This window comes from Salmonella sp. 32020114201800008SM, assembly GCF_017572025.1.
In the GTDB taxonomy this organism is placed as follows: domain Bacteria; phylum Pseudomonadota; class Gammaproteobacteria; order Enterobacterales; family Enterobacteriaceae; genus Salmonella; species Salmonella enterica.
Genome location: NZ_JAGEQM010000001.1, coordinates 56,806 through 518,178 on the forward strand (window position 1 = coordinate 56,806; position 461,373 = coordinate 518,178).

459 protein-coding genes, 5 tRNA genes, 2 other RNA genes, 5 pseudogenes and 1 other annotated feature (2 of these 472 cut by a window edge) are annotated in these 461,373 nt (G+C 50.9%); of the genes and pseudogenes, 251 read left to right on the plus strand and 220 right to left on the minus strand.

The window, feature by feature from the left end:
• The 5 genes from J4613_RS00285 to agp all read left to right on the plus strand — a co-directional run.
• Window positions 1-98, plus strand: partial view of a hypothetical protein gene (locus J4613_RS00285; RefSeq protein ID WP_001118897.1) — the 3' end only. It extends 262 nt beyond the left edge of the window; the window shows 98 of its 360 coding nt (coding positions 263-360); the start codon falls outside the window, past its left edge; its stop codon occupies window positions 96-98.
• 48 nt (window positions 99-146) lie between these two features.
• Window positions 147-2,033, plus strand: coding sequence for a thioredoxin family protein (locus J4613_RS00290; RefSeq protein ID WP_000972961.1), 1,887 nt, complete (start codon window positions 147-149; stop codon window positions 2,031-2,033).
• The gene (locus J4613_RS00295) at window positions 2,030-2,653 is read left to right on the plus strand and encodes a DsbA family protein (RefSeq protein WP_000876690.1); all 624 of its coding nucleotides are present in this window, start codon (window positions 2,030-2,032) and stop codon (window positions 2,651-2,653) included. The genes J4613_RS00290 and J4613_RS00295 overlap by 4 nt, the downstream gene beginning before the upstream one ends.
• Window positions 2,643-3,149: a protein disulfide oxidoreductase gene (locus tag J4613_RS00300; protein ID WP_000729208.1), complete on the plus strand. Its 507-nt coding sequence runs from the start codon at window positions 2,643-2,645 to the stop codon at window positions 3,147-3,149. Before J4613_RS00295 ends, J4613_RS00300 begins: the two co-directional genes overlap by 11 nt.
• 132 nt (window positions 3,150-3,281) lie before the next feature.
• Window positions 3,282-4,523, plus strand: coding sequence for a bifunctional glucose-1-phosphatase/inositol phosphatase (agp, locus tag J4613_RS00305; protein WP_208293640.1), 1,242 nt, complete (start codon window positions 3,282-3,284; stop codon window positions 4,521-4,523).
• Window positions 4,524-4,556: 33 nt separating this feature from the next.
• Here agp and J4613_RS00310 read toward each other — a convergent pair whose 3' ends face one another.
• A complete protein-coding gene (locus J4613_RS00310; RefSeq protein WP_001143125.1) occupies window positions 4,557-4,784 on the minus strand; it encodes a YccJ family protein in 228 nt (75 codons plus the stop codon).
• Window positions 4,785-4,804: 20 nt separating this feature from the next.
• Complete coding sequence (gene wrbA / locus J4613_RS00315; protein WP_001062898.1) at window positions 4,805-5,401, minus strand: NAD(P)H:quinone oxidoreductase; 597 nt, start codon at window positions 5,399-5,401, stop codon at window positions 4,805-4,807.
• 384 nt (window positions 5,402-5,785) lie between these two features.
• Here wrbA and J4613_RS00320 point away from each other — a divergent pair, with 384 nt between their 5' ends.
• The gene (locus J4613_RS00320; RefSeq protein WP_001273663.1) at window positions 5,786-5,953 is read left to right on the plus strand and encodes a general stress protein; all 168 of its coding nucleotides are present in this window, start codon (window positions 5,786-5,788) and stop codon (window positions 5,951-5,953) included.
• 136 nt (window positions 5,954-6,089) lie between these two features.
• Entirely contained in the window at window positions 6,090-6,728 is a 639-nt protein-coding gene (gene rutR / locus J4613_RS00325; RefSeq protein ID WP_017465801.1) for an HTH-type transcriptional regulator RutR, read from the plus strand.
• Here rutR and J4613_RS00330 read toward each other — a convergent pair.
• Together J4613_RS00330 and putA are read right to left on the minus strand one after the other, a co-directional pair.
• Complete coding sequence (locus tag J4613_RS00330) at window positions 6,725-7,120, minus strand: lysozyme inhibitor LprI family protein (protein WP_000821064.1); 396 nt, start codon at window positions 7,118-7,120, stop codon at window positions 6,725-6,727. The genes rutR and J4613_RS00330 overlap by 4 nt on opposite strands.
• 58 nt (window positions 7,121-7,178) lie before the next feature.
• Window positions 7,179-11,141, minus strand: coding sequence for a trifunctional transcriptional regulator/proline dehydrogenase/L-glutamate gamma-semialdehyde dehydrogenase (putA, locus tag J4613_RS00335; RefSeq protein ID WP_023241226.1), 3,963 nt, complete (start codon window positions 11,139-11,141; stop codon window positions 7,179-7,181).
• A gap of 421 nt (window positions 11,142-11,562) precedes the next feature.
• On the opposite strand from putA, the gene putP reads away from it, so the two are divergent.
• Window positions 11,563-13,071: a sodium/proline symporter PutP gene (gene putP / locus J4613_RS00340; protein ID WP_001018467.1), complete on the plus strand. Its 1,509-nt coding sequence runs from the start codon at window positions 11,563-11,565 to the stop codon at window positions 13,069-13,071.
• An 892-nt stretch (window positions 13,072-13,963) separates the two neighbouring features.
• Window positions 13,964-14,752 (plus strand): phosphate starvation-inducible protein PhoH, encoded by a 789-nt coding sequence (phoH, locus tag J4613_RS00345; RefSeq protein ID WP_000533527.1) that lies wholly within the window; start codon window positions 13,964-13,966, stop codon window positions 14,750-14,752.
• A 105-nt stretch (window positions 14,753-14,857) separates the two neighbouring features.
• Here phoH and J4613_RS00350 read toward each other — a convergent pair whose 3' ends face one another.
• From J4613_RS00350 to J4613_RS00360, 3 genes are all read right to left on the minus strand, one after another.
• Entirely contained in the window at window positions 14,858-15,739 is an 882-nt protein-coding gene (locus tag J4613_RS00350) for a MurR/RpiR family transcriptional regulator (protein ID WP_000433673.1), read from the minus strand.
• Window positions 15,740-16,024: 285 nt separating this feature from the next.
• Entirely contained in the window at window positions 16,025-17,521 is a 1,497-nt protein-coding gene (locus J4613_RS00355) for a sodium:solute symporter (protein ID WP_000628085.1), read from the minus strand.
• 328 nt (window positions 17,522-17,849) lie between these two features.
• A complete protein-coding gene (locus J4613_RS00360) occupies window positions 17,850-18,530 on the minus strand; it encodes an N-acetylmannosamine-6-phosphate 2-epimerase (protein WP_000054243.1) in 681 nt (226 codons plus the stop codon).
• Window positions 18,531-19,035: 505 nt separating this feature from the next.
• Between J4613_RS00360 and J4613_RS00365 the strand changes: the two genes are divergently transcribed.
• The 4 genes from J4613_RS00365 (at window position 19,036) to J4613_RS00380 (ending at window position 23,620) form a co-directional block, all read left to right on the plus strand.
• A complete protein-coding gene (locus tag J4613_RS00365; protein ID WP_080083252.1) occupies window positions 19,036-20,202 on the plus strand; it encodes an N-acetylneuraminate epimerase in 1,167 nt (388 codons plus the stop codon).
• 45 nt (window positions 20,203-20,247) lie between these two features.
• Entirely contained in the window at window positions 20,248-20,940 is a 693-nt protein-coding gene (locus J4613_RS00370; RefSeq protein ID WP_023209868.1) for an oligogalacturonate-specific porin KdgM family protein, read from the plus strand.
• Between the two features lie 282 nt (window positions 20,941-21,222).
• Complete coding sequence (locus tag J4613_RS00375; RefSeq protein WP_000560758.1) at window positions 21,223-22,503, plus strand: MFS transporter; 1,281 nt, start codon at window positions 21,223-21,225, stop codon at window positions 22,501-22,503.
• Between the two features lie 10 nt (window positions 22,504-22,513).
• Window positions 22,514-23,620 (plus strand): Gfo/Idh/MocA family oxidoreductase, encoded by a 1,107-nt coding sequence (locus J4613_RS00380; RefSeq protein WP_000988585.1) that lies wholly within the window; start codon window positions 22,514-22,516, stop codon window positions 23,618-23,620.
• Window positions 23,621-23,770: 150 nt separating this feature from the next.
• On the opposite strand, the gene J4613_RS00385 is transcribed toward J4613_RS00380, so the two are convergent.
• Window positions 23,771-23,906, minus strand: a non-coding RNA gene (locus J4613_RS00385) — RtT sRNA.
• A gap of 48 nt (window positions 23,907-23,954) precedes the next feature.
• Window positions 23,955-24,042 (minus strand) — tRNA-Ser (locus J4613_RS00390).
• A 235-nt stretch (window positions 24,043-24,277) separates the two neighbouring features.
• Here J4613_RS00390 and ghrA point away from each other — a divergent pair.
• The 4 genes from ghrA (at window position 24,278) to J4613_RS00410 (ending at window position 27,199) form a co-directional block, all read left to right on the plus strand.
• Window positions 24,278-25,216 (plus strand): glyoxylate/hydroxypyruvate reductase GhrA, encoded by a 939-nt coding sequence (ghrA, locus tag J4613_RS00395; protein WP_000402551.1) that lies wholly within the window; start codon window positions 24,278-24,280, stop codon window positions 25,214-25,216.
• 84 nt (window positions 25,217-25,300) lie between these two features.
• Window positions 25,301-26,038: a phosphatase gene (locus J4613_RS00400; protein WP_000283643.1), complete on the plus strand. Its 738-nt coding sequence runs from the start codon at window positions 25,301-25,303 to the stop codon at window positions 26,036-26,038.
• A 23-nt stretch (window positions 26,039-26,061) separates the two neighbouring features.
• On the plus strand, window positions 26,062-26,616 hold the full coding sequence (locus J4613_RS00405; protein ID WP_001001890.1) for a molecular chaperone: 555 nt from the start codon (window positions 26,062-26,064) through the stop codon (window positions 26,614-26,616).
• Window positions 26,617-26,716: 100 nt separating this feature from the next.
• On the plus strand, window positions 26,717-27,199 hold the full coding sequence (locus J4613_RS00410) for a DUF1097 domain-containing protein (RefSeq protein ID WP_001546652.1): 483 nt from the start codon (window positions 26,717-26,719) through the stop codon (window positions 27,197-27,199).
• A 38-nt stretch (window positions 27,200-27,237) separates the two neighbouring features.
• Here J4613_RS00410 and csgG read toward each other — a convergent pair whose 3' ends face one another.
• From csgG to csgD, 4 genes are read right to left on the minus strand one after another with little or no spacing between them, the layout of a single operon-like run.
• A complete protein-coding gene (gene csgG, locus J4613_RS00415; protein WP_001137620.1) occupies window positions 27,238-28,071 on the minus strand; it encodes a curli production assembly/transport protein CsgG in 834 nt (277 codons plus the stop codon).
• Window positions 28,072-28,097: 26 nt separating this feature from the next.
• Entirely contained in the window at window positions 28,098-28,514 is a 417-nt protein-coding gene (gene csgF, locus J4613_RS00420) for a curli production assembly/transport protein CsgF (protein ID WP_001264073.1), read from the minus strand.
• 26 nt (window positions 28,515-28,540) lie between these two features.
• Entirely contained in the window at window positions 28,541-28,936 is a 396-nt protein-coding gene (gene csgE, locus J4613_RS00425) for a curli production assembly/transport protein CsgE (protein ID WP_000833307.1), read from the minus strand.
• 4 nt (window positions 28,937-28,940) lie between these two features.
• Window positions 28,941-29,591 (minus strand): biofilm master transcriptional regulator CsgD, encoded by a 651-nt coding sequence (gene csgD, locus J4613_RS00430; RefSeq protein WP_000481519.1) that lies wholly within the window; start codon window positions 29,589-29,591, stop codon window positions 28,941-28,943.
• Between the two features lie 754 nt (window positions 29,592-30,345).
• On the opposite strand from csgD, the gene csgB reads away from it, so the two are divergent.
• The 6 genes from csgB (at window position 30,346) to J4613_RS00460 (ending at window position 34,191) form a co-directional block, all read left to right on the plus strand.
• Entirely contained in the window at window positions 30,346-30,801 is a 456-nt protein-coding gene (gene csgB / locus J4613_RS00435) for a curli minor subunit CsgB (RefSeq protein ID WP_000791655.1), read from the plus strand.
• Window positions 30,802-30,842: 41 nt separating this feature from the next.
• Complete coding sequence (csgA, locus tag J4613_RS00440; RefSeq protein WP_000771416.1) at window positions 30,843-31,298, plus strand: curli major subunit CsgA; 456 nt, start codon at window positions 30,843-30,845, stop codon at window positions 31,296-31,298.
• Between the two features lie 61 nt (window positions 31,299-31,359).
• Entirely contained in the window at window positions 31,360-31,686 is a 327-nt protein-coding gene (csgC, locus tag J4613_RS00445; protein WP_000557256.1) for a curli assembly chaperone CsgC, read from the plus strand.
• 130 nt (window positions 31,687-31,816) lie between these two features.
• Window positions 31,817-32,137: a type 1 fimbrial protein gene (locus tag J4613_RS00450; protein WP_000111254.1), complete on the plus strand. Its 321-nt coding sequence runs from the start codon at window positions 31,817-31,819 to the stop codon at window positions 32,135-32,137.
• A 91-nt stretch (window positions 32,138-32,228) separates the two neighbouring features.
• On the plus strand, window positions 32,229-32,768 hold the full coding sequence (gene ymdB, locus J4613_RS00455) for an O-acetyl-ADP-ribose deacetylase (protein ID WP_111742383.1): 540 nt from the start codon (window positions 32,229-32,231) through the stop codon (window positions 32,766-32,768).
• Window positions 32,704-34,191 carry a phospholipase D family protein gene (locus tag J4613_RS00460; protein ID WP_000976323.1) on the plus strand — a complete coding sequence of 496 codons (1,488 nt, stop codon included), beginning with the start codon at window positions 32,704-32,706 and terminating at the stop codon, window positions 34,189-34,191. Before ymdB ends, J4613_RS00460 begins: the two co-directional genes overlap by 65 nt.
• 16 nt (window positions 34,192-34,207) lie before the next feature.
• Here J4613_RS00460 and mdoC read toward each other — a convergent pair whose 3' ends face one another.
• Window positions 34,208-35,362 (minus strand): glucans biosynthesis protein MdoC, encoded by a 1,155-nt coding sequence (gene mdoC / locus J4613_RS00465; protein ID WP_000100069.1) that lies wholly within the window; start codon window positions 35,360-35,362, stop codon window positions 34,208-34,210.
• A gap of 271 nt (window positions 35,363-35,633) precedes the next feature.
• Between mdoC and mdoG the strand changes: the two genes are divergently transcribed.
• From mdoG to J4613_RS00480, 3 genes are all read left to right on the plus strand, one after another.
• Window positions 35,634-37,169, plus strand: a complete 1,536-nt coding sequence (gene mdoG, locus J4613_RS00470; RefSeq protein ID WP_001562609.1) for a glucans biosynthesis protein MdoG — start codon at window positions 35,634-35,636, stop codon at window positions 37,167-37,169.
• Window positions 37,162-39,705 carry a glucans biosynthesis glucosyltransferase MdoH gene (gene mdoH / locus J4613_RS00475; protein ID WP_001044610.1) on the plus strand — a complete coding sequence of 848 codons (2,544 nt, stop codon included), beginning with the start codon at window positions 37,162-37,164 and terminating at the stop codon, window positions 39,703-39,705. Before mdoG ends, mdoH begins: the two co-directional genes overlap by 8 nt.
• A gap of 73 nt (window positions 39,706-39,778) precedes the next feature.
• On the plus strand, window positions 39,779-40,006 hold the full coding sequence (locus J4613_RS00480) for a YceK/YidQ family lipoprotein (RefSeq protein ID WP_001217832.1): 228 nt from the start codon (window positions 39,779-39,781) through the stop codon (window positions 40,004-40,006).
• On the opposite strand, the gene J4613_RS00485 is transcribed toward J4613_RS00480, so the two are convergent.
• The 3 genes from J4613_RS00485 to J4613_RS00495 all read right to left on the minus strand — a co-directional run bounded on the left by J4613_RS00485 (window position 40,007) and on the right by J4613_RS00495 (window position 42,752).
• Complete coding sequence (locus tag J4613_RS00485) at window positions 40,007-40,381, minus strand: MysB family protein (RefSeq protein WP_000180050.1); 375 nt, start codon at window positions 40,379-40,381, stop codon at window positions 40,007-40,009.
• Between the two features lie 81 nt (window positions 40,382-40,462).
• Window positions 40,463-41,677, minus strand: coding sequence for a multidrug efflux MFS transporter MdtG (gene mdtG, locus J4613_RS00490; protein ID WP_000075053.1), 1,215 nt, complete (start codon window positions 41,675-41,677; stop codon window positions 40,463-40,465).
• Between the two features lie 154 nt (window positions 41,678-41,831).
• Window positions 41,832-42,752: a Kdo(2)-lipid IV(A) acyltransferase gene (locus tag J4613_RS00495; RefSeq protein WP_000163973.1), complete on the minus strand. Its 921-nt coding sequence runs from the start codon at window positions 42,750-42,752 to the stop codon at window positions 41,832-41,834.
• Between the two features lie 219 nt (window positions 42,753-42,971).
• On the opposite strand from J4613_RS00495, the gene J4613_RS00500 reads away from it, so the two are divergent.
• Window positions 42,972-44,024, plus strand: coding sequence for a rhodanese-related sulfurtransferase (locus J4613_RS00500; RefSeq protein ID WP_001748342.1), 1,053 nt, complete (start codon window positions 42,972-42,974; stop codon window positions 44,022-44,024).
• 51 nt (window positions 44,025-44,075) lie between these two features.
• Here J4613_RS00500 and J4613_RS00505 read toward each other — a convergent pair whose 3' ends face one another.
• The 10 genes from J4613_RS00505 to mdtH form a co-directional block, all read right to left on the minus strand.
• Window positions 44,076-44,651, minus strand: coding sequence for a YceI family protein (locus J4613_RS00505; protein WP_000739886.1), 576 nt, complete (start codon window positions 44,649-44,651; stop codon window positions 44,076-44,078).
• A complete protein-coding gene (locus tag J4613_RS00510; RefSeq protein ID WP_001159776.1) occupies window positions 44,648-45,220 on the minus strand; it encodes a cytochrome b in 573 nt (190 codons plus the stop codon). Before J4613_RS00510 ends, J4613_RS00505 begins: the two co-directional genes overlap by 4 nt.
• 262 nt (window positions 45,221-45,482) lie before the next feature.
• Window positions 45,483-45,596, minus strand: coding sequence for a YceO family protein (locus J4613_RS00515; RefSeq protein WP_001253282.1), 114 nt, complete (start codon window positions 45,594-45,596; stop codon window positions 45,483-45,485).
• A 40-nt stretch (window positions 45,597-45,636) separates the two neighbouring features.
• Entirely contained in the window at window positions 45,637-46,755 is a 1,119-nt protein-coding gene (solA, locus tag J4613_RS00520) for an N-methyl-L-tryptophan oxidase (protein ID WP_000872768.1), read from the minus strand.
• Between the two features lie 112 nt (window positions 46,756-46,867).
• On the minus strand, window positions 46,868-47,122 hold the full coding sequence (gene bssS, locus J4613_RS00525; protein ID WP_000414441.1) for a biofilm formation regulator BssS: 255 nt from the start codon (window positions 47,120-47,122) through the stop codon (window positions 46,868-46,870).
• Between the two features lie 289 nt (window positions 47,123-47,411).
• On the minus strand, window positions 47,412-47,657 hold the full coding sequence (gene dinI, locus J4613_RS00530) for a DNA damage-inducible protein I (protein ID WP_001217764.1): 246 nt from the start codon (window positions 47,655-47,657) through the stop codon (window positions 47,412-47,414).
• Between the two features lie 73 nt (window positions 47,658-47,730).
• Window positions 47,731-48,777, minus strand: a complete 1,047-nt coding sequence (gene pyrC, locus J4613_RS00535) for a dihydroorotase (RefSeq protein WP_017466077.1) — start codon at window positions 48,775-48,777, stop codon at window positions 47,731-47,733.
• 103 nt (window positions 48,778-48,880) lie between these two features.
• A complete protein-coding gene (locus J4613_RS00540; protein ID WP_000713054.1) occupies window positions 48,881-49,441 on the minus strand; it encodes a lipoprotein in 561 nt (186 codons plus the stop codon).
• A gap of 124 nt (window positions 49,442-49,565) precedes the next feature.
• On the minus strand, window positions 49,566-50,213 hold the full coding sequence (grxB, locus tag J4613_RS00545; protein ID WP_000780893.1) for a glutaredoxin 2: 648 nt from the start codon (window positions 50,211-50,213) through the stop codon (window positions 49,566-49,568).
• Between the two features lie 63 nt (window positions 50,214-50,276).
• A complete protein-coding gene (gene mdtH, locus J4613_RS00550; protein ID WP_000092174.1) occupies window positions 50,277-51,485 on the minus strand; it encodes a multidrug efflux MFS transporter MdtH in 1,209 nt (402 codons plus the stop codon).
• 236 nt (window positions 51,486-51,721) lie between these two features.
• Here mdtH and rimJ point away from each other — a divergent pair, with 236 nt between their 5' ends.
• The 4 genes from rimJ to murJ all read left to right on the plus strand — a co-directional run bounded on the left by rimJ (window position 51,722) and on the right by murJ (window position 55,753).
• Window positions 51,722-52,306 (plus strand): ribosomal protein S5-alanine N-acetyltransferase, encoded by a 585-nt coding sequence (rimJ, locus tag J4613_RS00555; RefSeq protein WP_000468204.1) that lies wholly within the window; start codon window positions 51,722-51,724, stop codon window positions 52,304-52,306.
• A gap of 35 nt (window positions 52,307-52,341) precedes the next feature.
• Window positions 52,342-52,989, plus strand: a complete 648-nt coding sequence (locus J4613_RS00560; RefSeq protein ID WP_000873047.1) for a YceH family protein — start codon at window positions 52,342-52,344, stop codon at window positions 52,987-52,989.
• 1 nt (window position 52,990) lies between these two features.
• Window positions 52,991-53,914 carry a Gfo/Idh/MocA family oxidoreductase gene (locus J4613_RS00565; protein ID WP_001259729.1) on the plus strand — a complete coding sequence of 308 codons (924 nt, stop codon included), beginning with the start codon at window positions 52,991-52,993 and terminating at the stop codon, window positions 53,912-53,914.
• A 303-nt stretch (window positions 53,915-54,217) separates the two neighbouring features.
• Window positions 54,218-55,753: a murein biosynthesis integral membrane protein MurJ gene (gene murJ / locus J4613_RS00570; protein WP_001537775.1), complete on the plus strand. Its 1,536-nt coding sequence runs from the start codon at window positions 54,218-54,220 to the stop codon at window positions 55,751-55,753.
• An 81-nt stretch (window positions 55,754-55,834) separates the two neighbouring features.
• Here murJ and flgN read toward each other — a convergent pair whose 3' ends face one another.
• The 3 genes from flgN to flgA all read right to left on the minus strand — a co-directional run bounded on the left by flgN (window position 55,835) and on the right by flgA (window position 57,306).
• A complete protein-coding gene (gene flgN / locus J4613_RS00575; RefSeq protein ID WP_000197546.1) occupies window positions 55,835-56,257 on the minus strand; it encodes a flagella biosynthesis chaperone FlgN in 423 nt (140 codons plus the stop codon).
• A gap of 4 nt (window positions 56,258-56,261) precedes the next feature.
• On the minus strand, window positions 56,262-56,555 hold the full coding sequence (gene flgM / locus J4613_RS00580) for a flagellar biosynthesis anti-sigma factor FlgM (RefSeq protein WP_000020893.1): 294 nt from the start codon (window positions 56,553-56,555) through the stop codon (window positions 56,262-56,264).
• A 91-nt stretch (window positions 56,556-56,646) separates the two neighbouring features.
• Entirely contained in the window at window positions 56,647-57,306 is a 660-nt protein-coding gene (gene flgA / locus J4613_RS00585; RefSeq protein ID WP_001194082.1) for a flagellar basal body P-ring formation chaperone FlgA, read from the minus strand.
• A gap of 156 nt (window positions 57,307-57,462) precedes the next feature.
• Here flgA and flgB point away from each other — a divergent pair, with 156 nt between their 5' ends.
• The 11 genes from flgB to flgL all read left to right on the plus strand — a co-directional run bounded on the left by flgB (window position 57,463) and on the right by flgL (window position 67,313).
• A complete protein-coding gene (flgB, locus tag J4613_RS00590; RefSeq protein ID WP_000887043.1) occupies window positions 57,463-57,879 on the plus strand; it encodes a flagellar basal body rod protein FlgB in 417 nt (138 codons plus the stop codon).
• Window positions 57,880-57,882: 3 nt separating this feature from the next.
• Window positions 57,883-58,287: a flagellar basal body rod protein FlgC gene (gene flgC, locus J4613_RS00595; RefSeq protein ID WP_001196448.1), complete on the plus strand. Its 405-nt coding sequence runs from the start codon at window positions 57,883-57,885 to the stop codon at window positions 58,285-58,287.
• 11 nt (window positions 58,288-58,298) lie between these two features.
• Window positions 58,299-58,997, plus strand: a complete 699-nt coding sequence (gene flgD / locus J4613_RS00600; RefSeq protein WP_000020450.1) for a flagellar hook assembly protein FlgD — start codon at window positions 58,299-58,301, stop codon at window positions 58,995-58,997.
• A gap of 26 nt (window positions 58,998-59,023) precedes the next feature.
• Complete coding sequence (gene flgE, locus J4613_RS00605) at window positions 59,024-60,235, plus strand: flagellar hook protein FlgE (RefSeq protein WP_000010562.1); 1,212 nt, start codon at window positions 59,024-59,026, stop codon at window positions 60,233-60,235.
• Between the two features lie 20 nt (window positions 60,236-60,255).
• Window positions 60,256-61,011, plus strand: coding sequence for a flagellar basal body rod protein FlgF (locus J4613_RS00610; RefSeq protein ID WP_000349278.1), 756 nt, complete (start codon window positions 60,256-60,258; stop codon window positions 61,009-61,011).
• Between the two features lie 13 nt (window positions 61,012-61,024).
• Window positions 61,025-61,807, plus strand: coding sequence for a flagellar basal-body rod protein FlgG (flgG, locus tag J4613_RS00615; RefSeq protein WP_000625851.1), 783 nt, complete (start codon window positions 61,025-61,027; stop codon window positions 61,805-61,807).
• Between the two features lie 54 nt (window positions 61,808-61,861).
• Window positions 61,862-62,560 carry a flagellar basal body L-ring protein FlgH gene (flgH, locus tag J4613_RS00620; protein ID WP_001174897.1) on the plus strand — a complete coding sequence of 233 codons (699 nt, stop codon included), beginning with the start codon at window positions 61,862-61,864 and terminating at the stop codon, window positions 62,558-62,560.
• An 11-nt stretch (window positions 62,561-62,571) separates the two neighbouring features.
• Window positions 62,572-63,669 carry a flagellar basal body P-ring protein FlgI gene (locus J4613_RS00625; protein ID WP_001518955.1) on the plus strand — a complete coding sequence of 366 codons (1,098 nt, stop codon included), beginning with the start codon at window positions 62,572-62,574 and terminating at the stop codon, window positions 63,667-63,669.
• Complete coding sequence (flgJ, locus tag J4613_RS00630) at window positions 63,669-64,619, plus strand: flagellar assembly peptidoglycan hydrolase FlgJ (protein WP_000578692.1); 951 nt, start codon at window positions 63,669-63,671, stop codon at window positions 64,617-64,619. Before J4613_RS00625 ends, flgJ begins: the two co-directional genes overlap by 1 nt.
• Window positions 64,620-64,683: 64 nt before the next feature.
• The gene (gene flgK, locus J4613_RS00635) at window positions 64,684-66,345 is read left to right on the plus strand and encodes a flagellar hook-associated protein FlgK (protein WP_000096425.1); all 1,662 of its coding nucleotides are present in this window, start codon (window positions 64,684-64,686) and stop codon (window positions 66,343-66,345) included.
• A 14-nt stretch (window positions 66,346-66,359) separates the two neighbouring features.
• Complete coding sequence (gene flgL, locus J4613_RS00640) at window positions 66,360-67,313, plus strand: flagellar hook-associated protein FlgL (protein WP_079835007.1); 954 nt, start codon at window positions 66,360-66,362, stop codon at window positions 67,311-67,313.
• A 256-nt stretch (window positions 67,314-67,569) separates the two neighbouring features.
• On the opposite strand, the gene rne is transcribed toward flgL, so the two are convergent.
• Entirely contained in the window at window positions 67,570-70,773 is a 3,204-nt protein-coding gene (rne, locus tag J4613_RS00645; protein WP_023993490.1) for a ribonuclease E, read from the minus strand.
• 573 nt (window positions 70,774-71,346) lie between these two features.
• Between rne and rluC the strand changes: the two genes are divergently transcribed.
• The 3 genes from rluC to J4613_RS00660 all read left to right on the plus strand — a co-directional run bounded on the left by rluC (window position 71,347) and on the right by J4613_RS00660 (window position 73,635).
• Window positions 71,347-72,306, plus strand: coding sequence for a 23S rRNA pseudouridine(955/2504/2580) synthase RluC (rluC, locus tag J4613_RS00650; RefSeq protein ID WP_000846316.1), 960 nt, complete (start codon window positions 71,347-71,349; stop codon window positions 72,304-72,306).
• A gap of 155 nt (window positions 72,307-72,461) precedes the next feature.
• The gene (locus J4613_RS00655) at window positions 72,462-73,205 is read left to right on the plus strand and encodes a DUF3053 domain-containing protein (protein ID WP_080083309.1); all 744 of its coding nucleotides are present in this window, start codon (window positions 72,462-72,464) and stop codon (window positions 73,203-73,205) included.
• A gap of 205 nt (window positions 73,206-73,410) precedes the next feature.
• Entirely contained in the window at window positions 73,411-73,635 is a 225-nt protein-coding gene (locus J4613_RS00660; RefSeq protein ID WP_000528423.1) for a hypothetical protein, read from the plus strand.
• A gap of 71 nt (window positions 73,636-73,706) precedes the next feature.
• On the opposite strand, the gene J4613_RS00665 is transcribed toward J4613_RS00660, so the two are convergent.
• Window positions 73,707-74,291 (minus strand): nucleoside triphosphate pyrophosphatase, encoded by a 585-nt coding sequence (locus J4613_RS00665; RefSeq protein WP_001137605.1) that lies wholly within the window; start codon window positions 74,289-74,291, stop codon window positions 73,707-73,709.
• Between the two features lie 197 nt (window positions 74,292-74,488).
• On the opposite strand from J4613_RS00665, the gene yceD reads away from it, so the two are divergent.
• From yceD to ptsG, 14 genes are all read left to right on the plus strand, one after another.
• Complete coding sequence (gene yceD, locus J4613_RS00670) at window positions 74,489-75,010, plus strand: 23S rRNA accumulation protein YceD (RefSeq protein WP_001174492.1); 522 nt, start codon at window positions 74,489-74,491, stop codon at window positions 75,008-75,010.
• A 51-nt stretch (window positions 75,011-75,061) separates the two neighbouring features.
• A complete protein-coding gene (rpmF, locus tag J4613_RS00675) occupies window positions 75,062-75,235 on the plus strand; it encodes a 50S ribosomal protein L32 (RefSeq protein ID WP_000290727.1) in 174 nt (57 codons plus the stop codon).
• A gap of 133 nt (window positions 75,236-75,368) precedes the next feature.
• Window positions 75,369-76,448 (plus strand): phosphate acyltransferase PlsX, encoded by a 1,080-nt coding sequence (gene plsX, locus J4613_RS00680; RefSeq protein WP_001518286.1) that lies wholly within the window; start codon window positions 75,369-75,371, stop codon window positions 76,446-76,448.
• Between the two features lie 79 nt (window positions 76,449-76,527).
• Complete coding sequence (fabH, locus tag J4613_RS00685; protein ID WP_000288148.1) at window positions 76,528-77,481, plus strand: beta-ketoacyl-ACP synthase III; 954 nt, start codon at window positions 76,528-76,530, stop codon at window positions 77,479-77,481.
• 15 nt (window positions 77,482-77,496) lie between these two features.
• A complete protein-coding gene (gene fabD / locus J4613_RS00690) occupies window positions 77,497-78,426 on the plus strand; it encodes an ACP S-malonyltransferase (protein WP_000191343.1) in 930 nt (309 codons plus the stop codon).
• 12 nt (window positions 78,427-78,438) lie between these two features.
• On the plus strand, window positions 78,439-79,173 hold the full coding sequence (gene fabG, locus J4613_RS00695) for a 3-oxoacyl-ACP reductase FabG (protein WP_000007236.1): 735 nt from the start codon (window positions 78,439-78,441) through the stop codon (window positions 79,171-79,173).
• Between the two features lie 155 nt (window positions 79,174-79,328).
• Window positions 79,329-79,565, plus strand: coding sequence for an acyl carrier protein (gene acpP / locus J4613_RS00700; RefSeq protein ID WP_000103754.1), 237 nt, complete (start codon window positions 79,329-79,331; stop codon window positions 79,563-79,565).
• An 85-nt stretch (window positions 79,566-79,650) separates the two neighbouring features.
• Window positions 79,651-80,892, plus strand: a complete 1,242-nt coding sequence (fabF, locus tag J4613_RS00705; RefSeq protein ID WP_000044664.1) for a beta-ketoacyl-ACP synthase II — start codon at window positions 79,651-79,653, stop codon at window positions 80,890-80,892.
• A 123-nt stretch (window positions 80,893-81,015) separates the two neighbouring features.
• Window positions 81,016-81,825 (plus strand): aminodeoxychorismate lyase, encoded by an 810-nt coding sequence (gene pabC / locus J4613_RS00710; RefSeq protein ID WP_000478660.1) that lies wholly within the window; start codon window positions 81,016-81,018, stop codon window positions 81,823-81,825.
• Between the two features lie 2 nt (window positions 81,826-81,827).
• Complete coding sequence (gene yceG, locus J4613_RS00715; protein ID WP_000736459.1) at window positions 81,828-82,850, plus strand: cell division protein YceG; 1,023 nt, start codon at window positions 81,828-81,830, stop codon at window positions 82,848-82,850.
• Window positions 82,840-83,481 (plus strand): dTMP kinase, encoded by a 642-nt coding sequence (gene tmk / locus J4613_RS00720; protein WP_000535396.1) that lies wholly within the window; start codon window positions 82,840-82,842, stop codon window positions 83,479-83,481. The genes yceG and tmk overlap by 11 nt, the downstream gene beginning before the upstream one ends.
• Window positions 83,478-84,482, plus strand: coding sequence for a DNA polymerase III subunit delta' (gene holB / locus J4613_RS00725; RefSeq protein WP_080081022.1), 1,005 nt, complete (start codon window positions 83,478-83,480; stop codon window positions 84,480-84,482). The genes tmk and holB overlap by 4 nt, the downstream gene beginning before the upstream one ends.
• Before the next feature lie 10 nt (window positions 84,483-84,492).
• Window positions 84,493-85,290: a metal-dependent hydrolase gene (locus J4613_RS00730; protein ID WP_000480277.1), complete on the plus strand. Its 798-nt coding sequence runs from the start codon at window positions 84,493-84,495 to the stop codon at window positions 85,288-85,290.
• Between the two features lie 294 nt (window positions 85,291-85,584).
• Window positions 85,585-87,018 carry a PTS glucose transporter subunit IIBC gene (gene ptsG / locus J4613_RS00735; RefSeq protein ID WP_000475705.1) on the plus strand — a complete coding sequence of 478 codons (1,434 nt, stop codon included), beginning with the start codon at window positions 85,585-85,587 and terminating at the stop codon, window positions 87,016-87,018.
• An 85-nt stretch (window positions 87,019-87,103) separates the two neighbouring features.
• On the opposite strand, the gene fhuE is transcribed toward ptsG, so the two are convergent.
• Window positions 87,104-89,278 carry a ferric-rhodotorulic acid/ferric-coprogen receptor FhuE gene (gene fhuE / locus J4613_RS00740; protein WP_111742382.1) on the minus strand — a complete coding sequence of 725 codons (2,175 nt, stop codon included), beginning with the start codon at window positions 89,276-89,278 and terminating at the stop codon, window positions 87,104-87,106.
• A gap of 341 nt (window positions 89,279-89,619) precedes the next feature.
• Between fhuE and hinT the strand changes: the two genes are divergently transcribed.
• The 8 genes from hinT (at window position 89,620) to J4613_RS00780 (ending at window position 95,693) form a co-directional block, all read left to right on the plus strand.
• Window positions 89,620-89,979: a purine nucleoside phosphoramidase gene (gene hinT, locus J4613_RS00745; protein ID WP_001532068.1), complete on the plus strand. Its 360-nt coding sequence runs from the start codon at window positions 89,620-89,622 to the stop codon at window positions 89,977-89,979.
• Window positions 89,980-89,981: 2 nt separating this feature from the next.
• Window positions 89,982-90,356: a YcfL family protein gene (locus J4613_RS00750; protein ID WP_000589563.1), complete on the plus strand. Its 375-nt coding sequence runs from the start codon at window positions 89,982-89,984 to the stop codon at window positions 90,354-90,356.
• A gap of 13 nt (window positions 90,357-90,369) precedes the next feature.
• Window positions 90,370-91,008, plus strand: a complete 639-nt coding sequence (gene lpoB, locus J4613_RS00755; RefSeq protein WP_000164355.1) for a penicillin-binding protein activator LpoB — start codon at window positions 90,370-90,372, stop codon at window positions 91,006-91,008.
• The gene (gene thiK, locus J4613_RS00760; protein WP_001257316.1) at window positions 90,989-91,813 is read left to right on the plus strand and encodes a thiamine kinase; all 825 of its coding nucleotides are present in this window, start codon (window positions 90,989-90,991) and stop codon (window positions 91,811-91,813) included. The genes lpoB and thiK overlap by 20 nt, the downstream gene beginning before the upstream one ends.
• A 10-nt stretch (window positions 91,814-91,823) precedes the next feature.
• Window positions 91,824-92,849 carry a beta-N-acetylhexosaminidase gene (gene nagZ / locus J4613_RS00765; RefSeq protein ID WP_000529340.1) on the plus strand — a complete coding sequence of 342 codons (1,026 nt, stop codon included), beginning with the start codon at window positions 91,824-91,826 and terminating at the stop codon, window positions 92,847-92,849.
• Window positions 92,850-92,873: 24 nt separating this feature from the next.
• Window positions 92,874-93,416, plus strand: a complete 543-nt coding sequence (gene ycfP / locus J4613_RS00770) for an alpha/beta hydrolase YcfP (RefSeq protein ID WP_000587945.1) — start codon at window positions 92,874-92,876, stop codon at window positions 93,414-93,416.
• Window positions 93,417-93,670: 254 nt separating this feature from the next.
• Window positions 93,671-94,975 carry an NADH-quinone dehydrogenase gene (gene ndh, locus J4613_RS00775; protein ID WP_000211053.1) on the plus strand — a complete coding sequence of 435 codons (1,305 nt, stop codon included), beginning with the start codon at window positions 93,671-93,673 and terminating at the stop codon, window positions 94,973-94,975.
• A 178-nt stretch (window positions 94,976-95,153) separates the two neighbouring features.
• Window positions 95,154-95,693 carry a glycine zipper 2TM domain-containing protein gene (locus tag J4613_RS00780; RefSeq protein ID WP_001043449.1) on the plus strand — a complete coding sequence of 180 codons (540 nt, stop codon included), beginning with the start codon at window positions 95,154-95,156 and terminating at the stop codon, window positions 95,691-95,693.
• A 73-nt stretch (window positions 95,694-95,766) separates the two neighbouring features.
• Here J4613_RS00780 and comR read toward each other — a convergent pair whose 3' ends face one another.
• The gene (gene comR, locus J4613_RS00785) at window positions 95,767-96,402 is read right to left on the minus strand and encodes a TetR family copper-responsive transcriptional repressor ComR (protein ID WP_000205986.1); all 636 of its coding nucleotides are present in this window, start codon (window positions 96,400-96,402) and stop codon (window positions 95,767-95,769) included.
• A gap of 241 nt (window positions 96,403-96,643) precedes the next feature.
• Between comR and bhsA the strand changes: the two genes are divergently transcribed.
• Window positions 96,644-96,901: a multiple stress resistance protein BhsA gene (gene bhsA, locus J4613_RS00790; RefSeq protein WP_000800159.1), complete on the plus strand. Its 258-nt coding sequence runs from the start codon at window positions 96,644-96,646 to the stop codon at window positions 96,899-96,901.
• A 96-nt stretch (window positions 96,902-96,997) separates the two neighbouring features.
• On the opposite strand, the gene J4613_RS00795 is transcribed toward bhsA, so the two are convergent.
• Complete coding sequence (locus tag J4613_RS00795) at window positions 96,998-97,963, minus strand: L,D-transpeptidase family protein (RefSeq protein WP_021294471.1); 966 nt, start codon at window positions 97,961-97,963, stop codon at window positions 96,998-97,000.
• Between the two features lie 147 nt (window positions 97,964-98,110).
• A complete protein-coding gene (gene mfd / locus J4613_RS00800; protein ID WP_001114323.1) occupies window positions 98,111-101,557 on the minus strand; it encodes a transcription-repair coupling factor in 3,447 nt (1,148 codons plus the stop codon).
• Between the two features lie 337 nt (window positions 101,558-101,894).
• Between mfd and lolC the strand changes: the two genes are divergently transcribed.
• The 5 genes from lolC to cobB are packed head-to-tail and all read left to right on the plus strand — an operon-like array spanning window position 101,895 to window position 106,812.
• Complete coding sequence (gene lolC / locus J4613_RS00805) at window positions 101,895-103,094, plus strand: lipoprotein-releasing ABC transporter permease subunit LolC (protein ID WP_001518787.1); 1,200 nt, start codon at window positions 101,895-101,897, stop codon at window positions 103,092-103,094.
• On the plus strand, window positions 103,087-103,788 hold the full coding sequence (gene lolD, locus J4613_RS00810; RefSeq protein ID WP_001033714.1) for a lipoprotein-releasing ABC transporter ATP-binding protein LolD: 702 nt from the start codon (window positions 103,087-103,089) through the stop codon (window positions 103,786-103,788). The genes lolC and lolD overlap by 8 nt, the downstream gene beginning before the upstream one ends.
• Window positions 103,788-105,032, plus strand: a complete 1,245-nt coding sequence (gene lolE, locus J4613_RS00815) for a lipoprotein-releasing ABC transporter permease subunit LolE (RefSeq protein ID WP_000168091.1) — start codon at window positions 103,788-103,790, stop codon at window positions 105,030-105,032. Before lolD ends, lolE begins: the two co-directional genes overlap by 1 nt.
• Before the next feature lie 28 nt (window positions 105,033-105,060).
• A complete protein-coding gene (gene nagK / locus J4613_RS00820) occupies window positions 105,061-105,972 on the plus strand; it encodes an N-acetylglucosamine kinase (protein WP_000291338.1) in 912 nt (303 codons plus the stop codon).
• An 18-nt stretch (window positions 105,973-105,990) separates the two neighbouring features.
• Complete coding sequence (cobB, locus tag J4613_RS00825; protein ID WP_001191856.1) at window positions 105,991-106,812, plus strand: Sir2 family NAD+-dependent deacetylase; 822 nt, start codon at window positions 105,991-105,993, stop codon at window positions 106,810-106,812.
• Between the two features lie 81 nt (window positions 106,813-106,893).
• Here cobB and potD read toward each other — a convergent pair whose 3' ends face one another.
• The 5 genes from potD to potA all read right to left on the minus strand — a co-directional run bounded on the left by potD (window position 106,894) and on the right by potA (window position 112,382).
• Window positions 106,894-107,940: a spermidine/putrescine ABC transporter substrate-binding protein PotD gene (potD, locus tag J4613_RS00830; RefSeq protein ID WP_000759329.1), complete on the minus strand. Its 1,047-nt coding sequence runs from the start codon at window positions 107,938-107,940 to the stop codon at window positions 106,894-106,896.
• A 24-nt stretch (window positions 107,941-107,964) separates the two neighbouring features.
• Window positions 107,965-108,744: a spermidine/putrescine ABC transporter permease PotC gene (potC, locus tag J4613_RS00835; RefSeq protein ID WP_000580299.1), complete on the minus strand. Its 780-nt coding sequence runs from the start codon at window positions 108,742-108,744 to the stop codon at window positions 107,965-107,967.
• Between the two features lie 315 nt (window positions 108,745-109,059).
• On the minus strand, window positions 109,060-110,070 hold the full coding sequence (sifA, locus tag J4613_RS00840; RefSeq protein ID WP_023237052.1) for an SPI-2 type III secretion system effector SifA: 1,011 nt from the start codon (window positions 110,068-110,070) through the stop codon (window positions 109,060-109,062).
• 328 nt (window positions 110,071-110,398) lie between these two features.
• Window positions 110,399-111,262 carry a spermidine/putrescine ABC transporter permease PotB gene (gene potB, locus J4613_RS00845; protein ID WP_111742381.1) on the minus strand — a complete coding sequence of 288 codons (864 nt, stop codon included), beginning with the start codon at window positions 111,260-111,262 and terminating at the stop codon, window positions 110,399-110,401.
• Window positions 111,246-112,382: a spermidine/putrescine ABC transporter ATP-binding protein PotA gene (potA, locus tag J4613_RS00850; RefSeq protein WP_000531607.1), complete on the minus strand. Its 1,137-nt coding sequence runs from the start codon at window positions 112,380-112,382 to the stop codon at window positions 111,246-111,248. The genes potB and potA overlap by 17 nt, the downstream gene beginning before the upstream one ends.
• A gap of 250 nt (window positions 112,383-112,632) precedes the next feature.
• Between potA and pepT the strand changes: the two genes are divergently transcribed.
• Complete coding sequence (gene pepT / locus J4613_RS00855; protein ID WP_000359414.1) at window positions 112,633-113,862, plus strand: peptidase T; 1,230 nt, start codon at window positions 112,633-112,635, stop codon at window positions 113,860-113,862.
• Between the two features lie 3 nt (window positions 113,863-113,865).
• Complete coding sequence (locus J4613_RS00860; protein ID WP_058145140.1) at window positions 113,866-115,200, plus strand: hypothetical protein; 1,335 nt, start codon at window positions 113,866-113,868, stop codon at window positions 115,198-115,200.
• A 39-nt stretch (window positions 115,201-115,239) separates the two neighbouring features.
• Here the strand turns inward: J4613_RS00860 and J4613_RS00865 are convergent, their stop codons facing one another.
• The 9 genes from J4613_RS00865 to rluE form a co-directional block, all read right to left on the minus strand.
• Window positions 115,240-116,361: a cupin domain-containing protein gene (locus J4613_RS00865; RefSeq protein ID WP_000456509.1), complete on the minus strand. Its 1,122-nt coding sequence runs from the start codon at window positions 116,359-116,361 to the stop codon at window positions 115,240-115,242.
• Between the two features lie 80 nt (window positions 116,362-116,441).
• Window positions 116,442-117,905 (minus strand): two-component system sensor histidine kinase PhoQ, encoded by a 1,464-nt coding sequence (phoQ, locus tag J4613_RS00870; protein WP_001031687.1) that lies wholly within the window; start codon window positions 117,903-117,905, stop codon window positions 116,442-116,444.
• Window positions 117,905-118,576, minus strand: a complete 672-nt coding sequence (gene phoP / locus J4613_RS00875; protein WP_001537766.1) for a two-component system response regulator PhoP — start codon at window positions 118,574-118,576, stop codon at window positions 117,905-117,907. The genes phoQ and phoP overlap by 1 nt, the downstream gene beginning before the upstream one ends.
• A 126-nt stretch (window positions 118,577-118,702) precedes the next feature.
• Complete coding sequence (gene purB / locus J4613_RS00880; RefSeq protein ID WP_000423763.1) at window positions 118,703-120,073, minus strand: adenylosuccinate lyase; 1,371 nt, start codon at window positions 120,071-120,073, stop codon at window positions 118,703-118,705.
• Window positions 120,074-120,076: 3 nt separating this feature from the next.
• Window positions 120,077-120,718 (minus strand): high frequency lysogenization protein HflD, encoded by a 642-nt coding sequence (gene hflD / locus J4613_RS00885; protein ID WP_001519653.1) that lies wholly within the window; start codon window positions 120,716-120,718, stop codon window positions 120,077-120,079.
• 86 nt (window positions 120,719-120,804) lie between these two features.
• Window positions 120,805-121,911 carry a tRNA 2-thiouridine(34) synthase MnmA gene (gene mnmA, locus J4613_RS00890; RefSeq protein WP_000004540.1) on the minus strand — a complete coding sequence of 369 codons (1,107 nt, stop codon included), beginning with the start codon at window positions 121,909-121,911 and terminating at the stop codon, window positions 120,805-120,807.
• Between the two features lie 53 nt (window positions 121,912-121,964).
• The gene (locus tag J4613_RS00895) at window positions 121,965-122,426 is read right to left on the minus strand and encodes an NUDIX hydrolase (RefSeq protein WP_021000251.1); all 462 of its coding nucleotides are present in this window, start codon (window positions 122,424-122,426) and stop codon (window positions 121,965-121,967) included.
• An 11-nt stretch (window positions 122,427-122,437) separates the two neighbouring features.
• A complete protein-coding gene (locus tag J4613_RS00900; protein ID WP_111742380.1) occupies window positions 122,438-122,767 on the minus strand; it encodes a lysozyme inhibitor LprI family protein in 330 nt (109 codons plus the stop codon).
• Complete coding sequence (gene rluE / locus J4613_RS00905; RefSeq protein WP_053299355.1) at window positions 122,764-123,429, minus strand: 23S rRNA pseudouridine(2457) synthase RluE; 666 nt, start codon at window positions 123,427-123,429, stop codon at window positions 122,764-122,766. The genes J4613_RS00900 and rluE overlap by 4 nt, the downstream gene beginning before the upstream one ends.
• A 171-nt stretch (window positions 123,430-123,600) precedes the next feature.
• Here rluE and icd point away from each other — a divergent pair, with 171 nt between their 5' ends.
• Window positions 123,601-124,851: an NADP-dependent isocitrate dehydrogenase gene (gene icd / locus J4613_RS00910; protein WP_000444506.1), complete on the plus strand. Its 1,251-nt coding sequence runs from the start codon at window positions 123,601-123,603 to the stop codon at window positions 124,849-124,851.
• 447 nt (window positions 124,852-125,298) lie between these two features.
• Window positions 125,299-126,423, plus strand: a complete 1,125-nt coding sequence (sopF, locus tag J4613_RS00915; protein ID WP_000917268.1) for a type III secretion system effector SopF — start codon at window positions 125,299-125,301, stop codon at window positions 126,421-126,423.
• Between the two features lie 456 nt (window positions 126,424-126,879).
• Here sopF and J4613_RS22840 read toward each other — a convergent pair whose 3' ends face one another.
• The 6 genes from J4613_RS22840 to pagD all read right to left on the minus strand — a co-directional run bounded on the left by J4613_RS22840 (window position 126,880) and on the right by pagD (window position 130,660).
• Complete coding sequence (locus J4613_RS22840) at window positions 126,880-127,086, minus strand: hypothetical protein (RefSeq protein WP_000787625.1); 207 nt, start codon at window positions 127,084-127,086, stop codon at window positions 126,880-126,882.
• Between the two features lie 321 nt (window positions 127,087-127,407).
• Window positions 127,408-128,196 carry a hypothetical protein gene (locus tag J4613_RS00920; RefSeq protein ID WP_001033398.1) on the minus strand — a complete coding sequence of 263 codons (789 nt, stop codon included), beginning with the start codon at window positions 128,194-128,196 and terminating at the stop codon, window positions 127,408-127,410.
• Between the two features lie 490 nt (window positions 128,197-128,686).
• Window positions 128,687-128,926: a virulence protein MsgA gene (msgA, locus tag J4613_RS00925; RefSeq protein ID WP_000497451.1), complete on the minus strand. Its 240-nt coding sequence runs from the start codon at window positions 128,924-128,926 to the stop codon at window positions 128,687-128,689.
• A gap of 190 nt (window positions 128,927-129,116) precedes the next feature.
• On the minus strand, window positions 129,117-129,638 hold the full coding sequence (locus J4613_RS00930; protein ID WP_001520581.1) for an RICIN domain-containing protein: 522 nt from the start codon (window positions 129,636-129,638) through the stop codon (window positions 129,117-129,119).
• Window positions 129,639-130,052: 414 nt separating this feature from the next.
• Complete coding sequence (gene cspF / locus J4613_RS00935) at window positions 130,053-130,265, minus strand: cold shock-like protein CspF (RefSeq protein WP_080192073.1); 213 nt, start codon at window positions 130,263-130,265, stop codon at window positions 130,053-130,055.
• Window positions 130,266-130,396: 131 nt separating this feature from the next.
• Window positions 130,397-130,660: a virulence protein PagD gene (pagD, locus tag J4613_RS00940; protein ID WP_001535993.1), complete on the minus strand. Its 264-nt coding sequence runs from the start codon at window positions 130,658-130,660 to the stop codon at window positions 130,397-130,399.
• Between the two features lie 811 nt (window positions 130,661-131,471).
• On the opposite strand from pagD, the gene pagC reads away from it, so the two are divergent.
• On the plus strand, window positions 131,472-132,029 hold the full coding sequence (gene pagC, locus J4613_RS00945; protein ID WP_000789471.1) for a virulence membrane protein PagC: 558 nt from the start codon (window positions 131,472-131,474) through the stop codon (window positions 132,027-132,029).
• Between the two features lie 390 nt (window positions 132,030-132,419).
• Window positions 132,420-132,496 (plus strand) — tRNA-Arg (locus tag J4613_RS00950).
• A 754-nt stretch (window positions 132,497-133,250) separates the two neighbouring features.
• Here J4613_RS00950 and J4613_RS00955 read toward each other — a convergent pair.
• Window positions 133,251-133,595 (minus strand): c-type lysozyme inhibitor, encoded by a 345-nt coding sequence (locus tag J4613_RS00955; protein ID WP_000977725.1) that lies wholly within the window; start codon window positions 133,593-133,595, stop codon window positions 133,251-133,253.
• Window positions 133,596-133,972: 377 nt separating this feature from the next.
• Here J4613_RS00955 and J4613_RS00960 point away from each other — a divergent pair, with 377 nt between their 5' ends.
• The 4 genes from J4613_RS00960 (at window position 133,973) to J4613_RS00975 (ending at window position 136,571) form a co-directional block, all read left to right on the plus strand.
• Window positions 133,973-134,098, plus strand: coding sequence for a lipoprotein (locus J4613_RS00960; RefSeq protein ID WP_000758947.1), 126 nt, complete (start codon window positions 133,973-133,975; stop codon window positions 134,096-134,098).
• A 199-nt stretch (window positions 134,099-134,297) separates the two neighbouring features.
• Complete coding sequence (locus tag J4613_RS00965; RefSeq protein WP_000927827.1) at window positions 134,298-134,570, plus strand: hypothetical protein; 273 nt, start codon at window positions 134,298-134,300, stop codon at window positions 134,568-134,570.
• A gap of 151 nt (window positions 134,571-134,721) precedes the next feature.
• Entirely contained in the window at window positions 134,722-135,189 is a 468-nt protein-coding gene (locus J4613_RS00970; protein WP_001218120.1) for an Hsp20 family protein, read from the plus strand.
• Window positions 135,190-135,527: 338 nt separating this feature from the next.
• Complete coding sequence (locus tag J4613_RS00975) at window positions 135,528-136,571, plus strand: exo-alpha-sialidase (RefSeq protein WP_000761745.1); 1,044 nt, start codon at window positions 135,528-135,530, stop codon at window positions 136,569-136,571.
• A gap of 81 nt (window positions 136,572-136,652) precedes the next feature.
• Here J4613_RS00975 and J4613_RS00980 read toward each other — a convergent pair whose 3' ends face one another.
• Window positions 136,653-137,183 carry a cytochrome b gene (locus tag J4613_RS00980; protein ID WP_000929980.1) on the minus strand — a complete coding sequence of 177 codons (531 nt, stop codon included), beginning with the start codon at window positions 137,181-137,183 and terminating at the stop codon, window positions 136,653-136,655.
• A 148-nt stretch (window positions 137,184-137,331) separates the two neighbouring features.
• Complete coding sequence (locus J4613_RS00985) at window positions 137,332-137,646, minus strand: TRL-like family protein (RefSeq protein ID WP_000182479.1); 315 nt, start codon at window positions 137,644-137,646, stop codon at window positions 137,332-137,334.
• A 681-nt stretch (window positions 137,647-138,327) separates the two neighbouring features.
• Between J4613_RS00985 and J4613_RS00990 the strand changes: the two genes are divergently transcribed.
• The 5 genes from J4613_RS00990 to J4613_RS01010 are packed head-to-tail and all read left to right on the plus strand — an operon-like array spanning window position 138,328 to window position 143,113.
• Window positions 138,328-139,962 (plus strand): ABC transporter substrate-binding protein, encoded by a 1,635-nt coding sequence (locus J4613_RS00990; RefSeq protein WP_080192074.1) that lies wholly within the window; start codon window positions 138,328-138,330, stop codon window positions 139,960-139,962.
• Window positions 139,962-140,936: an ABC transporter permease gene (locus J4613_RS00995; RefSeq protein ID WP_111742379.1), complete on the plus strand. Its 975-nt coding sequence runs from the start codon at window positions 139,962-139,964 to the stop codon at window positions 140,934-140,936. The genes J4613_RS00990 and J4613_RS00995 overlap by 1 nt, the downstream gene beginning before the upstream one ends.
• On the plus strand, window positions 140,926-141,738 hold the full coding sequence (locus J4613_RS01000; protein ID WP_000966636.1) for an ABC transporter permease: 813 nt from the start codon (window positions 140,926-140,928) through the stop codon (window positions 141,736-141,738). The genes J4613_RS00995 and J4613_RS01000 overlap by 11 nt, the downstream gene beginning before the upstream one ends.
• Window positions 141,732-142,529, plus strand: coding sequence for an ATP-binding cassette domain-containing protein (locus tag J4613_RS01005; RefSeq protein ID WP_000950211.1), 798 nt, complete (start codon window positions 141,732-141,734; stop codon window positions 142,527-142,529). Before J4613_RS01000 ends, J4613_RS01005 begins: the two co-directional genes overlap by 7 nt.
• Window positions 142,523-143,113 (plus strand): ATP-binding cassette domain-containing protein, encoded by a 591-nt coding sequence (locus J4613_RS01010; RefSeq protein ID WP_001660244.1) that lies wholly within the window; start codon window positions 142,523-142,525, stop codon window positions 143,111-143,113. The genes J4613_RS01005 and J4613_RS01010 overlap by 7 nt, the downstream gene beginning before the upstream one ends.
• A gap of 81 nt (window positions 143,114-143,194) precedes the next feature.
• On the opposite strand, the gene J4613_RS01015 is transcribed toward J4613_RS01010, so the two are convergent.
• The gene (locus J4613_RS01015) at window positions 143,195-144,328 is read right to left on the minus strand and encodes a mechanosensitive ion channel family protein (protein ID WP_000456065.1); all 1,134 of its coding nucleotides are present in this window, start codon (window positions 144,326-144,328) and stop codon (window positions 143,195-143,197) included.
• A gap of 193 nt (window positions 144,329-144,521) precedes the next feature.
• Here J4613_RS01015 and J4613_RS01020 point away from each other — a divergent pair, with 193 nt between their 5' ends.
• The 6 genes from J4613_RS01020 (at window position 144,522) to J4613_RS01045 (ending at window position 148,244) form a co-directional block, all read left to right on the plus strand.
• Window positions 144,522-144,848: a four-helix bundle copper-binding protein gene (locus tag J4613_RS01020; RefSeq protein WP_001183699.1), complete on the plus strand. Its 327-nt coding sequence runs from the start codon at window positions 144,522-144,524 to the stop codon at window positions 144,846-144,848.
• A gap of 8 nt (window positions 144,849-144,856) precedes the next feature.
• Window positions 144,857-144,933: transfer RNA gene (locus J4613_RS01025), tRNA-Arg, on the plus strand.
• A gap of 111 nt (window positions 144,934-145,044) precedes the next feature.
• Entirely contained in the window at window positions 145,045-145,692 is a 648-nt protein-coding gene (gene zinT, locus J4613_RS01030; protein WP_001574476.1) for a metal-binding protein ZinT, read from the plus strand.
• A 108-nt stretch (window positions 145,693-145,800) separates the two neighbouring features.
• A complete protein-coding gene (aadA, locus tag J4613_RS01035) occupies window positions 145,801-146,589 on the plus strand; it encodes a cryptic aminoglycoside nucleotidyltransferase ANT(3'')/ANT(9) (RefSeq protein WP_000175801.1) in 789 nt (262 codons plus the stop codon).
• A gap of 144 nt (window positions 146,590-146,733) precedes the next feature.
• Complete coding sequence (locus tag J4613_RS01040; protein WP_072161649.1) at window positions 146,734-147,327, plus strand: helix-turn-helix transcriptional regulator; 594 nt, start codon at window positions 146,734-146,736, stop codon at window positions 147,325-147,327.
• A gap of 68 nt (window positions 147,328-147,395) precedes the next feature.
• Window positions 147,396-148,244 (plus strand): MerR family transcriptional regulator, encoded by an 849-nt coding sequence (locus J4613_RS01045; protein WP_000190263.1) that lies wholly within the window; start codon window positions 147,396-147,398, stop codon window positions 148,242-148,244.
• A gap of 253 nt (window positions 148,245-148,497) precedes the next feature.
• Here the strand turns inward: J4613_RS01045 and J4613_RS01050 are convergent, their stop codons facing one another.
• Both J4613_RS01050 and J4613_RS22525 read right to left on the minus strand, forming a co-directional pair.
• A complete protein-coding gene (locus J4613_RS01050; protein WP_000208086.1) occupies window positions 148,498-148,746 on the minus strand; it encodes a biofilm/acid-resistance regulator YmgB/AriR in 249 nt (82 codons plus the stop codon).
• Between the two features lie 78 nt (window positions 148,747-148,824).
• Window positions 148,825-148,979 (minus strand): annotated as a pseudogene (locus J4613_RS22525) (hypothetical protein).
• A gap of 82 nt (window positions 148,980-149,061) precedes the next feature.
• Between J4613_RS22525 and J4613_RS01055 the strand changes: the two are divergent.
• From J4613_RS01055 to J4613_RS01080, 6 genes are all read left to right on the plus strand, one after another.
• Entirely contained in the window at window positions 149,062-149,607 is a 546-nt protein-coding gene (locus tag J4613_RS01055; RefSeq protein WP_053445336.1) for a chorismate mutase, read from the plus strand.
• A gap of 197 nt (window positions 149,608-149,804) precedes the next feature.
• Window positions 149,805-150,443, plus strand: coding sequence for a leucine efflux protein LeuE (leuE, locus tag J4613_RS01060; protein WP_000457190.1), 639 nt, complete (start codon window positions 149,805-149,807; stop codon window positions 150,441-150,443).
• A 173-nt stretch (window positions 150,444-150,616) separates the two neighbouring features.
• Window positions 150,617-150,979 (plus strand): DUF1971 domain-containing protein YeaR, encoded by a 363-nt coding sequence (gene yeaR / locus J4613_RS01065; RefSeq protein ID WP_001248993.1) that lies wholly within the window; start codon window positions 150,617-150,619, stop codon window positions 150,977-150,979.
• Window positions 150,980-150,981: 2 nt separating this feature from the next.
• Window positions 150,982-151,164: a DUF1869 domain-containing protein gene (locus J4613_RS01070; RefSeq protein ID WP_000513733.1), complete on the plus strand. Its 183-nt coding sequence runs from the start codon at window positions 150,982-150,984 to the stop codon at window positions 151,162-151,164.
• Between the two features lie 229 nt (window positions 151,165-151,393).
• Entirely contained in the window at window positions 151,394-152,035 is a 642-nt protein-coding gene (locus tag J4613_RS01075) for a nitric oxide reductase (RefSeq protein ID WP_023202056.1), read from the plus strand.
• A gap of 314 nt (window positions 152,036-152,349) precedes the next feature.
• The gene (locus tag J4613_RS01080) at window positions 152,350-152,598 is read left to right on the plus strand and encodes a GlsB/YeaQ/YmgE family stress response membrane protein (RefSeq protein ID WP_000512149.1); all 249 of its coding nucleotides are present in this window, start codon (window positions 152,350-152,352) and stop codon (window positions 152,596-152,598) included.
• Between the two features lie 138 nt (window positions 152,599-152,736).
• Here the strand turns inward: J4613_RS01080 and J4613_RS01085 are convergent, their stop codons facing one another.
• Window positions 152,737-152,835, minus strand: a complete 99-nt coding sequence (locus tag J4613_RS01085; RefSeq protein WP_001589065.1) for a YoaK family small membrane protein — start codon at window positions 152,833-152,835, stop codon at window positions 152,737-152,739.
• A gap of 195 nt (window positions 152,836-153,030) precedes the next feature.
• On the opposite strand from J4613_RS01085, the gene J4613_RS01090 reads away from it, so the two are divergent.
• Window positions 153,031-153,282 (plus strand): DUF333 domain-containing protein, encoded by a 252-nt coding sequence (locus tag J4613_RS01090; RefSeq protein ID WP_000673492.1) that lies wholly within the window; start codon window positions 153,031-153,033, stop codon window positions 153,280-153,282.
• A gap of 68 nt (window positions 153,283-153,350) precedes the next feature.
• Entirely contained in the window at window positions 153,351-153,662 is a 312-nt protein-coding gene (locus tag J4613_RS01095) for a hypothetical protein (protein ID WP_000487135.1), read from the plus strand.
• Here J4613_RS01095 and J4613_RS01100 read toward each other — a convergent pair.
• Entirely contained in the window at window positions 153,648-153,995 is a 348-nt protein-coding gene (locus J4613_RS01100) for a DUF488 domain-containing protein (protein ID WP_039517857.1), read from the minus strand. The two genes, J4613_RS01095 and J4613_RS01100, sit on opposite strands and share 15 nt — an antisense overlap.
• Before the next feature lie 118 nt (window positions 153,996-154,113).
• Entirely contained in the window at window positions 154,114-155,298 is a 1,185-nt protein-coding gene (locus J4613_RS01105) for a CynX/NimT family MFS transporter (protein WP_111742378.1), read from the minus strand.
• Between the two features lie 100 nt (window positions 155,299-155,398).
• Here J4613_RS01105 and J4613_RS01110 point away from each other — a divergent pair, with 100 nt between their 5' ends.
• Complete coding sequence (locus tag J4613_RS01110; RefSeq protein ID WP_000579798.1) at window positions 155,399-156,193, plus strand: helix-turn-helix transcriptional regulator; 795 nt, start codon at window positions 155,399-155,401, stop codon at window positions 156,191-156,193.
• On the opposite strand, the gene J4613_RS01115 is transcribed toward J4613_RS01110, so the two are convergent.
• Window positions 156,173-156,619: a DUF441 domain-containing protein gene (locus tag J4613_RS01115; protein WP_000460698.1), complete on the minus strand. Its 447-nt coding sequence runs from the start codon at window positions 156,617-156,619 to the stop codon at window positions 156,173-156,175. The genes J4613_RS01110 and J4613_RS01115 overlap by 21 nt on opposite strands.
• Window positions 156,620-156,824: 205 nt before the next feature.
• On the opposite strand from J4613_RS01115, the gene yoaI reads away from it, so the two are divergent.
• On the plus strand, window positions 156,825-156,932 hold the full coding sequence (gene yoaI / locus J4613_RS01120; RefSeq protein WP_000272241.1) for a small membrane protein YoaI: 108 nt from the start codon (window positions 156,825-156,827) through the stop codon (window positions 156,930-156,932).
• Here the strand turns inward: yoaI and J4613_RS01125 are convergent.
• Window positions 156,929-157,447, minus strand: a complete 519-nt coding sequence (locus J4613_RS01125; RefSeq protein WP_023893413.1) for a YbaK/prolyl-tRNA synthetase associated domain-containing protein — start codon at window positions 157,445-157,447, stop codon at window positions 156,929-156,931. The genes yoaI and J4613_RS01125 overlap by 4 nt on opposite strands.
• A 49-nt stretch (window positions 157,448-157,496) precedes the next feature.
• Window positions 157,497-158,990, minus strand: coding sequence for a diguanylate cyclase DgcJ (gene dgcJ, locus J4613_RS01130; protein WP_001048658.1), 1,494 nt, complete (start codon window positions 158,988-158,990; stop codon window positions 157,497-157,499).
• A 299-nt stretch (window positions 158,991-159,289) separates the two neighbouring features.
• On the opposite strand from dgcJ, the gene J4613_RS01135 reads away from it, so the two are divergent.
• Window positions 159,290-159,508, plus strand: a complete 219-nt coding sequence (locus J4613_RS01135; RefSeq protein WP_000976278.1) for a hypothetical protein — start codon at window positions 159,290-159,292, stop codon at window positions 159,506-159,508.
• Window positions 159,509-159,661: 153 nt separating this feature from the next.
• On the opposite strand, the gene J4613_RS01140 is transcribed toward J4613_RS01135, so the two are convergent.
• Window positions 159,662-160,948 (minus strand): YeaH/YhbH family protein, encoded by a 1,287-nt coding sequence (locus J4613_RS01140; protein ID WP_000219717.1) that lies wholly within the window; start codon window positions 160,946-160,948, stop codon window positions 159,662-159,664.
• 122 nt (window positions 160,949-161,070) lie between these two features.
• Window positions 161,071-163,005 (minus strand): protein kinase YeaG, encoded by a 1,935-nt coding sequence (gene yeaG / locus J4613_RS01145; RefSeq protein WP_001518010.1) that lies wholly within the window; start codon window positions 163,003-163,005, stop codon window positions 161,071-161,073.
• Window positions 163,006-163,431: 426 nt separating this feature from the next.
• Between yeaG and J4613_RS01150 the strand changes: the two genes are divergently transcribed.
• The 3 genes from J4613_RS01150 (at window position 163,432) to J4613_RS01160 (ending at window position 166,619) form a co-directional block, all read left to right on the plus strand.
• A complete protein-coding gene (locus tag J4613_RS01150) occupies window positions 163,432-164,178 on the plus strand; it encodes a MipA/OmpV family protein (protein WP_000163762.1) in 747 nt (248 codons plus the stop codon).
• Between the two features lie 289 nt (window positions 164,179-164,467).
• A complete protein-coding gene (locus J4613_RS01155; protein ID WP_000029247.1) occupies window positions 164,468-165,664 on the plus strand; it encodes an anaerobic sulfatase maturase in 1,197 nt (398 codons plus the stop codon).
• Between the two features lie 97 nt (window positions 165,665-165,761).
• Window positions 165,762-166,619: an aldo/keto reductase gene (locus J4613_RS01160; protein ID WP_072158829.1), complete on the plus strand. Its 858-nt coding sequence runs from the start codon at window positions 165,762-165,764 to the stop codon at window positions 166,617-166,619.
• 98 nt (window positions 166,620-166,717) lie between these two features.
• Here the strand turns inward: J4613_RS01160 and J4613_RS01165 are convergent, their stop codons facing one another.
• Window positions 166,718-167,602, minus strand: coding sequence for a D-hexose-6-phosphate mutarotase (locus J4613_RS01165; protein ID WP_000608655.1), 885 nt, complete (start codon window positions 167,600-167,602; stop codon window positions 166,718-166,720).
• Window positions 167,603-167,935: 333 nt separating this feature from the next.
• A complete protein-coding gene (gene gapA / locus J4613_RS01170; protein ID WP_000153505.1) occupies window positions 167,936-168,931 on the minus strand; it encodes a glyceraldehyde-3-phosphate dehydrogenase in 996 nt (331 codons plus the stop codon).
• Window positions 168,932-169,272: 341 nt separating this feature from the next.
• On the opposite strand from gapA, the gene msrB reads away from it, so the two are divergent.
• The gene (gene msrB / locus J4613_RS01175; RefSeq protein WP_001519539.1) at window positions 169,273-169,686 is read left to right on the plus strand and encodes a peptide-methionine (R)-S-oxide reductase MsrB; all 414 of its coding nucleotides are present in this window, start codon (window positions 169,273-169,275) and stop codon (window positions 169,684-169,686) included.
• Window positions 169,687-169,727: 41 nt separating this feature from the next.
• Window positions 169,728-170,006 carry a YeaC family protein gene (locus tag J4613_RS01180; RefSeq protein WP_001046864.1) on the plus strand — a complete coding sequence of 93 codons (279 nt, stop codon included), beginning with the start codon at window positions 169,728-169,730 and terminating at the stop codon, window positions 170,004-170,006.
• Between the two features lie 351 nt (window positions 170,007-170,357).
• Here J4613_RS01180 and pncA read toward each other — a convergent pair whose 3' ends face one another.
• The 3 genes from pncA to sppA all read right to left on the minus strand — a co-directional run bounded on the left by pncA (window position 170,358) and on the right by sppA (window position 174,009).
• Window positions 170,358-171,014 carry a bifunctional nicotinamidase/pyrazinamidase gene (gene pncA, locus J4613_RS01185; RefSeq protein WP_000184707.1) on the minus strand — a complete coding sequence of 219 codons (657 nt, stop codon included), beginning with the start codon at window positions 171,012-171,014 and terminating at the stop codon, window positions 170,358-170,360.
• Between the two features lie 26 nt (window positions 171,015-171,040).
• Entirely contained in the window at window positions 171,041-172,057 is a 1,017-nt protein-coding gene (gene ansA, locus J4613_RS01190) for an asparaginase (protein ID WP_064047569.1), read from the minus strand.
• A gap of 95 nt (window positions 172,058-172,152) precedes the next feature.
• Entirely contained in the window at window positions 172,153-174,009 is a 1,857-nt protein-coding gene (sppA, locus tag J4613_RS01195) for a signal peptide peptidase SppA (RefSeq protein ID WP_001259874.1), read from the minus strand.
• A gap of 173 nt (window positions 174,010-174,182) precedes the next feature.
• Here sppA and J4613_RS01200 point away from each other — a divergent pair, with 173 nt between their 5' ends.
• The 3 genes from J4613_RS01200 (at window position 174,183) to topB (ending at window position 177,849) form a co-directional block, all read left to right on the plus strand.
• Window positions 174,183-174,734 carry an NAD(P)H nitroreductase gene (locus J4613_RS01200; protein ID WP_000339313.1) on the plus strand — a complete coding sequence of 184 codons (552 nt, stop codon included), beginning with the start codon at window positions 174,183-174,185 and terminating at the stop codon, window positions 174,732-174,734.
• A gap of 117 nt (window positions 174,735-174,851) precedes the next feature.
• A complete protein-coding gene (gene selD / locus J4613_RS01205; RefSeq protein WP_001294904.1) occupies window positions 174,852-175,895 on the plus strand; it encodes a selenide, water dikinase SelD in 1,044 nt (347 codons plus the stop codon).
• Window positions 175,896-175,899: 4 nt separating this feature from the next.
• On the plus strand, window positions 175,900-177,849 hold the full coding sequence (topB, locus tag J4613_RS01210) for a DNA topoisomerase III (RefSeq protein ID WP_001235866.1): 1,950 nt from the start codon (window positions 175,900-175,902) through the stop codon (window positions 177,847-177,849).
• Between the two features lie 29 nt (window positions 177,850-177,878).
• On the opposite strand, the gene gdhA is transcribed toward topB, so the two are convergent.
• The gene (gene gdhA / locus J4613_RS01215) at window positions 177,879-179,222 is read right to left on the minus strand and encodes an NADP-specific glutamate dehydrogenase (RefSeq protein WP_000372869.1); all 1,344 of its coding nucleotides are present in this window, start codon (window positions 179,220-179,222) and stop codon (window positions 177,879-177,881) included.
• A gap of 238 nt (window positions 179,223-179,460) precedes the next feature.
• On the opposite strand from gdhA, the gene J4613_RS01220 reads away from it, so the two are divergent.
• The gene (locus J4613_RS01220; RefSeq protein ID WP_001254682.1) at window positions 179,461-179,736 is read left to right on the plus strand and encodes a YnjH family protein; all 276 of its coding nucleotides are present in this window, start codon (window positions 179,461-179,463) and stop codon (window positions 179,734-179,736) included.
• Here the strand turns inward: J4613_RS01220 and J4613_RS01225 are convergent.
• Entirely contained in the window at window positions 179,696-180,112 is a 417-nt protein-coding gene (locus tag J4613_RS01225) for a pyrimidine (deoxy)nucleoside triphosphate diphosphatase (protein ID WP_000592136.1), read from the minus strand. The two genes, J4613_RS01220 and J4613_RS01225, sit on opposite strands and share 41 nt — an antisense overlap.
• Window positions 180,113-180,184: 72 nt before the next feature.
• Window positions 180,185-180,991, minus strand: coding sequence for an exodeoxyribonuclease III (gene xthA / locus J4613_RS01230; protein ID WP_000673954.1), 807 nt, complete (start codon window positions 180,989-180,991; stop codon window positions 180,185-180,187).
• A gap of 445 nt (window positions 180,992-181,436) precedes the next feature.
• Between xthA and J4613_RS01235 the strand changes: the two genes are divergently transcribed.
• From J4613_RS01235 to spy, 6 genes are all read left to right on the plus strand, one after another.
• Complete coding sequence (locus J4613_RS01235; protein WP_000059496.1) at window positions 181,437-182,663, plus strand: aspartate aminotransferase family protein; 1,227 nt, start codon at window positions 181,437-181,439, stop codon at window positions 182,661-182,663.
• Window positions 182,654-183,688, plus strand: coding sequence for an arginine N-succinyltransferase (gene astA, locus J4613_RS01240; RefSeq protein WP_001263889.1), 1,035 nt, complete (start codon window positions 182,654-182,656; stop codon window positions 183,686-183,688). Before J4613_RS01235 ends, astA begins: the two co-directional genes overlap by 10 nt.
• Complete coding sequence (gene astD / locus J4613_RS01245; RefSeq protein WP_000177260.1) at window positions 183,685-185,163, plus strand: succinylglutamate-semialdehyde dehydrogenase; 1,479 nt, start codon at window positions 183,685-183,687, stop codon at window positions 185,161-185,163. Before astA ends, astD begins: the two co-directional genes overlap by 4 nt.
• Window positions 185,160-186,503 carry an N-succinylarginine dihydrolase gene (astB, locus tag J4613_RS01250; RefSeq protein WP_000123931.1) on the plus strand — a complete coding sequence of 448 codons (1,344 nt, stop codon included), beginning with the start codon at window positions 185,160-185,162 and terminating at the stop codon, window positions 186,501-186,503. The genes astD and astB overlap by 4 nt, the downstream gene beginning before the upstream one ends.
• Window positions 186,496-187,464 (plus strand): succinylglutamate desuccinylase, encoded by a 969-nt coding sequence (astE, locus tag J4613_RS01255; RefSeq protein WP_000368456.1) that lies wholly within the window; start codon window positions 186,496-186,498, stop codon window positions 187,462-187,464. The genes astB and astE overlap by 8 nt, the downstream gene beginning before the upstream one ends.
• Window positions 187,465-187,799: 335 nt before the next feature.
• Window positions 187,800-188,285: an ATP-independent periplasmic protein-refolding chaperone Spy gene (spy, locus tag J4613_RS01260; RefSeq protein WP_001228996.1), complete on the plus strand. Its 486-nt coding sequence runs from the start codon at window positions 187,800-187,802 to the stop codon at window positions 188,283-188,285.
• Between the two features lie 74 nt (window positions 188,286-188,359).
• On the opposite strand, the gene cho is transcribed toward spy, so the two are convergent.
• Both cho and nadE read right to left on the minus strand, forming a co-directional pair.
• Complete coding sequence (cho, locus tag J4613_RS01265) at window positions 188,360-189,241, minus strand: excinuclease Cho (protein WP_001526281.1); 882 nt, start codon at window positions 189,239-189,241, stop codon at window positions 188,360-188,362.
• Between the two features lie 120 nt (window positions 189,242-189,361).
• Window positions 189,362-190,189, minus strand: coding sequence for an ammonia-dependent NAD(+) synthetase (gene nadE, locus J4613_RS01270; RefSeq protein ID WP_000174982.1), 828 nt, complete (start codon window positions 190,187-190,189; stop codon window positions 189,362-189,364).
• Window positions 190,190-190,407: 218 nt separating this feature from the next.
• On the opposite strand from nadE, the gene osmE reads away from it, so the two are divergent.
• The 7 genes from osmE (at window position 190,408) to chbG (ending at window position 196,313) form a co-directional block, all read left to right on the plus strand.
• Window positions 190,408-190,749 carry an osmotically-inducible lipoprotein OsmE gene (gene osmE / locus J4613_RS01275; RefSeq protein WP_001039301.1) on the plus strand — a complete coding sequence of 114 codons (342 nt, stop codon included), beginning with the start codon at window positions 190,408-190,410 and terminating at the stop codon, window positions 190,747-190,749.
• 300 nt (window positions 190,750-191,049) lie between these two features.
• Window positions 191,050-191,370: a PTS N,N'-diacetylchitobiose transporter subunit IIB gene (gene chbB / locus J4613_RS01280; RefSeq protein ID WP_000412161.1), complete on the plus strand. Its 321-nt coding sequence runs from the start codon at window positions 191,050-191,052 to the stop codon at window positions 191,368-191,370.
• A gap of 82 nt (window positions 191,371-191,452) precedes the next feature.
• Window positions 191,453-192,811, plus strand: a complete 1,359-nt coding sequence (chbC, locus tag J4613_RS01285; protein WP_000073064.1) for a PTS N,N'-diacetylchitobiose transporter subunit IIC — start codon at window positions 191,453-191,455, stop codon at window positions 192,809-192,811.
• 50 nt (window positions 192,812-192,861) lie between these two features.
• A complete protein-coding gene (gene chbA, locus J4613_RS01290) occupies window positions 192,862-193,209 on the plus strand; it encodes a PTS N,N'-diacetylchitobiose transporter subunit IIA (protein WP_000459883.1) in 348 nt (115 codons plus the stop codon).
• A gap of 10 nt (window positions 193,210-193,219) precedes the next feature.
• Window positions 193,220-194,062, plus strand: coding sequence for a transcriptional regulator ChbR (gene chbR, locus J4613_RS01295; RefSeq protein WP_000983393.1), 843 nt, complete (start codon window positions 193,220-193,222; stop codon window positions 194,060-194,062).
• Window positions 194,063-194,186: 124 nt separating this feature from the next.
• On the plus strand, window positions 194,187-195,542 hold the full coding sequence (locus J4613_RS01300) for a 6-phospho-beta-glucosidase (protein WP_000078778.1): 1,356 nt from the start codon (window positions 194,187-194,189) through the stop codon (window positions 195,540-195,542).
• Between the two features lie 12 nt (window positions 195,543-195,554).
• Window positions 195,555-196,313, plus strand: coding sequence for a chitin disaccharide deacetylase (gene chbG / locus J4613_RS01305; protein ID WP_000442736.1), 759 nt, complete (start codon window positions 195,555-195,557; stop codon window positions 196,311-196,313).
• 43 nt (window positions 196,314-196,356) lie between these two features.
• Here chbG and katE read toward each other — a convergent pair whose 3' ends face one another.
• Entirely contained in the window at window positions 196,357-198,609 is a 2,253-nt protein-coding gene (gene katE / locus J4613_RS01310) for a catalase HPII (RefSeq protein WP_000019119.1), read from the minus strand.
• A 364-nt stretch (window positions 198,610-198,973) separates the two neighbouring features.
• Here katE and cedA point away from each other — a divergent pair, with 364 nt between their 5' ends.
• Window positions 198,974-199,216 (plus strand): cell division activator CedA, encoded by a 243-nt coding sequence (gene cedA / locus J4613_RS01315; protein ID WP_000977510.1) that lies wholly within the window; start codon window positions 198,974-198,976, stop codon window positions 199,214-199,216.
• A 102-nt stretch (window positions 199,217-199,318) separates the two neighbouring features.
• Here cedA and tcyP read toward each other — a convergent pair whose 3' ends face one another.
• The 3 genes from tcyP to hxpB form a co-directional block, all read right to left on the minus strand.
• On the minus strand, window positions 199,319-200,710 hold the full coding sequence (tcyP, locus tag J4613_RS01320; protein ID WP_001010662.1) for a cystine/sulfocysteine:cation symporter: 1,392 nt from the start codon (window positions 200,708-200,710) through the stop codon (window positions 199,319-199,321).
• A 136-nt stretch (window positions 200,711-200,846) separates the two neighbouring features.
• Window positions 200,847-201,446, minus strand: a complete 600-nt coding sequence (locus tag J4613_RS01325) for a metal-dependent hydrolase (RefSeq protein WP_000505804.1) — start codon at window positions 201,444-201,446, stop codon at window positions 200,847-200,849.
• 137 nt (window positions 201,447-201,583) lie between these two features.
• A complete protein-coding gene (gene hxpB / locus J4613_RS01330; RefSeq protein WP_000106856.1) occupies window positions 201,584-202,252 on the minus strand; it encodes a hexitol phosphatase HxpB in 669 nt (222 codons plus the stop codon).
• 148 nt (window positions 202,253-202,400) lie between these two features.
• On the opposite strand from hxpB, the gene J4613_RS01335 reads away from it, so the two are divergent.
• Complete coding sequence (locus J4613_RS01335; RefSeq protein ID WP_000222158.1) at window positions 202,401-202,937, plus strand: YniB family protein; 537 nt, start codon at window positions 202,401-202,403, stop codon at window positions 202,935-202,937.
• A 42-nt stretch (window positions 202,938-202,979) separates the two neighbouring features.
• Here the strand turns inward: J4613_RS01335 and J4613_RS01340 are convergent, their stop codons facing one another.
• From J4613_RS01340 to pfkB, 3 genes are all read right to left on the minus strand, one after another.
• Window positions 202,980-203,840, minus strand: coding sequence for a fructosamine kinase family protein (locus J4613_RS01340; RefSeq protein ID WP_000267686.1), 861 nt, complete (start codon window positions 203,838-203,840; stop codon window positions 202,980-202,982).
• 106 nt (window positions 203,841-203,946) lie between these two features.
• Window positions 203,947-204,237, minus strand: a complete 291-nt coding sequence (gene ghoS / locus J4613_RS01345) for a type V toxin-antitoxin system endoribonuclease antitoxin GhoS (protein WP_000146133.1) — start codon at window positions 204,235-204,237, stop codon at window positions 203,947-203,949.
• A gap of 96 nt (window positions 204,238-204,333) precedes the next feature.
• Window positions 204,334-205,266, minus strand: a complete 933-nt coding sequence (gene pfkB / locus J4613_RS01350) for a 6-phosphofructokinase II (protein ID WP_000251707.1) — start codon at window positions 205,264-205,266, stop codon at window positions 204,334-204,336.
• A gap of 288 nt (window positions 205,267-205,554) precedes the next feature.
• On the opposite strand from pfkB, the gene J4613_RS01355 reads away from it, so the two are divergent.
• Window positions 205,555-206,313, plus strand: coding sequence for a YdiY family protein (locus J4613_RS01355; RefSeq protein ID WP_000770981.1), 759 nt, complete (start codon window positions 205,555-205,557; stop codon window positions 206,311-206,313).
• Window positions 206,314-206,361: 48 nt separating this feature from the next.
• Here the strand turns inward: J4613_RS01355 and J4613_RS01360 are convergent, their stop codons facing one another.
• Complete coding sequence (locus tag J4613_RS01360) at window positions 206,362-207,321, minus strand: lipid A deacylase LpxR family protein (RefSeq protein WP_001046434.1); 960 nt, start codon at window positions 207,319-207,321, stop codon at window positions 206,362-206,364.
• A gap of 142 nt (window positions 207,322-207,463) precedes the next feature.
• Between J4613_RS01360 and J4613_RS01365 the strand changes: the two genes are divergently transcribed.
• The 16 genes from J4613_RS01365 (at window position 207,464) to selO (ending at window position 221,699) form a co-directional block, all read left to right on the plus strand.
• The gene (locus J4613_RS01365; protein ID WP_111742377.1) at window positions 207,464-207,778 is read left to right on the plus strand and encodes a hypothetical protein; all 315 of its coding nucleotides are present in this window, start codon (window positions 207,464-207,466) and stop codon (window positions 207,776-207,778) included.
• Complete coding sequence (locus J4613_RS01370; RefSeq protein ID WP_111742376.1) at window positions 207,775-208,629, plus strand: DNA/RNA non-specific endonuclease; 855 nt, start codon at window positions 207,775-207,777, stop codon at window positions 208,627-208,629. Before J4613_RS01365 ends, J4613_RS01370 begins: the two co-directional genes overlap by 4 nt.
• A gap of 259 nt (window positions 208,630-208,888) precedes the next feature.
• Window positions 208,889-210,817, plus strand: a complete 1,929-nt coding sequence (gene thrS, locus J4613_RS01375) for a threonine--tRNA ligase (protein WP_001144215.1) — start codon at window positions 208,889-208,891, stop codon at window positions 210,815-210,817.
• A 3-nt stretch (window positions 210,818-210,820) separates the two neighbouring features.
• Window positions 210,821-211,363, plus strand: coding sequence for a translation initiation factor IF-3 (gene infC / locus J4613_RS01380; RefSeq protein ID WP_001574431.1), 543 nt, complete (start codon window positions 210,821-210,823; stop codon window positions 211,361-211,363).
• A gap of 95 nt (window positions 211,364-211,458) precedes the next feature.
• Window positions 211,459-211,656: a 50S ribosomal protein L35 gene (gene rpmI, locus J4613_RS01385; RefSeq protein WP_001124225.1), complete on the plus strand. Its 198-nt coding sequence runs from the start codon at window positions 211,459-211,461 to the stop codon at window positions 211,654-211,656.
• A 50-nt stretch (window positions 211,657-211,706) separates the two neighbouring features.
• Complete coding sequence (gene rplT, locus J4613_RS01390; RefSeq protein ID WP_000124850.1) at window positions 211,707-212,063, plus strand: 50S ribosomal protein L20; 357 nt, start codon at window positions 211,707-211,709, stop codon at window positions 212,061-212,063.
• Window positions 212,064-212,178: 115 nt separating this feature from the next.
• Window positions 212,179-212,302: a sequence feature (Phe leader region), on the plus strand.
• On the plus strand, window positions 212,184-212,228 hold the full coding sequence (pheM, locus tag J4613_RS01395; RefSeq protein ID WP_001386830.1) for a pheST operon leader peptide PheM: 45 nt from the start codon (window positions 212,184-212,186) through the stop codon (window positions 212,226-212,228). (Overlaps the previous feature by 45 nt.)
• 62 nt (window positions 212,303-212,364) lie before the next feature.
• Entirely contained in the window at window positions 212,365-213,348 is a 984-nt protein-coding gene (pheS, locus tag J4613_RS01400; protein WP_000018570.1) for a phenylalanine--tRNA ligase subunit alpha, read from the plus strand.
• Between the two features lie 15 nt (window positions 213,349-213,363).
• Window positions 213,364-215,751 carry a phenylalanine--tRNA ligase subunit beta gene (pheT, locus tag J4613_RS01405; protein ID WP_000672402.1) on the plus strand — a complete coding sequence of 796 codons (2,388 nt, stop codon included), beginning with the start codon at window positions 213,364-213,366 and terminating at the stop codon, window positions 215,749-215,751.
• A 4-nt stretch (window positions 215,752-215,755) separates the two neighbouring features.
• The gene (gene ihfA, locus J4613_RS01410; RefSeq protein WP_001229266.1) at window positions 215,756-216,055 is read left to right on the plus strand and encodes an integration host factor subunit alpha; all 300 of its coding nucleotides are present in this window, start codon (window positions 215,756-215,758) and stop codon (window positions 216,053-216,055) included.
• A gap of 202 nt (window positions 216,056-216,257) precedes the next feature.
• Window positions 216,258-217,238 (plus strand): vitamin B12 ABC transporter permease BtuC, encoded by a 981-nt coding sequence (gene btuC / locus J4613_RS01415; RefSeq protein ID WP_000954984.1) that lies wholly within the window; start codon window positions 216,258-216,260, stop codon window positions 217,236-217,238.
• 91 nt (window positions 217,239-217,329) lie between these two features.
• Complete coding sequence (locus tag J4613_RS01420) at window positions 217,330-217,881, plus strand: glutathione peroxidase (RefSeq protein WP_001181570.1); 552 nt, start codon at window positions 217,330-217,332, stop codon at window positions 217,879-217,881.
• A complete protein-coding gene (gene btuD, locus J4613_RS01425; protein WP_000080616.1) occupies window positions 217,881-218,630 on the plus strand; it encodes a vitamin B12 ABC transporter ATP-binding protein BtuD in 750 nt (249 codons plus the stop codon). Before J4613_RS01420 ends, btuD begins: the two co-directional genes overlap by 1 nt.
• 76 nt (window positions 218,631-218,706) lie before the next feature.
• A complete protein-coding gene (locus J4613_RS01430; protein ID WP_001213256.1) occupies window positions 218,707-219,171 on the plus strand; it encodes an NlpC/P60 family protein in 465 nt (154 codons plus the stop codon).
• A gap of 313 nt (window positions 219,172-219,484) precedes the next feature.
• Window positions 219,485-220,195, plus strand: coding sequence for an anti-FlhDC factor YdiV (ydiV, locus tag J4613_RS01435; protein WP_000561992.1), 711 nt, complete (start codon window positions 219,485-219,487; stop codon window positions 220,193-220,195).
• Between the two features lie 61 nt (window positions 220,196-220,256).
• Window positions 220,257-221,699 (plus strand): protein adenylyltransferase SelO, encoded by a 1,443-nt coding sequence (selO, locus tag J4613_RS01440; protein ID WP_058107556.1) that lies wholly within the window; start codon window positions 220,257-220,259, stop codon window positions 221,697-221,699.
• Window positions 221,700-221,734: 35 nt separating this feature from the next.
• Here the strand turns inward: selO and hemP are convergent, their stop codons facing one another.
• The 3 genes from hemP to ppsR all read right to left on the minus strand — a co-directional run bounded on the left by hemP (window position 221,735) and on the right by ppsR (window position 224,118).
• Window positions 221,735-221,926, minus strand: a complete 192-nt coding sequence (gene hemP, locus J4613_RS01445) for a hemin uptake protein HemP (RefSeq protein ID WP_000089115.1) — start codon at window positions 221,924-221,926, stop codon at window positions 221,735-221,737.
• Window positions 221,927-222,082: 156 nt separating this feature from the next.
• Window positions 222,083-223,129 carry a 3-deoxy-7-phosphoheptulonate synthase AroH gene (gene aroH, locus J4613_RS01450; RefSeq protein WP_001082196.1) on the minus strand — a complete coding sequence of 349 codons (1,047 nt, stop codon included), beginning with the start codon at window positions 223,127-223,129 and terminating at the stop codon, window positions 222,083-222,085.
• 155 nt (window positions 223,130-223,284) lie between these two features.
• Complete coding sequence (ppsR, locus tag J4613_RS01455) at window positions 223,285-224,118, minus strand: posphoenolpyruvate synthetase regulatory kinase/phosphorylase PpsR (RefSeq protein ID WP_000370992.1); 834 nt, start codon at window positions 224,116-224,118, stop codon at window positions 223,285-223,287.
• A 336-nt stretch (window positions 224,119-224,454) separates the two neighbouring features.
• Here ppsR and ppsA point away from each other — a divergent pair, with 336 nt between their 5' ends.
• Window positions 224,455-226,833 (plus strand): phosphoenolpyruvate synthase, encoded by a 2,379-nt coding sequence (gene ppsA / locus J4613_RS01460; RefSeq protein ID WP_000069340.1) that lies wholly within the window; start codon window positions 224,455-224,457, stop codon window positions 226,831-226,833.
• Between the two features lie 41 nt (window positions 226,834-226,874).
• On the opposite strand, the gene fadK is transcribed toward ppsA, so the two are convergent.
• From fadK to J4613_RS01485, 5 genes are all read right to left on the minus strand, one after another.
• A complete protein-coding gene (gene fadK, locus J4613_RS01465) occupies window positions 226,875-228,515 on the minus strand; it encodes a medium-chain fatty-acid--CoA ligase (protein ID WP_111742375.1) in 1,641 nt (546 codons plus the stop codon).
• A gap of 237 nt (window positions 228,516-228,752) precedes the next feature.
• A complete protein-coding gene (locus tag J4613_RS01470; protein ID WP_000093362.1) occupies window positions 228,753-229,046 on the minus strand; it encodes a ferredoxin family protein in 294 nt (97 codons plus the stop codon).
• Window positions 229,043-230,329 carry an FAD-dependent oxidoreductase gene (locus J4613_RS01475; protein WP_001278555.1) on the minus strand — a complete coding sequence of 429 codons (1,287 nt, stop codon included), beginning with the start codon at window positions 230,327-230,329 and terminating at the stop codon, window positions 229,043-229,045. The genes J4613_RS01470 and J4613_RS01475 overlap by 4 nt, the downstream gene beginning before the upstream one ends.
• A 56-nt stretch (window positions 230,330-230,385) precedes the next feature.
• Entirely contained in the window at window positions 230,386-231,321 is a 936-nt protein-coding gene (locus tag J4613_RS01480; protein ID WP_001015885.1) for an electron transfer flavoprotein subunit alpha, read from the minus strand.
• Between the two features lie 21 nt (window positions 231,322-231,342).
• Window positions 231,343-232,107: an electron transfer flavoprotein gene (locus J4613_RS01485; protein ID WP_000692095.1), complete on the minus strand. Its 765-nt coding sequence runs from the start codon at window positions 232,105-232,107 to the stop codon at window positions 231,343-231,345.
• Between the two features lie 462 nt (window positions 232,108-232,569).
• Here J4613_RS01485 and J4613_RS01490 point away from each other — a divergent pair, with 462 nt between their 5' ends.
• On the plus strand, window positions 232,570-233,460 hold the full coding sequence (locus J4613_RS01490) for an AraC family transcriptional regulator (RefSeq protein ID WP_000284832.1): 891 nt from the start codon (window positions 232,570-232,572) through the stop codon (window positions 233,458-233,460).
• Between the two features lie 75 nt (window positions 233,461-233,535).
• Here the strand turns inward: J4613_RS01490 and J4613_RS01495 are convergent, their stop codons facing one another.
• From J4613_RS01495 to ydiK, 9 genes are all read right to left on the minus strand, one after another.
• Complete coding sequence (locus J4613_RS01495) at window positions 233,536-234,687, minus strand: acyl-CoA dehydrogenase (protein WP_000347819.1); 1,152 nt, start codon at window positions 234,685-234,687, stop codon at window positions 233,536-233,538.
• Between the two features lie 13 nt (window positions 234,688-234,700).
• Window positions 234,701-236,296: an acyl CoA:acetate/3-ketoacid CoA transferase gene (locus J4613_RS01500; protein ID WP_000700599.1), complete on the minus strand. Its 1,596-nt coding sequence runs from the start codon at window positions 236,294-236,296 to the stop codon at window positions 234,701-234,703.
• A 153-nt stretch (window positions 236,297-236,449) separates the two neighbouring features.
• Complete coding sequence (aroD, locus tag J4613_RS01505) at window positions 236,450-237,208, minus strand: type I 3-dehydroquinate dehydratase (RefSeq protein ID WP_111742374.1); 759 nt, start codon at window positions 237,206-237,208, stop codon at window positions 236,450-236,452.
• Between the two features lie 44 nt (window positions 237,209-237,252).
• Window positions 237,253-238,119, minus strand: a complete 867-nt coding sequence (gene ydiB / locus J4613_RS01510; protein ID WP_000383488.1) for a quinate/shikimate dehydrogenase — start codon at window positions 238,117-238,119, stop codon at window positions 237,253-237,255.
• A gap of 66 nt (window positions 238,120-238,185) precedes the next feature.
• Window positions 238,186-239,421, minus strand: a complete 1,236-nt coding sequence (locus tag J4613_RS01515) for an MFS transporter (protein ID WP_000081209.1) — start codon at window positions 239,419-239,421, stop codon at window positions 238,186-238,188.
• Between the two features lie 363 nt (window positions 239,422-239,784).
• Window positions 239,785-240,996, minus strand: coding sequence for an MFS transporter (locus J4613_RS01520; protein WP_000797669.1), 1,212 nt, complete (start codon window positions 240,994-240,996; stop codon window positions 239,785-239,787).
• A 140-nt stretch (window positions 240,997-241,136) separates the two neighbouring features.
• Complete coding sequence (locus tag J4613_RS01525; RefSeq protein WP_000980455.1) at window positions 241,137-241,496, minus strand: YdiL family protein; 360 nt, start codon at window positions 241,494-241,496, stop codon at window positions 241,137-241,139.
• Window positions 241,497-241,663: 167 nt separating this feature from the next.
• Window positions 241,664-241,771: antisense sRNA RprA (rprA, locus tag J4613_RS01530), an RNA gene on the minus strand.
• Window positions 241,772-241,953: 182 nt separating this feature from the next.
• Window positions 241,954-243,072 carry an AI-2E family transporter YdiK gene (ydiK, locus tag J4613_RS01535; protein ID WP_000248615.1) on the minus strand — a complete coding sequence of 373 codons (1,119 nt, stop codon included), beginning with the start codon at window positions 243,070-243,072 and terminating at the stop codon, window positions 241,954-241,956.
• A gap of 264 nt (window positions 243,073-243,336) precedes the next feature.
• Between ydiK and J4613_RS01540 the strand changes: the two genes are divergently transcribed.
• The 3 genes from J4613_RS01540 (at window position 243,337) to J4613_RS01550 (ending at window position 247,087) form a co-directional block, all read left to right on the plus strand.
• Window positions 243,337-246,393, plus strand: coding sequence for an FAD-binding and (Fe-S)-binding domain-containing protein (locus J4613_RS01540; RefSeq protein ID WP_015405972.1), 3,057 nt, complete (start codon window positions 243,337-243,339; stop codon window positions 246,391-246,393).
• A complete protein-coding gene (gene menI / locus J4613_RS01545) occupies window positions 246,390-246,800 on the plus strand; it encodes a 1,4-dihydroxy-2-naphthoyl-CoA hydrolase (protein ID WP_000637930.1) in 411 nt (136 codons plus the stop codon). Before J4613_RS01540 ends, menI begins: the two co-directional genes overlap by 4 nt.
• 98 nt (window positions 246,801-246,898) lie before the next feature.
• A complete protein-coding gene (locus J4613_RS01550; protein WP_001537749.1) occupies window positions 246,899-247,087 on the plus strand; it encodes a YdiH family protein in 189 nt (62 codons plus the stop codon).
• A gap of 287 nt (window positions 247,088-247,374) precedes the next feature.
• Here J4613_RS01550 and J4613_RS01555 read toward each other — a convergent pair whose 3' ends face one another.
• The gene (locus J4613_RS01555) at window positions 247,375-248,721 is read right to left on the minus strand and encodes an L-cystine transporter (protein ID WP_031622116.1); all 1,347 of its coding nucleotides are present in this window, start codon (window positions 248,719-248,721) and stop codon (window positions 247,375-247,377) included.
• A 426-nt stretch (window positions 248,722-249,147) separates the two neighbouring features.
• Here J4613_RS01555 and sufA point away from each other — a divergent pair, with 426 nt between their 5' ends.
• From sufA to J4613_RS01590, 7 genes are all read left to right on the plus strand, one after another.
• On the plus strand, window positions 249,148-249,516 hold the full coding sequence (sufA, locus tag J4613_RS01560; protein ID WP_000418970.1) for a Fe-S cluster assembly scaffold SufA: 369 nt from the start codon (window positions 249,148-249,150) through the stop codon (window positions 249,514-249,516).
• Between the two features lie 8 nt (window positions 249,517-249,524).
• On the plus strand, window positions 249,525-251,012 hold the full coding sequence (gene sufB, locus J4613_RS01565; protein WP_000089376.1) for a Fe-S cluster assembly protein SufB: 1,488 nt from the start codon (window positions 249,525-249,527) through the stop codon (window positions 251,010-251,012).
• Between the two features lie 16 nt (window positions 251,013-251,028).
• A complete protein-coding gene (sufC, locus tag J4613_RS01570) occupies window positions 251,029-251,775 on the plus strand; it encodes a Fe-S cluster assembly ATPase SufC (RefSeq protein WP_000948902.1) in 747 nt (248 codons plus the stop codon).
• Window positions 251,750-253,021, plus strand: coding sequence for a Fe-S cluster assembly protein SufD (sufD, locus tag J4613_RS01575; RefSeq protein WP_000907941.1), 1,272 nt, complete (start codon window positions 251,750-251,752; stop codon window positions 253,019-253,021). Before sufC ends, sufD begins: the two co-directional genes overlap by 26 nt.
• The gene (gene sufS / locus J4613_RS01580) at window positions 253,018-254,238 is read left to right on the plus strand and encodes a cysteine desulfurase SufS (protein ID WP_000143859.1); all 1,221 of its coding nucleotides are present in this window, start codon (window positions 253,018-253,020) and stop codon (window positions 254,236-254,238) included. Before sufD ends, sufS begins: the two co-directional genes overlap by 4 nt.
• Before the next feature lie 12 nt (window positions 254,239-254,250).
• Complete coding sequence (gene sufE / locus J4613_RS01585) at window positions 254,251-254,667, plus strand: cysteine desulfuration protein SufE (RefSeq protein WP_000729469.1); 417 nt, start codon at window positions 254,251-254,253, stop codon at window positions 254,665-254,667.
• Window positions 254,668-254,821: 154 nt separating this feature from the next.
• Complete coding sequence (locus J4613_RS01590) at window positions 254,822-255,823, plus strand: L,D-transpeptidase family protein (RefSeq protein ID WP_000817060.1); 1,002 nt, start codon at window positions 254,822-254,824, stop codon at window positions 255,821-255,823.
• 66 nt (window positions 255,824-255,889) lie between these two features.
• Here J4613_RS01590 and J4613_RS01595 read toward each other — a convergent pair whose 3' ends face one another.
• The 11 genes from J4613_RS01595 to ttrB form a co-directional block, all read right to left on the minus strand.
• Window positions 255,890-256,129: a major outer membrane lipoprotein gene (locus J4613_RS01595; protein ID WP_017465453.1), complete on the minus strand. Its 240-nt coding sequence runs from the start codon at window positions 256,127-256,129 to the stop codon at window positions 255,890-255,892.
• A gap of 80 nt (window positions 256,130-256,209) precedes the next feature.
• Entirely contained in the window at window positions 256,210-256,452 is a 243-nt protein-coding gene (locus tag J4613_RS01600; protein WP_111742546.1) for a major outer membrane lipoprotein, read from the minus strand.
• A gap of 82 nt (window positions 256,453-256,534) precedes the next feature.
• Window positions 256,535-256,771 carry a murein lipoprotein Lpp gene (lpp, locus tag J4613_RS01605; RefSeq protein WP_001082307.1) on the minus strand — a complete coding sequence of 79 codons (237 nt, stop codon included), beginning with the start codon at window positions 256,769-256,771 and terminating at the stop codon, window positions 256,535-256,537.
• 310 nt (window positions 256,772-257,081) lie between these two features.
• The gene (gene pykF, locus J4613_RS01610; RefSeq protein WP_000751447.1) at window positions 257,082-258,494 is read right to left on the minus strand and encodes a pyruvate kinase PykF; all 1,413 of its coding nucleotides are present in this window, start codon (window positions 258,492-258,494) and stop codon (window positions 257,082-257,084) included.
• 402 nt (window positions 258,495-258,896) lie between these two features.
• The gene (locus J4613_RS01615) at window positions 258,897-260,240 is read right to left on the minus strand and encodes an APC family permease (protein ID WP_000756089.1); all 1,344 of its coding nucleotides are present in this window, start codon (window positions 260,238-260,240) and stop codon (window positions 258,897-258,899) included.
• Window positions 260,241-260,261: 21 nt separating this feature from the next.
• Window positions 260,262-261,155, minus strand: a complete 894-nt coding sequence (locus J4613_RS01620) for a proline iminopeptidase-family hydrolase (RefSeq protein WP_001000508.1) — start codon at window positions 261,153-261,155, stop codon at window positions 260,262-260,264.
• Window positions 261,156-261,213: 58 nt separating this feature from the next.
• Complete coding sequence (locus J4613_RS01625; RefSeq protein WP_000697185.1) at window positions 261,214-261,951, minus strand: glutamine amidotransferase; 738 nt, start codon at window positions 261,949-261,951, stop codon at window positions 261,214-261,216.
• Window positions 261,952-261,962: 11 nt separating this feature from the next.
• The gene (locus tag J4613_RS01630) at window positions 261,963-263,189 is read right to left on the minus strand and encodes a PfkB family carbohydrate kinase (protein ID WP_080169663.1); all 1,227 of its coding nucleotides are present in this window, start codon (window positions 263,187-263,189) and stop codon (window positions 261,963-261,965) included.
• Between the two features lie 322 nt (window positions 263,190-263,511).
• The gene (gene ttrA / locus J4613_RS01635; RefSeq protein WP_080169665.1) at window positions 263,512-266,574 is read right to left on the minus strand and encodes a tetrathionate reductase subunit TtrA; all 3,063 of its coding nucleotides are present in this window, start codon (window positions 266,572-266,574) and stop codon (window positions 263,512-263,514) included.
• Window positions 266,567-267,589 carry a tetrathionate reductase subunit TtrC gene (gene ttrC / locus J4613_RS01640; protein WP_080169666.1) on the minus strand — a complete coding sequence of 341 codons (1,023 nt, stop codon included), beginning with the start codon at window positions 267,587-267,589 and terminating at the stop codon, window positions 266,567-266,569. The genes ttrA and ttrC overlap by 8 nt, the downstream gene beginning before the upstream one ends.
• Complete coding sequence (gene ttrB / locus J4613_RS01645) at window positions 267,590-268,324, minus strand: tetrathionate reductase subunit TtrB (RefSeq protein ID WP_001523928.1); 735 nt, start codon at window positions 268,322-268,324, stop codon at window positions 267,590-267,592.
• Between the two features lie 181 nt (window positions 268,325-268,505).
• Here ttrB and ttrS point away from each other — a divergent pair, with 181 nt between their 5' ends.
• The 3 genes from ttrS to fumD all read left to right on the plus strand — a co-directional run bounded on the left by ttrS (window position 268,506) and on the right by fumD (window position 271,189).
• Window positions 268,506-270,284 carry a tetrathionate respiration histidine kinase TtrS gene (gene ttrS, locus J4613_RS01650; protein ID WP_001214407.1) on the plus strand — a complete coding sequence of 593 codons (1,779 nt, stop codon included), beginning with the start codon at window positions 268,506-268,508 and terminating at the stop codon, window positions 270,282-270,284.
• On the plus strand, window positions 270,259-270,879 hold the full coding sequence (gene ttrR, locus J4613_RS01655; protein WP_000190927.1) for a tetrathionate respiration response regulator TtrR: 621 nt from the start codon (window positions 270,259-270,261) through the stop codon (window positions 270,877-270,879). Before ttrS ends, ttrR begins: the two co-directional genes overlap by 26 nt.
• A gap of 97 nt (window positions 270,880-270,976) precedes the next feature.
• Entirely contained in the window at window positions 270,977-271,189 is a 213-nt protein-coding gene (fumD, locus tag J4613_RS01660) for a fumarate hydratase FumD (RefSeq protein ID WP_000165779.1), read from the plus strand.
• Window positions 271,190-271,310: 121 nt separating this feature from the next.
• Here fumD and mlrB read toward each other — a convergent pair whose 3' ends face one another.
• The 4 genes from mlrB to J4613_RS01680 form a co-directional block, all read right to left on the minus strand.
• Window positions 271,311-272,270: a transcriptional regulator MlrB gene (mlrB, locus tag J4613_RS01665; protein WP_001060729.1), complete on the minus strand. Its 960-nt coding sequence runs from the start codon at window positions 272,268-272,270 to the stop codon at window positions 271,311-271,313.
• 172 nt (window positions 272,271-272,442) lie between these two features.
• Window positions 272,443-273,171, minus strand: a complete 729-nt coding sequence (locus J4613_RS01670; RefSeq protein ID WP_000122321.1) for a MerR family transcriptional regulator — start codon at window positions 273,169-273,171, stop codon at window positions 272,443-272,445.
• A 178-nt stretch (window positions 273,172-273,349) separates the two neighbouring features.
• The gene (locus tag J4613_RS01675) at window positions 273,350-273,988 is read right to left on the minus strand and encodes a two component system response regulator (RefSeq protein WP_000666335.1); all 639 of its coding nucleotides are present in this window, start codon (window positions 273,986-273,988) and stop codon (window positions 273,350-273,352) included.
• A gap of 30 nt (window positions 273,989-274,018) precedes the next feature.
• On the minus strand, window positions 274,019-276,781 hold the full coding sequence (locus J4613_RS01680; protein ID WP_001050776.1) for a two component system sensor kinase: 2,763 nt from the start codon (window positions 276,779-276,781) through the stop codon (window positions 274,019-274,021).
• 400 nt (window positions 276,782-277,181) lie between these two features.
• Here J4613_RS01680 and spiC point away from each other — a divergent pair, with 400 nt between their 5' ends.
• From spiC to ssaU, 30 genes are all read left to right on the plus strand, one after another.
• Complete coding sequence (gene spiC / locus J4613_RS01685) at window positions 277,182-277,583, plus strand: SPI-2 type III secretion system protein SpiC (protein WP_001539910.1); 402 nt, start codon at window positions 277,182-277,184, stop codon at window positions 277,581-277,583.
• A gap of 1 nt (window position 277,584) precedes the next feature.
• Window positions 277,585-279,078 (plus strand): SPI-2 type III secretion system protein SpiA, encoded by a 1,494-nt coding sequence (spiA, locus tag J4613_RS01690; protein ID WP_000261292.1) that lies wholly within the window; start codon window positions 277,585-277,587, stop codon window positions 279,076-279,078.
• The gene (gene ssaD, locus J4613_RS01695) at window positions 279,059-280,270 is read left to right on the plus strand and encodes a SctD family type III secretion system inner membrane ring subunit SsaD (RefSeq protein ID WP_000323783.1); all 1,212 of its coding nucleotides are present in this window, start codon (window positions 279,059-279,061) and stop codon (window positions 280,268-280,270) included. The genes spiA and ssaD overlap by 20 nt, the downstream gene beginning before the upstream one ends.
• Before the next feature lie 7 nt (window positions 280,271-280,277).
• On the plus strand, window positions 280,278-280,520 hold the full coding sequence (gene ssaE / locus J4613_RS01700) for a YscE family type III secretion system co-chaperone SsaE (protein ID WP_000210201.1): 243 nt from the start codon (window positions 280,278-280,280) through the stop codon (window positions 280,518-280,520).
• A 263-nt stretch (window positions 280,521-280,783) separates the two neighbouring features.
• Complete coding sequence (sseA, locus tag J4613_RS01705; protein WP_000972855.1) at window positions 280,784-281,110, plus strand: SPI-2 type III secretion system chaperone SseA; 327 nt, start codon at window positions 280,784-280,786, stop codon at window positions 281,108-281,110.
• 6 nt (window positions 281,111-281,116) lie between these two features.
• Window positions 281,117-281,707, plus strand: coding sequence for an SPI-2 type III secretion system translocon protein SseB (gene sseB, locus J4613_RS01710; protein ID WP_000094435.1), 591 nt, complete (start codon window positions 281,117-281,119; stop codon window positions 281,705-281,707).
• Window positions 281,704-282,177: a SycD/LcrH family type III secretion system chaperone SscA gene (sscA, locus tag J4613_RS01715; RefSeq protein ID WP_000711026.1), complete on the plus strand. Its 474-nt coding sequence runs from the start codon at window positions 281,704-281,706 to the stop codon at window positions 282,175-282,177. The genes sseB and sscA overlap by 4 nt, the downstream gene beginning before the upstream one ends.
• Window positions 282,178-282,179: 2 nt before the next feature.
• Entirely contained in the window at window positions 282,180-283,634 is a 1,455-nt protein-coding gene (gene sseC, locus J4613_RS01720; protein WP_001079751.1) for an SPI-2 type III secretion system translocon protein SseC, read from the plus strand.
• A gap of 15 nt (window positions 283,635-283,649) precedes the next feature.
• Window positions 283,650-284,237 carry an SPI-2 type III secretion system translocon protein SseD gene (gene sseD, locus J4613_RS01725; protein WP_000388329.1) on the plus strand — a complete coding sequence of 196 codons (588 nt, stop codon included), beginning with the start codon at window positions 283,650-283,652 and terminating at the stop codon, window positions 284,235-284,237.
• A gap of 2 nt (window positions 284,238-284,239) precedes the next feature.
• Window positions 284,240-284,656, plus strand: a complete 417-nt coding sequence (gene sseE / locus J4613_RS01730) for an LcrR family type III secretion system chaperone SseE (protein ID WP_000249606.1) — start codon at window positions 284,240-284,242, stop codon at window positions 284,654-284,656.
• 51 nt (window positions 284,657-284,707) lie between these two features.
• Window positions 284,708-285,142 (plus strand): SycD/LcrH family type III secretion system chaperone SscB, encoded by a 435-nt coding sequence (gene sscB, locus J4613_RS01735; protein ID WP_000979963.1) that lies wholly within the window; start codon window positions 284,708-284,710, stop codon window positions 285,140-285,142.
• A gap of 15 nt (window positions 285,143-285,157) precedes the next feature.
• Window positions 285,158-285,940: a type III secretion systems effector SseF gene (gene sseF, locus J4613_RS01740; RefSeq protein WP_000690710.1), complete on the plus strand. Its 783-nt coding sequence runs from the start codon at window positions 285,158-285,160 to the stop codon at window positions 285,938-285,940.
• A complete protein-coding gene (gene sseG / locus J4613_RS01745) occupies window positions 285,937-286,626 on the plus strand; it encodes a pathogenicity island 2 effector protein SseG (RefSeq protein WP_000805834.1) in 690 nt (229 codons plus the stop codon). The genes sseF and sseG overlap by 4 nt, the downstream gene beginning before the upstream one ends.
• 93 nt (window positions 286,627-286,719) lie before the next feature.
• Entirely contained in the window at window positions 286,720-286,935 is a 216-nt protein-coding gene (gene ssaG, locus J4613_RS01750; RefSeq protein WP_000350226.1) for a type III secretion system needle filament protein SsaG, read from the plus strand.
• Entirely contained in the window at window positions 286,913-287,203 is a 291-nt protein-coding gene (locus J4613_RS01755; RefSeq protein WP_000444713.1) for an EscG/YscG/SsaH family type III secretion system needle protein co-chaperone, read from the plus strand. Before ssaG ends, J4613_RS01755 begins: the two co-directional genes overlap by 23 nt.
• Window positions 287,204-287,214: 11 nt before the next feature.
• The gene (gene ssaI, locus J4613_RS01760; protein ID WP_001682378.1) at window positions 287,215-287,463 is read left to right on the plus strand and encodes a SctI family type III secretion system inner rod subunit SsaI; all 249 of its coding nucleotides are present in this window, start codon (window positions 287,215-287,217) and stop codon (window positions 287,461-287,463) included.
• Window positions 287,460-288,209, plus strand: coding sequence for an SPI-2 type III secretion system apparatus lipoprotein SsaJ (gene ssaJ / locus J4613_RS01765; protein ID WP_000862876.1), 750 nt, complete (start codon window positions 287,460-287,462; stop codon window positions 288,207-288,209). The genes ssaI and ssaJ overlap by 4 nt, the downstream gene beginning before the upstream one ends.
• Before the next feature lie 17 nt (window positions 288,210-288,226).
• A complete protein-coding gene (locus J4613_RS01770) occupies window positions 288,227-288,775 on the plus strand; it encodes a type III secretion system domain-containing protein (protein ID WP_001526945.1) in 549 nt (182 codons plus the stop codon).
• The gene (gene ssaK, locus J4613_RS01775) at window positions 288,772-289,446 is read left to right on the plus strand and encodes an SPI-2 type III secretion system apparatus protein SsaK (RefSeq protein WP_111742372.1); all 675 of its coding nucleotides are present in this window, start codon (window positions 288,772-288,774) and stop codon (window positions 289,444-289,446) included. The genes J4613_RS01770 and ssaK overlap by 4 nt, the downstream gene beginning before the upstream one ends.
• Window positions 289,412-290,428: an SPI-2 type III secretion system apparatus protein SsaL gene (ssaL, locus tag J4613_RS01780; RefSeq protein ID WP_077912301.1), complete on the plus strand. Its 1,017-nt coding sequence runs from the start codon at window positions 289,412-289,414 to the stop codon at window positions 290,426-290,428. The genes ssaK and ssaL overlap by 35 nt, the downstream gene beginning before the upstream one ends.
• A 57-nt stretch (window positions 290,429-290,485) precedes the next feature.
• On the plus strand, window positions 290,486-290,854 hold the full coding sequence (gene ssaM / locus J4613_RS01785) for an SPI-2 type III secretion system apparatus protein SsaM (protein ID WP_000383702.1): 369 nt from the start codon (window positions 290,486-290,488) through the stop codon (window positions 290,852-290,854).
• Window positions 290,839-292,884 (plus strand): SPI-2 type III secretion system apparatus protein SsaV, encoded by a 2,046-nt coding sequence (ssaV, locus tag J4613_RS01790; protein ID WP_001258231.1) that lies wholly within the window; start codon window positions 290,839-290,841, stop codon window positions 292,882-292,884. Before ssaM ends, ssaV begins: the two co-directional genes overlap by 16 nt.
• Window positions 292,874-294,175 (plus strand): SctN family type III secretion system ATPase SsaN, encoded by a 1,302-nt coding sequence (ssaN, locus tag J4613_RS01795; protein ID WP_111742371.1) that lies wholly within the window; start codon window positions 292,874-292,876, stop codon window positions 294,173-294,175. The genes ssaV and ssaN overlap by 11 nt, the downstream gene beginning before the upstream one ends.
• Before the next feature lie 2 nt (window positions 294,176-294,177).
• On the plus strand, window positions 294,178-294,555 hold the full coding sequence (ssaO, locus tag J4613_RS01800) for an SPI-2 type III secretion system apparatus protein SsaO (RefSeq protein ID WP_000449089.1): 378 nt from the start codon (window positions 294,178-294,180) through the stop codon (window positions 294,553-294,555).
• Entirely contained in the window at window positions 294,536-294,910 is a 375-nt protein-coding gene (ssaP, locus tag J4613_RS01805; protein WP_001223304.1) for an SPI-2 type III secretion system apparatus protein SsaP, read from the plus strand. Before ssaO ends, ssaP begins: the two co-directional genes overlap by 20 nt.
• A complete protein-coding gene (gene ssaQ / locus J4613_RS01810) occupies window positions 294,891-295,859 on the plus strand; it encodes an SPI-2 type III secretion system cytoplasmic ring protein SsaQ (protein ID WP_000944190.1) in 969 nt (322 codons plus the stop codon). The genes ssaP and ssaQ overlap by 20 nt, the downstream gene beginning before the upstream one ends.
• 67 nt (window positions 295,860-295,926) lie before the next feature.
• A complete protein-coding gene (gene ssaR, locus J4613_RS01815; RefSeq protein WP_000056367.1) occupies window positions 295,927-296,574 on the plus strand; it encodes an SPI-2 type III secretion system export apparatus protein SsaR in 648 nt (215 codons plus the stop codon).
• Window positions 296,571-296,837, plus strand: a complete 267-nt coding sequence (gene ssas, locus J4613_RS01820; protein WP_000999982.1) for an SPI-2 type III secretion system apparatus protein SsaS — start codon at window positions 296,571-296,573, stop codon at window positions 296,835-296,837. The genes ssaR and ssas overlap by 4 nt, the downstream gene beginning before the upstream one ends.
• Window positions 296,838-297,617 (plus strand): SPI-2 type III secretion system apparatus protein SsaT, encoded by a 780-nt coding sequence (gene ssaT / locus J4613_RS01825; protein ID WP_000068766.1) that lies wholly within the window; start codon window positions 296,838-296,840, stop codon window positions 297,615-297,617. It abuts the gene before it with no gap.
• Window positions 297,614-298,672, plus strand: coding sequence for an SPI-2 type III secretion system apparatus protein SsaU (gene ssaU, locus J4613_RS01830; protein ID WP_001291721.1), 1,059 nt, complete (start codon window positions 297,614-297,616; stop codon window positions 298,670-298,672). Before ssaT ends, ssaU begins: the two co-directional genes overlap by 4 nt.
• A gap of 157 nt (window positions 298,673-298,829) precedes the next feature.
• Here ssaU and J4613_RS01835 read toward each other — a convergent pair.
• From J4613_RS01835 to mdtK, 3 genes are all read right to left on the minus strand, one after another.
• Window positions 298,830-298,906: transfer RNA gene (locus J4613_RS01835), tRNA-Val, on the minus strand.
• A 10-nt stretch (window positions 298,907-298,916) separates the two neighbouring features.
• Window positions 298,917-298,993: transfer RNA gene (locus tag J4613_RS01840), tRNA-Val, on the minus strand.
• A 151-nt stretch (window positions 298,994-299,144) separates the two neighbouring features.
• Window positions 299,145-300,518, minus strand: a complete 1,374-nt coding sequence (gene mdtK, locus J4613_RS01845; protein WP_001175077.1) for a multidrug efflux MATE transporter MdtK — start codon at window positions 300,516-300,518, stop codon at window positions 299,145-299,147.
• A gap of 216 nt (window positions 300,519-300,734) precedes the next feature.
• Here mdtK and J4613_RS01850 point away from each other — a divergent pair, with 216 nt between their 5' ends.
• Complete coding sequence (locus J4613_RS01850) at window positions 300,735-301,376, plus strand: riboflavin synthase (protein WP_000493971.1); 642 nt, start codon at window positions 300,735-300,737, stop codon at window positions 301,374-301,376.
• Between the two features lie 41 nt (window positions 301,377-301,417).
• Here J4613_RS01850 and cfa read toward each other — a convergent pair whose 3' ends face one another.
• Together cfa and punC are read right to left on the minus strand one after the other, a co-directional pair.
• Complete coding sequence (gene cfa, locus J4613_RS01855) at window positions 301,418-302,566, minus strand: cyclopropane fatty acyl phospholipid synthase (RefSeq protein ID WP_000098878.1); 1,149 nt, start codon at window positions 302,564-302,566, stop codon at window positions 301,418-301,420.
• A 289-nt stretch (window positions 302,567-302,855) separates the two neighbouring features.
• A complete protein-coding gene (punC, locus tag J4613_RS01860; protein ID WP_111742370.1) occupies window positions 302,856-304,061 on the minus strand; it encodes a purine nucleoside transporter PunC in 1,206 nt (401 codons plus the stop codon).
• Between the two features lie 112 nt (window positions 304,062-304,173).
• Here punC and punR point away from each other — a divergent pair, with 112 nt between their 5' ends.
• Window positions 304,174-305,106 carry a DNA-binding transcriptional activator PunR gene (gene punR / locus J4613_RS01865; protein ID WP_000269513.1) on the plus strand — a complete coding sequence of 311 codons (933 nt, stop codon included), beginning with the start codon at window positions 304,174-304,176 and terminating at the stop codon, window positions 305,104-305,106.
• Here the strand turns inward: punR and purR are convergent.
• Window positions 305,103-306,128, minus strand: coding sequence for an HTH-type transcriptional repressor PurR (gene purR, locus J4613_RS01870; protein ID WP_000190993.1), 1,026 nt, complete (start codon window positions 306,126-306,128; stop codon window positions 305,103-305,105). The two genes, punR and purR, sit on opposite strands and share 4 nt — an antisense overlap.
• Window positions 306,129-306,423: 295 nt before the next feature.
• Here purR and J4613_RS01875 point away from each other — a divergent pair, with 295 nt between their 5' ends.
• Window positions 306,424-306,513, plus strand: coding sequence for a YnhF family membrane protein (locus tag J4613_RS01875; protein ID WP_000102277.1), 90 nt, complete (start codon window positions 306,424-306,426; stop codon window positions 306,511-306,513).
• Between the two features lie 82 nt (window positions 306,514-306,595).
• On the opposite strand, the gene sodB is transcribed toward J4613_RS01875, so the two are convergent.
• Complete coding sequence (gene sodB, locus J4613_RS01880; protein ID WP_000007299.1) at window positions 306,596-307,177, minus strand: superoxide dismutase [Fe]; 582 nt, start codon at window positions 307,175-307,177, stop codon at window positions 306,596-306,598.
• Window positions 307,178-307,303: 126 nt separating this feature from the next.
• Window positions 307,304-308,125 (minus strand): C40 family peptidase, encoded by an 822-nt coding sequence (locus J4613_RS01885; protein ID WP_001520344.1) that lies wholly within the window; start codon window positions 308,123-308,125, stop codon window positions 307,304-307,306.
• Between the two features lie 335 nt (window positions 308,126-308,460).
• On the opposite strand from J4613_RS01885, the gene grxD reads away from it, so the two are divergent.
• The gene (gene grxD / locus J4613_RS01890) at window positions 308,461-308,808 is read left to right on the plus strand and encodes a monothiol glutaredoxin 4 (RefSeq protein ID WP_000108176.1); all 348 of its coding nucleotides are present in this window, start codon (window positions 308,461-308,463) and stop codon (window positions 308,806-308,808) included.
• A 77-nt stretch (window positions 308,809-308,885) separates the two neighbouring features.
• On the opposite strand, the gene rnt is transcribed toward grxD, so the two are convergent.
• From rnt to J4613_RS01910, 4 genes are all read right to left on the minus strand, one after another.
• Window positions 308,886-309,533, minus strand: a complete 648-nt coding sequence (gene rnt, locus J4613_RS01895) for a ribonuclease T (RefSeq protein WP_001282267.1) — start codon at window positions 309,531-309,533, stop codon at window positions 308,886-308,888.
• A gap of 100 nt (window positions 309,534-309,633) precedes the next feature.
• Window positions 309,634-310,041, minus strand: coding sequence for a lactoylglutathione lyase (gloA, locus tag J4613_RS01900; protein WP_001237787.1), 408 nt, complete (start codon window positions 310,039-310,041; stop codon window positions 309,634-309,636).
• Window positions 310,042-310,109: 68 nt separating this feature from the next.
• A complete protein-coding gene (locus J4613_RS01905) occupies window positions 310,110-311,207 on the minus strand; it encodes an alkene reductase (protein WP_079898979.1) in 1,098 nt (365 codons plus the stop codon).
• Between the two features lie 58 nt (window positions 311,208-311,265).
• Window positions 311,266-311,865 (minus strand): TetR/AcrR family transcriptional regulator, encoded by a 600-nt coding sequence (locus J4613_RS01910; RefSeq protein WP_001041832.1) that lies wholly within the window; start codon window positions 311,863-311,865, stop codon window positions 311,266-311,268.
• 102 nt (window positions 311,866-311,967) lie between these two features.
• Here J4613_RS01910 and J4613_RS01915 point away from each other — a divergent pair, with 102 nt between their 5' ends.
• The 3 genes from J4613_RS01915 (at window position 311,968) to sodC2 (ending at window position 313,755) form a co-directional block, all read left to right on the plus strand.
• Complete coding sequence (locus J4613_RS01915; RefSeq protein WP_001519323.1) at window positions 311,968-312,207, plus strand: DUF1289 domain-containing protein; 240 nt, start codon at window positions 311,968-311,970, stop codon at window positions 312,205-312,207.
• A gap of 50 nt (window positions 312,208-312,257) precedes the next feature.
• Window positions 312,258-313,154 (plus strand): aldo/keto reductase family oxidoreductase, encoded by an 897-nt coding sequence (locus tag J4613_RS01920; protein ID WP_000250721.1) that lies wholly within the window; start codon window positions 312,258-312,260, stop codon window positions 313,152-313,154.
• A gap of 79 nt (window positions 313,155-313,233) precedes the next feature.
• The gene (gene sodC2, locus J4613_RS01925) at window positions 313,234-313,755 is read left to right on the plus strand and encodes a superoxide dismutase [Cu-Zn] SodC2 (protein WP_000826822.1); all 522 of its coding nucleotides are present in this window, start codon (window positions 313,234-313,236) and stop codon (window positions 313,753-313,755) included.
• Here sodC2 and J4613_RS01930 read toward each other — a convergent pair.
• The 3 genes from J4613_RS01930 to J4613_RS01940 are packed head-to-tail and all read right to left on the minus strand — an operon-like array spanning window position 313,731 to window position 316,869.
• On the minus strand, window positions 313,731-315,770 hold the full coding sequence (locus J4613_RS01930) for an FUSC family protein (RefSeq protein WP_000777631.1): 2,040 nt from the start codon (window positions 315,768-315,770) through the stop codon (window positions 313,731-313,733). The genes sodC2 and J4613_RS01930 overlap by 25 nt on opposite strands.
• Window positions 315,770-316,630 (minus strand): HlyD family secretion protein, encoded by an 861-nt coding sequence (locus J4613_RS01935; RefSeq protein WP_001538147.1) that lies wholly within the window; start codon window positions 316,628-316,630, stop codon window positions 315,770-315,772. Before J4613_RS01935 ends, J4613_RS01930 begins: the two co-directional genes overlap by 1 nt.
• Before the next feature lie 2 nt (window positions 316,631-316,632).
• Entirely contained in the window at window positions 316,633-316,869 is a 237-nt protein-coding gene (locus J4613_RS01940) for a DUF1656 domain-containing protein (protein ID WP_000649755.1), read from the minus strand.
• Window positions 316,870-317,063: 194 nt separating this feature from the next.
• Between J4613_RS01940 and slyA the strand changes: the two genes are divergently transcribed.
• Window positions 317,064-317,504, plus strand: coding sequence for a transcriptional regulator SlyA (gene slyA / locus J4613_RS01945; RefSeq protein ID WP_000764553.1), 441 nt, complete (start codon window positions 317,064-317,066; stop codon window positions 317,502-317,504).
• Window positions 317,505-317,551: 47 nt separating this feature from the next.
• Here slyA and slyB read toward each other — a convergent pair whose 3' ends face one another.
• Window positions 317,552-318,019 (minus strand): outer membrane lipoprotein SlyB, encoded by a 468-nt coding sequence (gene slyB, locus J4613_RS01950; protein ID WP_000597179.1) that lies wholly within the window; start codon window positions 318,017-318,019, stop codon window positions 317,552-317,554.
• A 271-nt stretch (window positions 318,020-318,290) separates the two neighbouring features.
• Here slyB and anmK point away from each other — a divergent pair, with 271 nt between their 5' ends.
• From anmK to pdxY, 5 genes are all read left to right on the plus strand, one after another.
• The gene (anmK, locus tag J4613_RS01955; protein ID WP_000835021.1) at window positions 318,291-319,412 is read left to right on the plus strand and encodes an anhydro-N-acetylmuramic acid kinase; all 1,122 of its coding nucleotides are present in this window, start codon (window positions 318,291-318,293) and stop codon (window positions 319,410-319,412) included.
• A gap of 87 nt (window positions 319,413-319,499) precedes the next feature.
• Window positions 319,500-319,829, plus strand: coding sequence for a C-type lysozyme inhibitor (gene mliC, locus J4613_RS01960; protein ID WP_111742369.1), 330 nt, complete (start codon window positions 319,500-319,502; stop codon window positions 319,827-319,829).
• 58 nt (window positions 319,830-319,887) lie between these two features.
• On the plus strand, window positions 319,888-320,544 hold the full coding sequence (gene pdxH / locus J4613_RS01965) for a pyridoxamine 5'-phosphate oxidase (RefSeq protein WP_001282334.1): 657 nt from the start codon (window positions 319,888-319,890) through the stop codon (window positions 320,542-320,544).
• Between the two features lie 126 nt (window positions 320,545-320,670).
• The gene (tyrS, locus tag J4613_RS01970; RefSeq protein WP_000168626.1) at window positions 320,671-321,945 is read left to right on the plus strand and encodes a tyrosine--tRNA ligase; all 1,275 of its coding nucleotides are present in this window, start codon (window positions 320,671-320,673) and stop codon (window positions 321,943-321,945) included.
• Window positions 321,946-322,004: 59 nt separating this feature from the next.
• Window positions 322,005-322,865: a pyridoxal kinase PdxY gene (gene pdxY / locus J4613_RS01975; protein ID WP_111742368.1), complete on the plus strand. Its 861-nt coding sequence runs from the start codon at window positions 322,005-322,007 to the stop codon at window positions 322,863-322,865.
• A 58-nt stretch (window positions 322,866-322,923) separates the two neighbouring features.
• On the opposite strand, the gene gstA is transcribed toward pdxY, so the two are convergent.
• The 12 genes from gstA to blr all read right to left on the minus strand — a co-directional run bounded on the left by gstA (window position 322,924) and on the right by blr (window position 333,357).
• The gene (gstA, locus tag J4613_RS01980; protein ID WP_111742367.1) at window positions 322,924-323,529 is read right to left on the minus strand and encodes a glutathione transferase GstA; all 606 of its coding nucleotides are present in this window, start codon (window positions 323,527-323,529) and stop codon (window positions 322,924-322,926) included.
• A gap of 104 nt (window positions 323,530-323,633) precedes the next feature.
• Window positions 323,634-325,139 carry a dipeptide/tripeptide permease DtpA gene (gene dtpA / locus J4613_RS01985; RefSeq protein ID WP_000100911.1) on the minus strand — a complete coding sequence of 502 codons (1,506 nt, stop codon included), beginning with the start codon at window positions 325,137-325,139 and terminating at the stop codon, window positions 323,634-323,636.
• 601 nt (window positions 325,140-325,740) lie between these two features.
• Window positions 325,741-326,376: an endonuclease III gene (gene nth / locus J4613_RS01990; RefSeq protein WP_001030318.1), complete on the minus strand. Its 636-nt coding sequence runs from the start codon at window positions 326,374-326,376 to the stop codon at window positions 325,741-325,743.
• The gene (locus tag J4613_RS01995) at window positions 326,376-327,068 is read right to left on the minus strand and encodes an electron transport complex subunit E (protein WP_208293641.1); all 693 of its coding nucleotides are present in this window, start codon (window positions 327,066-327,068) and stop codon (window positions 326,376-326,378) included. Before J4613_RS01995 ends, nth begins: the two co-directional genes overlap by 1 nt.
• Window positions 327,069-327,070: 2 nt before the next feature.
• Window positions 327,071-327,691: an electron transport complex subunit RsxG gene (gene rsxG / locus J4613_RS02000; protein ID WP_000920822.1), complete on the minus strand. Its 621-nt coding sequence runs from the start codon at window positions 327,689-327,691 to the stop codon at window positions 327,071-327,073.
• A 3-nt stretch (window positions 327,692-327,694) separates the two neighbouring features.
• On the minus strand, window positions 327,695-328,753 hold the full coding sequence (gene rsxD, locus J4613_RS02005; protein ID WP_000231891.1) for an electron transport complex subunit RsxD: 1,059 nt from the start codon (window positions 328,751-328,753) through the stop codon (window positions 327,695-327,697).
• Window positions 328,754-330,961, minus strand: coding sequence for an electron transport complex subunit RsxC (gene rsxC / locus J4613_RS02010; RefSeq protein ID WP_111742366.1), 2,208 nt, complete (start codon window positions 330,959-330,961; stop codon window positions 328,754-328,756).
• Window positions 330,954-331,532, minus strand: a complete 579-nt coding sequence (rsxB, locus tag J4613_RS02015; protein ID WP_111742365.1) for an electron transport complex subunit RsxB — start codon at window positions 331,530-331,532, stop codon at window positions 330,954-330,956. Before rsxB ends, rsxC begins: the two co-directional genes overlap by 8 nt.
• On the minus strand, window positions 331,532-332,113 hold the full coding sequence (gene rsxA / locus J4613_RS02020) for an electron transport complex subunit RsxA (RefSeq protein WP_000133179.1): 582 nt from the start codon (window positions 332,111-332,113) through the stop codon (window positions 331,532-331,534). Before rsxA ends, rsxB begins: the two co-directional genes overlap by 1 nt.
• Before the next feature lie 76 nt (window positions 332,114-332,189).
• Window positions 332,190-332,630 carry a DUF2569 domain-containing protein gene (locus J4613_RS02025; RefSeq protein WP_000214061.1) on the minus strand — a complete coding sequence of 147 codons (441 nt, stop codon included), beginning with the start codon at window positions 332,628-332,630 and terminating at the stop codon, window positions 332,190-332,192.
• 88 nt (window positions 332,631-332,718) lie between these two features.
• The gene (gene ydgT / locus J4613_RS02030; RefSeq protein ID WP_000217946.1) at window positions 332,719-332,934 is read right to left on the minus strand and encodes a transcription modulator YdgT; all 216 of its coding nucleotides are present in this window, start codon (window positions 332,932-332,934) and stop codon (window positions 332,719-332,721) included.
• Between the two features lie 297 nt (window positions 332,935-333,231).
• Window positions 333,232-333,357 (minus strand): division septum protein Blr, encoded by a 126-nt coding sequence (blr, locus tag J4613_RS02035; protein WP_001708800.1) that lies wholly within the window; start codon window positions 333,355-333,357, stop codon window positions 333,232-333,234.
• Window positions 333,358-333,564: 207 nt separating this feature from the next.
• Here blr and J4613_RS02040 point away from each other — a divergent pair, with 207 nt between their 5' ends.
• Window positions 333,565-334,605, plus strand: coding sequence for an oxidoreductase (locus J4613_RS02040; protein WP_000998242.1), 1,041 nt, complete (start codon window positions 333,565-333,567; stop codon window positions 334,603-334,605).
• Window positions 334,606-334,679: 74 nt separating this feature from the next.
• On the opposite strand, the gene add is transcribed toward J4613_RS02040, so the two are convergent.
• From add to manA, 5 genes and pseudogenes are all read right to left on the minus strand, one after another.
• On the minus strand, window positions 334,680-335,681 hold the full coding sequence (gene add / locus J4613_RS02045) for an adenosine deaminase (RefSeq protein ID WP_111742364.1): 1,002 nt from the start codon (window positions 335,679-335,681) through the stop codon (window positions 334,680-334,682).
• 224 nt (window positions 335,682-335,905) lie between these two features.
• Window positions 335,906-336,037, minus strand: a pseudogene (locus J4613_RS02050) (transcriptional regulator); the annotation flags it as partial.
• A 9-nt stretch (window positions 336,038-336,046) separates the two neighbouring features.
• Window positions 336,047-336,266: pseudogene (locus J4613_RS02055) on the minus strand (glucose PTS transporter subunit EIIB); the annotation flags it as partial.
• A 118-nt stretch (window positions 336,267-336,384) separates the two neighbouring features.
• Complete coding sequence (locus tag J4613_RS02060; protein WP_000753325.1) at window positions 336,385-337,893, minus strand: YdgA family protein; 1,509 nt, start codon at window positions 337,891-337,893, stop codon at window positions 336,385-336,387.
• 102 nt (window positions 337,894-337,995) lie between these two features.
• The gene (gene manA, locus J4613_RS02065; RefSeq protein WP_001523908.1) at window positions 337,996-339,171 is read right to left on the minus strand and encodes a mannose-6-phosphate isomerase; all 1,176 of its coding nucleotides are present in this window, start codon (window positions 339,169-339,171) and stop codon (window positions 337,996-337,998) included.
• A gap of 199 nt (window positions 339,172-339,370) precedes the next feature.
• On the opposite strand from manA, the gene fumB reads away from it, so the two are divergent.
• Window positions 339,371-341,017 carry a class I fumarate hydratase gene (gene fumB / locus J4613_RS02070; RefSeq protein WP_000066601.1) on the plus strand — a complete coding sequence of 549 codons (1,647 nt, stop codon included), beginning with the start codon at window positions 339,371-339,373 and terminating at the stop codon, window positions 341,015-341,017.
• 167 nt (window positions 341,018-341,184) lie between these two features.
• Entirely contained in the window at window positions 341,185-342,588 is a 1,404-nt protein-coding gene (gene fumC, locus J4613_RS02075) for a class II fumarate hydratase (protein ID WP_000259117.1), read from the plus strand.
• On the opposite strand, the gene tus is transcribed toward fumC, so the two are convergent.
• The 6 genes and pseudogenes from tus to rstA form a co-directional block, all read right to left on the minus strand.
• On the minus strand, window positions 342,585-343,514 hold the full coding sequence (gene tus / locus J4613_RS02080; RefSeq protein ID WP_111742363.1) for a DNA replication terminus site-binding protein: 930 nt from the start codon (window positions 343,512-343,514) through the stop codon (window positions 342,585-342,587). The two genes, fumC and tus, sit on opposite strands and share 4 nt — an antisense overlap.
• 75 nt (window positions 343,515-343,589) lie before the next feature.
• Window positions 343,590-344,891, minus strand: coding sequence for a two-component system sensor histidine kinase RstB (gene rstB / locus J4613_RS02085; RefSeq protein WP_111742362.1), 1,302 nt, complete (start codon window positions 344,889-344,891; stop codon window positions 343,590-343,592).
• Between the two features lie 111 nt (window positions 344,892-345,002).
• The gene (locus tag J4613_RS02090; protein WP_111742361.1) at window positions 345,003-346,709 is read right to left on the minus strand and encodes an amidohydrolase; all 1,707 of its coding nucleotides are present in this window, start codon (window positions 346,707-346,709) and stop codon (window positions 345,003-345,005) included.
• 214 nt (window positions 346,710-346,923) lie between these two features.
• A pseudogene (gene tnpA, locus J4613_RS02095) lies at window positions 346,924-347,387 on the minus strand (IS200/IS605-like element IS200F family transposase).
• A gap of 190 nt (window positions 347,388-347,577) precedes the next feature.
• Complete coding sequence (ompC, locus tag J4613_RS02100) at window positions 347,578-348,720, minus strand: porin OmpC (protein ID WP_023180972.1); 1,143 nt, start codon at window positions 348,718-348,720, stop codon at window positions 347,578-347,580.
• 479 nt (window positions 348,721-349,199) lie between these two features.
• Window positions 349,200-349,931, minus strand: coding sequence for a two-component system response regulator RstA (rstA, locus tag J4613_RS02105; RefSeq protein ID WP_001080048.1), 732 nt, complete (start codon window positions 349,929-349,931; stop codon window positions 349,200-349,202).
• Window positions 349,932-350,057: 126 nt separating this feature from the next.
• Here rstA and J4613_RS02110 point away from each other — a divergent pair, with 126 nt between their 5' ends.
• A complete protein-coding gene (locus tag J4613_RS02110) occupies window positions 350,058-350,393 on the plus strand; it encodes a GlpM family protein (protein ID WP_000524877.1) in 336 nt (111 codons plus the stop codon).
• 61 nt (window positions 350,394-350,454) lie between these two features.
• Here J4613_RS02110 and J4613_RS02115 read toward each other — a convergent pair whose 3' ends face one another.
• Both J4613_RS02115 and ydgH read right to left on the minus strand, forming a co-directional pair.
• Window positions 350,455-351,837 carry an amino acid permease gene (locus J4613_RS02115; protein ID WP_000412353.1) on the minus strand — a complete coding sequence of 461 codons (1,383 nt, stop codon included), beginning with the start codon at window positions 351,835-351,837 and terminating at the stop codon, window positions 350,455-350,457.
• 298 nt (window positions 351,838-352,135) lie between these two features.
• The gene (gene ydgH / locus J4613_RS02120; RefSeq protein WP_000769294.1) at window positions 352,136-353,080 is read right to left on the minus strand and encodes a DUF1471 family protein YdgH; all 945 of its coding nucleotides are present in this window, start codon (window positions 353,078-353,080) and stop codon (window positions 352,136-352,138) included.
• Window positions 353,081-353,606: 526 nt separating this feature from the next.
• On the opposite strand from ydgH, the gene pntA reads away from it, so the two are divergent.
• Window positions 353,607-355,136, plus strand: coding sequence for a Re/Si-specific NAD(P)(+) transhydrogenase subunit alpha (gene pntA / locus J4613_RS02125; RefSeq protein ID WP_001219354.1), 1,530 nt, complete (start codon window positions 353,607-353,609; stop codon window positions 355,134-355,136).
• 10 nt (window positions 355,137-355,146) lie between these two features.
• The gene (gene pntB / locus J4613_RS02130) at window positions 355,147-356,535 is read left to right on the plus strand and encodes a Re/Si-specific NAD(P)(+) transhydrogenase subunit beta (RefSeq protein WP_000014056.1); all 1,389 of its coding nucleotides are present in this window, start codon (window positions 355,147-355,149) and stop codon (window positions 356,533-356,535) included.
• A 174-nt stretch (window positions 356,536-356,709) separates the two neighbouring features.
• Here pntB and J4613_RS02135 read toward each other — a convergent pair whose 3' ends face one another.
• Window positions 356,710-357,744, minus strand: coding sequence for an AI-2E family transporter (locus tag J4613_RS02135; protein WP_001118272.1), 1,035 nt, complete (start codon window positions 357,742-357,744; stop codon window positions 356,710-356,712).
• Between the two features lie 417 nt (window positions 357,745-358,161).
• Here J4613_RS02135 and mdtJ point away from each other — a divergent pair, with 417 nt between their 5' ends.
• Together mdtJ and mdtI are read left to right on the plus strand one after the other, a co-directional pair.
• Window positions 358,162-358,524, plus strand: coding sequence for a multidrug/spermidine efflux SMR transporter subunit MdtJ (gene mdtJ / locus J4613_RS02140; protein ID WP_000500278.1), 363 nt, complete (start codon window positions 358,162-358,164; stop codon window positions 358,522-358,524).
• Window positions 358,511-358,840: a multidrug/spermidine efflux SMR transporter subunit MdtI gene (mdtI, locus tag J4613_RS02145; protein WP_001183821.1), complete on the plus strand. Its 330-nt coding sequence runs from the start codon at window positions 358,511-358,513 to the stop codon at window positions 358,838-358,840. Before mdtJ ends, mdtI begins: the two co-directional genes overlap by 14 nt.
• A gap of 39 nt (window positions 358,841-358,879) precedes the next feature.
• Here the strand turns inward: mdtI and J4613_RS02150 are convergent, their stop codons facing one another.
• Window positions 358,880-359,701, minus strand: coding sequence for a serine protease (locus tag J4613_RS02150; RefSeq protein WP_000549649.1), 822 nt, complete (start codon window positions 359,699-359,701; stop codon window positions 358,880-358,882).
• 268 nt (window positions 359,702-359,969) lie between these two features.
• A complete protein-coding gene (gene asr, locus J4613_RS02155) occupies window positions 359,970-360,218 on the minus strand; it encodes an acid resistance repetitive basic protein Asr (RefSeq protein WP_023244447.1) in 249 nt (82 codons plus the stop codon).
• A gap of 234 nt (window positions 360,219-360,452) precedes the next feature.
• On the opposite strand from asr, the gene J4613_RS22535 reads away from it, so the two are divergent.
• Window positions 360,453-360,545: a hypothetical protein gene (locus J4613_RS22535; RefSeq protein ID WP_001068154.1), complete on the plus strand. Its 93-nt coding sequence runs from the start codon at window positions 360,453-360,455 to the stop codon at window positions 360,543-360,545.
• Between the two features lie 66 nt (window positions 360,546-360,611).
• Here J4613_RS22535 and J4613_RS02160 read toward each other — a convergent pair whose 3' ends face one another.
• On the minus strand, window positions 360,612-361,865 hold the full coding sequence (locus tag J4613_RS02160; RefSeq protein ID WP_000091796.1) for an MFS transporter: 1,254 nt from the start codon (window positions 361,863-361,865) through the stop codon (window positions 360,612-360,614).
• Window positions 361,866-361,984: 119 nt separating this feature from the next.
• Between J4613_RS02160 and J4613_RS02165 the strand changes: the two genes are divergently transcribed.
• The 3 genes from J4613_RS02165 to bioD all read left to right on the plus strand — a co-directional run bounded on the left by J4613_RS02165 (window position 361,985) and on the right by bioD (window position 365,053).
• Window positions 361,985-362,884 (plus strand): LysR family transcriptional regulator, encoded by a 900-nt coding sequence (locus J4613_RS02165; RefSeq protein ID WP_001624166.1) that lies wholly within the window; start codon window positions 361,985-361,987, stop codon window positions 362,882-362,884.
• A gap of 127 nt (window positions 362,885-363,011) precedes the next feature.
• The gene (mlc, locus tag J4613_RS02170) at window positions 363,012-364,232 is read left to right on the plus strand and encodes a sugar metabolism global transcriptional regulator Mlc (protein ID WP_000225087.1); all 1,221 of its coding nucleotides are present in this window, start codon (window positions 363,012-363,014) and stop codon (window positions 364,230-364,232) included.
• A gap of 125 nt (window positions 364,233-364,357) precedes the next feature.
• Window positions 364,358-365,053 (plus strand): dethiobiotin synthase, encoded by a 696-nt coding sequence (gene bioD, locus J4613_RS02175; RefSeq protein WP_000919210.1) that lies wholly within the window; start codon window positions 364,358-364,360, stop codon window positions 365,051-365,053.
• Here bioD and clcB read toward each other — a convergent pair.
• The 11 genes from clcB to J4613_RS02230 form a co-directional block, all read right to left on the minus strand.
• Window positions 365,009-366,298, minus strand: a complete 1,290-nt coding sequence (gene clcB, locus J4613_RS02180; protein ID WP_111742360.1) for a voltage-gated ClC-type chloride channel ClcB — start codon at window positions 366,296-366,298, stop codon at window positions 365,009-365,011. The two genes, bioD and clcB, sit on opposite strands and share 45 nt — an antisense overlap.
• A gap of 135 nt (window positions 366,299-366,433) precedes the next feature.
• Window positions 366,434-367,582 (minus strand): osmoprotectant ABC transporter ATP-binding protein OsmV, encoded by a 1,149-nt coding sequence (osmV, locus tag J4613_RS02185; RefSeq protein ID WP_000593093.1) that lies wholly within the window; start codon window positions 367,580-367,582, stop codon window positions 366,434-366,436.
• Window positions 367,582-368,229, minus strand: a complete 648-nt coding sequence (gene osmW / locus J4613_RS02190) for an osmoprotectant ABC transporter permease OsmW (protein ID WP_000379677.1) — start codon at window positions 368,227-368,229, stop codon at window positions 367,582-367,584. The genes osmV and osmW overlap by 1 nt, the downstream gene beginning before the upstream one ends.
• 9 nt (window positions 368,230-368,238) lie before the next feature.
• Entirely contained in the window at window positions 368,239-369,141 is a 903-nt protein-coding gene (osmX, locus tag J4613_RS02195; protein WP_001211193.1) for an osmoprotectant ABC transporter substrate-binding protein OsmX, read from the minus strand.
• A gap of 28 nt (window positions 369,142-369,169) precedes the next feature.
• Window positions 369,170-369,880 carry an osmoprotectant ABC transporter permease OsmY gene (gene osmY, locus J4613_RS02200; protein ID WP_000557304.1) on the minus strand — a complete coding sequence of 237 codons (711 nt, stop codon included), beginning with the start codon at window positions 369,878-369,880 and terminating at the stop codon, window positions 369,170-369,172.
• Window positions 369,881-370,184: 304 nt separating this feature from the next.
• Window positions 370,185-370,799, minus strand: a complete 615-nt coding sequence (dmsD, locus tag J4613_RS02205; RefSeq protein WP_000206561.1) for a Tat proofreading chaperone DmsD — start codon at window positions 370,797-370,799, stop codon at window positions 370,185-370,187.
• Window positions 370,800-370,841: 42 nt separating this feature from the next.
• Entirely contained in the window at window positions 370,842-371,699 is an 858-nt protein-coding gene (locus tag J4613_RS02210) for a dimethyl sulfoxide reductase anchor subunit family protein (RefSeq protein WP_000534698.1), read from the minus strand.
• Between the two features lies 1 nt (window position 371,700).
• On the minus strand, window positions 371,701-372,318 hold the full coding sequence (gene dmsB / locus J4613_RS02215) for a dimethylsulfoxide reductase iron-sulfur subunit DmsB (protein WP_000213069.1): 618 nt from the start codon (window positions 372,316-372,318) through the stop codon (window positions 371,701-371,703).
• Between the two features lie 10 nt (window positions 372,319-372,328).
• Window positions 372,329-374,764: a selenate/tellurate reductase subunit YnfF gene (gene ynfF / locus J4613_RS02220; protein WP_208293642.1), complete on the minus strand. Its 2,436-nt coding sequence runs from the start codon at window positions 374,762-374,764 to the stop codon at window positions 372,329-372,331.
• 98 nt (window positions 374,765-374,862) lie between these two features.
• Window positions 374,863-377,307 (minus strand): selenate/tellurate reductase subunit YnfE, encoded by a 2,445-nt coding sequence (ynfE, locus tag J4613_RS02225; RefSeq protein ID WP_111742359.1) that lies wholly within the window; start codon window positions 377,305-377,307, stop codon window positions 374,863-374,865.
• 156 nt (window positions 377,308-377,463) lie between these two features.
• On the minus strand, window positions 377,464-377,772 hold the full coding sequence (locus J4613_RS02230; protein ID WP_000975516.1) for a DUF1161 domain-containing protein: 309 nt from the start codon (window positions 377,770-377,772) through the stop codon (window positions 377,464-377,466).
• Window positions 377,773-377,875: 103 nt separating this feature from the next.
• On the opposite strand from J4613_RS02230, the gene J4613_RS02235 reads away from it, so the two are divergent.
• Window positions 377,876-378,586 (plus strand): YnfC family lipoprotein, encoded by a 711-nt coding sequence (locus J4613_RS02235; protein WP_111742358.1) that lies wholly within the window; start codon window positions 377,876-377,878, stop codon window positions 378,584-378,586.
• 40 nt (window positions 378,587-378,626) lie between these two features.
• Here the strand turns inward: J4613_RS02235 and speG are convergent, their stop codons facing one another.
• Complete coding sequence (speG, locus tag J4613_RS02240) at window positions 378,627-379,187, minus strand: spermidine N1-acetyltransferase (RefSeq protein ID WP_000199997.1); 561 nt, start codon at window positions 379,185-379,187, stop codon at window positions 378,627-378,629.
• Between the two features lie 35 nt (window positions 379,188-379,222).
• Complete coding sequence (locus J4613_RS02245) at window positions 379,223-379,564, minus strand: DUF1283 family protein (RefSeq protein WP_001066440.1); 342 nt, start codon at window positions 379,562-379,564, stop codon at window positions 379,223-379,225.
• Window positions 379,565-379,716: 152 nt separating this feature from the next.
• On the opposite strand from J4613_RS02245, the gene J4613_RS02250 reads away from it, so the two are divergent.
• The 5 genes from J4613_RS02250 to J4613_RS02270 all read left to right on the plus strand — a co-directional run bounded on the left by J4613_RS02250 (window position 379,717) and on the right by J4613_RS02270 (window position 385,452).
• Complete coding sequence (locus tag J4613_RS02250) at window positions 379,717-380,043, plus strand: YnfA family protein (RefSeq protein WP_000921389.1); 327 nt, start codon at window positions 379,717-379,719, stop codon at window positions 380,041-380,043.
• Between the two features lie 121 nt (window positions 380,044-380,164).
• Entirely contained in the window at window positions 380,165-381,379 is a 1,215-nt protein-coding gene (gene rspA, locus J4613_RS02255) for a starvation-sensing protein RspA (RefSeq protein WP_000706269.1), read from the plus strand.
• A 10-nt stretch (window positions 381,380-381,389) separates the two neighbouring features.
• The gene (locus J4613_RS02260; RefSeq protein WP_020438092.1) at window positions 381,390-382,409 is read left to right on the plus strand and encodes a Zn-dependent oxidoreductase; all 1,020 of its coding nucleotides are present in this window, start codon (window positions 381,390-381,392) and stop codon (window positions 382,407-382,409) included.
• Window positions 382,410-382,462: 53 nt separating this feature from the next.
• Entirely contained in the window at window positions 382,463-383,842 is a 1,380-nt protein-coding gene (locus J4613_RS02265; RefSeq protein ID WP_000192118.1) for an MFS transporter, read from the plus strand.
• A 143-nt stretch (window positions 383,843-383,985) separates the two neighbouring features.
• Window positions 383,986-385,452, plus strand: coding sequence for a mannitol dehydrogenase family protein (locus J4613_RS02270; protein ID WP_001181254.1), 1,467 nt, complete (start codon window positions 383,986-383,988; stop codon window positions 385,450-385,452).
• A 66-nt stretch (window positions 385,453-385,518) separates the two neighbouring features.
• Here J4613_RS02270 and ydfZ read toward each other — a convergent pair whose 3' ends face one another.
• The 3 genes from ydfZ to ydfG form a co-directional block, all read right to left on the minus strand.
• Entirely contained in the window at window positions 385,519-385,722 is a 204-nt protein-coding gene (ydfZ, locus tag J4613_RS02275; protein ID WP_000989267.1) for a putative selenium delivery protein YdfZ, read from the minus strand.
• 179 nt (window positions 385,723-385,901) lie between these two features.
• Window positions 385,902-386,588 (minus strand): GntR family transcriptional regulator, encoded by a 687-nt coding sequence (locus tag J4613_RS02280; RefSeq protein ID WP_000215563.1) that lies wholly within the window; start codon window positions 386,586-386,588, stop codon window positions 385,902-385,904.
• 129 nt (window positions 386,589-386,717) lie between these two features.
• The gene (gene ydfG / locus J4613_RS02285) at window positions 386,718-387,464 is read right to left on the minus strand and encodes a bifunctional NADP-dependent 3-hydroxy acid dehydrogenase/3-hydroxypropionate dehydrogenase YdfG (protein WP_000636564.1); all 747 of its coding nucleotides are present in this window, start codon (window positions 387,462-387,464) and stop codon (window positions 386,718-386,720) included.
• Window positions 387,465-387,602: 138 nt separating this feature from the next.
• On the opposite strand from ydfG, the gene dcp reads away from it, so the two are divergent.
• Both dcp and J4613_RS02295 read left to right on the plus strand, forming a co-directional pair.
• Entirely contained in the window at window positions 387,603-389,645 is a 2,043-nt protein-coding gene (dcp, locus tag J4613_RS02290; RefSeq protein WP_111742357.1) for a peptidyl-dipeptidase Dcp, read from the plus strand.
• Between the two features lie 344 nt (window positions 389,646-389,989).
• Window positions 389,990-390,172, plus strand: a complete 183-nt coding sequence (locus tag J4613_RS02295; RefSeq protein ID WP_000807642.1) for a general stress protein — start codon at window positions 389,990-389,992, stop codon at window positions 390,170-390,172.
• A gap of 119 nt (window positions 390,173-390,291) precedes the next feature.
• Here J4613_RS02295 and J4613_RS02300 read toward each other — a convergent pair whose 3' ends face one another.
• A complete protein-coding gene (locus J4613_RS02300) occupies window positions 390,292-390,819 on the minus strand; it encodes a 2-oxo-tetronate isomerase (RefSeq protein ID WP_111742356.1) in 528 nt (175 codons plus the stop codon).
• A 426-nt stretch (window positions 390,820-391,245) separates the two neighbouring features.
• Between J4613_RS02300 and J4613_RS02305 the strand changes: the two genes are divergently transcribed.
• Window positions 391,246-391,638: a YdeI family stress tolerance OB fold protein gene (locus J4613_RS02305; RefSeq protein WP_000776348.1), complete on the plus strand. Its 393-nt coding sequence runs from the start codon at window positions 391,246-391,248 to the stop codon at window positions 391,636-391,638.
• A gap of 347 nt (window positions 391,639-391,985) precedes the next feature.
• Here the strand turns inward: J4613_RS02305 and mgtS are convergent, their stop codons facing one another.
• A complete protein-coding gene (mgtS, locus tag J4613_RS02310) occupies window positions 391,986-392,081 on the minus strand; it encodes a protein MgtS (RefSeq protein WP_000901531.1) in 96 nt (31 codons plus the stop codon).
• A 247-nt stretch (window positions 392,082-392,328) separates the two neighbouring features.
• The gene (gene ydeE, locus J4613_RS02315) at window positions 392,329-393,516 is read right to left on the minus strand and encodes an efflux MFS transporter YdeE (protein WP_001068056.1); all 1,188 of its coding nucleotides are present in this window, start codon (window positions 393,514-393,516) and stop codon (window positions 392,329-392,331) included.
• Window positions 393,517-393,743: 227 nt separating this feature from the next.
• Between ydeE and eamA the strand changes: the two genes are divergently transcribed.
• On the plus strand, window positions 393,744-394,646 hold the full coding sequence (gene eamA, locus J4613_RS02320; protein WP_000987750.1) for an O-acetylserine/cysteine exporter: 903 nt from the start codon (window positions 393,744-393,746) through the stop codon (window positions 394,644-394,646).
• A gap of 118 nt (window positions 394,647-394,764) precedes the next feature.
• On the opposite strand, the gene marB is transcribed toward eamA, so the two are convergent.
• Genes marB through marR form a run of 3 tightly spaced genes read right to left on the minus strand, consistent with a single transcriptional unit; the run spans window position 394,765 to window position 395,846 of the window.
• Window positions 394,765-394,980 (minus strand): multiple antibiotic resistance protein MarB, encoded by a 216-nt coding sequence (gene marB, locus J4613_RS02325; protein ID WP_000783049.1) that lies wholly within the window; start codon window positions 394,978-394,980, stop codon window positions 394,765-394,767.
• 28 nt (window positions 394,981-395,008) lie between these two features.
• Window positions 395,009-395,392 carry an MDR efflux pump AcrAB transcriptional activator MarA gene (marA, locus tag J4613_RS02330; protein ID WP_000091194.1) on the minus strand — a complete coding sequence of 128 codons (384 nt, stop codon included), beginning with the start codon at window positions 395,390-395,392 and terminating at the stop codon, window positions 395,009-395,011.
• Window positions 395,393-395,411: 19 nt separating this feature from the next.
• On the minus strand, window positions 395,412-395,846 hold the full coding sequence (marR, locus tag J4613_RS02335) for a multiple antibiotic resistance transcriptional regulator MarR (protein ID WP_000843434.1): 435 nt from the start codon (window positions 395,844-395,846) through the stop codon (window positions 395,412-395,414).
• Window positions 395,847-396,104: 258 nt separating this feature from the next.
• Here marR and J4613_RS02340 point away from each other — a divergent pair, with 258 nt between their 5' ends.
• Window positions 396,105-396,770, plus strand: a complete 666-nt coding sequence (locus tag J4613_RS02340; RefSeq protein WP_000968968.1) for a MarC family NAAT transporter — start codon at window positions 396,105-396,107, stop codon at window positions 396,768-396,770.
• 46 nt (window positions 396,771-396,816) lie between these two features.
• On the opposite strand, the gene J4613_RS02345 is transcribed toward J4613_RS02340, so the two are convergent.
• Window positions 396,817-398,007, minus strand: a complete 1,191-nt coding sequence (locus J4613_RS02345; protein ID WP_111742355.1) for a sugar transporter — start codon at window positions 398,005-398,007, stop codon at window positions 396,817-396,819.
• 115 nt (window positions 398,008-398,122) lie between these two features.
• Window positions 398,123-398,995 (minus strand): LysR family transcriptional regulator, encoded by an 873-nt coding sequence (locus J4613_RS02350; protein WP_000366538.1) that lies wholly within the window; start codon window positions 398,993-398,995, stop codon window positions 398,123-398,125.
• 102 nt (window positions 398,996-399,097) lie between these two features.
• Here J4613_RS02350 and sad point away from each other — a divergent pair, with 102 nt between their 5' ends.
• The 4 genes from sad to J4613_RS02370 all read left to right on the plus strand — a co-directional run bounded on the left by sad (window position 399,098) and on the right by J4613_RS02370 (window position 403,014).
• Window positions 399,098-400,486, plus strand: a complete 1,389-nt coding sequence (gene sad, locus J4613_RS02355; protein ID WP_000178391.1) for a succinate-semialdehyde dehydrogenase — start codon at window positions 399,098-399,100, stop codon at window positions 400,484-400,486.
• Between the two features lie 72 nt (window positions 400,487-400,558).
• Window positions 400,559-401,485: a glutaminase B gene (gene glsB, locus J4613_RS02360; RefSeq protein WP_000090081.1), complete on the plus strand. Its 927-nt coding sequence runs from the start codon at window positions 400,559-400,561 to the stop codon at window positions 401,483-401,485.
• The gene (locus J4613_RS02365; protein WP_000992448.1) at window positions 401,485-401,844 is read left to right on the plus strand and encodes a DUF4186 domain-containing protein; all 360 of its coding nucleotides are present in this window, start codon (window positions 401,485-401,487) and stop codon (window positions 401,842-401,844) included. The genes glsB and J4613_RS02365 overlap by 1 nt, the downstream gene beginning before the upstream one ends.
• Window positions 401,845-402,099: 255 nt before the next feature.
• Complete coding sequence (locus J4613_RS02370; RefSeq protein ID WP_001675544.1) at window positions 402,100-403,014, plus strand: bestrophin family protein; 915 nt, start codon at window positions 402,100-402,102, stop codon at window positions 403,012-403,014.
• Window positions 403,015-403,069: 55 nt separating this feature from the next.
• Here the strand turns inward: J4613_RS02370 and J4613_RS02375 are convergent, their stop codons facing one another.
• Window positions 403,070-403,612, minus strand: a complete 543-nt coding sequence (locus J4613_RS02375) for a nuclear transport factor 2 family protein (protein WP_000513126.1) — start codon at window positions 403,610-403,612, stop codon at window positions 403,070-403,072.
• A 716-nt stretch (window positions 403,613-404,328) separates the two neighbouring features.
• On the opposite strand from J4613_RS02375, the gene ompC (J4613_RS02380) reads away from it, so the two are divergent.
• On the plus strand, window positions 404,329-405,447 hold the full coding sequence (ompC, locus tag J4613_RS02380) for a porin OmpC (protein ID WP_000758335.1): 1,119 nt from the start codon (window positions 404,329-404,331) through the stop codon (window positions 405,445-405,447).
• A 140-nt stretch (window positions 405,448-405,587) separates the two neighbouring features.
• Here ompC (J4613_RS02380) and hypA read toward each other — a convergent pair whose 3' ends face one another.
• From hypA to J4613_RS02425, 9 genes are read right to left on the minus strand one after another with little or no spacing between them, the layout of a single operon-like run.
• Window positions 405,588-405,929 carry a hydrogenase maturation nickel metallochaperone HypA gene (hypA, locus tag J4613_RS02385; RefSeq protein ID WP_000544772.1) on the minus strand — a complete coding sequence of 114 codons (342 nt, stop codon included), beginning with the start codon at window positions 405,927-405,929 and terminating at the stop codon, window positions 405,588-405,590.
• A gap of 12 nt (window positions 405,930-405,941) precedes the next feature.
• A complete protein-coding gene (locus tag J4613_RS02390; protein ID WP_001189401.1) occupies window positions 405,942-406,829 on the minus strand; it encodes an ATP/GTP-binding protein in 888 nt (295 codons plus the stop codon).
• Window positions 406,817-407,878, minus strand: coding sequence for a hydrogenase expression/formation C-terminal domain-containing protein (locus J4613_RS02395; protein WP_001016746.1), 1,062 nt, complete (start codon window positions 407,876-407,878; stop codon window positions 406,817-406,819). Before J4613_RS02395 ends, J4613_RS02390 begins: the two co-directional genes overlap by 13 nt.
• Before the next feature lie 17 nt (window positions 407,879-407,895).
• Window positions 407,896-408,306, minus strand: a complete 411-nt coding sequence (locus tag J4613_RS02400) for a hydrogenase (protein WP_000155986.1) — start codon at window positions 408,304-408,306, stop codon at window positions 407,896-407,898.
• Window positions 408,303-408,602: a HypC/HybG/HupF family hydrogenase formation chaperone gene (hypC, locus tag J4613_RS02405; RefSeq protein ID WP_000334904.1), complete on the minus strand. Its 300-nt coding sequence runs from the start codon at window positions 408,600-408,602 to the stop codon at window positions 408,303-408,305. The genes J4613_RS02400 and hypC overlap by 4 nt, the downstream gene beginning before the upstream one ends.
• Window positions 408,602-409,210, minus strand: a complete 609-nt coding sequence (gene hybD / locus J4613_RS02410; RefSeq protein WP_017465705.1) for a HyaD/HybD family hydrogenase maturation endopeptidase — start codon at window positions 409,208-409,210, stop codon at window positions 408,602-408,604. The genes hypC and hybD overlap by 1 nt, the downstream gene beginning before the upstream one ends.
• 5 nt (window positions 409,211-409,215) lie before the next feature.
• Entirely contained in the window at window positions 409,216-409,959 is a 744-nt protein-coding gene (gene cybH / locus J4613_RS02415; RefSeq protein WP_000924456.1) for a Ni/Fe-hydrogenase, b-type cytochrome subunit, read from the minus strand.
• The gene (locus tag J4613_RS02420) at window positions 409,910-411,712 is read right to left on the minus strand and encodes a nickel-dependent hydrogenase large subunit (protein WP_000331200.1); all 1,803 of its coding nucleotides are present in this window, start codon (window positions 411,710-411,712) and stop codon (window positions 409,910-409,912) included. The genes cybH and J4613_RS02420 overlap by 50 nt, the downstream gene beginning before the upstream one ends.
• Before the next feature lie 2 nt (window positions 411,713-411,714).
• A complete protein-coding gene (locus tag J4613_RS02425) occupies window positions 411,715-412,818 on the minus strand; it encodes a hydrogenase small subunit (protein ID WP_001194448.1) in 1,104 nt (367 codons plus the stop codon).
• Window positions 412,819-413,245: 427 nt separating this feature from the next.
• Here J4613_RS02425 and J4613_RS02430 point away from each other — a divergent pair, with 427 nt between their 5' ends.
• Together J4613_RS02430 and J4613_RS02435 are read left to right on the plus strand one after the other, a co-directional pair.
• Window positions 413,246-414,337 carry a linear amide C-N hydrolase gene (locus tag J4613_RS02430; RefSeq protein ID WP_000976500.1) on the plus strand — a complete coding sequence of 364 codons (1,092 nt, stop codon included), beginning with the start codon at window positions 413,246-413,248 and terminating at the stop codon, window positions 414,335-414,337.
• Window positions 414,338-414,382: 45 nt separating this feature from the next.
• Window positions 414,383-415,174 (plus strand): FadR/GntR family transcriptional regulator, encoded by a 792-nt coding sequence (locus J4613_RS02435; RefSeq protein ID WP_000388417.1) that lies wholly within the window; start codon window positions 414,383-414,385, stop codon window positions 415,172-415,174.
• Between the two features lie 58 nt (window positions 415,175-415,232).
• Here the strand turns inward: J4613_RS02435 and J4613_RS02440 are convergent, their stop codons facing one another.
• The 5 genes from J4613_RS02440 to J4613_RS02460 form a co-directional block, all read right to left on the minus strand.
• On the minus strand, window positions 415,233-416,258 hold the full coding sequence (locus J4613_RS02440; RefSeq protein WP_000864924.1) for a zinc-binding alcohol dehydrogenase family protein: 1,026 nt from the start codon (window positions 416,256-416,258) through the stop codon (window positions 415,233-415,235).
• On the minus strand, window positions 416,233-417,519 hold the full coding sequence (locus J4613_RS02445; protein ID WP_000824226.1) for an MFS transporter: 1,287 nt from the start codon (window positions 417,517-417,519) through the stop codon (window positions 416,233-416,235). The genes J4613_RS02440 and J4613_RS02445 overlap by 26 nt, the downstream gene beginning before the upstream one ends.
• Window positions 417,520-417,695: 176 nt before the next feature.
• Complete coding sequence (locus tag J4613_RS02450; protein ID WP_000476923.1) at window positions 417,696-419,252, minus strand: PhoPQ-activated pathogenicity-related family protein; 1,557 nt, start codon at window positions 419,250-419,252, stop codon at window positions 417,696-417,698.
• Window positions 419,253-419,321: 69 nt separating this feature from the next.
• A complete protein-coding gene (locus J4613_RS02455; protein WP_001095737.1) occupies window positions 419,322-420,563 on the minus strand; it encodes an MFS transporter in 1,242 nt (413 codons plus the stop codon).
• The gene (locus tag J4613_RS02460; RefSeq protein ID WP_111742354.1) at window positions 420,553-422,061 is read right to left on the minus strand and encodes an FAD-dependent oxidoreductase; all 1,509 of its coding nucleotides are present in this window, start codon (window positions 422,059-422,061) and stop codon (window positions 420,553-420,555) included. Before J4613_RS02460 ends, J4613_RS02455 begins: the two co-directional genes overlap by 11 nt.
• A 44-nt stretch (window positions 422,062-422,105) precedes the next feature.
• On the opposite strand from J4613_RS02460, the gene J4613_RS02465 reads away from it, so the two are divergent.
• Both J4613_RS02465 and J4613_RS02470 read left to right on the plus strand, forming a co-directional pair.
• A complete protein-coding gene (locus J4613_RS02465) occupies window positions 422,106-422,594 on the plus strand; it encodes a MarR family winged helix-turn-helix transcriptional regulator (RefSeq protein ID WP_017465710.1) in 489 nt (162 codons plus the stop codon).
• Window positions 422,595-422,786: 192 nt separating this feature from the next.
• Window positions 422,787-423,866: an S-adenosylmethionine:tRNA ribosyltransferase-isomerase gene (locus J4613_RS02470; RefSeq protein WP_017465711.1), complete on the plus strand. Its 1,080-nt coding sequence runs from the start codon at window positions 422,787-422,789 to the stop codon at window positions 423,864-423,866.
• A gap of 51 nt (window positions 423,867-423,917) precedes the next feature.
• Here the strand turns inward: J4613_RS02470 and J4613_RS02475 are convergent, their stop codons facing one another.
• The 4 genes and pseudogenes from J4613_RS02475 to J4613_RS02490 form a co-directional block, all read right to left on the minus strand.
• Complete coding sequence (locus tag J4613_RS02475; RefSeq protein WP_000194089.1) at window positions 423,918-424,307, minus strand: RidA family protein; 390 nt, start codon at window positions 424,305-424,307, stop codon at window positions 423,918-423,920.
• A 170-nt stretch (window positions 424,308-424,477) separates the two neighbouring features.
• Window positions 424,478-424,762, minus strand: coding sequence for a type II toxin-antitoxin system RelE/ParE family toxin (locus tag J4613_RS02480; protein ID WP_000221343.1), 285 nt, complete (start codon window positions 424,760-424,762; stop codon window positions 424,478-424,480).
• On the minus strand, window positions 424,752-425,000 hold the full coding sequence (locus J4613_RS02485) for a type II toxin-antitoxin system Phd/YefM family antitoxin (protein ID WP_000885424.1): 249 nt from the start codon (window positions 424,998-425,000) through the stop codon (window positions 424,752-424,754). Before J4613_RS02485 ends, J4613_RS02480 begins: the two co-directional genes overlap by 11 nt.
• A 147-nt stretch (window positions 425,001-425,147) precedes the next feature.
• Window positions 425,148-425,603, minus strand: a pseudogene (locus J4613_RS02490) (helix-turn-helix domain-containing protein); the annotation flags it as partial.
• A gap of 433 nt (window positions 425,604-426,036) precedes the next feature.
• On the opposite strand from J4613_RS02490, the gene J4613_RS22800 reads away from it, so the two are divergent.
• A complete protein-coding gene (locus J4613_RS22800; RefSeq protein ID WP_023893411.1) occupies window positions 426,037-426,159 on the plus strand; it encodes a hypothetical protein in 123 nt (40 codons plus the stop codon).
• A gap of 352 nt (window positions 426,160-426,511) precedes the next feature.
• Here J4613_RS22800 and J4613_RS02495 read toward each other — a convergent pair whose 3' ends face one another.
• Window positions 426,512-427,978: a hypothetical protein gene (locus J4613_RS02495; RefSeq protein ID WP_111742353.1), complete on the minus strand. Its 1,467-nt coding sequence runs from the start codon at window positions 427,976-427,978 to the stop codon at window positions 426,512-426,514.
• A 259-nt stretch (window positions 427,979-428,237) separates the two neighbouring features.
• Between J4613_RS02495 and J4613_RS02500 the strand changes: the two genes are divergently transcribed.
• The 3 genes from J4613_RS02500 to J4613_RS02510 all read left to right on the plus strand — a co-directional run bounded on the left by J4613_RS02500 (window position 428,238) and on the right by J4613_RS02510 (window position 432,055).
• Window positions 428,238-429,245 carry a LacI family DNA-binding transcriptional regulator gene (locus J4613_RS02500; RefSeq protein ID WP_000201080.1) on the plus strand — a complete coding sequence of 336 codons (1,008 nt, stop codon included), beginning with the start codon at window positions 428,238-428,240 and terminating at the stop codon, window positions 429,243-429,245.
• A gap of 143 nt (window positions 429,246-429,388) precedes the next feature.
• On the plus strand, window positions 429,389-430,840 hold the full coding sequence (gene nhaC / locus J4613_RS02505) for a Na+/H+ antiporter NhaC (protein ID WP_017441347.1): 1,452 nt from the start codon (window positions 429,389-429,391) through the stop codon (window positions 430,838-430,840).
• Window positions 430,841-430,852: 12 nt separating this feature from the next.
• Window positions 430,853-432,055, plus strand: a complete 1,203-nt coding sequence (locus tag J4613_RS02510; RefSeq protein WP_000347156.1) for a MalY/PatB family protein — start codon at window positions 430,853-430,855, stop codon at window positions 432,053-432,055.
• A 113-nt stretch (window positions 432,056-432,168) separates the two neighbouring features.
• On the opposite strand, the gene glgX is transcribed toward J4613_RS02510, so the two are convergent.
• From glgX to J4613_RS02540, 6 genes are all read right to left on the minus strand, one after another.
• Entirely contained in the window at window positions 432,169-434,244 is a 2,076-nt protein-coding gene (gene glgX / locus J4613_RS02515; RefSeq protein ID WP_000210582.1) for a glycogen debranching protein GlgX, read from the minus strand.
• Between the two features lie 56 nt (window positions 434,245-434,300).
• Window positions 434,301-436,829 (minus strand): malto-oligosyltrehalose synthase, encoded by a 2,529-nt coding sequence (gene treY, locus J4613_RS02520; protein WP_001618050.1) that lies wholly within the window; start codon window positions 436,827-436,829, stop codon window positions 434,301-434,303.
• The gene (gene treZ, locus J4613_RS02525; RefSeq protein WP_111742352.1) at window positions 436,826-438,610 is read right to left on the minus strand and encodes a malto-oligosyltrehalose trehalohydrolase; all 1,785 of its coding nucleotides are present in this window, start codon (window positions 438,608-438,610) and stop codon (window positions 436,826-436,828) included. Before treZ ends, treY begins: the two co-directional genes overlap by 4 nt.
• A gap of 128 nt (window positions 438,611-438,738) precedes the next feature.
• A complete protein-coding gene (locus tag J4613_RS02530; RefSeq protein ID WP_000698592.1) occupies window positions 438,739-439,524 on the minus strand; it encodes an OBAP family protein in 786 nt (261 codons plus the stop codon).
• Window positions 439,525-439,666: 142 nt separating this feature from the next.
• The gene (hdeB, locus tag J4613_RS02535; protein ID WP_001032161.1) at window positions 439,667-439,996 is read right to left on the minus strand and encodes an acid-activated periplasmic chaperone HdeB; all 330 of its coding nucleotides are present in this window, start codon (window positions 439,994-439,996) and stop codon (window positions 439,667-439,669) included.
• A 349-nt stretch (window positions 439,997-440,345) separates the two neighbouring features.
• Window positions 440,346-440,777 carry an OsmC family protein gene (locus J4613_RS02540; protein ID WP_000152297.1) on the minus strand — a complete coding sequence of 144 codons (432 nt, stop codon included), beginning with the start codon at window positions 440,775-440,777 and terminating at the stop codon, window positions 440,346-440,348.
• 512 nt (window positions 440,778-441,289) lie between these two features.
• Here J4613_RS02540 and bdm point away from each other — a divergent pair.
• From bdm to adhP, 4 genes are all read left to right on the plus strand, one after another.
• Complete coding sequence (gene bdm / locus J4613_RS02545; RefSeq protein ID WP_000495700.1) at window positions 441,290-441,505, plus strand: biofilm-dependent modulation protein; 216 nt, start codon at window positions 441,290-441,292, stop codon at window positions 441,503-441,505.
• Between the two features lie 94 nt (window positions 441,506-441,599).
• Window positions 441,600-441,743, plus strand: coding sequence for a stationary-phase-induced ribosome-associated protein (sra, locus tag J4613_RS02550; RefSeq protein ID WP_000841559.1), 144 nt, complete (start codon window positions 441,600-441,602; stop codon window positions 441,741-441,743).
• A gap of 176 nt (window positions 441,744-441,919) precedes the next feature.
• Complete coding sequence (locus tag J4613_RS02555; RefSeq protein ID WP_000450512.1) at window positions 441,920-443,617, plus strand: NAD-dependent malic enzyme; 1,698 nt, start codon at window positions 441,920-441,922, stop codon at window positions 443,615-443,617.
• Window positions 443,618-443,902: 285 nt separating this feature from the next.
• A complete protein-coding gene (gene adhP, locus J4613_RS02560; RefSeq protein ID WP_000642447.1) occupies window positions 443,903-444,913 on the plus strand; it encodes an alcohol dehydrogenase AdhP in 1,011 nt (336 codons plus the stop codon).
• A 90-nt stretch (window positions 444,914-445,003) separates the two neighbouring features.
• Here the strand turns inward: adhP and fdnI are convergent, their stop codons facing one another.
• The 3 genes from fdnI to fdnG are packed head-to-tail and all read right to left on the minus strand — an operon-like array spanning window position 445,004 to window position 449,598.
• Window positions 445,004-445,660, minus strand: a complete 657-nt coding sequence (gene fdnI, locus J4613_RS02565; RefSeq protein ID WP_000045634.1) for a formate dehydrogenase-N subunit gamma — start codon at window positions 445,658-445,660, stop codon at window positions 445,004-445,006.
• On the minus strand, window positions 445,653-446,537 hold the full coding sequence (fdxH, locus tag J4613_RS02570) for a formate dehydrogenase subunit beta (protein ID WP_000061599.1): 885 nt from the start codon (window positions 446,535-446,537) through the stop codon (window positions 445,653-445,655). Before fdxH ends, fdnI begins: the two co-directional genes overlap by 8 nt.
• A 13-nt stretch (window positions 446,538-446,550) precedes the next feature.
• On the minus strand, window positions 446,551-449,598 hold the full coding sequence (gene fdnG, locus J4613_RS02575) for a formate dehydrogenase-N subunit alpha (RefSeq protein ID WP_001540039.1): 3,048 nt from the start codon (window positions 449,596-449,598) through the stop codon (window positions 446,551-446,553).
• A gap of 277 nt (window positions 449,599-449,875) precedes the next feature.
• Between fdnG and yddG the strand changes: the two genes are divergently transcribed.
• The 3 genes from yddG to J4613_RS02590 all read left to right on the plus strand — a co-directional run bounded on the left by yddG (window position 449,876) and on the right by J4613_RS02590 (window position 452,891).
• On the plus strand, window positions 449,876-450,757 hold the full coding sequence (gene yddG / locus J4613_RS02580; protein WP_000203795.1) for an aromatic amino acid efflux DMT transporter YddG: 882 nt from the start codon (window positions 449,876-449,878) through the stop codon (window positions 450,755-450,757).
• A gap of 521 nt (window positions 450,758-451,278) precedes the next feature.
• On the plus strand, window positions 451,279-452,367 hold the full coding sequence (gene ompD / locus J4613_RS02585; RefSeq protein ID WP_000769039.1) for a porin OmpD: 1,089 nt from the start codon (window positions 451,279-451,281) through the stop codon (window positions 452,365-452,367).
• Window positions 452,368-452,510: 143 nt separating this feature from the next.
• Entirely contained in the window at window positions 452,511-452,891 is a 381-nt protein-coding gene (locus J4613_RS02590) for a GFA family protein (protein ID WP_014343841.1), read from the plus strand.
• 24 nt (window positions 452,892-452,915) lie between these two features.
• Here the strand turns inward: J4613_RS02590 and smvA are convergent, their stop codons facing one another.
• Window positions 452,916-454,403: a methyl viologen efflux MFS transporter SmvA gene (gene smvA / locus J4613_RS02595; RefSeq protein WP_079960292.1), complete on the minus strand. Its 1,488-nt coding sequence runs from the start codon at window positions 454,401-454,403 to the stop codon at window positions 452,916-452,918.
• A gap of 117 nt (window positions 454,404-454,520) precedes the next feature.
• On the opposite strand from smvA, the gene J4613_RS02600 reads away from it, so the two are divergent.
• From J4613_RS02600 to narH, 4 genes are all read left to right on the plus strand, one after another.
• On the plus strand, window positions 454,521-455,099 hold the full coding sequence (locus J4613_RS02600; RefSeq protein ID WP_023231475.1) for a TetR family transcriptional regulator: 579 nt from the start codon (window positions 454,521-454,523) through the stop codon (window positions 455,097-455,099).
• Between the two features lie 214 nt (window positions 455,100-455,313).
• Complete coding sequence (locus J4613_RS02605) at window positions 455,314-456,702, plus strand: NarK family nitrate/nitrite MFS transporter (protein ID WP_000198255.1); 1,389 nt, start codon at window positions 455,314-455,316, stop codon at window positions 456,700-456,702.
• Window positions 456,703-456,793: 91 nt separating this feature from the next.
• On the plus strand, window positions 456,794-460,534 hold the full coding sequence (locus tag J4613_RS02610) for a nitrate reductase subunit alpha (RefSeq protein WP_111742351.1): 3,741 nt from the start codon (window positions 456,794-456,796) through the stop codon (window positions 460,532-460,534).
• On the plus strand, window positions 460,531-461,373 hold the 5' portion of the coding sequence (gene narH / locus J4613_RS02615) for a nitrate reductase subunit beta (RefSeq protein WP_000702603.1). 702 nt of this gene lie beyond the right edge of the window; 843 of the gene's 1,545 nt are visible here — the first part of the coding sequence; it begins with the start codon at window positions 460,531-460,533; its stop codon lies beyond the right edge, outside the window. Before J4613_RS02610 ends, narH begins: the two co-directional genes overlap by 4 nt.

Below are 461,373 nucleotides of genomic sequence, written 5' to 3' on the forward strand. Positions count from 1 at the left end.
CGCCTGTCCGGGTCATGCGCCTGCCGTTTTCGCCTCCACGGGCTATTTCGCCGCCCACATTACGGGTACATCTACGATTTTGTGTCTTCCGTGAATGACAGACCGGTTATTGCTAACGGTTAATTACTCATTCACGGAGAAAAAATATGATGATTTTGTTCAGGCGGATACTGTTCTGCCTGTTATGGCTTTGGCTGCCCGTCTCCTGGGCGGCGGAAAGCGGCTGGCTGCGTTCGCCCGATAACGACCATGCCAGCATACGGCTACGTGCCGATACGTCCGCTAACGGTGAGACCCGGCTGTTGCTGGATGTCAAACTGGAAAACGGCTGGAAAACCTACTGGCGCGCGCCGGGGGAAGGGGGCGTGGCGCCCTCTATCGCCTGGAAAGGCGACATGCCTGAGGTAAGCTGGTTCTGGCCAACCCCCTCGCGCTTTGATGTGGCGAATATCACCACCCAGGGATATCACGACGAGGTGACCTTTCCGATGATCGTGCGCGGTACGCCGCCGGCGACCTTGCGCGGTGTGTTGACGTTATCAACCTGCAGCAATGTTTGTCTGTTGACCGATTACCCCTTTTCCGTGACGCCCACTGTGCAGAATGCCGATTTTGCCCATGACTATGCGCGGGCGATGGGTAAAGTTCCGCTCCGCAGTGGACTAACGGACTCGCTTGACGTCGGCTATCGCCCGGGAGAACTGGTGGTCACTGCTACGCGAGCGGCGGGCTGGTCATCGCCCGGGCTCTATCTTGACACCATAGATGACGTCGATTTTGCGAAGCCTCGCCTGCGCGTAGAGGGCGACAGGTTACAGGCGACGGTGCCGGTGACGGACAGTTGGGGCGAAAAGGCGCCCGATTTGCGCAACAAATCGCTGACCCTCGTGTTAGCCGATGGCGCTATCGCCCAGGAGAGCACGCAAACCATTGGCGCTGCGCCAGCGCAAACGCCGGACAATGCGGCGCTACCTTTCTGGCAAGTTGTAATGATGGCGCTGATCGGCGGGCTGATTCTTAATTTAATGCCTTGCGTACTGCCGGTTCTGGGCATGAAACTTGGCTCTATTTTATTGGTAGAGGAAAAAAGCCGCTCTCACATCAGGCGACAATTTTTGGCTTCGGTCGCCGGTATCATTGCGTCATTTATGGCGCTGGCGGCGTTTATGACCCTCCTTCGCCTGTCAAACCATGCGCTGGCCTGGGGAGTCCAGTTCCAGAATGCATGGTTTATTGGTTTTATGGCGCTGGTGATGTTGTTGTTTAGCGCCAGCCTGTTCGGGCTTTTTGAGTTCAGGCTTCCCTCATCTATGACCACGAAACTGGCCACTTACGGCGGTAACGGTATGTCGGGACATTTCTGGCAGGGGGCATTCGCCACGCTGCTGGCGACGCCTTGTAGCGCGCCGTTTCTGGGCACGGCGGTCGCGGTGGCGCTCACGGCGTCGTTGCCGACGCTGTGGGGGTTGTTCCTTGCGCTTGGCCTGGGAATGAGCGCGCCGTGGCTACTGGTCGCGATACGACCAGGGCTTGCGCTACGTTTACCGCGCCCCGGGCGTTGGATGAATGTCCTGCGTAGGATCCTCGGTCTGATGATGCTGGGGTCGGCTATCTGGCTGGCGACGTTACTCCTGCCGCATTTCGGCTTCACTGCGTCAAAGAGCGCGCAAGACACGGTTCAGTGGCAACCGTTGAGTGAACAGGCAATCCAGTCGGCGCTGGCGCAGCATAAGCGGGTATTTGTCGATGTCACTGCGGACTGGTGTATTACCTGTAAAGTGAATAAATACAACGTCCTGCAAAAAGAGGATGTGCAGGCCGCCTTGCAACAGCCGGATGTTGTGGCGCTGCGGGGAGACTGGACGCTGCCGTCCGATGCCATTACAGATTTTCTGAAAACGCGTGGCCAGGTCGCCGTGCCGTTTAATCAGGTATATGGCCCCGGCTTGCCGGAAGGGGAGGCACTGCCCACTTTGCTGACCCGCGATGCGGTATTACAAACGTTGAAAAAAGCGAAAGGAATAACCCAATGAAATACATGATTGTTTTACTGCTGGCGCTGTTTTCAACGCTGAGCATCGCGCAAGAAACCGCTCCTTTTACGCCCGATCAGGAAAAGCAGATTGAAAATCTGATCCATGCGGCGTTGTTTAACGATCCTGCCAGCCCGCGGATAGGCGCTAAACACCCTAAGCTGACGCTGGTGAACTTTACGGATTACAACTGCCCGTACTGCAAACAGCTCGATCCGATGCTGGAAAAGATTGTGCAGAAATATCCTGACGTTGCGGTCATTATTAAACCGCTGCCATTCAAAGGAGAGAGTTCCGTACTGGCGGCGCGTATTGCGCTGACCACCTGGCGCGAGCATCCGCAACAGTTCCTCGCGCTACATGAAAAACTCATGCAAAAGCGCGGTTACCATACGGATGACAGTATTAAACAGGCCCAGCAGAAAGCAGGGGCTACGCCAGTGACGCTGGATGAAAAAAGCATGGAAACGATACGCACTAATTTGCAGTTGGCAAGGCTGGTCGGCGTGCAAGGAACGCCAGCGACGATCATTGGCGACGAGCTGATTCCGGGCGCGGTGCCCTGGGATACGCTGGAAGCGGTGGTGAAAGAAAAACTGGCGGCTGCCAATGGCGGCTAAACTGCGGCGTTGGCTGCGTGAAGCCGCGGTTTTTCTGGCGCTCCTCATCGCGATAATGGTGGTCATGGACGTCTGGCGCGCGCCGCAGGCGCCTCCGGCGTTTGCCGCGACACCATTACGTACGCTGACGGGAGAGTCGACAACTCTGGCGACATTGAGCGAAGAACGCCCCGTACTGCTCTATTTTTGGGCCAGCTGGTGCGGGGTATGCCGCTTTACTACGCCTGCGGTCGCTCGCCTGGCGGCGGAAGGGGAAAACGTCATGACCGTTGCGCTCCGCTCCGGCGATGACGCTGAGGTTGCCCGCTGGCTGGCGCGCAAGGGCGTTGACTTCCCGGTCATCAATGATGCTAACGGCGCCTTATCCGCTGGATGGGAAATCAGCGTGACGCCAACGCTGGTGGTGGTTTCACAAGGTCGGGTTGTGTTCACCACCAGCGGCTGGACCAGCTACTGGGGCATGAAGCTTCGACTGTGGTGGGCAAAAACGTTTTGAATATGCGCCGGGGTTTCCCGGCGCTAACGCGTTTACTGTAAGAAAAACCCCCGTTTTGCGAAATCGTTCCCGGAAAAATGATCCATTTCTGTCACACTCAGAACGATTTGATAACAACAAGAGGTCATAGGGATGAAAAAATCATTACTCGCTGTTGCTGTGGCAGGGGCTGTTTTGTTGTCATCCGCCGTACAGGCGCAGACAACGCCGGAGGGTTATCAATTACAACAGGTGCTGATGATGAGCCGCCATAATCTGCGGGCGCCGCTGGCGAATAATGGCAGCGTACTGGCGCAGTCGACGCCGAACGCCTGGCCGGCGTGGGACGTTCCCGGCGGGCAACTGACGACGAAAGGTGGCGTGCTGGAAGTCTATATGGGACACTACACACGTGAATGGCTGGTCGCGCAGGGGCTGATACCGTCGGGAGAATGTCCGGCGCCCGACAAGGTATATGCCTATGCGAATAGTTTGCAGCGCACCGTCGCCACCGCGCAATTTTTCATTACCGGCGCTTTCCCCGGCTGTGATATTCCTGTTCATCATCAGGAAAAAATGGGCACTATGGACCCTACCTTCAATCCGGTAATTACCGATGATTCCGCCGCGTTCCGGCAACAGGCCGTACAGGCGATGGAAAAGGCGCGTAGTCAGCTACATCTTGATGAGAGTTATAAACTGCTTGAGCAGATAACGCATTATCAGGACTCGCCGTCCTGCAAAGAGAAGCATCAGTGTTCGCTAATCGACGCGAAAGATACCTTCAGCGCGAACTATCAGCAAGAGCCTGGCGTGCAGGGGCCGCTTAAAGTAGGGAACTCGCTGGTGGATGCGTTTACCCTGCAATATTACGAAGGGTTTCCGATGGATCAGGTCGCCTGGGGCGGGATCCACACCGATCGGCAGTGGAAGGTGCTGTCAAAACTGAAAAACGGCTATCAGGACAGCCTGTTTACCTCACCCAAGGTGGCGCGCAATGTCGCTGCGCCGCTGGTGAAATATATCGATAAGGTGCTGGTTGCCGATCGCGTTAGCGCGCCGAAGGTTACCGTGCTGGTGGGGCATGATTCCAATATCGCGTCGCTGCTGACGGCGTTGGATTTTAAACCCTATCAGCTCCATGACCAGTATGAGAGAACGCCGATTGGCGGTCAGCTTGTCTTCCAACGCTGGCATGACGGCAACGCTAACCGGGATTTGATGAAAATCGAGTATGTCTACCAGAGCTCCCGGCAGTTACGTAACGCGGAAGCGTTAACGCTCAAATCGCCCGCGCAAAGGGTAACCCTGGAACTGAAAGGATGTCCGGTGGATGCGAACGGCTTCTGTCCGCTGGATAAGTTCGATAACGTCATGAACACTGCCGCAAAATAGCCATATGCCCCCGCGCAGGCGGGGGCGTTTGTGTTATACGTTTTTACGTTCGATGATTTGTTCGCCCCAGAAGAGCGAGTCTTTGTCCGTTTTCTCAAAGGCTTTGATCAGCACCTCATCGCTACCTTCTTCCCATATTTTTTCTGCCAGTTTCTCGTCATAGTGAGCGACTTCAAAAATGGCTTCGGCAATTTCCGGCGACGTATTACGCAGGCTTGCCCATTCGCCGACGCGGTGCGCTTTTGCTTCTTGAGTTGGCATTCGAATCCTCCTGTTGAAGATTAGCCGTTGAGTTTGACTGCCAGACCGGCGACGTATTCCCCCTGATAGCGAGCGATAGAGAGTTCCTCCTGGCTTGGTTGACGTGAACCGTCGCCTCCGGCGATAGTCGTTGCGCCGTAAGGCGTGCCGCCGCGAACCTGGGAGACGTCAAACAGTTCCTGTGCGGCATAGCCTATCGGGACAATCACCATCCCATGATGGGCAAGCGTAGTCCAGGTCGAGGTGATGGTCTGCTCCTGGCCGCCGCCCGTTCCGGTAGAACTGAACACGCTGCCGAGCTTGCCGTATAGCGCGCCGGATGCCCACAGTCCACCGGTTTGATCCAGGAAGGTACGCATCTGGCCTGACATATTGCCAAACCGGGTTGGCGTACCAAAAATAATGGCATCGTAATCCGCCAGCTCCTGTGGGGTGGCAACCGGTGCGTTTTGCGTTTTACCGCCAGCTTTTGCGAAGATTTCAGGCGGCATTGTTTCTGGCACACGCTTTATAATGACCTCTGCGCCGTCGACTTTCTTTGCCCCTTCCGCCACCGCGTGCGCCATGGTTTCAATGTGTCCGTACATGGAATAATAGAGCACCAGAATCTTTGCCATTTGTACTACTCCTCAGATTAATCAGGTGTGTAGCGATTCGCTACGTCTATTTAAAGATATGCCCTCCTGTGAAGAGTGCAAATTTCAGCGCCATTTCTTTGATTTATAACAATAATTAATTTGGCGACCTTTGTTGCAAAATGATACATTTTTAAGCGCTTTGATTTTTCCAAGTATAAGAATAACTTATTTATTTCTCATTGTTATTATTCTGCATATTCGGCTTCTGATGTTGCAGAATATTTCGGTAAGCGGCCTACCACGGCGTTTTTCACTATGCTTAATGTTACGCGGCGTTACTGATGATATCGTCCATACGCGGCGCGAGGAGATACTCCTCATTACCTATGCAATATGATGTCTAATCTATGACGGAGGTCAGTAATGGCAAACCATCGTGGCGGTTCCGGTAATTTTGCGGAAGACCGCGAAAGAGCATCAGAAGCAGGTCGTAAAGGTGGTCAGCACAGCGGGGGCAATTTTAAGAATGACCCGCAGCGTGCATCCGAAGCAGGCAAAAAAGGGGGCAAAAGCAGTAACCGTAATAGCTAGCCTGCGTCACAACAGCAAGACGCTGAGCGTTTCGCGCTAAAAAGCGTCATGCGCCACCGCCGCCGGATTTCCGGCGGTTTTTTTGTTTATAAGCCGGATTTGGTATGCTTGCGTCCTGACGAAAAGGAGAGGGCGCATGTCGCAACGCACAGAGAAAAAAATCGGGAAACGTTCGCAGGCCACCGGTGCAAAACGGCAGCTTATCTTAACCGCCGCGCTTGCCGTTTTTTCCCAGTATGGCATTCATGGCGCGCGTCTTGAACAGGTTGCCGAGCGGGCAGGCGTCTCCAAAACCAATCTGCTTTATTATTATCCCTCGAAAGAGGCGCTGTATGTCGCGGTAATGCGACAGATTCTGGATGTCTGGTTGGCGCCGCTCAAGGCGTTTCGCGCAGAATCTTCCCCTCTGGAGGCCATCAAAGAGTATATCTGTCTCAAGCTGGAGGTTTCGCGTGATTATCCGCAGGCGTCGCGGCTCTTCTGCATGGAGATGCTGGCGGGCGCGCCGCTCTTAATGGAGGAACTGACCGGCGATCTAAAAGCGTTGATAGATGAAAAATCCGCGCTGATTGCCGGATGGGTGCACAGCGGGAAACTGGCGCCCATTTCCCCGCACCATTTGATCTTCATGATTTGGGCCGCCACGCAACATTACGCCGATTTTGCCCCTCAGGTTGAGGCGGTAACCGGCGCGACGCTTCGCGATGAAGCCTTTTTTAACCAAACGGTCGAAAGCGTTCAGCGCATTATTATTGAAGGGATTCGCGTGCGTTAACCGGCTGGCGGCAGTGGGCAGCTCAAATCACCCTCTTCACATTGCAGCAGCGAGGCTAAAAACGCTTCGCGTTCGTTCGTTTTATCGGTCAGGCACTGGCTGGCGATCATGGGTTGCACGCTGCCGCCCTCCGTACCTGAGCGAATCAGAGCGCAATCGGCGTCCCGCAGGGCAATCCATGCCACCTGCGCTTTTTGCAACAGCTCGCGCTGCGGCGGTTGCGCACGCTTAAGCGCGCTTTGATAGGTTTCGTTCAGCTTTTTATCTGCCGCCTGGTATTGCGCGGCGGCGCAGCGGTTCATTTCCAGCTGCGTACTGGCGCTGGCACACTCATCGGCCAACGCCTGACTGCTGAACAACAACGCCGCGCAGGTAAGGAAAATTCGTTTCATAAGCTCCTCTGACGCGAGTAAAAAGGCTCCATTGACGGAGCCTTAATTAACCACAGTATTAGCCAATTGTCATCAGGCTGGCATTACCGCCAGCGGCGGCAGTGTTTACGCTCAGCGAACGTTCAATATAGAGCCGTTCCAGCAGCATATTGCTTTCGCCGCGGGCGAAACCCTGTACCGACACTATCGCGCCTTCGCGGGCGGCGACGGCTTCGCACACGGTTCGCAGCTTGTCGGAGTCGCCGTGGAAAATCACCGCGTCAAACGGCTGCGCCATCAGCGTTTCCGCTTTCGCAAACTGGACACGCGCCGCGACGGCGGCGGGGAGACGTTTCGCCAGATCGCGGTGGAAGGCGTCGTCTGACCATAGCGCCTGACTGCCGACGGCGAGAACAGCGGCAAGCTGCGTCAACGCGTCCTGTTCGTCATCAGCCAGGCATAATACCCGTTCACGCGGCAACAGCGTCCAGGTATTGCGCTCGCCGGTCGGCCCCGGTAGCAGGCGCTGCGTGCCGGCCTGCGCCAGATCGGCGAATTGTCGGCAGAGCGTCTGTAGCGCCGGGCGATCCGCCGCCCATTGCGTCAGGGCGGTCAACGGCGCGAGTAGCGTGGTTTTAAGCTGCGCATCTACCGGGTAACGCGCATCCTGACGAGTCAGCGTCGTATTGAGCGCATTGGGCGGGCGGTGTGCCAGCAGGCGGTAGAGATAGAGCGGTCCTCCCGCTTTTGGCCCGGTGCCGGACAGGCCTTCGCCGCCAAACGGCTGGACGCCGACGACCGCGCCCACCATATTACGGTTAACGTACAGGTTGCCGACATGGGCGGAACCGGTGACTTGCGCAATGGTTTCATCAATACGGGTATGTACGCCCAGCGTTAGCCCGTAGCCGGAAGCGTTAATCTGTTCGATAAGCTCCGCCAGTTGGTTACGGTTATAACGCACGACGTGCAGCACGGGCCCGAAGACCTCTTTTTCCAGTTCTGCGAAGTTTTCCAGCTCAATAAGCGTGGGCATAACAAACGTACCGGTCTGCCATTCCTGCGCATCATCGCTGTTTTCACGTGCGGCCTGGAAAACCGGGCGGCCTTTGGCGCGCATCGTCTGGATGTGACGTTCAATGTTGGCTTTGGCCTCGCTATCGATCACCGGCCCGATATCGGTCGTCAGACGGCCTGGATTCCCCATCCGACACTCCGCCATCGCGCCGCGTAACATTTTCAGCGTATGTTCGGCGATATCGTCCTGCAAACACAGCACGCGGAGCGCGGAACAGCGTTGTCCGGCGCTGTCGAAAGCGGAAGCCAGCACATCCACGACCACCTGCTCGGTGAGCGCGGAAGAGTCGACAATCATAGCGTTCATACCGCCGGTTTCCGCAATCAACGGAATAGGGCGGCCCTGGGCGTCAAGACGCGTGGCGATGTTGCGCTGCAACAACGTCGCGACCTCCGTGGAGCCGGTAAACATCACGCCGCGTACACGCGTATCGGCGGTAAGCTGGGCGCCGACGGTTTCTCCCCGTCCCGGCAACAGTTGCACGACGCCCGGCGGTACGCCCGCTTCCAGCAAAATGGCAATGCCCTGGGCGGCAATCAGCGATGTCTGCTCTGCCGGTTTCGCCAGAACGCTGTTACCTGCCGCCAGCGCGGCGGCGATTTGGCCGGTGAAAATGGCCAGCGGGAAGTTCCACGGACTGATGCAGACTACCGGCCCTAACGGGCGATGCGTTTCGTTATCGAAATCGTCACGCACTTGACCGGCATAATAATGGAGGAAGTCTACCGCTTCGCGCACTTCGGCAATGGCGTTGCTGAACGTTTTCCCCGCTTCACGCACCAACAGGCCAATCAACTGCTGCATTTGGTCTTCCATTAATACCGCCGCCCGCTGCAAAATAGCGGCGCGTTCTTGCGGCGGCGTCGCAAACCAAACCGGCGCCTGATTGACCGCGTTTTGCAATGCCTGTTCAACCTCGCTTTCTGTCGCTTCGCGTCCCCAGCCAACAATATCTTTCGGTTCCGCCGGGTTGATAACCGGCGTCATCTCACCGTCGGCCACCGGTTGTTCCAGCACAGGTTTGGCCTGCCATTTCTGCATGGCGTTGCTTAACAGGGCAGAAGAAAGCGAGGCGAGGCGATGTTCATTCGCTAAATCAAGTCCGGCGGAGTTTATCCGACCTTCGCCGTACAGATCGCGCGGCAGCGGAATTTTCGGATGCGGTATGCCAGCCTGACCTTCCTGCTGCGCCAGTTTTTCCACGGCCTCGACCGGGTCCGCCACCAGTTCATCGAGCGGTAGGGTGGCATCGGCGATACGGTTGACAAAAGAGGTGTTGGCGCCGTTTTCCAGCAGGCGTCGTACCAGATAGGCCAGCAGGGTTTCGTGTGTTCCCACCGGCGCGTAAATACGGCAGGGACGGTTAAGTTTTCCGTCCGCCACTTTACCGGTGACCTGTTCATACAGCGGTTCGCCCATGCCGTGCAGGCACTGGAATTCGTACTGACCCGGATAGTAATTTTGCCCGGCCAGATGATAAATCGCCGCCAGTGTGTGAGCGTTATGGGTCGCGAACTGCGGGTAGATCAGATTAGGGACGGCGAGCAGTTTTTTCGCGCAGGCCAGATAAGAGACATCGGTATACACTTTGCGAGTATAAACCGGATAGCCCTCCAGCCCTTCCATTTGCGCGCGTTTGATTTCGCTATCCCAGTAGGCGCCTTTCACCAGACGAATCATCAGCCGCCGGCGGCTACGGGAGGCCAGTTCGACTAAATAATCAATGACCAGCGGACAGCGTTTCTGGTAAGCCTGGATCACAAAGCCAATGCCGTTCCAGCCCGCCAGTTCGGGTTCGAAGCAGAGTTTTTCCAGCAGATCGAGCGAGATCTCCAGACGATCCGCCTCTTCGGCGTCGATATTGAGACCGATATCATACTGGCGCGCCAGCAGCGTCAGTGATTTCAGGCGCGGATAAAGCTCCTCCATTACCCGATCGTATTGCGCGCGACTATAGCGTGGATGCAGGGCGGACAGCTTAATCGAGATGCCTGGCCCTTCGTAAATACCGCGACCGTTAGACGCTTTGCCGATGGCATGAATCGCTTGCTGGTAAGAGACCATATAGGCCTGCGCATCGGCGGCGGTTAACGCGGCTTCGCCCAGCATATCGTAAGAATAGCGGAACCCTTTCTCTTCCAGTTTTCGGGCATTCGCCAGTGCTTGAGCAATGGTTTCGCCAGTCACGAACTGCTCGCCCATTAAACGCATCGCCATGTCGACGCCTTTGCGGATTAACGGTTCGCCGCTCTTGCCGATAATGCGGTTCAGCGAGCGCGAAAGATTGGCTTCGTTATGCGTTGAGACCAGTCGGCCGGTAAAGAGCAGCCCCCAGGTAGCGGCGTTTACAAACAGCGACGGGCTACGGCCAATATGCGACTGCCAGTTGCCATTACTGATTTTGTCGCGAATTAACGCATCGCGCGTAGCTTTGTCGGGAATACGCAGCAGCGCTTCCGCCAGACACATCAGCGCAACGCCTTCTTGCGAAGAGAGGGAAAACTCCTGCAACAGGCCTTGCACCATACCCGCGCGACCGCTGGCGGATTTTTGATTGCGCAATTTCTCCGCCAGTTGATACGCCAGTTTATGCGCCTGCTCAGCGACAGGCGGCGACAGGCGCGCCTGTTCCATTAGCATTGACACTGCATCGGTTTCCGGGCGGCGCCAGGCGGCGGTGATGGCGGCGCGAGAGACGGATTGGGGAAGAATCTGTTCGGCAAACTCCAGAAAGGGCTGATGCGGCTCATCCTGCGGCGCGACCGGCTCCTCGCTTTCATTTGCCGCGCCGGCAAACAGCGCAGGTAGCTCCGGTAGCGTATCGCTATTTTCCAGCTTGTCCAGATAGCTAAAGATTGCCTGTTTTATTAACCAGTGCGGCGTGCGATCGATACGCGACGCGGCCATTTTGATCCGTTCGCGCGTGGCGTCGTCCAGCTTAACCCCCATCGTGGTGGTTCCCATACCCTCTACTCCTGTTATTCGCTCTATCTGCTAACCAATAGTTAGCGGAAAATATCCACTATGTTGCAACTTTGTGCAACCGCGTTAAATGTGACCTGCGTTGCAAGCTTAAAAATGAATAAATTGTTAAAAAAAGAAAGTGGGAGTCTGACGGGGAAAACCATCTGGATTTATTTTCTCTGCGGTAGTTAACACTTTTAAAAGGTGCAACCGCAAAAAATGTGAGAGAGTGCAACCTGGAGAAAAATAGTATCCCTCTGCAATCAAATTTGATGTAAATGGTGTGTTAAATCGATTGTGAATAACCACCGCTTCCGGCAGGATACGGTCGCCCTGGTAAACATAACACCCTTGCCACGTTCCGGCAGGGTACAAAACGGCACGCTACGGTAGTGCCAATAAATAAATTTGGAGAACCTTGATGGCTATTAGCACACCGATGTTGGTGACATTCTGTGTCTATATTTTTGGCATGATATTGATTGGGTTTATCGCCTGGCGCTCTACCAAAAACTTTGATGACTATATTCTTGGCGGTCGCAGTCTGGGGCCGTTTGTTACGGCTTTATCAGCCGGCGCGTCGGATATGAGCGGCTGGCTGTTAATGGGGCTGCCTGGCGCTATCTTTCTGTCGGGGATCTCTGAAAGCTGGATCGCCATTGGCCTGACGTTAGGCGCATGGATTAACTGGAAGCTGGTGGCCGGGCGCCTGCGCGTGCATACCGAATTTAACAATAACGCGCTCACGCTACCGGACTATTTTACCGGTCGGTTTGAAGATAAGAGCCGAGTCCTGCGTATTATTTCCGCGCTGGTCATTCTGCTGTTTTTCACTATCTATTGCGCATCAGGTATTGTCGCTGGGGCACGACTGTTCGAAAGCACCTTCGGTATGAGCTATGAAACCGCACTGTGGGCGGGGGCCGCGGCAACCATTATTTATACCTTTATCGGCGGGTTTCTTGCCGTTAGCTGGACGGATACCGTTCAGGCCAGCCTGATGATTTTTGCGTTAATCCTGACGCCGGTGATGGTTATTGTCGGCGTAGGCGGTTTTAGCGAGTCGCTGGAGGTAATCAAGCAAAAGAGCATCGAGAATGTCGACATGCTCAAGGGGCTGAATTTTGTCGCTATTATTTCTCTGATGGGCTGGGGACTGGGTTACTTCGGTCAGCCGCATATCCTGGCGCGCTTTATGGCGGCGGATTCCCATCACAGTATTGTTCATGCGCGTCGTATCAGTATGACCTGGATGATTCTGTGTCTGGCGGGCGCGGTGGCGGTGGGCTTCTTTGGCATTGCGTACTTTAACAATAACCCCGCGCTGGCCGGGGCGGTGAACCAAAACTCAGAACGCGTATTTATTGAACTGGCGCAGATCCTGTTTAACCCGTGGATTGCCGGTGTTCTGCTGTCTGCTATCCTGGCGGCGGTGATGTCGACGTTGAGCTGTCAGTTGCTGGTATGCTCCAGCGCGATTACGGAAGATTTATATAAGGCTTTTCTGCGTAAAAGCGCCAGCCAGCAAGAGCTGGTATGGGTAGGGCGAGTGATGGTGCTGGTGGTAGCGCTGATCGCCATTGCGCTGGCGGCGAACCCCGATAACCGTGTGCTGGGGCTGGTGAGCTACGCCTGGGCTGGATTCGGCGCGGCATTTGGACCTGTTGTCCTGTTTTCTGTGATGTGGTCGCGTATGACACGTAACGGCGCGCTGGCGGGAATGATTATTGGCGCGGTGACGGTTATCGTCTGGAAACAATATGGTTGGCTGGATCTGTATGAGATCATCCCTGGCTTCATTTTCGGCAGCCTGGGGATCGTAATCTTTAGCCTGCTTGGCAAAGCGCCGACAGCAGCGATGCAGGAACGCTTTGCAAAAGCGGACGCGCATTATCATTCCGCGCCGCCGTCGAAGCTACAGGCGGAATAACCGACATGTCCGATAGCATTATTGCCATCGGACATATTTTACCAGGCGGCGTTATACGCCTGCCTGGTCCTCTGATAAGTCCCGGACCGAATGACTGAAGATGTTCAGGTAAATGAGGACGCACTCTCAAACTATTTTTAGCCCTTGAGCGCCGTTAACGCGGGCGTAATACGTCTCGAGTAATCACTAACTGGCCATATATGAAATCGCCTGTTAATGGTACCAATAGCCTTGGCGCAATAGAGTAATGACAAAAATTAAAACGAGTCAGCGTTACCGGCGTAAGTATGCCGCACAAAATTTTGCATAAATAATGCCGTTTTAGCGATGGGAGAGAGGACACGTTAATTACTCCATTTTAACCTTTTATATGTTGAATATTCAATGGGTTATGGGTGGTTTCACCATTAATACCCGCAGTAGCTAATGATTATCTTTTTTAGTCTCCTGCCGATGAAATAATCGTGTAATCTTTCTGTAAGAGACTGACAATGACGCAATAATGTTTGGTTAATGTTTGGTAAATATATTGTTGCATTATTGATGTTTTGTGTTGTACTTAGTAGTAATAGCGGTAGTTCCCCGGCAGTGATGGTCACTCACTATGGAGATCGCGAATGGTAATGTCCGCACCAGGACACATTGTTTACAGTAGTTACAACACTCTGTACGGACATTCTCTCTCCGGTGGTGATCTTGTCACCTTAAAAGCTCTCATCATTTCTCTTACTGTCCATACCCATGACGTCATATGTGGTGCGCGTAGCCGTGTGTGGCGTCGTTTCAAAAAGCAAGCTAAGGCTTACAAGGAAGCCAACCCTCAGATGTGTGTGCGCATAATCGCGTTCAAGAGAACGCGGGTGATGTATACCTACAACTCAAGGTGCTATCCATGGGAAGACAAAAAGCAGTGATCAAAGCTCGTCGTGAAGCAAAGCGTGTGTTGAGACGAGATTCGCGTAGTCATAAGCAACGTGAAGAAGAATCGGTCACGTCACTGGTACAGATGGGCGGAGTAGAAGCCATTGGCATGGCGCGCGATAGTCGCGATACCTCGCCTGTTAAGGCGCGAAATGAAGCACAGGCGCATTATCTGAACGCTATCGACAGTAAACAGCTTATTTTTGCGACCGGCGAAGCCGGCTGTGGAAAAACATGGATCAGTGCGGCAAAGGCGGCAGAAGCATTGATTCATAAGGACGTCGAGAGGATCATTGTGACGCGTCCGGTATTGCAGGCTGATGAAGATCTTGGTTTTTTGCCCGGTGATATCGCTGAAAAATTCGCGCCTTATTTTCGTCCCGTCTACGATGTCCTGCTTAAACGGTTGGGCGCGTCCTTTATGCAATATTGTTTGCGCCCGGAAATCGGTAAGGTAGAAATTGCCCCGTTCGCCTATATGCGTGGGCGTACTTTTGAAAATGCGGTCGTGATCCTCGACGAGGCGCAAAATGTGACTGCGGCGCAAATGAAAATGTTTTTGACGCGATTAGGCGAAAATGTCACGGTCATTGTCAATGGCGATATTACGCAATGCGACCTGCCGCGCGGCGTGCGTTCCGGATTGAGCGATGCGTTGGAACGCTTTGAAGAAGATGAAATGGTAGGGATTGTGCATTTCAACAAAGACGACTGCGTGCGCTCGGCGCTTTGTCAGCGAACGCTCCACGCATACAGCTAATATAGCATTGACTTTCAGAGCCCGGGAGACCGGGCTTTGTTGTCTATAAAGCGTCCAGCAGACTCATGGACAAAAAAGGAAAATGACGCCTGTACGTGAAGGGAATTATTTTGTCATGTCCAGGGCATTCATTGTCCGTAATTTGCTTTCTCGGGCCTGTTCCGGCGAGGACTGTACAAGAAGGGTATAGAGCAGGTCAAAGACGAAAAGCTGCGCGGCTTTCGTACCGATCGAGTCACCCTGCAACATTCCTTGCCGATTACCATTGATCAGGCAAAAATCGGCCTCTTCACATAATGGAGAACCCAGATTATGGGTAATGGCGACAGTGGTGGCGCCAGCCTGTCGGGCCAATCGGAGTGAATGCACTGTTTCTGGCGATGTGCCCGAGTGACTGACACCCATCGCGACATCGCCTGCTTTTAATAGCGTAGCCTGCATGTACATAAAATGGTTATTGCTTACCGCATCGCCCCGTAAACCAATACGCATTAGCTTGTGTTTCATATCCAGCGCCGTGATCCCCGATGAGCCCACACCAAAGATATAAACTGAGTGACAGTGACGTAGGGCGTCCACGACACCGAGAACCTGTTGCATATCAAGCAGATTTAGCGTTTCAGACAATACATTACTAATGGTGTTCTGCAATTTTAAACCAATGGCGTGGGCATCGTCGGATTCGCTAACTTCGGCATCCAGTAGAGGACTACTGTCATCAGACTCGGTAGTGGCAAGTTCAATGGCCAGGTCCATTTTAAAATCCTGAAAACCTTTATAGCCCAGGGTGCGACAAAAGCGAATAACCGTGGCTTCTCCGGCCTGTGTGTCGCGCGACAAATCGGCAATAGATGACTGTGTCACCTGTCTGGGGAAGGCTAAAATATATTGCGCAATACGCTGGGAGGCACGTGTCAGGCTTTTTTGCATAGCACCCAGAGTGTCAAGGATTTTTCCGGGTTTAAGACGTGGGGGTTGAGGCTCCATATAGTTCCTGCTCTTGAGGGCTGATTGCGGCACAAAGCCTGCAATATCGAACAGAGCAGAGCCTATCAAGTCTGCGGCATGAAAAAAAGCGCGATGTAAGTAAAGGAGGGGGAATATTTACATCGCGTTGCCAACTTATGACAGAACATCACTGGAGAGTAATCTGTTTGCTCTTACGGTGTTTATAGCGCGCCATCTGTCGGATGGTTTATATCTGGCCCGGTATTGTCGCCCCGGGCGTTGGCGTCACCGTGTGCTGTGTCGGTATAGCGTGGTATCATGAAATCATAATGTCACCTTTGGTTCAGGTTTTTCATCCAGCGTCAATGGCGGTGCCGGGGCAAATAACGGGGCGAAAATAACGCCGCTGATCACCACGCTTAGCGAGCCAATGACCCCATAAAAGAAGAAGTTAAGGTCAGTGGCATAGCGTGCGCCCAGCACGGTAATGACGCTGATAATAATTCCTAAAACCGCACTCCCGGCATTTGCTCGTTTAAAGAAAATGCCCAGCATGAACAGACCGGTCATTGGCCCTCCCATCAGACCTATCAGACTATTAAATGCATCCCAGATTTCTGATTCATCGGCCATGACCAGCCATACCGAGGCCGCGCTACTTATCAGGCCCGCTACCAGAATAACTAACTTAGCTATTTTCATACGGTTTTCTGGCGTTCTTTTTTTATGACTCAAACGCTGATAGATATCGGAATTAAAACAACTGGAAATGCTGTTTAAGCTGCTGGAGATGCTGGACTGCGCGGCAGCGAAAATAGCGGCGATTATCAACCCTGCAATGCCGACTGGCATTTCGGTGACCACGAATAAGGGTAAAATGCCGCCAGTGTTGAATCCCGCCGGTAATAATTGTGGATGTTGCTGATAGTAGACAAACAATGCCGAGCCGATAGCAAAAAAGAAAACAGGGATCACAGCAACCAGTTTGGCATTTGTAAGTAATGTTTTCTTCGTTTCCTCTATGGAGTCAGTCACGATATAGCGTTGGACCACATCCTGACTGGCAGTAAATTGCTGAATATTGGCAAACAGAAAACCAATCATCAATACAGGTACTGTGCTTTCCGTCCAGCTCCAGTGGAACTGCGTAGCCGGAAAGAATTTATCCGCCTGCTGCGTCACCGTAAAAATTTCACCAATGCCGCCCTGGACTTTGAGACATATCACTATAAAAATCAGTATCGCGCTGCCAGAAAGTAAGAGGCCTTGAATAACATCAGTCCATATTACTCCTTCAATTCCACCCATCCAGGTATAAATGATACACATCACGCTAATCAACAGTACCAAAATCACCGGGTCTATAGCGATGAAGGGGCGCAAGGCCAGCACGGTGAGGAAAGTGATAATGGCGATACGTCCGATATGAAACAACATAAATGACATGCTGGCGAATAGACGGCAGCGCACATCGAACCGTGCTTCGAGATATTCATAGGCTGATGTGACTTTCAATTTCCGAAAAAACGGAATATAGAAATAAAAAACCAGCGGTAAAATTGCGATAGCCAGATACTGACCAATGATAAACGTCCAGTCGGAAGTAAACGCTTTGGCAGGAATTGACATAAATGTAATTGAGCTTAACGTAGTAGCAAATACACTGACCCCAGCCGCCCAACCAGGAACCCGGCCACCACCGCGAAAATAATCGTCTGCTGTTTTTTGCCGTCTGGAAAAATAGACACCGACTAACATCATGGCCAGGAGGTAGCCAAATAATACAAGATAATTAACGATGCCGAAAGAATGTGTAATCATAGTTCTTTCCTGCTTATGGTTTTGAGTAGAGTTGCGGTCATCGTCTGTGTATTTTTATCTTCCCATCATTCAGACGATACGATATTCAGATCAAGTAATAGTTTTTGTTAATCTCAATGACGCTAATCATGAGATGTAAAAGGCAGAGCATTTATGCTCCTGATGCCAAGACGTATGTCCTGCCGGATACCTGAAATAGCAGCTATCCGATATTGTGTTCAAACAGGCTTCAGGCCTGGGGATCGTATTTGCCGATAGCATTATTAACGTCGGGTTATTCTCTGAGACATAAATATCAATAGTAAGCGTGTTCATTTTCTTTTCCTGTTCAGCGTTTTACTGCGTGACTAAACCACTGACAGATATGCTCGATACGGGTGATAGCGGAACCAACGGTAACTGCCCAGGCACCATGCTCAATAGCATTGGCCGCCAGTGCAGGCGTGTTATAGCGCCCCTCGGCAATAACACGACAACCTGCATGGCTCAGTTGTGTCACCATTGCCAAATCTGGCTCAACCGGTGTGATGGGGCCGGTATAGCCAGACAGTGTTGTACCAATGAATTCGATTCCTTTCTGATGGCAACTTATGCCTTCATTCACGGTTGAACAGTCTGCCATCGCCAGTAATCCATGCAGGCGAATACGTGTCAGTAAACTATCAATATCAACCGGGCGAGAGCGGAATGAGGCATCAAAAGCGATAATATCGGCACCTGCCTGCGCCAGGGCGTCAACATCCTGTAAATAGGGAGTGATACGGACTGGCGACCCTGTAAGGTCACGTTTAATTATCCCAATAATTGGAACAGAAAGATGGGGACGAACAGTCCGCAGATTCTCAATGCCTTCAATGCGCACAGCGACCGCACCCGCCGAAGCCGCTGCCTGTGCCATTGCAGCCACAATTTCAGGTTTATCCATAGGGCTGCCTGGTACCGGTTGGCATGAGACAATCAGCCCACCGTTTTCGTGTACACTTTGTTCCAGCCTGGCTAATAGTGACATCCAGTTCCGCCTTATATATTTTGAAGTTTTACTCCGTTTTATATTATGTTGTGGAGCGTTGCCGCATCAAGCAAAAAGATAGAAAAATGTGAACACAGTCATAAGGTATGTTTGTCATTCAATTACTGCGCCAGCGGATTTGAGGCTATAACCTGAAGCTACAAGACAAATACAATTCACTCTGACGGCAGCATGCTGTATTTTATTAACTGCTTCCGGCATAAAGATAAAATGCTCAGAAAGAGCTTATACGCCACGGGATAGCCAGTATGAAATGCATCACATAATTCTTGTTGTATTTATTCGAATGCTATCACTAATGAGTTTGACCATAACAGGTCACCCATAATCACTTCTGACATCACCATGGTGTGCTTTTACCTCGCACATGATAACCCCATGTAATTATTTTTAGCGCTTGGTCACATTTTGTCATTATCATTGTTGAAATTGTGCACCATAAGATCACTAATGATGAAGCTTTACTCCAATTGTATTTCTTCGCATGGGGATGCAGATGAAAAATTTTAAGAAAATGATGACGCTAATGGCGCTATGTTTATCAGTCGCTATCACCACATCAGGATATGCAACGACGCTTCCTGATATACCAGAACCACTGAAAAATGGTACTGGCGCTATTGATAATAATGGCGTGATTTATGTCGGCTTAGGTACCGCAGGGACATCCTGGTATAAAATTGATCTTAAAAAGCAACATAAAGACTGGGAGCGTATAAAGTCGTTTCCTGGTGGAGCTCGTGAGCAATCCGTGTCGGTATTTTTAAATGATGAGCTTTATGTTTTTGGTGGCGTAGGGAAAAAAAACAGTGAATCACCGTTGCAGGTTTATAGCGATGTGTACAAATACTCACCGGTGAAAAATACATGGCAAAAAGTTGACACTATATCTCCAGTTGGATTAACAGGGCATACGGGAGTAAAATTAAACGAAACGATGGTACTTATTACCGGAGGGGTTAATGAGCATATCTTTGATAAGTATTTTATTGATATAGCGGCTGCGGCTGCGGCTGCGGATGAAAGTGAAAAAAATAAAGTCATCTATAATTATTTTAATAAACCTGCCAAAGATTATTTTTTTAATAAAATCGTATTTATCTACAATGCTAAAGAGAACACATGGAAGAATGCCGGTGAGCTGCCAGACGCGGGGACGGCAGGATCGTCATCGGTAATGGAAAATAATTTCCTGATGCTGATTAATGGTGAGCTCAAACCGGGTTTACGTACCGATGTGATTTACCGCGCCATGTGGGATAACGACAAGCTAACATGGTTGAAGAACAGCCAGTTACCGCCATCGCCTGGAGAACAACAGCAAGAAGGGTTGGCCGGAGCATTTTCGGGCTATAGTCACGGTGTCCTGCTTGTCGGTGGTGGCGCGAATTTTCCGGGAGCAAAACAAAATTATACCAATGGAAAGTTTTATTCCCACGAAGGAATAAATAAAAAATGGCGAGATGAAGTCTATGGTTTTGTTAATGGCCATTGGCAATATATGGGTAAAATGAAACAACCTCTCGGCTATGGTGTATCAGTAAGTTATGGTGATGAAGTTTTCCTTATTGGTGGTGAAAATGCTAAAGGGAAACCTGTTTCGTCTGTAACCTCCTTTACCATGCGTGATGGTAATTTATTAATAAAATAATTTTTTAAATACAAAAATAAAGTTAATTGATGAGCGGAGTATTTTATGAAAATCAACAAATATCTTCTGGGTATGGTTTCGTTTATAGCATTTTCATCATATCTACAAGCGGCAACCCTTGATTATCGGCATGAATATGCTGATAGAACCAGAATTAATAAAGATCGTATTGCTATAATTGAAAAGCTTCCTAACGGCATTGGTTTTTATGTCGATGCCAGCGTTAAATCGGGAGGAGTAGATGGTGAGCAGGATAAGCATTTAAGCGATCTCGTCGCAAACGCTATAGAACTGGGCGTAAGTTATAATTATAAAGTTACGGACAAATTTGTTTTGCAGCCTGGATTTATATTTGAAAGCGGTCCAGACACTTCAATTTATAAGCCTTATTTAAGGGGGCAATATAATTTTGATTCTGGTGTTTATATGGCTGGTCGTTACCGTTATGACTATGCAAGGAAGACAGCTAACTATAGTGATGATGAGAAAACGAATAGATTTGATACTTATATAGGTTATGTTTTTGATGAGTTGAAATTAGAATATAACTTTACCTGGATGGATAGCGATCAAATTAAATTTGATAACAAAAAAACAAACTATGAACATAATGTGGCTTTAGCCTGGAAACTGAATAAGTCATTTACACCATACGTTGAGGTCGGAAATGTAGCGGTGAGAAATAATACCGATGAGAGACAGACCCGTTATCGCGTTGGATTACAATACCACTTTTGAGAAAGGTTAAAGAGTTACTGTACTAATCTTTGCTTAGTATTCATATCGATAATCTTATAGCCCGTAGCTACGTTACAGAACGTTAGACTTTGTCTTGAGTATTCACGTCCTTAACGTAGCTACGAACAAGGATGATAAACAATGAATATACGCCTTACATAGCTACGATCTCAGGCGGTTGTCGGAAAGTGCCGATTGATAGTGTCTTATTCGGCAATTGATATGACTTAAAAATTAATTCCGTAAGCATTTCAGACGGTAACAGCAAATAAGGGTTTTATTGTGATAGCAAAATTCTTCCCGTGGTATAGCGAGATAACACGTCCACAAAAAAATGCTTTATTTTCAGCATGGCTGGGTTACGTTTTTGATGGCTTCGACTTTATGCTGATTTTCTACATTATGTATCTGATCAAGGCTGACTTAGGATTGACAGATATGGAGGGCGCATTCCTTGCCACAGCGGCCTTTATTGGGCGACCATTTGGCGGGGCGCTATTTGGTCTGCTGGCAGACAAATTTGGCCGTAAGCCGTTAATGATGTGGTCGATAGTTGCCTATTCTGTAGGTACAGGGTTAAGTGGCCTGGCTTCCGGTGTAATTATGCTGACGCTTAGTCGCTTCATTGTCGGTATGGGGATGGCGGGGGAGTATGCTTGCGCTTCTACTTATGCCGTGGAAAGTTGGCCAAAGCATTTAAAATCTAAAGCGAGCGCATTTCTGGTTTCAGGTTTCGGTATTGGTAACATCATAGCAGCCTATTTTATGCCGTCATTTGCCGAAGCGTATGGTTGGCGTGCTGCTTTTTTTGTCGGTTTGCTACCCGTTCTTTTAGTAATCTACATCCGGGCCAGGGCTCCTGAATCTAAAGAGTGGGAAGAAGCTAAACTCAGTGGTCCCGGAAAGCATTCACAAAGTGCCTGGTCAGTTTTCTCTTTGTCAATGAAAGGGCTATTTAATCGAGCTCAATTTCCACTGACATTATGTGTATTTATTGTTCTGTTCTCTATTTTCGGCGCAAACTGGCCGATCTTTGGTCTACTGCCTACATATTTGGCGGGAGAGGGCTTTGATACGGGCGTGGTCTCTAATTTAATGACGGCGGCGGCATTCGGCACTGTATTGGGAAATATCGTTTGGGGGCTGTGCGCAGATAGAATTGGTTTGAAGAAAACGTTCAGCATTGGTCTTCTCATGTCCTTTTTATTCATTTTCCCGTTATTCAGAATTCCGCAAGATAATTATTTACTGCTGGGCGCATGTTTATTCGGTTTAATGGCGACTAACGTAGGTGTTGGCGGGTTGGTTCCCAAATTTCTCTACGACTACTTTCCTCTTGAGGTTCGTGGTTTGGGTACCGGGCTGATTTATAATCTTGCTGCGACATCAGGCACATTCAATTCAATGGCGGCGACCTGGCTTGGAATAACAATGGGGCTAGGCGCTGCGCTAACGTTCATTGTTGCTTTCTGGACCGCAACAATTCTACTCATTATTGGCCTATCCATTCCGGATAGACTAAAAGCACGTCGTGAAAGTTTTCAATCAACAAAAGAATTTTAATAGAGGATAAATGATGACGAAATACGGTGTTGTAGGTACAGGTTATTTTGGCGCTGAACTGGCGCGATTTATGTCTAAGGTTGAAGGGGCGAAAATCACTGCGATTTACGATCCGGTAAATGCGGCTCCGATAGCGAAAGAGTTGAACTGTGTCGCCACTGCAACGATGGAGGCGCTTTGTTCCCATCCTGATGTGGATTGCGTAATTATTGCTTCACCAAATTACTTACATAAAGCGCCAGTCATTGCGGCGGCTAAAGCGGGTAAACACGTGTTTTGTGAAAAACCTATCGCCTTAAATTACCAGGATTGTAAGGATATGGTTGATGCCTGCAAAGAAGCTGGTGTTACCTTTATGGCGGGTCACGTTATGAACTTTTTTCACGGGGTTCGCCACGCTAAAGCGCTCATCAAAGCTGGTGAAATTGGTGAAGTTACACAAGTTCACACTAAACGTAATGGTTTTGAAGACGTGCAGGATGAGATCTCATGGAAGAAGATTCGCGCAAAGTCAGGTGGGCATCTGTACCATCACATTCACGAGCTAGATTGTACACTGTTCATCATGGATGAAACCCCATCCCTGGTTTCAATGGCGGCGGGGAATGTTGCGCACAAAGGTGAAAAATTTGGTGATGAAGATGATGTTGTCCTAATCACCCTTGAGTTTGAAAGCGGTCGTTTCGCGACACTTCAGTGGGGATCATCGTTCCACTACCCTGAGCACTATGTATTAATTGAGGGCACGACAGGTGCAATTCTCATTGATATGCAAAACACGGCTGGTTATCTAATAAAAGCGGGCAAAAAAACACACTTTCTTGTGCATGAAAGCCAGGCGGAGGATGATGATCGTCGCAACGGTAACATATCCAGCGAGATGGATGGCGCAATCGCTTATGGTAAACCCGGTAAACGTACGCCGATGTGGCTCTCATCAATTATGAAACTGGAGATGCAGTACTTGCATGATGTGATAAACGGTCTGGAGCCAGGCGAGGAGTTTGCTAAATTGCTAACGGGAGAAGCGGCGACAAATGCCATTGCTACCGCTGATGCTGCGACGCTTTCTTCAAACGAGGGGCGCAAAGTTAAACTCACTGAAATTCTTGGCTAAAATTTAAAGCCGGATGGTGGTGTTATTGGCCGGTGGCGCTGCGCTTATGTAGACTGGATAAGGCGCCCGTGAACTGTGCCGCCATCCGGCAATGGACGGGTCATATGTGAAAAAAAAGCCCGTACTTTCGTACGAGCTCTTTCTTAAATATGGCGGTGAGGGGGGGATTGACTCGCTGCGCTCGCCCTTCGGGCAGTCTCCTCGCAAGCTCGTCGTCTGTCCAACTGGCTGCGCCAGTTGTCGAACCCCGGTCGGTGGTTCTCATCCCCCCTTAGTTTGGGGGATACATATAAGCAAAAAGCCCGTACTTCTGTACAGGCTCTCAACTTAAATATGGCGGTGAGGGGGGGATTCGAACCCCCGATACGTTGCCGTATACACACTTTCCAGGCGTGCTCCTTCAGCCACTCGGACACCTCACCAAATTGTCGCTCCAGCATTACTGGAACGGGCGCTAATGTAGGGAAATATCTTTTCTACGTCAATCAACTTTTTTAAAAAAAAGCGCGTTTATACAAACTTCCACCAATCTGTGGTTTTAATAAGCGAAAACTGCTTTTTTTGCCCGCGCCGGGAAATTTGCTATGCTGCACATCCCGTTGAAAACGCTGATAACAGGCGCAATCACATTCCGCACCATACTGCTCAGGAGATAACATGGAGATAATTTTTTATCACCCGACATTTAACGCCGCCTGGTGGGTAAATGCGCTGGAGAAGGCTCTCCCACATGCGCGCGTTCGTGAATGGAAGGTCGGTGATAACAACCCCGCAGACTATGCGCTTGTATGGCAGCCCCCGGTTGAAATGCTGGCCGGAAGACGCTTAAAAGCCGTCTTTGCGCTGGGCGCGGGGGTGGATGCAATTCTGAGTAAATTAAATGCGCATCCGGAAATGCTGGACGCCTCCATTCCTCTATTCCGTCTGGAAGATACCGGAATGGGCCTGCAAATGCAGGAATATGCCGTAAGTCAGGTATTACACTGGTTCCGTCGTTTCGATGATTATCAGGCGCTGAAAAATCAGGCGCTATGGAAACCGTTGCCGGAATATACCCGCGAAGAGTTTAGCGTCGGTATCATGGGCGCAGGGGTACTGGGCGCAAAAGTGGCAGAAAGTCTACAGGCGTGGGGGTTCCCGTTACGTTGCTGGAGTCGTAGCCGCAAATCCTGGCCTGGCGTGGAAAGTTATGTTGGGCGTGAAGAGCTGCACGCTTTCCTGAACCAGACGCGGGTGCTGATTAATCTGCTGCCGAATACGGCCCAAACGGTAGGAATTATTAATAGCGAATTGTTGGATCAATTGCCGGATGGCGCTTACGTGTTGAATCTCGCGCGCGGCGTGCATGTTCAGGAGGCGGATCTGCTGGCTGCGCTTGATAGCGGTAAGCTAAAAGGCGCGATGTTGGATGTCTTTAGCCAGGAACCGTTACCGCAGGAAAGTCCATTATGGCGCCATCCGCGAGTCGCCATGACGCCGCACATTGCGGCAGTCACCCGTCCGGCGGAAGCCATCGATTATATTAGCCGCACCATTACCCAACTGGAGAAGGGAGAGCCGGTGACGGGGCAGGTGGATCGGGCGAGAGGATATTGACATCAACCCGGCGCGGGCCGGGTTTCGCTAAAAAACGCTGGCGATACCTGCTATCCTTGTCGGAAATGACTACAGGAGAGAGCAATGTATCCCGTTGACCTGCATATGCATACCGTCGCCAGCACTCATGCCTACAGTACTCTGAGCGATTATATCGCGGAAGCCAAACGCAAAGGCATTAAACTTTTTGCGATTACCGATCATGGTCCGGACATGGAAGATGCGCCGCATCACTGGCATTTTATTAACATGCGCATCTGGCCGCGTCTGGTTGACGGCGTGGGGATACTGCGTGGCATTGAGGCGAATATCAAGAACATTAACGGTGAAATTGATTGCTCCGGAAAGATGTTCGACTCGCTGGATCTGATTATCGCAGGCTTTCATGAGCCCGTTTTTGCGCCGCATGATAAAGAAACCAATACCCAGGCGATGATCGCGACCATCGCCAGCGGCAAGGTGCATATAATTAGTCACCCCGGAAATCCAAAGTATCCAGTGGAGGTTAAAGCCATCGCGCAGGCGGCGGCGAAACACCATGTAGCGCTGGAAATCAACAACTCTTCTTTTCTGCATTCGCGTAAAGGAAGCGAAGATAATTGCCGCGCGGTCGCTGCCGCCGTACGCGATGCAGGAGGCTGGGTAGCGTTAGGATCTGATTCCCATACGGCCTTTACGCTTGGCGATTTCACCGAATGCCGGAAAATTCTGGATGCGGTGAATTTTCCGGAAGATCGAATCCTGAACGTCTCGCCGCAGCGCTTACTGGCCTTTCTCGAATCACGCGGTATGGCGCCTGTACCGGAATTTGCCGAACTTTAATCGTTATTTACGGGAAGATATCAATGAATGAGTTTTCAATCCTGTGCCGTGTGCTGGGATCGTTGTATTACCGCCAACCGCAAGATCCTTTACTGGTTCCGCTGTTTACGTTAATCCGTGAAGGTAAACTGGCGGCAAACTGGCCGCTGGAGCAGGATGACATGCTGGCGCGTTTACAGAAAAGCTGCGATATCACGCAGATTTCCACTGATTACAATGCGTTATTTGTTGGGGAAGAGTGCGCGGTAGCGCCATACCGCAGTGCGTGGGTCGAAGGCGCGGAAGAGTCTGAGGTGCGCGCTTTTTTAACGTCGCGAGGGATGCCGCTGGCCGATACGCCTGCCGATCACATTGGCACTTTATTGCTCGCGGCCTCCTGGCTGGAAGATCAGTCTGCCGAAGATGAAAGTGAAGCGCTGGAAACCTTATTTGCCGATTATCTGCTTCCCTGGTGCAATACCTTCCTCGGTAAAGTTGAAGCCCATGCCGTTACGCCATTCTGGCGCACTCTGGCGCCGCTAACGCGTGATGCGATAGGGGCCATGTGGGATGAACTTCAGGAAGAAGATGAAGAATAATGTGATGTAAATCACCATTAACTGCAACGAGTTTTACATCATTGCATAAAATGTGTGCGCGATCTCATTAATGTGCCGCTTTTCTGTTATGATGCGCGCCATGAACATACTTCTTTCTATTGCTATCACGACGGGCATCCTTTCTGGAATATGGGGATGGGTGGCCGTCTCCCTGGGGTTACTAAGCTGGGCCGGTTTTTTAGGCTGTACGGCTTATTTCGCCTGTCCGCAGGGCGGCTTTAAGGGATTGTTGATTTCCGCCTGTACGCTGTTAAGCGGTATGGTGTGGGCGCTGGTCATTATTCACGGTAGCGCGCTGGCGCCGCATCTGGAAATTGTCAGTTACGTGTTGACGGGGATCGTGGCATTCCTGATGTGTATCCAGGCAAAGCAGCTATTGCTTTCTTTTGTTCCGGGAACATTTATCGGCGCCTGCGCGACATTTGCAGGGCAGGGTGACTGGCGGTTGGTATTACCGTCGCTGGCGCTGGGGCTAATCTTTGGCTATGCCATGAAAAATAGTGGGCTATGGCTGGCATCACGCCGCGAGCAACATTCAGCGAATACGGCGGTCACAAAATAAAAAAGCGTGGGGTTCTTCCCCACGCTTTGTCGTATTGATCAGGATTCTGGCGGTACTGACAGCTCACGGTATTTCACCAGAATATCATTTTGCCTGTCCGCTTTATTCTGCAAATCCCACAGTCCGCGATCGATACCATCATTAATGAGGAAGATAACGCCGGTTTCAATGGCTGACATCAGACACAGCATCACCGGTTCGTTCGAGGTATAGCCGATTTCGCCTTCCAGTAAGCGCTGGTAATCAATAAAACGGAACACGCCTGCCTGTACTTCATAGGAAAGGATCGTTTTACTGGTGTTCACCGAAGAAAGGATCTCGCCCGTACTGACGTTAACCACGCGCAGGTTGACAGCAATCTGATCCAGCTGATACTGCGTATCGGCGCCAATACCGAAATATCTTGCGCCGACCCCGCCGGATTTGACGTTACTTTCATAACCAATAATAGAACCTTCCACCATAATATTTGCCGCCGTCAGCGACTGAAGCGGGATACGGTTATTCATCGCCACGGTGCCGTTTTCCTGGGCTGCGCGAATAATTTTCCGTTCATTCAAAAGATTCTGTAAGCCTTGTCGTTCCAGTGGGATAAACCAGCGCGAATCTTTCAGCGCGGTGACCAACATAGCGGTGGCGCTCTGCGGCACAGCCGTAGAAAAGTTACTTGCCGGGTAAGGTTTAAATTGGCCCGTTTCATCCTGAATGTTATATACCGAAACAAAGATCTTACCGGTGGGAGCAGGTAAGTGCGTCAAATCTTTGTAACTTTGTGCGCGGGGCATTAATGTCGGTTTCGCAGCTTGTTTCGGCGGGGCAGTTAAGCATCCACTCAACAATAAAACGGCAACCAAAATAAGTAAGCGCGGCATGATTTATATCCTTTAGTGACTGTAGCTTAAAAATCGGTTGACTGAGTTTGTAAACCTGACACTTCGATGGTCGAGGTTCTTCCCGTTTTTCTGTCCGTGACGTTGAGCTGGAGCTGTCCGTCGCGATTAGCGATATCGATAATAAAATCGTTGGTCACCATACGTCCTGGTTTCCCGGTATTAATATTGGTCAACAAGCCGCCCAGAATTTGCGATTGAATAGCCTGCGTAAAGTTATCCAACGCTGAGGGGGTTTCGATACCAAAATCGTTATCATAAGCGGGGTCTTTATATGAATTTTGCGCCTGGGCGCTATTCAATAAAAAGGAACCGTTATTGGGGTTTCCACCAAAGTTAGGATTACGGAACTGGAACGTCATATTTCCAGCCCAGGTTAATGGCGAAAAAAGCATGAGCAGCACTACTGCATGTTTAACACGCATGACAGCCTCCGGATAAAAATCATGTTTTAGAATTCATCACGCGCTAAATCACTCGTACTTAATAGCGTTTGATCTATTTGTCGGCGATTTAATGCTTCCTCTGTTTGCGCTAATGCGAAGACGACGGTTTTCTCGAAGTCTCTTTTCATTGGAAATAAAAAGGTCTGGAAAATAACGTCCTGATTTACCGTTATGGTTATCCAGCTTCCCCAACGCGCACTGGGTCTTTCATTAATGGTCAGATTGCCGGTGTATTCGCTTTCCCATTTGTCGCTGAATGCACGATAGAATTCATGTCCTATCGAAGAGACGGTATGGTCGGTTAACAATCCGGGAACCTCGACTTCAACTTCATTGGCATGCAGGTTTCCGGTAGCGAACAGTAACTCTGCTGCTACAATCCAGGTCAGATAGCGTTTCATGGCCTTACCGCCTGAGATTATCGTTTGCCCATGAAACTGCCTGGGTGCGATTTTTGACAGCTATCTTTTTGAAAAGATTATAAAGATGTGTCTTAACCGTATTCTCGCTGATAAATAGCGACCTGGCGATTTCATTATTAGAGGCACCAATACGTAACTTATTGAGGATCTCTTTTTCGCGATGAGTGAGTAATGCGGACTCGGTGCTGTTGTAGCGGTAATTTCCTGAGTGTGTAATCAGGTAACTGGCTAATTTTTGTGAAAAATAGCATTCGCCCCGCAGAATACCCTGTAATCCGCTGACCACGTGTTCCTGGTCTTCAGTGGCGTAAAACACGCCGTTAATATGAGGCCAGTTTTCAATTTCACGGTAGGGATAATCGTCAGGGGTATTTAACAATAATGTTTTTATATTATTGTTTTTGCGGCTTAAATTATCCTGCCAATAGTGGATAAGCTTCTTATCCGCTTCCATCATATCCATTAAAACAATGCAACTGGCTGAGATATCTTCCAGAGAACGTTGAATATTATGCAGTTTTCCGGTTATGGCCAGCGATTGCTTTAAATGTTGCAATAATGCCGTAGCTTGCAGAGATGGCTTTGTGATCAACAATAGTGTGTGACCATGACTACTATGGACTTCATTAAACATGATGAAACTCCACTTTTTTTAATCGCACATCTGACAGCTGCCCCCATAAAATAAAGGCACCAGAAGTACTGACAGATGTTGCACTGCTGTGGGTTGAAATAGCCCATTATCCAGAAAGAGAAAAATATTTACGAAAATACTTTTAACTGTTTTCAATCTAGCCATTACAAATCTTAAAGCAAGTGTTAAACTTGTAACAAGATGTAAAAATATATATTAAAATGTTGTTTTTGGGTTTTTTTGAAGTTTAGATTTGATAGTAAAGTTGTACATTTCGCTGTTATTGCATAGATTTAAAAAATCATACAAATTATAATAATTCATTGATTTTTAATCATTTTAATTATTATATGTTATGTTTTGATTTTATTTTTTCTTAAAATTTGAGACGTGGCATTAACCTGGACAGCACAAAGACAAAAAAAACGAAGTGTGTCACGTCTTGTGCGTATTGCCCCCCATGGGAAGCATAAGAACATCCCCATGGCGGCATAACACACACCAACACTTCATTTTTTGGGTTCGCGATACACTCTCTTCTGTGGCCAAAAATCAATTATAAAAAATCACATGGCTATCGTTTTATTAGTACTTTGGTATGAGCTTAAATAACAAAATACCACGCGTGGGTGAGTTATTAAAAATGTTTCCACGGACATACTCTTCATCGTAACGACGCGTTAACAAAAAACGCATGTCGCTAACAAAGTAATAGATAATTTTCGCTATGTACGACCAGGTCCAGGGTGACAGCATGAAAAACAAATTGTTATTTATGATGTTGACAATACTGGGTGCGCCTGGGATTGCAACCGCGACAAATTATGATCTGGCTCGTTCAGAGTATAATTTTGCGGTAAATGAATTAAGCAAGTCTTCATTTAATCAGGCGGCCATTATTGGTCAAGTCGGCACGGATAATAGTGCCAGAGTACGCCAGGAAGGATCAAAACTATTGTCCGTTATTTCACAAGAAGGAGGAAATAATCGGGCGAAAGTCGACCAGGCAGGGAATTATAACTTTGCGTATATTGAGCAAACGGGCAATGCCAACGATGCCAGTATATCGCAAAGCGCTTACGGTAATAGTGCGGCTATTATCCAGAAAGGTTCTGGAAATAAGGCCAATATTACCCAGTACGGTACGCAGAAAACAGCAGTTGTAGTGCAGAAACAGTCGCATATGGCTATTCGCGTCACCCAACGCTAATACCGTTACGACTTTTAAATCAATCCGATGGGGGTTTTACCATGAAACTTTTAAAAGTGGCAGCATTCGCAGCAATCGTAGTTTCTGGCAGTGCTCTGGCTGGCGTCGTTCCACAATGGGGCGGCGGCGGTAATCATAACGGCGGCGGCAATAGTTCCGGCCCGGATTCCACGTTGAGCATTTATCAGTACGGTTCCGCTAACGCTGCGCTTGCTCTGCAAAGCGATGCCCGTAAATCTGAAACGACCATTACCCAGAGCGGTTATGGTAACGGCGCCGATGTAGGCCAGGGTGCGGATAACAGTACTATTGAACTGACTCAGAATGGTTTCAGAAACAATGCCACCATCGACCAGTGGAACGCTAAAAACTCCGATATTACTGTCGGTCAATACGGCGGTAATAACGCCGCGCTGGTTAATCAGACCGCATCTGATTCCAGCGTAATGGTGCGTCAGGTTGGTTTTGGCAACAACGCCACGGCTAACCAGTATTAATTTAGCGTCTGCGCTAATAAAAAAACAGGGCATAAGCCCTGTTTTTTTTCGGGAGGAAATTATGCATACTTTATTGCTCCTTGCCGCACTTTCAAATCAGATTACGTTTACTACGACTCAGCAAGGCGATATTTACACGGTGATCCCTCAGGTCACATTAAACGAACCCTGCGTCTGTCAGGTGCAAATTCTCTCTGTGCGCGACGGCGTCGGGGGACAAAGCCATACACAGCAAAAACAAACGCTATCTTTACCTGCTAATCAACCGATTGAGTTGTCTCGTCTTAGTGTAAATATATCTTCAGAGGACTCGGTTAAAATTATTGTTACTGTTTCGGACGGACAATCACTGCATTTATCACAACAATGGCCGCCTTCTGCACAGTAGTTTTTGATGGTGGCGGAAATGGATTGGCTGACCTGGGTATAAAGAGGCGATAAAAGCGTCTCATCGTCTCGGCATGTCGCTAAAAGGTAACGCCGAACCCTCGAGGATGACTAATCATTGAGGAGTTAACATGTCCGTAATCAAGAAAAATATCCCTGCCATAGGCCTGTGTATCTGCGCTTTTTTTATCCATTCTGCGGTAGGGCAACAAACGGTACAGGGCGGCGTTATCCATTTTCGCGGCGCGATTGTTGAGCCACTGTGCGATATTTCTACTCACGCCGAAAATATTGATTTAACCTGCCTACGCGAAGGTAAAAAGCAAATGCACCGGATAGACCTTCGGCAGGCATCTGGATTACCGCAGGATATTCAGTCCATTGCGACGGTACGGCTGCATTATCTCGATGCGCAAAAAAGCCTGGCGGTGATGAATATTGAGTACCGTTAACGGCGGTGTCATAGATATAAAAAGAGCGACTCTGTTGAAAGCCCTGCTGTACACTTTGCAGATAAGGTGAGACAAAAAAGGGGGGGGGGTTATGACATCACGTCTTCAGGTCATACAGGGTGATATCACTCAACTTAGCGTCGATGCGATTGTGAATGCCGCTAACGCATCATTAATGGGCGGCGGTGGCGTAGACGGCGCGATTCATCGCGCGGCGGGGCCGGCATTGCTGGACGCCTGTAAACTCATCCGTCAGCAACAGGGCGAATGTCAGACGGGACATGCGGTTATCACGCCTGCTGGCAAGCTTTCGGCAAAGGCGGTTATTCACACAGTGGGGCCCGTCTGGCGAGGCGGCGAACACCAGGACGCTGAGCTACTCGAAGAGGCATACCGGAATTGTTTGCTGCTTGCCGAGGCGAATCACTTTCGTTCCATCGCTTTTCCGGCAATCAGTACCGGCGTTTATGGCTATCCACGCGCCCAGGCCGCTGAAGTCGCCGTCAGGACGGTTTCAGATTTTATTACCCGTTACGCTCTGCCTGAACAGGTATACTTTGTCTGTTATGATGAAGAAACTGCCCGGCTTTACGCAAGATTACTTACTCAGCAAGGCGACGACCCTGCCTGATAAAACACGCCTGGAGCGTGCCGTTGAACCGCTATGCGCGCGCCATCCCGGAGAGTGCGGCATTCTTGCGCTGGATAACAGTCTGGACGCTTTTGCCGCCCGCTACCGCCTGACCGAAATGGCGGCGCGGACGCTGGATGTGCAGTATTATATTTGGGAAGACGATATGTCCGGGCGGCTGCTCTTTTCGGTTCTGCTGTCGGCGGCGAAGCGCGGCGTTCATGTTCGTCTGCTGCTGGATGATAACAATACGCCTGGTCTGGATGATACGTTGCGCTTGCTGGATAGCCATCCTAATATCGAAGTTCGTCTGTTTAATCCTTTCTCTTTTCGTACGCTACGCGCGCTGGGATATTTGACGGATTTTGCGCGGCTGAATCGGCGGATGCACAATAAAAGTTACACTGCCGACGGCGTAGTGACGCTGGTCGGTGGGCGCAACATCGGCGATGCCTATTTCGGCGCTGGCGAGGAGCCGCTATTTTCCGATCTGGACGTGATGGCCATTGGCCCGGTGGTCAATGATGTCGCCAATGATTTTGAACGTTACTGGCGCTGTAGTTCAGTGTCGACATTGCAGCAAGTATTATCCCTTTCTGAGCAGGAACTGACGCAGCGTATCGAACTTCCCGAATCCTGGTATAACGATGAGATCACCCGCCGTTATCTGCATAAGCTGGAAACCAGCCAGTTTATGGCGGATCTCGATCGCGGAACGTTGCCGCTGATTTGGGCAAAAACACGCTTGCTTAGCGATGACCCTTCTAAAGGCGAGGGGAAGGCGCAGCGCCATTCGCTTCTTCCGCAGCGATTATTTGACGTGATGGGGTCGCCGACGGAGCGTATCGACATTATTTCCGCTTACTTTGTCCCTACGCGCGCAGGCGTGGCGCAGTTGCTTAATCTGGTCAGGAAAGGCGTGAAGATCGCCATCTTAACTAACTCTCTGGCGGCCAACGATGTGGCGGTCGTTCACGCAGGGTACGCGCGCTGGCGCAAGAAATTACTGCGCTATGGCGTGGAGCTCTACGAACTGAAACCGACCCGCGAACATGAAACCGCCGTACATGATCGCGGACTCACCGGGAACTCAGGTTCCAGCTTACATGCTAAAACGTTCAGTATTGATGGTAGTAAGGTGTTTATCGGGTCGCTTAATTTTGATCCCCGTTCAACGCTTTTAAATACCGAAATGGGCTTTGTCATTGAAAGTGAAACGCTGGCGACGCTTATTCATAAGCGTTTTACGCAGAGCCAACGCGATGCGGCCTGGCAACTGCGGCTGGATCGCTGGGGACGAATTAACTGGATCGATCGTCAGCAAGAAGAGGAAAAGGTGTTAAAGAAAGAACCCGCTACGCGTTTCTGGCAGCGAGTTCTGGTACGGTTGGCGGCAATTTTACCTGTGGAATGGTTGCTGTGAACCCGCGCGCGGAAAACTACCCGATCGCGGCGCGGCTTTCTTGTTTTACCGGCGGTTTACCTGAAAAGAGAAATTTCAGGAGCGGGATGCGTAAATGAATTTCATACAGAATTAACGCAATACCCATAACAAATATCAGCCCGCACAAGAACCCGATCAGGTTGGAGGAGATATGCGGCGTAATATACGCGCCAAAGAAAAGCGTTAAGGGATGATGCACCAGATAGATAAACAGCGAAGCATTTACGAAATAGGTGACACGCGCGGACTGGAAGTTTAACAAGCGATGCCCCAGTGAGAATACCACGTTCACCATCCACAGCCCCATTACCATCGTAATCACGGATTCGGTTTCGTACATCCAGGCGTCGCCGCTCCCATAACGTTGATTCAGCAGATACGCGATAAAAGCAACGGCAGCGCCTAAAGTGCATCCGCGTGAGGGCGTGGTGAAGCGCGCTTTCAGATCGGGGTGAATGAAGGCCAACGCGCCGAGAATAAAAAACGGCACATAAAATAGCGTTTGCATCACAATAAAATTGAACATGCCGTCACTGAGGATTGCCGGATATACGATGAAAATAATGCGCCTGATAGCGGCGTAAGCCATCCCCAGCAGGAAAAAAATAAGCGAAAGCCTAGCCAGTGAAATAGCGGCGGGACGAGGCTTGCTTGTTTCCTGCCTTTTTTGGAACCAGGTAAAAATCCCGATGCTGACTGTGGTTAATATCACCAGCACCAGTAAAAACCACAGATGTGAAATGAGTTCCCATGCTAACGTATTATATTTTTCATAGGCAGAGAGTGTAGGCCAGTTCTCTGTTTTCTCTTTGACATATTGCAACAGGATAAATTGCGGCAAGGTAAGCAAAGGGATTGCGGTAAGCATAGGAATACCCACACGTTCTACCCGTACTTTCCACCAGCGTTTTAACGGATAACGTAAAAACAACATGTACGAAAAATAACCAGAAATAACAAAAAACACCTGCATACGAAAAGCGTGGATAAAATCGTTAAACAGGGTTAGCCACCATGATGGCGTGGCGCTATTGACATGCCAACTGTGAGTGGAATAGATCAACGAGATATGAAAGGGAATCCCTAACAACATCAGCCATGCGCGGATAGAGTCAAGAAAATATTCACGCGGCGCGGGTACAGAGCTCATATAAGGTCACGTATTCTCAGATTTTTCACCTTATCCATAAGGCGAATTATAGTTACATTCGGTAGCAACCCTACACCAACTCCGACAACCTGTCTCCAGGATAAGCACGCAAAGTGAAAACAGGCGCGGGAGGTGCTTAATCCATGAGCCAGCGCGCTGAACAAAGCCTGGATTCAGTTGTCGTAATGCCTGATTATCCATTAAAATGGATCGGATCGATATAAGCACACAAAGGGGGAAGTGCTTACTTATTATGAAACATAAACGACAAATGATGAAAATGCGTTGGTTGGGCGCAGCTATTATGTTAACGCTTTACGCATCATCGAGCTGGGCGTTCAGTATTGATGACGTGGCAAAACAAGCTCAATCTTTAGCCGGGAAAGGCTATGAGGCGCCTAAAAGCAACTTGCCCTCCGTTTTCCGCGACATGAAATATGCGGATTATCAGCAGATCCAGTTTAACAGCGATAAAGCCTACTGGAACAACTTAAAGACCCCTTTTAAGCTCGAATTTTACCATCAGGGGATGTACTTCGATACGCCGGTCAAGATTAACGAAGTGACGGCGACGACGGTCAAAAGAATCAAATACAGCCCGGATTACTTCAATTTTGGCAATGTTCAGCACGATAAAGACACGGTAAAAGATTTAGGCTTCGCCGGGTTCAAAGTTCTGTACCCCATCAACAGTAAAGATAAGAACGACGAAATCGTCAGTATGCTTGGCGCCAGCTATTTCCGCGTTATCGGCGCAGGCCAGGTATATGGCTTATCTGCGCGCGGCCTGGCGATTGATACCGCCTTACCATCTGGTGAAGAGTTTCCCCGCTTTCGCGAGTTCTGGATTGAGCGTCCAAAACCCACCGATAAGCGTTTGACCGTCTATGCATTACTGGATTCTCCGCGCGCGACCGGCGCTTACCGTTTTGTGATCATTCCTGGCCGCGATACCGTGGTGGACGTGCAGTCAAAAGTCTATCTGCGCGATAAAGTGGGCAAGCTGGGCGTTGCGCCATTAACCAGTATGTTCCTGTTTGGGCCAAACCAGCCGTCGCCGACGACCAACTATCGTCCGGAACTGCATGACTCGAACGGCTTATCCATTCATGCGGGTAATGGCGAGTGGATTTGGCGTCCGCTGAACAATCCAAAACACCTCGCTGTGAGCAGCTATGCAATGGAAAACCCTCAGGGATTCGGCCTGTTGCAGCGTGGTCGCGAGTTCTCGCGCTTTGAAGATTTAGACGATCGCTACGACCTGCGTCCAAGCGCCTGGATTACCCCGAAAGGCGACTGGGGCAAAGGTAAGGTTGAACTGGTTGAAATTCCGACCAATGATGAAACCAACGATAACATCGTCGCTTACTGGACTCCGGATCAACTGCCGGAACCGGGTAAAGAGATGAACTTCAAGTACACTCTGACCTTCAGCCGCGATGAAGATAAACTTCATGCGCCGGATAATGCTTGGGTGCTGCAAACACGCCGCTCAACGGGCGACGTTAAACAGTCGAATCTGATTCGCCAGCCCGACGGCACTATTGCCTTTGTGGTGGATTTCGTTGGCGCCGACATGAAAAAACTGCCGCCGGATACGCCTGTCGCTGCGCAAACCAGCATTGGCGATAACGGTGAAATCGTTGACAGTAATGTACGCTATAACCCAGTCACTAAAGGCTGGCGTTTAATGCTGCGCGTGAAAGTCAAAGACGCGAAGAAAACCACGGAAATGCGTGCCGCATTGGTGAATGCCGATCAGACGCTAAGTGAAACCTGGAGCTACCAGTTACCTGCCAATGAATAAAACAACTGAGTATATTGACGCACTGCTGCTTTCTGAACGTGAGAAAGCGGCATTGCCGAAAACTGACATCCGCGCCGTGCATCAGGCGCTGGATGCCGAGCATCGGACTTACTCGCGAGAAGACGATTCACCGCAGGGTTCCGTAAAAGCCCGCCTTGAACACGCCTGGCCGGATTCATTGGCGAAGGGGCAGTTAATTAAAGATGATGAAGGGCGCGATCAGTTGCAGGCTATGCCAAAAGCGACGCGCTCTTCGATGTTTCCTGATCCCTGGCGAACCAACCCGGTTGGCCGTTTCTGGGATCGTCTGCGTGGGCGGGATGTAACGCCGCGCTATGTTTCTCGTCTGACAAAAGAAGAGCAGGCGAGCGAGCAAAAATGGCGTACCGTCGGCACTATACGCCGCTATATTTTGTTAATTTTGACTCTGGCGCAAACCGTCGTCGCGACCTGGTATATGAAGACCATTCTGCCTTATCAGGGATGGGCGCTCATCAATCCTATGGATATGGTGGGGCAGGATATTTGGGTCTCTTTTATGCAGCTCCTGCCCTACATGCTGCAAACCGGTATCCTGATTCTGTTTGCCGTGCTGTTCTGCTGGGTGTCAGCCGGATTCTGGACGGCGCTGATGGGCTTCCTGCAACTGCTTATCGGGCGCGATAAGTACAGCATCTCCGCGTCTACGGTTGGCGATGAGCCCCTCAATCCGGAACACCGGACGGCGCTGATCATGCCTATCTGTAATGAAGACGTTAGTCGCGTTTTCGCCGGTCTGCGCGCGACCTGGGAGTCCGTTAAAGCCACAGGCAACGCCGCGCATTTCGACGTCTATATCCTTAGCGACAGTTATAACCCGGATATCTGCGTGGCGGAGCAAAAGGCGTGGATGGAGCTTATCGCGGAAGTGCAGGGCGAAGGCCAAATTTTTTACCGTCGCCGCCGCCGCCGTATGAAACGCAAAAGCGGCAATATTGACGATTTTTGCCGCCGCTGGGGCAATCAGTACAGCTATATGGTGGTGCTGGACGCGGACTCAGTGATGAGCGGCGAGTGTCTGAGCGGCTTGGTGCGCCTGATGGAAGCGAATCCAAACGCCGGGATTATCCAGTCTTCGCCGAAAGCGTCGGGGATGGATACTCTGTATGCCCGCTGCCAACAGTTCGCGACCCGCGTCTATGGGCCGCTGTTTACCGCCGGGCTGCACTTCTGGCAGTTGGGGGAGTCGCACTACTGGGGGCACAATGCCATTATCCGCGTGAAGCCGTTTATCGAGCACTGCGCTCTGGCGCCGCTGCCGGGAGAAGGTTCGTTCGCCGGATCGATTCTTTCCCACGACTTTGTGGAGGCGGCGCTAATGCGTCGGGCAGGGTGGGGCGTCTGGATTGCCTACGATCTCCCCGGCTCCTATGAAGAGCTGCCGCCAAACCTGCTGGATGAGCTTAAACGCGACCGCCGCTGGTGTCACGGCAACCTGATGAACTTTCGTCTGTTCCTGGTGAAAGGAATGCACCCGGTGCATCGCGCCGTGTTCCTGACGGGGGTAATGTCATATCTGTCCGCGCCGTTATGGTTTATGTTCCTCGCGCTTTCTACCGCGCTGCAGGTCGTTCATGCGTTAACAGAGCCGCAATATTTCCTTCAGCCGCGCCAGCTTTTTCCGGTCTGGCCGCAGTGGCGTCCGGAACTGGCAATCGCGCTGTTTGCATCAACGATGGTGCTGCTGTTCCTGCCGAAGCTGCTCAGTATTATGCTGATCTGGTGTAAAGGCACCAAAGAGTATGGCGGTTTCTGGCGCGTTACGCTGTCGCTGTTGCTGGAAGTGCTGTTCTCCGTATTGCTGGCGCCGGTGCGTATGCTGTTTCATACCGTGTTTGTGGTCAGCGCGTTTCTCGGCTGGGAAGTGGTCTGGAACTCACCGCAACGCGACGATGATTCTACGCCGTGGGGAGAAGCCTTTATGCGTCACGGCTCTCAACTGCTGCTGGGGCTGGTCTGGGCGGTGGGTATGGCGTGGCTGGATTTACGCTTTCTGTTCTGGCTGGCGCCGATTGTCTTTTCGCTGATTCTGTCGCCATTTGTTTCGGTGATCTCCAGTCGTTCAACGGTAGGATTACGCACCAAACGCTGGAAGCTGTTCCTGATCCCAGAAGAGTATTCGCCGCCTCAGGTGTTAGTCGATACCGATAAATATCTGGAGATGAATCGCCGCCGTATTCTGGACGATGGCTTTATGCATGCGGTATTTAACCCGTCGCTTAATGCGCTGGCGACCGCGATGGCCACTGCGCGTCACCGCGCCAGTAAGGTACTGGAAATAGCCCGCGATCGTCATGTGGAGCAGGCGCTAAACGAAACGCCGGAGAAACTGAACCGCGATCGGCGTCTGGTTTTGCTCAGCGATCCGGTGACGATGGCGCGTTTACACTATCGGGTCTGGAATGCGCCAGAGAGATACTCTTCCTGGGTAAACCATTATCAGTCTCTCGTCCTGAATCCGCAGGCGTTGCAGGGACGAACATCGTCAGCGAGATAAGGTCTTCAGGTCTGGAGTGAGGTGAAAAATACCGGCGTGATGCCGGTATTTTTATAGTGAAATGAGGTATCAGGTGCGTATATTCGCGGTGAGTATAATGGTAATTACCCTGAGCGGCTGCGGCAGTATTATCAGCAGAACGATCCCCGGACAAGGACACGGTAACCAGTATTACCCTGGCGTGCAGTGGGATATGCGTGATTCCGCATGGCGCTATATCACTATCCTCGATCTGCCCTTCTCACTGATCTTCGATACACTGCTACTGCCGCTCGATATTCACCACGGGCCTTATGAGTAATTAACGCTCATCCCATTCGTCTGCCGCAGTACGGCCTTCCTCGGTATCAAGCGGGGGTTCAAGCTGGAATTCCCCTTCATCCCATTCATGCAAAGTATTCTCTTCCTGCCACTCCTGGCGGATCTCTATCTCATCATAATCGCCGTCAAACACGCTCTGCGCGGCTTCACCACTCAGCATCGGCAGACATTCGCCATCTTCACCTTCATCGGCGAAAAATTCGACCTGCCACATGATGTCCCCATCCTGCAGTACATATTTCTGAACGTTGAACTGCTGCACATTCGCTTCGTCTTGTTCGAGGCCTGGATGGTCAGCCAGAAATTCTTCCCGGGCTGCATCGATAGCTTCTTCCAGCGTGGCATACATGGTCATCAGTGTCTCCCTTTGATTTGATGAGGTATTTAGGGAAAGAATAGCTGATTCTGTAATATTGCAAGTATGAAAGCGCAAAAATTATTCTATTGCCAGTCTGCGCCGTCGTAAGCTGTTCCATGAATAGATAGCATTGAACAACACCACGCCTGCCGTGACGCAGAATACGGCGCGGAAGCCATAGCTCGCGGAAATTGCGGCGCCCATGAGAGGGCCGGTGACGTTGCCGATATCGCGGAAAGATTGGTTGTAACTGAATATGCGCCCGGCTATCTGGTTGGTAGAGTTGTAAACCAGCAGAGTTTGAACGGCTGGCAGCAGCGCGCCATCCGCCGCGCCAAGCAGAAACCGCAATAGCGCGAGCTGCCACGGCGTTTGCACAAAAGACATTGGAATCAGCAGCAGTACGGAAATAATCAGCGCGACGATAAGGATCTTTTCCGGGCCAATTCTGTCGCCAAGCTTGCCGAGCCGGGGGGCGCTAAGTAATGCCGCCACGCCGGGAACGGACGCTATCATTCCGCTAATGAACGCAATATTACTGACATTGCCTGCGAGTTCGCGCACATAGAGCGTCAGGATGGGCGCAATAGACCCCGTCGCCACCTGAATAATCAGCGTGGTGACAAACAGGCTTAACACCAGGCGGGGATTTTTTAACGAGGCGACCACTTCCCGAACGTGAAGCATCTCTTTTTTGCTCACCGGCAGGAAATTCTCGCGAATGAAAAAGAAGGTGAGCAGAAAACAGATAAACAAAACGCTGGCGGTAATAAAAAAGACCGGACGAAGGCCGTAATGGTCGGCGAGCAGACCGCCCGCAAGTGGGCCAAGCAGAGCGCCGCTGACGCCGCCAGTAGAGAGCGTCCCTAACGCCCAGCCGCTTTTGTGGCGCGGCACCTGAGTGGCGATGAGCGCATTGGCGTTGGGAATAAATCCGCCCAGCAGGCCTAATAACGCGCGGAGGATCAGAAATTGCCAGATATTTTGCGCCATGCCCATTAACAGCATCACAATGGCCATGCCGAGAGCGGAACGCAACAGCATGATCTTACGCCCTTTACGATCCGCCAGACCGCCCCAAAAAGGGGAAGCGATAGCTGAAAAGAGGAACGTAATACTAAAGACCAGCCCGGACCACATGTTAAGCGCGCTATGGCCTGTTACACCGAGTTGCTCAACGTAGAGAGGGAGAAAAGGCATGACCAGACTGAATGCCGCGCCGGTTAAAAAACAGCCCAGCCAGGTAACGGTTAGATTGCGTTTCCAGTTTATGGGGACATCAGAGGGTGACATAGCGTTCCACAGTATGATGCGCGTTTTGCGCTATCATCAATTTAATTATGAGCGTACTAATTATAATTATGCGCCGACCTTACCAGCCTCGCAATGTGGGGAGCTTTTAAAGCTAAAAGAGGGGAAAAATTGCAGCCTGACGGCTGCAATCCTGTCAATAGCGCGACGGTACGCCTTCAGGGCGAGTTTTAAAGCGGCGATGCAGCCACATATACTGCTCTGGCGCCATCATAATGCACTGCTCAACAATCTTATTCATCCATGCGGCAGTCGCTTCTGCGCTCTCCAGCGGAGGCGAATATTCCGCAGGAAGAATGATCAGTTCGTAGCCTTTCCCATCGGGTTTACGGCGAGGAACGAAGGGGATAATACAGGCTTTAGACATGCGCGCCAGCATCCAGGTACCGGAGGTCGTGGCAGCCTGGTCGACGGCAAATAATGGTACAAAAACGCTGGCGCGCGGGCCATAATCGTGATCCGGCGCATACCAGATCAATTCGCCGCTTTTCAATGCCTTAACCATGCCTTTCAGATCTTTGCGATCCAACATCGATTTATTGGAGCGTAAGCGTCCCCAGGTCTGTAACCAGTCGAGCAACGGATTATCATTCGGGCGATAAACTCCGATCCCTGGGTTATGCATACCAAACATGCGGGCGCCAAACTCAAGGGTAAGGAAATGTATTCCTACCAGAATGAACCCCAGCCCCTGCGCTTTAACTTCACGGATATGCTCCAGACCGCTCGCTTCCATCCAGCGGTTCACTCGCCGATCGGGCCAGAACCAGGCCATGCCGGTTTCCATCACGCCCATACCGACGGATTCAAAGTTTTTGACCACCATGGTGTGGCGTTCCTGCGCGCTCATTTCCGGAAAGCATAATTCAAGGTTGCGATAGGCGATTTTCGCGCGGCGTTTCATTACGCGTCGCGCCAGGTGGCCCAATGCGCAACCCAACTTATAGATGACCGGGTAGGGGAGTTGCACGACCAACCAAAGCGCGCCTATACCCAACCAGGTTAACCAATAGCGCGGGTGCAGTAAGGCCACGGAGAACTTAGGCAACTTCGTCATTTCTATCCTGTCTTTCAACGAACAATTCCCCGTATTCTCGCATCTTTTTGCGTTGAGCAAAAATATGTAGCAGGAGAGTGGCGATTAAATCGACAATTGTTGTTAATTATTTAGTGTAAAGCAGGAAATGTAGCGCAAAATGTGTGGATGTAAATTGGCGAGACTTGCCTTATCATGCCTGCCCACTTTATTTTTTGCTGATTGCAGGATACGTACACCATGCCAGTGTTACACAACCGCATCTCTAATGACGAGCTGAAAGCCAAAATGCTGGCGGAAAGCGAGCCGCGTACGACAATTTCTTTTTATAAATATTTCACAATCGCCTCGCCGCAACAGACGCGGGACGCGTTGTATCAGGTGTTTACGGCGTTGGACGTTTTTGGTCGCGTTTACCTGGCACATGAAGGCATCAATGCGCAAATCAGCGTGCCGCAAAGCAAGCTCGAGACGTTTCGTCAACAGCTTTATACGTTCGATCCCGCGCTGGACGGGCTGCGTTTAAATATCGCGCTGGAGGATGACGGAAAGTCATTTTGGGTGCTGCGTATGAAAGTTCGCGACCGTATCGTCGCTGACGGTATTGACGATCCGAGTTTTGACGCCAGTAATGTCGGCGATTATCTGAAGGCGGCAGATGTGAATGCGATGCTGGACGATCCTGATGCGGTCTTTATTGATATGCGCAACCACTATGAGTATGAAGTCGGCCATTTCGAAAATGCTCTGGAAATCCCGGCGGATACGTTTCGTGAACAGTTGCCAAAAGCGGTTAAAATGCTGCGGGAACATGCAGATAAAAAGATAGTGATGTACTGTACCGGCGGTATTCGTTGTGAGAAAGCCAGCGCCTGGATGAAACACAACGGTTTCAATAAAGTCTGGCATATTGAGGGTGGCATCATTGAGTACGCCCGTCGCGCGCGCGAGCAGGGGCTTCCCGTTCGCTTTATCGGCAAAAACTTTGTATTTGATGAGCGAATGGGCGAACGAATCTCGGATGAGGTTATCGCGCATTGCCATCAGTGCGGCGCGCCCTGCGATAGCCATACCAACTGCAAAAATGACGGTTGCCATCTGCTGTTTATCCAGTGTCCGCAGTGCGCCAGTAAATTTAACGGCTGCTGTAGTGAACAATGCTGTGAAGAGTTGGCCTTGCCGGAGGAAGAACAGCGGCGACGTCGCGCGGGTCGTGAGAACGGCAACAAAATTTTTAATAAATCGCGTGGTCGGCTTAATAGCAAACTGAGCATTCCCGATCCGGCTGAGTAATATTTTGCCGGATAGCAGCGTAAAGGCCGCTATCCGGCATTTCGCCAGGCGTTACTTCTGCTGAACGCCTTCTACTGAGATGATAAGCTCAACCTCTTGTGAGGCCGGGCCGAGATCGGTAGTTATATTGAAATCCTTCAGCTTAATTTTTCCTTCGGCCTCAAAGCCCGCGCGCTTACCGCCCCACGGATCGTCGCCCTGGCCCATCAGCTTCGCTTCCAGCGTTACCGGTTTAGTCACGCCATTGAGCGTCAGATTGCCGGTAATATCCAGTTCATCGCCCTCTTTTTTCACGCTGGTAGAGGTGAAGGTTGCCTGCGGGAATTTCGCAACATTAAGAAATTCCGCGCTACGCAGGTGTTTGTCACGTTCGGCATGGTTAGTGTCGACGCTATTGGTGTTAATGGTCACGTTCACTTTGTCTGCCGACGGATTTTTTTCGTCAAAAGTGAACGTGCCGTCGAAATCTTTAAAGGTGCCGTATAGCCAGCTGTAGCCCAGATGCTGAATGCGGAAATTGACGAACGCATGTTGGCCTTCTTTATCAATTTTATACTCCGCCGCCACGGCGGAACCGGTCGTGAATAACAAGGATGCGAGGGTGAATCCCAGCAGGTTTTTTTTCATTTTTGAGCTCCATAGTCAGATGACGACATTCCTGTCATACGTTTCAGTGTGTCGTCTTTATCGATGAAATGGTGTTTTAGCGCCATAACCCCATGCGAGAGCGAGATAATGACCAGCGACCAGGCAAACCACAGATGCAGCGTTCCGGCGATGTCAGCCTGCGCGCCCGCATCCGTAAGCGTGGCCGGAATCTCAAACCAGCCAAAGACGCTAATCGGTTTACCATCGGCGGTGGAAATCAGGTAGCCGCTAATGATTATCGCAAAGAGCAGGAGATACAGGAGGAGATGCCCCGCGGCGGCGCCAGCGCGCGTTAAACGGGAATAGCTGGTCAAAGCAACGGGCGGTGGCGAATAAAGCCGCCAGATAATACGCACGATCAGCGCCATCATCAGTAATATGCCAATACTTTTATGCATTTCCGGTGCCTGGTGATACCAGCCGTCGTAATAACTGAGCGTGACCATCCATAAGCCCAACGCAAACATGCCATAGACCACCAGGGCGGTCAGCCAGTGGAGCGCGGCGGAAATCACGCCATAACGCTGTGGAGTATTTTTAAATTGCATAAACACACCAACGAATATTTCACGAGAGAATGAAAATGGCGTGGAAAAGCGCCGAATGCAACTTATAAATAAGAATTTGAATGATATTTATTTTTATTTCAATAATTTTGATGTTGTTTGCGGTTCAGCTTCAGAAGTTTCGAGATATTTCCCCCTGATAACCGCGCAACGGCAGGAACTGGCATTATTGCCGTGCTTCAACGTTATGAAATAAAAAGTGAGGAATTTTCAGGAAGTGTCAGTTAACGTCAATGAAAAGCAATCAGAAGAAAAGGAGATAAACAATATCCATCACCGCCAGCAGCGACCAAAGAATAACGTAAAGCATGAAATGTTCGCGAATATTATTCATCAGAAAATGAAAGAGACGACGCATAGCTTACCTTAATAAACAGCCCCTTTACGGGGCCGACAAATTATTGGCTAAAACGGGAAAGCCGGAACGGCGTCAGATCAAAGGAGGGCGTTTTTCCCAACGCAAAATCCGCAGCGATTTCTCCTAACACCGGGGCGAATTTAAAACCATGTCCGCTGAGTCCAGTGATGACAAGCGTGTTCTCATGGCCAGGCAGCGTATCGATAATAAAATCCTCGTCCGGCGAATTATCATAGGTACATGCCGCCCCATGTAAACAACCGCCGATACCCGGCAATACGTTACGCAGGAAAGGAAATGCTTCCGCGCCATCGCTGGCAACGGCGGCAAAGGGCTTGCGCTCTTCCTGAGCCTGTATTAGCTGTCCGCCATTGTGTTTGCCGATTTTTAACTCGTCGTTCTCCGCCGGGAAGCCGTAATATTGATCGCCGTTGGGCATTTCGCCGGTAAAGGCCGGAAAGCGGTTTTTAGTGCTGTAGCGTCCATCCGCCTTAAACCAGGCAAAGACTTTACGTACAGGCTGAATGGGCAGCTCCGGTACTAGCGCTTTGACCCAGGTGCCCGCGCTAATCAGCGCCTTGCTGGCGTGGTAGCTGCCTTCACTCGTCTCTATCGTCACACCGTTATCATCATGGTGAATATGGCTTACCGGGCTGTTGAATAGCTGTGCGCAGCCAGCCTCTCGGGCCAGACGAAGCCATGTGGTAATGGCTAATTCGCTGCGCAGGAAACCGGAGTCAGCTTCAAACAGCCCGATATAATTATCGGGCACGCGAATTTCCGGCCAGCGCGTCATGAGGGCCGTCGCGTCCAGGCGCTCGACGTTCAATTGCCACTGTTGCGCGCTTCGTGCGACGTTGGCTAAGAAAGCGGAATCGGCCGGGCCGAGGTTGACGACGCCGGAGCGGACAAAAATAGGCTCTTCATTGTGTGTGGAGAGTTCATCCCAAAGCGCCTGGGCGCGAAGCACCAGCGGGACATATTTTTCGCCTTCACCATAAGCGTGGCGGATAAGTCGGGTATCGCCGTGATGGCTGCCCTGTTGATGAGGCGGCATATGCGCATCGGTCATCAGGACCTTTAGCCCGGCGCGGGTGGCGTAATAACCAGCGGCGGCGCCAACCGAACCGCTGCCGATAATAATAAGGTCGTATTTCATCAGCTTCTCTCTGCTATCGCGATGATTTCAGGGTAAATAACTGCGCTGAGATATACAAGCCAGAAATAAGTGAGGCACCTTACGGTGCCTGAGAGAGGGGGAGCGCGTCACGCTAATGGCGACGATACTCGTTTTCCTGGTAATCACCTGATTCTATTTTGGCGATGCCGGCTTCTAATATTGAAATAAATTGCCTGGCTACATCTGTCGTTAACCAGAGCGTTTGACCAACTTCAGTCCCTTCCGGTTCCGGACGATTTGGGGTCTGGTAGTGCAAACGCAGCATCAGCGCATCATAGCTATCGACGGTGCTGATGTCCCATCCTACAAGCGGATGGGTCTGAATGACTTCATTATTCTTTTCCATCATGCCCCCCTGGTACGTGTTATAAGACAACGGTTCTCGAGGTTCAATGCGTGTTTTTCTTCTGAAGCAACTTCAGTATACCAATTAATAAGGCTATTCACTGCGTTTTTAAAGAGACCGGAGGATAAATTTCTCTTTTTAAGAATTATATGAACAATAAAGCGGCAGTTCATTCATATTTTTTTAGGATGTTGTGCAATTATTTTGACGGTCAGGCGAAATATTCATCAGTTGCGCAAATAAAAAAGCCGGGGCGACCCGGCAAACATACATCACTGCATATCATTTTTTATTCATTGATGAACCAGTCATCAGCGCTCTCCCAGGTCTCCTGGAGAATCTCGCTAATGCGTTCTTTTTCCTCTTTTGATGCGCCAATGACGGACAAGTTGTTGGCGGTAGCGTAACGCACGGTGACGTTACCCAAGTTCTCAGGAAAATGATGGCTAATACGACGGGAGAGTTCGCCCGCCAGCGCATCAATCGCACCGGCAGGCAGAGGTGACGTTTTGGCTATAGTGACTTCAATACGCATAATGGCCCCCTGTTGAATATACTGGATATATATACAGTTAAATCCAATATATAGCAACAGATAAGCGCATTTTTTATTTTTTTACTGACCAGCGTACTGTTTCACCCGCTAAAAAAGGCACCAGCGAATCATCAGCCAGCGCGATATTTTCCGGTACCTGTTGTTCATCGCGAACCAGTTCCACCCACCCCGTATTCACCGGCAGGCCATAGAATTGCGGGCCATTCAGTGAACAGAACGCTTCAAAGTGCGCCAGCGCGTTCATTTCCTCAAACACGGTGGCATAACTGCCAAGGGCGGAGGGGGCGTTGAAACAACCGGCGCAGCCGCAACTGGTCTCTTTACGATGACGTGAATGCGGCGCTGAATCCGTCCCCAGGAAGGCGCGCGTAAAACCACTGGCAACCAGTTCGCGTAACGCCTGCTGGTGAATATTGCGTTTCAGAATCGGCAGACAGTACAGGTGAGGACGAATGCCGCCGACCAGCATATCATTACGGTTAAACATTAAATGTTGAGGCGTAATGGTAGCCGCCAGGTAGTCGTTGCCGTCACGTACATACTGCGCGGCATCTTTGGTCGTGATGTGCTCAAAGACCACTTTAAGCGCGGTCAGACGCTGGCGTAGCGGTTCCATTACGGTGTCGATAAAACGCGCTTCACGATCGAATATATCAACATCCGCATGGGTCACCTCCCCGTGGACCAGCAATGGTATTCCGAGTTTTTCCATCCGCTCCAGTACCGGCATGATAGCGTCGACTGACGTTACGCCATGACTGGAGTTAGTGGTGGCATTGGCCGGGTAAAGCTTAGCCGCAGTAAATACGCCTTCATGGAAACCACGCTCCAGTTCATCGGCATCGAGCGAATCCGTTAAATAGCAGGTCATTAACGGCGTGAAATCATGCCCGGCGGGCACCGCATCGAGAATACGCTGGCGGTAGGCGATCGCTGCATCAACGGTCGTGATGGGGGACGCCAGGTTCGGCATCACGATAGCGCGACCATAAATTTCGCTGGTATAGGGTACGACCGTTTTTAACATGTCGCCATCGCGAAGGTGAACGTGCCAGTCGTCCGGGCGGCGGATCTTTAAAACCTGGGATGGTGCAGTCATTAATAAGCTCCGGCTGAGGAATAGTCTTTTTGCCGGAAACAAAGGATAAGCGGAAACGTTTTCGTTTGCACGTAAAAAAAGGGCGCGAGCGCGCCCTCCGAAATCAATTGGTGAAAGGAATAACGATTTCACCAGGTTTAACTTCAATGCCTTTCGCGAGTTTCTTCGCTAACGCTTCGCCTTTACTACTGTCCTCACGCAACACGTAAGCTGGCCGCTGGTTAAAGTAGCTACGTAAAGACTGATTTAAATAGGGCAGAAGCGTTTGTAGCACCGATTGCATTTTCTCCGGCGTCACGGTGGCGTCTACTACTTCCATCTCCTGAAGATAGATGGCGCCTTTTTCTTTATCAAAGACCGGCAGGGCTTTTAGCTTGAGTTTCATCGTCGCTTTTTGACTGCCAAACAGGGAATTCATATCCAGCCTGGCATCGCCAGTAAGGGTGACTTTATTAGGCTCTTCCCGACCAATCTGGCTGGCAAGGTTAGTCAATACGATATGCGCGTCGGCAATGCCGGGCAGACCAATATCTTTTGAGAAATTATTCCGTTTTTCAAGCGCTTGATTGATTTCTTGTTCGCTAATGGTGTATTGCGTAAGTTGATTACAACCCACTAACAGGCCGCTAACTACCAGCGCAGCGGCAAAAAAAAACTTTTTCATGGCGTTCCTTAGCATGTTGCCTGTGCCCTAATCTTGACACAAAGCAGCATGTCGCGCCAGCGGACATGGCGTCACTAGAAAAAGCTGAAAAAGGCGGCAAGAAAGGGTTGCCGCCTGGCGGGCGTTAGATAGCCATTGAGGAGAGTAAATTAATTTGCGTCTGCTTCGCCATATTATCGCGATAGTCCGCGACTTTTGTCGGCCAGTGGATACCGGCGACCAGCGTCAGATTACGCAGAAGCGGAAACAGATGAATATCATCTTCCGATAATTCGCCGTTAACGGCGTTAGGCTGTACGATGAGTTTATCCAGCAAACGTAAATCATCGCCGATCTTTTTAATCAGTCCGGCAGAGTGCGCAAGATGGTTGTCAAAACTGCCAGATGAGGCTTCTTTTTTGCGGATAAAATACTGGCGCGCCGCAGGGGTAGAAAATTCATCGAAAGCGGATTTTGCAAATCGCGGCAGCAGTAGCTGATTAACGTAACCGTTAACTTTGCGCAACCACTCTTCAATGGCTGGATTGCGTTTCCCGGTTAACAGCGGTTTGCCGTCGAGGTTGTCGACATAATGTACAATATCCATACTTTCAGGAAGGTAGCGACTATCATCTTTTTGCAGGATGGGTACCATCTTTTGACCAATCATCCGGGTGGGCGTCGCCTCGTCGTCATTTTGTAACACGTTAAGTTCAACGGGGATGTTCTTCAGGCCGAAAATCATGCGGGCTTTAACGCAGAAAGGGCAATGATCGTAAATATAAAGCTTCACGTTTCTCCTCCATTTGACTGTCGGTATCTGACCAGTATGGAGGAGATAGCGACAGGTATCAAATCAGGCGCCGGGTTCCAGCATCCGGCGCGGCGTGCGTTTATGACTAAATTGCCAGCCTAAAGCCAAAAAGGTGATGAAACCGATAATACCGAGCATCATCCACGGTAGTTCAGGCTGCGCAAGCGCTTTACCCATATCAAACAACCAGCCGCCGCCGATATAACCAATCGCGCCGCCAATGGCTAATCCCAGACGGCTAAAGCCCATATAGCTTCCCCGCGCCCTCGCGTCCGCGAGCGACGCGCTGAGCGTTTCGCGCGCCGGTTCGGCGATAACCGAGCCGATGTAGAAAGCGCAAATAAGCGTAAAAAGCTGCTGTAAATTGCCCACCATCCCGATGGGGATCATGCTCAGCGACATGACGAGCAAACCGGCCATCAGCCGATGCTCCAGCCGAAAACGCTTTTCGCTCCAGCGGGCAATCGGGTAGAGCAACGTCAGCGAGAGACACGCCTCAATAGCGTACATCCATTTCACGGCAGCAGGCGAGCCGGCGATATCGTTTACCATAATCGGCAGCATTAACATGACCTGTACCGCCAGCATATAGTAGCCCGCCAGCGTCAGCACGTAGGTGACAAACCTTTTATCGCTCATGACGCGGCGCATTCCTTCACGCACCGGCGTTCTGACCGTTGATAGCTTCCAGGCCGGAAGCAGCCATGCATTGAAAAGGGCGCATAATATGAACAAAATAGCGCCCGTCGCGCAGACCAGGCGAAAATCGTATTGTAGCAACCAGCTTCCCAGCAGCGCGCCAATCACCGCGCCCGCGCTGTCCTGCATCATCAACAGAGAGAAGAAGCGGCCCCGTTGCTCCGGACGAATTAATTTGACCACCAGCGCTGAACGCGGCGGGTCGAAAAGCGTACCGCCGAGACCGGAAAGAAAGCAGGAAAACCACAAGAGCCAGGGCTCATGCGCGATACCCATGGTGGCAAAGCCTGCGGCGCGCATCAGCATACCGGTGACAATCATCGGTTTCGCGCCAAAGCGATCGGCGATGGCGCCGCCAAAAATGCCCAGACCTTGTTGAATAAACTGACGCAGGCCGAGCGCGATCCCTACCATTACGGCAGCCCACCCCATTTGATCGACAAAACGAATAGAGATGAGCGGGAAGACGACGAAAAAACCCAGCACCACTAACATGTTATCGATGAGAAGAAAATATTTACCCAGGTTCCTCGCCTGCGAGACGCGCGACATTTCCCCTCCCGGGAAATAAAAGATGAGCGTCTTCTATTCTGCGGCGGCGTTTCGTTTTTTCCTACCGTTAGCGGGACAATATTTTTTTATCAAAAGTCCTTTTTAATCGAGAGTTTTCATCAAAATGTGGCAGCAATTCAAAAAATGACGATTTGCGCTTTTCACAGAGCCTGGTTGCGCAGGTATAGTAATGTTACTGGCGTGCTGAAGACGTTACAGGAAGGAGTAGGTATAGAATGTTTGGCTATCGTAGTAACGTGCCAAAAGTGCGCTTAACCACCGATCGTCTGGTGGTACGTTTAGTGCATGAGCGTGATGCCTGGCGTCTGGCCGATTATTACGCGGAAAATCGTCATTTTTTAAAACCCTGGGAACCGGTCCGTGATGAAAGTCATTGTTATCCTTCAGGATGGCAGGCGCGTCTGGGAATGATCGGTGAATTTCACAAACAGGGCTCCGCCTTCTATTTCGCGCTACTTGATCCGGAAGAAAAAGAAATTATCGGCGTGGCGAATTTTTCCAATGTGGTGCGCGGTTCTTTTCATGCCTGTTATCTGGGCTATTCCATTGCGCAGAAGTGGCAGGGGCAAGGGCTGATGTTTGAAGCCTTAACCGCTGCGATTCGCTATATGCAGCGCACTCAGCATATCCACCGTATCATGGCGAACTATATGCCGCACAACAAACGTAGCGGCGCGTTGCTGGCGCGGCTTGGCTTTGAAAAAGAAGGCTATGCGAAAGATTACCTGTTGATTGATGGACAATGGCGCGACCATGTCCTGACGGCGTTAACCACGCCGTTATGGACGCCGGGGCGTTGAGCGGCTTACGGAATGAGAGGCAAAGGGAGAAAACGATGAAATATGAATTAACCGCCACTGAAGCGCGAGTGATTGGCTGTCTGCTGGAAAAGCAGGTGACAACGCCGGAACAGTATCCGCTTTCCGTCAACGGGGTGGTGACAGCCTGTAATCAGAAAACCAACCGTGAACCGGTGATGAACCTGACGGAACAAGAGGTGCAGGAACAGCTCGATAACCTGGTGAAACGCCACTTTTTGCGTACGGTCAGCGGGTTTGGCAATCGCGTCACCAAATATGAACAGCGTTTCTGTAATTCCGAATTTGGCGATCTGAAACTTAGCGCGGCGGAAGTGGCGCTTGTCACTACGCTGCTGCTGCGCGGCGCGCAAACGCCCGGCGAGTTGCGTAGTCGGGCGTCGCGGATGCATGAATTCAGCGATATGGCGGAAGTTGAATCCACGCTGGAACGGCTTGCCAGTCGTGAGGACGGTCCGTATGTCGTCCGTCTGGCGCGTGAACCGGGTAAGCGCGAAAGCCGTTATATGCACCTTTTTTGCGGCGACGTCGATGAACTGTCTCTCCAGACGTCTGCGCCGGAAAGTGCGTCGGGCGATCTTCAGTCGCGCGTCGAAGCGCTGGAAAGCGAAGTGGCGGAGTTAAAGCAGCGGCTGGATTCTTTGTTAGCTCACCTGGGAGAGTAATGTGAGAACATTACGGATTGGCATTGTCGGGTTAGGCGGTATTGCGCAGAAGGCCTGGCTGCCGGTATTAACCAACACCGCCGGATGGACGTTACAGGGCGCCTGGTCTCCTTCGCGGGATAAAGCCTTACGTATTTGCGAAAGCTGGCGCATACCGTATGTGGATTCGCTGGCGAATTTAGCGTCCGGCTGCGATGCGGTCTTTGTCCACTCCAGTACCGCAAGCCATTATGCCGTGGTCAGCGAACTTCTCAATGCCGGCGTCCATGTCTGCGTGGATAAACCGCTGGCGGAAAATCTACGTGATGCCGAACGGCTGGTGGCGCTGGCGGCGCAAAAAAAATTGACGCTGATGGTTGGCTTTAATCGCCGTTTCGCGCCGCTGTACCGCGAACTGAAGACGCGCCTCGGCACTGCGGCGTCACTACGTATGGATAAACATCGTACCGATAGCGTCGGGCCGCACGACTTACGTTTTACTTTGCTCGATGACTATCTGCATGTCGTGGATACCGCTCTGTGGCTGGCGGGCGGCGAGGCGCGCCTTGCCAGCGGCACGTTGCTCACCAGCGAGTCCGGCGAAATGTGCTATGCGGAACATCATTTTTCCGCCGACAAACTACAAATTACCACCAGTATGCACCGGCGCGCCGGAAGTCAGCGTGAATCGGTCCAGGCCGTCACCGACGGCGGGCTATATGACGTGACGGATATGCGTGAATGGCGCGAAGAGCGCGGGCAGGGTATTCTCATCAAACCCATTCCTAGTTGGCAAACGACGCTTGAACAGCGTGGTTTTGTCGGATGCGCGCGGCATTTCATTGACTGCGTACAAAATCAGACGGTTCCGGAAACGGCGGGGGAGCAGGCGATTTTGGCCCAGCGCGTCGTGGAGGCGCTGTGGCGGGACGCCATCAGCGAATAACCCTCTGTAACATCTGGCGGTAGTAATTCATCGTAATCCAGGTACTATACCCTCAATAATTCGAGTTGCAGAAAAGCTAACGCACATGCAGCTCGAAGTATGGCGGGTATATATGCCCACTCTACACAATACCTCTTTTCACAGTGAATAATGGCAAACCGTGGGGAGTCTGTAAGGCCTGATAAGACGTTTTAACGTCGCCGTCAGGCGCGGTGATACAGCCGGATACGGCAGAAGTTGCGTTATCCGGTCGATGGATCAGCCATGCAGGAGTTTTACGCCAGGGTCTGGAATACAAAAGAAATGAATTTATTGAAATCGCTGGCTGCCGTCAGCTCGATGACTATGTTTTCACGCGTGTTGGGCTTTGCCCGTGATGCGATTGTCGCCAGAATTTTTGGCGCAGGGATGGCGACCGACGCCTTTTTTGTGGCGTTTAAACTCCCTAATTTACTACGCCGGATCTTTGCCGAAGGCGCTTTTTCTCAGGCCTTTGTGCCTATCCTGGCGGAATATAAGAGCAAGCAGGGTGAAGAAGCGACGCGGATCTTTGTCGCTTACGTTTCCGGCCTGTTGACGCTGGCATTGGCCGTCGTGACGGTGGCCGGTATGCTGGCCGCCCCGTGGGTGATTATGGTAACCGCGCCGGGTTTTGCCGATACTGCGGATAAATTCGCGCTGACGACGCAACTGCTGCGGATTACATTTCCCTATATTCTGCTGATCTCGCTGGCTTCACTGGTTGGCGCCATTCTCAACACCTGGAATCGCTTCTCTATTCCCGCTTTTGCGCCGACATTTCTTAATATCAGCATGATTGGTTTTGCATTATTCGCCGCGCCATACTTTAATCCGCCGGTGCTGGCGTTAGCCTGGGCAGTCACCGTTGGCGGCGTGCTGCAACTGGTGTATCAACTTCCGTATTTGAAAAAGATCGGTATGCTGGTGCTGCCGCGCATTAACTTTCGCGACACCGGGGCGATGCGGGTGGTCAAACAGATGGGGCCGGCGATTTTGGGCGTTTCCGTCAGTCAGATCTCCCTTATCATCAATACCATTTTCGCCTCGTTTCTGGCCTCCGGCTCGGTCTCATGGATGTACTATGCCGATCGGTTGATGGAGTTCCCGTCCGGCGTGCTGGGCGTGGCGTTGGGGACCATCCTGTTGCCGTCATTGTCGAAAAGCTTTGCCAGCGGCAATCATGATGAGTACTGCCGCCTGATGGACTGGGGGCTGCGTTTGTGCTTTTTACTGGCGTTGCCGAGCGCGGTAGCGTTAGGCATTCTGGCGAAGCCGCTGACGGTCTCGCTGTTTCAGTACGGTAAATTCACCGCCTTTGATGCGGCGATGACGCAGCGGGCGTTAATCGCCTATTCGGTGGGGCTGATTGGCTTGATCGTCGTAAAAGTGCTGGCTCCGGGCTTCTATTCTCGCCAGGATATTAAAACGCCGGTGAAAATCGCCATAGTGACGTTAATCATGACGCAGTTAATGAACCTGGCGTTTATTGGACCGCTGAAACACGCCGGGCTGTCGCTCTCTATTGGTTTGGCGGCATGTCTCAATGCGTCGCTGCTGTACTGGCAACTGCGCAAACAGAATATCTTTACGCCACAACCGGGCTGGATGTGGTTCCTGATGCGTCTGATCATTTCCGTACTGGTGATGGCCGCCGTATTGTTCGGCGTGTTGCATATTATGCCGGAGTGGTCGCAAGGGTCGATGTTATGGCGTTTGCTGCGTTTGATGGCGGTAGTGATCGCGGGTATCGCGGCCTATTTCGCCGCGCTTGCCGTGCTGGGCTTTAAAGTGAAAGAGTTTGTTCGCCGGACGGCGTAAATTCAGTGCCTGATAGCGCTGTGCTATCAGGCCTACAAGGCATTCAGGCCGGAAAGGCGCAACGTCGCCATCCGGCAATGATTAGATAGAAATTTTTTTACCGCCGCGGTGAGAGACGGAAGTCTGACCGTCAGCCCCGTACAAGGTCGGCTCCTGGTGAGGTTTCAGCACCTCCAGCGCCTGTTGATTACGCTCGATTTGCCCTTCCAGCAGCCAGCCGTTGTGCTGGTTGAGGTCGCGAAGATGCTGCGTTTTTTCGGTAATCGCCTGCCAGCGCTCTGCAATGTCATCGTTTGCGCTACGCTGCGCATTCTGCTCCAGACGGCGCTGTTGTTCCAGATAATCCAGCGTCGCCAGCAACGAGCTTTTTTCTTCTGTAATACGCTGTAGCTGGCTGCCGTTAATCTGGCCTACGGAAAGCTGTTGTTGCTCGGCGTCCATCACCATCTTCAGGTCATTCAGGACGGTGGTCATCTGGTCAAGTATTTCTGACAAACGAGTCATACGCTTATTTACTCTGTAAGTAGCTCTGCGCCTCGCGAATGAGCGAGTCTGCTATTTTTCCCGTATCCATTTTTAACTCACCGTTACGGATAGCCGTTTTTAATGCTTCGACGCGTTCCATATTAATGTCGCTGACGCCTGGCTGCATGAGCTTCGCTTGCGCGTCGCTTAACGTTACGCTGGCGCTCGTCGCGGCGGACGTTTTTTCCTGACGCGTTTTTTGTACCGGCGTGTCGCTGGTTTCGCGCGTCTGGACAGTGCTAACGGGTTTCAAAGGTGAGGTACGGTCAATGCTCATTTATTTATCCTCATCGAGGGTTACGTTGTAGCGGCCAGCTACCATCATGGTTGAATATCTCATCGGCAGCCGCGACAAAATCTTTACACAATTATAGGTTAATAAGAATATTCCCATCAGAATCGACGGTTCCACTCACGATTTGACCCGATGTCATGCGCACGCGCGCATTTTGCGCGACGGCGGCATTATTCATCGCCTGACCTTCCGCATTGACGCTGAACCCCTCGCCATTGGCGATGACCTGTACTCGTTGCCCCGCTTTGACGCGCCAGGCCTGACGTATCATCGTAAGCTGTACCGGCTGCCCGGGAGCGAGATCGCGCAAACTGACGGCATCCTGAATCTGACGGATATCCAGTACCGTTCGCGGCGGTAACTGATCCAGCCTGCCACGTTTTAGCGTGACGTTGGCCGGCGTCAATTTTCCGCCGCGCGCGATGGGCGCGGCAACGGCGACATAATTGCCGGTCGCTTGCACATTCACCTGCAAATAACGTTTTTCATTGGCGCAGCGCGCCACCACATTGACGTTGCCCCACAGCTTCGCGCTGCCCGTCATGCTGAAGGCTGGCTGCTCACAGCTCGGTAGCAGATTGGGCGATGAACGGAGCGTGACAACCACCTCGTCGCTGAAGCCAGCCAGACGCTGGGAAAACCACGTGGTCAGCTGGGCGTTGATGTCCTGCGCCATTGTCAGGGGGCTGAACAGCAAAGCCGCCACGGCGAATCCTCGTTTTAACGTTTGCATGGTACTTCCCCCTGGTTGATGTCATGACAGGATTCTACCCGTGTGAAGCAAGCATCAACGCAATAAATAGCGACGCATTTTGCGTTTATTCCGGCGATAACGCGCGCGTGAAGGCATTTAAGCTGTCGGCTGAATTTTGCCATTTGCGGAGGAGATATGCTCGACAGGCTCGATGCCGCCTTACGATTTCAGCAGGAAGCGCTAAATCTGCGCGCGCAACGTCAGGAAATATTAGCGGCGAATATCGCCAATGCCGATACGCCGGGGTATCAGGCGCGCGATATTGATTTTGCCAGTGAGTTAAAAAAGGTGATGGTGCGTGGACGGGAAGAAACCGGCGGCGTCGCGTTAACGTTGACTTCCTCTCACCATATTCCCGCCCAGGCGGTCTCTTCTCCCGCAGTGGATCTGCTTTATCGCGTACCCGATCAGCCTTCTTTGGATGGTAATACCGTAGATATGGACAGGGAACGTACGCAGTTTGCGGATAACAGTCTCAAATATCAGATGGGGCTTACCGTTCTGGGTAGCCAACTCAAAGGCATGATGAATGTGCTACAGGGAGGAAACTAATTCGTGGCGCTGTTAAACATTTTTGATATTGCCGGATCGGCGCTTGCCGCACAGTCCAAACGGTTGAACGTTGCGGCCAGTAACCTGGCGAATGCGGATAGCGTCACCGGCCCGGACGGACAGCCTTATCGCGCCAAACAGGTGGTTTTTCAGGTGGACGCCGCGCCGGGTCAAGCCACTGGCGGGGTAAAGGTCGCCAGCGTGATTGAAAGTCAGGCACCGGAAAAGCTGGTTTATGAGCCAGGCAATCCGCTGGCGGACGCTAATGGTTACGTCAAAATGCCCAACGTCGATGTGGTCGGCGAAATGGTCAACACGATGTCAGCCTCGCGCAGCTATCAGGCAAATATCGAAGTCCTGAATACCGTAAAAAGCATGATGCTTAAAACGCTGACATTAGGCCAGTAAAGGAGGCGCGTATGTCTATTGCCGTAAATATGAATGACCCGACCAACACGGGCGTCAAAACGACGACCGGCAGCGGATCGATGACCGGAAGCAACGCTGCCGATTTGCAAAGCAGTTTCCTGACCTTACTGGTCGCGCAATTGAAGAACCAGGACCCGACTAACCCATTACAAAATAATGAGTTAACGACACAGTTGGCGCAAATCAGTACCGTGAGCGGCATTGAAAAACTGAATACGACGCTGGGGGCTATTTCCGGGCAAATCGATAATAGTCAGTCCCTACAGGCGACCACGCTGATTGGACATGGCGTTATGGTGCCTGGCACCACAATTCTGGCGGGTAAAGGCGCGGAAGAAGGGGCCGTGACGTCCACGACGCCGTTTGGCGTGGAATTGCAACAGCCTGCGGACAAAGTGACGGCAACCATTACCGATAAAGATGGCCGGGTGGTACGGACGCTGGAGATCGGTGAGTTGCGAGCCGGGGTACACACCTTTACCTGGGATGGTAAGCAAACGGACGGAACAACGGTACCGAATGGTTCTTACAACATTGCGATTACCGCCAGCAATGGCGGGACGCAACTGGTGGCGCAGCCGCTGCAATTCGCTCTGGTACAGGGCGTGACGAAGGGCAGTAACGGCAACCTGTTGGATCTGGGTACCTACGGCACCACCACACTCGACGAAGTTCGGCAAATAATCTAAGCCCTTACACTTATCAGGAGTCAGTCATGTCTTTTTCTCAAGCGGTTAGCGGCCTGAACGCTGCGGCCACCAACCTTGATGTTATCGGTAATAACATCGCCAACTCCGCCACCTATGGCTTTAAGTCCGGTACGGCATCATTTGCCGATATGTTCGCCGGTTCCAAAGTGGGGCTGGGCGTAAAAGTGGCGGGGATTACCCAGGATTTTACCGACGGTACGACAACGAACACCGGGCGCGGGCTGGATGTCGCGATTAGCCAGAACGGTTTTTTCCGCCTGGTAGACAGCAACGGTTCCGTGTTCTATAGCCGCAACGGCCAGTTCAAACTGGACGAGAACCGTAACCTGGTCAATATGCAGGGGATGCAGTTGACCGGCTATCCGGCCACCGGTACGCCGCCGACCATTCAGCAGGGGGCGAATCCTGCGCCGATCACCATTCCGAACACGCTGATGGCGGCGAAATCGACCACCACCGCGTCAATGCAGATCAACCTGAACTCAACGGACCCTGTACCGTCTAAAACGCCCTTTAGCGTGAGTGATGCGGATTCGTATAACAAAAAAGGCACCGTCACCGTTTATGACAGCCAGGGTAATGCCCATGACATGAACGTCTATTTTGTGAAAACCAAAGATAATGAATGGGCCGTGTACACCCATGACAGCAGCGATCCTGCAGCCACAGCGCCGGCGGCACCATCAACCACTCTGGTATTTAACGCAAACGGGACACTGCAATCCGGCGGTACGGTGAACATCACCACCGGTACGATTAATGGCGCGACAGCGGCCACCTTCTCCCTCAGCTTCCTTAACTCCATGCAGCAGAACACCGGGGCTAACAACATCGTTGCCACCAATCAAAACGGCTATAAGCCGGGCGACCTGGTGAGCTACCAGATTAACAACGACGGCACCGTAGTTGGCAACTACTCCAACGAGCAGGAGCAGGTGCTGGGGCAGATTGTGCTGGCTAACTTCGCCAACAACGAAGGTCTGGCATCCCAGGGCGATAACGTCTGGGCGGCGACGCAGGCTTCCGGGGTTGCGCTGCTGGGGACTGCCGGTTCCGGCAACTTCGGTAAGCTGACGAACGGCGCGCTGGAAGCCTCTAACGTGGATTTGAGTAAAGAGCTGGTGAATATGATCGTCGCGCAGCGTAACTACCAGTCGAATGCGCAGACCATCAAAACCCAGGACCAGATCCTCAATACGCTGGTTAACCTGCGCTAAGCGCCTGACGGGATAGCTTAATGGATCACGCAATTTATACCGCCATGGGGGCGGCCAGCCAGACGCTTAACCAGCAGGCGGTAACGGCCAGCAACCTGGCTAATGCCTCAACGCCGGGCTTCCGCGCGCAGCTTAACGCGCTACGCGCGGTGCCCGTTGATGGCCTCTCTTTAGCAACGCGCACGCTGGTTACGGCGTCGACGCCCGGGGCGGATATGACCCCGGGTCAGTTGGACTACACCTCCCGTCCGCTGGATGTCGCGTTACAGCAGGACGGCTGGCTGGTAGTGCAAGCGGCGGATGGCGCTGAAGGATATACCCGTAACGGGAATATCCAGGTGGGTCCGACCGGGCAGTTAACCATTCAGGGACATCCGGTTATCGGCGAAGGCGGCCCGATTACCGTTCCTGAAGGGTCGGAAATCACCATTGCGGCAGACGGCACGATCTCCGCGCTCAATCCCGGCGACCCGCCAAACACGGTGGCGCCCGTTGGGCGACTGAAGCTGGTCAAAGCGGAAGGCAATGAGGTGCAGCGGAGCGATGACGGTTTATTCCGCCTTACCGCCGAGGCACAGGCTGAACGCGGGGCGGTACTGGCCGCCGACCCGTCAATTCGCATTATGTCGGGCGTGCTGGAGGGCAGTAACGTCAAGCCGGTTGAAGCCATGACCGACATGATCGCCAACGCACGTCGTTTTGAAATGCAGATGAAGGTTATCACCAGCGTAGATGAGAACGAAGGGCGAGCTAACCAACTGCTGTCGATGAGTTAATACAGGACATTTTATGATCAGTTCATTATGGATCGCCAAAACCGGTCTGGACGCGCAGCAAACCAATATGGATGTGATTGCCAATAACCTGGCAAACGTCAGCACCAATGGTTTTAAGCGTCAGCGCGCGGTATTTGAAGATCTGTTGTATCAGACCATCCGCCAGCCGGGCGCGCAGTCGTCCGAGCAGACGACGCTGCCTTCAGGGCTGCAAATCGGTACCGGCGTGCGTCCGGTCGCCACGGAGCGTCTGCACAGTCAGGGGAACCTGTCGCAGACCAACAACAGTAAAGATGTGGCGATTAAAGGGCAGGGCTTTTTCCAGGTCATGCTGCCGGACGGTACGTCTGCTTATACCCGCGACGGCTCTTTCCAGGTGGATCAGAATGGTCAACTGGTGACGGCGGGCGGTTTTCAGGTGCAGCCGGCAATCACCATTCCGGCCAACGCGTTAAGCATCACGATTGGCCGCGACGGCGTGGTCAGCGTTACCCAGCAGGGGCAGGCCGCGCCGGTTCAGGTCGGGCAGCTTAACCTGACCACCTTTATGAACGACACCGGGCTGGAAAGCATTGGCGAGAACCTCTATATCGAAACGCAATCGTCCGGCGCGCCGAACGAAAGCACGCCGGGGCTCAACGGCGCGGGGTTGTTGTATCAAGGGTATGTCGAAACGTCGAACGTTAACGTGGCGGAAGAGCTGGTGAACATGATTCAGGTTCAACGCGCCTATGAAATTAACAGTAAAGCAGTATCGACGACCGATCAGATGCTGCAGAAACTGACGCAACTCTAAGGGGCCGCCGGTGGGGGATACGCCACCGGCTCCCTGATTTTGAAGATGAAGGTAATGCAAAAATACGCGCTTCACGCTTACCCAGTTATGGCCCTGATGGTCGCGACGCTGACAGGATGCGCCTGGATACCCGCTAAACCGCTTGTGCAGGGGGCGACCACGGCGCAGCCGATACCTGGCCCGGTACCGGTGGCGAATGGCTCCATATTTCAGTCTGCGCAGCCGATTAATTATGGCTATCAGCCGCTTTTTGAAGATCGTCGACCGCGTAATATCGGCGATACGCTCACGATTGTGTTACAGGAAAACGTCAGCGCCAGTAAAAGCTCGTCGGCAAATGCCAGTCGCGACGGCAAAACCAGTTTTGGTTTTGATACGGTACCGCGTTATCTGCAGGGATTATTCGGTAATTCCCGCGCGGATATGGAGGCCTCCGGCGGCAACTCTTTTAACGGCAAAGGCGGCGCGAATGCCAGCAATACCTTTAGCGGCACGCTGACCGTGACCGTCGATCAGGTTCTGGCCAATGGCAATTTACACGTCGTGGGGGAAAAACAGATCGCGATTAATCAGGGAACGGAATTCATCCGCTTCTCCGGCGTGGTAAATCCACGCACCATCAGCGGCAGCAACTCTGTTCCCTCGACACAGGTGGCGGATGCGCGGATTGAATATGTCGGGAACGGCTATATTAACGAAGCGCAAAATATGGGCTGGCTGCAACGTTTCTTCCTTAATTTGTCGCCGATGTAAGCGAGGTGTATGTGTTTAAAGCTCTTGCAGGAATCGTTCTGGCACTGGTTGCCACTCTGGCGCACGCCGAGCGTATCCGGGATCTGACCAGTGTCCAGGGAGTACGGGAAAACTCGCTGATCGGCTACGGGCTGGTGGTCGGGTTGGACGGTACGGGCGACCAGACGACCCAGACGCCATTTACCACTCAGACGCTGAATAACATGCTGTCACAACTGGGGATTACGGTCCCCACCGGCACCAATATGCAGTTGAAAAACGTGGCGGCGGTGATGGTGACGGCGTCGTATCCGCCTTTTGCGCGACAGGGACAAACGATCGATGTCGTTGTTTCCTCAATGGGGAACGCTAAAAGTCTGCGTGGCGGGACGTTATTAATGACGCCGTTAAAAGGGGTGGACAGCCAGGTGTATGCTTTGGCGCAGGGCAATATTCTGGTCGGTGGCGCGGGCGCTTCCGCAGGCGGCAGTAGCGTGCAGGTTAACCAGCTTAATGGCGGGCGCATCACTAACGGCGCGATTATCGAACGCGAGTTGCCGACTCAGTTCGGCGCTGGCAACACCATTAATCTGCAATTGAACGACGAAGATTTTACGATGGCGCAGCAAATTACCGACGCCATCAACCGCGCGCGCGGTTACGGCAGCGCCACTGCGCTTGATGCGCGAACGGTACAGGTACGCGTGCCCAGCGGCAACAGCTCGCAGGTGCGTTTTCTGGCGGACATTCAAAATATGGAAGTCAACGTGACGCCGCAGGATGCAAAAGTCGTGATCAACTCGCGTACCGGTTCGGTGGTCATGAATCGGGAAGTCACGCTGGATAGCTGCGCTGTGGCGCAGGGCAATTTGTCAGTGACAGTCAATCGCCAGCTCAACGTCAACCAGCCGAATACGCCATTTGGCGGCGGGCAGACCGTGGTGACGCCACAGACTCAGATAGATTTGCGTCAGAGCGGCGGATCGCTACAGAGCGTGCGTTCCAGCGCCAATCTGAACAGCGTAGTGCGCGCGTTGAATGCGCTTGGCGCGACGCCGATGGACCTGATGTCGATTTTGCAGTCCATGCAGAGCGCGGGCTGTCTACGCGCCAAACTGGAAATCATCTGATGATCGGAGACGGTAAATTGCTGGCCAGCGCGGCCTGGGATGCGCAATCTCTGAACGAACTGAAAGCGAAAGCGGGCCAGGACCCGGCGGCGAATATCCGTCCTGTGGCCCGTCAGGTGGAAGGGATGTTTGTGCAGATGATGCTGAAAAGTATGCGCGAGGCTTTACCCAAAGATGGTTTATTCAGCAGCGATCAGACGCGTCTGTATACCAGCATGTATGACCAGCAGATCGCCCAGCAGATGACTGCCGGCAAGGGACTGGGGCTGGCGGATATGATGGTTAAACAGATGACCAGCGGGCAGACGATGCCTGCGGATGACGCGCCGCAAGTACCGCTTAAATTCTCCCTGGAGACGGTAAACAGCTATCAAAATCAGGCGCTGACCCAACTGGTGCGCAAAGCCATACCGAAAACGCCGGACAGCAGCGATGCGCCGCTCTCCGGCGACAGTAAAGACTTTCTGGCCCGGCTTTCGCTCCCGGCGAGGCTGGCCAGCGAACAAAGCGGGGTGCCGCATCATCTGATTCTGGCGCAGGCGGCACTGGAGTCCGGCTGGGGGCAGCGGCAAATCCTGCGGGAGAATGGCGAACCCAGCTATAACGTATTTGGCGTGAAAGCGACCGCCAGTTGGAAAGGGCCGGTGACGGAGATCACCACCACTGAATACGAAAATGGCGAAGCGAAAAAAGTGAAAGCGAAATTCCGCGTCTATAGCTCGTATCTGGAGGCATTATCGGATTATGTCGCGCTGTTAACGCGTAACCCACGCTACGCTGCCGTGACCACTGCCGCCACGGCAGAGCAGGGCGCAGTGGCTCTGCAAAACGCCGGATACGCCACTGACCCGAATTACGCGCGTAAATTGACCAGCATGATTCAGCAGTTGAAAGCGATGAGTGAAAAGGTCAGCAAAACCTACAGCGCGAATCTCGACAATCTCTTTTAAATTGCTCAAGTCCACGTAGTCGCTGCCGATAACAACGAGTATTGAAGGATTAAAAGGAACCATCATGTCCAGCTTGATTAATCACGCCATGAGCGGACTTAACGCCGCGCAGGCCGCGTTAAATACGGTCAGTAATAACATCAACAATTATAACGTTGCGGGTTATACCCGGCAGACAACTATTCTGGCGCAGGCAAACAGTACGTTAGGGGCTGGCGGCTGGATAGGTAATGGCGTTTACGTTTCAGGCGTACAGCGCGAATATGATGCGTTTATCACTAATCAGCTACGCGGCGCGCAAAACCAGAGCAGCGGCTTGACCACGCGCTATGAACAGATGTCGAAAATCGACAACCTGCTGGCCGATAAATCCAGCTCACTGTCTGGTTCGTTGCAGAGTTTTTTTACCAGCCTGCAAACGTTAGTCAGTAATGCGGAAGATCCTGCGGCGCGTCAGGCGCTGATTGGTAAAGCGGAAGGGCTGGTAAACCAGTTCAAAACCACCGATCAGTATCTGCGCGATCAGGATAAACAGGTCAATATCGCGATTGGCTCCAGCGTGGCGCAAATCAACAATTACGCGAAGCAGATAGCTAACCTGAACGATCAAATCTCCCGTATGACGGGCGTAGGCGCGGGCGCATCGCCGAACGACCTGCTCGATCAGCGTGATCAGTTGGTCAGCGAGCTTAACAAGATCGTTGGCGTCGAGGTGAGTGTACAGGACGGCGGCACCTATAACCTGACGATGGCCAATGGCTATACGCTGGTGCAGGGGTCGACGGCGCGTCAGTTGGCGGCGGTTCCCTCCAGCGCCGACCCGACGCGAACGACTGTCGCTTATGTCGATGAGGCCGCCGGTAACATCGAAATTCCGGAAAAGTTGCTGAACACCGGTTCGCTCGGCGGGCTACTGACGTTCCGTTCTCAGGATCTGGATCAGACTCGTAATACGCTGGGCCAGTTGGCGTTGGCGTTTGCCGATGCGTTTAACGCGCAGCATACCAAAGGTTATGACGCCGACGGCAATAAAGGGAAAGACTTCTTTAGCATTGGCTCGCCGGTGGTATATAGCAACAGTAATAATGCCGATAAAACGGTATCGCTAACCGCTAAGGTGGTCGACAGCACGAAGGTTCAGGCGACGGATTATAAGATTGTTTTTGACGGTACAGACTGGCAGGTTACTCGCACTGCGGATAACACCACCTTCACGGCGACAAAAGATGCTGACGGAAAACTGGAGATTGACGGTCTGAAAGTGACGGTAGGGACCGGCGCACAGAAAAACGACAGTTTTCTTCTCAAGCCGGTCAGCAATGCTATCGTCGACATGAACGTTAAAGTGACGAATGAAGCCGAGATTGCGATGGCGTCTGAGTCAAAACTCGATCCTGACGTGGATACCGGCGACAGCGATAACCGCAATGGTCAGGCATTGCTGGACTTACAAAACAGCAATGTAGTGGGCGGCAACAAAACTTTTAACGATGCTTACGCCACGTTGGTCAGCGATGTGGGTAACAAAACGTCAACGCTGAAAACCAGCAGCACCACGCAGGCGAATGTGGTTAAACAGCTTTATAAACAGCAACAGTCGGTTTCCGGCGTTAACCTCGACGAAGAGTACGGCAATTTGCAGCGTTATCAGCAGTATTATCTGGCGAATGCGCAAGTATTGCAGACCGCGAATGCGCTGTTTGATGCGTTATTGAATATTCGCTAAAGGAGAAGGATGACATGCGTATCAGTACCCAGATGATGTACGAACAAAATATGAGCGGCATCACTAATTCTCAGGCCGAATGGATGAAGCTGGGCGAGCAGATGTCTACCGGTAAGCGCGTTACCAACCCATCTGACGATCCGATCGCCGCGTCGCAGGCGGTAGTACTCTCTCAGGCGCAGGCGCAGAATAGCCAGTACGCCCTGGCGCGTACGTTTGCCACCCAAAAAGTGTCGCTGGAAGAAAGCGTACTCAGTCAGGTGACGACGGCGATTCAAACCGCGCAGGAAAAAATCGTCTATGCCGGAAACGGCACGTTAAGTGACGATGACCGCGCGTCGCTGGCGACGGATTTACAGGGGATCCGCGATCAGCTGATGAACCTGGCAAACAGCACTGACGGCAATGGTCGCTATATCTTTGCCGGGTATAAAACGGAAGCGGCGCCATTCGACCAGGCGACAGGTGGTTATCATGGCGGCGAGAAAAGTGTTACCCAGCAGGTGGATTCCGCACGCACGATGGTAATTGGCCATACGGGAGCGCAAATTTTTAATAGCATCACCAGCAATGCGGTGCCGGAACCGGATGGCTCGGACTCCGAAAAGAATCTGTTTGTCATGCTCGATACGGCAATTGCCGCGCTCAAGACCCCGGTGGAAGGCAATGACGTGGAAAAAGAAAAAGCCGCTGCCGCCATTGATAAAACCAATCGCGGCTTAAAAAATTCGCTTAATAACGTCCTGACCGTTCGTGCGGAACTGGGAACGCAACTGAGCGAACTCAGTACGCTGGATTCACTGGGAAGCGACCGTGCGCTGGGACAGAAGTTGCAGATGAGCAACCTGGTAGATGTGGACTGGAACTCGGTCATTTCCTCCTACGTCATGCAACAGGCGGCATTACAGGCGTCCTATAAAACGTTTACCGACATGCAGGCAATGTCGCTTTTCCAGTTGAACCGGTAACGCCTCTTTTTGAAACATATCACGAAACTGGATATGTTTTGTCTGCCCGCGCCATCCACCCCGGCGCGGGCATTTTTTTAGTCGTCATTGAGTTAGTGGTCATATTGTCGCGCCCGTAGCGACGCCATCCGTACGTATTATCCCGCCCGATCTCATAAACGCCTGGAGTGACTAAAAGACGCCATGGGGTGAGGCATCGCCCTGTAAGGGGCATAAAAAAGCCGACCTGGCGGTCGGCTTTGTATCAGCATTTACATCATTCTACCGGCTGTGGGCGTGTCGCCGGGGCGCTGGCGTGACGTGTGGCGCTGTGTCCGCCTGCTGCGCCTTTACCTTCAAAGTGGAAGGAAGGGCGCTGCCAGTCGCTATGGTGCGGGGTTTCCGGCACATATTCCGGCGCTGGCGCACGCGTCATCGGCGCGCTGGCGTGGTTATGATCGTCAACGCAGACAACGTCCTGCGGTTTTTCCACCACCTGGGCCGGTGCGATAACGGTTTCTTCTGCCGTATGCTCCACAACAGCCGCTTCCGCTTTTGTCTCTTCTTCTGGCTCGACAACGACAACATCAGCCACGTTTTCAGCCACCGTAATGGACGCGTCGGCGGTTTCTGCTACCGGTTCGGCGTCAGCAATAACCTCTTGCGCCACCGGCGTATCGCTTTCGGCAATCAGTTGCGGCTGTTCATCAACCGGCGCGGCAATCACTTCCGGATGCGTTGTCTCGACCTCGACGACTTCCGGCGCCTGTGGTTCGGCGACGGTCTGCGGCTCAACGGCAACGTTTTCTACCGCCTGTATCGACGCTTGTGGTTCGAGCGCTACGGTCGCAGCGATAACCTGCTGTTCAGCGACAACCGGTTGTGGCAGCGCCAGATCTGCTTCACGCTGCTCTTCAACAACCTGCGTTTCCTGAGGACGGACAATCGGGTAGCGGATCCAGACTTTACCGGACGCCATTTCCGGCGACGCGCAGGCGACGGTTAGCGGCATCGGCGATTGTGTCGGGTAGCGCTCGTCACGATAGCGACGGCGACGCTGACCGCTTACGCGCAGGTGGCGCGGAGAACGGCGGGAGCGACGCGGCATACCGGTATTATCGCGAGGTTCTACGCTATCATCCTGCTCCGGCGCGATATCGGCGACGACAGGTAAATCAACTTTCGCCAGCTCGGTACGCGGCGCTGGAACGGGCTGTTCAACGTTTTCAACCGGGCGTGGTTCGTCGACGACGACCGGCGTGTCAACCGTTTCAACCACTGCGCTGTTGGTAAAGCGGACTTTCTGATTAAGCTGGCGCTGCTTGCGGCGCGGCTGAACCTGCTGAACGCGTTCTTCCTGCTCGGTCTCCTGGACAGGTTGTTCTTCGCGGTTAAGCGCTTTTACTTCCTGCTGCGCCTGGCGCTTGTCATCATTGCGGCGGCGGCTGCGTTCGCGACGCGGCGTCTGTTGCTGTTCATCGCCGGTTTTCACTTTTTCCGCCGTTTCCTGCTGGCGGGTATCGCGCGTTTCCGCATTTTGCTGCTGCGCCTGGCGACGGTTACGACGATTATCGTCGCGGCTCTCGCCGCCGTCACGTCCGGCACGGTTATCACGGGTGTCGCGGCGTTCGTTACGATCGCGACGGTTGTTCTGCCGTGGCTTGCGACGATCCTGCTGACGCTCCGCTTTTTCTTCCGCTTTCGGCGCGGCTGTTTCGACGGCTTTCGTTTCTTCACCGCTGAACAGTTGTTTCAGCGCGTTAAGGAAGCGGCTAAACAGACCCGGCTGGGCAGGCTGCGCGGCGGCAACATTATCCTTTTTCGCCGTGGCGACGCTAACCGCCGGTTCGACAGGCGTCGGCGCCGGAGGCACATCTGGCATAGCGAATGTCGCCAGCGCAGGCTGTTCCGGGCGTTTACGCTCGGCGTACTCTTCTTCAGAAGGCAGCGCCATCGCTTCTTCGTGCAGCTTCGGCAGCATGTAGCTCAGGGTCGGCGTTTCTTCCCCTTTGCGTACGCGCAGCACGGAATAGTGCGGCGTTTCCATCTGATCGTTCGGGACGATGACACAGCGGACGCCATCCTGACGCGTCTCAATAGCGTTAACTGCCGTCCGTTTTTCGTTAAGCAGATAAGAGGCGATCGGCACCGGAACAATGGCATGGACTTCCTGCGTATTCTCTTTCAGCGCTTCTTCTTCAATCAGGCGCAGAATGGACAGCGACAGAGATTCGTTATCGCGCACGGTGCCGGTACCGCTACAGCGCGGACACACGTGATGGCTGGATTCGCCCAGCGACGGGCTCAGGCGCTGACGCGACATTTCGAGCAGGCCGAAGCGGGAAATATGGCTAATCTGAATACGCGCCCGGTCCTGACGCACCGCTTCACGCAGGCGGTTTTCTACCGCGCGCTGGTGACGTACCGGCGTCATATCGATAAAGTCGATAACGATCAGGCCGCCCAGGTCGCGCAGACGCAACTGGCGGGCAATCTCGTCGGCCGCTTCGAGATTGGTGTTGAACGCGGTTTCTTCGATATCGCCGCCGCGAGTCGCGCGGGCGGAGTTGATATCGATGGCGGTTAACGCTTCGGTACTGTCAATGACGATGGAGCCGCCGGAGGGCAGGCGCACTTCACGCTGGAACGCTGACTCGATCTGCGATTCGATCTGGTAATGGCTGAACAACGGGATTTCACCGGTGTACAGCTTAATTTTGCTGCTAAAATCCGGGCGGCCCAACGCGGCGATATGCTGACGCGCCATTTCCATCACTTTTGGATTGTCGATCAGGATTTCACCGATATCCTGACGCAGATAGTCGCGAAACGCGCGTACGATGACGTTGCTTTCCTGATGGATCAGGAACGGCGCGGGACGGCTTTCAGCGGCTTTCTGAATGGCCTCCCAGTGTTTCAGGCGGAAGCTTAAATCCCACTGCAACGCTTCGGCGGATTTACCCACGCCCGCGGTACGCACGATAAGCCCCATCCCTTCAGGAAGTTCCAGGCTGGCCAACGCTTCTTTTAACTCGGTACGATCGTCGCCTTCAATGCGACGGGAAATACCACCCGCGCGCGGGTTATTCGGCATCAGTACCAGGTAGCTGCCCGCCAGACTGATAAAGGTGGTTAACGCCGCGCCTTTGTTGCCGCGCTCTTCTTTATCGATTTGAACAATGACTTCCTGGCCTTCGCGTAACACGTCTTTAATGTTCGGGCGACCATGAGCGCTGTAGTTAGCGGGGAAATATTCGCGGGCAATTTCTTTTAACGGGAGGAAACCGTGGCGTTCTGCGCCGTAATCAACAAAAGCCGCTTCCAGGCTCGGTTCAATACGGGTAATTTTGCCTTTATAGATGTTCGCTTTTTTCTGCTCGTGTCCGGGGCTTTCTATATCCAGATCGTACAGACGCTGCCCATCTACAAGGGCGACGCGCAACTCTTCCTGCTGAGTCGCGTTGATTAACATTCTTTTCATCGTAACTTACTCATTATTCTTACGTTGACGACTAAGCTGCGGGCATGGTGACGCCTTACCGGGCATGAACCGATGGCCTCGTGACTATTTCGCGTCGCCAACCTCACGGTTATCGTCAGCTCAAAGAGGCGCAGAGTGTCGGTTGCCTGTATTTCATACGGAAACACAGCGCAATTATCAGGGAAGCAGCCTGGGCATTACTCTCCAGAGAAGATCCTATCTACCGGTAAGGACTGCAACCCGCAGCCCGCTAACTGTCTGAAAAATCAATACGTCTTACGCCATTGCTGCGTTGATGATCGGTCAGACAAAATGGGTTATTCCGCTAAACTTTTTGTTTTAACAAGTTTCGGTGCGGAAACCGCATCATTATTCCACTGCTAACCTTGTTATAGCAAGATGACTTTTACCATTTATCACCCGCTTACTCACAGTTTTTTCACCAGCGTGAGCCAATCGCTTTAATAACCAGCAAAACCGCAGTGAAAAATGTTCATCCACTGGCGTAGACGTCTCTATAAGCATAGAAAAATGTGTGGCGCGAATCTCACAGGCTATTTAGAATCGCCCCCCATGAAAACAGAAACGCCATCCGTAAAAATTGTTGCTATCGCCGCTGACGAAGCGGGGCAACGCATTGATAACTTTTTGCGCACCCAACTGAAAGGGGTACCAAAAAGTATGATTTATCGCATCTTGCGTAAAGGCGAGGTGCGGGTGAACAAAAAACGCATTAAACCGGAATACAAACTGGAAGCGGGCGATGAAGTCCGCATTCCGCCGGTTCGCGTTGCTGAACGCGAAGAAGAGGCCGTGTCGCCGCATTTGCAAAAAGTGGCGGCGTTGGCGGACGTCATTTTGTATGAAGACGACCATATTCTGGTGCTGAATAAGCCTTCCGGCACCGCCGTACACGGCGGGAGCGGGTTAAGTTTTGGCGTCATCGAAGGGCTGCGGGCGTTGCGTCCGGAAGCGCGATTCCTGGAACTGGTGCATCGTCTTGACCGCGATACCTCCGGCGTGCTGTTGGTGGCGAAAAAACGCTCCGCGCTGCGTTCGCTGCATGAGCAACTGCGCGAAAAGGGAATGCAGAAAGATTATCTGGCGCTGGTGCGCGGCCAGTGGCAATCGCACGTTAAAACCGTACAGGCGCCATTATTAAAGAACATTCTGCAAAGCGGCGAACGCATTGTCCGCGTGAGCCAGGAAGGTAAACCGTCAGAAACGCGCTTCAAGGTGGAAGAGCGCTATGCCTTCGCCACGCTGGTGCGCTGTAGCCCGGTCACAGGCCGTACGCATCAGATTCGCGTCCATACCCAATATGCCGGTCACCCTATTGCGTTCGACGATCGCTACGGCGACCGTGAGTTTGATCAACAGCTTACCGAAGCGGGAACCGGTCTTAAACGTCTCTTTCTGCACGCCGCGGCGCTGAAGTTCACGCATCCGGGAACGGGCGACGTCATGCGCATTGAAGCGCCAATGGATAGCGCCCTGAAGCGCTGTCTGCAGGTGCTGCGTAACGCAAAATAGTTCCTCTCTCGGGCAGGTTATCTGCCCGAATCTCACTTTTCTCATAATATTTTTGTTTTGCTGTATCCGACGCATTTTTACCGTTGTGTACTGTTTATTCTTGCGATCCGGATTTCGGCGTGTTTAAGGACGAACAGATGGCCAATACTAGCTGGATGCGCTCATTTACTCAGCGTTGGGGAAAATACGTTATCGTGCCGCTCGTGATCGCGATGCTGACCGGTTGCGAAGGGAAGGGCGATAGTTCACGACGGGCTTTCGTTGAGTATTTGAATACGCAAATCATTACGTCTCCCGTGGTGGGCGTCTGTGAGTTGACGCCAGCCCAACGTCAGGCTTTTGGTCATTACGCCGATGATTACGATGTACTATTAGCTGCCTACGGGCAAATCTTTGCTGTGGTGTATGAGACCGGCCAGGAGGATAAGATCACCGGTGTTATTCAGTCTGAGCGTGATAATCTGGTTTTCCTGAACGAGCTACGTGTGGCTCGTGACGTAAACAATCGATTTATCCTTCGGTTGAAAAATGTGAGTAGTGAAAACAGAAAAAAATATTCTGCTTTAAAGCTCCCCTCTGATGTGAAGCCTGTCTTTGACGCTGCGTGGAATAAAACCGTAACACCGCTGGATGAGACGATGACTCGCTATTATTTTCTGCGCGGAAAGCGGCTCGACCAACTGGTCGCAATGGGCGAGTTTCTGCAAAAACAGGGAAATAAAGTCCGCTTTGAAACGAATGGAAAAGCGGTTTTTGCCGACCTGGCAGCAAAAGAACACTTTCAGGATCAAAAATTTAATTTTTTCATTACGCAGAATGATATAAACCATCTTACTCAGCAGATGGTTGAATTTATACATAGTCAACAAGATGCGGCTGATGCTGGCGGCGTTAATTAAAGGAATGTGTCGTGAGGTGAAGCAATGTTCGGGGGAGGGCGTAAACTCATCGCGAGATGGAATTTAACGAGTCGCAAGGGGAAGGTTTCAGGACAGTAAACGTCCTGAGAGTTGCTCGCGAGAATAAGTTCGTAAGCCGTTTTTGACGCCGTAGAGCGCGTCAGGCGAGTATTGAGAACATGTGTTTTTACAAAACTGAACTGAGATGGGGAATTCATTAACGCACACGTATACCGCTGTTGATACCCTATGGGATAAAACGCACCGTACATCGGTTCGTAATGCCAATGCTTTTTTTCTGGTCGGTGAATGGATTGACCAGGAAACGGGCCCGCACGAAGAGAGTGAAGATCGGCAGGCGCTAAATTGTTCACAACAAGCGCTTTCCAGTTGGTTAGAACTGGAAGCGGTCGAAACTGCTCCCCAATAAACGGGAGATAGCTACCAACACGTGCAGAAACGGCTTTTAGGGGTATTTGAAAAGCCTACAGAGTAGGCCGTTTACTGCTGTAGCGGGTTGAAGCCCTCCCGTCGCAGCATCTGGCACAGGGCAATAAGCGGCAAGCCGATCAGCGTGTTCGGATCGCGGCCCTCTAAGCGCTCAAATAATGCAATGCCTAAACCTTCGCTTTTAAAACTTCCCGCGCAGTGCAGCGGATGCTCTTTACGGACATAGTCGTCTATTTCCGCTTCGCTTAAATGGCGAAAATGAACGTCAAAAGGCTCCACTTCGGTTTGTAAGTGCCCGGAGGCGGAGTTATACAGTGCCAGTCCGGTATAAAACGTCACAATATTTCCGCTGGCTTTGGCTAATTGCTGACGCGCTTTTTCTTCCGTCAGCGGTTTGCCGGTGATTTCGCCGTCCAGAACACAAATTTGGTCGGAGCCAATAATCAAATGATTCGGGAAACGCGCGGCGAGCGATTGCGCCTTCGCCTGCGCCAGCCGCAGCACCAACTGACGCGGCGCTTCGCCCGGCATGGGGGTTTCATCAACATCCGGCGCGGCGCATTCGAAAGGAATCGTCAGCTTTTCCAGCAGCGCGCGACGCCAGGGAGAGGTAGACGCAAGGATGAGACGGGGCATATTTTTTCCCTCAGATATAGCGTAATGATGAGAGCCATCTTAAACTATGCTCTTCGGTCTTCAAGCCTGTCATACTGACTCGTCTTGAGCGAAAATAAGTCTGTAACCCGCAATGTGTGCGAATTATTGGCAAAAGGCAACCGCAGGCTGCCTTTTTCTTTGACTATATGACGTTACGAAGTTAATATGCGCGCCCTATGCAAAAGGTAAAATTACCCCTGACTCTTGATCCGGTTCGTACCGCTCAAAAACGCCTTGATTACCAGGGTATCTATACCCCCGATCAGGTTGAGCGCGTTGCCGAATCTGTAGTCAGTGTGGACAGTGATGTGGAATGCTCCATGTCGTTCGCTATCGATAACCAGCGTCTCGCCGTTTTAACCGGCGATGCGGTCGTTACGGTGTCGCTCGAATGCCAGCGTTGCGGGAAACCGTTTACCCATCAGGTTCACACAACGTATTGTTTTAGCCCTGTCCGTTCCGACGAGCAGGCTGAAGCACTGCCGGAAGCGTATGAGCCGATTGAGGTAAACGAATTCGGCGAAATCGATCTGCTGGCGACGGTTGAAGATGAAATCATCCTCGCCTTGCCGGTAGTTCCGGTGCATGATTCTGAACACTGTGAAGTGTCCGAGGCGGACATGGTCTTTGGCGAACTGCCTGATGAAGCGCAAAAGCCAAACCCATTTGCCGTATTAGCCAGCTTAAAGCGTAAGTAATAGGTCTTCCCCGCGGACGCAGGGATAAACCGTAATTGAGGAGTAAGGTCCATGGCCGTACAACAGAATAAACCAACCCGTTCCAAACGTGGCATGCGTCGTTCCCATGACGCTCTGACCGCAGTCACCAGCCTGTCTGTAGACAAAACTTCTGGTGAAAAACACCTGCGTCACCACATCACTGCCGACGGTTACTACCGCGGTCGTAAGGTCATCGCTAAGTAATCGCGCGATACTCGATGCCTTTTGCATCACAGGCGTGCCTGTGGTGTAAAAGCCGAAGAGTACAAGCGTGATAAAGCTTAGTGAGGATTTCTCCGCGTAAGCGGAGAACACCGAACCAGGCAGCGACGATACCTTGACACGTCTAACCCTGGCGTTAGATGTCATGGGGGGCGATTTTGGTCCTTCCGTGACGGTGCCTGCAGCATTGCAGGCACTGAACGCTAATTCGCAGCTCACTCTTCTTTTAGTCGGGAATCCCGATATTATCACGCCATTACTTGCCAAAGCTGACTTTGAACAACGTTCGCGTCTGCAGATTATCCCTGCACAGTCAGTTATTGCCAGTGATGCCCGGCCTTCGCAGGCGATCCGCGCCAGTCGCGGGACATCCATGCGTGTGGCCCTGGAGCTTGTGAAAGAAGGCCGAGCCGAAGCTTGCGTTAGCGCCGGTAATACCGGGGCGCTGATGGGGCTGGCGAAATTATTGCTCAAGCCTCTTGAGGGGATTGAGCGTCCGGCGTTGGTGACGGTATTACCGCACCAGCAAAAGGGCAAAACGGTAGTGCTTGATTTGGGTGCCAACGTCGATTGCGACAGTACCATGCTGGTGCAGTTTGCCGTGATGGGCGCCGTTTTGGCGGAAGAGGTCGTCGGGATCAAAAATCCCCGCGTGGCGCTACTCAATATCGGGGAAGAAGAAACCAAAGGCCTCGACAGTATTCGCGAAGCCTCTTTAATGTTAAAAACAGTCCCAACCATCAATTACATCGGCTACCTTGAGGCGAATGAGTTACTGACGGGAAAAACCGATGTACTGGTGTGTGACGGCTTTACAGGCAATGTCACACTTAAAACGATGGAGGGGGTTGTCAGAATGTTCCTTTCACTGCTGAAATCACAGGGCGAGGGGAAAAAACGGTCGTGGTGGCTGCTGTTATTAAAACGTTGGTTACAAAAAAGCCTGACGAGGCGATTCAGTCACCTCAACCCCGACCAGTATAATGGCGCCTGTCTGTTAGGATTGCGCGGCACGGTGATAAAAAGTCATGGTGCGGCCAATCAGCGAGCATTTGCAGTCGCGATTGAACAGGCAGTGCAGGCGGTGCAGCGACAAGTTCCTCAGCGAATTGCCGCTCGCCTGGAATCTGTATACCCAGCCGGATTTGAACCGCTGGACGATGGCAAAGGCGTAAACCTGCGGGCGCACAGATAATATCGCTGTCTCCCCGGCGCCGCCAGCGTGCCAGACGTTTACAGGTAACGGTATATAACCGAAAAGTGACTGAGCGTACATGTATACGAAGATTATTGGTACTGGCAGCTATCTGCCCGAACAAGTGCGGACTAACGCCGATCTGGAAAAAATGGTTGAGACCTCTGACGAGTGGATTGTCACTCGTACAGGTATTCGTGAACGCCATATCGCCGCGCCGAATGAAACTGTCGCGACGATGGGCTTTACCGCTGCGAATCGCGCGATTGAGATGGCGGGGATCGATAAAGACCAAATTGGCTTGATTGTGGTGGCTACCACATCAGCAACGCATGCATTTCCAAGCGCGGCATGTCAGATTCAAAGTATGCTCGGTATTAAAGGTTGCCCGGCGTTTGATGTCGCGGCAGCGTGCGCAGGTTTCACCTACGCGTTAAGCATCGCCGACCAGTACGTTAAATCCGGCGCGGTTAAACACGCGCTGGTGGTCGGTTCCGATGTATTAGCCCGCACTTGCGATCCTGGCGATCGCGGTACGATCATTATTTTCGGCGATGGCGCAGGCGCGGCCGTACTGAGCGCTTCTGAAGAACCGGGTATTATCTCCACTCATCTTCATGCCGATGGCCGTTACGGTGAATTACTGACCCTGCCGAATGCCGATCGCGTAAATCCGGATAACCCGATTTACCTGACAATGGCGGGCAATGAAGTCTTTAAAGTGGCGGTCACTGAACTGGCGCATATTGTCGATGAGACGCTGGCGGCTAATAACCTGGATCGCTCAGAACTCGATTGGCTGGTGCCGCATCAGGCTAACCTGCGTATCATTAGCGCGACAGCGAAAAAACTCGGCATGTCGATGGACAATGTCGTCGTCACGCTGGACAGGCACGGCAATACCTCCGCGGCTTCTGTGCCGTGCGCGCTGGATGAAGCCGTGCGTGACGGGCGAATTAAAGCCGGTCAGCTGGTATTGCTTGAAGCCTTCGGGGGTGGATTCACCTGGGGCTCCGCGCTGATTCGTTTCTAGTATAAGGATTTAAACATGACGCAATTTGCATTTGTGTTCCCCGGTCAGGGTTCTCAGAGCGTTGGGATGTTGGCCGAGATGGCGGCAAATTACCCTATCGTAGAAGAAACGTTTGCTGAAGCTTCTGCGGCTCTGGGATATGATCTGTGGGCGCTCACCCAGCAAGGTCCAGCGGAAGAACTGAATAAAACCTGGCAGACGCAGCCGGCGCTATTAACCGCTTCCGTCGCGCTTTGGCGCGTTTGGCAGCAGCAGGGCGGTAAAATGCCTGCGTTAATGGCAGGTCACAGCCTGGGCGAATATTCCGCGCTGGTTTGCGCTGGCGTCATCAACTTTGCTGATGCCGTTCGTCTGGTGGAAATGCGTGGTAAATTCATGCAGGAAGCGGTTCCGGAAGGTACTGGCGGCATGTCTGCGATCATCGGTCTGGATGATGCCTCTATTGCTAAAGCCTGTGAAGAATCTGCCGAAGGGCAGGTTGTTTCGCCGGTTAACTTTAACTCGCCGGGACAGGTGGTTATCGCCGGGCATAAAGAGGCGGTAGAACGCGCGGGCGCAGCCTGTAAAGCCGCTGGCGCGAAACGCGCGCTGCCGCTGCCGGTGAGCGTACCGTCGCACTGCGCGCTGATGAAACCAGCGGCAGATAAGCTGGCGGTTGAATTAGCCAAAATTACCTTTAGCGCGCCAACGGTGCCGGTAGTGAACAACGTTGACGTGAAATGTGAAACCGATGCCGCCGCTATCCGCGATGCGCTGGTTCGCCAGTTGTACAATCCGGTACAGTGGACGAAGAGCGTGGAATTTATCGCGGCGCAGGGCGTTGAACATCTTTATGAAGTGGGTCCAGGTAAAGTCCTCACTGGTCTGACGAAACGTATTGTCGACACCCTGACAGCGTCGGCGCTGAACGAGCCGGCGGCGCTGTCTGCGGCACTTACGCAATAAAAGAGGAAAACCATGAGCTTTGAAGGAAAGATTGCGCTGGTGACTGGTGCAAGCCGTGGCATAGGCCGCGCAATTGCAGAGACTCTCGTTGCCCGCGGCGCGAAAGTTATCGGGACTGCGACCAGTGAAAATGGTGCGAAGAACATTAGCGACTATTTAGGTGCTAACGGGAAAGGTTTGATGTTGAATGTGACCGATCCTGCATCTATTGAATCTGTTCTGGAAAATATTCGCGCAGAATTTGGTGAAGTGGATATCCTGGTTAATAATGCCGGTATCACTCGTGATAATCTGTTGATGCGAATGAAAGATGATGAGTGGAACGATATTATCGAAACCAACTTATCATCCGTTTTCCGCCTGTCAAAAGCGGTAATGCGCGCTATGATGAAAAAGCGTTGTGGTCGCATTATCACTATTGGTTCTGTGGTTGGTACCATGGGAAATGCAGGTCAGGCAAACTACGCTGCGGCGAAAGCGGGCCTGATCGGTTTCAGTAAATCACTGGCGCGTGAAGTTGCGTCCCGTGGTATTACTGTCAATGTTGTGGCTCCGGGTTTTATTGAAACGGACATGACGCGTGCGCTGTCTGACGATCAGCGTGCGGGTATCCTGGCGCAGGTGCCTGCGGGTCGCCTCGGCGGCGCTCAGGAAATCGCCAGTGCGGTTGCATTTTTAGCCTCTGACGAAGCGAGTTACATCACTGGTGAGACTCTGCACGTCAACGGCGGAATGTACATGGTTTAATCACGATTGAAAAATATTTGCGTTATTAGGGCGAAAGGCCGCAAAATAACGTAAAATCGTGGTAAGACCTGCCGGGATTTAGTTGCAAATTTTTCAACATTTTATACACTACGAAAACCATCGCGAAAGCGAGTTTTGATAGGAAATTTAAGAGTATGAGCACTATCGAAGAACGCGTTAAGAAAATTATCGGCGAACAGCTGGGCGTTAAGCAGGAAGAAGTAACCAACAATGCTTCTTTCGTTGAAGACCTGGGCGCAGATTCTCTTGACACCGTTGAGCTGGTAATGGCTCTGGAAGAAGAGTTTGATACTGAGATTCCGGACGAAGAAGCTGAGAAAATCACCACCGTTCAGGCTGCCATTGATTACATCAACGGCCACCAGGCGTAAGTGAACATCTCCAGGCGGTCGTTCGACCGCCTGAGTTTTATCTTTTTGTCCCACTAGAATCATTTTCCCTCCCTGGAGGACAACCGTGTCTAAGCGTCGTGTAGTTGTGACCGGACTGGGCATGTTGTCTCCTGTCGGCAATACCGTAGAGTCTACCTGGAAAGCTCTCCTTGCCGGTCAGAGTGGCATCAGCCTGATCGACCATTTCGATACTAGCGCCTATGCAACGAAATTTGCTGGCTTAGTAAAGGATTTTAACTGTGATGACATTATCTCGCGCAAAGAACAGCGCAAGATGGATGCCTTCATTCAATATGGAATTGTCGCTGGCGTACAGGCCATGCAGGATTCTGGCCTTGAAGTGACGGAAGAGAACGCAAGCCGTATTGGCGCCGCTATCGGCTCCGGTATCGGTGGTCTCGGTCTGATCGAAGAAAACCACAGTTCGCTGGTAAAAGGCGGACCGCGTAAGATTAGCCCGTTCTTTGTCCCGTCGACGATTGTTAACATGGTAGCAGGCCATCTGACTATCATGTATGGCCTGCGTGGGCCAAGCATCTCTATTGCGACTGCCTGTACTTCAGGCGTGCATAACATCGGCCATGCCGCGCGTATCATCGCCTATGGTGATGCGGACGCGATGGTGGCAGGTGGCGCAGAAAAAGCCAGTACGCCGCTGGGCGTAGGCGGTTTTGGCGCAGCGCGCGCGCTGTCGACCCGCAACGATAACCCACAGGCGGCGAGCCGTCCGTGGGATAAAGAACGCGATGGTTTTGTACTGGGCGACGGTGCCGGTATGTTGGTGCTTGAAGAGTACGAACATGCAAAAGCGCGTGGTGCGAAAATCTATGCTGAAATCGTCGGCTTTGGTATGAGCAGCGATGCTTACCATATGACGTCGCCGCCGGAAAATGGCGCAGGCGCTGCGCTGGCGATGGTTAACGCGTTGCGTGATGCCGCGATTGAGCCTGCTCAGATTGGCTACGTCAACGCGCACGGTACGTCGACGCCTGCCGGCGACAAAGCTGAGACGCAGGCGGTTAAGTCAGTCTTTGGCGATGCCGCAAGCCGAGTGATGGTGAGCTCGACCAAATCGATGACCGGCCATCTGTTGGGCGCCGCAGGCGCAGTAGAGTCTATTTTCTCTATTCTGGCGCTACGCGATCAGGCCATTCCGCCAACCATTAATCTGGATAACCCGGATGAAGGTTGCGATCTGGACTTCGTGCCGCATGAAGCGCGCCAGGTCAGCGATCTGGAGTACGCTCTGTGTAACTCCTTTGGTTTTGGCGGAACTAACGGTTCCTTGATCTTTAAAAAGATCTAAGTTAAGCCAGAGACAGACATTAATAAAAAGGTCCGCTTGTCGGGCCTTTTTTATCAGGCATATCACCTCTTGTTCTGCGTTATTCATCCTGCCACACTAGCAGGCGACGGATAAGGAGCCACTATGTTTTTAATTAATGGCCATGCGCAGGATCAACTTGCTGTAAGCGACCGGGCGACGCAGTTCGGCGATGGCAGTTTTACGACCGCACGTATTGTTGATGGCAACATTTGCCATCTGGAAGCGCATCTTCAGCGCTTGCAGGTTGCCTGTGAAAAATTACGGATCGCTTTTAGCCATTGGTCGACCCTTCGGCAAGAGATGACAATGTTGGCCACAGGGCATGATTCAGGCGTGTTGAAAGTGATCATTAGCCGTGGTAGCGGCGGCCGGGGATACAGCGCCATGAATTGTCAGGCAGCTACCCGAATCCTCTCCGTTTCTGCTTATCCCGCTTATTATTCGCAGTGGCGTAAGCAAGGCATCACTCTTACCCTTAGTCCCATACCGCTTGGGCGCAATCCTTATCTTGCCGGATTAAAACATCTGAACCGCCTCGAACAGGTGTTGATTCGCTCTCATCTTGAGCAGACGGACGCCGATGAGGCGCTGGTTCTTGACAGCGAGGGATGGGTTACGGAATGCTGTGCGGCTAATTTGTTCTGGCGTACAGGCGACATTGTTTTTACGCCGCGTCTGGATCAGGCCGGGGTGAACGGCATTATGCGACAATTTTGTTTACGCCAACTGGCGCAATCTCCTTTCCAGGTTCTTGAAGTACAGGCGAGAGAGGAGGCAGTCAGGCAGGCGGATGAGATTATCATTTGCAACGCGCTAATGCCGATTATTCCCATACGCGCCTATCACGGGACGTCGTATTCTTCGCGAACACTGTTTCAATTTTTAGCCCCATTTTGTGAGCATCCGAATTAGTTATGAAAAAATTGTCAGGCGTTTTCCTTCTGCTGTTGGTTGTGCTGGGTATTGCCGCGGGCGTGGGGATGTGGAAAGTTCGCCATCTGGCGAACAGCACGTTACTTATTAAAAACGAGACTATCTTTACGCTCAAGGCGGGAACGGGGCGGCTGGCGCTTGGCGACCAGCTTTATGATGAAAAAATCATTAATCGCCCCCGGGTATTTCAGTGGCTGCTGCGCGTGGAGCCTGAGTTATCGCACTTTAAAGCAGGAACTTACCGTTTTACGCCGGGGATGACCGTACGGGAGATGCTTGAGTTGCTGGAGAGCGGCAAAGAAGCGCAATTCCCGTTGCGGTTTGTGGAAGGGATGCGCCTTAGCGATTACCTGAAACAGCTACGAGAGGCGCCGTATATTCGCCATACATTGCCGGATGATGACTATGCCACTGTCGCTCAGGCATTAAAGCTTGCGCACCCGGAGTGGGTAGAAGGGTGGTTCTGGCCTGATACCTGGATGTATACCGCCAACACCAGCGATGTCGCTATTCTCAAGCGAGCGCATCAAAAGATGGTGAAAGCTGTCGATACTGTCTGGAAAGGTCGGGCCGAGGGGCTGCCTTATAAAGATCAGAACCAACTGGTGACAATGGCCTCGATTATTGAAAAAGAAACGGCTGTCGCCAGCGAACGCGATCAGGTGGCCTCAGTCTTTATTAATCGCCTGAGAATCGGTATGCGCCTTCAGACCGATCCCACCGTGATTTACGGAATGGGGACGAGTTATAATGGTAACTTGTCGCGTGCGGATCTGGAAAAGCCGACGGCTTATAACACGTATACCATAACCGGGCTGCCGCCAGGACCGATTGCATCGCCCAGCGAAGCGTCATTGCAGGCGGCGGCGCATCCGGCGAAAACGCCGTATCTCTATTTTGTGGCCGACGGTAAAGGCGGTCACACATTTAACACCAATCTTGCCAGCCATAATCGGTCAGTGCAGGAGTACCTGAAAGTGCTTAAGGAAAAAAATGGGCAGTAATTATATCGTCATCGAGGGCCTGGAAGGCGCCGGAAAAACCACTGCGCGCGACGTGGTGGTGGAGACCCTTGAGCAACTGGGTATTCGTAATATGATTTTTACCCGAGAGCCGGGCGGGACGCAACTTGCCGAAAAACTAAGAAGTCTGGTGCTGGATATCCGATCGGTAGGCGACGAAGTGATTACCGATAAAGCGGAAGTGCTGATGTTTTATGCCGCTCGCGTACAGCTCGTCGAAACGGTAATCAAACCCGCGCTGGCGCAAGGCATATGGGTGATCGGCGATCGCCACGATCTCTCGACCCAGGCGTATCAGGGGGGAGGACGCGGCATTGATCAAACCATGCTGGCGACACTACGCGATGCCGTGCTGGGCGATTTTCGCCCTGACCTGACGCTGTATCTGGATGTCACGCCGGAAGTCGGGCTAAAACGCGCCAGAGCGCGCGGCGATTTGGATCGCATTGAGCAGGAATCTTTTGATTTCTTTAACCGGACTCGCGCGCGCTATCTGGAACTGGCGGCGCAAGACTCGCGTATCCGCACCATTGACGCGACCCAGCCGCTGGATGCCGTCATGCGCGACATTCGCGCCACGGTGACGAAGTGGGTGCAGGAGCAAGCGGCATGAAATGGTATCCATGGTTACGGCCCGCCTATGAAAAACTGGTAGAAAGTTACCAGGCGGGACGTGGGCACCATGCGCTACTGATTCAGGCCTTACCTGGCATGGGCGACGAGGCGCTGTGCTATGCGCTGAGCCGTTATCTGTTATGCCAGCAGCCTGAGGGCCACAAAAGCTGTGGGCATTGCCGTGGCTGTCAGCTTATGCAGGCTGGCACGCATCCGGACTATTACACGCTGACGCCGGATAAAGGCAAAAACAGCCTCGGCGTAGATGCGGTACGCGAGGTCAGCGAGAAATTGTACGAGCACTCCCGTCTGGGCGGCGCGAAGGTGGTGTGGATTGCGGATGCGGCGCTATTAACCGACGCCGCCGCCAATGCGTTGCTCAAAACGCTGGAAGAGCCGCCGGAGCAAACCTGGTTTTTCCTTGCCAGCCCGGAGCCTGCTCGTCTGTTGGCGACATTACGCAGCCGCTGCCGGCTGCATCATCTGGCGCCGCCGTCCGAATCGTATGCGATGTCATGGCTGTCGCGAGAAGTGACGGCGTCACAAGAAGCATTGCTCACGGCGCTACGTCTGAATGCGGGGTCGCCCGGCGCCGCGCTGGCGCTGTTGCAGTCTGAACGCTGGGCGCAGCGTGAGGCGCTGTGTCAGGCGTTAATGGACAGTTTGCATACGGGCGACTGGTATGCGTTATTAACGGCGCTCAATCATGAGCAAGCCCCGGCGCGCCTGCACTGGCTGGCGACGCTGCTGGTAGACGCGCTGAAACGTCAGCACGGCGCGTCGTACCTGACAAACGTTGATGCGGACGCGGTTGTTGCCGCGCTGGCGGGGCCGCTATCCCCGGCGCGTATTCAGGCAATCCTGAACGATGTTTGCCATTGTCGTGATCAATTACTTCATGTGACCGGATTAAACCGCGAACTGGTATTAACCGATCTCATTCTCCGCATCGAGCATTACCTGCAACCAGGCACCTTGTTGCCTGTTCCTCATCTTTGAGAGAGACATTATGTTTTTAGTCGACTCACACTGCCATCTTGATGGTCTGGATTATCAATCTTTGCATAAGGACGTGGACGATGTGCTGGCGAAAGCCGCCGCGCGCGATGTGAAGTTCTGTTTAGCGGTGGCGACGACGCTGCCGGGGTATCGCCATATGCGCAAGCTGGTGGGCAAGCGCGATAATGTGGTCTTTTCCTGCGGCGTGCATCCGTTAAATCAGGATGAAGCATATGACGTAGAAGAACTGCGCCTCCTTGCTGCAGAAGACGATGTGGTGGCGATGGGCGAGACCGGGCTTGATTACTTTTACACGCCTGAGACCAAAATCCGCCAGCAGGCGTCTTTTATTCATCATATCCAGATTGGCCGCGAATTGCATAAACCGGTGATTGTCCATACTCGCGACGCGCGTGCCGATACGCTGGCTATCCTGCGCGAAGAAAAAGTGACGGATTGCGGCGGCGTACTACACTGTTTTACAGAAGACAGAGAAACGGCCGGCAAATTGTTGGATCTGGGGTTTTATATCTCTTTTTCCGGCATCGTAACGTTCCGTAACGCTGAACAGTTGCGTGATGCGGCGCGCTATGTGCCGCTGGATCGGTTGTTAGTCGAGACCGATTCTCCTTATCTGGCGCCGGTGCCGCATCGCGGTAAAGAGAACCAGCCTGCGATGGTACGCGACGTCGCAGAATATATGGCGGTATTGAAAGGAGTTGCCGTTGAAGAACTGGCGCAGATCACCACCGATAACTTTGCTCGCCTGTTCCATATTGACGCGTCTCGCCTGTCATCAATCCGTTAAACGAGTTTTTTTAAAGCTCGTAATTAATAAGCAAAGCGCGTAAAGTTCACCGCCACAAAAGGGGCGGTGAGCGAGCTTATGGAAACATTCGGAAACTCATTTTGGCAGAATGTGATACTTTTTAGGCTATCTGGCGCTGAAACGTGATAGCCGTCAAACAAAATCAGACGTATTTATTTTACTCTGTGTAATAAATAAAAGGGCACTTAGATGTCCTGTCCACGGCGGGGTTCTCCCCCCTCGCCAATGCGTGAGAACGTAGAAAAGCACAAATACTCAGGAGCACTCTCAATTATGTTTAAGAATGCATTTGCTAACCTGCAAAAGGTCGGTAAATCGCTGATGCTGCCGGTATCCGTACTCCCTATCGCAGGTATCCTGCTGGGTGTCGGTTCCGCTAACTTCAGCTGGCTGCCAGCCGTTGTATCGCACGTTATGGCAGAAGCGGGCGGATCTGTTTTTGCCAATATGCCGCTGATTTTCGCTATCGGCGTGGCGTTGGGCTTTACCAACAACGACGGCGTTTCGGCTCTGGCGGCGGTAGTAGCGTATGGCATCATGGTGAAAACCATGGCTGTGGTTGCGCCGCTGGTTCTGCATTTACCTGCTGAAGAGATCGCCGCTAAACACCTTGCTGATACGGGTGTTCTCGGGGGGATTATCTCCGGTGCGATCGCAGCGTATATGTTTAACCGCTTCTACCGTATCAAACTGCCTGAGTATCTGGGCTTCTTTGCGGGCAAACGCTTCGTGCCGATCATTTCGGGTCTGGCCGCTATTTTTACCGGTGTGGTGCTGTCTTTCGTATGGCCGCCAATCGGTACGGCTATCCAGGCGTTCTCGCAGTGGGCGGCTTATCAGAATCCGGTTGTCGCGTTTGGTATTTACGGTTTTATCGAGCGTTGCCTGGTGCCGTTTGGTCTGCATCATATCTGGAACGTTCCTTTCCAGATGCAGATCGGCGAATACACCAACGCAGCGGGTCAGGTATTCCACGGCGACATTCCGCGCTATATGGCGGGCGACCCGACGGCGGGTATGTTGTCTGGCGGCTTCCTGTTCAAAATGTACGGTCTGCCGGCTGCGGCCATTGCTATCTGGCACTCTGCTAAACCGGAAAACCGCGCAAAAGTGGGCGGTATCATGATTTCCGCCGCGCTGACCTCGTTTTTGACGGGTATTACCGAGCCTATCGAGTTCTCCTTCATGTTCGTGGCGCCGATCCTGTACATCATTCACGCGATTCTGGCAGGTCTGGCATTCCCGATCTGTATCCTGCTGGGGATGCGTGACGGTACGTCGTTCTCCCACGGTCTGATCGACTTTATCGTGCTGTCCGGTAACAGCAGCAAATTGTGGCTGTTCCCGATTGTTGGTGCCGGTTATGCGATTGTGTACTACACCGTGTTCCGTGTGTTGATCAAAGCGCTGGATCTGAAAACGCCGGGTCGTGAAGACACTACTGATGACGCAAAAGCGGGCGCGACCAGCGAAATGGCGCCGGCTTTGGTTGCGGCGTTTGGCGGTAAAGAGAACATCACTAACCTGGATGCCTGTATCACGCGTCTGCGCGTGAGCGTAGCCGATGTAGCGAAAGTGGATCAGGCTGGCCTGAAGAAACTGGGCGCGGCAGGCGTTGTCGTCGCGGGCTCCGGCGTTCAGGCTATTTTCGGTACGAAATCCGATAACCTGAAAACGGAAATGGATGAGTACATCCGTAACAGCTAAGCAGTAATGATGTTGGGGAGAATTAAGGCAGCCATTCGGCTGCCTTTTTTTAATGGCGCTTTACATGCCGCTCTCCGACAGTCTGTCAGAACTGATAATTGGCGGTGAGGCTGACGTTACGCGGCGCGCCGTAAACAATGGAACCATCAATATTGGTGTCGTAGGTTTTATCGAACAGGTTGTTGATGTTTCCCTGTACGGAGAAATTTTTCGTCACCTGATAACGGGTAAACAGATCGACCAGCGCATAGCTGCCCTGTTCGGCGCGGAAAGTGCCGTACGGCGTCGTGGTATCTTTGTAAACCCGATTCTGCCAGTTCACGCCGCCGCCGACCGTCAGCTCCGGTATCGCTGGCAGACGATAGCGGGTGAATAACTTCACGCTGGTGCGCGGGAGATTAGGGTTCACGGCGTTACCTTCATTGTCCTCGGCAACATACCGGGTAGCCCCGAAAGTCATCTGCCAGTTATCGGTAATTGCGCCGTTCACTTCAAATTCGACGCCTTTGCTCACCGTTCCGTCAGTAGACTTCCAGGCAAACTCCCCATTACTGCCAGGGATGGGAATAGTGGTTGCCTGAGCGACGTTATCCTGCTCAATGCGGAACACGGACAACGTGGTGGTGAGGCGACTGTTCATCCAGTCGGACTTCAGGCCCGCTTCATAGTTATTACCGGTAATCGGAGCCAGATATTGACCCGCTTTGTCGCGTTTATTCTGCGGCTGAAAGATAGAGGTATAACTGGCATAAGCGGACCAGTTGTCGTTGATATCATAAATCAGCCCGGCATACGGCGTGGTATGGTTTTTCTCCATGCTGTAGGTCAGTGTATCAACACGCCAGTTGGTATAACGAGCGCCGAGAATCAGATGCAGCGGGTCGGCCAGCGAAATGCGCGTAGCGGCATACAGCGATTTCATATGCGTGGTATCGTCCTGCGCCAGATTTTGTGGCGCCCAGTGGGTTTGGGGGAAATTACCGTTAAAGGCGCTGAAGTTGCCAATGTCGTCCGGAAAGACGTTCGCCCAGGCGCTAAAATAGCGGTTATTCTGTTTACTATAACTGCCGCCAAACATCATATTGTGCTGACGGCCAAACAGCTCATAAGCGCCATCGGCAAAGAGATCTATGGCATCTACTTTGCGCTTGCCGCTGTTCCAGCCCGTACCGCCGACCACGGGGTAGCTTGCGCCATAAGGACTCACCAGCGTACCTGTCTCTTTATCGACTAACGCATCGATATACATCATTTTACTGTCGAATTTGACCTCAGTATGGGTCGCATTCAGGGTCGCCTGCCAGCTTTCGGCAAAACGCTGCTTAAGCGTGACGAAGAATTTATTTATCTCTTTATTGTTATAAGCCCAGTCCGGGGCGGTACTACGCGCGCGGTCATAGCTATTTTTGCTGCCATCGGTGTTCCAGCGCGGCAGACCGCCCCAGGTCGGGCTGTTAACATCAATTTTTTGATATTCATAACCGGCTGAAAGGCTGGTGGTTGTACCCAGATCGGCATCGACAATTCCGGAAAAGAACGCTTTCTCACTGTTATAGCGGTCCAGCCAGGAATCATTATTCTGATAACCCGCCACGATGCGCCCACGGACATTACCGTCTGCGGTGAGCGGACTTTGCAGATCCATGACGTAACGCTGCTTATTCCAGCTACCGTATTCTGTGGAGACGTTACCTTTGAACTCCCGACTGGTGGCGTGTTTACGGATCATATTAATTGAGGCAGAAGGATTGCCGGTTCCGGTCATCAGCCCATTCGCGCCGCGAACCACCTCCACGCGCTCATACAGCGCGGTATCCGTTAGCGCATCGCCCAGATTCCAGCGGGACTCAAAATACGTTGGAATACCGTCAACCATATAGTTGTCAATTTCAAACCCGCGCGAGTAATAGCTGATGCGATCGGAGTCAGCCTGGCTTCCGCTGATCCCCAGCGTATTGGTCATCACCTCGCCCAGGGTTTGCAACTGCTGGTCTTCCATACGCTGCTGGCTGACAATACTGACCGACTGCGGGATATCGCGCTGAGTCATCGGCATTTTGGTGCCCGCTGCGGTCGTTTTCACGCTGTAATCCTGTTCTTCACGGTTTACGGCGTCAGCGGTCGTCTCGCCTTCGACAATAACGGTATCCTCAGCCGCGAAGGCGGCAGGCATAAATGCCATCGCCATACCCATAGCTAACAGCGACGGTGCGGCGGTGGACGGAAGGTGTTTGTCCCGGCGGTATTGAATGAAAGACATCTGAAAATCCTTGCTTGTTATTGGGGTAAGTCCAGGACGTATGACGTTGAACCTTTTCATTCTTTGCTAGTTAATGCGCATAAAAATGCAAATGAGAAATATACGCATTTGTATTAAATGTGTAAAACGGTATAACCAGGGAAACTAGAAATATTTTTTAAGCGTACAAAGGCGTCATGGCAGGGGGATATGGCGGTAAGTCCAGCATGTAGTCATTTTTCGCTTAATAAATCGTGGGTTAAAGTTGAAAGAGCGTCGGTAACTCGCTCATACTCTATACTCGCAGTATGGCTCGGCGTAGCATGTGCGCTGCAAGGGCTATTATGAAAAAGGAAAACGTCGTGGCAGAAGAAACTATATTCAGCAAAATTATTCGTCGTGAAATCCCTTCGGATATCGTTTATCAGGATGAGCTGGTCACCGCCTTTCGTGATATTTCACCGCAGGCGCCGACGCATATCTTGATTATTCCCAATATCCTGATCCCAACCGTCAATGACGTGACGGCGGAACATGAACAGGCGTTAGGTCGGATGATCACCGTGGCGGCGAAAATCGCCGAACAGGAAGGCATTGCCGAAGATGGGTATCGTTTAATCATGAATACCAACCGTCATGGGGGCCAGGAGGTTTATCATATCCATATGCACCTACTGGGCGGCCGCCCGCTAGGCCCGATGCTGGCGCATAAAGGCTTGTAAGTATGATCAAAGGATGCATCGCGGTTTCTCTGGGCTTGCTGCTGCTTACCGGCTGCCGGTCACACCCTGAAATTCCGGTAAGCGACGCGCAGTCGCTGGTGATGGAGTCCACGGTTCTGGCGGCGGGCGTCACCGCAGAGCCGCCTGAACTGACGGCGTCTGATATCCAGCCATCAGCCTCTTCCCGCGTCTATAACGAAAGGCAAGAGCCCATAACCGTTCATTATCGGTTTTACTGGTATGACGCGCGGGGGCTGGAGATGCATCCGCTGGAGGCGCCGCGTAGCGTAACCATACCCGCGCGTTCGTCGGTAACGCTATTTGGCAGCGCCAATTATCTGGGGGCGCATAAGGTCAGGCTTTATCTTTATTTGTGAGGAGTGAATTTTGATGACAAAAATGCATCGCTACGCCGCCATTGCTGCGCTGGCGATATTTCTCTCCGGGTGTATGGCGCAACGTCAACCTGCGCCAGTTGAAGAGGTAAAACCAGCGCCAGAACAACCCGCGCAGCCACCGCAACCTCCTGTTGTGCCGTCTGTGCCAACCATTCCACAGCAACCGGGGCCGATCGAACATGAAGATCAAACGGGCCAGCCAGCGCCTAAGGTGCGCCACTATGACTGGAACGGCGCGATGCAACCGCTGGTCAGCAAAATGTTGCAGGCTGATGGCGTGACGGCCGGAAGCGTATTGCTTGTTGACAGCGTGAATAACCGGACGAATGGGTCGTTAAATGCGAACGAGGCAACGGAAACGTTACGTAATGCGCTGGCGAACAACGGTAAATTTACGCTGGTCTCCGTACAGCAACTCGCGATGGCAAAACAGCAGTTAGGGTTGTCTCCGCAGGATAGTCTGGGAACGCGCAGTAAAGCTATTGGCATTGCGCGCAATGTCGGGGCGCAATATGTACTTTACTCCAGCGCATCCGGTAACGTTAACGCGCCTGCATTACAGATGCAGTTAATGCTGGTGCAAACTGGCGAGATAATCTGGTCAGGTAAAGGTGCGGTCCAACAACAATAATCCCTTAATGCGCGACGAGATCCTGTCGCGCTATTTTCCCCAGTATCGTCCCGCCGTCGCCGCATCGCAGGGGCTAAGCGGCGGGAGCTGTATTATTGCCCACGATACTCACCGTGTCGTGCTGCGCCGTCATCACGACCCCGACGCTCCACCAGCCCATTTTTTACGTCATTACCGCGCCTTATCCCAATTGCCGGCCAGTCTTGCGCCGCGAGCGCTTTTTTATACGCCAGGCTGGATGGCGGTAGAATATCTGCATGGTGTGGTAAATTCCGCTCTGCCAGATGCCGACGAACTGGCGGCCTTACTGTATCATTTGCATCAACAGCCGCGTTTTGGCTGGCGTATCGCGCTATCGCCACTATTGGCGCAGTACTGGTCGTGTTGCGATCCGGCAAGGCGTACGCCGTTTTGGTTGCGGCGGCTCAAACAGTTGCAAAAAAACGGTGAACCTCGCCCGCTGCGGCTCGCGCCTTTGCATATGGATGTCCATGGCGACAATATAGTATTAACGTCCGCCGGGTTGAGACTGATTGACTGGGAGTATGCCGGTGACGGCGATATTGCGTTGGAGCTGGCGGCAGTATGGGTTGAGGATGAACGCCAGCACCGACAACTGGCAAACGCTTATGCCGCGTGCGCGCGAATCGACGCCCGGCAGCTATGGCGACAGATACGATTATGGCACCCCTGGGTCATTATGCTAAAAGCAGGGTGGTTCGAATACCGCTGGCGACAAACCGGCGAGCAACAATTTATCAGGCTGGCCGATGAAACCTGGCGTCAGCTACGTATGAAAGGATAAGGAGAGCAGTGTGGGCCCAGTAATGTTGAATGTCGAAGGATGTGAGCTGGATGCGGAGGAGCGCGAGATACTGGCGCATCCGCTGGTTGGCGGGCTTATTCTGTTCACGCGTAATTACCATGACCCGGAACAGCTGCGCGAATTAGTGCGCCAGATTCGGGCGGCATCGCGTAACCATCTGGTGGTGGCCGTCGATCAGGAAGGCGGGCGCGTACAGCGTTTCCGTGAAGGGTTTACCCGCCTGCCCGCGGCGCAATCTTTTTTTGCGCTGCATGGGCTGGAAGAGGGGGGACGACTGGCGCAGGAGGCAGGGTGGCTGATGGCCAGCGAAATGATCGCGATGGATATTGATATCAGTTTTGCGCCAGTGCTGGACGTCGGGCATATCAGCGCGGCAATTGGCGAGCGTTCTTATCATGCCGATCCCGCAAAAGCGTTGGCAATGGCAACACGCTTTATTGACGGCATGCATGACGCCGGGATGAAAACGACCGGTAAGCATTTCCCCGGCCACGGCGCGGTCACGGCGGACTCCCACAAAGAGACGCCGTGCGATCCACGTCCTGAAACGGACATCCGTGGCAAAGATATGTCGGTGTTCCGCACGCTGATTAGCGAGAATAAACTGGATGCGATTATGCCTGCCCACGTGATCTACCGCGCTATCGATCCGCGTCCGGCAAGCGGTTCGCCGTACTGGCTGAAAACGGTGCTGCGTCAGGAGTTAGGCTTTGATGGCGTCATTTTCTCCGACGATCTGTCGATGGAGGGCGCGGCGATTATGGGCAGCTATGCTGAGCGCGCTCAGGCGTCGCTGGATGCGGGTTGCGATATGATTCTGGTCTGCAATAATCGTAAAGGCGCAGTCAGCGTGTTGGATAATCTGTCGCCGATCAAAGCAGAACGTGTTACACGTTTGTATCATAAAGGTTCATTTTCACGCCGGGAGCTCATGGACTCAGCACGCTGGAAAACAGCCAGCGCCCAGCTCAACCAGTTACATGAACGCTGGCAGGAAGAAAAAGCAGGTCATTAACTCGAGTTTTCGTGAGGGTGCCAGATGATTATTTATTTACACGGTTTTGATTCAAATAGTCCGGGCAACCATGAAAAAGTGTTGCAATTACAGTTTATCGACCCGGATGTTCGGCTGGTAAGCTACAGTACGCGGCATCCTAAGCACGATATGCAGCATCTGCTGAAAGAAGTGGACAAAATGTTGCAGTTGAATGTGGACGAGCGCCCTTTAATCTGTGGCGTGGGGCTGGGCGGTTACTGGGCGGAGCGGATTGGCTTTTTGTGCGATATCCGTCAGGTGGTTTTTAACCCGAACCTGTTCCCCTATGAAAACATGGAGGGGAAAATCGATCGCCCGGAAGAATATGCGGACATCGCTACAAAGTGCGTGACCAACTTTCGCGAAAAAAATCGCGATCGTTGTCTGGTGATCCTCTCGCGTCATGACGAAGCGCTGGACAGCCAACGCTCAGCGCAAGCGCTTCACCCGTATTATGAAATTGTGTGGGATGAGGAACAGACTCACAAATTCAAAAATATTTCGCCGCACTTGCAACGTATCAAAGCGTTTAAAACGCTGGGGTAACGCCATCCGGCAATATGGCGTTATCAGTGACCGGATAACCAGCCTTGCGGCTGGTTTTTTTATGCTCAATTCTCGCAAACTGTCTATCTTTTCAGCATGAAAACTTGATGCACATCAATTTTGGTATGACCAATGCACCGTTCATGCTATTCTCATATCAGAAGCTTATTCTCATTAACGTAACTTGTTGTTAATTAAAGGCTATACTAATAACTTTTAATTAACAATTGGTTAATAAATTTAAGGGGGTCACGTTGACTACACCATTAAAAAAGATTGTGATTGTCGGCGGCGGCGCTGGCGGGCTGGAAATGGCGACGCAGTTAGGCCATAAACTGGGGCGCAAGAAAAAAGCGAAAATCACGCTGGTAGACAGAAATCACAGCCATCTGTGGAAACCATTGCTGCACGAAGTGGCGACTGGCTCTCTGGACGAAGGCGTGGATGCGCTGAGCTATCTGGCTCATGCGCGTAATCATGGTTTCCAGTTCCAGCTGGGGTCGGTGATGGATATCGATCGCGAAGCGAAGACCATCACCATTGCCGAGTTGCGTGATGAAAAGGGCGAACTGCTGGTGCCGGAGCGCAAAATCGCGTATGACACGCTGGTGATGGCGCTGGGCAGCACCTCTAATGATTTCAACACGCCGGGCGTGAAAGAGCACTGTATCTTCCTCGATAACCCGCATCAGGCGCGCCGTTTTCACCAGGAGATGCTGAACCTGTTCCTCAAGTATTCGGCTAATCTGGGCGCGAACGGTAAGGTCAATATCGCCATCGTTGGCGGCGGTGCGACGGGGGTTGAGCTGTCGGCTGAACTGCATAATGCGGTAAAACAGCTGCATAGCTATGGTTATAAGGGGCTGACCAACGACGCGCTGAACGTGACGTTGGTTGAGGCTGGCGAGCGTATTCTGCCTGCGTTGCCGCCACGTATCTCCAGCGCCGCGCATAATGAACTGACCAAACTGGGCGTTCGCGTGCTGACGCAAACTATGGTCACCAGCGCCGACGAAGGCGGTCTGCATACGAAAGAAGGTGAATATATTCAGGCCGATCTGATGGTGTGGGCGGCGGGTATCAAAGCGCCAGATTTTATGAAAGAGATTGGTGGTCTGGAAACGAACCGCATTAACCAACTGGTGGTGGAACCGACGCTGCAAACCACGCGCGATCCTGATATTTATGCGATTGGCGACTGCGCTTCCTGCGCACGTCCGGAGGGAGGTTTTGTGCCGCCTCGCGCTCAGGCGGCGCATCAGATGGCTACCTGCGCGATGAATAACATTCTGGCGCAGATGAATGGCAAACCGCTGAAAGCTTACCAGTATAAAGATCATGGATCGCTGGTCTCTCTGTCCAACTTCTCTACCGTGGGTAGTCTGATGGGGAACCTGACCCGCGGTTCAATGATGATTGAAGGACGTATCGCCCGCTTCGTGTATATCTCGCTATACCGTATGCACCAGATAGCGCTGCATGGATACTTTAAAACCGGCCTGATGATGCTGGTGGGCAGTATTAACCGCGTCATTCGTCCGCGCCTGAAACTGCATTAATTTCTCTGCGTCTCACCGGCTGCTCGCGCCGGTGAGCGCTTCTCCATCACTCGCTTCGGAGTTGTCCGAATCCTTCAGCTTTACCGCCTCATCCCGCATTTTTCATCCTCATTCCGATTGGCTTTGTTCGCATACTGGTTGCAAAATTGTTACCAATAGCAACGAAGGAGGAACTCCCGTGAATAAATCAATGTTGGCGGGTATAGGGATTGGCGTAGCGGCTGCGCTGGGTGTGGCGGCAGTGGCCAGTCTCAACGTATTTGATCGTGGTCCGCAATATGCGCAGGTGATATCGGCTAAACCGATTAAAGAGACGGTAAAAACGCCGCGTCAGGAGTGCCGTAATGTCACGGTCACGCATCGCAGACCGGTTCAGGACGAAAACCGTATTGCCGGCTCGGTGCTTGGCGCAGTAGCAGGCGGCGTGATTGGACATCAATTTGGCGGCGGTCGTGGTAAAGATGTGGCGACGGTCGTCGGGGCGCTGGGCGGCGGTTATGCTGGCAATCAAATCCAGGGGTCAATGCAGGAAAGTGATACTTACACTACCACGCAGCAACGCTGTAAGACGGTGTATGACAAATCTGAAAAGATGCTTGGCTACGACGTGACCTACAAAATTGGCGATCAGCAGGGCAAAATCCGCATGGATAAAGACCCCGGAACGCAAATTCCCCTCGACGGCAATGGCCAACTGGTTCTGAATAACAAAGCATAAAAAAGCTGTACTCTGCAAGTTAGCCCCTCATTCGCTCAGGCTGAGGGGCTTTTTTTATCCGAAGCCGCGTCGTTCAGGACTTAAGTAGTTCAGGCCAGATGCGCAGAGTCGTACGCGTAATTTGCATCAGTTGTTCGAAGGTGGCTCCTTCACGGGCGCTGATCGACATTCCCTGTAAAATACAGTTTATATATTCCGCGAGCGCCTGCGGGTTACAGTGCGCCGGAATTTCACCGCGCTCCTGACGTTGGCGCAGAAACTGGATGAGCGTCTGTTCCTGCATGGCGTGGCGTGATTTTACCGTGCGGGCGATATCGCGCGAGGAGGCGGCGAGGGTGGCGGACGTATTAATCATAAAGCAGCCAGCCGGCGTGTCTGTACTGGTAAAGCAGGCGGCAATTTCTGTGAAGTAATCTTCCAGCGCCGATTCCACGCTTTTCTCTTCACAAAAGAGCTGGGCTTCGTGCTTTGAGGCAAAGCGAGTGATGTAGCGATCCAGGACAGCGCGAAATAATCCTTCTTTATTAGTGAATTCCGCATAGAGAGTAGGCGCTTTCGCCCCGGTAGCCTCTACGAGATCGGCAAGCGAAGTTGCTTCATAGCCGTGCTGCCAGAAGAGAGTCATGGCCTTATCAAGCGCGGCTTCCCTGTCGAACACTTTTGGTCGGCCACGGCTTTTCTTCGCGCAACTCGTGGTATCCGTTGTCATGATGCCGTTGTACCTGTTTAAAGAGCGGTCTCTCTATTATAAAAACAAACCACTTCTGGCTCCAGAGTATTCATTAGAAAAATAAATCAATTCTATTCACATGAAAAATAACATCTTTATAAATTATATAACGATCATTATAAAAAGAAGTTGACGTGTGATGTAGATCACATCTATGATTAACTTATCGATCGTTAAGTTAATGCTTACGACACCCATTCATCTGCTAAAGGTCATCACTATGAAAAACGTAAAAACCCTCATCGCTGCTGCGGTACTGAGTTCGCTCTCATTCGCCAGCTTCGCCGCCGTTGAAGTTCAGGCAACGCCAGAAGGTCAACAGAAGTTCGGCACCATTTCCGCGAATGGCGGCACGAATCTGGGCTCGCTGGAAGATCAGCTGGCGCAAAAAGCGCAGGAGATGGGGGCGAAGTCTTTCCGTATTACCTCTGTTACCGGCCCGAATACCCTTCACGGTACGGCGGTAATCTATAAGTAAGCATTAACCCTCATTAATGCCGCTGCGATTGCCACAATAAAAAAAGAAAGCCTCGCGATGCATCGCGAGGCTTTTTTGTCGGTCAGCTATTCACGCTTACAGCGACTGCGGTTTCGCCTCTGCTTGACGGGTTACATCCACCGGCATTCCGGAGCGCACTTCCATAACATGTTCCATCACCGCGGCGTCGGTCTGCGGCGCGTCCTTAAAAGTCTGCATCGGGCCATTCAGCACAATCGGCAACACCTGCGGATCGTCGCCTATATTTTTAGACAGCGGCTGATGAACTTCCACCAGTCGCACGCCGCCTGGCTCCACCGAGGCTTTAATCGGCGTATTGATAATATTCACTTTGGTTCCCGGCGTGACTTGACGGAACAATGTCTCTATATCACCGTCGCGCAGACGGATACAGCCGGAACTGACGCGCATACCAATGCCAAAATCGGCATTCGTGCCATGTAACAGATAGACGCCGCCGTAGGCCGCTAAACGAATCGCGTGATGCCCCATTGGGTTATCGGGACCGGCAGGCACCACGGCGGGGAGATCGATGCCTTGCGCTTTATAACGGGCGCGAATATTGGTGGTCGGCGTCCAGGTTGGATTGGCGCGTTTATCCGAAATGGTCGTCACCATCGTTGGCGTCAGGGTATCGCCGCCCAGTTGGCCAATCCCGATAGGGTAGACCGTGACCGTATTTTTCCCCGGTTGATAATAGTAAAGCCGTAATTCCGCGAGGTTAATGACAATCCCTTCACGTGGCGCGTCCGGTAGCAGCGTTTGCAGCGGAATCGTCAGCACGCTGCCTGCGCGTGGCACGTAAGGATCAATGCCGGGGTTGGCCTGTAACAGGGCTAAAAAGCCCACGTTATATTTTTTGGCGATCGCCTCCAGCGAGCCGCCGTCGTCTTCAACGACATGGAATTTATTTTCTCCCACCAGTCGACTGCCGGGGGGCGGAAGAGGCCACGTATTCGCCTGCGCGGGAAGGGCAAGCATGATGGTCGCGGTAAGCGCAAACAACGCCCACCAGCGAGAGAGTCGCGTATTGTTGAACATTATAATAAACCCATGATTATTATGTGGTTATTTTTATAAAAGAGGAAATAAGAATTATGGCGGTTGGCTGTGTCTGGAACTGCAGGGAAGTGCAAAGAATTTGTAAAGATTAGGCCGGACGCAGAGTAATAACGCCCGGCCTGACGCTTATGCAATAGCGTTTTCTTCCAGTTGCTGCATGAACTGGCGTACCCAGTCTATACGCGTTTTACGTTCGCTTAAATCCTGAATAAACTTGAGGCGCGTCGGGCCATCCAGACGGAAATGCTGCGGCTGTTTTTGCAGTAACCCGATAAGCCAGGCGGGGTCAACGTGGTTTTTCTCGGCGAACTCAATCGTTCCACCTTTCTCGTTACCCTCCAGTTTTCGGATGCCGAGCTTTTGCGCCTGTTGGCGCAGGCGGGCGATATCCAGCAGATTACGCGCCGGATCGGGCAACAGGCCGAAGCGATCGATCAATTCCACTTTGATCTCCTCCAGCTCGTTTTCGTTCTTCGCGCTGGCAATGCGTTTATAGAATGACAGCCGGGTATTAACATCCGGAATAAAATCATCCGGCAGTAACGACGGCATTCGCAGCTCGACTTCCGTTTGCTGACTGGTGAGATCTTCCAGCGAGGGTTCGCGGCCTGCTTTCAGCGCATCGACGGCGTTTTCCAGCAATTCCATGTAGAGTGAGAAGCCGATGGTTTCCATTGAGCCGCTTTGCTCTTCGCCAAGCAGTTCGCCCGCGCCGCGGATCTCCAGATCGTGAGTCGCCAGCGCAAACCCGGCGCCTAAATCCTCCAGCGACGCAATCGCCTCCAGCCGTTTTTGCGCATCGGTGGTCATGGCCTTAGGATGTGGCGTCAACAGCCAGGCGTAGGCCTGGTGGTGCGAGCGCCCAACGCGGCCACGCAGCTGGTGCAACTGCGCGAGGCCGAAATGATCCGCGCGTTCAATGATGATCGTGTTAGCGGTGGGAATGTCGATCCCCGTTTCGATAATGGTAGTACACACCAGCACGTTAAAACGTTGATGGTGGAAATCATTCATGACCCGTTCCAGCTCACGTTCGCGCATCTGCCCGTGGCCTATAGCGATTCGCGCTTCCGGCACCAGTTCCGCCAGCCGCTCTGCGGCTTTCTGAATATTTTCGACGTCATTGTACAAATAGTAAACCTGACCGCCGCGCAGGATTTCACGCAGAATCGCTTCCCTTACTACCAGGCTATCATACTCGCGGACAAAGGTTTTTACCGCCAGACGACGGGCAGGGGGGGTGGCGATAATGGAGAGATCGCGCATACCGCTCATCGCCATATTCAGCGTCCGCGGGATCGGCGTCGCCGTGAGCGTCAGAATATCGACATCGGCGCGCATCGCCTTAATTCGCTCTTTGTGGCGCACGCCGAAACGGTGCTCTTCATCGACAATCAGCAGGCCGAGGTCGCGCAGCTTCACATCGCTTTGTAGCAGTTTATGCGTACCGATCAGAATATCGATCTTACCCTCGGCGGCTTCCGCCAGGATTTGCGTCTGCTCTTTGGCACTGCGAAAGCGAGACAGCATCTCAATGCGTACCGGCCAGTTGGCGAAACGGTCGCGGAAGTTGTCATAGTGTTGCTGCGCCAGCAGCGTAGTCGGCACCAGTACCGCCACCTGTTTATGGTTTTCCACCGCCAGGAACGCGGCGCGCATCGCCACTTCGGTTTTGCCGAAGCCGACGTCGCCGCACACCAGCCTGTCCATCGCCAGCGGTTGGCACATATCGCTCAATACGGCGTTAATCGCCTGTGCCTGATCGGGCGTCGTTTCAAACGGGAAGCTGTCGCAGAATAACTGATACTGCTCACGATCATGCTTAAAGGCAAAACCCTCTTTTGCCGCCCGTTGCGCATAAATATCCAACAGTTCCGCTGCGACATCGCGCACTTTTTCCGCCGCTTTCTGCCGGGCGCGCGACCAGGCGTCGCCGCCCAGTTTATGCAGCGGCGCACTTTCTTCCGCGCCGCCGGCATAGCGGCTAATCAGATGCAATGAGGAAACCGGCACATACAGTTTGGCGTCATTGGCGTAGGTGAGCATCAGATATTCACCCTTGATGCCGCCAGCCTCCAGAGTGGTCATGCCGGCATAGCGTCCGACGCCGTGCTCCAGATGCACTACCGGTTGACCGACGTGGAGCTCCGCCAGGTTACGAATCAACGTATCCGGGTTGATCGTGCGGCGGGAATCCAGGCGGCGACGCGCCACCCGCTCACCCAAGAGATCGCTTTCACAAATCAGCGCCAGATTGCGTTGGGTGTCGATAAAGCCATGTTCTGCGGCGCCAATCATCAGATAGCGTCCCGCATCCTGCGCCTCGTCCAGGCGTAATATCCGCTTCGGCGCGATTTTTATGCGGGCCAGGAGCTCTCCCAGCGCTTCGCGGCGTCCTTCGCTTTCCACCGAAAAAATCACCGGACCGCTGAAAGATTCGAGGAACTTACGCAGCGCGTCCAGCGGCGCTTTCTGCTGTGCCTGGATAGCCAAATCCGGTAATTTCTGGAAACCAAGATTGGTATTGGCGGCTTTTTCCGGCAGATGGTCGGTTTTAAGCTGGAGGCGAGGCCAGCGTTTAAGCTCGGAAAAGAGCTCATCTACCCGTAGCCAGAGGGCTTCCGGCGGCAAAAGCGGGCGCATAGGATCGACGCCGCGATTTTCAAAACGCGCCAGCGTATCGGCCTGAAAGCGTTCGGCGCTGGTTTCCAGCGAGCCAGTATTCACCACCAGAGTATTGGCGGGGAAATAGCTAAATAATGGCGGTAACGGTTCGCTGAAAAAGAGCGGCTGCCAGTATTCGATCCCGGCGGGCAGAGTGCCTTTGCTGACCTGCTGATAGATGTGCTCGGCGTCGCGTTTTACCTCAAAGGTATCGCGCCACTGGCTACGGAAAAGCTCAATAGCGGCTTTGTCGGTAGGAAATTCGTGCGCGGGCAACAAATTGATGGCCTCGACCTCCTCCAGCGTACGCTGGGTATCCGCGTCAAACAGACGCAGGCTGTCGATTTCATCATCAAAAAAGTCGAGGCGATAAGGCTGTTCGCTGCCCATCGGAAAGAGATCCAACAGCGCGCCGCGCGTCGCGTATTCGCCATGCTCCATCACCTGATCGACATGCCGATAACCGGCGCTGTCAAGCTGCGCGCGCAGAGCGTCGCGGGACAGCCGCTGGCCTTTTTTCATCACCAGCGCATGACCATGCAGATAGCTATGCGGACAAACGCGCTGCATCAGGGTGTTTACCGGTACAATCAAGACTCCGCGCTGCATCGACGGCAACTGGTAGAGCGTGGACAGGCGCGAAGAGATAATTTCCTGATGCGGGGAGAAGCTGTCATACGGTAGCGTTTCCCAGTCCGCCAGGTTCATCACCATCTGATCGGTAAACTGGCGGATTTCATCATGCAATCGCAGAGCATTTTGCATGTCAGGCGCTATGAGTACCACCGGACCGGCATGGCGTTCGGCTATCTCCGCCACCAGCGTAGCGCAGGCGGCACCGGTAAGTTCGCCCAACTGGCGCTGATCGCCCGCTTTTGTCGGCAGCGTGTAACGTTGTTTTTCAGGCATAACGGTTGTCAGTATCTCTTTTTGTTTTACGCCGCACTCTACGCGTCACCCTTCAGGCTGTTTCATGGTTGGCTGCGCGCCAGGACAGCATGAAGGACTCAGGTATTCAGGGGCATATGACTGATAAGCAATGTTCTTTATTATCCGCGATCGTTGTTTATTAGCAAATTGAATCCGCCGGATAACACGCCGAACAGGTAAAGTATGAACATGTAAGTGACTTGATTTGTCGGCCTTTTTCAGAATAACGCTGACGAACTCTTACGGTTCAGACATTTACGCATTCCGCTTTCGCTTATATACTCGGGACTTTGCTAACAGCAACCAGACGGATTACATGTATCAACCTGTCGCTCTATTCATTGGCCTGCGTTACATGCGCGGGCGTGCAGCAGATCGCTTCGGTCGCTTCGTTTCCTGGCTTTCCACTATCGGCATTACCCTGGGGGTGATGGCGCTGGTCACGGTATTGTCGGTGATGAACGGTTTTGAGCGCGAACTGCAAAATAACATTCTTGGTTTGATGCCTCAGGCCATCCTCTCTGCTGAACATGGTTCTCTTAACCCGAATCAGATGCCGGAAAAAGCGGTGAATCTGCAAGGCGTTAACCGTATTGCGCCGCTGACGACGGGCGATGTCGTACTGCAAAGCGCGCGTAGCGTTGCGGTTGGCGTGATGTTAGGTATCGATCCGGCGCAAAAAGATCCATTAACGCCGTATCTGGTCAATGTGAAGCAAAGCGAATTACAGCCGGGTAAGTATAATGTCATCCTCGGCGAGCAGCTCGCCGGACAGTTAGGGGTCAACCGCGGCGATCAGATTCGGCTAATGGTGCCATCTGCCAGCCAGTTTACGCCAATGGGACGCCTGCCCAGTCAGCGTCTGTTTACGGTGATTGGCACATTTGCCGCCAATAGCGAGGTCGATGGCTATGAAATGCTGGTCAATATTCAGGACGCGTCCCGTTTAATGCGCTATCCGGCAGGCAATATTACCGGCTGGCGTCTGTGGCTGGATGAACCGCTGCAAGTCGATACCCTCAGCCAACAGACGCTGCCGCAAGGCACGAAGTGGCAGGACTGGCGCGAACGCAAAGGCGAGTTGTTCCAGGCTGTGCGCATGGAAAAGAACATGATGGGATTGTTGCTGAGCCTCATCGTGGCGGTCGCGGCTTTTAACATAATTACTTCGTTGGGCCTGATGGTCATGGAGAAGCAGGGTGAAGTGGCGATTTTACAAACTCAAGGGCTGACGCCGCGACAAATTATGATGGTCTTTATGGTGCAGGGCGCCAGCGCCGGGATTATTGGCGCGCTGTTGGGCGCTGCGCTGGGCGCATTGCTTGCCAGTCAACTGAATAACCTGATGCCGATCATCGGCGCGTTTCTGGATGGCGCTGCGTTGCCCGTGGCGATAGAGCCGTTACAGGTGATCGTTATCGCGCTGGTGGCAATGGCCATCGCGCTGCTTTCTACGCTTTATCCTTCCTGGCGCGCTGCCGCCACTCAACCCGCTGAGGCTTTACGTTATGAATAAGATCCTGTTGCAATGCGACAACCTGTGCAAACGCTATCAGGAAGGCACCGTACAAACCGACGTGTTGCACGATGTCAGCTTCAGTATCGGCGAAGGCGAAATGATGGCGATCGTCGGCAGTTCCGGTTCGGGTAAAAGTACGTTGCTGCATCTGTTAGGCGGGCTGGATACGCCTACCTCTGGCGATGTGATTTTTAGCGGCCAGCCGATGAGCAAACTCTCTTCTGCGGCAAAAGCGGAATTACGTAACCAGAAACTGGGGTTTATCTATCAGTTTCATCATCTCCTGCCGGATTTTACGGCGCTGGAAAACGTGGCGATGCCATTATTGATTGGCAAAAAGAAACCGGCGGAGATTGACGCTCGGGCGCGAGAAATGCTGCACGCCGTAGGGCTGGAGCATCGCGCAACCCATCGACCTTCGGAACTTTCCGGCGGTGAGCGCCAGCGTGTCGCGATAGCGCGCGCGTTGGTGAATAACCCGCGTCTGGTACTGGCGGATGAGCCGACCGGTAATCTGGATGCGCGTAATGCCGACAGTATTTTTGAGCTTCTGGGCGAGTTAAATCGTCTGCAGGGAACCGCGTTTCTGGTGGTGACTCACGATTTGCAACTGGCGAAACGTATGAGCCGCCAGCTTGAGATGCGCGATGGTCGCCTGACGGCGGAACTGAGCCTGATGGGGGCGGAGTAATGGCGTCGCCTTTATCATTGTTAATTGGCTTGCGTTTCAGCCGTGGACGGCGGCGCGGCGGTATGGTTTCGCTCATTTCCGTCATTTCTACCATCGGTATCGCGCTGGGCGTGGCGGTGTTGATTGTCGGTTTAAGCGCGATGAACGGTTTCGAACGCGAGTTGAATAACCGTATTCTGGCGGTGGTTCCACACGGGGAGATTGAAGCAGTCAATCAGCCGTGGACCAACTGGCGTGAAGCGCTGGCAAAAGTGCAGAAGGTGCCGGGCATTGCCGCCGCCGCGCCGTATATCAATTTTACCGGCCTGGTAGAGAGCGGGGCGAATTTGCGCGCCATTCAGGTTAAAGGCGTCGACCCTAAGCAAGAGCAGCAGCTTAGCGCGTTACCGTCATTTGTGCAAAATCACGCCTGGGATCATTTCAAAGCGGGCGAGCAGCAGATCATTATCGGTAAAGGCGTCGCCGATGCGCTGAACGTGAAACAGGGCGACTGGGTGTCCATCATGATCCCCAATGCGAATGCCGACCATAAGCTGCTCCAGCCCAAACGCGTGCGTTTGCATGTCATCGGGATTCTGCAACTGAGCGGCCAGCTCGATCACAGCTTCGCCATGATCCCGCTTGAGGATGCGCAGCAGTATCTGGATATGGGGTCCAGCGTTTCCGGTATCGCGCTTAAAGTCCACGACGTGTTTAATGCGAACAAACTGGTGCGTGACGCGGGTGAAGTGACTAACAGCTATGTCTACATTAAGAGCTGGATCGGCACCTACGGCTATATGTATCGCGATATCCAGATGATTCGCGCCATTATGTATCTGGCGATGATTCTGGTGATCGGCGTGGCCTGTTTTAATATCGTTTCCACCTTAGTGATGGCGGTAAAAGACAAAAGCGGCGACATTGCGGTATTAAGAACGCTGGGGGCGAAAGATGGTTTGATTCGTGCCATTTTCGTCTGGTACGGGCTACTGGCGGGCTTGCTGGGCAGCTTGATTGGCGTGGCGATCGGCGTTGTCGTTTCGCTTCAGCTTACCGCCATTATTAATGGGATTGAAAAGGCGATCGGGCATCAGTTTTTGTCCGGCGATATCTATTTTATCGACTTCCTGCCATCCGAATTACATTGGCTGGACGTTGTTTACGTACTGGTCACAGCGTTGTTGTTAAGCTTACTGGCGAGCTGGTATCCGGCGCGGCGGGCGAGCAACATTGACCCTGCGCGAGTATTGAGCGGCCAGTAATCGCGGAATATAAAAACAAGGAGCGGTGATGTATTACGGGTTTGACATTGGCGGAACAAAGATTGCGTTAGGCGTATTTGACTCAACGCGGCGGCTGCAGTGGGAAAAACGGGTTCCCACGCCCCATACCAGCTATAGCGCCTTTTTAGACGCCGTATGCGAACTGGTCGAGGAAGCCGACCAGCGATTTGGCGTAAAAGGGTCGGTAGGGATTGGCATACCCGGTATGCCGGAAACCGAAGACGGCACGCTGTACGCCGCGAATGTCCCGGCAGCCAGCGGTAAGCCGTTGCGCGCCGATCTCAGCGCCCGACTGGATCGCGATGTGCGTCTGGACAATGACGCTAACTGTTTTGCCTTGTCCGAAGCCTGGGATGATGAATTCACGCAATATCCTTTGGTTATGGGGCTTATCCTCGGCACCGGCGTCGGCGGTGGCCTGGTGCTAAACGGGAAGCCGATTACCGGTCAGAGCTATATCACCGGCGAGTTTGGCCATATGCGTTTGCCGGTTGACGCGCTAACGTTGATGGGGTTTGATTTTCCTCTCCGCCGTTGTGGATGCGGTCAGATGGGCTGCATTGAGAATTATCTGTCCGGGCGCGGGTTTGCGTGGCTATATCAGCATTATTATGATCAATCGCTGCAGGCGCCGGAGATTATCGCGTTGTGGGAGCAGGGCGATGAGCAGGCGCACGCGCATGTTGAGCGCTATCTGGATTTACTGGCGGTTTGTCTGGGGAATATACTGACGATTGTCGATCCCGATTTATTGGTGATCGGCGGCGGACTATCGAACTTTACGGCAATAACAACGCAACTGGCGGAAAGACTGCCGCGCCATCTCCTCCCTGTTGCCCGCGCGCCGCGCATTGAGCGTGCGCGGCATGGGGATGCAGGTGGGATGCGCGGTGCTGCTTTTTTACATCTTACCGACTAATCAAAAAAAGAGGTTGTTATGCAGTCGCGTCGGTTTCATCGATTAAGCCGCTTTCGTAAAAATAAACGTCTGTTGCGTGAACGTCTGCGCCAGCGGATCTTTTTCAGAGACAGAGTGGTGCCGGAAATGATGGAAAACCCAAGAGTATTAGTCCTTACAGGTGCAGGAATTTCTGCAGAGTCTGGTATTCGTACGTTTCGCGCGGCGGATGGCCTTTGGGAAGAGCATCGGGTTGAAGACGTGGCAACGCCGGAAGGATTCGCCCGTAATCCGGGGCTGGTGCAGACATTTTATAATGCCCGCCGTCAGCAGCTTCAACAGCCGGAAATACAACCCAATGCGGCGCATCTGGCGTTAGCGAAGCTTGAAGAAGCGCTTGGCGATCGCTTTTTGCTGGTGACGCAAAACATCGACAATTTGCATGAACGCGCGGGCAATCGCAACATCATTCATATGCATGGCGAGCTGTTGAAGGTGCGCTGTTCGCAAAGCGGCCAGATTCTGGAATGGAACGGCGATGTGATGCCGGAAGATAAATGTCACTGCTGCCAGTTCCCGGCGCCGCTACGTCCGCACGTGGTGTGGTTTGGCGAGATGCCGCTTGGCATGGATGAAATTTATATGGCGCTGTCGATGGCGGATATTTTTATCGCCATTGGCACATCCGGTCATGTCTATCCGGCTGCGGGTTTTGTGCATGAAGCAAAACTGCACGGCGCACATACGGTGGAACTGAATCTTGAGCCAAGCCAGGTCGGCAGCGAGTTTGAAGAGAAGCACTACGGCCCGGCAAGCCAGGTTGTGCCGGAATTTGTTGATAAATTCCTGAAAGGGCTGTAGTGCTGTTTGCCCGGTAACGCCTTATCCGGCCTACATTTCACGTTACGTTCATCTGTAGGCCCGACAGGCGCTTTGGCTGAATTAGCGTCCTGCTTTTAGCTTCTGATAATACTCTTCATAAATGGCGCTGGCGTCGCCGACATCGTTTTGCCACTCGCCTTTGCTGATGGTTTGCGCATCCGGATAGAGCGACTTATCATTGGCGACCTCCGGGCTTAACAGCTTACGCGCCGCCAGGTTGGGGGTAGGGTAGCCGATGGTTTCTGCCACCTCTTTCGCGACGTCAGGACGCAGCAGGAAGTTGATTAGCTTCAGCGCGCCCTCTTTATTTTTCGCGTTTGCCGGAATAGCCAGGCTATCCATCCAGAAAATACCGCCTTCTTTCGGCCAGACGACCTCCAGCGGCGTGCCAGCCTGACGAGCAACGAAGGCCGAACCGTTCCACACCATCCCCAGATTGACTTCCCCTTCCATATACGGATTCGCCGGATTATCGGAGTTGAAGGCCGCTACGTTCGGCATCAGTTTTTTCAACTCTTCATATGCCGCTTCGATCTCTTTCGGATCGGTAGTGTTACCGGAATAACCTAGCTTGCGCAGCGCCATCTGGAAGACTTCTCGCGCATCGTCGGTTAAAAGCAGGCTGTTTTTATATTCCGGTTTCCACAAATCAGCCCAGCTGGTAATGGTTTTTGGATCGATAGCATCGCTGTTCACGCCAATCGCCGTTGCGCCCCAGATATACGGAACAGAATAATCGTTGTTGGGGTCAAACGGTTTGTTGAGCATTTCCGGATCGAGGTTGTGGAAATTGGTTAATTTCGACTTATCGATCTTCTGAATCATGCCTTCTTTGCGCATTTTGTCGACATAGTATGTAGAAGGAACAACCAGGTCATACGCGCCATCTTTATAGGTTTTGAGTTTGGCATACATGGTTTCGTTCGACTCGTAGGTCGAATAAATCACCTTAATGCCTGTCTCTTTAGTGAACTGTTCCAGCAGGCCCGGCGGTACATACTCAGTCCAGTTATAGAAATAGAGCGTGTCGTTGTCGGAGGCATGAGCGGCACTCATACCCAGCGCCAGGGCGCCCGCCGCGAGCAGGTGGCGTGACCATTTTTTCATTTAACGTCCCCTGAATTACGGGCCTTATCGGCCCTTGGTTTTATCACGAGCAATAAGCTGGCTGGCAATGACCATTACCAGAGACAGCACCAATAAAACGGTCGCCAGCGCGTTCACTTCTGGTGAAACGCCGACTTTTACCATGGAATAAATCTTTAAGGGTAAAATTTCATAGCCCGGCCCGGTGACAAACGACGAGACCACTACATCGTCCATCGACAACGTAAAGCTCAGCAACCAGCCCGCCGCCACTGCCGGCATCGCCAGCGGCAGAATGATTTTGCGTAAAATCGTTACCTCACTGGCCCCCAGGTCTTTTGCGGCTTCCAGCATTCTGACATCAAAGCCTTTCAGGCGCGAATAGACCGTGACGACCACAAACGGCAGGCTAAAGGTGATGTGTGAGAACAGCAACGACCAAAAGCCCAGTTGAATGCCGAGTAACATAAACAGCACCAGCAGGGAGATCGCCATCACGATATCCGGCGACATCATTACTACAAACAGCATCCCGCTGACGAATGGTTTCCCGCGAAAGCGGTAGCGATAAAGCGCCACCGCGGTTAACGAGCCAATCAACGTGGCGAAGGTCGCTGAAAAAATCGCCATCGTCAGTGAATGTTGAGCGGCCTGCAACAGACTGTCGTTATTGACCAGTAGTTCGTACCATTTAGTGGTAAAGCCCTGCCAGTTAATGCCGAACCGCGAACTGTTGAAGGAGTTCACGATCAGAATAATGATGGGAATATACAGATACGCATAGATGGCAGTCATGAAACCGCCACGGAGCAGCCGACCGATCATTCAAGTTCCACCTTCTTATTCAGAGGATGGGGTGCTTTTAGAGTATTGAAAATGATCAATTTTTTCTCTTCTCCAAAATCTCTCCAAAACGTCTCGCGGTTATCAGCAGCCAGGAAGAAGCAAGCTGCCGCTTGAAGCCGCGAATTTTACAACAAATTGCCAGACGAGCGGGAAAAAAAGGCCATTTAAATGACTATTCTCATCCGATCCGGTCATATGCGGCATTATTGCGCCTGGCAAGAGGTTACTCAGTAGGCAAACAGGAAGTACGTGAGTAAACCCTGAACGTGACGTCTGAGAAAGCGTCGTCTGATTTTATAAAAAACAACATAAACAGCCGCTTTGTTGTTCTGAGCGAACGTGTAGCGTGGTTAACTGTTCTTCCGCCATTTTTTGTATAGCCTGGGGGTCTATTCTAAAAATGGCGTGAAAAACCTGATCAGAGATGGCTTCGACTATCTCAGCTAACATACTTTGGCTGGTGCTGGGATCCGTTACGAGGAACGCCTGAAACGTCTTATCCACCAGTAAAACCTCTTTTACCATTTTTTCAATAGGTATGTGGGTATGCGGTGGTGGTATTTCAAGCTGTTTTAATCCACACATCGCCATTGTTTCTAAAAATGCGTTTTGCTGAGTACTTTCGGATATATTCGCATGGTGTAAAATGCGCGTTGTCTTTTCAATCCCGGACTGAATTTTCGCTGCCAGGTAGGTTGCCTTTTCTTGCGCTTTCCACCCATCTAAATGTCCTTTTCTCAATTCAGTATATAAATACCCCTCTATGTTGTCTAATGGAACCGATAATATCGGCGCGCCAGCAGGATTGAGACATAATGTCGAAGGGAGGGGGTAGTCTACGATTTCGCTATATCTTCTCTTAATCATGGCCGTCATTTGTGGATGCGATTTTAAAATATCCGGGCGATCTTTCATTAAAAAATAAAGATTCCCCATGACTTCACAGCTAAAGGTATCGGTATTTTGAGTGATACGTAACAATTCGTTCTCTTCGTTTTGATCCATGATGCGAAGAATAATGGTGGCATCATTTTCATGAGGATTATGAACCTGAAATCTATCTCTTTGCGATGCGCAGGCTAACTCTTTCAACTCAAAAAAAATCTCTGTAAGCCGCTCTCGTGTGGGGGCGCGTTCGGCAAACAACATCTCATGTAGACAACGGTCCGCTTTTGCTTTGCCAGTAGAAAAAAAGAAGTCTTTAATTTTTTCCCATAAAACTTTCCACCATGCTTCTTTCGTATTCCTTGGGGAGTTGGTAAGGATTTCACTTTTTAAAAAACCATTCCCTATAGTAATCGGCATATTAATCTCACTTAAACTGGAGTAAAAATGACTACATAATTGATTAAATCGACCCTTTTTATCTCAACTGCGGGCGCATCGGATGTAATATAATTTTTAAAAGAGACTGACAATCAGTATAAAACCTGAGAGCTTCGCGTATAAACGCATTACTGTCTGTGATAGCGTCGCTACAGGTAAAAATAAAAGAAGGCCTGGCGCGGATGATGTTGTAGATTTGCAATACTGGCGGCAACTGCTTTCATGCGTTTTTTATGCCGGAGGCATGAAGTTTACCCTTGAATAAACTTCATGCCTGGATGCGTGTGGATTTGTTAGCGTTGCGCAATTAATCGCTTATATCACTCACCTTCTTATTCAATAAGCGGGAAGCCCGCCAGTAAATCAATAGCATGAGTCCCATCACAATGGTCAGCGTAATGCTGGTAGCCGCGCCAAACGGCCAGTCGCGAATATTCAGGAACTGTACCTTAATGACGTTACCAATCAGCAGGTTTTTCGCGCCACCCATTAAATCGGAGACGTAGAACAGGCCCATTGCCGGTAGCATCACGAGCAGGCAACCGGCGACAATGCCCGGCATGGTTAATGGAATAATGATGCGGATGAACGTTTGCATTTTACTGGCGCCGAGATCGCGTGCGGCCTCCAGTAGTGGTTTGTCGAGCTTCTCAATGCTGGAGTAGAGCGGCATGACCATAAATGGCAGCAAAATGTAAACCAGGCCGATAATAACGGCGCTCGGGGTGAACATGATGCGAATCGGTGTATCAATCACGCCCAGCCACAGCAGGAATTCATTGAGATAACCTTTAGTGCTCAGGAATATTTTCAGCCCATAGATGCGGATCAGTGAGTTGGTCCAGAAAGGAACAATCAGCAAAAACAGCAATAACGGACGTATCTTTTCCGGTAACTTCGCCAGAAACCAGGCAAAAGGATAGCCCAGCACCAGGCAGGAGAGGGTGGCGATCAGCGCCATATTCAGAGAGTGCAGGAGCACTTCAAAATAGAGCGGATCGAGCAGGCGCGCGTAGTTATCCAGCGTAAAGACCATCTTGACGAAACTGGCGTCGTCATGGGTCAGAAAGCTGGTGCCAATGATCATCAGGTTGGGCAGAAAAACAAACAACACAAGCCAACCGACGATAGTGACAATCACTACATTCTGGAATTTACTTGTGTTCTTCATCAGCCAGTACGACCTCCCAGCTTTCTACCCAACTAATGGCCATTTTTTGGTCAAGTGAATGGTCGAAGTCAGGATCGTCTTCGTTGAAGAATTCGCTGACCATCACCATTTTGCCATTTTCCAGTTCAACCACCGACTCCAGCGTCATACCTTTATAATTGCGCTCGCGCACGTAGCCGATAAGCCCTTCGATGTGGTTATCATCGTTGATCTCTTCGACGCGTAGATCTTCCGGTCGCAGCAGGACGTTCAGTTTTTGGCCTGGTTCGACAGCGAAATTGACGTATATATTGCACTCCCGACCTTCTACGCTGGCGCGGACGCGCTGTTCATCAAGCCGTTCAATGACGGTTGCGTCAAAGCGGTTAATTTCGCCGATAAAACCGGCGACAAACAGGTTTTTTGGCTCTTCATAGATTTCACGCGGCGTGCCGTCTTGCTCAATCACGCCATTACGCATTACCACGATACGATCGGACATGGTGAGCGCTTCTTCCTGATCGTGAGTGACAAAAACAAACGTGATACCGAGTTTACGCTGTAATGCTTTAAGCTCGTTCTGCATTTGCTTGCGCAATTTATAGTCCAGCGCGGAAAGCGATTCATCCAGTAATAACAGGCGAGGTTTATTCACCACCGCGCGAGCGATAGCCACACGCTGCTGCTGTCCGCCGGAAAGCTGGTGCGGTTTACGTTGTGCAAACTCTTCAAGCTGCACCATACGCAGCGCATCGGTCACGCGAGGCGCTATCTCGGCGGCTGGCGTTTTTTGCATTCGTAAGCCAAACGCGACATTTTCAAACACCGTCATATGCGGAAATAAAGCGTAGCTTTGAAATACGGTATTTACATAACGATTTTCGGCGGGAACGTGGGTGATATCCTGGTTATCCAACATGATATGCCCGGCATCAACGGTTTCCAGGCCGGCAATCAGGCGAAGAACGGTTGTTTTACCGCAGCCGGAAGGGCCAAGCAGCGTGAGGAATTCGCCATTGTTAATGGTCAAATCCAGCTGTGAAATGACCTCTTTGCCATCGAAACTTTTGCTAATTCCCGACAAAAGCACCAGCGGTGAAAGCGAACGCGGTTGATTATTCAATTTCTTACTCTGTCCCATGTAAACGCAACGGATGGCTGACCGCTGCGGGGTTTGTGGTTAACCACCTTAATCACTCTTAATGAGGGCGGTCATTCTACGGCAAACCACTGTGATCGCCAATCCTTGTTGCGAATTACTGACTTAGCTTTATAGTCAGAAAGCGTGTCAAAGTGAAATATTCTTGTTTGCAGGGATAAAAGTGACCTGACGCAATATTTGTCTTTTCTTGCTTATTAATAATGTTGTCACGAAAAGTGAGGGTGACTGCATGGATAAACTACTTGAGCGTTTTTTACACTACGTATCGCTGGATACCCAATCAAAGTCGGGTGTTCGGCAGGTTCCCAGCACTGAGGGGCAGTGGAAGTTACTACGTTTGCTCAAACAGCAGCTCGAAGAGATGGGGCTGGTTAACATTACATTAAGTGAAAAAGGGACGTTGATGGCGACGCTCCCGGCCAATGTTGAGGGGGATATTCCCGCCATTGGTTTTATCTCCCATGTGGATACCTCTCCGGATTTCAGCGGTAAAAACGTTAACCCGCAGATTGTCGAGAATTATCGCGGCGGCGATATAGCATTAGGGATTGGCGATGAGGTGTTGTCACCCGTGATGTTCCCGGTACTGCATCAATTACTGGGACAGACGCTGATTACTACCGATGGTAAGACATTGCTGGGCGCGGACGATAAAGCCGGCGTTGCGGAGATCATGACCGCGCTGGCGGTGCTGAAAGGTAATCCTATTCCCCACGGTGAAATTAAAGTGGCGTTTACGCCTGACGAAGAGGTAGGGAAAGGCGCGAAGCACTTCGATGTTGAGGCCTTTGGCGCGCAGTGGGCCTATACGGTCGACGGCGGCGGCGTGGGCGAACTGGAGTTTGAAAACTTCAATGCCGCCTCGGTGAATATCAAAATCGTCGGCAATAACGTGCATCCCGGTACGGCAAAAGGCGTGATGGTCAATGCGCTGTCGTTGGCGGCGAGGATTCACGCGGAAGTGCCGGCGGATGAAGCGCCTGAAACCACCGAAGGTTACGAAGGGTTTTATCATCTGGCCAGCATGAAAGGCACCGTTGACCGGGCCGAAATGCACTACATCATTCGCGATTTCGACCGTAAGCAGTTTGAAGCGCGTAAACGCAAAATGATGGAGATTGCCAAAAAAGTCGGTAAGGGGCTGCATCCGGACTGCTATATCGAACTGGTGATTGAAGACAGTTATTACAATATGCGCGAAAAAGTAGTTGAACATCCGCATATTCTCGATATCGCCCAGCAGGCCATGCGCGACTGTCATATTACGCCGGAGATGAAACCGATTCGCGGCGGTACAGACGGGGCGCAACTGTCGTTTATGGGTCTGCCATGTCCTAATCTCTTTACCGGCGGATATAACTATCATGGTAAACATGAGTTTGTGACGCTGGAGGGGATGGAAAAAGCGGTACAGGTGATTGTGCGTATCGCGGAGCTGACGGCTAAGCGCGGGCAGTAGCGAATGTTACGCATTGTGGTGAAGCGTTTTATTATTTATGGCGGGATATTTTCCGCCATAAATTTTTCTGCCTGGAGCGCCGAATATACGCCTTCCTGGTCCCAGCGCCAGCAACAATCTGCAGCATGTTTTATGACTGGCGATGAAACCTGCATGACGTTTATTGATGATGCGGTGAGGCTGGCCTCGCAGCAATATGGCAAACGCTCAATACAGCTTGTTCGTAGCCTGCTATTACAAAGCGATATTTATCAATGGCTGGGTAAACCGGAGTTAACGCCGCAAATGCTGCTGCGAGCGTGGGCAATCATGAAAACATTTCCGGCGGGCACTTATCCGGGCGATCGGGCCGATATGTTTGAACACCTGGCGGCCTTTTATGTTTACGGTGACGATCGCCATATAGAGTATTCACCGACAGAGCAGTGGCGATACGAGATCAAGGTTGATTACCGTCAGCGGATAGCCTGGCAAGAGCAGGCATTAACGTGGCGTCTTAAAGACAAAAAGGCATCGACGGAAGCATTGGTTTATACCTTAAACAGGATGCGCGACGCTTATTCTGATGCGCTGGAGGAGCGGGATGTCGAATGTGATAGTGCGCGTAAAGCCTATTATTTGGCGAAGATAGACGCAACGGAGCAGCAGTGGCTGGGCGTTATTTTACGGGATAAAACCTGGGATAATCGTGAGCGCGTCGCCTCTTTTTTGCAGCAGAAAGCGGATATTGCTTATAATGCAGGGCATATTAGCGAGGCGATTAATGCGCTAAGTCAGGCGCTAAAAATTGAGCAAACGCTTTATGGCGCCGAATTCGGCGAAATGACGGTTGACAGCAATAATCTTGCTGGCTTTTATGCACAGGGCCATCATTATAAGGAAGCGAAAGATCTCTACCTTAAACTTATCGCGTATTACCAGAGCCGTTTAACGCCAATGGCGACGGTAATATCACGATTACGCTTTTATTTGCCCGAAAACATCGACCTGGACAGTACCTCCCTCTATCTCCCATTGCTGGCAGAATATAAACGTCGGCAGTCTGACGTATCAATGGTGTTGTATGGTATTTCGCTGATTTATCAGAGTAATCAAGAACTTGAACAAGCAAAAGACTTTGCGGAACGCGCCTTTACGCTTGATGCCGTAGCTTATCCAGCAAAGATGCAGTATGAACGATTACAGCAACTGGCTAATATTGCCGAAGGTCTTGGAGATAACGCGCAGGCGCGGCGCTATCGGCAAATGTCATTTCGCCATCGAATGGCCCACTCGCTTTATCCGGGCGATCCGCAATATAACGATGTCGCCAACCCTGGCGGCGATCGTTGTGGATAGTTTGCGTCAGCCCGGCGGTCGCCGGGCATTGCGATGTTCTTATCCTTCGAAGAACCAGTACCCGCTATTCACCAGCGCCGCCAGCATCGCGAGGAAAGAAGGGTCTTCCAGCGCATCGCCGAAGTTTTCAGCGGTCAGTGCAATATGACTGGCGAGCGCCTCCAGAGCGGGGCGATGCGGAGAGTCTATTTTTTCGCCATTCGCATAGACCTCATCGCCGATACGCAATACGCGAAGCCCGCCGAGGCGTACTAATACCTCGCCTTGCTTTAAGGCATCGTAAATTTCATCAGGCTGATACGGCGGCTCCGGCGGCGCAATATCCAGTTCGTGGCGTGACTGAGAGAGAAACTCGCCAAGCCACTGTTGGAAATGCGCGGGTTGATTGATCAAATCGAGCATCATATTACGCAGTTTATCCATCTCCTGCGGCAGGATATCCGCCGCATGCTTGCGGGACGGTATATCCGGATCGCTGTAGTATGTGTTGCCCAACTCCCGTTGCAGGACGTAATCGGCAAAACCGCTGATCAGCTCACGGCTATTGGGCGCGCGAAAACCGACCGAATAGTTCATGGCGTTTTCCAGCGCATAGCCTTCATGCGGGAATCCTGGCGGAATATACAGAATGTCGCCCGGCTCCAGCTCTTCATCGATAATGGCCTCGAACGGATCGACTTGTAACAGGTCGGGATGCGGGCAGTGCTGACGCATTTGCAGCTTTTCGCCCACGCGCCAGCGACGGCGACCGGTTCCCTGGATAATAAACACATCATACTGATCCAGATGCGGGCCAACGCCGCCGCCGGGAACGGAAAAGGAGATCATCAGATCGTCGATACGCCAGTCCGGCAGAGCGCGGAACGGGCGCATCAAGGCGGCGGTGGGTTCGTGCCAGTGGTTTACCGCCTGTACCAGCAGCGACCAGTTGCTCTCACCCAGATGATCGTAGCTTTCGAAAGGGCCATGGCTGACCTGCCATTTGCCATCCTGATGGCTAACGAGACGGCTGTCGATTTCGCTTTCCATCGCCAGCCCCGCCAGCTCATCCGGCGAGAGCGGATCGATAAAGTTGCTAAACCCACGTTTTAAGACCACCGGGCGTTTTTGCCAGTGGCGTTCAAGAAAGTCGGGCCAGTTAAGAGTTAATTGGTATTCCATGTTAAGTATCCGCAGGCTGGTATCTGACACCGATTATAACGGATGCTTAACGAGATGCGTGGAAGAACGCACAGAAATGTTTATTCCTCTTTCTGTGTGGGATGCTGTCGGCCAAAAACGACCTCCATACGGGCACCGCCGAGCAGACTGTCGCTGGCAATGATCTGCCCGGCGTATTGTTCCGTAATCTCGCGCGCGACAGCCAGCCCCACGCCTTGTCCTGGTCGTAGGGTATCGGCGCGCTGACCGCGATCAAACACCAGGGAACGTTTGCTGTGGGGAATGCCTGGGCCGTCATCTTCGACGAAAATATGCAAATGATCGTCGGTCTGGCGAGCCGAAATCTCGACAAACTCCAGGCAATATTTACAAGCGTTGTCCAGTACGTTGCCCATTACTTCGACAAAGTCGTTTTGCTCGCCAACAAAACTGATCTCTGGTGAAATATCCATACTGATATTCACCCCTTTACGCTGATAAACTTTATTGAGCGCGGAGATCAGGTTATCTAACAACGGCGCGACGGGATGCAGTTCGCGGCTTAACAATACGCCGCTACCGCGCATACTGGCGCGATGCAGATAATAGCCGATCTGCTGGGAAATCCGGCTGATCTGTTCCAGCATCACCGGTTCAGCTTTGCTGACGCTCATCTTTTCGTTGCGTAAAGAGCGTAACGTACTCTGCAAAACCGCGAGCGGCGTTTTTAAACTGTGCGTCAGGTCGGTCAGGGTCGTGCGGTATTTGTTATAACGTTCACGCTCGCTTTTGAGCAGTTGATTAAGGTTGCGCACAAGGCTGGTCAGCTCACGCGTCGTCTCCGGATTGAGCATTTCGCGGTGATGATCTTCAAGCTCGCGGACTTCCCGCGCCAGCGCCTCGATAGGGCGTAAGCTCCACCAGGCGGCGATCCACAGTAAAGGAATGACTAACAGTAAATTGGCGGCCAGCACGTATACGAACCAGCTCCACACCATATATGAGCGTTTTAGTTCTATCGGAATGGTATCGACCACCACGATGGTTAACTGCGGCATCCGCGCCGTGGCAGGATAAATATTTACCGCTACCGAGTGGGTCATCTCCGCATCATCGTCATCTTCACGTACTTCTTTGAGTTTTTCCTGCGCGGAATGGTCCTCGCTCAACAGCGTGCTGGTAGCGTCTACGTTGGTTTCAATTTCATGGAAGCCGTTCGTTTTTAACCATTCCGGTTGAATGCTTTTAATCAGCCAGGGGATATTGCGCTGCGTCCATAATAATTTGCCCGTTTCATCGTAAATCAGCGTCATGGTCGGGCTTTGCATGTCCAGATTTTCAGGCAGCTCAACGCTGATTTTATTATTTTCCCATTTGGCGAGGGTGTAAAACAGGTTGCTTTCGCCGCGCAGCAGACGAAAGGTGGTTTTATCAAAACTTACGCTATAGCCGACCAGCGCCACTATGCCATATGCCAAAGAAAGCACCAGCACGACGCCGGCTGTCGCCAGCAAAAAACGAACCCGCAGCGACAGCGGCAGAAAATGGCGAGCAAATTTATTCATTAGCGCAATTCAAAAAGATATCCTTGTCCGCGTACGGTGGTAATGACATCGTGCGGATACTGGGCCTGTATTTTTTTCCGCAGACGCCCCATGAGAACATCAATGGTATGACTTTCCCGCAGTTCCGCATCCGGATACAGCTGAAGCATCAGCGAATCTTTGCTGACCACTTTACCGTTGTTACGGATAAGCGTTTCCATAATGGTGTATTCGAACGCCGTGAGTTTGATGACCTCTTCATTGACGGATAATTCCCGGCGTGAGAGATCCACCTGGAAAGGCGGGATGTTGATCACCTGGGAGGCCAGACCGCTATTACGGCGCATTAACGCCTGCATACGCGCCATTACCTCTTCGATGTGGAATGGCTTCGTCACGTAGTCATCGGCCCCTGAGCTGAGAACCTCGACTTTATCCTGCCAGCCTTCGCGCGCGGTTAACACCAGAACCGGCAGTGAAACATCACTGCTGCGCCAGCGGCGTATCAAGGAAAGGCCGTCTTCATCCGGCAGACCTAAATCGACAATAGCGATATCCGGAAGGTGTTCATTAAGGTAGTAATCAGCTTCCCTGGCATCTTCTGCGGCATCGACCTGGTGACCTGAATCCTGGAGCTGAACCTTCAGGTGGTGGCGTAATAATGCATTATCCTCTACAACCAGTACGCGCATCATCTCTTCTCCCTTGTGTTAACAATAAGAACAGTCTAGCGTTGATTATGGTGCTTTGGGGATAAACAGTTAATAAACCAGACAAATAGTCACCCTCTTTCTGAAGAAAAGAGGGTGAGGCAGACATTATTTAAGTTCGTCGACCAGAGTCACAGCGCGACCGATATAATTTGCCGGCGTCATGGCTTTAAGGCGCGTTTTTTCTGCTTCCGGCAGGGCCAGGCTATCAATAAACTGTTTCATTCCTTCGGCATCGACACGCTTGCCACGGGTCAACTCTTTCAGTTTTTCATATGGTTTTTCAATACCATAGCGGCGCATGACGGTCTGGATCGGTTCGGCTAATACTTCCCAGTTGTGATCCAGTTCGTCAAGCAGATGATCGCGGTTTACTTCCAGCTTGCTGACGCCCTTCAGGGTGGACTGATAAGCGATAAGCGCATAGCCGATGCCGACACCCAGGTTACGCAGAACGGTTGAGTCGGTCAGATCGCGCTGCCAGCGGGAAACCGGCAGTTTGTTTGCCAGATGGTGCAATACTGCATTAGACAGACCGAGGTTGCCTTCTGAGTTTTCAAAGTCAATGGGGTTAACTTTATGCGGCATGGTAGAAGAACCGATCTCCCCGGCGATGGTTTTCTGTTTGAAATGGTTCAACGCAATATAGCCCCAGACATCGCGATCGAAATCGATCAGGATGGTGTTAAAGCGCGCGATACAGTCAAACAGTTCCGCAATATAATCATGTGGTTCAATCTGGGTGGTGTAAGGGTTCCACTGGATGCCCAGCGAGGTGACGAACTCTTCGCTGAACTGATGCCAGTCAACTTCCGGATAGGCGGCGATATGCGCGTTATAGTTGCCTACGGCACCGTTGATTTTACCGAGGATCTCCACCTGGTTGAGCTGGCGGAACTGACGCTCCATACGATACGCCACGTTCGCCATCTCTTTACCCAGAGTGGAAGGCGTTGCCGGCTGGCCATGGGTGCGGGAGAGCAGAGGAATGTCGCGATACTGCGTGGCGAGATCTTTAACCGCGTTAATCACCTGACGCCAGTAAGGCAGGATCACTTCATCGCGCGCGGTTTTGAGCATTAACGCGTGCGACAGGTTGTTAATGTCCTCAGAAGTGCAGGCAAAGTGGATAAATTCGGAAACGTCATGTAGCGCCGGGATCGCGGCGACTTTTTCTTTAAGAAAATACTCAACCGCTTTCACATCGTGATTCGTGGTGCGCTCAATGGTTTTAATGCGCGCGGCATCTTCTTCATTGAAGTTTGCCACAAGCGTATCCAGGTAACCGTTTGCGTCGGCAGCAAAAGCAGGAACTTCCTTGATCGCTGCGTGCGCGGCTAATTTCTGCAGCCAACGTACTTCGACTTGTACACGAAATTTCAGCAAACCGTATTCGCTAAAAATTCCGCGCAGCGCGCTGACTTTATCGCCGTAGCGTCCATCGACAGGGGAAACGGCGGTCAGTGAGGATAATTCCATAGATCATAACTCCGGGGTTAAATGAGCAAGAATTTGTTTTGCCTGAGTCGTCAGGCGATGACGAGAAAACATAAGCTGTAGGCGACCACCGCCTACCTGATGCCAGAGCACGGCTGCACGGATGCCTGCCAGTAGCGAGGCGCGGACTTTGGCCTGCACCTGCGGACTTTGCAGAACGGCCGGGGAGCCCGTCACCTGAATGCGCGGGCCCAATGGGCTAATCACATCCACGTAGATGCCCGCCATGGCGCTCATTAACGTGTCTGACTGTAAATCAAAATGGTCAAGCTGGCGCTGCAGGCCGTTAATGCGATCGCCTAACGTATTCAACGCGCCTTTGGCGGATGACAGCTTGCGCTCCAGCACCATCAGGCTAAGCGTATAACGCGTCAGTTCGGCGTTAAGTCCTTGTCGGCTGCTGGCATTCAGCACGCCGAGCAGTGTTTCCAGACCAAGACGCAGGTTAGCTTCGCTGCCGCCGAACACGCCCAGAGTAGAACTGGGATTCATATCAATGACACTGTTGAGTGAAACGTGCAACGCGTCGGCATCACAGTGCCCCTGGTGCGCCAGTTGTTGCACCAGGCGTGCCGACTGGCAAATGCCAGACAGCGCGAGGGTGATGTCATAATAATTCTTTGCCACAATCACTGCTTCCTTGTATCAAATAAAATACACTTCATCTTTTAAGCCGCTTTGAGGCGACTTGAATGGTGTTGTGTATTGAATAATCAGACCGTCAGCGGCAGTCGCTGCTCGATAATGCCGCCGCCCAGGCAGACTTCGCCGCTGTAAAAGACAGCGGACTGGCCCGGCGTAACGGCGGCAACCGGCTCGTCAAAAATGACCTCGATACGATCGTCATCCAGCGCGTTAATCGTGCACGGAATATCGGTCTGGCGGTAGCGGGTTTTTACCGTACAGCGCAGGGTGCCGGTGAACGGTTCGCGATCGACCCAATGTAGCTGCTGGGCGATGAGGCCTACCGACATCAGACGTGGGTGCTCATGCCCCTGGGCGACAATTAACACATTGTTTTCAACGTCTTTATCCACCACATACCAGGGGTCTTCGCTACCGTCTTTGGTGCCGCCGATTCCCAGCCCTTTACGCTGACCGAGCGTATGATACATCAGACCCTGATGCTCGCCGATTTCATCGCCGTCAACGGTAATGATTTTCCCCGGCTGCGCAGGCAGATAGCGCCCTAAAAAGTCGCGGAATTTGCGCTCGCCGATAAAGCAGATACCGGTAGAATCTTTTTTCTTGGCGGTTACCAGCCCCAGATCTTCGGCGATTTTACGCACCTGCGGTTTTTCCAGCTCGCCAACCGGGAACAGACTTTGCGCAATCTGCTCATGGCCAAGCGTATAGAGGAAGTAGCTCTGATCTTTGTTGCCGTCGAGCCCGCGCAACAACCGGCTTTTGCCGTTTACATCCGCGCGGCGAACGTAGTGACCGGTGGCGATATAGTCGGCGCCTAAATCTTCTGCGGCAAATTCAAGGAAGGCTTTAAATTTGATCTCTTTATTGCACAGAATATCCGGGTTCGGCGTACGGCCCGCTTTGTACTCTTCAAGGAACAGTTCAAAGACGTTATCCCAATATTCTGCGGCAAAATTAACGGTATGCAGTTCAATGCCAAGCTTGTCGCACACGGCCTGCGCGTCAGCCAGATCGGCTGCCGCGGTACAGTATTCCTCACCATCGTCCTCTTCCCAGTTCTTCATGAACAGGCCTTCTACCTGATAACCCTGTTGTTGCAACAGCCAGGCGGAAACGGAGGAATCGACACCGCCGGACATGCCGACGATCACTTTTTTTGGGCTTTCTGACATTGGAATACTCGCGACATTGAACTTCAAGGCGGCGTATTCTATCACGCAGCCCTTTACTTGACACCCTCTGTAAACGGCCAGTTAAATTCGCCCACTATAGATAAGGGGTAACGTTGTCCCGTTTGATAACTGCGAACGCTTTCAGCCACCAGCGGAGAACGTAAATTCGGCGCGTTCAGAATCTCGTCGGCGCTCACCCAACGGCAGCAATCGATGTCATTGTCATGGGGTTCGGTCGCGCAAATATGATCAAGCTTGATAGCGAATAAAAAGCGCAGGAACGGGGTCTTATCCGGCGCAATCCACTGATGCATACGGATAAAATACTGTGGTTGCGCCGTGATGCCAGTCTCTTCCCACAGTTCACGCGCGGCGGCCTGCGCCAGCGTTTCATCTGCCTCCAGGTGTCCGGCAGGTTGATTCCATAACGATTTACCGTTGATGGTCTCTTCCACCACCAGAAATTTATCTTCGGCATGTACGATGCAGGCAACGGTCACGTGCGGCTTGAACATAGGCATCCTTATTAAAGCGGTTTATCAATGTGGTCATAGATCGCGTCAAGCTGTTTCAGACGCTCGTTATAAGCTTTTGTCAGGCAGGTGACGTCGGCCTTGCACTGCTGACGCTGTTTAAGCCAGCTCTGCTGGGCGTCCTGCAGCGCGCCGCGACTGCCCATCGCGAACAACCCTTTCAGAAGCTGATATTTGGTGTGCATTTCCACGTCTTTATCATTCAGCATCAGGTGCGCGCAGATAGCCTTTTCATCCGCAGCCTGCGCTTTCTGGCAGTCGAAGCTGGCCGCATTAACGGATAACGGTGTTAATAAAGCAAAAGCTATGAGAAGCCGTTTCATCTGTCTTTCTCCTGTGCGATCTCGCGCCACTGTCCATTATCGAGGCCGTTGAGCGTGTAGTCGCCCATGCTGTAACGAATTAATCGTAGAGTGGGATGACCGACATGCGCTGTCATGCGTCTTACCTGGCGGTTGCGGCCTTCATATAAGGTGACTTTTAGCCAACTGGTGGGAATATTCTTCCGTTCGCGAATCGGCGGGGTGCGCGGCCACAGCCAGTCAGGCTCCGCGACAATCTCAATACCGGTGGGCAGGGTAGGGCCATCGTTGAGCGTGACGCCAGTACGAAGCGCCTGCAGCGCTGCATTATCCGGGATGCCTTCTACCTGAACATAGTAAATCTTGCCGGTACGTTTGCCCGGTTGCGTGAGGCGCGCCTGCAGCGCGCCGTCATTAGTCAGCACCAAAAGCCCTTCGCTGTCGCGGTCCAGGCGGCCTGCGGCATAAACGCCTTGCACAGGAATAAAATCTTTTAACGTGCGGCGACCTGCTTCATCCGTGAACTGCGGCAACACATCGTAAGGTTTATTGAACAAAACCACGCGTTTTGGCTGGTTTTCTTTCCGTGATTTAGATGCTTGTCGTGAGCTGAATCGCTTAACGTAGTGATTTCTAAAAGAAGTTTTTTGCATGGTGTTTTCAGAACTTATTAATTGCCGCATTATAGCGCAATAATGAGTGTCTTTCATGGCGGCAAACAATAGGGTAGTATTGACATGCTCATTACAAAACATTAACAAAAAATTGCTCTAACGCAGTCGTGCAGCAGGACGCCATTGCACATGCAGCGCGATGACAGACGAGCAAACCAGAAGCGCTCGAAGGAGAGGTGAATGGAAAGCAAAGTAGTTGTTCCGGTGGAAGGTAAGAAGATCACCCTGCAAAACGGCAAACTCAACGTTCCTGAGAATCCGATTATCCCGTTTATTGAAGGCGATGGTATCGGTGTTGATGTCACTCCAGCCATGCTTAAAGTGGTCGATGCCGCCGTCGAGAAAGCCTATAAAGGCGAGCGTAAAATTTCCTGGATGGAAATTTACACCGGAGAAAAATCCACACAGGTTTACGGCCAGGATGTCTGGCTCCCCGCTGAAACCCTTGATTTGATTCGTGATTACCGCGTAGCGATTAAAGGTCCGTTGACCACGCCGGTTGGCGGCGGTATTCGCTCTCTGAACGTTGCCCTGCGTCAGGAGCTTGACCTGTACGTTTGTCTGCGTCCCGTTCGTTACTATCAGGGCACGCCAAGTCCGGTGAAACATCCGGAGCTGACCGATATGGTCATCTTCCGTGAAAACTCTGAAGACATCTACGCCGGAATTGAATGGAAAGCTGACTCTGCAGACGCTGAGAAAGTGATCAAGTTCCTGCGCGAAGAGATGGGCGTGAAGAAAATTCGCTTCCCGGAGCACTGCGGTATCGGTATCAAACCGTGTTCTGAAGAAGGCACTAAACGTCTGGTTCGCGCGGCGATTGAATACGCTATTACCAACGATCGCGATTCCGTCACGCTGGTACATAAAGGCAATATCATGAAGTTCACCGAAGGCGCGTTTAAAGACTGGGGCTACCAGTTGGCGCGCGACGAGTTCGGCGGTGAGCTTATTGACGGCGGTCCGTGGCTGAAAATTAAGAACCCGAACACGGGTAAAGAGATCGTGGTTAAAGACGTTATCGCCGATGCGTTCCTGCAACAAATCCTGTTGCGTCCGGCGGAATACGACGTTATCGCCTGTATGAACCTGAACGGTGACTATATTTCCGATGCCCTGGCGGCTCAGGTTGGCGGTATCGGTATTGCACCGGGTGCGAATATCGGCGACGAATGCGCGTTGTTTGAAGCGACTCACGGGACTGCGCCGAAATATGCGGGCCAGGATAAAGTCAACCCAGGCTCCATTATTCTGTCTGCGGAGATGATGCTGCGCCACATGCAGTGGTTCGAAGCCGCAGACCTGATTGTTAAAGGTATGGAAGGCGCGATTGCCGCGAAGACCGTGACCTATGACTTCGAACGTCTGATGGACGGCGCTAAGCTGCTGAAATGTAGTGAGTTTGGTGACGCGATTATCGCGAATATGTAATAACGATAATTGTTAAAAACAAAAACGGGGACTTAACGTCCCCGTTTTTATTATTAGTATTCGAACGGTTATCAAAACTTTATCAAAACTCCCTCAATTCAGACCGCAATAGTAGTTCATCCTTTACCCCGATCGTCATGATAACCTGAGACCCCCCTGAAAGCTGATAGTTACCGATTTTGATTGTAGTGGTTTTCTTTATAATGTGTGGTTTGGCTATTTTTTGAAAGTGCCTTACCAGATTTATTGTTATTATCAGGATAATTTTTTAATAAAAAGTGATGGTTTATTGACTACAATAGTGGGTAGGTTAAGTATTTTATAAAATTATTAGCATGCTTTATTTGCTTTTCTACAAGGCTGCTAAGAAGTGTTGAAATATCAGCCTGATAAAGAATACGTCAGCGAAAGTGAATGCTATATTAGTCATAAAAATTCAGGAGACATATGCTCAAACCTATCTGCCATAGTGGAAGTATAAAGGTTCCGGAATATCTGGAAACAGATAAGGAAAAAAATGCCGGACGTACTCCACTGTCTTCAGACATTCAGCAAGTTAGAAATGTTGTTGAAGATGTTCCGCCATTTCCAGAAAGCAGAACGGCGAGAGGTTCTGTAAGCGCAGCGTACAGGCTTTCTTTTGACGAAGTGTTTTGCGGTCTCAGCAATGAAGAGCGTAAAAAGGTGTATGGTCGCCTTTTTGGAAAACAAGTACTTGCGCATATTCATTCCAGGTGTCAGCGCGACGCTGACATAATAAGAGAAAAAGCGCTCAGGCGGATAAGCCGTGAGTGTGGTACCGAAATAGATTGCACTCTCTTGCTAAATAAGATGGTGGATATTTTACAAAATGCCCGGCTGACAATAAATTTTAATGCGGCAAAAATTGACTTTGTCTCTCTCTTAAAAAATAAAGAATATCTGAACTCTTATGCATTAGGTTGCAGACCAGGAGATTTACCTGCTTATAATGTCGGACGTGATTCAGTTGAAACTAAAGCATTTGAACTGGAGAGGCTTGCAGATTCACCTTATGCCCCATATGGTCAGACAGGCGGTTTTTCCGTAGCATATACTCCCAACAGTAGAACTTTTAGCCCTACAAGCAGACCAATTTATGCTGCACTGGACTTTCTGAACGGTGAAAATGGAGGTGCCAGCGCCTATGGAAAATCATTTTTTGAATTAAATGATAATGTAAAAACAAATTGTACATTATCACCTTTTGATATCTACGGCCACAGATTTGGCCTGGATACGAGTAAATTATCTACATTTTGGCATATGGAGAACCTGATTGCATCCTGTCAAAATGATTTTTTTGGTTATAATTGCTTTAAGAGTTTGGTTAAAATGGCTAAGGACGAAAAATTTTTAGCTCATTCTAATTATGGTAAAGGCTATGAAGGGAATTATATAGAGGCTCATATTCATGGTGATGTATGTTTATTCAGAGATATAAAACACGTTTATTTGTCTTTGCAAGAAAACTCTTACTCGAAAAGTCAACTATATGATTATGCAAAACAAATAAACCAGGCGCTTAATAGAGACTGCATAATATTATATTGACAAGCTTATTATCAGTCTCTTTAAAAGAGCTTTAAATGATCATGAGCGCATACTTCTTGAGGTAGGCAGTAACTGCTTTTATATTTATTATCTCAGGACCGTTCTGGCAGATACCTGTGTGGCACTTTAGTGTGGTCTGGCAAAATAGAGGAATATGGACCAGCAGAAGCGCCTGCTGGCTGCTTTTCACTTAAAATGCTGGACTTCACCGGTGCTTCAGATGAAGCGACCTTCACAGTCATCAAGTGGCCTGTATTACCACAGGAGTGATTTACTGGCTATCGATATTCCTGCTCATATCAATGACAGTATTTCGCTCTTTCCCGTACATTGCTCTCCCGACCAGCTCACGGTCCAGTACATGACAGTCCTTTTCCACTTCGCTACGCCTAATTTTTTTTAGTTGCTCTGTTTTATTGCGCTGAATTTGTACCTCAAAACAATAATTTTAAATACTTATTTGAATATTTTTTTTATGATTTTTTCACGAAATGAGTAAAAAACAAAATGAAGAATGATATAAATAATTAATGCAATAAAAAATGATATCACACCAATTGATGGTCCTGTTTTGTATACGAATAACATGCATAAAAATATAGCAAATAGATCAAGGGAAATATCCGCGATGAAATCAGTAATTATTTTGAAAAAATTCTTCATATTACCTCTTTAAAATATCTATTTTATTCATCATTTTTAGGTCGGGCAGTGCTCGAAATTCTCACGTACAACGTATACGCTCCGGTTTCTGCGCGCTGCCCGGCTTCACACTGGCTCCAACAAGTACGCCCGCTGGAATAGATTCCTGGCGTCACATAACTTCACCTGGTTATCCACAAAAGACTCAATAAATAAACATCTTGAGTACGAAAAATTACAGTGTCAGAGAATGAAATAGCGATTCGCTGTCTTCAAGCAGTGCCTTAGTACCTGGCACGCGCTCTTTCGCGCTATAATTTTTATCAATGTTTGTATCGTCTGCTATTTTTTAAATGTCTGCTGTATTTCGTTCATCTTTTCAGCTGCTTTTTTACGCTGACTTTCAATGTCTTTTCTCGATTGTTCAACAAGTTGCTGTGCTTTTTCGGCTTCTTTTTTTGGGTCGAAAGGTTCTTTGATCTCATATCCGGCAATAGAACCATCCTTATTTAAGGTCATTACCGCACGTGCTGTATTTTTAGCAGTGATGGTAATGTCATAGACGAATTCGCCATTATGAGCTATCTCTGCTCGTACAACGATATCGCTATCTTCCGTAACGGAAATGATGCCACTGGCGTTAGCACGTTTAATTGTTTCCTGAATACGCTCTGGTATAATGCTGAAATTGATCGAGTCGAATTTGAATAAAGCCTCTTTTAGTGCTTCTTGTTTTTGCTCCTCTGTTATAGTGCCAAAGATGGTTAAGTTGACAGGCGAAGGTCCCCCCCAGTAGCCGTTGTTAAATTTAAACATCTCTACTTTAGCAGGGGTGTTAACGCTTTGTCGAATGAATGAATACCCGCCCTTGAAGAAACGGACTTCAATAATCGCAAGATTGGCTCCACCTTTTGCGTTGATATTGGCAATAGCTTTTTGCATTTCGGCTTTGTCGTAAAAGAACATTGATTGCTGGTGCTCTTTTTGCTGGATTTTTTGCATGTATTTCTCTTGATTTTTTTCAGCTTCCGCCATGGCATCTTTATCGTTATCACAGGCGCTAATTAGAGTTGCCGCGATGAAGGTAATCGGAAGTAAGAGATTTTTATATGTAACATGTATTTTATTCATGTGAAGTATTTCCCTTTTTTATATAAAATAGATAGTCTTGACTGGTCGAGACTATCCTGGAAACATAGTAATAATGCGTGTGCATATCTGCAGTAAGTTTTAGTTATGCTGGTTTTATTTCGGATTTTTACCTGTTACTTTTTGTTCGTAAATAGGTATTTTACGTATTGATGATAAGTTTAGAACCTATCCCAGTAGGCGTAATCGTTAAAGCCAGTTTGGCGAATAAAAGAGTCTAATGGGATAGGCTCTTAATAAACAACAAAACCAAACGTACTTTCAGATTTCAGGCTGGAATGCGCACAAGCTGATTGTTGATAAGGGCTACTCATACCGACAGGCCAGTGAAGCGATGAATGTCGGTTCCACATACCGGTCTGAGGTATCAACAACAACATGTTCTGAGTGGTAGCGTTTGCGTTATATCGTCACAGACAGCGCCTCAGGGCGCTGTTTTCGATCGGACATGTCGCTTTCGCAGGAGGGGACGTTATTCGGCGACCAGCCACATATCAGCCTCTTCAAACATCTCTTCCAGCATACGGTGCAGCCGTTCTTTCTCGGTTTTTGTACAGTCACTGTTTAATGCGTTCGCCTGCATTGGCTTAACTTTCACTTGCGCATCGGGAAAAAGTTGATGTACGCGTTTTGTGAGTTCATTGAGGATGATTTCGCGTGCGCCTGGCAGACCTTCAACATTTCGCTTGTCATAAACGAGTTCGACGAACATCGCCATTTCCTTTTTACTGGTTGGATGACCAGTATTTAATCTGGGTATACAACCCGTGTCAAGGTTTAGCCGCCGTTTTGTCATCCTGACGTTGCGGACGTAAATGAAATTGACCGTATATGGAAGTAAAGGTCGCTAACCTGTTAGCGTGTCATGAGGTTAGCGGCTCTCTCTTCACAGCGGTGTCCTGCTACCTGATGGTAAATTCCAGGGCGCGACTAAAATCGCAATCGGCCAACACAACAGGGTCGCCTTTTCTGACAATAATGCTATTTGTGCCCAGGCATTTTCGGCTCTGTTTCCCCTTAATTTTGTTATCATCAGTGAGCCAGCGCTGGTTATCATTACCCGTGCATGAATAAAGAATGATTGGTGTGCCTTCTTTTGTACCTTGTCCTGCGGCATCCAGACATTTCTCACCCTGCGTGATTCTGTCTCGGTGAAATGAGAAAAGCTGAGATTGCACATGCTTACACTCCCGCAGCGTCAAACGATTCTGTTGATCTGGGCCTGCATCAAGGCACAGACCATCAGTTGTCCGAATTTGTTCCGCGTCATTTATGTAATAACCACCGGAATTAATCTGGTTTTGTGTAATGACCGGGAACGACAAATTAATACTATAAGGTGTGGGTAAGCCGTTCGTCGTACATCCACATAAAATAGAGGAGAGGCAGAGAACCAGTGTGGTTTTTCCTGAAAGCAAAGTCATTCAATTATTACCCTAAAAATAAATAGCGTTACAACTATATTGGCGATTTATACCCACTGAATATGACGTAGCATTGAGCGGCAATAGAGATAATTCCGATAGAATCACATAAATACTTCGGTTAAATGCGCGCAGCCAGCCACTCCTGTGACGATGGGTATATAGCGTTAAATACTTTTGCAATATTAGATGCTATCACAGTGAAAAACGGCTGTACATTTCTTCACGTTAAACAAAGTGAGAAGGGGGGGCACCCGATATATGATAAAAGAGGTCACAGGAGTCATTAGCAAAATAAATCTTTTAGATTTTCGCCACTGAAAACATTCTGCAGCCTTTCAGGCAAAGCCTCATAGCAGGCTGCGGAGGTAGACGTACTCGCTAAATTTTTCTGAAAAAATGCCGGGTGACGAATTATGAAAGATAAACGTTGGCGGCGGTAGGTCCGCGGAGGCCATTAATACGACAAAACTCAACGCGTATACCGGGGATAAGCGCTTCTGTTTCGTGTTGGCGACATGCTGAAATGTGGACCTGAACATCTTTGCGTCCATCGGAGGGGGTGATGAGAACTTTACCGCTCTTACAATCAAAGGTTTTGACAATTCCTGTCATTTTACGAGACAAACAAATTCCTTAATGGGGATAACGAGGCGCACTATACACGTCAGGAAAAATAATGCCAGCTATATTTGATGGCAATCAAGATTTCCGGATGGCTAAAAGTAGTCGTTCGGCACCATTGTAGATAAATAACATTATGTTCTGGAGAAAGTATTCCCTTTCCTGGCGTCATTGACTGGTGCGGACATCATGGGTTTTGTCGTCGGGCAGGACGGTGAACTAATCTGCCTGGCTTGCTTTTTATCAGTATTTGTAGGTGGTTGCGGGGTTTTACTACCAAAATCGTAGATAAAAATATCCCATGATGCCTGTTGTAAACCAGAACAATGGCCTGAACTGGCCAAAACATGGAATGAAAAAATAAGTAATGACCAAAGCATAAAAGCATGATGTTTCATAGCACCTCCTGTTATATATAATGACTTGTGAAGTTCATCTCCTGAATTATGGAACGTCATTGACATTTTTTATTCAACGAAGAGTTAACCACTCTTAATAATAATGGGTTTTATAGCGAAATAGACTTTTTTATCGCGTGTTCAATATTTGCGTTAGTTATTATTTTTTTGGAATGTAAATTCTCTCTAAACACAGGTGATATTTATGTTGGAATTGTGGTGTTGATTCTATTCTTATAATATAACAAGAAATGTTGTAACTGATAGATATATTAAAAGATTAAATCGGAGCGGGAATAAAGCGTGCTAAGCATCATCGTGAATATGATTACAGCGCCTGCGATGGCATATAACCGTATTGCGGCTGGAGCGTCACGTGAGGACTGTGAAGCACAATGCGATATGTTCTGGTTATATGGCGAGTTTGCTTAATGACATGTTTTTAGCCGATCGGTGTCAGGTTTCTTAATGTGGTTGTGAGATTTTCTCTTTAAATATCAAAATGTTGCATGGTGGGTTTGTTGTTCTATAGTGGCTAAACACTTTATGGTTTCTGTTAAATATATATGCGTGAGAAAAATTAGCATTCAAATCTATAAAAGTTAGATGACATTGTAGAACCGGTTACCTAAATGAGCGATAGAGTGCTTCGGTAGTAAAAATATCTTTCAGGAAGTAAACACATCAGGAGCGATAGCGGTGAATTATTCGTGGTTTTGTCGATTCGGCATAGTGGCGATAACTGAATGCCGGATCGGTACTGCAGGTGTTTAAACACACCGTAAATAATAAGTAGTATTAAGGAGTTGTTATGAAAAATATTATTTTATCCACTTTAGTTATTACTACAAGCGTTTTGGTTGTAAATGTTGCACAGGCCGATACTAACGCCTTTTCCGTGGGGTATGCACAAAGTAAAGTTCAGGATTTCAAAAATATCCGAGGGGTAAATGTGAAATACCGTTATGAGGATGACTCTCCGGTAAGTTTTATTTCCTCGCTAAGTTACTTATATGGAGACAGACAGGCTTCCGGGTCTGTTGAGCCTGAAGGTATTCATTACCATGACAAGTTTGAGGTGAAGTACGGTTCTTTAATGGTTGGGCCAGCCTATCGATTGTCTGACAATTTTTCGTTATACGCGCTGGCGGGTGTCGGCACGGTAAAGGCGACATTTAAAGAACATTCCACTCAGGATGGCGATTCTTTTTCTAACAAAATTTCCTCAAGGAAAACGGGATTTGCCTGGGGCGCGGGTGTACAGATGAATCCGCTGGAGAATATCGTCGTCGATGTTGGGTATGAAGGAAGCAACATCTCCTCTACAAAAATAAACGGCTTCAACGTCGGGGTTGGATACCGTTTCTGAAAAGCATAAGCTATGCGGAAGGTTCGCCTTCCGCACCGCCATTCACAAAACAGGGCTTCTTTACCAGTAACACGTACCTGCCTGTCTTTTCTCTCTTCGTCATAGTGACGCTGTACATAACATCTCACCAGCATAAGCACAGATAAGGGGTTGTGGTAAGCAATCAAGGTTGCTCAGGTAGGTGATAAGCAGGAAGGAAAATCTGGTGTAAATAACGCCAGATCTCACAAGATTCACTCTGAAAAATTTTCCTGGAATTAATCACAATGTCATCAAGATTTTGTGACCGCCTTCGCATATTGTACCTGCCGTTGAACGACTACTGAAAAGTAGCAAGGTATGTATTTTATCCAGGAGAGCACCTTTTTTGCGCCTGGCAGAAGTCCCCAGCCGCCACTAGCTCAGCTGGATAGAGCATCAACCTCCTAAGTTGATGGTGCGAGGTTCGAGGCCTCGGTGGCGGTCCAATGTGGTTATCGTATAATGTTATTACCTCAGTGTCAGGCTGATGATGTGGGTTCGACTCCCACTGACCACTTCAGTTTTGAATAAGTATTGTCTTGCAATCCTGTTACAGAATAATTTCATTTATTACGTGACAAGATAGTCATTTATAAAAAATGCACAAAAATGTTATTGTCTTTTATTACTTGTGAGTTGTAGATTTTTCTTATGCGGTGAATCCCCCTTTGCGGCGGGGCGTCCAGTCAAATAGTTAATGTTCCTCGCGAACCATATTGACTGTGGTATGGTTCACCGGGAGGCACCCGGCACCGCAATTTTTTATAAAATAAAATTCACACCCTATGGTTCAGAGCGGTGTCTTTTTACATCAGGTGGGCAAGCATAATGCAGGTTAACTTGAAAGATATGATCAATAGCAGAAACCAGTGATTTCGTTTATGGCCTGGGGATTTAACCGCGCCAGAGCGTATGCAAGACCCTGGCGCGGTTGGCCGGTGATCGTTCAATAGTGCGAATATGAATGGTTACCAGCCGCTGCGAATTCTACCTGGGTCACTTAATAAAGCAAAACATTTAAACGCTCAACAACGACAATTCAGACAGTTCGAACTTTTCTTTAAAAATAGGATTAACCATGCTTAAAAGTGGTTACTAATTAGCCATTATACTACGGTAGTGATTCACATATTCTTTAACGTTACGTTACAGGAAGGTTGAAGTGGAAATGCCTGATGAGCCTTCAGGCATTTCTTAAGGTTAGTTAGCTAAGGAACAGTTACTGAGAACAGGTTTATCATCACCTTCCACCAGTTCAGCCGTTTTGCCTTTGGTATAAAGTTTATAAGTATAATTTTTGTCTATGGCTTCGTAATTTGCTCCGGAGGCCATTTTCATTAACCGCATCGGGATCATCTCGTTTACCTGACTGATAATCGCATAGGCGTTTCCAGCCTCGGTGTTGACGTAAATCACCTCCATAACCTGGTTATCATTACAGGTGTATATAGATTTAGAAATCTCCTGCGAAGCTGCTATAGAGGTGGTACTGGCGCTAAGCGCAGCGAGAAAGAGGGTAAATGGGATCAATTTACGTTTCATCATTAGTATCCTTTGTGCATAAAATTGTCGTTAATTCCCTGAAGAGCGGGAGATAAAGCGGCATCAATACGATGAATGCTGTAGTATTCCTGTTTACTGACGAAAAGTGCGCCAGAAAAGCGTATTATAATTTATCCATCACTGACATATGTGATGAGTAGACAAATCTTAAAATCATAAACTATAGGCTGCAAATCATTATGGCGCGATGGAAAATGATTGTCACCACTGCTCAATACTATGGCATAAAAACCGAAGAAAACGGTACTGTTCACTGTCTCGTTTCATACGGTATCTGTCAGTGAAACTATTTCTTCAAATGATGGTCTTTTTATTATCGATCAGATAATGGCATCAACAGGGGTTATTCAGGAGTATATGTGAAAAAGTGGCTTATAGGAGGGATATTGATCGCAAGTTTTCTGACCGGTTGTCTGATGTGGCACAACATTGATAAATGGTTTAATAAAGATATCGAAGTTTTCTACGCCGGAGACGATAACTAAAACTCCTGTCAGTTGGCAACGGGTGTCATATCTTCAGGTATGGCGCCCGGAGCAGCCGGGCGCAAATTGTAGGTGTATAAATGTCATTTCATTAAAATTTTAGCGACAACATGGACAGTCACTACCGCGTGCTAGCGACCCTCTGAAGTCACAAGATGAATAAGCCAGTTTTTTGTTTCAGCGGTGACTGAAACATATTTTGCTCCTGGTGGGCTTACCGCCAGTTGCTGAAAAAGACAACGATGATGTAACTGTTGCAGAGACTGACGAATACGACGACCGTGAATTTTATTTTTGGCGACCATATTTCCTCCCAAAAGGCCGCCCGAAGGCGGCGCTGGGTTTGATAATGGAGAAGGGCGTTGGTCACTGCCATAACCAACCTGTATACATTAATGCAATTGATAATCATTATCAATTGTACTGGTGGAGAAAAATTGTAAAGATGAAGGGACAGCGGAAATGGCAATGAACGGGATGAGACTTTCGTTAACCACTTAAATTCGTGACTAAAAAAAGGCTTTTATAGACTTGAAAATGTTTTTCCCGTCCCTATGTAGTCAGTGGACAAGCAATGCTTGCCTTGATGTTGAACTTTTGAATAGTGATTCAGGAGGTTAATGATGGCACTCAGAACCTTGTCAGCACTTCCCGTGTTTGCTGATTCTCTTTTCTCTGACCGTTTCAACCGTATTGATAGACTTTTCAGTCAATTAACAGGAGATACGCCAGTCACTGCGACGCCAGCTTACGATCTGCAAAAGCGCGATGCGAATAACTATCTGCTTACCGTGAGCGTTCCTGGCTGGAAAGAGGAAGAGCTTGAAATTGAAACGGTTGGCGGCAACCTGAATATTACGGGTAAACACACTGAAGAGACGGTAGAGGATCAGACGCACTGGATTTATCGTGGTATTCGTAAGGCGGATTTCCAGTTGAGTTTTTCTTTGCCTGAACATGCTAAGGTGAATAATGCGAAACTGGAACAGGGCCTCTTGTTGGTCGAGATTTACCAGGAGATCCCTGAAAGCGAGAAACCGAAAAAAATTGCCATAGAAAGCAAACCAAAGGCGATTGAACATAAATCATAAAAGCATTAATGGAGGCCCGTTTAGACGGGCCTTCATTGTCTGTAGCGAAAAGTATCCCGTCATGCTTGTAGGCACAGATCGCTAAATATTATAGCCCTGACCTCTATATTATCCCGTGCCACTGACCTCGTCGCCATTGGACGGCGGTAAGTTGGAATTATCCGCGAGGTCAGTCCAATTTTTGTCCACTCTCGACATTCTGCCTGTTATGGGCGCGATACCTGAACATAAATTCGTATAGCGGTTGATCGTTTTCACCGCGTTGATGCTATTTCTGCTAACACTACTTTCATACGTAAAAAAGCTGATGCTTTTTACCTTATTTAATAGAGGCAGGTATGAAATTAGCGCTCGTCAATCGACAGGTCATTTTACCGGAAAGCGGAACCGAGTCCTTCCAGTGTCATGCCTCTACGCTTGTTCGCCTACCGTGCGGTACGCTCGTGGCCGCATGGTTCGCGGGGTTGCGCGAAGGAAGCGAAGATACAGCCATCTGGCTATCTCGCTATGAACATAATATCTGGACAACACCGCAGCGAGTGGCGGCACGCGAGGGGGAAGCGCACTGGAATCCGGTGTTATTTTACCCGTCGGATAAATTGTGGTTATTTTATAAAGTAGGCAGCGACGTACACGTGTGGAAAACCTGGTTTATCACCTCCAGCGATCGAGGATTTACCTGGAGTACGCCAGCTCCGTTGGTTAACGATGATATTTTGCCGCGCGGTCCCGTAAAAAATAAACTCCTGCTGGCATCAAATGGCGCCTGGATTGCGCCAGGGTCGATTGAAAGTCCTGAACGGTGGAGGGCATTTGTGGATCGATCCTCTGACGAAGGAAAACACTGGAATATCTCTTTTGTTCCGCTGGAGCCTGATAACGCTATTTCCGGGACAAACGTAGCGTTGTGGGATGGTGTAAAAAAGGGGATGTTGTGGGAATGTTGTCTGGAAAACCTCCTGCGCTGGGATGGCGTTATTCAGCCTACGCTGTGGGAGTCTTCTCCGGGGCATATCCATATGTTGTTACGAAGCACACGCGGGGCAATTTTTCGCAGTGATTCAATCGACTATGGCGCTACCTGGTCTGTTGCCCGCGCGACATCTTTACCGAATAATAATAGTGGTATCGATCTGGTTAGTATGCAGGACGGTACGCTGATTCTTGCGTTAAATCCGGTCAACGGCAACTGGGGAAAGCGCTATCCGCTTTCACTGATTACTTCCCAGGATAATGGCGAATCATGGCTACCGCTACTGGACCTGGAAAGTGACCGTGGTGAGTATTCTTATCCTGCTATTATTAGCGAGGGCGGCGTCGTACATATCACCTACACGTGGAACCGGAAAAATATCGTATATTGTCGATTACAAACGGTGTAAGGCGCTATCAGTCGAAACCGATAGCGCTGGAATAATAATGCCTTGCCCGGCGTGCTCTCTCACGCCGGGATGGCCGAATAGTCATGATTTACCGGGTAACATCCTTGAAAATGTATCGTCTTTTTGTATGTAATGGTGAAACAACGCCGCTGCTGCATGCATAGCAATCAGGAAATAGCCGATATTGGCCAGCATTTCATGAATACGCTTTATATCCGATTTTAGGGCGCTATCTGGCGTCAAAAATACCGGTACAGTAAAACCAAAAAAGCTCCAGCTTTTCCCGCCTGATGCCATCATCGCGACGCCCAGCAGCGGTAAGGCGAGAAAAGTGAGATAAAGCGCGATATGCATTAATTTAGCGGCTACGTGCTGCCAGTGAGGAGGGGGAGGCGTAATGACCGGATCCGGGTATTTGTGTTTAAGATATAACCGTAAAAACATCAGCGCCCAGACCAGAACGCCCATATCATAGTGCGTGTCTTTCATAAACAGGTAAACGCTGGAGCCTTTTGGCGCCCACCCCCGTAACTCAATAGCAGCATATGCGATGCCTGTCAGGAGCAGTGTTAACCAGTGAAGCGTTATTTGCAGTCTTGAGAAATGTGCCATTATTATTATCCTTTATTAACAACTGCTTGTAGGGTATGCGTAAAATCTTAACAGAACCTTAAAGCGGGGGCTGAGTCGCAAGGAACAGACAGAGATAGCGGCACGTAAAATGGGATAAAAAGCCGGCGGCATCGCCGGCTTACTGTTGTTATTGTCCTCTTACGACAACACAGGTTTTACCATAAAACGGATATGAGCCTGTAGTTTCATAATCAACACTCGACACTAAAGAAATATCGCCCGCTTTTTTCGCTGAATCAATAGATGCGTCGCCGGTATTTACAATACCCAATACCGTTTGCGCACACGCTTTACCGGTTTTGGTTGCCGGGAGACTCGTGGCAGTAATTGGCCCTTTAACATCCGTATATAAGCCAATCCCTGTCGGTGATGGTCCTGTAGCACACCCCGTTAAAAGAGAACCAATAAAGATAATTGAAAAAATGTGTTTTTTATTTGTCATGGGATTAGTCCATTATAAATTAATAGAAAACTTACCGTCCGAAAATGTCCGGACAGTCATTTAAAAAGTGGTGTATATTAAATATGCGATATTACTCTTTGCACCCTCCTGTTGATGTCGTACCTGATGGACAAATATCCGTTGAAGCCGGATATATTCCCCATGCCGTGTTTTTATAACTTGCGCATCCTGTCAGCAATGAGAACAGTACGGCTAAAAAAATCATCACGAGCCCTGGCGGCGTTAACATTTTTCGGTTGGACTCCATAGCATGTCATTTCATCGGGTTGCCATATGACTGGCGTTCTGCTGGTAAGTTTCATTAACGCCCGGTTCGTTTAATATTGGTTTAGGTTTAAAGCCAGGAAGCGCTAATTACGATACCTTCTTACGTTTCAGTACTGACTAATAACGTTGAGAAAATGAACAGCGTCGGATGGGAAGACGTAATACAGAATAGAAAGGAAATAAGAGAATAAGATGGCGTTAATTAACCCGGTATTCCTGGCGTCATTTCCCTTGCGTTTTATCCCCGTCAAAAGCGGCCTTTAGCCCACGTTGGCGCTCCCGACGTCTGTGCGTATGATGTTTTTAAAAGATCGTCATACTTTCTGTTCTGCGTCAATTTTTTCATTACAAATGCTCGCCATAATGCCGTCCTCAGGAGGTCTCCCGACGTTTATGCTGCGCCGGGAGAAACAAAAACAACGCATAATCTGGGACAAATTGATGATTAAAGGCAAACTGGCGCTCGTGACGTGCGCGCTGACTCTGGTATTCACTTCGTCGCTTTTCGCCGCGTCGGACACGGCAGACGGTCGTACCCTGAAGCTGGCCATTGGCCCTGAGCCAACGGAAGGCTTTGATCCTATGCTGGGCTGGAGCCACGGCAGCTACTTATTGCTTCATGCGCCGTTGCTTAAGCAAAACGCCGACATGAGTTGGGGTAATTTACTGACGGAAAAAGTGGATACCAGCCCCGACGGTAAAATCTGGACGCTAACCTTAAAGCCCGGGCTGAAATTCTCCGATGGCTCGCCATTAACTGCCGAAGATGTCGTTTTTACATACAATAAAGCGGCGAAGAGCGGCGGTAAAATTGACATGGGCAATTTTAGCCATGCGCGAGCGCTGGACGCACGCCGAATTGAGATGACGCTGAGCCATCCGCAGAGCACCTTTGTGAATGTACTCGGGTCGTTAGGGATTGTTCCGGCCAGCCGTTATGATGAAAAAACGTTCGCCCGCGAACCGATAGGCGCCGGTCCGTACCGACTGGTCAGCTTTCAGCCGGGTCAGCAACTGATCGTTGAAGCTAATCCCTGGTATGCGGGTAAAAAGAATGACTTTAACCGGCTGGTTTTTGTCTTTCTGGATGAAGATAATGCTTATGCCGCCGCGCGCAGCGGACAGTTGGGATTGGTGCGCATTGCCCCTTCTATGGCGGTGGCCCCGCAGCAGGATAATCTTAAACTCTGGGTACGCGATAGTGTTGAAAACCGGGGCATTGTCTTCCCGATGGTGCCAGCCGGTAAAAAGGATACTAACGGTTATCCTGTCGGCAACGATGTGACCGCTGATGTCGCTATCAGACGCGCAATTAACTATGCCATTAATCGTAAGCAACTGGCGGAACAGGTGATGGAAGGCCATGCGATACCCGCCTATAGCGCGGTGCAGGGATTGCCGTGGCAAAATCCTTCAGTGGTATTCAGCGATGGCGATATTGCAAAAGCGCGCGCCATCCTGGAAGAGGCTGGCTGGAAGATAAACCGTGCGGGCGTGCGTGAAAAAGCAGGTAAAGAAGCGCGTCTGACCTTATGGTATGCCAGTGGCGACAGCACCCGGCGGGATCTGGCCGAGGCGGTGCGCGCCATGTTGCAGCCTTTAGGCATTGTCGTCTCGTTGCAATCGGGAAGCTGGGAAACCGTAGAGCGCCATATGCACGCTAACCCTACGCTGTTTGGCTGGGGAAGTCTGGACCCGATGGAACTCTTCCATCACTACAGCGGGAAAGCCGCTGGTGTGGAATATTATAACCCGGGCTATTACAGCAACCCTGCGGTAGAAGCACATCTGAAACAGGCTATAGATGCGCCTGACTGGCAAAAGGCGATTCCTTTCTGGCAGCAGGTTGAGTGGGATGGAAAGCAGGGCGCGGGCGTCCAGGGCGATGCGGCATGGGCATGGCTGCTTAATATTCAGCATACCTATCTGGCCAACCCCTGTATTGATCTGGGAAAAGGCGCGCCAGAAATCCACGGTAGCTGGTCGGTGTTAAACAATCTTGATGACTGGACCTGGACCTGTCGGTGATGAAATTGTTCTTCAGTCATTTTTTGCGGCTGATTATTCTGTTGGTGCTGGTGGCTGTCGGCACCTTCATTTTGCTTAGCTTTTCGCCCGTTGATCCTATCCGTGCTTATATTGGCAACGATCTGCTCCATGTTCCGCCAGAACAATATGCGCGGATTGCGGCGCGCTGGGGGCTTGACCAGCCGCTGTGGGAGCGTTTCGGTCACTGGTTTTGGCGTCTGCTCCAGGGCGACATGGGGTATTCCATGCTGTTCAACATGCCTGTCGCCAGCGTGATCCGGGAACGTTTTGCGACGTCATTCGCGCTGCTGGCAGGCGCCTGGCTATTGTCTGGTGTGCTGGGCGTAACATTGGGTTTTCTGGCCGGACGTTTTCTCCACCGTTGGCCGGATAAGATGATTTGCCGTATCAGCTACTTATTGTCATCGTTGCCCACTTTCTGGATAGCAATGCTGTTGCTGGCGCTGTTTGCCGTCCGCTGGCCGGTATTACCTGTTTGTTGCGCCTGGGACCCCGGAAATAATGCAGGAACAGCTCTTTTATCGGAACGTTTACGCCATCTTGTGTTGCCGGTATGTGCGTTAAGTCTGTTGGGCATGGGGCAAATTGCGCTGCATACGCGAGAAAAAATAGCCAGCGTAATGAAGAGCGAATTTATTCGTTTTGCGCGTGCTCAGGGGGATAAAGGATGGTCGCTGTTATGTCACCAGGTGTTACGTCATGCGATTACCCCAGCGCTCTGCTTACAGTTTGCTTCTCTGGGCGAACTGATGGGGGGGGCGTTACTGGCAGAAAAAGTCTTTGCGTATCCGGGGCTGGGACAGGCCACTATCGATGCCGGCCTGCGTGGCGATGTTCCGCTGCTCATGGGGATCGTTTTATTCTGTACGCTATTAGTGTTTGCCGGAAATACGATTTCAGTCTGGCTTGTGGTGGTGCTTAATCGATCGCTGGAGCGTCCCGATGCTCTATAATCCTGCCCCGACGTTGTTTCGTCTGATCCTCTCCGTTACCTGTCTGCTGTTTATTGCCGGATACGGTTATGCCACGTTGAGCCAGCCGCCAGAGGTTAATCTACTTGCCCGGCATCTGTCGCCTGATATCCAGCACTGGTTTGGCACCGATAATCTGGGGCGTGATGTATGGCTTCGTTGCTTTCAGGGGGCCTTCACCAGTTTACAAATTGGCGTTGGCGCCGCGCTGTGCAGCGGCGTTATCGCGCTAGTGATGGCGGCAGCGGCGCGCATTCATCCCCGGCTGGACCTCCTGATGCGGCTGATAACCGATGCTATGCTCGCCATGCCGCATTTACTTTTGCTGATCCTTATCTGTTTTACGCTCGGCGGCGGTAAAAGCGGCGTCATTGCGGCCGTGGCGTTAACGCACTGGCCCCGTCTGGCGCTGATTCTGCGCGCCGACGCGGAGCGGGTAGCGCAGAGTGACTACCTGACATTGACCTATCGTCTGGGGCATGGACACCTTTATTGCTGGCGATATCACTATTTTCCGGCGCTATTGCCGCAATGGTTGACGGGAACGTTATTGATGTTTCCTCATGCGGTATTGCACAGCGCGGCGTTAAGTTTTCTGGGGTTTGGGCTGGCGCCGCATGAGCCTTCGCTGGGGCTGTTGCTGGCAGATGCGTTACGGTTTATTAGCCATGGTAACTGGTGGCTGGTGCTGTTTCCCGGCCTAATGTTATTCACGCTGGTGATGCTCTTCGATCAGTTTGCGCGCGCCATTCAGCGGCTGTGGCTAAGGAGTGACGTATGCTAAGTTTACAACAGGTTACGCTGGAAAGCGCGCGTTATCGCTGGTATGGCACGAGACGCTGGTCGCCGTTATTACAGAATGTCTCTTTTGATATCGCACCCGGCGAAATGGTGGCATTGGTTGGCGGCAGCGGGGAGGGAAAAAGTCTGCTGCTGCAATGCCTGCTCGATCTGCTGCCGGAAAACTTACGCTTTCGGGGGGAGATTACGCTTGATGGCAACCGGCTGGACAGACATACCATCAGGCAGCTTAGGGGCAATACGTTTAGCTACGTGCCGCAGGGGGTACAGGCGCTTAATCCCATGCTGAATATCAGAAAACATTTGAACAGAGCATGTCATCTGACCGGACGCGCCTGGGATGAGACGCAGATGGTACAGCTATTACAGCAAAGCGATCTTGAACCGACAGTCCTGGAACGCTTTCCCCGCCAGCTCTCTGGCGGGATGGCTAAACGAATTCTGGCGTGCCACGCCTCGCTCAGCCAGGCACGTTATATTTTCGCGGATGAGATCACCGCCTGGCTTGATACCGCACTGGCAAACCAGTTGCTTGAGCACTTGCGAGGTCTCTGCGGGCGGGGATGCGGCGTGCTGTGGGTGACTCATGACCTGCTGCTGGCGGCGCGGTATGCCGATCGCATTGTGGCGCTGCATCAGGGTTATATCACGGACAATATCCGCTGCGAGCAGTTACAGCCGGAAAAGATGAGTGAACCGTTAAAACGGCAATGGCAAGCATTGCCTGAACTAAACCCGTTATTTATGCCGACCGGAGAGGGAATAGAATGCTAAGCTGCCGCGACCTCGTTATTCGTCAGGGCGGGAAAGTCTTATGGCAGAACCTGACGTTTACGATTTCTGCCGGTGAACGGGTAGGAATTCATGCGCCAAGCGGAACGGGGAAAACAACGTTGGGGCGCGTCCTGGCCGGATGGCAAAAGCCGACGGCGGGCGACGTTCTGCTGGACGGCAGCCCGTTACCCCTGCATCAGTATTGTCCGGTACAGCTTGTTCCCCAGCATCCTGAACTGACGTTTAATCCCTGGCGAAGCGCCGGAGACGCTGTGCGTGATGCCAGGCAGCCTGACCTGGAAACGATGAGGCGTTTGCATGTGCAGCCCGAGTGGCTGACGCGTCGGCCAATGCAGCTCTCAGGCGGGGAGTTGGCGCGTATTGCGATACTGCGCGCGCTTGACCCACGAACGCGTTTTCTGATTGCCGACGAAATGACGGCGCAACTCGATCCGTCTATTCAAAAAGCGATATGGGGATACGTGCTTGAGGTGTGCCGCAGCCGTTCATTAGGGATGTTGGTGATTAGTCATCAGTCTGCGCTACTTGATCAAGTCTGTACCCGCCATTTACAGGTGGAATAGCCGCAAGTCGTTTCTCCGCATTGCCGTGTCGCCGTTAACGCACCGGGAACCCATGGGTTCCCGTTATTGTCGGCAGAGATTTTATTGCATGACGCGTTTATCTGCGTTTTTTGCATCAGCGGTATTACTGTAGTCCCTGGTCTCTTCAACCTGTACAGGAGCTCTGACGACCAGACTTGGCAGCGCCAGTTCGATATCATTCTCAATGAGTTTTTCAATAATACGGATATTTATCTCTTGCTGAATATCCATGTATTTATTGTAATCCGCGGTATTGACGATATGCACCACCTCATAGGTCAGCCGATCCTGACCAAAGGCCAGTAGATGGGCGCGGTCGAATTGTGTTTCGCCGACATCGGTAATAATCTTTTTCACCATATCGCCGATGAGGCGTAACTTTTCCGGCGGTGTCGCAGTGGCGACGCCAAAAGTAAACACGATACGACGCGTTTGCATTCGCTTATAGTTGTGTATGGTTTGCTGCAACAACTGCGCGTTCGCACAAACGATCTGTTCGCCGCTGAGGCTACGGATGCGAGTGGTTTTCAAACCGATATGTTCAATCGTACCGGCTACATCATTAAAGACGACGAAATCGCCGATCTCGAAGGGCTTATCGAAACCAATCGACAGCGAAGCGAAGACATCGCTCAGAACGGTTTGTACCGCCAGGGCAATAGCAATACCGCCCACGCCGAGGCTGGCTACCAGTGCGGTAATATCCACGCCGACGTTCGCCAGGATGGAGAGCAACATCATAGACCAGACGAGCACGCGCAAAATCATACCAAGAATGACTAACGTCACCGGGTTTTTATTGGAGCCTGGGGCATACAGTAAATGACGCATCCATGACTGTACGCCCTGATCAAGCCAAATCGCCATTTGAATCGCAACCACTAAAAACCAGGCGTGAGAGAGGGTAGAGAATAACCGGTCGGGCAGGGCGACAAAGCGCAGGCTAAAGAGAAATGCGGCAAAAAAGATGAGCATCTTACTGGTCTTTTTCAGCATCTCGAAAACAATAGGCCGCAGCCGCCCATGAGCATCATCCTTTTTATCCGGGCGTTGTAGCGCTTTATAGACCACATTAAGTAGCCAGTTGATGAGCCAGTAAGTAATGAGGGTGACGAAAAAAACGACCGCCAGATTGATCCAGAACGTCGTTGACATCAGCATCGCAACGATATTTAGTCGTGCTAAATACTCCATTTTACCTCCGATGAAAAGCAGATGAACATTACAGTATAGACGTCACATCACGGAGGCCGATTTCCGGCTTTACTATTGCTGTTTTATTCAGCACTTTTGTTCAAAAAGTATGAAAAAGAGGGGTAGCCGTTTGGCTATCCCGGCGTTTCTGTGCAGACTTATCTACTCCTCTTAATAAAATAAGGAGTCATTTATGCAACAAGAACATCGTGAGTGTATTGAGCAGTGTTATGAATGCGCGGCGGCGTGTGATATCTGCGCCTCTTCTTGTCTGCGTGAAGATAACGTCGAAATGATGAAGCACTGCATCCAGTTAGATATGCAATGTGCGGCCATTTGTCGCCTGGCGGCGCAATTTATGGCATTGGAAAGCGAGTACTCACAAAAATTATGCCGGCTGTGCGCGGATATCTGCAAAGCCTGCGCCGAAGAGTGTGCAAGGCACGATCACGACCATTGCCAGAATTGCGCGCGGGCATGCAGCCAATGCGCAGACGCCTGCCTTAAAATGGCCGCGTAATTTTTCTTCCGCCATTAGCTCAACCGGATAGAGCATAGAGCTTCTACCTCTAAGGTTCGGGGTTCAATTCCTCGATGGCGGACCAGTTGATATCAAAAAAGGCCACCTGCGCGGTGGCCGCTGAGTTTCTGTTGAAATAAATGCAATGTTATAATATAACAATCATCTTTCTAAGAAAGATGAGGGTAACGTTTTGGTGATTCATTTAAAAAAACTGACAATGCTTCTGGGAATGCTGTTGGTGAATAGTCCTGCCTTCGCGCATGGTCATCATGCTCATGGCGCGCCGATGACGGAGGTTGAGCAAAAAGCGGCAGCGGGCGTGTTTGATGACGCTAATGTACGCGATCGCGCGCTCACCGACTGGGATGGTATGTGGCAATCCGTCTATCCTTATCTGGTCAGCGGCGAGCTGGACCCTGTCTTCAGGCAAAAGGCGAAGAAAGACCCGGAGAAAACGTTTGAGGATATTAAAGCGTATTATCGCAAAGGATACGTGACGAATGTTGAGACGATCGGCATTGAAAATGGCGTTATAGAATTCCATCGCGACAATAACGTTGCATCCTGTAAATACAATTATGCCGGCTATAAAATTCTGACTTACGCATCGGGTAAAAAAGGGGTGCGCTACCTGTTCGAATGTAAAGATGCGAATAGCAAAGCGCCTAAATATGTTCAGTTTAGCGATCATATCATTGCCCCGCGCAAATCGGCGCACTTCCATATCTTTATGGGAAATACCTCGCAGCAGGCATTGTTGCAAGAGATGGAAAACTGGCCTACCTATTATCCTTATCAGTTAAAGGCGAATGAGGTCGTTGACGAAATGCTACATCATTAAGTCTGATTGCAATGTTAAAAGCTCGCTATGAATAGTGAGCTTTTTTTCTGCCGTTATGCCATATTTCTGGCAACCAATATAAAAAATACCTGCGCCCCCGGAGCGATGATGACGCTGTCCATACCGCCCTCGATTCAATGCCAAACGGAAGCGGCATGTCGCCTGATTACTCGTGTCACAGGCGATACGTTGCGTGCTATTCATTTATATGGTTCCGCTGTCGCGGGCGGTCTGAAGCCAAACAGCGACATTGATCTACTGGTGACAATATGCCAGCCGCTGACGGAGGCCCAACGCGCAACGCTGATGCAGGAATTGCTGGCGCTTTCATCGCCGCCGGGGGCGTCGGCAGAAAAACGCGCTCTGGAGGTCACTGTCGTGCTTTATTCGCAGCTGGTTCCCTGGTGTTTTCCACCTTCCAGGGAAATGCAATTTGGCGAGTGGCTAAGAGAGGACATTTGTCAGGGGATTTATGAACCAGCGCAGCAGGACTGGGACATTGTGTTACTGATAACCCAAATTCTGGAAACCAGTATACCGCTAAAGGGCGAACGCGCGGAACGGCTGTTCACGCCAGCCCCTGTGGCGCAGTTGCTGAAGGCCTTGCGTTATCCCCTCGACCTTTGGCAATCCACGGCAGATGTGCAGGGAGATGAGTATCATATCGTTTTAACCCTGGCGCGTATCTGGTACACCCTTTCTACCGGGAGATTTACCTCTAAGGATGCGGCGGCTGACTGGCTGTTACCTCAGTTGCCAGAAGATTATGCTGCTACGTTGCGTGCGGCGCAGCGTGAATATTTAGGTCTGGAGCAGCAGGACTGGCATATTTTGCTGCCTGCGGTCGTACGCTTTGTGGATTTTGCCAAAGCGCACATCCCCACGCAGTTCACATAAGATGCCCCAGGACGTCTGTCAGGTTGCGCAAACGGCGTTCCTCAACTACTACTTAATAGGTTCTCATCGCTGAAGTAAGCAGATGATCTTATGCGGGCCATCGAATGGATATTCCCACATGGCTCTCGTTTTGTTGAGGTGGATATGACTGGTTCCGCATCATCTGTTTTAAAGACAGATACAAGACTATTGAGCGAAAACCTGTTTCTTAATTATGGTCTGGAGTCCTTATTTAAGGACGTCGCAATAATAGCTGGCAACGTAAATTATATTATTTTTGATATCGACGATTACTACACCGTACAGCAGTATATTACTTCCACATTTAAAACGGTACTCATTGGAATTGTTACCCATAATGAATATAACTTTATTGATGAACATCATGCTATATATCGAATAAAGGTCGATGCCACTATTGCTGAGTGGCGCGAATTACTGATTTTGGCCGCTGCTGGTCAATTTTTTCCCAGGTCAGAGAAAGTCAGATTAACGGCGAATGAAAGAAATGTTTTGGCGATGCTTGTTAAAGGAATGGATATCCGACAAATAAGCTGTGAGCTGAATGTACATTTAAAAACTATTTACTCAGTACGCTACCATGTTCTGACTAAATTAGGTTGTAGAACAGTTCTGGATTATCAAATACTGTCCGTTTCTAAAGCCTTTACGCACTGGCTTACAATAAATAATGTTGATAATGTAATTTCCCGTGTAAATAGTAAGGTCATTGCTTAATAATGATTTGCTTCTGATGGCGTTTAGGTTCACTATGCTTTCTTACATCATCATGAGGCCAGACAGGCATGGCTACTTTTAGTATTAGCGCAATGGCGGCGCAGTGTGGTGTCACAACAGCAAATATCAGGTCCTGGGAACGCTATGGCCTGCTTCAACCTACCAAAGATGAAGCTGGCAATCGCTTTTATTGCATAGAAGATGCTATCAGAATACAGCATATTATCGACGCGTTAAGCAAAGGCTTTTCATTAAAAGAGATTAAACCTGCCCTCTATGGTGAAGAAACGCATTGCCGCTCGGGATGGTTATTCTACCAGGAAGAGATTTTAGCGCAGTGTAGAAAATTCGAACCCGCCAAATTGCGAAAATTACTCTGGCGTTATGGTCGGGAAATTCCGCCGTGTATCGTCATTGAGTCAATACTGCGTCCTTTACGGCTGTGGTTGTCCGCAGGCGATGATGATGCACGCCGATTTGAAAAGGCATTACTGGATACTGCGATTATTGAATACGCCACGTTCCAGCTAAGTAGCGTACGAAAGGCGCCAGCAGGCACAATGCTTATTGCTGCGTTTTCGCTGAACGACCCCATTGAGCTATGGCTGGAAACGATTAAATATTGTAGTGAAGGTATGCGAGTTGAAGTCATCCCCTGGCAGGCGCCGATGCCCGATCTTTTATCAACGTCTTTCGAGCATATTGTTTTGTGGCATGATGAGACATTAACTCCCGCGCAGGAAAATCTTATTCAGGCTTTAAAAGAATCGGGTAAATTTAGTCTTCATGTGAAAAATGGCTCAGGCTTAACATTACTGCCAGCCGTATACCGGCAGCATGAGATGCCCGAAAGCATGCAGCATGTTGCACCGCAAATCCATGCAAACGGCTACGAAAAATCAGGCACCGCACGTTGAGGCATCTGCATTATTAACGAACAGGGGAGGAGTAACCCCTCCCTTGTTTATACCCTTCATACTTCAAGTTGCTTATGTGTTGGCTACGGATTACTCGGCCCATCCATAGGCCTCGCCCTGACGGGCCGTCGCAAGCGACGTTCAAATCTGCTCCCGGCAGATTTGTCGTTCACCCCAGTCACATAGTTATCTATGCTCCTGGGGACTCACTCCCTTGCCGCCTTTAAGCAACTCGAATTATTTTGGGTATATATTAGATGTCGTCAGGTGTCTGAAACAAAACGGCTTCTAAGGCATTACGGTAAATATCAAGCTGCACTACGTCTTTTTCTGTTTCCAGTTTTTCAATAAGTTTGGCGATGATATCCTTATTTGAGACATGCTGCTGCGATTGCAATAGTTCGTAAGTAATTTCCTGAATAGCTCGCTGTTCACATAACATATGTGCAGAAAAAGGATTGCCAGTACTATTTTGTTCGTTGACTAGTGTAATGGTAGTCATATTTCACCATATTCGATGTAAATTGAAGCCGATCTCCCTGAGCGGGGGAGAGAAATTAGTGACCTATTAAAGTTAGACCTATATCATAAAACTGTAATAAAAAATCATAAAAACGTGATATGCATCACATTTGTGTGATTTGTTGTATATTTTATACACTTTAAATGAAGGTGAAGATTCCGCAGAATCAACGGCCTGTTCTTTCTATCACTCCAGTTTAAACGAATAAGCATTAATACCCATCTGTAATAATTACTTAATGTTATCTTAATAAAGGTAAATTACTGTCAAGCCTCCGTAAAAGGAGGTTGATTAATGATTCGTCATATCGCCATTTTTCTTTGTTCTTTATTGATGTGCAGCACCACTTTTGCCGATTCGGTAACGTCGGTATCGCTTGGCGCGCTCTTAACCGCGCTCAATGAACGCATGTTATTAATGAAAGATGTGGCTGCTTATAAAATGAAGCACCATCTGCCGATAGAGGATTTCACGCGTGAAAAAAATGTTTTTGCCGAGGCTGAAGAAGAAGCGAAAAATAACGGTCTGGACCCGCATTCGATAATCCCTTTTATTCGTTCGCTAATGGATGCCAGTAAAGCGATACAGTACCGCTATTTAGCGCAGTGGCGAACCGGCCCAGGACCCTCCTTTCCGATACAAACCTTGTCGGTCACCCGGCAACGTATTCGACAACTTGATAATCAAATGTTGATCATCATCAGCCAGCGCTTGATGGTCGGCGCTTTCAGCCACGAGGATATTGTGTGGCTGAGAGCGAAGTTTAATGCGCCGAATCTGAATGAGAGCGATATCAGTGATGTGTTGGCAGCCCTATCTTTGGTACGACGCGCGCGTTAATTCCCCATGAGGAAACGTGGGCCAATACCTGGTGATTGCCTGCGGGGGGCGCGATACAAGAACGTTTTTGGGTGATGTGGATATAAGCGTGGCGGAATAGCGGCCTGGAGAGACGTGGTTTCGCTTCCCATCTTCCGGTGCATTCGTTAGCATACTGTTTCGCAGCTAAGCGTAAATGTTTTCAGGAAGAGGTTAATGTGTTCGCGGAGTATGGTGTTCTGAATTATTGGACGTACCTGGTTGGGGCGATTTTTATCGTTCTGGTACCGGGGCCGAATACGCTTTTTGTGCTTAAAAACAGCGTGGGACGCGGGGTTAAAGGAGGATATCTTGCCGCATGCGGCGTGTTTATCGGCGATGCGATATTAATGTTTCTGGCGTATGCGGGCGTGGCGACGCTGATCAAAACAACGCCGGTTCTGTTTAACATTGTTCGCTATCTCGGCGCGTTTTATCTGCTCTACCTTGGCGCAAAAATCCTTTACGCCACTCTGACCTCAAAAGGGCGTGCGGCGACGGAAACGGTAGTTCCTTTTGGCGCTATTTTTAAGCGTGCTTTAATTCTTAGCCTGACGAATCCTAAAGCCATACTTTTTTATGTTTCCTTTTTTGTGCAATTTATTGACGTTACTGCGCCGCATACTGGGGTGTCATTTTTTATTTTGGCCACCACCCTTGAAATCGTCAGTTTTTGCTATCTGAGCTTTTTAATTCTTTCTGGCGCTTTTGTAACCCACTATATTGGTACCAAAAAGAAACTGGCAAAAGTGGGCAATTCTTTGATTGGCCTTCTTTTCGTCGGGTTTGCCGCTCGCCTGGCAACGCTCCAGTCTTAACCCTCCCGGACCCGTCGACAACGGCGGGTCATTGCTCTCCTTTCGGTTTTATCGCGTGGAAAACAGCAAAATAGTAACCAATAAATGGTATTTAAAATGCTGTTTTTGGAGCGTAACCTTTTTACGACAGCGATGAGATTATCGTTGAGTAACCTGCGTGAAGAGGGAAGCAAATGCGGCAAATTCCACAAAATCATATCCATACACGTTCCACGCCCTTCTGGAACAAAGAGACGGCGCCTGCCGGAATTTTCGAACGCCACCTTGATAAGGGAACGCGACCCGGCGTTTATCCTCGCCTCTCGGTGATGCAGGGGGCGGTCAAATATCTCGGATACGCTGATGAACATTGCTCTGAGCCGGAAGAGATCATGGTGATCAATGCCGGCGAGTTTGGCGTGTTTCCTCCGGAAAAGTGGCACAATATTGAGGTCATGACGGATGATACCTATTTTAACATCGACTTTTTTGTCGCGCCGGAAGTACTGATGGAAGGGGCGACCTCACGAAAAGTCATTCATGCCGGGAGAGAATAATAATGGGAAAAGCTACTTATACCGTCACGGTCACGAATAATAGCAACGGCGTCTCTGTGGACTATGAAACGGAAGCACCGATGACGTTGCTGGTACCTGAAGTTGCAGCAGAAGTTGTGAAGGATTTGGTCAATACCGTGCGTTCCTACGATACCGAAAACGAACACGACGTTTGCGGTTGGTAAGGATCTTGTAGTATCTATTTGATATAAAGTGATTTTTTAAATCAGAAGCCGCATCGCGCGTCGCCAGCGTGATGCGGTTTTTGCGTATTGAAAAGCGCTGTTTATTTACATCAGACATGGGTTGAAAAGAAACATTAAGAAAACATTAAGAATATCGCATTGTTTGCTAATGAGAGCGTATTCATAAAACTTATGATTGGGTATTAAAAACCAGAAGAGTCTTATAATCATGAAACTCGATACCCGATTAACTTCGTCAGCACTTACTCTTGCGCTTGCCGCTGTGGTCATCCCGTTTACGGCGGACTGGCAATTGCCTTTGCTTAACGGCGTGGTGGTCCGATGGATTGAAAACGGACAAGCGTTATGGTTACTGTTTGGGGCGCTATTTACCGCCTGGTATATACGGCCACTTTCCCGTCCCGAAGGGGCAAAGCAGTTTTGGCTATGGGCTGTTGTCTGGTGGGTGGTGCTGTTGGGTAGAAGCACCAGTTGGGGGCGTGACTATTTCCCTGACGAGCCGCGTATGCTGTTCAGAACGATTTCAGTGATATTAATTGCTGCGTTAGTCTTGCCAGTCCTGTTTTCTGCCGGGCTCCGTAAGGAGATTGTTCGTCGTCTGCGGGACGTTCCTCTGCCATTGTGGCTGTTTGCCGTGACGGCATGTTCATATCTGATTTCCGACACTGTCGAGCATCATCGGTGGTTGTCGCCGATATTCCTGCATAACGCTCGTTACACGGATTTGATTGAAGAGCTTTATGAAGTGCCATTTATGATCGGTTTGTTTATGGTGACCGTGGGTTTTATGCAGCAGGACAAGCAGGATGAATGTACTGCGCTGGAGATGACCCCGTATCACGCAAAATAGCGCGGCTAAAAAAAGACCATGAATTCGACATGGGGTAGATAGCGGTTAGCAAAAAAAGCCCGCACTCGGTGAGGCGGGCAAATAATACTGGAAGCAATGTGAGCAATGTCGTACCGAACAGGTGGGTTATAAACTCAACTACTCGGCGTTGATAAAGATAATCGTTATCATTAATGATTGCAACCCTGATATTTATGCGCTTTTATCCACGGCGCTAAAAGGTGATGGATATCACAAACTTCACTTTCCTGACGATGTGCTATTCTTTTTAACGGCAAATAAACCGCTAACGTTAAGACATAAGTGAGGAAAAAATGGGCATTCTTTCATGGATTATTTTTGGACTTATTGCGGGTATTTTGGCTAAGTGGATCATGCCAGGTAAAGATGGCGGCGGATTCTTTATGACGATCATTCTGGGGATCGTTGGTGCGGTAGTCGGAGGATGGATCAGTACGTTCTTTGGCTTTGGCAAAGTGGATGGTTTCAACTTCGGCAGCTTTGCAGTCGCGGTGATCGGCGCGATTGTCGTGCTGTTAATCTACAGAAAAATCAAAAGCTAAACGCAGAACTTTCAGAGATAATAAAGGCTACGACAGGTAGCCTTTATTATTCAAAATGAATTTACCACCAGCCCAGTTCGGTACCCGCCACCGCAATTAGCGCGATGCCCATCAACACCATCGTTGTTTTCCTCATGGTTATGCTCCCGGCGCGGCGTAACCGCCAATAAAAAACCATGCCAAAAATAATATTGCCGTAATGAAAATGACGACAGGGAAGAGGATACCCACTCTCATGCTATTACCTTCACTGTTCAGGGGGCGCCAGAATAGCAGGGTTTTCTCAGCGACAAAAGGTCGGTTGCTTTGTGACAGGGCGTGGCTATTACTGACTTAACCCGGGATAAACACCCGCTAAAGCGCTGACAGAAAGTATGGAAATAGCGTACCCGCCAGGTTATCCTGGACAAAATATCGCTTTAAGGAGTCGTTATGAAATTTACGTGGATTGCGTTGCCAGGCGTATTGCTGCTGAGCGCTTGTTCATCGTCGCAACCCAACGCCCCCAGGCCGCCGCGCATTGGGATGCCTAATCCGGCAGCCGTCTATTGTGAGCAACAAGGCGGTACGCTGATGCCGGTGCAGACCCCACAAGGCGTGCGTTCCGATTGCAAATTGCCCAATGGCGAAATCATTGATGAGTGGACATTATGGCGCAGAGAGCACCCTGATACGAAAAAGTGACAACCTGCGGTCCGACGGGATATGATTAAGAACAATCTGATAATGAGTTTCATGCGGCGCAAGAAAATATGTTTCAGTTAAAGCCGGGCGCGTTGGCAATAGTTATTGGCGCTAAGACAACCGCCGGACGGCGGAATATTGGTAAGTCGGTTGAGCTATTTTGCCTGTGCCAACCCGGAGATGAATTCATTAACCCGGTAAATGGACACGTCACCTTACTGCCGAAAGAAGCGCCTCGGGCGCTGTGGCTGGTCACGGGCGATGTAGCCTCCGCCGATGGCCAGCACGGTTTTGCCTGGGTGCGGGCAGAACATTTGATGCCGTTGTCCCCGGACAGACAACCAGGCCAGGCGGCGGCACGACAATCACAGCTCTCGTAGCCACTCTGCCAGCACAATGGCATGGTTCTGGCGAGTATCTTTAGCGGCGTATAGCAACGTTAGCGGCTGGTGTCGGGCAATATCCGCCAGCCGTTTGCCTTCGTGATGCTGTTGCGCAAGTTCTGCCCGGTATTGCTGCGCGAAGTGGTTAAAATCAATCAGTTCGCTATGAAAGGCTTTGCGCAATTCGGTGGAGGGCGTAATGGCCTTATTCCATTCATCATAGACCAGCGCTGCTTTTTTAATGCCGCGTGGCCATAGCCTGTCAACCAATACCCGATAACCATCGTCTTTTTCCGCCGGGAAATAGACGCGCTTACACTGGATTCGCATTTTTCCCTCCTGTGATGGTGTCGCTTACGGTACTTTTGTCGGATAGCGGTAATGATTTTAATGGATCAGGCCTGATAAACGAAGCGTCATCAGGCATTCAAGTGGGTATCAGGTTTATTTATGACGCTATCTCTCGATCGCGTCCGGCGTAGAGGCCGAAAATCGCCATGATGATAGCCAGAACCGTTACGCCCGATAGCGGCAGATACCAGCTACCGCTGGCATCATGAAGTTTTCCCATGACGGGCGGCCCACATGCCGCCAGTAAATACCCGACCGACTGCGCCATGCCGGAAAGCGCCGCCGCCTGATGCGCCGAACTGGCGCGCAGGCCGATAAACGTCAGGCCGAGGATCATCGTCGCGCCTGAACCGAAGCCGAACAGTAGCGCCCAGATGATCGCCTGGCCCGGCACAAACCAAAGCCCCGCCGCGCCCAGTGCGCACAATAGTGAGACCAGCGCGGCAATCCAGCGTTGATCGTTAAAGCGATGCAAAATAAGCGGAATGGCTAACCCAGGCGCCGCGGTCGCCAGTTGCAGCAGGCCATGTAGCGATCCTGCCTGTGCTTCGCTGTAACCGTGGCTGATGAGTATTGTTGGTAACCAGCCGATAATCACATAATAAATCAGTGAGTTAAGTCCCAGAAACAACGTAACTTGCCAGGCTAAAGGCGAACGCCAGATACCGCGTTCATGGAATGCCCGGGAGCTACTCAGGTTAGCTGAGCGGGTAGTGCGCCACTGCGGCAACCAGATAAGAAACGCCAACAGCGGAAACAGCATCAGCATTAACAGCGCGCCGCGCCAGCCAAAACCGTGCAACGCCAGCGGAACCACCAGCGCAGACCCCAACGCGGCGGCGGCGCCCATCGTCAATGAGTACGCGCCCGTCAGCCTGGCGACATGTTGTGAAAAATCGCGCTTAATCAATCCTGGTAGCAGCACATTACCCAGCGCGATCCCGCACCCAATAATGGCAGTTCCGGCAAATAACAATGCAGCGGAGGGCAGGGAGCGGAGGGCAATACCCGCGCAAATCAGCAGCATTGCGGCAAACAGACTACGTTCCATCCCGAACCGGCGCGCAATACCGGCCGCCAGTGGTGAAACCAGTGCAAACGCCAGAAGCGGCAAGGTTGTTAGCAGGCCCGTCTGGGCGGTGGAAAGACCGTAATCCGAACGGATTGTCTCCAGCAACGGCGCAGCGCCGGTAAATGTTACGCGCAGCGTAGTGGCTATCATCAAAATACCGGCAATCAGTAAAGCGCCCTGTTTGCCGCGTGGTGAAAGGGCTGTCGTCATCGTTTTCTCATCTCGTCAGGCGAGGCGATACCTTAACAGTTTTTACTGTTTGGATGAATCAAGCTAAAATGACAATTTATCGCTAAAATCGGACAATATAATGATTGGCCTGAGACTGGACGGTTACGATCCCGACCTTCACCACGATGCTGCTGTGGCCTTTTGTATTCGCGCCAGGGATGATGAACTGTTTAGCCCTCGCCATCAGCATCGCAAGGGACAGTTGATTCTCGCTCTGCACGGCGCGATCACCTGTGAGGTGGAAAATGCGATGTGGATGGTTCCGCCCCAGTATGCCGTCTGGCTCCCCGGCTCGCTGCCGCACAGTAATCATGTGACCGCAGGGGCGGAGCTGTGCTTTTTATTTATTGAACCTGCGGCGGTCGTCATGCCGGAGCGTTGCTGCACGCTGAAAATTTCGCCGTTATGCCGGGAGTTGATTTTGTCGCTGGCGCGCAGAACCGATTCCGAAAGAGCGCAAATGCCAACGCAGCGCCTTATTCAGGTGTTGTTTGATGAACTGCCGCAGCAGCCGCAGGAACAATTGCAATTACCGGTATCGGGGCATCCGAAAATCCGCCAAATGGTTGAGACAATGGCGCAGGAGCCCGCGCGATGGAATACATTAGGGCAGTGGGCCAGCGTATTCGCGATGAGCGAGCGTAACCTTGCCCGGCTGGTCGTCAAAGAGACGGGACTAAGCTTTCGTCGCTGGCGTCATCAGTTGCAATTAATCCTGGCGCTACAAGCGCTGATCGCGGGACGTAATGTACAGCAGACGGCGCAAATGCTGGGTTATGATTCCACCACGGCATTCATTACCATGTTTAAAAAAGGCCTGGGGCAGACGCCAGGCCAGTATCTGACGGGCGAGTTACTGCTTCCCCACAATTAAAGAGACCAGCCCCGCCGCAATCAGTGGGCCGACCGGCACGCCGCGAAACAGCGCGACGCCAAGTACCGTACCGACCAGCAGCCCGGCGACGAGCTGCGGTTGGTTTCCCATCAGCGTAATGCCGCGACCGCCCAGCCAGGAGACGAAAACGCCGACGGCAATCGCGACCAGCGATTTCCAGTTCACAAAAGAGTGGATCAATGTGGAGGGCGGTAGGGTTCCGCTGGCGATGGGAGCCATTACGCCGATGGTCAGAATGATAATCCCGACGGTGAGTCCCTGTTTTTCAATCCAGGGAAAAAAGGTATTCAACGGGGTTACGCGGACAATAATCAGCACCAGAATTGAGACGGCGACAGTGGTGTTGTGGCTGATAAATCCCAGAGCTGCCAGTCCGAGCAGGATCAGCAGAGTGACATCAAACATTATGGTTTCCTTGCCAAAAAGTAAGCCTGACTACTTTACGCCCAAACGGCAAAGCGCACAGGCCTTTTTAACGATTGATGCGGATTTCAGGCAACTGCCTGAAAGACAATCTCTACGTGAAAAACGGCGTTGTCATTAAATTGCCATCAACGCCGCGTATTGCTAACAGGTGAACCGTCATTGTTGTCTTCCTGAGGATACAATTATGTACGATCCACCGTTTCTTGAAGCGCTGATGATTACGGCGTCGTTTTTCGCCATTTTTATCATTATCGTTGTGTCGGTATTGCTCCTTGAAGGGGGAGGGGACTAAGCCGTTGGCGATGACTGAAAGCGGCGGAAGACTGCCAGTTCTGGTCGGGCGATGCGCAGATAGTCCTGTGTATTCATAATGACTGATTTTTCCAGCAGGCCGGCATTAAAGGCAATTTCATCGAAACGCTCAAACAGGAGCGGATCGGCGACCAGTTTCAGATTAGGGTGAAAACTGAAAGGCGGGATCGCGCCAAAAACGCAGCCGGTCAGCATATCGACTTCCGCCGGGCTGGCAAGGGAAGCGCGTAAGCCGCCCAGATGTGAAGCAAGCTGAGAGAGGTCGGCTTGCTGATCGGCCGCCAGAATAGCAAGAACGTGCTGGTTGACGCCGTTGCCTTTGACTTTACAGACCAGCGCTTTTGCGCCCTGGCCCAGCGCAGTACCGCGTATTTCAGATACCGCTTCGCATTTTCCTACTGCTTCATGGCTCACCACACGATAGCGCGCGTTCTCCTGGGTTAATAAAGCCACTAAACGTTGGTGTGTAGCGACACCCTTCGCGACTTCAGTCATTTCGGCCATTTCTCACTCCTGGTGCAATATGAACATTTACTGCGAAGCACTATGATGAACGATGTTGTTTTTGTTGTTTGTTCAGATAGAGCTGCGCATCGGAAGCCTGGTAGGCATCATTAATCGTATCATTGGGCTGCATATTATAAATCCCGGCAGAAAAATGGACTGTCTTATCCGGTGCGATAATTTGCAGGTTACGAATAATACGCTCCGGCAGATGGATAGCCAAATCCGCCGCGTAATCAACAAGAATAATACAGAACTCATCGCCGCCGAGGCGAATGGCGTAATCGCTTTTACGAATCGATGTTTTAATCGCTTTCGCCAACAGGGTTATAATTCGGTCGCCTTCCTGGTGCCCCTGGGTATCGTTGATCAGTTTTAACCTATCGCAATCAATAGCGACAAATGTCACCGGCGTCCCGGTATTGACCAGGCGTTGCAGTCGCTGTTCCAGCACCGGTGTTAATATTTTACGGTTGTAAAGCCCGGTCATGGCATCGCTAATATTTTCGCGTGTGACGTTGCGATAAAGCCGAAAGTGCATCCGTACCATATTAAGCAGGAGCGCCGTTGCCAGTAAGTAAAAGGCCAGCGCTTTCCAGGACGAGACAAGGAAATAGGTTAAATCAAGGGACAACGAAACGCGCAGCCCACCAGGGATATCATGGCTATAATTCACATATTGAAACAGATTATTTTTGCTTTGATTAATAATAATTTCTTTTCCGGAGTCCATATCCTTTAGTGTTACGTTAAGATAACGCCAAACCAGCGGACGGTCCTGGGTATAAAAAATATTTTTTAAATTATCCTGGTTAACATCCACCATCACGATACCTTTTAACGTTCCCGCCAGATAGACTGGCGTTAAAAAGCTCATGACGTTTTCCTGGGTAATATCATCCATGTAAATACTTGAAATAACCGTACGGCCGGTAAAAAGTTTATCTATATCTTTTCTGTTAATACCCATTGTGCCTTTTTGTAAAAAAGTCCAACGATGCATGGCGAAGCGCCGTGAGTTGATTAAATCATAGAAATAGACATAATGTTTATTTAAATCAACGTAATAACGGAATTTAAGCTCCAGTGTGCCCAGCCCGTGACTGTGGTCGTCCTGCGAACGGTTGATGCTTACCGCCTGATCAAATGCAGGCAGTAAAAGGGCGTCATCAAGATTATCGGTACACTGTGTAGCGGCGGTTTGCAGGGTACCATGTAGCGCCGGATAATTATGCCGGGTCAGGTTGACACCGTGCGTACCGTTAATAGCCTCAAAGGCGTCGCAAAACGCGCGGCGTTTTTCTGCGGTGACGGGGTCTCCCGGCGCTTCAAAAGTTCGCATCAAATGTGCGGCGATGCTCTGATTCTGGTACTTATCGTACAAAAACGACGAATCGGCTCTCTCCATGATATAACGCATATAGGCATTCATTGCCCTGTCGCTGGCAATAAGTTCGTAAATCAGGAAGGACGATGTCAAAACGATGACGCTTGCCGAGATAAAGTGCCTGAGCGCTTTATGATGCAAATTCATGATGAACTACAGCCCTGAAAGTCGGATGCGTTAGTTTACCATAGCGATGAGAATTCCTCTAATAGACTGTTTAAAAATAAAACGTGTTGATGTTATGGAATAAAAATCATTCTCGGTTTAATTACGGCAATAATTCGATGTGTTGATATTTTCAATGGTTATTAATGGTAGCGAAAGTAAATTTTCAGGTAACGATGTTACGTTATTTCTTTTAAAAATAGGAAAACCATTATTATTACCGTGAAAGGAGCGTCGAGCGGTAAGGATAATTTAGTTATTCTCTTATTCCTGTAGGGGGAATGATGAAAAAGTTGAAAGAAATGGCTGCTATCTCGCTTTTTACATTATTGGCGGCGGGTTTTTCCGCATCGGTTATGGCAGACGACCAGGCGCCTGAAAGAGTTCCAGCAGCTGAAGTTAAGCCCGTTGGTGAACATGTACACTGGTGTACTCTCTTTGATCCAGATGGTATGGAGTTGCCGCCGTTGCCAGGCATGGAATGGCCGTGGTGTTTGTAATATTAACGCAAAGGCATAGCGCTAACGAATCAATTTGTAACATAGGCCAGAACAGCTTTATTCATGCTATACGCGAATAATGATATCAGTCGCGAAGGGTGAATGTTAAGTTGCTAATAAACCTGCCCGTAATAACAACGGGCAGGTTTAGGGTTATGCACTTTGATTGGCGCTCTGTTTCTGAAACAATTCGCGGAATACCGGATAAATATCCTCCTGATCGCGAATATGCTGCATGGCGAAGTTATCGAACGTCGCCTGCAGATGTTCATACTCGCGCCATAAGGTCTGGTGGGCGCGGCGGGTAATCTCGATATAGCTGTAATAGCGCACTACCGGCAGCAGCTTTTTCGCCAGAATCTCATGGCACAGCGGTGAGTCGTCGGCCCAGTTATCACCGTCTGACGCTTGCGCCGCATAGATGTTCCACTGACCGGGGTCGTAGCGCTCTTTAACTACTTCGTCCATGAGTTTAAGCGCGCTGGAGACAATCGTCCCGCCGGTCTCTTGCGAATAAAAGAACTCATGTTCATCCACTTCCTTCGCCTGGGTATGGTGGCGGATATAAACCACTTCGACGTTCTTATACGTTCGGCTCAAAAACAGATAAAGCAGAATGTAAAAACGCTTGGCCATATCTTTGGTTGCCTGGTCCATCGAACCCGAGACGTCCATCAGACAGAACATCACCGCCTGGCTGGAGGGCTCAGGTCGTTTTTCATAATTTTTATAGCGTAAATCAAAAGTGTCGATAAACGGCACCCGCTCGATTTTAGCCCGTAGTTCGGCAATCTCCCGACGTAACCGCTCCTCTTCAAGCAGTTGCGCTGGTTCGCTTTTGCTGATGGTCTCCAGTTCCGTTTCCAGCGCGTGCAGTTCGCGGCGTTTTCCTGCCGTCATTGCTGTACGGCGCGCCAGAGAGTTTTGTAGCGAACGTACCACGCTGATATTGGCCGGCACGCCGTTTGAGGTGAAACCGGCGCGGTGAGTTTTATACTCGTTAAGCTGGCGATGCTGGTTTTTTTTCAGATTAGGCAGCGCTAAATCTTCAAAGAGCAGATCCAGATACTCATCTTTTGAAATCTGAAAAACAAACTCATCCTGGCCTTCGCCGTCCTGGCTGGCCTGACCTTGACCGCTACCGGAACCGCCGCCGCCACCGCCTTGCGGACGCTCAATGCGATCATTCTGGATAAAGTGATCGTTACCCGGATGGACGCGATGGCGCAGACCGCCGCGCCCCTGATGAAACATCGGTTCGCTAATATCATCGGTTGGAATAGAGACGGACTCTCCGCTGTCGACATCGGTCACAGAGCGTTTATTAATCGCTTCGGAAATCGACTGCTTAATTTGTGCTTTATAACGACGCAAAAAGCGCTGGCGATTCACCGTGCTTTTATTTTTGCCGTTAAGACGTCGGTCTATGAACCAGGTCATATGCCCCCCGTACTGCCAACTGAGCGCCTGTTCTGTCAGTGCCGGATAGCGCTAACGCTTAGCCAGTCTACAGAACATTACTTTGTAGGCCCGGTAAGCGCAAGCGCCACCGGGCATTAACATCACGACGATTTACGCACGCGCAGGTACCACTCGCACAGCAAACGAACCTGTTTACGGGTATACCCTTTTTCCATCATCCGATCGACAAAGTCGTCATGCTTTTTCTGCTCGTCAGTCGACGTTTTGGCGTTAAAAGAAATGACCGGCAACAGCTCTTCAGTATTGGAGAACATTTTTTTCTCAATCACCGTGCGCAGCTTCTCGTAACTGGTCCAGTTTGGATTACGGCCGCTATTGTTGGCTCTGGCGCGCAGGACAAAGTTTACTATCTCATTACGGAAATCTTTCGGGTTACTGATACCCGCTGGTTTTTCAATTTTTTCCAGTTCGGCGTTCAGCGACTCGCGATCGAACAGTTGACCGGTATCCGGGTCGCGATACTCCTGATCCTGAATCCAGAAATCCGCATAAGTCACGTAACGATCAAAAATGTTCTGCCCGTACTCAGAGTAAGATTCGAGATAGGCCGTCTGGATCTCCTTGCCGATAAATTCGGCGTATTTCGGGATCAGGTAGCCTTTCAGGAACTCCAGATAACGCTCAGCTTGCTCCTGCGGGAACTGCTCGCGCTCGATTTGTTGTTCCAGAACGTAGAACAGATGTACCGGGTTTGCCGCCACTTCCGCATGGTCGAAGTTGAATACGCGGGAGAGGATCTTAAAGGCGAATCGGGTGGAGAGACCGTTCATCCCTTCGTCCACACCCGCATAGTCGCGATACTCCTGGTACGATTTAGCTTTGGGGTCGGTATCTTTCAGGCTTTCACCGTCATAAACGCGCATTTTCGAGTAAATACTGGAATTTTCCGGCTCTTTCAGGCGGGAAAGAATCGAGAAGCGCGAAAGCGTTTCCAACGTGCCCGGCGCGCAGGGCGCATGAGCCAGCTCGCTATGATTAAGTAGTTTCTCGTAGATTTTGATCTCTTCGGAGATTCGCAGGCAATAAGGCACCTTCACAATATAGACACGGTCGAGGAACGCTTCGTTATTTTTATTGTTACGGAAAGTCACCCATTCAGATTCGTTTGAGTGGGCAAGTATGATGCCATTAAAGGGCAGGGCGGAAATACCTTCCGTGCCATTGTAGTTACCTTCCTGAGTTGCGGTCAGCAAGGGGTGCAGCACCTTAATAGGCGCTTTAAACATCTCGACGAACTCCATGATCCCCTGGTTAGCGCGGCACAGCGCGCCAGAGTAACCATACGCATCCGGATCGTTCTGGGCGTGATGTTCGAGTTTACGAATATCCACCTTGCCGACCAGCGCCGAAATATCCTGGTTGTTTTCATCGCCGGGTTCCGTTTTGGCGATGGCAATCTGCTCCAGAATGGAGGGCCAGACTTTCACCACGCGGAATTTAGTAATATCGCCGCCAAACTCATGCAGGCGTTTGGCCGCCCACGGGGACATAATCGTACCGAGATAGCGGCGCGGAATACCGTACTCTTTTTCCAGAATCTGCGCGTCTTCCTGCGGATTAAACAGGCATAACGGATGATCGTTGACCGGACTACGCTCGCCGTTGGCGCTTAAAACATAAATTGGCACGCGCTGCATTAGCGATTTCAGCCGTTCAGCGAGCGATGATTTGCCACCCCCCACAGGTCCCAGCAAATAGAGAATTTGCTTCTTCTCTTCCAGCCCTTGCGCCGCATGTTTCAGATAAGAGACAATCTGTTCAATCGCGTCTTCCATGCCGTAAAACTCTTCAAACGCAGGATAGCGAGCAATAACCCGGTTGGAGAAGAGTCGGGAAAGTCGGGGTTCCTGGGCAGTGTCGACCATATTAGGCTCGCCGATAGCCATTAATAGCCGCTCTGCCGCGTTGGCATAAGCACTGCGATCTTGCCGACAAATGGTAAGAAAATCCTGCAGTGTGAACTCTTCGTCCTTGGCAGCTTCGTAACGCTGGCGATAGTGATCGAATATATTCATGATATGCCATCCTTTCGTTTTTTCGCACATGTTAAGAGCCGTTCATATGAATAGTAGAGGCTCCCGGAAGAGGTAGACTGAACGCCGTCTCTGCTAAGGGAAAAAAAGCAACTCTCATGCCATTTTATTGGTCAGAAGATCAACGTGTCCGGTGATACACCTTCTTAACATTAAGCGTAGATGGCATTTGCAAAACTTGCCTGTACGCGTCAGTGGATTTCGATGACATATCAATAACTCATCAGGTAGAAAAGGCTGGTGGATATCAGAAAAAGCGTTCCCGGTCACATAACGATCATCAGCCGATCATCTGAAAATAATCGGTTGTGGTGATATTAAACGGTTACATTGTGTAAAATAGTTGGGCTTACAGGTATTGGCGGTTACACTTTTGCCGCAGAACATTTGAATAAGGAATTATGGATTGTGACCAAACTTAAACTTCTGGCTCTTGGCGTGTTTATTGCAACATCCGCCAGCGTCGCGCACGCTGAAAGCAACCTGACGTTGGGCGCAGGCGTTGGTGTGGTTGAACACCCTTATAAAGATTACGATAGCGATGTTTATCCGATACCGGTCATCGCTTATGAAAGCGAAAACTTCTGGTTCCGTGGTCTGGGCGGCGGGTACTACTTGTGGAATGACAATGCCGATAAGTTGTCAATCATGGCATACTGGTCCCCGATGTACTTCAAACCGGGCGACAGCGATGACCATCAGTTGCGTCGTCTGGACAGGCGTAAAAGTACTATGATGGCGGGCGTTTCTTACGCGCATCACACCCAGTATGGATTCCTGCGTACCTCACTGGCAGGGGATACGTTGGATAACAGTAACGGTATTGTCTGGGATCTGGCCTGGCTGTATCGGTATACCAATGGCGGGCTGACCTTAACGCCTGGTATCGGGGTTGAATGGAATAGCGAGAACCAGAACGATTACTATTACGGCGTATCACGTAAAGAATCTTCGCGTAGCGGCCTGCGCGGCTATAACCCGAACGATAGCTGGAACCCGTATCTTGAACTTAGCGCTAACTATAATTTCGCCGGTAACTGGAGCGTATATGGTACTGCGCGCTACACCCGCCTGTCGGATGAAATTACCGACAGCCCGATGGTGGATAAATCCTGGACCGGTATCCTTTCTACTGGCGTGACCTATAGATTCTGATTGATTGAATTTGCCGGAAAAACCACGACAAAGCCTGCGTTATGCGGGCTTTGTGCTGTCTGAAACGCGAACATGACGGCTTGCATAAATGCGCTGTTGACCGGGTATGGCGCAGCCTTATGTGATTTATACTTTGTTACATCAATTTAAAAAACTAGCCTTTTATATGAAAAATCCAGGTGATTACAACTGCGCTAACAATTAGCGTAATAATTGTTGCAATGCTGGCTGATATCGCCCTGTCACGTCCCGCTTATGCTATACCCATTCTTCACAGCGAGTAAGACGAATGAGCATAGTATTCAATACCGTAGCCAAGCCCAGCGGCAGTCTGTGTAACTTATCCTGCAAGTACTGTTTCTATCTTGATAAACCCCGGGGGCAGCGCGTCATGTCTGACGATGTGCTGGAGACGTATATCCGCCGGGTAATTGATGATACGCCATCCTCAGAGGTCTCGTTTTGCTGGCAGGGGGGAGAGCCGACGCTATGCGGTCTTTCTTTTTACCAAAAAGTGGTGCGCTTGCAGCAACGCTATGCCAACGGCAAAACTATCTACAACAGTCTGCAAACCAATGGCGTATTAATCAATGAAGAGTGGGCGGCATTCTTTGCGCAGCATCAGTTCCTGATTGGTATATCGATTGATGGGCCGCAAGTCGTTCATGATAATTACCGGAAAACACCGTCAGGGCGGGCGTCTTTTTCCCGAGTCGTTAATGCTATCCGCCTTCTGCAGGCAAATGATGTCGAGTTCAATACGCTCACTGTCGTGAATGATGCGTCATGCCGTCATGGCAACGCTATTTATCATTTTTTGACGCAGGAACTGGAAAGTAAACACCTGCAATTTATTCCCATTGTTGAGCCGCTCGCGCAAAAAGCGCAGCGTTCTTTGACGTTATCTGACAATGAAGATTCGCCTTCGCTGATGCCCTTTTCCGTCACGCCTGAAGGGTGGGGCGCCTTTATGTGCGATGTTTTTGATCAATGGATACGTCACGATGTCGGACGCATATTCGTACAGCTTTTTGACAACTTACTTGGCGTCTGGATGGGGGAGCCCGCCACGCTTTGTACGATGCAGTCGACCTGCGGGCAAAGTTTGCTGGTGGAGCAGAATGGCGACGTGTTTAGCTGTGACCATTTTGTTTTTCCCGCCTATAAACTGGGCAATCTGCAGCAACACTCTTTAGAAGAAATGGCGGCCTCTCCTTTTCAGCAGCAGTTTGGCGCGGCTAAAGCAAACCTTTCTTCACGCTGCCAGAACTGTACGTGGCGCTTTGCCTGTCACGGCGGTTGTCCGAAACATCGAATTTGTATGGACGGCGGCGAACGGCAAAATTATCTCTGTAAAGGATATCTGGAGTTCTTTCAACATGTGACGCCCTATATGAATGTGATGCGTCAATTATTACTGAATCAGCGACCCGCCGCGCATATTACCCGCATCGTCGACATGATTGCAGATGACGTTCGTCAGTGACAAGAAAATCGCCCCCCTTGCGCGGTATGATGCCGGACATTACCGTAGGGTCTAAGAGTCCTGTATTGTTTTACCGTCGAGTGACATTGAAAAGGAAATGAAATCAGTGAAAAACGTAACGTTTTGCGGGCAGGTGACGCTTCCTGCCATCGGACAGGGAACATGGTATATGGGCGAGCGCGCGGATCAACGTCAGCGCGAGGTTTCGGCGTTGCGCGCGGGGCTGGATTTGGGGTTACGCCTTATTGATACAGCGGAAATGTATGCCGACGGCGGGGCGGAAAAGGTCGTGGGCGAGGCGTTAGCAGGGCGACGCGATGAGGCATTTCTGGTGTCAAAAGTGTACCCGTGGAACGCTGGCGGCCAGAAGATAGTTGCCGCCTGTGAAGAAAGCCTGCGTCGTCTGAAAACAGATTATCTCGATCTCTATCTATTGCACTGGACCGGAAGCTTTTCATTCGAAGAGACCGTTGAAGGTATGGAGCGGCTAATCGCGCAGGGAAAAATTCGCCGTTGGGGAGTCTCTAATCTTGATTATGACGATATGCAGGCGCTGTGGCGCATCCCTGGGGGACAGCAATGCGCGACAAATCAGGTGCTCTATCATCTGGCGTCACGCGGTATTGAGTATGATTTATTGCCGTGGTGTCAACAACAGCGAATGCCAGTGATGGCCTATAGCCCGCTGGCGCAGGCTGGCCGGTTACGTAGCGGTTTACTGAATCATCCGGTGGTGAATGAAATTGCGCAAGCGCATAACGCTACGGCGGCGCAAATCTTACTGACGTGGGTGATTGCGCATCCGGGCGTGATGGCGATCCCGAAAGCCGGAAGTACAGAACACGTGAAGCAAAATGCGGCGGCGCTTGAGATTACCTTGTCAGCAAACGAACTTGCCTTACTGGACAACGCCTGGCCTACGCCAAAAGGGAAAACCGCGTTGGATATGGTGTGACGCCGGATAAAATGTGTAAGTGCCGCCATCCGGCAGGTCATGCCTGATGGCGGCTGGCGTCTTCCAGAGCCTATAGCAACGCCGTTATCCATTCACTTTTAGCGTTTAGCGACGCAGATAGTCTGCGCCAGACGAGAGGGTTTTTCTTCTGTGGCTTGTTGCGGCGCAGTAGCGTAAACCGTTTCAACGCAGACAAACGTTTTATAGCCGTCATCCGGCATGTCGCCCATGCTGACGGACAACGCCGGGCCAGGATTCCAGCCTACGACGTTAAGGTGATGGTGGTGAACTACATCAATCGTGCGGTTTAATGTCGCATCGTGGATCACGCTACATGCTTCAGGATTGAGGTAAACGCGATCGGTACGGTCCGGAAAGGTTTGTATACCGTCGGTCAGGACACCTTCTTTAGCGTCGTTAACTTTATCAATAAACCGATCGCCGAGTCCGCTGACCTTAACGTTGGCGATGTCGCCAACGTTAAAATAGCTGTGGAGCGCGGATGTGGTTGCAAACTCGCCATGCGCTTCCAGTTCAATTTCACAGGTTTTGCCCACTTTAAAACGAGCCAGCAGCGTGAAATCGTGCGGCCAGTATTTCCGGGTGGCCTCACTGCTTTGCAGCTCAAATGTCAGCATTACGCCATTATCATCTTCATTATGCGCTTTTAGCGCCCACGGAAGATTACGCGCAAAGCCGTGTGACGGCAGACCCTGTTGAGCCGCAGGTCCAAACCAGGGCCAGCAGATCGGTACACCGCCGCGTAGCGCCACGCCGGTTTTGAAAGGCGTATTATTACTGAGCCACAATACCTCATCCTCGCCAACGGGTTTCCAGGAGAGAAGGTGCGCGCCCTGTAATGCAAAAGAGGCTTTAACCTGCGGATGGTCAACGACGATCAGATCCAGGTCATCAAGCTGACGACGGGAAAGGACAGGGGTAAGCTGTTCGATAACCGGGAGGGCAAAAATTTTATTAATCATTACGCAATCCTCTTAACCCTAAATAATTCGAGTTGCATGACAAGGCGCTTGTGCCTTGACCAGTGCTTGCGCTGGCCCGTAGAGGCGAGGCCGCAGGCCGAGTAACGCGGCAAGTGACGACAAATTCATCGGGAACGAATTTGAACAACCGTAGGTAACCTTCGGCCAGGGACATGGACATCCCTGATTCATCCCGATAAGTTCGACTTCCGTCAGTGATTCGGGTGAGAAAGCATAGCCAACACACCTGCAACTTGAAGTATGACGGGTATATCTTTAAGCAAAAAAAAGAGCGACCTGAGTCGCTCTTACCAATGACTGTGTCATCTCAACTTATTTGGAGATGTGAGCAATCAGGTCCAGTACTTTGTTGGAGTAACCGGTTTCGTTATCGTACCAGGAGACCAGTTTCACGAAGTTGTCGTTCAGCGCGATGCCTGCTTTAGCATCGAACACGGAAGTGCATACTTCGCCGTTGAAATCGGTAGATACAACGTCGTCTTCGGTGTAACCCAGCACGCCTTTCATTTCGCCTTCGGCAGCAGCTTTAACAGCAGCTTTGATCTGCTCGTAGGTAGCCGCTTTTTCCAGACGAACGGTCAGGTCAACAACGGATACGTTCGGAGTCGGAACGCGGAACGCCATACCAGTCAGTTTGCCATTCAGTTCTGGCAGTACTTTACCTACCGCTTTAGCAGCGCCAGTAGAGGACGGGATGATGTTCTGAGATGCACCGCGGCCGCCGCGCCAGTCTTTGTGAGACGGGCCGTCAACGGTTTTCTGGGTTGCGGTAGTCGCGTGAACAGTAGTCATCAGACCTTCGATGATGCCGAAGTTGTCGTTGATAACTTTAGCCAGCGGCGCCAGGCAGTTGGTGGTGCAGGAAGCGTTGGAAACGATGTCCTGGCCTTCGTATTTGTCAAAGTTAGCGCCTTTAACAAACATTGGGGTGTTGTCTTTAGACGGACCCGTCAGAACCACTTTTTTCGCGCCAGCGGTGATGTGTTTACGCGCGGTTTCGTCAGTCAGGAAGATACCGGTAGCTTCAGCCACTACGTCAACACCAACTTCGTCCCATTTCAGGTTAGCCGGATCGCGTTCAGCGGTAACACGGATTTTTTTACCGTTAACGATCAGATGACCGTCTTTCACTTCAACAGTACCGTCGAAACGGCCGTGAGTGGAGTCATATTTCAGCATGTATGCCATGTACTCTGCGTCTAACAGGTCGTTGATTGCAACGATCTCGATGTCAGAACGTTTCTGAGCAGCACGGAAAACAATGCGACCGATACGGCCAAAACCGTTGATACCTACTTTGATAGTCATATATTCCACCAGCTATTTGTTAGTGAATAAAAGGTTGCCTGTAAAATTACAAAAACCTTACGCAGCGTCAAGCGGAATCGTGTCAATCATTGCGACAAATCAATCCTCTGCACAACCTTTGCGCGGCTGATTCGCCTCACTCTTCCTTTCGGCTTGAAACCACATGGGGGCGCCGCCCCGAATTTTAAAGGGCAACCGAGATAATAATGTGACATCAGTCACGATTCGTGAGCCGCCATTTCGCAATGATCAAGTTTAGAACAAAAGTTGGTACTGAGGTGTTAATGTTTTGTTAGAATCGGTCAGGCAATGTGAGCACGTTTAAAGTGAGATGTGAGCAAATGGCTAACCAACCTTCAGCAGAAGAACTCAAGAAAAAATTGTCCGAAATGCAATTCTATGTGACGCAGGATCGTGGCACAGAACCGCCATTTACCGGACGCCTGCTACATAATAAACGCGATGGGGTTTATCACTGCCTGGTCTGTGATACGCCGCTTTTTCACTCCCACACCAAATACGATTCAGGCTGCGGCTGGCCTAGCTTTTACCAGCCCGTCAGCGAAGAGGCGATTCGTTACATAGACGATTTTTCTCATGGCATGCAGCGTGTCGAAATTCGTTGCGGTAACTGCGATGCGCATCTCGGACACGTTTTCCCGGACGGGCCGCAGCCAACCGGTGAGCGCTATTGCGTTAACTCGGCCTCGCTGGCCTTTTCTGACGAGAAAAACGGCGATCAACTGAAAGGCTGAAAAAACGATTCAGCAAATTATTCCACAGGAGCGGACACATCATGAATCTTGATGAGATCATTAACAGCATGACGCCGGAAGTGTATCAACGTTTATCCACCGCCGTTGAGCTGGGTAAATGGCCGGATGGCGTGGCGTTGACGCCGGAACAGAAAGAAAACAGCCTGCAACTGGTGATGCTATGGCAGGCGCGGCACAATACCGAAGCGCAACATATGACGATCGATACTCACGGTCAGATGGTGATGAAAAGCAAGCAGCAGCTCAAAGCGGATTTCGGTATTACGTCAAAGCCGATTGCGACATTGAAAATGCAGTAACGGGGAGCCGGATAAGAGGTAGTCGCCATCCGGTGGTTTAATTGCCAATGCGTTGTGCTTACCGGGCCTGCTCATTGCTGCCAGGCACAGGCCCGCCATATTTTTACGAATAACGCTTAATGTCCAGCGAGTCCGCCAACTGTGTCGCTAACTGATTATTGTCATCGGTGCCTTATTCCCAGAACATTGCGACAGCCAGCCCGCGCTTTTTAATCTGTTTTGTTAGAAGCGCTCTCCAGCCTGCGTTGAGCTTTGCCTGGTAGCGACGCTGACGTGACGTATCCGGCCCAAAGATCTATGCAATGGTCTCACCGTTGCGTGATGTATTGACCGGATACGATACCTGCTCCGCTACCTGGCGACAGCCTGGCCCTGCGTCTCTTCCCAGTCTGCCAGCGTATACAGCGTCGCGCCTGCCGCCGCCATCTCCATAAACGCGTGTGCGCTATCCTGCGGGTGAATATTCACGCCGCGACAGCCATCGGTGATAACGTTAACGGCATAGCCCAACTCTAGCGCATCCAGCACCGTAAATTTTACGCAGTAATCGGTCGCCAACCCCATCACGATAAGCTCGGTAACGTCATGCTCGCGAAGCCAGGTATCAAGGGTAGTTTTCTGCCGATGTTCGTTGTCAAAAAACGCGCTGTAGCTATCAATCAGCGGGTTTTCACCCTTATAGATACAGGCGTCAATCGCATGTTGGTTAAGCAGGGGATGTAACGCCGCGCCGTCGGTATGTTGAACGCAGTGATCCGGCCAGAGCGTTTGCGGCAGCCCGTCCAGCTTTCCCTGACTATAGGGTTCCGCCTGATGCTGGCTGGCGAAGCTGCCATGCTGCGCGGGATGCCAGTCCTGGCTGGCCAGCACCGGAATCTGCCGGGGCTGGCACCAGTCAATAAGAGCGTTGGCGATGTCGATGGTGCTGTCGCCTTCCGCTACAGCCAGCGCGCCGCCGGCGCAAAAGTCATTTTGCAAGTCGACCAGTAATAAGGCCCGGTTTGTCATTATCTTCTCCTTGTCGTCGGGATTTTTTAATCATCCGGCGTCAATTCACCACGCAAGTTTTGCGCCATCGCGCTACGAATCGCCTGAGTGTCCAGACCCTGGCTTAACAAATAATGCAGTTTGGTTAAGGTGGCTTCGACAGTCATATCGGCACCGCCAATCACGCCAGCGTGCGCCAGTGCATTACCGGTAGCGTACCCGCCCATATTGACTCGCCCTGACATGCATTGCGTCAGGTTAACCACCACGATGCCGCGCGAACTGGCCTCTTTCAGCTCCTGTAAAAACGCTTTATTTTGCGGCGCGTTGCCTACGCCATAAGAGCGCAGAATCAGCGCTTTTACCGGCTGACGCAGAAAGTTACGTATTACCTCGGCGGAAATCCCCGGATAAATCGTCACTACGCCTATCGGCTGCGGCGTAATAGGGTGAACGATTAATTCACCAGAACCGTAGGGCGCGGGAGGCGTATTTAAACGGCGAATGTGAATTCCTGCTTCCAGCAAGGGCGGCAGATTAGGAGAGGCAAAAGCGTCAAAACCATCCGCATGGGCTTTGGTCGTGCGATTGCCGCGGAACAGACGATTATTAAAAAACAGCGTTACTTCATTAATAGGGTAGTTGGCGGCGACATAAAGCGCATTCAGCAAATTAATTTGCCCGTCGGAGCGCAGCTCAGCCAACGGAATTTGTGACCCTGTCACAATGACCGGTTTGCCCAGATTTTCCAGCATGAAAGAGAGCGCCGATGCGGTAAACGCCATCGTGTCGGTGCCGTGCAGAATAACAAAACCGTCATACTCATCGTAGTGCGCTTTGATATCTGCAGCGATATGCTGCCAGTCTTCCGGCGTCATATCTGATGAATCCATCAGCGGGGCATATTCATGGATGGTAAAATCCGGCATCTCCGGGCGGTGGAATTCCGGCATCAGCGCCAGCTGACGCTGAAGATGCCCAGACACCGGGATATACCCTTTATCTGAGCGCTGCATACCGATAGTACCGCCGGTATAGGCAACGTAAATTGATTTCTTTTGCATGATAATGTTCAGTCGTGTCGCGAAGGACGTATTAATGATTATCGGATGGCGGCTATGAGCAGACGCCGCCATCCGGTATGGCTATTGATGAAGCATTAGCGAACGTTCGCGCAAGTCAAACAGAACGCATAACGGTTTTGCGGATCGTTAAATGCCGCCAGTTTATCCCCCTCGGCCTTCACCGTGTTGGCGGCGGAAACGAGCGGCGCCGGGAGCATCGCCTGAATGGCCTCCGGCAGCATGGCGCGTACTGATCCGGTCATACTGTCCATGACCATATCAAGGACCGTCGGTTCGTCCTGATAGTAATCAAGATGCCACTGTTTCAGTTTCGCCAGCTCCGCCGCTTTGGCGACGGCGTCGTCAAAGTCGCCGAGACTGTCCACCAGACCATTGGCTTTCGCGTCTTCTCCGGTCCAGACATGGCCTTGTGCGATTTTATCAATCTGCTCCGGCGTACGCTTACGCGCGTCTGCCACCAGCGTGATAAAGCGTTTGTAGCCGTACTCAATACTGAGTTGCATCATCTGCTGCACTTCCGGTGACAGCGCTTTGGTCATCGAAATATCCGCCAGCGGCGAGGTGGAAACGCCGTCGCTGTGTACGCCAATCGACGACAGGCTGTTTTCTACCGTATTGATGACGCCGAAGATGCCAATTGAACCCGTCAGCGTGCTGGGGCTGGCCACGATATAGTTTGCCGGCGTAGAGATCCAGTAACCGCCGGAGGCCGCCATGCCGCCCATTGAGACCACCACCGGTTTGCCAGCCGCTCTTGCCGCCGCCAGTTCGGCGCGGATAACTTCGGAGGCGTTGACGCTACCGCCTGGGCTATTGACGCGCAGCACAATCGCTTTCACTTTAGGATCAAGGCGTGCGTCGCGGATCTGCGATGCCGTAGTGTCGCCGCCGACATTCCCTGGCGTTTCTTCGCCATCCATAATCGCGCCATTGGCGAAAATAACCGCAATAGTACCGCCGGTATCCGCAGGCGTTTTCAGCGAATAATCGTAATAGCTGATCGCGCGATAGTTATTTTCGGTTTTGCTCCAGCCAAACTGCTTCGTCAGCGCTTTTTCAACATCTGCGCTGGAGGCGAGGGCGTCCACCAGTTTATGGTCGAGCGCATATTTGGCGGTGTCGCCGCCCACGCTAGTTAACCCGTCGATAATAGCCTGCGCGCCGGGGAAGAGTTGTTGCGGCGAAATCTGGCGATTGGCGGAAACGGTATGCAGGTAGTTCTGCCACAGTTCGCCTATCCAGCGGCTGTCGGCCTCGCGGGCGGCGGGCGACATATCGTCGCGGATAAACGGCTCGACGGCGGATTTATAGGTGCCGACCCGGAAAACGTGGGTAGAGACTTTCAGCTTATCCAGCAGCGTTTTGTAGTACAGGCCATTCGTAGCGAAGCCGTGAAGATCTACCTGACCCTGTGGGGAAAGCCAAATTTTATTGGCGAAACTGGCGAGGTAATACTGACCCTGGCTGTAGTTTTCACCCACGGCGAAAACCGGTTTGCCGCTGTCGCGGAATTCGCGCAGCGCTTTACCGATATAGCGCATTGATGGCTGATCGGCGCCGGTGAAGTTTTTCAGATCCAGAACGATACCCGTGATATTACGGTCATCTTTCGCCTGACGAATAGCGTTGACGATGTCAAACAGGGAGTTTTCCTGCAGACGGTCGGAGCTGGCGCCAAATAACTGGCGACCCAGCGCGCCCAGACGATGATTGGTGGACGGTTTATCCACAATGACGCCGGAAATATCCAGCAGCAGAGCGCCGCGCGCGGTTTGCTCACTGTTGCTGCCGTTACCGATCTGCATCCAGATCCCAACGCCCACCAGGACCAGAAAAATAAAGAACAGGTTGAGTACCATTTCACGGACGAAGTTCAACACTCGCCACGTCCATTTAAAAAATCCGGCAATAAATCGCCACAGGGTTCGCATGTATTCTCCCTATCTGAGTAACAACGCTTATACCTTGGTGAGGATAAAGCATTAAGATGTGGCTATCGTAATGACCCATCAGGCAGTTGTCAGCAGGAATCACTGCCTGCGCTGTAACAAAATCCGCTCCCGTGTTAATTTTGTGAATAAATATCATTGCTGGAGTTAATCAAATGGATGCACTAGAACTGCTGGTCAACCGTCGTAGCGCCTCTCGTCTCGCAGAACCGGCGCCTGTCGGAGAGCAATTACAGAACATTCTGCGGGCGGGAATGCGTGTTCCCGATCATAAATCTCTACAGCCGTGGCGTTTTTTTGTGATTGAAGGAGAGGGGCGCGACCGCTTCAGCGCCGTGCTTGAACAAGGCGCTGTCGCTGCCGGGGGCGATGAGAAAGCGATCGAAAAAGCGCGTAATGCGCCGTTTCGCGCGCCGCTGATCATTACAGTGGTGGCGAAATGCGAAGAAAACCATAAGGTTCCGGTGTGGGAACAGGAGATGTCTGCCGGATGCGCGGTGATGGCGATGCAAATGGCGGCGATTGCGCAAGGGTTTAATGGTATCTGGCGTAGCGGCGCATTAACGGAGAGCGCTATCGTGCGGGAAGCCTTTGAGTGCCGTCCTCAGGATAAAATTGTTGGTTTTCTCTATCTCGGCACGCCGCAGCTCAAAGCGTCAACGACGATCAGTACCCCCGACCCCACGCCGTTTGTGCGTTATTTCTGACGCTGAGGGATAAAACTGTCTGGATTCTGAGCAAAGGCGCGGTAATTCAGACAGTGATACTTACCACATCAGGGAATGAGCGCTACCATAGCGCGAATGCAATGACAGGAGATGTCCATGAGCGAGCAAGCCATTCGTTTAACGCAATACAGCCACGGCGCTGGTTGCGGTTGTAAAATTTCCCCTAAAGTGCTGGAGACTATCCTGCATAGCGAGCAGGCGAAGTTCGTCGACCCGAATCTGTTGGTGGGTAATGAAACCCGCGATGATGCGGCGGTTTACGATCTGGGTAATGGCACCAGTATTATCAGCACCACCGACTTCTTTATGCCGATAGTCGACAACCCGTTCGATTTTGGCCGCATTGCGGCAACAAACGCCATCAGCGATATTTTTGCGATGGGCGGCAAACCGATTATGGCGATCGCGATCCTTGGCTGGCCGATTAATACCCTGTCGCCCGATATTGCGCGTGAAGTGACCGAGGGGGGGCGCTTTGCCTGCCGTCAGGCCGGTATCGCGCTGGCGGGCGGACACTCTATTGACGCCCCGGAGCCGATCTTTGGTCTCGCGGTCACAGGCGTAGTGCCGACCGAACGGGTGAAGAAAAACAGTACCGCGCAGGCGGGATGCAAACTCTTTCTGACCAAACCGTTGGGGATTGGCGTGTTGACCACCGCCGAGAAAAAATCGCTGCTTAAACCTGAACATCAGGGGCTGGCGACGGAAGTCATGTGTCGGATGAACGTTGCTGGCGCGGCGTTTGCCAATATCGATGGCGTAAAAGCCATGACTGACGTTACCGGTTTTGGCCTGCTGGGGCACCTGAGCGAGATGTGCCAGGGCGCAGGCGTGCAGGCGATGCTTTGCTATCAGGACATCCCTAAACTGCCGGGCGTGGAAGAGTATATTGCTCTGGGCGCCGTACCGGGCGGCACAGAGCGCAACTTCGCCAGCTATGGTCATCTGATGGGCGACATGTCGCGTGAAGTTCGTAGCCTGCTGTGCGATCCGCAAACGTCAGGCGGTCTGTTGTTGGCGGTAACGCCGGACGCCGAAGACGATGTTAAAGCCACTGCGGCGGAATTTGGTATCGAGCTGACCGCGATTGGCGAACTGGTCGAGGCCCGCGGCGGTCGCGCTATGGTTGAGATTCGTTAACCTGATGCGGTTGTTTATTGCCGAAAAACCGAGTCTGGGGCGCGCCATTGCGGATGTGCTGCCAAAACCGCACCGTAAAGGCGATGGTTTTATTGAGTGCGGAAACGGGCAGGTCGTCACCTGGTGTATTGGTCATTTGCTGGAACAGGCGCAGCCCGATGCGTATGACAGCCGTTATGCGCGCTGGAATCTGGCTGACCTGCCTATCGTGCCGGAAAAATGGCAGCTTCAGCCTCGTCCTTCCGTCACCAAACAGCTCAATGTGATTAAGCGCTTTTTGCATCAAGCCGGTGAAATTATTCACGCCGGCGACCCGGATCGCGAAGGGCAGCTTCTGGTTGATGAAGTGCTGGATTATCTCCAGCTTCCTGCCGAAAAGCGCCAGCAGGTGCGGCGTTGTCTGATAAACGACCTTAACCCGCAGGCGGTCGAGCGTGCTATTGACAGGCTGCGGGCGAACAGCGACTTCGTGCCGCTGTGCGTCTCCGCGCTGGCGCGAGCGCGAGCGGACTGGCTGTATGGCATTAATATGACCCGCGCTTACACGATCCTGGGCCGTAATGCCGGCTATCAGGGCGTGTTATCCGTGGGACGCGTGCAGACGCCGGTACTGGGGCTGGTGGTGCGGCGAGACGAAGAGATTGAGAACTTCGTCGCCAAAGACTTCTTTGAAGTGAAGGCGCACATCGTTACGCCTGCCGACGAGCGTTTTACCGCTATCTGGCAGCCGAGCGAGGCGTGCGAACCTTATCAGGATGAAGAGGGGCGCTTGCTTCATCGTCCGCTGGCGGAGCATGTAGTGAACCGAATCAACGGTCAGCCCGCGCTGGTAACCAGTTATAATGATAAACGGGAATCAGAATCCGCGCCGCTGCCGTTTTCGCTCTCGACGCTACAGATTGAAGCCGCCAAACGCTTTGGCCTGAGCGCGCAAAATGTGCTTGATATTTGTCAGAAGCTCTATGAAACCCACAAACTGATTACCTATCCGCGTTCCGACTGCCGTTATCTGCCGGAAGAACACTTTGCCGGACGGCAGGCGGTCATGAACGCGATTAGCGTCCACGCCCCGGATTTACTGCCGCAGCCTGTGGTTAATCCTGATACGCGCAATCGCTGCTGGGATGACAAAAAAGTGGATGCGCACCACGCGATTATCCCGACGGCGCGCAGTTCTTCTGTCCATCTGACGGAAAACGAAGCGAAAGTGTACACCCTGATTGCGCGTCAGTATCTGATGCAGTTCTGCCCGGACGCGGTGTTTCGTAAATGCGTTATTGAACTGGAAATCGCCAAAGGGAAATTTGTCGCCAAAGCGCGTTTTCTGGCGGAGGCCGGTTGGCGGACGTTACTGGGCAGTAAAGAGCGCGACGAGGAAAACGACGGTACGCCGCTGCCGGTTGTCGCCAAAGGTGATGAGTTGCTGTGTGAAAAGGGGGAAGTGGTCGAGCGCCAAACCCAGCCGCCGCGTCATTTTACTGATGCGACATTGCTTTCCGCGATGACCGGAATTGCCCGCTTCGTGCAGGATAAAGATCTGAAAAAGATCCTGCGCGCGACCGATGGGCTGGGGACGGAAGCCACGCGCGCCGGGATTATCGAGCTGCTGTTCAAACGTAGCTTTCTGACCAAAAAAGGGCGCTACATTCATTCTACCGATGCTGGCAAAGCGTTAATACATTCGCTGCCGGAAATGGCGGCCCGTCCAGATATGACCGCGCACTGGGAATCTGTTTTGACGCAAATCAGCGAAAAGCAGTGCCGTTACCAGGATTTCATGCAACCGCTGGTCGGCACGTTATATCAGCTGATCGAGCAGGCTAAGCGCACGCCGGTGAAGCGCTTCAGAGGGATAGTCGCGCCAGGCGGTGGAGACAAGAAAAAGAGCGCGCCGCGTAAGCGAGCGGGCAAAAAAAGCCCGCCTGCTGAGGAGACAGGCCGTCAGACCGAATAAGCGTAAAGCTATCTGGCCTGACGACGGGATTAAATGACGCCCTGCGCCAGCATGGCGTCGGCGACTTTCACGAAACCGGCGATGTTGGCGCCCTGAACGTAGTTGGTATGCTTATTGTCGCCGCCGTACTCGACACAGGCGTGGTGGATATCCAGCATAATGTGATGCAGACGGGCGTCCACTTTCTCGGCTTTCCAGCTCAACCGCGCGGCGTTCTGCGCCATTTCCAGCCCCGATGTCGCCACGCCGCCCGCGTTGGCGGCTTTACCCGGCGCAAACAGTACGCCCGCTTCAAGGAAGAGATCGGTCGCTTCAATCGTGGTTGGCATATTTGCCCCTTCCGCCACGGCTTTTACGCCATTGGCAATCAGTACGCGCGCGGCGTCAACGTCCAGTTCGTTCTGCGTCGCGCATGGCAGGGCGATATCCACCGGTACGCTCCAGGGCTGCTGGCCTTCCAGATAGGTTAAGCCAAACTCACGGGCGTAGTCAGCGACGCGACCGTCACGGCTGGCTTTAATTTCACACAGACGCGCCAGCTTCTCTGGCGTGAAGCCACTTTCATCGACCACCGTCCCGCTCGAATCCGACGCGGTAACCACGCGCGCGCCAAAGGCCATCGCTTTCTCAATGGCGTATTGCGCTACGTTGCCGGAGCCGGACACGGCGACGCGCATCCCTTCGAAACCGAGACCATGACGTTTAAGCATCGCTTCGGTAAAGTAGACCAGGCCATAGCCCGTCGCCTCCGGGCGAATCAGGCTGCCGCCGAAGGAAAGCCCTTTGCCGGTGAAGACGCAGGAGCTGTTATTGGAAAGCTTGCGCATCATTCCCGCCATAAAGCCCACTTCGCGCCCGCCCACGCCGATATCCCCGGCAGGCACGTCGGTATCCGGCCCTAAATGGCGATACAGTTCAGTCATCAGCGCCTGGCAGAAACGCATCACTTCGCCTTCGCTTTTCCCTTTCGGATCGAAATCGCTGCCGCCTTTACCGCCGCCCATCGGCAACGTGGTGAGGGCATTTTTAAAGGTTTGCTCAAAGCCGAGGAACTTAAGGATGGAAAGGTTTACCGAAGGATGGAAGCGCATACCGCCTTTATAGGGGCCGATAGCAGAGTTGAACTGCACGCGCCAGGCGCGATTTACCTGCACCTGGTTTTTGTCGTCCAGCCACACTACGCGAAACTGGATTACGCGCTCTGGTTCAACCAAACGTTCCAGTAAAGACATGTGGCGGTAACGGGGGTTTTGTTCAAGAAACGGCCACAGGGTGGTCATGACTTCACGGACGGCTTGCGCGAACTCGGTTTGATGCGGGTCGCGCTTTTGTACATGGTTGAGGAACGATTCCAGAGAACATGTCTGATCCATAGATATAAAAACCTCTTATATATTAATGTGGTTGTATTTGCGTTTTATCAGAATATGTATTTGCAGTTTTCGACTATACCATCAGCAATGTGACGGTAAGCAAGAAAAAAATGACGCTGCTAAGTAAATTCATAACGGGGCGAGGGTCATAACTAAAAGCGATGACAAAAGAGGATTAAAGTTTTCACGGCGGCTTACCGTTATACTGAGAATATACTTAGAAAAATAAGGAAATCCTATGCGCCGAAGCCTCGTGGTCGCCGTGATGGCGATAATGCCAATGGTCGGGCTGGCAAACCAGAACAGTCGTCCTGATATTCAGGTGAATGTCCCGCCGGAAGTTTTCAGCACGCGCGGTCAGTCGTCCCAGCCCTGCATTCAGTGCTGCGTTTACCAGGATCAGAATTACTCCGAAGGCGCGGTAATAAAAGTGGAAGGCGTCTTGCTCCAGTGCCAGCGTGACGAAAAAACCATCAGCACGAATCCGTTAGTCTGGCGTCGCGTAAAGCCATAAACGCCTGCAATAGCGGAATATCCGCCGGGGCGAGGGGGTACTCCAGCGCCTCTTCCGGCGTACACCAGGCTAATGCCTGATGTTCCAGCGCACGTATCAGACCGTTAAACGCAGGCACATGCCAGGCGTGCAAATGAATTCGTCGGCCAGACACGTCGCGTTGATGGCTGGCGATATAGACGCCGGGCGTGGCGTCAATCCCTAACTCTTCGCGTAGCTCGCGGATAAGCGCCTGCGGCTGGGTTTCGCCGGGTTCGACTTTACCGCCGGCAAATTCCCATAAACCGGCTTGATCCGCATGAGCTGGGCGCTGGGCCAGCAGTATTTTGCCGTCGCGTTCAATGATGGCGGCAACAACATCGAGTTTTTTTATCATTGTCGTTAAGGTCGTTATTCCTGCCGGGAAGCGTCGCGCTATCCCGGCCTTACGGTTAATCAGAAAGCGGAATCAAACCCGAAACGTCGCCCAGACCGGCGCATGGTCGGAGGGTTTTTCCATACTGCGAATGTCGTAGTCTATACCGGTTTCTGCGCAACGTTCCGCCAGCGGAGCGCTTGCCAGCAAGAGGTCAATGCGCAGTCCGCGATTATCCACGAAACCTTTTGAGCGGTAATCAAACCACGAAAATTTATCCATCGTTTGCGGATTCGCCTGACGGAACGTGTCCACTAATCCCCACTTCAGTAACCGTGACATCCATTCACGCTCCTCCGGCAGGAAGGAGCATTTACCGGTACGCAGCCAGCGTTTGCGGTTTTCTTCGCCGATGCCAATATCCAGATCGGTCGGGCTGATATTCATGTCGCCCATAATTAATACCGGATTATCGCACTTGAGTTCCGTTTCAAGATAGTTTTGCAAGTTCTGATAAAACTGCGCTTTCGCGGGGAACTTCAACGGATGATCCCGGCTTTCCCCCTGCGGGAAATAGCCGTTAATGACGGTGATATTACCCAGCGGCGAGGGGATTTCCGCCATGATAATGCGGCGTTGCGCCTCTTCGCCATCATCCGGGAAACCGCGTCTGACGGAAATGGGCGTGGCTTTTGTTAGCAGCGCGACGCCGTAATGGCCCTTTTGTCCATGATAGAAAACGTTATAGCCCAGCTTCGCGACCTCTTCGAGCGGGAACATTTCGTCGTGGACTTTTGTCTCCTGTAGACCGATCACATCGGGCTGGTGTTTTTCGACAATCGCTTCAAGCTGATGGGGACGGGCGCGCAGGCCGTTGATATTAAAAGAGACAAATTTCATAGTCACTGCCACTTTGCAAGGTGAATCGTGTTGGGATGGTAACAGAAATTTTACCGGGTGACTGCCACTCATCGTCAGATTCGGCCAATGGAAGCGTATGGTGTTTTCTATAGCGCGAAAATGGCACGGTTTGCGTGCAGATGCGCCAGAACGGGGCGGTAATTTCCAGTAAATTTCGTATAAGATCACAATTCCAGAATTATATTTGGCAACTGAATAATATTTCGCTTTTTCCTCTTTTTAGTCACCGATTATGCGGGAATATTCACTTTTCATGCAGTAAAAGTGAATATCGCTACGCTGTAACCCATTGATTTACCGTTTATCACTTCTGTTTATGCAATGTTAACGCTGGCTGGCACGAATGCTGCAATCTACATTTACAGCGCAAACACTCATATTAATTAACATATAAATAACTTTATTTTTACCAAAAGAGGTCGCTATGTCTCTGTCAGTTACGCGTGAAAACTTTGATGAATGGATGGTGCCAGTATACGTTCCCGCGCCTTTTATTCCTGTACGCGGAGAAGGCTCACGCCTGTGGGATCAGCAGGGGAAAGAGTACATTGATTTTGCTGGCGGGATCGCGGTCAACGCATTGGGACATGCGCATCCGGCGCTGCGCGAGGCGTTAAATGAACAGGCGAATCGCTTCTGGCATACCGGGAACGGTTACACCAATGAACCGGCGCTGCGACTGGCGAAAAAACTGATCGACGCGACCTTCGCCGAACGCGTTTTCTTTTGTAATTCAGGCGCTGAAGCAAATGAAGCAGCGTTAAAACTGGCGCGCAAATATGCCCACGATCGTATCGGCAATCATAAAAGCGGCATTGTGGCCTTTAAAAACGCGTTCCATGGTCGCACGCTCTTTACCGTCAGCGCTGGCGGTCAACCCACCTATTCACAGGACTTTGCGCCGCTGCCGCCGGATATTCGTCATGCAGCCTATAACGATCTGAACTCCGCCAGCGCGCTCATTGATGACAATACCTGCGCCGTGATCGTAGAGCCTGTGCAGGGCGAGGGCGGCGTGATCCCTGCCACGAAAGCTTTTTTGCAGGGGCTGCGTGAATTGTGCGACCGGCATCAGGCGTTACTGATTTTTGATGAGGTGCAGACGGGCGTCGGACGTACCGGCGAACTGTATGCATATATGCATTATGGCGTTACGCCCGATATCCTGACGACTGCTAAAGCGTTGGGTGGCGGCTTCCCGATCGGCGCGATGCTGACCACGCAAGACTATGCCAGCGTCATGACGCCAGGCACGCATGGTACCACCTACGGCGGTAATCCGCTGGCGACAGCAGTTGCCGGAAAAGTACTGGATATCATCAATACGCCGGAGATGCAAAACGGCGTCAGACAGCGCCACGATGCGTTTATTGAACGTCTAAATACCATTAATGTACGTTTTGGCATGTTCAGTGAAATTCGCGGGCTGGGGCTACTGCTTGGCTGTGTGCTACAGACGGAGTTTGCCGGAAAAGCCAAACTCATCGCTCAGGAAGCGGCAAAAGCAGGTGTGATGGTGCTCATCGCCGGCGGCGACGTGGTGCGTTTTGCGCCAGCGTTAAATGTGAGCGACGAGGAGATAGCCACCGGGCTTGATCGTTTTGCCCTGGCGTGCGAACGCCTTCAGACGGGAGGCGCACCATGCGGGTGATTCGTCCTGTCGAACATGCGGATATCGCCGCGCTGATGCAGCTTGCAGGCAAAACGGGCGGCGGCTTAACCTCGCTACCGGCAAATGAAGCGACGCTGGCGGCCCGCATTGAACGCGCGCTAAAAACCTGGTCCGGCGAGCTGCCAAAAGGCGAACAAGGGTATGTATTCGTTCTCGAGGACAGTGAAACGGGTGAGGTCGGCGGGATCTGCGCCATTGAGGTCGCGGTCGGCCTTAATGACCCCTGGTATAACTATCGTGTCGGTACGCTGGTTCATGCCTCCAAAGAGCTGAATGTATATAACGCGTTGCCAACATTATTCCTGAGTAATGATCACACTGGCAGCAGTGAGCTTTGCACGCTGTTTCTCGATCCCGAATGGCGTAAAGAGGGTAACGGCTACCTGTTGTCAAAATCGCGCTTTATGTTTATGGCCGCGTTTCGCGATAAATTCAATGAGAAAGTGGTGGCGGAAATGCGCGGCGTCATTGACGAGCACGGTTATTCTCCCTTCTGGCAAAGTCTCGGCAAACGCTTTTTTTCTATGGATTTCAGCCGGGCGGATTTTTTATGCGGTACCGGGCAAAAAGCGTTTATCGCCGAGCTGATGCCCAAACATCCTATTTATACCCACTTCTTATCTGAAGAGGCACAGGCCGTGATTGGCGAAGTCCACCCGCAAACTGCGCCAGCCCGCGCGGTGCTGGAAAAGGAAGGCTTTCGCTATCGCCACTATATCGACATCTTCGACGGTGGGCCGACGCTGGAGTGTGATATTGACCGCGTGCGGGCTATTCGTAAAAGCCGACTGGTGGAAGTCGCGGAAGGGCAACCCGCGCCTGGCGACTATCCGGCATGTCTGGTCGCCAATGAAAACTATCACCACTTTCGGGCCGCGCTGGTGCGTGCCGATCCGCAGACTTCACGACTTGTACTTACCGCAGCGCAGTTGGATGCGCTGAAATGTCGCGCGGGCGACCACGTTCGGCTGGTACGCCTTTGCGCTGAGGAGAAAACCGTATGACGCTATGGATAAACGGCGACTGGATAACCGGTCAGGGCGAACGCCGCCGCAAAACGAATCCGGTGAGTGCGGAGATACTTTGGCAGGGGAATGACGCTAATGCGGCACAGGTCGCCGAGGCCTGTCAGGCGGCGCGCGCGGCGTTTCCTTGTTGGGCCAGACAGCCTTTTGCGGCACGACAGGCTATCGTAGAGAAATTTGCCGCCCTGCTGGAGGCGCATAAAGCCGATCTCACGGAGGTCATCGCGCGTGAAACCGGTAAACCGCGCTGGGAGGCGGCGACGGAAGTGACGGCGATGATCAATAAGATTGCCATCTCGATTAAGGCTTACCACGCCAGAACAGGTGCACAAAAAAGCGAACTTGTCGATGGCGCCGCGACGTTGCGCCATCGTCCTCACGGTGTGCTGGCGGTATTCGGCCCTTATAACTTTCCCGGCCATTTACCGAATGGCCATATTGTGCCCGCGTTGCTGGCAGGCAATACGCTGATCTTCAAACCTAGCGAGCTAACGCCATGGACCGGGGAAACGGTAATAAAACTCTGGGAACGGGCGGGGCTACCGGCAGGCGTTCTTAATCTGGTGCAGGGCGGCCGGGAGACCGGACAAGCGCTAAGTTCGCTCGACGATCTCGACGGACTGCTGTTTACCGGCAGCGCCAGTACCGGATATCAGCTTCATCGCCAGCTATCCGGCCAGCCGGAAAAAATCCTGGCTCTTGAAATGGGCGGAAACAACCCGCTCATTATTGAGGATGTGGCAAATATAGATGCGGCGGTACATCTGACGCTGCAATCGGCGTTTATTACCGCCGGACAGCGCTGTACCTGCGCGCGACGCCTTCTGGTAAAACAGGGTGCGCAGGGAGATGCATTTCTGGCGCGGCTGGTTGACATCGCCGGACGTCTGCAGCCCGGCAGATGGGACGACGATCCGCAGCCGTTTATCGGCGGACTGATTTCAGCGCAGGCGGCACAGCATGTGATGGAGGCCTGGCGTCAACGAGAGGCATTAGGCGGGCGCACGTTACTGGCGCCGCGGAAGGTCAAAGAGGGAACCTCTCTGCTGACGCCTGGCATCATTGAGCTGACGGGCGTCGCGGATGTGCCGGATGAAGAGGTGTTTGGTCCGCTGCTGAACGTCTGGCGTTATGCGCATTTCGATGAGGCGATTCGTCTGGCGAATAATACCCGTTTTGGTCTGTCGTGTGGGCTGGTGTCGACGGATCGCGCGCAGTTCGAACAGCTCTTGCTGGAGGCGCGGGCAGGGATCGTTAACTGGAATAAACCGCTCACCGGGGCAGCGAGTACTGCGCCGTTTGGTGGTGTCGGCGCGTCTGGCAACCATCGACCCAGCGCCTGGTATGCCGCCGATTATTGCGCCTGGCCGATGGCCAGTCTGGAATCTCCCGAACTGACGTTGCCTGCGACATTAAGCCCCGGCCTCGACTTTTCTCGCAGGGAGGCGGTATGACGGCGCATGAAGTTAATTTTGACGGGCTGGTGGGGCTTACGCACCATTATGCCGGGCTATCCTTCGGCAATGAGGCATCGACCCGCCACCGTTTTCAGATGTCGAATCCTCGTCTGGCGGTAAAGCAGGGGCTGCTAAAGATGAAGGCTTTGGCGGATGCCGGCTTTCCCCAGGCGGTGATCCCGCCGCATGAGCGGCCTTTTATTCCGGCGTTGCGTCAGCTCGGCTTCACGGGTAGCGATGAGCAGATTCTGGATAAGGTTGCGCGTCAGGCGCCACGCTGGCTTTCTAGCGTGAGTTCCGCGTCGCCAATGTGGGTTGCGAATGCGGCGACGGTTTGCCCATCGGCAGACGCGCTGGACGGGAAAGTTCACCTGACGGTGGCGAATTTAAACAATAAATTTCATCGCGCTCTTGAGGCGCCTGTTACCGAAGCGCTGCTACGCGCCATATTTCGCGATGAAAGTCAGTTTTCAGTGCATAGCGCGTTACCGCAGGTCGCATTATTGGGAGATGAAGGCGCGGCGAATCATAACCGTCTTGGCGGCGAGTATGGTTCGGCAGGCGTGCAGCTTTTTGTCTATGGGCGCGAAGAGGAGAATGAAATACGACCCGCTCGTTATCCGGCGCGCCAGAGCCGCGAAGCCAGCGAGGCCGTGGCGCGTCTTAATCAGGTGAATCCGCAACAGGTTATCTTCGCTCAGCAAAACCCGGAGGTCATCGATCAAGGCGTATTCCATAATGATGTCATCGCCGTTTCGAATCGACAGGTATTGTTTTGTCACGAAGCGGCGTTTGCCCGTCAGAAAGTGCTCATTAATCAGTTGCGTACGCGCGTTGACGGTTTTATGGCGATAGAGGTGCCCGCCGGCGAGGTTTCTGTATCAGATGCTGTGGCGACCTACCTGTTTAATAGTCAGTTGCTAAGCCGTGACGACGGCTCAATGCTGTTAGTGTTGCCGCGGGAATGTCAGGACCATGCCGGCGTCTGGCGCTATCTGAATAAGCTGGTGGCGGAGGATAACCCCATCAGCGCGATGCAGGTGTTTGATTTGCGAGAAAGTATGGCCAACGGCGGCGGCCCGGCCTGTCTGCGATTACGCGTGGTGTTAACAGAAGAAGAACGACGGGCGGTGAATCCAGCGGTAATGATGAATGACGCTCTGTTTACGGCCCTTAACGCGTGGGCGGATCGTTATTATCGCGATCGCCTGACCGCCGCCGATCTGGCCGATCCGTTATTATTGCGAGAAGGCCGGGAGGCGCTGGATGTGTTAACGCGTCTGCTGGATTTGGGGTCGGTTTATCCTTTCCAGCAAACGGGGGCGGCTGATGGATAACTTTCTGGCGTTGACGCTAAGCGGCACGACACCACGGGTGACGCAGGGGAAGGGCGCGGGTTTTCGCTGGCGCTGGTTAGGCCATGGTCTGCTTGAACTCACGCCCGATGCGCCGGTCGACCGCGCGTTAATTCTTTCTGCGGGGATACACGGTAATGAAACCGCGCCGGTAGAGATGCTGGATAGGCTGCTGTCGGCGCTGTTCTCAGGCAGCTTGACGTTAACGTGGCGAGTGCTGGTGGTACTCGGCAATCCGCAGGCGCTGGCGGCGGGAATACGCTATTGTCACAGCGATATGAACCGTATGTTTGGCGGGCGTTGGCAGTCCTTTGCCGAAAGCGATGAAACGCGGCGGGCGCGTGAGCTGGAGCTAAGTCTGGAGACCTTCTTTTCCTCTGGTCAGGCGCGGGTACGCTGGCATCTGGATCTGCATACCGCCATTCGTGGCTCGCATCATTTGCGTTTTGGCGTATTGCCGCAGCGCGACCGCCCGTGGGAGACAGATTTTCTGGCGTGGCTGGGCGCGGCAGGACTGGAGGCGTTGGTATTTCATCAGGCGCCCGGCGGTACGTTTACGCACTTTAGCTCTGAACATTTCGGCGCGCTTTCCTGTACGCTGGAGTTGGGAAAGGCGTTGCCGTTTGGGCAAAACGATCTGACGCAGTTCAATGTAACCTCGCAGGCGTTGTCGGCGCTGCTGAGCGGTGTCGAAACGTCAACCTCGTCTTCGCCGCCGCTACGCTATCGGGTGGTGTCGCAAATCACGCGTCACAGCGACAAGTTCGCGCTTTATATGGATGTGCAAACGCTGAATTTTACTGTCTTTGCGAAGGGAACGTTGCTGGCCGAGGAGGGGGATAAGCGCGTGACGGTGACGCATGACGTTGAATATGTTCTCTTTCCTAATCCCTCTGTCGCCTGCGGATTGCGGGCTGGATTAATGCTGGAAAGACTGCCCTGATAAATGTCCCTGTAAGCTCACGTTAGGGTTACAGGGATGATTTGGGATACAGTTTCATGCTATTACGGATTATTCCTGGAGAATTGCTTTATTAATAAGCGTTGCTGCGTTATAGTTCTGCATAATTTCTGCTATATCATGCTGTTGTATATTTCTCTTTCAACTCTGCGCAATTTATTCTTTTTTTCTTCACAATTGGCGAAAAAGTGTTTTTTATACTTTCATTGTTTTACCGTTGTTATGACTAATTGACGCTAAGACAGTTAAAGTTAATCACGACAACACGGTGCTGTTTTAAATATGCCGTAAAAATAACTGAAAGGAAGGATGGAAATATGCGTAAACTGACTGCTCTATTTGTTGCCTCTACCCTGGCGATGGGTGCTGCGAATCTGGCTCATGCCGCTGAGACTACCACCGCCGCGCCAGCGGATGCGAAGCCAATGATGCAGCATAAAGGTAAATTTGGCCCACATCACGATATGATGTTTAAAAACCTGAACCTGACAGACGCGCAGAAGCAACAAATTCGCGACATTATAAAAGCGCAGCGCGAGCAAATGAAACGTCCGCTGCTGGAAGAGCGTCGCGCCATGCATGATATTATTGCCAGCGATACCTTCGATAAAGCCAAAGCCGAAGCGCAAATTACGAAAATGGAAGCACAGCGCAAGGCCAATATGCTGGCGCATATGGAAACCCAGAATAAAATTTATAACGTTCTGACGCCGGAGCAGAAAAAGCAATATAACGCTAATTTTGAGAAGCGTCTGACAGAACGCCCGGCGCAAGAAGGTAAAATGCCTGCTGCGGCAGAATAACTTTCCGCATAATTTAAGACCGCCGGTCTTGTCGACAACACAATCGTTGAGGTGGACAGGATCGGCGGTTTTCTTTATGACTGGCGACAGTCGGTGTGCAGTTCAATGATCTCATATTGACCTGACATTAGTGGCTTACAGAGAATTTTATAGCCATCCTGATCAAAGCCCGCAGGGGTGCGCACCAGGGTGGCGGCCTCATCCAGCGAGGGGACCGCCCCCAGCCATAACCAGTTGTTGATAATGTGGAACTGGGTCATTTGTGGGCGGCTCTCTTTTAACGCGATAGCGCCTTTCCAGGGCCAGCAAACCACACGTAACCGTTCCAGCGAGGCCTGCAGACGAAGAAAATGCGCCTGCGGGGTTTCTTGCCCACAGCATGCGCCAGCACAGCGCTTCAGAGCGAAACGAAAACAGGCGCGCCCACGGCTTACCGGTTCAAGCCCCAGCAGGCCATAACACAATTTTTGTTCATCGGCGAGGTTCTGTAAGCTTTGCAGCGCCGCCCGACGGTTGGCGAAGAGCCCAAACAGGTTCGGCTCATGGGAAAAATCGACGCTGCGGGCGGAAACGACCTCAATCTTTTGTTCGCTCAACTGTAGCGAGCAAAGCTGGCGATTACGACGTAACCGCTTGTTAAACAGCGGCTGTTGTTCTTTGATCAGCCGTGCCTCCAGCAGCAACGCGCCCATTTCCCCAGCGGTGCAGATCCAGCTTATCCGCCGCGCCTGTCGCAGCATAGTGGCCTCGTCAGGCGTTCGCAGATGTGAAAGCACCCGGCTGCGAATATTCACGCTTTTACCGATATAAAGCGGCAGCGTATCGCTTTCGCTATGAAATATATAGACGCCCGGTAAGGCTGGCGCTTCGCTGAGGAAAGGACGTAAATGTTCTGGATATTCGTAAATGGCCGCCGCTTCAAACTCAAGGCGGGGGGCTGATTGACGCCGTACCACAGTGATCTCCGTTAACTGGTTATTCATCCAGTATAACAGCGGATGGGTGATTAAAAAAGAGGCTGGGAAGAGAGGAGGCCGGATAGACGAGCGATATCCGGCACAACAGTAGAAGTACGCTTACTTTTTCCAAAAGTCGTCGAATACCGTAATCGGTAAACGGCGCTTATGTTCAGTTTTTACATACCAGCCTTCGATAGTTTTAGCGATGGCGGAGTCCAGCGTTTTGCCTTCCAGGTAATCGTCAATATTGTCATATGTTACGCCCAGCGCGGCTTCATCAGGCAGTGAAGGGCGGTCGTCTTCCAAATCGGCGGTGGGGACTTTTTTATACAGATGCTCAGGACAGCCCAGCGCTGCGAGAAGCTGTTTGCCCTGGCGTTTGTTAAGGCGATGAAGCGGGTTAATATCGGTACCGCCATCGCCATATTTGGTGAAGAACCCGGTTATCGCTTCCGCCGCATGGTCGGTACCCACCACGACGCCGTGAGTCATACCGGCGATGCTATATTGCGCTTTCATTCGCTCACGCGCTTTTTCATTGCCGCGAACAAAATCGCTCAGCTCAATTCCCGCTTCGCGCAGCGCCTGTTCGCTGGCGAGGACGGCGCCTTTAATATTGACGGTGAGTACTCTGTCCGGCTGAATAAAAGCAATGGCGTCCTGGCAATCCTGTTCATCGGCCTGCACGCCATAAGGCAGACGAACGGCGATAAACTGCAGCGCATTGTCACCGGTCTCTTCCCGCAATTCGGCGATAGCCATCTGGCTGAGTTTCCCGGCCAGCGTCGAATCCTGCCCGCCGCTGATGCCTAACACCAGCGATTTCAAAAAGGGATAGGTTTTCAGGTACGCTTTAAGAAAATCCACGCTGCGGCGAATTTCTTCTTCAGGGTTGATATGCGGTTTCGCGCCAAGCGCCTGGATTATCTCTTGCTGCAGAGTCATTTAACCCCCTTCGACATTAAAAAAATGAATCTTTACCCTGTTAAAGCTAACCCTTCGCCGCTGAAACGACAAGGTTTGGCGGGCTAAGCGGTGTTTAAAACAACATATCGCTGCGTTAGAGAATTTTCCGAAAGACTTTTTGTGGCGAGGCGCGGCTTGAAAAATGTTCTGATGTATTCCAGGCTTACATAACACGCTGATAAACAAGAGGACGGAAAATGAACAAGAACGTAGCAGGAATTTTAAGCGCAGCGGCGGTAATGACTATGCTGGCAGGCTGTACGGCGTATGATCGTACAAAAGACCAATTTGTTGAGCCTGTCGTTAAAGATGTTAAAAAAGGAATGAGCAGGGCGCAAGTTGCGCAGATTGCGGGCAAACCGTCATCTGAAGTGAGCATGATTCATGCGCGTGGTACCTGTCAGACCTACATCCTGGGTCAACGTGATGGTAAAGCGGAAACCTACTTTGTTGCGCTGGATGATACCGGGCACGTGATTAACTCCGGCTACCAGACCTGTGCGGAGTACGACACTGACCCACAGGCGCCGAAGCAGTAACAACTGTACATTGCCTGAACATTCAAGGAAACCGGCCTGCGAGCCGGTTTTTTTGTGCCTGCCATAACCTTATTTATTATCGCGAATTATTTGCCCGAAATGTGAGGGGGGTCATAACGCCAGGTCAATGAGAGACAATTTAGTGGGTCAAGGAAATACCATCCGGCGGTCCGATCCCGTATACTCATTTCAGCCACCTAAAAAAGTAAATCCGGTTACGCAAGTCGCCCAGAGTATGGATGCAGGTTGAGGCTTGCGGCGTATCTGGTTGACAGATAATCGCACATGAGGAAGGTTTTTATGGAAAAGAAACACATTTATCTGTTTTGTTCTGCGGGCATGTCAACATCGTTACTGGTATCAAAAATGCGCGCTCAGGCTGAAAAATATGAAGTGCCGGTGATTATTGAAGCATTCCCTGAAACCCTGGCCGGTGAAAAAGGCCCGGCAGCGGACGTCGTGTTATTAGGCCCGCAAATTGCTTATATGCTCCCCGAAATTCAGCGTTTATTACCCGGTAAACCGGTAGAAGTCATTGATTCAATGTTGTACGGCAAGGTAGATGGCTTAGGCGTGCTTAAAGCTGCGGTAGCGGCAATTAAAAAAGCCGCCGCGAATTAATTATTTTTTAATTTTTCCCGTCAAAGAGTTATTTCATACACTAACCGCAATATTTTATTGCGGTATTTAAGGGTATTTTTCTATGAGTAACGTTATTGCTTCACTTGAAAAGGTACTCCTTCCTTTTGCTGTAAAAATAGGAAAGCAGCCACACGTTAATGCAATCAAGAACGGCTTTATTCGTTTAATGCCATTAACCCTTGCGGGGGCGATGTTTGTATTAATTAATAACGTTTTCCTGAGCTTTGGGGAGGGGTCGTTTTTTTATTCCATGGGCATTCGACTTGATGCCTCAACCATTGAAACACTTAATGGATTGAAAGGCATCGGCGGGAACGTCTATAACGGCACATTGGGCATTATGTCGCTCATGGCGCCATTTTTTATCGGCATGGCGCTGGCGGAAGAGCGCAAGGTTGATGCGCTGGCCGCCGGATTGCTCTCCGTGGCGGCATTTATGACCGTAACGCCGTATAGTGTCGGCGAGGCCTATGCCGTAGGCGCTAACTGGCTGGGCGGCGCGAATATTATCTCCGGTATTATTATTGGCCTGGTGGTCGCGGAGATGTTTACATTTATTGTCCGGCGCAACTGGGTGATTAAACTACCGGACAGCGTACCGGCTTCGGTGTCTCGTTCATTCTCAGCATTAATTCCCGGCTTTATTATTCTCTCTATTATGGGGATTATTTCCTGGGCGCTGTCTAATTACGGTTCTAACTTCCATCAGATTATTATGGACACTATCTCTACGCCGCTGGCATCGCTGGGTAGCGTGGTAGGGTGGGCATATGTCATTTTTGTACCGCTGCTGTGGTTCTTTGGTATTCATGGTTCGCTGGCGCTGACCGCGCTGGACAGCGGCATCATGACGCCCTGGGCGCTGGAAAACATCTCTATTTACCAGCAGTATGGCTCCGTCGATGCGGCGCTGGAAGCCGGTAAAACGTTCCATATCTGGGCGAAACCGATGCTGGATTCTTATATCTTCCTCGGTGGTAGCGGCGCAACGTTGGGTCTGATCATCGCTATCTTCCTGGCATCCCGTCGCGCGGACTATCGCCAGGTGGCAAAACTGGCGTTGCCGTCAGGTATCTTCCAGATTAACGAACCCATCCTGTTTGGCCTGCCGATTATTATGAACCCAGTGATGTTTATCCCCTTCATTCTGGTTCAGCCGATTCTGGCGGCGATTACGCTGGTGGCTTACTATTTGGGTATTATTCCGCCGATTACCAATATTGCGCCGTGGACCATGCCAACCGGGCTGGGGGCGTTCTTTAACACCAACGGCAGTGTCGCCGCGTTGCTGGTTGCGCTATTTAACCTGGCAGTCGCTACCCTGATTTATCTCCCCTTCGTGGTGGTGGCTAACAAAGCGCAGAACGCCATCGAGCAGGAAGAAAGCGAAGAAGATATCGCTAACGCACTGAAATTCTAAACTCCGCGCCGGCATGGGATGCCATGCCGGGCTGAATCAGAGGAAAGACTATGTTTGATCTTGAAAATGTTGTAGATAACCAGACAGCGGCTGAGGAACTCGAAGAAGTCGTTATGGGGCTTATCATCAATTCTGGTCAGGCGCGCAGCCTGGCATATGGCGCGCTCAGAAAAGCGAAAGAAGGCGATTTTGAGGCGGCGAAAGCGATGATGGACCAGTCGCGCATAGCGCTCAATGAAGCGCATCTTGTGCAGACAAAACTCATCGAAGGCGATCAGGGCGAAGGCAAAATGAAAGTTAGTCTGGTCCTGGTTCACGCTCAGGATCATTTGATGACATCAATGCTGGCTCGTGAACTGATCGCCGAGTTGATTGAGCTCCATGAAAAACTGAAATAACAGGGGGCGGATGATGCAGCTACAGGTTAACGCAACGGAAATCAAAACGGTTTATGAGCAGCAGCTCTTCAATGGCAAAAATTTCCATGTGTTTATCTATAACAAGACGGAAAGCGTCACCGGGCTGCATCAGCACGACTACTATGAATTTACCCTGGTATTAACCGGACGTTATTACCAGGAGATCAACGGGAAGCGTGTGCTGCTGGAACGTGGAGATTTTGTTTTTATCCCGGTGGGGTCGAATCACCAAAGTTTCTATGAGTTTGGCGCAACGCGTATTCTGAACGTAGGAATTAGTAAACGTTTTTTTGAACAGCATTATCTTCCGTTACTGCCGTTTTGTTTTGTGGCATCGCAGGTATACAGGGCGAATAGCACCTTCCTTACCTATATTGAAACGGTGATTGCGTCGTTGAATTTTCGCGGCAATGGGCTCGACGAATTTATCGAAGTGGTGACATTTTATATTATAAACCGCTTACGTCATTACCGCGAAGAGCAGGTTTATGATGATATTCCACAATGGCTGAAAGCAACCGTGGAGATAATGCATGATAAAACGCAGTTTGGCGAACATGCGCTGGAAAATATGGTGCGCCTGTCGGCAAAATCCCAGGAGTATCTGACGCGCGCCACCCGACGTTATTACAGCAAAACGCCGATGCAAATCATTAATGAGATTCGCATTAATTTTGCCAAGAAACAGTTGGAAATGACCAACTATTCGGTTACGGATATTGCTTATGAAGCCGGGTATAGCAGTCCAAGTCTGTTTATTAAAACGTTTAAGAAGATGACCTCATTTACGCCGAATAGTTATCGGAAGCGATTGACGGAAATTAATGAGTAACGGTTTGCATTGCTCGATTAATTACATTTCACGCTTGCCCCAATAGCGCGGGGAACGTCACGCTATTTCTTACGAGCGGGCATAGCGTAATACATATCAGTGTTATACACTGAAGGGAGATATTATGAGCCAGAAATTAAAAGTCGTCACTATTGGTGGCGGGAGCAGCTACACCCCTGAATTACTTGAAGGCTTTATTAAACGCTACCATGAATTACCTGTCACCGAATTATGGCTGGTTGACGTTGAAGACGGGAAAGAGAAGCTGGGCATTATTTATGATCTCTGCCAGCGAATGATTGATAAAGCAGGCGTTCCGCTAAAATTGTATAAAACGCTGGATCGCCGGGAAGCGCTGAAAGACGCTAATTTTGTCACTACCCAGCTACGCGTTGGTCAACTCAAAGCCCGTGAGCTGGACGAGCGTATCCCGCTTAGCCACGGCTATCTGGGGCAAGAAACCAACGGCGCTGGCGGTTTATTTAAAGGGTTGCGTACCATTCCGGTTATTTTTGACATCATTAAGGATGTTGAAGAATTATGTCCGAATGCGTGGGTCATTAACTTTACTAACCCGGCGGGGATGGTGACGGAAGCGGTTTATCGTCATACCAACTTTAAAAAATTCATCGGCGTATGTAATATTCCTGTCGGCATGAAAATGTTTATTCATGACGTGCTGGCGCTGAATGAGAATGACGATCTTTCCATTGACCTGTTTGGTCTAAACCATATGGTCTTTATTAAAGATGTGCTGGTGAATGGCACCTCACGGTTCGCAGAATTACTGGATGGCGTGGCGTCCGGTCAGTTGAAAGCGTCCACCGTAAAAAATATCTTTGATCTGCCGTTTAGTGAAGGATTGATTCGCTCGCTGAACATGCTGCCGTGCTCTTATTTGTTGTATTACTTCAAGCAAAAAGAGATGTTGGCGATTGAAATGGGCGAATATTACAAAGGCGGCGCGCGCGCTCAGGTCGTACAGAAAGTGGAGAAACAACTCTTCGACTTGTACAAAAATCCTGAGCTAAACGTGAAGCCGAAAGAGCTTGAGCAACGCGGCGGCGCTTATTATTCCGATGCCGCTTGTGAAGTCATTAACGCTATTTATAATGACAAGCAGACTGAGCATTACGTTAATATTCCACATCATGGGCATGTCGAGAATATCCCGGCGGACTGGGCGGTGGAAATGACCTGCATTCTGGGACGCAATGGCGCGACGCCGCACCCGCGTATCACCCGTTTTGACGAAAAAGTGCTGGGGCTTATCCACACTATTAAAGGATTTGAGGTCGCGGCCAGCAATGCGGCGCTGAGCGGAAACTTTAATGATGTGCTGCTGGCGCTTAACCTGAGTCCGCTGGTGCATTCCGACCGAGACGCAGAAGTCCTGGCGCGTGAGCTCATTCTGGCGCATGAAAAATGGCTGCCTAATTTTGCCGCTTGCATCGAAGCGCTTAAAGGTAAGCACCACTGACAGAGGTAGGCTATGGAACGCGTGTTGATTGTGAATGCCGATGATTTTGGCCTGAGTAAAGGGCAAAATTACGGCATTGTTGAAGCATATCGCAACGGCGTTGTGACCTCCACGACGGCGCTGGTCAATGGCGAGGCTATTGACCATGCGGCGCAGCTTAGCCGCGAGCTGCCTGCGCTTGGGGTGGGAATGCATTTTGTTTTGACGTTAGGCAAACCGGTGTCAGAGATGCCGGGCCTGACGCGAGACGGCCTGTTGGGGAAATGGATCTGGCAAATGGCGGAGGAGGATACGCTTCCGCTGGATGAAATTGCGCATGAACTGGCGTGTCAGTATCAGCGTTTCATCGACGTATTTGGCCGCGAGCCAACGCATCTCGACAGTCACCATCATGTGCATATGTTCCCGCAAATTTTCCCCATCGTCGCCCGCTTTGCGGCGCAGCGCGGGATTGCGTTACGTATTGACCGCCAGACGGTGTTGAACGCAGACGATCTGCCATCGGATTTGCGCAGCACTCAAGGATTTAGTAGTGAATTTTACGGCGAGGAGATCACCGAAACGTGCTTTTTACGCATTCTGGATGCCTCGGCGCATCGAGGAGAAGCCTCTCTGGAGGTGATGTGTCATCCGGCGTTTGTGGACAACATTATTCGCCAGAGCGCCTATTGTTACCCCCGCTTAACTGAACTGGAGGTGTTGACGTCTGCGTCACTCAAGGCAGCGATTGCGGAACGTGGATATCGTCCTGGCAGTTTTCTTGATATTTAGCTCCTGAGTTTGCGGCGCAAGAATGCGCCGCATTTTTTGCCGTTTATGCAGGAATCGCGTTAATTTTCCCCGCACGCGACCAGACACGGTGTGCCGCCATCAGCGTCAGCAGAGTGTCCATAAAGTGGTGGTCAACGTTATCTGCCTCAACAAGTCCTTCTTCCCCCTGGCTATCAATGTTTAAAAGCGCCTTAAACCGTCGGGCGTCGCCTGCCAGTGCGATGGGCTTCAGATGTTTGTAGGCTTCCAGAAGGTAGTAACGGGCATCGCCGCAACTCTCGATATCGGCAATATTGCCGCACGGTACTATTACCGCATCGACCGTTAGCGACGGCGCGCCGGCAAAGGTTGCCGCAATCGTTAATGTTGAACCATCATCAGCCGTTACTTCACCCATCCGTGAATAGAGCAGTTTTGCGTGGACGCCTTTGGCTTTTAAAGCCTGCAAAATGGTCAACAGTTCGGCGGCGTTAACCTTGTCGTTCAGCAGAATAGCGACCACTCGGCCTTTAACATCGCCGTCCGGCACCGCATACAGGCTGAGCGCCGGATCTTTTTTCAGACCGTTGACATCAGGAGGCGGGGCAATTTGCGTTTGCTCATGGGTGAGTGCAAAACCGAGATTATGCGCGACGCCCTGAGCCAGCGTGACATCAATATGCGCTAACTGATCGACCACCCGCTCCCGAATATACGCGCGGGCGACTTTACCCAGTTCAAAGCTGAACGCGTCAATAATATGCTGCTGTTCTATCGGCGTCTGACTGAGCCAGAACAGGCGAGGATGCGAGTAATATTCACCGAAAGAGGGGCTGCGTTCGCGGATTTTATTGCCATCCACGCGTTCCTGGTATGATTCGAAGCCGCCGCGTTTTGGCGCTGGCGGCGTTTCGCGTGGCCAGTTGTCATTAATGGAGTTTGGTTCATAGTTCGCCGGATTGGTGTCGATATCCATCCGGTGCATACCGTCACGCTGGAAGTTATGGTAGGGGCAGGTAGGGCGGTTAATCGGAATTTCGTGGAAGTTTGGCCCGCCCAGACGACTGATTTGCGTGTCGGTATAAGAGAACAGACGCCCCTGTAACAGCGGATCGTTGGTAAAATCAATGCCGGGAACAATATGTCCTGGATGAAATGCCGCCTGTTCGTTTTCAGCGAAAAAGTTATCCGGATTACGGTTTAACACCATTTTGCCGACGCGTTGTACTGGCACCAACTCTTCCGGAATCAGTTTGGTCGGATCGAGCAGATCAAAATCGAATTTAAATTCATCCTCTTCGGCAATGAGTTGTAGGCCCAGCTCGTATTCCGGGAAATCGCCCGCTTCGATGGCCTCCCACAGATCCCGGCGGTGAAAATCCGGATCGCGACCGGTCAGTTTTTGTGACTCATCCCATACCAGCGAGGCTTTACCTGCCAACGGTTTCCAGTGGAAACGGACAAAGGTCGCTTTCCCTTGTGCATTGATCAGACGGAAGGTGTGAATGCCGAACCCTTCCATCGTCCGATAACTGCGTGGAATACCGCGATCCGACATTGCCCACATGACGTTGTGCAGCGTCTCAGGCTGTAAGGAAACATAGTCCCAGAAGGTGTCGTGCGCGCTCTGCCCTTGCGGAATAGCCCAATGTGGTTCGGGCTTAACGGCGTGCACAAAATCCGGAAACTTATGCGCATCCTGGATAAAAAAGATCGGCGTGTTATTACCGACGAGATCGAAAATTCCCTCTTCGGTATAAAATTTGGTCGCAAAACCGCGGATATCACGTACGGTATCAGCAGACCCCGCGCCGCCCTGTACTGTCGAAAAGCGAACAAAGACCGGGGTAATTTTCTGTGGATCGCACAGAAACGCGGCTTTCGTGATGTCGCTCAGGTCTTTATATGGCTGGAAATAGCCGTGCGCTGCAGATCCGCGGGCGTGAACGATCCTCTCCGGGATGCGCTCATGGTCAAAGTGGGTAATTTTCTCGCGCAGGATAAAATCTTCCAACAGCGTAGGGCCGCGGCTGCCGGCGCGAAGAGAATTTTGATCGTCGGCGATGCGCACGCCCTGATTGGTGGTCAGCGCATAATTTTCGCTGCCTTTACGAAAGGCGTCGAGGGCAGTGAGCTTATCATTCGCGGTCTCGGGCGCTTTTAAGCTGCCGGGGGCCGTCGGTTGCGCGCCCGGCGGCGTCGTTTCTGGCGTGGGGCGATGTGAACCGTCTGACGGCGCCAGGGAGTCCAGGCCGGGCTGTGATTCACGGGTATCATGCACGGGGGACTGATGGGGGGATTTCTCATTATGCGACATTGAACTCGTCTCCTGCTTTCATCACTGAAATGGGCGTGGTAGTAGTCAAAATCACTCTAACTATAGAACATTTCAGCAATTATGCCGGGGGAGAGCGGAACGGCAGACAGGGTATAACAGGGAAATCGCACGCGCGGAACAGGACGTCGGGGGCGAAGATCGGCTAAAATAGTGTTTTTCTGATTTTTAGCCTTAGAGCCTATCCCAGTAGGCGTTATTGGCGCAGCCAGTTTGGACACGGACAGCGCGCAAAAACCGGAGCGTACACGTAGTACGTGAGGATTTTGAGCACTGCCCAGGACCAAAATGGCAAGTAAAATAGCCCTAATGGGATAGGCTCTTAGCCTCTTTTAGTGAAGCATTAATGATGAAACCTCTTCGCCAGCAAAATCGCCAGATTATTAGCTATATTCCGCGTGTTGAACCCGCGCCGCCGGAGCATGCGATAAAAATGGATACGTTTCGCGACGTCTGGATACTGCGCGGTAAATATGTTGCCTTTGTTCTGACGGGGGAGTCATTTCAACGGTCGCCCGCCTTTAGCGTGCCAGAATCGGCGCAGCGTTGGGCGAATCAGGTTCGCCAGGAAAACGAAATCGCTGACTAAGAAAAAAACAAAACGCCGGTACTGGAGACCGGCGTTTTTAGTGACAGACATTTTGAGTTGCCGATCGTCATGTCTCAGACGATGTGAACTCCCGATAATGTATTATCGATGCGCCAGTTCAGCGTCTTCTTCGCTATCGAGAATGGTTTTATCGGTCTGCTTCAGCCACTGGCTGGTCAGCGTACCAGCGGTCATTGAGCCACTCACGTTCAGTGCGGTACGGCCCATATCAATCAACGGTTCGACGGAGATTAACAGCGCGACCAGCGTGACCGGTAAGCCCATGGCAGGCAGCACAATCAGCGCGGCGAAGGTCGCGCCGCCGCCAACGCCGGCAACACCCGCCGAACTTACAGTAACGATACCCACCAGCGTGGCTATCCATACGGGGTCTAAGGGGTTGATGCCGACCGTCGGCGCAACCATTACCGCCAACATCGCAGGATAAAGACCGGCACAACCGTTTTGGCCGATGGTCGCGCCAAAAGAGGCAGCAAAGCTGGCGATGGACTCCGGCACGCCCAGGCGGCGGGTTTGCGCTTCGACATTGAGTGGAATGGAAGCGGCGCTGGAGCGGCTGGTAAAGGCAAATGTCAGCACCGGCCACACCTTGCGGAAATATTTCAGCGGGCTAATCCCGTTCACGCCCAATAGTATGCCGTGAACCACAAACATTATCGCCAGACCAAGATATGACGCTACCACGAAGCTTCCAAGCTTAATGATGTCCTGCAAATTAGAGCCGGCAACCACTTTCGTCATCAGCGCCAGTACGCCGTAAGGCGTAAGTTGCATCACCAGACGCACCAGCTTCATCACCCAGCTTTGCAGGGTATCGATAGCAACAAGCACACGCTCGCCTTTTGGCGCATCATCTTTCAGCAGTTTAAGCGCGGCCACGCCCAGGAATGCGGCGAAAATCACCACGCTGATAATAGACGTAGGATTTGCGCCAGTCAGATCCGCAAACGGATTTTTCGGTACAAAAGACAGCACCAGTTGCGGCACGCTGAGATCGGCCACTTTGCCGACATAGCTCGTCTCAATGGCATTCAGACGCGCGGTTTCCGCGCCGCCCTGAACCAGACCTTCCGCCGTCAGTCCGAACAGATTGGTGACCAGCACGCCCACCAGCGCTGCGATAAGGGTAGTAAACAGCAGCGTGCCGATAGTCAGAAAACTGATTTTCCCCAATTGAGAGGCGTTATGCAGTCGTGCCACGGCGCTTAAAATAGAGGCGAATACCAGCGGCATCACAATCATTTGTAGCAATTGCACATAGCCGTTGCCGACAATATTGAACCACTGAATGGAGTCTTTTAACACCTGACTGTCAGCGCCATAAATGGTGTGCAGGGCCAGACCAAAGACCACGCCCATCACAAGGCCGACAAGCACTTTTTTAGCCAGACTCCACTGTTTATGACGGGCCTGCGCCAGTACAAACAGCAGAATGACGAACACCGCAATGTTCGCAATTAATGGAAAATTCATCCCCGTTCTCCTGATTTTTTTATTATGAAGCGCTGTGTTTTAGCGATTCTGTTCGCGCAAGATTAGCAGAACTGTGAGCTGGCTCTTATATTCAAATGGAATGGTTTATACCAAAAATGACTTTGGCGTTGATTTACTAATCAATCTGGTGATTTATAAAACGATTGAACTGCATTTGCAGGATAGTGATCATCTGCGAAGACCAGCGTATGACGTTGTTTTCCGGCATGGACTGCGGCATCCACACCGCCCAGGCAAACAACGCCATACATAAAAATCGCTCCAGCTGATTGCCTTTGCGCGGCGCCAGAATAGGCAGGCGGAAACGCCAGCGGCACGGCCACAGTAAGGGAACGCCTGCGGGGGTGAGCATATCCGCGACGATATGGCTTAAATAGCCGAGTACCATGCCTTGCAGCGCATCCGCCGGGATAATCCACGTATCCGGAACCTTGAGATAAAAGGTCGCCAGTAGGGCAAAGACCGCCAGCAGACTATGGGTAAACCCCCGGTGACCAAACGCGCGGGCGATCGGTTTCGATACCCATTTCAGGCGCTGGCCAAGAAAAGATTTGGGGTGGTCGATATCCGGCAGCAGACAGGTCAAAATAGCCGAAGGAATAATATGCCACCAGTCGCCGTGCGCAAGGACGGGCGTTAACTCGGCATTCTTGGCGAAAACCGCGCTGGCTATAGAAAAAAGAAGATGTCCTTCCGCCGTCATGATAAAACCCATTAAACTGTCAATTCATACAGTATAGGGTTTTTATACAGTAGGCGGAAGTGGTGACGTTGTAACTCTTTGTCTCTGTCAAAGCCGCTTGCCGTCTGGCTCAGCGGCTAATTGCCCGTTGACTTTGTTTCGGAAACATCTTAACCGAGTAGATGCGCCGCCGTCAGCTCTGTCAGTGAGTTAAGTTTGACATTCGCCAGCGCAAAGCGCGGATCAGGCTGGTTTTCTTCTGCTGGCACCACAATGGCGCGCATTCGCGCCGCCTTTGCCGCGATTAAACCATTCACCGAATCTTCCAGCGCCACGCAGGTTAATGGATCAACGCCTAGTTTGGCCGCACAATCCAGATAGACCTGCGGGTGCGGTTTGCTGTAGGGCAATTTTTCCGCAGAGGCCAGCGCGTCAAAACTGTCGCGCAGTTCGAACATGGTGAGCACTTTTTCCAGCATATGTAGCGGCGATGCCGAGGCAAGCCCCACTAATAGCCCCTGCGCTTTACACAGCGCCACGGCCTCGCGCACACCCGGCAAAAGAGGGCGCGTCTCTTCGATAAGCGTAATCGCGCGGGCAATAACACGGTTTGTCACTTCCTGGCGATCGGGGCCGCTCCACGGTTGCTGCGCAAACCAGAGATCGACAACCATATCAATGCGTAGCCCAAGCGTGTCTGGCAGTTCATGGCGTCGAGTAATATCTACGCCTAAACTTGCCATTACGTCCAGTTCAGCGCGATCCCAGAGCGGTTCGGAATCGATCAGTAGTCCATCCATATCGAAAATTGCAGCAAGAATTTGGCGTGGGGTTGACATCACAACCTCTCCTGTTGAGATTAAAAAATAACGAATTAAGCGTTCATTATGACCATGTTCTTAGTATATCGCCCTTAAAGATCAGGCGAAAACGGGAATCAACAGGTAGACTTAGGCCAAAACGACGCGTCTTTATCAAGGGGAACTCATGACGTATCAACAAGCTGGACGCATTGCAATCCTAAAAAGAGTTGTAGGGTGGGTTATTTTTATTCCGGCACTGCTTTCCACGCTCATCTCAGTCCTTAAATTTATGTATGCGCACAGTGAAAAGCAGGAGGGGATAAATGCGGTAATGCTGGATTTTACCCACGTAATGATAGACATGATGCGCGTGAATACGCCGTTTCTGAATGTTTTTTGGTACAACTCGCCGACGCCAAATTTTCAGGGAAGCCTGAATATCGGTTTCTGGCTCATTTTTATTCTGATTTTTGTCGGGCTGGCGATGCAGGATTCCGGCGCCAGAATGAGCCGCCAGTCACGTTTTTTGCGTGAAGGCGTGGAAGATCAGTTGATCCTGGAAAAAGCAAAAGGCGCGGAAGGGCTAACGCGTGAGCAGATAGAGTCACGTATCGTGGTGCCGCACCATACCATCTTTTTACAGTTTTTCCCGCTCTATATTTTGCCGGTCATTATTATCGTGCTCGGCTACTTTTTCTTTTCCTTGTTAGGCTTCATGTAAACTGAAAAATGCCGGATAGCCCGTATCCGGCATGGGCTGTACCTATACCGCAAGCAGCCGATCCATCGCTTTTTGCGCAGTGGCCAGGTGCTGACCGCCAAACAGCCTTGCCCGATTAAGCAGGGTGTAGAGCTGGTAAATCGGCTGCCTGTCGAGAAAATCCAGCGGTAGCGGCGAAACGGACTGATAGCCGTCATAAATCTGCGGTGGCTGATCGGTATGCAGCGGCAGCATCGCCAGATCGCATTCTCTGTCGCCCCAATAGCAGGCTGGATCGAAGATATAGGGGCCGTCAGGGCCAAGCGCGCAGTTCGCCGACCATAGATCGCCATGCAAAAGAGAAGGCTGCGGTTGATGCGACGCCAGACGTTGCTGAACATGTTCAACAATGGCGTCAATATTACCAAAAGTAATGCCTTTTTCCGCGGCGAGTTCAAGTTGCCAGCCAATGCGCTGTTCGGCGAAAAAAGTCGACCAACGGCGTTGCCAGGTATTCGGCTGCGGCGTGGTAGAGAGCGCGTTGTCAAAATCGAGGCCGAATTGAGGTTGGTCGCTCCATTGGTGCAGGCGCGCCAGCTGTTGCCCAAGAATAAACGCATTATGGGCATCCAGCGGGCGGGGCGAGAGGTAGTCCATGACTAAAAAGCTGTAATCCCGATCCGAACCTACCGCCCATACCTTAGGCACAACAACGGTTTTACTGCGGGAGAGCAGCTCCAGCTGATCGGCTTCTGCGGTAAAACCGCGGAGCATTTCTCGTTCATCGCACTTCACGAAAAAATCATGGCCTGCATAACGTAAATGCCATGCGGCATGAACTTCTCCGCCTGGCAGTTCATTACGCAGTTCGATTTCGCCTTCACCGACTTGCTCGCTTAAAAGACGACTGATAGCTTGCCACATAATGTCTCTCCCCACGTTGTCTGCCAGATCATAAGGTTAGCGCAAAAATGCGGTTGAAAAATACGAACTAACGCACATCGCGGACGCGCCGCGGCGGGAATGGCACTTATTGTGCGTTTTTACTCCACGCCTCCCAGGTCGCCACGGTAATGTCGACATCCTTATCTAACGCGCTTTTCGCAAGTCCGGCGACAAGCGCTTTGATTTCATCAGCGCTCTGAGCGCTAACAAAGCCAAACGTATTGGTGCCGAGCTCATGCACATTCCCTTCATCGTCCGTTAATGTCAGCAAAAAACCGCTACGCGTCAGATGGTTATTGAGTTCGTTAATCTCGGTCAGGGAATCTTCATGGAAGGTTACGGTAATAACATAACGGGTAATATCGCCACTGGCCATCGTTCACCTCGTTGGGAGCAACTGTGTTTTTAACAGCGGCGGATGCGCCGCCCGTTAACCGATTTTCCGTTATCCCCCTCGGCGAGGGGGAAACGATTATTGCGCGGAAAGATAGGCGTATATTTTTTGGGTATCGTCACGAGAACACAGACGCGTACCTTGATTGAGCGTAGCAGCGCTGCCTGCCGCCACACCGAAGCGCACCATCTCTTCCAGCGACGCGTCTTGCGCCAGTTTTAACGTCATCGCGCCTACCATACTGTCGCCTGCGCCAACAGTACTTTGACTTTTCACCGGGGGAGGAACAACCTGGATGCAATTCTCACTGTCTATGCCCAGCGCCCCTTGCGGCCCCAGAGAGACCACTACCCGGCGAGCCTTGCCGCTTTGCACTAATTCCTGGGCCGCTTTACGCACATCATCAGGCTGCGTCAGATCACGATTAACCAACGCGCTCAATTCTTTCAGGTTCGGTTTCACCAGTTCGATATCGCCAAGCGCCAGCGCGGCGGTGAGCGCGTCGCCAGAGCTATCAATAATGCAGCGAATGCCTTGCTTCTGCGCGGCGGAAATCAGTTGCGTGAGTTTCTCGACCTTAACGCCGGGCGGAAGGCTGCCGCTGATAACCAGAATTGCCCCGGATTCAATTTCCAGTACCTGTTCTTCAAGCTGGCGAAATTCGTCATCGTCCAGCGTGGCGCCGGGCATAACAAAACGATACTGTTCGCCGCTGGACTCGACGTGGACGTGCAGGTTCTGACGCGTCCAGTCCTTCGCATCGACGGTAGACACGGGGACATTTTCATCAGCCAGTAGTGCGACCAGATGTTCGCCGGTAGCGCCGCCAGCCGGGAAAATTGCGGTCGCGGTGCCGCCAAGATGCGCAATGGCGCGAGCGACATTAATACCCCCGCCGCCGGGTTCGAATACCGGCGCGGAGCACCGCAGTTTACCTTCGGGATAAATTTGCGGCGTGATTGTTGCGCTATCGAGAGAGGGCGCAAGCGTCAACGTATAGATACGTACCATCGTTACCTCCTGTTAGGCTGATTTCAGTCTGGCACTTAATCCCCGGAAAGTGAAGGAATTAACAATATGATTTTCCGGATCTTTATTTAAAGAAGTACGATGTAAAGTTATATAAATAAATGAATGCTTCGGGAGGGTTCTTATTCAAAAAATGAAATAGTAATTGATTGCTATGTTATTCGGGGCTTCTTATAATTCGCTACCTTTCCAGGGGCGTTTGTCATTGATCCCTATGAAAGTTTCCGGGACCGTCGTGGTCTCTTTTTTAGTTGTACGGACTCTATATAAATGAAGCTTTTGAAGGCAGTACCCGCTGTAGTTATGCTGGCGGGTGGCGTGTTCGCGTCTCTGTATGCCGCCGCCGATGATTCCGTTTTTACTGTCATGGATGATCCCTCCACCGCGAAAAAACCTTTTGAAGGTAATCTGAATGCGGGCTACCTTGCTCAGTCAGGCAATACTAAAAGTTCTTCCTTAACGGCTGACACGGCGATGACCTGGTATGGACAACGTACCGCCTGGTCATTATGGGGCAATGCCAGCAATACCTCCTCTAATGATGAACGCTCTTCAGAAAAATATGCGGTAGGCGCGCGTAACCGTTTTAATATGACGGATTATGATTATACCTTTGGCCAGGCCAGTTGGCTGACAGACCGTTTCAACGGTTATCGTCAGCGCGACGTACTGACCGCCGGTTACGGGCGGCAGTTCCTTAATGGTCCAGTGCACAGCTTCCGTTTTGAATTCGGTCCTGGGGTTCGCTATGACGAACATACGGACGATACCACTGAAACGCAGCCGTTGGGTTATGCTTCCGGCAGCTATGCCTGGCAGTTAACTGACAATGCTAAGTTTACACAGGGGGTGTCAGTATTTGGCGCAGAAGACACCACACTAAATTCGGAAACAGCCCTCAATGTCGCCATTAACGAACATTTTGGTCTAAAGGTGGGGTATAATTTAACGTGGAACTCGCAGCCGCCTGAATCAGCGCCGGAACATACCGATCGTCGCACTACGGTAACGCTGGGCTATAAGATGTAATATTGCGCCGGGTTACGTTACGTAACCCGGTTATTCTGTGGTGACGCCTCAGAAGAAGAAGGTGATGTCGCCGTTGATATAAGAATAGTCGTCTCCGGTGCGAAATTCCGACGTGACTTTGTTTAAAGAAAGAGAGAATGCGACGGGAGAATAGCCGATGGTAGCACCGACGCGATATTCATCCACGGTTTTATTAATATCCACCGTTTCCATTTTTGTTTGCAGCGTTTTCCCCTGTAACGTGTAGTTTTTATCAACTTCCCTGCGCTCAACGCCAGCAAATACCTTATAGATCAATCCCTCTTTTTGAGTGTGTATTAATCCTCGGCGGGACAGTAACCCAAACCCATTATCAGAGTTAAAGGTCTTATCATTTCCCAGCGCAACGGTTGCGCCGTACCCTAAATACTGGAAGAGATTGCCGCCGACAGCAGAGACTTCTGGATAGAAGCCCACATTGACACCCAGAATATCAATAGCTGGCGTAAGGGAGACCATTCCTTTTGCCGTATAACCATAACGGTTTTCAATTTGATCCTGCCAGGCAGGGTATTTTTCTGCGCCTATTATTCGATGCGCCCGATTCTGAACCTCCTGACCGCCTGCGTCAGGACCAATAACGCCGATATCGGTACCTAAACGATAACGTAACCAATTGGTGGCTAATGAATTCCACTCCAGTCCGGTATGAAGAAAGGCGCTGAACGCGCGGTCGCCTTTGACGGCTTCAGGCTTTCTCTTATTGGCACCTGATGGAGAATAAATATCTTGCGCGATATGAAAAGAGAGTTGACTGGCGTCAGTGAGATCGTGGCTGTAGCCTAAAAAGAGCCCGGCAGTATAATCACCCCGGTCTGCAGCCTTGTGCCCATAAAGGGCATTTAAGGATGGTTGAAATATACCTGCATCATCATTCGCCACTGAAATAGCAAGGCTACTGGCATTGGCCATTGTGGTCGTACTGAGTATGGCGGCAATCATCGTTGCGCAATAGCTGTATTTGTTCACTTTTTACCCCTGAATATGAAAGTGAATACTCTTATTTTTACAAAGTAATAAGCACAGCAGCATGATGCGCAGTGCCTATTAAACCTTTAAATATAACTAAACTCCTGCCAGCAGCGAGTCATTGAGAGGATACGTTGCCTTAATGTTGAAAAATGGTGTTAAAAAACATGCGCCAGATATTATTGAATATCCATTTTTCATTCGCTATCTGAGTGCGAGAAATTATTGGCTTTACGATTATGCATATAATACGATGTTTTTTGGTATCAATATGAATATCACGTTGTATTCTTTTGAGCTCATTTTCTATGATGGCTTCGATGTTTATCTGTTATTAATTTTTACCGTGATAGTGTTGTCTTTAATGATGAGCGCATCTAACGGCTGGCAGGGTAATATAACCAAATTATTGCTACCTGAATTATTAGGGCAGTTATTATTAAGAAAGAAAAAATGAATAAAACCATTAATCTGCTAAAATTACTGCCCGTAGTATTATTAAGCGCATGTACTACATCGTATCCTCCCCAGGATACAACATCGGCACCCGAGTTACCCCATCGTAACGTACTCGTTCAGCAACCTGATAACTGTAGCGTTGGCTGTCCTCAAGGAGGAAGTCAACAAACAATCTATCGCCATGTCTATACGCTCAATAATAATAGCGTCACGAAATTTGCCAACTGGGTTGCCTATAGCGTGACAAAAACCAGCCAGGCAAGCGGTCGCCCGCGGAACTGGGCGCAGGACCCCGATTTACCGCCCTCGGATACGTTGGCCCCTTCGGCCTATAAAAATGCCCATACGCTATTAAAAGTCGACAGGGGACACCAGGCGCCGTTGGCAGGATTGGGCGGCGTATCGGACTGGCCGTCGTTAAATTATTTATCGAATATTACGCCGCAGAAATCCACCCTGAATCAGGGAGCATGGGCTGCACTGGAAAACCGGGTGCGCGAACTTGCCAAACAGGCTGATGTATCTGTAGTGCACGTAGTGACCGGCCCCCTTTTTGAGCGGCATATCGTCACATTGCCAGAAGATGCGACGGTAGAAATTCCCAGCGGGTACTGGAAGGTTTTATTCACCGGAATGGCGCCGTCAAAAAGTGAAGGAAATTACGCTGCGTTTATTATGGATCAGAATACGCCCCGTTCGGCGAATTTTTGCGACTATCAGGTTACCGTGGACACTATCGAACATAAAACGAAGCCAGTGCTGACGCTGTGGTCTGCCTTGCCTGAAGCGGTAGCCAGCGAGGTGAAAACGACAAAGGGGAGTCTGGCGCAGAAGTTAGGTTGTCGATGAGAAGTGCTATACGGCGCGTAGAAAGATAATGGAGAAACCCTGTCAAGGGTCTTGATTTGCTACAGAGTGATGCAATCTCCCTTTTTTTAGTGTTACCATCGTCATGCCGGACGAAAATAGCGATTTTCGTCTGTGTCGAAGGTTGTGCGCCAATTTAGCAATGGTTGGCTAGATGGATACACAACTCACTGTCAATAAATTCATTTTCTCTTTGTATGTGATCTTGCGTATGGGTCACCACTGCAAATAAGGATATTACATGCCTGTTATTACTCTTCCTGATGGCAGCCAACGCCATTATGACCACCCTGTAAGCCCGATGGATGTTGCTCTGGACATTGGTCCTGGCCTGGCGAAAGCCACCATTGCGGGCCGTGTGAATGGCGAGCTGGTTGATGCTTGCGATCTGATTGAAAATGATGCGACGCTTGCCATCATCACCGCAAAAGATGAAGAGGGTCTGGAGATCATTCGTCACTCTTGCGCGCATCTGTTAGGTCACGCAATCAAGCAACTTTGGCCGCACACGAAAATGGCGATCGGCCCGGTTGTCGACAACGGTTTTTACTATGACGTTGATCTTGACCGCACGCTAACTCAGGAAGATGTCGAAGCGCTCGAAAAGCGGATGCATGAGCTCGCCGAGAAAAATTACGACGTTATCAAGAAAAAGGTGAGCTGGCATGACGCGCGCGAAACCTTCGTGAAGCGCGGCGAGACTTACAAAGTCGCTATTCTTGATGAAAATATCGCCCATGATGATAAGCCAGGCTTGTACCATCATGAAGAATATGTCGACATGTGTCGTGGTCCGCACGTGCCGAATATGCGTTTCTGCCATCACTTTAAACTGATGAAAACTGCTGGCGCATACTGGCGCGGTGACAGCAATAATAAGATGCTGCAGCGTATTTACGGTACGGCATGGGCAGATAAAAAAGCCCTGAACGCTTATCTGCAGCGCCTGGAAGAGGCCGCAAAACGCGACCACCGTAAAATTGGTAAGCAGCTCGACCTGTATCATATGCAGGAAGAAGCGCCGGGCATGGTGTTCTGGCATAACGACGGCTGGACTATCTTCCGCGAGCTGGAAGTCTTTGTTCGTTCTAAACTCAAAGAGTACCAGTATCAAGAAGTTAAAGGCCCGTTCATGATGGACCGTGTGCTGTGGGAAAAAACCGGGCACTGGGACAACTATAAAGATGCGATGTTCACCACATCCTCAGAAAACCGCGAATATTGCATCAAGCCGATGAACTGCCCGGGCCACGTTCAGATCTTTAACCAGGGTCTGAAATCCTATCGTGATTTGCCGCTGCGTATGGCGGAATTCGGTAGCTGCCACCGTAACGAGCCATCAGGCGCGCTGCATGGTCTGATGCGCGTACGCGGCTTTACGCAGGATGATGCGCATATCTTCTGCACCGAAGAGCAGATCCGCGATGAAGTTAACGCTTGTATTCGTATGGTCTACGATATGTACAGCACCTTTGGCTTCGAGAAGATCGTCGTCAAGCTTTCCACTCGTCCTGACAAGCGTATCGGCAGCGATGAGATGTGGGATCGTGCTGAGGCGGATCTGGCGGTTGCGCTGGAAGAAAATAATATCCCGTTTGAGTATCAACTGGGTGAAGGCGCATTCTACGGTCCGAAAATTGAATTTACCTTATATGACTGCCTCGATCGTGCATGGCAGTGCGGTACAGTACAGCTGGACTTCTCCTTACCGTCTCGTTTGAGCGCCTCCTATGTAGGCGAAGACAACGAGCGTAAGGTGCCGGTAATGATTCACCGTGCGATTCTTGGGTCGATGGAGCGCTTCATCGGTATCCTGACCGAAGAGTTCGCTGGTTTCTTCCCGACATGGCTCGCGCCTGTTCAGGTAGTCGTGATGAATATTACCGATTCGCAGTCTGAATACGTTAACGAATTGACGCAGAAACTACAAAATGCGGGCATTCGTGTAAAAGCAGACTTGAGAAATGAGAAGATTGGCTTTAAAATCCGCGAGCACACTTTACGTCGTGTCCCTTATATGTTGGTCTGTGGTGATAAAGAGGTGGAAGCAGGCAAAGTTGCCGTTCGCACCCGCCGCGGTAAAGACCTGGGCAGTCTGGACGTAAATGACGTGATTGAGAAGCTGCAACAAGAGATTCGCAGCCGCAGTCTTCAACAACTGGAGGAATAAAGTATTAAAGGCGGAAAACGAGTTCAAACGGCGCGTCCGAATCGTATTAATAGCGAAATTCGCGCGCAAGAAGTTCGCTTAACAGGTCTGGAAGGCGAGCAGCTTGGTATTGTGAGTCTGAGAGAAGCTCTGGAAAAAGCTGAAGAAGCCGGAGTAGACTTAGTCGAAATCAGCCCTAACGCCGAGCCGCCGGTTTGTCGTATAATGGATTACGGCAAATTCCTCTATGAAAAGAGTAAGTCTTCTAAGGAACAGAAGAAAAAGCAAAAAGTTATCCAGGTGAAGGAAATTAAATTCCGTCCTGGGACAGATGAAGGCGACTATCAGGTAAAACTCCGCAGCCTGATTCGCTTTCTCGAAGAGGGCGATAAGGCCAAAATCACGCTGCGTTTCCGCGGTCGTGAAATGGCCCACCAGCAAATCGGTATGGAAGTGCTTAATCGCGTGAAAGACGATTTGCAAGAACTGGCAGTGGTCGAATCCTTCCCAACGAAGATCGAAGGCCGTCAGATGATCATGGTGCTTGCTCCTAAGAAGAAACAGTAAGGCCTTCAAGTAACAATTCTGTGAAGCCTTCGGGCTTCACAGGTTTTGTTCGCCTATGTTTCGTTTATTAACAATGCGAAGTGGAAGTTATTAAAATGCCAAAAATTAAGACCGTACGCGGTGCTGCTAAGCGCTTCAAAAAAACCGGTAAAGGTGGTTTTAAGCACAAGCACGCTAACCTGCGTCACATTCTGACCAAAAAAGCGACTAAACGTAAACGTCACCTGCGTCCGAAAGCCATGGTTTCTAAAGGCGATCTGGGCCTGGTTATCGCGTGCCTGCCGTACGCATAAGCCGTTAACGTTTTTAACTTTTTAATTAGAATAGATACAGGAGAGCACATATGGCTCGCGTAAAACGTGGTGTAATTGCACGCGCACGTCACAAGAAAATTTTGAAACAAGCCAAAGGCTACTACGGTGCGCGTTCTCGCGTATACCGCGTTGCCTTCCAGGCAGTTATCAAAGCTGGTCAGTATGCTTACCGTGACCGTCGTCAACGTAAGCGTCAGTTCCGTCAACTGTGGATTGCGCGTATCAACGCAGCAGCACGTCAGAACGGTATTTCTTACAGCAAATTCATCAACGGCCTGAAAAAAGCCTCTGTTGAAATCGACCGTAAGATCCTGGCTGATATCGCCGTATTCGACAAAGTCGCGTTCACCGCGCTGGTTGAAAAAGCGAAAGCAGCTCTGGCATAAGCCAGTGAAAAGAGGGAGCCTGGCTCCCTCTCTTTTATTGACTGTTCAGTGAGTTGACAATTGACCTGTAACCCTTTTCAATAAAGGATATTCGGTTTTACCACATAAGGTAACGCAAGCATGAACGCTGCTATTTTCCGTTTCTTTTTTTACTTTAGCACCTGATTCCAGGAGGCTAGCGCGTGAAAAACGAAACGAAAAACAGCGCAAAAAAGCCTCCTGATGGAGGCTTTTTTTGTATCTGAAATCGAGAGATTACGTCCAATGAACCGGTGTCTTCACCGACACAATGAGGAAAACCATGTCACATCTCGCAGAGCTGGTTGCCAATGCAGCGGCCGCCATTAACCAGGCGTCAGATGTTGCCGCGTTAGACAATGTACGCGTCGAATATTTGGGCAAGAAAGGGCATTTAACCCTTCAGATGACGACCCTACGCGATCTGCCGCCGGAAGAGCGTCCGGCAGCCGGGGCAGTCATTAACGCCGCGAAAGAGCAGGTACAACAGGCGCTTAACGCACGTAAAGCCGAGCTGGAAAGCGCAGCGCTTAACGCCCGTCTGGCCGCTGAAACCATCGATATCTCCCTGCCGGGGCGCCGTATTGAGAACGGTGGTCTGCATCCGGTCACGCGTACCATTGACCGTATTGAAAGTTTCTTCGGCGAGCTTGGTTTTACCGTGGCGACTGGCCCGGAAATCGAAGATGACTACCATAACTTCGATGCGTTAAACATTCCGGGTCATCATCCGGCCCGCGCCGATCATGATACCTTCTGGTTTGACGCGACCCGTCTGCTGCGGACCCAGACGTCTGGCGTCCAGATCCGGACGATGAAAGCGCAGCAACCGCCGATCCGTATTATTGCGCCGGGCCGTGTATACCGTAATGACTACGACCAGACGCATACTCCGATGTTCCATCAGATGGAAGGTCTGATTGTTGATACCAACATCAGCTTCACCAACCTCAAAGGTACGCTGCACGACTTCCTGCGTAATTTCTTTGAGGAGGATCTGCAGATTCGCTTCCGTCCTTCTTATTTTCCGTTTACCGAACCTTCTGCAGAAGTGGATGTGATGGGGAAAAACGGCAAATGGCTGGAAGTGCTGGGCTGCGGGATGGTGCATCCGAATGTGCTGCGTAATGTCGGTATCGATCCGGAAATCTATTCTGGCTTCGCTTTTGGTATGGGGATGGAACGTCTGACCATGTTGCGTTATGGCGTCACCGACCTGCGTTCATTCTTCGAAAACGATCTGCGTTTCCTCAAACAGTTTAAATAAAGGCAGGATAAAACAATGAAATTCAGCGAACTGTGGTTACGCGAGTGGGTTAACCCGGCAATTGATAGCGATGCGTTGGCTAACCAGATTACGATGGCTGGCCTGGAAGTAGACGGCGTTGAGCCGGTCGCGGGAAGCTTCAATGGCGTTGTGGTTGGGGAAGTGGTTGAGTGCGCCCAGCATCCGAACGCTGACAAATTGCGTGTAACGAAAGTCAACGTCGGCGGAGAACGCCTGTTGGATATCGTCTGCGGCGCGCCAAACTGTCGTCAGGGGTTGAAAGTAGCGGTGGCCACCATTGGCGCTATTCTGCCGGGCGATTTCAAAATTAAAGCGGCGAAACTGCGCGGCGAACCGTCTGAAGGGATGCTGTGCTCCTTCTCCGAACTGGGGATTTCCGACGATCACAGCGGCATTATCGAACTGCCGGCGGATGCGCCGCTGGGTACCGATATCCGTGAATACCTGAAGCTTGACGACAATACCATCGAAATTAGCGTCACGCCGAACCGTGCGGATTGCTTAGGTATCATCGGCGTTGCGCGCGATGTGGCGGTACTGAACAAAGCGCCGCTCCAGGAGCCTGAAATGGCGCCGGTTACGGCAACCATCAGCGATACGCTGCCGATTACGGTAGAGGCCGCTGATGCGTGTCCTCGCTATCTGGGCCGGGTGGTAAAAGGCATTAATGTTAACGCGCCGACGCCGCTGTGGATGAAAGAGAAACTGCGTCGCTGCGGTATTCGCTCCATCGATGCGGTGGTTGACGTCACGAACTATGTGCTGCTCGAACTGGGTCAGCCAATGCATGCTTTCGATAAAGATCGCATTGATGGCGGTATTGTCGTGCGGATGGCAAAAGAGGGTGAAACCGTCGTCCTGCTGGACGGTAGCGAAGCGACGTTAAATGCGGACACGCTGGTGATCGCCGATCACCATAAGGCGCTGGGGATAGCCGGTATTTTTGGCGGCGAACATTCCGGCGTGAACGGCGAAACGCAAAATGTGCTGCTGGAATGTGCGTACTTTAATCCGCTGTCTATCACCGGTCGCGCTCGCCGCCACGGTCTGCATACCGATGCGTCTCACCGCTACGAGCGCGGGGTGGACCCGGCGCTGCAATATAAAGCGATAGAGCGCGCTACTCGTCTGCTTCTTGATATCTGTGGCGGTGATGCGGGTCCGATAATTGATGTGAGCAACGAAGCAACGTTGCCGAAACGCGCCACCATTACGCTGCGTCGCAGTAAACTGGATCGCCTGATCGGGCATCATATTGCGGATGAGCAGGTCAGTGATATTCTGCGTCGTCTGGGCTGTGAAGTGACCGAAGGGCAGGACGAGTGGAAAGCCGTAGCGCCGACCTGGCGTTTCGATATGGAAATTGAAGAAGATCTGGTGGAAGAGGTTGCCCGCGTTTACGGCTATAACAATATTCCGGACGAGCCAATCCAGGCCGGTTTAATCATGGGGACGCACCGTGAAGCCGATCTGTCGTTGAAGCGGGTTAAAACCATGCTGAACGACAAAGGCTATCAGGAAGTGATTACCTATAGCTTTGTCGATCCTAAAGTACAACAGCTCATCCATCCAGGCGCAGAAGCGCTGCTGCTGCCAAACCCTATCTCCGTTGAGATGTCGGCGATGCGTCTGTCTCTGTGGAGCGGATTGTTGGCGACGGTGGTCTATAACCAAAACCGTCAGCAGAATCGCGTGCGTATTTTTGAAACCGGTTTACGTTTCGTTCCGGATACACAAGCCAATCTGGGTATTCGACAGGATCTGATGCTGGCTGGCGTGATTTGCGGTAACCGCTATGATGAGCACTGGAACCTGGCAAAAGAGACCGTTGATTTCTATGATTTGAAAGGCGATCTGGAAGCAGTATTGGATTTAACCGGCAAACTGGGTGATATCCAGTTTAAGGCGGAGATGAATCCGGCTCTGCATCCGGGACAGTCTGCGGCGATTTATCTGAAAGATGAACGTATTGGTTTTATTGGGGTTGTTCACCCTGAACTGGAACGTAAACTGGATCTGAATGGTCGTACGCTGGTGTTTGAACTGGAATGGAATAAGCTCGCAGACCGTATCGTGCCGCAGGCGCGGGAGATTTCACGCTTCCCGGCCAACCGTCGCGATATTGCGGTTGTTGTTGCAGAAAACGTTCCCGCAGCGGATATTTTATCCGAATGTAAGAAAGTTGGCGTAAATCAGGTAGTTGGCGTAAACTTATTTGACGTGTACCGCGGTAAGGGTGTTGCGGAGGGTTATAAGAGCCTCGCTATCAGCCTGATCCTTCAGGATACCAACCGTACACTCGAAGAAGAGGAGATTGCCGCTACCGTCGCCAAATGTGTAGAGGCATTAAAAGAGCGATTCCAGGCATCATTGAGGGATTGAACCTATGGCGCTTACAAAAGCTGAAATGTCAGAATATCTGTTTGATAAGCTTGGGCTTAGCAAGCGGGATGCCAAAGAACTGGTTGAACTGTTTTTCGAAGAGATCCGTCGTGCTCTGGAAAACGGTGAGCAGGTGAAACTCTCTGGTTTTGGTAACTTCGATCTGCGTGATAAAAATCAACGTCCGGGGCGTAACCCGAAAACGGGTGAAGATATTCCTATTACAGCACGGCGCGTGGTGACCTTCAGACCCGGGCAGAAGTTAAAGAGCCGGGTCGAAAACGCTTCGCCCAAAGAAGAGTAATCAGATCCAGGCATAACATCCATCAGGGTGTATTGCGGCAGATACGCTGCCATCCCGAAAGTAGATCAGCGGGATGACAGCGTATTTGTCAGCCTGAAAGATGACCCGTATAACTAAAAAGGCCGCATTGCGGCCTTTTTTCTTTCAAGTAAAGGATACCCACCGTAAAATCACGCTACCTCTTTTCAGCTGAATGGATAACATGCTGACTTTTGCCCGCCAACAACAGCGACGAAACGTTCGCTGGCTTCTGAGCCTGTCACTGCTGGTGCTACTGGCTACACTTCTGAGCTTATGCGCAGGCGAACAGTGGATTGCCCCCGGTGACTGGTTAAGCGCCCGGGGGGAACTGTTTGTCTGGCAAATTCGCCTTCCCCGCACGCTTGCGGTATTGCTGGTTGGCGCTGCGCTGGCGCTATCTGGCGCTGTGATGCAGGCGCTGTTTGAAAACCCACTTGCTGAACCGGGTCTGCTCGGCGTTTCGAATGGGGCCGGTGTTGGGCTTATTGCCGCCGTCTTACTGGGGCAGGGGCAACTGCCAGGATGGGCGCTGGGACTGTGCGCTATAGCCGGCGCGCTCATTATTACGTTAATCCTGCTGCGTTTTGCGCGCCGCCATCTCTCTACCAGCCGCTTGTTGTTGGCGGGCGTCGCGCTGGGCATTATCTGTAGCGCGCTGATGACGTGGGCTATCTATTTTTCCACCTCTTTCGATCTGCGGCAATTAATGTACTGGATGATGGGAGGATTTGGCGGCGTTGACTGGCAGCAGAGCTGGCTAATGATTGCGCTCATCCCGGTACTGATCTGGATATGTTGCCAGTCGCAACCGCTGAATATGCTGGCGCTAGGGGAAACCTCGGCGCGGCAGCTTGGCCTGCCGCTGTGGTTCTGGCGCAATTTGTTGGTCGTCGCCACTGGCTGGATGGTGGGCGTCAGCGTGGCGATGGCGGGGGCGATTGGTTTTATCGGTCTGGTTATTCCGCACATCCTGCGCTTATGTGGTTTAACCGATCACCGGGTTTTACTTCCCGGCTGCGCGCTGGCCGGGGCTATCGCCCTGCTATTGGCTGATGTGGTCGCCCGACTGGCGCTGGCGTCGGCTGAACTGCCTATCGGGGTGGTCACCGCCACATTGGGGGCGCCAGTGTTTATCTGGCTGCTGCTCAAATCCGCGCGTTAGCGCATCGGTAAACAACTGCTTTCATCATTCGCAGTCTATGATTAAAGGCTAACGATGAAACCCACTATTCTACCGACATCAGGGAGACACCATGCAAAACTCGCTTCTTAATACTCACGTTACGACGATTGATGGAGAGGTCACTACACTTGAAAAATACGCCGGAAAAGTGCTGCTCATTGTAAACGTCGCCTCCAGATGTGGTCTGACGCCGCAATATGAACAGCTGGAAAATATCCAGAAGGCGTGGGCAGATCAGGGGTTTGTCGTGTTGGGTTTTCCCTGCAACCAGTTTATGGGGCAGGAGCCAGGCAGCGAAGAGCAGATTAAAACCTATTGTGCCAGCACCTGGGGCGTCACGTTCCCGATGTTCAGTAAAATTGATGTGAATGGCGACGCGCGCCATCCGCTGTATCAAAAACTGATAGCCGCTGCGCCAACGGCAGTCGCGCCGGAGAAGAGCGGCTTTTACGAACGGATGGTAAGTAAAGGGCGTACGCCACTCTATCCGGATGATATTCTGTGGAATTTTGAAAAATTTTTGGTAGGCCGGGATGGTCAGGTGGTACAGCGTTTTTCGCCGGATATGACGCCTGAAGATCCTATTGTGATGGAAAGCATAAAAATCGCGTTGGCAAAATAATGTCTCAATTGATGCAATTAAAGGACGTTGTCGAGAGCACCCGCCTGGGGCCGCTTTCCGGCGAAGTAAGCGCAGGAGAGATCCTTCACCTTGTCGGGCCGAACGGCGCCGGAAAAAGCACGTTGCTGGCGCGTATGGCGGGATTAACCTCAGGCGAGGGGAGCATCAGGTTTGGCGGAGCGCCGCTGGAGGCATGGGCGACGGCAACGCTTGCCCAACACCGCGCTTATCTTGCGCAACAGCAAAATCCGCCGTTCGCCATGCCGGTCTGGCATTACCTGACATTGCATCAACCTGATAAAACGCGAACCGGGCAGCTTAACGAGGTGGCCGATATGCTTGGATTGGGCGACAAACTGGGGCGAAGCGTGAATCAGCTTTCCGGTGGCGAGTGGCAGCGTGTTCGCCTTGCTGCCGTTGTACTACAAATTCATCCCGACGCTAATCCGGTCGGTCAATTATTGCTGCTTGATGAGCCAATGAACAGTCTCGATGTTGCGCAACAAAACGCTCTGGATCGGGTATTACATCATTTATGTCAGGCAGGAATTGCGATTGTGATGAGTAGCCACGATCTGAACCACACGCTGCGCCATGCGCATAAAGCCTGGTTACTAAAGCGCGGTAAACTCATTGCCTGCGGCCGCCGGGAAGAGGTGCTCACCCCCTCTTATCTGGCGCAAGCCTACGGTCTGCGCTTTCGACGACTCGACGTCGAGGGGCATCCAATGCTCATTTCGGCCACTTAAGTAAAATCGTTTCTTGAAAAGCAGGTAATTTCGACGCTAAATTAATACCAAAATAAAAACAGAGGATTGTTGCGGCATGCGTTTTTGGCTTCTTGTTATCACAGCATTGTTCCTGGCAGGATGCAGTACTCATCGGGCACCGGCGCCAAATGCCAGATTATCAGACTCCATTACCGTCATTGCGGGTCTGAACGATCAGTTGCAGTCCTGGCGCGGTACGCCATACCGTTACGGCGGCATGAGTCGCAGAGGCGTGGACTGTTCCGGCTTTGTGGTAGTCACTATGCGCGACAAGTTTGATTTGCAGTTGCCTCGTGATACGCGTGAACAATCAAAAATCGGCACCAGAATCGATAAAGATGAATTGCTGCCCGGAGATTTGGTTTTCTTTAAAACCGGTTCGGGCGAAAGTGGTTTACATGTTGGTATTTACGATACAAATAATGAGTTTATTCATGCCTCTACCAGTCGTGGCGTGATGCGTTCATCGCTGGATAATGTGTACTGGCGAAAAAACTTCTGGCAGGCACGGCGAATTTAACCTCGCAGACGATATAAATTTTATAGTCTATTTTTAACATATCGCCGGTTGAACTTATGACATCTGTTGTCATCATATATAATGATATAACCGTAGCATTTACAAACGTACTTTTATTAAAAACGGGCGTGTTCACGCCCTGTGAAAAGTACAACATTGGATATTGGTTTATAATCAGAGTAAGTTAAAAAAAGGAACCGGTTCACCGGTAAACAAGAAAAATGATGACGCTTCAATTAGTATCTGAAGTTACGTCTGTTTCCGTCCGTAGTGACTGGATGGCGAATAGCGCCCTAACCATGGGACTGGCGTAATGATTGCTTCACTTGATGAGCTTTACCATTCCGAACTCTTTTTCCTTCCCGTCATGGATGAAAATGCTCGGCTTGTTGGTTTAGAGATTATTGCAACGTTTGCCGCTGAAGACGGCGCCGTGCGGATGCCGACTGAGTTGGTAGCGCCTCGCCTTTCGGTGGAGGAACAATACTGTCTGTTTGTTGAAAAACTGGCGTTGTTAGAAACCTGTCAGCACTTTTTTATTCAGCATAAACTTATTGCATGGCTTAATTTACCGCCCGCAATTAGTGACTTATTATTAGATAGCGAACTTTTTTCCCGGGCAGCGCGCTTTCCGTTTCTTGAATTAGCTATAAATGAGAATTATCCTGGGTTAAACCAGGGCAAAAACAATGAAACGTTAGCTAATCTGGCAATGCATTTCCCATTAATGCTGGCAAATTTTGGGGCAGGCGAGGCGTCGACTAAAGCTATTTTCGATGGGCTTTTCAAACGAGTCATGTTGGATAAAAATTTTATTCAGCAGCGAGCTGAAATGATCTCATTCGAACCATTCATGCACGCTATTGTTGCCCAGATCTCCTCCAGCTGCGAGTCGCTGATGATTGCCGGTATTGATAATGAGGCGATGTTTTCGCGCGCAGCGCCATTGGGATTTAGCGCATTCCAGGGCGGACTATGGCCTCCGGTGCCGGTAAGCCAGCTCATTAAACTCGTTCAGCGATAACCTTTCTGTTTGCCGGTGTTTAACCGGTGATTAACCGTCTACACTGAAGACAGGAGGCCCTATGACCCTGTCTTTTACTGCCCGTTGGCGCGATGAACTGCCAGCAACGTATACCGCGCTTTTACCCACACCGTTAAAAAATGCGCGACTGATTTGGTATAACGACAAACTGGCGCAGCAGTTAGCCATTCCCGCGTCGTTATTTGACGCTACCAATGGCGCTGGCGTTTGGGGCGGCGAAACCTTATTACTCGGTATGTCGCCTGTCGCGCAGGTATATAGCGGGCATCAGTTCGGCGTCTGGGCGGGACAACTCGGCGACGGACGCGGTATTTTGCTGGGCGAACAGCTCCTGGCGGATGGCTCGACCCTCGACTGGCATCTGAAAGGCGCCGGATTAACACCCTATTCGCGAATGGGGGATGGACGCGCCGTCCTGCGTTCAACCATACGAGAAAGCCTTGCCAGCGAAGCCATGCATTATCTGGGTATTCCCACTACGCGCGCGTTATCTATCGTAACCAGCGATACGCCGGTTCAGCGAGAGACGCAGGAAACGGGCGCGATGTTAATGCGTCTGGCGCAAAGTCATATGCGTTTTGGTCATTTCGAACATTTCTACTACCGCCGTGAACCGGAAAAAGTTCAGCAACTGGCTGATTTCGCTATTCGTCATTATTGGCCGCAATGGCAGGATGTTCCGGAAAAATATGCTTTGTGGTTTGAAGAGGTGGCGGCGCGTACCGGAAGACTCATCGCTGAGTGGCAAACCGTCGGTTTTTCGCACGGCGTTATGAATACGGATAACATGTCGATTCTGGGGCTGACCATCGACTATGGTCCCTTTGGTTTTCTCGACGACTACGATCCCGGCTTCATTGGTAACCATTCCGATCATCAGGGACGTTACCGCTTCGATAATCAACCGTCGGTGGCGCTGTGGAATTTACAACGTCTGGCGCAGACGTTAACCCCTTTTATTGAGATCGACGCGTTAAACAGAGCGCTGGATCGTTACCAGGACGCGTTGTTAACGCACTATGGGCAGCGAATGCGCCAGAAGCTGGGCTTCTTTACCGAGCAAAAAGACGATAACGTTTTACTGAATGAATTGTTTAGTCTGATGGCGCGCGAAGGGAGTGATTATACCCGTACATTTCGGATGTTAAGCCATACGGAGCAACAGAGCGCCTCCTCGCCGTTGCGGGATACGTTTATCGATCGCGCGGCGTTCGATGCCTGGTTCGACCGCTACCGGGCGCGATTGCGCACAGAGGCGGTGGATGACGCGCTGCGCCAACAGCAGATGCAACGCGTGAATCCTGCGGTTGTGTTGCGCAACTGGCTGGCGCAACGCGCGATAGATGCGGCTGAACAGGGAGACATGGCGGAACTGCATCGGTTGCATGAAGTTTTACGTCAACCTTTTACCGATCGAGATGATGACTATGCCAGCCGACCGCCGGAGTGGGGAAAGCGGCTGGAGGTCAGTTGTTCAAGTTAGCCAGATGCCAGCAGAATCGTCTGCTGGCGGGAGCGCTATTTGGTTAACAGTAGCTTACCGGCCTGAGTTTTACGCAACAGATACTCCTGACCGTTGTGATCGATAATGACTTTGCCGTCCGGACCTAATAGCGCCTGACTGTTGACGCGCCGTTCAGCGGCAGGGAGAAGCGTTTCATTGTCTATTTCCTTAGGGTGAGGCAGCTCGGTGTTATCCATACGCGACATGTTATTTATTAATAATCAAACTCACAATGATTATTATTATCAATAATTAATGCGATAACAGCAAGTGCTAATTCTGTGGAGTGATATACGCGCGCGTAGAGAAAAGGGTGGGTAACGCATCGAAGAAACGCCCATCCCGGCAGGATGGGCGAGCTATTAAAAGCGGCTGTCTACCGCCGCGGCAAGTTTTTCCAACAAAACTTCCGTATCTTCCCAGTTCAGGCAAGGATCGGTAATGGACTGACCATAGATTAATGGTTGACCGCTGATAATTTTTTGCGTGCCTTCCCGTAAAAAACTCTCGGCCATAATCCCGGCAATTGCCGTGGAGCCATTACGAATCTGCTGGCAAATATCATCACATACCTCTAACTGGCGGCGATGCTGTTTTTGACAGTTGCCGTGGCTGAAGTCGACGACCAGATGTTCCGGCAGATCAAATTCATGCAACGTGTCGCAGGCGGCGGCAATATCTTCAGCGTGGTAGTTCGGTTTTTTACCGCCGCGCATGATGATGTGCCCATACGGGTTGCCACTCGTCTGGTAGATAGTCATCTGTCCGTCTTTATCCGGCGAGAGAAACATATGACTGGCGCGGGAGGCGCGAATAGCATCAACGGCAATGCGGGTATTGCCATCCGTACCATTTTTAAAGCCGACCGGACAAGAGAGCGCAGAAGCCATTTCCCGATGGATTTGGCTTTCGGTGGTACGCGCGCCAATCGCTCCCCAACTGATCAGATCGGCAATAAACTGGCCGGTGACCATATCAAGAAATTCTGTGGCGGTCGGTACTCCCAGTTCGTTCACCTGCAATAGCAAGCGACGCGCCAGTTCAAGCCCATAATTGACGCGGTAACTGCCATTCAAGTCGGGATCGGAAATCAGGCCTTTCCATCCCACGACGGTGCGCGGTTTTTCAAAATAGGTGCGCATGACGATCTCCAGACGCGCCTGATGCTTTTGGCGTTGTGCCTGGAGCTGCGTCGCGTATTCCATGGCAGCATTCAGATCGTGAATCGAACAGGGGCCAATGACGACCAGTAGCCGTGGATCTTCACCATTTAAAATCTTTTCTATCCGGCGTCGGGAGTCGGTAACGTGACTGGCGACGGAGGACGATACAGGATACCGCTGCGCGAGTTCGGTCGGTGTTACCAGGCTGTCGATACGCGCAGTACGGAGTTCGTCGGTTCTGTTCATTACAAGTCTCAGAAATTTGTTGCTTCAACGGCAGGACTACCGGGAAGTGATGGGCATCACGATAAACCAATCCCTGCTGATTTCAAGTGCGAGGCGTGTCACACCTCGCAGGCAGAACGGCATGATAACAAAAACCAATCCATTAAACTAGTTTGCTAGTACATTCTGCGGTTAAGCCCCATAATATCGAGAATCTTGGTGGCTATCTCTTCAACGGAATAATTGGTGCTGTTCAGGCAGGGGATCTGATTTTTACGATACAGCGCTTCGACCTCTGCCACTTCCATGCGGCACTGACGCAACGAGGCATAGCGACTGTTTTCACGGCGTTCTTCGCGAATAGCCGCCAGGCGTTCAGGGTCAATTGTCAGGCCGAACAGTTTATGTTGTAGCGGTTTTAACGATGTGGGCAGCGTCAAATTATCCATATCATCGGCGATGAAAGGGTAGTTAGCCGCACGAATACCGAATTGCATTGCCAGATAGAGGCTGGTGGGCGTTTTTCCACAGCGCGAAACGCCAAGCAAAATGACCTGAGCCTGATCGAGGTTGCGCAATGAAATGCCATCATCATGCGCCAGGGTATAATCGATAGCGGCAATACGGGCGTCATACTTGTTCAGGTTACCCGGATTAAGCCCATGAGTACGATGAGCGATCGGCGTCGGATCCAGTTTCATCTCCTGCTGAAGCGGCGCCACCAGCGCCTGGACGATATCCTGGCAGAAACCTTCGCTCTGTAAGATGATGGCGCGAATTTCAGGTAAAACAATCGAGTAAAACACCAGCGGGCGAACGCCGGTTTGCTGATAAATGGCGTCAATTTGGTCTTTGACGGCGCGGGCGCGACTTTCGTTTTCCACGAATGGCAGCGTGATGCTGCTGATCGTCACCGGAAACTGCGACATAACTGCGTGACCCAGGACCTCGGCGGTGATGGCGGTACCATCAGAAATATAGAAAACATGGCGATCAACAACATTATCCATTCTGTTCATCCTGAAGAGTAAACATAATTATCTGAAAGCATAAATTAAAAGTAACGGGAAACGTATAACTTGTCGCTTATTTTATAAAATGACAGGCGCTTTTTATAATTAATGAAAAGTATGTTTCATTTCCTGGAAACGCAGTTTACACCGGGGGTGATTAAGGGAATGCCGTGCTATGCGCGGGTTTGCGCAACTACGTAAACAATCTGAAAAAATGAAAAAATAAATTTGCTTGAACGATTCACCGTTTTTTTCGCGGGTTTAAGTATGCCAGGATAAATACGCAACTATGTGTTTCTTAAACTCGTTCATTTATCACAAAAGGATTGTTCGATGTCCAACAATGGCTCGTCACCGCTGGTGCTTTGGTATAACCAACTCGGCATGAATGATGTAGACAGAGTTGGGGGCAAAAATGCCTCCCTGGGTGAAATGATTACTAACCTTTCCGGCATGGGCGTATCCGTTCCGAATGGTTTTGCAACCACTGCCGATGCGTTTAACCAGTTTTTGGATCAAAGCGGCGTAAACCAGCGCATTTATGAGCTGCTGGATAAGACAGATATTGATGATGTCTCCCAGCTGGCGAAAGCGGGCGCGCAGATCCGCCAGTGGATTATCGACACTCCTTTCCAGCCGGAGCTGGAAAACGCCATCCGCGATGCCTATGCGCAGCTTTCGTCGGATGATGAAAATGCCTCTTTTGCCGTGCGTTCCTCCGCCACGGCGGAAGATATGCCAGATGCTTCGTTTGCGGGTCAACAGGAAACGTTTCTTAACGTTCAGGGCTTCGACGCGGTGCTGGTGGCAGTGAAACACGTATTTGCTTCTCTGTTTAACGATCGTGCCATCTCTTATCGCGTTCACCAGGGATATGATCATCGCGGCGTAGCGCTTTCCGCTGGCGTGCAGCGGATGGTTCGCTCCGATCTCGCCTCGTCAGGGGTAATGTTCTCTATCGATACCGAATCCGGCTTTGACCAGGTGGTCTTTATCACCTCGGCATGGGGACTGGGTGAAATGGTGGTGCAGGGCGCGGTTAACCCGGATGAATTTTATGTCCATAAGCCAACCCTGGCGGCAGGCCGTCCGGCCATCGTACGCCGCACCATGGGGTCGAAAAAAATCCGCATGGTTTACGCCGCCACCCAGGAGCACGGCAAGCAAGTGAAGATTGAGGATGTGCCGCAGGAACAGCGCGACATTTTCTCGCTCACCAACGAAGAAGTGCAGGAACTGGCGAAACAAGCGGTGCAGATTGAGCAGCACTATGGTCGTCCGATGGATATCGAATGGGCGAAAGACGGTCATACCGGTAAGCTCTTTATTGTGCAGGCACGTCCGGAAACCGTGCGCTCTCGTGGCCAGGTGATGGAGCGTTATACGCTACATGCGCAGGGGAAAATCATTGCCGAAGGTCGCGCCATTGGGCATCGTATCGGCGCAGGTACGGTAAAAGTTATTCACGATATCGGCGAAATGAACCGTATTGAGCCTGGCGATGTGCTTGTCACCGATATGACCGACCCGGACTGGGAACCGATCATGAAAAAAGCGGCGGCGATTGTCACTAACCGTGGCGGGCGCACCTGTCACGCGGCGATTATCGCCCGCGAATTGGGCATTCCGGCGGTAGTCGGCTGCGGCGACGCCACCGAACGCATGAAAGATGGCGAAAAAGTAACCGTCTCCTGTGCGGAAGGTGATACCGGTTATGTGTATGCCGACATGCTGGATTTCAGCGTAAAAAGCTCCAGCGTAGACACCATGCCAGAGCTACCGCTGAAGGTCATGATGAACGTCGGCAACCCGGACAGGGCATTTGACTTTGCCTGCCTGCCGAATGAAGGCGTAGGTCTGGCGCGACTGGAATTCATCATTAACCGTATGATTGGCGTTCACCCGCGCGCGCTGCTGGAGTTTGACGACCAGGATGCTGCGCTGCAAAACGACATTCGTGAGATGATGAAAGGGTTTGACTCGCCGCGTGAATTTTACGTTGGTCGACTGACGGAAGGGATCGCGACGTTAGGCGCCGCCTTCTACCCGAAACGCGTTATCGTTCGCCTGTCTGACTTTAAGTCCAACGAATACGCCAACTTGGTCGGCGGCGAACGTTATGAGCCGCATGAAGAAAACCCGATGCTGGGCTTCCGCGGCGCGGGCCGTTACGTCGCAGAAAGTTTCCGCGATTGTTTTGCGCTGGAATGCGAAGCGGTGAAACGCGTGCGCAACGATATGGGCCTTACCAACGTCGAAATCATGATCCCGTTCGTGCGGACGGTCGACCAGGCGAAAGCGGTCATCGAAGAGCTGGCGCGCCAGGGGCTTAAACGCGGCGAGAACGGGCTGAAGATCATCATGATGTGCGAGATCCCGTCCAATGCCTTGCTGGCTGAACAGTTCCTCGAGTATTTTGATGGCTTCTCGATTGGTTCTAACGACATGACGCAGCTGGCGCTGGGGCTGGATCGCGATTCCGGCGTGGTGTCTGAACTGTTTGACGAGCGTAACGACGCGGTGAAAGCGCTGCTGTCGATGGCGATCCGCGCGGCGAAAAAACAGGGCAAATATGTTGGAATTTGTGGTCAGGGTCCGTCCGACCATGAAGACTTTGCCGCCTGGCTGATGGAAGAGGGGATCGACAGCCTGTCGCTGAACCCGGACACCGTGGTTCAGACCTGGCTGAGTCTGGCGGAACTGAAGAAGTAGTGTAATACCGGATGGCGGCGTTAACGTCGCCATCCGGCAATTTATACCGCAGTGTGCTCCTGGCGCAGCCGCTCAATAATATCCTGCCGCAACAGAAACTTCTGCACTTTGCCAGAGGCGGTTCTGGGCAGTTTTTCTACGATGACGATCCGTTCCGGATATTTATACTTCGCTACCCGTTTTCGACTGAAAAAAGCGATCACCTCTTCCAGCGTCAGCGAAAGGTGCGGCGGTTTTAAGACTACATACGCGCATGAACGTTCGCCTAAGCGTTCATCAGGCATAGCAACGACGCAAGCATCGTGTATGCGGGGGTGTTGCAATAAAATATCCTCCACCTCGCGACTGCTGATATTTTCACCTCCACGTATAATAATATCCTTTTTGCGCCCGGTAATTTTGATATAACCGTCTTCATCCATGCGGCAGAGGTCGCCGCTGTAATACCAGCCCTCATTATCCAGTGCGCGGGCGGTAAGTTCCGGCTCGTCCAGGTATCCCATAAAAACGTTCGGCCCGCGCGAGGCTTCTTCGCCTTCGTGGCCTGCTGGAAGCGTATTGCGATCTTCATCCACGATTTTAATTTCTACACCGGTGGCGGCATAACCATCGGTGTTCATCATGCGTGAAGTCGAATCACCCAGATTAACCATAGAGTGTGGAGAACTTTCTGTAGAACCGTAAATACTCAATAATTTGATACCGCGCTGCTGGCAGTCGCGGGCAACCTTTTTGGGAATAGTCGTGCCGCCGCATAAGAAGAATCGCAGTGAGGAGAGGTCGGCAGGCTGTTGCTCAACGGCACAAAGCAGATCGTAAATAAACGGCGTCGCGCCTGACATACAGGTACAGCGTTGCTGCGCTAATAAGGTAAGGCAGGCTTCTGGGGTAAAGATGTCCAGCAATACGCTACGCGCCCCGATTAAAAAGGGCGCGGTGACGCCGTGTAAAAATCCGGTGGCGTGGCCCAGTGGCGCAGGCATCAGGAACACATCTTGCCAGGTTAAATTCAACCGCGCGCAATACGCCCGTTCGCTGGCAAGAATATTATTGTGGGTCAACATCACCCCTTTCGGCATTCCTTCTGTGCCGGAGGTAAACAGCACTGCCGCCAGCTCATCACCGTGAATGTTAATGTCTGACTGCAACGGTTCGCTGCGGTCGATGATTTGACTAAGCGCAAGCGCTGTGGTGGCAGGCGCCAGTTTATCCACGCCGACAATATGCGTCAGATGGCGCAGTTGATTTTGTAGCGGAAGGATAAGATCGACCGGACGATTCTGTTTGAATACGGTGGGGGCGAAGAATATTTTAGCCTGACATTTGTTCAGCACCCAAACCAGCTCTGCTTCTCGCCAGGCGGGAAGTAGCGGGGCAGATACCGCGCCCGTTTTCAGGCAGGCCAGATAAATGAGGGTAAACTCACACCAGCCCGGAAGCTGAAAGGCCACGCGATCGCCCGGTTGAATCCCCTGAGACAGTAACCAGTTTGCCAGGCGGCTTGCCGCGCAGTCGAGTGCGGCGTAGGTCCAGGACGCGCCATGATTATCGACCACGGCGATTTTATCGGGTACGGCGCGTGCGGTTTGCCGCCAGTAGTCGCCCAGTGAAGCATCGCCCCAGTAGCCGGACTCGCGATAGGTTTTCCGCCTTGCGGCGTCAAACGTTAATGTAACACTCATTGACTTGTTCTCTATTAATACAAATGACGTAATCTCCGGGGGCAAGCCGAATAAGAGCCTATCCCATTAGGGCTATTTTACTTGCCATTTTAGACCTGGGCAGTGCTCAAAATCCTCACGTACTACGTGTACGCTCCGGTTTTTGCGCGCTGTCCGTGTCCAAACTGGCTGCGCCAATAACGCCTACTGGGATAGGCTCTAAGACGCCGTAGCGTCGTTATCCGGTGTTTCAGAGCGTCAGCCGTAGCGAAACTCAACGCCGAACGTTCCCGCCGGGTATTCCCATTTTTCGAGAAGAGTATTGCCGCAGAGAACCCTGCAGGTCCCGCATTCCAGGCAGCCCGCGGAGTCAAAATGAATATTTCCCGCATCGTCCAGCTTATAGAGTCCGGCAGGGCAGGCTTTTATTAATTTATTAAACTCCTGCATGTCAGGCGAGGAGCGCAAAATGATATGTGGGTGTCCTTCATCTACGTAAAATTTATTTACGCCCAATTTGACGTCAACATTCACCTTATTGTCCGAACTCATAATGCCGTAGCCCCTTTTATGCCGTCTTTTAATAGATTCACCAGTCCAATTTTTTTCGCATGTGACAGGATAGTTTTACGCAACGGTGGGACTGGACCGCCATCAACGGTGAACAGATCGCCCACAATGTTTGCCGCCATACGCGGGTACTCGGTAAAAAGCCGTGGGTTTTCCATTAATCCGGGGAGTTTGCGGAAATGCCGCATATCGCGTAACACGCCGTTTTTCTCCAGCGCGCGTTTGTAACCGGCAAGACTCGCGGCGGAAAAATCTTGCCGCGCTTTAGCGTCAATGGCGGTTTGAGCGGCCGCTTGCGCGGACGCGATGGCTAAATCCATGCCGCGGACGGTATAGCCGAGATTCAGACAAAGACCGGCGGCGTCGCCGACAATCATCACACCGTCATTTGCCAGCTCCGGCATCATTGCTATGCCGCCTTCGGGCACCATATGAGCGGAGTATTCAAGCAGCGTTCCCCCCTGAATCAAAGGGCGTATCGCCGGATGCTGTTTAAAATCTTCCAGCATTTGCGGTACGCTTTTGGTCGCGTGAGCAATGTCGCCCAGGCCACATACCAGCCCCAGAGAAACCGAATCGCGGTTGGTATAAAGAAACCCGCCGCCCATGAGCCCGTTGGAGGGCGCGCCAGCGAATAACCAGGCGGCGCCTTCATGGGACGCCAGATTAAAGCGCTCTTCAATAAGTGCCGGAGAGAGCCCAATCAACTCTTTTACGCCGACGGCATAGTGATGCGCAGACGAGGCAGGCACCATGTCCAGTGAACGGCCCAGCATGGAATTCACGCCGTCCGCGAGAATCACAATATTCGCATCAAGAATATCATCCCCGGCCTGAACGCCAGTGACGCGATTGCCTTCACGTACCAGAGCGTCGACCCGTACACCTGGGATAAACTGCGCGCCAGCCTGCTCCGCCTGCGCCATTAACCACGGGTCCAGTTTGTTGCGCAGTACGGTATATGACGTAAGGGGCGGAGTAGGGGGCGCGCGGTGAAAATCAAGTGTGACGGCGCTTTCTTCGGTTAAAAAGGAGATTTTTTCACGGGTAACGACGCGTTCGATGGGGGCGGACGTTGCGAATCCCGGCATAATACTTTCGATACTGTGAGCGTAGAGCCGGCCACCGGTCATATTTTTGCTGCCCGCGCTGTTTCCGCGTTCAATAACCAGTACATCCAGTCCCGCTTTTGCCATCACATACGCGGCGACCGTTCCTGCTACGCCTGCGCCCACCACAATAGCGTCAAATTTATCATCCGACATGCTTTATGCTCCTTTCCCGCCGTATCGACGACGGGAGATGTGCGTTGAAAAAGGAATTAGCGGCTTAACTGGTCGATGAGGGCAGGAACAACCTTATAGATATCGCCCACCAGACCATAATCGGCATAATTGAAAATGGGCGCGTTTTTATCTTTGTTAATTGCGACAATAATTTTTGCGCCGTTTCCACCCACCATATGTTGAATTTGGCCGGAAATGCCCAGCGTCAGATAGAGATCGGATTTCAACAGAACGCCGGATACGCCAATATAACGCTCGCGTTCCATCCAGTTTTCACCTTCCGCAATGGGGCGGGAACAGCCCACTTCTGCGCCGAGGACGGTCGCCAGTTTATGCACCATATCCAGATCGCTTTGCGCCGCCAGGCCTCGTCCTACGCCGATGACCCGTTTGGCTTTGCTCAAATCGACGCTGCTTAGCGATTTCGCGCGCCGCTGCTGGCACAATACCTCGTGGCGTGGGGCAATATATGCCAGCGTGGTCTGCGGGCAAGTATGACCGGGGAGAGGGGCGGCGGGTTCCAGCACGCCGGGTGCCAGCGTAATAATCGCCTGCGGACTGTTTAATTTCTCTTTGCCGAAAGCAAGTCCGCCGTACATGCGATGCTCTGCGTGTAGCGTCCCGTCGAGGAGGTCAATAGACGTCGCGTCGTTCACCATCATGGCGTCAAGCTGGATGCTCAGCCGGGCGCCAAGCGCTTTACAGCGCTTGGTCGCCGCCATGAGCAGCAGCCCATTTTGGTCGCCTAATAATGAGGCCAGCGTTTCGGCATAGTTTTCCACGCGCTGCAAATCCGTATGCGATTCAAGAACGACTATCTCATCAGCGCCAAGCGCTTTCACGTAGTCGATCTCCGTGTTTCCTTGCACGATGGCGTAAACTTTTTCTCCCCACTGCCGCGCGCCGGTCATTAATTCGGCATAACGCTCTACGTTATCGCTAAATACCCATACGTTAGCTAAATGATTCATGATAATTTTTCTCCGTTGGGTTTAGTTCAGGGATTTTTTCAAATGGTCGGCCAGTGCGGTAATGGCTTCCGGCGAATCGTTATCGAGAATGATATGCTTGCGTTCTGTCTGCGGCGGTACCGAGATGGCGACCAGTTCCGCCAGTGGCGTGGTTGGGGTCCAGTGGATATCGCTCGCCAGCCACGACGTAACGGCTTTTTTCCCGGCGCCGAGAATGGCTTTCATTGACGGGATGCGTGGAACGTTAATATCTGAGGTCACGCAAAGCACCGCGGGCAGCGTGAGCTCGATAATTTCAACGTCTTCTTCCAGTGTGCGTTCAACGATGATTTTGTCGCCGTCGCGTTGAATATGGCTTACTGCGTTGATGACGGGGAGTTTCAGGAGTTCGCCAGTCAGCAGGCCCACCTGTTGGGCATAAATATCGCCGGAGCCCTCTCCAAAGAGCAGCAGGTCAAAGCCGATTTTCTCCGCCGCGGATGCTAGCGCCAGCGCGGTTTCTTTGGGCAGGGCGTGCTCCAGCTGCGCATCCTGAACCATAAAAAGCGCATCTGGCCCGCGGGATAACACATCTTTGCGGACTTTTGAATTTTGTAACAGAGAGCCGCCGACGGTGAGCGCGGCGATCTCGTCGCCATCGCCAGCTAACTGCGCGGCGGCCTCAATTGCATTTAAATCAAACTGGCTGATTTTGGCCTCGGCACGATCAAAATTGAGCGAATGCTCCGGGGTCACGGTAATGTCCTGTTCTTCAGGCACCAACTTAAAGCAGGTTATTATTTTCATTGCATCTCCAGTGAGTCGCGTGCGGATAAGTAACGTAAATCTGACTGAAAATAGTCTGCGGCAGTCTGAAGAGGTTTTCGATGGGTCAATCTGTTTTCCTTGCCAACAATCTTGCACGAAAAATCTGCGAACAGAGAATCGTTAGCAACCATCTGAAAAGGGCGTCATAAAAATATAAATACGGTAGTGAGAATAATAAGTGCGAAGCATATCATCATTTTTTAACATGAAACGTGCGATGTTGTTTCTGTGAGGTTAAAAGAAAACATCAAAGATATGTCGGCTATGTATTTTTGTCTGATAATACGCTATCGACAGATAATCTGAGCTGTCTGCAAAAGAACATAATATCTTGCATTCGGAACGAATAATCTTGTTTTGCTGGTAATCTCCACGGTTGTACAACACTGACGCTCGCTTTATTTTATCCTGGTTATCTTTTTAAACCTGACAGAGGTTATTATGTATCAGCGCTGTTTTGACTCCGCCGCGGAGACGATTTTTGAACAGGACAAGACCCCTCGATTTTCACGTTTTGTCATTAGCGATGATCCAAACTGGGAGTCTGGCCATCATATGCATGATAATGAAACAGAGCTTATTTACGTCAAAAAAGGGATAGCCAGGTTAATTATTGACTCTTCACTCTACGTCGCGCATGCGGACGATATTGTCGTCGTTGAGCGGGGGCGGCTACACGCTGTAGCATCCGACAGCAATTCGCCGGCTACCACCTATACCTGTGCGCTGTATGGGTTTTGTTTTCCAGGTTGGGAAGAAAACCAACTATTGCAGAGTCATTCCTGTCCGGTGGTTTCCGTGGTTCAGGGGAAAGAGGTCATTAAAAGTATCTTTAATGAATTAAGCGTGTTACTTCCGCAGGGGAAAAACGTATTGGCTTCCTCTGTATACGATGCATTTGCTTACACTCTGACCGCACTTTACTATGAAAATTTTAAAAATGCCTATCGTTCTGAACAAGGCTACATTAAAAAAGATGTATTAATTAAGGATGTGCTTGTTTATCTCAATAATAATTATCGTGAAAAAATCACGCTTGACCAGCTATCGAAAAAATTTCGCGCCAGCGTCAGTTATATATGCCATGAATTTGCCAAAGAATATCATATATCCCCTATCAACTATGTTATTCAACGACGTATGACCGAGGCCAAGTTTGCGCTGACAAACACAGAGTCGCCACTGGCAGAAATTTCATGGCGGGTAGGATATGAAAATGTGGACCATTTTGCCAAATTGTTTATGCGGCATGTAGGATGTTCTCCCAACGATTATCGTAAGCAATTTAAAAATAGCTTGGTTGAGCAGGCGTATTTGCTGCCAAATACCTGACGGCGAAATTTATCTGATTTATTCGGCCTGATGCCGTAAAGCAGTCAGGCCGAATAAGACGTTCCGGTACGATCCTTACTTGTTCTGATAGTCTTTCAGAATTTGGCGTCCTGCCACATAGATCATAATTTCATCCGTGCCGCCACCGATACGTTCGCAGCGAACATCACGCCAGAAGCGGGAGACACGGGCTTCGTCAGTATAACCAAGCCCACCCATAATCTGAATCGCATCGTCAATCACTTCCATCGCTGTGCGTGCGCAGTACAGCTTAGCCAGCGCGGCGCTGGTACGCAGTGACTCTTCCCGATCGGCCTGCCAGGCGACTTTCAACACCATATTGCGCATGTTTTCGATTTTGATGGCCATTAACGCCAGCTTTTCCTGGATCATCTGGTTATGGCCGATGGGTTTACCAAAGGCGATACGCTGGTTGGCGTAACGGGCGGCATCTTCAAATGCACATTCGGCGAAACCTGTACTGCGCGCCGCATTAATCAAACGCTCCATTTCAAAATTGTACATGACATTGAGGAAACCCATGCCTTCTTCACCGACCCGGTCGCTTTCGTCCACCTCGACATTATCGAGATAAACTTCGCATGTACTCAACATGTGCCAGCCAATTTTATGCAGCGGATTAATCTTTATGCCCGGTTTATTTGAGTCCACCCACCAAAGCGTGAACGCTTTTTTAGGATCTTTTGGCTCCGTATCGCGCGCCAGAACCAGCATGTAAGGATATTCTTTTGCACCGGTGATAAACGTTTTCTGACCGTTAAGATAAACCTTGCCGTTTTTACGCGTCCAGGTTGTTGTGGCGCTATTATTATCAGAGCCCGCGCCAGGTTCTGTTAAGGCTAGCGCATATGCTGGATCGCCGGTGGCCAGAGTACTTTCTGCTGTTTTACGCAGTTGTTCTGCGGAACCAAAACGGCGCATACTGTGAATGCATTGGCCGTTGGTAATCAAAAAGGCCGGAGCACCGCATTTTGAGATTTCCATCAGCGCCAGCATTTGCGTTACATAGTCAGCCGGAATGCCGCCGAATTCTTCCGGGACGCCCAGCATCGAAATACCGTTTTCCGCCAGCGCCTGCATAAATTCTTTGGGATAGGTGCCCGTTTGATCGCAGGTACGGAAATACTCTTCCGGAAAATTGCTGGTGATTAACTCGCGAATACTGGCCAGTAATAGTTCTTGTTCTTCAGTTAATGAAAAATCCATATTTGTACTCCTTTTAATGTGTTGCGTCAGGAAGCGTGAATCCCATAGTGCTATCGGTAAATAATCTTGTGTCCATCAGTTTTAAATCTGGTGAGATAACCGGTGAAAAATCCATCTTGTCAAGAATATCCCGTTGCAGATCGACGCCAGGCGCAATTTCAATTAAATGCAGGCCATCTTGTTTGAGAGTGAAAACCGCACGTTCAGTGATGTAACGCACATCTAACCCGCGCTCAAGCGCAATTTTTCCACTGAACGTAATTTCCGGCAGTTCGCTGACGAATTTTTTGACGCGACCTTCCTGCAGAATATTTAATTTGCCATCGGTAATTTCAGTTTTTAAACTTCCGGCCGTCAGAGTTCCGCAGAAAATAATTTTTTGCGACGTTGCGCTAATATCGATAAACCCGCCGGTGCCCATAATTTTGCCGTTGAATTTATGTACACCGACATTACCGTGTTGATCCACTTCGGCAAAACTTAAATAGCAGACATCGAGCCCACCGCCGTGATAAAAATCAAATTGTGAGGTCATATCAAGGATCGCGCGGGTATTGACATTGGCACCGAAGGCCACGCCCTGAGAGGTAATACCGCCCACCGGGCCTGTTTCCACGGTCAGCACGAAGTCATCGGCGCAGCCTTCCTCGCGAGCGACCAGACCAATACCGTCGGCAATGCCTACGCCCACATTGCCTACCGCGCCTTTACGCATTTCAAACAGCGCGCGTCGGGCTACCAGCTTGCGCTGATTAAGGGGCAGGGTAAGCTGGGTACTGTCATCAAGAGTAAAATCCCCGGAGATAAATCGGTTCACCGGCGCGCCGCCATAGAGTTGCGTCTGGTCGGCGTCGACAACCACAATATCCACCAGATAGCCGGGAATACGCACGGATTTTGGATGCAGCGTGGCTTTTTTTACCATTTTCTGCACCTGCATCATTACAATACCGCCATTATTGTGAACGGCCTGGGCGATCACCAGCGCATCAAGATACATCACCTCATCTTCAAATGATGCATAGCCTTCGCTGTCGCAGGTGGTGGCGCGGATAAAAGCCACATTAGGCGCTATCGCTTTATAATAGAGATATTCTTTATTATCGATCTCTACCAGCTTAATGAGATCTTCTTTAGTCACGTCGTTTAATTTTCCGCCCTGTTGGCGAGGGTCGACAAAGGTACCAATACCAATATCGCTCAGAATACCCGGCTGGTGTGCGGCGCTGGCGCGCAGCGTCTGGGTTAATACGCCTTGTGGGTAGTTATAGGCGGCGATTTTATTTTGTTCAGCCAGTTCAGAAATACGGGGAGATTGCCCCCAATGTCCGCATAGCGCCCATTTTACCAGCCCCTCCTGCGCCAGCGGGCTGATGCCGCGATCGGCGCGGTCACCTAATCCGGTAGGGCTAATAATAGATAAATCTCGTGGTGACTGGGTTGTTTGATATTTATCTGCCAGTGCGGTAATTAATGTTGTCGCTTCGAGAATACCGCCGCCTGCGCCCAGAATACATAAAGTGGCCTCATCTGGAATATAATTTACTGCTTCTTGTGCAGAGAGCACGGGAACGCGGCCATTAATGCGTGATGGCTTATTGATTTTCATATTTACTCCACTATTATCCCTGAAAGCAATATCGATATAACCGTGTTAAGGTAATAAAGACAGCGGCTTTCAATGAATATGGAACATATTCATATCAGATAACTATTTATTTTATTGTGGCAGAAAGAGAATATTCCGCCACACGATAAAGTATTACGCCTGGTGCAATATAGTTAATACGGTACGCAGATCGGCTACCGATATTTGTCCCGGCGCAGATGCTTTTTTCACCGCGCCAAACGTTGCCGCAGAACCGAACACTTCGCCGGCAAGACGAGATATTACCCCGGTTTTCGACATCGACATGGTAATAATCGGACGATCCGCATAGCGCTCCTGCATTTCTACAGTGGCGGTAAGTAAGGTCAGGACATCGGCTTTAGTCTGTGGCATGACGGCGATCTTCGGAATATCGGCGCCCAGTTCCTGCATTTTACGCAGACGCTGAACAATCTCTTCCGCTACGGGCGTTTTATGAAAATCATGGTTAGACATGATCACCGCAACATTGTGTTGATGAGCATAGCCGACGGTGGCTTTCACCTCATCGTCGCCGGTAAAAAGCTCAAGATCGATCATATCGACCAGACCGCTGTCAACTGCTGCACGATTCAGAGCGATATACTGTTCGGTGGTTAGCGCCTGTTCGCCGCCTTCTTTCGCGCTGCGGAAGGTAAATAGCAAGGGTTTATCGGTGATAATCTCCCGGATGGCGCCGGCGGCCTCAAGTACGCTTTCCGCCGTTGTCACGTTGGCAAAATGGTCAACGCGCCACTCCAGAATATCGAAATCCGCTTCACGGTAGGCGAGTGCTTCCGATTTCACATCGGTAATGGTTTTTCCCATTAGCGACACAATGATCTTTGGCGCGCCTTCGCCAACCACGAGATCTCTTACAGTTACGGTTTTCATTTGGTACCCTTCATTGTCATTCGTCGCAATTATAATTTTACCGGTCAGGCTGTGAATCCCATCACCTGCTTCACATAGTCCAATGGAAACGCTTTTCCTGTCCACAGTTCAAACTGTTCGGCTCCTTGCCATAACAACATGCCGTAACCATCAATTGTTTTGCAACCAGCTTGTTGCGCCTGCTGCAATAACTTTGTCATATGCGGATTATAAACACATTCGGTGACCAGCAATTCAGGGCGGAGCAGGGAAACATCGCCGATCAGGGATTCGTTCTCCAATGGTTTCATGCCAACTTTGGTACCGTTCGTCAGAATATCTGCGCTGGCAAGCGCTTCAGTAAAAGCGTGCTGATCGGCAAGATCGGTGACGGTAACGACGCAATCGGTGTTTTCATTCACCCGCTTCGCAAAGGCAACCGCTTTTTCGAAAAAGTCATCTTTACGGTTAAACAGTTTAATTTCCTTAATGCCTTCAATGGCTGCCTGGGCGCCAATGGCGGTAGCCGCGCCTCCCGCGCCGAGCAGCACCATGGTTTTTCCCCGAATATCGAAACCGCTTTCTTTAATTGCCCGAATATGGCCCGTACCATCCGTGTTGTAGCCGCGTAGATAGCCGTCATCGTTAACAATGGTGTTGATAGCGCCAACCAGTTTTGCTGCTGGCGTTAATTCATCGACATACTCACACGCGAGCTGTTTGTTTGGCATGGAGACGCCCGTACCGCGCATTTTTAATGCTTTCAGTCCTTCAATGGCGCTGGCAAACGTCGTGTTATCCACTTCGAAAGCCATATAGGTATACGGTAGCCCCGCTTTTTCTAACGCTTTGTTTTGCATTTCGGGCGATAAGCTATGACGGATAGGATACGCCATAAGACCAATTAATTCATATTTTGCGGTAACATCCATTTTATACTCCTTAATAAGTGGACAGTGCAGAGCAGGGCGCATGCCTGTTGCGCATCGTTAACATTTTTACTGGAAATAACGCTCGCCAAATCGGACATCGTTTTGCGGGATCTTAAATACGCGATAATAGCGAATAAATACAATAATGGCGGTGATAAATGTCAGTAGTGCAAAGGCAAAATCTAACAAAATGATATATTGCAGGCCAATAGTAGAGAGATAACCGGTGATCAGTGGAATAATAAAGTTAGCTACGCCCCCCATCATCATATATATACTGGTGACTTTAGCTTTACTCTTAGGGAAAAATTCCGACATTACCGATACACCTAATTGTAAAATACCTCCAGCAGCGGAAAAACCAATCACGAAGGCGCCAGCATTACAGATCAGTGGAGAGGGATACAGGTAAATTGCCGCAGCGGTGAGTGTCGCCAGCCCGGCATTGAAAACATTGGCCCAGATAGGGCGAACCATTTTTTTCAGCAATGCGGCAAAAATAAACACGCAAACCAACGATCCCATACTGTAATAAGAGATGGTTTTCAGCGCGTCGGATTCCGCCATTCCGGCGAAGGCCATCGCATATTTAGGCATCCAGACCACAATCACATAGAAGGTTGAGAACGCGGCGACGCCAAATAAAACGGAAGCTACGCCTTCCAGCCAGACGAGGGGAGTACTGTTCATCTGGGGTAATTCTTTCGCAATACTGGCATCGACAAGTTGGCTGGGAAAGCGGCTTTTCAACAGCATCAACGTGATGAGGACGAAAAGGATACCGGGGATTACCACCGCGTAGCCGTACCAGATATGGTTGACTAACAAGGCGCTGACAATAAGGGGGTAAATCATTTGCCCAAAAGAGACCATCGCTTTAACCAGAATAACTGCCGAGCCCGATGCTTTGGGAAAACACTCCATTAATGCAGGGTATCCGCCAGTATCCAGCGCGGAGTTCGCCACGCCGACACACACCGCTAATATGAAAGCGATCATCAGGTTAGGACTGGCGGGAATACCGAAGAAAAATAGCATATATAGTACGGCGCCAAGCAGTATTATTGCCCGACGGCCAAATTTATCGGACAGTACGCCAAAGAATAAAATACTGACCAGACGACCAAGACCAATGCCAGAGATTAAATAGGCGATACCGGCACTATCCGTGGAGAATTTCTGTGCAAGGGAGGTCATGTTCTGGGCTAGTGTAATAACACTCATGCCGTGGAGAAAGTAACTAAAATAAATGCAGATAACAGCCAGCAAATATGGCATGTTGCGAGCCTTGTTCTGAGACATTTGTTCACAGCTCCTTGCTGATGGTTTGATTCAATGTCCTGCTTATTACTGCTTTACTACATGCAGCGATTGTTCAGTAACACTATAAGTCGGTACTGTCGTTATATGTACATAACATGGCGTTTAAAATGCCAGGTTTATTGCATTGGTAGCATTTCATTTGTTAGCCGGGAAATATAAAAATTGCTGCGAATTTGTTGTTTAACACATATAACTCGTGATGCTCATCGCAATTTTTCTGATAAGTGTGAAGATAATGAATAATAATTAACACGAAAATTACATTTTTTGTTTCCCGGTGATAATGGCTAACGTTTTATTTTGCATAGCAAGGCAATAATATTGCAGTTGGCACGCTAACATTTATTGTGCAGTTGACGCTGCTTCAGCGTGATGTTGTGATTCAGCCCGACTTCGGTAACCGATGAACAGCGCGAGGAGAAATCCCGCTGCGGCGATACCGGTATCAAACCACATAATATGTGCAATGCTCATTTCTGAAATCCGCGCTGTGATCAACGGAATAGTGAACGTCGCGATACTGCCGGCGCTGTAATAAATGCCGGTCGCTTTACCTTTCTCCTGTGGAAAACGGGCCGCCATCAGCGTCAGGCCGATTTGTACTACGCCACCGGCGGAAGAGAATCCAATGACGAATGCGAAGATCATAACAACATAGGCCTGAGGATGCAGGCAGACCGTCAGAAGCGCAATAAAAGAGATAAAGGTATAAAACATCAATAATGTGGTAGAGCGAATTGTTTTTCTGACCAGCGGGGCAGTAATAAAAACGCACAGTAGCGATCCGCAGGTATAAATACTTAACAGTTTGATGGATTGGGTATACGACATTCCTGCGACGAACTGTCCATACTGCGCCAGCCACTGGCTGATAAGATAAAAGGTTGCCATCGAGATATAACCATAAAGGGTGTAGCTGATAAGATCGATGAGGGAGCAATGATGTACGCCTGTGACAGGCGCTTGCGAGATTTTGGGCTTCAATATCCGACCAGGATAGGGTGGAAAAGGACAGCGTAATAAAAACAGAGCATTAATAAGCATGATCGCCCCGGCAAGCAGGAAGGACCAGCCAAACCACATATTAGCCCAGACTAATAAACTGATAATAATGGGCAACAAGAATTGCCCGCCAGAGACAAATGCTTTGATCAGAATATTTGCCGTACTGGGGGAGCGAGGGAAGGCTTCCATCAAACTGGGATAGGTACCTGCATCCAAAAAACTGTTGGCCATACCCGCTAAAAAGCCACAGGCATAAGCGACAAAAATCGTCTGAGCATAAAGAATGCCAATGAAAAAAATCAGGTAACAGGCGGTCCCCAGAATGATAAAAGGACGGCGACCAAAGCGATCGGAAAGCATACCGGCGATTAACAAAACGCTTAGCCGGCCAATACCAAGCGAAGAGATCACAATAGATACGCCTGCGGCACTGGTATGCCATTGCTGTTCAAGCGATGACATGTTCAGGCTCATCAGGATAACCCCCATGCCATGTACAAAGTAATTAAAATACAACCCTACAGCGGTAGGGAAATAACGATTTTTCATATTATCTGACTCAGAGATGCCGCCTGAACGTTACAGTGGTATACACAGGCAGGAAGCATATTGGATAGGGTGACAAGTCAATGTCGTGATTGTGTGGTTTTCTATCCGGTATCAATACGATGCGGCGATAAAGTTTACGTCTAACACAGCCGCTCCAGATCATGTGCGAAAAGTTCGGCAGCAACAGATTGATAAATTTTCCACTCGATAAAATCACCCTCTGTATAAATGGACTGAAAAGAAGATAAATCAGGGAAGTAACGCATTGTATTATTGCCGATGCGGTTATTTATTTTGTCAACAATGGCGTTAATTCGTCGCTGTCTCCTGGCTTTCATTTCCTTTAGCCTGGCAATGATTTCTGGAGAGATGGGAGTGTCGCCAGCTTCCCATCGTTGCCAGGTTGCCGAATTATTATCCTGGGTGATATAGATTGTGCATTCTTCAATCGTCATATCAAAAATACGCCGTAGTGCTTGTAGTTCTAACGCGTTCATCATTTTTTAGGCTTTTATATGAAAAAAGTGATGCTATAAATAGCACCACCGACACCGTTTCGACTTGAACAGAATCACACTATTTTGTGCAATATTATTTGTTCGTTGCAGATATCGCGGTGTTGAAGGGAAACGGGAGCTGGCTTATGTAACAATGCAGCGAAAAAAGTTAAAAAAAAAGCCCATCGTAGGAGACGGGCAAAGACTACACACAGCAATTCGTTGTTTCACTCAGGGGATTTCCATGCTTATAAATCAATGTGTTGATTTATAACCGTGTGCTAATAGTAGGCATGAGCACTTTTTGCGTCGATCAGATTCGTCTCAATAGTTTAAAAACTGTAACGGATTTGCGACAGAAATGAGATGCGGCGGGGAACAGACGGGCGAATCAAAATGGGGTGTGCGTTGAATTGATAAACGTCGCTAAAGCATCGGGCGGCAATGCCGCCCGACGGGATTATGACTGCTTGTTGGCTTCCTCGATGTCATCCAGCTCTTCAAGGATCTCCTCTGGTTCATTCGTCGGCGCCGGAACTTCATGTACCCATGCGGAGAACAAACGCCAGGTCACGGCCAGAAGCACCGGTCCAATAAACAGACCAATCATACCGAATGCAATCAGGCCGCCGATTACCCCGGAAAGGATCAGAAGCAGCGGTAAATCGGCGCCCATGCGGATGAGTACCGGGCGAATCACGTTATCCAGAGTGCCGACGACGGCGCTCCAAACCAGCAGCACGGTGCCCCAGGTGGTGTCGCCTGTCCAGTAAAGCCAGATAATGGCTGGAATCAATACCGGCAACGGCCCCAACTGAACCAGACACGAAAGGATCATCACTACCGTCAACAGGGTAGCGTAAGGCACGCCGGAAATCGCCAGCCCGACGCCGCCAAGTACCGCCTGTACCAGCGCGGTGACCACCACGCCAAGCGCCACGGCGCGGATCGCCTGGGCAGCCAGCAGAACCGCCGCATCGCCGCGTTTAGCCGCGAGACGACAGGCAAAATGACGTATTCCCATCGCCACTTGTTCGCCGCGCCAGTAAAGCAGGGCGCTAAACAACAGCATCAGGGCGCAGTGCATCATAAAGCGTCCGATATGCGCCGCCTGACCGACAAACCAGGTCGTGGTTGTGCCGATATAAGGCCGCACTTTCGCCATAATAGCGCTACCGCCCATATCCAGCAGGCTATGCCATCCGGCATACAGTTTGGCGCCAACTAACGGAATATTATTTAACCATGCCAGATCGGGTAGCGTCATATCGCCGCCGGTCACTGCATGGATGAGCGGGCCGCTACCATCGACAATGCTGTTCACCAGCAAGGCGACGGGAATAACGAAGAGCAGCACTAACAGCAGCGTCATGACCAGTACGGCAAGCGAGCGGCGGCCCCACAATATTTTTTGTAATTTCAGCAAAACGGGCCAGGTCGCGATAACAATCGTACCTGCCCATGCAAACCCCAAAATAAAAGGCTGTACTATCCACAAACAGGCCACAATCATGATGGCTAAAAACAGCACCGATAGCAGCACTTGCGCAATATCCCTGGGCTGACGAACATTTACCATAAATACTTTTCACCTTTGTCTTTGCGCCAGAACGTTGGCGCGACGTGAACATGCAAACCACACCCTATAATGATGAGCAATTTCAGCGGTTTTTAACAGGCCGATTCTGCATGTAATTCTGTTGGGCGCACAGGAAAAAAATGTGATACAACAAATAACGCAACACGCAAACGATTAAGCATCCCTTCCTGTGCGTAGACCGCTCGCGCTCGCCGGGTTGGGCGCCACCGTTCACAACATAGACCGCAGGAAAAGGTCAATATAATGATTCCACAAATTTCTCAGGCACCCGGCGTCGTTCAGCTGGTGCTCAATTTTTTGCAGGCGCTGGAGCAGCAAGGGTTTACGGGCGATACGGCAACCAGCTATGCCGACCGTCTGACAATGTCGACCGATAACAGTATCTACCAGCTTCTTCCCGATGCTGTTGTGTTTCCCCGTTCTACGGCGGATGTCGCGCTTCTTGCCCGTCTGGCGGCGGAGCCGCGCTTTACGTCGCTGATATTTACCCCTCGAGGCGGCGGTACTGGCACGAATGGCCAGGCGCTAAACCAGGGCATTATTGTTGATATGTCCCGCTATATGAACCGCATTATTGAAATTAATCCTGAAGAGGGATGGGTGCGGGTAGAGGCGGGAGTGATAAAAGATCAGCTTAATCAAGCGTTAAAGCCGTATGGCTATTTTTTTGCGCCGGAACTTTCCACCAGTAATCGCGCCACGCTTGGCGGTATGATTAATACCGATGCCTCCGGTCAGGGTTCGCTGGTCTATGGAAAAACGTCAGATCACGTCTTAGGCATACGGGCCGTATTGTTGGGGGGCGATATCCTTGACACGCAATCGATGCCCGTAGAGCTTGCCCGGACGCTGGGTGAAAACACGACGATGCCAGGCCGCATCTATCAGACCGTCTATCAGTCCTGCCTGGAAAACCGTCAACTTATCCTCGATAGCTTTCCAAAGCTCAATCGTTTCCTGACAGGCTACGATTTACGCCACGTCTTTAACGATGACATGACCCGCTTCGATCTTACCCGCATCTTAACGGGGTCGGAAGGGACGCTGGCGTTTATTACTGAAGCCCGGCTGGATATTACCCCGATACCCAAAGTCCGCCGTCTGGTAAATGTAAAATACGACTCCTTTGATTCCGCGCTGCGTAACGCCCCTTTTATGGTTGATGCGCGCGCCTTATCCGTCGAGACGGTCGATTCCAAAGTCCTTAACCTCGCGCGGGAAGATATTGTCTGGCACTCCGTTAGCGAATTGATTACCGATGTGCCGGATAAAGAAATGCTTGGCCTGAATATCGTGGAATTCGCGGGTGACGATGAAGCGCTTATTGACGGACAGGTCGAGGCTCTGTGCCACCGGCTGGATGGCCTGATGGCACGTGCGGAAGCGGGCGTGATCGGCTGGCAACTTTGTACCGATTTGACGGGTATTGAGCGTATTTACGCGATGCGTAAAAAAGCGGTAGGGCTGCTGGGTAATGCGAAAGGCGCTGCCAAACCGATTCCTTTCGCGGAAGATACCTGCGTGCCGCCTGAACATCTGGCCGATTACATCGCCGAATTTCGCGCTCTGCTGGATGGTCATGGCTTAAGTTACGGCATGTTCGGCCACGTGGATGCCGGGGTGCTGCATGTGCGTCCGGCGCTGGATATGTGCGATCCGCAGCAGGAACTGCTGATGAAACAGATCTCCGATGAGGTCGTCGCGCTGACCGCCAGATACGGCGGGCTGTTGTGGGGCGAGCATGGAAAAGGTTTTCGTGCGGAATACAGCCCGGCCTTTTTCGGTGAAGTCCTGTATGGCGAGCTGCGCAAAATAAAAGCGGCTTTTGATCCGCATAATCGACTTAACCCGGGTAAAATCTGTCCGCCGCAGGGGATAGAGGCGCCGATGATGAAGGTGGATGCGGTAAAACGCGGCACCTGGGATCGGCAAATTCCGCTGGCGGTACGGCAGACCTGGCGCGGCGCTATGGAGTGTAATGGTAACGGCCTGTGCTTTAATTTCGATGCGAAAAGCCCGATGTGCCCGTCGATGAAAATTAGCCTTAACCGGATCCACTCGCCGAAAGGGCGGGCGACGCTGGTGCGGGAATGGCTCCGTCTATTGGCCGATCGCGGCGTCGATCCGTTGAAGCTGGAAAAGGAGTTGCCAGAAAAACGCGCCAGCTTACGCACGCTGATTGCCCGCACCCGGAATAGTTGGCACAAACGCAAAGGCGAGTATGACTTTTCCCATGAAGTTAAAGAGGCCATGTCCGGCTGTCTGGCGTGTAAAGCCTGTACGACCCAGTGTCCGATTAAAATCGATGTTCCGGAGTTTCGTTCACGTTTCTTACAGCTTTACCATACGCGTTATCTGCGCCCGGTACGCGATCATCTGGTGGCGACGGTCGAGACCTATGCGCCGCTGATGGCGCGTGCGCCAAAGACCTTTAACTTTTTTATTAACCAACCGGTGGTTCGCAATCTGGCGAAAAAACATATCGGTATGGTGGATTTACCTCTGCTTTCTGCCCCTTCATTGCAACAGCAACTGGTGGGCCATCCGTCTGCCAATATGACGCTTGAGCAACTGGAACGCATGAGCGCCGAGCAAAAAGCGAAAACGGTACTGGTGGTTCAGGATCCGTTTACCAGCTACTACGACGCCCGGGTCGTGGCGGACTTTATCCGCCTGGCGGAAAAACTGGGCAGGAGGCCGGTATTGTTACCGTTCTCGCCGAATGGTAAGGCGCAGCATATTAAAGGTTTTCTTAATCGCTTTGCGAAAACGGCGAAAAAAACCTCTGAGTTCCTTAATCGGATCGCCGCGTTGGGGATGCCGATGGTGGGCGTCGATCCGGCGCTGGTTCTGTGTTATCGCGACGAATACAAACTGGCGCTGGGTGAACAGCGCGGCGATTTTCATGTGTTGCTGGTGAATGAATGGCTGGCGCAGGAAATAAATGCAAGACTGTCCGTCGAGGTGAGCGGCGAACCGTGGTACTTTTTTGGTCATTGTACGGAAGTCACGGCTTTACCCGGCGCGCCTGCGCAGTGGGCCGCCATCTTTGCCCATTTTGGCGCGAAGCTGGAAAATGTCAGCGTAGGCTGCTGCGGTATGGCGGGCACTTATGGACATGAACTCACCAATCATAAAAATTCGCTGGGAATTTATGAGCTATCCTGGCATCAGGCGATGCAACGTCTACCGCGAAACCGCTGCCTGGCAACCGGCTATTCCTGCCGAAGCCAGGTTAAACGCATTGAAGGTACGGGCGTGCGTCACCCGTTGCAGGCATTACTGGAGATTATAGGTTGATCTGGAAACGTGAAGTGACCCTCGATGCGCTTAATGCGATGGGGGAAGGAAATATGGTTGGCCTGCTTGATATCCGCTTTGAGCGTATTGGGGACGATACGCTGGAAGCGACAATGCCCGTCGATCATCGCACCAAACAGCCGTTCGGCTTGCTGCATGGCGGAGCGTCTGTGGTGCTGGCGGAAAGTATCGGCTCGGTCGCAGGTTATCTGTGTACGCAGGGGGAGCAAAAGGTGGTGGGGCTGGAGGTGAATGCCAACCATGTACGGTCGGCGCGTCAGGGGCGCGTACGAGGCGTCTGTAAAGCGTTGCATACCGGGGCTCGCCATCAGGTCTGGCAGATAGAGATCTTTGATGAACAGGGACGTCTGTGCTGTTCTTCGCGCCTTACTACGGCGATTGTGTGACGTTGTCACCATAAAAGTGTGATGCATATTGCTTTTGGTCAAAATGTGCGCAGAAAAAGGTGATATACTGTGCACGTTTACACATAAGCGAGGATGATATGTCTACTGATTTAGACCCAACCCAACTGGCGATTGAATTTTTACGCCGTGATAAAACCGAACTTTCTCCCGCGCAGTATTTGAAGCGTTTAAAACAGCTGGAGTTAGAGTTTGCCGATCTCCTCACCCTCTCTGCAACCGAACTGAAAGAAGAGATCTATTTCGCCTGGCGGTTGGGCGTGCATTAATAAAGTCTGTGTAGGCCGGATAAGGCGTTAGCCGCCATCCGGCTATGTTACCAGGCAATCTCACCAGACACTGTCCCCAGATAATAGATAACCCCCTTGATTTTGTTTAAAAAAAATACAGATCGCCATTTGTGCTAAAAAGGCGCGCGTTCTTTATGAGATTATTCTTATGCCCCTTCAAGAGCTAAGCCATTAAGAGTGCCGGAGATAAGCGCCGGATGGGGCCGGAACCCTTAAGCCTGTATTGAACAGACTTAAGGGTTTTTCTTTTCCGGGCGCGTAAAAAACTAAGGTCTGTCAATAACCGCCGGCATGTCGTCAGCCGTATGATTATTCAAAATACGGTTAGCCAGCACACCTGACATCATCGATCCGTTAACGTTCAGTGCCGTGCGGGCCATATCAACGATAGGTTCGATGGCAATAAAAATACCGACCAGCGCAACGGGAAAATTCAACGTCGACAGGACAATCAGCGCCGCGAACGTACCACCGCCGCCGACGCCGGCTACGCCAATAGACCCTAGCGCAATGGCAGGCAACATCGCGGCCAGAAAATGCAGCGAGAGCGGATCGATGCCGATGGTGGGTGCAATCATCGCTACCATAATAGCCGGATAAATCCCGGCGCAGCCATTTTGCCCCATACTGGAGCCAAACGAGGCGGAAATATTGGCAATGGTGCTTTGTACGCCAAATTTTTCCTGGGCGGAAATGGCCAGCGGAATAGAGGCTGCGCTGCTGCGGGAAACAAACGCAAAGGTTAAGACGGGCCACACCATTCTGAAATAACGCGCTGGATTATTACCGCTGAGGATCAGCAAGATGGCGTGCACGATAAACATCATGAAAATCGCGATGTAACAGGCGCCGATAAAACCAAGTAAGCTGGCGAATTGTTCAAGGCGGTATGATGAAAATACGGTGGTCATTAATGCCATGACGCCATAGGGCGTTAATGCAATAACGATACGTACCATCTTCATGACCCAGATCTGAATAGCGTTAATGCCTGCGCTTAATTTCTGACCTTCTTCCGGCGCCTCTTTTTTGACCTTTAACAGGGCGATCCCCGCTATTAGCGTGAAGATAACGATGCCGATAACGGAAACACTTCTGGCTCCCGTAAGATCAAGAAAAATATTAGTCGGGATCAGCGATGTCACTAACTGGGGAATCGACACCGCGGCAGTCTTATTGACTTCTTCTGTAGTTAACATTGACGGCATGTGCACAAAAGCGCTGGCGTCAAGCCCCAGCACATGAGCGGTCAGTAATCCGATAAAACCGGCAACCATCACCAGGCATAACATGCATCCGACGATCGTCAGCGACATTTTTCCGATGCCGGCACTATTTTCCAGTTTATTGATGGCGGAAAGAATAGAAATAAAAATTAGCGGTATAGCGACCAGTTTTAGCAGGTGGACGTAACCATTGCCGACGATGCTGTACCATTCGATAATAGTTTTAGTGTGATTTGCTGAAATAAAATGTAGGGATAAACCAATAACAGCCCCTAAAAAGATAGCGATAAAAACGCTTTTCGACAGGGAATCGCTTTTTTGATTAATTCTCAAGATGACCCACGAGAAAACCAAAAAAAGTACGATATACGCGAGCGTAACAACCATATTTTAAGCCTCTTGCCTCATTCAGCACCTGAAATGCCGGAAAGAGTTTACATAAACCTATAGCTCAAACTGAGTTATAGAACCGCAGCGGATTATAAAGAGCGCAACGCCAGGTATCCATACAAAAAATGGGGTTCTGACCTCGCCGCCCGGCAATGTCGACAGCCTATTAATTAAATAGTCATTTTCTATACATCTTTTCGTTTTTGACCTGTCAGAACGGTTAATATCTTATAAACCATTACTTATCAAAAAGTTAAGTTGTTTTTTGTCTGTCGTATGACCTGGCGGACAGGGTCTATGCTTAATAAAAGGCGCTCAATATGACCATTTGTTGGAAAGCCCCTGCGGTTAAGGGGTTGAAGTGATAATCATTATCACTAACATGCTGTTATATCCTGGTGATTTAGAACGCGAGGTAACTCTATGGAATTGCATTCAGACACGTTTAACCCGGAGGACTTCCCCTGGCAAGGGCTGACGCTAACGCCAGCGGCGGCAGCGCACATACGTGAGCTGGCAGAAAAGCAGCCGGGCATGTTGGGCGTGCGGTTAAGCGTAAAACAGACGGGATGTGCCGGATTTGGCTATGTTCTGGATACCGTTCGGGAGCCGGATAAAGACGATCTGGTTTTTGAAGCCGAAGGCGCAAAGCTTTTCGCACCGTTACAGGCGATGCCTTTTATTGACGGAACAGAAGTGGATTACGTACAGGAAGGGCTGAACCAGTTATTTAAATTTCATAACCCCAAAGCCCAGAATGAATGCGGCTGCGGCGAAAGTTTTGGGGTATAGGCGGTACTATGTCTCGTAACACTGAAGCAACGGAAGAGGTCGGCATCTGGACAGGCGGACGCCTTAATTACAAAGAAGGATTTTTCACGCAACTACCCACTGATGAACTGGCAAAAGGCATTAGCGAAGAGGTGGTGCGCGCGATTTCCGCAAAGCGTAACGAACCTGAGTGGATGCTGGAATTTCGTCTCAATGCCTATAGAGCCTGGCTGGACATGGATGAACCGCACTGGCTGAAAGCGCACTACGATAAACTGAACTATCAGGACTACAGCTATTACTCTGCGCCATCATGCGGAAACTGCGACGATAACTGCGTTTCCCAGCCGGGAGCCGTACAGCAAACGGGCGCGAATACCTTTTTGAGTAAAGAGGTTGAAGACGCCTTCGAGCAACTTGGCGTTCCAGTTCGCGAAGGGAAAAAGGTCGCCGTCGATGCGATTTTTGACTCGGTCTCCGTAGCGACCACATACCGTGAAAAACTGGCGGAACAGGGCATTATTTTCTGTTCTTTTGGCGAGGCGATACACGATCACCCTGACCTGGTCAGGAAATATCTTGGCACCGTCGTGCCGGGGAACGATAACTTTTTTGCCGCGCTGAATGCGGCAGTCGCTTCCGATGGGACATTTATCTATGTTCCCAAAGGCGTGCGTTGCCCAATGGAGTTATCCACCTATTTTCGCATTAACGCCGAAAAAACCGGTCAGTTTGAGCGCACGATTCTGGTGGCGGATGAAGGCAGCTATGTGAGTTATATCGAAGGCTGCTCCGCGCCCGTACGCGACAGTTATCAGCTCCACGCCGCGGTAGTGGAAGTCATCATCCATAAAGATGCTGAAGTAAAATATTCCACCGTACAAAACTGGTTCCCGGGCGACAACAACACGGGCGGCATTCTGAACTTTGTGACCAAGCGGGCGTTGTGCGAAGGGGAAAACAGCAAGATGTCGTGGACCCAGTCGGAAACCGGTTCGGCGATTACCTGGAAATACCCGAGCTGTATCCTGCGCGGTGATAATTCTATCGGCGAGTTCTATTCCGTTGCGCTGACCAGTGGACATCAGCAGGCTGACACCGGCACCAAAATGATCCATATCGGTAAAAACACGCGCTCAACCATTATCTCAAAAGGCATTTCTGCCGGCCACAGCCAGAACAGCTACCGTGGGCTGGTAAAAATTATGCCGACGGCAACCAACGCCCGAAATTTCACCCAATGCGACTCCATGTTGATTGGCGCGGACTGCGGCGCGCATACGTTCCCGTATGTTGAATGCCGCAATAACAGCGCGCAGCTGGAGCACGAGGCGACAACATCACGCATCGGTGAAGATCAGCTTTTCTATTGTCTGCAACGCGGCATCAGCGAAGAAGACGCTATTTCGATGATCGTCAACGGTTTCTGCAAAGACGTTTTCTCGGAACTACCGCTGGAGTTCGCCGTTGAAGCGCAAAAACTGCTGGCGATTAGCCTTGAGCACAGCGTCGGTTAATGATGAAGGAAAAACCATGTTAAGCATTAAAGATTTACAGGTCAGTGTGGAAGAAAAAGCGATTTTGCGTGGCCTGAATCTGGAGATTCGCCCCGGCGAAGTTCATGCCATTATGGGGCCGAACGGTTCCGGGAAAAGCACGCTCTCCGCCACTCTGGCGGGACGTGAAGATTATGAGGTCACCGGCGGCTCGGTTACGTTCAAAGGTAAAGATCTGCTTGAACTGTCGCCGGAGGAACGGGCGGGCGAAGGGATTTTTATGGCCTTCCAGTACCCGGTAGAAATCCCCGGCGTCAGTAACCAGTTTTTCCTGCAAACCGCGCTGAATGCCGTGCGCGCCTACCGCGGGCAGGCGTCGTTGGATCGCTTTGATTTTCAGGATCTGATGGAAGAGAAGATCGCATTGCTGAAAATGCCGGAAGATTTGCTGACCCGTTCGGTAAACGTCGGTTTTTCCGGCGGGGAGAAAAAGCGCAATGATATTTTGCAAATGGCGGTGCTGGAGCCGGAACTGTGCATCCTTGATGAGTCGGACTCCGGACTGGATATCGATGCGTTGAAAATTGTGGCGGAAGGCGTCAACGCGTTACGCGACGATAAACGCGCTTTTATTATCGTGACCCACTATCAGCGCATACTGGACTATATCAAACCCGATTACGTCCATGTCCTCTATCAGGGGCGAATTGTCCGATCCGGCGATTTTACTCTGGTCAAACAACTGGAGGAGCAGGGTTATGGCTGGCTTACCGAACAGCAGTAAAGCGCTACAGCAATGGCAGCATCTCTTTGAGGAAAAAAGAGAAAGTCGAACTGAGCAGGCAAGACAACATTTACAACAGATGTTACGTCTGGGATTGCCGACGCGTAAACATGAAGACTGGAAATACACGCCGCTGGAGGGCTTAACCCATAGCCAGTTTATCCAGCAGTGTGCGACTATCAGCGCCGCACAGCGTGATGCGTTGGCGCTGCAAATCGATGCCGTGCGGCTGGTGTTTGTCGATGGTCGGTTTATGCCAGAGCTCAGTGATAGCACGCAAAACAGCGGATTTGACGTTAGCGTCAGGGATGAGCGCCAGACGCTTGCCGCGCCGGTACATCCCGAGGTTTTTCTGCATCTGACGGAAAGCCTGGCGCAATGTGTCACGTATATACAGGTACGGCGAAATCAGCGTCCGACCAGGCCGCTACTGTTAATGCATATCACGCAGGGCGTGGATGGCGACGAGCTGAACACCGCGCATTATCGCCACCATCTGGCGCTGGCGGAAGGCGCGGAAGCGACGGTTATTGAGCATTATGTCAGCCTTACAGCGGCAAAACATTTTACCGGCGCGCGTCTGACGATGAACGTTGCAGACAATGCGCAACTGCGTCATATCAAACTGGCGTTTGAAAATGCGTCCAGCTATCACTTTGCGCATAACGATCTTCTGCTGGCGACAGACGCCTCGGCGTTTAGCCACAGTTTTCTGCTGGGCGCCGCAGTACTACGTCACCACAGCAGCTCACAACTGAATGGTGAAAACGCGACGCTTCGACTGAATAGTCTGGCGATGCCGGTGAAAAATGAAGTCTGCGATACGCGGACATGGCTGGAACATAACAAAGGCTACTGTAACAGCCGCCAGTTGCACAAGACCATCGTCAGCGACAAAGGACGCGCGGTCTTTAATGGCCTGATTAACGTGGCGCAACACGCCATTAAAACCGACGGCCAGATGACCAATAATAACCTGTTGTTGGGAAAACTGGCTGAAGTCGATACCAAACCGCAATTAGAGATCTATGCCGATGACGTGAAGTGCAGCCACGGCGCGACGATCGGGCGTATTGACGATGAGCAGATGTTTTATCTGCAATCACGCGGCATCAGGCAGCAGGAGGCGCGGCACATGATTCTTTACGCGTTTGCCGCAGAGTTAACGGAAGCTATCCATGATAGCGCCCTTAAACAGCAGGTGCTGGCGCGAATCGGCCAGCGACTGCCCGGAGGCCTGGTATGACATTTCCTGTAGAAAAAGTACGGGCGGATTTTCCCATACTGCAGCGTGAAGTTAACGGCCTGCCGCTGGCTTACCTGGACAGCGCAGCCAGCGCTCAAAAACCTAATCAGGTGATTGATGCTGAATCTGCCTTCTACCGTCACGGCTATGCTGCGGTACATCGGGGTATCCATACGTTAAGCGCGCAGGCGACCGAAAGCATGGAGAATGTGCGTAAGCAGGCGTCGCGGTTTATTAACGCCCGCTCCGCAGAAGAACTGGTGTTCGTGCGCGGTACGACGGAGGGCATTAACCTTGTCGCCAACAGTTGGGGAACGGAAAATATTCGCGCCGGGGATAACATTATCATCAGCGAGATGGAGCATCACGCCAACATCGTTCCCTGGCAGATGCTGTGCGAGCGCAAAGGCGCTGAACTGCGCGTGATCCCATTGCATCCTGACGGTACGCTGCGGCTGGAGACCTTAGCTGCGCTGTTCGATGACCGGACCCGACTGCTGGCCATTACCCATGTTTCCAATGTGCTGGGGACGGAAAACCCACTGCCGGACATGATTGCGCTGGCGCGCCAGCATGGGGCGAAAGTGCTGGTGGATGGCGCCCAGGCCGTGATGCACCATGCTGTTGACGTCCAGGCGCTGGACTGCGATTTTTACGTTTTCTCCGGCCATAAACTTTACGGGCCGACCGGCATCGGCATTCTGTATGTTAAAGAGGCGTTGCTGCAAGAAATGCCGCCGTGGGAAGGGGGCGGGTCGATGATCTCGACCGTCAGCCTGACGCAGGGAACGACATGGGCGAAAGCGCCCTGGCGTTTTGAGGCGGGAACGCCGAATACTGGCGGCATCATCGGTCTCGGCGCGGCGATTGATTATGTGACGTCGCTGGGACTGGATAAGATTGGCGATTATGAGCAGATGCTGATGCGCTATGCGCTGGAGCAACTGGCGCAGGTGCCTGATATCACGCTATATGGCCCGGCGCAGCGGTTGGGCGTCATCGCGTTTAATCTGGGTAAACACCACGCTTACGACGTCGGCAGCTTTCTTGATAATTACGGTATCGCGGTACGAACGGGACATCACTGCGCAATGCCGCTCATGGCCTGGTATGGCGTGCCGGCAATGTGCCGGGCTTCGCTGGCGATGTATAACACCCATGAAGAAGTGGACCGACTGGTGGCAGGATTAACGCGTATCCACCGCTTATTGGGATAACAGTGAGGTTTTATGGCTGCGCTACCGGATAAAGAAAAACTGCTGCGTAACTTTACGCGTTGCGCTAATTGGGAAGAGAAATATTTATATATTATTGAGTTGGGGCAGCGCCTGGCGGAGTTAAATCCGCAGGATCGTAATCCGCAAAATACGATTCATGGCTGTCAGAGCCAGGTGTGGATCGTGATGCGGCGAAACGCCAACGGCATTATCGAATTGCAGGGCGACAGCGACGCGGCGATCGTTAAGGGCCTTATGGCGGTGGTATTTATTTTGTACCACCAAATGACGGCGCAGGATATTGTGCATTTTGATGTCCGGCCATGGTTCGAAAAAATGGCGCTTACGCAGCACCTCACGCCTTCTCGTTCTCAGGGGCTGGAAGCAATGATTCGCGCAATTCGCGCTAAGGCCGCCACTTTTAGCTAAACTGTACAGACAGCGTTCTACCTGATGTCAAATCCTTTGTCGGACGGCGACGTCGCTTTATCCAGAGTGGACAGAGCGTATATTTTGTTGTTCTGATAAGCGAAGCGCTACCAGTCGTCGCAGAGGGCATCACCAGGAATACAGGAGGTTTGGTATGAAACGTGCGTCTTTCATTACGCTAACTATTATCGGCGCGTATAGCGCGTTACAGGCAGCCTGGGCGGTTGATTATCCATTACCGCCCGAAGGCAGCCGTCTTATTGGTCAGAATCAAACCTATACCGTACAGGAAGGTGATAAAAACCTGCAGGCTATCGCCCGGCGTTTTGATACGGCGGCGATGCTCATTCTTGAAGCGAACAATACGATTGCGCCGGTGCCTAAGCCCGGTACGCTAATTACCATTCCCTCGCAGATGCTATTGCCGGATGCGCCCAGGGAAGGCGTTATCGTCAACCTCGCGGAGCTACGGTTGTATTATTACCCGCCGGGAGAAAACCGCGTTCAGGTGTATCCCATCGGCATCGGTTTGCAGGGACTGGAAACTCCCGTCATGGACACCCGGATAGGGCAAAAGATCCCCAACCCGACGTGGACGCCGACGGCGGGCATACGCCAACGTTCGCTTGAGCGGGGGATCACGCTGCCGCCGGTGATCCCTGCCGGGCCAAATAACCCGCTGGGACGCTATGCGCTGCGTCTGGCGCACGGTAATGGGGAATATCTCATTCATGGCACCAGCGCGCCGGATAGCGTGGGTCTGCGCGTGAGTTCCGGTTGCATTCGCATGAACGCGCCGGACATCAAAGCGTTATTTGCGCAGGTCAGAACGGGGACGCCGGTAAAAGTGATTAACCAGCCAGTGAAATTCTCTGTCGAGCCGAATGGCATTCGTTATGTAGAGGTACACAGGCCGCTATCGCCGGAAGAAGAGCAAAACGTGCAGACAATGCCCTATGTGTTGCCTGCGGAATTTACCGCGTTCAGAAACGCACAAGGGGTGGATAGTCGCCTGGTCGATAAGGCGCTATACCGGCGAGCCGGATATCCAGTCAGCGTGAGCGCCGGGCAGACGCCAGCGGTAAATACGACCGCAGTCGAATCCGCTCAGAACGGTTTTGTCGGAGAAGAGGGGCAAACGCGCGTCACGCAGTAGCCTTCGCAGCAAACGACGGACAAAAAAATGGCGCACGATGTGCGCCATTTTATATCGTGCGTCAAATCATTTACAGATGCGGAATACTTTGTTGTCCAGACGTTGGTTCGCGCGAGCAGCATCGTCTTTAGCAGCCTGAACGTCGGAACGCATTGCATTTACGTCATTACTCAGTTGCTCAACTTTAGCGCTCAGCGTCTGTACATCGGAAGACAACTGATCGATTTTAGCGTTGCTTGAACAACCTGCCAGTAACGTGGAACCCAGAACTGCTGCACCTAAGATCAGCTTGTTAGTACGGGTCATAATAATATCCTTATATTATGAGTGGTTATGTGGGTAAAGAAATGGCGCACGATGTGCGCCATTTTATATCGTGCGTCAAATTACTTACGGACGTGGGATACTACTTTGTTGTCCAGACGCTGGTTCGCGCGAGCTGCGTCGTCTTTAGCAGCCTGAACGTCGGAACGCATTGCATTTACGTCATTACTCAGTTGATCAACTTTAGCGCTCAGCGTCTGTACATCGGAAGACAACTGATCGATTTTAGCGTTGCTTGAACAACCTGCCAGTAACGTGGAACCCAGAACTACTGCACCTAAGATCAGATGGTTAGTACGGTTCATAACAATAACATTATACTTTGTGTGGTTATGTGGGTAAAAAAAATGGCGCACGATGTGCGCCATTTTTATTACGCAGGTACTATTACTTACGGTATTTAGTAGCCTGGTTGTCCAGACGCTGGTTAGCGCGAGCTGCGTCGTCTTTAGCAGCCTGAACGTCGGAACGCATTGCGTTCACGTCGTTGCTCAGCTGGTCAACTTTAGCGTTCAGAGTCTGAACGTCAGAAGACAGCTGATCGATTTTAGCGTTGCTGGAGCAACCAGCCAGCAGAGTAGAACCCAGGATTACCGCGCCCAGTACCAGTTTAGTACGATTCATTATTAATACCCTCTAGATTGAGTTAATCTCCATGTAGCGTTACAAGTATTACACAAACTTTTTTATGTTGAGAATATTTTTTTGATGGGAATGCACTTATTTTTGATCGTTCGCTCAAAGAAGCATCGAAATGCATGAAAGTCCCTAAAAAACCGAAAGAAAACAGGGGGCTTCCATCGGATTCTTCTTAGATAATCCGCAATTAGATAGTAAAATCCGATTTGATTTTTTTATTAATAGTGGCTATCGATTAAATAAAAAAAGCGCCGGAAGGGCGCTTTTTTAAACAAATTAATTCACACAACAATTATTACAGTACGTGAACAGAGGCGGTGTTAGTGGTGCCGCTTGGAACCAGCGCGCCGGAGACCATCACTACGACGTCGCCTTTCTGGGCGAGGCCGCTTTGCAGGGCGACATCTTTGCCCAGACGGTAGAAATCATCAGTAGAATTGATTTCTTTCACCAGCTGCGATACCACGCCTTTGCTCAGTACTAACTGACGGGCGGTCACTTCATTGGTGGTCAATGCCAGGATGGTGGCGTCCGGGAAGTATTTGCGCACGGCGCGAGCGGATTTACCGCCCTGGGTCGCTACCACGATCAGCGGCGCTTCCAGTTTTTCGGCGGTTTCTACCGCGCCGCGGCATACTGCTTCCGTAATGCGCAGTTTACGGCTGTCGTTGTTGTAGTCCAGACGGCTGTTCATGACGCGGTCGGTACGTTCGCAGATGGTCGCCATGATAGAAACGGCTTCCAGCGGGTATTTCCCTTTTGCGGATTCGCCGGACAGCATAACCGCATCCGTACCGTCGAGGATGGCGTTCGCAACGTCGCCTGCTTCTGCGCGGGTCGGACGCGGGTTTTTGATCATAGAATCCAGCATCTGAGTCGCGGTGATCACGACTTTACGTGCGCGGATACATTTTTCGATCATCATTTTCTGCGCAAAAATCACTTCTTCAACCGGGATTTCTACGCCCAGGTCGCCACGCGCAACCATGATGCCGTCGGAAGCTTCGAGAATTTCATCGAAGTTGTTCAGGCCTTCCTGGTTTTCGATCTTAGAGATAATCTGGATGTTTTCGCCGCCGTGGGCTTTCAGATGCTCGCGAATTTCGACAACGTCAGAACGTTTACGGATAAAGGACGCCGCAACAAAGTCAACGCCCTGTTCGCAACCGAAGATCAGGTCCTGTTTGTCTTTTTCAGCCAGCGCCGGCAGAGCAATAGAAACGCCCGGCAGGTTAACGCCTTTGTTCTCGCCCAGATCGCCGTTGTTCAGCACCTTACAAATGACTTTATTGCCTTCGATGGCGGTCACTTCCATACCGATCAGACCATCGTCAACCAGGACGGTGTTGCCAACGCTCAGGTCGCTGGTGAAGCCTTCATAGGTGACGGCAACGATTTCATTATTACCGACCACGGATTTGTCGGTGGTAAAAGTGAAGGTTTGACCCGCTTTCAGCGAAACGTCGTTACCGCCTTCCAGTTTAATGGTGCGGATTTCTGGTCCTTTAGTATCAAGCAGAATAGCGGCTTTTTTACCGGTTTTGCTCATCACGTTGCGCAAGTTCTGGATACGCTGACCGTGTTCTGCATAATCGCCATGAGAGAAGTTCAGACGCATCACGTTCATGCCCGCGTCCAGCATTTTGCTTAACATCTCTTCGGATTCGGTTTTCGGACCGATAGTACAAACAATTTTCGTCTTTTTCATGACAGTCTTAGTCTTTAAGTTGAGGAGGATATGGAAATCTGGCTTCGGGCGCGCACGGCCCGGAAGCTAAGCCTGTGTTGCTAAAGTGATGATGCCTCGCTCTAAGGATAGGTGACATCGAAAGAGCGTGCAGAGGAATGTGTGCTCGCGTTTCAGCCCAACGGGAAGGGGATAATTTTAGTCGTTGAGTTTTACAGTCCAATGCGCTGAAACCATTCAAGAGACAATTGGCGCGCATTATACGCTGAAATTTACAAAAAAGGAAAATGAAAACCCTGTTTCAAAAGACATCTGTGCAGATCCACAACGGTTTGTTATTACGCTGTTTACGATGTCGCTGGCGATAACGCCGCCCGAACAGGGGGCGGCGTTGCGCAACAGCGGGTGTTGTTGCGCATAATGTCAATCGAGCAACTTTTTGCCTTCCAGGTCGATGGCGATGTTTTGGTTGTGTGCTTTTCGATAGCACAGAATCGCTATCCCGATGGCTGCCCAGCTAATTCCGAGTATCAGAGCGTGAATGTTCATGTTTAAACAGACGTAGCCGATGACGATCATCCCCATGATCGGCGAAATGACATGGGCGAAAATGCGCCGCTGGGCTTTCATCCGGAAATTGAACAGGATAAACACACACAGGTTCACGACAAAAAAAGCGAAAAGCGCGCCAAAGTTCACCAGCGTGGAGATAGATTCAATCTTGCCGGAAAACAGGTAGCTGAGCAGCAGGGTGACGCCGCCGGTAAACAGAATGGCATAATCCGGCGTTTTACGCGTGGTATGGACGTGAGCGAGGAAGGCGGGCAACATTCGGTCGCGCCCCATTGAAAATAACACTCTGGACACCGCCGTTTGCGCGGTAATAATGTTGCCGACGGCGCACACAAACGCCACAATGATGGAAAACGCCACTTTGAGCCAGATACCGCCAACGTTGCCGGCAATGGTGAAAAATGCTTCATTCGTCGCATTACCTTCCGCGAAGCGGTCGACGTTACCGGTGGCGAACGCCGCAAACGCCACAACGATAATAAACAGTACCGTCGCCAAAACTAATGCCAACAGCGTTGCTTTACTGACGGCGCGTCCCCCGCCTTCGCTTTCTTCACTTAATGTACTGATAGCGTCAAAGCCGAGAAAGTTCAGCGCAGCCACCGAAATCGCCGTCGCGATGAGCCCTGGGGTGAACCACTGTGAATCGAAAAAAGGCCGGAAGGAAAGCGTTATCTGACTACTGTCCAGCAGCATCAGACGGACAATGAGTAGCACGAAAATCGCCAGAATACCGAGTTGAATAAAGACCAGTAACTTATCGAATTTCGCCGTTTGCTGTATCCCGAGATAGTTGACTCCGGTGCCAATAGCCACATAAATCAACGGCCAGACCCAGACCGGGATTTGCGGTAAAATAGCGTGGACCGCGACGCCGCCCAGCACTGCCACGAGCGTAGGGAACAAAAGATAATCCAGCAGTAATATCCATCCGGTAAGAAACCCTACGGCGGGATTAATGCATACGCCAGCATACGCATAGGCCGAACCCGACGAGGAGATATGTTGCGATAAGGTAGAGTAGCTGTACGCGGTAAAAAACATCGCGATCGCGCCAATAATATAAACCAGCGCAACCATACCGTGCGAAAGATTATAAACGACGCCATAAAGAGAGACTGGCGCGATAGGCACCATAAACACCAGACCATAAAGCACTAAATCGGTAAGAGACAATTTTTTGACTTTTTTCATGATAAATACCTTAATGGCTTTTTATGCCAGATCGCGTAAAAACGCGCTTACCGCTGCGAGGCAGGGCGCGATATTTTCTTCATGCGGGTTATGGCTGCTGCCGGGAATAGTGACCGCGCGGCAGTCTGAAATGTGAGAGAGAAGCGGAGAGACGACGCGCTCGGTTGCCTGATCGTTTTCGCCGCGTAGTACCAGAACAGGACAGCGTATCTGGCACAAATGGGGCGTAATATCCCAGTCGGCAAGTTTGCCATTTGCCGCCAGTTCATTGGTTCCCCATAAAATGTGATAACCCGTAGGGTCGGCGGCGAACTGCGCATTAGAGCGCTGAACATGAACGGCTTCTTCCGCGAGGGTATAAACGTGTCTGGCATAATAAGCGACCAGCTGTTCCGGTGGGTTTTGATAAATGACGGCGGGCATAATGACGTTTTTGATATCGTCATCGGACATTGGCGTCAGAGCGTTAAAGAGCCGTATGGCTTCCTGTTGCCACAGGGCGATACTGGCCGGCGAACTGGCCAGTATCGTCCCGCGAAGCCCGGCAGGCTGTAAGCAGGCGTGCTCTGCGGCAAGCATTCCGCCCCAGGAATGTCCCAGTATCGAATACCCGTGTCCAATACCCAGGTGATGAATTAATTGGGTTAATTGACGGAGATAACGCGCAATAGTCCAGAAAGACGCGTCAGCATGAGGAAAATGCGTTGAACGACCGCAGCCATATTGATCGTAAAATATTACCATGCGCCCGTCATCAGCCAGACGGCGATAATTTAATAAATAATCAAAGCCGCCAGAAGGGCCGCCATGAAGGATAATGAGCGGCGTGAGTAATGATTTTCTGTCTCCATAAATCCGATAGCTTGTCAATATGTTTTCAGAAAACATTTCGCCATAGAGATAAGTATCATTCATATTCTTAATGACTCAGTGTGTGGCAGGGCAGGCGAAATTTATATTCGCCTGGGTAATATTATTTTTTTATTGTGTGTAAAACATTACACCAGAAGGTGGCGTAATGTTCCCATTGCAGAAACTGCGGGCTTCCCCAGTGCGGCGAACAATCACTGGCAAAGCAACATACTTTCCCTTTATGGTAAGTACCCATAACTAACAGTGGATCGCCATTAATTTCAGCAAGGACCTGACTATTTTCTTTGGCGATAAGCTTGTTATAGCCCAACAGCGGCGGCCATTCGCTAAATGGCTGGGTAATAATATGCTCTACCGCAGTATTTACTGCTTTACATCCTTGCGGTAGTTCTACGCGGTCATCTACATCCAGCATATCAACCGGCAATACTTCCGCCAGAACCGTATTTTTATAATTGGCTTTTGCTTCTATTCCCGTAAAGGATAAATACCCGCCGATCATTAACAGACCGCCGCCCTCAGCAACATAATCGGCGATAAGTTGTAATGCATCAGGAATAATGTCCATATTATAAAACGTTCTGTTTTGTAGCAGGAACGTATTGCTACCGATATCACTGATGACGATCGCATCATAGCAGGCTAATGCTTCGGCGGTTTGTGGAAAACGAGTTTGCACAATATGGGCAGGCATGTAGTCCACATCGATATTACCCTGGCGTAAGCAGGATAATAAATAGTCTGCACCTTCTTCATATTTGCTCGATGTAAAGCTATCAAAACCTTTAGAGTGAATCATATGAATGTGCCAGGATTCGCCAATAAATAAAATTTTCATTATGTCACCTGTTAATTAATGTGAATGACTTTATTAGATTGGGTACGCATTCGATGTAAAACCTGCAAGTGCTGAGGCATACTCGACGCACCGACTTGTTCCACCGCCAGAGAAGCGAAAGCGGAGGCATATTGAATGGCTGCGACCATGTCTGCTTGTCGCGCCAGCGCGGCGGCTAAGGCGCCATTAAAAGCGTCACCGGCCCCAGCGGCATCTTTTACCACGGCGCTCCACGCAGGAATATACAACGTGCGGGCGTGCTCACAGAGCAGAGAGCCACGGGCGCCAAGGGTAATGATGACTTTTTTCACCCCGGATTGCAGAATAATATTTCCGGCTTTTTTCGCATCATTAATATCAGTAATGGTTACGCCGGATAAAAAAGAGGCTTCAGTTTCATTCGGCGTGATGATGTCAATATCAGATAATAAATGCGTCACCTGTTTCGTATAGGGGGCAGGATTCAGCATGATCATTTTATTTTCTTGTTTGCCCAGGTGAATAAATTCAGTCAACGCTTCAATGTTCGTTTCGAGCTGCATTAACATAACGTCAGACTCGGCGATATAACGGTGTTGCTCGTTAATCTCTTGCGTGGTGAGCATCATATTGGCGCCAGGGTAGATGGCGATAATATTATCGCCATCCACGGCGGAGACATAGATCAATGCGCTACCGGTGGGCGCTTTATCTGTTTGATACGCGCTGTATGAGGTGATGCCTGATTGAATAATATGATTCATAGCAAATGCGCTGAACTGATCTTTACCCACTTTAAAAATAAAATGTGCCGCAGCGCCGGCATTGTTTGCCGCTAAAGCCTGGTTGGCTCCTTTACCGCCAGGATAGAATCCAAATTGACTGGCCAGAATGGATTCTCCGCTTTGTGGAAACCACGGCACGGTTGCTGAAACATCAATATTGAATGAGCCTAAAACACACACCTTGCCTGCTTTTTTTGTGTTTTCCCGGTGCAGTTTTGCATCCTGATGGATTGGCGTGGCGATAGTGCTGGAGATATCAATCTTATTTTCAGTGATAAGCTTACTCAGCGCGTCACGGTTTAAAATCCCTCCGCCATAGCAACGCTGAAGCATACCTGATTTCTGGAAATAGCGTAGATCGGAACGAATAGTCTCCTGGCTAACCTTATAAAGGTCTGAAAGTTTACTGACGCTAACACTATTATCCTTTATCAGTAAATTAATGATGGCATGACGTCTTTCTTCTTTAAACATATTGCCTCCGGGTAGTGAGTTGAATTGTATTTATGGCAATGTTGTCATGCGGTGAATTCAATCACAGATTATGCGGTCAACCGGAAGTAACCCCAAATGAATGTCAATAATCAGAAGCGCAGCCAATGTGTTAAATATTAATTGCTTACAGAAGGGGAAAATAGTTTTGTGAGTGTTGTCATATATTTTCTATGTAATATGACGGGGTGAACGTAAAATAGTTGGGCTTGCACGATTCAGTGAGTATATGCAGCCGGACAGCGTTCGCTTATCAGTCGCTACCCTCGACGAAATAAGACGATATCGCTCTCCGGCCCGGGGGTTATATACGCTCGATTTTTGCCGGCAGCCCCTGACGTACTGCCGCGCCAGAAACCCAGTCGAGCCAGGTGTTGGTAATGGTTCTTGTCGGATCGGCAAAGCCCAGATCGTTAAGATTTATGCCTGCCCTGATTTGTGGATCATACGGCATAGGCACGCCATCCAGAGAGTGCTGCGTTGCGCCCATCTCGCGGTGGCCATATCCGTGTTCGATGGCGATGACGCCTGGCATCACGCCATTTAACAAACTGATTTGCGCCACGACCTGACCGCCCGGCGTAATGATCCGTACCCGATCGCCATGTTGCAGTCCATAACGCTCGCCGTCTTGCGGATTCAGCGCCACCAGGTTTGCTGGCTTCACATGGTGTAAGCGCGGGATGACGGCTGTTGAGCTGGACATGGTATTTGATTTAAATGAAATCAGTTTCAGCGGCCATTGCCCAATGGGAAACTGGTCGTCAATCGCACGACCATCTGACAAACGCGCCGGATACCAGACCGGGCAACCGCTGAAGCGCTCCCCGGTGATGGCGTGACGGTGGGCGGCGACATCTGCATTCCAGATCTGTAAGGGTTTTTTCCACGCGTTACCTAACCGTTGCTCCGTATAGCCGCTATCCTCGGGCGCAAACCGGCCGCCACGCGAGTAGATAAACGCCACGCGACCGGCCTCATCAGCTTTAAGCGTGTGCTGAATTGCTGGCAGAATGCGGCTGACGCCGGTAAGCGAAATATCTTCCTGATTTGCCAGCGCGACCGGCGTCTTGCCCATAAAGGCGATATTAGCGGCTACGCGCAGATAGAAGTCTTCCGCCCGGTTCAGTGGAAAAGTATTGCCCTGCGGATCGGTTATCGCCCGGTCGCCGAAGCCGGGCAGATGGAGCCGTTTTGCTACCGCAATACAAAATGCTTCCATTGAGACAGGTTGCCCGTCCGCCGTGCGGTGAGTGGCGGGGGCGACAACCGGCCAGCGGGCGGTAGTGGCTTTACTGGCTACGCCGCCCCAGGGCGCCGTAAAGCCCCAGCTCTCAAAATTGTGCGTATCCGGCACAATGTAATCCGCCAGCGCCGTCGTTTCATTCATAAAGGCGTCAATCGCGATAAAGAGCGGCAGTCGGCGAGGGTCTTTTAGTTTTTCTTCCGCCACGGCGCGTAGACCGGGAACACCGTAAAACGGGTTGCTCATATTGGAAATCCAGGCTTTAAGCGGATAAGGATAGCCTTCGAGCGCGGAGGTCAACAGTTCGGTAAGCTGGCCTGCCACAAAGGGATACCACGGCGCTTTGGCTGGATAAGGGGATTGCCCACCGGCAATTTTGTCGCGGTATTCTTCCGATGCTTCATAAGCGGTTTTGCTACGGGCAATACTTAACCCGGACGGTTTCACTTTTCCGGCAAAACTATTCATGTTGTAGCGGGGGCCGTCGCTAACGCCGTTGAATTTGCCGCCGCCGACAAAGACGCCGCCGGACAAGCTGAGGTTGCCGATCAGCGCGTTAAGCATCATGACCGACCAGGCGTTATAAAACCCATTGCCGGCCATCATGCCGCCGTGACTGATGACCGCGGCTTTACGTCCGTGACTGGTAAAGGTTTCCGCCAGCGCGATAATTTGCGCTTCCGGTACGCCGCACTGTTCGCTGTATTGCGCCAACGAGAGCTTTTCTGCCGCCTCTTTCAGGCGTTGCAACCCGCTCTTCACCGTGACCCGTTGGCCGTCGGCGAGCGTAACGTACTGCGTCACGAAAAGCCGTGCCTGTCGGCAAGTGGACGCATCGACCAACTCGCCGTCGGTATTCAGCACGACAGGGGTCTCTTCGCCATCGGGCGTAAGATGGCGCAGCGTCAGGTGTTGTCCGGCAAGCGTCGGCAGTTCATCCGCAATGACCAGGTGCGTGGCGTTGGTCCAACTTTGCTCGCCGGCCTGCTGCATAGCCTGTACGCCGGGAATCGCCAGATAATCAGCATTATAACGTTGATTATCCATGATCCAGCGGATCATCCCCATTGCCAGCGCCGAATCGCTGCCGGGCATGACCGGTTGCCAGCGACCGCGAGGATCGGCGAGCACCGTTGATAAGGGGAGGGCGGGGGCGACCACGACGTATTGAAAATTCTCACGCAGCCGGGCGCTCGCCAACTGACGCGCCTGGCGTTTAAACGGATTACCGGACTGTGCCGGGGAGGTGCCCATAAAGAGCGCAAACTCCACGTTTTCCCAGTCGGGTTTGACATGCGGGTTTTTATCCAGATCGCCCATCAGCGCCCCGGAGCCGGCCCGGTAAGCCAGTCCACAGTAGGCGCCATGCGCGCCGAAATTCTTGCTGCCGAAGCTATTTAGCGCAAAACGACGCAGAAACGCATCGCGGCCTTCGTCGCTGGTATTCGTGACCAGTAACTGATTGGTTTTGGGCCCGAAACTGGGGTGCTTTGCGTCAATTGGCGTATCCGGCGCATGAATCGCGCGCAGTCCGTCCACATGACCCTCGCCAAACAGATCGCCGCCTTCCACGACTTCTTCAATAAGCTGCTCAAAGCTGATGCGCTGCCATTTCCCTTCGCCGCGTTTACCCACGCGTTTCATCGGTTCAAGCAGTCGTAGCGGACTGTACAGGCTTTCCAGCAGCGTGGCGCCGCGCGCGCAGGCGGTTGAGCGGGCGTCAAGACCGCTTTCTCCCGCCAGTTGCTCCATGGCTTCGCTAAAAGGGACGGACGAGTCAATCGGGTGTTCCTGCGACAAGGGGTGATAGGGATTGCCGGCGATGCGTATCACTTTGCCATCGGCATTAACCCGGGCGCGGATACCGCACTGTGTCCAACAGCCGAAGCATTGCGTCATGGCGATGGTTTGTTGTGGATTTTGCTGCCAGTGCGTTTGCGCCTGCGCCTCCGGAATTAACGCATTGCCAAAGATGCGGTCGCGCGTTACCTTGCCGGATGTCCCGTTTAACAGGCCATCAATTGCGCGTTTCGCCACATCACGGTAGCTCAGACCAAAAGTGACCATCCCACCGACGGCGAGACCGACTTTTAGCCACTGACGACGGGTTAAATTAGTCATGTTGTAATCTCCTGGTGAGTCCGTTCAGCGTTTCACGAATAATAATCAGTAGCGCTATCCACAGGCCGAAGGTGCCGAGAATAGCCAGCCAGCCATCCGTTCCGCCTGGTAACGAGTAAGGGTTAAATTGCGCGTTGAACTTGGGGACGGTTTGTACCTGAATCAACAATGTCCAGCGCATCAGCCAACATAGCGCCAGCGCGCTGAGAACCAGCAGGACGCGTCTTAGCTGTGATAACGGATGGCGTAGCGCCAGGCTACAGAACAGCAGTGTGCATACCCACAGCGCTACCCAGCCGACAGCGTAATATTTGGCTGACAGGGCGACGGTAATCCACTGACGGATTGCCGTGCCGGAAAGCGTATCGCCGCTAACCCACATGGCCACAACCAGCCCCAGCGCCGCCAGTGTCCAGATTTGTCCCCACAATATTTTTGGCAGCCTTACCGAGTCGCGTCGGGCGGCGACAATCATCAGCGCGAAGAACGCCTGTAAGGCGCTAAGAAACATCGCCACGGGGAAGGCGTAGCTAAACCAGATTGGGCGCGCCAGCACAACGGAGACTTCGCGGCCGGTATAAATCAACAGGCCCACCGCGCAAAGCGCGCTGGCTAACGCCAACCATTTAGTGACGTTGTAACTTTTATTGAATAATCGTTTAATCTGCTGCGCCAGGAACCACAGAGCGAGAAATCCGGTAAACAGCGGCAGGAACAACGCTCCCCAGGGCATCCACGACCAGGGCGTCGGCCAGGCATAGAAATGCCAGACGCGGGCGGTCTGGTGCAGATCCGCCGTCAGCGCCAGCGGTGCAGTAATCGCACAGGTAATGGCAATCAGTAATGCCCGATTTTCTTCTGTTGCGGCGTCTTTTTTCCGCCAGTGAAGATAACAGGCAAACAGTGCGGCGCAGGCGGCAATGCCAATAAAAAAGAAATATTGTACCGCCCACGGCAGCCAGCTAATGTCCTGCGGGTGAGCCAGCACTTCTTCAATGATGAGTGAATGCGTCATTCAGACCTCCTGCCAAAGCGCGGGCTGCGCACGGCCCATTAATGGGGTGACAAAGGCGTCGTCCAGACCCAGGTAGAAAACATGGGGCGACGTGCCGTTTTCCGGCTTTAATACCTTGATAGCGTCGCGATGCTGATGAAGCATGGTGGCGATGCGGCTATGGGGATCTTTGATATCGCCAATAATACGCGCGCCGCCGACGCAGGACTCTACGCAAGCGGGTAACAGCCCGGCTTCCAGACGATGGACGCAAAACGTGCATTTATCGGCAGTTTGCGTTTCATGATTGATAAATCGGGCGTCGTAAGGACACGCCTGGACACAATAGGCGCAGCCGACGCAGCGTTTGTTATCCACCACCACAATGCCATCTTCCCGCTGAAAGGTGGCTTGTACCGGGCAGACCGGCACACAGGGGGGGTTATCGCAATGGTTGCACAGACGCGGCAATAGCACATTCGTGACTTCCTGACTACCTTCACGCTGGACCTGGTATTGGTTCACGGTCGTACGAAACGCGCCCTGCGGCGTTTGGTTTTCAATAGTGCAACTTACGGTACAGGACTGACAGCCGATACAACGCCGCAGGTCGATAAGCATGGCGTAACGGTGTCGGGGAGAGCCTTCATGCCGCTCCGGCGAAAAAGGAAATTTCGCTTCAGCCAGCGGAACCAGCGAGGCGCCAGCGGTCAGGACGCCAAGCTGCTGGAGAAATTGCCGTTTACTGCTGTCCATATTGACTCCCGTCCACATTGCCAACAATGAAACATTTGTCACGATGTTGGTTCATGTGTAATGAATAAAAAATGTCGATGATTTACAGTGTAAAAATCGAGGCGGGGTGCGCTCTATTGTGGTTAACCACATACCCGGCTTGTTGTTGATCTAAAACAACATAATTGACAGAGATATTAGGGTGAGAGGTAAAACCGTAAGGCGCCTGGCGGTGTTGGCGGCAGTAGGGCTACTTTGTCATGGCGCGTGGGCAGGGACGTGGAATATCGGTATTTTGGCCATGCGCGGCGAGGCGTCTACGCGTAGCCACTGGCAACCGTTGGCAAAGACATTAAGCCAACAGCTTCCAGGCGAAACCTTTCACATCCAGCCGCTGGATCTGCATCAAATGCAGGAGGCTGTTAACCAGGGAACCGTGCAGTTTGTGATAACCAACCCGGCGCAATTTGTCCAACTGAACAGCCATGCGCCGCTGCGCTGGTTAGCTTCCCTGCGCTCCACGCGCGATGGGAAAGCAGTGAGTAATGTTATTGGCAGCGTGATTTTGACCCGACGCGATAGCGGCATCACCACGGCGCATGATCTCATCGGTAAGACCGTCGGCGCGATTGATGCTCAGGCGTTTGGCGGCTATTTATTAGGCTATAAAGCGCTCAGCGACGCGGGCTTACGCCCGGAGCGCGATTTTCATCTCCGTTTTACCGGATTTCCTGGCGATGCCTTAGTCTATATGCTGCGCGAAAAAGCGGTGCAGGCGGCAATTGTGCCAGTGTGCCTGTTAGAAAATATGGATCAGGAAGGATTGATTAATAAAAAGGACTTTATCGCGCTGCTTTCCCGACCGACGCCCCTGCCTTGCTTAACCAGTACGCCGTTATATCCTGACTGGTCGTTCGCGGCGCTACCTGCGGTAAGCGATGCGCTGGCGGATCGCGTAACGCGAGCGCTCTTCAACGCGCCCGCCGCCGCGTCATTTCACTGGGGCGCGCCTGCGTCCACCAGTCAGGTGGAAGCCTTGCTGCGTGATGTTCGTCAGCACCCTCAGCAGCGTCGACTGTGGCTGGATGTCAAAAGTTGGTTAATCCAGCACCAGCTGATGGTCGGCGGCGTGATTCTGGCGTTCCTGTTGCTCACGCTCAATTATATTTGGGTCATGCTGCTGGTGCGTCGACGCGGAAAACAACTGGAACGTAATAATGTAGTTCTTCATCAGCATGAGCGGGCGCTGGAAACCGCCCGGCAAATGAGCGTGTTGGGTGAAATGACCTCCGGGTTTGCCCATGAGCTTAATCAGCCGCTTTCCGCGATTCGACATTATGCCCAGGGGTGCCTGATTCGACTGCGCGCTGCAGATGAACAGCATCCCTTGCTGCTGGCGCTGGAGCAGATTGACCAGCAGGCGCAACGCGGTGCGGATACTCTGCGTAACCTGCGTCACTGGGTCAGCCAGGCGCAGGGCAACCCGGTGCTAACCGAAGCGTGGAAGGCCATAGCCATTCGCGAGGCGATTGATCATGTCTGGCAATTGTTGCGTATGGCGCAACAGTTTCCGACAGTGACTCTGCATACCGAGGTTAGCGCTGCGCTGCGCGTAACGCTGCCGTCAGTGCTGCTGGAACAGGTGCTGGCGAATATCATTCTTAATGCGGCTCAGGCGGGCGCCACCCATTTATGGGTCGTTGCTGAACGCACTGAACACGGCATCAGTATCGCTTTACAGGATAACGCCGGGGGAATCGATGAGGCGCTATTACGTCAGGCGTTTCAGCCGTTTATGACCACCCGCAAAGAGGGGATGGGCTTAGGGCTGGCGATTTGCCAGCGGCTGGTGCGGTATGGGCGGGGCGATATCAGCATCAGGAACCAGACCGCGCCGGACGGTCTGTCGGGAACGGTGGTCACGATACATTTCTTACATGAAAATGGGGGCAGGGATGGCGACAATTCATCTACTGGATGATGATACGGCGGTCACTAACGCGTGCGCGTTTTTACTGGAAAGTCTGGGATATGACGTAAAATGCTGGACGCAGGGGGCGGATTTTTTGGCGCAGGCCAGTCTGTATCAGGCCGGGGTCGTATTACTGGATATGCGAATGCCGGTACTGGATGGGCAGGGCGTTCATGATGCGTTGCGCCAGTGCGGAAGTACCCTGGCGGTTGTTTTTCTTACCGGGCATGGCGATGTACCGATGGCCGTGGAGCAGATGAAACGCGGCGCCGTCGATTTTCTGCAAAAACCGGTATCGGTAAAACCGCTACAGGCGGCGCTGGAGCGTGCGCTGACGGTTTCATCGGCAGCGGTGGCGCGTCGTGAGATTATACTGTGTTACCAGCAGTTGACGCCGAAAGAGCGTGAGCTGGCCAGCCTGGTGGCAAAAGGATTTATGAACCGTGAAATTGCGGAAGCGATGAATATCGCGGTGCGTACCGTAGAGGTGCACCGCGCCAGAGTCATGGAAAAAATGCAGGCCGGTAGCCTGGCGGAACTGATTAGGCGTTTCGAAAAAATGGCCTCGCCAGAGACCAGAATACGAACAACGTATGAGCCATGAATAATAAACTGCGTTATTTCTTTGATTTGCATCAAATTTTGTTTAATAGAGAAGACTGTTATATTCTGTTGGTTTGATCTGGCGACGAGTAAAACGTATGACAAAACCGACAAAAGATGACGAACTGTACCGCGAGATGTGCCGGGTGGTGGGCAAGGTCGTGCTGGAAATGCGCGATCTGGGGCAGGAGCCTAAATATATTGTTATTGCGGGCGTGTTAAGAACCGCGCTGGCGAATCAACGCATCCAACGTAGCGCGTTAGAAAAACAGGCTATGGAAACCGTGATTAACGCTCTGGCGCGGTCATAGCCGGTATCATGGTGGGAACGGCCTGTTGGCAATGACGAAATGCTAGTGGGCATCGCCTTTGAATCGTCGCGATTGTCACCATGGCGGGCTGGTTGCCCGCCGTTAGCGATGCGCAGGGTTATCAGGTGATGGCTAAGCGCAGCCCTAACGTATCAGGGTACGGCTCAAAATAATTCTGGCTGCGTAGATAGTCATCCGGATGTTCCGCCAGATAGTGCTTCAGCAGCGTTAACGGTGCCAGGATAGGTAGTCGGCCCGCCCGGTAGCCGAGAATCACCTCGCGTAATTCCGCGCGTTGCCTGCTGTTCAACGCGCGGTGAAAATAGCCCTGGATATGCATCAGCACATTGGTGTGATTTTTACGTGAAGCGGGGTGGCGCAGGATAGCCATCAGTTTTTCTCTGTATCGGACAAAGAAGGCATCCAGATCGTCCCACTCATGCAGACGCGCGACGAAAGGGCCAATTTCGCGGTAGCCGGCCTGGTGGTGGGCGAGAAGCTGAAGTTTGTATCGGCTATGAAACGCGAGCAAACTGTGACGACTCAAGCCCTGCGCGCGTAGCGCATTTAATTCATGTAGCGCGAAGATACGTGCGATGAAATTCTCGCGTAGTACCGGATCGTGCAGGCGACCATCTTCCTCTATCGGCAGCCAGGGATATTTGTCCATCATCGCGGCGGTAAACAGCCCCGTGCCAGCTTTGCGGCCCCTGTTACCCTTTTCATCATACAGGCGAACGCGCTCCATTCCGCAACTGGGCGATTTTGCACACACAATAAACCCCGCCAGTTCGCCTATTGTTGGCAGAAACCGATCAGCAAAGGCATTCATTCGCTCGGTGACGTCATCGTGCGGGGCATGGCTATAGCGCATCCGAATGTCGCCACAGGTCGTCTGGATAAGACGCAGCGCAGGGCGGGGCACGGGCAGGCCGATCGCCACCTCCGGGCAGATCGGTTTGTAGGCCACCCACGGCGCCAGAGAGTTCATGACAAAATCCATACGCTTATGTCCGCCATCAAAGCGTACCGTGGCGCCAGTCAGACATCCGCTAATGCCGACTACGGGTTTGTTATTCATGATTCCCCCTTATTGAAAGTACGACGACTGACGCCAATGGCGCAAAATGTTATCTCACGCTGATTTAAAACTTACACAACTTTGTTTTTTTGTCTAAGTTTTCGCGGAGATTTTTTTTGACGTAATTAAATATCAATAAGATAGAATGAGGGGAATAAATCTATTTCAGCGCCTATAGTGTGATAACCTCCAGCGAAGCGACCACGTTGCGCCACTGGGCAAGCTGTTTTTTCTGCCCGGCAGTGAGCTTTCCGGTGGTCACCAGGAACCATTTTCTCTGGGCGAACAGCTCGGGCGCCAGCACGACTGGGGGAGAGGGAAGCACATTGAGCCGCAGCTCTTGTCCGGTACGAGTCAACGCTTCCAGCCAGATTTCACAGTGATCCGAGAGATGCCATCCGCTAATAAAGGCATTGTTGCCAGGCGCTTTTCTGTCGCCTTCAAGGCAAAAAGAGGTGTAGGCAATAATGATGCCATCCAGTATTTCGCGCAGCGTCATCACGGCGGGAAGGTGCGCGGACACTTTGCTGCGCAACGGACGCAATAAATGGGTCACCAGTTCTGCGCGAGGATATTCCCGGCCACAGTCATAAATCAACTGCCGCAGCGCGTCAATTCGCCCTTCGTGGAGATGTTGGAGCATCGTCTCCTGGATCGTTATCCAGTTATCGCCCAGGCGAATGACCGGACGCGACAGTAAGGGTTTGACCTGGCTTATCGGTACGCCTTTTCTCACCCAGTCGAGGATGCTAAGCGCTTGTCGAATATCGTCATCGCTGTATAAGCGATGCCCGCCATCAGTACGCTGCGGTTTCAATAAACCATAGCGTCGCTGCCATGCCCTTAGCGTGGCGGCATTGATACCGCATAGTCTGGCAAATTCGCCTATAGAATACGACATGGTAAAGCCCGTTAAATAAGGGGATTCTACTATATCATGATCAAATGAAGACTAAGGTAGTGATAAATGGTGCGGCATACCAGGGCATCCGTATGGATTTTGTCGATGATGAGCAATACTGCGTGGCGTAAGGCTCATCAAAATATGACCAATGCTTAATATCATCGGACGCCCCTGGTTAATACTCTATTAACCTCATTCTTCGGGCACAGTTAAGTAACTCTGTCACTTTATGAACCTGTAGCTTTCTCATCATATTCATCCGGTGTGTTTCGACGGTTTTTATACTGATATGTAGCTTTTCGCTGATCCCATGATTGGTATACCCCTCGTCAATAAGTTTAAGAACCTGACGCTCGCGCAAAGTAAGCAGTTGATGATTGGTCGTGTCAGCGTTTAATTCAGCCAGGATAGCTTCCCGATTCAACGTTGGGTCAATGTAACGCTTGTTTACTGCTACTGTTTGCAATGCCGCTAACAGAACTTGCTGACTACTGCTTTTTAAAACATAGCCATTAGCACCTGCGGCTAAAGTTTTAATGGTCATATACTCTTGTTGGTATGCTGTGTAAACCAGAATATTCATTGCTGGCCAACGCTGATGTAATTGAGGAATGATATCCAGGCCATTGATGCCAGGTAAGCTAAGATCAAGGATAAGTATGTCAGGCTCGTATGCGCAACAGGCATTATAAACCTCAAGACCATTTTTAACATGCTCTACAATTTTAAAATGAGGCCAGGGTAATAAGGCATTCATAATGCCGTTAATGATGATTTCATGATCGTCTACTAATAAGATCTTATATTCTTTCATTTTGCTGCCCTCGCGAAAATTAAGATAATATTAAGTAATGGTGTAGTTTTTGAAGATCATACGTATTTTCTGGCGTAAGTCGGTTAGTTCCTCCAGCGCGATGATTTTCCCCATTTTTACGCGATTCTCAATGTCTATGACATAGCATACCAATTCAGTCTGCCCTATTTGACCTAAACAGCCTTTTAATGTGTGAATTAACTGATCGATTTTTTGTCCAGCCGATACGGCATTTTCAATATCAGCCAGCAAGAGGTCCAGTGATTGGAAAATCTTGCTATTAATGACCATATCATCTGTCGCCAGTAGCGCTGAGCAGCGACTTGGATCCTGCTCCTGTAGCTCTATATTTCGTAAAAGTTGGTATTCTGCGGCAATACTGATATAGCGAGCTAAGGTAGCCAATGTCACTGGTTTGGTAATGTAATGATGAATCCCATTTTTTTTACAACGATGAATATCTTCTGTCGCTACGCTAGCGGATAGCGCCACAAACATGCAGTCAGGATCTAAATTATTCGGCTCATCATGCCATAATTGTACACATTCAATACCATCTATTTCTGGCATTCTAATGTCAATCAGTACTAAATCGAATCGCTGCTGTTGTGATAAAGTCAGAGCCTCGTTACTACTGGCGGCAATAGTGACGTGTTGGCCCAGGCTGACAAGCATTTTGCCGATGATATCCCGATTAATATCGGCATCATCAACCAAAAGAATCTGCAACTGCCAGGGTGGTAACAAATTATTTATTACTGGCATATTTGGTGTACACAATATTAACTGTTGCGCCAGGTCGTAGAGTTTTCCGGGGAAATACAAAAGCTCTGCGTTGAGAAGCGCATTTTGCTGGTGGGGTGGTTCACCGCGTATTCCCCAGCAAGCCAGTTGCCGATGCAGGCAGAACGGCGCTGATAGTGTCCCTTTAATTGGTTGAGGCGGCTGGTATTCTTGTAAGGGTAATACTAGCGAGACACAGGTTCCAACCCCGGGGACACTTTTTAGTGTCAGATTACCTCCCATCATTTTAGCCAGGCTTGACGCAATAGTCAGTCCAATTCCTGTACCTTGCGAATTTGTGTCTGCTTGATAAAAAGCAGTAAAGATTTGAGACTGCTGCTGTATTTCAATCCCTTTACCGCTATCGCTAACCAGAAATATTAATTGTTCCTCATGACGCTTGACCGTCAGACGTATCCCTCCGGTTTCGGTAAATTTTACCGCGTTCCCGAGTAAATTAACCAAAATTTGCCGTAAACGGATACTGTCGGTATGAAAATAGAGGGGGACATGTTGACCGACAAAAGTACGTAATGACAGTTTTTTGCTTTGCGCCGGCCCCTGGATGGTTTGCATTGCCTGGTCCAGTAACGGCAGTAACGCTGTTTCTTCCATATGTAATGTGAAATGACCAGACTCGATGCGTGAAAAATCCAGCAGATTATTAATAATAGCTAACAAAGACAGTGTACAATTTCTGGCGGTATCAGCTAATCCTTGCTGCTCTATGTTTAAAGGGGTGGTTTGTAATAATTCAATCGCACCGAGTACGCCATTCATCGGAGTACGTAACTCATGACTTATTACCGTAAGATGAATGCTTTTACGTTTGTTAGCTCGCTCAGCGCGTTTTTTTGCTTCATTTAGCGCCTGGGTGCGCTCTGCGACTTTGTTTTCCAGATTGTCGTATTGGACTTGTAGAGTATCAAGCAGTTGGTTAAAAGCACCGGCAATACTATCTAATTCATCCAGTCGTTGTGCTGGTAAACGTGTGCTCAGCGGTGCAGTTGCGGTTTTATTAATGACATCGACAAAACGCCATAACGGTTTGGCCAGTGAGCGATGTAGTAACCAGCAAAAAGCCGACGTCATCAACACCAATGCTGTTAATGTAAAGGGGATTTGTTGAAGGATAATTTTTAAGATGCGATTATGTAGATTACCGTATGGGTACAGCGTAACCAGACTCCATCCGGGGCCATGCAAGGTTGTGCGTAATATCAGAAATCCGGGAATTTGCTGCCATCCATCATGCAGCGTTACATTTTCTAACTGTGTACGTATTTTTTGCGGGATGTATGAAAACGGCAATAAGTGGTTGTTTTGATCCAGCCATACTCGAATACTATCATCTAATGGCAGGTGGCTCTTAGTAATGAGATCGGGAAGTTTAACCGTCACCCCAAAAAATACGCCTTGCTGATCGGCAACCGCAACGGAAGCGTGCCATCCTTTGCCGTTTATGTATTCTGGTTCACTCCAGTAAAACCCGGCATGGGTTGGGTATAAAGGAAAGCTTTTTCGCGTTAAAGGCTGTAGAGTTGAATAATCTGAAGGGTTATCAGTAGATAATAACGAAATCTCATTTTTATGATTAAGAATAAAACTATCGCGACGAAAGCTATTTTCATCGATATCAGAGGACTGCAGAAAGAGACGGTGCTTCTCTCCGTTTAGCGTCGGCGTGCAATTTGAAGGTCCGACAGATAGATGCCGGCTCACCTCAGGGAAAATATCGTTATGATGAATCTCAGTCGCTAATGAGCATTGATACATTAAATTTTTAGCGTCACGTTCAGCCTCTTCAAACCGTTGATTGCTTAGTACAATATTCATCTCGGATAGAACGGATAAATCCTCTATTATATGCTGCCGTTTCTGAACCATTGATATATAAGCTGCGGTAAGCACAGATAGCAGCCAAATAATTATTGTTGTTAATAAAAATAAAAAAGTTAGCCTGATTACTAAAGATGTTTGCAGCGTATTCTTGAGATTGAGCAAATTCATAATGCTTCCCTCCAGTTGCCTGTTGCAAAATCTTTGGCACTTGATCACTATCGCAGTACATATAGTTTCATCAGAAGATTAATCGATGGTGTTATCATTAGGAAGATAAATTTCTTCATATATAACCCAGTCGATGACTACAATTACTTTTTAATAAGATGGCGATGTAAAAACATCGTAACAGTTTATTTAATAAATAATTTTTCAAATTGTAATTTTTTATGTCAATGCTGAAAGTGTAATTGTGAATTTATCGGAAAATCCGAATGATAGAATCGCCTGTGACAAGGTATATGTAGACAGCATCCTGATATTGTACAAGAAGAGTATAGTCGAAATAAATGTGAATCAGGCTTTTTACGGATGTGGTTGTGAGCGAATTTGATAGAAACTCCCATTTATGTCTGAGGAGGGATTCATGCTGGCAGTTTTAAAAGGCATTCCATTAATTCAGGATATCAGGGCCGAAGGTAATAGCCGATCCTGGATAATGACTATTGATGGGCATCCTGCCAGAGGAGAAATCTTCTCAGAAGCATTTTCTATTTCTTTGTTCTTAAATGACCTGGAAAGCTTACCTAAGCCTTGTCTTGCCTATGTGACACTACTGCTTGCAGCACACCCGGACGTCCATGATTATGCTATACAGCTCACAGCGGATGGGGGATGGTTAAACGGTTATTATACCACAAGTAGTAGCTCTGAGCTTATTGCTATTGAGATAGAAAAACACCTGGCTTTAGCTTGCATTTTAAAAAATGTAATACGCAATCACCATAAACTTTATTCGGGTGGGGTATAAAATGGTAGTAAATAAACGTTTAATCTTAATTTTACTATTTATACTCAATACAGTAAAGAGTGATGAGTTATCATGGAAAGGTAATGACTTCACCCTTTATGCCAGACAAATGCCATTAGCAGAGGTTTTACATCTGCTCTCAGAGAACTATGATACGGCTATTACTATTAGCCCATTGATAACAGCTACATTTAGTGGAAAAATTCCGCCTGGACCACCAGTCGATATTTTGAATAACCTGGCAGCACAATATGATTTGCTTACCTGGTTTGATGGCAGCATGTTATATGTATATCCTGCATCGTTATTAAAACATCAGGTTATCACTTTCAATATTTTATCTACTGGACGGTTCATTCATTACTTACGCAGCCAGAATATCCTTTCATCACCGGGATGCGAGGTTAAAGAAATTACCGGTACCAGAGCTGTGGAGGTGAGCGGTGTTCCCAGCTGTCTGACTCGTATTAGTCAATTAGCTTCCGTGCTGGATAATGCGTTAATCAAACGAAAAGACAGTGCGGTGAGTGTAAGTATATACACGCTTAAGTATGCCACTGCGATGGATACCCAATACCAATATCGCGATCAGTCCGTCGTGGTTCCAGGGGTCGTGAGTGTATTGCGTGAGATGAGTAAAACCAGCGTACCGGCGTCATCGACGACCAATGGTTCACCCGCTACACAGGCATTGCCCATGTTTGCTGCCGACCCACGCCAGAATGCAGTGATCGTTCGTGATTATGCGGCCAATATGGCCGGGTATCGGAAACTCATCACAGAATTAGATCAACGCCAGCAGATGATAGAGATTTCGGTGAAAATTATCGATGTTAATGCTGGAGATATTAACCAGTTAGGCATCGACTGGGGAACGGCAGTGTCGCTGGGTGGCAAGAAAATTGCGTTCAATACAGGTTTGAATGACGGTGGTGCTAGTGGTTTTTCAACGGTAATCAGCGATACCTCAAACTTTATGGTGCGTTTGAATGCCCTGGAAAAAAGCTCTCAGGCTTATGTACTTTCCCAGCCATCTGTGGTGACTTTAAATAATATCCAGGCTGTGCTAGATAAAAATATTACTTTCTATACCAAACTGCAGGGAGAAAAAGTGGCTAAACTTGAATCCATCACTACGGGTTCTTTGTTACGCGTTACACCTCGCTTGTTAAATGACAATGGCACGCAAAAAATAATGCTTAATCTTAATATTCAGGATGGACAACAAAGTGATACGCAAAGCGAAACAGACCCGCTGCCCGAAGTGCAAAATTCTGAAATTGCTTCGCAGGCCACATTATTGGCCGGACAAAGTCTATTGCTGGGAGGGTTTAAACAAGGTAAACAAATCCACTCGCAAAACAAAATCCCTTTATTGGGCGATATTCCTGTTGTAGGTCATTTGTTTCGCAATGATACGACTCAAGTACATAGTGTAATCAGGCTTTTTTTGATTAAAGCCTCAGTAGTAAATAATGGCATATCTCATGGTTAATCCAAAGAGTTCCTGGAAAATACGTTTTTTAGGTCACGTTTTACAAGGCCGGGAAGTATGGCTGAATGAAGGTAACCTGTCACTGGGGGAGAAGGGATGCGATATTTGTATTCCGCTGGCTATAAATGAAAAAATTATTCTGAGAGAACAGGCAGATAGTTTATTTGTTGATGCCGGGAAAGCCAGAGTTAGAGTTAATGGTCGCAGATTTAATCCAAATAAGCCGCTACCATCCAGTGGGGTTTTGCAGGTTGCGGGAGTGGCTATCGCGTTTGGTAAACAGGATTGTGAACTTGCTGATTATCAAATACCCGTTTCCAGATCAGGGTACTGGTGGTTGGCTGGCGTATTCTTGATTTTCATCGGTGGAATGGGTGTCCTGTTAAGTATTAGTGGTCAGCCTGAAACGGTAAATGACTTACCTTTGCGGGTTAAGTTTTTATTAGACAAAAGCAATATTCATTATGTGCGGGCGCAATGGAAAGAAGATGGAAGCCTGCAGTTGTCCGGTTATTGCTCGTCAAGCGAACAGATGCAAAAGGTGAGAGCGACTCTCGAATCATGGGGGGTCATGTATCGGGATGGTGTAATCTGTGATGACTTATTGATACGAGAGGTGCAGGATGTTTTGATAAAAATGGGTTACCCGCATGCTGAAGTATCCAGCGAAGGGCCGGGGAGCGTGTTAATTCATGATGATATACAAATGGATCAGCAATGGCGTAAGGTTCAACCATTACTTGCAGATATTCCCGGGTTATTGCACTGGCAGATTAGTCACTCTCATCAGTCTCAGGGGGATGATATTATTTCTGCGATAATAGAGAACGGTTTAGTGGGGCTTGTCAATGTTACGCCAATGCGGCGCTCTTTTGTTATCAGTGGTGTACTGGATGAATCTCATCAACGCATTTTGCAAGAAACGTTAGCAGCATTAAAGAAAAAGGACCCCGCTCTTTCTTTAATTTATCAGGATATTGCGCCTTCTCATGATGAAAGCAAGTATCTGCCCGCGCCAGTGGCTGGCTTTGTACAGAGTCGCCATGGTAATTACTTATTACTGACGAATAAAGAGCGTTTACGTGTAGGGGCATTGTTACCCAATGGAGGAGAAATTGTCCATCTGAGTGCCGATGTGGTAACGATTAAACATCATGATACTTTGATTAACTATCCATTAGATTTTAAGTGAGTGGAAAATGACAACTCTGACCCGGTTAGAAGATTTGCTGCTTCATTCGCGTGAAGAGGCCAAAGGCATAATTTTACAATTAAGGGCTGCCCGGAAACAGTTAGAAGAGAACAACGGTAAGTTAAAGGATCCGCAGCAATATCAGCAAAACACCTTATTGCTTGAAGCGATCGAGCAGGCCGAAAATATCATCAACATTATTTATTATCGTTACCATAACAGCGCACTTGTAGTGAGTGAGCAAGAGTAAAGTAAAAATATCTTAGAGCCTATCCCACCAGGCGTTAATTGGCGCAGCCAGCCTGGACACGGACAGCGTGCAAAAACCGCAGCGTACACGTAGCACGTGAGGTTTGACTCGCTACGCTCGCCCTTCGGGCCGCCGCTAGCGGCGTTCAAAACGCTAACGCGTTTTGGCGAGCACTGCCCAGGACCAAAATGGCAAGTAAAATAGCCCTAATGGGATAGGCTCTTAGTTAGCACGTTAATTATCTATCGTGTATATGGAGGGGAATGATGATAAAGAAAAAGGCTGCGTTTAGTGAATATCGTGATTTAGAGCAAAGTTACATGCAGCTAAATCACTGTCTTAAAAAATTTCACCAAATCCGGGCTAAGGTGAGTCAACAGCTTGCTGAAAGGGCAGAGAGCCCCAAAAAGAGCAGAGAGACAGAGAGTATTCTTCATAACCTATTTCCACAAGGCGTTGCCGGGGTTAACCAGGAGGCCGAGAAGGATTTAAAGAAAATAGTAAGTTTGTTTAAACAACTTGAAGTACGACTGAAACAACTTAATGCTCAAGCCCCGGTGGAGATACCGTCAGGAAAAACAAAAAGGTAAAGCATAATGTCTTCAGGAAACATCTTATGGGGAAGTCAAAACCCTATTGTGTTTAAAAATAGCTTCGGCGTCAGTAACACTGATACAGGAAGTCAGGATGACTTATCTCAGCAAAATCCGTTTGCCGAAGGGTATGGTGTTTTGCTTATTCTCCTTATGGTTATTCAGGCTATCGCAAACGATAAATTTATTGAAGTCCAGAAGAACGCTGAACGTGCCAGAAATACCCAGGAAAAGTCAAATGAGATGGATGAGGTGATTGCTAAAGCAGCCAAAGGGGATGCTAAAACCAAAGAGGAGGTGCCTGAGGACGTAATTAAATACATGCGCGATAATGGTATTCTCATCGATGGTATGACCATTGATGAATATATGGCTAAATATGGCGATCATGGGAAGCTGGATAAAGGTGGTCTACAGGCGGTCAAAGCGGCTTTGGATAATGACGCCAACCGGAATACCGATCTTATGAGTCAGGGGCAGATAACAATTCAAAAAATGTCTCAGGAGCTTAACGCTGTCCTTACCCAACTGACAGGGCTTATCAGTAAGTGGGGGGAAATTTCCAGTATGATAGCGCAGAAAACGTACTCATGAAAAAAGACCCGACCCTACAACAGGCACATGACACGATGCGGTTTTTCCGGCGTGGCGGCTCGCTGCGTATGTTGTTGGATGACGATGTTACACAGCCGCTTAATACTCTGTATCGCTATGCCATGCAGCTTATGGAGGTAAAAGAGTTCGCCGGCGCAGCGCGACTTTTTCAATTGTTGACGATATATGATGCCTGGTCATTTGACTACTGGTTTAGGTTAGGGGAATGCTGCCAGGCTCAAAAACATTGGGGGGAAGCGATATACGCTTATGGACGCGCGGCACAAATTAAGATTGATGCGCCGCAGGCGCCATGGGCCGCAGCGGAATGCTATCTCGCGTGTGATAACGTCTATTATGCAATCAAAGCGTTAAAGGCCGTGGTGCGTATTTGCGGCGAGGTCAGTGAACATCAAATTCTCCGACAGCGTGCAGAAAAGATGTTACAGCAACTTTCTGACAGGAGCTAAAAATGAATCGAATTCACAGTAATAGCGATAGCGCCGCAGGAGTAACCGCCTTAACACATCATCACTTAAGCAATGTCAGTTGCGTTTCCTCGGGTTCGCTGGGAAAGCGCCAGCATCGTGTGAATTCTACTTTTGGCGATGGCAACGCCGCGTGTCTGCTATCCGGGAAAATTAGTCTTCAGGAGGCAAGCAATGCGTTGAAGCAACTGCTTGATGCCGTACCCGGAAATCATAAGCGTCCATCATTGCCTGACTTTTTGCAGACCAATCCCGCGGTTTTATCAATGTTGATGACGACATTAATACTCAGCGTTTTTGGTAATAACGCTCAATCGTTATGCCAACAGCTTGAGCGGGCAACTGAGGTGCAAAATGCATTACGTGATAAGCAGGTAAAGGAGTATCAGGAGCAGATCCAGAAAGCGATAGAGCAGGAGGATAAAGCGCGTAAAGCGGGCATTTTTGGCGCTATTTTTGACTGGATTACCGGCATATTTGAAACCGTGATTGGCGCCTTAAAAGTTGTGGAAGGTTTTCTGTCCGGTAATCCCGCAGAAATGGCTAGCGGCGTAGCTTATATGGCCGCAGGTTGTGCAGGAATGGTTAAAGCCGGAGCCGAAACGGCAATGATGTGCGGTGCTGACCACGATACCTGTCAGGCGATTATTGACGTGACAAGTAAGATTCAATTTGGTTGTGAAGCCGTCGCGCTGGCACTGGATGTTTTCCAGATTGGCCGTGCTTTTATGGCGACGAGAGGTTTATCTGGCGCAGCTGCAAAAGTGCTTGACTCCGGTTTTGGCGAGGAAATGGTTGAGCGTATGGTAGGTGCAGGGGAAGCAGAAATAGAGGCGTTGGCTGAAAAGTTTGGCGAAGAAGTGAGCGAAAGTTTTTCCAAACAATTTGAGCCGCTTGAACGTGAAATGGCTATGGCGAATGAGATGGCAGAGGAGGCTGCCGAGTTTTCTCGTAACGTAGAAAATAATATGACGCGAAGCGCGGGAAAAAGCTTTACGAAAGAGGGGGTGAAAGCCATGGCAAAAGAAGCGGCAAAAGAAGCCCTGGAAAAATGTGTGCAAGAAGGGGAAAAGTTTCTGTTAAAAAATTTTCGTAATAAAGTTCTCTTCAATATGTTCAAAAAAATCCTGTATGCCTTACTGAGGGATTGTTCATTTAAAGGCTTACAGGCTATCAGATGTGCAACCGAGGGTGCCAATCAGATGAATACTGGCATGGTTAACACAGAAAAAGCGAAGCTTGAAAAGAAAATAGAGCAATTAATAACTCAGCAACGGTTTCTGGATTTCATAATGCAACAAACGGATGACCAAAAAAAGATAGAACAAAAACGCTTAGAGGAGCTTTATAAGGGTAGCGGTGCCGCGCTTAGAGATGTATTAGATACCATTGATCACTATAGTAGCGTTCAGGCGAGAATAGCTGGCTGGCGCGCTTAATCTGAGGATAAAAATATGGAAGCGAGTAACGTAGCACTGGTATTACCAGCGCCTTCCTTGTTAACGCCTTCTTCCACTCCATCTCCCTCCGGGGAGGGAATGGGTACTGAATCAATGCTTCTGTTATTTGATGATATCTGGATGAAGCTAATGGAGCTTGCCAAAAAGCTGCGCGATATCATGCGCAGCTATAACGTAGAAAAACAACGACTGTCCTGGGAACTGCAAGTCAATGTTTTGCAGACGCAAATGAAAACAATTGATCAAGCGTTTAAAGCATCAATGATTACTGCGGGTGGCGCCATGTTGTCGGGAGTGCTGACGATAGGATTAGGGGCTGTAGGCGGGGAAACCGGTCTTATAGCGGGTCAAGCCGTAGGACACACCGCTGGGGGAGTCATGGGCCTGGGGGCCGGTGTAGCGCAACGTCAAAGTGATCAAGATAAAGCGATTGCCGACCTGCAACAAAATGGGGCCCAATCTTATAATAAATCCCTGACGGACATTATGGAGAAAGCAACTGAAATTATGCAGCAAATCATCGGCGTGGGGTCGTCACTGGTCACGGTTCTTGCTGAAATACTCCGGGCATTAACGAGGTAAATATGGTGCAAGAAATAGAGCAATGGTTGCGTCGGCATCAGGTGTTTACTGAGCCTGCATATTTAGGGGAGACCGCCATATTACTTGGGCAGCAGTTTATATTATCGCCTTACCTGGTGATCTATCGTATTGAGGCAAAAGAAATGATTATTTGTGAGTTTAGACGCCTGACGCCCGGGCAACCTCGACCACAGCAATTGTTTCACTTACTGGGACTTTTACGCGGGATATTTGTGCATCACCCGCAGTTAACATGTTTAAAGATGTTGATAATCACCGACGTTCTGGATGAAAAAAAAGCCATGCTACGCAGGAAATTATTGCGCATCCTGACAGTAATGGGAGCGACCTTTACACAGCTTGATGGCGATAACTGGACAGTTTTATCCGCCGAGCATCTTATCCAGCGACGTTTTTAAATGACCTTCCTGACGTAAATCATTATCACGTGAAAATAACAATCAATAGGTATGATGATGAAAGAAGATCAGAAAAATAAAATACCCGAAGACATTCTGAAACAGCTATTATCCGTTGATCCGGAAACCGTTTATGCCAGTGGTTACGCCTCATGGCAGGAGGGGGATTATTCGCGCGCCGTAATCGATTTTAGTTGGCTGGTGATGGCCCAGCCATGGAGTTGGCGTGCCCATATTGCATTGGCTGGCACCTGGATGATGCTTAAAGAATACACGACGGCCATTAATTTCTATGGACATGCCTTGATGCTGGATGCCAGCCATCCAGAACCGGTTTACCAAACGGGCGTCTGTCTCAAAATGATGGGGGAACCCGGGTTGGCGAGAGAGGCTTTTCAAACCGCAATCAAGATGAGTTATGCGGATGCCTCATGGAGTGAGATTCGCCAGAATGCGCAAATAATGGTTGATACTCTTATTGCTTAAATAACAGAACGAAATATGAAAATTCATATTCCGTCAGCGGCAAGTAATATAGTCGATGGTAATAGTCCTCCTTCCGATATACAAGCGAAGGAGGTATCGTTTCCTCCCCCTGAAATTCCAGCGCCTGGCACCCCCGCAGCCCCTGTGCTGCTTACGCCTGAACAAATAAGGCAGCAGAGGGATTATGCTATACATTTTATGCAATACACTATTCGTGCGCTGGGTGCGACAGTCGTGTTTGGGTTATCGGTTGCTGCAGCGGTAATTTCTGGCGGGGCAGGATTACCCATTGCTATTCTTGCGGGGGCGGCGCTCGTGATTGCTATTGGGGATGCTTGCTGTGCGTATCATAATTATCAATTGATATGTCAGCAAAAGGAGCCGTTACAAACCGCCAGTGATAGCGTTGCTCTTGTGGTCAGTGCGCTGGCCTTAAAATGTGGGGCAAGTCTTAACTGCGCTAACACCCTTGCTAATTGTCTTTCTTTATTAATACGTTCAGGAATCGCTATTTCTATGTTGGTTTTACCCCTACAGTTTCCACTGCCCGCCGCTGAAAATATAGCGGCCTCTTTGGATATGGGGAGTGTAATTACCTCCGTTAGCCTGACGGCGATAGGTGCGGTACTGGATTATTGCTTTGCCCGCCCCTCTGGCGACGATCAGGAAAATTCTGTTGATGAACTTCATGCCGATCCCAGTGCGTTATTGGCGGAACAAATGGCAGCGCTCTGTCAATCTGCTACTGCACCTGCATTAATGGACAGTTCTGGTCATACATCTCGGGGAGAACCATGAAACCTGTTAGCCCAAATGCTCAGGTAGCAGGGCAACGTCCTGTTAACGCGCCTGAGGAATCACCTCCATGTCCCTCATTGCCACATCCGGAAACCAATATGGAGAGTGGTAGAATAGGTCCTCAACAAGGAAAAGAGCGGTTATTGGCCGGACTTGCGAAACGAGTGATAGAGTGTTTTCCAAAAGAAATTTTTAGTTGGCAAACGGTTATTTTGGGCGGACAGATTTTATGCTGTTCCGCTGGAATAGCATTAACAGTGCTAAGTGGTGGAGGCGCGCCGCTCGTAGCCCTGGCAGGGATTGGCCTTGCTATTGCCATCGCGGATGTCGCCTGTCTTATCTACCATCATAAACATCATTTGCCTATGGCTCACGACAGTATAGGCAATGCCGTTTTTTATATTGCTAATTGTTTCGCCAATGAACGCAAAAGTATGGCGATTGCTAAAGCCGTCTCCCTGGGCGGTAGATTAGCCTTAACCGCGACGGTAATGACGCATTCATACTGGAGTGGTAGTTTGGGACTACAGCCTCATTTATTAGAGCGTCTTAATGATATTACCTATGGACTAATGAGTTTTACTCGCTTCGGTATGGATGGGATGGCAATGACCGGTATGCAGGTCAGCAGCCCATTATATCGTTTGCTGGCTCAGGTAACGCCAGAACAACGTGCGCCGGAGTAATCGTTTTCAGGTATATACCGGATGTTCATTGCTTTCTAAATTTTGCTATGTTGCCAGTATCCTTACGATGTATTTATTTTAAGGAAAAGCATTATGGATATTGCACAATTAGTGGATATGCTCTCCCACATGGCGCACCAGGCAGGCCAGGCCATTAATGACAAAATGAATGGTAATGATTTGCTCAACCCAGAATCGATGATTAAAGCGCAATTTGCCTTACAGCAGTATTCTACATTTATTAATTACGAAAGTTCACTGATCAAAATGATCAAGGATATGCTTAGTGGAATCATTGCTAAAATCTGAAGTTATTAGCGACGATGTTCGACGGTTACTGCTGGAAATCATGTTTGCGGGCGTTAACCATAGCCTGATTTCCCAGGTACATGCGATGTTACCAGCGCTAACGGTTATTGTTCCGGATAAAAAATTACAGTTGGTATGTCTGGCATTATTGTTGGCGGGTTTAAATGAGCCGCTAAAAGCCGCGAAAATTTTATCGGATATAGATTTGCCAGAGGCTATGGCGCTGCGTCTGTTATTTCCTGCACCAAATGAGGGGTTTGAAAATTGAATATTTCTGATATGAGCGTAGTGCCTGTAAGCACTCAATCTTATGTAAAGTCCTCTGCAGAACCGAGCCAGGAGCAAATTAATTTTTTTGAACAATTGCTGAAAGATGAAGCATCCACCAGTAACTCCAGTGCTTTATTACCGCAGGTTATGTTGACCAGACAAATGGATTATATGCAGTTAACGGTAGGCGTCGATTATCTTGCCAGAATATCAGGCGCAGCATCGCAAGCGCTTAATAAGCTGGATAACATGGCATGAAGGTTCATCGTATAGTATTTCTTACTGTCCTTACGTTCTTTCTTACGGCATGTGATGTGGATCTTTATCGCTCATTGCCAGAGGATGAGGCGAATCAAATGCTGGCATTACTTATGCAGCATCATATTGATGCGGAAAAAAAACAGGAAGAGGACGGTGTTACCTTACGTGTCGAGCAGTCGCAGTTTATTAATGCGGTTGAGCTACTTAGACTTAACGGTTATCCGCATCGTCAGTTTACAACGGCGGATAAGATGTTTCCGGCTAATCAGTTAGTGGTATCACCCCAGGAAGAACAGCAGAAGATTAATTTTTTAAAAGAACAAAGAATTGAAGGAATGCTGAGTCAGATGGAGGGCGTGATTAATGCAAAAGTGACCATTGCGCTACCGACTTATGATGAGGGAAGTAACGCTTCTCCGAGCTCAGTTGCCGTATTTATAAAATATTCACCACAGGTCAATATGGAGGCCTTTCGGGTAAAAATTAAGGATTTAATAGAGATGTCAATCCCTGGGTTGCAATACAGTAAGATTAGTATCTTGATGCAGCCTGCTGAATTCAGAATGGTAGCTGACGTACCCGCGAGACAAACATTCTGGATTATGGACGTTATCAACGCCAATAAAGGGAAGGTGGTGAAGTGGTTGATGAAATACCCTTATCAGTTGATGTTATCGTTGACAGGACTGTTATTAGGAGTGGGCATCCTGATCGGCTATTTTTGCCTGAGACGCCGTTTTTGAGCCGACCTGATCCCGAGGTGTTGCAACTTTATCGTTATTTCTGGCAACCTGCTCGTTACGCTGTACCGGAATGGCTGGATAAGCTGGGCTTTCATCTTTCAAACTGCTGGCGTTATGGCGATCGGCCCGAGTTGGATCGTCTTCTTGACAGAGCGTTAAATAGACTAAGAGGAAGCTCTGTTATTCCAGCCTGTTTAAATGACAGGCAAAAACGGCAGGTTCGTCTTGCGCCGCGTATATCGGCATTTGCCTTTGGGCTGGGATTATTCAAACTCAGGTGTAGTGACTATTTTATGCTACCAGAGTATCGGCAATTGCTTCTACAGTGGTTTAGCGAGGATGAGATCTGGCAGCTATATGGTTGGTTGGGGCAAAGAGATGGCAAATTACTTCCTCCGCAAGTGATGCAACAAACTGCATTGCAGATCGGTACCGCCATTCTTAATCGGGAAGCGCATGACGATGCGGTTTTACATGCGCTATTAGTATTATTACCCCCTCCGCAGCGTATACTTTGGCCGAAGACTTCTCTTACCGAGATTATCTTCATGGAGCATTTGCTATGAGTTTTACTTCACTTCCTCTGACGGAAATTAACCATAAGCTACCCGCTCGAAATATTATTGAGTCACAGTGGATAACATTACAATTAACTTTATTTGCGCAAGAGCAACAAGCTAAGAGAGTTTCACATGCTATTGTGAGCTCCGCTTACCGTAAGGCTGAAAAAATCATCAGAGACGCCTATCGTTATCAGCGTGAACAGAAAGTTGAGCAGCAACAAGAACTAGCGTGCTTGCGTAAAAATACGCTGGAAAAAATGGAAGTGGAATGGCAGGAGCAGCATGTAAAACATTTACAAGAAGATGAAAATCAATTTCGTTCATTGGTCGATCACGCAGCGCATCATATTAAAAATAGTATAGAACAGGTTCTGTTGGCCTGGTTCGACCAACAGTCGGTAGACAGTGTTATGTGCCATCGTCTGGCACGCCAGGCCACGGCTATGGCGGAAGAGGGAGCGCTTTATTTGCGTATTCATCCTGAAAAAGAGGCATTGATGAGTGAAACTTTTGGCAAGCGGTTTACGTTGATTATCGAGCCTGGTTTCTCTCCCGATCAGGCTGAACTTTCCTCAACACGATATGCCGTTGAATTTTCACTTTCTCGTCATTTCAACGCGTTACTGAAATGGTTACGTAATGGTGAAGATAAAAGAGGTAGCGATGAATATTAAAATTAATGAGATAAAAATGACGCCCCCTACAGCATTTACCCCTGGCCAGGTTATAGAGGAACAAGAGGTTATTTCGCCTTCAATGTTAGCTCTCCATGAGTTACAGGAAACGACGGGGGCAGCGCTCTATGAGACGATGGAAGAAATAGGAATGGCGCTGAGTGGTAAACTGCGCGAAAGTAATAAATTCACTGATGCTGAGAAACTGGAGCGCAGGCAGCAGGCTTTGCTGCGTTTGATAAAACAAATACAGGAGGATAATGGGGCAGCGTTGCGTCCGCTTACCGAAGAGAATAGTGATCCTGATTTACAGAATGCGTATCAAATTATCGCTCTTGCAATGGCGCTTACTGCCGGCGGGTTGTCAAAAAAGAAAAAACGCGATTTGCAATCGCAACTGGATACGCTTACAGCGGAGGAGGGATGGGAACTTGCCGTTTTTAGTTTACTGGAACTTGGCGAAGTGGATACCGCTACGCTGTCCTCTCTGAAGCGTTTTATGCAACAGGCGATAGACAACGATGAAATGCCCTTATCGCAGTGGTTCAGACGCGTGGCAGACTGGCCGGATCGCTGTGAACGGGTCCGTATTTTGCTAAGAGCAGTAGCCTTTGAACTTAGCATATGCATCGAACCCTCGGAGCAAAGTCGTTTGGCCGCAGCATTAGTACGTTTGCGTCGTTTGCTGTTATTCCTTGGCCTTGAAAAAGAGTGCCAGCGTGAGGAGTGGATTTGCCAGTTGCCGCCTAATACATTACTGCCGCTACTACTCGATATTATTTGTGAGCGCTGGCTTTTCAGTGATTGGTTGCTTGATAGACTTACCGCTATAGTTTCTTCATCGAAGATGTTCAATCGGTTACTCCAACAACTTGATGCGCAGTTTATGCTGATACCCGATAACTGTTTTAACGACGAAGATCAACGTGAACAAATTCTCGAAACGCTTCGTGAAGTAAAGATAAATCAGGTTTTATTCTGATACCTGGCTTTCAATATTTAGGTAAATTGGCTTTCTGGCTCATCATGAGGCGTCAGGATGGATTGGGATCTCATTACTGAACGTAATATTCAGCTTTTTATTCAATTAGCAGGATTAGCTGAACGGCCTTTAGCAACCAATATGTTCTGGCGGCAAGGACAATATGAAACCTATCTAAACTATCATAACGGTCGTATTCACTTATGTCAGATACTCAAGCAAACCTTCTTAGACGAAGAACTGCTTTTTAAAGCGTTGGCTAACTGGAAACCCGCAGCGTTCCAGGGTATTCCTCAACGATTATTTTTGTTGCGCGATGGGCTTGCAATGAGTTGTTCTCCACCTCTTTCCAGCTCCGCCGAGCTCTGGTTACGATTACATCATCGACAAATAAAATTTCTGGAGTCGCAATGCGTTCATGGTTAGGTGAGGGAGTCAGGGCGCAACAGTGGCTCAGTGTATGCGCGGGTCGGCAGGATATGGTTCTGGCGACGGTGTTATTAATCGCTATTGTGATGATGCTGTTACCTTTGCCGACCTGGATGGTTGATATCCTGATTACTATCAACCTTATGTTTTCAGTGATCCTGCTCTTAATTGCTATTTATCTTAGTGACCCTCTCGATTTATCGGTATTTCCGTCTTTATTACTTATTACTACATTATATCGTTTGTCACTCACAATCAGCACATCACGGCTGGTACTGTTACAACATAATGCCGGTAATATTGTGGATGCTTTCGGTAAGTTTGTCGTAGGAGGAAATCTCACCGTTGGGTTGGTCGTATTTACCATCATTACTATCGTGCAATTTATTGTCATTACAAAAGGTATCGAGAGGGTGGCGGAAGTTAGCGCACGTTTCTCGCTTGATGGGATGCCAGGCAAACAAATGAGTATCGATGGCGATTTGCGTGCCGGAGTTATCGATGCAGACCATGCCCGTACATTAAGACAGCATGTCCAGCAGGAAAGCCGCTTTCTCGGTGCGATGGACGGTGCGATGAAATTTGTTAAAGGCGATACGATTGCCGGTATTATTGTTGTTCTGGTGAACATTATCGGCGGTATCATTATCGCTATCGTACAATATGATATGTCGATGAGTGAGGCTGTTCACACTTATAGCGTACTGTCAATCGGAGATGGTTTATGTGGGCAAATTCCATCGCTGCTGATTTCCCTTAGCGCGGGAATTATTGTCACCCGTGTCCCGGGTGAGAAACGCCAGAACCTGGCGACAGAGTTGAGTTCTCAAATTGCCAGACAACCTCAGTCGCTCATATTAACCGCTGTGGTTTTAATGCTCCTCGCTTTAATTCCTGGCTTTCCTTTTATCACTCTCGCTTTCTTTTCAGCGTTGTTAGCATTGCCAATTATCCTCATTCGCCGCAAAAAGTCTGTGGTTTCCGCAAATGGCGTCGAAGCACCGGAAAAAGATAGTATGGTTCCCGGCGCATGTCCTCTAATCTTACGTCTTAGCCCGACGTTACATTCTGCCGACCTGATTCGTGATATTGACGCCATGAGATGGTTTTTATTTGAGGATACCGGCGTCCCTCTCCCTGAGGTGAATATTGAGGTTTTGCCTGAACCCACCGAAAAATTGACGGTACTGCTATATCAGGAACCCGTATTTAGTTTATCTATTCCCGCTCAGGCGGATTATTTATTGATAGGCGCGGACGCTAGTGTGGTGGGTGACAGCCAGACGTTACCGAACGGGATGGGGCAGATCTGTTGGCTTACAAAAGACATGGCCCATAAGGCGCAAGGTTTTGGACTGGACGTTTTCGCGGGCAGCCAACGTATCTCTGCCTTATTAAAATGTGTCCTGCTTCGGCATATGGGAGAGTTTATTGGTGTTCAGGAAACGCGTTATCTAATGAATGCGATGGAAAAAAACTACTCTGAGCTGGTGAAAGAGCTTCAGCGCCAGTTACCCATTAATAAAATCGCTGAAACTTTGCAACGGCTTGTATCAGAGCGGGTTTCTATTAGAGATTTACGTCTTATTTTCGGCACCTTAATTGACTGGGCGCCACGTGAAAAAGATGTCCTGATGTTGACAGAATATGTCCGTATCGCGCTTCGTCGTCATATTCTGCGTCGTCTTAATCCGGAAGGAAAACCGCTGCCGATTTTGCGGATCGGCGAAGGTATTGAAAACCTCGTGCGTGAATCCATTCGCCAGACGGCAATGGGGACCTATACTGCGCTGTCGTCTCGTCATAAGACGCAGATCCTGCAACTTATCGAGCAGGCGCTGAAGCAGTCAGCCAAATTATTCATTGTCACTTCTGTCGACACCCGACGTTTCTTGCGAAAAATTACAGAAGCCACCTTGTTCGACGTACCGATTTTGTCATGGCAGGAATTAGGAGAGGAGAGCCTTATACAAGTGGTAGAAAGTATTGACCTTAGCGAAGAGGAGTTGGCGGACAATGAAGAATGAATTGATGCAACGTCTGAGGCTGAAATATCCGCCCCCCGATGGTTATTGTCGATGGGGCCGAATTCAGGATGTCAGCGCAACGTTGTTAAATGCGTGGTTGCCTGGGGTATTTATGGGTGAGTTGTGCTGTATAAAGCCTGGAGAAGAACTTGCTGAAGTCGTGGGGATTAATGGCAGCAAAGCTTTGCTATCTCCTTTTACGAGTACAATCGGACTTCACTGCGGGCAGCAAGTGATGGCCTTAAGGCGACGCCATCAGGTTCCCGTGGGCGAAGCGTTATTAGGGCGAGTCATTGATGGTTTTGGTCGTCCCCTTGATGGCCGCGAACTGCCAGAAGTCTGCTGGAAAGACTATGATGCAATGCCTCCTCCCGCAATGGTTCGACAGCCTATCACTCAACCATTAATGACGGGGATTCGCGCTATTGATAGCGTTGCGACCTGTGGCGAAGGGCAACGAGTGGGTATTTTTTCTGCTCCTGGCGTGGGGAAAAGCACGCTTCTGGCGATGCTGTGTAATGCTCCAGACGCAGACTGCAATGTTCTGGTGTTAATTGGTGAACGTGGACGAGAAGTCCGCGAGTTCATCGATTTTACACTGTCTGAAGAGACCCGAAAACGTTGTGTCATTGTTGTCGCAACCTCTGACAGACCCGCCTTAGAGCGCGTGAGGGCGCTGTTTGTGGCCACCACGATAGCAGAATTTTTTCGCGATAATGGAAAGCGAGTCGTCTTGCTTGCCGACTCACTGACGCGTTATGCCAGGGCCGCACGGGAAATCGCTCTGGCCGCCGGAGAGACCGCGGTTTCTGGAGAATATCCGCCAGGCGTATTTAGTGCATTGCCACGACTTTTAGAACGTACAGGAATGGGGGAAAAAGGCAGTATTACCGCATTTTATACGGTACTGGTGGAAGGCGATGATATGAATGAGCCGTTGGCGGATGAAGTCCGTTCACTGCTTGACGGACATATTGTGCTATCCCGACGGCTTGCAGAGAGGGGGCATTATCCTGCCATTGACGTGTTGGCAACGCTCAGCCGCGTTTTTCCAGTCGTTACCAGCCATGAGCATCGTCAACTGGCGGCGATATTGCGACGGTGCCTGGCGCTTTACCAGGAGGTTGAACTATTAATACGCATTGGGGAATACCAGCGAGGAGTTGATACAGATACTGACAAAACCATTGATACCTATCCGGATATTTGCACATTTTTGCGACAAAGTAAGGATGAAGTATGCGGACCCGAGCTACTCATAGAAAAATTACACCAAATACTCACCGAGTGATCATGGAAACTTTGCTGGAGATAATCGCGCGGCGTGAAAAGCAATTACGCGGCAAACTTACCGTACTTGATCAGCAGCAACAGGCGATTATTACGGAACAGCAGATTTGCCAGACGCGCGCTTTAGCAGTGTCTACCAGACTGAAAGAATTAATGGGCTGGCAAGGTACGTTATCTTGTCATTTATTGTTGGATAAGAAACAACAAATGGCCGGGTTATTCACTCAGGCGCAGAGCTTTTTGACGCAACGGCAGCAGTTAGAGAATCAGTATCAGCAGCTTGTCTCCCGGCGAAGCGAATTACAGAAGAATTTTAATGCGCTTATGAAAAAGAAAGAAAAAATTACTATGGTATTAAGCGATGCGTATTACCAAAGTTGAGGGAAGTCTTGGGTTGCCATGCCAGTCTTATCAGGATGATAACGAGGCGGAGGCGGAACGTATGGACTTTGAACAACTCATGCATCAGGCATTACCCATTGGTGAGAATAATCCTCCTGCAGCATTGAATAAGAACGTGGTTTTCACGCAACGTTATCGTGTTAGTGGCGGTTATCTTGACGGTGTAGAGTGTGAAGTCTGTGAATCAGGGGGGCTAATCCAGTTAAGAATCAATGTCCCTCATCATGAAATTTACCGTTCGATGAAAGCGCTAAAGCAGTGGCTGGAGTCTCAGTTGCTGCATATGGGGTATATAATTTCCCTGGAGATATTCTATGTTAAGAATAGCGAATGAAGAGCGTCCGTGGGTGGAGATACTTCCAACGCAAGGCGCTACCATTGGTGAGCTGACATTGAGTATGCAACAATATCCAGTACAGCAAGGGACATTATTTACCATAAATTATCATAATGAGCTGGGTAGGGTGTGGATTGCAGAACAATGCTGGCAGCGCTGGTGTGAAGGGCTAATTGGCACCGCTAATCGATCGGCTATCGATCCTGAATTGCTATATGGAATAGCTGAATGGGGGCTGGCGCCGTTATTGCAAGCCAGTGATGCAACCCTCTGTCAGAACGAACCGCCAACATCCTGCAGTAATCTACCACATCAGCTAGCGTTGCATATTAAATGGACAGTTGAAGAACATGAGTTCCATAGCATTATTTTTACATGGCCAACGGGTTTTTTGCGCAATATAGTCGGAGAGCTTTCTGCTGAGCGACAACAGATTTATCCTGCCCCTCCTGTAGTAGTCCCTGTATATTTAGGCTGGTGCCAGCTTACGTTAATTGAACTTGAGTCTATCGAAATCGGCATGGGCGTTCGGATTCATTGCTTTGGCGACATCAGACTCGGTTTTTTTGCTATTCAACTACCTGGGGGGATCTACGCGAGGGTGTTGCTGACAGAGGATAACACGATGAAATTTGATGAATTAGTCCAGGATATCGAAACGCTACTTGCGTCAGGGAGTCCAATGTCAAAGAGTGACGGAACATCTTCAGTAGAACTTGAGCAGATACCACAACAGGTGCTCTTTGAGATCGGACGTGCGAGTCTGGAAATTGGACAATTACGACAGCTTAAAACGGGGGACGTTTTGCCTGTAGGTGGATGTTTTGCGCCAGAGGTGACGATAAGAGTAAATGACCGTATTATTGGGCAAGGTGAGTTGATTGCCTGTGGCAATGAATTTATGGTGCGTATTACACGTTGGTATCTTTGCAAAAATACAGCGTAAACCTGATAAGAAAAATAATATGCGAACAATATAATAGCGTTCCAGGTCGTGTCATGAGAGATACAGTATGTCTTTACCCGATTCGCCTTTGCAACTGATTGGTATATTGTTTCTGCTTTCAATACTGCCTCTCATTATCGTCATGGGAACCTCTTTCCTTAAACTGGCGGTGGTATTTTCGATTTTACGAAATGCTCTGGGTATTCAACAAGTTCCCCCAAATATCGCACTGTATGGTCTCGCGCTTGTACTTTCCTTATTTATTATGGGGCCGACGCTATTAGCTGTAAAAGAGCGCTGGCATCCGGTTCAGGTCGCTGGCGCTCCTTTCTGGACGTCTGAGTGGGACAGTAAAGCATTAGCGCCTTATCGACAGTTTTTGCAAAAAAACTCTGAAGAGAAGGAAGCCAATTATTTTCGGAATTTGATAAAACGAACCTGGCCTGAAGACATAAAAAGAAAGATAAAACCTGATTCTTTGCTCATATTAATTCCGGCATTTACGGTGAGTCAGTTGACGCAGGCATTTCGGATTGGATTACTTATTTATCTTCCCTTTCTGGCTATTGACCTGCTTATTTCAAATATACTGCTGGCTATGGGGATGATGATGGTATCGCCGATGACCATTTCATTACCGTTTAAGCTGCTAATATTTTTACTGGCAGGCGGTTGGGATCTGACACTGGCGCAATTGGTACAGAGCTTTTCATGAATGATTCTGAATTGACGCAATTTGTAACGCAACTTTTATGGATCGTCCTTTTTACGTCTATGCCGGTGGTGTTGGTGGCATCGGTAGTTGGGGTCATCGTAAGCCTTGTTCAGGCCTTGACTCAAATACAGGACCAAACGCTACAGTTCATGATTAAATTATTGGCAATTGCAATAACCTTAATGGTCAGCTACCCATGGCTTAGCGGTATCCTGTTGAATTATACCCGGCAGATAATGTTACGAATTGGAGAGCATGGTTGAATGGCACAACAGGTAAATGAGTGGCTTATTGCATTGGCTGTGGCTTTTATTCGACCATTGAGCCTCTCTTTATTACTTCCCCTATTAAAAAGTGGCAGTTTAGGGTCCGCGATTTTACGTAATGGCGTGCTTATGTCACTTACCTTTCCCATATTACCAATCATTTACCAGCAGAAGATTATGATGCATATTGGTAAAGATTACAGCTGGTTAGGGTTAGTCACCGGAGAGGTGATTATTGGTTTTTTAATTGGGTTTTGTGCGGCGGTTCCCTTTTGGGCCGTTGATATGGCGGGGTTTCTGCTTGATACTTTACGTGGCGCGACAATGGGTACGATATTCAATTCTACAATAGAAGCTGAAACCTCACTTTTTGGCTTGCTTTTCAGCCAGTTCTTGTGTGTTATTTTCTTTATAAGCGGCGGCATGGAGTTTATATTAAACATTCTGTATGAGTCATATCAATATTTACCACCAGGGCGTACTTTATTATTTGACCAGCAATTTTTAAAATATATCCAGGCAGAGTGGAGAACGCTTTATCAATTATGCATCAGCTTCTCTCTTCCTGCCATAATATGTATGGTATTAGCCGATCTGGCTTTAGGTCTTTTAAATCGGTCGGCACAACAATTGAATGTGTTTTTCTTCTCAATGCCGCTCAAAAGTATATTGGTTCTACTGACGCTCCTGATCTCATTCCCTTATGCTCTTCATCACTATTTGGTTGAAAGTGATAAGTTTTATATTTATCTGAAAGACTGGTTCCCATCTGTATGAGCGAGAAAACAGAACAGCCTACAGAAAAGAAATTACGTGATGGCCGTAAGGAAGGGCAGGTTGTCAAAAGTATTGAAATAACATCATTATTTCAGCTGATTGCGCTTTATTTGTATTTTCATTTCTTTACTGAAAAGATGATTTTGATACTGATTGAGTCAATAACTTTCACATTACAATTAGTAAATAAACCATTTTCTTATGCATTAACGCAATTGAGTCATGTTTTAATAGAGTCATTGGCTTCTGTACTGCTGTTTCTGGGCGCTGGGGTAATAGTTGCTACTGTGGGTAGCGTGTTTCTTCAGGTGGGGGTGGTTATTGCCAGCAAGGCCATTGGTTTTAAAAGCGAGCATATAAATCCGGTAAGTAATTTTAAGCAGATATTCTCTTTACATAGCGTAGTAGAATTATGTAAATCCAGCCTAAAAGTTATCATGTTATCTCTTATCTTTGCCTTTTTCTTTTATTATTATGCCAGTACTTTTCGGGCGCTACCGTACTGTGGGTTAGCCTGTGGCGTGCTTGTGGTTTCTTCTTTAATAAAATGGTTATGGGTAGGGGTGATGGCTTTTTATATCGTCGTTGGCATACTGGACTATTCTTTTCAATATTATAAGATTAGAAAAGATCTAAAAATGAGTAAAGATGACGTAAAACAAGAGCATAAAGATCTGGAGGGCGACCCTCAAATGAAGACACGGCGTCGGGAAATGCAGAGTGAAATACAAAGTGGGAGTTTAGCTCAATCTGTTAAACAATCTGTTGCGGTAGTGCGTAATCCAACGCATATTGCGGTTTGTCTTGGCTATCATCCCACCGATATGCCAATACCACGTGTCCTGGAAAAAGGCAGTGATGCTCAAGCTAACTATATTGTTAACATCGCTGAACGCAACTGCATCCCCGTTGTTGAAAATGTTGAGCTGGCCCGCTCATTATTTTTTGAAGTGGAACGCGGAGATAAAATTCCTGAAACGTTATTTGAACCCGTTGCAGCCTTGTTACGTATGGTGATGAAGATAGATTATGCGCATTCTACCGAAACACCATAAATGCTTTTGGTATGCTTCTTCAGGCCACTGCGAAGGTTAAGAGGGTAATAGCGTATAGAGCAGTGCTTGACGATAAAGGTGAGAGACTGAAAATAATCGCTTTTAGCCTGGCACAAGCACCAGATAGCGTATTATAAAATTAAACAAGATAATGGATTGGTGCGTCTGAATGGACTCGAACCATCGACCCCCACCATGTCAAGGTGGTGCTCTAACCAACTGAGCTACAGACGCATTAAAATGATGGTGCGTTCAATTGGACTCGAACCAACGACCCCCACCATGTCAAGGTGGTGCTCTAACCAACTGAGCTATGAACGCAACGTTGTAGGTGACAACGGGGACGAATATTAGCGTCACAACCGCAATGAGGCAAGAGGGAAATCGCAATTTTCTTCCTGAAATCACCTGATTGCGGTGGAAATATGCAACATGTCGAGAAAATAGCCGCCATGCGACGGCTATCGTCGTATTATCGCGCAGCGCGCTGCAAAATGATGGCGGACGGCTGACGTTGTAGATAGCGCATCCGTAGCATCATTAACACCGCCGCCGAGGTCAGGCCGATGATGAACCCCATCCAGAAGCCTGCCGGTCCCATACGATCCACCACCAAATCCGTTAACGCCAGGATATAACCGCTGGGTAAACCTAACACCCAGTAGGCGGTAAAGGTGATAAAAAAGATGGAACGCGTATCTTTATAACCGCGCAGAATACCGCTGCCGATAACCTGTATAGAGTCGGAAATCTGGTAAACCGCAGCGAGCAGCATTAATTGCGCGGCAAGCGCCACGACCTCAGGGTTGTCATTGTAGAGCAAAGCAATATGCTTACGCAGAGTAACGGTAAAAATAGCGGTAACCACAGCCATACAAATGCCGACGCCTAAACCGGTACGCGCTGCGGTTTGCGCATCCAGCGTTGAGCCCTGGCCCAGACGATAACCCACTCGAATCGTTACCGCCGCAGCCAGCGACATCGGCAGTACGAACATCAGCGAGCTAAAGTTAAGCGCAATCTGATGACCGGCGACATCCACAATACCTAATGGCGAAACCAGCAGCGCAACGACCGCAAATAACGTCACTTCAAAGAACAGCGCCAGCGCAATCGGCAACCCCAGTTGAATCAGGCGCTTCATGACGACGCTATCAGGTTTGCCAAAGCCTTTTTCATTACGAATATCACGCATTGAACGCGCGTGTTTAATGTAAGAAAGCATGGCGATAAACATCACCCAATAGACCGCCGCAGTCGCAACGCCGCAGCCGATACCGCCGAGTTCCGGCATACCAAAATGGCCATAGATAAAAATATAGTTCACCGGAATATTCACCAGCAGGCCCAAAAATCCCATCACCATACCCGGTTTGGTTTTGGCCAGACCTTCGCACTGGTTTCGCGCTACCTGAAAGAAAAGGTATCCTGGCGCGCCCCACAGCAGCGCGCGAAGATAACCCACGGCTTTATCGGCCAGCGCCGGATCAATATTATGCATAGAGCGGATAATGTATCCGGCATTCCACAGGACGATCATCACCAGCACGGAGACAAAGCCCGCCAGCCAGAACCCTTGTCGAACCTGATGCGCGATACGCTCACGACGGCCGGAGCCATTGAGTTGCGCAATCACAGGCGTCAAGGCCAGCAGTAAGCCGTGACCAAACAAAATGGCGGGAAGCCAGATAGAGGTGCCGATAGCGACGGCAGCCATGTCCGTAGCGCTATAGCCTCCCGCCATGACGGTATCGACGAATCCCATTGCGGTCTGTGCCACTTGCGCAAGGATCACCGGTATCGCTAACGCTAATAACTGACGCGCTTCACTGGTATACTTCTGCACGTATTCACCTTTTATTTTGTTGTTATATGAAAGACTAAAAAGCCGCCGTAGTGGCAGCCAAAAGAAATAGCAGGGGAAATTTCAGTCTATTGTAGCGGGGTATTACTATTTCTCCAGTGAAAAAACAGTTGTTAACGGCGCATTGCTGGCAAGCTGTTTTTCCACCTGCTATTGTGCTGAACAGTTCTGCTTTTATTTATTTCAGGAGTTGAAGATATGTTTACGGGGATCGTACAGGGTACCGCGAAACTGGTATCGATTGATGAAAAACCCAACTTTCGCACCCATGTGGTGACGTTACCGGACTACATGCTGGAGGGGCTGGAGACGGGGGCGTCGGTAGCGCATAACGGATGCTGTTTGACGGTGACTGAAATAAACGGTAACCAGATAAGCTTTGATCTGATGAAAGAAACGTTGCGCATCACCAATCTGGGCGCGTTGAGGGTAGGTGATGAGGTCAACGTAGAGCGCGCCGCCAAATTCAGCGATGAAATCGGTGGTCATCTGATGTCGGGGCATATTATTACGACGGCGGAGATCGCGAAAATCCTGACCTCCGAAAATAACCATCAGGTGTGGTTTAAAGTGCAGGATGCGTCCCTGATGAAGTATATCCTGTACAAAGGCTTTATCGGCGTTGACGGTATCAGTTTGACCGTCGGCGAGGTAACGCCAACGCGCTTCTGCGTGCATCTCATTCCGGAAACGCTGGAACGTACTACGCTTGGCAGAAAAAAACTGGGTGAGCGTGTGAATATCGAGATCGATCCGCAAACGCAGGCGGTTGTCGATACCGTAGAACGCGTACTGGCTGCGCGAGAAAATGCGGTCAGAAATCAGGCCGACATTGGCTAACGGAAAATAAGATTCCCCCGCATGAAATGCGGGGGAGATGATTAGCGAGGAACGCGCAGACCGTTTTCAACGCCGCGCGTAAATACCACCTGCCAAAGCTGAATATCACGCGCGCGAAACGCACCCGCGCAGGCGTTGAGATAATAGCTGAACATACGTTTAAAGCGCTCGTTATAATTGCCCGCAATCTCTGGCCAGGCATTGATAAAGCGCTCGTGCCACGCCATCAGAGTCGTGTCATAGTCGGCGCCAAAGTTATGCCAGTCTTCCATTACAAAGTGTGATTCGCTGGCCTCGGCGATTTGACGAACAGACGGCAAGCAACCGTTGGGGAAAATATACTTATTGATCCACGGATCGACATTATGATCGGTTTTTTTAGAACCAATAGTATGGAGCAGGAAAAGACCATCCGGTTTTAAATTCCTGTCAACAACGTCAAAATAGGTGTTGTAGTTTTTTGGCCCGACATGTTCGAACATGCCGACAGAGACGATTCGGTCAAACTGATCGTTAAGGTCGCGATAATCTTCCAGGAGAATGGAGACATCCAGACCTTCGCAACGCGTCTGCGCCATTTTTTGTTGTTCAGCGGAGATCGTTACGCCCACCACGCTAACGCCATAATGGGTCGCCATATATTGCGACAGGCCGCCCCAGCCGCAGCCGATATCCAGCACACGCATCCCCGGTTGTAGCTGTAGCTTTTCGCAAATTAATTTCAGCTTGGCTTGCTGTGCCGCTTCCAGCGTATCGGCATCTTTCCAGTAGGCGCAAGAATATTGCATATAGGGATCGAGCATACGGGAAAAAAGGTCATTACCAAGATCGTAATGTTCCTTGCCGACAATCCAGGCGCGTTTTTTACTTTGTAGATTAATCAGACGCGCGCCGAGGATACGGAGCGTATCTTTAACATGGTGGGGGAGTTGATTTTCAAGACCGGCACGTAAGACTTTGCTGAAGAAAATATCCAGACGCTCGCATTCCCACCAGCCATCCATGTAACTCTCACCTAACCCCAACGATCCTTCCTGAAGGACGCGTTTAAAAAAATCGGGATTCTTAACACGAATGTCAGACGGGGCGGAACCATTAATTGTAATATCCGCGCGACTTAACAATTCGTTGGCGATTCGGTACCAGTTATCATCCGGTACGCTGACTTCTTCTATACACGATGAACTCATAGTTTCTCCATCACTGGACGGTGATCAGAACCTTAAAACAGCGTAGACGCTTTTTTGGCTTTGTGAGAAATCCCACGGACAATTCCGTGAGCCAGTTATCCGACGTAGAACAGAGGAAGGGAGGAGCCCTTGCCGAAAAGGCCATCCATGGTGAATCGGGAACGCTCCGGTTCCCGTTAATGCCTAATAATTATCGTAATATAAACAACCGGGAATCAGTATAGGCCGCAATTTTTGATGATTCAACCGAAAATTGTTAGCGTGCTAATTACCAGCGGTTAACAAGTCTTTAGTGAGACTTGTCGTGGGCGACATTGGCATGGGGAAATTCGGCCTCAGCGCAATCTGCATGAGACTGCATTTTGTAACCTAACGCCGCCAGAACAACGGTAGAGAGCATTACGCTGGTGGTGGTCAACAGCGGCGTGCTGATGAGCCATGAAACCACCAGGCTTGCCAGGAAACATAACCCCAGTTGCAGCGTATTTTGTAGCGCCGCAGCGCGTCCCGTGGCTTGAGGGAAAGGGCGTAACGCTTGCGCGACGACGATAGGGTAGATGGCGCCATTAGCAATCGCCATTACGCAGAAAGGAATCAGGATCTTCACCAGTGAGGCATTATTCAGAAGGCCCGCTCCCCAGGTGGCGATAACGCTCAGCGCGTACAGCCCTAACAGCCACGGAAGCAATTGGTAGCCCTGCCATTTTTGTAGCGCCGCGCGGCAACCATATCCGCCAATCAGAAAAGCGATGGTTTGCGGAACATAGCTCAGGCCAATCACTGCCGGGCTGTAACCCATCGCGCTGAGAATAAACGGGGACCCTGTTAGCCACGCAAAAAAGCTGGCGGAACAGGCGGCATAAATCAGCACATTACCGCGATAGGTTTTAGAGCGTAACAACGTCGCGAAAGTGAGTTTATCCTGTCCTTCGGTACGCGCTTTTACCGATGGTTTTAAACGCAGCGCCGGCAACATCAGCAACAACGTAATCACGAACAGAGTGGCGAAAATCGCCTGCCATGAGAAATGCGTCAGTATCCAGCTTCCCAGTAAGGGCGCAAGCGCCGGGGATAATCCCACCAGTGGCATGATCGTGGCGAAGATACGGTTAATTTTTTGCGAAGGGTAATAATCGGTCACCAGCGCTTGCCAGATTACCGTTGCCGCGCAAACGCCGACGGCCTGCACGAAGCGCAGCGTCAGCAGTGCTGCCGCGCTTTCTACCCACAGCATCCCCAGACTTCCGAGCGCAAAGATAGATAACCCCAGCAGTAAAATCGGTTTACGGCCATAACGATCCGATAGCGGTCCCCAGAGTAGTTGCGCGACGGCAAAGCCAGCTAAAAACAGGCTGAGGCTGGCGCTGACAGCGGCGGCAGGCGTTTGTAAATCCGCCTGTATGGCGGCAAACGCGGGCAGGTACATGTCCGTAGCCAGAAATCCCAGCACGCTAAGACCGGCTAACCAGACTAAAAAACCTTTTCCAGGTTGCATATTTGTTTCTCTTTCTTATCAGACAGACATTGTCGCAGAGTGTAGGGAGTGAAATTACGGTTGTGAAACGTTAATATTTGTCCAGTGAATTCAAAATTTTTGTAGGCAAATTATGTGGTCGGAATACTCGCTTGAAGTGGTTGACGCTGTGGCGCGCAATGGCAGTTTTAGCGCGGCGGCGCAAGAACTGCACCGTGTACCTTCAGCAGTCAGTTACACCGTTCGTCAGTTAGAGGAGTGGCTGGCCGTACCGCTTTTTGTACGACGTCACCGTGATGTTGAACTAACGCCTGCTGGCATCTGGTTTTTAAAAGAGGGGCGTTCTGTTATCAAAAAAATGCAGATCACTCGCCAGCAGTGTCAGCAAATTGCTAATGGCTGGCGTGGGCAGTTAGCTATTGCGGTGGACAATATCGTCAGACCAGAACGTACCCGGCAGATGATCGTCGATTTCTATCGTCATTTTGACGATGTTGAACTGCTGGTTTTTCAGGAGGTGTTTAACGGCGTCTGGGACGCGCTCTCCGACGGGCGTGTCGAACTGGCGATTGGGGCGACGCAGGCGATTCCGGTAGGGGGGCGTTACGCTTTTCGGGATATGGGGACCCTGAGCTGGAGCTGCGTAGTGGCAAGCGATCACCCGCTGGCGTCGATGCCTGGGCCGTTAAGCGATGATACCCTGCGCAACTGGCCGTCGCTGGTCAGGGAAGACACTTCGCGAACCTTACCGAAACGGATTACCTGGCTGCTGGATAACCAAAAAAGGGTCGTCGTACCGGACTGGGAGTCATCGGCAACCTGCCTGTCGGCAGGACTATGCGTGGGAATGGTGCCGACGCATTTTGCCCGACAGTGGATAGACAGCGGAAAATGGGTGGCGCTGACGTTAGAGAATCCGTTTCCCGATGCGGCCTGTTGCGTGACGTGGCAGCAAAACGAAGCCTCGCCCGCGCTGGCATGGCTGCTGGACTATTTGGGCGATAGCGAAACGTTGAATCGGGAGTGGCTGCGGGAGCCAGAAGAGGCTCCCGACAGCGGGGATTAACGCCGATAGTCGCGGAACGGGCCGTCAGCGACCGAGCGACGCTCAACCAGGCGTGGATGAACTTCAATAGACTGTGACTCTTCGCGCTTATTGACGATGCGATCCAATAGCATATTAAATGCGGTTTCGCCTAAAGAGTCTTTGGGCTGGTGAATCGTCGTCAGCGCCGGGGTAAAGTAACGGGCGTTACGCACATTGTCATAACCGATCACCGAAACGTCCTGCGGTACGCGAAGCCCCATTTCGTCAGCCGCGCAAAGCGCGCCCATCGCCATAATATCGCCGCCGCAGAAAACGGCGGTAGGGCGATGTGACTGCGATAAAATTTGCTGCATCGCGTGGTAACCGGATTCCGGCTCGAAGTCGCCCTGAACAATCCAGTTGTCCGGCACGTTGATCAGCGCCTCCTCCATGGCTTTCATAAAGCCTGCCAGCCGGCCCGCGCCGGTGTTGCGCTCCAGCGGGCCGGGAATAACGCCGATATCCCGGTGGCCGCGCTCAACCAGATAACGACCCGCCATATAGCCGCCTGCAAAGGCGTTATCAATCACCGTGTCGGTAAAATCGGCCTTCGCTTCACCCCAGTCCATCACCACCATCGGAATATGGCGATACTCTTCCAGCATGGAAAGCAGAGGTTCTGGATACTCAGAACACATCACCAGCAGGCCATCCACGCGCTTTTGCGCCATCATGGACAGGTAGGCGCGCTGTTTTTCCAGGTTATTCCAGGCGTTGCCTAAAATCAGCGTATAGCCTTTCTGGAAACAGTTTTTTTCAACCGCCTCGATAATTTCGGCAAAATAGGCCGCTTCGCTGCTGGTCGCCAGTAAGCCTATCGACTTGGTATGGTTAACCTTCAGGCTACGCGCGACGGCGCTGGGAGAGTAGTGCAGCTCTTTAATTGCCGCCCAGACCGCGTTACGCGTTTCTTCAGCGACAAAACGCGTTTTGTTGATTACGTGTGATACAGTTGTAGTGGAAACGTTTGCTCGTTTCGCTACATCTTTAATTGTTGCCATTACATTTCACTCCAGACCCTCGCTAAGCTCCTGAGAAACGCCAGGTAAACGTTTGCCTACACACACCCTAATCGCAACATCAGGGTTGCGGCACGCCGGAAAAACGACACGGAACGTCAGGAAGGGGTCAATGGCCGTTACGCTAATTCAGTAAGCCTGGAATTTTGTCTGATCTTGAGGAAAAGGGGAAGCGTTAAAAACAGTTATCAATATAAAACATGAGAGATTTTTGTGCGGGAATGTGCAAAAATGCGCTATATCACTTTTTGTGTGGGAATAAAAAGGAGAAAACTTGATGAGTACCGACCTGAAATTTTCGTTGATTACTACGCTGATTGTTCTGGGCGTGATTGTCGCAGGTGGATTAACGGCCGCTCTGCACTGATTTCCTCTCTTCTGAGGGTGGGCGTCTCCTCTATTCTATCCCTCTCTAAAACGCAGAAGGCGTACCTTCTGCGTACTCAGACTTATGCGGCGAGATTTTTCGCAACAAATTCCCAGTTAACCAGCGCCCAGAAATGCTCCAGATAGTTTGGACGGGCGTTGCGGTAGTCGATGTAATACGCGTGTTCCCACACATCAACCGTCAGCAACGGCGTTGCATCCGTAGTCAGCGGCGTACCGGCATTTGAGGTAGAAACGATAGCCAGTTTGCCATCAGCGCTTTTTACCAGCCATGTCCATCCGGAACCAAAGTTTTTGATAGCGGCATCGGTGAACTGCGCTTTAAATTCCGCGAAGCTGCCAAAAGATGCCGCGATAGCATCAGCCAGTTTCCCGGTCGGTTCGCCGCCAGCGTTTGGCGCCAGGCAGTTCCAGTAGAAGGTGTGGTTCCACACCTGAGCGGCGTTATTAAAGATGCCGCCTTCGGAAGTGCGCACGATCTCTTCCAGCGATTTGCCTTCAAACGCCGTGCCTTTGATCAAATTGTTAAGATTGGTCACGTAAGTCTGATGATGTTTGCCATAGTGATATTCCAGCGTCTCAGCAGAAATATGCGGCGCCAGAGCATCTTTGGCATACGGTAATGCAGGTAATTCGAACGACATTGCTTCTCTCCTTATTATTAATATTGCGCACGCACAATACCCCTGGTGCGCGTAAGGATAGGGTAGCAAATTGAGAGGTGGCGCAAAAGAAGAAGTTATCCTGTCGTTAAACGACAGGATAAAATATTAGCGAATTGTTTTAGGCGTCATCACCCGGCGGGCGCCGACATAATGACGTTGCCAGTATTCTTCGTTCAGTGAGGTGATCTTAATTTCCTGACCGCTGCGCGGAGACTGGATAAACTTACCGTTGCCGACATAGACGCCAACGTGATCGGCGGTGCCGCGCCCCTGCGTACGGAAGAACACCAGATCGCCGTTTTTCAACTCGCTACGCTCAATGGGCGCCGCGTCACGCAGGTGATACATCTCATTCGCCGTTCGGGGGATACGGATCTTCACTAAATCTTTATAGGCATAATAAACCAGACCGCTGCAATCAAAACCGGTGCGCGGCGACGCGCCTCCCCAGTGATACGGTTTACCAATCTGATTCATGAGTTTGGACATCGCGGTTTTCGTCGCTTTTTGTACTTTTGCACGATGCGCATCGGCAATAGAGACCGGCAATGTTCCTTTCCCCTTCACGCAGTGCGGCTTACGGCCTTTACGCGTCGTGCATTTTTCCGTTACGTCGAGGGCGGCGATTGACGTGGGCGCGGTTCTGTTACGACGATGCGTCGTATGACGAGATTTCGTGGAGGCGGTGGTACGTTTTGGCGTAGAAGCGGAAGAAGAACGGCTGGTTTTTGAGGTTTTTTTTACGTTTTTTTTGCTGGTTTTACTGATCTTTTTCGTTGTGCTTTTCTTTTTATCTGCCGTTTTCGTGACATGAGAAACAGCAGGCGTCGCTTTGGCTTGCCTGGAAGCATGGGCCATTGGCGTAAAAGGGAGAGTAGTAAAAAGTAAAGCACAGAGCGTGATCGAGATTTTGTTTATCCGCGCCACTGAGCAATCCTCTGTTAAAGGCAGGCGATTCATGCCTGCGTATGATTTACAAAACCTGATAATTCTAATCTACAAAAGCACAGATTGGTAATTGCTTTTGGTTTCTGAAGCTGTGTTTCGTTAACAGATGTAAAAAAAATAGCAATTAATGCTAAACACGAACGCGTTATCGACGAATCACTGCGTGGCAACCCGCTTAAAAGATATTTTGTATACAACTTATTCCCGCAGACGGTAAAATAATAAGGCATGATGAAAATGTTATTTTCCGTTGCCAGCCTGACCCGTTACAATGCCAGGCTTCGGTCGTAAAAGTAGTTTAAGGAAGCGAGACAATGAGCACCACTATCGAAAAAATTCAGCGCCAGATCGCTGAAAACCCGATTCTCCTGTATATGAAAGGTTCACCGAAACTGCCAAGCTGTGGTTTCTCTGCGCAGGCCGTTCAGGCGCTTTCAGCCTGCGGGGAACGTTTTGCCTATGTTGATATCCTGCAAAACCCGGATATTCGCGCTGAATTACCGAAATACGCCAACTGGCCGACATTCCCACAACTGTGGGTGGACGGCGAGCTGGTCGGCGGGTGTGATATTGTGATTGAAATGTATCAGCGTGGCGAGTTACAGCAGCTTATTAAAGAAACTGCGGCAAAATATAAAACTCAAGAGCCGGACGCAGAGTAATCTGTGAAAGGGGAAAGCGACCTGTAAAGGTCGCTTTTTTACCGTCATCGTGAGCAAAAGCGGCGTCGTTAGCCACGTTATTTATCCGTCGGCAAAGGTAACGGCCAGCCGCCCAGGCGCTTCCAGCGATTGACGATTTCACAAAACAGCACCGCTGTCCGCTCGGTATCATACAAAGCGGAATGGGCCTTTTCGCCGTCAAACTCCATACCTGCCGCCAGGCACGCTTTTGATAACACCGTTTGTCCCAGCGCCAGTCCGCTCAATGCCGCAGTATCAAAGGTGACGAACGGATGAAACGGGTTACGTTTCAGCGAGGCGCGCTCTGCGGCGGCCATCATAAAACTGTGATCAAAAGTGGCGTTATGCGCGACCATAATGGCGCGGCTACAACCGCTGTCTTTGATACCTTTACGCACCATTTTGAAAATAGCGTGTAGCGCCTCATATTCACTCACCGCGCCGCGTAGCGGGTTAGAGGGATCGATACCGTTAAACGCAAGCGCTTCCGGCTGTAAGTTGGCTCCAGCGAACGGCTCCACATGGAAATGCAGCGTCATGTCCGGCATCAGCCAGCCTTGTTCATCCATTTTCAGCGTGATGGCGGCTATTTCGAGCAGCGCATCGGTTTTAGCGTTAAATCCTGCAGTTTCAACGTCGATGACGACAGGATAAAAACCACGAAAACGGTCGCACAGACCGGAAAGTTGAGCGTTATCGGACATCTGAGTCTCTTAATACGAAAAAATGCAGCGCGTATTATGGCAAATTTTACGCCGGGATGCAGTAAAACAACGGGCGCAGTGACCTGCGCCCGGCGGGGGATCAGTTACCCAGACCGCGGCCTGCGTCTTTAGCTTCAATCAATTCGATTTTATAGCCATCCGGATCTTCAACGAAGGCGATGATGGTCGAACCGCCTTTTACCGGCCCCGCTTCACGGGTCACGTTGCCGCCGTTCTGACGAATGCGTTCACAGGCTTCAGCAGCATTGTCAACGCTCAGCGCGATATGCCCGTACGCATTGCCCATGTCATAGCTCTCAACGCCCCAGTTATAGGTTAGTTCGATGACCGCTTCTTCCGTTTCCGGACCATATCCCACAAAGGCCAGCGAGTATTTGTATTCCGGATTCTCACTGGTACGCAGCAATTTCATGCCCAGAACGTTGGTGTAAAAAGCGATGGAACGCTGCAAATCGCCGACGCGCAGCATAGTATGCAATAAACGCATTTTCGTTGTCCTTAAAATAGTCAAGATATTCAAAGTATAGCGGCGATGTGAGGCCGCTATCAATGAAATTACAGAGTAGGGTAGTCAGTGTAGCCTTCCGCGCCGCCGCCATAAAAACTTTCGGGACGCTGTGGATTAAGTTCCGCTTTACGTTGCAGACGCGCTACCAGATCCGGGTTCGCGATGTAATCGCGACCAAACGCCACGGCGTCAATCAGCCCTTTTTCGATCAGACCTTCCGCTTTTTCTGGCGTATAGGCGCCAGCGCCGATGATGGGACCGTGGAAACACGCGCGCACTTTTTCACGGAACGCGTCGCTGTACGGTTCACCGCCCGCCCAGTCTGGTTCAGACATATGCAGATAAGCAATGCCGCGTTTGCCTAACGCTTCAATCAGATAAAGGGCGTCAGCTTCTTCATTCGGGCCGTTATCGACATTCTGGAAAGTGCCGACAGGAGAAAGGCGGATGCCGATACGGTCCGCGCCCCATTCTTCAATGCCGGCATCAACCACTTCCAGTACCAGACGGGCGCGATTCTCTACGCCGCCGCCGTACCGATCGGTACGGTGATTAGAAGACGGTGAGAGGAACTGGTGCAGCAGATAACCGTGCGCGGAATGCAGCTCCACCAGATCGAAGCCCGCCTCTCGGGCATTGGCGATAGCCTGGCGGAAATCGTTGACGATCCCGGGGATCTCGTGAGTATCCAGCGCGCGCGGCGTGGAAGTCTCTACGCGGATGGCCTGACCGTTTTCGTCACGCAAAGAGGTGCGGGTTCCCGCATTGATAGCGGATGGCGCGACGGGCGCTTGTCCGCCTGGTTGCAGGCTGGCGTGTGAAATACGGCCCGTATGCCACAATTGCACCGCCATATGGCCGCCCTGGGCATGGACTCCCTGAGTGATTTTTTTCCAGGCGGCGATCTGCTCATCGCTGTGTAATCCCGGTGCGCCGGCATAGCCTTTCGCCTGTGCGGAGATTTGTGTGGCTTCGCTGATGATCAATCCGGCGCTGGCGCGTTGACGGTAATATTCCGCCATTAACGGCGTAGGAATGTCGCCCGGTTCAATACTCCGCAAACGCGTCAAAGGCGCCATAAATACGCGATTTGTCGCCGTGATGGCACCCACCTTGAGGGGGGTAAACAGTTTTGCTGATGACATAGTGGCTCCTGATATAAGTAGACCGGTCGTCTTGTAATAAAGGAAATAAAAACGCCTGTTACTGCTCAGGCGTTGCAATGATGGTCTTAACATGCGCCAACGCATTTTCCAGCGGCGCGGCGCTACGGGATATTTTGGCCTGCAAATTGGCGCCCAGCCACAGAGCATAAAGTACCTGCGCCTGTGGTAACGGCTGGCCGGTGAAATGTAAACAGTGGCTATTACGGCCATCTTCCAGCGCGCGTGCAAGCAGTGCCATGATCTCCTGCGCCCCTTTATCCATCGTAGAGCGCATATCCTCCGACAGATCGCAGACCTCCGCTGACAGTTTCACCGTCAGGCAACCGCTAATGGCGCCTTGCTGGCAAAACTGCTTTAACGTTTCCTGATACCAGGCGAGAAGACGATCGCGATGATTACCGGGACCGGAGGTGAAGTGCGCCATAAGACGCTGATGATAGCAGGCGTAATGTCGCTCAAGCATGGCGACGCCGAAGGCTTCTTTCGAGCGAAAGTAGTGATAAAACGACCCTTTAGGCACTTGGGCGGTTTTGAGCAATTCGCTAAGCCCCATGCCGGTAAAACCCCGTTGCATACAAAGCTGCTCGCCGGTGGCCAGCAGATGTTTGCGGGTATCGTGTTCGGTTTGCTTATTCATGACAGGCAGTATAGTAGACCAGTCGGTCTACTACAAGCAGAGTTGCCATAATGTCAGTTAGCGTCTTCAATAGTCATAAGCGTCAAACGTTGAGGAGGGGATGTGGCCGAGCAGTTGGAGTTTTTTCCTGTAGCAAGCCCATGTCGCGGTATCTGCCAGTCTGATGAGCGTGGCTTTTGTCGGGGCTGTATGCGCAGCCGCGACGAACGGTTTAACTGGCAAAAAATGAGCGATGTCGAGAAACAAAATGTACTGCGGCTTTGTCGCCAGCGTTTCTTGCGTAAAATACGCGCAAATAAGCCTCTCCCATCGGAAGATCCTCAACAACCTTCACTCTTTTAAACGCGGAATTGCGTATACTCAACCTCATTATTCTCTATGAGGAATCTGTTATGGTTCAGCGTGTCACCATCGCTCCACAAGGCCCGGAGTTTTCGCGTTTTGTCATGGGTTACTGGCGTTTGATGGACTGGAATATGTCCGCGCGTCAGTTAGTGAGTTTTATCGAAGAACATCTGGATTTGGGTGTCACTACCGTTGACCATGCGGACATTTATGGCGGTTATCAGTGCGAAGCGGCGTTTGGCGAGGCGCTAACGCTGGCGCCGCATTTGCGGGAAAAACTGCAAATCGTTACCAAATGCGGTATTGCGACCACCGCCAGAGCGGAAAATAGGCTCGGTCATTATATTACCGATCGCCGCCATATTATTCTGAGCGCCGAACAGTCATTAAAAAATCTGGCGACAGATTATCTGGATATGTTGTTAATTCACCGTCCCGATCCGTTAATGGATGCGGATGACGTCGCCGAGGCGTTTCAACATCTGCACCAAAGCGGCAAAGTGCGCCATTTTGGCGTTTCTAATTTTACGCCAGCACAATTTACGTTGCTGCAATCGCGCCTGCCTTTCACCCTGGCGACCAACCAGGTAGAGATCTCGCCGGTTCATCAGCCTTTGTTGCTGGACGGCACATTAGATCAATTACAGCAATTGCGTATTCGTCCGATGGCCTGGTCATGTCTTGGCGGCGGTCGGCTGTTTAATGATGAGGCTTATCAGCCGTTGCGCCAGGAACTTTCCGTTATCGCGCAAGAACTCAACGCCAGTTCTATTGAACAGGTGGTCTATGCCTGGATTTTACGTTTGCCGTCGCAGCCGCTGCCGATTATTGGCTCGGGTAAAATCGAACGCGTACGTGCCGCACTAGAAGCGGAAACGCTGTCATTGTCGCGTCAACAGTGGTTCCGAATCCGCAAGGCGGCACTGGGTTATGACGTGCCGTAATCGCCAACTCGTTGACTTTCCGTACATGTTTTCGCCAGTGGTTTACACTTAACAGGCGACCACATGTAACGGAGGTTTTATGAAGCGATTAAGTTTAGCGATGGTGACGCTGCTGGCCTGTGCGGGTGCGCAGGCCGCCAGCGAGAAAGTAGAGATGAATCTGGTGACGGCGCAAGGCGTAGGACAGTCTATCGGCACCGTCGTCATCGATGAAACCGAAGGCGGCTTAAAATTTACCCCACACCTTAAAGCGTTGCCGCCGGGCGAGCATGGTTTTCACATTCATGCCAACGGTAGCTGCCAGCCCGCGATTAAAGACGGCAAAGCGGTTGCCGCAGAAGCCGCTGGTGGTCATCTGGACCCACAAAATACCGGCAAGCATGAAGGGCCGGAAGGCCAGGGGCATCTGGGCGACCTCCCGGTGTTAGTCGTTAATAATGATGGTATCGCCACCGAACCGGTTACTGCGCCGCGTCTGAAGTCTCTTGATGAAGTGAAAGATAAAGCGCTCATGATCCATGTGGGCGGCGATAACATGTCCGATCAGCCGAAACCGCTCGGCGGCGGCGGAACGCGTTACGCCTGCGGCGTCATTAAATAACCCGGAGACAGTGTTCCCTGCGCTGGAGCCTGTTCCAGCTGCGACAGCGAACAGTGTAAACGCCAGATAATCGCCGCCAGTTCATGCGCGGCGGGTTGATGATGATGTGCGAGCGTGTCGCAGATACGCTGTAGTTCCTGTAGCGTGACGGCAAGCGGGCGTTGCTGTACGCCGCGCTCGCTCATCACATCGCGCAGCAGGGATATACAAATATCCCGCACCCGGGAAAGCGGATCGGAACGCGACTCCCAGGCGCGCAGCTGCCACACCACATGCGAGCAGTTCAGCAGCACCACTCCCCAACGTAATAACCACCGGCGCGCCAGCGCATCCTGACTATTGCTGAGCTGACTGACGTGATGATAGGTCAGCGATTCAAACTCGCTTTCGTTATGGGAAGGGTGACGGCTAAGCTGATCGACGAAATCCCGGCGTAGCGCGCGGATATGGCGGCGGCTTTTTACGGCATCGGAACCGGGGCGCAAAATCGCAAACGCCAGCCAGGAAATCGCGACGCCGACGATCTTGGCGGTATTATCGTTAAGGAAGTCGGCGAAGTCGTACACCGGTGGATTGGTCACGGCGATGAATGAGCCCATAAAAACGATAAGCTGCCCCCACAGTCCCGCCAGCTTAGGCATCTGCAGTTTAAGCAGTTGCATCGTGACGAACAGCGGAAAAAGGAAAAGCAAGAATTGCCACAGATCGGTGATTTGCACCATCAGGCCAAATTTCACCACGAAGCTGAATAAGGACAGCAGCACTAAAGTACGCATCAATAAGGAAAGCGACTTAAACGGCGTGGCGACGATGGAGTAGAGGACGCAACTGATCGCCGCCAGGGTTAATGCGCCGGGCCCGGATTCCCATTGCGCGCCAATACTCCAGGCGCCAATCACCGTGAGCGTGCAAAAGGTACGCACGCCGCTCCAGATGGCCTCTGCGTTATCCGTATGCCGCGCAAGGCCGGGAGTGCGGCGGATATGGATTTGATCCACCGGCGCGCCGCTTTCGATCAGATATAACTGGCGGCTGCTGCGCAGATATAAGTGGCAAAAATAGCGTAATCGCTGCCAGAACGCGAGGTGACGATAATCCTGTTCATCCTGCGGGCGTAGCGGCGCAATAATCCGCGCCACGGTGTAGCTGTCCGCGCGCGGTTTTGCCAACTCAGCTAAGAGTTGTTCAATGACTTCGCGGCTGTTTTCCGGTGGCGTCGGCCAGTTTAAAAGCATTCTACGCAGACTGGAGATCACGCTCGTTAGCCGTAATTGCTGGTGTAACAATGCATTTAGTAATGCATTCTGGCGGCGAAAACGGTAATGACTCCAGAAGGCCTGAATACGCAGCAGGTTCATGGTCAGGATTTGCCCAATGACCCCCTCATGCGCGGAGCGGATAGCGTCGGTAGTCTCCGGCTGCCACAGTAGACTGGCATGTTCCAGCAAGCGCGCATGCATGTTTTTCAACGCGGTGAGCAGGGCGGTACCATCCGATGTGCTGGGTAGGATCATCATCATCATGCCGCCACAGAGGATGCCGACGATAACTTCACATACGCGCGTTTGGGCGATATCCCACAACTGCGTGATTTCTACAATATTAACCATCGGGAACGCGATGATCGCCGCCGTGTAGCCGGACAACTGGAAAGCATAAGCGGCATTATTGGTAAAATGCGCGCAGGCCCAGGTACAAAAACCGATCCAGGCGGCCATGCTAAACAAGAACAACCAGGGCTCATTCAGCGTATGGCCGGCAATAATCAACGCGGCGGTCGCGCCGAGTAAACTCCCGGCAATACGCCCCAGACTTTTACTGATTACGCCGCCTACGGTCGGAAAGCTCACCACTGCGGCCGAAGTCATCGCCCAGTAGGGCTCATCCAGATTGAGATAATAAGCGAATGTCAGCGCGAGACACATGGCAATGGTATTGCGCAACGCGTAACGCCACTGGCCGGAGGTCGCTTTAAACCAGGGCGTATTTCGCAGGGCCGGCAGGGAGAGTTTCATTACCGCTGTCCAATGGCTACGCTGCAGGTAGTGCCGGAGACGAGCGTGATATCCTGCGGCAAAGCGTCAAATTCGATACGTACCGGTACGCGTTGCGCCAGACGTACCCACGGTACGTTGGGTTTGATATCGGGCACTAAACCGGAGTCGCTTTCCACGCTTTGGTCGTAAATAGCGCGCCCGATACTGCCAACGTGACCCTGTAACTTAACATTGCCACTATACAGTGTTATTAATGCAGGCTCACCTTCGCGGATGTGGCGTAGTTTGGTTTCTTCGAAATATCCCATTACATAAAATGAATGGCTATCTACCAGGGCGAAAAGTGGCTTACCGGTGCTGGCATAATCACCGGTACGCGTGGAAAGGTTGGTCACCCAGCCGGATACCGGCGCTTTTACTTCCGTCTGGCTAAGCTGCCACTGCGCCTGTTTTAACGTTGCCAGTGCGACATCTACGCTGGCCTGCATCGCTTTAACATTCAGATTGGCGCTATCCAGATCTTCAGCAGAGATGTAGTTACGCGATAAATGTCGACGTCGATCGGCTTCATTATTCGCTTTTGCCAGATCGGACTGCGCTTTGGCCAACTGCGCCTGCGCGTTAAGTTCTGCAATATGGAAGGGCGTTTTATCAATGACAAAAAGAACGTCCCCGGCGTTGACGAACTGATTATCTTTGATATTGAGTTGGGTAATGCTGCCAGAAACCTGCGGCGTTACGCTGACCTGTTCCGCGCGGATTTTACCATCGCGCGTCCACGGTGACTGCATATAGTAATTCCATAGCCACCACGCGGCCAGAACGGCGACGACGGCGACAATGAGAGTAGAAAAATATTTTATTGTTTTTAACGACATATTTACCACGCGATCAGTAAAACGAGGCCCAGACATACGCAAAGCGTAAAGAGGGAGAGATCCATTAACAGGGGATGCCAGATTTCATCAGAGTATATCCGGTCACGCAGGAGTCGGTGAATAAACAACCAGATAACGAACCCAAGCGCAAAGGCTTTAAAGAATGGCGGAAAGTAAACAGATGCTCCCAACATGAGATCTTGTAAGGGCAATCCTGTGGCGTTGAGTATACACTTCACAAGCAATGTTCCTTTGCGTCAGACATCGATGCTTTAGTTTTAGCCAAAACTGAAGCTACAGGTGCCAAGTGCGCACTATGTCTGAAAAAATGTCTATTGGTAAGCAAATTTAGCAATACATTTGTTTTGAGAATACAAATACTGCACACTATTCTAAAATCAGCATAATAACTTAGCAAGCTAATTATAAGGAGATGAAATTGGAATCGCCACTAGGTTCTGATCTGGCACGGTTGGTGCGCATTTGGCGTGCTCTGATTGACCATCGCCTCAAGCCTCTGGAATTGACGCAGACACATTGGGTCACGTTGCACAATATTCATCAATTGCCGCCTGACCAGTCGCAGATTCAATTGGCTAAAGCGATAGGCATTGAGCAGCCATCGCTGGTACGCACGTTGGATCAACTTGAAGATAAGGGGCTAATTTCGCGGCAAACCTGCGCCAGCGATCGTCGCGCTAAGCGGATTAAACTGACCGAAAAAGCGGAGCCGCTGATCGCTGAGATGGAAGAGGTCATTCATAAAACGCGCGGTGAAATTTTGGCTGGGATTTCTTCAGAGGAGATTGAGCTTCTGATTAAACTTATCGCCAAACTTGAACACAATATTATGGAATTGCACTCTCACGATTGAGGTGCAGGGGCATACGTGTGGCCATGTGACCACACGTAAAGCCTGGTTTAGCGTGGAGAGACGGTAACTTGGCTGCCGTTGCTGGCCAGCACGACACGCTGACCTGCCGAGAAACGCGTATTTCCTTGTTTCTGCACAACCATAATGGTGTTGCCATCGTCTTTACGAATTTCCAGTTCCACACCCTGGGTTTTATTCATTGCGCTCTGGACGCCCTGGCCCGCTACGCCGCCAGCCACCGCGCCTGCCGCGGTCGCCAGTGAACGACCCGTACCGCCGCCGATAGTGTTGCCGAGGAATCCGCCCAACACCGCGCCGCCGATAGCGCCAATCACGTTAGAATCATCACCGCCCTGAATTTGAACCGGACGAACGTTAACGATAGTACCGTACGTTACATTCTGAACTTGTTTAGCCTCGGATGCGGTATAAACATCACCCGAAAGGCTATCATTGTTAACACACCCCGCTAGGGATAACCCCATCAGTGAAACGGCCAGTACACGTTTAATCATTTACCCATCTCCTGTTCTTCACGAAACGCTATTTCAGCATCCCTATAGCTAAATTATATGGCATTTATGCAGTTAAGGTCATATCTTCTGCCGAAAGAATGTGAAAATCATAATCAGAAGTTAATTAACCAATCTTAAACGAAGTCGGAAGCAAGAAAAGATAGGTCATTGATATCCGTGGACGACACGGCAAAAAATGTGACGTGGGCATAGCATTACAAAATACGTTATGCCGAGTGTTAAGGCTTAACCCAGCTTAAAAGGAAGAGGTATGAAATCGGGCCGTTTTATTGGCGTTATGTCCGGAACCAGCCTTGATGGCGTGGATGTTGTACTGGCGGCAATTGATGAAACCATGGTTGCGCAACAGGCAAGTCTCACCTGGCCCATTCCCGTTCATCTGAAAAAAGGCATTCTCGATATTTGCCAGGGACAGCCGCTTACGCTCTCGCAACTCGGCCAGCTTGATACCCAGTTAGGCCGGCTTTTTGCACAGGCGGTTAATGCGCTGTTAGCGCAACAACGTTTGCAGCCGCGGGATATCGTCGCCATTGGTTGTCATGGGCAAACGGTCTGGCATGAGCCGACCGGCGAGGCCCCGCATACGCTGCAAATTGGCGATAATAATCACATCGTCGCCCATACGGGGATTACAGTGGTCGGCGATTTTCGGCGGCGGGATATTGCGCTGGGCGGACAAGGCGCGCCGCTGGTGCCCGCTTTCCATCACGCGCTGTTGGGACATCCGACGGAAAAACGTATGGTCCTGAATATCGGCGGCATCGCCAATTTATCTCTGCTTTTCCCCGGACAGGCGGTGCGCGGGTACGACACGGGGCCGGGTAATATGTTGATGGATGCGTGGATTTGGCGACAATGCGCGCAGCCCTACGACAAAGACGCGGCATGGGCGAAAGAAGGTCAGGTTATTCTTCCATTGCTGCAAAAGATGTTGCGCGATCCGTACTTTGCTGCGTCGGCGCCCAAAAGTACAGGACGCGAATATTTCAACTATGGCTGGTTAGAGCGTCATCTTACGGCTTTCCCTGGCGCAGACGCGCGCGATGTACAGGCCACGCTGGCGGAGCTGACGGCGGTCTCCATCGCCCAACAGGTGCTGCTCAATGGCGGCTGCGAGCGGCTGATGGTCTGTGGCGGCGGAAGCCGGAATCCGTTAGTGATGGCCCGTCTGGCGGCGCTGTTGCCCGGTATCGAGGTTTCGACCACCGATAAGGCGGGGATCAGCGGCGATGATATGGAAGCGCTGGCCTTTGCCTGGCTTGCCTGGCGAACGCTCGCGGGCCTGCCGGGAAATTTACCTTCCGTGACGGGGGCTACAGAAGCCAGTGTTTTAGGCGCTATTTACCCGGCTAACCCAATAACTCAGAGTTAACTGAATTTTTCCCGGACCCTATATCGGTAAACTAGCAAGGTCAGGAAGGGGCGTTTGCCCTTCCAGAAGCAGGAGAGCTTTCGGGATATGTCTATGAAAAAGATCGCAATAATGTGTTTACCTGTGCTGCTGACCGGCTGTAGCGTTTATCAACAATTTGTTGAACGTATGCAAACGGATACGCTGGAATACCAGTGTGATGAGAAGCCGCTTACCGTTAAAGTCAATAACCCGCGTGAAGAGGTCAGTTTTGTCTATGACAATAAGCTGCTGACCCTGAAGCAAGGAATCTCGGCCTCGGGCGCGCGTTATACCGACGGGATTTATGTTTTCTGGTCGCAAGGCGAGAGCGCCACGGTCTATAAACGAGACAGAATTGTGCTTGATAACTGTCAGTTACAAAATCCGAAGCGTTGAGATTTTCAGTATGGGGGCGCACAATAGCGCCACCCACTGATTATTTCTGATCAACGCCATGTCTGATAACGACCAATTGCAGCAGATCGCGCATCTGCGCCGTGAATACACGAAAGGCGGCTTGCGTCGCCGCGATTTACCCGCTGAACCGTTAACCTTATTTGAGCGCTGGCTTGGGCAAGCGTGCGACGCCAGACTGGCCGATCCGACGGCAATGGTCGTGGCGACCGTAGATGACAAGGGGCAACCGTACCAGCGTATTGTATTGCTCAAGCATTATGATGAAAAAGGCCTGGTCTTTTATACCAACCTGGGAAGCCGCAAGGCGCATCAAATTGAGCACAATCCGCGTATCAGCCTGTTATTTCCCTGGCATATGCTTGAACGCCAGGTGATGGTGACAGGCAAAGCCGAGCGTCTCTCCACTCTTGAGGTGGTGAGGTATTTCCACAGCCGTCCGCGCGACAGCCAGATCGGCGCATGGGTCTCTAAACAATCCAGCCGCATTTCCGCGCGCGGTATCCTCGAAAGCAAATTCCTGGAGCTCAAGCAGAAGTTTCAACAGGGCGAAGTGCCGCTACCCAGCTTCTGGGGCGGTTTTCGCGTGAGTATCGAACAGATGGAGTTCTGGCAGGGCGGCGAACATCGTCTGCACGATCGCTTTTTATACCAACGCGACGACGGCGCATGGAAAATCGACCGTCTTGCGCCCTAAAGATGCAAAAATCTTGTTTTAAGCACTGGTGCGGATGAATCCGCCGTTTTATGCTATGTCTCTTTCGCGTCTGGCGAAAAGTCGTGTACCGGCAAAGGTGCAGTCGTTTTATACATGGAGATTTTGATGGCAAGCAGTAACTTGATTAAACAATTGCAAGAGCGGGGGCTGGTAGCCCAGGTGACGGACGAAGACGCGTTGGCAGAGCGACTGGCGCAAGGCCCGATCGCGCTCTATTGCGGCTTCGATCCTACCGCTGACAGCTTGCATTTGGGGCATCTGGTTCCATTGTTATGCCTGAAACGCTTCCAGCAGGCAGGGCACAAACCTGTTGCGCTGGTAGGCGGCGCGACCGGTCTGATTGGCGACCCGAGCTTCAAAGCCGCCGAGCGTAAACTGAACACTGAAGAGACCGTTCAGGAGTGGGTGGCGAAAATTCGTAAACAGGTTGCCCCATTCCTGGACTTTGATTGCGGCGAAAACTCCGCCATCGCGGCCAATAACTATGACTGGTTCGGCAGCATGAATGTGCTGACTTTCCTGCGCGATATCGGTAAACATTTTTCCGTTAATCAGATGATCAACAAAGAAGCGGTGAAGCAGCGTCTGAACCGTGACGATCAGGGTATCTCTTTCACGGAGTTCTCTTATAACCTGCTACAGGGGTACGACTTCGCTTGTCTGAATAAACTGCACGGCGTTGCCTTACAGATTGGCGGTTCTGACCAGTGGGGGAACATCACTTCCGGTATCGACCTGACCCGTCGCCTGCACCAGAATCAGGTATTTGGTTTGACCGTTCCGCTGATCACCAAAGCTGACGGCACGAAATTCGGTAAAACCGAAGGCGGCGCTGTCTGGCTGGATCCGAAGAAAACCAGTCCGTACAAATTCTACCAGTTCTGGATTAACACCGCAGATGCCGATGTTTATCGCTTCCTGAAATTCTTCACTTTTATGGACATTGAAGAGATCAATGCCCTGGAAGAAGAAGATAAAAACAGCGGTAAAGCGCCGCGCGCGCAGTATGTACTGGCCGAGCAAGTGACGCGCCTGGTTCATGGTGAAGAGGGGCTGGTCGCGGCGAAACGGATCACTGAATGCCTGTTCAGCGGTTCACTGAGCGCGCTGAGCGAAGCTGACTTTGAGCAGTTGGCGCAGGACGGCGTACCGATGGTTGAAATGGAAAAAGGCGCCGACCTGATGCAGGCGCTGGTAGATGCCGAACTCCAGCCGTCGCGTGGTCAGGCGCGTAAGACTATCGCCTCCAACGCTGTCACTATCAATGGTGAAAAACAATCCGATCCTGAATACATCTTTAACGATGAGGACCGTCTGTTTGGCCGCTATACCTTATTACGTCGCGGCAAAAAGAACTATTGTCTGATTTGCTGGAAATAAGGCATTAAGTAACAGGGAGTGAGAAATCACTCCCTTATTTTTGATGTTCAGGTAAAAAAATGAAGAATATCCTCGCTATCCAGTCCCATGTTGTTTTCGGACATGCGGGCAACAGCGCCGCCGAATTTCCCATGCGCCGTCTTGGCGCGAATGTTTGGCCGCTGAATACCGTTCAGTTTTCTAACCACACGCAATATGGTAAATGGACCGGCTGTGTCATGCCGCCCAGCCATCTGACTGAGATTGTCCAGGGGATTGCGGACATTGGCCAGTTAGCGCACTGCGACGCCGTACTTAGCGGTTACCTGGGATCTGCCGAGCAGGGAGAACACATTCTCGGTATTGTGCGCCAGGTTAAAGCGGCAAATCCGCAGGCAAAATATTTCTGCGATCCCGTGATGGGGCATCCGGAAAAGGGCTGTATCGTGGCGCCTGGCGTCGCAGAGTTCCATGTGCGTTATGCGCTACCCGCCAGCGATATTATCGCGCCTAACCTGATTGAACTGGAAATTCTCAGCAAACATAGCGTGAATAATATGGATGACGCCGTGCAGGCGGCGCGTGAACTGATTGCTCAGGGGCCAGAAATTGTACTGGTAAAACATCTCGCCCGCGCCGGTTACAGTTCAGAACGCTTTGAAATGCTGCTGGTGACAGCGCAGGAAGCCTGGCATATTAGCCGTCCGCTGGTGGATTTCGGCTCACGTCAGCCGGTTGGCGTTGGCGATGTCACCAGTGGTTTATTGCTGGTCAAACTTTTGCAGGGCGCGACGTTGCAGCAGGCGCTGGAGCACGTTACGGCGGCAGTCTATGAGATTATGATCGCCACCAAAACGATGCAGGAGTACGAACTGCAGGTCGTGGCGGCCCAGGACAGGATCGCTAACCCTGAACATTACTTCAGCGCAACGCGGCTGTAATTATTGCTGCTAAAAAGAGGCCGGATGGCGGTACAGCGAGCTATCCGGCAACATGACATTAATTCAGTCCTTCCGCTTTAAGCGCTGCCGCAACGGTCGGTCTTTTTGCGACACGCTGCATATAACTTTCAATATGCGTTAACCCGTCCATATTCAGTTTTACGCCATAGGCCCAACGCAATACGGTAAACAGATAAGCGTCTGCGATGGTAAAACGCTGGCCGCAAATCCACTGGTCGTCTGAAAGCGACTCATCCACATACTGCAATTTCTTTTCCAGACCGGCGCGAACGGCGGGTTTAAGTGTTTCCGGCGTGTCAGGGCGGAACAGCGGGGTAAAGCCTTTATGCAGTTCCGTTGCAATATAGTTGAGCCATTCCAGCGTATGATAGCGAGCAAGACTACTTACCGGCGCCAGAAGCTGGCGGTCGGGAACGCTGTCGGCGAGGTACTGCATAATGGCGACGCCTTCAGTCAACAGTGTGCCGTCATCCAGCAGCAGAACCGGAACCTGTCCTTTAGGGTTGACTGCCAGGTAATCATCACCGTTTTCCAGGCGTTTTTTTGCGAGATCGACGCCATCAAGCGTAAAGTCTTTGCCAATTTCGCGCAGGGTAATATGGGAAGCAAGAGAGCAGGCACCCGGTTTGTAGAACAGTTTCATCGGTAACTCCTTTTTGCTGAGGTTTAAAGTATGGTAGTGCGGGGACGAGCAAAAAAAAAGCCGCTAACGCACAGTTAGCGGCCTGAATGTTGTTTCCCGGAAAATTAAACTGTAGCGGCTTTAGAGCCTTTTTCAGCGGTATCATCGTCTTGGGTCATACGGTTCAGCTTAGGCGCTGTCAGCAGCATCAGGACGGCGATAACGGCGGTTGCTATGCCAATCTGCATAAATACGCGACCATAGACTTCCAGGGACATCAGTGGGTCAGTCACGTCGCTCGGCACAGCCATCAGGTTGGCGACATAACCGCCGATGATGTTAGCGCCTGCCGTTGTCAGGAACCAGCTACCCATGATGAAGCCCATCAGACGCTGCGGAACCAACTGTGCGACCATTGCCAGGCCCAGACCGGAGATCATCAGCTCACCGATACTTTGCAGGCCGTAGCTTGCGATCAGCCAGTTTACGGATACGATGCCGGCATCGTTCGCAAATTTGGCGCCCAGCGGCAGAATCAGGAACGCGCCGGAACACAGCACCATACCAATGGCGAATTTCATCGGCATCGGCAGCGTATCGCCCATCCTGTTATAGATAGCGGCCAGAATCGGGCTGCCGATAATGATCCAGAATGGGTTCAGCGCCTGATACTGTTCCGGTTCGAACGCGATACCGAGAATAGAGTGCTCGACGTTACGAATGGCAAAGAAGTTCAGCGACGTCGGCATCTGGCTGTACAGTACGAAGAAGATAATCGCCTGCAGCATCAAAATAAAGGCGACGATCATTTTACGGCGAGCCGCGCCGTGCATGGAAAACGCTTCTTTACCGAAGATAATGACGATGCCAAGAGCGATTACGCCCAGCACCATACGCGCGATATCCTGGTTGTGCAGCAGCCAGGTGGCGACCGCAATCAGAACGACAATACCCACGATTGTCAGCAGCAGATTACGGAAGTTGATCGGTTCAAAGTCGGGTTTGGAACCGTAGCTTTTCACCCAGCGCTGGCAGAAAGCAAAGTTAACGACGGTTATCAGCATACCGACGACGCTAAGCGCAAACGCGGTGCTCCAGCCATAACGCGCCGCCAGCCACGGCGTCGCCAGCATAGAGAAGAAGGAGCCGATGTTGACGGACATATAATACATCGTAAATGCGCCGTCGAGACGCGGATCGTCCTTCGCGTAACAGGTAGACAGCAGGGAAGACGGGTTAGCTTTAAACAGACCGTTACCCACAGCGATAGCCGCCATGCCCATATAGACGATGCCAGCGTCATGACCAGACCATGCGACCAGCGCATAACCGATAGCCAGCACCACGGCACCCAGCATAATAACGCGTTTGGTGCCCAGAATTTTATCACCTAACCAACCGCCAATGGCGACCAGGCCGTACACCAGCGCACTGAAGGAAGAGAAAAGGGTGATGGAATCCGCTTCTGACATACCCAGTTGTTTTACCAGGTAGACGGCCATAATGCCTTGCAGGCCGTAATAACCAAAACGCTCCCATAACTCTATCGAGAAGATGAGATAGAACGCCTTCGGTTGTTTGAAAGCGTTCAAACTGACGCTTTCAGTTGGTTTTTTGTTTGCAGTAGACACTTTTACCTCTTTTTTACGCCCCGTATTAACAGGGATTGTCTGGCGCGTGATGAGTCAGACTCATCCGTCCGATTGTTATATTGGAGGGGAAACGGCAGGTAATGTTCACTATCTTTCCTCTCCAGACAAGAGCTTTGTAATAATCTGTTACATATAACTCTTCTGGTTGAATCGTCCGATGTCAGAAATGTTATCCAGCGTTAAATTTCTTCATTTGAAGAATGGCAGATTTTTACACTGCAAAAAGGCCATTAGTTTGGGTGAAAGGCGATATCTTCTGCTATTTAAGGTGAAAAGCAGTGATATAGGCCATTATCTGAAAAAATGGCAGAGTAATGTTTTGTAGTGAAAACGGGGCGTCAGTCTATCCGGTTGTAAATGTAACCTTAGATGTCATTAAATTTCACATGAAGTTATCAAAGTGATCCTGATCACGGATAGATAGAATTTTTTGCGATTAAAAAAATGATTAACCTGACGTGGAGTAAAAACGAAAGCACATTACATCAGAAAAAGGACAGAGACTGGAATGATTGATGGCTAAAATAGATCCAGGCCGAAGGTGGGAGCGCGCTGGCGTGACGGACGCACTCCGACCATATCAAATATCGACTTTTTCTTTGTATTCGCAAAGATCTTCAATGAGGCAGGAGCCGCAGCGGGGTTTTCGGGCGATACAGGTATAGCGGCCATGCAAAATTAACCAGTGATGGCAGTCCACTTTGAACTCATTCGGCACCACTTTCAGCAACTTCTCTTCTACCTGCTCGACATTTTTACCCGGCGCGAACTGTGTTCGGTTGCATACACGAAATATATGCGTATCAACGGCGATGGTCGGCCAGCCGAAGGCGGTATTTAGTACTACGTTAGCGGTTTTACGCCCCACGCCGGGAAGCGCTTCCAGCGCCGCCCGATCCTCCGGCACTTCGCCATTATGCTTGTCCAGTAAAATACGGCAGGTCTTAATCACGTTTTCCGCTTTACTGTTAAATAAACCGATGGTTTTGATATAGGATTTCACGCCTTCTACGCCCAGTTCCAGCATCGCGGCTGGCGTATTGGCGACCGGGTAAAGTTTGGCGGTAGCCTTGTTCACGCTGACGTCGGTTGCCTGCGCGGAAAGCAACACGGCAATCAGCAACTCAAACGGCGACGTGAAATTGAGTTCCGTTGTGGGGTGCGGATTGTTGTCGCGCAGGCGCGTCAGAATTTCCAGCCTTTTTGCTTTGTTCATCAGACTTTCCCTGTTTCACCTGCCGGAACAGCGGAAGGCGCGGTTTCGGCGCGGTGTTTCTTCATTTTTTCATCAATAAGATATTTTACCGCCAGCATGAGCCCCAGGCCGATAAACGCGCCTGGCGGCAGCATCGCCAGCAGGAAAGGCGAGTCGGTGTGAAATATCTCGACCCGTAATACTTTTGCCCAGCCTCCCAGCAGGCTATCCGCGCCATCGAAAAGCGTACCATTCCCGAGGATCTCGCGCAGCGAACCCAGCACGAACATCGCGCCTGTCGCGCCCATGCCGATGGAAAAACCGTCCAACGCGGAAAGCCACGGTCCTTTTTTCGCGGCAAACGCTTCGGCGCGACCAACAACAATGCAGTTCGTTACAATCAGAGGAATAAAAATCCCTAAAGACTGATACAAACCGAACGCATACGCATTGATCAGCATCTGTACTGCGCTTACCACCGAGGCAATGATCATGACGTAAATCGGGATACGGATTTCTGCCGGCGTCCAGCGACGTAGTGCGGACACCGTAAGGTTGGTCAGCGTTAATACCAGCGTTGTGGCCAGACCCAGCCCCAGAGCGTTGGTTGCCGTAGACGTCACCGCCAGTAAAGGGCACAGGCCAAGTAGCTGCACCAGAGCAGAGTTATTTTTCCATAACCCCTGAACAACAATGTCTTTTATTTCGCTCATGGTTATTCTCCACAGGCGGTTAAATGGGGGAGCTGAGCGGGCAGTGATTCGGCGTACAGCCCGGCGCGTTTAACCGCATTCACCACGGCGCGCGGCGTTATTGTCGCCCCGGTAAATTGATCAAAATCACCGCCATCCTTTTTCACCGCCCAGTGCGTATCATTTTCACCGCTGATGGTTTTACCGCTAAAGTGGGTAATCCAGTCAGACAAACGGCGCTCAATTTTATCACCTAACCCTGGCGTCTCATGATGTTCCGTCACACGCGTCCCCAGGACGGTACCGTTGAAATCTGCGCCAACAATAAGCTGGATAGCGCCGGAATAGCCATCTGGCGCGGTGGCCTCAATGATGGCCGCTACGGGTTTATCATCCTTGCGAGCGATAAAAACACGGTGTGTGCCTTTGCCGAGGGCGGGCGCATCGACCAGATAACAACTCTCTTGCAGATTATTATTGTAACGATCTGGCGGCAATACCTGATCAAACAAGGCATGTTGTTGTTGCAGCGCTTGTTCGTGGATGGTTGATTTTGTCATCTGATTAATCACCGCGGTCAATCCCGTAGAGCCTGCGGCAAAAAGCGCCAGCGTAATACCGTGTTTACGAATCGTTTTCAGCATGGTTTATCCTTTGCGATGTCCATAGACGCGGGGGCGCGTGTAGTAGTCGATCAGAGGAACCGTGATATTCGCCAACAGGACAGCAAAAGCAACGCCGTCCGGGTAGCCGCCGAAGCTACGAATCAGCCACACTAATACCCCAGCCAGCGCGCCGAAAATTAAACGTCCACGGTTGGTCGTGGAGGCGGTAACCGGATCCGTCAAGATAAAAAATGCGCCCAGCATGGTGGCGCCTGACAGCAGATGAAGCTGCGGCGAGGCCAGCGTAGCGGGCGAGAAAAGCCAACCTAACGCGGCGCATAGCGCCAGCGTCAGCAGAAAACTGACCGGGATATGCCAGCGGATGGCTTTTTGCCACAGCAGGAATACGCCGCCGACAAGCCAGGCGAGGTTAACCCACTGCCAGCCCACGCCAGCCAGCGCACCGCTGTATATCGGGTACTGCATGATTTGCTCAACGGAGTGCCCGGCGCGCAAGGACGTTTTAAAAGTATCCAGCGGCGTCGCCTGGCTGATACCGTCAATACCGATACGTAGCAGCGTCATATCGCCGCCGCTGGCGGTATGCCCGGTAAAAATCATCCGCAACGTGTCCAGCATATCGGGCGTTGTTGCGGCTATTTCATAAGGCGGCAACCAGCTTGTCATTTGCACCGGAAAGGAAATTAATAGCACCACGTAACCGATCATGGCCGGATTAAAGGGGTTTTGTCCCAGCCCGCCATATAACTGTTTAGCGATAATAATGGCGAATCCGGTTCCCAGCACGACCATCCACCAGGGCGCAAGCGGAGGGATGCTGACCGCCAGCAAAAGCCCCGTCAATAACGCGGAATAATCCTGCAGGTGACTGGCGACCGATTGTTTGCGCAGCCTGAGGACAATGGCTTCTGCGACGAGCGCCGTGATAGCAGCCAGAACGATCTGGAAAAGCGTTCCCCAACCAAAAAACCACGTCTGCGCGGCAATCCCCGGCAGAGCGGCGATTAATACCAGCAACATGATTCGCGATGTCTGGCGCTGGTTATGGGTATAAGGCGAGCTTGCGATTCTGAATACCATTTAATCCTCGTTAACAACCTGCTGCTGTGCTGCTTTTTTTGCCTGAACGCGGGCGATAGCCGCAGCAACCGCGGCTTTACGCGGGTCGGCCGGTTCGGCAGGTTCGCTTCCGGCCTGCTGCTCCTGTTTACGAGCTTTGGCGCGGGCGATGGCCGCTTCCACCGCGGCTTTACGCGGATCGACCGGTTCGGCAGGTTCGCTTCCGGCCTGCTGCTCCTGCTTACGGGCTTTGGCGCGGGCGATAGCCGCTTCCACCGCGGCTTTGCGCGGATCGACCGCTTCGGCAGGTTCGCCTCCGGCCTGCTGCTCCTGCTTGCGGGCTTTGGCGCGGGCGATAGCCGCTTCCACCGCGGCTTTGCGCGGGTCGACCGCTTCGGCAGGTTCGCTTCCGGCCTGCTGCTCCTGTTTGCGGGCTTTGGCGCGGGCGATGGCCGCCTCCACCGCGGCTTTGCGCGGATCGACCGGTTCGGCAGGTTCGCTTCCGGCCTGCTGCTCCTGTTTGCGGGCTTTGGCGCGGGCGATGGCCGCTTCCACCGCGGCTTTACGCGGATCGCCGCCGGATATCGCGCTGTCAGCCACCGGATGAGCGGCTTGTTTAGCGCGCGCTTGCGCTTTACGCGCTTCACGGGCCGCGATGACGGCGCTATTGTCTGGCAGACTACCCGCCTGAATAACCACCGGTTGCGTGGCCTGCGCCTGTTTCTCTTTTACCCGCGCCAGCGCAGCGGCAATGGCATCCTGATCTTTTGCCGCTGGTTGTACCGCTGCGCTCTTATGACGTGCAAGGCGGGCGGCTTTTTCGCGCTCCAGTCTTGCCTGACGAGCCTCAAAACGTGCTTTGGCTTCGGCGGCGCGTTTTTCTTCAAGCCTGATCGCATTAATCTCCGCTTTTTCCTGACGGAAATATTGGACGAGCGGAATATTACTCGGGCAGACCCAGGCGCAGGCGCCGCATTCTATACAATCAGCAATATGGTGAGCGGTAGCCTTGTCATGCTGCTGCCCTTTGCTGAACCAATAAAGCTGCTGCGGTAAAAGGTCGGCAGGGCAAGCGTCAGCGCAAGCGCTGCAACGAATACAGCTTTTCTCTTCCTGAGGCGCTCCCATTTCAGTCACGGATGGCGCCAGCAGGCAGTTGGTGATTTTTACGACCGGTACGTCAAGCCAGGGAAGGGTGAATCCCATCAACGGGCCGCCCATGATGACCATCTGGTCAGCGGAAGGGCAGAACCCGGCATCGTTAAGCAAATGACGAACGGGAGTGCCGAGCCGCGCCCAGACGTTACCCGGACGGCTTACCGCTTCACCCGTTAAGGTGACAACGCGTTCTGTGATCGGTTCGCCGTCAATCACGGCGCGTTTAACGGCATAAGCCGTACCGACGTTTTGCATCAGCACGCCAATATCAGAGGAGCGCCCGCCGTGGGGAACCTGTTTTCCCGTCAGTATTTGGGTGAGCTGTTTTGCGCCGCCGGAAGGGTATTTGGTTGGGATCACACGTAACGAAATATCGTGGGTGTCAGCCAGTACGGCGCGCAGCATGGAAATAGCCTGCGGTTTGTTATCTTCAATGCCGATTAATACCTCACGCGGTTGCAGAATATGCGCCAGGATGCGAATACCTTCCACAATCTGCGCGGCGCAGTCCTGCATCAAACGATCGTCCGCCGTAATGTAAGGTTCGCACTCTGCGGCATTGATAATAAGCGTGGTGATTTTATCGCCGCCGCCCTGCAATTTAACGCCGGTGGGAAACCCTGCGCCGCCAAGCCCGGCAACGCCATACTGATGAATGCGTTCAATGAGCGCTTCACGGCTGTGGGCGCGGTAATCAGACCAGCCCTCGCGTTCAATCCAGCGGTCTTCGCCGTCGGCATCAATGATGACGCTTAACTCCGCCAGCGCCGAAGGATGCGCCGTCGAGTGGGGGGCAATAGCGATAACCGTCCCGGAGGTGGGCGCGTGTACCGGCAGCATTCTCCCACGTCCACGGGTAAGCGCCTGGCCGCGTAGCACGCGATCGCCGACGCTAACGCACAGCTCGCCCTCAGCGCCAATGTGCTGTTTTAAGGGGATAACGAAGCGCGGCGCTAAAGGCACCTGGCGCAGCGGCGTGCCGTTTGACTGGGTCTTCATTTCGGGCGGATGAATACCACCGTCGAAATCCCAGATTTTATCTTTTCTGAAAGCGGAAAATAGTTTAAGCATGTTGTTCCACGGGAATGATGCGAACGGGAATGGTGTTCAAATCCCATTTCCAACTGTCGGGCGTCTCATTCACCGGACGTAATTCGATGCAGTGCGTCGGACACGGATCGACGCACAGATTACAGCCAGTACAGAGATCGCTCATGACCGTGTGCATGGCGCGCGTTGCGCCAACGATGGCGTCAACCGGGCAGGCCTGAATGCATTTTGTGCAGCCAATGCAGTTATTTTCATCAATAACTGCCAGCATACGTATTGGCGCGGCCTGCTGTTCTTCACCATCGCATGGTTGCGGCTCTACGTTTAGCAACTCTGCCATTTTCAGCATGACGGCTTCGCCGCCGGGCGCGCAACGATTGATTTTCTCGCCCTGGAGACCCACGGCTTCGGCGTAGGGGCGACAGCCGGGATAGCCGCACTGACCACACTGACTCTGCGGCAAAATCGCATCGATTTTTTCAACAACCGGATCATCTTCAACCGCGAATCGGCGGGAGGCATAACCCAGAATGGCGCCGAACACCAGACCCAGAAGGGTCAGGGCGCCAACGGCAATCCAGATAGTATTCATTACAACTTCACCAAACCACTAAAGCCCATAAAGGCCAAAGACATTAATCCTGCGGTAATCAATGCTATCGCGTTACCACGAAAAGGGGCGGGCACATCCGCCACGGCAAGGCGTTCGCGGATGGCGGCAAACAGAACCATCACTAATGAAAAGCCGACGGCGGCGGAAAATCCGTACAGCGCCGACTGAAGAAAGTGATGACCGAGATTAATATTCAGTAACGCTACGCCCAGAACCGCACAGTTAGTGGTAATCAGTGGTAAGAAGATGCCTAACAAGCGGTATAACGCCGGGCTGGTTTTCCGCACAACCATTTCGGTAAATTGCACGACCACAGCAATGACGAGGATAAAGGCCAGCGTCCGCAGATAAATCAGATCCAGCGGAATAAGTATCCAGGTGTCGATAAGCCAGGCGCATATCGACGCCAGCGTCATGACAAAGGTCGTCGCGAGGCCCATCCCCATGGCGGTTTCCAGTTTTTTGGATACGCCCATAAAGGGACAAAGGCCCAGGAATTTGACCAGTACAAAGTTATTGACCAGTACAGTTCCGACAAAGAGCAGCAGGTAATCAGTCATGTTTCGGCCTGAAATAAAAAAGCCGCCTATTATCTGTCAAACTACCACAGGCGACAACAGGTTAACTGTAGGGTTATTACGGATTAACAAACGTTGTTTTAACGCGCGCTGAACGTTTGAGATAAGGCACAATGAGCGCCGTCGCCAACAGTGGGAAGAGTAACTGACGCACGGCAAAGGCATCTGAGACGGGCGAAAAGGCAAATGCTTTAACCGCCAGTAACACCGACACCAGCAGCCAGATAATGTAATGCTTCGGCACGCAGCGTCTGCGCTTGAAGAATGCGATCGTCAACCACAGGGTATAGTACCACATGGCGATAGCGGTAATAAATGAAATGCCCCATAGCAGTAAATTACCGGTTTCCTGTCCGCTAAGCGTCTTGAACGTTTGCGGTGTGGCAAGCGCCATAACGTAGAGTAATAACGCCAGCGAGGCGCTCAACAACGCGACTAACAGCCAGGCTAACGGGCCAAGAAGCCAGCCTCCAATTCGTTGTGGCGGTGTTGTAGTCATATCTTCTCCGGGGTTACGCGCATTAACGGTCATGCCGCTCATTTTGGGGCAAATATTATAAGGTTTTTGATGTTAAACGCTACTTTCTTTATTGCACATAGCGCCAGACGGATTGCGGAACCTGACCTACATCAAACAGGCGTCCTCCGGAAACCAGTTCGGCACGGCGGTGATCTGCAGCGCGATACATATTAACAATGTCCATGTCATCAGTAAGGGTATAGTTAAGGTGGTCGAACAGTTTTTCCAGACTTTCGAGCGAACTAATTTTGCGGAATTTTAATAGATAATCCTGAACAGTCATATAAAGTTGATCCATATTAAATATAATGCCAACGGAGTAGTCACTGATAAAAAATAAACAAAACCGCACCAGTGAGAGGTCAGGGGTGCAGGTAAAAAGGGAATATTCTTACCGGTAAAGAGTCAGGCGCCACATGGCGCCTGGGGCGAAAGGTTAACGCGCTTTCCTACAACAGGCAATAAACGTCAGACCAGATAGGACATATTTCGTTTTTTTTGCCGGTTTTTGACTTTTCTTTGCACCCCCCGGGGCGCCGCTTACCGTGCCACGCGAAAATGCCTTTACATTATCTGACGCTTACTTCTTCTGAACGGAAGCCGTGGGCTCTGGTGGTTGGTAATTGTCAATATGGTTGGCAATACCTAAAAGAATGACTGAGATAACGAGAACTATCCACCCAGTTAATTCAATAAGACGATTCATTATTGACGACATTTGCTTTGATTTATCCATAAACACAGGGGGTAAATGTTACTTTCCTGGCGAACGGTCGGCAAGAGGGAGGGAAACGTTTTCAGCCTCTGTTCTGTAACAAGTTAATCATTTGATGCTACGTTGATGGTCAGGACGCTATTGCGGCTAATCGCACGATGGTGTGGAATAGCGATATCTAAAACCGGAGGCAGTGAGATGAATGATAAAATCCGCGTTGGGTTAATCGGTTATGGCTACGCCAGTAAAACCTTTCATGCGCCCTTAATTATGGGAACGCCAGGGCTAGAGCTTGCGGCGGTATCCAGCAGCGATGAAACAAAAGTGAAAGCAGATTGGCCGGCGGTTTCCGTGGTCTCTGAGCCCCGACATTTATTTAACGATCCGCATATCGACCTGATCGTGATCCCGACGCCCAACGATACCCATTTCCCGCTGGCGAAAGCTGCGCTGGAAGCCGGTAAGCATGTGGTGGTTGATAAACCCTTTACCGTGACACTGTCACAGGCGCGAGAATTGGATGCGCTTGCGCGGAGCACTGGCCGGGTACTTTCCGTCTTCCACAACCGACGCTGGGACAGCGATTTTTTGACGCTGAAAGCCTTGCTGGCGGATGGCGTGCTCGGCGAGGTGTCCTTGTTTGAATCCCACTTTGATCGCTTCCGTCCCCAGGTGCGCGACCGCTGGCGCGAGCAAGGCGGGCCGGGAAGTGGTATCTGGTACGATCTGGCGCCGCACTTGTTGGATCAGGCAATTCAACTTTTTGGCCTGCCGGTCAGCATGACGGTGGATTTAGCGCAACTGCGTCCGGGCGCGCAATCTACAGATTATTTCCACGCGATTTTATCCTACCCCCAGCGCCGCGTGATTTTGCACGGTACGATGCTGGCCGCGGCGGAATCCGCGCGATACATCGTTCATGGTTCGCGCGGTAGCTATGTAAAATATGGCCTCGATCCTCAGGAAGAACGGTTAAAAAACGGCGAGCGTTTACCGCAGGAAGACTGGGGATACGACATGCGTGACGGCGTATTGACTCTGGTTGAGGGAGAGACGCGCAAAGAAGAGAACTGGCTTACGTTGCCGGGTAACTATCCGGCATATTATGCCGCCATCCGCGATGCGTTAAACGGTAACGGTGAAAATCCCGTGCCGGCAAGCCAGGCGATTCAAATTATGGAGTTGATTGAACTGGGCATGGAATCGGCAAAACATCGCGCGACGCTGTGTCTTGCCTGAGATGTCGCATTTCTCCGCCTGGGATAGCATTAAATCGCAGGCGGAGAGAGGGCGTTAGCATCAATAAAGCAATTTTACGCCGCGGCCACTTTTTCGCGCAGCGCACGTTTTTCGCCATCGTTCAAAAAGGCGATTTCCAGACCGTTAATCTGCGCCTGGCGAATCTGTTCGCGGCTCAATCCTGCCGCTGGCGCGGCAACGTGATATTCATGGATAATATCTACGCCCTGAACAGCCGGATCGTCCGTATTAAGACTGGCGAGAACGCCATGTTCAAGGAAGGTTTTGAGCGGATGATCTGCCAGCGATGCGACGGTACTGGTCTGAATATTCGAGGTCAGACAGGATTCAATACCGATACGCTGTTGTACAAGAAAATCCATTAACGCGCGATCTTCGACTGCTTTTACGCCATGTCCGATACGCTCGGCCCCCAGTTCGCGAATCGCCTGCCAGATACTTTCCGGCCCTGCGGCTTCGCCAGCGTGAACGGTAATATGCCAGCCCGCATCGCGCGCCCGATTAAAGTGCGACAAAAACAGACTGCCGGGAAAGCCCAGCTCATCACCGGCTAAATCCAGCGCGGTGATGTTCTCTCTGTGCGCCAGCAGCGCATCAAGCTCCTGTAAACATGCCGCCTCGCCGAAGGTACGGCTCATAATGCCAATGAGTCGCGCCTCGACGCCAAACGTGTTACAGCCGTCGCGTACGCCGTCGATAACGGCTTCAACCACGCCTGCTATCGGTAACTGATGCGCCATCGCCATATAGCCGGGCGAAAAGCGAAGCTCGACGTAATGCAGGCCGTTACGTGCGGCATCTTCAATATTTTCAAAGGCCACACGGCGGCAGGCGTCAAGCGATGCCAGGACTTTTACCCCCCAATCGAGCTTAGTGAGAAAGCTTACTAAATCGGGTTCGGTTGAGGTGACCTGGACATGCGGAATCAGCGTTTCCAGCGTTTGGGCGGGAAGGGCGATGTTGAACTGCCGACCAAGATCCAGAATTGTTTGGGCGCGAATGTTGCCATCAAGGTGGCGGTGGATGTCAGTCAAAGGAAGCGTAATATCAATCATGGGCGCACTCAATTTTTAATAAAAGTGCGCACCATTATACTACAGATTGATAATGCTCTGGAAATTTTGCAAAAACGGAGTCATTACGTTGCAACTTCGCGAGAGCGCGGGAGAAATTTTGTATCATTCTCTTTAACGCGCCCCCGGTCAGCTCACGGGGGCGTCTCTGTTATCGCCTCTCAGGATAAAGGGTCAACCCCCCGCCTGTAGACAGTATCAGCGAACGGTGCGGTGGCAAAATCCATATCCGAGATCGTAAAGGGGAGCAGATCGGCTTCGCCAAAACGATCGGCGACATAATCCCACTACGTACACCATGTCCCGCGTCGGTCAACTTCCTGTGAAAAATCGAACATATCCCTTCCTTATGCCTGAACGGTATTCATCAGGCCAACCATTTCATCTTTTACCGACTGAACCTGCGGGCCGATAATTACCTGCAAATTATGCTGATTGAGCTGTACGATGCCTGTCGCGTGATTGTCCTTCAATGCCTGGACATCGACAAACGACATATCTTTCACTGACAGGCGTAGGGGGGATGCAGTTGTCCAGACTCACGATGTTTTCCGTGCCGCCTAATGCTCACGACGAGCACCATGTGCGGAGTCAAACGATAGCCGCTCGCCTGGTAACGCAAAAGTAGAGGCTGCGCGTCGTTCGGCGCAGACCGGGTGCAGCGTCGCGACACCCGGCAAGGCGATTATTGTTGAGGCAGCGCCGGAACGTCCGGTACGGAAAGCGCTGGCATTCCAAACAGGCCGACAAAGTCTTCCAACGGCATTTTTTGTCCGTTGAGCGTGATCTGGCCATTGGCGTACTGCAAACTGGAGGCGATAGTATTATCCTTCAGCGTTGTCAGTCGGAACATCTGACCCATTGCGGACAGCCCCTGCACCTGCTGTTTTGCCAGTTTTTCCGCATCATCCTGCTGATAGCCTTCCAGTTTTGCTATCTGCGTCATAAACTCGACCGCCATGTCCATTGGAATTGCCAGTTTCGCATCCAGCGATTTCACGGAGCGGTCGACTTCCTGCGCCAGCGTTTGCGGTTGTGCCGTTGTGGTTGCCGGATCTTTGAGGAACAGCGACAGATTCAGCGTGGTTTCTCCTTTGGCGTTTTTCCAGCTAAGCGGCGCCAGGGTCAGAACCGGATCGCCTTTTAACAGCACGGGGAGAGCGCTAAAGAACGCTTCAGTGACTTTTTGCTGATAAAGCTCAGGATTCTGCGCCACGTCCGGCTGATTCAGCAGCGCCTGCGTTTGCGCATGATATTGCTGACTAAACTGGTGCCAGGCTTCGCCGTCGATTTGGCCGACTTTCAGCGTTAATTTACCGCTGCCCAAATCCTGATTCTGCACTTTCAGGCTGTTAAGCGAGTAATCCAACTGGCTGTTAATGGTTTTTCCGTCGTTGACGAGATCGGACTTGCCGGCAATTTCCATCCCTTCCAGCACCGCCATCTCTTTACCCTCAATGGCGATGGACAGTTTATCCAGCGTTAACTTTTGGTCGCCCACACGTTCGCCAAAGCTTGCCAGTTTACTGGTACCGTCGGTTTTCAAATTATTAAAGGTGAGTTGGACCTTCTGATTATATTCGTTAACGGCATCGACCAGGCCGCTCTGCGCTTCGCCTGACAGCGAAACCACATTACCGTCTTTATCGGCGTTAAGCTGGAACTCGCCGCCGCTAAAGGCGACCTTTTCACCGGCATTCTCGTAGTTTAACGGCTTGAGAGAGATATCGGAGCGGGTATCGCCGCCATAACCAATGCGGGTATTGATAACAAAGGGCGCGTCGCCTTTCGCAATATCAAAGAGGGGTTTTGCCGCATCGTTATTCACCAGAGTGGTTTTTACCGACGCCATAGAAGGGATCAGATTGAGCGTTTTGAGCTGGGCGAGCGGGAAGGGGCCATGTGAAACGGACTCGTCCAGCACAATGCTTTGCCCGGGCTTCAACCAGGTATTGTCTGCGCCGGCAACCGGTTTGACAACCAGTTGCAGATGGCTACTGAACACGCCGCGCTGGTAGTTTTGATAACTTAATTCGACACCGGCCTCCGGCGCAGTACGCTTGAGCTGTTCATTGGCCTGAGTCACCATTTCTGCAAGATGGTTCTCCAGCTTTTTCCCCGTATACCAGGCGCCGCCTGTCCAGACGATGCCAAGTGCAATTACTACACCTGCAGCTACCAGTGTTTTTTTCATATCAATTGTCCATAAAAATGAAACCAGGCGGATTAAACCGCCTGGAGGAGTTTTACGTCTGTTATAAGCTTAGCAAGAGTTGTTAAAAAATTCAGTACGTTGCTACAGCTTGTTATAAACACGCGCTAAACGGCCCGTGCCGCTGGCGTAAACCGGAGACTCATCCGCGCCGATAAAGGCCGATTCACCCGGCTTCAGTACCAGACGCTGTTCATCTTTACGTAACACCGCCTCACCCTCAACGCAGAACAGAATCGCGGCGCTGTGTTGGCCGATGCTCGTCTCCTGAAGCGCCAGGTCGTGCAGTGAAAAAGCAAAATCGTCAACCGGAATTGGGAAGTCCAGCTCCGCGCCGCTTTTTACCGGGGCAGTCAGTAACTCGCCAGCAGGCTTAGGTTCGAACTTCACGTTCGCGACCAGCTCAGGGATGTCGATATATTTTGGCGTAAGGCCAGCGCGCAGAACGTTATCGGAGTTTGCCATGACTTCCAGCGCAACGCCCTGCAGATAAGCATGAGGCGTTTCGGCAAACAGGAACATCGCCTCGCCGGGATTCAGTTTGACCACATTCAGCAACAAAGGAGAGAAAAGCCCGCTGTCGTCAGGATAATACTCTGAAATCACGCGGATCGTTTGCCACGGTTCGCCTTGCTGGCTGTTAAGCGCCGCTTTGAGTACGGCTAACGCGCGGGATTTTTCTTCGCCTTGCATATTCAACAGGCTGGCGAAAAGCTGGCTCAGACGTTCAGCATTCGGCGCCTGCAAAAAGTGGGCGATAGCGGAATGCGCGCCGGCGATAGGTTGCAGTAAAGAGACAATGTCAGAAAATTCGCGGAACGCGTTCATCGCCAGGAAAGGCGTCAGGGCAAAAACCAGCTCTGGTTTATGGTTAGGATCTTTATAGTTCCGCTCTGCGGCATCCATGGGGATACCCGCCGCATTTTCTTTCGCGAAACCGATTTCGGAATTGCGCTTATTCGGGTGCACCTGAATAGAGAGCGGCTGCGCGGCGCACAGTACTTTAAACAGAAACGGCAGTTCGCCGAAACGGTTGGCTACCGCTTCGCCCAGCATGGCGGTTTTATTCTTTTCGATGGCGTCACGCAGGGAGACGGTTTCGCCGTTGGCGGTGGTGATTCGCGAGCTGCTTTTGGGATGCGCGCCCATCCAGAGTTCAGCCATTGGCTGCTGCTGCGGATTGGCGATGCCATAAAGTTCCGTTAACGCAGTTTTACTTCCCCAGGCATAGTTTTGCACTGAGTTAATGAGTTTTTGCATTATCAAGCCCTGTTTCAATGTGGAGATCAATGGGAGGTATTAAACCAAGAAACCCGCATGAAGTAACCTCCGGGCGTAAAAAGTCGTACTTGTCTCAGTTTTTGTTAAAAAATTGTGTAGGATAGTGTTACTCGCTTTGAGTCGGGCAATGGAACACCTGCCCAGAGAATAACCATACCGAGCGGTAAGTGAGAGCACAATGTCAAACAAACCCTTCTTTTATCAAGACCCTTTTCCCCTCAAAAAGGACGATACCGAGTACTACTTGTTGACCAGCGAACATGTTTCCGTCGCCGAATTTGAAGGACAAGAGATCCTGAAAGTCGCGCCGGAAGCGCTAACGCTGTTGGCGCGTCAGGCCTTCCACGATGCGTCTTTTATGCTACGTCCCGCGCATCAGCAGCAGGTGGCGGATATTCTGCGCGATCCGCAGGCCAGTGAAAACGACAAATATGTCGCGCTGCAATTCCTGCGAAACTCCGATATCGCGGCCAAGGGCGTGTTGCCCACCTGCCAGGATACCGGTACGGCCATTATTGTCGGCAAAAAAGGCCAACGAGTCTGGACTGGCGGAGGTGATGAAGCGGCGCTGGCTCGCGGCGTATATAATACCTATATCGAAGATAACCTGCGCTATTCACAGAACGCGGCGCTGGATATGTACAAAGAGGTCAATACCGGTACTAACCTGCCGGCGCAGATCGATCTCTACAGCGTCGATGGCGATGAATATAAATTCCTCTGTATCGCTAAAGGCGGCGGATCGGCGAATAAAACCTACCTCTATCAGGAGACAAAAGCGCTTCTGACGCCGGGTAAGCTCAAAAATTATCTCGTCGATAAGATGCGTACGCTGGGCACCGCCGCCTGTCCGCCGTATCACATTGCGTTTGTCATTGGCGGCACCTCGGCGGAAGCGAACCTGAAGACCGTTAAGCTGGCCTCGGCAAAATACTATGATGCGCTACCGACCGAAGGCAATGAACACGGGCAGGCCTTCCGCGATATTGAGCTGGAAAAAGAATTGTTGCTTGAGGCGCAAAATCTTGGCTTAGGCGCGCAGTTCGGCGGCAAGTATTTCGCTCACGATATTCGTGTCATCCGATTGCCGCGCCACGGGGCATCGTGTCCGGTAGGTATGGGCGTGTCCTGCTCCGCGGATCGAAACATTAAAGCGAAGATCAACCGGGACGGGATCTGGATCGAGAAGCTGGAGCGCAATCCCGGTAAATATATTCCAGAGGCGCTGCGCCAGGCGGGAGAGGGCGAGGCGGTGCGCGTTGATCTTAACCGTCCCATGAGCGAGATACTGCAACAACTGTCGCAGTATCCGGTATCAACGCGCCTGTCGCTGAACGGCACGATTATTGTGGGCCGCGACATCGCGCACGCTAAACTGAAAGAACGGATGGACAGAGGCGAAGGTTTGCCGCAGTACATCAAAGATCATCCTATCTATTATGCGGGGCCGGCAAAAACGCCGGAAGGGTATGCCTCCGGGTCGCTTGGGCCGACTACCGCAGGACGAATGGACTCTTATGTTGATCAGCTCCAGTCGCAGGGCGGCAGTATGATCATGCTGGCGAAAGGCAACCGCAGCCAGCAGGTGACCGATGCCTGTAAGAAACATGGCGGCTTCTACCTGGGCAGTATCGGCGGCCCGGCAGCCGTTCTGGCGCAGGGCAGTATCAAGCGCCTGGAGTGCGTGGAATATCCTGAACTGGGTATGGAGGCTATCTGGAAAATTGAAGTGGAGGATTTTCCGGCCTTTATTCTGGTGGATGATAAAGGCAACGATTTCTTCCAGCAGATTCAGTCATCGCAGTGCGCACGCTGCGTTAAGTAATGTCGCCGCCCTGCGGGGCGGTAACATGATTCGCTATTTTGCCGGAGAACGGCGCAAGCGCCTTATCCGGTCTACACCGTTGTGTTGTTATCGTTAATACTCATAAGACCGCAAACATGTGAGCAATGTCGACACATGATCTCATCAACTTGAGTAAGGAGCAGGTAATGGTAACGGTACGCCGCGAGAAAGATTCAATGGGCGCGATTGAAGTCCCGGCAGATAAACTGTGGGGGGCGCAGACTCAACGTTCGCTGGAGCATTTTCGGATTTCCACGGAGAAAATGCCCGTCTCGCTCATTCACGCTCTGGCGTTGACCAAGCGCGCCGCTGCGAAGGTCAACCAGGACTTAGGGTTGTTGGCGGCGGAAAAAGCCAGCGCGATTATCCAGGCGGCTGATGAAGTGCTGGCGGGAAAACATGCTGATGAGTTTCCGCTGGCGATTTGGCAGACCGGGTCCGGTACGCAAAGCAACATGAATATGAATGAGGTGTTAGCGAACCGCGCCAGTGAAATTTTGGGCGGCGTTCGCGGTATGGAACGCAAGGTGCATCCCAATGATGACGTCAATAAGAGTCAAAGCTCAAACGATGTGTTCCCAACCGCCATGCACGTGGCGGCGTTACTGGCGTTACGCGAACACCTCATCCCGCAATTATCTGCATTAACGGATACGCTTCGCGATAAATCCCACGCTTTCGCCGATATTGTCAAAATTGGCCGTACTCACCTGCAGGACGCGACGCCGCTCACCTTAGGCCAGGAGATTTCCGGTTGGGTAGCTATGCTGGAACATAACCTCAGGCACATTGAGCACAGTTTACCGCACGTCGCGGAACTGGCGCTCGGCGGAACCGCAGTAGGGACAGGGCTTAATACCCACCCGGAATATGCCCGGCGCGTGGCCGAGGAACTGGCGACGATTACCGCAGCGCCGTTTGTTACCGCCCCGAATAAATTCGAAGCGCTGGCGACCTGTGACGCGTTGGTACAGGCGCATGGCGCATTAAAAGGACTGGCGGCCTCGCTGATGAAAATCGCCAACGATGTTCGCTGGCTGGCGTCCGGCCCGCGCTGCGGCATTGGCGAGATTGCCATCCCGGAAAATGAGCCAGGCAGTTCCATTATGCCTGGTAAAGTGAACCCGACCCAGTGTGAAGCGGTAACGATGCTATGTTGCCAGGTGATGGGTAACGATGTGGCCATCAATATGGGGGGCGCATCGGGCAACTTTGAGCTCAACGTCTATCGTCCGATGGTTATCCATAATTTTCTGCAAACGGTGCGCCTGCTGGCCGATGGCATGGCGAGCTTCAATCAACACTGTGCGTCAGGAATCGAGCCAAACCGCGAGCGTATTACGCAGTTGCTGAATGAGTCGCTGATGCTGGTCACTGCGCTCAATACGCACATCGGTTACGATAAAGCGGCGGAGATTGCGAAGAAGGCGCATAAAGAAGGGCTGACGCTCAAAGCCTCAGCCGTGGCATTAGGATACCTTAGCGACGAGGAGTTCGACGCCTGGGTACGTCCGGAGTTGATGGTTGGCAGTATGACGCCGGGACGTTAATCCGCCACATACAGGTGCAGTCGCGGAATAATCAGTCGCAGCGGCTGCGCCTGTGGTTTAAAACGGTGCTGAATATTGTCGGCGTCATAGTTTTCCAGCCCGCCAATATCCGGCACGCCAGCGCCGTTGTCCGTGTTGATTAACGCGATAATCGGCGTGGGACAGGCGTGTTGCACCTGTTTCTGCTGGCCCTTATACCAGATGCGGGCGATCGGCTGTACTTTAACCGGACGCTTAATCTTGAGTCGGGCCTGCTGCGGTAAGGCAGCGATATCCTGATATTCCCGTTCCAGCTTGAATTGCCATTGTTCGCGCGTCCACGGCGGGACGCTGCGCGGCGACGCGAGGCTTTTTTTCAACTGGCTCAGAACCTCATCCCGGCTTAAATTTTTAATAATATGTTTATTTGCCCAGCCGAAACGTATGGTGGCGGGGTTATTGATAAGCGTCAGCGTGCGGTAAGCGTTCAGAGTAATTAAGCCGGGTAGATGCCGATGCACCCACTCAAAACGTGCCGCTGAGGGAAGACCGGACTCTACCGTAACCATCTGCTCGAAGGTGGTTTTCAACTGGTTAATGCGCTGTACCTGATTTTCCAGATCTAGCTGTGTCGCATTATCCACTTGATAGCATAAAACGCCAGGCAGGCGGACGGCGGCTTTACTGCTGCGATTTTCGGACTGCTGTTGAATAAACAAATGGCGATAGTGACATAGCGCCAGCGTTTCGGCCTCTTTCCCCAGATGTTGCGTTACCTCGATAGTATCCAGCGGCGCATGTTCCGCCTCTTTGGTCACCTGCGGCAGTGAAAAGACACGGGCGATAAGTAGCGAATGCTGCTGTAGATTATCCGTCAGCGCCGCCAGGTGTTGTTCTATCTGGCGAAAAGTGCCATTCAGGCGTTCAACGAGATCGTAGCGGGACATGGTATCACTCACTTTAGTTACAACATACTATCTGTATAGCACAGTTCCCGCCGCTCAACCAGCGTGCAAAATACGTCAGGCAGCGGTCACGTTGGGCATCGCGTGCCAGACCGGCCAGTGAAAGCTAAATTTTGCGCCGCCCAGTTCGCTCTCGTCACAGACGACGCTACCGCCCATCGCCAGGGCGATAGAGTGTACGATGGCGAGTCCAAGCCCGCAGCCGCCTGTCGCCCGGTCTCTACTGGGGTCGAGTCTGACAAAAGGTTCAAATATGCGCTCACGCGCATCCGCTTCAATGCCGGGGCCGTCATCTTCAACTATCAGCGTTGCCTGACTGCCGTCGAGTAACAGGCTGACTTGAACGGTGGTACGACTGTAGCGCAACGCATTATTCAGCAGGTTATCCAGCACTCGCGACATTAACCGCATATCAAGCGCGCCATAATCGCCGATTACACATGTGACAAGGTTTACGGCGCGTTCCGGGGTCACGCTTTGCACATCCTGCAAATGCGCGAGCAACCAGGCGGGGAGGTCGGGTTCGGTCAACATCAGTTCATTTTGCGGTCGGTCAAGGCGCGCATAGGTGAGCAGTTCTTCAATCAGCGCTTCCAGTTGACCAATATCGCGATTGAGCGCCTGTGATTCCGGCGGTGTCAGATTTTCACTCATTTCAAGCCGATAGCGTAAACGTACCAGCGGCGTGCGAAGCTCATGGGCGATACCGTCAATCAGCTGTTTTTTACTGGCGATCAGGGCATTAATGTTATCCGCCATCTGGTTGAACGCGACGCCCAGACGTTCGAAACTGGAACCATTATCGAAATGCAGGCGTTCAGTCAAATGACCCTCGCCAAAGCGCTGCGCGGCGGATTCGAGCCTGAGCATTTCTTGCCAGTGCGGGCGCATCCAGATAAACACAGGAAAGGCGAGAGAAAAGGCAATGAGCGCCATTAAGGCGATATCCAGTAGTCGCATTTGATGCAGGAAATAGAGATAGGGAACCGGGCCAACCGCCAGGACGTAATGGCTGCGCGGGATACGTTGAATAAAGGTGTATTGATCGTCAAGCGCGACAATATCGCCTTCACGCAGTCGCTGCGAGGTGGCGGCATCAAGCTTATAGTGATTTAACGGTTCAACGCGTAAATCGAAAGAGAGGTTCAGGTCCATCTCTTTTAACGTTTTCCCCCATTCACGCGGCGGAATTTCCCGCAGTTCGCTGCGCATCAGATAGAGCGAACTTTTCATCAGATCGTCGAGCGATTGCCTGCCCGCGCGTTCGGCGGTGAATTTGTACACCAGTCCGACCAATAAGGTCATGACCAGAAAACAGACGAACAGCAAAAGGTAAAACTGCACAAACAGCTTTTTCATCAACGCCCACCGGATCTCAATACATTAACTCTATCGCGGCGCTGGCGGAAAAGATTTCCCGTCAGCGCCGCTGGTGGGTTATAAAAGCAGGCTTTGCGTCAACTGACAACCTCATTGTCCGGCGTTAAGGTCCGGACTTTCGTGAACAATGCGTCCATCGACAAGTGTCAAAACAGCGCGAATGGTATCAATTCTGTCTTCCGGCATCGTCATAAATGGCTGATTGAGTACCGCCAGATCGGCCTGTTTTCCGACGCTAAGCTGGCCCCGGTGTTGTTCGGCAAAGGCGAGCCAGGCGGCATGACGTGTATATAACGCTAGCGCTTCCAGACGCGTGAGCCGCTCGCTGGCGGGTTTACGCACGGAACCGCCTGACGCTATACCGGTGATATGATATTCGATAGCGTGCCAGACACCGGCAATGCCAATACGCGTCGAATCGGTACCGCCAGCCACGACAAGCCCTTTATCCAGCGCCAGTCGAACCGGCGGCGAATTGTCCGTCGCGCCGGGTGGATTGGCGTCACGGATGGCAAGCCCCTCAAAGTAAGGCCCCATTTGCACAGTGTATGCCAGACCCAGCTTACGCATTCGCTCAAGCGTCTGTGGCGAACCGGTATTCAGATGCGCAATAGACCAACGGAGAGGGCGCAGATCGTACTGCTGCGCTACCTGCTCAAAAATCGTCAATATCGTGTCGGCGCTGTCATCGGTATAGGCATGGATCTCAAGCGGTATTCCCCGTTTTGCCGCAAACGTCGCGACCTGGCGAAGCGCGGTTTTGTCCTGCTCTGAGGAAGAAAACCCTGGGGCCATCCGCACGCCGTCATTCATTCCGGCCACCAGGCTTTCCCCCAGACCAAGAAAAGCCAGTTGCCCGTCATCGGCACGCGCCGGGCGAAAGGCCATCAGGTTGCTGAACCACTGCGCTTCATGACCTTTCGCTTCTGGCTGTACCGGAATGCGATACCCCACGCGCAGCGGTAAATCCCCCTGGTTTCGCATTGCAAATAAAGGCTCATAAGCGGCGGCAGGCCCGGCAGAGGGGTCAATGATGCCGGTCACGCCGCGAGCGTTCATATCAGCGAAAAATTGCCGCAGACCACCCTCGCGATCGGCGTTACGACTTATGCTGGCAAAAAGCTGATTGAACGCGGCGATGTCACCAAATAATTTCCCCGTGGCGCTACCTTTTGCGTCGCGCTCTACGCGGATTCCCGCTAAATCAGGAGGAGGGGTGTCGTTAAGACCAAGTACGTCTATACCGCGCTGATTCACTAACGCATAGTCGTAAAGATACTGAATATAAGCCGGATGATCGGGAAGGGCGTGGCTCAATTCGGCTACCGTCGGCGCCCGGTTTTCTGCAAATTGCGCCGGTATCCACGATCCCACTACGGCTACCCATTGATCGTGGGGACGACGGTTAGCGTCGGCGCGTAATTTATCCAGCGCGTCTTTAAGCGAAGGGCTGTCGTACCAGTAGGTTTCGAATGTCCAGGTTTGTCCGCCGCGAATGGCATGAATGTGGGTATCGGTCAGGCCGGGTATCACGGTTTTACCCTGTAAATCGATGGTACGGGTATGGTCGCCGCGCCATTCATTTGTCGCCGTATCATCGCCAATCGCCACAATCCGCGAGCCGGAAATCGCCAGCGCGCTGGCCTGCGGCTGGGCATCATTCAGAGTGATGATATTACCGTTATGTAAAATAATATCCGCTGCCGGGCGGGCGGCGGTGGCTGCGCCTGTGGCCGTGAGCAGAAAGAGAAGCGCGGTTCTGGAAAGCAGAGACGGGACGAGACTGATCATTAGCATGTTCCTTTTGTCGGGCGATAAGCAAACCATAGAGAGCGAACAAGAATCGTTCAATCCGTACCCAGGGAACAGTGCGTTCTGTTTTTAGAACGGTGGTGATAGAAAAATAAATATCCTCCGGCATAGCCGGAGGTTTTTCTGATGCGCCTGTAAGGCTTTCTTACCAGCCGCGCCCTAACAGGCGCATACGATCTGACATTTGCATCAAACTTCGTTACTTACGGCCCGTAAACGGGCTGCCCGGATAAGGGATCGATAATTGCTCACCCATTTTATCCTCTTCAAGCTGGTGCTTTATGTAGTCCTGTATCTTCGCCGTGTTCTTACCCACCGTATCGACATAGTACCCTCTCCTCTGCACCAGAACTCCCTGTTCCTGTATTTGAATTTTAGATCCCCAAACTGCTCGTAAAGCATCAGACTACTTTTACCCTTCAGATATCCCATGAAACTCGACACACTCATCTTCGGCGGGATCTCCAGAAGCATGTGAATATGATCTGCACAACATTCTGCTTCCAGAATTCGTACGTTTTTCCATTCACACAATTTTCTTAATATGCTGCCTACTGCCCTACGCTTCTCTCCATAGAACGCTTGTCTTCGGTATTTGGGCGCGAAAACTATGTGATATTTACAGTTCCATCGGGTGTGCGCTAAGCTCTTTTCGTCCCCCATTGGGACCCCCTTTTGATTTCTTGTTGAACTTTTGCAGTTGCCAGACCGCAAGATGTTTTAACAAATCAAAAGGGGTTTTAATAACTGGCTTAAAGCTGAAAGCTTTCCGGAACCCCCAGCCTAGCTGGGGGTTTTCCATAGACAAGAAAAGCCCGCCGAAACGGCGGGCTTGAGAAGAATTAATGAATAATTAGAACTGGTAAACCATACCCAGCGCGACAACGTCATCGGTATTAATGCCGTTATCTGCATAGAAGTTATCGTCGTCATCCAGCAGGTTGATTTTATAATCAACATAGGTGGAGAAGTTTTTGTTGAAATAGTAGGTGGCGCCGACATCAGCATATTTGACCAAATCTTTGTCATCATTTACGCCGTTATTGACAAGGTCTTTACCTTTAGACATCAGGAAGGAAACTGCCGGACGTAAACCGAAATCAAATTGGTACTGCGCAGTAACTTCAAAGTTTTGTGTTTTATTAGCCACACCACCATGAGCATCAGAATCCAAAGAGCCATATGGCGTCATATTCCGGGTTTCAGAATACATAGTGGCTAAATAGATGTTGTTGGCATCATATTTCAAGCCAGCAGTCCATGCATCTGCTTTATCGCCTTTTGCATACTGTTCGCCACGCGAAACCTGATCGTTTGTACGGTCAGATGTTGTGTAAGCAGCACCTGCGCTAAAGCCCATGCCAAAATCGTAAGTGGTAGAAATACCAAAACCATCTCCGTTTTCTCTACGGAAATCGTCATCATCAGTACGGTTATTTGTACCTTCATTACCGTTACCGCTATTTTCATTATTGCCCTGGTATTGTAGAGCAAAACTCAGACCGTCTACCAGACCGAAGAAATCAGTGTTACGGTAGGTGGCCACGCCGTTAGCACGACCGGTCATGTAGTTGTCAGCGTAAGTATAGGAGTCGCCGCCGAACTCAGGCAGCATATCGGTCCAGCCTTCCACGTCGTACAGGACGCCGTAGTTACGACCATAGTCGAATGAGCCGTAGTCGCCGAATTTCAGGCCGGCGAATGCCAGACGAGTCCAGGAATTAGCGCCTTCGCCTTCGGTAGTGTTAGCCTGAACGTTATATTCCCACTGGCCGTAACCGGTCAGTTGGTCGTTAATCTGCGTTTCGCCTTTAAAACCGAAACGAACATAGGTTTGGTCGCCGTCAGAGCCACTATTGTCAGAGAAATAGTGCAGGCCGTCTACTTTACCGTAAAGGTCCAGCTTATTGCCGTCTTTGTTATAAACTTCAGCGGCGTGTGCTGCGCCAGCAGCCAGCAGAGCCGGGATGACAAGTGCCAATACTTTTCTTTTCATTTTTTTATCCTTAAAAACTTAACTTATTTGCAAAAGATTGAACTTCTACAGATTCGTTGAATCAAAGGCATCCTAATCTGAATAATATTATTTCAGCAAATGCTAACTTTTCTTATATGTTATTAATTAATACAAAAGTTACTATCGGAAACGCATATATTTATGGTGAATATATTTGTTATTATGTATTCATGTCTGTGATTTGTTTTATTTCACAATTTGCGAAAAAAGATGGCAATATAGCGGCGGGCAGACATTCTGTTATCAATTTTGTGAACTGGCTTCGAGTTTTTTTAATTTAACTTTCTTGAGCGAAAAAGACGTAATCATGAACCACAACGCAGAGAAAACGGTAATAAAGGGGCCGTTTCGACTAATAAAAATAGCATTCATATATACAATGTCTGTTTTTTGAACAGTGGCGGTGATGAGCATCGCCACTATGACTTGATAAAGGCAGGTAAAATTTGTCGGCTAACTTATCCCGTCGTTTCGTCCCAGGCATGAGGGGCAAAAAGATAGCCTTTATTGCGAATGGTCTTTATACGATAGGGCTCAGCAGCGCTATCCAGCAGTTTCTTACGCAGGCGGGAAATCGCCACATCCACGCTGCGATCCAGACCATCATAATTGACGCCGCGCAGCGTTTTTAGCAACGCGTCGCGATCCATAATTTGTCCGGCGTGTGTCGCCAGTTCCCAGAGCAATTCAAAATCGGCGGTGGAGAGCGATATGAAATCGCCATTGAGCTGGACCGCCCGGTTAAGGGGATCGATGGTTAACGCGCCAAAACGCAGCGCTTTATGCGGCGTAAGCGCGCTCTCCTGAAGACTTTTTGCCTGTTGCGTTTGTTCGCTTTGCCGCAGGTGTAAGCGCAGACGCGCCAGCAAAACGGCCGGAGGCGTGGTTTTGAGGATGTAGTCGCAGGCGCCCATCTCCAGCGCCAGAATATGATTCATATCACTGTCCAGCGAGGTGAGCAGGACAATCGGGCCTTGCCAGCGGTGGCGTAAATCGCGGCATATCGTCATGCCATCTTTACCTGGAAGCATAATATCCAGTAAAACCAGATCGGGCTGAGTGGTGAGGATAAGATCCTCCGCCCGGTCACCACGCGGCTCAACAATGACATCAATATCATGTTTCGCCAGATAAGCGGCAATGAGAGAACCCACTTCAGCGTCATCTTCAACAAATACAATGCGGTTCATATTATAAATGGAGAATAGAAAACGCCAACATACACCGCCTCTGTTTTCCCTTCCATAAATCTTTTCTAAACGAGAGCGGTTCCGTTATGCTACACGCTGTTGTTATTAGCATGTTAAGGCAAGGTAATGGGACTCGTGATTAAAGCTGCCCTGGGGGCGCTGGTCGTCGTATTGATTGGTCTGCTGTCAAAAACAAAAAATTATTATATCGCCGGATTAATTCCTCTGTTTCCAACGTTTGCGCTTATCGCGCACTATATCGTGGCCAGCGAGCGGGGCATCGACGCGATGCGTACCACCATCGTCTTTAGCATGTGGTCGATCATTCCTTATTTCATTTATCTTGCAACGCTATGGTATTTCAGCGGCGTGATGCGCCTGCCCGTCGCGCTTGGCGGTGCGGTGGTCTGCTGGGGGCTAAGCGCGTGGCTGCTGATTTTTTGCTGGATTAAATGGCATTAATATTGGCAAAGACCGTGGTTTCCCCATCGTAATACAGACGGATATTACGATGGGGAGGTTGTCAACCCACCAGCATCCACGTAGCCGGAACCGCCGCGACCAGCAATAAACCAATCAGCACGACTTCCTGACGATTTAACACGTTGTCATGCTTGTGCGTCCGACGCGCATACAGGAAAACCAGTAATCCAGGCGCGTACAGTACGACGGACAGCAGCAGGTGCATAGGGCCCGACGCGTATAACAACCATAAGCCATAAATACAGGCTCCGATACCGACCGCCCGATGGAGGGGACGCGTTGCAATCTTCAGCAGAAATGCGCCGACCAGAAAGTAGGGCACCAGAATCATTTCTGACGCAATCGTCAATAGCGTGTTGTAGTCTGAACCGGTAAGCCAGATCAGCACCAGACAGATTTGCACACAGATATTGGTGAGCCATAACGACGCAGAAGGCGCGCCTTGCGCATTTTGTCGCGCGAAGATGCCCGGGAAGGATTTATAGGCTGCCGCCAGAAATGGCACCTCCGCCGCCATAATAGTCCAGCTTAGATAAGCCCCGCAGACAGACACAATCAGTCCCGCTGCAATAATAATTTCTCCCCACGGCCCCATCATTTTCACCATCAGACCGGCCATCGACGGGTTGCGCATCTCCGCCAGTTCCGGACGCGCAAGAACGCCAAGAGAAAGCAGCGTGACCAGGAGATATATTCCCAGCGCTGCGAGTACTGCCAGTAGCGTGGCGCGGCCTACATCGCGTTTATTTTTCGCTCGGGCCGAGACGACGACGGCGCCTTCAACGCCAATAAACACCCACAGCGTAATAAGCATGGTGTTCTTGACCTGTTCCCATACGGGAATACCGAGTTCAACACCGGTGAAGTCCAGTGTGAAGGTATCCAGTTTGAACATCATGATAGCCAGCACAATAAACGCGCCGAGCGGCAACAGTTTCGCCAGAGTCGCGACCAGATTGATGCTGGCTGCCGTTTGTACGCCGCGCAGGATGAGGAAATGGACAATCCAGAGCAAGACTGAAGCGCCGACAATAGCCTGCCAGGTATTACCGTCGCCAAACAGACGCAGGGCAGGCGTATCGGTAAAGAAACTCAGCGCTGAAAAAACGATAACCAAATAGGATACGTTGGCGATGACCGCGCACAGCCAATAGCCCCAGGCAGAACAAAAGCCAATCAGTTCGCCGAAGCCTTCGCGGGCGTAAGTAAAGATACCGCCGTCAAGCTCGGAGCGAATGCGCGTGAGGATTAACATGGCGAATGCCAGTAAGAGTATCCCCACGCCGGTAATGGCCCAGCCAATTAACAACGCAGCCGGACTGGCAACAGCGGCCATATTCTGGGGCAGGCTGAAAACACCTGCGCCAAGCATTGAGCTTAAAACCAGCGCGGTCAGCGCGCTCAGTCCCAGTTTTTTTTCCATTGGTATCCAGCTATAAAAATGAAATTGGAAGAATAATTATTATGGCAAAACGCATAAAAATGGTGAAAGCCACTAAGGCGCGGGATTTTACGGAGAGAAGGGACCGCATGCAACGGCCTGGATAAGATTTATCGCCAAAAAAGCGAAAAGTGAGATTCATCGCGATATTTGACGGAACTGGCAACCCGCGAGAAAGTGCCGGATGGCGGCTTATCAGGCCTACCGTTGAACGATCGTGTAGGCCTGATAAGGCAGGTATGCCGCCATCCGGCGAGAAAGCCTGATGGCGACGCGCGCCTTATTTATAGAGGTCGGCGCTGATGGTGATGTTATTGCCGCGCTCCTGCCACTGACGCGTAATATGATAATACTTAGCGCCTTTCTTCGCCGCGCGTTTGGCGACCTGATAGGAGATTTCTGTCATATTGCCGTAGTTGCCGGTGAACTTAACGCTGTCGAAAGGCACCATCATCGCAGCCGTCGCTTTATTCAGCTCCTCAACTTTTGTGCCATCCGGAAGTGTGACAGTGTAACGTCCGCCTTTGGAGGATTGCGTTTCGAAGAAACGGCCCACTTCGGCGCTCGGCGAGGCTGACGTGGCGACGCCTGGAATTTCGACTTTCTTCGCAGCTTCGCCGCCCTGAGCCAGCGCGGCGCGGCCAGCTTCAGAGTCTGCCGGAATAGCGTCCGGGCTCTGGACGATGCGTTTTTTCGCATCTTGTTTATAGATAAATGCAGTGATGCGCTGGTTTCCGCCCTGATTCGCATCTATCTGACGAACAATATAGAAAGCGTATGCGCCTTTTTGTTTCGCCGCTTTCGTAATGGCATCGTTAACTTCCGGCTGGCTACGGTAGAAGCCCTGAACGGTGACGGTGTCATACGGTTCTAATTGTACGGCCTGGTCTTTCGGTAATTCCACGATGCCATTAATGACACGATTTTTGGGCGCGTCGGCTTTCGGCGCGTCGGCTTTATACACGTCCGCCACAACACGCCAGTTACCACTGTTGCCGAACTCCGAGGTGTCGACAACATAGAAGGAGGCTGCGCCTTCTTTATCTGCGCGGCGGGACACGGCGGAGACCGCATCGCCAATAGCATTAAAACGACCGGTAATAACGATGCGGTCATAAGGTTTTAGTGCAGCCGCTTGCTCCGGCGTCAGTTCTGTTGCTGCATGGACAGAAAAAGCAGCCGCAGAAAGCAGAGCCGACGCCAGGAGAGTGTTCTTAAGCTTCATAAAAATAATCCTTCGCCTTGCGCAAACCAGGTACTGGTATTGTTATTGACTAGAAACGTGGCTGATTATTGCATTTAAACCATATGGATGTCTGCGGGATTTTTCACGCATCGTGTCATGTATCCTATCTTTGATGATAACATTTGCCGATATGTCGAAAAAAACGGCGTCCGGGCGGCTAAGCTAATGAAGCGCATAAATTTAATAAGTTAATTTAATGTTAATTTCTTGATCCCAGCAGAGGTTTAATGATGTTTTGCTGTCAAATTTGAGCGAATTATCAGCCCTCGCAGGCCATTTTCAAGGCATTATGGCTGCTTAGCGGCTGAATCGTTCATGTTTTGCAAATTTGATAAAAAATTCTGTTTTTTGGCGCTAGATCACAGGCGTTATTTTCAGTAGGTTATAGAGAGTTTGTAACGGTTTTATTCTGCTGGGGTAACATTTACCTCAAACGCGGGCAGGCGTACGCTTCTCGCGCTTACTGACAAACCATCATCAAAAATACCGATGGAAGGGAACATTTATGCGAATTGGCATACCAAAAGAGCGGTTACCCAATGAAACCCGTGTCGCTGCGACGCCGAAAACGGTAGAGCAGCTACTGAAGCTGGGGTTTAGCGTCGCTATCGAAAGCGGGGCGGGTCAACTGGCAAGTTTTGACGACAAAGCGTTTGCGCAGGCTGGCGCGGATATTGTAGACGGCAATGCTATCTGGCAGTCGGAAATTATTCTCAAGGTTAATGCGCCTGAAGAAGATGAAATCGCTTTACTGAACCCCGGGACTACGCTGGTCAGTTTTATCTGGCCTGCGCAAAATCCTGGGTTAATGGAGAAACTTGCCGAACGTAAGGTCACGGTGATGGCGATGGACTCCGTGCCGCGTATTTCCCGCGCGCAGTCGCTCGACGCGTTAAGCTCAATGGCGAATATCGCGGGTTATCGCGCCATTGTAGAGGCCGCGCATGAATTTGGGCGCTTCTTTACCGGCCAAATCACCGCCGCCGGGAAAGTGCCGCCGGCGAAGGTGATGGTGATTGGCGCGGGCGTAGCCGGTCTTGCGGCTATCGGCGCGGCAAACAGCCTGGGGGCGATTGTCCGCGCGTTTGACACTCGTCCTGAAGTCAAAGAGCAGGTCCAGAGTATGGGGGCTGAGTTCCTCGAACTGGATTTTAAAGAGGAAGCCGGTAGCGGCGATGGTTACGCCAAAGTGATGTCCGAGGCGTTTATCAAAGCGGAAATGGCGCTCTTTGCCGCCCAGGCCAAAGAAGTCGATATCATTGTTACCACCGCGTTGATTCCGGGCAAACCTGCGCCGAAGCTGATTACCCGCGATATGGTCGATTCTATGAAGGCTGGCAGCGTGATTGTCGACCTGGCCGCGCAGAACGGCGGTAACTGCGAATATACCGTCGCTAATCAGGTTGTGACGACGGACAATGGCGTGAAAGTGATTGGCTACACCGATCTACCGGGGCGTTTGCCGACGCAGTCATCCCAGCTTTATGGCACCAACCTGGTTAACCTGCTGAAGCTGCTGTGCAAAGAGAAAGACGGCAATATTGACGTGGATTTTGACGATGTCGTGATCCGTGGCGTGACGGTGATTCGCGACGGCGACATTACCTGGCCTGCGCCGCCAATCCAGGTTTCCGCGCAGCCACAAGCCGCGCCTAAAGCAGCACCTGCGCCAAAAGAGCCGGAAAAGCCCGCTTCACCCTGGCGGAAGTATGCGTTAATGGCGCTGGCGATCATTCTTTTTGGTTGGCTGGCCGATGTCGCGCCAAAAGAGTTCCTCGGCCATTTTACCGTGTTTGCGCTCGCCTGCGTGGTTGGTTATTACGTGGTGTGGAACGTGTCTCATGCGCTTCATACGCCATTAATGTCGGTGACCAACGCAATTTCAGGGATTATTGTTGTCGGGGCATTATTGCAAATTGGTCAGGGCGGCTGGGTCAGCTTCCTGAGCTTTATCGCGGTGCTTATCGCCAGCATTAATATTTTCGGTGGCTTCACCGTGACTCAGCGTATGCTGAAAATGTTCCGGAAAAACTAAGGGGTAACACATGTCTGGAGGATTAGTTACAGCTGCATACATTGTTGCCGCGATCCTGTTTATTTTCAGTCTTGCCGGGCTTTCAAAGCATGAAACGTCCCGCCAGGGGAATAACTTCGGTATTGCCGGGATGGCGATCGCGTTGCTGGCGACCATTTTCGGGCCGGATACCGGCAACGTGGCATGGATTCTGGTCGCCATGATTATTGGCGGCGCGATTGGCATCCGCATGGCGAAAAAAGTTGAGATGACCGAGATGCCGGAGCTGGTCGCGATTCTGCACAGTTTCGTGGGCCTGGCGGCGGTACTGGTTGGCTTTAACAGCTATCTGTACCATGACGCCAGTCTGGCGCCGGTGCTGGTGAATATTCATCTGACCGAAGTCTTCCTCGGTATCTTTATTGGCGCAGTCACTTTCACTGGATCGATCGTAGCGTTTGGTAAACTGCGCGGCAAAATCTCTTCTAAGCCGTTGATGTTGCCTAACCGTCACAAAATGAACCTGGCGGCGCTGGTTGTTTCTTTCCTGTTGCTGCTGGTTTTTGTCCGCACCGAAAGCGTGGGTCTACAGGTTCTGGCGCTGCTGCTGATGACCATTATCGCGCTGGCGTTTGGTTGGCATCTGGTCGCCTCTATCGGCGGGGCGGACATGCCGGTGGTTGTTTCAATGCTGAACTCCTATTCCGGTTGGGCTGCCGCGGCGGCTGGCTTCATGTTGAGCAACGATTTGCTGATTGTGACCGGCGCGCTGGTCGGTTCGTCAGGCGCGATCCTGTCTTACATTATGTGTAAAGCGATGAACCGCTCTTTCATCAGCGTTATTGCTGGTGGGTTCGGTACTGACGGCTCCTCAACGGGCGACGATCAGGAAGCTGGCGAACATCGCGAAATCACGGCGGAAGAGACCGCTGAGATGCTGAAAAACTCCCACTCCGTCATTATTACGCCGGGGTACGGGATGGCGGTGGCGCAGGCGCAGTATCCGGTGGCGGAAATCACCGAAAAACTGCGTGCGCGCGGTATCAACGTGCGTTTCGGCATTCATCCGGTGGCGGGTCGCCTGCCGGGGCATATGAACGTGCTGTTGGCAGAGGCGAAAGTGCCTTATGACATCGTGCTGGAAATGGACGAAATCAATGATGATTTCGCCGATACCGATACCGTGCTGGTGATTGGCGCGAACGATACGGTGAACCCGGCGGCGCAAGACGATCCCCGCAGCCCGATCGCCGGTATGCCGGTTCTCGAAGTGTGGAAAGCACAGAATGTCGTGGTCTTTAAGCGTTCAATGAATACTGGTTATGCTGGTGTGCAGAACCCGCTGTTCTTTAAAGAGAATACGCAAATGCTGTTTGGCGATGCCAAAGCCAGCGTGGATGCAATTCTGAAAGCGCTTTAATCTTTTAAACGTGCGGCGGCCTCTTCGGAGGCCGTTTTTATACACTTCATCCTTTAAGCTGCCTCTTTGTTGGCTGCGCTCAGAAACCCCGGTCACATCGTTATCTATGCTCCCGGGGATTTCTTCCCTTGCCGCCGCGAGGCATCTTGAATGATTTTGTGTATGTATTGCATTTTATCTTTTGTTTAAATCGCTAAGCAGAACGGCGATACTCTGCCCGCCAGTGGTCTGTTCGAGGGCGATTTTGACAATGATGGTTAACGGAACGGAGAGCAACATGCCCACCGGACCTAATAGCCAGCCCCAGAAAATTAACGACAAAAATACCACTAAGGTTGAAAGGCCTAAACCACGTCCCATAATTCGTGGCTCAAGGATATTGCCGAAGACCAGATTAATCAGCAGATAGCCTGCCAGCACCAGCAGCGCATCATAAAACCCGTTAAATACCAGCACCTGAATAATGGGCGGCAGGGCAGCGAGCACCGATCCAATATTAGGAATATAGTTCAGCGCGAAGGCCAGTAGACCCCAGACAAAGGCGAAGCGGACATCCAGCACGGCCAGCATTCCCCATGCGACCAGCCCCGTCACGATACTGATCGCTGTTTTTAACACCAGATAATGGGAAACGCTATCAAGCGCGCGTTGAATTGCCGCCATGCCCTCCACCGGACGGCTCATCATCTGCTGCAGTTTTTCAGGCAGCTGTGGAACCTCCAGCAGCATAAATACCACGGTCAATAACAATAAAAAGATGGACGACATAGCATTGGACAGCTGGGTGAGCAGGTTCGTTACCAGAGTCATGGCGGCGTTTGGATCGATATATTTCGCCAGCTCATCAACCGACACGCCAATGCCTGCTCGCTGTAACCACGGTTCAATACGTTGCAACGGTATCACCAATGAGGAGCGATACTGCGGTAGGGTACGAGCCAGTTCATTTAATGATGTTCCCAAATAGGCCAGTAGCAGTACCATTAACATAACAATAATCACAATGAGCAATGATACTGCGATAACGCGCGGAATTCGGCATCGGGTCATCCGTTGCACAACGGGATTGAGAACGACTGCAATAAATAACGCCAAAATAAAGGGAACAATGATATCTGCGGCGAAGCGGATACCGCTCAGAATAACTACCAGCATTCCCAGCATAATGACGATTTTTAGACCATTGAGCGTGATGATCGGTTTTGCCATATCAGTCCCTGTTTTCTGATGCCGACACGAATAATAATGTGATGTCGGTCGACCTGTTCTGGTTAAAATCAAACACTTCAGGTAAAGAAGTGAAAATATTTTGAGTTAATTCCTGGCTTATGATACAAATCAGGCGTGTTCAACTACCGAGGACAATTATCATCCGCGATGACGAGAAGCAACACTGCGGATAATTGTAATATTATGGACAATATGTTCAGCGCTTTTTTCTCCACGCAAACGCATCTTCACTCTACCTCCTTTTTCCTGCTTATCGGCGAGCAGCACTGGCGTAACGCACTTTAGTCTCTCACTTCTGCCTGAGCTGGCGCAATGCGCTGTGCTAACTGATTTTATTTTTTAGTTTGCTGCGTGCAGCAGACTCGAAAGAGTATATTCTCATGCAGGAGAAGTGTCATGTTTTACTGGATTTTATTAGCTCTGGCTATCGCGACTGAAATTACCGGCACGCTCTCAATGAAATGGGCTAGCGTGGGTAATGGCAATGCGGGTTTTATTTTAATGCTGGTGATGATCACGCTGTCATATATATTTCTTTCTTTTGCGGTAAAAAAGATTGCCCTGGGTGTAGCGTATGCCTTATGGGAAGGGATCGGCATTTTATTTATTACCATTTTTAGCGTGCTGCTATTTGATGAAGCATTATCAACCATGAAGATTGCCGGCTTGCTGACGCTGGTCGCCGGCATAGTATTGATCAAATCAGGGACGCGTAAACCCGGCAAACCGGTGAAGGAGGCGACTCGTGCAACAATTTGAATGGATACACGGCGCCTGGCTTGGGCTGGCAATAATGCTGGAAATCGCGGCTAACGTACTGTTGAAATTTTCGGACGGCTTTCGTCGTAAATGCTATGGCATCTTATCGCTTGCCGCTGTTCTGGCCGCCTTCAGCGCGCTTTCCCAGGCGGTAAAAGGGATAGACCTGTCGGTGGCGTATGCGTTATGGGGCGGTTTTGGTATTGCCGCCACGCTGGCGGCGGGCTGGGTGCTCTTCGGCCAGCGCTTAAACCCCAAAGGCTGGGTTGGCGTGATATTGCTGCTCGCCGGAATGGTCATGATCAAATTTGCCTGAGACGATCGCTGCCTGTCGGTTCAGGCAGCGATTCCCGCATTAATCCTGCGCCAGAGCTTTCAGCTTATCGCGAAAGCCGGTGACGGATATAGCGCGGTTATCGGCGCGCCAGCGATCTTTAGCCGCAGGGGCGGAGCTTTGTACGCCAATGAGCTGCCATCCGCTATCCGTGTGCAATAAGAGCGGCGAGCCGCTGTCGCCAGGTAACGTGTCGCACTGGTGTGAGAGTACGGCATTCTGCGCCCAGCCGGTCACGACGCAATCCTGATGGGAATAGAGCGCATTCAGATGATCTTCCGGATAACCGGACTGCGTGACTTTTCGGTCTGCGGCTTTCAACGCCGCAGTGAGCGCCGCTTTATCGCCGGTAAATAAAGGCACTGGCGTGATACCGGAAGGTGGGTAGCGCAATATTACCAGACCAAAATCCCAGCTTGCCGCGGCAGGCGGCACAATCCAGCCATCGCCATCCGCTTTCAGGCGTCGGCCCAGCGACGGTTCAACGCGGCCTTCAATGCCGTGGATTTCATAGCGCCATACTCCTTTTCGCGCCACAAAACGCAGCGCAACCGCCTTGTCTGGTTTTCCTTTCGGTGGCGTTAGCAGGCAGTGACCTGCTGTCAGGGCGATATGCGGGGAGATAAGCGTTGCCGTACACAAATTACCGCTGGCGGTCTCTAGTTGCCCGATGGCATCCCACGGCGATTGGGTAGGATCGGCGACGGGCACCCGATCGTCATGGTTAAAAAAAAGCGTTTTAACGTCGCTGGCATCCGTGGCGTCTGTTTCAGCCCCCCTGGCTTTCGCCATAACCGGTAAAAAACACACTATGCCCAGTAATACAGCAATGGTTTTATGCATATCACACTCTGGTGGGTAATTATGATTATTAACAACAAACCCTCAGTACTACTATAGACGTGACGGTAAGAAAGTGGGAGTAAAATCAGATAACTACACTCAGGAAAGATAGAAATGCGTGGCAATAGCGGCGCATAAAATAAGCACGATAAGAATGAGCTCAAAGCGGTAGCGAGACACTTTTTTGCCCTCCCGGAAGGCGGCGCTAAACCAGAATAATTTAGCGCCGTAAAAACGGGCGCGGGGGCGCGCCGCAGCATGTTACGACTTACGCAGCCGGTTGAGTAGTTGGTTTTGACGTGGTTTTGGCTGGCGCTTTACCACCTTTTTTCTGGTGCTTTTTAGCCGCCTGCGCTTTTTGCTCAACGGTTTTTTTATGCTGTTTTTTGTGGTGCTGGGTGTTCTGGGTTGTTTTGGCAGGCGCTGCGGTTTTCGCAGGCGTTGCAGTCTCAGCCGCGAATGCAGCGGAAGAGAGACCCATTGCAGCGGCAACAACCAGAGTTAATACTTTTTTCATTTTGATACCCTCAATTTGGTTTTCATTCAACCCCACTGCGGGGCCGGTGAAATGACTATATCGCTGTTATCAAAAGGCTTCCGTGAGTGATTGGTTTCGGCATGTAACGCTATGTACAATCCCCCGGTAACGCGATGTAAGCCCCCACCATAATAGGTAGCTTTACGTTACCGGCCGTTATTTTGGTCGCAGAGTCGGTAATATCCGCCCTCCAGAATAACAGGCACACCGTATATGAATCCGATAATCTGGGTGGTATTTACGCTTCTGGCGCTGGATGCAATCAGAGAAGTTATGGGCGTATCAAGCCTGACAGGTCTATGGTGAACAGTGAGTCGTGGCGTGAAACCAGCCCGGCGATAGCGCACGTTGCTATCGCCGGATTATTTCTTTTCAGGCGTGAAGACGATGATGTAACCGCGTCCCGACCAGGATGGCCAGCACCAGCATTAGCGCGATAAAACCACCTACGCCGTTCCAGCCGTAACTATGCCAGAATACGCCGCCTAGCGTCCCGGCGATACTGGACCCCAGATAATAGCTGAAAAGATAAAGTGACGAGGCCTGTCCCTTCGCCCGGCGCGCACGCGGGCCAATCCAACTACTGGCCACGGAGTGCGCGGCGAAAAAGCCGGCGGAAAAAAGCAGCATCCCGGCAAAAATCAGCCAAAGCGAGGTAAAAAGCGTCAGTAAAAGCCCGCCCAGCATTACTGCGGTAGAGAACAGCATCACTGGCCCCCGGCCATAGCGTGAGGTCATTGCGCCAGCTTTCGGCGAGCTCCATGTGCCGGTGAGATAGGCTACGGATAACAGTCCGACCACGGCCTGGCTTAATTCCCAGGGGGAGAGCATCAGGCGATAGCCAATGTAGTTAAACAGGGTGACGAACGCGCCCATCAGTAAAAAGCCTTCCGCAAACAGCAGAGGTAGCCCCCGATCGCGCCAGTGGAGACGAAAATTAATAAATAGCGTTTTAGGCCGTAGCGACGTGGGACGGAAATGTTGCGAGGCGGGTAAAATCTTCCAGAACATCAGCGCGGACGCCAGCGCAAAGCATCCGATGGCCGCCAGCGCGATGCGCCAGTTAAAAAAGTCGGTCATGACGCCGCTTAATAAACGTCCGCTCATTCCGCCGATGGAATTACCGCTAATGTAGAGCCCCATAGAGAAAGCGACAAAGCTGGGATGGATTTCTTCGCTCAGGTAGGTCATTCCCACCGCGGCGACGCCGCTTAACGACAGACCGATCAGCGCGCGCATAATCAGAATACCATGCCAGCTGGTCATCATGGTTGATAACAATGTGCAGCAGGAGGCTAATAACAAGGCGGTGACCATCACCGGTTTACGGCCTATCGCATCAGAAAGCGGGCCGGTAAAAAGTAAGCCGATAGCCAGCATGGCGGTAGAAATAGAAAGTGAAACGCTGCTGCTGGCGGGGGAGACGCCAAACTCCTGGGAAAGTACCGGTAGTATAGGCTGAACGCAATAAAGGAGCGCAAAAGTCGCCAGGCCCGCGGAAAAAAGGGCCAGCGTGACGCGCATGAAAGGCGCTGTACCGCGTTTAATAAATTGAACCGGCTGAGAATGGCGTTGTTCATCGATATCGCTCGCCGTGGCGTCATCGAGAATAGTTGTACGACTCACGTTAAATCCTTGCTTTACATCTCCGTCAACAGGAGACGGGTATAACCGACATGTAAAGCATAGAAAAAGCAAAATATTCTGTCTAATATATTAATTGTCTCAAATAAGACGTTAAAAATATGAATATCGAATTACGTCATTTACGTTACTTTGTGGCGGTAGCAGAAGAGCTACATTTTGGTCGCGCCGCCGCGCGCCTCAATATCTCGCAGCCGCCGCTGAGTCAGCAGATACAAATTCTGGAGCAGCAGGTCGGCGCGCGATTACTGGCGCGGACTAACCGCAGCGTAGCGTTAACCGCCGCCGGGCGACAGTTTCTGGTGGATAGCCGACACATCCTGAGTCTGGTAAACGACGCCGCCGCTCGCGCCGAGCGGTTGCATCAGGGCGAAGCGGGTGAAATCCGTATTGGCTTTACGTCTTCAGCGCCTTTTATTCGGGCGGTATCGCATACCTTTTCGCTGTTCCGCCAGTCCTATCCGGGAGTGCATATGCAAACGCGTGAAATGAATACGCGTGAGCAAATCGCGCCGCTCAACGAAGGCGTACTGGATATTGGCTTGCTGCGGAATACGCCGCTGCCCGACACACTTAATCGTGAGGTGATTTTGCATGAGCCGCTTATGGCCATGATCCCGCGCGAACATCGGCTGGCGCAAAAGCCGGTCGTCAGTCTGACAGAACTGGCGGAAGAACCTTTCGTCTTTTTCGATCCACATGTCGGGACGGGCCTCTACGACGATATTCTCGGCTTGATGCGGCGCTATAACCTGTCGCCGACCATCACGCAGGAGGTTGGCGAGGCAATGACCATTATCGGTCTGGTGGCGGCGGGACTGGGTGTCTCGATTCTGCCGGCATCCTTTAAGCGTGTACAGATGAGCGAGATGCGCTGGGTTCCCCTGGCAGAAGAGGACGCCGTATCTGAAATGTGGCTGGTATGGCCGAAGCATCATGAACAGAGTCATGCCGTACAGCGGTTTTGCCAACTGCTATTACTGGCTGCCCGACAGGATTAATTACGCTTAAAAAGGGTGAAAATGTGCAGTTAATCACACGGCTAAGCAAAAAGTTGACGGCGAGTATTGAAGTGTTTCACCATAGCACACAGATTATTTCGGAGCGCGAAAATAAAGGGAGTGAGCGGTGGTTGCTGATAGTCAGCCTGGGCATATCGATCAAATTAAGCAGACCAATGCTGGCGCAGTGTATCGCCTGATTGATCAGCTCGGACCGGTATCGCGAATTGACCTGTCTCGTCTGGCGCAGTTAGCGCCTGCCAGTATTACGAAAATTGTTCGCGAAATGCTGGAAGCGCATTTGGTTCAGGAACTTGAAATTAAAGAAGCGGGCAGTCGTGGACGCCCCGCCGTCGGGCTGATGGTGGAAACGGAAGCCTGGCACTATTTATCTATTCGTATTAGCCGTGGCGAAATTTTCCTTGCACTGCGCGATCTTAGCAGCAAACTGGTGGTAGAAGAGTGTCTGGCGCTGCCGTTAAACGAAGCTACGCCGTTGCTTGAGCGAATTATTACGCACGTTGATCGGTTTTTTACCCGCCATCAGCAGAAACTGGAGCGTCTGACCTCCATTGCCATTACGTTACCGGGCATTATCGATACCGAAAACGGCGTTGTGCACCGGATGCCGTATTACGAAGATGTCAAAGAGATGCCTTTGGGAGATGCGCTGGAGCGGCACACCGGCGTACCGGTTTACATTCAGCATGATATTAGCGCCTGGACGATGGCAGAGGCGCTTTTTGGCGCCTCACGCGGCGCGCGCGACGTTATCCAGGTGGTGATTGATCATAATGTGGGGGCGGGCGTTATCACCGACGGTCATTTGCTTCATGCGGGTAGTAGCAGTCTGGTAGAGATTGGGCATACCCAGGTCGATCCTTATGGTAAGCGCTGTTATTGCGGTAATCATGGCTGTCTGGAGACCATCGCCAGCGTCGATAGCGTGCTGGAACTTACGCAGCTTCGGCTTAATCAGTCGATGAGTTCAATGTTGCACGGCCAGCCGTTAACGGTAGATTCACTGTGTCAGGCGGCGATGCAGGGAGATCTATTAGCAAAAGATATTATTAGCGGCGTTGGCGCGCATGTCGGACGCATTCTGGCTATCATGGTGAATTTATTTAATCCGCAAAAAATTCTTATTGGTTCGCCGCTAAGTAAAGCGGCTGATATCCTTTTTCCAGCCATTGCTGACAGTATCCGTCAACAGGCGCTGCCCGCCTACAGCAGGAATACGGTTGTGGAAAGCACGCAGTTTACCAACCAGGGTACGATGGCCGGGGCGGCGTTGGTAAAAGACGCGATGTATAACGGCTCTTTGTTGATTCGTCTATTACAGGGTTAACATTTTTTAACTGTTGTACAAAAATTTGCGCTAACTCAAGCTGATTGCCCTTGCCATATCTTAGACTTTCTCCACTGTATTATTTTCCTGGCTTATATTTTCGAAGCATAACGGTGGAGTTAGTGATGCTGAAGCGTTTCTTTATTACAGGTACAGACACTTCTGTTGGGAAGACGGTGGTTTCCCGCGCATTACTACAAGCGTTAGCGTCGGGTGGTAAGAGCGTTGCAGGGTATAAACCTGTCGCTAAAGGGAGCAAAGAGACTCCAGAAGGGATGCGCAACAAAGACGCGCTGGTATTGCAAAGCGTCTCTTCGCTGGAGTTGCCGTATGAGGCGATTAATCCGATCGCGTTAAGCGAAGAGGAAAGCAGCGTCGCGCATAGCTGTCCTATAAATTACACCTTGCTGTCCAACGGTCTGGCGAGCCTGAGCGATAAAGTGGACCACGTTGTTGTGGAGGGCACTGGTGGCTGGCGTAGTTTGATGAATGATTTACGCCCATTGTCCGAATGGGTGGTACAGGAACAGTTACCGGTATTGATGGTGGTAGGGATTCAGGAGGGGTGCATTAATCATGCGCTACTGACTGCGCAAGCTGTCGCTAATGATGGACTGCCCTTAATTGGCTGGGTGGCGAATCGTATCAATCCTGGCCTGGCGCATTATGCTGAAATTATTGATGTGCTTGGGAAAAAACTGCCAGCGCCGCTGATTGGCGAGTTACCGTACCTGCCGCGCGCCGAGCAGCGTGAGCTGGGGCAGTATATTCGTTTGTCAATGCTCGGCAGCGTGCTGGCGGTAGATAGAATCATGGCGTAACGTTCGCGAGAGCACTGACGCGACTACACAGGCAATCAGCAGACCGGGGAGTAACTGATACTCGCCGGTCATTTCACAAATCATCAGGGTGGACATTATCGGCGCATGGGTTGTCGCCGCCAGTAGCGTCGCCATACCCGCCAGCCCCAATAAAATCGCTATTTCATCCGAGCCTGGCAGCCAGAATCCCCATATCCGACCCAGAAACATTCCAATTGATAATCCGACAAATAATGTTGGCGTAAAGACGCCGCCCGGCGCGCCAGACCCGCTGCTGGCGAGCACAGCCAGGATTTTGCACGCAAAAATTCCGCCAATCAGCGAGAATAGCGGCGGGGAGAGCAGAAATGATTGTACGACGCTATAGCCGTTTCCCCATACCGTGGGCGTGAGTAACGACAGTAATCCGACAATAAGCCCGCCCAGCGCCAGTTGCCAGGGCGGGGACAGTTTTAAGCGTAAGAAACTATTATGGCTGGCCGTCATCAGCCACATCAGCAATGGGCCGCACAGACCGGCGACCAGGCCGGTACTGACTATCATGACGTACTCCCGCGCGTGGAGATCAACGGTCAGATGTACGGTATAGAGTAGTGAATCGCTACCGTTTAATAGATGGGTGGTTAGCAGGGCGACGACGGCGGAAACGACAACCGGGCCGAGGGAAGCCAGCATTAAGGTACCGAACAGGATTTCCGCGATAAACAGGCTGCCCGCCAGCGGCGCATGGTAAGCGCCCGCCATGCCCGCAGCGGCGCCGCTGGCGATCCATAATTTCCATTCCTCACGCGGCGTGAAGCGTCGGGCAAAGCTGGATGCCGCCAGCGCGGCGAGGAGGATCATTGCGCCTTCGCGACCAATTGCGCTGCCGCTGACCACGACCAGCAGCGAGGCCAGCGATTTCACCAGACTGGCGCCAACGTCAAATTGCCCGTCGGTTTGCAATGCTTCCATATAGTCAGTGGGCGCATGGGGGCGCTGTTGGTTCATTTTTTGCCCCCCCCACAGCAACAGACCAGCGGCCAGGCCGCCAAGCGCTGGCGTAATCAGCCGTCGCCAGGGCGAAAGCCCCTCAGCCGCATTCACCAGACTGCCGGTGTCATTACTCAGGAAAATCCACTCCAGCAATTGCATCGCATGACGGAAGGCGGCGACAGCCAGCGCCGCGAGAATACCGATGAGCGTAGCGATCAGCAGGCGACGAAACATCGCGCGCAGATCCGGGTAAGCGTGTAAACGATGCATGAGCGGGTAAACAGGGAGTTTCAGGATAGCCTATTCTGCGGGGAAATGGCGTCAGACGCAAAAGCACTATGTGCGATATAATATTGCGTACAATAATGATACTGCCGGATAGCGAGAGGCCATCCGGCGGCAACGTTAGCTGCTTTCGTGAATATTTAGCGCCCGACGCGTGCGGCCTGAGCTGAGATAATCGGCGATGTAATCCTGAGAGATTTCACCGTTATAGCGTCCGTCTTCATCAACGATCGGCATCCAGCTGGTATTACTTTCGTACAATCTGGACAGCACAATACGCAGGTTATCTTCCGCTTTGCCCGTAATACGGAAAGGATGGGTGATATCGGCGCAGATTCCGCTGGCGTTCCGCGCTTCCCGGCGCTTCACAAATCCCAGTGGCTTACCGTCGTTGTCAATGACGGTAATGGCGCGAATATCGTGATCATCCATAATGCCGAATGCCTCGCTTAACGGCGTGGAAGGCCGCGCGGTAATGGTTGGCTGTTGGTCGGTAACATCGCCCGCGGAGACCAGTAGCAAACGCTTTAACGTTCTGTCCTGACCGACAAACGACCCGACAAACTCGTTAGCCGGTTTGGCCAGCAGTTCATCAGGACTGGCGCACTGTACAATTCGCCCCTGACGGAACACGGCGATACGGTCGCCGAGTTTTAGCGCTTCGTCGATATCATGGCTGACCAGCATCACGGTCTTTTTTAGCTTACGCTGCATATCCAGAAACTGGTTCTGGATCACTTCGCGGTTAATGGGGTCCACCGCGCCGAAGGGCTCATCCATCAGCAGTACCGGCGGATCGGCGGCCAGAGCGCGGATCACGCCAATGCGCTGCTGCTGTCCCCCGGACATCTCCTTTGGATAGCGATGCAGAAATTTTCTGGCATCCAACGCCACCATGTCCATCAACTCTTCGGCGCGTTGCTTGCAGCGCGCTTTGTCCCAACCCAACATGCGCGGCACAACGGTAATATTTTCTTCAATCGTCATATTAGGAAACAGGCCGATCTGCTGGATAACATACCCAATATTGCGGCGTAGCGTTACCGTATCCATATCGTTGGTATTCTCGCCGTTGATAAGAATATTACCGCTGCTGGGCGCGATCAGCCGGTTGATCATCTTTAACGTGGTGGTTTTGCCGCAGCCGGAGGGACCGAGTAAGACGCACATTTCGCCTTCCGGCACGTTCAGGTTGACGTTGTCGACGGCTTTTAGCGGCTGACCCTTTTTCTGTACAAATTGTTTGGTGAGATTTTCCAGTTTTATCATTATCGTATCCCCTTAGGTGTCAGTACGACTTGCAGACGATGCAACAGCCAGTCAAGCACAATCGCCAGTAGACAGATCATCAGCGCGCCGGCAATTAACATGCGAATATCGCTGCCGCTAATGCCGTTTAACAGTAGCAGCCCCAGACCACCAGCGCCGATAACCGCGGCAATCGCCATCACGCCGATATTCATCACTACCGCGGTGCGGATACCCCCGAAAATAACCGGTAGGGCCATTGGGATTTCGACCCAGCGCAGCCGTTGCCAGAAAGTCATACCGATGCCGCGTCCCGCTTCACGCAGACCGGGCGGCAAACTATCAAGCGCAGTATGGGTATTACGGACAATCGGCAGTAAAGAGTAGAGAAAAACGGCCGTCACGGCGGGCAGAACGCCAATACCATGCCCGATCAGCGAAAAGAGCGGGATCATTAATCCAAACAGCGCGATAGACGGAATGGTAAGAAGTAGCGTGGCGGCGCCCAATACCGGCGTTGCCAGCCATTTGTGGCGTACAATCAAAACGCCTAACGGTACGCCGATGATAATCGCCAGACCGACGGCCAGCGCGACCAGCCAGAGATGCTGAAAGGTAAGGCTGGCGAGATAGCCTGCGTTATCCAGCATATAATGTATCGTATCCATAGGCGCTCCTTACAGCAGACCTTTGTCCTGCAAAAATTGATGGGCTACCTGTTGCGGCGTGCGATGCTCGATATCGACCTGGGCGTTTAGGGTCGATATCACATCGTTATTGAGCAGGCCGGAAAGGGTGTTTAAGGCGTCATCAAGGCCAGGATTGGCCTCCAGCACCTCTTTACGCACCACGGGCGTGACAGCGTAACTTGGAAAGAAGCCTTTATCATCTTCCAGCACTTTCAGATCAAACCCTTTCACCCGTCCGTCGGTGGTATAGACCAGCCCGGCGTCAACCAGCCCATCCCGAACGGCGTTATAGACCAGCCCTGGGTCCATCTGTCGTATTTGCGGGCGATCAAGCTGCATCTGGTAGGCTTGCTGAAGGGGCTTCATCCCGTCGCTGCGCCCGGCAAATTCCAGATCGAGACCGAGCATCCAGTTGTGGTCAGGATCGTTCTGCCGGACCTGTTCAATTTTTGCCACCATTTGCGAGATGGTGGTGATATTTTCCGACTCGGCGCGTTTGCGCTGCATCGCGAACGCGTAAGTATTGTTCATGTCAGCCGGTTTGAGCCATACCAGGCCCAGCTTCGCATCCAGGCGTTTTACCGTGTCGTAGGTTTCCTGTGGACTCATGCGCTTATCGATACGGTTGAAAATAATCAGCGATGTACCGGTGTATTCCCAGGTAATATCAATTTGTTTATTCACCATCGCATTACGTGAAATCACCGCGGCGATATTGGTTTGCGGCTGAACCTGAAAGCCTTTCTTCTGCAAATACTGAACGGTCATAGCGGAAAGAATATGCTGCTCGGTAAAGCTTTTGGTGGCGAGAACCAGCGGCGCGGCCTGCGTCTGGCTACTGAACAACAGCGTTGCGGCAAGCCATCCCAACAGGTGTTTTTTGAATCTCATTTAACGCTCCTTATTGTTATTTATGCGTTCAGACGGTATGAGGGCTAAGACGTCGCCCAAACCAGGCAAGCAGAGTGTCAAGAATCAGCGCGAATAACGCCGTGGCCGTTGCGCCGAGGATCAACGTCGGAAAATCGTTGAGATAAATTCCCGGGAAAATCAGCTCGCCGTAGCTGCTGGCGCCGATCAGAAAGGCCAGCGGCGCGGTGCCGACATTGATGGCGGTCGCGATGCGAATACCGGACAGCATCACTGGCCACGCATTAGGTAGCTCTACCTGGCGAAGCCGCTGCCATTTTGTCATCCCAATCCCGTTCGCCGCTTCAATCAGTGAGGCGGGAACGGAACAGAGGCCCGCATAGGTATTGCGGACGATAGGCAGAAGGGAGGCCAGAAATAGCGCGACAATGGCGGGCGTATCGCCGATCCCGATAATCACCATCGCTAAGGCCAGGACGGCCAGCGGCGGCAAGGTATTACCAACATTAAAGATTTGCATGACATATTCAGCAAATCCCTTTGCCGCAGGACGGCTGAGTAAAATCCCGCTCGGGATACCGACCAGTAAAGCAAAAAACATGGACGTAAATACCAGCATCAAATGCCGTTGTCCGAGATACAGCAGATCGACCTGACGCGCTTTCAGCGTCTCCAGACCGATTCCCCAGATAAACAGCGCCAGTAACAGCAAAATGACGATAGTGAACCCAAGTACGCGTTTTAGGGTGAGGGTGTGCATTGCGGTGTGTCTCCCTGTTTGCATGTGTTATGGCGACGTTAAGAGTCGCGTGTTGTTATGCCATGTTCCGGCAGGGTGCTTTGAGCTATAGCAACAGGTTGGGAAGGATTCCAGCGAAGCGTGATGTTTAACACTATTAAACATCTATTAACAATTATGCTTTGCCCTTATGCGGCTTAGGGTGAACATTCACGATAAAGAATTATCTTAAAAATAGAAGCGTGGTGTGACGTTGTCACTTTTTATGGATAAAAATAGGCCGCAATGAGAGAAAAGGCAGGTAAAATCCTGCCTTTTGCGGGGATTAACGGAATAACGGTTTTACAGCGACGGGAATAATAAGTTGAGCTTGCCATTGCGCCAGCGTCAGACGCGCCAGTTGCCCCAACGCCTGATAAAACGGATGCCCGGCATGATCGATAAATACGTCCAGAAAGCGGGACGACCACGGAAACAGATGCCAGGCCAGGAGTTGTTCGCATTCATGATGACGATCATTCTCGGCAAGCCAGGCCGCCAGCAGCAACAGCGACCCAAAATGATCTTCTGGCTCGTTTTGTTGCATTTCAAACTGAATCCCGTTTTCGCGCATCCACTGACGTAGCGCCAGCGTAGAATCGCCAAATAATACGCTCTCACGATCCAGCCAGACGGAACCCCACGGCGGAGACGGCAGAGCGTAAGGGCCGATAAACAGACGCTGCCAGGCCTGTGGCAACGACTCTTCGCTGTGGGTCTTAAACATAGCCGCCACAGGCGCAAGCGCCTCGGCATCAAGCGGCCACTGCGCCTGCCAGTCGTCGTTTAATAGCGCCTGGACCAGGGGAGCGGTTTCGTGGCTTTCCGGCGAATAATAAAACAACGCGCCAAGAACACGCGCCGTTACTGCAAAATCATCACGTTGTAAAAAAGTAGTCATTCAAACAATCCCGAAAGGTGCGGGTCGCCCCGCACGCATAAATTAACCTGCGACGGCCATACCTACGGTCATATGCAGGCCATAAAAAAGTCCGCGGCCAATAATTTCGCCTGCCAGCACCAGCACGACACCGAGCAGCAAACCAACGGTATGCGGTTCGCGGCGACGGATTAGCGGACATAGCCAGCAGCCTAATCCGGCAGCAAGCAAGACAATGCGCCAGACCTGTAGCATACCGTAATCCGGTGCGAGATGGCTGGCCTGTTGCACGGAACTGTGAATGGTTGAGAGAGACAGTCCTTGTAGTACGATGACCGCCACGCACACCACCAATGCCAGGCCGCTAATACTGGCAAACGTCACGCTGCAAAATGGGACGCGCGCGATGCGTAGCAGTAGCGCCGCAAACACCGGGCCGCACAGGAATGCCGTGAGGAAAAAGGCCAGCGTGGTGTAGCCATTATACCAGGTTGGCACGGTATCTATCTGATAAACGAGCGTCATTGCCCAGATGAATGCAACGCCGAGCGCCATACTGACCAGCAGCCACACTTTACCCAGCGCCGGGGGCATTTTACCGAGTACCGCCACCAGCCACCAGATGCCGCCTACGGCAAAGAACACCGATCCTGCGGCGATTTCATTACTCAGTGCGGAAGCGCCTACGCGGTTAAGCGAGTTAAACGCGCGCATCGGCGAGCCGAGATGCATAATCGACGCGAGGAATCCCAGTCCCATCACCAGCCACAGAAAAAACATGCTGCGCACGATGCGCTGACGGGCGATGGTATCGTCTTTTGCCGTCAGCCAGCCCAGTCCGCTAACGATTAACGCGCCGACCACGCACTGACCAAAGACCGTGAAGATCATCAACGGCCATTCATGCCATCCACTTCCCATCTTATACCTCCTTCGGATTGGCCAGATAACCGGTAGTGTCCCCGGTCGGGCGGCTGTTGGCGTTGGGTTTAATCACAATATTCGGCTTCGTGAAATGCGCGCGCGGCAACGGCGCGACGGCAGCCAGCTCACCGTGTTTTTTACGCAGTTCGTCTATCGGGCCGAAATCCAGCGCCCGCAGCGGGCAGGATTCGACGCAAATCGGCTTTTTGCCTTCCGCCACCCGGTCATAACAGCCGTCGCACTTGGTCATATGACCTTTGGCGGCGTTGTATTGCGGCGCGCCGTACGGGCAGGCCATGTGGCAGTAGCGGCAGCCGATACAGACCTCTTCGTTCACCACCACAAAACCGTCATCGCGCTTGTGCATCGCGCCGCTCGGGCAGACTTTGGTACAGGCCGGGTCTTCGCAGTGGTTGCATGAAATGGAGAGATAATAGGCAAACACGTTCTGGTGCCAGACGCCGTTATCCTCCTGCCAGTCACCGCCCGCATACTCATAAATGCGGCGGAAGCTGACATCCGGGGTCAAATCTTTGTAGTCCTTGCAGGCCAGTTCGCAGGTTTTGCAACCGGTGCAACGACTGGAATCAATAAAAAATCCATACTGGGTTGTCATCGGTTACTCCTTACGCCTTTTCAACCTGAACAAGATTACTGTGTGACGGATTACCTTTCGCCAGTGGGGAAGGCCGGTGCGACGTCAGAATGTTAATGGAGCCGCCGCGATCGATTTTGTCGCCAAACATATCGGCATTTAACCAAGCGCCCTGGCCGATAGCGGTGACGCCAGGCAATATGCGCGGCGTGACTTTTGCCGGAATGAGCATCTGTCCGTTCTGGTTAAAGACCCGCACGGTGTCGCCGTGCTGAATGCCGCGCGTTTGCGCATCAATCGGGTTGATCCAGATCTCCTGCGGACACGCCTGTTGCAGGATGTCGATATTGCCGTAGCTGGAGTGGGTACGCGCTTTATAGTGGAAGCCGGTTAGCTGTAGCGGGTAGCGCTGACGAAGCGGATCGTCCCAACCGTCAAAGCCTGGCGTATAGGCGGGTAAAGGATGGATAATCTCATCTTTCTTCAGCTCCCACGTGTTGGCGAGGGTTGCCAGACGCTCGGAATAGATTTCGATTTTACCGGACGGCGTTTTCAGTGGGTTGGCGGCAGGGTCTTCGCGGAAGGCGCGGAAAGCGACGTAGTGCTCCTCCGGGCATTTTTTCTTGAAAATCCCTGTCTGTTTCATCTCTTCGTAATCCGGCATTTCCGGGTTACGCGCTTTGGTTTTTGCGTGCAGGTATTTGACCCACTCATGCTGCGTGCGGCCTTCTGTGAAGGTCTGGTATACGTCCGGACCAAGCCGTTTAGCCACTTCACTGAGCGTCCAGTAAATGGGCTTTCTTTCAAATTTCGGCGAGGTGGCGGGCTGACCAAGAATGACATAGCCCATATTGCCTGCGGATTCGTGGGAAATCAGATCTTCCTGCTCGGTCGGCATTAAATCAGGCAGCAGAATGTCGCAATATTTTGCCGACGCGGTCATAAAGTGCTCGATACCGACGATCATTTCACATTTACTGTCGTCCTGAAGCACCTCGTGGGTGTGGGCGATATCGCCATGCTGATTGATCAGCGTATTACTGGCGTAGCACCACAAAAATTTGATCGGCACGTCGAGCTTGTCTTTTCCCCGCACGCCGTCGCGTGTGGCGGTCATTTCCGCGCCATGATCGATAGCGTCGGTCCAGGTAAAGACCGAAATCTGGGTTTTTACCGGGTTCTCCAGCATAGAAAACCATTCGACGCCCAGATCCCAGGTGCCTTCGCGCACGCCGGAATTACCGCCATTTATGCCGACGTTACCGGTGAGTACAGACAGCATGGCGATTGCGCGTGCGGTCTGCTCCCCGTTAGAGTGGCGTTGCGGTCCCCAGCCCTGGCAAATGTAAGCCGGTTTCGCCGAGCCGATTTCCCGCGCCAGTTGAATGATTTTTTCCGCCGGAATACTGGTAATCTGCGCGGCCCATTGCGGCGTTTTAGCAATACCGTCGTCGCCCTGACCCAAAATATAGGCTTTATAGTGCGCGTTACGCGGGGCCGAGGCGGGCAGAGTGGTTTCGTCGTAGCCGATGCAGTATTTATCCAGAAACGGTTTATCAATAAGATCTTCGGTAATCAGCACCCAGGCGATTGCCGCCGCCAGCGCGCCATCGGTACCAGGGCGAATCGGCAGCCACTCGTCTTCGCGGCCGGCGGCAGTGTCGTTATAACGCGGGTCAATGACGATCATCCGGGCGTTGGAGCGCTCGCGCGCTTGTTCGACATAGTATGTCACGCCGCCGCCGCTCATACGTGTTTCCGCGGGGTTATTGCCAAACATCACCACCAGTTTTGTATTGGCGATATCATCCGGACTATTGCCGTCGTTGCCGCCGAACATATAGCTCATGGCCGCGCTGATTTGGGCGGTGCTGTAGCTACCGTAACGGCTGAGATAGCCGCCGCAGGCGTTCATCAGGCGATACGGTACGTTAGAATTGGTAATATTGCCGCCGTCCACGCCGGTACCGTAAAGGACATGTACCGCTTCGTTGCCGTAGTCCTTGAGGATACGTTTCAGGTTATCGCCGATGGTATCCAACGCTTCATCCCAACTGATACGTTCGAATTTGCCTTCTCCTCGTTTACCAACGCGTTTCATCGGATATTTCAGGCGATCGGGATGATTCATCCGGCGACGAATAGAACGACCGCGCAGGCAGGCGCGTACCTGATGGTTGCCATATTCATCGTTGCCCGTGGTATCCGACTCAACCCAATATACGGTGTCATCTTTTACGTGCAGGCGCAGCAGGCAGCGGCTGCCGCAGTTAACGGTACATGAACTCCAGACCGCTTTTTCTGCCACATTGCCAGATGCGAGGTCTGCTGCGGCGTGGGCGATGCGGGAGAACGGAAGGGTGAAAGCGCTACTGGCAAGCGCAAGGCTACCGATAGCGGAGGTTTTCACCAGGCTTCGTCGGCTGATACTGGCCGCCATTAATGCCTCAGGGTTGGTGATTTTCATAACAGCTCACTATGCTCATCCAAAAAAGAGTTTTAAATGTTGTTGTGTTCGCAAAACGGGGAGCTCCGGGCGCGTAAAAACGTCCCGGAGCAGGCGGCTTAGATTTTTTCGATTTCCACCAGATTTGTATGTTGAGGATTCCCTTTTGCCAGGGGGGAAGGACGCAGCGTCGTGAGCGTATTGATGCAGGCGCCGTGGTCAATTTTATCGCCAGCCATATCCGCATTATGCCATGCGCCCTGACCCATCGCGCTGACGCCCGGCAGAATACGCGGCGTGACTTTGGCGGGTAGACGCACCTCTCCACGATCGTTAAAGACGCGAACCTTATCGCCATTCGCGATACCGCGTTTTTGCGCATCGAGCGGATTTATCCACACCTCCTGGCGACAGGCGGCCTGCAGAACATCAATATTGCCGTAGCTTGAATGGGTACGGGATTTATAGTGAAAGCCAAACAGCTGTAGCGGGAAGGTGCTCCGCTTCGGATCGTCCCATCCTTCAAAAGTAGGGGTATAAATCGGCAGTGGGCTTATCACGTCGCCTTCCGCCAGCTCCCAGGTACTGGCGATGTGAGCGAGTTTGCTTGAGTAGATTTCGATTTTACCGGACGGCGTTTTTAACGGATTGGCCTGCGGATCTTCACGAAATTTTTTATAGGCGACAAAATGGCCGTTGGGATCTTTACGTTTATAGATGCCCATTTTTTTTAGATCGTCATACGCGGGCAATGCCGGATCTCTTGCCTGCATTTTGGCGTACAGATATTGCAGCCATTGCGCCTGGGTACGGCCTTCGGTAAACCGCTGATACACATCGTCGCCGAGGCGTCTGGCGATTTCGCTGAGTACCCAGTAGATGGGCTTGCGCTCGAACTTAGGCGTCGTCGCCGGTTGGATAAAAATCAGATATCCCATATTGCCGGCGTAATCATTGGGGATGATATCTTCCTGTTCGACGGTCATGAGATCCGGCAGTAAAATATCGGCGTACTTCGCGGAAGAGGTCATAAAATTGTCGATGACCACAATCATTTCGCATTTTGCTTCATCCTGAAGAATTTCATGGGTTTTATTAATATCCGAATGCTGATTAATCAGGGTGTTGCCAGCGTAGTTCCATAGAAATTTGATCGGGACATCCAGCTTATCTTTGCCGCGTACGCCGTCGCGCAGGGCGGTCATTTCCGGGCCGCGCGCAATGGCGTCCGTCCAGCTAAAGCAGGAGATAGCGGTTTTAACGGGATTCTCCAGGACCGGCAGACGTTCAATGGTAATGGTGTAAGTGGATTCGCGTGCGCCGCTATTACCGCCATGAATGCCGACGTTGCCGGTCAGAATCGGTAACATGGCGATGGCGCGAGCGGTTTGTTCGCCGTTCGCCTGACGCTGCGGGCCCCAACCCTGACAGATGTAGGCCGGCTTGACGCTGCCTATCTCGCGCGCCAGTTTGATAATCCGATCGGCGGGGATGCCGGTAATGTGTGATGCCCACTGCGGCGTTTTGGCGATACCGTCCTCGCCCTGGCCCAAAATATAAGCCTTATAATGGCCATTGGGGGGCGCGTCAGCCGGAAGGGTCTTTTCATCGTAGCCGATGCAATAGTTGTCGAGAAAAGGCTGGTCAACGAGATTTTCGTTAATTAATACCCAGGCAATTCCCGCCACCAGCGCGGCGTCGGCGTCGGTGCCGGGGCGAATCGGTATCCACTCGTCTTCACGTCCGGCAGCGGTATCGGTATAGCGCGGATCTATCACGATCATGCGCGCATTTGAGCGTTCACGCGCTTGCTCCAGAAACCAGGTAATGCCGCCGCCGCTCATGCGTGTTTCAGCCGGATTATTGCCGAACATGACCACCAGTTTACTGTTTTCGATATCAGATGTGCTGTTGCCGTCGTTGGAGCCATAGGTGTAGGGCATGGCGCAAGAAATTTGCGCGGTACTGTATGAGCCGTATTGATTCAACGAACCGCCGTAGCAGTTCATCAAACGCTTCACCGGCGAGGCGGCAGGCGACGAGCGGGTTATGTTGCCGCCTACGATGCCGGATGAATAGTGGATATAAACGGCTTCATTGCCGTAGGTCTCTACGGTCTTTTTCAGGCTGGCGCTAATGGTGTCCAGTGCTTCCTGCCAGCTAATGCGTTCAAATTTGCCTTCGCCGCGGCGGCCAACGCGTTTCATGGGATAGTTAAGGCGATCCGGATGGTTAATGCGCCGACGGATTGAACGGCCCCGCAGACAGGCGCGAACCTGATGATTGCCGTAGACATCGTCGCCAGTATTATCAGTTTCAACCCACCAGACTTCATTATCTTTTACATGCAGACGCAGGGCGCAGCGACTGCCGCAGTTGACCGAACAGGCGCCCCAGACGATTTTATCTTCTTCGTTGCGCATGGCCTGCTGCACCGCCGCGGCCGCGGTACGCATCCCAAACGGTAAAGATACGCCTCCGGCAGCCAGCGCCAGTGAGCCAAGCGCCGCTGATTTCACTAACGTCCTGCGGCTAACGCCTGTTTGTTGCTTTTCTCCGGGCATCACTCACTCCATTGTCGTTATCGTTTCGCTATATATTAATGACTATAGCGAAATTATTAACATGCTAATGATGTAATGAGTTTACCCCTTTGGGAGTAAGGATTATTAATCCATGTCAAAGAGCGTTACCCTCCGGACCCGGAGGGCAGGAGGAGGTTATTGCGGTTCGGCGGATGAACCGTCCTGAGCGGGAGAGGTATTGGCTGGCGCATTGCCGCTGCTGGTGCGGGTATAAAGAATTTTATGCGTGTCGTTCGCGCAATGGCCCACCACCTGTGAGTCCGGCTGATCGGCCTGGTCGTTAGGAACGATAGTGAGCGTAAAATTATCCGCCGGCACGCCGTTATTGATGATACGTTGTTCAATATCGCTTTTTACTCTCTCGCACGATCCCGGTGCCGCCATCACCAGCGAGGGGGCGCTAACTAACGCCAGAGCGGCTATTGCAGTTGCGATTTTCATCATGAACTCCTGTGATTAATGACGATGTTCTAAGCTTAGCATTTTTCGTGTAAATAACTGTATTTGCTAATATGATGATAAATATCTTTTCATCCTGGTGATACGTGTGAAGAACCCCCTTTTACTGACGTTATTGTGCATGATACTGGCAGGTTGTGATAACCCGAAATCCCTTGAGTCTTTTACGCCGGAAATGGCCAGTTTTTCGAACGAATTTGATTTTGATCCATTACGTGGTCCGGTAAAGGATTTCAGCCAGACATTGATGAGTGAGAATGGCGAAGTGGCGAAGCAGGTCACCGGTACGCTTTCACAAGAAGGCTGTTTTGATACGCTTGAGTTACACGATCTGGAGAATAATACGGAGCTGGCGCTCGTGCTGGATGCCAATTATTACCGGGATGCTCAGACGCTGGAAAAAAAGGTGCAGTTACAGGGGAAGTGCCAGCTGGCGGCGTTGCCTTCGGCGGGCGTGACCTGGGAAACGGACGACAACGGTTTTGTGGTATCGGCGACGGGCAAAGAGATGAAAGTCGAGTATCGCTATGATAGCGAAGGCTATCCGCTAGGTAAGACAACCATAAACTCGCAGAATACGCTCTCTGTGACGGCAAAACCCTCCGCAGACCCGCGTAAAAAGCTGGATTACACGGCAGTCAGCCGGGTGGATGATCGACAGGTCGGCAACGTCACACAGAGCTGCGAATATGATGCGTACGCGAACCCTGTTGACTGCCGGCTTGTTATCGTCGATGAGAGCGTTAAGCCGGCAGTGTCCCACCATTACACCATTAAAAATCGTATCGATTACTACTAAACCGGGCGCGGTGCGACTCTCCGTGACTACCGCGCCGCGTTTACTGCGCGGTGGGTTTCAGGAGCGTAGAACCGGACGTTTTATGTTCATCCAGATACTGCTGCTGGAAGATACACATGCGGATGGTGTTACGGTATTCGCCGTTAATGAAGAACTCATGAATCAGCTCGCCTTCTACTCTAAACCCGAGTTTACGGTAGATGTGAATCGCTTTTTCATTCTCTTTATCGACGATCAAATACAATTTATAGAGATTGAGTACGGTAAATCCGTAATCCATCGCCAGTTTGGCCGCGCGTGACGCCAGGCCTTTTCCCTGGTACTCCGGCGAGATAATAATCTGAAATTCCGCCCGCCGATGCACATGGTTAATTTCCACCAGTTCTACCAGCCCGGCGTTTTCACCGTCGCATTCGACGACAAAGCGCCGTTCGCTTTGGTCGTGGATGTGTTTGTCGTAGAGATCCGACAGTTCGACAAAAGCCTCATACGGCTCTTCAAACCAGTAACGCATAACGCTGGCATTATTATCAAGCTGGTGGACAAATCGTAAATCTTCACGCTCAAGCGGGCGCAGTCTGACCTTGTAGTCACTTGTCATACTGTATCCTTACACTTCCTTTTAGTTATCCTGCATCAGGGCGTAATAACGCGACCTGTACGACGATCCAGACACCGCAGCGTATTGGGCTCCCAATAGGCGTTGATGTTGGCGCTTTGCTCGCATTTATCGCGGTTATCAAAGGCGGCATCGGCTTTGTCCCACTCTTTTTCTGCGCGGGTATTCACTTTCTGGCGCAGACTGCGAGTGTCGTTCCATTGTTCCTTTTCCATCGCCGCTTCCTGACGACTTTGTGCGCTATCTCCCGATTCAATCACCAGTTTACTGGTTTCAGCGAATGCGGAAGTAGTATATACAACGGCCGCCAACGTAAGCATTGCCGTCAGGCACAGGCGTTTGCTCAGCGTATTGTTCATCACAACATCCTTTCATTAGAGGGGAAAAAGCGGTAAACCACCTGTAAATTCTACACCAATCCTTATGCCTGGCATATACACAAGAATGGCCGGATAACCGTAACGATATTCTGTTGTATTATCACTTATCATTTCGTAACCAAATGAATCTCATGCTAAAGACGACTCTGCTTTTCTTTGTCACCGCCCTCTGTGAAATCATTGGATGTTTTCTTCCCTGGCTATGGCTTAAGCGCGGCGCCAGCGTGTGGTGGCTTCTGCCCGCCGCTGCGTCACTTGCGTTATTCGTCTGGCTTTTGACCTTGCATCCGGCGGCGAGTGGGCGGGTTTATGCGGCTTACGGTGGGGTATATGTCTGTACTGCGCTCCTGTGGTTACGTGTTGTCGATGGCGTCCGGCTCACGGTTTATGACTGGTGCGGCGCGCTGATCGCGCTGTGTGGAATGCTGATTATCGTCGTCGGATGGGGACGTACGTAACATTGCCGCGCGACCAGAACATTTTGTGATCTGGCAGCGCTTTTTACATCAATATACTTGTATGGTAGTAGCTCAGTTGGGTAAATTTCCTGCATCCCATAATGCGATGTAAGGAATAAAAATGAAGATTGTAGGGGCTGAAGTTTTTGTTACGTGTCCAGGGCGTAACTTCGTCACCTTAAAGATAACCACGGAAGACGGGATCACCGGTCTGGGGGATGCCACCCTGAACGGACGCGAGCTCCCGGTGGCCTCGTACCTTACCGATCACCTGTGCCCACAGCTCATCGGGCGGGATGCTCGCCGCATCGAAGATATTTGGCAGTTCTTCTACAAAGGCGCGTACTGGCGCCGTGGCCCTGTCACCATGTCCGCCATTTCCGCGGTTGATATGGCGCTATGGGATATTAAAGCCAAAGCCGCCAATATGCCGTTGTATCAGTTACTCGGCGGCGCTTCGCGTGAAGGCGTCATGGTGTATTGCCATACCACAGGCCACACCATTGACGATGTGCTGGAAGACTACGCGCGTCATAAAGAGCAAGGGTTCAAAGCAATCCGCGTGCAGTGCGGCGTTCCGGGAATGAAAACCACCTACGGCATGGCGAAAGGCAAGGGGCTGGCCTATGAGCCCGCGACAAAAGGCCAGTGGCCGGAAGAACAATTGTGGTCAACGGAAAAGTATCTCGATTTTACGCCAAAGCTGTTTGACGCCGTGCGTAATACGTTCGGGTTTAATGAACATCTTCTGCACGATATGCATCACCGACTGACGCCTATTGAGGCTGCCCGCTTTGGCAAAAGTATTGAAGACTATCGTTTGTTCTGGATGGAAGACCCGACGCCGGCTGAAAATCAGGCGTGCTTCCGCCTCATCCGCCAGCATACGGTCACGCCGATTGCCGTAGGCGAAGTCTTTAACAGTATCTGGGATTGCAAACAGCTCATTGAAGAGCAATTGATTGACTATATCCGCACCACGCTTACCCATGCCGGTGGTATTACCGGGATGCGCCGCATTGCCGATTTTGCCTCGCTCTACCAGGTGCGTACCGGTTCGCATGGGCCGTCCGATCTGTCGCCGGTTTGTATGGCCGCTGCATTACATTTCGACCTGTGGGTGCCTAACTTTGGCGTGCAGGAGTTTATGGGCTACTCCGAACAGATGCTGGAGGTTTTCCCGCATAACTGGACGTTCGAGGGCGGCTATATGCATCCGGGCGACAAGCCAGGACTGGGCATTGAGTTCGATGAAAAACTGGCGGCGAAATATCCGTACGATCCAGCCTATTTGCCGGTGGCCCGCCTGGAAGACGGCACACTGTGGAACTGGTAAGGAGCGAAAAATGAAAAGCATCGTAATCGAAAAACCGAATACATTAACTATCGAAACGCGCGCGCTTCCGCAGCCTGCGCCGGGCGAAGTTCGCATTAAAGTGAAACTGGCGGGTATCTGCGGTTCCGATAGCCATATTTATCGGGGACATAATCCCTTTGCAAAATATCCCCGTGTCATAGGCCATGAATTTTTCGGTGTCATCGACGCGGTAGGCGACAACGTCAATCGCGACCGGATAGGAGAACGGGTATCCGTCGATCCGGTGATCAGTTGCGGGCATTGTTACCCTTGTTCAGTCGGTAAACCCAATGTGTGTACCTCGCTGGTGGTGCTGGGCGTGCATCGTGACGGCGGTTTCAGCGAGTATGCGGTGGCGCCGGCCCGTAATGCTCATCGCATACCGGACAGCATCGCAGATCATCATGCCGTCATGGTTGAGCCGTTTACCATTGCGGCAAATGTGACGGGGCAGGTGAATCCGACCGAGCAGGACGTGGCGCTTATCTATGGCGCAGGCCCGATGGGACTGACGACCGTACAGGCGCTGAAGGGGGTTTATCAGGTTAAAACGGTCATAGTCGTTGATCGCATTGAAGAGCGTTTAGCGATGGCGAAGCAGAGCGGCGCTGACTGGACCCTCAATAATGGTCAACATTCACTGGCGGAATTTCTACAGCAGAAGGCGCTAAAACCGACCTTGATTGTCGATGCCGCCTGTCATCCCGCTATCCTGCAAGAGGCGATTACCCTTGCATCGCCTGCGGCACGCATTGTCCTGATGGGATTTTCCAGCGACCCGTGTGAGATTGTACAGCAGGGTATTACCGGAAAAGAGCTGGCTATTTATTCATCGCGTCTTAATGCCAATAAATTCCCGGTCGTGATTGACTGGCTGAATAAAGGGCTTATTGATCCGGATAAGCTGATAACGCATACATTTGATTATCAACATGTCACCGACGCGATTGAGCTTTTCGAGAAAGACCAGCGTCAATGCTGCAAAGTCTTACTCACGTTTGCGAAATAATATAAATAATTGCGAGTAAGTGGTACGCATCTTACCTCTTAGAGATTGCCTATATGACACAAATAAAGCATGAACGATCGACTCAGGATTTAGTGCGCGCTGCCGTATCTGGCTGGTTAGGCACCGCGCTTGAATTTATGGATTTTCAGTTATATTCACTAGGCGCGGCTCTGGTCTTCCATGAGATATTTTTTCCGGAACAGTCTGCCGCGATGGCGCTTATTCTGGCAATGGGCACCTATGGTGCAGGTTATATAGCCAGAATTATCGGCGCCTTTGTTTTTGGTAAAATGGGCGACCGAATCGGACGAAAAAAAGTATTGTTTATTACCATCACCATGATGGGGATCTGCACCACGCTGATTGGCGTACTGCCGACGTATGCGCAAATCGGCATTTTTGCGCCAGTATTACTGGTGACATTGCGAATTATACAGGGGCTGGGCGCCGGGGCGGAAATTTCCGGCGCGGGTACCATGCTGGCCGAGTATGCGCCGAAAGGAAAGCGTGGCATCATTTCCTCGCTGGTCGCGATGGGCACCAATTGCGGTACGTTGAGCGCGACGGCGATCTGGGCGGTGATGTTCTTTGCGCTTGAACGCGAACAACTGATCGCCTGGGGATGGCGTATTCCTTTCCTGGCGAGCGTCGTTGTTATGATATTCGCGATCTGGCTGCGAATGAATCTGAAAGAAAGTCCGGTATTCGAAAAAGTAAGCGAAGGTGAAAAATCGCCAGCGTTAACGCCTGCGTCAGAAAATACATTGGGCGCGATGTTTACCAGCAAATCTTTCTGGCTGGCCACCGGTTTACGTTTTGGACAAGCGGGGAATTCCGGGCTTATTCAAACCTTCCTTGCCGGATATTTGGTTCAGACGTTATTATTTAACAAATCTATCCCAACCGATGCGTTAATGATAAGTTCCGTAATTGGTTTTATCACTATCCCACTCTTGGGGTGGTTGTCCGATAAATACGGTCGTCGGCTGCCGTATATAATATTGAATATCTCCGCGATTATTCTCGCCTGGCCGATGCTGTCTATTGTGGTAGATAAAACGTATAGCCCTGGCGTAATTATGGCGGCGCTCATTGTTATTCATAACTTTGCCGTGCTGGGATTATTTGCGCTGGAAAACATCACCATGGCGGAAATTTTCGGATCGCGTAATCGCTTCACCCGGATGGCGATTTCAAAAGAGGCAGGGGGGCTGGTGGCGGTAGGTTTTGGCCCCGTCCTCGCAGGGATCTTTTGTAACATGACCGATTCCTGGCTGCCCATCTTAATTATGCTGGTGCTCTACTCGTGTATTGGTCTGATTTCTGCGCTGTTGATGCCGGAGGTCAGAGATCGCGATCTGAGCTTGCCTGAGGATGCGGCGGAAGCGACAGCGGCAGAGAAGTTACGCCACTCCGCAACTCAGACGAGTTAAATCGTGTTGGCGGTATGGCCGGAACGCTAATGCGGTTTCGGCCATGCTGCCCGGTCACTTTTGTTTAATTAGCGTAAATCCAAATGCACCAGGGCAGGCGTTACTCTGCGATTGTTCCGCTTTCAGAATATAGAGGTTATAAAATGCAAAACAGGCTTTTATCGGCAAAGGCGACGCTTCCTGATTACGATCGCGCGGCGCTGGCGGCGCGGATGGTCCATCTCGGTTTTGGCGCGTTTCATCGCGCGCATCAGGGGGTTTACACAGATATTCTGGCTGCGGAGCAGCATAGCGACTGGGGCTATTATGAGGTTAATCTTATTGGCGGCGAACAGCAGATTGCCGATCTAAAGCAGCAGGATAACCTCTATACCGTGGCGGAGATGTCGGCGGAAGCCTGGACGGCGCGTGTGGTGGGCGTCGTCAAAGCGGCGTTGCATGTCCAGGTTGATGGTCTGGAACGTGTGCTGGCGGCGATGTGCGAACCGCAAATAGCGATTGTGTCTCTGACCATTACCGAGAAAGGGTATTGTCATTCGCCAGCCACGGGCCAACTTCTGCTGGAACATCCCATGATTGCCGCCGACCTGCAAAATCCGCATCAACCGCTAACGGCACCGGGTATTATTGTCGAAGCGTTAGCGCGTCGTAAAGCCGCAGGCTTACCGGCATTTACCGTGATGTCCTGCGATAACATGCCGGAAAATGGGCATGTGACGCGTCAGGTTGTGACGGCTTACGCCCGGGAGGTGGATGCGGAACTGGCGATATGGATCGAGCAAAACGTGACATTTCCGTCAACCATGGTTGATCGGATTGTCCCTGCGGTCACGCCGGAGACGCTGGATAAAATCGAACAACTGACCGGCGTGCGCGATCCGGCGGGCGTCGCCTGCGAACCGTTTCGTCAGTGGGTGATAGAAGATACGTTTGTGGCGGGTCGTCCGCTGTGGGAAAACGCGGGCGCGACGTTGGTCGCCGACGTGGTTCCGTTTGAAGAGATGAAACTGCGAATGCTTAACGGCAGTCATTCATTCCTGGCTTATCTGGGGTATCTTGCCGGCTATCAGCATATTAATGACTGCATGGCTGACGACAACTATCGTCTGACCGCGCAGGCGTTAATGTTACGCGAGCAGGCGCCCACGCTGAAAGTCCAGGGGGTAGATTTACAGCGTTATGCCGATCAGTTGATTGCGCGTTACCGTAATCCGGCGCTGCGTCATCGTACCTGGCAGATTGCGATGGATGGCAGCCAGAAACTTCCGCAGCGTATGCTGGACTCCGTTCGCTGGCATCTTGCTAATCATAGCGATTTTGATTTGCTGGCGCTGGGCGTGGCGGGGTGGATGCGTTACGTTGGCGGCGTGGATGAGCAGGGCAAGGCCATCGACATTAGCGATCCGCTATTGCCGGTTATTCAGCGCGCCGTGGCAAACAGTGAAGAAGGCGCCAGTCGTGTTAAGGCGCTGCTGGGAATGGCTGAAATTTTCGGCAACGATTTGCCGCAGGCGGCGCGGTTTACGCAAAAAGTGCAAGAAGCCTATGACAGTTTACTGACATATGGCGCGAAAGCGAGCGTGGCGAAATATGCCGAGCGCTTGAAATAGCGTAACAGAGACCCGGTAGCATTATGCTACCGGGAAGGCCGGAACGGTTCCTGGCGGCCTGTGGTATCAGTTCATGCCAAGACGAATCAATTCGACCGGCGCGAATTTACCTTCACAACCTTCGACAATCACCGTTTTGCCGCGGCGAATTTGACCTGCATCCAGACCTTCGCTCTCAATGGCTTTGATAATCCCGGTATGACCCGTGCCGCTTATCATGACCCGGCTACCGGTAGTGATTGCGTTACGGTTACGATCGTATGTCATCATGGTGTTTTCTCCTTTCAAACTTACTGCCAAAGCCCGCAGGTTTCCCCGCATGACGGGCGACATATAAATACGCTTATCGTTGCGGATTTTTTTGTTTTTGATCAAGCTCACGGCTTTTTAGGCGGGAATGTGCAGGGTGAGAAAGCGGAGAAGGCGTCTCACCCCGACGTTAAAGGGGGTTACTCTTCGCTAAACCAGCCGCTGTTTTCCTGACGGATAAGCTGGACGGATTCGCTAATTTCCTGCAAATGCTGGGTCATTGCGCTCTCAACCGCATTGCCGTCACGATTTTCCAGTGCGGAGAAAATATCATGGTGCTGGCGCAACAACATCTCCGGCGGAGAAACATGATCCAGACTCATATAGCGAACCCGGTCGATTGTCGCTTTGATATTTTCAATGGTATCCCACGCTAACTGGCAATCGGCGATCTGCGCCAGTTTTTGGTGGAAATCGTCATCAAGCTGGAAAAAATCATCAATCTGTTTGCGCTCGATGGCAATATGTTGCAGGTGCAGGTTTTGCGCCAGTTGATAGCACTGGTTGTCGGTGATCATCGCCGCCGCACGGCGGACCACCGCGCATTCGATAGCCTGCCGAACAAAGCAGCCATTCTGTACCTGAGAAAGCGAAATCTTATTCACATAACTACCGCGCTGAGGGCGGATCTGAATCAACCCATTTTCCGCCAGCTTTATAAAAGCCTCGCGCACCGGTTGACGCGAAACGTTAAAACGGGTTGAGACCTCTTTTTCTGATAGCGGTGTGCCAGGCGGGATAAGACAATGCACGATATCACGCCGAAGAATACGGTAAATTTGCTGGTTGACAGGCTGTGTAGGGTTAAGCTGTGTTTCGACGGTCATTCATTCTTACTTTTTAGGCGGTTGACCCGGATACTCTACCACTTTTCCGTGGTGGTCTATACCGATCATGTTTCTGGTTGCAGATACGTTTGCCAGGGATTACCCGGCCCGCAGACCGGGTATAACCTCTTAGCTACGGTGGACGCTGAGCCCTGCGAAGGATTGGGTAACAGGCATCATTTCAACGGTATTAATATTCACATGCGCGGGGAGCGTGGCCACCCACCATACCGCTTCGGTAATGTCTTCTGGCGTGAGCGCGGTGGTATTTTCGTAAGTTTTACCCGCTTTCTCATCGTCGCCTTTGAAACGGACGCTGGAAAACTCGGTACCGCCAACCAGACCCGGTTCAATGTCGGTCACGCGAACCGCCGTGCCGTGTAAATCCGTGCGCAAATTCAGGCTAAACTGGCGCACAAAGGCTTTCGTCGCGCCATAGACGTTGCCACCAGCATAAGGCCAACTGCCGGCGGTTGAACCGATGTTAATGATATGACCGCGATTACGTTCGACCATTCCTGGCAGCACGGCGCGGGTCATATAAATTAAGCCTTTATTATTAGTATCGATCATAGTTTCCCAGTCTTCTACGCTGGCTTTATGCGCCGGTTCAAGGCCCAGCGCCAGACCGGCGTTATTGACCAGCACATCAATATCGCGCCACTGCGCAGGCAGAGAGGCCATCATCTCTTCGATGGCCGCGCGGTTGCGCACGTCCAGTTGGGCGGTCAATACGTTCTCGCCAAGCTCATCTTTTAACGCTTGCAGGCGTTCATGACGACGTCCCGTGGCAATGACTTTATGTCCATTCTCAACAAAACGGCGTGCAATGCACTCGCCAAACCCTGCGGTTGCTCCAGTTACTAAAACGATCATCACACAGTTCCTCAACGCTTTTTGTGTTGTATTACCATAGCACGCGGCGTTTATGAAAGGGTAATCCTGGTTAACACGGTTGCGGTCAGCATAGGGGGAAGCTTACTCTTATGATCAACCTATTTTCAGGAGTGAAAAATGTCGACGAATCCTTTGTTAGACCAGAGTATGTTGCCTTATCAGGCACCGCGTTTTGATCGGATCAAAGATTGCCATTATCGTCCTGCTTTTGATGAGGGCGTGCGGCAAAAACGCGTGGAAATCGAGGCCATCGTCAATCATCCGGCGGCCCCTGACTTTACGAATACGCTTCTGGCGCTGGAGCAAAGCGGGGCGCTTCTGTCACGCGTCACCAGCGTTTTTTTCGCGATGACGGCCGCACACACTAACGATGAACTCCAGCGGTTGGATGAGGCCTTTTCTGCCGAGCTGGCGGCGCTCTCCAACGATATTTATCTGAATAGCGCGTTATTCGCTCGCGTGGATGCCGTCTGGCAACAGCGTCACTCACTGGGGCTGGATGATGAGTCGCTACGGTTGGTCGATGTTATCCATCAGCGTTTTGTGTTGGCAGGCGCGCAGCTTGCCGAAGAGGATAAAGCGCGACTGAAAGTATTGAATACCGAATCAGCGACCTTAATGAGTCAGTTTAATCAGCGTCTGCTGGCGGCAAGTAAAGCGGGCGGGCTGGCGGTAGATGACGCGCATTGCCTGGCAGGATTAAGCCCGGAAGAAATGACCGTCGCTGCTGAAGCGGCGCGTGAAAAAGGCCTGGAGGTGCGTTGGTTCATTCCGCTCCTTAATACGACGCAACAGCCTACGCTTGCTACGCTGCGCGATCGCCAGACCCGCGAAAATTTATTCGCAGCGTCATGGACTCGGGCGGAAAAAGGAGATGCCCACGATACCCGCGCTATCGTTCAGCGTCTGGTAGAGATTCGTCGCTGTCAGGCAAAACTGCTGGGTTTCCCCAATTATGCCGCATGGAAAATGGCCGATCAGATGGCGAAAACGCCGCAAGCCGCACTGAGTTTTATGCGTGGCATTGTGCCGCCAGCGCGTCAGCGGGTACTCAATGAACAGGCGGAAATTCAGAACGTCATTGATGGTGAGCAGGGCGGCTACACCGTTCAGGCCTGGGACTGGATGTTCTATGCCGAACAGGTACGGCGGGAAAAATATGCGTTAGATGAAGCGCAACTGAAGCCCTATTTTGCCTTAAATACGGTGTTGCAAGAGGGGGTTTTCTGGACCGCCAACCAGCTATTCGGCATCACCTTCGTCGAGCGTTTTGACATTCCGGTGTATCACCCTGATGTTCGGGTGTGGGAGATTTTCGACTCCGATGGTGTCGGCATGGCGTTATTTTATGGCGACTTCTTCGCGCGGGACTCGAAAAGCGGCGGCGCGTGGATGGGGAATTTTGTCGAGCAATCCACACTCAATGAAACCCGGCCCGTTATATACAATGTTTGTAACTATCAGAAACCGGTTGATGGGCAGCCTGCATTACTGCTTTGGGACGACGTTATTACGCTCTTCCATGAGTTTGGTCATACGTTACATGGTTTGTTTGCCGTCCAGCGCTATGCCACGCTTTCAGGTACCAATACGCCCCGCGACTTTGTCGAGTTTCCCTCCCAGATTAATGAGCATTGGGCGAGCCATCCACGCGTGTTCGAACGCTACGCGCGTCATGTCGACAGCGGTGAAAAAATGCCTGCTGATTTACAGGAAAAAATGCGCAAGGCGAGTTTATTTAATAAAGGTTACGATATGACTGAATTGCTCGGCGCCGCATTGCTGGATATGCGCTGGCATATGCTGGAGGAGAGCGTAGCAGAGCAGTCTGTCGCTGAGTTCGAGCAGCAGGCGCTGGCCGCCGAGCATCTTGATTTACCGGCGGTGCCGCCCCGCTATCGCAGCAGTTATTTTGCCCATATCTTCGGCGGCGGCTACGCAGCGGGATACTACGCCTATCTTTGGACGCAAATGTTAGCGGATGACGGTTATCAATGGTTTGTAGAGCAGGGCGGCCTGACGCGTGAAAACGGGCAGCGTTTTCGTGATGCTATCCTTTCCCGGGGGAATAGTACTGATTTAGAAACGCTTTATTCAGACTGGCGTGGACATGAACCGCATATTGACCCCATGTTGCAATATCGTGGGCTCGATCGCTAAGCTGATACGGTTGTTCGGCACTGTCGAACAACCGCCTGAAAATGAATCCTGCACTTCTGATGACAGCCAGTTAAATTTATGGGGTTAAATTGTCTGAATATAACAAGGGTGTGCATTCGGATTTTTCTACTTATTTTCTCGTGGTGGCTTGATTGCCAAAGATTTATTACCGTTTCGCTGTTGATGTTTTCAAAAAATATATTTTCCGCCATGTGGTGGTATTATGTAAATAATGCAGAAATGAATTTGACACTGCGCACAGGGCGACTAGATTTAGAACTGTATCACATGATATGAGAAGACATATCATATTTAAAACGCAACATCATCATGAGGATTATATTATGGCAGAACATCGCGGCGGTTCCGGTAATTTTGCAGAAGATAAAGAGAAAGCCTCAGAAGCAGGTCGTAAAGGCGGCCAGCATAGCGGTGGGAACTTTAAAAACGACCCACAGCGTGCATCTGAAGCGGGTAAAAAAGGTGGCCAGAATAGCCACAGTGGCGGACGGAAATCCGGCAATTAATTTTACTCCTGATATTTCGTAAATATATTCTGAAATATTGCGCATACGATGCGGGCCATAGGCTCGCATTTTTTTATTCTGACCGGGAGTTATTCTGGCCGGTCAGATAAAATTATTGTTTATGCTTTCTTCGTTAACAGAAAAAGCAATTCAGCGAGGGCGAAGCGTACGCATTTTTCTAATACTTCCTGACAATCTCCGTTGAAATGTTGTCGGCTTGTAAAAGTTGTATTGTTAATATTCCAGGCAAACCAAACGGTGCCCGCCGGCGTGCCATCTTCGCCGCCTTCCGGACCGCCATAGCCGCTGATCGCTATGCTAATATTGACCTCAGCCTGATCCTTAGCGCCCTGTGCCATTTCAGTAACGACCGCTTCGCTGACGGCGGTATGTTCGGCAAGGCTGTGGCGTTGTACGCGTAAGATTTTTGCTTTGGCTTCATCAGTAAAGGTGACATACCCCACACCGTAAAATGAGGGCGTATCTTCTGCTGCGCACAATGCTGAAGCCAGTTTCCCGCCAGTGCAGGATTCTGCAGTGGTCAGACGGAGTTTCTGGTTAACCAGTAAATCACCAAGTTTTTTTGTCAGGCTATCGACGGATTCGCCTTCATCAAGGGTGACAATATCGTGCTGTTCTAATCTCATCGTTTATTTTTCCGTTACAGAGACAAATGAAATCTGTTCGTTCTTCTCAAGTATGGCATATTTATTTTATGACATTGTCAGTGAATGATTATTTTATCCAGTTACCAACAAACCCGCTGTTGCATAACTTGCTTACTTTTCTGCGGCGATGACTGTCATTGATTATGCGTAAGGCCATTATCCTCAAAAAATAAAGCCGATTATTCTGAATTGCTATCAAAACGTTGATGCATATGACTTCAGCTATGTGGCAAGTTCTCTATTACGCCGTTACGCTTTCGCGCTCACCGGCGCTGATATCGGTTGCATATTAATCCGGATGGGTTGATTTTATTGCTTAATATTCTGCGGGTAAATTCATGTTTGTAAAAACTAAAAATAGCGGCCAGACTTAATACGTCAAATAGACGTTATTAAGGAGAGAGCATGAAACTACAGGTGGCTGCATTTTTAAGTTTTCTGATAATGCCTTACGCGCTAGCGGATGATCAAGGGGGATTAAAAAAAGACGTGGCACCGCCGCCGCCTCATGCTATTGAGGATGGTTATCGCGGTACGGATGATGCAGAAAAAATGACCATCGAACAGGCAAAAACCCTGCATGATGGCGCGACCGTTTCGCTGCGCGGCAACCTTATTGATCATAAAGGCGACGATCGCTATGTATTTCGTGATAAATCCGGCGAGATTAACGTGATAATTCCTTCCGCCGTATTTGATGGGCGGGAAGTTCAGCCGGATCAAATGATCAACATTAACGGTAGTCTGGACAAGAAAGCGAAGGAACCGCTTGTTCGCGTGAACCGACTGCAAAAATAACGCGCGCTAACCGGCAATCTCCAGGTCAGCCATACGGGGCATGCGGCTGGCCTGATACCATGGGTCTTGTAAAAGCGCCTGGGGGACAAAAGGTCCCATAATGTCTTATTCAGGTCTGGTTGCGTATCGTTTAAGCTTCATTGATATTGACGGTGCTACAGTCGTTAGCGATCCGTTATCCTCGCAAGAATTTGCCCGGTAGCGTATAAGCAAAACACAAATCTATCCATGCAAGCATTTACCGCTGGTGAACCGGCGGTTTTTTTTTGCCTGCCATCCAGACAAAAGCGGCCCCTTGCGCAACGATGCAGCAAGGGGCCGGCTCTGCGAGGGATTATCTCCGTTCATTAATCATCCCATTTGTGACTGAACCAGGCGGCCAGAAATCCGGAAAATAAAATAATTCCTAATACAACGATAAAAAGGTTAATACTGCCTAACATCTCGTTTCTCCTTATTTTAGTGTGCATCCTCTTTTTTAAAAAACCTCGTACAGACTATAGTACTAATTTATACTTAAGCAAAGTCTGAATTGCGTATTTATTTTACTGGAAGGGTAAAGCATTAGAATATTTTCGTCAGCGCCCAGGAATATTCCTGAATTACCGCAGTGACAGCAGATAATTAGCCTGCAATATATAGGGTTAACCCGGTGCGCCAGAAACTGCGCACATCACTGGCTGCAGATAATTAACAGGTAATAGCCTGTTGCGTAGGGGTAATCCGCATTCCTTTTAACATCAGTGCCCAGGCGAACACAATGGCGATTATCAGGACAACGAAAAGCGACCAGGCGGGAAGCGTCGTCAGGATGACGCCGCTGGCCAGCGGGTTTACCGCCGCACCCAGCCAGCCCAGCGATTGCGCTGAAAAATAGCTGGCTTTCATCCCGGCAGGCGCAATGTTGTCAATTAACATATATTCGCCGGGGGCATAAATAATTTCGCCAATCGTGAATACTGCCGCTGAAAGCCCCCAAAAAAACAGATTGTCGCCTGAAAAAATAAATCCGATGAGCCCGGCGATAAAAAAGACGGTGCCGGTCGTCATCATTGGTCGAATATTGACGGCGGTAAGTCGACGGCCCACGGCGTATTGCAAACTGACCACAATAACCGCATTAACCGGCAGGACGACGGCTACCACTTTTTCCGCGAAGCCGCTATCGGCAACGACCATAACGTACTGTGAAATACAGGACGCAAAGGCGCCCCCCACAAAGGAGGCCAGAAATGCCGAAAGCGTAAACCACAATAATGCTTTGTCGCGCAGCAGAACGGAGGGAGACCAGATAGCGGCATTTTTCCCCTCGCTGGCGGCAACCGAACGTGTCACCCATACCTGAATAAAGACCAGCGGAAATGCGGAACAGATAGCGGCAAGCCAGAAGGGTAAATTGATGCTTTGCATCACCAGCAGCGTGCCGAGCGGCGGGCCAACCGTCCAGCCGATATTGAGTACGGTATAATTGAGCGAAAAAATCCGTGTTTTTGTTGTCGCGGTGAGGTTATCGGCAAACCAGGCCTTCAGTACGGTAGAAAAAACCGAATAGGCGCAGTTAATAAGCGCAAAAAGCAGGACAACCAGTACGACATTATGCACCATTGGGATGGCGATAAATCCGCAGGCGAAGGCGATAATTGCGAGTAACATGTAGCGCTTTTTATCAAACTTGTCCGCCAGAATTCCAAAGCCAAGACTAAAGACGACGCCGATTGTTAACGCGCTGGTCAGCGCGTAGCCAATCAGATCCACGCCTAAACCGTACTGACGGTTAAGATAGATGGTCATAAAGGGGAGCGTGGCGCCGCGTCCAATTGTCAATAACAGCGATGAGGCGAGTAGAGCCAACGTCGAACGTCTCAATCCTGGATTCATTTTTCCTGCCTGAAATGGAGGTTACGTATCGGGACGTTTTAATCTACCGTGCCCGCAAAAGCATGATGTCTATACGCTATAGCGTAGTCTTAACATACCATAACGCAGGATTTTGCCCATCGTGTGTTGTTCAATGCCATGCTCACGGTAAAAAGAAAAGTCCTGTTATGGCGCACTGATTTCCGATAACTTACCTTTTTACAAAATTTTAATAATGACAGGGGCCGATGATGTCGCGTAAAGACGGTTTTTTGGCGTTACTGGTGGTTGTCGTATGGGGGCTCAATTTTGTTGTCATCAAAGTAGGCCTGCACCATATGCCGCCATTATTGCTGGCAGGATTACGATTTTTACTGGTGGCGTTTCCGGCAATTTTCTTTGTCGCCCGGCCTAAAGTCCCGCTTACGCTGTTGCTGGGCTATGGCCTGACGATAAGCTTTGGGCAGTTCGCCTTTCTCTTTTGCGCGATAAAGTTTGGTATGCCCGCAGGACTGGCGTCGTTGGTATTACAGGCGCAGGCCTTTTTTACCATGGCTTTGGGGGCGTTTGTTTTTAGCGAGCGGTTACAACGTAAGCAGTTGGCGGGGATCGCCCTGGCGATTATAGGTGTACTGGTATTGATTGAAGCCAGTCTCAACGGACAGCATATAGCGATGTCGGGATTTATGCTGACTCTGGCGGCGGCATTTAGCTGGGCCTGCGGCAATATCTTTAATAAAAAAATTATGCAACATAGCCCGCGCCCGGCGGTGATGTCGCTGGTGGTCTGGAGCGCGCTGATCCCGATCCTGCCGTTCCTGCTGTCATCGCTGCTACTGGAGGGGGCGGATCACATTACGCAAAGCCTTATTACCATTGATATGACGACGATATTGTCGCTGCTGTATCTGGCTTTTGTCGCCACTATACTTGGCTACGGCATCTGGGGCGCGTTACTGGGACGTTATGAGACCTGGCGCGTAGCGCCGTTATCATTGCTGGTGCCGGTAGTCGGGCTGGCGAGCGCCGCGGTGTTACTCGGGGAAACGTTGACCGGGATGCAACTTGCGGGCGCAGTACTGATTATGGCTGGACTCTATATCAATGTGTTTGGATTTCGTGTGCGCCGTACTGCGCGCGTCAGGGGATGAGGCATTATGTTACTAAGAAGACAAACGCTAATTTCAGACCATGCCGCGGGGTAATAGCGGCGGACTTGTCATAGCCAGACGGTACTAAAAAAATGCCCCGCAAAACGGGGCAAAGAGGTTAAAGGTGTTGGTCGTTATAATAGGGCACGCCTAATTCATCTGACTTATCGCTGTTCACGCTCACGGGGTGAAGGTCATTTGGCGGATCGCCTACACAGGGCAGAAGCATCACATCGCGGCTATTTTGCGCCACAGGTAACAAAGTTTGTTCTGCAATGCCATATCCGGAGGCGATAAGTAACAGACCCGGCAGGGCGGGAAACAGCATTTTCATGGTGCTCTTCGCGTGGCGCATAAACAAACTAGTAGTTGCCATGGTTCAGTGGCAGCATATACCGTGATTCGCCATGCATATTGGTGATCCGGTATTTGTGTGGCGGCACATCAAAGTAGTTTTTGAACGTCCGGGTCAATGTTTGCTGTGACTCAAAGCCATAGCGTTCCGCCAGATAGAGAATGGGCTCGTTGCTCTCTTTTAATTTTTGCGCGATTTCCGTCATTTTACGGCTGCGGATGTATTGGCCTAATGAATGACCGGTCTCTTTTTTAAACATCCGTTGCAGGTGCCATTTGGAATATCCTGAACGCTCAGACACTTTTTCCAGTGAGAGCGGCGACTCCAGGTTATCCTCGATCCAGTCCAAAATGCTATGAATAGTAATAGCGTCAGTGTTGCGTCTGGACATCGTCATACCTCTTTTTTGTCTACGGCAGAATTTTCTTGAGCAAATACTCAAGCGTTGCCACTTCGTCCGCCGTTAAGTTTTTTGTTAATTCCTGATGCAGGTCTTGCCCTGGTCGTTGATGACATTGCTCACAAATTGCCGCGCCGTCCGGCGTTAGCTTCACCAGTACGCCGCGTTTGTCATTAGGATTCGGCAGTCTTTCGATCCAGCCTTTGCACAGCAGGCGGTCGAGCATTCGCGTCAATGCGCCGAGATCGACAGACAGCACTTTTTTAAGTTCAACCGGGGTAATACATCCCGCGCAGCGTATCGAGCAAAGCACTTTAAACTGTGTTGCGGTGATATCCAGCGGGGATAAATAGTTATTTAACAGGCGATCTTTTTTTTGATTTACCATGTAGATCAAGCGACCCAGCGGAATGATTTCATTGAACAGATCACTGGTGCTTTTCAAAATGGTTGCCCCGGCAAGTAATTAATTTCGTCAGATACTATTGCCCAGGCAAGTATAAGTCAACTAAATGAATTGGCCGATGCCACGATTTGCTAAAAGGCGTCCGGGGTATTGTGCTGTGATAACTTGTAACTAATTGATAATTACAGGTTATAGGTTGTAGAGGATATTAACTTGCACACTGGCGAAATGGCGCGCCTGGGCAATTTCACTTTATACTTCCGGTTCATGAAACGCTGATGGGTAAGAGATAGTATTATGATGGATTTGTTTAAAGCGATTGGATTGGGGCTGGTCGTACTGCTCCCGTTAGCCAATCCGCTAACCACCGTGGCGCTGTTTCTTGGCCTTGCGGGCAATATGAATAGTGCGGAACGCAACCGGCAGTCCTATATGGCTTCGGTTTATGTCTTCGCTATTATGATGGTGGCGTACTACGCCGGGCAGTTAGTTATGAACACCTTCGGTATTTCGATTCCAGGGCTACGGATCGCCGGGGGGTTAATCGTGGCGTTTATCGGCTTCAGAATGCTTTTCCCGCAGCAGAAGGCGCATGAGTCGCCGGAAGCGAAAAGCAAATCGGAGGAGCTGGCAGACGAACCGACGGCCAATATTGCGTTTGTTCCACTGGCTATGCCAAGCACCGCAGGACCGGGGACCATCGCAATGATCATCAGTTCCGCTTCCACGGTGCGTCATGGCGGCGAGTTTCCCGACTGGGTCATTATGGTCGCGCCGCCGATTATTTTTCTTGCCGTGGCGGTGATCCTGTGGGGATGCTTACGCAGTTCTGGCGCTATTATGCGGCTGGTGGGTAAAGGGGGGATTGAAGCGATCTCCCGCTTAATGGGATTCCTGCTGGTGTGTATGGGCGTGCAATTTATTATCAACGGCGTGTTGGAAATTATTAAAACGTACCACTAAGGCGCATTGTCGTCTGCCGGAAACCTGTTCCCGGCAGACGAATGTCTTAATGCGGTTGTTCTTCCAGCGTCACTGGCCATTTGCGGGATATGAGCACAGCCCATACCAGCGCGGCACAGGCGGGTATGGCGCCAATATAGCCGATGGCCGACATTGACCAGTGCAAACTCACCTGATTGCCTACCAGCGCGCCAGCGCCAATACCAATATTAAAGATGCCTGAAAATAGCGCCATTGCGACATCGGTCGCGTCCGGGGCTAGCGCCAGTACTTTCACCTGCATACCGAGCCCTATCACCATAATCGCGATGCCCCAGAAAATGCTCAGTATGGCCAGATGCGCTTCGCTATCCGCCGCAGGCAGCAGCAGAAGCAGACAGACAACCAGCAGGGCAATAGCGATACTGACGAGCGACGAGGCATGGCGATTACCCAGTTTACCAAACACGAGGCTGCCGATGATCCCGGCGCCGCCGAGGATCAGTAACAGAACGGTAGCAAAATTCGCACTGAGCCCGGCGACATTCTGAACGAACGGTTCAATATAGCTATAAGCTGTGTAATGCGCAGTCACCACAACGACGGTCAGTACATAGAGGCTCATCAGCGCCGGGCGTCGGAATAGTAAAGGTAAACTTTTTAGTGAGCCGGAATGCTCGCTCGGCAATTTCGGTAGAAGCTTAATCAGACATAGCAGCGTAATTAATGCGCCCATGCCGATGGCAAAAAAGGTGGTGCGCCAGCCAAAATACTGACCAACAACGCGACCTATGGGCAGCCCAAGCACCATGGCCAACGCGGTGCCGGTCGCTATCAGACTTAATGCCTGCGCGCGTTTCCCGGCAGGGGCCAGGCGGATCGCCAGCGAGGCGGTTATCGACCAGAAAATAGCGTGGGCGAAAGCGATACCAATACGGCTAATGACCAGCACGGTAAAGTTCCATGCCAGAAAGGAGAGCACATGGCTGGCAATAAACAAAACAAACAGATAAATGAGTAGCTTACGGCGCTCCATTTGACTGGTAAGAAGCATAAAAGGCAGCGACATGACGGCAACTACCCAGGCGTAAATGGTTAGCATGATGCCGACCTGCGCGGTTTGCATATGAAAGCTTTCAGCAATGTCTGATAGCAAACCAACTGGCACAAATTCTGTGGTATTGAAAATAAAAGCGGCAATAGCAAGCGTAACTACCCGTAGCCACGCGACCTTGCGGGAAACTGGATTGATTGTCATAAAAATATTTCGGGTTAGTTGCGAGAAGGTGAGACCGCGATCTTAAAACGTTTACTGGCGAAAAGACAATCATTTTGTGACCTGCTTCTCATTTACTTCGCAGGCCGTTTCGTCTTCAGTCGGTGCTCGCCAGTTGGGCGTTAAGTAACTCAATAAAGGCCTCAAGCTGACGCGTCATCGCCCCGCGCCGCCACATTAGCCATGTGTTAAGCCAGCGCCACTTCTCCGCCAACGGCCAGGCTTCCACCTGATGATGTCCTGGCATACTGTTGAGCATACTTGCTGGCATCAGCGCAATACCTGCGCCGGCAATTACGCACGCCAACATTCCATGATATGACTCCATTTCGTGAATCGTACCGGGGGTCGCGCCATCGGCATGAAACCAGCTTTCGAAATGCCGTCGGTAAGAACAGTTGGCGCGAAAAGCATAGATGTTATAACCATTCACCTCGCTGGCCCGCGAAACGACGGAATGGCCGTGTGGCGCGACGATCATCATCTCTTCCTGGTAAGCCGGTATACCTTCCAGCCCCGGATGCATTAGCGGGCCATCAATAAAGGCGGCGTTCAGCTTTCCTTCGAGCACGCCATCCAGCATGGCGCCGGAAGGACCGGTCGTTAACGCGAACTGAATTTTAGGGTAACGCTGGTTATAACCCGCCAGCAGCGCGGGGATACGTACGGCGGCAGTACTTTCTAACGCGCCGAGTGAAAACAGTCCTTGCGGTTCCTCTCCGGCAACCACCATGCGGGCTTCATCGACCAGCGCCAGGATCTGCTGGCTGTAACGTAAAAAGTTATGCCCGGCTGGTGACAGCCTGAGTCGCTGGTTTTCGCGAATAAACAGAGAGACGCCCAGGTCGGCTTCAAGCTGGCGGATACGCGTGGTCAGGTTGGACGGAACGCGGTGTACTTTTGCCGCCGCCTGCGTAATGCTGCCCGTCAGAGCGACAGCGTTAAACATTTCCAGTTGCGTCAGGTCCATGGTTTTCTCAGTTCGTGAATAGTCTGGTTAATATTATTCATTTTTCAGAAAGGGTAAAGGGCGTCATGATGGTACAACTCCCCTGATAACGAGAGAAAGAACATGACCATGATGACTGCAACACAGGCGTTATCCGTGAATCCTGCGACCGGCCAGACGCTGGCGGCAATGCCCTGGGCTAACGCGCAAGAGATTGAACATGCGCTGAATCTGGCGGCGAGCGGTTTCAAAAAGTGGAAATTGACATCGGTAGCGCAACGGGCGCAAACATTACGCGATATTGGTCAGGCGCTTCGCGCTCATGCAGAAGAGATGGCGCAATGTATTACGCGTGAAATGGGTAAACCCATAAAGCAGGCGCGTGCGGAAGTGACGAAATCCGCCGCGTTATGCGACTGGTATGCGGAACATGGCCCGGCAATGCTGAATCCTGAGCCTACGCTGGTAGAAAATCAGCAGGCGGTGATTGAATACCGTCCGCTGGGCGTCATCCTGGCGATAATGCCGTGGAATTTTCCTTTATGGCAGGTGTTACGCGGGGCAGTGCCGATACTGTTGGCGGGGAATAGCTACTTGTTAAAACATGCGCCCAATGTCACGGGTTGCGCGCAGATGATAGCCCGAATCTTGACGGAAGCCGGTACTCCTGCTGGCGTCTATGGATGGGTGAACGCCAATAATGAGGGCGTGAGTCAGATGATTAACGATCCGCGAATCGCGGCGGTGACGGTGACCGGTAGCGTGCGCGCCGGCGCGGCGATTGGCGCTCAGGCTGGGGCGGCGCTGAAAAAGTGCGTACTGGAACTGGGTGGCTCGGATCCGTTTATTGTACTCAATGATGCCGATCTCGAACTGGCGGTAAAAGCCGCGGTTGCCGGACGCTATCAAAACACCGGACAAGTTTGCGCCGCCGCCAAACGTTTTATTGTCGAAGAGGGCATTGCGCAGGCGTTTACCGACCGTTTTGTGGCGGCTGCCGCAGCATTAAAGATGGGTGATCCTCTGGTTGAAGAGAATGACCTGGGGCCGATGGCGCGCTTTGATCTGCGTGATGAACTCCATCAACAGGTGCAGGCTTCCGTCGCCGAAGGCGCACGGCTACTGTTGGGCGGCGAGAAAATCGCCGGGGAGGGCAACTATTATGCCGCGACCGTTCTGGCGGATGTCACACCTGACATGACGGCATTTCGTCAGGAGCTTTTTGGGCCTGTTGCCGCCATTACCGTCGCAAAAGATGCGGCGCACGCCCTCGCGCTGGCGAATGACAGTGAGTTTGGCCTGTCGGCGACGATCTTTACCGCCGACGATACGCTGGCCGCGGAGATGGCGGCGCGTCTTGAGTGCGGTGGGGTATTCATTAATGGGTACAGCGCCAGCGATGCGCGTGTGGCATTCGGCGGGGTGAAGAAAAGCGGCTTCGGTCGCGAGCTTTCGCACTTTGGTTTACACGAATTTTGTAATGTGCAGACCGTCTGGAAGAACCGCGTCTAATCGCCCTGACGTCGCGTGGCGCCCTCTGCTATACTCGCAGGCCTTTTCAGACCTGCGAGCAAGGAGCATGTTGTGGCCAGGGCCATGGATAATGCAATTTTAGAGACGATTTTACAGCGCGTTCGCCCCCTCATTGGCCAGGGCAAAGTCGCTGACTATATTCCGGCATTAGCGTCCGTCGAGGGTTCAAAGCTGGGGATAGCGATTTGTACCGTGGACGGGCAGCATTATCAGGCGGGCGATGCGCACGAACGCTTCTCTATTCAGTCTATTTCGAAAGTGCTCAGTCTGGTGGTGGCGATGCGTCATTATCCGGAAGAGGAGATCTGGCAGCGCGTCGGAAAAGATCCTTCCGGCTCGCCGTTCAATTCGTTGGTTCAGTTAGAGATGGAACAAGGCATCCCGCGTAATCCATTTATTAATGCGGGCGCGCTGGTGGTATGCGACATGTTGCAAGGCCGGCTTAGCGCGCCGCGTCAGCGGATGCTGGAAGTTGTGCGCGCGCTTTGCGGCGTATCGGATATTACGTATGACGCTACGGTCGCGCGCTCTGAATTTGAGCATTCCGCCCGTAACGCCGCTATTGCCTGGCTGATGAAATCATTCGGTAATTTTCATCATGATGTGCCTACCGTGTTGCAAAATTACTTCCACTACTGTGCGTTGAAAATGAGCTGCATGGAACTGGCGAGGACGTTTGTCTTTCTGGCGAATCAGGGCGAGGCGTTTCATCTCGACGAGCCGGTAGTGACCCCCATGCAGGCCCGGCAGATTAATGCGCTAATGGCGACCAGCGGGATGTATCAGAATGCCGGAGAGTTTGCCTGGCGGGTGGGATTGCCCGCTAAATCCGGCGTGGGCGGCGGTATTGTCGCCATAGTGCCGCATGAAATGGCGATTGCCGTCTGGAGTCCGGAGCTGGATCCTGCGGGAAACTCTCTGGCAGGTATCGCCGCGCTTGAGCAATTAACACAAACGTTAGGACGTTCGGTATACTGATGAATGCGCTTGAACCGCTCTTTGCCCGCCTGGCGCGATCGACATTTCGTTCGCGTTTTCGTCTCGGGATAAAAGAAAGACAATATTGCTGGGATAAAGGCGCGGAGGTGATTGATAAACACGCCGCCGATTTTATCGCCCAGCGACTGGCGCCAGCTCACCCGGCGAATGATGGTAAGCAAACGCCGATGCGGGGCCATCCGGTATTTATCGCGCAACATGCGACGGCAACCTGCTGTCGCGGGTGCCTGGCGAAGTGGCACCAGATACCTCAGGGAGAACCGCTGAGCGAAGCGCAGCAACAGTATATTGTCAGCGTTATCCATTACTGGCTGGTCATACAAATGAATCAGCAGTAGGGCAGTGTGTCGTTGCTGACGCTTTCCCCGATAAATCACCCTATACCACTGATAGCAGCCGTTGACCGTCATATATCTCATGTGCTGAAGTGTCTTTTTAGTTACAACATACATTTGGTTGTTTTTTTTCAACGCCTGTCAGCACTGTGCAAAAAAATGTTCTACAGGGCAGGGGAGCCGTGTATCACCAGAAGCTTGCAACCTTGATCTGGATCACGTTTAATGACAGTGCTTTTTTACCTGCTGAAGATAATCATGATCGTTAGACCACAACAGCACTGGATTCGCCTGATATTTGTCTGGCATGGTTCCGTGTTATCTAAAATCTTTTCACGACTGCTCCTTAACTTTCTTCTTTCTATCGCCGTTATTATCATGCTGCCCTGGTACACAATGCTGGGTATTAAGTTTACCCTTGCGCCGTTTAGCATACTGGGCGTCGCTATCGCCATTTTTCTGGGGTTTCGCAATAATGCCTGTTATGCGCGTTACGTCGAAGCCCGACATTTGTGGGGGCAGTTGATGATCGCTTCACGCTCAATACTGCGTGAGGTGAAAACAACCTTACCTGATGAACGCGGTATCGAGGATTTTGTTCGGTTACAAATCGCTTTTGCCCACTGTTTGCGTATGACATTGCGTCGACAGCCTCAAACGCAAGTTCTGGGCAACTATCTTGACCAGGAGGCGTTACAGAAAGTTGTCGCTTCCCATTCCCCCGCTAACCGTATCTTATTGCTGATGGGAGAGTGGCTGGCGATTCGCCGCCGCAGCGGAAAGCTTTCCGATATTTTATTTCATAGCCTCAACAACCGCTTAAATGATATGTCGTCAGTATTGGCCGGCTGTGAGCGCATCGCCAACACGCCGGTGCCTTTTGCCTATACGTTAATTTTGCATCGTACGGTTTATCTTTTCTGCATTATGTTGCCATTTGCACTGGTGGTTGATCTGCACTATATGACACCGTTTATTTCGGTGCTTATTTCTTATACGTTTATCGCGCTGGATGCGTTAGCAGAAGAGTTGGAGGATCCGTTCGGTACTGAAAATAATGATTTACCGCTGGATGCGATATGCAATGCGATAGAAATCGATTTACTGCAAATGAATGATGAAAGGGATATTCCGGAAAAACGGATACCGGATAAGCGCTATCAACTGACCTGAGTTTGTCTTAACAGGCGCAGAATGTTCATCTGCGCCATAACCTGAAGAGCAAAGCTTAATAGCCTTCTCCAACGCCGGTTTTGGCTGGACCGGAGTAGTGGACATGAACGATTCGCCATCCTGTGTTTGGTATCTTCGCCCACACCTGGCTTTCGCGGCCTGTCGTGTGTTGAGTCTGCCCATTATCACGGCGTACCGCGGTAAAATGCCAGTCGAACTCTGCAACGGCGGCATTGCCATACACATGAATAGCCGGGGGAGCGTCCAGTTTTAACGTGCGTTTGCTGAACGTTTTACCCATAGTGGTGCCATAAAAATTTTCAGCGATCTGCGACCATCCGCGTTCGTGACCGCGTGGATGAATAAAACTGGTTTCCGGTGAAACATAAAAGAGCTGCTTGCCTAACGTTGGGTCTGCCTTATCTATTGAATAAAGGTAACGGTTAATGCCTTCTGTAATTTCTTGTTTAACGGTCGACGTAGCTTCATTTTGTGCGGCGGTTGGCGTTGCCGCTGATGCCGATGACACCATCAGAGTTAACGTTATCGCGGCGGCCGAAAACAATAGTGACGTTTTTTGCATAATAGTTATACCCATATGGTCTGTTTTTGAGACGCTTTATCTTTCCTGTTACGTTCACTTTTATACTAAAGGAGCATGGCTCACGAACAATAAAAAACATCCTTCTATAAAATTACCCCGAAAAGGGAATAGTGCAATTAAGAATATCGTATTTGTTTGTAACGACATGACTCAAAATATCAACATTTAGAGTTTCAGTATTGTTGTTGTCCCTTGATTTGTTTTTGTATTTATTACCACTGGTAAATAGTTAATCTTATGAATAGTGATACACAAATGACCGTTTGCGCTATGTGATAATTAACCATAGTAAAAATACACGAAGCGAAGAAGTGCTATTTCAGTAGTACTGATATTTTCATAACGCTAATTTAAAAATAAATGTAAACGTAACAAATTATACACAAAAATAAGAAGGGCTGTGGCCTCAACTGACTTGATTATGATTCCGTCTTAACGAATGCCAGCCGAGTGTTAAGTGCCATTCTCGCCCTGGCATCCCCGACCGTAAGCCAGTTCTCTACTGGTAACCCCCTTGTTATTACAGCAGAAAACAGGGCATATCATTGATGTAGTCATGCTTAACTTGCATTTTAACATCACTAATACATAGCAAGCTAATATTACACTTTGAAACTTAACGCACGGTAATTGTTAGTGATATTGTCCTGGACAGTTCCGCGAGCAGGTTTTGCGGAAAGTCCAAAAATAAGACAAATAAGGCATATAAAATGAAAAAAGTAGTGGTGTTATCTGCGGTAGCCGCAGCCGTGATGATGGCTGGAGCCGCCAACGCAGCAGAAATCTATAACAAGGATGGCAATAAACTGGATTTGTATGGCAAGGTCGACGGCCTGCATTATTTTTCCAGTAATCATAGTACGGATGGCGATCAATCTTATATCCGTATGGGTATTAAAGGCGAGACTCAAATTACCGATCAACTAACCGGTTTTGGACAGTGGGAGTATCAGGTCAACGCCAATCGTCCTGAAGATGGTGACTCCAGCGGTTCCCCGCAAAGCTGGACGCGTCTCGGTTTTGCTGGTTTGGCATTTGCCGATATGGGGTCTGTTGACTATGGTCGTAACTATGGCGTGTTATACGACATTGGTTCATGGACTGACGTACTGCCTGAATTTGGTAATGATTCGTATGAAGCTTCCGATAATTTTATGACCGGGCGCGCGAATGGCGTTCTGACTTATCGCAATAATGATTTCTTTGGTCTGGTTGATGGTCTGAATATTGCGTTGCAGTATCAGGGTAAAAATGACGGCCTGTCGAAAGAAGGCGATCCTTTAAGTAATAATGCCAGAAAAAGTATCGCGTACCAGAATGGCGATGGTTTCGGGGCATCAGCGACATATGATTTGGGCATGGGGGTGAGCCTGGGGGCAGCCTATACCAGTTCCAAACGCACGCTTGATCAGATGACGCAAGATAAATACGACAATGGCGACCGCGCTGAAGCCTGGACTGGCGGCGTGAAGTATGATGCCAATAATATTTACCTAGCGGCAAACTATACCCGTACTTATGATATGACCTATATGGGCGATACATTGGGCGGCTTTGCACATAAAACCGATAACTGGGAAATGGTAGGGCAATATCAATTTGATAATGGCTTACGCCCGTCACTGGCATTCCTGCAATCCAGAGCCAATGATGTTGATGGACTGGGTTCGTTCGACCTTGTGAAATATATTGATGTGGGTTCCTATTACTACTTCAATAAAAATATGTCCGCGTATGTTGACTACAAAATCAATCTGCTAAAAGATGGCAACCCATCGAATCCTAATACAGACAACACCGTGGCGCTCGGCTTAGTCTACGAGTTTTGATAAAACTTGCTGATTAAGACAGTTTAGGGATACCCTCCTTTTCCCAAAACTGGGTCACTGCTTAACCTTTATTATTGTTAATTTATTCTTTTATTATTTCAGGACGCTTCTGGCGTCCTTTTTTATTGCCTATTCGTTGACTATTCGACTTCGATCTCGCGAATGCGCATTCTGCTACTGTCATCTATCTGCACTTTGCCTGAATGACAAAAGGGACAACAGAGTGTGGATGTTTGAGAGGTGAAGGGTTGATTACAGGACAGACACCAACCTTGCGCCGGTGCGATAGTAATGTGGAAACGCGCATTGTCAGCAAGGGTATGACGAGCGGCGACGTCCAGGCCAAAATGCAGCGCCGGCACCTCAACACAGGCCATAACGCCAATCTCCAGCCAGACTTGCTTTACCTTGCTGAACTGGTGATTTACTGCCTGTTCCTCCAGCAATTCGATAATATTTTGCGCCAGGGCTAATTCATGCATGGGCCAGCTCCTTCATTCAACAATATTTACGGCGACACAAGGATCAATTACCTGTAACTGTTGCGACCACAATGAGAGTGGAATAGTGGCCAGTTCGCGAGCAATGACGCCGTCAGGTTGGGCGTGACGTGTGGTAGGCGAGATAATACGGTAATCAAGAATATTGCCTGACGTCGTCAGTCTGGCCTGATGAACTAACCATCCTCGCGCGGTTTCCACTACCGCTATTTTCCATTCGCCATCATCAAAACGATTCCAGCGCAGGGTGGGAAGGGCGCTCAAACTTCGGGCGAGCGTAATGCAGCGGGCCAGCAGACGTAGCGCAGTCGTTTTACCGCTAAGACAACAGGCTGACAGCAGCGGATATTCGATAGCCAGAGGCGAGACATCCAGGGGACCATGGGTTATTAACGTATGGTCCGGGGACGATGCCATCGGTAGTGTAGGTGTAATGATATTCTGTACTGCCGCCAGCCAGCGGGCGGTTTCAGAACGCTCTTGCAAAAACCAGGCTTCCCAGCCCTTTACGCCAGCGGCAAGCCAGGTCTGAGGATCATCGTCAAAAAAGATTGTGCTTGCCAGCGGGGATAACTCTCCGCGACGTAACAACGCCCATTCTTCAGCGGTTGCCTGTCGGTGGCTAAACAGGGGGAGCCAGTCTGTCAACGCGCGACGGAGCGTTTCTCGCGCCAGCTCTTGTTGTGCGGCCTGCATATCTGGCTTCTTTTCAGGAAACAACAGTAAAGCCGCCGCCGCGCTGTGCGCCTGAGCGCACAACGTAAACAAACGTGAAATAAGCGTTTTTGCGTATACCGGCGTTGCGCCCTGTAACAAACGACCGATCGGCGCCTCCTGCCAGATAATCCGTAGCGGGTGAGAATAGACGGTCAATCTTTGCACGAACTATTACCTTCATCGATCACCATAAACCCGGACTTACTGGTTTCGCAAACCGGACAGCACCAGTAATCAGGTAACTGGCTGAAGGGCACGCCGGGTGGAATTTGCCATACATCATCGCCCAGCGCAGGGTCGTAAACCCACCAACATACTTTGCACTCCATGCGCACCACTGGCTCATTTTCTGTGACTGGGTATTCTTTCAACCATTCCAACGTATTTTTTAGCCCCGCGTAGGCATCTTCGATATCGTCGATGCCTGCAACGGCGATATCAGGAATGTCCGCTATCTCAATCATATCTTGCAGTAATGTGTTCATATCATTGAAATAATTGACCCGCCATACGCCGGGAAAATGCGTGCTTACAATCCGGCATTTACCATATCCGCGTGAAAAAATAGCGCTACACCCTTCGCCTAAAAAATGATCCAGATACTCGCGATCGGCATCGTTTACTGGCAATAGCGTTAAGTTAATGATATGCGGCTCTTTTACCGGCTGTTTTACGCGCTCGGCTATTTCATGCGCGATAAAGGCGCCATTCATCAATCCCGCCGGTTGCGGCGGCAATTCTGGCGTAATCGGCGGCTGCGGATGCGTCTGCCAGATGCTCTCCGGGATCGGGCCAATGATAATTTCATCGGCAACCCGTTGCTGGTCAGCGTTATATTCACGTACACGCCAGACGCCCGTAAAAACCGTCTCCTGAATACGCTGTTCTTTTCCATCGGATAATAGTACCCGGGCGGAGATTTCACCTTCGCCGAGCAGTTGATCCAACAAACCGCTATTCTGTTGCTCAGTGGCATTCAGCTTATAGCTCAGGGGAAAGGGGAGCGTTGCCACCGGGTTATCCATATCGCGAATAAGCGTAGTCAGGATGTGTCTGGCAACACGAAGCTCAGCGGGCAGCGCCTGTTCCGGTAAAACCGGCGTCAGTGGGAGATTAATGCCGGCGGGGATAGGAAGAAAGTTAAAGTCTTCCTCTTCTGGCTGCGAGCCTGGTCCGGCAATATTAACGACTGGAATAGTTCTGGAATGATTCACGTGTGTTACCTTTCATTCTATTGCGTGATAACGGGAATATCCTGACGATAGCCCGGTGTGGTCAGCAATGCGGCCACCCGCTGAGAGTATTCTTGCCAGCTATATAATCCCGCCAGACTGCCGACAAAACGGTGCTGGCGAAAGATAAGCAGCGCCGGATATTTCAGAATGCGATACTCCCGGGCGATCAGTTCACTCTGTTCGCTATCCGCAAATGCCGCGGTATAAGACGTCGCCGGAAATTGCTTGAGGATCTCCGGGATAATGACCCAACTGTCGGCGACTTCCGGATGTTTGTTGGGGTCGCTTTGCAGCAAAACCAGCACAGTCGGATGCGCATTAATCAACGACGGGAGCGTTTGCGCATCGGTAACCAGAAAGCCTTTATCCGCCAGTGGACAAACAGGATTTTGGGGTGAGATAGTCATTTTTTTAAATGCTCCGGTAATTCAGGCGTGCGAGATAATAAATCGGCAAAACCGGTCAGCGGATCGCTTTGCGTGAGCATGGCCTGTTCCAGCGAGTCCAGCGCCGCCAGTACCTCAGCGGCTTCCGCTTCGTCCATTTCTCGTCGTGCTGCGCCGCCAAATGTCAGCAGCCATGCGCCTGCTAAGGGGGGAGCCACAAGCCGAATATCAACGTCGATAAGCTCGCCGTGTCGGTCGCGGCATTTGGCGAACCACTGACCGGGTGAAATAACCTGCACAGGAACGCCGATACACATTATGATTTCTCTCTCTGTAGCACCCGAATATCGCCGACCCGGCAAGCGCTTTGCGCATCTGGCCGTTCATCTTCGTAGCGTTCTATACACAGGCTGTAATGATTAAGCCTTTCAGTGGGCAAGGCCGCTGAAGAGGCGGTAATACCCCATTGCGCCAGCACTTCCTGCGCAAGACAGACCGCAGGCATCAGTTGCGCCTTTACCTGCGGCGTAAGACTCCCGCCATAGTCATCCAGACATTCCGGCTGCACGCCAATCAGCACAATCTCCGATAACTGGCCGCCGGTTAATTGCAGCAATGCCAGCACTTCAGAAAAACTGGTCTGATGTAAACTGAGTTTTTTCGCCGTCAGATAGGCGGGAACCTGTTCATCACGAAACATCGCCAGCGAACCTGGCGCCATACCAAAATCGATAGCATCCATGATTAACAATTTTTCGGTCTGTTGCAGCCAGGGCAGCAGCGCCAGCCCCTGCGTACCGCCATCAACAACGTCAACTTTCTCGTTATCGGCATACTGTTCAAACAGCTTTTCCGCCGCTCTGACGCCGAACCCTTCATCTGCCCAAAGCAGGTTGCCAAGCCCTAAGATTGTTACTTCTGCCATTGTTATCACCTGAACCAGCGCCAGCCGCTTATCATGACGGAAATCACGCTTTGTCGGCTCATAATGTCTTCACGGATAGCGGTATAAACATGCGCAATGACGAAGGCGATAATGAACCACATGCCCAGCCGGTGCCAGAAATGCAGCGCGAGGCTATCGTTGCCAGTCAGGCGAATCATCCAGCCAAACCATTGATACGCCCAACTGTCTGTTCCAAGTCCTTCGCCATAGAGCGCAAAGCCGCTACACACCATCAGTACGGACATCCAGAAATAGAACATTACCGCCAGTCCCGCTACCGGATTATGTCCATAGTAACGATGGGCCTCTTTTTCGAGGAAAAAATACCAGCGGATTTCGCTGATAACGCCTTTGCGCCAGGCGCGGCGCCAGAACGGAACCAGAAACATCTCCCTGGCGTACTCATTGCCGACACATGCCCAGTAAATACGAAACAGCAGCGCGACAGTAAAAATATACGCCGTGGTAAAATGGATAAGTCGTATCCAGCCCATCCAAAACATAAAGGTCGCTTCACCTTGAATCGATGGCAGGGGGCGGCCAATGAAATATCCTGTAACAGCCAGGACGACAATGGATAACGCCGTGATCCAGTGCCATAAACGGACCGGCGCTTCATAGATATAGTACCCCTGGCTGGTTATTTCTTTGAGATGCATTGAGACCTCCGAATCGTCGTCATCGTACCTGAACCCTGACCAGCTCCCCTCCATGATTATCAATAACATGGGTGGAGCAGGCCAGGCAGGGATCGAAGCTGTGCAGAGTACGTAAAATCTCCAATGGTTGATCGGGAACGGCGAGTTTAGTCCCCATTAACGCCGCTTCGTACGCGCCAATTTGACCTTTATCGTCACGTGGCCCGGCATTCCAGGTTGTCGGTACCACACACTGATAGCTGTCGATTTTCTGATTTTCAATTTTTATCCAGTGCCCCAGCGCGCCGCGCGGCGCCTCGCTGAAACCAACGCCTTTTGCCGATGTAGGCCAGGTATCGGGTTCCCAGAGCGTGACGTTTGCCGTCGCCGTATCGCCGGACTTGAGGTTACGCATCAGACGATCGAAGAAATATTGCAGCGTATTGCCTGCCCATACGGATTCCAGCGCACGCGCGGCAGTACGTCCTAATGTAGAAAAGAGCGCTTCTTTAGGCAGCTTTAATACACTAAGCAGTTGATCCACAGGTTCTTTAAATTCCGGTTTATTTTGATGATATCCAATCAGATAACGCGCCAGCGGACCTACCTCCATCGCATGTCCCTTCCAGCGCGGCGATTTAATCCATGAATATTTAGCGGACTCATCCACCTGTTCGATAAAGGTTTTTGTGCCTTTATAGTGTTCGCCCATGACCAGTTGCGGTTCGGTCAGACCATCCCACGGATGCAGGCCCTTATCGTTATTGCCGTTACCATAGGTATACCAGGAGTGAGTGACAAACTCCTGAATCTCATCGGGGGCGGTTAAATCGACAGGATGAATTTCGTCGAAACGACCGTTAATGATAGCCCCACGCGGAAGCAGAAGATTACTGGCGGAATAATCGTTAGGGTTATCCGGAAACTCGCCATAAGCCAGCAGGTTCATGCTCGATAACCCGCCGCCGATTTTTGCCCAGTCTTTGTAATAACTGGCAATCAGCAAGACGTCCGGAAGATAAACCTGTTCGCAGAACTGGCGAGCTTTTTGGATGATGGAACTGACAAGGTTCAGGCGTTCCATATTCACTGCGCCGACCGCGCCCGTTTCGTCAAGGTTGATGGCGCAAGGAACGCCGCCCACCAGCCAGTTAGGATGCGGGTTTTTACCACCGAAAACGGTGTGAATTTTTACGATCTCTTTTTGAAAATCGAGCGCTTCAAGATAGTGGGCGACCGCCAGCAAATTGGCTTCCGGCGGAAGTTTCATCGCCGGATGTCCCCAGTAGCCATTACGGAAAGGGCCAAGTTGACCGGACTCGATAAACCGCTTCAGTCGATTTTGCAAATCGCGGAAATATCCCGGCGAGGATAGCGGCCATGCGGAAAGGCTTTGCGCGATGGCGGAGGTCTGATGCGGGTCGGCTTTCAGGGCCGCAACCACATCAACCCAGTCCAGCGCGTGCAGATGATAAAAATGCACCAGGTGATCGTGAACGTGTAGCGTAGCCTGCATCATATTACGGATACAGTTTGCGTTGTCCGGAATCGCGATTCCCAGCGCATTTTCTACGGCACGGATTGAGGTCAGAGCGTGTGTACCGGTGCAGACGCCGCAAATGCGTTCAACGAATGCCCAGGCGTCTCGCGGATCGCGACCTTTCAGGATAACCTCCAGGCCGCGCCACATGGTGCCGGTCGACACGGCGTTAGTAATGACATTATTACTGTCGATATTCACTTCGCAGCGCATATGCCCTTCGATGCGAGTAACCGGATCGACCACAATTCGCCGTCCGCTATTGTCCAGCGTAAAACCCTGAGTCTGATAAGGATATGCCATAATTATTTTTTCTCTTCCGGAGCGTTTTCTGATGACGTGTTGTTTTTATTGCGGGCATGTTTTATGGCGCTCACCGTAGCGTGAGCGATGGCGGCAGCGCCCGCGACGCCGGCAACGCCCAGTCCGATTTTATCGGCGGTAGCCTCAATGCCGGTTTGCGGAATGCCCGTTGCCCGGCTGTAAAAAGAACCGTAATCCCAGAATCCATCTTCCGAACATCCGAGGCATCCATGACCCGACTGGATAGGAAAAGACACGCCATCATTCCAGCGAACGGTTGAACAGGCGTTATAGGTGGTCGGGCCTTTACAGCCCATCTTGTACAGGCAATACCCTTTTCTGGCGCCTTCGTCATCCCACGCTTCCACAAACTGACCGGCATCGAAATGCGCGCGTCGGTAACATTTGTCATGAATTCGCTGGCCATAAAACATTTTTGGTCGTCCAAGACGATCAAGGGGAGGGATGCGATCAAATGCCAGCATATAGGTGATAACGGCGGACATCACTTCAGGTATAGGCGGGCAGCCTGGCACTTTAATAATGGGTTTATCGGTAATTAATTTGTGAACCGGCGTGGCTTTAGTTGGGTTGGGACGGGCTGCCTGCACGCAGCCCCATGATGCGCAGGACCCCCAGGCGATAATCGCTTTAGCATCCGCGCTGACGCGTTTTAACTTCTCCAGGAACGGCTCGCCAGCCAGTATGCAAAACATCCCATCTTCATTCAGCGGCGCGTTACCTTCCACGGCAACGATATAATTTCCTTTGTACTCGCGCATCACATCCGCCAACGCCTGCTCGGCTTGTTGCCCTGCGGCGGCCATAATGGTGTCGTCATAATCCAGGGAAATGAGCGACAAAATGGCATCTTTTGCCAACGGGTGCGCAGAGCGAATGAAAGATTCGGTACAGCAGGTACATTCAAGACCATGCAGCCATATCACTGGCGTACGCGGTTTATTCTCCAGGGCATAAGCTATCTGAGGAATCATCGAACTGCTCAGGCCTAAAGACGTTGCGGTAAGGCTGCAAAACTTGAGGAAGCTACGCCTTGTCACGCCGTGTCTACGCATAACTTGATAAAATGTATCTTGTGTTTGCATAACGTTTATCCCAAACCACTATAGTTAGTGTGGGCATCATATGTTGCATTTCTTGTCTTTCTCAACGTGTTTTAGTAGCAATTATGTTTCTAATTCGTAACAACTGATTACATGTGTGCTACTCACATTACTCAAAAACATAAATTAATTTAATGTTATTGGTGATGTTGAGTAAATATAGCGTTGTGATGGCATCTCTTAATGTTGATAAGAAACCGTGTTTTTTATTTATAACATGATGGGATTTTTTTAAATGGTCACACGGATAACGCGTTTCATATTAGTTCGCTGTGTTTAACTCTCCTTTAAACCCGTCAGTTAAATTTATTAGCTTGTAAAATAAGATCACAATTAATTACGTGCTGCATAACCATTGATAGGTTTAATTTAATATATTCATCCAATCCATTTTACAAACAAGGAGAGCATGATGAAAAAAAGTAAAGCAATGTTATTTATCGCTCCGGCGCTGTTTTCATACGCCCTGGCGGCACAGGCCTGCACGACCCTTGCTATTCAGGATAAACAAGGCGATATTTTTCATGGGCGTACGCTGGAATATATGCAGGATTTACCCTCATGGTTAACGTATTACCCGGCGGGAACACAGTTTGATAAAAAAACGCCGGATGGCAGCCAGGGGATAAGCTATCAGGCGAAGTATCCGATACTGGCCATTACTTCCACCATTACTGATGGCGATAGCAGAGACATACTTGAAGGCATGAATAGCGCGGGATTGTCATTTAGTGAAAACATGATCATGAATGCGCAGTTGCCGCCATTGCCCGCGAGTGAATATAAACAGGCAATTCCTGTCACCTCGTTGGGAGAATGGGCGCTGGCCCGTTTTGCTACTGTCGGCGAGGTAAAACAGGCAATAAAAGAGGGCAAATTCTGGTCACCGGAACTGCATCGGTTTGGCGATCTGAAATCGCCATTTCATTACGCGTTTTACGACAAGAAAGGAGGAAGCATTGTCGTTGAAGTGGAAAATGGTAAATTCCATGTCTATGACAATCCCACTCGCGTGATGACAAATGGTCCCGCATTCCCCTGGCATCTGACAAATCTGAATAATTATACGCAATTAACCAATGTGGACCGCTCTTCAGGCACACTGGGCGGGATAAAAGTGATGCAGCCTGATAGCGGGATTGCTATTGCAGACTTGCCATCGTCCGATACGTCGGTTTCCCGTTTTATACGCGGCGTTTATTACACCACATATGCGCCGCAAGCGACATCCGCCCACGATGCAATGAATACGCTTGCGCATATTATGAGCCGTTTCGATCGTCCGAAAAATATTACGGTTGATTATATGGGGAGTGAAGGGGAAGGCAACGCCACCCGCAAACCGGTCTCAGAATATACGGTCTGGACAACGCTGTCTGACTTAACGCACGGTGAGATGATGGTGCGCGGCTACAATGATATCAACTATAAAACCTGGTCTCTTTCTCAGTTTAAGAACGCGACAGCGCCCGTGTTCGAGAAAATCAACGTCAAAGGATAAATAGCTCATCTCGGTTTAGTTTCCCCGGTAGTCTCGGCGAAGGTAATGGAGGCTACCGGCGGTTGCTTCTCTTTATCATGCACGGTAATTAATTATCACGATCACCAGCGCCAGGATGGTATGCTAAATCCATTCAAAATCCCCTGGATATGGATTGGAGGGCGCATGGTTATACCTGAGGTCAGGCAGGAGAGGCTCTATCAGAAGATAGCCAACCTCATCATTAAGCTGATCAATGATAATATTTTTCCACCGGGAACTTTTTTACCGCCAGAACGCGAACTGGCAAAACAGCTTGGCGTGAGCCGCGCCTCCTTGCGAGAAGCCCTTATTGTACTGGAGATCTCGGGATGGATCGTGATTCAGTCCGGTAATGGGGTTATCGTTTCAGATAAAAAACACCTTGCCAGCGACTATACCATTGAAGAAATTCTCTCTACTCGCGAGCTGGTCGATAGCCATTGTGCGCGCTTAGCCGCACAAAACGATAACGTTGACGTCATCAACCAAATAGAGGCGATTTATCATCGTATGGATCAAGCCATTAACGATAATAACGTCCACGGCTTTTACTCGCTGGATAAAGAGTTTCACCTTGCGATCTCTGAGGCCAGCCGTAACCGGGTGTTGTTCGATATGTCCCGTATGTTATGGGAACAACGGATTAATATCCCTTATGCCGGGCTTGATGAGCAGTCTGGAGACAGAAATGTTTTACTTAATCTCAACAAACAACATAAAGCGATAGTGGATGCGATGCGCCAGTCTGATGCTGACAGCGCCTATGAGGGATCTCTGGAACATTTACGCTATGTGAGAAAGATTGTCGGCGGCTAAGTTTGTCGGTAAATAACACCGCATGGCGGATATGCCATGCGGTGGAGCTTGCCGTAAATCAATGGAAAACAGCATTAATCTTTAAGTAGCGCTCCGGATAGCGATCAAGTTCTTTAACTGCATCAGGGATCTCATCAAGATTGACGACCTTACTGACAACATCTTGCGGATTAATCTCCAGCGTTGACAGCATGCGTAATGCCTCATCAAATTCACCGGCACTGGTGCGGGAACCGCGTAAATCCAGTTCTTTGTAGGTGATCAGGTTCGTCGGCAGCGACGTTTCCTGTTTTGGCCATCCGGTAAACGAAATACGACCAGCAAACGATGCTAAATCAAGCGTATTTCGAATAGCGCTATTTGCGCCGGAGGCTTCTATCACGACCTGCGCCATGGTGCCGTGGGTGATATTTTTAATAGCGTCGATAACCTGATCGTCAGCGGCGTTCAGCACATAGGGAACGCCAAGCTTTTGCGCATAGCGTAGCCTTTCTTCCACAATATCGATCAGAATAGGCGTTGCCTTGTAATGACGCGCGCTTAATGCCGCCATAAGACCAATGGCCCCCGCGCCGATGATGGCAACATATTCCCCAGCCTTAACGTTTGCCCGATGCAGCGCGTGCAGAGCGATGGTCAGCGGTTCTGCCAGCGGCGCCATTTCAGAAGGCACATTATCTGGTATTTTATGAATTAAATGTGCGGGATGAGTAACCACCTCCTGCATTGCGCCATCGACATGCACGCCAATGACGTTTAAATTTTCACAACAATTAGTTCTGCCGACAGAGCAAGGGTAGCAGTGACCACAATAAATATAGGGGTCAACAATTACGCGGTCACCTTCTTTAATATTGTCCGGCATTCCGGCGCCTTCCTGAAGAACAATTCCGGTCACTTCATGCCCAATAATTCTTGGGTAAGTAACCAGTGGGTTCGTTCCACGAAAAGCCCCGATATCCGATCCGCAAATGCCTGCAGCATCAACCTTAATTAATACTTCATTTTCTTTCTTATGGGGATAATCCACCCAGCGGGTTTCAACTTCACCAGGCTTATTAATGAACACAGCTTTGACTTTCATTGGCTTTGAATCCTTTACTTTTTACAAACACGAAGACCAACAGGCTTGAAACGATAGCGATAGCACCAGCCAGATAGAACGCATAGTCATATTTACCGCTAAATTGAACGATAAAACCGGTGACAAGCGGACCGATAATACCGGATATATTAGCCAGGCCATGCATGGCTCCGCCGACGCTCCCTACCTTATCTTTATGAACAACATCCTGAATAACCGCCCAATAAATTGGGCCCGTTAAATAGAGCAGGAAGAGTGAAACTGACATGAGCGTAATTGCGCTACCAATAGTGCTAACAGTACCGGAAACGGCAACACATACCGCTGCGCCTGCCAGACATACGCCCAGAATAAGTCGACGTGAGAGCAGAGCATTACCGGTAATCCGATAAATTAAATCAGAACAGACGCCGCCGAGCACCATACCAATGGCGCCGATGACCCAGGGAATTACCGTGGCGATACTAATTTCTTTAATATCGAGATGTAACGAATGGTTCAGGTAACTTGGGAACCAGGTCAGGAAGAAAAAAAGAATATAGTTGTAGCTGAAAAAAGCCAGAGTTGTCGCCCATACCATTGGTTGTTTCATGTAATAGCCGAGTGAAGGCGTAGCCCGGCCATCATCAGATAAAATAACGTCCTCATGATTTTCAAAATCAATGCGTTCTTCCGGCGCCAGGTGTTTACTCATTGTTGGCTTATCGCTAACGATAAAGTACCACAGTAGTACCCAGACCAGGCCAAATAAGAAAATAATGCCAAATGCGGGGCGCCAGCCTAAGGATAACGCCAGCAGGCCCACTATCGGCCCGGACACCGCGCCGCCGAGCGGGGAACCGGCGCTAAAAATTCCGATCGCCGTGGCAGACTCCTTTCGGGAAATCCAGTTATTGATGATTTTATTTCCGGCAGCGCTGACCGGTCCTTCAGCCATACCGAAAAGAACGCGCACGATAAGCATTGTCCACAATCCGGTGACTAAACCAGTTAAGCCACAGAATACAGACCATAGTAACGCTGCGATGAGAAAAACCGTTTTTGGCCCAACTTTATCGCTGGCCCAGCCACCAATAAAATTAAACAGGGCGTATCCGATAAAAAATGCGCTGAAGATCATCCCCATCTCCGCGGCGTTAAATCCTAACTCCTTTTCGATCAAGGGGGCAGTTATCGACAATGCTGAACGATCCATATAGTTGAGCATGTAAACTATAAATAGAAGAAAAACGATAAACCATCCCATTGTTTTTCTTTTCATGATTAATCCTCTTATTGTGGTCTAGCGGCCTGACCACAATATTTTAAGGTTATTTTCAAATCACCTCTCTTGTGGTTAGAACGTGATCAATATAACAAAAATTTATCGCAGAGGATTTTTATCCATCGCAAGTGCGATGGATAAAGTTCTTTAAAATCATACAATTAATTGAAAATTCAATCGAGACTATCGTTTTCCCCTAATCCACGCCCCGGTAACGTTTGACATGCAGCGTTAACAGAAGGTGGCGCTGTCTGTGGGTATTTTTCATCGGGCGTAATATAAACCTGACTCGTGGCGACATAGCCATCATTAAAAGTGGCTTCGATATAGGTAGCTTCCCAACCTGTCTTCGGTTCATTTAACGTAATACTGATCTTATTGTTGGCGGGAATATCTATTGTAAGCGGCTGATAGCGGATGCCACAGGCATAACGAAAATCACGCGCATTTGGATTGTTGGCTGTCCAGCGAACGACTTTTACCGGCGCTTCTGAGAAATAGACCGTAAGAAGATGGTGGTGAATAAGGCCGATCAACTGTGGTAATGTTTTTTTACTTTGAAACCTATTAATAAATGGAACGAGGCTTTCTTCAGCGAACTGGTTAATTGAGTAGTGGTTCATATTAGGCACTATACGTAATGATTTTACGCCAGGAAGTTTGCTATAATAAAAGCGAGTGTTGTCTGGTACGAAAAAATCATCGCCACTTGCATTAATAATATATTTCGGTATTGCAAGGCGGGGTTGATAAATAGTATTGAGATATCTTAACGGATCTATTATTTGCCTTAGTTGGGTAAATGTGGGGGATTTTATTTTCTCATCTATGCCTTGCTGGTAGTAGGGGTAGAATGTAATGGGCCAATTTCCACCGTATGATTGATAAATATGCTCAAGTGAAGCATCAATATCAAGTAGATCAATGGCGAAGGGAACAATTGCTTCAACATCAGGATCGGCGATAGCTGACAACCAGGTGGTCCACCCACGCTTTGAAATACCTGTAATGATAAAGGAATTTATATTCCATTGCGTTAACTCCTTTTTTGCTAATCTCATCGCTTGCGATAGGGCAGTGACCATAGGAATATTTAAAGGCATTAACTTGCGTTGCTCCGGCGCTTCCATAAATAATGCCCAGCTTCGGGAAACGCTTTCGTCCTCTTTCAGTGGTTTTTTATCATCCTGAAAGGTTAAATATTGGTTAGGTATATCACTCACTGATATTACGATGGTATTCGTATCACGGGAGATGCTTGCCAGTGTTTCCTGGGGGAAATCACCGGGTTTACCAGTGATTTGTACGCCTTTATCATAATTAATTCCGTTGTTTACAACCACCAAAGCATGGTGCTCTTTTGCCGTTTCAGGGATATAAATATCAACGTTATGTCGCCATTGCGCAGGGGTTACCATGTCATCTGGCGACCAGTGTTGCGATAATAATTCATAGTGTCTGACTACCACCTGTGCTAATGGAGCTGTATTAATCAAGGTATATTTTAGCGGTGTGCCTGAAATCTGCTCCCGGTAGTCGGGGAGAACATGAGACAAATCACACTCCGGGCTGTTTCGACAAAAGAAGATGTTGTTATGAAGTAGTGTATAAACTTTTGTAGAAATGAAAAACAGTACGATAACAACGAGATATATTTTTTTCATGCTTTCCCCGCGCGTTACAAGGGCAAATGCCAGCCAGCATAATTTCCATAAATACCTCTTAAACATTCAATATAAGTACAATACTTTTGATAAATAAGGGAAGAAGGGAACAATAATGTTTGTGACGTTGTCACATTATTCTGTTTCTGGTTTCACTATTAGCGGTGAACTTTTTGAAAGGTAAATCATTGCCGTCACCAGACCAATAATGGCGACAGAGATAGCTATACCGATCCAGACGCCATACAGAGCATAACCCAGGACAAATCCGCCCAATACGGGGGATATAAAATCAGCGATTGCGATTAATGCCTGCGCCGTTCCGATGACGATACCTTGTCGGGCAGGCGATACATGGACGGACAAGGCGGCAAGATAAGTGGGTTTGGCTAGCGCATCAGCGATGCTAATACAAACGATAGCAAAAACAAGCACAGGTATGGTCGTGGCGATACCCGCAGTGAGAAATCCAGTACAAAGAAGGGCGAAGATGAGGATAATTAGCTTTCGCTCCGAAAAATATTGGCTCACCCAACCTAACAGAAATAGCTGAACGAAAATATTAATAACCCCGTCCGCCATTAACAGATAGCTTAACGCTTTTGGCCCAAAGGGAAGCCCATTCCAGATGAAGGTGTCAGAAAGAAAAACAGGTAATTGTGAAGAGTACATGCCATAGGCGAAGAAATGACAAAGCATTACGATGATTAAGACGCGAAGGACAGGCATCTTTAAAATAGCGCGGGCAGAGAACGCCGCTATTTTATCTGTGGTACGTGATGTTGTGGAAGGGTCTTTTAACCCCCAAATCGCGACCAGGGCAGACCCAAGGACAAGTATAAAGGCGGCGTAGATCGGCGCGCTCAGACTGATACGCGATAACCACCCGGAAACGCCTGCCCCGACAATACCGCCTAAACCAATGCAGCCTGTGAGGATACCGATTGCCTGACGCCGATTTCTGACGTGCGTACAATCGGCAATATAGGCTGCGGCGGCTGACAAATTCCCGGCGCTAATGCCAAAAAGCGTGCGGGCGAGCAGGATAAACAGGATACATTGCGCGTTGGCGAGTAATAGTAAACTTATCGCCGCAATAGCCAGCGTGACAATCAATATTCGCTTGCGGCCAACGCGATCGGAAAGGTGGCCAATCAGGGGCGCCGCACAAAATTGGCTAAAAGCTTCAGTGGCGATGATGATTCCAATGATAAGCGGCGAACCGCCCATCTCGCGGATATAAAAAGGCAGTACCGACATTACAGCCGCTGTACTGGCGGCATAAAGGCCGACAAGCAGGAAAACAGGCAAAATACGCCGCTTGTTGAGCGGGGTGATAGTTTCGCTGTCGGTGTTCTCATAGACATTAGTATTCATCTTTAATCCCTATGGCAAAACGAGAGAGATAATTTTCAATATCGTTGCTCTGTTTGCCGTGAAAGAATGCGCCGACATAGCCATCGGGTCGGATCAGCACGCATTGACCCGGCGCCAGTTGATAGGACTCCCGGAAGTGCCCCAGGGTATCGATGAGCTCGTCCTGCTCGCCAATGTGATGAATACGCAGTCCTCGCCGCGCATCGATGACCTTACCGTGGGTTTCGTAGGCCAACAGATTCCAGTCCGGACCTTGTAGTAACTGAAATAATCGTAATGATTGGCCGCCGGCGCCCAAAAGAGGAGCATCCGGAGCTCTTTCTCCCGCTTGTAACCCATGCTGACGTTCGGGCAACGTGTGGGCTAAGGGGGAGTCGGTATACTGGATGTCAAGTTGTTGAACGTCGCGTTCTCGTTTGATGCCACCCTGTTTTTGAGAGTCAAGTAATCGGGTCGAAAGGTGGAGCAGTGATTCGGCTACCGGGCGGCGTTCCTGTTCATAGCTATCGAGAAGCTCTTCTCCTGCGCCCCGCAGCGAGGCTGCCATTTTCCACCCCAGGTTATAGGCATCCTGGATGCTGGTATTTAATCCTTGCCCACCCGTCGGCGGATGCACATGAGCGGCATCACCGGCTAAAAATACCTTACCCACACGGTAATGTTCCGCTATGCGCGCATTCATCTGGTACTTCGATACCCAGGGAATCGAATGGATGCGAACATCCGTCCGCCCGATTCGTTCAGTAAGAAAAGCCGTGAGCACGTCGGCTGAGAAATTCTGCGAGTCGTCCGGGGCCAACAACGCCTGGATTTGAAAGAGCTGCGTGCCGGCGAGAGGGCAAATCGTTATCATCCGCGTCATATCGCCATCGTTAAAATGGTGCCATACATCCCGGTTCAGACCGGAAAGTGAAGCGTCAGCCACAAGCGCATGGATTCCCAACGTACGACCGGGGAAGCTGACGCCTAATTTTTTTCTGACAAAGCTTCCGCCGCCATCCGCGCCTATCAAATAATGCGCGATGATGACCTCTTCTCCAGCCGGCCCGGCAACATACGCGGTGACTGTGCGTGGGGTTTGCGCAAAATGTCGTAACTCGCAGCCGAACTCCACCCGATGTCCCCATGCTTTTAATTGCTCTCGCATAATCGTTTCTGTCACGTTCTGTGGAACCATCAATGGCAGATGGTAGGGTTCGGCGTGGGTCGGTTTTGTATGATGCGCAATATCTGAATCTACATAGCTTCCGTCGTGACGGTAGGTTCGTAGTCGGGGATAGAGCCCGCCGGCGGCGACCACTTTATTGAGTATTCCAAGATCCTCGAAGATTTCTTGCGTTCGCGGCTGAATACCTTTACCGCGGGAGCCGATAAAAGGCGTCGTTCTTTTCTCAATCAGGCGAAATGAGACCCCGTGACGCGCCAGTTCGATGGCTAAAGTAAGCCCGGTAACGCCAGCGCCGCAGATCAGTACATCTGTAGTGGTGTATCTTGTCATCGTCTCTCCGATATGTGTATTATGCACATAAGAGGAGACATGCTATGTCAGAAAATAAAAATGTGCAAGATACACATATTTCCGAGCAAATGAAGGCGCTTCACGGTGCGTTGATTCGCGTGGTGAGCGCGCTCAACCGGCCTCGTAATGATGAGAAATTAATTGCAGAGGCGGGCATTCAACTCGATCGCGCGCTATTTTCGAGCCTTATTAGTATCGAACGTTTAGGGCCGATTGGCGTTGTTGAGTTAGCCGAACGTGCCGGTCGTGATTATACGACGGTAAGCCGACAGGTCGCCAAACTGGAGAAGTTGGGATTGATAATACGGCAACATAATGCCATCGATCGTCGTATACGCGAGGCCGTTATCTCCCGGACAGGAAAGGCGATGACGGAGCGTATAGACGCTGCGCGAGAGCAAATGGGCAACGTTGTTTTTAAAGACTGGCCTCAGGATGAAATTGATATCTTTGTTCGGTTAATGCAAAAGTTTGCCGATGCAATGGATAGCGATGCTTCAATACCGGAATAAGCAAAAGAAAAGGGCGGTCAAATCCGATCGTCCAGGTTAATATCGGTATCTGACATTGATTAAATAGCCAGCAAAGTAAATATAACAACAACATTTATCGAGTTAATTTTCACCCTTTGAAAGGCCAACGTATACTGCAGAATACGGCTATATAACAATCGCCGTATCAATGGTTTTTCAAAGGGTAAATATATGCTTACCGAAAAATATGATTTTCGCATTACCGATCAGATGACTATCCCACTCAGACCTCATTGGATAGCCAATGATTCATACAGGGAAAAGTGTAAAATGCTTGTCCTCAACCGGAGTAAAGGGGAAATTCATAAGGTAGACTTTAGTAAAGTAACAGATTATATCAAAGAAGGTGATGTAATCTGTTTTAACGACAGTACTATAATAAACCATATGTTTATCTGTAAAACAAGACGGAATAGGTTAATTAAAATTGTTTTAGAGGGATTTTTACCAAATAATAGAGTAATTATTTCCGGACTTTTAAAAGAAAGGCTTAACGCGAATGATGTTTTCTATTTGGTTGATAACCCTGAAATTTCCATTAAGATAGAGCAAAGGTTTAGCGAGGAGAGCCAGTACCGGGCCGTTGTAGAAAATCATGAGGCCTTAATTTGCTATTTAGCCAGTCATGGTGAGCGTCTTGATGAGTATGTGGATTCCAGCCTATTTTATAAATATCCAGATGCTTACCGTTCCGTTTTTTCTAAAAAGTATGGTTCTTTGGAAATACCTTCTGCCGGCATTCATTTTACCTGGGATCTTATCCAAAAAATCAAAGATAAAGGTGGGTTAATATCCTTCATCACTTTACATGTTGCATCAACAGAAATGTTGTCCAACAGAAAAATACAAACAAAATGTGTAGAGGAAGTGACTATCAACGAAGAATACTACGAGGTTCCGCAAGCAACAGCGGATATCATTAATACTGCGAAGCAAAATGGCGGACGTATTTTTGCCGTAGGAACTACCGTTACACGATGCCTGGAGTCCGCGTATTCGAGGGAGCACAATTGCCTCAAAGCAAGTTCTGGCTGGACTGCGCTTTATATACATCCAGGCTATCAACTGAAAGTGGTTGACTGCCTGCTAACGAACTTACATCAGCCAAAAACGACGCATATGGTGTTAACTGGTCAGTTTGCTGGGGTTGATCTACTCATTAAGGCCTATACCTCAGAACATATCCAGTCATGTCAGTTCGATATGTTTGGTGATTGCATGTTAATCATACAGGATGAAGGGCAGGGATGAATAAAATAAAACCGGTACATATAATGCTACCGGTTTTACCGAGAATAAGCATCAGGGGATTCGGGCAATAACCTTTATTTCGAAATCAAAGCCGGCCAGCCAGGTAACGCCAACAGCGGTCCAGTTAGGATAAGGGGGATGGGCAAATATCTCCTGTTTCACCGCCATCACGTCGTTAAGTTGTTGCTCTGGATCGGTATGGAAGGTGGTGACATCCACTATGTCATCGAATGTGCATCCTGCTGCAGTCAGTGTTGCTTTCAGGTTTTCAAAAGCAAGCCTCACTTGTTTTTGAAAATCAGGCTCCGGCGTTCCGTCTGTGTGACTGCCTACCTGGCCTGAAACAAACAGTAAATCACCAGAACGGATGGCTGCGGAATACCCATGTTCCTCATACAGAGAATGGCGGTCAGCAGGAAAAACCGCGATACGTTGCGTCATAATGTTATCCTCAGATAGCGTAAACACTTCGGGCGGGAATAAAATGAATGTCACATACACAACGTAGGCCATAGTTTCATATACGTGGCATATGTCAAGGTGCCGTCACATAAAAGAACTGAGCCTGTTTGTCGTATCGTTTGACGGGAAAGAGAGCATTTTCTGAGTGATTAGCTTCTGTGTCGTGTCATTTTGTAGACGGCATCATTTTCACGCTTTCCAACACCAATGACAGTTACCGTGATAATTTCATCTTCGACGCTGTACACCAGTCTGTATCCTGCACCACGCAGCTTAATTTTGTACTGATCCTTTCTTCCATGTAATTGAGAAGCCGGAACCCGAGGGTTTTCAAGCCGTTCCCTTAGCTTTTTTTTAAACTGTTCCTGTATGGTATGACCCAGTTTTTTCCACTCTTTTAGTGCTGATTCGTTAAATGCCAGCTTATAAGTCATCAATGTTGACCTCAATGACGCGTTCATTCGCACGCTCATCGATAATACGACCGAGTTCTTCATCCTCAAGAATATCCATAAGATGAGCATAAAGTGCCGGAGGCACACAGTAGAAAGCCGGTTCATTGCGGTTAAGAATGGCAACTGGAGCGCCATCTCCGGCATTGAAAGTTCCCATTGGATCACGTTTCAGTTCTGTAATGCTTGCTGCAGTAGTCGTTAAAATTTGAAATGCCATAATTTACCTCCTGGTTGATGACTAAATATAGCACCTTTAATAGTACTAATAAAAGCATCCTTCACGAAGGGGATTCAGCTCCAGCCCGGTCAGTGATGCGGGCAGCTGACGGTTTTTTCAAGGCTAAGTTCAGATGTCCAGAACCTAACAGCCATCAATTTGTATCAGCTCGCCAGTACAAGGCCGCCTGTAACTAGGCTGATGAATTTTCGGCGCGCGTTATCTGCGAGGGATCCAGATTCCGGCTTTTATCATGAGGCGTCGGATAGTTTCCTTGCCAAGAACCAGACCGTGAACTTCCTCCAGCTTTTCCCGCGCCAGCGTGGGGCCAAAATCACGGTAGTGCTCCCGGATTATACGGAGTGCCTGATCTGTCAGTGAAGTTGGCAACAGACGGTTACCAGCGCGGCCACGACTATGGTTGTTCATGCCAAGTGGTCCGAGTTGGCGATAACGTTTCAGCAGCCGGCTGCAATGGCGTGGCGTAATGCTGAGCATCTCAGCAGCCTGACCGGGACGTAAATTGCTGTCGATGACATCCTGCAGGATTTTGAGGCGGTTGATTTTTTTCACGGTGAACATCCCGGCGTCATGTATAGCCATAGAAAACGCCTCATCAGGAAAATGCGAGTCGTTGTCTAGACATGCAGATCTGAGAACTATAGTCTGGACATATGAGCCACAAATAGACATTAGCATTGAGCCTCTACAATGTTGATGCGCATAATGTATATTATGTTAAATACATCAGGGCATTTTAAAAGACGTGTTAAAACGGCTGGATTCGTGCATATCAAAAAACTTCTGGACCATAAGTTTGATCCCTTCCCTGCCGTGACGCTGCGCGAATTCTGCTGATTTGCAACCGCTATCCTGCACACGATTTCACGCAGCACACGCCGCGCAGGCATCATTGTGGCCTGTTCGTCACGTTAGTTTTCAACTCAGTGGATTTTTCCCTTTTTCTGACTGACGTTCCGCAGCTCTGACAACGGCCATGAATGCTTTAACACACGGATCCACATCCGGCGACAACATGCGCATTGTTGATTTGGCATTCCTGCCGAACCTCGTCAAAAATCGCAGGATAACCGCACGTGACTTTAATCAGCGTGCGCAGCATTTCTTTGGCGACTTCGATTTCACCCGCCAGAATTAATTCGTGTATCTCCTGGATAATCTGAACCCGCGGCCCGATGTCTTTTCGATGTCATACGCGGCCATGTTTTTTACTCCTCAGATAATTCGCCGGCGTCCAGATCGTTATGATACTGACAATACACTGGAAAATCTGACGGTCAAAGCAGCAACCGGGGAAAAACAGTGGCCAGTTAGCACAGCGTTTGCATGAACTGGTGGATAGTTCGGGGAATCAGCGGAAGACCCCCTATTCTCAACCATCTCCTCATAGGCTTTCCTGAACAATGTGATTGTTTGAGTAACTTTACGACAATTGCTTCAAAAACTATCAAATGCCAGACTTCCGCTACCAGACGGTATACACAGTATTACTATTTCTTTTTATATGCCCCATACAAAAGCGATACGGGTGTTTTTTCTAATATCTGGATTTCATTTTTATGTGCTTTATGTTCACTAAAAATATCTGCCAGACTTTTACCTCCAAAGGCCAGGCCAATTCCCGTTGCTGCTGCTGAAAGTAATGTCAATTGCGGCATGGCAAGTGAAGCTATACCTAACGTGGCTGTTCCTGCAAAAATTAATCCAGATGAGATCTTTTTTTTCTTTGAATTCTTAATGGCTGATTCATGCGACTTTCCATACTCTTCGACCACATTGATTAAATGTTTTGAAAAATTATTTGCCGCATCTTGCATTTGATCTGGTGTTTTTCCTTGCAAGTCATGCCTTGAGATTCTTAGTTCATGCCTTAAGGATTCCAGTTGACCTCTTTCTCTAATCTTTTTTAATTCCAGATCGGAAAGCGCAGTAAGGAATTTTACTTCCGCGGCTGAAAGGCCCATTGTAATCGCTTGCTCTTCAGAAGAAAGAGGATTTAATTTACCATAATCCTTAACTAACTGCTCCGTAGTCCATTCATGTAAAAACATATGGTTACTATAAATAACCGGATCAATGCCTAATAGTGTTGCCGATAATTGAGTTGATCGCTGTGCATAAATTGCACCTTCAACCTTACCCAGTAAGGTTCCTATAGCTGACGGCAGATCGTAATCCAGAAGATCTACCTCTCTTGTTGTAAAACTCTTTAAATCTGTATCGTAAACCCAGACTTCTTTTTCGATGTTATTGAAATTATTAAGCAATTTTTTTAATAATTCTTTATTTATTAGGATCTTCTGGAATGTTTCTTCATTTCTCCCAAAGTGCTCAAGAAACGCTAAATAAGTAGCGTAATCCATTTTTCTATCTTTAAAAAAGAGCTGACTTAGAAAAGCGGCAGATTGTTCATGATTGCGTTCTTTATCAAAATCCAGTAATTCAGGAACGATTAGAAAAATTGGATAATCATCATCAATAGTCATAAATGGGATGGCGCGAAATAGATTGGAAACATGTTCAAGTAATACCAACCTGCGCATGCGGACATAACTATTATCTGGTGGCAATGACAAAAATGAATGCAGAGAGCTAAGAGAAGGAAAGTGTAATGGATCAACCATTATGATGCTATCAAAATAAATCCCCAGTGATCTAAGATGATTAGATATGTTATAACCAAATCGTTGAATTGGAAGTAATAATCGATAGCTTTTAGACGCCCGCACTTCTGTTATAAGCGCCGCGGCGTGAGTATCCCAAAATTTATTTAGCAACACCATTAGGTTTGTAAGTTGATTATCTAACTCGGGAGAGCTAATTAGCTCTTTCAGGATGAATCTACGTAATTCTTTCAGTTCTAAATTTCTAAATGCATATTTATATTTTTCAGAAAAAGCGTTTTCCATCAATAAAACATATTCATTCTGTATGCTTTTTGTAATACTACTCATCATCTATCTCCGAACCACCACTCAACGATTTCCCAGTGTAGTGGTTCTTATCATGTGTATATTGTTAGTCATGTTATCGTAGAAAATTCAGTGGTCAATAACTCATTGAGGTAGCTACTAAAATTTGCAGTTACCAGGATTTAGGATGATTTTAAAAATTTTTATAAAAATTCAGGCTGCGCCGCAGTGATTGCACTGATTTCCACGTAACATGATAATCAATGGCTTTGATACCCTTTAAACGAACAAATATGAGCTTAACATGGCGACAATAAAGGATGTTGCATCCATGGCCGGTGTATCAACCGCGACTGTATCACGCGTCATTAACCAGACCGCGTGGGTTGAACCCGTCACGCGCGAACGTGTAGAGAAAGCCATGCGCGATCTCAATTATCGCCGGAATGCCGCCGCTATCGCGCTGGCGAAACGCAGCGGCGATATGCTCGGATTGTTAACCGGCAATCTGGCTGATCCTTTTTTTGCCCGCCTTGCTCGCGGCGTAGAAGATGTTTCTCGTAAGCAGCAGTATCGCTTGATGGTATGTAGCGGCGGCCACGACGAAGAAATGGAAAAAGCGGGACTGGATTTTCTGGTTAATCAAGGTTGTGAGGCTATTGTTGTACACGCCAGCCGATTACCGGATAAAGAGCTGCTGCGCTACGCAGCCCACTTTCCAGCGCTGGTTGTTGTTAATCGTTATATCGCCGGTATGGCCAACCGGTGTATCTGGCTGGAAAATCGCAGCGCCGCCAGGGAAGCGACCCGATATCTCCTGGCGAACGGGCATCGGCGCATTGCCTGTGTGACATCTGACTTGCCAATTATTGATCGTCAGGAACGCCTTGATGGTTACCGTGAGGCGCTGGAAGAATATGGTATTTCTCCAGACCCTCGCTGGGTGATTAGCGTTCCGTTTAACGAAGAAGGCGGCGAGCGGGCCGCGCATCAACTTATTAATAGCGGGCTTCCCCTTACGGCAGCGGTCACGTTTAACGATGTGATGGCCGCTGGCATTATGCGTATTCTTCATCAACGCGGCGTTCAGCTTCCGCAACAGCTCTCTATTGTCGGCTTTGATGATGTGGTGCTGGCCCGGTATCTTTATCCGGCGTTAACAACAATGCATTATCCGGTCGAACAAATGGCGCGTTGTGCCGCGCAACTGGCGATACAGTTATACCAGGGCATTACGCCGCCGCCCAGCAGCAATCATTTCAATGCCGAACTGGTGATCCGCGATTCTGTCGCGCCCTATTTTTCACGATGAATGCGTCGTCAACAGTAAAAACTGTGATGACTATCAAATTAACCCTTCTCATGTAATCGGTTACATGGACGAAAGTAATGGATCACAGTAGTGAGAAGCGTATCCCCCTACCCTTGAGCTACCTTACTGACCGGAGCTCCATTATGAGTGCATCACAAAACAAGAAGAAAACGCTGTCATTGGGTTTAGCGCTAATCCCAGTCATCTCCATGTTGTTATTGTTGATTATCGGTTACGGCATCATGGGGCTACGTATCGAACCGCTCCTTCTGTGCTCTGCGGCGGTAGCGGCAGGCATTGCATGGTGGCAAGGATACTGTTGGGAAGACATCATCAACTCAGTGGTGGATAAACTGGCTAAGGCAATGCCGGTTATCATGATCCTGATCTGCGTGGGCGGTTTGATTGGCACCTGGATGTTTAGCGGCACCATTCCCTACATGGTGTACTGGGGGCTAAAACTCATAAGCCCGGAATATATTTTGATTGCAGCCTTCTTTTTAACCAGCGTGGTCTCCGTCTGTACCGGCACATCGTGGGGGTCCGCCGGGACGGTTGGCGTTGCGTTAATGGGGGTTGCCGCCGGGCTGGACGTGTCTCTTGCAGCAGCAGCTGGCGCCGTTGTTTCTGGCGCTTATTTCGGCGACAAAATCTCACCGTTGTCCGACTCGACTAACTTTGCCGCGATTGTCGCAGACACTACTCTGTTTGAGCATATTCAGCATTTACTTTGGACGACCCTGCCAAGTTTCCTGCTTGCCGCCGTGGTTTATCTTATCGCCGGACACAGTAATATGCTGGGCGAGGTGGCCACGCCGCAGCGCGTTACGGACATCATCCACTCGCTGGAGTCGCTATACCATTTTAATATTGTTCTTATTTTGCCGCCGGTGATCGTACTGTGGGGCGCAATTCGCAAAAAGCCTGTCATCCCATTAATGTTAAGCGCCTGCGTACTTGCCTTGTTCCTCGGCGTCATCATGCAGGGACTGAGCATCAAACAGGGACTGGACGCTTTCATTGATGGATTTGATATCGCCATGTTCCCACAAGGCGCAGAAGGTGTCGTGGCCGATGTTCCGCGACTGCTAAACCGGGGCGGAATGTTCTCGATGATGGGAACAATACTGTTAGTTTTCTGCGCTTTTTCATTTGCCGGAGCGCTAACGTTAACCGGCGCGTTAACGATCATCATTAACCGACTGCTGACCATTATTCATAGCGTTGGTCAACTCATTGCCGCCACTATCGGCACCACAATTTTGGTCACAGGAGCGACCAGCGACGGTAAACTGGCATTGTTAGTTCCCGCCGAACTGTTTAAAGATGCCTATCGTCGTATGGGGCTGGATACTAAAAACCTTTCACGGACGATAGAAGATGCCGGTACCGTTATCGAACCTCTCCTGCCGTGGACCTCGGCTGGCGTCTACATGGCAACCACGCTGGGCGTTAGCACGCTTGATCTTCTGCCCTGGGCTATCCAGTGCTATGCGGCGATCTTCTTCGCATTAATTTATGGTTTTAGCGGAGTTGGTATTGCCAGAACTGCCTCCGCTTCAGAAAAGTCGCCGCAAACGTCAGTGACGAAATAATAAGGAAACAAGATGGATTTTAACCAGATTATCAATCGCAACAATACTGGTTCGGTAAAGTGGGATTTTATTGAGCGTCACTTTGGCGACGGCGCTGGGAAACTGCTGCCGATGTGGGTTTCTGATTTCGATTTTGCCTGCCCGCCTGAGGTTCAGGCGGCATTGCATCAGCGAATCGAGCACGGCGTATTTGGCTATAGCGAACGTGATGAGGCCTATTTTAACGCCCTGCTTCACTGGTTTTCGTCACGCCACCAGCTCACGTTAAAACAGGAATGGGTATGCAGCGTGGAAGGCGTCGTACCAGGGTTGGCGCTCTTGGTGCAAATGTTGACGCATCCAGGCGACGGCGTAGTGGTACAGGGACCATACTATGGCTCCTTCGCCAAAATAATCACGCTTAATGGTAGAAAACTGCTGGAGAATCCCCTTAGCGAGTCGCCGGACGACGGCTACCAGATGGATTTTTGCCAACTGGAAAGGCTGTTTCGCCATGAGCGCCCTCCGCTGATGATTTTGTGTAATCCACATAATCCAACCGGGCGTTGCTGGTCGGCCAACGAGCTGGAGCAACTGCTTTTATTATGTGAAGCTTATGATGTCACTCTCATCTCGGATGAAATATGGGCCGATCTATTGCTGCCCGGCGAAACCTTTACCTCGGTACTGCATTTAGGGGAGCGCTGGCATAAACGGGTCATCTCCGCCACTGCGGCCAGCAAAACGTTTGGCTTATCGTCGTTGCGAATTTCTAATTTTCTCATTCCCGATCCTACGCTTCGCCAGCGATTCCTGTCTCGTCTGGACGCTCATGGGCTGGACGTCTTTAACGCCCTCTCCGTTCAGGCGGCGACTACCGCATGGAATGAAAGCAGACAGTGGCTGGATTCGCTACTGGATTACCTGGCGGAAAACCGCCGCTGGTTTGTTGAACAGGCGACAGAGCACCTTCCCTGGGCAAGAATTGTCCCGGCGCAGGGAACCTATTTATTATGGATGGATTGTAAAAAACTGGGACTGGATGACGAACAGCTAAAATGGGTAATGGCGGATGTCGCGGGTATTGCTCCTTCAATGGGCAGCGGCTTTGGCCCGGCGGGCAGCGGATTTATCCGTTTAAATCTGGGATGTCCACGTACCTACCTTGAAATGGCAATAGACGGCCTGAAGCGAATATCGGTGAAGACAATCAAAGGAATACCAACAGGCGGATGAATTTTTCGGGCGGTAAACTGACAACGGTGTTATTTCTGCGACATGATATCGCCTGAGCGCCAGTAAAAAAACCGGCCATCAAGGCCGGTTGGGTCCGGAGCGCAGTTTTACTATCAGGGGCGTCTGAATAATACGATGCTGCGCCCGGCCAGATCGAAATCCATTTCTTCGGTAATCCGCATTCCCTGCTGCGCGTTATCGGCAGTCGTCAGTTCAAGTACCCAGCCGCCTTCTCCCCACATCGGAATACGGAACGGTACGCTGCCTTCAAACGGATTGAAAAGCAGTAAGGCGTCATGCCAGATCCCCGCTTCCGGCTGGAGATCGGGACGACTAATGCATACGCCTATGGTCGATCCCTCATCCCATTGTTCGGATTGCTGCGCCCCTCCGCCGGCGTTAAACCAGCGGATCTCCAGACCGTCACGCCAGCTCTCCCGGCGCAGCAACGGTTGCGTGGCGCGCAGTTGAATCAGATGACGGGTAAACTCTCGTAGCGCATTGGCGGTTTCCGGCAAATTATCCCAGTGGACCCACGATATTTCACTATCCTGACAGTAGCCATTATTATTGCCCATCTGACTGCGGCCAAACTCATCGCCCGCTAATAACATCGGCGTGCCGTGCGAGAAAAGCAAGGTGGTCAGGAAATTGCGTTTCTGTTGCTCGCGTATCGCATTGATGCCTTCGTCGTCGGTTGGCCCTTCTGCGCCATAGTTACAGGAGCGGTTATCATTATGCCCGTCATTATTATCTTCGCCATTGGCTTCATTATGTTTGTCGTTATAAGACACCAGATCGTTCAGCGTGAAGCCGTCATGGGCAGTAATAAAGTTAACGCTTGACCATGGGCGACGGCCGCGCAAATCATAGAGATCGCCGGAACCCAGCAGGCGCGCGGCGAAATCATTTGTGACGTTGTCACCTTTCCAGTATTCGCGTACCGTATCGCGGTATTTATCATTCCATTCGCCCCACCCTGGTGGAAAACCGCCAACCTGATAGCCGCCCGGTCCGATATCCCAGGGTTCGCCAATCAGTTTCAGTTTTGCCAGCACCGGGTCTTGCGTTACCGCATCAAAAAAGCCGCCTCTCTGATCAAAGCCTTCCGGCTCACGACCAAGAATGGTGCCCAAATCAAAACGAAAGCCGTCGACATGCATTGACTCCGCCCAATAGCGAAGCGAATCCATCACCATTTGCAGTACCCGTGGATGAGAGGTATTGACAGTATTACCTGTCCCTGTATCGTTAATGTAATAGCGATGCTGATCGGGCATGGTGCGATAGTAAGAGAAGTTATCGATACCTTTGAATGACAGCGTGGGGCCAAGTTCATTCCCTTCTGCCGTATGGTTATAGACCACATCCAGTATCACTTCGATGCCGGCATCATGGAAAGCGCGCACCATATCGCGGAATCCCTGAATACCTTTTGGACCATAGTAGCGCGTCGCCGGCGCAAAAAAGCCCAGCGAGTTGTATCCCCAGAAATTTTTCAGTCCTTTATCGAGCAGATGCTGATCGTCCGGGAACCAGTGAACGGGTAAAAGCTCGACGGAGGTAATCCCCAGACTTTTAATGTAATCCACGCTGGCTTTATGCCCCATGCCCTCAAACGTACCGCGTAGAGGCTCAGGGATCGCGGAATTAAGCTGGGTAAAGCCTTTTACATGCGTTTCATAAATAATGGCGTTCGACCACGGTATGGAGGGCCGTTGTCTATCCTCCCAGTTAGCCTCAGCCGGATCAATCACCCGGCATTTAGGCGTAAATGGCGCGCTATCCTGGTCATCAAAGGTCAAATCTTTATCGTCATGAAGTAATTGATACGCGAAATGCGCATCGTTCCACTGAATATCGCCCACCAGCTCACGGGCATAAGGGTCAATAAGCAGCTTATTGGGGTTAAAACGATGACCATTTTCCGGGTCATAAGGACCGTAAACGCGGTACCCATACAGCGCGCCGGGCTGCAACTTCGGGACATAGCCGTGCCATATTTCGTCGGTATATTCCGGTAACTCCAGACGAGCGATTTCATGCTCCCCGCTCGGATCGTAAAGACAAAGCTCGACGCGTTCCGCATGGGCGGAAAAAATAGCGAAATTCACGCCTTCGCCGTCATAATTTGCGCCAAGCGTATGGTTGTATCCTGATCTGATTTCAAAAGCCCTGTTTGTTGTCATTCTCTTTCTCCACCCACGGTAAACGTTGTCCTGTCACGGCACATCAACACATAAACTCAGTCGCTCATTAAAACCAGTACGCCGCCCTGATGTGAGGCCAACGACAGGCGTTCACCAGGCATTAACCTCTCCTGGGTAAGCACATTGCGATAATGATGCTGATTAAGCTGTCCGGGTATAATAATGTCTGTTCCTGCCCAGAAACCGCTATGCGATTGTGACAATAAGCCGTCACATTCGGCGAACACCAGTCGGGGCGCAACAACAATCAGCGCATCATCATGATTGACTCTGGCGTAAGCGATGACCTTGTCGGCACGCTGACCAACAGCCCGCAGCGGTATATAGTCGCCAAAACGGAAGAGCTCATGATTCTGCTGACGCAGACGCAGTAAGGCGGCGGTGACATACTGATTTACCTGCCCGTTCAGCCAACTCTCTTCGCGCGAGAAAACTCCCGGCGTCAGTTGGTCTAACTGCTGCGCCAGCGTGGCGAAATCCGGTTCGCGGCGGTTGTCGGGATCGACAAGACTAAAATTCAACGCCTCGCTTCCCTGATAGATATCAGGTACTCCCGGCGCGGTTAATTTGATAACGGTCTGCGTCAGGCTGTTAACCAGCCCTGCGCGGATGAAGGGTTGCAAGGAACGATAAAAATCCTGCAAAAATGTCTGATTATCCGGTGCCAGTAAATAACGGGCGTAATCAAGCATTGCCGTTTCGTAAGCCTCATTACTGTCCACCCAATCGGTACGTAGCTTCGCTTCGCGTAGCGCTTTCTCCACAAAGGCTTCAAAGCGTGTTTTCAGCGCGTTTAAACCTGTTTCGTCCTGTGGTTGTAGCGTCGGGGGCCAGACGCCGGTCAGCGCCTGATATAGCATCCACGTATCCGCCGATTTTGGCGCAGTGCCATCATTCAAAAATTTGACATGGGTCTGGTTCATCTGCCGCCAGCGGGCAAGGCATTCGCTCCACTGCTCCGGCGCTTCGGTAAGCGTATACAGCCGTGCTCGCGCATCCTCGCCTCGCTTGGTATCGTGGGTCGACGTACCGGATAACGCATCAGGCTGTCGCGCCTGTCGGGTTTTCATCTCATGGTGAAAGCGTTCAATGGAGAAGTGATGCGTGACGGGCTCGGCGCCGACTTCATTTAACGCCAGTCCCATGTTTTGACGAAAGAAAAGCGTATCCTCTACCGATTTCGCCATCAGCGGACCGGTGAGTTGTTGGAACCGAACGCGAAACTGTGTCGCCTCCTCCTGGCTGGAGGTGGGAACATCGCCGGTAAGAAGACGGCTCAGAAATGTAAGCGCTTCTGGCTGCGGAGGATTTTCAAGCGTCTTTACCCGTTCCACAATACGGTGTAACAGGCAAATATCGGTCGGCGGTAGCCCTTCTGCCGTGCCGTAAGTGCGATATACGGGAAAGGCAATTAATAACTCGCGTAACGCCTGCCGAACGACGCTCTCTTCCTGTGCGATCTGTAGCTCGCTGGCAATCGACAGCGCAAGCGCGAGCAGCCGGGTAAATTCCCCCTCGAAATTGCGATCGACCATCAGCAATTTAGCCGCCCGTAATTCCGCCCGCATATCCACTGGCGCGCCTTTAACGGTCTCGTAAGCCTGGCGCAGATTGTCTATCTGCTCATCGTCAACCAGCACCTCCGCCAGCGAGGCGATAAATTCATAGCCTGTGGTGCCGGAAACCGGCCAGTCATCAGGAAGTTGCTCGCCTTTAGCGAGAATTTTTTCCACGGTGATATAGCACGCCGGCCCCACTTCCTGACGTAAACGCGCAAGATAGGCTTTCGGATCGGCAAGGCCGTCGATATGATCGATACGTAAACCGTCAACCGCCCCCGTTCTGACCAGCTCCAGAATCAGCCGATGTGTATCGTCGAAGACGGTTTTATCTTCCACCCGCATTCCTACCAGCCCTGTGACCTCAAAGAAACGCCGATATGAAAGCGAGCGAGCGGCATCGCGCCAGGACATTAATTTCCACGGCTGGCGCTCATGCAAATCAGCAATAGCGGCTTTATCGGTAAGCGCCAGTATTTCGGCCTCGCGCCCCTGCCACGTCGCCGGCGCAAGCGGATAATAGTTATCATAATAGGCGAACGTGGGTTTACCCGTAGCGGGATCGGGCTTGATCGCAATTTCTCCGTTTTCCAGCACGGCGTCAAACGTGTCGCCTAAAAAAGGCAGCGTCAGTCGGCGCGACCAGTCAATATCGAAATGGCGCGCGTAACGGCTCTCCTTGCCATATTCAAGCACGTCGCGCCACCAGGCGTTTTCCAGCGAGCTGGCCATGTGATTAGGCACAATATCGATGATCAATCCCAGCCCTTGCGCTTTAAGTTCGGCCACCAGTCTTTCAAATCCTTCACGCCCGCCAATAGAAGGCTCAATCTCATTCGCATCGGTGACATCATAACCATGCGTTGACGCTTTGGTGGCGGTAAAGATGGGTGAGGCATAAAGATGGCTGATACCCAGATTTTTAAGGTAAGGCACCAGCGCCGCAGCGCGATCGAAAGTCATGCCATTGCGAAACTGAAGGCGATACGTTGCAGTTGGGATCATGATGCAGACTCTCCCTGGGCTAAGCGGACAATAAGAGAATGTTGGGAAAGCGACCCGGTGGATTCATTCGGCCAGGCGAAGAGGGTCTTACCCGGTAAATCGGGCAGCAATACCGTCGTGGCGCTAATATTCAGCGCCAGTGACAGTGTTCCTCCCGGTAAACGCCAGCTAACGGCAATAAATCCGGGCGCGGTTTGCAATACCGTTCCTGAGCTCTCACGGGCAGCGGACAGCAGCGGCACGATATGCTTCTGGCGCAAAAGCAGTAGTTCGCGGGTAAACGCCAGCCACGCTTTACCCTCTTCACTGTGCTGTTGCTTCCAGTTAAGTTTTGAGCGTTGAAAGGTCTCTGGCGCATTCGGGTCCGGAACATTTTCCCCTGCATGATCGGCAAACTCTTTTGCGCGACCTTCACGAACGGCGCGGGCTAAATCCCCATGGAAATCGGTAAAAAAAAGAAAAGGACGGCTTTCGCCATACTCTTCGCCCATAAAAAGCAGCGGAATATGCGGTGAAAGCAGCAACGTGGCGAGCAATACTTTTGTTCGTTCAGCACCCGCCAGGGTTATCAGTCTGTCGCCCTGGGCGCGGTTACCGACCTGATCGTGGTTCTGAATAAAATCCACAAAGGCGACCGGGGGTTGTCCGGTACTTTTTACGCCGCGAGGTTCGCCGGTTTGGGGGGAAATTTCTCCCTGATAAGCGAATCCTTCGGCCAGCGCTCTCGCGAGGTGTTTTTCCGGGGTATCAGCAAAATCGTTGTAGTAGGCCTGGGTCTCTCCGGTCGCAAAAACGTGGACGGCATTATGAAAATCGTCATTCCATTCGGCGGTAAACAGCGGCGCATTGCCATCCTGATCTCGGGGATGCAGAGAAATAATATTGCGGCTATCTTCGGTGGTCAGATGAATGGGTCTGTCGGTAATGTCTTCCCGAATACGTTGTGCGATTTCAACCAGCACATGCCTGGCGCTACTGTCCTCAATCTGATCGATAGCGTCAAAGCGTAAGCCGTCGAGATGGTATTCTGTCAGCCAGTATAACGGCGCCTCGATGATATAGCGCCGCACGGCGTCGACATCATAGGCGATACCATTTCCCCACGGCGTCATGCGCTCTTTGTGGAAAAACGCCGGTGCCAATAGCGGTAAATAATTTCCTTCCGGGCCGAAATGGTTCAGCACAATATCCAGGACGACGGAAAGACCATACCCATGCGCGGCGTCAATAAACGCTTTGAAATCATCCGGCGTCCCATAGGCAGAATGCGGCGCGTAAAGCAGTACGCCGTCATAGCCCCAGCCGCGCTCGCCGCCAAATTGCGCAACGGGCATCACTTCAATAACGGTAACGCCGAGTTCAGCGAGATAAGGCAGCTTCGCTATTGCGGCGCGGAAGGTGCCTTCCGGAGTGAACGTGCCTGTATGCATCTCGTACACCACGGCCTGCTCCCAACGGCTACCTTTCCACCCGGTGTTGCGCCACGCGTAGCTGCCTGGATCAACCACATATGACGGACCGTTGACGTCAGTTTTTTGGGCGCGGGAAGCCGGATCGGGGACCACCATGCCATCGCTGAGTACAAAGTTATACTCCGTACCTGGCGTCACCCCGGAGACGTCCAGCGTAAACCAGCCGTCACCGCTCGCCTGCATTTCCTGGTCTTTACCCGCAAGCCTGAGCATAACCTTTTGCTGACCGGTGGCCCAAAGACGAAAGCGGACAACATCAGCGGCGATATATTCAGCCCCCCAGCTTTTGCAAAAAATTTTTGAACTCATTTGTCGCTCCGTTTAACCCATAACCTCTACAGCATCCGAAAAACAAGCATAGACTATGGGGCTAATTTTTACGTGACACTGTCACTTAACAGGCGTTCTTTTTCCTATCTGCGTGTAACACCGTGGAATTATTGTCGGGATTGCTCAGATGTACCGAAGTGCGCGGTATCGCCTCGCCCGTGTTCGCCAGAGCCCTGAACACGCTGTAGCTGGATAACCTCCCCCTGCTCCCAGGCGTTAGCCCCCTTAACAACGGGATGTTCAGGCAGATCCTGCCGCTCGCGTTTAATGGCCCGGGTATCAATTCCCAGACGGCGATCCCGATCGGCCAGCAGCGCGGGGGCAAGCTGCCCGTCGCCAGTAAAGCCCATCATCAGCGCAGGGATACCCATTGGCAGGGTTTTATCCCGGTCGGTATGCCAGGTGTGCCAGGTCTTGCCATAAGTATTAACAATCTTACTCATCAACGCCTTATCAGCGACCTGCGGTAAGCCAGGCGCCACCAGGCTACCGGATTTCACCTCGTACTGGTGGCTGTGCCACAGTTTTTTCTCCTCGGGAGGAAGCGTTTTAAATAAACGTTCGCTGATAATGTACTCCACCCCCATCAGGCGCGCGTTTTTCGTGTTGCCGTCGTAAATCACCGCCTGCATGACATCTTCGTTCAGGACGGTAACGTAATGGTGCGCTTCCATCTGTCCGTTTTTATCACCGCTATAAAAATGGAACCCGTCAAGGTAGGTACTGATGGCATCGACAGGTGGTCTGGATTGAATAGCCGCCGCGCCTGTTTCCAGGGTACGTAATTTGGCAGAGGTTTTTTCCCCAGGAATAGGCGTTTGCGGCGGCGTATTATTGGCGCCACATCCGGCCAGAAAAGGAATGATAAAGAGTGCCAGCGGTAAAATTTTCATTAGGTCTCCATATAGTGAAAGGGCTCTAATGAAAATAGTGCAATACCACGTGATTGGTAGAAGAAATGGAAGATGTTATTTGTGACGGTGTCACAAATAGTAAAACCCGACACACAGGCCGGGTTTTGATATCAGTTTACTCTTATTTTGAGAGTTCTTTCTTGATTTCGTCTTTTATTTTGCTTAATTCACTCTGCGGGTTTTTCTTACAAAGCTCAACGGCTAGCGGCACTGCTGTCGTCTCAGTTTCCTGGAAATCAACGTAGTCCCCGCCTTTAAAATCTTCATCTTCATTCAGCACCCAGAAAGCGACTGGCGCCATCGTCTGCGGATTGAGGTCAACAAACTCCTGGCAGCTCATACCTTTAGGCGTAACGTTTGTTTTAGTAGTATCTGTTGCCGCATTCACGCTAACACTGGTTACCAGCGCTGCCACGATAATACCTGCTGTAGCAAGGGAGAATTTATTCATTGTTGTTGCTCCAATAATTATATAAATAACCTCTACATCTGCGCGTTAACCCGTTAATGTAGAACACAGAAAATAATACCCCTCCTCTCTCAGGAATAAAGATCACCCTCCGTGATATGGCTATTATTGATATTTACGTTGACTGATTTTGATGTTTGATGAATAAAGCAACATGGCGAGCAGATTTTAAGGCGAAAAAGTAGACCACGACAATAGCCACTGATGTGGTCTACGGCGCGTTGAGGTGATAGAAATGCGGCAGGCATTCAGATAGACCGGGAGCGAGCCCTCCGTCTGAATGTATATTCATCAGCCCGATCAACCCATCGTTACCGGGCTGGAGAGGTTATCAGGCGTTAAGCTGGTAGTCGAGGGTGATTTCCGCATTCAGAACCTGCGATACCGGGCACCCGGCTTTTGCTTTCTGGATGATTTGATCGAAAGTTGAAGCATCAATATCTGCTACCGCGACTTTGCTTTGTAGCGCAATTTTGGTAATGGCGAAGCCCGCCTCCACCTTATCAAGCGATACGTCAGCGGTGGTGTCAATGGATGTCGGCGTAAATCCAGCCTCTCCCAGCATGAGTGATAGCGCCATGGAGAAACAGGCCGCATGTGCGGCGCCAATTAACTCTTCCGGGTTGGTTCCCTGCGCGCCTTCGAACCGGGTATTGAATCCATACGGTTGTTGATTAAGCACGCCGCTTTCTGTTGATACAGTACCTTTACCCCGTTTGATGTCGCCTTCCCAGTGTGCCTGACCTTTCTTATGGATTGTCATTTTTGCTCTCCTGTTGGCTCAAAAAATAAAGTATAGACCATGCTGCTAATCTGCGTTGTCCATGCCGATGGAGGTAGCATGTTGTCGATTACCCGCACTTCAGATATAGAAAATAGTTGTATGCTTTTTCAGTGATGAATATTAAACCAACAGGACTCCCTTTCTTTAAAGAATATATCCCTCCTTTTGTCCTTACTTTTTCTTCTGGAGGCGTATTCCATTATGTATATTTTATATGTATATTGAGATTTATCCTATCCCATTGTAATAAAGGATAAAAATCACAATAAGTAGCCTTTTAAATGTATATTAATTGACCACTATTTGTATGAGGATATGTAATTGGCAAACGTAATATATTTTCTTCTGGGGTAAACAATTAGAGTTCCGCCTTGCGTTAAAATAACTCCAGGACTAATCTTAACCACAGCCGCAAAAATATTTGCCATGCTGAATACGAATTAATTTTCTGCGAGCCGTACTAAATAAATACATGTTCACGGAGGCATTATATGTTTACTTATCACTCAGCAAATACCTCAGCAGCACAACCGGCCCTGGTCAACGCGATTGAACAAGGATTACGCGCGGAGTTAGGCGTTGTCACTGAAGATGATATTTTAATGGAGCTGACCAAATGGGTTGAGGCTTCCGACAATGACATCCTCAGTGACATCTACCAGCAGACCATCAACTATGTGGTAAGCGGGCAGCACCCGACTCTGTAAAACCTGCTATGCTGTATCGGCAACCTTAGGGGTTACGTTTCTTTCGCGTAAGCGAATTTGTCCTTAAAACTAGCAACAGGATTGAGGAGTTAACATGAAATCGAACCGTCAGGCTCGTCATATACTTGGACTGGATTACAGAATTTCCAACCAGCGTAAGGTTGTTACTGAAGGCGACACCAGCAGCGTGGTGAATAACCCAACCGGCAGAAAGCGCCGCGCCGATAGCCAAAAGTAATCGTACAGTCCTGAAATGACGTTAAACACCATTGCATCTGCAATGGTGTTTTTGTTTATAGGAATGACCTTAACGTCTCACAATGCTTTATACTCAGGGTCGGTTCCCTGGTGGAAGGCAATATATGATGATAAACGACGGTGCCAGGGACAGTTATTCGAAAAAGAGTGAGTAACATGGAAACTACAACCAAGAAAGCACGTTCCCTTTATATCCCTTACGCTGGCCCTGTATTGCTGGAATTTCCCCTGTTAAACAAAGGCAGCGCTTTTAGCGTAGAAGAGCGCCGCAACTTCAATTTGTCAGGGCTGCTGCCGGAGGTCGTCGAGTCGATTGAAGAACAGGCCGAACGCGCCTGGCTCCAGTATCAGGGGTTTAAAACAGAAATCGATAAGCATATTTACCTGCGTAACATCCAGGATACCAACGAAACGCTCTTTTATCGACTGGTGCAAAACCATCTTGAAGAGATGATGCCGGTTATCTATACCCCGACCGTGGGCGCGGCCTGTGAGCGCTTCTCTGAGATTTATCGCCGGGCGCGCGGCGTATTTATCTCTTATCCGAACCGTCACAATATGGACGACATTTTGCAGAATGTGCCTAACCACAACATTAAAGTTATTGTGGTGACGGATGGCGAACGGATTCTGGGGCTTGGCGATCAGGGCATCGGCGGAATGGGGATACCTATCGGTAAGCTGTCATTATACACCGCCTGCGGCGGCATTAGTCCGGCCTATACCCTTCCCGTTGTGCTGGATGTCGGCACCAACAATCAACAGTTACTCAACGATCCGCTCTACATGGGCTGGCGTCATCCGCGCATTACCGACGATGAGTATTATGCGTTTGTCGATGAGTTTATTCAGGCCGTTAAGCAGCGCTGGCCAGATATCCTGCTACAGTTCGAAGATTTCGCGCAGAAAAACGCAATGCCGCTGTTGACGCGCTATCGTGATGAGATTTGCTCCTTTAACGATGATATTCAGGGCACCGCAGCCGTGACCGTCGGTACGTTGATCGCCGCCAGCCGCGCTGCTGGCAGTCAGCTTAGCGAGCAGAAAATCGTTTTCCTCGGCGCGGGTTCCGCCGGATGTGGGATTGCTGAACAGATCATCGCGCAGACTCAGCGTGAAGGTTTAAGCGAAGATGCCGCTCGACAGAACGTTTTTATGGTTGATCGCTTCGGCCTGTTGACGGACCGGATGCCTAATTTATTGCCGTTCCAGGCAAAACTGGTGCAGAAATGCGACAATCTCCAGCACTGGGATACCGAAAATGACGTGCTGTCGCTGCTGGATGTGGTGCGTAACGTGAAGCCGGATATTCTGATCGGGGTTTCCGGCCAGACCGGGCTCTTTACTGAAGAGATCATCCGCGAGATGCATAAGCATTGCCCTCGCCCGATCGTCATGCCGCTCTCTAATCCCACCTCTCGCGTGGAGGCCACGCCACAGGACATTATCGTTTGGACGGAAGGCAACGCGCTGGTGGCAACCGGCAGCCCATTCTCGCCGGTCATCTGGAAAGATAAGGTTTATCCGATCGCACAATGTAATAACGCCTATATTTTCCCCGGCATCGGACTTGGGGTTATCGCTTCCGGCGCATCGCGCATTACTGATGAAATGCTGATGTCAGCCAGTGAGACGCTGGCGAAACATTCTCCGCTGGTGAATAACGGCGAAGGATTAGTGTTACCAGCGCTTAAAGACATCCAGGTCGTGTCGCGCGCTATCGCTTTTGCCGTAGGTAAAATGGCGCAGCAACAAGGCGTAGCGGTGAAAACCTCAGCGGAAGCGCTGCAACAGGCGATTGACGATAACTTCTGGAAACCGGAATACCGCGACTACCGTCGGACTTCCATTTAATACGTACCCGGCGGTGAATGCCGCCGGATATCACTTTCTTCTTGAGTTTTAGTGAGTCTGTCGACACACCTGAATTCCTTTCCCTGCTTATTTGTCAAGCTACTAATATTAGCCACCTTTATGTATTGAACGGGGATTTATCAGGATAATCCTGGCTAAACTATTACATTGTATTTCTGCCGCCTTGCATAACTCATCAGAAATATTAATCCTAAAGAGGTAATAGCGCCTTACCTGCTATTACTTACCTGCTATGCAGTTCACTATTAATAAAAGGAGAAGGTTATGAAAGCTGCTGTTGTCACACAAGATCATCAGGTTGATGTTACTGAGAAAACGCTGCGTCCCCTTCGCCACGGTGAAGCTTTGCTAAAAATGGAGTGCTGCGGCGTATGCCATACCGATCTACACGTGAAAAACGGCGATTTCGGTGACAAAACCGGCGTCATTCTGGGACACGAAGGCATTGGCGTCGTGGCGGAAGTCGGTCCCGGTGTCACCTCGCTGAAACCCGGCGATCGCGCGAGTGTCGCGTGGTTTTATGAAGGATGCGGACACTGTGAGTATTGCAATACGGGCAATGAAACCTTATGCCGCAACGTGAAAAATGCCGGTTACACGGTAGATGGCGGCATGGCCGAAGAGTGTATTGTCGTCGCGGATTATGCGGTGAAAGTACCGGAAGGTCTGGACTCTGCGGCGGCAAGTAGTATTACCTGCGCGGGCGTTACCACCTATAAAGCGGTGAAGATTTCTCATATTAAACCTGGCCAGTGGATTGCCATCTACGGTCTGGGCGGTCTGGGTAATCTGGCCTTGCAGTACGCGAAAAACGTTTTCAATGCGAAAGTGATCGCCATTGATGTCAATGATGGACAACTGAAACTGGCCGAGGAAATGGGCGCAGATCTGACCATTAATTCACGTACGGAAGATGCGGCTAAAATTGTGCAGGAAAAAACCGGTGGCGCGCACGCAGCGGTGGTTACCGCGGTCGCTAAGGCGGCGTTTAATTCCGCAGTAGATGCCGTTCGCGCCGGAGGCCGCGTGGTGGCAGTCGGGCTGCCGCCAGAAGCCATGAACCTTGATATCCCTCGCCTGGTGCTGGATGGCATTCAGGTTGTCGGTTCGTTGGTGGGGACACGCCAGGATCTGACCGAAGCCTTCCAGTTTGCGGCGGAAGGAAAAGTCGTGCCAAAAGTCGCTTTACGTCCGCTTGAAGATATCAACGTTATTTTTAAAGAGATGGAACAGGGACAAATTCGTGGCCGTATGGTCATCGATTTCCGCCGTTAAACGATTTGCTGTGGTCGTCTGAGTATACAGACAGCAGATGAAAACAAGGCGCTACGAGGATAGCGCCTTGTTTATCAGATCGCGAAAGAATTACTGAATACCTTTTTCGCTCTCTTTTTTTGCTTCTGCCTTCTCGATTTCACGATACCAGCGTGGATGATGTTTCTTCGCCCAGCGACGGCTGACCTTCCCTTCGATCATGCCTTTAATCGAGCCTTTCACCCAAAATGCCATATACATATGGATGAGGATCGCGTGCATTAAAATAATGCCCGCCGCCGCATGAATCAACAGGCTATAACGCACCACCTGCATGGGGAAATACTGCGCGAAATACGGACGCCAGATAATCACGCCAGTCACCAGCAGCACAAAAATCATGCTCATAATGGACCAGAACATCATCTTCTGTCCGGCATTGTATTTACCGACATCCGCCACCTTATGCTCATTGCCTTTCAATACTTCGACAATATTTTTCAGCCACGGAATGTCTTTTTTATCCGGGATGTTGTGGTGGACGAAACGCACGAACATAAACATCAGCGCGATGAAGATGGCAATACCGAAGAACGGGTGCAAAATACGTCCCATCTGCGGCGTGCCGAAAGTTTGCGTCAACCATTGTAGCGTCGGGAAGAAAAACGAAATCCCCGACAGCGCTACCAGGAAGAAGCAGATCACCACCGTCCAGTGACAGGCGCGATCGATAAATTTCGTGCGCACAATCATTTTCGACTTACTCATGATGATCCTCCTCATCGTCGTCCGTTTCTTTATTCGGGCCAATACCGATGTAGTGGTAAATCAGACCGGCGAAAGTGGCGATAAAGCCCGCTGCGGCCAGCGGTTTTAGCGCCCCTTTCCACAGATTGATTGAGGTATCGATCTGCGGATCTTTTGGCAAGCCGTGGTACAACTCCGGCTGATTGGCATGGTGCAGCACATACATGACGTGCGTACCGCCGACGCCCTGCGGGTTGTAGATACCGGCATGTTCAAAGCCGCGCGCCTTTAACTTCTCCACGCGTTGCTCGCCCAGTTCCAGCATCTCTTTTTTGGTGCCGAAGTGAATAGCCCCGGTCGGACAAGTTTTGACGCAGGCCGGTTCCTGGCCCACGCTGACGCGATCGACGCAGAGCGTACATTTATAAACGCGGTTGTCCTCTTTGTTGAGGCGCGGAATATTAAACGGACACCCGGCGATACAGTAACCACAGCCGATACAGTGTTCAGATTGAAAATCAACAATCCCGTTCGCGTACTGGATGATAGCCCCGGCAGATGGACAGGCTTTAAGACAGCCTGGATCTTCACAGTGCATACAACCATCTTTACGAATCAGCCACTCCAGCTTGCCGTTCTGCTCGGTTTCGGTAAAGCGCATCACCGTCCAGGATTTGGCGCTGAGATCGGCAGGGTTATCGTACACCCCGACACAATGACCAACGTTATCGCGAATATCGTTCCATTCAGAACAGGCTACCTGGCAGGCTTTACAGCCGACACAGGAGGAGACGTCGATCAGTTTCGCGACTTCAGCTTTGTAATCACGCGCCTGCGGAGGCGGCGTGATGGCGTTTGTTGCGGACCGTTTAATAATGTCCTGCGTTTCCATAGACATATGTTCGCCTCCCTTACGCCTTCTCGATGTTAACTAAAAACGCTTTGTATTCCGGCGTTTGCGAGTTGGCATCACCGACATTTGGCGTCAGAGTATTGGCGATATAGCCTTTGCGCGCGACACCCTCAAAGCCCCAGTGAATCGGGATCCCCACCGTTTCAACCTGCTGACCGTTGACATGCAGGGTGCGAAGACGACGAGTTACCACCGCGACCGCGCGAATAAACCCGCGTTTACTGCTCACCTTCACATAGTCGCCGTTAGCGATACCTTTCGCTGCCGCCAGCGTCTCACTGATCTCCACAAACTGTTCCGGCTGAGCGATAGCGTTAAGTAGCGCATGTTTGGTCCAGGTATGGAAATGCTCTGTGAGGCGGTAAGTCGTGCCCACGTACGGAAACTGCTCCTTCTTACCCATGCGCAGCGCATCTTCTTCATACAGACGCGCCGCCGGGTTCGAGACCACATTCGGGTGCAGCGGGTTAGTGCCCAGCGGCGTTTCCATCGGCTCGTAGTGTTCAGGGAACGGCCCTTCCGCCATCTTATCAATAGCAAACAGACGTCCCAGCCCTTCCGGCTGCATGATAAACGGATTGGTCCCGCTCCCCGGCGCCGCGTTGTTAAAGTCAGGAATATCGTTCCCTGTCCACTTCGCGCCATTCCACTGGATCAGCATCCGTTTTGGATCCCACGGTTTACCCTGCGGGTCCGCCGAAGCGCGGTTATACAATACGCGACGGTTTAGCGGCCACGCCCACGCCCAACCCAGAGTATTGCCAAGCCCTGACGGGTCGGCGTTATCACGTCTGGACATCTGGTTGCCCTGCTCCGTCCAGCTACCGGTATAAATCCAGCAGGAGGAGGATGTCGTACCGTCATCGCGCAGTAATGCAAAACTACTCAACAACTGGCCTTTCCTGGCAAGCAGTGTACCGTTGGCGTCATAGAGATCTTCCAGCGCATAGCCGTTGTTCTCTTTCGCCACTTCTTCCGAATGCGGTTCATCCGGCTGCTTGTAGTTCCAGCTCATCTTCAATAGTGGTTCGGCGCCTTTACCGCCTTCTGCGCGATACATTTCACGCAGACGATGGTAAATACCGGCCAGAATCTCGCCGTCGTTACGCGCTTCGCCCGGCGCGTCCTGACCTTTCCAGTGCCACTGTAACCAGCGACCGGAGTTAGCGATAGAGCCATCCTCTTCCGCAAAACAGGTAGACGGCAGACGGAAGACTTCGGTCTGAATCGTTGTCGGATCGACATCATTAGATTCGCCGTGGTTCTGCCAGAACGTTGACGTTTCAGTCACCAGCGGATCGATAACGACCAGATACTTCAGTTTGCTTAAGCTTTGCACCACTTTGTTTTTGTCCGGGAAGGACGCCACCGGGTTAAAGCCCTGACAGAAATAGCCGGTGACTTTCCCGCTATCCATCATGTTGAAATATTTGATCACGTCATAGGACTGATCCCACTTAGGCAGCCAGGCAAAGCCCCAGTCATTCTCTTTCTGCGCTGCATCGCCATAGAAAGATTTCATCAGGCTGACGAAGAACTTAGGATAATTACCCCAGTAGTTGACCTGATCGGCCAGCGTCGCTTTGGGGGTATTCGCGGCCAGATAAGTTTGCAGATCGGCCTGTTTTTCCGATGGCAGCGTCAGGTAGCCCGGCAGGCTGGTGGAGAGCAGTCCTAAATCCGTTAAGCCCTGAATATTAGAGTGGCCGCGCAAGGCGTTCACACCGCCGCCAGCCATCCCCATATTGCCGAGCAGCAACTGGATCATCGCCATAGTACGGATGTTCTGCGCCCCGACGGTATGTTGCGTCCAGCCCAGCGCATACAGGAAGGTCGTAGTGCGATCCGGCGCGCTGGTAGAGGCCAACACCTCACACACCTTCAGGAAGTCCGCTTTCGGCGTACCGCAGATGTTTTCCACGACGTCCGGCGTATAGCGCGAAACGTGCTGCTTCAGCAGATTCCACACACAGCGTGGGTGCGTCAACGTTTCATCACGTTTGGCATAGCCGTTTTCATCGAACTGGTAGTTCCAGGAGGATTTATCGTACTGACGCTTTTGGGCGTCATAGCCGCTGAAAAGACCGTCTTCGAACGTAAAGTCTTCCCGCACCAGCAGGCTGGCGTTGGTGTAATGCTTAACGTATTCAGCGTTGATTTTGTTATTTTCGATCAGGTACAGCAAAACGCCGGACAGAAAGGTAATGTCTGTACCGGAACGTATTGGCGCATAGATATCCGCCACCGACGCCGTACGCGTAAAGCGTGGATCAACGACAATCAGCGTCGCATCGTTATTGTTTTTCGCTTCCATCGCCCAGCGGAAACCCACCGGATGCGCTTCTGCGGCATTGCCGCCCATCACCATCACGACGTTGGCGTTTTTAATATCCACCCAGTGGTTGGTCATCGCACCGCGACCAAATGTTGGAGCAAGACTTGCTACCGTTGGTCCGTGTCAGACGCGCGCCTGGTTATCTACCGCCAGCATACCGAGAGAACGCGCAAACTTCTGCGTCAGCATACCCGTTTCATTGCTGGCCGCCGAGGCGCACAGCATTCCGGTAGAGAGCCAGCGGTTAACCGTGACGCCCTGCTCATTCTTTTCAATAAAGTTGGCGTCGCGGTCGGCTTTCATTAATTTAGCAATACGAGTGAAAGCGTCATCCCAGCTAATGCGCTGCCACTTGTCGGAACCCGGCGCGCGGTATTCCGGATAGCGTAGGCGATCTTCACTGTGAACATAGTCCAGCAAACCGGCCCCTTTCGGGCACAGCGCGCCACGGCTTACCGGATGATCCGGGTCGCCTTCAATATGGTAAATCGCTTCTTTCGCGTTTTTTGCCCCATCTCCCAGGCTATACATTAATAGCCCGCAACCTACGGAACAGTATGTGCAGGAGTTACGGATCTCTTTTGCGCGCAACAGCTTATAGTTTCGCGCCTGAGCCAGGGCCATTTTAGGGGTAAAACCCAGTGCGGCCACCGTTGTTCCCGCCATACCGCCCGCGCAGATTTTAAAAAATTGTCTGCGGCTGACGTCCATTGCTTTCCTCTTTTTTCCACGGATGCACGCCTCCTTCGAACTGCATCAAAACCTCAGTCCAGGATGCGTGTATAACTTCGCGAGGAAACTAACAGCAAAATCGATAACTTTTTTGCGTCAAATCAATATTGAAACGGTTCCGCTATTAAATAGCCCTATTTTTAAACCGCAATAACTCCAGGGAGGTACTAAAAAATGACACTGCATGGCATCGCCCTCGGAAAAAGTGCTATAAGTGGCAGTTTATTTTGCGCGGTATTCAGGACAGTCACAAAGCATGACATCACAAAAAGCAACGCTAATAGGGCTTGTTGCCATCGTTCTGTGGAGCACGATGGTTGGGTTAATTCGCGGCGTCAGCGAAGGTCTCGGACCGGTAGGCGGCGCAGCCATGATCTATTCATTAAGCGGTCTGCTGCTGATTTTTACCGTCGGATTACCTGATATCCGCCGTTTCCCGGGGCGATACCTCATCGCAGGCAGCGTACTGTTTGTCAGTTATGAAATATGCCTGGCGCTTTCTCTCGGTTATGCCGCCACTCGCCATCAGGCTATCGAAGTCGGCATGGTTAACTATTTATGGCCCAGCCTGACCATTCTGTTTGCCATTCTTTTTAATGGGCAAAAAACTAACTGGCTTATTGTTCCTGGATTGCTTATTGCACTTACTGGCGTTTGCTGGGTTCTGGGGGGCGAGAATGGTCTTAATCCAGGAGAAATTATCAGCAATGTCGCCACCAGTCCGCTAAGTTATTTACTGGCATTTCTTGGGGCGTTTATATGGGCGACGTACTGCACCGTCACAAATAAATATGCGCGTGGTTTTAACGGTATCACAGTCTTTGTGTTACTCACCGCCGTGGCGCTGTGGTTCCACTATTTTCTTACGCCGCAACCTGCCATGATATTTAGCCTACCGGTGATTGCTAAACTTTTTACCGCGGCATTAACGTTAGGGTTTGCCTACGCCGCATGGAATGTGGGCATACTTCATGGCAATGTGACTATCATGGCCGTAGGGTCTTATTTTACCCCCGTCATGTCCTCTGCTCTGGCCGCGCTGTTACTCAGCTCACCACTGTCATTCTCCTTCTGGCAAGGCGCAGTCATGGTTTGCGTAGGTTCGCTACTTTGTTGGCTGGCAACGCGGCGGCGCTAAGCGACGGGCGGGCCGATATTGATATTAAATCGACCCGCTGTACCTTGACACTCTTCATAACACAACTACGCTTTTATCTATTGCCTGTGCGTATTTGACGATTTTCCATTTTCACGTGCTCCTCCTGCGCCATACCAGGATTGCGCTGGTAAAAATGAATTTTATAAAATCGTTAAACATGTTAATGTAATGATATAATTATATTAACAAATATATAATTAACGTTAGCTGGCAACTGTATTAGTGCATATAATAATCAATCGTTACTACCAAAAATAAAATCATAAACAGCCCAATAGTCCCCTCCGAAAATATATCTTATTAGACAGTCCCTATTTGAATTAATACTCTCAAATGTATTAAGGAGATCTCGATCACACAAATTAAAATAATTTGTAATCTTATGAAACTTATTATTGAACTTATGCCACTCCGTCATTTAAAAATAGTCTGCCATTGACAAACGCCTCGTTTAACAATGGTTGAGGAAACACGCTAAGAAAATTATAAGGATTATTAAAATGAAACTTAAGTTAGTGGCAGTGGCAGTGACTTCCCTGTTGGCAGCAGGCGTTGTAAATGCAGCCGAGGTATATAACAAAGACGGTAATAAACTGGATCTGTACGGTAAAGTTCACGCTCAGCATTATTTCTCTGATGATAACGGAAGTGATGGTGACAAAACTTACGCGCGTCTGGGCTTTAAAGGCGAAACGCAGATCAACGATCAGTTAACCGGTTTTGGCCAGTGGGAATATGAATTCAAAGGCAACCGTACTGAAAGCCAGGGCGCTGACAAAGACAAAACCCGTCTGGCGTTTGCTGGTCTGAAATTCGCTGACTACGGTTCTTTCGACTACGGTCGTAACTACGGCGTTGCTTACGACATCGGCGCATGGACCGACGTTCTGCCAGAGTTCGGTGGCGATACCTGGACTCAGACTGACGTCTTCATGACTGGCCGTACTACTGGTGTTGCCACCTACCGTAACACTGACTTCTTTGGCCTGGTTGAAGGTCTGAACTTTGCCGCGCAGTACCAGGGCAAAAACGACCGTGAAGGCGCGTACGAGTCTAACGGCGACGGTTTCGGTCTGTCCGCAACGTATGAGTACGAAGGTTTTGGCGTAGGTGCGGCCTATGCGAAGTCTGACCGTACTAACAACCAGGTGAAAGCAGCGAGCAACCTGAATGCTGCGGGTAAAAACGCTGAAGTCTGGGCTGCTGGTCTGAAATATGATGCGAACAACATCTACCTGGCGACCACCTACTCCGAAACGCTGAACATGACCACCTTTGGTGAAGATGCAGCGGGTGATGCGTTTATCGCGAATAAAACCCAGAACTTCGAAGCGGTTGCTCAGTATCAGTTCGACTTCGGTCTGCGTCCGTCCATCGCTTACCTGAAATCCAAAGGTAAAAACCTGGGTACTTACGGCGACCAGGATCTGGTTGAGTACATCGATGTTGGCGCAACCTACTACTTCAACAAAAACATGTCCACCTTCGTTGATTACAAAATCAACCTGCTGGACGACAGCGATTTCACCAAAGCGGCTAAAGTGTCTACTGACAACATCGTTGCTGTTGGTCTGAACTACCAGTTCTAATTTTGTTGTAGTCTGAATACAAAGCCAGTCCTTTCAGGGCTGGCTTTTTCTCTTGATGTAGACTCGGTCATAAGGAGTATGCCGTGCAGACGTTCACTGGTCGTTGTCTTTGCGGACAGAGCCATTTTACCGTTGACGTCGAAATGCTGGATGTCTATGCCTGCCATTGTACGCTGTGTCAAAAATGGTCGGGTGGAATAGCCATGTATCTGGAAGCCTGCGGGCAACCACAGCTAGCCCCCCTTTCCCCGGAACCGCCATACTTTTCATCCTCTTCGCGCGGTGAACGCTACTTCTGTTCCGGCTGCGGGTGTCCGCTGTGGTTTCGGCTTACCGATACCGATCGTTATTTTATTCCCTGGACCTTACTGGAACTGAACGAAGTTGATCGCCGTCGGCTGATTCTGGCTGCGGAAATTTATACCGAAACCCAGCCTGCCTTCTGGCGACTGACGGGGCAATACGCACGCCTCAGCGGTAAAGAGGTTGAGGAAATGGACTCCCCCTGCCAGCTAGCGCATTAAGCGCTTATCTCACCAGGCGTTATGTTATCGGCGTTGGGCTTTTGCCAGGCTGAACCACATCCCTACCGCCAGCAAAAGAAGCATACTCCCGGCGCTGCTTAACGCCACGCTATGCGACCAGATAAAGGCGTGTCTGGCGGCGTCCAGTATTGTCTGCCCCAGCGTGGGCGGCAGGCTATTCGCCAACTGCACGGCTTCTCCCATTGAAGATGACGCTCTGGCAATCTCTTGCGCCTCAAGCCCGGCAGGCAGACGGATAGACACGGAGAAGCTACGGCTTAACAACAGACCGAAAATGGCAATGCCCAGTCCCGCGCCCAGTTCATAAGCCATCGTTTCTATCGCGCCGGCCGCCGCCGCTTTTTCTGCCGGCGCAGCGGCCATAATTGCCGACGTGGAAGCCAGCAATGCGCTGGCGGCGCTAAATCCTAGCAGCGCCATCAGCCCCCAGGCCTGCCATTGCTGGGTGCTGAAATCCGTCATCGCCAGGCCATAAAAACTCAGCGCGCTTAACGCCATGCCGCCCGTCGCGACCAGCCGTAGTCCCAGACGCGAGACCAGCGCGCCCGCAATCGGCCCGCTGAATCCACTGGCGACCATCACCGGCAGCATAAATACCCCGGCCTCATAAGGCGATAGCCCGTGAACAAACTGCAGCTCTTGCGCCATCAGCAGCTCAAAACCCACCAGAGTGATCATCGCGGTCATCGCCATCACGACGCCGCTCAGGATAATGCGATGGGTAAATAGTCGCATATCAATCATCGGACGCGATGTCGCAAGCTGTGTGCGGATAAAGAGTCCCAGGAGCAGCGCGCCGGTAAGCAGGGTAAGCGAGATGACCCACAGCGACAGATGCCCTTTCAGCGCGGTTTTAGCGCTATAGACCAACAGCAAAATGGCAATAATCAGCATCACCGCATGGCCAAGATTGAGCGGTTGATCGCGACGGCCCGCCTGGCGAGGAACATAGCGGGCGGTTAAGCCCATGACGACCAGCACAATCGGCACGTTGATCAGGAAAACCGATCCCCAGTAAAAATGCTCTAATAATATGCCGCCGATGAGCGGCCCAAACGCCGCTCCGCCCGAACCTACCGCTGCCCAGACGCCCAGCGCCATGTTGCGATGCTTCTCTTCGCAAAAGGTGGCGCGTATCCCGGCCAGCGTCGCCGGTACAATCATCGCCGCGCCAATAGCCAGTAATACCCTGGTGGCGATAAGCCAACTGGCGGTATGCGAAAACGCCGCCGCCAATGATGCCAGGCCAAAGAGCGTCCCGCCCAGCATCAGCAGGCGTTTAAAACCGATACGATCGCCAAGCGCGCCCATCGGCAACACCATGCCAGCCATGACCAAAGAATAAATATCAATGATCCACAGCAGCTCGTTACCGCTGGCCCCCAGTGTCATACTCAGTGTCGGCGCGGCGACATGCAAGACCGTGGCATCAATGGCGACAGGAATATAGACCAGCACAATAATGACTAACGTTAACCACTGACGAAACATAACTCTCCCTTCAAAAACTCAAATTTGGACGCTTGTCCAGCTTCAGGATCCTACGGTAAGTTGAACGAATGTCCAGCTTTTTGTTACACTGCGCGCATTGGCTAATGTGGGGAAAATATGAGTTACCTTAACCGGGATGAACGCCGCGAAGTGATCCTGCAAGCGGCGATGCGCGTGGCGCTGGCAGAGGGGTTTGCCGCCATGACGGTGCGACGAATCGCATCAGAAGCCGATGTCGCCGCCGGCCAGGTGCATCACCACTTCAGCTCGGCGGGCGAGCTCAAAGCGCTGGCCTTTGTCCATTTGATCCGCACCCTGCTTGATGCCGGGCAAGTTCCGCCGCCCGCCACCTGGCGTGCACGGCTTCACGCTATGTTGGGTAGCGAAGACGGCGGCTTTGAGCCTTACATAAAATTGTGGCGAGAGGCGCAAATTCTGGCCGACCGGGATCCGCACATCAGAGATGCTTATCTCCTCACGATGCAGATGTGGCATGAGGAAACGGTCACAATTATCGAGCAGGGCAAACAGGCAGGAGAATTTACGTTTGCTGCTAACGCCACGGATATCGCCTGGCGGCTTATCGCACTGGTGTGCGGGCTGGACGGTATGTATGTGCTGGGTATTCCGGAAATGGCCGATCCCGCGTTTAAATACCATCTGGATCGTATGATTACGCTTGAACTCTTTGCGTAAAATCACAAATAATTTAATAAAAATCACTTTTAATTTACAAATAGTAACAATTAAGAAACATTATATCTCCTCTTCGCGCCGCGCTGGCCTGGTTTTTTATCTATTCTTTCACTCAATATTCTAAAAAAACTTCAATAAGTTCTCAAAAGAGCGCGTGACGCTCTGTCTCTTTTTTGTGTTTTTCTTCAAATGATATGCGCATGTGAGGGGTAAAATGACACGACAAAACGAGAATTATAACCGTTATCTCTTGAGTGACTGGCGACCCGAAAATCCAGCCTTCTGGGAGAATAAAGGGAAAGGCATCGCCAGAAGAAACTTATGGATTTCAGTAAGTTGTTTGCTCCTTGCATTTTGCGTCTGGATGTTGTTTAGCGCTGTTGCCGTCAACCTCAATAAAATTGGATTTAATTTTACCACCGACCAACTCTTTTTATTAACCGCACTACCTTCTCTTTCCGGCGCAATATTACGCGTTCCCTACTCCTTTATGGTACCACTGTTTGGTGGCCGTAAATGGACCGTATTAAGTACCGTAATATTGATTATTCCCTGCGCCTGGCTGGGATTCGCCGTGCAAAATCCTGCCACCCCTTTCGGGGTATTTATGCTCATCGCTCTGTTGTGCGGTTTTGCGGGGGCAAACTTCGCGTCCAGTATGGGCAACATCAGTTTTTTCTTTCCAAAAGCCAGACAAGGTAGCGCGTTGGGTATTAACGGCGGACTGGGAAATCTTGGCGTCAGTGTGATGCAGTTGATTGCGCCGCTGGTTATTTTTCTGCCGATATTTACTTTTTTAGGCGTCCGGGGCGTGCCGCAACCTGATGGCTCCCTGCTCGCCCTCACTAACGCCGCCTGGATCTGGGTGCCGTTACTGGCTGTCGCGACGCTTGCCGCCTGGTTTGGTATGAACGATATCGGCAGTTCAAAAGCGTCTGTCGCCTCGCAATTGCCGGTGCTAAAACGTCTGCACCTGTGGCTGCTTAGCCTGCTGTACCTGGCGACATTCGGGTCATTCATCGGCTTTTCCGCAGGTTTCGCCATGCTCGCCAAAACGCAATTTCCCGACGTAAACATTCTGCAACTGGCGTTCTTTGGCCCCTTTATCGGCGCGCTGGCGCGTTCGGCAGGCGGCGTGATCTCCGATAAATTCGGCGGCGTTCGCGTAACGCTCATTAATTTTATCTTTATGGCGCTGTTTACCGCCCTGCTATTCCTCACGCTGCCAGGCTCCGGCGCAGGCAGCTTTAGCGCGTTCTATCTTGTTTTTATGGGCCTGTTTTTGACAGCGGGTCTCGGCAGCGGTTCTACCTTCCAGATGATTGCGGTGATCTTCCGGCAGATCACGCTCTACAACGTCAAACTGCGCGGCGGGAGCGATGAGCAGGCGCAGCGCGAAGCGGTGACGGATACCGCCGCCGCGCTCGGTTTTATCTCCGCTATTGGCGCTGTGGGCGGCTTCTTTATTCCAAAAGCGTTTGGCACCTCTTTGGCCTTGACCGGCTCGCCGGTGGGCGCCATGAAAATCTTTTTGCTGTTTTACATCGCTTGCGTCCTGCTGACCTGGCTGGTCTACGGGCGTCGTAAGCCTAAACAACAATAACAACATACGCACCTGTAGGACGGCCATCCGGCAATGGTTTAACGCCAAATCGACAGGATGGCGGAAAATTTATCGAAGCAGGAGAAATGTCATGAGTAAACTGTTGGATCGCTTTCGTTACTTTAAACAAAAAGGCGATACCTTTGCCGACGGCCATGGTCAGGTGATGCATACCAACCGCGACTGGGAAGACAGTTATCGCCAGCGCTGGCAGTTTGATAAGATCGTACGCTCAACCCACGGCGTCAACTGCACGGGCTCCTGTAGCTGGAAAATTTATGTCAAAAACGGTCTGGTGACGTGGGAAACCCAGCAAACCGACTACCCGCGCACGCGTCCCGATTTACCGAACCATGAACCGCGCGGCTGCCCGCGCGGCGCCAGCTACTCCTGGTATCTCTATAGCGCCAACCGTCTGAAATACCCTCTGGTGCGTAAGCGGCTGATAGAACTGTGGCGCGAGGCCCTTTCCCGGCACAGCGATCCGGTACTGGCATGGGAATCTATAATGAACGACCCGCAAAAATGCCAAAGTTACAAACAGGTGCGCGGACATGGCGGCTTTATTCGTTCGAGCTGGAAAGAGCTGAATCAGCTCATTGCCGCCGCTAACGTCTGGACAATCAAAACCTATGGCCCGGATCGTGTGGCGGGATTTTCACCTATTCCGGCGATGTCGATGGTTTCTTACGCCGCCGGAACACGTTATCTGTCATTGCTTGGCGGTACTTGCCTGAGCTTCTATGACTGGTATTGCGATCTTCCGCCCGCGTCGCCAATGACCTGGGGCGAGCAGACTGACGTGCCGGAGTCCGCCGACTGGTATAACTCAGCCTACATTATTGCCTGGGGCTCTAACGTGCCGCAGACGCGTACCCCGGACGCCCACTTCTTTACTGAAGTGCGCTACAAAGGCACCAAGACAATCGCCATCACCCCGGACTATTCCGAAGTCGCTAAACTATGCGATCAGTGGCTGGCGCCAAAGCAAGGTACCGACAGCGCGCTGGCGATGGCAATGGGTCACGTTATTTTAAAAGAGTTTCATCTCGATAATCCCAGCGACTATTTTCTTAACTATTGCCGCCGTTATACCGACATGCCAATGCTGGTCCTGTTGGATGAGCGCGCAGACGGCAGTTATGTGCCGGGGCGTATGATGCGCGCATCGGATCTGGTGGATGGACTGGGAGAAGCCAATAATCCGGAATGGAAAACCGTCGCGCTCAACAGTACGGGCGAACTGGTCGCGCCCAACGGTTCTATCGGTTTTCGCTGGGGCGAAAAGGGAAAATGGAACCTGGAACCGGTGGCGGCGGGCGTCGAAACTGAACTGTCGCTCTCTTTACTCGGTCAGCATGATGACGTGGCGGGTGTCGCTTTCCCCTATTTTGGCGGCAACGAAAACCCACATTTTCGCAGCGTGCGGCAGGAACCGGTACTGGTACGTCAGTTACCGGTGAAACGCCTGGATCTGGCGGACGGTAGCGAGCGGATGGTCGTCAGCGTTTACGATCTGGTGCTGGCGAATTATGGGCTGGATCGTGGTCTGGATGACTGCCATAGCGCCAATAATTATAACGACGTAAAAGCCTACACGCCGGCCTGGGGCGAACAGATTACCGGCGTGCCGCGTCGACATATCGAAACTATTGCGCGTGAATTTGCCGAGACCGCCCATAAAACTCACGGTCGTTCGATGATCATCCTCGGCGCGGGAGTGAATCACTGGTATCACATGGATATGAATTACCGTGGGATGATTAACATGCTGGTGTTCTGCGGTTGTGTTGGACAAACCGGCGGCGGCTGGGCGCATTATGTCGGCCAAGAGAAGCTGCGGCCGCAAACCGGCTGGCTGCCGCTGGCCTTCGCGCTGGACTGGAATCGCCCGCCGCGTCAGATGAACAGTACCTCGTTTTTCTACAACCATGCCAGCCAGTGGCGCTATGAAAAACTGACTGCGCAAGAGTTGCTGTCGCCGCTGGCCGATCCGGCTAAATTTTCCGGACACCTGATCGATTTCAACGTGCGCGCGGAACGTATGGGCTGGCTACCCTCGGCGCCGCAGCTTAATCTTAACCCGCTCAGCGTGAAAGCGAGCGCCGATAAAGCCGGGCTGTCTGCGGCGGATTATACCGTGCAAGCGTTGAAATCAGGCGCTATCCGTTTTGCCTGCGAACAGCCTGACAGTGGTCATAATCACCCGCGAAATTTATTTGTCTGGCGCTCTAACCTGCTCGGCTCCTCCGGGAAAGGTCATGAGTACATGCTCAAATATCTGCTGGGCACAGACAGCGGTATCCAGGGCGAAGCGCTGGGCTCCAGCGAAGGAATTAAGCCTGAAGAGGTGGAATGGCAGTCCGCCGCGATTGAGGGCAAGCTCGATCTGTTGGTCACGCTTGATTTCCGTATGTCCAGTACCTGTCTGTTTTCCGATATCGTCTTGCCGACCGCCACCTGGTATGAAAAAGACGATATGAATACCTCGGATATGCATCCGTTTATCCACCCCCTTTCCGCCGCGGTCGATCCTGCCTGGGAATCCAAAAGCGACTGGGAGATCTACAAAGGCATCGCCAGCGCCTTTTCTGAAGTGTGTGTCGGACACCTCGGACAGGAAACCGATGTGGTGTTACACCCGCTCCAGCATGATTCCCCGGCGGAACTGGCGCAGCCATTTGATATTCTCGACTGGCGTAAAGGCGAGTGCGAACTTATTCCGGGCAAAACCGCCCCCAATATCGTCGTGGTTGAACGCGATTATCCGGCCACCTATGAACGGTTTACCTCGCTCGGCCCGCTAATGGACAAACTCGGAAATGGTGGCAAAGGTATCTCCTGGAATACCCAGGCCGAGGTCGATTTCCTCGGTAAGCTCAATTACACCAAACACGATGGCCCGGCGAAAGGACGTCCGCGCATCGACACCGCGCTGGATGCCTCGGAAGTGATTCTTGCCTTAGCGCCGGAAACTAACGGCCAGGTGGCGGTGAAAGCCTGGCAGGCGTTGGGCGAGATGACCGGGCGCGAGCACACCCATCTGGCCATCAATAAAGAAGATGAGAAAATTCGCTTTCGTGATATCCAGGCGCAACCGCGCAAAATTATCTCCAGCCCGACCTGGTCAGGACTGGAAAGCGAGCATGTCTCTTATAACGCCGGATATACCAACGTACATGAACTGATCCCGTGGCGCACGTTGTCGGGGCGGCAACAACTCTATCAGGATCATGCGTGGATGCGCGCTTTTGGCGAAAGCCTGGTGGCATATCGCCCGCCGATTGATACCCGCAGCGTCAGCGAAATGCGAGAAATTCCGCCCAACGGTTTCCCGGAAAAAGCGCTTAACTTCCTGACGCCGCACCAGAAATGGGGAATTCACTCCACCTACAGCGAAAACCTGCTGATGCTGACCTTGTCGCGCGGCGGGCCGATTGTCTGGATCAGCGAAGCCGATGCCCGTGAATTGGGTATTGAAGATAACGACTGGATTGAAGCCTTCAACGCTAATGGCGCCCTTACCGCTCGTGCGGTGGTCAGCCAGCGCGTCCCGCCGGGTATGACCATGATGTACCACGCCCAGGAGCGAATTATGAATATTCCGGGTTCGGAAGTGACCGGGATGCGCGGCGGGATCCATAACTCCGTGACCCGGGTTTGTCCAAAACCGACGCATATGATCGGCGGCTATGCGCAACTGGCTTACGGCTTCAACTATTACGGAACCGTGGGTTCGAATCGCGATGAATTCATCATGATCAGGAAGATGAAAAACATTAACTGGCTGGATGATGAGGGCCGGGATCAGGTACAGGAGGCGAAAAAATGAAAATACGCTCACAGGTTGGGATGGTACTGAATCTCGATAAATGTATTGGCTGTCACACCTGCTCCGTCACCTGTAAAAACGTCTGGACCGGACGTGAAGGGATGGAATACGCATGGTTCAATAACGTCGAAACTAAACCAGGCATCGGCTATCCCAAAAACTGGGAGGACCAGCAGGAGTGGCAAGGCGGTTGGGTTCGTGATGTTAATGGCAAGATAAGGCCCCGTCTGGGCGGCAAAATGGGGGTAATTAGCAAAATTTTCGCCAACCCGGTGATTCCGCAAATCGATGATTACTATGAACCCTTTACCTTCGATTATCAGCATTTACATACTGCGCCGGAGAGTAAGCATCAGCCCACTGCCCGCCCTCGTTCACTGATTGACGGAAAACGGATGGACAAGGTGATCTGGGGGCCAAACTGGGAAGAGCTGCTCGGCGGCGAATTTGAAAAACGCGCCCGCGACCGTAACTTCGACAACATACAAAAGGAGATGTACGGTCAGTTCGAAAACACCTTCATGATGTACCTGCCGCGCCTGTGCGAACACTGCCTGAACCCCAGTTGTGTCGCCACCTGCCCAAGTGGCGCTATTTATAAGCGTGAAGAAGACGGCATCGTGCTAATCGACCAGGATAAATGCCGGGGCTGGCGTTTGTGTATCAGCGGCTGCCCGTACAAAAAAATCTACTTTAACTGGAAGAGCGGCAAGTCTGAGAAATGCATATTTTGCTATCCGCGTATTGAATCCGGCCAGCCGACCGTTTGCTCGGAAACCTGCGTCGGGCGCATCCGTTATCTTGGCGTTCTGCTCTACGACGCCGACAGGATTGAAGAA

Bases quoted from the DNA above. Each gene is read 5' to 3' on its own strand.
- rluC (WP_000846316.1), top strand. From the start codon at position 71,347: ATGAAAACAGAAACGCCATCCGTAAAAATTGTTGCTATCGCCGCTGAC.
- J4613_RS01090 (WP_000673492.1), top strand. From the start codon at position 153,031: ATGAAATTTACGTGGATTGCGTTGCCAGGCGTATTGCTGCTGAGCGCT.
- rne (WP_023993490.1), bottom strand. From the start codon at position 70,773: ATGAAAAGAATGTTAATCAACGCGACTCAGCAGGAAGAGTTGCGCGTC.
- fumB (WP_000066601.1), top strand. From the start codon at position 339,371: ATGTCAAACAAACCCTTCTTTTATCAAGACCCTTTTCCCCTCAAAAAG.
- J4613_RS02090 (WP_111742361.1), bottom strand. From the start codon at position 346,709: ATGCTAATGATCAGTCTCGTCCCGTCTCTGCTTTCCAGAACCGCGCTT.
- rsxC (WP_111742366.1), bottom strand. From the start codon at position 330,961: ATGCTTAAACTATTTTCCGCTTTCAGAAAAGATAAAATCTGGGATTTC.
- J4613_RS02150 (WP_000549649.1), bottom strand. From the start codon at position 359,701: ATGCATAAAACCATTGCTGTATTACTGGGCATAGTGTGTTTTTTACCG.
- rsxB (WP_111742365.1), bottom strand. From the start codon at position 331,532: ATGAATACTATCTGGATTGCCGTTGGCGCCCTGACCCTTCTGGGTCTG.
- J4613_RS01995 (WP_208293641.1), bottom strand. From the start codon at position 327,068: ATGAGCGAAATAAAAGACATTGTTGTTCAGGGGTTATGGAAAAATAAC.
- J4613_RS02370 (WP_001675544.1), top strand. From the start codon at position 402,100: ATGATCGTTAGACCACAACAGCACTGGATTCGCCTGATATTTGTCTGG.
- btuC (WP_000954984.1), top strand. From the start codon at position 216,258: ATGCTGACTTTTGCCCGCCAACAACAGCGACGAAACGTTCGCTGGCTT.
- potA (WP_000531607.1), bottom strand. From the start codon at position 112,382: ATGGGACAGAGTAAGAAATTGAATAATCAACCGCGTTCGCTTTCACCG.
- J4613_RS00355 (WP_000628085.1), bottom strand. From the start codon at position 17,521: ATGATTACACATTCTTTCGGCATCGTTAATTATCTTGTATTATTTGGC.
- J4613_RS01850 (WP_000493971.1), top strand. From the start codon at position 300,735: ATGTTTACGGGGATCGTACAGGGTACCGCGAAACTGGTATCGATTGAT.
- potC (WP_000580299.1), bottom strand. From the start codon at position 108,744: ATGATCGGTCGGCTGCTCCGTGGCGGTTTCATGACTGCCATCTATGCG.
- J4613_RS01470 (WP_000093362.1), bottom strand. From the start codon at position 229,046: ATGAGTTCGGACAATAAGGTGAATGTTGACGTCAAATTGGGCGTAAAT.
- spiA (WP_000261292.1), top strand. From the start codon at position 277,585: ATGGTAGTAAATAAACGTTTAATCTTAATTTTACTATTTATACTCAAT.
- J4613_RS02350 (WP_000366538.1), bottom strand. From the start codon at position 398,995: ATGGACCTGACGCAACTGGAAATGTTTAACGCTGTCGCTCTGACGGGC.
- J4613_RS02430 (WP_000976500.1), top strand. From the start codon at position 413,246: ATGATGAAAAAAAGTAAAGCAATGTTATTTATCGCTCCGGCGCTGTTT.
- hxpB (WP_000106856.1), bottom strand. From the start codon at position 202,252: ATGTCAACCCCACGCCAAATTCTTGCTGCAATTTTCGATATGGATGGA.
- J4613_RS00500 (WP_001748342.1), top strand. From the start codon at position 42,972: ATGCCAGTGTTACACAACCGCATCTCTAATGACGAGCTGAAAGCCAAA.
- J4613_RS02500 (WP_000201080.1), top strand. From the start codon at position 428,238: ATGGCGACAATAAAGGATGTTGCATCCATGGCCGGTGTATCAACCGCG.
- pyrC (WP_017466077.1), bottom strand. From the start codon at position 48,777: ATGACTGCACCATCCCAGGTTTTAAAGATCCGCCGCCCGGACGACTGG.
- ydiK (WP_000248615.1), bottom strand. From the start codon at position 243,072: ATGGTAAATGTTCGTCAGCCCAGGGATATTGCGCAAGTGCTGCTATCG.
- aroH (WP_001082196.1), bottom strand. From the start codon at position 223,129: ATGAACAGAACCGACGAACTCCGTACTGCGCGTATCGACAGCCTGGTA.
- pdxY (WP_111742368.1), top strand. From the start codon at position 322,005: ATGAAGAATATCCTCGCTATCCAGTCCCATGTTGTTTTCGGACATGCG.
- tcyP (WP_001010662.1), bottom strand. From the start codon at position 200,710: ATGAATTTTCCATTAATTGCGAACATTGCGGTGTTCGTCATTCTGCTG.
- J4613_RS01140 (WP_000219717.1), bottom strand. From the start codon at position 160,948: ATGACCTGGTTCATAGACCGACGTCTTAACGGCAAAAATAAAAGCACG.
- sra (WP_000841559.1), top strand. From the start codon at position 441,600: ATGAAATCGAACCGTCAGGCTCGTCATATACTTGGACTGGATTACAGA.
- ssaD (WP_000323783.1), top strand. From the start codon at position 279,059: ATGGCATATCTCATGGTTAATCCAAAGAGTTCCTGGAAAATACGTTTT.
- ymdB (WP_111742383.1), top strand. From the start codon at position 32,229: ATGACATCACGTCTTCAGGTCATACAGGGTGATATCACTCAACTTAGC.
- J4613_RS00510 (WP_001159776.1), bottom strand. From the start codon at position 45,220: ATGCAATTTAAAAATACTCCACAGCGTTATGGCGTGATTTCCGCCGCG.
- J4613_RS01495 (WP_000347819.1), bottom strand. From the start codon at position 234,687: ATGGATTTTTCATTAACTGAAGAACAAGAACTATTACTGGCCAGTATT.
- rutR (WP_017465801.1), top strand. From the start codon at position 6,090: ATGTCGCAACGCACAGAGAAAAAAATCGGGAAACGTTCGCAGGCCACC.
- J4613_RS02600 (WP_023231475.1), top strand. From the start codon at position 454,521: ATGAGTTACCTTAACCGGGATGAACGCCGCGAAGTGATCCTGCAAGCG.
- J4613_RS01420 (WP_001181570.1), top strand. From the start codon at position 217,330: ATGCAAAACTCGCTTCTTAATACTCACGTTACGACGATTGATGGAGAG.
- fumD (WP_000165779.1), top strand. From the start codon at position 270,977: ATGACAAAACCGACAAAAGATGACGAACTGTACCGCGAGATGTGCCGG.
- slyB (WP_000597179.1), bottom strand. From the start codon at position 318,019: ATGATTAAACGTGTACTGGCCGTTTCACTGATGGGGTTATCCCTAGCG.
- J4613_RS01595 (WP_017465453.1), bottom strand. From the start codon at position 256,129: ATGACCCGTACTAACAAGCTGATCTTAGGTGCAGCAGTTCTGGGTTCC.
- pfkB (WP_000251707.1), bottom strand. From the start codon at position 205,266: ATGGTACGTATCTATACGTTGACGCTTGCGCCCTCTCTCGATAGCGCA.
- putP (WP_001018467.1), top strand. From the start codon at position 11,563: ATGGCTATTAGCACACCGATGTTGGTGACATTCTGTGTCTATATTTTT.
- J4613_RS00310 (WP_001143125.1), bottom strand. From the start codon at position 4,784: ATGCCAACTCAAGAAGCAAAAGCGCACCGCGTCGGCGAATGGGCAAGC.
- grxD (WP_000108176.1), top strand. From the start codon at position 308,461: ATGAGCACCACTATCGAAAAAATTCAGCGCCAGATCGCTGAAAACCCG.
- flgK (WP_000096425.1), top strand. From the start codon at position 64,684: ATGTCCAGCTTGATTAATCACGCCATGAGCGGACTTAACGCCGCGCAG.
- J4613_RS01525 (WP_000980455.1), bottom strand. From the start codon at position 241,496: ATGATGAACGCGTTAGAACTACAAGCACTACGGCGTATTTTTGATATG.
- ydfZ (WP_000989267.1), bottom strand. From the start codon at position 385,722: ATGATGACATACGATCGTAACCGTAACGCAATCACTACCGGTAGCCGG.
- astD (WP_000177260.1), top strand. From the start codon at position 183,685: ATGACGCTATGGATAAACGGCGACTGGATAACCGGTCAGGGCGAACGC.
- osmE (WP_001039301.1), top strand. From the start codon at position 190,408: ATGAACAAGAACGTAGCAGGAATTTTAAGCGCAGCGGCGGTAATGACT.
- J4613_RS02495 (WP_111742353.1), bottom strand. From the start codon at position 427,978: ATGATGAGTAGTATTACAAAAAGCATACAGAATGAATATGTTTTATTG.
- dinI (WP_001217764.1), bottom strand. From the start codon at position 47,657: ATGCGTATTGAAGTCACTATAGCCAAAACGTCACCTCTGCCTGCCGGT.
- pdxH (WP_001282334.1), top strand. From the start codon at position 319,888: ATGTCTGATAACGACCAATTGCAGCAGATCGCGCATCTGCGCCGTGAA.
- flgH (WP_001174897.1), top strand. From the start codon at position 61,862: ATGCAAAAATACGCGCTTCACGCTTACCCAGTTATGGCCCTGATGGTC.
- J4613_RS02270 (WP_001181254.1), top strand. From the start codon at position 383,986: ATGCAAAACAGGCTTTTATCGGCAAAGGCGACGCTTCCTGATTACGAT.
- fumC (WP_000259117.1), top strand. From the start codon at position 341,185: ATGGTAACGGTACGCCGCGAGAAAGATTCAATGGGCGCGATTGAAGTC.
- marA (WP_000091194.1), bottom strand. From the start codon at position 395,392: ATGTCCAGACGCAACACTGACGCTATTACTATTCATAGCATTTTGGAC.
- rpmF (WP_000290727.1), top strand. From the start codon at position 75,062: ATGGCCGTACAACAGAATAAACCAACCCGTTCCAAACGTGGCATGCGT.
- fdxH (WP_000061599.1), bottom strand. From the start codon at position 446,537: ATGTCTATGGAAACGCAGGACATTATTAAACGGTCCGCAACAAACGCC.
- dmsD (WP_000206561.1), bottom strand. From the start codon at position 370,799: ATGACTACTTTTTTACAACGTGATGATTTTGCAGTAACGGCGCGTGTT.
- selD (WP_001294904.1), top strand. From the start codon at position 174,852: ATGAGCGAGCAAGCCATTCGTTTAACGCAATACAGCCACGGCGCTGGT.
- J4613_RS00405 (WP_001001890.1), top strand. From the start codon at position 26,062: ATGAATGAGTTTTCAATCCTGTGCCGTGTGCTGGGATCGTTGTATTAC.
- J4613_RS00505 (WP_000739886.1), bottom strand. From the start codon at position 44,651: ATGAAAAAAAACCTGCTGGGATTCACCCTCGCATCCTTGTTATTCACG.
- ghrA (WP_000402551.1), top strand. From the start codon at position 24,278: ATGGAGATAATTTTTTATCACCCGACATTTAACGCCGCCTGGTGGGTA.
- sodC2 (WP_000826822.1), top strand. From the start codon at position 313,234: ATGAAGCGATTAAGTTTAGCGATGGTGACGCTGCTGGCCTGTGCGGGT.
- J4613_RS02455 (WP_001095737.1), bottom strand. From the start codon at position 420,563: ATGAATACTAATGTCTATGAGAACACCGACAGCGAAACTATCACCCCG.
- yeaG (WP_001518010.1), bottom strand. From the start codon at position 163,005: ATGAATATATTCGATCACTATCGCCAGCGTTACGAAGCTGCCAAGGAC.
- fadK (WP_111742375.1), bottom strand. From the start codon at position 228,515: ATGAGTGTTACATTAACGTTTGACGCCGCAAGGCGGAAAACCTATCGC.
- sufC (WP_000948902.1), top strand. From the start codon at position 251,029: ATGTTAAGCATTAAAGATTTACAGGTCAGTGTGGAAGAAAAAGCGATT.
- flgL (WP_079835007.1), top strand. From the start codon at position 66,360: ATGCGTATCAGTACCCAGATGATGTACGAACAAAATATGAGCGGCATC.
- btuD (WP_000080616.1), top strand. From the start codon at position 217,881: ATGTCTCAATTGATGCAATTAAAGGACGTTGTCGAGAGCACCCGCCTG.
- J4613_RS01105 (WP_111742378.1), bottom strand. From the start codon at position 155,298: ATGACGACAGCCCTTTCACCACGCGGCAAACAGGGCGCTTTACTGATT.
- rplT (WP_000124850.1), top strand. From the start codon at position 211,707: ATGGCTCGCGTAAAACGTGGTGTAATTGCACGCGCACGTCACAAGAAA.
- sseB (WP_000094435.1), top strand. From the start codon at position 281,117: ATGTCTTCAGGAAACATCTTATGGGGAAGTCAAAACCCTATTGTGTTT.
- thrS (WP_001144215.1), top strand. From the start codon at position 208,889: ATGCCTGTTATTACTCTTCCTGATGGCAGCCAACGCCATTATGACCAC.
- J4613_RS01875 (WP_000102277.1), top strand. From the start codon at position 306,424: ATGAGTACCGACCTGAAATTTTCGTTGATTACTACGCTGATTGTTCTG.
- ppsR (WP_000370992.1), bottom strand. From the start codon at position 224,118: ATGGATAATGTTGTTGATCGCCATGTTTTCTATATTTCTGATGGTACC.
- chbR (WP_000983393.1), top strand. From the start codon at position 193,220: ATGATGCAGCTACAGGTTAACGCAACGGAAATCAAAACGGTTTATGAG.
- J4613_RS01335 (WP_000222158.1), top strand. From the start codon at position 202,401: ATGACGTATCAACAAGCTGGACGCATTGCAATCCTAAAAAGAGTTGTA.
- ansA (WP_064047569.1), bottom strand. From the start codon at position 172,057: ATGCAAAAGAAATCAATTTACGTTGCCTATACCGGCGGTACTATCGGT.
- flgN (WP_000197546.1), bottom strand. From the start codon at position 56,257: ATGACTCGTTTGTCAGAAATACTTGACCAGATGACCACCGTCCTGAAT.
- J4613_RS01200 (WP_000339313.1), top strand. From the start codon at position 174,183: ATGGATGCACTAGAACTGCTGGTCAACCGTCGTAGCGCCTCTCGTCTC.
- mdtJ (WP_000500278.1), top strand. From the start codon at position 358,162: ATGTTTTACTGGATTTTATTAGCTCTGGCTATCGCGACTGAAATTACC.
- gapA (WP_000153505.1), bottom strand. From the start codon at position 168,931: ATGACTATCAAAGTAGGTATCAACGGTTTTGGCCGTATCGGTCGCATT.
- J4613_RS02365 (WP_000992448.1), top strand. From the start codon at position 401,485: ATGAATGCGCTTGAACCGCTCTTTGCCCGCCTGGCGCGATCGACATTT.
- J4613_RS01015 (WP_000456065.1), bottom strand. From the start codon at position 144,328: ATGGAGTATTTAGCACGACTAAATATCGTTGCGATGCTGATGTCAACG.
- J4613_RS00920 (WP_001033398.1), bottom strand. From the start codon at position 128,196: ATGAATAAAATACATGTTACATATAAAAATCTCTTACTTCCGATTACC.
- ompC (WP_023180972.1), bottom strand. From the start codon at position 348,720: ATGAAAAGAAAAGTATTGGCACTTGTCATCCCGGCTCTGCTGGCTGCT.
- nth (WP_001030318.1), bottom strand. From the start codon at position 326,376: ATGAACAAAGCAAAAAGGCTGGAAATTCTGACGCGCCTGCGCGACAAC.
- glgX (WP_000210582.1), bottom strand. From the start codon at position 434,244: ATGACAACAAACAGGGCTTTTGAAATCAGATCAGGATACAACCATACG.
- sscB (WP_000979963.1), top strand. From the start codon at position 284,708: ATGATGATGAAAGAAGATCAGAAAAATAAAATACCCGAAGACATTCTG.
- rpmI (WP_001124225.1), top strand. From the start codon at position 211,459: ATGCCAAAAATTAAGACCGTACGCGGTGCTGCTAAGCGCTTCAAAAAA.
- rsxG (WP_000920822.1), bottom strand. From the start codon at position 327,691: ATGCTGAAAACGATTCGTAAACACGGTATTACGCTGGCGCTTTTTGCC.
- bdm (WP_000495700.1), top strand. From the start codon at position 441,290: ATGTTTACTTATCACTCAGCAAATACCTCAGCAGCACAACCGGCCCTG.
- J4613_RS02460 (WP_111742354.1), bottom strand. From the start codon at position 422,061: ATGACAAGATACACCACTACAGATGTACTGATCTGCGGCGCTGGCGTT.
- J4613_RS01520 (WP_000797669.1), bottom strand. From the start codon at position 240,996: ATGAAAAATCGTTATTTCCCTACCGCTGTAGGGTTGTATTTTAATTAC.
- bssS (WP_000414441.1), bottom strand. From the start codon at position 47,122: ATGGAAAAGAATAATGAAGTCATTCAGACCCATCCGCTTGTAGGATGG.
- treY (WP_001618050.1), bottom strand. From the start codon at position 436,829: ATGATCCCAACTGCAACGTATCGCCTTCAGTTTCGCAATGGCATGACT.
- ydgT (WP_000217946.1), bottom strand. From the start codon at position 332,934: ATGACTGTTCAGGATTATCTATTAAAATTCCGCAAAATTAGTTCGCTC.
- J4613_RS01055 (WP_053445336.1), top strand. From the start codon at position 149,062: ATGATTCGTCATATCGCCATTTTTCTTTGTTCTTTATTGATGTGCAGC.
- gstA (WP_111742367.1), bottom strand. From the start codon at position 323,529: ATGAAACTGTTCTACAAACCGGGTGCCTGCTCTCTTGCTTCCCATATT.
- J4613_RS01625 (WP_000697185.1), bottom strand. From the start codon at position 261,951: ATGAAAATTTTATTTATTGGCGAATCCTGGCACATTCATATGATTCAC.
- J4613_RS01075 (WP_023202056.1), top strand. From the start codon at position 151,394: ATGAAACTCGATACCCGATTAACTTCGTCAGCACTTACTCTTGCGCTT.
- selO (WP_058107556.1), top strand. From the start codon at position 220,257: ATGACCCTGTCTTTTACTGCCCGTTGGCGCGATGAACTGCCAGCAACG.
- add (WP_111742364.1), bottom strand. From the start codon at position 335,681: ATGATTGATATTACGCTTCCTTTGACTGACATCCACCGCCACCTTGAT.
- ssaK (WP_111742372.1), top strand. From the start codon at position 288,772: ATGAGTTTTACTTCACTTCCTCTGACGGAAATTAACCATAAGCTACCC.
- J4613_RS02510 (WP_000347156.1), top strand. From the start codon at position 430,853: ATGGATTTTAACCAGATTATCAATCGCAACAATACTGGTTCGGTAAAG.
- J4613_RS01515 (WP_000081209.1), bottom strand. From the start codon at position 239,421: ATGTCTCAGAACAAGGCTCGCAACATGCCATATTTGCTGGCTGTTATC.
- J4613_RS00400 (WP_000283643.1), top strand. From the start codon at position 25,301: ATGTATCCCGTTGACCTGCATATGCATACCGTCGCCAGCACTCATGCC.
- J4613_RS02260 (WP_020438092.1), top strand. From the start codon at position 381,390: ATGAAAAGCATCGTAATCGAAAAACCGAATACATTAACTATCGAAACG.
- J4613_RS01670 (WP_000122321.1), bottom strand. From the start codon at position 273,171: ATGTCGTATTCTATAGGCGAATTTGCCAGACTATGCGGTATCAATGCC.
- pagC (WP_000789471.1), top strand. From the start codon at position 131,472: ATGAAAAATATTATTTTATCCACTTTAGTTATTACTACAAGCGTTTTG.
- dgcJ (WP_001048658.1), bottom strand. From the start codon at position 158,990: ATGAATTTGCATCATAAAGCGCTCAGGCACTTTATCTCGGCAAGCGTC.
- J4613_RS02610 (WP_111742351.1), top strand. From the start codon at position 456,794: ATGAGTAAACTGTTGGATCGCTTTCGTTACTTTAAACAAAAAGGCGAT.
- cedA (WP_000977510.1), top strand. From the start codon at position 198,974: ATGATGAAACCTCTTCGCCAGCAAAATCGCCAGATTATTAGCTATATT.
- ssaN (WP_111742371.1), top strand. From the start codon at position 292,874: ATGAAGAATGAATTGATGCAACGTCTGAGGCTGAAATATCCGCCCCCC.
- tyrS (WP_000168626.1), top strand. From the start codon at position 320,671: ATGGCAAGCAGTAACTTGATTAAACAATTGCAAGAGCGGGGGCTGGTA.
- pagD (WP_001535993.1), bottom strand. From the start codon at position 130,660: ATGAAACATCATGCTTTTATGCTTTGGTCATTACTTATTTTTTCATTC.
- ghoS (WP_000146133.1), bottom strand. From the start codon at position 204,237: ATGGCCAGTGGCGATATTACCCGTTATGTTATTACCGTAACCTTCCAT.
- aadA (WP_000175801.1), top strand. From the start codon at position 145,801: ATGACGCTGTCCATACCGCCCTCGATTCAATGCCAAACGGAAGCGGCA.
- pncA (WP_000184707.1), bottom strand. From the start codon at position 171,014: ATGACAAACCGGGCCTTATTACTGGTCGACTTGCAAAATGACTTTTGC.
- J4613_RS02475 (WP_000194089.1), bottom strand. From the start codon at position 424,307: ATGACGCAACGTATCGCGGTTTTTCCTGCTGACCGCCATTCTCTGTAT.
- adhP (WP_000642447.1), top strand. From the start codon at position 443,903: ATGAAAGCTGCTGTTGTCACACAAGATCATCAGGTTGATGTTACTGAG.
- sifA (WP_023237052.1), bottom strand. From the start codon at position 110,070: ATGCCGATTACTATAGGGAATGGTTTTTTAAAAAGTGAAATCCTTACC.
- sseC (WP_001079751.1), top strand. From the start codon at position 282,180: ATGAATCGAATTCACAGTAATAGCGATAGCGCCGCAGGAGTAACCGCC.
- tmk (WP_000535396.1), top strand. From the start codon at position 82,840: ATGGGCAGTAATTATATCGTCATCGAGGGCCTGGAAGGCGCCGGAAAA.
- J4613_RS01555 (WP_031622116.1), bottom strand. From the start codon at position 248,721: ATGGTTGTTACGCTCGCGTATATCGTACTTTTTTTGGTTTTCTCGTGG.
- J4613_RS01930 (WP_000777631.1), bottom strand. From the start codon at position 315,770: ATGAAACTCTCCCTGCCGGCCCTGCGAAATACGCCCTGGTTTAAAGCG.
- fhuE (WP_111742382.1), bottom strand. From the start codon at position 89,278: ATGTCTTTCATTCAATACCGCCGGGACAAACACCTTCCGTCCACCGCC.
- flgG (WP_000625851.1), top strand. From the start codon at position 61,025: ATGATCAGTTCATTATGGATCGCCAAAACCGGTCTGGACGCGCAGCAA.
- ssaU (WP_001291721.1), top strand. From the start codon at position 297,614: ATGAGCGAGAAAACAGAACAGCCTACAGAAAAGAAATTACGTGATGGC.
- ttrB (WP_001523928.1), bottom strand. From the start codon at position 268,324: ATGGACAGCAGTAAACGGCAATTTCTCCAGCAGCTTGGCGTCCTGACC.
- osmX (WP_001211193.1), bottom strand. From the start codon at position 369,141: ATGAGATTCAAAAAACACCTGTTGGGATGGCTTGCCGCAACGCTGTTG.
- J4613_RS00660 (WP_000528423.1), top strand. From the start codon at position 73,411: ATGGGGAATTCATTAACGCACACGTATACCGCTGTTGATACCCTATGG.
- J4613_RS01125 (WP_023893413.1), bottom strand. From the start codon at position 157,447: ATGACTGAAGTCGCGAAGGGTGTCGCTACACACCAACGTTTAGTGGCT.
- mgtS (WP_000901531.1), bottom strand. From the start codon at position 392,081: ATGTTAGGCAGTATTAACCTTTTTATCGTTGTATTAGGAATTATTTTA.
- J4613_RS01045 (WP_000190263.1), top strand. From the start codon at position 147,396: ATGGCTACTTTTAGTATTAGCGCAATGGCGGCGCAGTGTGGTGTCACA.
- sseG (WP_000805834.1), top strand. From the start codon at position 285,937: ATGAAACCTGTTAGCCCAAATGCTCAGGTAGCAGGGCAACGTCCTGTT.
- ttrC (WP_080169666.1), bottom strand. From the start codon at position 267,589: ATGACGCATTCACTCATCATTGAAGAAGTGCTGGCTCACCCGCAGGAC.
- J4613_RS00330 (WP_000821064.1), bottom strand. From the start codon at position 7,120: ATGAAACGAATTTTCCTTACCTGCGCGGCGTTGTTGTTCAGCAGTCAG.
- J4613_RS02115 (WP_000412353.1), bottom strand. From the start codon at position 351,837: ATGGAAAAAAAACTGGGACTGAGCGCGCTGACCGCGCTGGTTTTAAGC.
- phoP (WP_001537766.1), bottom strand. From the start codon at position 118,576: ATGCGCGTACTGGTTGTAGAGGATAATGCATTATTACGCCACCACCTG.
- J4613_RS01340 (WP_000267686.1), bottom strand. From the start codon at position 203,840: ATGTGGCAAGCTATCAGTCGTCTTTTAAGCGAGCAAGTCGGTGAAGGC.
- dcp (WP_111742357.1), top strand. From the start codon at position 387,603: ATGTCGACGAATCCTTTGTTAGACCAGAGTATGTTGCCTTATCAGGCA.
- J4613_RS02340 (WP_000968968.1), top strand. From the start codon at position 396,105: ATGATGGATTTGTTTAAAGCGATTGGATTGGGGCTGGTCGTACTGCTC.
- chbB (WP_000412161.1), top strand. From the start codon at position 191,050: ATGGAAAAGAAACACATTTATCTGTTTTGTTCTGCGGGCATGTCAACA.
- spiC (WP_001539910.1), top strand. From the start codon at position 277,182: ATGTCTGAGGAGGGATTCATGCTGGCAGTTTTAAAAGGCATTCCATTA.
- J4613_RS01475 (WP_001278555.1), bottom strand. From the start codon at position 230,329: ATGTCGGATGATAAATTTGACGCTATTGTGGTGGGCGCAGGCGTAGCA.
- tus (WP_111742363.1), bottom strand. From the start codon at position 343,514: ATGTCCCGCTACGATCTCGTTGAACGCCTGAATGGCACTTTTCGCCAG.
- J4613_RS02165 (WP_001624166.1), top strand. From the start codon at position 361,985: ATGAATATCGAATTACGTCATTTACGTTACTTTGTGGCGGTAGCAGAA.
- J4613_RS01590 (WP_000817060.1), top strand. From the start codon at position 254,822: ATGAAACGTGCGTCTTTCATTACGCTAACTATTATCGGCGCGTATAGC.
- J4613_RS02295 (WP_000807642.1), top strand. From the start codon at position 389,990: ATGGCAGAACATCGCGGCGGTTCCGGTAATTTTGCAGAAGATAAAGAG.
- ssaM (WP_000383702.1), top strand. From the start codon at position 290,486: ATGGATTGGGATCTCATTACTGAACGTAATATTCAGCTTTTTATTCAA.
- rluE (WP_053299355.1), bottom strand. From the start codon at position 123,429: ATGCGGCAATTAATAAGTTCTGAAAACACCATGCAAAAAACTTCTTTT.
- J4613_RS01615 (WP_000756089.1), bottom strand. From the start codon at position 260,240: ATGAAAAAAGTCAAAAAATTGTCTCTTACCGATTTAGTGCTTTATGGT.
- sseF (WP_000690710.1), top strand. From the start codon at position 285,158: ATGAAAATTCATATTCCGTCAGCGGCAAGTAATATAGTCGATGGTAAT.
- chbC (WP_000073064.1), top strand. From the start codon at position 191,453: ATGAGTAACGTTATTGCTTCACTTGAAAAGGTACTCCTTCCTTTTGCT.
- ssaQ (WP_000944190.1), top strand. From the start codon at position 294,891: ATGTTAAGAATAGCGAATGAAGAGCGTCCGTGGGTGGAGATACTTCCA.
- bioD (WP_000919210.1), top strand. From the start codon at position 364,358: ATGCTGAAGCGTTTCTTTATTACAGGTACAGACACTTCTGTTGGGAAG.
- potD (WP_000759329.1), bottom strand. From the start codon at position 107,940: ATGAAAAAATGGTCACGCCACCTGCTCGCGGCGGGCGCCCTGGCGCTG.
- J4613_RS00860 (WP_058145140.1), top strand. From the start codon at position 113,866: ATGTTACGCATTGTGGTGAAGCGTTTTATTATTTATGGCGGGATATTT.
- J4613_RS00975 (WP_000761745.1), top strand. From the start codon at position 135,528: ATGAAATTAGCGCTCGTCAATCGACAGGTCATTTTACCGGAAAGCGGA.
- csgE (WP_000833307.1), bottom strand. From the start codon at position 28,936: ATGAAACGCTATCTGACCTGGATTGTAGCAGCAGAGTTACTGTTCGCT.
- chbA (WP_000459883.1), top strand. From the start codon at position 192,862: ATGTTTGATCTTGAAAATGTTGTAGATAACCAGACAGCGGCTGAGGAA.
- J4613_RS00730 (WP_000480277.1), top strand. From the start codon at position 84,493: ATGTTTTTAGTCGACTCACACTGCCATCTTGATGGTCTGGATTATCAA.
- J4613_RS00290 (WP_000972961.1), top strand. From the start codon at position 147: ATGATGATTTTGTTCAGGCGGATACTGTTCTGCCTGTTATGGCTTTGG.
- sufA (WP_000418970.1), top strand. From the start codon at position 249,148: ATGGAATTGCATTCAGACACGTTTAACCCGGAGGACTTCCCCTGGCAA.
- potB (WP_111742381.1), bottom strand. From the start codon at position 111,262: ATGAAGAACACAAGTAAATTCCAGAATGTAGTGATTGTCACTATCGTC.
- sufB (WP_000089376.1), top strand. From the start codon at position 249,525: ATGTCTCGTAACACTGAAGCAACGGAAGAGGTCGGCATCTGGACAGGC.
- rnt (WP_001282267.1), bottom strand. From the start codon at position 309,533: ATGTCCGATAACGCTCAACTTTCCGGTCTGTGCGACCGTTTTCGTGGT.
- aroD (WP_111742374.1), bottom strand. From the start codon at position 237,208: ATGAAAACCGTAACTGTAAGAGATCTCGTGGTTGGCGAAGGCGCGCCA.
- ssaL (WP_077912301.1), top strand. From the start codon at position 289,412: ATGGTGAAGATAAAAGAGGTAGCGATGAATATTAAAATTAATGAGATA.
- J4613_RS01630 (WP_080169663.1), bottom strand. From the start codon at position 263,189: ATGTTTAAAGAAGAAAGACGTCATGCCATCATTAATTTACTGATAAAG.
- J4613_RS01070 (WP_000513733.1), top strand. From the start codon at position 150,982: ATGGGAAAAGCTACTTATACCGTCACGGTCACGAATAATAGCAACGGC.
- J4613_RS00360 (WP_000054243.1), bottom strand. From the start codon at position 18,530: ATGTCACTATTAGCCAGGCTGGAACAAAGTGTACACGAAAACGGTGGG.
- J4613_RS00980 (WP_000929980.1), bottom strand. From the start codon at position 137,183: ATGGCACATTTCTCAAGACTGCAAATAACGCTTCACTGGTTAACACTG.
- ppsA (WP_000069340.1), top strand. From the start codon at position 224,455: ATGTCCAACAATGGCTCGTCACCGCTGGTGCTTTGGTATAACCAACTC.
- J4613_RS02300 (WP_111742356.1), bottom strand. From the start codon at position 390,819: ATGAGATTAGAACAGCACGATATTGTCACCCTTGATGAAGGCGAATCC.
- sopF (WP_000917268.1), top strand. From the start codon at position 125,299: ATGCTCAAACCTATCTGCCATAGTGGAAGTATAAAGGTTCCGGAATAT.
- J4613_RS02435 (WP_000388417.1), top strand. From the start codon at position 414,383: ATGGAGGCTACCGGCGGTTGCTTCTCTTTATCATGCACGGTAATTAAT.
- J4613_RS01020 (WP_001183699.1), top strand. From the start codon at position 144,522: ATGCAACAAGAACATCGTGAGTGTATTGAGCAGTGTTATGAATGCGCG.
- J4613_RS01905 (WP_079898979.1), bottom strand. From the start codon at position 311,207: ATGTCATCAGCAAAACTGTTTACCCCCCTCAAGGTGGGTGCCATCACG.
- J4613_RS01300 (WP_000078778.1), top strand. From the start codon at position 194,187: ATGAGCCAGAAATTAAAAGTCGTCACTATTGGTGGCGGGAGCAGCTAC.
- J4613_RS01050 (WP_000208086.1), bottom strand. From the start codon at position 148,746: ATGACTACCATTACACTAGTCAACGAACAAAATAGTACTGGCAATCCT.
- sppA (WP_001259874.1), bottom strand. From the start codon at position 174,009: ATGCGAACCCTGTGGCGATTTATTGCCGGATTTTTTAAATGGACGTGG.
- sseE (WP_000249606.1), top strand. From the start codon at position 284,240: ATGGTGCAAGAAATAGAGCAATGGTTGCGTCGGCATCAGGTGTTTACT.
- bhsA (WP_000800159.1), top strand. From the start codon at position 96,644: ATGAAAAACGTAAAAACCCTCATCGCTGCTGCGGTACTGAGTTCGCTC.
- nadE (WP_000174982.1), bottom strand. From the start codon at position 190,189: ATGACTCTGCAGCAAGAGATAATCCAGGCGCTTGGCGCGAAACCGCAT.
- mdtH (WP_000092174.1), bottom strand. From the start codon at position 51,485: ATGTCGCGCGTCTCGCAGGCGAGGAACCTGGGTAAATATTTTCTTCTC.
- sodB (WP_000007299.1), bottom strand. From the start codon at position 307,177: ATGTCGTTCGAATTACCTGCATTACCGTATGCCAAAGATGCTCTGGCG.
- pheT (WP_000672402.1), top strand. From the start codon at position 213,364: ATGAAATTCAGCGAACTGTGGTTACGCGAGTGGGTTAACCCGGCAATT.
- J4613_RS22840 (WP_000787625.1), bottom strand. From the start codon at position 127,086: ATGAAGAATTTTTTCAAAATAATTACTGATTTCATCGCGGATATTTCC.
- fabH (WP_000288148.1), top strand. From the start codon at position 76,528: ATGTATACGAAGATTATTGGTACTGGCAGCTATCTGCCCGAACAAGTG.
- J4613_RS02420 (WP_000331200.1), bottom strand. From the start codon at position 411,712: ATGGCATATCCTTATCAGACTCAGGGTTTTACGCTGGACAATAGCGGA.
- flgJ (WP_000578692.1), top strand. From the start codon at position 63,669: ATGATCGGAGACGGTAAATTGCTGGCCAGCGCGGCCTGGGATGCGCAA.
- J4613_RS01430 (WP_001213256.1), top strand. From the start codon at position 218,707: ATGCGTTTTTGGCTTCTTGTTATCACAGCATTGTTCCTGGCAGGATGC.
- lpoB (WP_000164355.1), top strand. From the start codon at position 90,370: ATGACAAAAATGCATCGCTACGCCGCCATTGCTGCGCTGGCGATATTT.
- J4613_RS01000 (WP_000966636.1), top strand. From the start codon at position 140,926: ATGCTCTATAATCCTGCCCCGACGTTGTTTCGTCTGATCCTCTCCGTT.
- J4613_RS02400 (WP_000155986.1), bottom strand. From the start codon at position 408,306: ATGACTATCTCACCCCAAAATCCTGTTTGTCCACTGGCGGATAAAGGC.
- marB (WP_000783049.1), bottom strand. From the start codon at position 394,980: ATGAAAATGCTGTTTCCCGCCCTGCCGGGTCTGTTACTTATCGCCTCC.
- mdoG (WP_001562609.1), top strand. From the start codon at position 35,634: ATGATGAAAATGCGTTGGTTGGGCGCAGCTATTATGTTAACGCTTTAC.
- J4613_RS02280 (WP_000215563.1), bottom strand. From the start codon at position 386,588: ATGACCGTCGAAACACAGCTTAACCCTACACAGCCTGTCAACCAGCAA.
- flgD (WP_000020450.1), top strand. From the start codon at position 58,299: ATGTCTATTGCCGTAAATATGAATGACCCGACCAACACGGGCGTCAAA.
- yeaR (WP_001248993.1), top strand. From the start codon at position 150,617: ATGCGGCAAATTCCACAAAATCATATCCATACACGTTCCACGCCCTTC.
- msgA (WP_000497451.1), bottom strand. From the start codon at position 128,926: ATGTTCGTCGAACTCGTTTATGACAAGCGAAATGTTGAAGGTCTGCCA.
- J4613_RS02480 (WP_000221343.1), bottom strand. From the start codon at position 424,762: ATGACTTATAAGCTGGCATTTAACGAATCAGCACTAAAAGAGTGGAAA.
- J4613_RS02425 (WP_001194448.1), bottom strand. From the start codon at position 412,818: ATGCAAACACAAGATACATTTTATCAAGTTATGCGTAGACACGGCGTG.
- sscA (WP_000711026.1), top strand. From the start codon at position 281,704: ATGAAAAAAGACCCGACCCTACAACAGGCACATGACACGATGCGGTTT.
- cfa (WP_000098878.1), bottom strand. From the start codon at position 302,566: ATGAGTTCATCGTGTATAGAAGAAGTCAGCGTACCGGATGATAACTGG.
- J4613_RS01540 (WP_015405972.1), top strand. From the start codon at position 243,337: ATGATTCCACAAATTTCTCAGGCACCCGGCGTCGTTCAGCTGGTGCTC.
- J4613_RS01480 (WP_001015885.1), bottom strand. From the start codon at position 231,321: ATGAATCATTTAGCTAACGTATGGGTATTTAGCGATAACGTAGAGCGT.
- J4613_RS01920 (WP_000250721.1), top strand. From the start codon at position 312,258: ATGGTTCAGCGTGTCACCATCGCTCCACAAGGCCCGGAGTTTTCGCGT.
- osmY (WP_000557304.1), bottom strand. From the start codon at position 369,880: ATGCACACCCTCACCCTAAAACGCGTACTTGGGTTCACTATCGTCATT.
- J4613_RS00350 (WP_000433673.1), bottom strand. From the start codon at position 15,739: ATGGAGCCTCAACCCCCACGTCTTAAACCCGGAAAAATCCTTGACACT.
- J4613_RS01620 (WP_001000508.1), bottom strand. From the start codon at position 261,155: ATGAATGATACTTATCTCTATGGCGAAATGTTTTCTGAAAACATATTG.
- csgA (WP_000771416.1), top strand. From the start codon at position 30,843: ATGAAACTTTTAAAAGTGGCAGCATTCGCAGCAATCGTAGTTTCTGGC.
- dmsB (WP_000213069.1), bottom strand. From the start codon at position 372,318: ATGACAACCCAGTATGGATTTTTTATTGATTCCAGTCGTTGCACCGGT.
- pntB (WP_000014056.1), top strand. From the start codon at position 355,147: ATGTCTGGAGGATTAGTTACAGCTGCATACATTGTTGCCGCGATCCTG.
- fabG (WP_000007236.1), top strand. From the start codon at position 78,439: ATGAGCTTTGAAGGAAAGATTGCGCTGGTGACTGGTGCAAGCCGTGGC.
- flgE (WP_000010562.1), top strand. From the start codon at position 59,024: ATGTCTTTTTCTCAAGCGGTTAGCGGCCTGAACGCTGCGGCCACCAAC.
- J4613_RS02540 (WP_000152297.1), bottom strand. From the start codon at position 440,777: ATGACAATCCATAAGAAAGGTCAGGCACACTGGGAAGGCGACATCAAA.
- J4613_RS00970 (WP_001218120.1), top strand. From the start codon at position 134,722: ATGGCACTCAGAACCTTGTCAGCACTTCCCGTGTTTGCTGATTCTCTT.
- J4613_RS01005 (WP_000950211.1), top strand. From the start codon at position 141,732: ATGCTAAGTTTACAACAGGTTACGCTGGAAAGCGCGCGTTATCGCTGG.
- J4613_RS00895 (WP_021000251.1), bottom strand. From the start codon at position 122,426: ATGTTCAAGCCGCACGTGACCGTTGCCTGCATCGTACATGCCGAAGAT.
- J4613_RS00300 (WP_000729208.1), top strand. From the start codon at position 2,643: ATGGCGGCTAAACTGCGGCGTTGGCTGCGTGAAGCCGCGGTTTTTCTG.
- ssaT (WP_000068766.1), top strand. From the start codon at position 296,838: ATGGCACAACAGGTAAATGAGTGGCTTATTGCATTGGCTGTGGCTTTT.
- speG (WP_000199997.1), bottom strand. From the start codon at position 379,187: ATGACAAGTGACTACAAGGTCAGACTGCGCCCGCTTGAGCGTGAAGAT.
- J4613_RS02555 (WP_000450512.1), top strand. From the start codon at position 441,920: ATGGAAACTACAACCAAGAAAGCACGTTCCCTTTATATCCCTTACGCT.
- J4613_RS02485 (WP_000885424.1), bottom strand. From the start codon at position 425,000: ATGGCATTTCAAATTTTAACGACTACTGCAGCAAGCATTACAGAACTG.
- J4613_RS02605 (WP_000198255.1), top strand. From the start codon at position 455,314: ATGACACGACAAAACGAGAATTATAACCGTTATCTCTTGAGTGACTGG.
- ydfG (WP_000636564.1), bottom strand. From the start codon at position 387,464: ATGATCGTTTTAGTAACTGGAGCAACCGCAGGGTTTGGCGAGTGCATT.
- hybD (WP_017465705.1), bottom strand. From the start codon at position 409,210: ATGGCAGAAGTAACAATCTTAGGGCTTGGCAACCTGCTTTGGGCAGAT.
- putA (WP_023241226.1), bottom strand. From the start codon at position 11,141: ATGGGAACCACCACGATGGGGGTTAAGCTGGACGACGCCACGCGCGAA.
- phoH (WP_000533527.1), top strand. From the start codon at position 13,964: ATGGGAAGACAAAAAGCAGTGATCAAAGCTCGTCGTGAAGCAAAGCGT.
- J4613_RS01135 (WP_000976278.1), top strand. From the start codon at position 159,290: ATGATGAAAAAGTTGAAAGAAATGGCTGCTATCTCGCTTTTTACATTA.
- hypC (WP_000334904.1), bottom strand. From the start codon at position 408,602: ATGTGTATCGGCGTTCCTGTGCAGGTTATTTCACCCGGTCAGTGGTTC.
- J4613_RS01010 (WP_001660244.1), top strand. From the start codon at position 142,523: ATGCTAAGCTGCCGCGACCTCGTTATTCGTCAGGGCGGGAAAGTCTTA.
- ttrR (WP_000190927.1), top strand. From the start codon at position 270,259: ATGGCGACAATTCATCTACTGGATGATGATACGGCGGTCACTAACGCG.
- J4613_RS02345 (WP_111742355.1), bottom strand. From the start codon at position 398,007: ATGACAATCAATCCAGTTTCCCGCAAGGTCGCGTGGCTACGGGTAGTT.
- ssaG (WP_000350226.1), top strand. From the start codon at position 286,720: ATGGATATTGCACAATTAGTGGATATGCTCTCCCACATGGCGCACCAG.
- rstB (WP_111742362.1), bottom strand. From the start codon at position 344,891: ATGAAAAAGCTGTTTGTGCAGTTTTACCTTTTGCTGTTCGTCTGTTTT.
- lolD (WP_001033714.1), top strand. From the start codon at position 103,087: ATGAATAAGATCCTGTTGCAATGCGACAACCTGTGCAAACGCTATCAG.
- J4613_RS00750 (WP_000589563.1), top strand. From the start codon at position 89,982: ATGATCAAAGGATGCATCGCGGTTTCTCTGGGCTTGCTGCTGCTTACC.
- pheS (WP_000018570.1), top strand. From the start codon at position 212,365: ATGTCACATCTCGCAGAGCTGGTTGCCAATGCAGCGGCCGCCATTAAC.
- clcB (WP_111742360.1), bottom strand. From the start codon at position 366,298: ATGCATCGTTTACACGCTTACCCGGATCTGCGCGCGATGTTTCGTCGC.
- pepT (WP_000359414.1), top strand. From the start codon at position 112,633: ATGGATAAACTACTTGAGCGTTTTTTACACTACGTATCGCTGGATACC.
- J4613_RS00320 (WP_001273663.1), top strand. From the start codon at position 5,786: ATGGCAAACCATCGTGGCGGTTCCGGTAATTTTGCGGAAGACCGCGAA.
- lolE (WP_000168091.1), top strand. From the start codon at position 103,788: ATGGCGTCGCCTTTATCATTGTTAATTGGCTTGCGTTTCAGCCGTGGA.
- pntA (WP_001219354.1), top strand. From the start codon at position 353,607: ATGCGAATTGGCATACCAAAAGAGCGGTTACCCAATGAAACCCGTGTC.
- sseA (WP_000972855.1), top strand. From the start codon at position 280,784: ATGATGATAAAGAAAAAGGCTGCGTTTAGTGAATATCGTGATTTAGAG.
- ynfF (WP_208293642.1), bottom strand. From the start codon at position 374,764: ATGAAAATCACCAACCCTGAGGCATTAATGGCGGCCAGTATCAGCCGA.
- ssaI (WP_001682378.1), top strand. From the start codon at position 287,215: ATGAGCGTAGTGCCTGTAAGCACTCAATCTTATGTAAAGTCCTCTGCA.
- J4613_RS00460 (WP_000976323.1), top strand. From the start codon at position 32,704: ATGATGAAGAAACTGCCCGGCTTTACGCAAGATTACTTACTCAGCAAG.
- yceG (WP_000736459.1), top strand. From the start codon at position 81,828: ATGAAAAAATTGTCAGGCGTTTTCCTTCTGCTGTTGGTTGTGCTGGGT.
- J4613_RS01155 (WP_000029247.1), top strand. From the start codon at position 164,468: ATGAGCATAGTATTCAATACCGTAGCCAAGCCCAGCGGCAGTCTGTGT.
- J4613_RS01500 (WP_000700599.1), bottom strand. From the start codon at position 236,296: ATGAAAATCAATAAGCCATCACGCATTAATGGCCGCGTTCCCGTGCTC.
- lolC (WP_001518787.1), top strand. From the start codon at position 101,895: ATGTATCAACCTGTCGCTCTATTCATTGGCCTGCGTTACATGCGCGGG.
- ydgH (WP_000769294.1), bottom strand. From the start codon at position 353,080: ATGAAGCTTAAGAACACTCTCCTGGCGTCGGCTCTGCTTTCTGCGGCT.
- slyA (WP_000764553.1), top strand. From the start codon at position 317,064: ATGAAATTGGAATCGCCACTAGGTTCTGATCTGGCACGGTTGGTGCGC.
- anmK (WP_000835021.1), top strand. From the start codon at position 318,291: ATGAAATCGGGCCGTTTTATTGGCGTTATGTCCGGAACCAGCCTTGAT.
- ycfP (WP_000587945.1), top strand. From the start codon at position 92,874: ATGATTATTTATTTACACGGTTTTGATTCAAATAGTCCGGGCAACCAT.
- wrbA (WP_001062898.1), bottom strand. From the start codon at position 5,401: ATGGCAAAGATTCTGGTGCTCTATTATTCCATGTACGGACACATTGAA.
- J4613_RS00655 (WP_080083309.1), top strand. From the start codon at position 72,462: ATGCGCTCATTTACTCAGCGTTGGGGAAAATACGTTATCGTGCCGCTC.
- spy (WP_001228996.1), top strand. From the start codon at position 187,800: ATGCGTAAACTGACTGCTCTATTTGTTGCCTCTACCCTGGCGATGGGT.
- J4613_RS02265 (WP_000192118.1), top strand. From the start codon at position 382,463: ATGACACAAATAAAGCATGAACGATCGACTCAGGATTTAGTGCGCGCT.
- csgG (WP_001137620.1), bottom strand. From the start codon at position 28,071: ATGCCGCGCTTACTTATTTTGGTTGCCGTTTTATTGTTGAGTGGATGC.
- ssaJ (WP_000862876.1), top strand. From the start codon at position 287,460: ATGAAGGTTCATCGTATAGTATTTCTTACTGTCCTTACGTTCTTTCTT.
- mfd (WP_001114323.1), bottom strand. From the start codon at position 101,557: ATGCCTGAAAAACAACGTTACACGCTGCCGACAAAAGCGGGCGATCAG.
- J4613_RS00610 (WP_000349278.1), top strand. From the start codon at position 60,256: ATGGATCACGCAATTTATACCGCCATGGGGGCGGCCAGCCAGACGCTT.
- J4613_RS01110 (WP_000579798.1), top strand. From the start codon at position 155,399: ATGATTGGCCTGAGACTGGACGGTTACGATCCCGACCTTCACCACGAT.
- mdoC (WP_000100069.1), bottom strand. From the start codon at position 35,362: ATGAGCTCTGTACCCGCGCCGCGTGAATATTTTCTTGACTCTATCCGC.
- J4613_RS00955 (WP_000977725.1), bottom strand. From the start codon at position 133,595: ATGATGAAACGTAAATTGATCCCATTTACCCTCTTTCTCGCTGCGCTT.
- ttrA (WP_080169665.1), bottom strand. From the start codon at position 266,574: ATGACTAATTTAACCCGTCGTCAGTGGCTAAAAGTCGGTCTCGCCGTC.
- sufD (WP_000907941.1), top strand. From the start codon at position 251,750: ATGGCTGGCTTACCGAACAGCAGTAAAGCGCTACAGCAATGGCAGCAT.
- J4613_RS02040 (WP_000998242.1), top strand. From the start codon at position 333,565: ATGAATGATAAAATCCGCGTTGGGTTAATCGGTTATGGCTACGCCAGT.
- flgM (WP_000020893.1), bottom strand. From the start codon at position 56,555: ATGAGCATTGACCGTACCTCACCTTTGAAACCCGTTAGCACTGTCCAG.
- J4613_RS02445 (WP_000824226.1), bottom strand. From the start codon at position 417,519: ATGAAAAGAAAAACAATGGGATGGTTTATCGTTTTTCTTCTATTTATA.
- J4613_RS01165 (WP_000608655.1), bottom strand. From the start codon at position 167,602: ATGATTAATAAAATTTTTGCCCTCCCGGTTATCGAACAGCTTACCCCT.
- astA (WP_001263889.1), top strand. From the start codon at position 182,654: ATGCGGGTGATTCGTCCTGTCGAACATGCGGATATCGCCGCGCTGATG.
- J4613_RS02470 (WP_017465711.1), top strand. From the start codon at position 422,787: ATGCTTACCGAAAAATATGATTTTCGCATTACCGATCAGATGACTATC.
- J4613_RS02135 (WP_001118272.1), bottom strand. From the start codon at position 357,744: ATGGCAAAACCGATCATCACGCTCAATGGTCTAAAAATCGTCATTATG.
- sseD (WP_000388329.1), top strand. From the start codon at position 283,650: ATGGAAGCGAGTAACGTAGCACTGGTATTACCAGCGCCTTCCTTGTTA.
- J4613_RS00930 (WP_001520581.1), bottom strand. From the start codon at position 129,638: ATGACTTTGCTTTCAGGAAAAACCACACTGGTTCTCTGCCTCTCCTCT.
- J4613_RS01100 (WP_039517857.1), bottom strand. From the start codon at position 153,995: ATGCGAATCCAGTGTAAGCGCGTCTATTTCCCGGCGGAAAAAGACGAT.
- katE (WP_000019119.1), bottom strand. From the start codon at position 198,609: ATGTCGCATAATGAGAAATCCCCCCATCAGTCCCCCGTGCATGATACC.
- J4613_RS00990 (WP_080192074.1), top strand. From the start codon at position 138,328: ATGCTGCGCCGGGAGAAACAAAAACAACGCATAATCTGGGACAAATTG.
- J4613_RS02245 (WP_001066440.1), bottom strand. From the start codon at position 379,564: ATGAACAATACGCTGAGCAAACGCCTGTGCCTGACGGCAATGCTTACG.
- osmV (WP_000593093.1), bottom strand. From the start codon at position 367,582: ATGATAAAACTGGAAAATCTCACCAAACAATTTGTACAGAAAAAGGGT.
- J4613_RS01910 (WP_001041832.1), bottom strand. From the start codon at position 311,865: ATGAATAAGCAAACCGAACACGATACCCGCAAACATCTGCTGGCCACC.
- J4613_RS22535 (WP_001068154.1), top strand. From the start codon at position 360,453: ATGAATCCGATAATCTGGGTGGTATTTACGCTTCTGGCGCTGGATGCA.
- J4613_RS00410 (WP_001546652.1), top strand. From the start codon at position 26,717: ATGAACATACTTCTTTCTATTGCTATCACGACGGGCATCCTTTCTGGA.
- J4613_RS01935 (WP_001538147.1), bottom strand. From the start codon at position 316,630: ATGTCGTTAAAAACAATAAAATATTTTTCTACTCTCATTGTCGCCGTC.
- rimJ (WP_000468204.1), top strand. From the start codon at position 51,722: ATGTTTGGCTATCGTAGTAACGTGCCAAAAGTGCGCTTAACCACCGAT.
- gloA (WP_001237787.1), bottom strand. From the start codon at position 310,041: ATGCGTTTATTGCATACTATGCTGCGCGTCGGCGATTTGCAGCGTTCC.
- ssaO (WP_000449089.1), top strand. From the start codon at position 294,178: ATGGAAACTTTGCTGGAGATAATCGCGCGGCGTGAAAAGCAATTACGC.
- nagK (WP_000291338.1), top strand. From the start codon at position 105,061: ATGTATTACGGGTTTGACATTGGCGGAACAAAGATTGCGTTAGGCGTA.
- J4613_RS02465 (WP_017465710.1), top strand. From the start codon at position 422,106: ATGTCAGAAAATAAAAATGTGCAAGATACACATATTTCCGAGCAAATG.
- osmW (WP_000379677.1), bottom strand. From the start codon at position 368,229: ATGGATACGATACATTATATGCTGGATAACGCAGGCTATCTCGCCAGC.
- ydeE (WP_001068056.1), bottom strand. From the start codon at position 393,516: ATGAATCCAGGATTGAGACGTTCGACGTTGGCTCTACTCGCCTCATCG.
- chbG (WP_000442736.1), top strand. From the start codon at position 195,555: ATGGAACGCGTGTTGATTGTGAATGCCGATGATTTTGGCCTGAGTAAA.
- J4613_RS00540 (WP_000713054.1), bottom strand. From the start codon at position 49,441: ATGAAAAAGTTTTTTTTTGCCGCTGCGCTGGTAGTTAGCGGCCTGTTA.
- J4613_RS01485 (WP_000692095.1), bottom strand. From the start codon at position 232,107: ATGAAAATAATAACCTGCTTTAAGTTGGTGCCTGAAGAACAGGACATT.
- J4613_RS02025 (WP_000214061.1), bottom strand. From the start codon at position 332,630: ATGACTACAACACCGCCACAACGAATTGGAGGCTGGCTTCTTGGCCCG.
- J4613_RS02060 (WP_000753325.1), bottom strand. From the start codon at position 337,893: ATGAAAAAAACACTGGTAGCTGCAGGTGTAGTAATTGCACTTGGCATC.
- J4613_RS02305 (WP_000776348.1), top strand. From the start codon at position 391,246: ATGAAACTACAGGTGGCTGCATTTTTAAGTTTTCTGATAATGCCTTAC.
- J4613_RS00295 (WP_000876690.1), top strand. From the start codon at position 2,030: ATGAAATACATGATTGTTTTACTGCTGGCGCTGTTTTCAACGCTGAGC.
- J4613_RS02530 (WP_000698592.1), bottom strand. From the start codon at position 439,524: ATGAAAATTTTACCGCTGGCACTCTTTATCATTCCTTTTCTGGCCGGA.
- J4613_RS01180 (WP_001046864.1), top strand. From the start codon at position 169,728: ATGAATCTTGATGAGATCATTAACAGCATGACGCCGGAAGTGTATCAA.
- eamA (WP_000987750.1), top strand. From the start codon at position 393,744: ATGATGTCGCGTAAAGACGGTTTTTTGGCGTTACTGGTGGTTGTCGTA.
- punC (WP_111742370.1), bottom strand. From the start codon at position 304,061: ATGCAACCTGGAAAAGGTTTTTTAGTCTGGTTAGCCGGTCTTAGCGTG.
- murJ (WP_001537775.1), top strand. From the start codon at position 54,218: ATGAATTTATTGAAATCGCTGGCTGCCGTCAGCTCGATGACTATGTTT.
- fdnI (WP_000045634.1), bottom strand. From the start codon at position 445,660: ATGAGTAAGTCGAAAATGATTGTGCGCACGAAATTTATCGATCGCGCC.
- J4613_RS01325 (WP_000505804.1), bottom strand. From the start codon at position 201,446: ATGGGTTTTATCATGACGGCGGAAGGACATCTTCTTTTTTCTATAGCC.
- nhaC (WP_017441347.1), top strand. From the start codon at position 429,389: ATGAGTGCATCACAAAACAAGAAGAAAACGCTGTCATTGGGTTTAGCG.
- J4613_RS00365 (WP_080083252.1), top strand. From the start codon at position 19,036: ATGGGGATGCAGATGAAAAATTTTAAGAAAATGATGACGCTAATGGCG.
- holB (WP_080081022.1), top strand. From the start codon at position 83,478: ATGAAATGGTATCCATGGTTACGGCCCGCCTATGAAAAACTGGTAGAA.
- J4613_RS02110 (WP_000524877.1), top strand. From the start codon at position 350,058: ATGGGACTCGTGATTAAAGCTGCCCTGGGGGCGCTGGTCGTCGTATTG.
- J4613_RS01095 (WP_000487135.1), top strand. From the start codon at position 153,351: ATGTTTCAGTTAAAGCCGGGCGCGTTGGCAATAGTTATTGGCGCTAAG.
- J4613_RS00370 (WP_023209868.1), top strand. From the start codon at position 20,248: ATGAAAATCAACAAATATCTTCTGGGTATGGTTTCGTTTATAGCATTT.
- J4613_RS02450 (WP_000476923.1), bottom strand. From the start codon at position 419,252: ATGTTTAAGAGGTATTTATGGAAATTATGCTGGCTGGCATTTGCCCTT.
- comR (WP_000205986.1), bottom strand. From the start codon at position 96,402: ATGACAACGGATACCACGAGTTGCGCGAAGAAAAGCCGTGGCCGACCA.
- fabD (WP_000191343.1), top strand. From the start codon at position 77,497: ATGACGCAATTTGCATTTGTGTTCCCCGGTCAGGGTTCTCAGAGCGTT.
- J4613_RS00485 (WP_000180050.1), bottom strand. From the start codon at position 40,381: ATGACCATGTATGCCACGCTGGAAGAAGCTATCGATGCAGCCCGGGAA.
- J4613_RS01600 (WP_111742546.1), bottom strand. From the start codon at position 256,452: ATGAACCGTACTAACCATCTGATCTTAGGTGCAGTAGTTCTGGGTTCC.
- pabC (WP_000478660.1), top strand. From the start codon at position 81,016: ATGTTTTTAATTAATGGCCATGCGCAGGATCAACTTGCTGTAAGCGAC.
- J4613_RS00560 (WP_000873047.1), top strand. From the start codon at position 52,342: ATGAAATATGAATTAACCGCCACTGAAGCGCGAGTGATTGGCTGTCTG.
- punR (WP_000269513.1), top strand. From the start codon at position 304,174: ATGTGGTCGGAATACTCGCTTGAAGTGGTTGACGCTGTGGCGCGCAAT.
- J4613_RS01365 (WP_111742377.1), top strand. From the start codon at position 207,464: ATGTTGAAAAATGGTGTTAAAAAACATGCGCCAGATATTATTGAATAT.
- sad (WP_000178391.1), top strand. From the start codon at position 399,098: ATGACCATGATGACTGCAACACAGGCGTTATCCGTGAATCCTGCGACC.
- J4613_RS02230 (WP_000975516.1), bottom strand. From the start codon at position 377,772: ATGATGAAAATCGCAACTGCAATAGCCGCTCTGGCGTTAGTTAGCGCC.
- J4613_RS00795 (WP_021294471.1), bottom strand. From the start codon at position 97,963: ATGTTCAACAATACGCGACTCTCTCGCTGGTGGGCGTTGTTTGCGCTT.
- sufE (WP_000729469.1), top strand. From the start codon at position 254,251: ATGGCTGCGCTACCGGATAAAGAAAAACTGCTGCGTAACTTTACGCGT.
- J4613_RS01550 (WP_001537749.1), top strand. From the start codon at position 246,899: ATGTCTACTGATTTAGACCCAACCCAACTGGCGATTGAATTTTTACGC.
- hypA (WP_000544772.1), bottom strand. From the start codon at position 405,929: ATGCATGAATTAGCCCTGGCGCAAAATATTATCGAATTGCTGGAGGAA.
- J4613_RS00515 (WP_001253282.1), bottom strand. From the start codon at position 45,596: ATGCGTCGTCTCTTTCATTTTCTGATGAATAATATTCGCGAACATTTC.
- rsxA (WP_000133179.1), bottom strand. From the start codon at position 332,113: ATGACTGATTACCTGCTGCTCTTTGTCGGAACTGTACTGGTCAATAAC.
- J4613_RS00495 (WP_000163973.1), bottom strand. From the start codon at position 42,752: ATGACGAAGTTGCCTAAGTTCTCCGTGGCCTTACTGCACCCGCGCTAT.
- flgB (WP_000887043.1), top strand. From the start codon at position 57,463: ATGCTCGACAGGCTCGATGCCGCCTTACGATTTCAGCAGGAAGCGCTA.
- treZ (WP_111742352.1), bottom strand. From the start codon at position 438,610: ATGAGTTCAAAAATTTTTTGCAAAAGCTGGGGGGCTGAATATATCGCC.
- ssaR (WP_000056367.1), top strand. From the start codon at position 295,927: ATGTCTTTACCCGATTCGCCTTTGCAACTGATTGGTATATTGTTTCTG.
- blr (WP_001708800.1), bottom strand. From the start codon at position 333,357: ATGAATCGTCTTATTGAATTAACTGGGTGGATAGTTCTCGTTATCTCA.
- mdtG (WP_000075053.1), bottom strand. From the start codon at position 41,677: ATGTCACCCTCTGATGTCCCCATAAACTGGAAACGCAATCTAACCGTT.
- xthA (WP_000673954.1), bottom strand. From the start codon at position 180,991: ATGAAATTTGTCTCTTTTAATATCAACGGCCTGCGCGCCCGTCCCCAT.
- acpP (WP_000103754.1), top strand. From the start codon at position 79,329: ATGAGCACTATCGAAGAACGCGTTAAGAAAATTATCGGCGAACAGCTG.
- yddG (WP_000203795.1), top strand. From the start codon at position 449,876: ATGACATCACAAAAAGCAACGCTAATAGGGCTTGTTGCCATCGTTCTG.
- ihfA (WP_001229266.1), top strand. From the start codon at position 215,756: ATGGCGCTTACAAAAGCTGAAATGTCAGAATATCTGTTTGATAAGCTT.
- manA (WP_001523908.1), bottom strand. From the start codon at position 339,171: ATGCAAAAACTCATTAACTCAGTGCAAAACTATGCCTGGGGAAGTAAA.
- cobB (WP_001191856.1), top strand. From the start codon at position 105,991: ATGCAGTCGCGTCGGTTTCATCGATTAAGCCGCTTTCGTAAAAATAAA.
- J4613_RS02210 (WP_000534698.1), bottom strand. From the start codon at position 371,699: ATGGGAAGTGGATGGCATGAATGGCCGTTGATGATCTTCACGGTCTTT.
- flgA (WP_001194082.1), bottom strand. From the start codon at position 57,306: ATGCAAACGTTAAAACGAGGATTCGCCGTGGCGGCTTTGCTGTTCAGC.
- ompC (WP_000758335.1), top strand. From the start codon at position 404,329: ATGAAAAAAGTAGTGGTGTTATCTGCGGTAGCCGCAGCCGTGATGATG.
- J4613_RS00995 (WP_111742379.1), top strand. From the start codon at position 139,962: ATGAAATTGTTCTTCAGTCATTTTTTGCGGCTGATTATTCTGTTGGTG.
- J4613_RS01370 (WP_111742376.1), top strand. From the start codon at position 207,775: ATGAATAAAACCATTAATCTGCTAAAATTACTGCCCGTAGTATTATTA.
- csgF (WP_001264073.1), bottom strand. From the start codon at position 28,514: ATGCGTGTTAAACATGCAGTAGTGCTGCTCATGCTTTTTTCGCCATTA.
- J4613_RS22800 (WP_023893411.1), top strand. From the start codon at position 426,037: ATGCGCATTGTTGATTTGGCATTCCTGCCGAACCTCGTCAAAAATCGC.
- rstA (WP_001080048.1), bottom strand. From the start codon at position 349,931: ATGAACCGCATTGTATTTGTTGAAGATGACGCTGAAGTGGGTTCTCTC.
- csgD (WP_000481519.1), bottom strand. From the start codon at position 29,591: ATGTTTAATGAAGTCCATAGTAGTCATGGTCACACACTATTGTTGATC.
- cybH (WP_000924456.1), bottom strand. From the start codon at position 409,959: ATGTTATTGATAATCATGGAGGGGAGCTGGTCAGGGTTCAGGTACGAT.
- ompD (WP_000769039.1), top strand. From the start codon at position 451,279: ATGAAACTTAAGTTAGTGGCAGTGGCAGTGACTTCCCTGTTGGCAGCA.
- asr (WP_023244447.1), bottom strand. From the start codon at position 360,218: ATGAAAAAAGTATTAACTCTGGTTGTTGCCGCTGCAATGGGTCTCTCT.
- J4613_RS00665 (WP_001137605.1), bottom strand. From the start codon at position 74,291: ATGCCCCGTCTCATCCTTGCGTCTACCTCTCCCTGGCGTCGCGCGCTG.
- ssaE (WP_000210201.1), top strand. From the start codon at position 280,278: ATGACAACTCTGACCCGGTTAGAAGATTTGCTGCTTCATTCGCGTGAA.
- ssaP (WP_001223304.1), top strand. From the start codon at position 294,536: ATGCGTATTACCAAAGTTGAGGGAAGTCTTGGGTTGCCATGCCAGTCT.
- gdhA (WP_000372869.1), bottom strand. From the start codon at position 179,222: ATGGATCAGACATGTTCTCTGGAATCGTTCCTCAACCATGTACAAAAG.
- ssas (WP_000999982.1), top strand. From the start codon at position 296,571: ATGAATGATTCTGAATTGACGCAATTTGTAACGCAACTTTTATGGATC.
- ydiB (WP_000383488.1), bottom strand. From the start codon at position 238,119: ATGGATGTTACCGCAAAATATGAATTAATTGGTCTTATGGCGTATCCT.
- J4613_RS01040 (WP_072161649.1), top strand. From the start codon at position 146,734: ATGACTGGTTCCGCATCATCTGTTTTAAAGACAGATACAAGACTATTG.
- J4613_RS01490 (WP_000284832.1), top strand. From the start codon at position 232,570: ATGTATCAGCGCTGTTTTGACTCCGCCGCGGAGACGATTTTTGAACAG.
- J4613_RS01675 (WP_000666335.1), bottom strand. From the start codon at position 273,988: ATGAAAGAATATAAGATCTTATTAGTAGACGATCATGAAATCATCATT.
- csgB (WP_000791655.1), top strand. From the start codon at position 30,346: ATGAAAAACAAATTGTTATTTATGATGTTGACAATACTGGGTGCGCCT.
- J4613_RS02375 (WP_000513126.1), bottom strand. From the start codon at position 403,612: ATGGGTATAACTATTATGCAAAAAACGTCACTATTGTTTTCGGCCGCC.
- rsxD (WP_000231891.1), bottom strand. From the start codon at position 328,753: ATGGTATTCAGAATCGCAAGCTCGCCTTATACCCATAACCAGCGCCAG.
- J4613_RS02590 (WP_014343841.1), top strand. From the start codon at position 452,511: ATGCTGGATGTCTATGCCTGCCATTGTACGCTGTGTCAAAAATGGTCG.
- J4613_RS01080 (WP_000512149.1), top strand. From the start codon at position 152,350: ATGGGCATTCTTTCATGGATTATTTTTGGACTTATTGCGGGTATTTTG.
- J4613_RS01160 (WP_072158829.1), top strand. From the start codon at position 165,762: ATGAAATCAGTGAAAAACGTAACGTTTTGCGGGCAGGTGACGCTTCCT.
- hdeB (WP_001032161.1), bottom strand. From the start codon at position 439,996: ATGAATAAATTCTCCCTTGCTACAGCAGGTATTATCGTGGCAGCGCTG.
- mnmA (WP_000004540.1), bottom strand. From the start codon at position 121,911: ATGTCAGAAAGCCCAAAAAAAGTGATCGTCGGCATGTCCGGCGGTGTC.
- J4613_RS01355 (WP_000770981.1), top strand. From the start codon at position 205,555: ATGAAGCTTTTGAAGGCAGTACCCGCTGTAGTTATGCTGGCGGGTGGC.
- topB (WP_001235866.1), top strand. From the start codon at position 175,900: ATGCGGTTGTTTATTGCCGAAAAACCGAGTCTGGGGCGCGCCATTGCG.
- purR (WP_000190993.1), bottom strand. From the start codon at position 306,128: ATGGCAACAATTAAAGATGTAGCGAAACGAGCAAACGTTTCCACTACA.
- lpp (WP_001082307.1), bottom strand. From the start codon at position 256,771: ATGAATCGTACTAAACTGGTACTGGGCGCGGTAATCCTGGGTTCTACT.
- J4613_RS01220 (WP_001254682.1), top strand. From the start codon at position 179,461: ATGCGCCGAAGCCTCGTGGTCGCCGTGATGGCGATAATGCCAATGGTC.
- J4613_RS00380 (WP_000988585.1), top strand. From the start codon at position 22,514: ATGATGACGAAATACGGTGTTGTAGGTACAGGTTATTTTGGCGCTGAA.
- agp (WP_208293640.1), top strand. From the start codon at position 3,282: ATGAAAAAATCATTACTCGCTGTTGCTGTGGCAGGGGCTGTTTTGTTG.
- astE (WP_000368456.1), top strand. From the start codon at position 186,496: ATGGATAACTTTCTGGCGTTGACGCTAAGCGGCACGACACCACGGGTG.
- hemP (WP_000089115.1), bottom strand. From the start codon at position 221,926: ATGTCGCGTATGGATAACACCGAGCTGCCTCACCCTAAGGAAATAGAC.
- yceD (WP_001174492.1), top strand. From the start codon at position 74,489: ATGCAAAAGGTAAAATTACCCCTGACTCTTGATCCGGTTCGTACCGCT.
- J4613_RS01680 (WP_001050776.1), bottom strand. From the start codon at position 276,781: ATGAATTTGCTCAATCTCAAGAATACGCTGCAAACATCTTTAGTAATC.
- csgC (WP_000557256.1), top strand. From the start codon at position 31,360: ATGCATACTTTATTGCTCCTTGCCGCACTTTCAAATCAGATTACGTTT.
- ssaV (WP_001258231.1), top strand. From the start codon at position 290,839: ATGCGTTCATGGTTAGGTGAGGGAGTCAGGGCGCAACAGTGGCTCAGT.
- mdoH (WP_001044610.1), top strand. From the start codon at position 37,162: ATGAATAAAACAACTGAGTATATTGACGCACTGCTGCTTTCTGAACGT.
- solA (WP_000872768.1), bottom strand. From the start codon at position 46,755: ATGAAATACGACCTTATTATTATCGGCAGCGGTTCGGTTGGCGCCGCC.
- ptsG (WP_000475705.1), top strand. From the start codon at position 85,585: ATGTTTAAGAATGCATTTGCTAACCTGCAAAAGGTCGGTAAATCGCTG.
- sufS (WP_000143859.1), top strand. From the start codon at position 253,018: ATGACATTTCCTGTAGAAAAAGTACGGGCGGATTTTCCCATACTGCAG.
- J4613_RS01225 (WP_000592136.1), bottom strand. From the start codon at position 180,112: ATGATAAAAAAACTCGATGTTGTTGCCGCCATCATTGAACGCGACGGC.
- smvA (WP_079960292.1), bottom strand. From the start codon at position 454,403: ATGTTTCGTCAGTGGTTAACGTTAGTCATTATTGTGCTGGTCTATATT.
- yoaI (WP_000272241.1), top strand. From the start codon at position 156,825: ATGTACGATCCACCGTTTCTTGAAGCGCTGATGATTACGGCGTCGTTT.
- mlrB (WP_001060729.1), bottom strand. From the start codon at position 272,270: ATGAATAACAAACCCGTAGTCGGCATTAGCGGATGTCTGACTGGCGCC.
- J4613_RS00450 (WP_000111254.1), top strand. From the start codon at position 31,817: ATGTCCGTAATCAAGAAAAATATCCCTGCCATAGGCCTGTGTATCTGC.
- J4613_RS00865 (WP_000456509.1), bottom strand. From the start codon at position 116,361: ATGGAATACCAATTAACTCTTAACTGGCCCGACTTTCTTGAACGCCAC.
- J4613_RS01085 (WP_001589065.1), bottom strand. From the start codon at position 152,835: ATGAGAGTGGGTATCCTCTTCCCTGTCGTCATTTTCATTACGGCAATA.
- J4613_RS00900 (WP_111742380.1), bottom strand. From the start codon at position 122,767: ATGAAACGGCTTCTCATAGCTTTTGCTTTATTAACACCGTTATCCGTT.
- rspA (WP_000706269.1), top strand. From the start codon at position 380,165: ATGAAGATTGTAGGGGCTGAAGTTTTTGTTACGTGTCCAGGGCGTAAC.
- J4613_RS01115 (WP_000460698.1), bottom strand. From the start codon at position 156,619: ATGTTTGATGTCACTCTGCTGATCCTGCTCGGACTGGCAGCTCTGGGA.
- J4613_RS01235 (WP_000059496.1), top strand. From the start codon at position 181,437: ATGTCTCTGTCAGTTACGCGTGAAAACTTTGATGAATGGATGGTGCCA.
- astB (WP_000123931.1), top strand. From the start codon at position 185,160: ATGACGGCGCATGAAGTTAATTTTGACGGGCTGGTGGGGCTTACGCAC.
- J4613_RS00985 (WP_000182479.1), bottom strand. From the start codon at position 137,646: ATGACAAATAAAAAACACATTTTTTCAATTATCTTTATTGGTTCTCTT.
- phoQ (WP_001031687.1), bottom strand. From the start codon at position 117,905: ATGAATAAATTTGCTCGCCATTTTCTGCCGCTGTCGCTGCGGGTTCGT.
- ynfE (WP_111742359.1), bottom strand. From the start codon at position 377,307: ATGCCCGGAGAAAAGCAACAAACAGGCGTTAGCCGCAGGACGTTAGTG.
- purB (WP_000423763.1), bottom strand. From the start codon at position 120,073: ATGGAATTATCCTCACTGACCGCCGTTTCCCCTGTCGATGGACGCTAC.
- ydiV (WP_000561992.1), top strand. From the start codon at position 219,485: ATGATTGCTTCACTTGATGAGCTTTACCATTCCGAACTCTTTTTCCTT.
- pykF (WP_000751447.1), bottom strand. From the start codon at position 258,494: ATGAAAAAGACGAAAATTGTTTGTACTATCGGTCCGAAAACCGAATCC.
- J4613_RS02250 (WP_000921389.1), top strand. From the start codon at position 379,717: ATGCTAAAGACGACTCTGCTTTTCTTTGTCACCGCCCTCTGTGAAATC.
- msrB (WP_001519539.1), top strand. From the start codon at position 169,273: ATGGCTAACCAACCTTCAGCAGAAGAACTCAAGAAAAAATTGTCCGAA.
- mliC (WP_111742369.1), top strand. From the start codon at position 319,500: ATGTCTATGAAAAAGATCGCAATAATGTGTTTACCTGTGCTGCTGACC.
- J4613_RS02440 (WP_000864924.1), bottom strand. From the start codon at position 416,258: ATGAAAGTCAAAGCTGTGTTCATTAATAAGCCTGGTGAAGTTGAAACC.
- icd (WP_000444506.1), top strand. From the start codon at position 123,601: ATGGAAAGCAAAGTAGTTGTTCCGGTGGAAGGTAAGAAGATCACCCTG.